The 461,373-nt window shown below is 42.1% G+C and carries 468 protein-coding genes, 17 tRNA genes, 9 rRNA genes, 4 pseudogenes, 5 riboswitches and 3 other annotated features (2 of these 506 running past the window's edge); of the genes and pseudogenes, 387 read left to right on the forward strand and 111 right to left on the reverse strand.

The features are described from left to right. The 3 genes from NSQ54_00265 to metG form a co-directional block, all read left to right on the forward strand. Nucleotides 1-846, forward strand: the 3' portion of a protein-coding gene (locus NSQ54_00265) for a DNA double-strand break repair nuclease NurA (GenBank protein WYP26606.1). Its footprint begins 111 nt before the window's first position; the window shows 846 of its 957 coding nt (coding positions 112-957); its start codon lies beyond the left edge, outside the window; it ends in the stop codon at nt 844-846. Between the two features lie 17 nt (nt 847-863). Beyond that, nucleotides 864-2,696 (forward strand): ATP-binding protein, encoded by a 1,833-nt coding sequence (locus tag NSQ54_00270; protein ID WYP26607.1) that lies wholly within the window; start codon nt 864-866, stop codon nt 2,694-2,696. 51 nt (nt 2,697-2,747) lie between these two features. After that, nucleotides 2,748-2,990, forward strand: a binding site (T-box leader). A gap of 51 nt (nt 2,991-3,041) precedes the next feature. Next, nucleotides 3,042-5,021: a methionine--tRNA ligase gene (metG, locus tag NSQ54_00275; protein ID WYP26608.1), complete on the forward strand. Its 1,980-nt coding sequence runs from the start codon at nt 3,042-3,044 to the stop codon at nt 5,019-5,021. A 41-nt stretch (nt 5,022-5,062) separates the two neighbouring features. On the opposite strand, the gene NSQ54_00280 is transcribed toward metG, so the two are convergent. The 3 genes from NSQ54_00280 to NSQ54_00290 all read right to left on the reverse strand — a co-directional run bounded on the left by NSQ54_00280 (nt 5,063) and on the right by NSQ54_00290 (nt 8,518). Then, nucleotides 5,063-6,295, reverse strand: coding sequence for a CNNM domain-containing protein (locus tag NSQ54_00280; protein WYP26609.1), 1,233 nt, complete (start codon nt 6,293-6,295; stop codon nt 5,063-5,065). Nucleotides 6,296-6,464: 169 nt separating this feature from the next. Beyond that, the gene (locus tag NSQ54_00285) at nt 6,465-7,307 is read right to left on the reverse strand and encodes an aldo/keto reductase (GenBank protein ID WYP26610.1); all 843 of its coding nucleotides are present in this window, start codon (nt 7,305-7,307) and stop codon (nt 6,465-6,467) included. Between the two features lie 53 nt (nt 7,308-7,360). Further along, a complete protein-coding gene (locus NSQ54_00290; protein ID WYP26611.1) occupies nt 7,361-8,518 on the reverse strand; it encodes an acyl-CoA dehydrogenase family protein in 1,158 nt (385 codons plus the stop codon). 173 nt (nt 8,519-8,691) lie between these two features. Here NSQ54_00290 and NSQ54_00295 point away from each other — a divergent pair, with 173 nt between their 5' ends. The 18 genes from NSQ54_00295 (at nt 8,692) to spoVT (ending at nt 26,134) form a co-directional block, all read left to right on the forward strand. Continuing rightward, nucleotides 8,692-9,459 carry a TatD family hydrolase gene (locus NSQ54_00295; GenBank protein WYP26612.1) on the forward strand — a complete coding sequence of 256 codons (768 nt, stop codon included), beginning with the start codon at nt 8,692-8,694 and terminating at the stop codon, nt 9,457-9,459. A 460-nt stretch (nt 9,460-9,919) separates the two neighbouring features. Continuing rightward, complete coding sequence (locus NSQ54_00300; protein WYP26613.1) at nt 9,920-11,188, forward strand: ubiquitin-like domain-containing protein; 1,269 nt, start codon at nt 9,920-9,922, stop codon at nt 11,186-11,188. A 115-nt stretch (nt 11,189-11,303) separates the two neighbouring features. Then, entirely contained in the window at nt 11,304-11,867 is a 564-nt protein-coding gene (rnmV, locus tag NSQ54_00305; protein ID WYP28466.1) for a ribonuclease M5, read from the forward strand. Next, nucleotides 11,860-12,738, forward strand: a complete 879-nt coding sequence (gene rsmA, locus NSQ54_00310; GenBank protein ID WYP26614.1) for a 16S rRNA (adenine(1518)-N(6)/adenine(1519)-N(6))-dimethyltransferase RsmA — start codon at nt 11,860-11,862, stop codon at nt 12,736-12,738. Before rnmV ends, rsmA begins: the two co-directional genes overlap by 8 nt. Nucleotides 12,739-12,791: 53 nt before the next feature. After that, nucleotides 12,792-13,655 (forward strand): sporulation peptidase YabG, encoded by an 864-nt coding sequence (gene yabG, locus NSQ54_00315; protein WYP26615.1) that lies wholly within the window; start codon nt 12,792-12,794, stop codon nt 13,653-13,655. Between the two features lie 227 nt (nt 13,656-13,882). Further along, entirely contained in the window at nt 13,883-14,152 is a 270-nt protein-coding gene (locus NSQ54_00320; GenBank protein ID WYP26616.1) for a Veg family protein, read from the forward strand. 118 nt (nt 14,153-14,270) lie between these two features. Next, a complete protein-coding gene (locus NSQ54_00325; GenBank protein WYP26617.1) occupies nt 14,271-14,456 on the forward strand; it encodes a small, acid-soluble spore protein, alpha/beta type in 186 nt (61 codons plus the stop codon). 387 nt (nt 14,457-14,843) lie between these two features. Continuing rightward, nucleotides 14,844-15,737 carry a 4-(cytidine 5'-diphospho)-2-C-methyl-D-erythritol kinase gene (gene ispE, locus NSQ54_00330; GenBank protein ID WYP26618.1) on the forward strand — a complete coding sequence of 298 codons (894 nt, stop codon included), beginning with the start codon at nt 14,844-14,846 and terminating at the stop codon, nt 15,735-15,737. A 29-nt stretch (nt 15,738-15,766) separates the two neighbouring features. After that, the gene (gene purR, locus NSQ54_00335) at nt 15,767-16,609 is read left to right on the forward strand and encodes a pur operon repressor (GenBank protein WYP26619.1); all 843 of its coding nucleotides are present in this window, start codon (nt 15,767-15,769) and stop codon (nt 16,607-16,609) included. 13 nt (nt 16,610-16,622) lie between these two features. After that, nucleotides 16,623-16,997: a RidA family protein gene (locus NSQ54_00340; GenBank protein WYP26620.1), complete on the forward strand. Its 375-nt coding sequence runs from the start codon at nt 16,623-16,625 to the stop codon at nt 16,995-16,997. A 243-nt stretch (nt 16,998-17,240) separates the two neighbouring features. Further along, on the forward strand, nt 17,241-17,534 hold the full coding sequence (spoVG, locus tag NSQ54_00345) for a septation regulator SpoVG (GenBank protein WYP26621.1): 294 nt from the start codon (nt 17,241-17,243) through the stop codon (nt 17,532-17,534). 168 nt (nt 17,535-17,702) lie between these two features. Further along, on the forward strand, nt 17,703-19,064 hold the full coding sequence (gene glmU, locus NSQ54_00350) for a bifunctional UDP-N-acetylglucosamine diphosphorylase/glucosamine-1-phosphate N-acetyltransferase GlmU (protein ID WYP26622.1): 1,362 nt from the start codon (nt 17,703-17,705) through the stop codon (nt 19,062-19,064). Nucleotides 19,065-19,093: 29 nt separating this feature from the next. Next, nucleotides 19,094-20,044 carry a ribose-phosphate diphosphokinase gene (locus tag NSQ54_00355; protein WYP26623.1) on the forward strand — a complete coding sequence of 317 codons (951 nt, stop codon included), beginning with the start codon at nt 19,094-19,096 and terminating at the stop codon, nt 20,042-20,044. A 103-nt stretch (nt 20,045-20,147) separates the two neighbouring features. Then, complete coding sequence (locus tag NSQ54_00360; protein WYP26624.1) at nt 20,148-20,798, forward strand: 50S ribosomal protein L25/general stress protein Ctc; 651 nt, start codon at nt 20,148-20,150, stop codon at nt 20,796-20,798. Nucleotides 20,799-20,873: 75 nt separating this feature from the next. Beyond that, nucleotides 20,874-21,431, forward strand: a complete 558-nt coding sequence (gene pth, locus NSQ54_00365; GenBank protein ID WYP26625.1) for an aminoacyl-tRNA hydrolase — start codon at nt 20,874-20,876, stop codon at nt 21,429-21,431. 61 nt (nt 21,432-21,492) lie between these two features. Then, nucleotides 21,493-21,729 (forward strand): anti-sigma-F factor Fin, encoded by a 237-nt coding sequence (locus tag NSQ54_00370; GenBank protein ID WYP26626.1) that lies wholly within the window; start codon nt 21,493-21,495, stop codon nt 21,727-21,729. A 167-nt stretch (nt 21,730-21,896) separates the two neighbouring features. Then, on the forward strand, nt 21,897-25,445 hold the full coding sequence (gene mfd, locus NSQ54_00375; protein WYP26627.1) for a transcription-repair coupling factor: 3,549 nt from the start codon (nt 21,897-21,899) through the stop codon (nt 25,443-25,445). Nucleotides 25,446-25,597: 152 nt separating this feature from the next. Beyond that, nucleotides 25,598-26,134 (forward strand): stage V sporulation protein T, encoded by a 537-nt coding sequence (gene spoVT, locus NSQ54_00380; GenBank protein WYP26628.1) that lies wholly within the window; start codon nt 25,598-25,600, stop codon nt 26,132-26,134. Nucleotides 26,135-26,183: 49 nt separating this feature from the next. Here spoVT and NSQ54_00385 read toward each other — a convergent pair whose 3' ends face one another. Beyond that, nucleotides 26,184-27,251 carry an undecaprenyldiphospho-muramoylpentapeptide beta-N-acetylglucosaminyltransferase gene (locus tag NSQ54_00385; protein ID WYP26629.1) on the reverse strand — a complete coding sequence of 356 codons (1,068 nt, stop codon included), beginning with the start codon at nt 27,249-27,251 and terminating at the stop codon, nt 26,184-26,186. Between the two features lie 164 nt (nt 27,252-27,415). Between NSQ54_00385 and NSQ54_00390 the strand changes: the two genes are divergently transcribed. The 6 genes and pseudogenes from NSQ54_00390 to NSQ54_00415 all read left to right on the forward strand — a co-directional run bounded on the left by NSQ54_00390 (nt 27,416) and on the right by NSQ54_00415 (nt 32,407). Then, complete coding sequence (locus NSQ54_00390; protein WYP26630.1) at nt 27,416-29,017, forward strand: polysaccharide biosynthesis protein; 1,602 nt, start codon at nt 27,416-27,418, stop codon at nt 29,015-29,017. An 8-nt stretch (nt 29,018-29,025) separates the two neighbouring features. Further along, nucleotides 29,026-30,480 (forward strand): nucleoside triphosphate pyrophosphohydrolase, encoded by a 1,455-nt coding sequence (mazG, locus tag NSQ54_00395; protein WYP26631.1) that lies wholly within the window; start codon nt 29,026-29,028, stop codon nt 30,478-30,480. A 17-nt stretch (nt 30,481-30,497) separates the two neighbouring features. Next, a pseudogene (locus NSQ54_00400) lies at nt 30,498-30,777 on the forward strand (RNA-binding S4 domain-containing protein). Next, entirely contained in the window at nt 30,758-31,396 is a 639-nt protein-coding gene (locus tag NSQ54_00405) for an HAD family phosphatase (GenBank protein ID WYP26632.1), read from the forward strand. Before NSQ54_00400 ends, NSQ54_00405 begins: the two are co-directional and overlap by 20 nt. An 18-nt stretch (nt 31,397-31,414) precedes the next feature. Continuing rightward, nucleotides 31,415-31,846 (forward strand): NUDIX domain-containing protein, encoded by a 432-nt coding sequence (locus NSQ54_00410; protein ID WYP26633.1) that lies wholly within the window; start codon nt 31,415-31,417, stop codon nt 31,844-31,846. Between the two features lie 24 nt (nt 31,847-31,870). After that, nucleotides 31,871-32,407 (forward strand): phosphoglycerate mutase family protein, encoded by a 537-nt coding sequence (locus NSQ54_00415; protein WYP26634.1) that lies wholly within the window; start codon nt 31,871-31,873, stop codon nt 32,405-32,407. A gap of 20 nt (nt 32,408-32,427) precedes the next feature. Here the strand turns inward: NSQ54_00415 and NSQ54_00420 are convergent, their stop codons facing one another. Beyond that, nucleotides 32,428-33,066, reverse strand: coding sequence for a YitT family protein (locus NSQ54_00420; GenBank protein ID WYP26635.1), 639 nt, complete (start codon nt 33,064-33,066; stop codon nt 32,428-32,430). 161 nt (nt 33,067-33,227) lie between these two features. Here NSQ54_00420 and NSQ54_00425 point away from each other — a divergent pair, with 161 nt between their 5' ends. From NSQ54_00425 to NSQ54_00450, 6 genes are all read left to right on the forward strand, one after another. Further along, nucleotides 33,228-33,674 (forward strand): Lrp/AsnC family transcriptional regulator, encoded by a 447-nt coding sequence (locus NSQ54_00425; GenBank protein WYP26636.1) that lies wholly within the window; start codon nt 33,228-33,230, stop codon nt 33,672-33,674. 46 nt (nt 33,675-33,720) lie between these two features. Next, complete coding sequence (locus tag NSQ54_00430; GenBank protein WYP26637.1) at nt 33,721-35,415, forward strand: M3 family oligoendopeptidase; 1,695 nt, start codon at nt 33,721-33,723, stop codon at nt 35,413-35,415. 165 nt (nt 35,416-35,580) lie between these two features. Then, entirely contained in the window at nt 35,581-37,623 is a 2,043-nt protein-coding gene (locus NSQ54_00435) for a hypothetical protein (GenBank protein ID WYP26638.1), read from the forward strand. An 83-nt stretch (nt 37,624-37,706) separates the two neighbouring features. Further along, complete coding sequence (locus tag NSQ54_00440; GenBank protein ID WYP26639.1) at nt 37,707-37,874, forward strand: hypothetical protein; 168 nt, start codon at nt 37,707-37,709, stop codon at nt 37,872-37,874. A 207-nt stretch (nt 37,875-38,081) separates the two neighbouring features. After that, nucleotides 38,082-38,291, forward strand: coding sequence for a hypothetical protein (locus tag NSQ54_00445; protein ID WYP26640.1), 210 nt, complete (start codon nt 38,082-38,084; stop codon nt 38,289-38,291). 121 nt (nt 38,292-38,412) lie between these two features. Beyond that, on the forward strand, nt 38,413-39,480 hold the full coding sequence (locus NSQ54_00450; protein WYP26641.1) for an NAD(P)/FAD-dependent oxidoreductase: 1,068 nt from the start codon (nt 38,413-38,415) through the stop codon (nt 39,478-39,480). 47 nt (nt 39,481-39,527) lie between these two features. Here the strand turns inward: NSQ54_00450 and NSQ54_00455 are convergent, their stop codons facing one another. Next, complete coding sequence (locus NSQ54_00455; protein WYP26642.1) at nt 39,528-39,683, reverse strand: DUF1540 domain-containing protein; 156 nt, start codon at nt 39,681-39,683, stop codon at nt 39,528-39,530. A gap of 149 nt (nt 39,684-39,832) precedes the next feature. On the opposite strand from NSQ54_00455, the gene NSQ54_00460 reads away from it, so the two are divergent. Then, entirely contained in the window at nt 39,833-40,429 is a 597-nt protein-coding gene (locus NSQ54_00460; protein ID WYP26643.1) for a VTT domain-containing protein, read from the forward strand. Nucleotides 40,430-40,484: 55 nt separating this feature from the next. Here NSQ54_00460 and ehuA read toward each other — a convergent pair whose 3' ends face one another. The 4 genes from ehuA to ehuB all read right to left on the reverse strand — a co-directional run bounded on the left by ehuA (nt 40,485) and on the right by ehuB (nt 43,576). Beyond that, nucleotides 40,485-41,261 (reverse strand): ectoine/hydroxyectoine ABC transporter ATP-binding protein EhuA, encoded by a 777-nt coding sequence (gene ehuA, locus NSQ54_00465; protein WYP26644.1) that lies wholly within the window; start codon nt 41,259-41,261, stop codon nt 40,485-40,487. Further along, a complete protein-coding gene (gene ehuD, locus NSQ54_00470) occupies nt 41,258-41,962 on the reverse strand; it encodes an ectoine/hydroxyectoine ABC transporter permease subunit EhuD (GenBank protein ID WYP26645.1) in 705 nt (234 codons plus the stop codon). Before ehuD ends, ehuA begins: the two co-directional genes overlap by 4 nt. Next, nucleotides 41,959-42,615 carry an ectoine/hydroxyectoine ABC transporter permease subunit EhuC gene (gene ehuC / locus NSQ54_00475; GenBank protein WYP26646.1) on the reverse strand — a complete coding sequence of 219 codons (657 nt, stop codon included), beginning with the start codon at nt 42,613-42,615 and terminating at the stop codon, nt 41,959-41,961. The genes ehuD and ehuC overlap by 4 nt, the downstream gene beginning before the upstream one ends. A 100-nt stretch (nt 42,616-42,715) precedes the next feature. Next, a complete protein-coding gene (gene ehuB, locus NSQ54_00480; protein ID WYP26647.1) occupies nt 42,716-43,576 on the reverse strand; it encodes an ectoine/hydroxyectoine ABC transporter substrate-binding protein EhuB in 861 nt (286 codons plus the stop codon). A gap of 387 nt (nt 43,577-43,963) precedes the next feature. Here ehuB and NSQ54_00485 point away from each other — a divergent pair, with 387 nt between their 5' ends. From NSQ54_00485 to NSQ54_01095, 123 genes are all read left to right on the forward strand, one after another. After that, nucleotides 43,964-44,302, forward strand: coding sequence for a L,D-transpeptidase (locus NSQ54_00485; protein WYP26648.1), 339 nt, complete (start codon nt 43,964-43,966; stop codon nt 44,300-44,302). A 122-nt stretch (nt 44,303-44,424) separates the two neighbouring features. Then, nucleotides 44,425-45,231, forward strand: coding sequence for an alpha/beta hydrolase (locus NSQ54_00490; GenBank protein WYP26649.1), 807 nt, complete (start codon nt 44,425-44,427; stop codon nt 45,229-45,231). Between the two features lie 115 nt (nt 45,232-45,346). Continuing rightward, nucleotides 45,347-45,655: a sporulation protein YabP gene (gene yabP, locus NSQ54_00495; GenBank protein WYP26650.1), complete on the forward strand. Its 309-nt coding sequence runs from the start codon at nt 45,347-45,349 to the stop codon at nt 45,653-45,655. Between the two features lie 590 nt (nt 45,656-46,245). After that, nucleotides 46,246-46,623, forward strand: a complete 378-nt coding sequence (locus NSQ54_00500) for a septum formation initiator family protein (GenBank protein WYP26651.1) — start codon at nt 46,246-46,248, stop codon at nt 46,621-46,623. A gap of 76 nt (nt 46,624-46,699) precedes the next feature. After that, on the forward strand, nt 46,700-47,170 hold the full coding sequence (locus NSQ54_00505; protein WYP26652.1) for a S1 domain-containing RNA-binding protein: 471 nt from the start codon (nt 46,700-46,702) through the stop codon (nt 47,168-47,170). Between the two features lie 140 nt (nt 47,171-47,310). Continuing rightward, nucleotides 47,311-47,384: transfer RNA gene (locus NSQ54_00510), tRNA-Met, on the forward strand. A gap of 325 nt (nt 47,385-47,709) precedes the next feature. Further along, entirely contained in the window at nt 47,710-50,205 is a 2,496-nt protein-coding gene (spoIIE, locus tag NSQ54_00515) for a stage II sporulation protein E (protein WYP26653.1), read from the forward strand. A 75-nt stretch (nt 50,206-50,280) separates the two neighbouring features. Then, nucleotides 50,281-51,015 carry a VWA domain-containing protein gene (locus NSQ54_00520; protein WYP26654.1) on the forward strand — a complete coding sequence of 245 codons (735 nt, stop codon included), beginning with the start codon at nt 50,281-50,283 and terminating at the stop codon, nt 51,013-51,015. After that, entirely contained in the window at nt 50,981-51,934 is a 954-nt protein-coding gene (locus NSQ54_00525) for a protein kinase family protein (protein WYP26655.1), read from the forward strand. The genes NSQ54_00520 and NSQ54_00525 overlap by 35 nt, the downstream gene beginning before the upstream one ends. Nucleotides 51,935-52,048: 114 nt before the next feature. Further along, the gene (gene tilS, locus NSQ54_00530) at nt 52,049-53,428 is read left to right on the forward strand and encodes a tRNA lysidine(34) synthetase TilS (GenBank protein ID WYP28467.1); all 1,380 of its coding nucleotides are present in this window, start codon (nt 52,049-52,051) and stop codon (nt 53,426-53,428) included. 50 nt (nt 53,429-53,478) lie between these two features. Next, nucleotides 53,479-54,021, forward strand: a complete 543-nt coding sequence (gene hpt / locus NSQ54_00535; protein ID WYP26656.1) for a hypoxanthine phosphoribosyltransferase — start codon at nt 53,479-53,481, stop codon at nt 54,019-54,021. 69 nt (nt 54,022-54,090) lie between these two features. After that, nucleotides 54,091-56,079 carry an ATP-dependent zinc metalloprotease FtsH gene (gene ftsH, locus NSQ54_00540; protein WYP26657.1) on the forward strand — a complete coding sequence of 663 codons (1,989 nt, stop codon included), beginning with the start codon at nt 54,091-54,093 and terminating at the stop codon, nt 56,077-56,079. A 124-nt stretch (nt 56,080-56,203) separates the two neighbouring features. After that, complete coding sequence (locus NSQ54_00545; protein WYP26658.1) at nt 56,204-56,974, forward strand: type III pantothenate kinase; 771 nt, start codon at nt 56,204-56,206, stop codon at nt 56,972-56,974. A gap of 16 nt (nt 56,975-56,990) precedes the next feature. Further along, nucleotides 56,991-57,869, forward strand: coding sequence for an Hsp33 family molecular chaperone HslO (hslO, locus tag NSQ54_00550; protein ID WYP26659.1), 879 nt, complete (start codon nt 56,991-56,993; stop codon nt 57,867-57,869). A 114-nt stretch (nt 57,870-57,983) separates the two neighbouring features. After that, complete coding sequence (gene cysK / locus NSQ54_00555) at nt 57,984-58,910, forward strand: cysteine synthase A (GenBank protein WYP26660.1); 927 nt, start codon at nt 57,984-57,986, stop codon at nt 58,908-58,910. A 105-nt stretch (nt 58,911-59,015) separates the two neighbouring features. Then, nucleotides 59,016-60,455 (forward strand): aminodeoxychorismate synthase, component I, encoded by a 1,440-nt coding sequence (pabB, locus tag NSQ54_00560; protein ID WYP26661.1) that lies wholly within the window; start codon nt 59,016-59,018, stop codon nt 60,453-60,455. A gap of 12 nt (nt 60,456-60,467) precedes the next feature. Then, the gene (gene pabA, locus NSQ54_00565) at nt 60,468-61,061 is read left to right on the forward strand and encodes an aminodeoxychorismate/anthranilate synthase component II (GenBank protein ID WYP26662.1); all 594 of its coding nucleotides are present in this window, start codon (nt 60,468-60,470) and stop codon (nt 61,059-61,061) included. Continuing rightward, nucleotides 61,046-61,888 (forward strand): aminodeoxychorismate lyase, encoded by an 843-nt coding sequence (pabC, locus tag NSQ54_00570; protein WYP26663.1) that lies wholly within the window; start codon nt 61,046-61,048, stop codon nt 61,886-61,888. Before pabA ends, pabC begins: the two co-directional genes overlap by 16 nt. A gap of 12 nt (nt 61,889-61,900) precedes the next feature. Next, on the forward strand, nt 61,901-62,716 hold the full coding sequence (gene folP / locus NSQ54_00575; GenBank protein ID WYP26664.1) for a dihydropteroate synthase: 816 nt from the start codon (nt 61,901-61,903) through the stop codon (nt 62,714-62,716). Between the two features lie 4 nt (nt 62,717-62,720). Beyond that, a complete protein-coding gene (folB, locus tag NSQ54_00580) occupies nt 62,721-63,092 on the forward strand; it encodes a dihydroneopterin aldolase (protein WYP26665.1) in 372 nt (123 codons plus the stop codon). Further along, entirely contained in the window at nt 63,085-63,573 is a 489-nt protein-coding gene (gene folK, locus NSQ54_00585; protein WYP26666.1) for a 2-amino-4-hydroxy-6-hydroxymethyldihydropteridine diphosphokinase, read from the forward strand. The genes folB and folK overlap by 8 nt, the downstream gene beginning before the upstream one ends. Then, nucleotides 63,561-63,761 (forward strand): helix-turn-helix transcriptional regulator, encoded by a 201-nt coding sequence (locus NSQ54_00590; GenBank protein ID WYP26667.1) that lies wholly within the window; start codon nt 63,561-63,563, stop codon nt 63,759-63,761. The genes folK and NSQ54_00590 overlap by 13 nt, the downstream gene beginning before the upstream one ends. 81 nt (nt 63,762-63,842) lie before the next feature. Then, nucleotides 63,843-65,333: a lysine--tRNA ligase gene (gene lysS / locus NSQ54_00595; protein ID WYP26668.1), complete on the forward strand. Its 1,491-nt coding sequence runs from the start codon at nt 63,843-63,845 to the stop codon at nt 65,331-65,333. Nucleotides 65,334-65,708: 375 nt separating this feature from the next. Further along, nucleotides 65,709-67,260 (forward strand): 16S ribosomal RNA (locus NSQ54_00600). 239 nt (nt 67,261-67,499) lie between these two features. Next, nucleotides 67,500-70,433, forward strand: a 23S ribosomal RNA gene (locus NSQ54_00605). Between the two features lie 94 nt (nt 70,434-70,527). After that, nucleotides 70,528-70,643 (forward strand): 5S ribosomal RNA (rrf, locus tag NSQ54_00610). Between the two features lie 15 nt (nt 70,644-70,658). Beyond that, nucleotides 70,659-70,734: transfer RNA gene (locus NSQ54_00615), tRNA-Val, on the forward strand. Between the two features lie 4 nt (nt 70,735-70,738). Continuing rightward, a tRNA-Thr gene (locus NSQ54_00620) sits at nt 70,739-70,811 on the forward strand. Between the two features lie 26 nt (nt 70,812-70,837). Next, nucleotides 70,838-70,910 (forward strand) — tRNA-Lys (locus NSQ54_00625). 16 nt (nt 70,911-70,926) lie between these two features. Then, nucleotides 70,927-71,008: transfer RNA gene (locus NSQ54_00630), tRNA-Leu, on the forward strand. Nucleotides 71,009-71,019: 11 nt separating this feature from the next. Then, nucleotides 71,020-71,094: transfer RNA gene (locus NSQ54_00635), tRNA-Gly, on the forward strand. A 31-nt stretch (nt 71,095-71,125) separates the two neighbouring features. Continuing rightward, a tRNA-Leu gene (locus tag NSQ54_00640) sits at nt 71,126-71,214 on the forward strand. An 11-nt stretch (nt 71,215-71,225) separates the two neighbouring features. Continuing rightward, a tRNA-Arg gene (locus tag NSQ54_00645) sits at nt 71,226-71,302 on the forward strand. Nucleotides 71,303-71,310: 8 nt separating this feature from the next. Further along, nucleotides 71,311-71,387 (forward strand) — tRNA-Pro (locus NSQ54_00650). Nucleotides 71,388-71,399: 12 nt separating this feature from the next. Continuing rightward, nucleotides 71,400-71,475 (forward strand) — tRNA-Ala (locus NSQ54_00655). Nucleotides 71,476-71,695: 220 nt separating this feature from the next. Further along, nucleotides 71,696-73,247, forward strand: a 16S ribosomal RNA gene (locus tag NSQ54_00660). Nucleotides 73,248-73,486: 239 nt separating this feature from the next. Continuing rightward, nucleotides 73,487-76,420, forward strand: a 23S ribosomal RNA gene (locus NSQ54_00665). Between the two features lie 94 nt (nt 76,421-76,514). Continuing rightward, nucleotides 76,515-76,630 (forward strand): 5S ribosomal RNA (gene rrf, locus NSQ54_00670). Together the 16S, 23S and 5S rRNA genes with 9 tRNA genes alongside form the textbook arrangement of a ribosomal RNA operon. A gap of 532 nt (nt 76,631-77,162) precedes the next feature. Next, nucleotides 77,163-77,624 (forward strand): CtsR family transcriptional regulator, encoded by a 462-nt coding sequence (locus tag NSQ54_00675; GenBank protein ID WYP26669.1) that lies wholly within the window; start codon nt 77,163-77,165, stop codon nt 77,622-77,624. A gap of 29 nt (nt 77,625-77,653) precedes the next feature. Continuing rightward, the gene (locus NSQ54_00680; GenBank protein ID WYP26670.1) at nt 77,654-78,187 is read left to right on the forward strand and encodes a UvrB/UvrC motif-containing protein; all 534 of its coding nucleotides are present in this window, start codon (nt 77,654-77,656) and stop codon (nt 78,185-78,187) included. A gap of 1 nt (nt 78,188) precedes the next feature. Further along, nucleotides 78,189-79,262: a protein arginine kinase gene (locus NSQ54_00685; protein WYP26671.1), complete on the forward strand. Its 1,074-nt coding sequence runs from the start codon at nt 78,189-78,191 to the stop codon at nt 79,260-79,262. A gap of 26 nt (nt 79,263-79,288) precedes the next feature. Next, a complete protein-coding gene (gene clpC / locus NSQ54_00690) occupies nt 79,289-81,742 on the forward strand; it encodes an ATP-dependent protease ATP-binding subunit ClpC (GenBank protein ID WYP26672.1) in 2,454 nt (817 codons plus the stop codon). A 94-nt stretch (nt 81,743-81,836) separates the two neighbouring features. Further along, nucleotides 81,837-83,210, forward strand: a complete 1,374-nt coding sequence (gene radA, locus NSQ54_00695) for a DNA repair protein RadA (protein WYP26673.1) — start codon at nt 81,837-81,839, stop codon at nt 83,208-83,210. Nucleotides 83,211-83,215: 5 nt separating this feature from the next. Continuing rightward, the gene (gene disA / locus NSQ54_00700; GenBank protein WYP26674.1) at nt 83,216-84,289 is read left to right on the forward strand and encodes a DNA integrity scanning diadenylate cyclase DisA; all 1,074 of its coding nucleotides are present in this window, start codon (nt 83,216-83,218) and stop codon (nt 84,287-84,289) included. Between the two features lie 104 nt (nt 84,290-84,393). Beyond that, nucleotides 84,394-85,482 carry a PIN/TRAM domain-containing protein gene (locus NSQ54_00705; GenBank protein ID WYP26675.1) on the forward strand — a complete coding sequence of 363 codons (1,089 nt, stop codon included), beginning with the start codon at nt 84,394-84,396 and terminating at the stop codon, nt 85,480-85,482. A 141-nt stretch (nt 85,483-85,623) separates the two neighbouring features. Further along, complete coding sequence (gene ispD / locus NSQ54_00710; protein ID WYP26676.1) at nt 85,624-86,337, forward strand: 2-C-methyl-D-erythritol 4-phosphate cytidylyltransferase; 714 nt, start codon at nt 85,624-85,626, stop codon at nt 86,335-86,337. After that, nucleotides 86,312-86,788: a 2-C-methyl-D-erythritol 2,4-cyclodiphosphate synthase gene (gene ispF / locus NSQ54_00715; GenBank protein WYP26677.1), complete on the forward strand. Its 477-nt coding sequence runs from the start codon at nt 86,312-86,314 to the stop codon at nt 86,786-86,788. The genes ispD and ispF overlap by 26 nt, the downstream gene beginning before the upstream one ends. An 87-nt stretch (nt 86,789-86,875) precedes the next feature. Beyond that, on the forward strand, nt 86,876-88,339 hold the full coding sequence (gene gltX, locus NSQ54_00720; protein WYP26678.1) for a glutamate--tRNA ligase: 1,464 nt from the start codon (nt 86,876-86,878) through the stop codon (nt 88,337-88,339). A 302-nt stretch (nt 88,340-88,641) separates the two neighbouring features. Further along, on the forward strand, nt 88,642-89,286 hold the full coding sequence (gene cysE / locus NSQ54_00725; protein ID WYP28468.1) for a serine O-acetyltransferase: 645 nt from the start codon (nt 88,642-88,644) through the stop codon (nt 89,284-89,286). A 56-nt stretch (nt 89,287-89,342) separates the two neighbouring features. Then, on the forward strand, nt 89,343-90,749 hold the full coding sequence (cysS, locus tag NSQ54_00730; protein ID WYP26679.1) for a cysteine--tRNA ligase: 1,407 nt from the start codon (nt 89,343-89,345) through the stop codon (nt 90,747-90,749). Next, on the forward strand, nt 90,746-91,180 hold the full coding sequence (locus tag NSQ54_00735; protein ID WYP26680.1) for a Mini-ribonuclease 3: 435 nt from the start codon (nt 90,746-90,748) through the stop codon (nt 91,178-91,180). The genes cysS and NSQ54_00735 overlap by 4 nt, the downstream gene beginning before the upstream one ends. Next, nucleotides 91,173-91,922 (forward strand): 23S rRNA (guanosine(2251)-2'-O)-methyltransferase RlmB, encoded by a 750-nt coding sequence (rlmB, locus tag NSQ54_00740; GenBank protein WYP26681.1) that lies wholly within the window; start codon nt 91,173-91,175, stop codon nt 91,920-91,922. Before NSQ54_00735 ends, rlmB begins: the two co-directional genes overlap by 8 nt. Before the next feature lie 2 nt (nt 91,923-91,924). Continuing rightward, the gene (locus tag NSQ54_00745; protein WYP26682.1) at nt 91,925-92,437 is read left to right on the forward strand and encodes an NYN domain-containing protein; all 513 of its coding nucleotides are present in this window, start codon (nt 91,925-91,927) and stop codon (nt 92,435-92,437) included. A gap of 97 nt (nt 92,438-92,534) precedes the next feature. Then, complete coding sequence (sigH, locus tag NSQ54_00750) at nt 92,535-93,182, forward strand: RNA polymerase sporulation sigma factor SigH (GenBank protein WYP28469.1); 648 nt, start codon at nt 92,535-92,537, stop codon at nt 93,180-93,182. Nucleotides 93,183-93,460: 278 nt separating this feature from the next. Next, nucleotides 93,461-93,640 (forward strand): preprotein translocase subunit SecE, encoded by a 180-nt coding sequence (secE, locus tag NSQ54_00755; protein ID WYP26683.1) that lies wholly within the window; start codon nt 93,461-93,463, stop codon nt 93,638-93,640. A gap of 80 nt (nt 93,641-93,720) precedes the next feature. After that, nucleotides 93,721-94,257 (forward strand): transcription termination/antitermination protein NusG, encoded by a 537-nt coding sequence (gene nusG, locus NSQ54_00760; GenBank protein ID WYP26684.1) that lies wholly within the window; start codon nt 93,721-93,723, stop codon nt 94,255-94,257. 154 nt (nt 94,258-94,411) lie between these two features. Continuing rightward, nucleotides 94,412-94,837 (forward strand): 50S ribosomal protein L11, encoded by a 426-nt coding sequence (gene rplK, locus NSQ54_00765; protein WYP26685.1) that lies wholly within the window; start codon nt 94,412-94,414, stop codon nt 94,835-94,837. Nucleotides 94,838-94,961: 124 nt separating this feature from the next. Beyond that, complete coding sequence (gene rplA / locus NSQ54_00770; protein ID WYP26686.1) at nt 94,962-95,657, forward strand: 50S ribosomal protein L1; 696 nt, start codon at nt 94,962-94,964, stop codon at nt 95,655-95,657. 57 nt (nt 95,658-95,714) lie between these two features. Next, nucleotides 95,715-95,843, forward strand: a sequence feature (ribosomal protein L10 leader region). Nucleotides 95,844-95,882: 39 nt separating this feature from the next. Beyond that, on the forward strand, nt 95,883-96,383 hold the full coding sequence (gene rplJ, locus NSQ54_00775; protein ID WYP26687.1) for a 50S ribosomal protein L10: 501 nt from the start codon (nt 95,883-95,885) through the stop codon (nt 96,381-96,383). A 66-nt stretch (nt 96,384-96,449) separates the two neighbouring features. Beyond that, nucleotides 96,450-96,818, forward strand: coding sequence for a 50S ribosomal protein L7/L12 (gene rplL / locus NSQ54_00780; GenBank protein ID WYP26688.1), 369 nt, complete (start codon nt 96,450-96,452; stop codon nt 96,816-96,818). Between the two features lie 73 nt (nt 96,819-96,891). Then, the gene (locus tag NSQ54_00785; protein ID WYP26689.1) at nt 96,892-97,494 is read left to right on the forward strand and encodes a class I SAM-dependent methyltransferase; all 603 of its coding nucleotides are present in this window, start codon (nt 96,892-96,894) and stop codon (nt 97,492-97,494) included. A 256-nt stretch (nt 97,495-97,750) separates the two neighbouring features. Further along, the gene (gene rpoB, locus NSQ54_00790; protein WYP26690.1) at nt 97,751-101,287 is read left to right on the forward strand and encodes a DNA-directed RNA polymerase subunit beta; all 3,537 of its coding nucleotides are present in this window, start codon (nt 97,751-97,753) and stop codon (nt 101,285-101,287) included. Between the two features lie 129 nt (nt 101,288-101,416). Then, complete coding sequence (rpoC, locus tag NSQ54_00795; protein ID WYP26691.1) at nt 101,417-105,040, forward strand: DNA-directed RNA polymerase subunit beta'; 3,624 nt, start codon at nt 101,417-101,419, stop codon at nt 105,038-105,040. Between the two features lie 88 nt (nt 105,041-105,128). After that, on the forward strand, nt 105,129-105,377 hold the full coding sequence (locus NSQ54_00800) for a 50S ribosomal protein L7ae-like protein (protein WYP26692.1): 249 nt from the start codon (nt 105,129-105,131) through the stop codon (nt 105,375-105,377). Between the two features lie 108 nt (nt 105,378-105,485). Then, complete coding sequence (gene rpsL, locus NSQ54_00805) at nt 105,486-105,905, forward strand: 30S ribosomal protein S12 (protein WYP26693.1); 420 nt, start codon at nt 105,486-105,488, stop codon at nt 105,903-105,905. 35 nt (nt 105,906-105,940) lie between these two features. Further along, nucleotides 105,941-106,411 carry a 30S ribosomal protein S7 gene (rpsG, locus tag NSQ54_00810; protein WYP26694.1) on the forward strand — a complete coding sequence of 157 codons (471 nt, stop codon included), beginning with the start codon at nt 105,941-105,943 and terminating at the stop codon, nt 106,409-106,411. Between the two features lie 106 nt (nt 106,412-106,517). Next, nucleotides 106,518-108,596, forward strand: a complete 2,079-nt coding sequence (fusA, locus tag NSQ54_00815) for an elongation factor G (protein WYP26695.1) — start codon at nt 106,518-106,520, stop codon at nt 108,594-108,596. A gap of 123 nt (nt 108,597-108,719) precedes the next feature. After that, nucleotides 108,720-109,910, forward strand: coding sequence for an elongation factor Tu (tuf, locus tag NSQ54_00820; GenBank protein ID WYP26696.1), 1,191 nt, complete (start codon nt 108,720-108,722; stop codon nt 109,908-109,910). 748 nt (nt 109,911-110,658) lie between these two features. Continuing rightward, on the forward strand, nt 110,659-110,967 hold the full coding sequence (gene rpsJ / locus NSQ54_00825; protein ID WYP26697.1) for a 30S ribosomal protein S10: 309 nt from the start codon (nt 110,659-110,661) through the stop codon (nt 110,965-110,967). Between the two features lie 86 nt (nt 110,968-111,053). Further along, the gene (gene rplC / locus NSQ54_00830; protein WYP26698.1) at nt 111,054-111,683 is read left to right on the forward strand and encodes a 50S ribosomal protein L3; all 630 of its coding nucleotides are present in this window, start codon (nt 111,054-111,056) and stop codon (nt 111,681-111,683) included. Nucleotides 111,684-111,712: 29 nt separating this feature from the next. Beyond that, nucleotides 111,713-112,336: a 50S ribosomal protein L4 gene (gene rplD / locus NSQ54_00835; GenBank protein WYP26699.1), complete on the forward strand. Its 624-nt coding sequence runs from the start codon at nt 111,713-111,715 to the stop codon at nt 112,334-112,336. After that, a complete protein-coding gene (gene rplW, locus NSQ54_00840) occupies nt 112,336-112,623 on the forward strand; it encodes a 50S ribosomal protein L23 (protein ID WYP26700.1) in 288 nt (95 codons plus the stop codon). The genes rplD and rplW overlap by 1 nt, the downstream gene beginning before the upstream one ends. Before the next feature lie 27 nt (nt 112,624-112,650). Then, nucleotides 112,651-113,481, forward strand: a complete 831-nt coding sequence (rplB, locus tag NSQ54_00845) for a 50S ribosomal protein L2 (GenBank protein WYP26701.1) — start codon at nt 112,651-112,653, stop codon at nt 113,479-113,481. 63 nt (nt 113,482-113,544) lie between these two features. Then, nucleotides 113,545-113,823, forward strand: a complete 279-nt coding sequence (gene rpsS, locus NSQ54_00850) for a 30S ribosomal protein S19 (GenBank protein ID WYP26702.1) — start codon at nt 113,545-113,547, stop codon at nt 113,821-113,823. Between the two features lie 26 nt (nt 113,824-113,849). Further along, a complete protein-coding gene (gene rplV, locus NSQ54_00855) occupies nt 113,850-114,191 on the forward strand; it encodes a 50S ribosomal protein L22 (GenBank protein WYP26703.1) in 342 nt (113 codons plus the stop codon). A 3-nt stretch (nt 114,192-114,194) separates the two neighbouring features. Beyond that, entirely contained in the window at nt 114,195-114,854 is a 660-nt protein-coding gene (gene rpsC, locus NSQ54_00860; GenBank protein WYP26704.1) for a 30S ribosomal protein S3, read from the forward strand. A gap of 2 nt (nt 114,855-114,856) precedes the next feature. Beyond that, nucleotides 114,857-115,291, forward strand: a complete 435-nt coding sequence (rplP, locus tag NSQ54_00865) for a 50S ribosomal protein L16 (GenBank protein WYP26705.1) — start codon at nt 114,857-114,859, stop codon at nt 115,289-115,291. Then, nucleotides 115,281-115,484, forward strand: coding sequence for a 50S ribosomal protein L29 (gene rpmC, locus NSQ54_00870; GenBank protein WYP26706.1), 204 nt, complete (start codon nt 115,281-115,283; stop codon nt 115,482-115,484). Before rplP ends, rpmC begins: the two co-directional genes overlap by 11 nt. A gap of 16 nt (nt 115,485-115,500) precedes the next feature. Continuing rightward, nucleotides 115,501-115,761, forward strand: coding sequence for a 30S ribosomal protein S17 (rpsQ, locus tag NSQ54_00875; GenBank protein WYP26707.1), 261 nt, complete (start codon nt 115,501-115,503; stop codon nt 115,759-115,761). A 34-nt stretch (nt 115,762-115,795) separates the two neighbouring features. Then, entirely contained in the window at nt 115,796-116,164 is a 369-nt protein-coding gene (gene rplN / locus NSQ54_00880) for a 50S ribosomal protein L14 (protein ID WYP26708.1), read from the forward strand. Nucleotides 116,165-116,209: 45 nt separating this feature from the next. Further along, complete coding sequence (rplX, locus tag NSQ54_00885) at nt 116,210-116,521, forward strand: 50S ribosomal protein L24 (GenBank protein WYP28470.1); 312 nt, start codon at nt 116,210-116,212, stop codon at nt 116,519-116,521. Between the two features lie 28 nt (nt 116,522-116,549). After that, nucleotides 116,550-117,089 carry a 50S ribosomal protein L5 gene (gene rplE / locus NSQ54_00890; protein ID WYP26709.1) on the forward strand — a complete coding sequence of 180 codons (540 nt, stop codon included), beginning with the start codon at nt 116,550-116,552 and terminating at the stop codon, nt 117,087-117,089. A 29-nt stretch (nt 117,090-117,118) separates the two neighbouring features. Continuing rightward, nucleotides 117,119-117,304 carry a type Z 30S ribosomal protein S14 gene (locus NSQ54_00895; GenBank protein WYP26710.1) on the forward strand — a complete coding sequence of 62 codons (186 nt, stop codon included), beginning with the start codon at nt 117,119-117,121 and terminating at the stop codon, nt 117,302-117,304. Nucleotides 117,305-117,333: 29 nt separating this feature from the next. Further along, the gene (gene rpsH / locus NSQ54_00900) at nt 117,334-117,732 is read left to right on the forward strand and encodes a 30S ribosomal protein S8 (protein ID WYP26711.1); all 399 of its coding nucleotides are present in this window, start codon (nt 117,334-117,336) and stop codon (nt 117,730-117,732) included. 32 nt (nt 117,733-117,764) lie between these two features. Next, nucleotides 117,765-118,301, forward strand: coding sequence for a 50S ribosomal protein L6 (gene rplF, locus NSQ54_00905; GenBank protein ID WYP26712.1), 537 nt, complete (start codon nt 117,765-117,767; stop codon nt 118,299-118,301). 30 nt (nt 118,302-118,331) lie between these two features. Then, complete coding sequence (gene rplR, locus NSQ54_00910; protein WYP26713.1) at nt 118,332-118,694, forward strand: 50S ribosomal protein L18; 363 nt, start codon at nt 118,332-118,334, stop codon at nt 118,692-118,694. Nucleotides 118,695-118,718: 24 nt separating this feature from the next. After that, a complete protein-coding gene (gene rpsE / locus NSQ54_00915) occupies nt 118,719-119,219 on the forward strand; it encodes a 30S ribosomal protein S5 (protein WYP26714.1) in 501 nt (166 codons plus the stop codon). 13 nt (nt 119,220-119,232) lie between these two features. After that, nucleotides 119,233-119,421 carry a 50S ribosomal protein L30 gene (gene rpmD / locus NSQ54_00920; protein ID WYP26715.1) on the forward strand — a complete coding sequence of 63 codons (189 nt, stop codon included), beginning with the start codon at nt 119,233-119,235 and terminating at the stop codon, nt 119,419-119,421. A gap of 31 nt (nt 119,422-119,452) precedes the next feature. Beyond that, nucleotides 119,453-119,893 (forward strand): 50S ribosomal protein L15, encoded by a 441-nt coding sequence (gene rplO, locus NSQ54_00925; protein WYP26716.1) that lies wholly within the window; start codon nt 119,453-119,455, stop codon nt 119,891-119,893. Continuing rightward, nucleotides 119,893-121,188: a preprotein translocase subunit SecY gene (secY, locus tag NSQ54_00930; protein ID WYP26717.1), complete on the forward strand. Its 1,296-nt coding sequence runs from the start codon at nt 119,893-119,895 to the stop codon at nt 121,186-121,188. The genes rplO and secY overlap by 1 nt, the downstream gene beginning before the upstream one ends. A gap of 64 nt (nt 121,189-121,252) precedes the next feature. After that, entirely contained in the window at nt 121,253-121,903 is a 651-nt protein-coding gene (locus NSQ54_00935) for an adenylate kinase (GenBank protein ID WYP26718.1), read from the forward strand. After that, on the forward strand, nt 121,900-122,646 hold the full coding sequence (gene map, locus NSQ54_00940) for a type I methionyl aminopeptidase (GenBank protein ID WYP26719.1): 747 nt from the start codon (nt 121,900-121,902) through the stop codon (nt 122,644-122,646). Before NSQ54_00935 ends, map (NSQ54_00940) begins: the two co-directional genes overlap by 4 nt. A 164-nt stretch (nt 122,647-122,810) precedes the next feature. Beyond that, complete coding sequence (gene infA, locus NSQ54_00945; GenBank protein ID WYP26720.1) at nt 122,811-123,029, forward strand: translation initiation factor IF-1; 219 nt, start codon at nt 122,811-122,813, stop codon at nt 123,027-123,029. Nucleotides 123,030-123,097: 68 nt separating this feature from the next. Then, the gene (gene rpmJ, locus NSQ54_00950) at nt 123,098-123,211 is read left to right on the forward strand and encodes a 50S ribosomal protein L36 (GenBank protein ID WYP26721.1); all 114 of its coding nucleotides are present in this window, start codon (nt 123,098-123,100) and stop codon (nt 123,209-123,211) included. 22 nt (nt 123,212-123,233) lie between these two features. Beyond that, nucleotides 123,234-123,599, forward strand: coding sequence for a 30S ribosomal protein S13 (gene rpsM, locus NSQ54_00955; GenBank protein WYP26722.1), 366 nt, complete (start codon nt 123,234-123,236; stop codon nt 123,597-123,599). A 22-nt stretch (nt 123,600-123,621) separates the two neighbouring features. Next, nucleotides 123,622-124,014, forward strand: a complete 393-nt coding sequence (gene rpsK / locus NSQ54_00960; protein WYP26723.1) for a 30S ribosomal protein S11 — start codon at nt 123,622-123,624, stop codon at nt 124,012-124,014. 163 nt (nt 124,015-124,177) lie between these two features. Beyond that, nucleotides 124,178-125,122, forward strand: coding sequence for a DNA-directed RNA polymerase subunit alpha (locus tag NSQ54_00965; GenBank protein WYP26724.1), 945 nt, complete (start codon nt 124,178-124,180; stop codon nt 125,120-125,122). Between the two features lie 137 nt (nt 125,123-125,259). Then, nucleotides 125,260-125,622, forward strand: coding sequence for a 50S ribosomal protein L17 (gene rplQ, locus NSQ54_00970; GenBank protein WYP26725.1), 363 nt, complete (start codon nt 125,260-125,262; stop codon nt 125,620-125,622). A 102-nt stretch (nt 125,623-125,724) separates the two neighbouring features. Beyond that, nucleotides 125,725-126,561 (forward strand): energy-coupling factor transporter ATPase, encoded by an 837-nt coding sequence (locus NSQ54_00975; protein WYP26726.1) that lies wholly within the window; start codon nt 125,725-125,727, stop codon nt 126,559-126,561. After that, nucleotides 126,537-127,412, forward strand: coding sequence for an energy-coupling factor transporter ATPase (locus tag NSQ54_00980; protein WYP26727.1), 876 nt, complete (start codon nt 126,537-126,539; stop codon nt 127,410-127,412). Before NSQ54_00975 ends, NSQ54_00980 begins: the two co-directional genes overlap by 25 nt. After that, nucleotides 127,412-128,203 carry an energy-coupling factor transporter transmembrane component T gene (locus NSQ54_00985; GenBank protein WYP26728.1) on the forward strand — a complete coding sequence of 264 codons (792 nt, stop codon included), beginning with the start codon at nt 127,412-127,414 and terminating at the stop codon, nt 128,201-128,203. Before NSQ54_00980 ends, NSQ54_00985 begins: the two co-directional genes overlap by 1 nt. A gap of 12 nt (nt 128,204-128,215) precedes the next feature. Continuing rightward, nucleotides 128,216-128,965 carry a tRNA pseudouridine(38-40) synthase TruA gene (gene truA, locus NSQ54_00990; protein WYP26729.1) on the forward strand — a complete coding sequence of 250 codons (750 nt, stop codon included), beginning with the start codon at nt 128,216-128,218 and terminating at the stop codon, nt 128,963-128,965. Nucleotides 128,966-129,152: 187 nt separating this feature from the next. Further along, nucleotides 129,153-129,590, forward strand: a complete 438-nt coding sequence (gene rplM / locus NSQ54_00995; GenBank protein ID WYP26730.1) for a 50S ribosomal protein L13 — start codon at nt 129,153-129,155, stop codon at nt 129,588-129,590. 19 nt (nt 129,591-129,609) lie between these two features. Beyond that, nucleotides 129,610-130,002, forward strand: a complete 393-nt coding sequence (rpsI, locus tag NSQ54_01000; GenBank protein WYP26731.1) for a 30S ribosomal protein S9 — start codon at nt 129,610-129,612, stop codon at nt 130,000-130,002. 190 nt (nt 130,003-130,192) lie between these two features. Next, nucleotides 130,193-132,472 (forward strand): phosphatase PAP2 family protein, encoded by a 2,280-nt coding sequence (locus NSQ54_01005; protein ID WYP26732.1) that lies wholly within the window; start codon nt 130,193-130,195, stop codon nt 132,470-132,472. A 93-nt stretch (nt 132,473-132,565) separates the two neighbouring features. After that, nucleotides 132,566-133,198 (forward strand): DNA alkylation repair protein, encoded by a 633-nt coding sequence (locus NSQ54_01010; protein ID WYP26733.1) that lies wholly within the window; start codon nt 132,566-132,568, stop codon nt 133,196-133,198. A 136-nt stretch (nt 133,199-133,334) separates the two neighbouring features. Next, a complete protein-coding gene (sigY, locus tag NSQ54_01015; protein ID WYP26734.1) occupies nt 133,335-133,865 on the forward strand; it encodes an RNA polymerase sigma factor SigY in 531 nt (176 codons plus the stop codon). Continuing rightward, nucleotides 133,852-134,175, forward strand: coding sequence for a YxlC family protein (locus tag NSQ54_01020; protein WYP26735.1), 324 nt, complete (start codon nt 133,852-133,854; stop codon nt 134,173-134,175). Before sigY ends, NSQ54_01020 begins: the two co-directional genes overlap by 14 nt. A gap of 539 nt (nt 134,176-134,714) precedes the next feature. Then, nucleotides 134,715-134,918, forward strand: coding sequence for a PLD nuclease N-terminal domain-containing protein (locus NSQ54_01025; GenBank protein WYP26736.1), 204 nt, complete (start codon nt 134,715-134,717; stop codon nt 134,916-134,918). Further along, nucleotides 134,918-135,823 carry an ABC transporter ATP-binding protein gene (locus NSQ54_01030; protein WYP26737.1) on the forward strand — a complete coding sequence of 302 codons (906 nt, stop codon included), beginning with the start codon at nt 134,918-134,920 and terminating at the stop codon, nt 135,821-135,823. The genes NSQ54_01025 and NSQ54_01030 overlap by 1 nt, the downstream gene beginning before the upstream one ends. Next, the gene (locus NSQ54_01035; GenBank protein WYP26738.1) at nt 135,820-136,599 is read left to right on the forward strand and encodes an ABC transporter permease subunit; all 780 of its coding nucleotides are present in this window, start codon (nt 135,820-135,822) and stop codon (nt 136,597-136,599) included. Before NSQ54_01030 ends, NSQ54_01035 begins: the two co-directional genes overlap by 4 nt. Nucleotides 136,600-136,820: 221 nt before the next feature. Further along, entirely contained in the window at nt 136,821-138,314 is a 1,494-nt protein-coding gene (locus NSQ54_01040) for a PRD domain-containing protein (protein ID WYP26739.1), read from the forward strand. Beyond that, nucleotides 138,304-138,735 carry a PTS sugar transporter subunit IIA gene (locus tag NSQ54_01045; protein WYP26740.1) on the forward strand — a complete coding sequence of 144 codons (432 nt, stop codon included), beginning with the start codon at nt 138,304-138,306 and terminating at the stop codon, nt 138,733-138,735. Before NSQ54_01040 ends, NSQ54_01045 begins: the two co-directional genes overlap by 11 nt. Before the next feature lie 12 nt (nt 138,736-138,747). Next, nucleotides 138,748-139,062 (forward strand): fructose PTS transporter subunit IIB, encoded by a 315-nt coding sequence (locus NSQ54_01050; GenBank protein WYP26741.1) that lies wholly within the window; start codon nt 138,748-138,750, stop codon nt 139,060-139,062. Between the two features lie 24 nt (nt 139,063-139,086). After that, on the forward strand, nt 139,087-139,539 hold the full coding sequence (locus NSQ54_01055; protein WYP26742.1) for a fructose PTS transporter subunit IIA: 453 nt from the start codon (nt 139,087-139,089) through the stop codon (nt 139,537-139,539). A 30-nt stretch (nt 139,540-139,569) separates the two neighbouring features. Continuing rightward, nucleotides 139,570-140,670: a PTS fructose transporter subunit IIC gene (locus NSQ54_01060; GenBank protein ID WYP26743.1), complete on the forward strand. Its 1,101-nt coding sequence runs from the start codon at nt 139,570-139,572 to the stop codon at nt 140,668-140,670. A 26-nt stretch (nt 140,671-140,696) separates the two neighbouring features. Next, nucleotides 140,697-141,386, forward strand: a complete 690-nt coding sequence (gene alsE / locus NSQ54_01065; protein WYP26744.1) for a D-allulose 6-phosphate 3-epimerase — start codon at nt 140,697-140,699, stop codon at nt 141,384-141,386. Between the two features lie 300 nt (nt 141,387-141,686). Continuing rightward, nucleotides 141,687-142,166: a DUF2975 domain-containing protein gene (locus NSQ54_01070; GenBank protein WYP26745.1), complete on the forward strand. Its 480-nt coding sequence runs from the start codon at nt 141,687-141,689 to the stop codon at nt 142,164-142,166. A gap of 10 nt (nt 142,167-142,176) precedes the next feature. Continuing rightward, entirely contained in the window at nt 142,177-142,386 is a 210-nt protein-coding gene (locus NSQ54_01075; GenBank protein ID WYP26746.1) for a helix-turn-helix transcriptional regulator, read from the forward strand. 21 nt (nt 142,387-142,407) lie between these two features. Further along, nucleotides 142,408-143,211 carry a DUF817 domain-containing protein gene (locus NSQ54_01080; protein WYP26747.1) on the forward strand — a complete coding sequence of 268 codons (804 nt, stop codon included), beginning with the start codon at nt 142,408-142,410 and terminating at the stop codon, nt 143,209-143,211. A 91-nt stretch (nt 143,212-143,302) separates the two neighbouring features. Then, a complete protein-coding gene (locus tag NSQ54_01085; protein ID WYP26748.1) occupies nt 143,303-143,722 on the forward strand; it encodes a DUF2521 family protein in 420 nt (139 codons plus the stop codon). A 75-nt stretch (nt 143,723-143,797) separates the two neighbouring features. Further along, nucleotides 143,798-144,511, forward strand: a complete 714-nt coding sequence (gene cwlD / locus NSQ54_01090; protein WYP26749.1) for an N-acetylmuramoyl-L-alanine amidase CwlD — start codon at nt 143,798-143,800, stop codon at nt 144,509-144,511. Nucleotides 144,512-144,590: 79 nt separating this feature from the next. After that, nucleotides 144,591-145,646 carry an Mrp/NBP35 family ATP-binding protein gene (locus tag NSQ54_01095; GenBank protein WYP26750.1) on the forward strand — a complete coding sequence of 352 codons (1,056 nt, stop codon included), beginning with the start codon at nt 144,591-144,593 and terminating at the stop codon, nt 145,644-145,646. Between the two features lie 43 nt (nt 145,647-145,689). On the opposite strand, the gene gerD is transcribed toward NSQ54_01095, so the two are convergent. Then, on the reverse strand, nt 145,690-146,265 hold the full coding sequence (gene gerD / locus NSQ54_01100; GenBank protein ID WYP28471.1) for a spore germination lipoprotein GerD: 576 nt from the start codon (nt 146,263-146,265) through the stop codon (nt 145,690-145,692). Nucleotides 146,266-146,416: 151 nt separating this feature from the next. Here gerD and NSQ54_01105 point away from each other — a divergent pair, with 151 nt between their 5' ends. After that, nucleotides 146,417-147,013 (forward strand): KinB-signaling pathway activation protein, encoded by a 597-nt coding sequence (locus tag NSQ54_01105; GenBank protein ID WYP26751.1) that lies wholly within the window; start codon nt 146,417-146,419, stop codon nt 147,011-147,013. 56 nt (nt 147,014-147,069) lie between these two features. Here NSQ54_01105 and pdaB read toward each other — a convergent pair whose 3' ends face one another. Then, the gene (gene pdaB / locus NSQ54_01110) at nt 147,070-147,831 is read right to left on the reverse strand and encodes a polysaccharide deacetylase family sporulation protein PdaB (GenBank protein ID WYP26752.1); all 762 of its coding nucleotides are present in this window, start codon (nt 147,829-147,831) and stop codon (nt 147,070-147,072) included. Between the two features lie 131 nt (nt 147,832-147,962). On the opposite strand from pdaB, the gene NSQ54_01115 reads away from it, so the two are divergent. The 7 genes from NSQ54_01115 to NSQ54_01145 all read left to right on the forward strand — a co-directional run bounded on the left by NSQ54_01115 (nt 147,963) and on the right by NSQ54_01145 (nt 154,442). Next, entirely contained in the window at nt 147,963-148,184 is a 222-nt protein-coding gene (locus NSQ54_01115) for a hypothetical protein (protein ID WYP28472.1), read from the forward strand. Between the two features lie 318 nt (nt 148,185-148,502). Further along, nucleotides 148,503-150,054 (forward strand): 16S ribosomal RNA (locus tag NSQ54_01120). Between the two features lie 239 nt (nt 150,055-150,293). Then, nucleotides 150,294-153,227 (forward strand): 23S ribosomal RNA (locus NSQ54_01125). A 94-nt stretch (nt 153,228-153,321) separates the two neighbouring features. Next, nucleotides 153,322-153,437: ribosomal RNA gene (rrf, locus tag NSQ54_01130) — 5S ribosomal RNA — on the forward strand. 28 nt (nt 153,438-153,465) lie between these two features. Next, a tRNA-Asn gene (locus NSQ54_01135) sits at nt 153,466-153,540 on the forward strand. An 11-nt stretch (nt 153,541-153,551) separates the two neighbouring features. Further along, nucleotides 153,552-153,624: transfer RNA gene (locus NSQ54_01140), tRNA-Thr, on the forward strand. A gap of 206 nt (nt 153,625-153,830) precedes the next feature. Further along, entirely contained in the window at nt 153,831-154,442 is a 612-nt protein-coding gene (locus NSQ54_01145; GenBank protein WYP26753.1) for a CPBP family intramembrane glutamic endopeptidase, read from the forward strand. Between the two features lie 73 nt (nt 154,443-154,515). Here the strand turns inward: NSQ54_01145 and NSQ54_01150 are convergent, their stop codons facing one another. From NSQ54_01150 to NSQ54_01160, 3 genes are all read right to left on the reverse strand, one after another. Further along, the gene (locus NSQ54_01150) at nt 154,516-154,785 is read right to left on the reverse strand and encodes a DUF3986 family protein (GenBank protein WYP26754.1); all 270 of its coding nucleotides are present in this window, start codon (nt 154,783-154,785) and stop codon (nt 154,516-154,518) included. 104 nt (nt 154,786-154,889) lie between these two features. Next, nucleotides 154,890-155,612, reverse strand: a complete 723-nt coding sequence (locus NSQ54_01155) for a DUF2812 domain-containing protein (GenBank protein ID WYP26755.1) — start codon at nt 155,610-155,612, stop codon at nt 154,890-154,892. Further along, nucleotides 155,599-155,934: a PadR family transcriptional regulator gene (locus NSQ54_01160; GenBank protein WYP26756.1), complete on the reverse strand. Its 336-nt coding sequence runs from the start codon at nt 155,932-155,934 to the stop codon at nt 155,599-155,601. The genes NSQ54_01155 and NSQ54_01160 overlap by 14 nt, the downstream gene beginning before the upstream one ends. 164 nt (nt 155,935-156,098) lie before the next feature. Here NSQ54_01160 and NSQ54_01165 point away from each other — a divergent pair, with 164 nt between their 5' ends. The 6 genes from NSQ54_01165 to NSQ54_01190 all read left to right on the forward strand — a co-directional run bounded on the left by NSQ54_01165 (nt 156,099) and on the right by NSQ54_01190 (nt 161,148). Next, nucleotides 156,099-157,448, forward strand: a complete 1,350-nt coding sequence (locus NSQ54_01165) for a hypothetical protein (GenBank protein ID WYP26757.1) — start codon at nt 156,099-156,101, stop codon at nt 157,446-157,448. 103 nt (nt 157,449-157,551) lie between these two features. Further along, on the forward strand, nt 157,552-157,674 hold the full coding sequence (locus NSQ54_01170; protein ID WYP26758.1) for a hypothetical protein: 123 nt from the start codon (nt 157,552-157,554) through the stop codon (nt 157,672-157,674). Between the two features lie 27 nt (nt 157,675-157,701). After that, on the forward strand, nt 157,702-158,559 hold the full coding sequence (locus NSQ54_01175) for a hypothetical protein (protein WYP26759.1): 858 nt from the start codon (nt 157,702-157,704) through the stop codon (nt 158,557-158,559). 22 nt (nt 158,560-158,581) lie between these two features. Then, on the forward strand, nt 158,582-158,953 hold the full coding sequence (locus NSQ54_01180) for an iron chaperone (GenBank protein ID WYP26760.1): 372 nt from the start codon (nt 158,582-158,584) through the stop codon (nt 158,951-158,953). A gap of 295 nt (nt 158,954-159,248) precedes the next feature. Then, entirely contained in the window at nt 159,249-159,782 is a 534-nt protein-coding gene (locus tag NSQ54_01185; GenBank protein ID WYP26761.1) for an RNA polymerase sigma factor, read from the forward strand. Then, entirely contained in the window at nt 159,775-161,148 is a 1,374-nt protein-coding gene (locus NSQ54_01190; protein ID WYP26762.1) for a hypothetical protein, read from the forward strand. Before NSQ54_01185 ends, NSQ54_01190 begins: the two co-directional genes overlap by 8 nt. A gap of 42 nt (nt 161,149-161,190) precedes the next feature. Here the strand turns inward: NSQ54_01190 and NSQ54_01195 are convergent, their stop codons facing one another. Beyond that, the gene (locus tag NSQ54_01195; protein ID WYP26763.1) at nt 161,191-161,580 is read right to left on the reverse strand and encodes a RidA family protein; all 390 of its coding nucleotides are present in this window, start codon (nt 161,578-161,580) and stop codon (nt 161,191-161,193) included. Between the two features lie 90 nt (nt 161,581-161,670). Between NSQ54_01195 and NSQ54_01200 the strand changes: the two genes are divergently transcribed. Continuing rightward, nucleotides 161,671-161,817 (forward strand): hypothetical protein, encoded by a 147-nt coding sequence (locus tag NSQ54_01200; GenBank protein WYP26764.1) that lies wholly within the window; start codon nt 161,671-161,673, stop codon nt 161,815-161,817. 15 nt (nt 161,818-161,832) lie between these two features. Next, nucleotides 161,833-162,615, forward strand: coding sequence for an MBL fold metallo-hydrolase (locus NSQ54_01205; GenBank protein WYP26765.1), 783 nt, complete (start codon nt 161,833-161,835; stop codon nt 162,613-162,615). 17 nt (nt 162,616-162,632) lie between these two features. Here the strand turns inward: NSQ54_01205 and NSQ54_01210 are convergent, their stop codons facing one another. Then, complete coding sequence (locus NSQ54_01210; protein WYP26766.1) at nt 162,633-163,223, reverse strand: hypothetical protein; 591 nt, start codon at nt 163,221-163,223, stop codon at nt 162,633-162,635. 45 nt (nt 163,224-163,268) lie between these two features. On the opposite strand from NSQ54_01210, the gene NSQ54_01215 reads away from it, so the two are divergent. After that, nucleotides 163,269-163,754: a hypothetical protein gene (locus NSQ54_01215; protein WYP26767.1), complete on the forward strand. Its 486-nt coding sequence runs from the start codon at nt 163,269-163,271 to the stop codon at nt 163,752-163,754. Nucleotides 163,755-163,966: 212 nt separating this feature from the next. Here NSQ54_01215 and NSQ54_01220 read toward each other — a convergent pair whose 3' ends face one another. Beyond that, nucleotides 163,967-164,494 (reverse strand): aldehyde dehydrogenase family protein, encoded by a 528-nt coding sequence (locus tag NSQ54_01220; protein ID WYP26768.1) that lies wholly within the window; start codon nt 164,492-164,494, stop codon nt 163,967-163,969. Between the two features lie 18 nt (nt 164,495-164,512). Next, complete coding sequence (locus tag NSQ54_01225; protein WYP26769.1) at nt 164,513-165,370, reverse strand: LysR substrate-binding domain-containing protein; 858 nt, start codon at nt 165,368-165,370, stop codon at nt 164,513-164,515. 109 nt (nt 165,371-165,479) lie between these two features. Here NSQ54_01225 and NSQ54_01230 point away from each other — a divergent pair, with 109 nt between their 5' ends. Beyond that, on the forward strand, nt 165,480-166,466 hold the full coding sequence (locus NSQ54_01230) for a putative sulfate exporter family transporter (GenBank protein WYP26770.1): 987 nt from the start codon (nt 165,480-165,482) through the stop codon (nt 166,464-166,466). A 69-nt stretch (nt 166,467-166,535) separates the two neighbouring features. Beyond that, nucleotides 166,536-166,673, forward strand: a complete 138-nt coding sequence (locus NSQ54_01235) for a hypothetical protein (GenBank protein WYP26771.1) — start codon at nt 166,536-166,538, stop codon at nt 166,671-166,673. Between the two features lie 345 nt (nt 166,674-167,018). Here NSQ54_01235 and NSQ54_01240 read toward each other — a convergent pair. From NSQ54_01240 to NSQ54_01250, 3 genes and pseudogenes are all read right to left on the reverse strand, one after another. After that, nucleotides 167,019-167,705: pseudogene (locus tag NSQ54_01240) on the reverse strand (HAD hydrolase-like protein). Nucleotides 167,706-167,773: 68 nt separating this feature from the next. Further along, on the reverse strand, nt 167,774-169,273 hold the full coding sequence (locus tag NSQ54_01245; GenBank protein WYP26772.1) for a glycosyltransferase family 2 protein: 1,500 nt from the start codon (nt 169,271-169,273) through the stop codon (nt 167,774-167,776). Between the two features lie 157 nt (nt 169,274-169,430). Further along, nucleotides 169,431-170,867, reverse strand: a complete 1,437-nt coding sequence (locus NSQ54_01250; protein WYP26773.1) for a glycoside hydrolase family 1 protein — start codon at nt 170,865-170,867, stop codon at nt 169,431-169,433. Nucleotides 170,868-170,995: 128 nt separating this feature from the next. Between NSQ54_01250 and NSQ54_01255 the strand changes: the two genes are divergently transcribed. Beyond that, nucleotides 170,996-171,571 carry a hypothetical protein gene (locus tag NSQ54_01255; GenBank protein ID WYP26774.1) on the forward strand — a complete coding sequence of 192 codons (576 nt, stop codon included), beginning with the start codon at nt 170,996-170,998 and terminating at the stop codon, nt 171,569-171,571. 15 nt (nt 171,572-171,586) lie between these two features. Here NSQ54_01255 and NSQ54_01260 read toward each other — a convergent pair whose 3' ends face one another. Continuing rightward, a complete protein-coding gene (locus tag NSQ54_01260) occupies nt 171,587-173,179 on the reverse strand; it encodes a solute:sodium symporter family transporter (protein WYP26775.1) in 1,593 nt (530 codons plus the stop codon). 281 nt (nt 173,180-173,460) lie between these two features. On the opposite strand from NSQ54_01260, the gene NSQ54_01265 reads away from it, so the two are divergent. The 3 genes from NSQ54_01265 to NSQ54_01275 all read left to right on the forward strand — a co-directional run bounded on the left by NSQ54_01265 (nt 173,461) and on the right by NSQ54_01275 (nt 174,862). After that, nucleotides 173,461-173,595: a hypothetical protein gene (locus NSQ54_01265; GenBank protein WYP26776.1), complete on the forward strand. Its 135-nt coding sequence runs from the start codon at nt 173,461-173,463 to the stop codon at nt 173,593-173,595. 71 nt (nt 173,596-173,666) lie between these two features. Beyond that, on the forward strand, nt 173,667-173,882 hold the full coding sequence (locus NSQ54_01270; protein WYP26777.1) for a hypothetical protein: 216 nt from the start codon (nt 173,667-173,669) through the stop codon (nt 173,880-173,882). Between the two features lie 158 nt (nt 173,883-174,040). Further along, nucleotides 174,041-174,862: an STAS domain-containing protein gene (locus NSQ54_01275; protein WYP26778.1), complete on the forward strand. Its 822-nt coding sequence runs from the start codon at nt 174,041-174,043 to the stop codon at nt 174,860-174,862. Between the two features lie 99 nt (nt 174,863-174,961). On the opposite strand, the gene NSQ54_01280 is transcribed toward NSQ54_01275, so the two are convergent. Further along, nucleotides 174,962-175,144 carry a hypothetical protein gene (locus tag NSQ54_01280; protein WYP26779.1) on the reverse strand — a complete coding sequence of 61 codons (183 nt, stop codon included), beginning with the start codon at nt 175,142-175,144 and terminating at the stop codon, nt 174,962-174,964. Nucleotides 175,145-175,515: 371 nt separating this feature from the next. On the opposite strand from NSQ54_01280, the gene NSQ54_01285 reads away from it, so the two are divergent. The 8 genes from NSQ54_01285 to NSQ54_01320 all read left to right on the forward strand — a co-directional run bounded on the left by NSQ54_01285 (nt 175,516) and on the right by NSQ54_01320 (nt 180,964). Then, complete coding sequence (locus tag NSQ54_01285) at nt 175,516-175,893, forward strand: GntR family transcriptional regulator (GenBank protein WYP26780.1); 378 nt, start codon at nt 175,516-175,518, stop codon at nt 175,891-175,893. Next, nucleotides 175,893-176,750 carry an ABC transporter ATP-binding protein gene (locus NSQ54_01290; protein WYP26781.1) on the forward strand — a complete coding sequence of 286 codons (858 nt, stop codon included), beginning with the start codon at nt 175,893-175,895 and terminating at the stop codon, nt 176,748-176,750. Before NSQ54_01285 ends, NSQ54_01290 begins: the two co-directional genes overlap by 1 nt. Nucleotides 176,751-176,762: 12 nt before the next feature. After that, nucleotides 176,763-177,056, forward strand: a complete 294-nt coding sequence (locus tag NSQ54_01295; protein ID WYP26782.1) for a hypothetical protein — start codon at nt 176,763-176,765, stop codon at nt 177,054-177,056. Next, on the forward strand, nt 177,053-177,910 hold the full coding sequence (locus NSQ54_01300) for an ABC transporter ATP-binding protein (GenBank protein ID WYP26783.1): 858 nt from the start codon (nt 177,053-177,055) through the stop codon (nt 177,908-177,910). Before NSQ54_01295 ends, NSQ54_01300 begins: the two co-directional genes overlap by 4 nt. Further along, nucleotides 177,907-178,545 carry an ABC-2 transporter permease gene (locus tag NSQ54_01305; protein WYP26784.1) on the forward strand — a complete coding sequence of 213 codons (639 nt, stop codon included), beginning with the start codon at nt 177,907-177,909 and terminating at the stop codon, nt 178,543-178,545. Before NSQ54_01300 ends, NSQ54_01305 begins: the two co-directional genes overlap by 4 nt. 24 nt (nt 178,546-178,569) lie before the next feature. Further along, nucleotides 178,570-179,109 carry a GNAT family protein gene (locus tag NSQ54_01310; GenBank protein WYP26785.1) on the forward strand — a complete coding sequence of 180 codons (540 nt, stop codon included), beginning with the start codon at nt 178,570-178,572 and terminating at the stop codon, nt 179,107-179,109. 177 nt (nt 179,110-179,286) lie between these two features. Continuing rightward, complete coding sequence (locus NSQ54_01315; GenBank protein ID WYP26786.1) at nt 179,287-180,123, forward strand: methyl-accepting chemotaxis protein; 837 nt, start codon at nt 179,287-179,289, stop codon at nt 180,121-180,123. A 13-nt stretch (nt 180,124-180,136) separates the two neighbouring features. Continuing rightward, nucleotides 180,137-180,964, forward strand: coding sequence for a methyl-accepting chemotaxis protein (locus NSQ54_01320; GenBank protein ID WYP26787.1), 828 nt, complete (start codon nt 180,137-180,139; stop codon nt 180,962-180,964). 54 nt (nt 180,965-181,018) lie between these two features. Here NSQ54_01320 and NSQ54_01325 read toward each other — a convergent pair whose 3' ends face one another. Next, nucleotides 181,019-181,792, reverse strand: coding sequence for a cytochrome c oxidase assembly protein (locus tag NSQ54_01325; protein WYP26788.1), 774 nt, complete (start codon nt 181,790-181,792; stop codon nt 181,019-181,021). Beyond that, nucleotides 181,785-182,207, reverse strand: a complete 423-nt coding sequence (locus tag NSQ54_01330) for a DUF2243 domain-containing protein (GenBank protein ID WYP28473.1) — start codon at nt 182,205-182,207, stop codon at nt 181,785-181,787. The genes NSQ54_01325 and NSQ54_01330 overlap by 8 nt, the downstream gene beginning before the upstream one ends. Before the next feature lie 306 nt (nt 182,208-182,513). On the opposite strand from NSQ54_01330, the gene NSQ54_01335 reads away from it, so the two are divergent. From NSQ54_01335 to NSQ54_01365, 7 genes and pseudogenes are all read left to right on the forward strand, one after another. Further along, nucleotides 182,514-182,699, forward strand: a complete 186-nt coding sequence (locus NSQ54_01335) for a YqaE/Pmp3 family membrane protein (protein ID WYP26789.1) — start codon at nt 182,514-182,516, stop codon at nt 182,697-182,699. Nucleotides 182,700-182,810: 111 nt separating this feature from the next. Continuing rightward, nucleotides 182,811-183,143 (forward strand): hypothetical protein, encoded by a 333-nt coding sequence (locus tag NSQ54_01340; protein ID WYP26790.1) that lies wholly within the window; start codon nt 182,811-182,813, stop codon nt 183,141-183,143. 138 nt (nt 183,144-183,281) lie between these two features. Then, on the forward strand, nt 183,282-184,580 hold the full coding sequence (locus NSQ54_01345) for an MFS transporter (GenBank protein WYP26791.1): 1,299 nt from the start codon (nt 183,282-183,284) through the stop codon (nt 184,578-184,580). A 995-nt stretch (nt 184,581-185,575) separates the two neighbouring features. Beyond that, entirely contained in the window at nt 185,576-187,459 is a 1,884-nt protein-coding gene (locus NSQ54_01350; GenBank protein ID WYP26792.1) for a beta-glucoside-specific PTS transporter subunit IIABC, read from the forward strand. Then, nucleotides 187,456-188,910, forward strand: coding sequence for a family 1 glycosylhydrolase (locus NSQ54_01355; GenBank protein ID WYP26793.1), 1,455 nt, complete (start codon nt 187,456-187,458; stop codon nt 188,908-188,910). Before NSQ54_01350 ends, NSQ54_01355 begins: the two co-directional genes overlap by 4 nt. Nucleotides 188,911-188,961: 51 nt before the next feature. Then, a complete protein-coding gene (locus NSQ54_01360) occupies nt 188,962-189,792 on the forward strand; it encodes a PRD domain-containing protein (protein ID WYP26794.1) in 831 nt (276 codons plus the stop codon). Nucleotides 189,793-190,055: 263 nt separating this feature from the next. Continuing rightward, a pseudogene (locus tag NSQ54_01365) lies at nt 190,056-190,268 on the forward strand (site-specific integrase). A gap of 87 nt (nt 190,269-190,355) precedes the next feature. Here the strand turns inward: NSQ54_01365 and NSQ54_01370 are convergent. Next, nucleotides 190,356-191,210 carry an SDR family oxidoreductase gene (locus NSQ54_01370; protein ID WYP26795.1) on the reverse strand — a complete coding sequence of 285 codons (855 nt, stop codon included), beginning with the start codon at nt 191,208-191,210 and terminating at the stop codon, nt 190,356-190,358. 189 nt (nt 191,211-191,399) lie between these two features. On the opposite strand from NSQ54_01370, the gene NSQ54_01375 reads away from it, so the two are divergent. The 4 genes and pseudogenes from NSQ54_01375 (at nt 191,400) to NSQ54_01390 (ending at nt 194,156) form a co-directional block, all read left to right on the forward strand. Next, nucleotides 191,400-192,488 (forward strand): hypothetical protein, encoded by a 1,089-nt coding sequence (locus NSQ54_01375; protein ID WYP26796.1) that lies wholly within the window; start codon nt 191,400-191,402, stop codon nt 192,486-192,488. Beyond that, the gene (locus NSQ54_01380; protein ID WYP26797.1) at nt 192,485-192,607 is read left to right on the forward strand and encodes a hypothetical protein; all 123 of its coding nucleotides are present in this window, start codon (nt 192,485-192,487) and stop codon (nt 192,605-192,607) included. Before NSQ54_01375 ends, NSQ54_01380 begins: the two co-directional genes overlap by 4 nt. 138 nt (nt 192,608-192,745) lie before the next feature. Beyond that, nucleotides 192,746-193,027 carry a hypothetical protein gene (locus NSQ54_01385; GenBank protein WYP26798.1) on the forward strand — a complete coding sequence of 94 codons (282 nt, stop codon included), beginning with the start codon at nt 192,746-192,748 and terminating at the stop codon, nt 193,025-193,027. Continuing rightward, nucleotides 192,988-194,156, forward strand: a pseudogene (locus tag NSQ54_01390) (aspartate aminotransferase family protein). Before NSQ54_01385 ends, NSQ54_01390 begins: the two are co-directional and overlap by 40 nt. 90 nt (nt 194,157-194,246) lie before the next feature. Here NSQ54_01390 and NSQ54_01395 read toward each other — a convergent pair. Beyond that, entirely contained in the window at nt 194,247-195,185 is a 939-nt protein-coding gene (locus tag NSQ54_01395) for a VanZ family protein (GenBank protein ID WYP26799.1), read from the reverse strand. A 241-nt stretch (nt 195,186-195,426) separates the two neighbouring features. Further along, a complete protein-coding gene (locus NSQ54_01400) occupies nt 195,427-195,549 on the reverse strand; it encodes a hypothetical protein (protein ID WYP26800.1) in 123 nt (40 codons plus the stop codon). A 300-nt stretch (nt 195,550-195,849) separates the two neighbouring features. Here NSQ54_01400 and NSQ54_01405 point away from each other — a divergent pair, with 300 nt between their 5' ends. From NSQ54_01405 to NSQ54_01440, 8 genes are all read left to right on the forward strand, one after another. Next, the gene (locus tag NSQ54_01405) at nt 195,850-196,983 is read left to right on the forward strand and encodes a DUF3137 domain-containing protein (GenBank protein ID WYP26801.1); all 1,134 of its coding nucleotides are present in this window, start codon (nt 195,850-195,852) and stop codon (nt 196,981-196,983) included. A gap of 36 nt (nt 196,984-197,019) precedes the next feature. Further along, nucleotides 197,020-198,174 (forward strand): DUF3137 domain-containing protein, encoded by a 1,155-nt coding sequence (locus NSQ54_01410; GenBank protein ID WYP26802.1) that lies wholly within the window; start codon nt 197,020-197,022, stop codon nt 198,172-198,174. Nucleotides 198,175-198,190: 16 nt separating this feature from the next. After that, nucleotides 198,191-198,760: a LemA family protein gene (locus NSQ54_01415; GenBank protein WYP26803.1), complete on the forward strand. Its 570-nt coding sequence runs from the start codon at nt 198,191-198,193 to the stop codon at nt 198,758-198,760. Nucleotides 198,761-198,821: 61 nt separating this feature from the next. Further along, nucleotides 198,822-198,959, forward strand: coding sequence for a hypothetical protein (locus NSQ54_01420; GenBank protein WYP26804.1), 138 nt, complete (start codon nt 198,822-198,824; stop codon nt 198,957-198,959). 271 nt (nt 198,960-199,230) lie between these two features. Then, nucleotides 199,231-200,172 carry an ABC transporter permease subunit gene (locus NSQ54_01425; protein ID WYP28474.1) on the forward strand — a complete coding sequence of 314 codons (942 nt, stop codon included), beginning with the start codon at nt 199,231-199,233 and terminating at the stop codon, nt 200,170-200,172. Nucleotides 200,173-200,228: 56 nt separating this feature from the next. Next, a complete protein-coding gene (locus NSQ54_01430; protein ID WYP26805.1) occupies nt 200,229-201,125 on the forward strand; it encodes a carbohydrate ABC transporter permease in 897 nt (298 codons plus the stop codon). Between the two features lie 18 nt (nt 201,126-201,143). Next, nucleotides 201,144-202,757, forward strand: a complete 1,614-nt coding sequence (locus NSQ54_01435) for an extracellular solute-binding protein (GenBank protein WYP26806.1) — start codon at nt 201,144-201,146, stop codon at nt 202,755-202,757. Between the two features lie 112 nt (nt 202,758-202,869). Then, nucleotides 202,870-203,145 carry a hypothetical protein gene (locus NSQ54_01440; protein WYP26807.1) on the forward strand — a complete coding sequence of 92 codons (276 nt, stop codon included), beginning with the start codon at nt 202,870-202,872 and terminating at the stop codon, nt 203,143-203,145. On the opposite strand, the gene NSQ54_01445 is transcribed toward NSQ54_01440, so the two are convergent. Then, on the reverse strand, nt 203,146-204,927 hold the full coding sequence (locus tag NSQ54_01445) for a heparinase II/III family protein (GenBank protein ID WYP26808.1): 1,782 nt from the start codon (nt 204,925-204,927) through the stop codon (nt 203,146-203,148). A gap of 92 nt (nt 204,928-205,019) precedes the next feature. On the opposite strand from NSQ54_01445, the gene NSQ54_01450 reads away from it, so the two are divergent. After that, entirely contained in the window at nt 205,020-206,846 is a 1,827-nt protein-coding gene (locus NSQ54_01450) for a DUF2264 domain-containing protein (protein WYP26809.1), read from the forward strand. 47 nt (nt 206,847-206,893) lie between these two features. On the opposite strand, the gene NSQ54_01455 is transcribed toward NSQ54_01450, so the two are convergent. Both NSQ54_01455 and NSQ54_01460 read right to left on the reverse strand, forming a co-directional pair. After that, nucleotides 206,894-207,571 carry an N-acetylmuramoyl-L-alanine amidase gene (locus tag NSQ54_01455; protein WYP26810.1) on the reverse strand — a complete coding sequence of 226 codons (678 nt, stop codon included), beginning with the start codon at nt 207,569-207,571 and terminating at the stop codon, nt 206,894-206,896. A gap of 1 nt (nt 207,572) precedes the next feature. Next, complete coding sequence (locus NSQ54_01460; protein WYP26811.1) at nt 207,573-207,737, reverse strand: YvrJ family protein; 165 nt, start codon at nt 207,735-207,737, stop codon at nt 207,573-207,575. 192 nt (nt 207,738-207,929) lie between these two features. Between NSQ54_01460 and NSQ54_01465 the strand changes: the two genes are divergently transcribed. The 6 genes from NSQ54_01465 to NSQ54_01490 all read left to right on the forward strand — a co-directional run bounded on the left by NSQ54_01465 (nt 207,930) and on the right by NSQ54_01490 (nt 211,849). Continuing rightward, nucleotides 207,930-208,550, forward strand: a complete 621-nt coding sequence (locus NSQ54_01465) for a sigma-70 family RNA polymerase sigma factor (GenBank protein WYP26812.1) — start codon at nt 207,930-207,932, stop codon at nt 208,548-208,550. Next, complete coding sequence (locus NSQ54_01470) at nt 208,543-208,815, forward strand: hypothetical protein (GenBank protein ID WYP26813.1); 273 nt, start codon at nt 208,543-208,545, stop codon at nt 208,813-208,815. The genes NSQ54_01465 and NSQ54_01470 overlap by 8 nt, the downstream gene beginning before the upstream one ends. After that, complete coding sequence (locus NSQ54_01475) at nt 208,799-209,224, forward strand: VOC family protein (GenBank protein WYP26814.1); 426 nt, start codon at nt 208,799-208,801, stop codon at nt 209,222-209,224. Before NSQ54_01470 ends, NSQ54_01475 begins: the two co-directional genes overlap by 17 nt. Nucleotides 209,225-209,410: 186 nt before the next feature. Next, complete coding sequence (locus NSQ54_01480) at nt 209,411-209,623, forward strand: hypothetical protein (GenBank protein ID WYP26815.1); 213 nt, start codon at nt 209,411-209,413, stop codon at nt 209,621-209,623. Between the two features lie 55 nt (nt 209,624-209,678). Beyond that, nucleotides 209,679-209,783, forward strand: a riboswitch (SAM riboswitch). A gap of 61 nt (nt 209,784-209,844) precedes the next feature. Further along, nucleotides 209,845-210,900 carry an LLM class flavin-dependent oxidoreductase gene (locus NSQ54_01485; GenBank protein ID WYP26816.1) on the forward strand — a complete coding sequence of 352 codons (1,056 nt, stop codon included), beginning with the start codon at nt 209,845-209,847 and terminating at the stop codon, nt 210,898-210,900. A 1-nt stretch (nt 210,901) separates the two neighbouring features. Beyond that, the gene (locus tag NSQ54_01490) at nt 210,902-211,849 is read left to right on the forward strand and encodes an alpha-L-glutamate ligase (GenBank protein WYP26817.1); all 948 of its coding nucleotides are present in this window, start codon (nt 210,902-210,904) and stop codon (nt 211,847-211,849) included. Between the two features lie 43 nt (nt 211,850-211,892). On the opposite strand, the gene NSQ54_01495 is transcribed toward NSQ54_01490, so the two are convergent. Next, nucleotides 211,893-213,515, reverse strand: coding sequence for a copper resistance D family protein (locus tag NSQ54_01495; protein ID WYP26818.1), 1,623 nt, complete (start codon nt 213,513-213,515; stop codon nt 211,893-211,895). A 210-nt stretch (nt 213,516-213,725) separates the two neighbouring features. After that, nucleotides 213,726-213,826: riboswitch (purine riboswitch) on the forward strand. Nucleotides 213,827-213,885: 59 nt separating this feature from the next. Between NSQ54_01495 and NSQ54_01500 the strand changes: the two genes are divergently transcribed. Further along, the gene (locus NSQ54_01500; protein ID WYP26819.1) at nt 213,886-215,223 is read left to right on the forward strand and encodes a 5'-deoxyadenosine deaminase; all 1,338 of its coding nucleotides are present in this window, start codon (nt 213,886-213,888) and stop codon (nt 215,221-215,223) included. 75 nt (nt 215,224-215,298) lie between these two features. After that, entirely contained in the window at nt 215,299-215,961 is a 663-nt protein-coding gene (locus tag NSQ54_01505) for a DUF421 domain-containing protein (GenBank protein WYP26820.1), read from the forward strand. Here the strand turns inward: NSQ54_01505 and NSQ54_01510 are convergent. The 3 genes from NSQ54_01510 to NSQ54_01520 all read right to left on the reverse strand — a co-directional run bounded on the left by NSQ54_01510 (nt 215,933) and on the right by NSQ54_01520 (nt 216,919). Then, nucleotides 215,933-216,274, reverse strand: a complete 342-nt coding sequence (locus NSQ54_01510; GenBank protein ID WYP26821.1) for a hypothetical protein — start codon at nt 216,272-216,274, stop codon at nt 215,933-215,935. The two genes, NSQ54_01505 and NSQ54_01510, sit on opposite strands and share 29 nt — an antisense overlap. A 173-nt stretch (nt 216,275-216,447) precedes the next feature. Further along, nucleotides 216,448-216,624 (reverse strand): YjcZ family sporulation protein, encoded by a 177-nt coding sequence (locus NSQ54_01515; GenBank protein WYP26822.1) that lies wholly within the window; start codon nt 216,622-216,624, stop codon nt 216,448-216,450. Nucleotides 216,625-216,736: 112 nt separating this feature from the next. Continuing rightward, nucleotides 216,737-216,919 carry a hypothetical protein gene (locus NSQ54_01520; GenBank protein ID WYP26823.1) on the reverse strand — a complete coding sequence of 61 codons (183 nt, stop codon included), beginning with the start codon at nt 216,917-216,919 and terminating at the stop codon, nt 216,737-216,739. 155 nt (nt 216,920-217,074) lie between these two features. Here NSQ54_01520 and NSQ54_01525 point away from each other — a divergent pair. The 5 genes from NSQ54_01525 (at nt 217,075) to NSQ54_01545 (ending at nt 217,699) form a co-directional block, all read left to right on the forward strand. Next, a tRNA-Glu gene (locus NSQ54_01525) sits at nt 217,075-217,149 on the forward strand. 195 nt (nt 217,150-217,344) lie between these two features. Continuing rightward, nucleotides 217,345-217,420 (forward strand) — tRNA-Val (locus NSQ54_01530). A 20-nt stretch (nt 217,421-217,440) separates the two neighbouring features. Beyond that, a tRNA-Tyr gene (locus NSQ54_01535) sits at nt 217,441-217,525 on the forward strand. Nucleotides 217,526-217,533: 8 nt separating this feature from the next. Next, nucleotides 217,534-217,608, forward strand: a tRNA-Gln gene (locus NSQ54_01540). Nucleotides 217,609-217,626: 18 nt separating this feature from the next. Further along, nucleotides 217,627-217,699: transfer RNA gene (locus NSQ54_01545), tRNA-Lys, on the forward strand. Between the two features lie 121 nt (nt 217,700-217,820). On the opposite strand, the gene NSQ54_01550 is transcribed toward NSQ54_01545, so the two are convergent. Further along, nucleotides 217,821-217,985, reverse strand: a complete 165-nt coding sequence (locus NSQ54_01550; GenBank protein WYP26824.1) for an aspartyl-phosphate phosphatase Spo0E family protein — start codon at nt 217,983-217,985, stop codon at nt 217,821-217,823. Between the two features lie 180 nt (nt 217,986-218,165). Here NSQ54_01550 and sigW point away from each other — a divergent pair, with 180 nt between their 5' ends. The 5 genes from sigW (at nt 218,166) to glmM (ending at nt 223,087) form a co-directional block, all read left to right on the forward strand. Next, nucleotides 218,166-218,729, forward strand: coding sequence for an RNA polymerase sigma factor SigW (gene sigW, locus NSQ54_01555; GenBank protein WYP26825.1), 564 nt, complete (start codon nt 218,166-218,168; stop codon nt 218,727-218,729). A gap of 18 nt (nt 218,730-218,747) precedes the next feature. Next, nucleotides 218,748-219,380 (forward strand): anti-sigma factor, encoded by a 633-nt coding sequence (locus NSQ54_01560; GenBank protein WYP26826.1) that lies wholly within the window; start codon nt 218,748-218,750, stop codon nt 219,378-219,380. Nucleotides 219,381-219,641: 261 nt separating this feature from the next. Continuing rightward, nucleotides 219,642-220,478: a diadenylate cyclase CdaA gene (cdaA, locus tag NSQ54_01565; protein ID WYP28475.1), complete on the forward strand. Its 837-nt coding sequence runs from the start codon at nt 219,642-219,644 to the stop codon at nt 220,476-220,478. Beyond that, complete coding sequence (locus tag NSQ54_01570; protein WYP26827.1) at nt 220,471-221,712, forward strand: CdaR family protein; 1,242 nt, start codon at nt 220,471-220,473, stop codon at nt 221,710-221,712. Before cdaA ends, NSQ54_01570 begins: the two co-directional genes overlap by 8 nt. A gap of 22 nt (nt 221,713-221,734) precedes the next feature. After that, nucleotides 221,735-223,087 (forward strand): phosphoglucosamine mutase, encoded by a 1,353-nt coding sequence (glmM, locus tag NSQ54_01575; GenBank protein ID WYP26828.1) that lies wholly within the window; start codon nt 221,735-221,737, stop codon nt 223,085-223,087. 738 nt (nt 223,088-223,825) lie between these two features. On the opposite strand, the gene NSQ54_01580 is transcribed toward glmM, so the two are convergent. Continuing rightward, the gene (locus tag NSQ54_01580; protein WYP26829.1) at nt 223,826-224,212 is read right to left on the reverse strand and encodes a MerR family transcriptional regulator; all 387 of its coding nucleotides are present in this window, start codon (nt 224,210-224,212) and stop codon (nt 223,826-223,828) included. A gap of 150 nt (nt 224,213-224,362) precedes the next feature. Between NSQ54_01580 and NSQ54_01585 the strand changes: the two genes are divergently transcribed. Next, nucleotides 224,363-225,403 carry an NAD(P)-dependent alcohol dehydrogenase gene (locus tag NSQ54_01585; protein WYP26830.1) on the forward strand — a complete coding sequence of 347 codons (1,041 nt, stop codon included), beginning with the start codon at nt 224,363-224,365 and terminating at the stop codon, nt 225,401-225,403. A 47-nt stretch (nt 225,404-225,450) separates the two neighbouring features. Here the strand turns inward: NSQ54_01585 and NSQ54_01590 are convergent, their stop codons facing one another. Further along, nucleotides 225,451-226,014: a sugar O-acetyltransferase gene (locus NSQ54_01590; GenBank protein ID WYP26831.1), complete on the reverse strand. Its 564-nt coding sequence runs from the start codon at nt 226,012-226,014 to the stop codon at nt 225,451-225,453. 508 nt (nt 226,015-226,522) lie between these two features. On the opposite strand from NSQ54_01590, the gene glmS reads away from it, so the two are divergent. After that, entirely contained in the window at nt 226,523-228,325 is a 1,803-nt protein-coding gene (glmS, locus tag NSQ54_01595) for a glutamine--fructose-6-phosphate transaminase (isomerizing) (GenBank protein ID WYP26832.1), read from the forward strand. 276 nt (nt 228,326-228,601) lie between these two features. Here glmS and NSQ54_01600 read toward each other — a convergent pair whose 3' ends face one another. Then, nucleotides 228,602-229,351: an SDR family oxidoreductase gene (locus NSQ54_01600; protein WYP26833.1), complete on the reverse strand. Its 750-nt coding sequence runs from the start codon at nt 229,349-229,351 to the stop codon at nt 228,602-228,604. 391 nt (nt 229,352-229,742) lie between these two features. On the opposite strand from NSQ54_01600, the gene NSQ54_01605 reads away from it, so the two are divergent. Next, entirely contained in the window at nt 229,743-230,624 is an 882-nt protein-coding gene (locus tag NSQ54_01605; GenBank protein ID WYP26834.1) for an oxidoreductase, read from the forward strand. Nucleotides 230,625-230,687: 63 nt separating this feature from the next. Here NSQ54_01605 and NSQ54_01610 read toward each other — a convergent pair whose 3' ends face one another. Further along, a complete protein-coding gene (locus NSQ54_01610; protein ID WYP26835.1) occupies nt 230,688-231,131 on the reverse strand; it encodes a DUF4871 domain-containing protein in 444 nt (147 codons plus the stop codon). Between the two features lie 141 nt (nt 231,132-231,272). Between NSQ54_01610 and NSQ54_01615 the strand changes: the two genes are divergently transcribed. The 3 genes from NSQ54_01615 (at nt 231,273) to NSQ54_01625 (ending at nt 232,714) form a co-directional block, all read left to right on the forward strand. After that, nucleotides 231,273-231,743, forward strand: coding sequence for a Gfo/Idh/MocA family oxidoreductase (locus NSQ54_01615; protein WYP26836.1), 471 nt, complete (start codon nt 231,273-231,275; stop codon nt 231,741-231,743). A gap of 27 nt (nt 231,744-231,770) precedes the next feature. Continuing rightward, nucleotides 231,771-232,295, forward strand: a complete 525-nt coding sequence (locus NSQ54_01620; protein WYP26837.1) for a Gfo/Idh/MocA family oxidoreductase — start codon at nt 231,771-231,773, stop codon at nt 232,293-232,295. Between the two features lie 71 nt (nt 232,296-232,366). After that, nucleotides 232,367-232,714: a DUF3888 domain-containing protein gene (locus NSQ54_01625; GenBank protein WYP26838.1), complete on the forward strand. Its 348-nt coding sequence runs from the start codon at nt 232,367-232,369 to the stop codon at nt 232,712-232,714. Nucleotides 232,715-232,776: 62 nt separating this feature from the next. Here the strand turns inward: NSQ54_01625 and NSQ54_01630 are convergent, their stop codons facing one another. Then, nucleotides 232,777-233,061, reverse strand: coding sequence for a hypothetical protein (locus NSQ54_01630; protein WYP26839.1), 285 nt, complete (start codon nt 233,059-233,061; stop codon nt 232,777-232,779). 24 nt (nt 233,062-233,085) lie between these two features. Beyond that, nucleotides 233,086-233,436: a DUF3139 domain-containing protein gene (locus NSQ54_01635; GenBank protein ID WYP26840.1), complete on the reverse strand. Its 351-nt coding sequence runs from the start codon at nt 233,434-233,436 to the stop codon at nt 233,086-233,088. A 185-nt stretch (nt 233,437-233,621) separates the two neighbouring features. Between NSQ54_01635 and NSQ54_01640 the strand changes: the two genes are divergently transcribed. Next, a complete protein-coding gene (locus NSQ54_01640; GenBank protein WYP26841.1) occupies nt 233,622-234,977 on the forward strand; it encodes a VWA domain-containing protein in 1,356 nt (451 codons plus the stop codon). Nucleotides 234,978-235,082: 105 nt separating this feature from the next. Here the strand turns inward: NSQ54_01640 and NSQ54_01645 are convergent, their stop codons facing one another. Continuing rightward, complete coding sequence (locus tag NSQ54_01645; protein ID WYP26842.1) at nt 235,083-235,718, reverse strand: type 1 glutamine amidotransferase family protein; 636 nt, start codon at nt 235,716-235,718, stop codon at nt 235,083-235,085. 74 nt (nt 235,719-235,792) lie between these two features. Beyond that, a complete protein-coding gene (locus tag NSQ54_01650) occupies nt 235,793-236,752 on the reverse strand; it encodes a YafY family protein (protein WYP26843.1) in 960 nt (319 codons plus the stop codon). 222 nt (nt 236,753-236,974) lie between these two features. Here NSQ54_01650 and NSQ54_01655 point away from each other — a divergent pair, with 222 nt between their 5' ends. Together NSQ54_01655 and NSQ54_01660 are read left to right on the forward strand one after the other, a co-directional pair. Next, nucleotides 236,975-238,360: a phospholipase D family protein gene (locus tag NSQ54_01655; GenBank protein WYP26844.1), complete on the forward strand. Its 1,386-nt coding sequence runs from the start codon at nt 236,975-236,977 to the stop codon at nt 238,358-238,360. A 270-nt stretch (nt 238,361-238,630) separates the two neighbouring features. Beyond that, a complete protein-coding gene (locus NSQ54_01660) occupies nt 238,631-239,608 on the forward strand; it encodes a pectate lyase (protein WYP28476.1) in 978 nt (325 codons plus the stop codon). Between the two features lie 295 nt (nt 239,609-239,903). Here NSQ54_01660 and NSQ54_01665 read toward each other — a convergent pair whose 3' ends face one another. Together NSQ54_01665 and NSQ54_01670 are read right to left on the reverse strand one after the other, a co-directional pair. After that, a complete protein-coding gene (locus tag NSQ54_01665) occupies nt 239,904-241,016 on the reverse strand; it encodes a heparan-alpha-glucosaminide N-acetyltransferase domain-containing protein (protein WYP26845.1) in 1,113 nt (370 codons plus the stop codon). Continuing rightward, nucleotides 241,006-241,602, reverse strand: coding sequence for a TetR/AcrR family transcriptional regulator (locus NSQ54_01670; protein WYP26846.1), 597 nt, complete (start codon nt 241,600-241,602; stop codon nt 241,006-241,008). Before NSQ54_01670 ends, NSQ54_01665 begins: the two co-directional genes overlap by 11 nt. A 161-nt stretch (nt 241,603-241,763) precedes the next feature. Between NSQ54_01670 and NSQ54_01675 the strand changes: the two genes are divergently transcribed. From NSQ54_01675 to NSQ54_01695, 5 genes are all read left to right on the forward strand, one after another. Beyond that, entirely contained in the window at nt 241,764-242,504 is a 741-nt protein-coding gene (locus NSQ54_01675) for an AAA family ATPase (GenBank protein WYP26847.1), read from the forward strand. A gap of 76 nt (nt 242,505-242,580) precedes the next feature. After that, nucleotides 242,581-242,680, forward strand: a riboswitch (TPP riboswitch). Between the two features lie 111 nt (nt 242,681-242,791). After that, the gene (locus NSQ54_01680) at nt 242,792-243,544 is read left to right on the forward strand and encodes a 3-oxoacyl-ACP reductase (protein ID WYP26848.1); all 753 of its coding nucleotides are present in this window, start codon (nt 242,792-242,794) and stop codon (nt 243,542-243,544) included. A gap of 5 nt (nt 243,545-243,549) precedes the next feature. Next, nucleotides 243,550-244,872 (forward strand): LLM class flavin-dependent oxidoreductase, encoded by a 1,323-nt coding sequence (locus NSQ54_01685; protein WYP26849.1) that lies wholly within the window; start codon nt 243,550-243,552, stop codon nt 244,870-244,872. A 97-nt stretch (nt 244,873-244,969) separates the two neighbouring features. Beyond that, complete coding sequence (locus NSQ54_01690; protein ID WYP26850.1) at nt 244,970-245,752, forward strand: SDR family NAD(P)-dependent oxidoreductase; 783 nt, start codon at nt 244,970-244,972, stop codon at nt 245,750-245,752. Between the two features lie 105 nt (nt 245,753-245,857). Next, a complete protein-coding gene (locus NSQ54_01695; protein ID WYP26851.1) occupies nt 245,858-247,012 on the forward strand; it encodes a GNAT family N-acetyltransferase in 1,155 nt (384 codons plus the stop codon). Between the two features lie 44 nt (nt 247,013-247,056). On the opposite strand, the gene NSQ54_01700 is transcribed toward NSQ54_01695, so the two are convergent. Further along, entirely contained in the window at nt 247,057-247,740 is a 684-nt protein-coding gene (locus NSQ54_01700; GenBank protein ID WYP26852.1) for a type 1 glutamine amidotransferase domain-containing protein, read from the reverse strand. Nucleotides 247,741-247,817: 77 nt separating this feature from the next. Between NSQ54_01700 and NSQ54_01705 the strand changes: the two genes are divergently transcribed. After that, on the forward strand, nt 247,818-248,237 hold the full coding sequence (locus tag NSQ54_01705) for a MerR family transcriptional regulator (protein ID WYP26853.1): 420 nt from the start codon (nt 247,818-247,820) through the stop codon (nt 248,235-248,237). Between the two features lie 23 nt (nt 248,238-248,260). Here NSQ54_01705 and ahpF read toward each other — a convergent pair whose 3' ends face one another. Both ahpF and ahpC read right to left on the reverse strand, forming a co-directional pair. Next, complete coding sequence (ahpF, locus tag NSQ54_01710; GenBank protein WYP26854.1) at nt 248,261-249,790, reverse strand: alkyl hydroperoxide reductase subunit F; 1,530 nt, start codon at nt 249,788-249,790, stop codon at nt 248,261-248,263. Between the two features lie 15 nt (nt 249,791-249,805). After that, entirely contained in the window at nt 249,806-250,369 is a 564-nt protein-coding gene (gene ahpC, locus NSQ54_01715) for an alkyl hydroperoxide reductase subunit C (GenBank protein WYP26855.1), read from the reverse strand. 267 nt (nt 250,370-250,636) lie between these two features. Between ahpC and NSQ54_01720 the strand changes: the two genes are divergently transcribed. From NSQ54_01720 to NSQ54_01770, 11 genes are all read left to right on the forward strand, one after another. Further along, nucleotides 250,637-251,665, forward strand: a complete 1,029-nt coding sequence (locus NSQ54_01720) for a hypothetical protein (GenBank protein WYP26856.1) — start codon at nt 250,637-250,639, stop codon at nt 251,663-251,665. 16 nt (nt 251,666-251,681) lie between these two features. Next, nucleotides 251,682-252,170 (forward strand): hypothetical protein, encoded by a 489-nt coding sequence (locus NSQ54_01725; GenBank protein ID WYP26857.1) that lies wholly within the window; start codon nt 251,682-251,684, stop codon nt 252,168-252,170. Between the two features lie 162 nt (nt 252,171-252,332). After that, nucleotides 252,333-252,578, forward strand: coding sequence for a hypothetical protein (locus NSQ54_01730; protein WYP26858.1), 246 nt, complete (start codon nt 252,333-252,335; stop codon nt 252,576-252,578). Continuing rightward, nucleotides 252,575-253,687 (forward strand): HAMP domain-containing sensor histidine kinase, encoded by a 1,113-nt coding sequence (locus tag NSQ54_01735; GenBank protein WYP26859.1) that lies wholly within the window; start codon nt 252,575-252,577, stop codon nt 253,685-253,687. Before NSQ54_01730 ends, NSQ54_01735 begins: the two co-directional genes overlap by 4 nt. A gap of 137 nt (nt 253,688-253,824) precedes the next feature. Then, complete coding sequence (locus NSQ54_01740) at nt 253,825-254,907, forward strand: D-alanine--D-alanine ligase family protein (protein WYP26860.1); 1,083 nt, start codon at nt 253,825-253,827, stop codon at nt 254,905-254,907. Next, nucleotides 254,894-256,042 (forward strand): alanine racemase, encoded by a 1,149-nt coding sequence (gene alr / locus NSQ54_01745; GenBank protein ID WYP26861.1) that lies wholly within the window; start codon nt 254,894-254,896, stop codon nt 256,040-256,042. Before NSQ54_01740 ends, alr begins: the two co-directional genes overlap by 14 nt. Further along, entirely contained in the window at nt 256,023-256,718 is a 696-nt protein-coding gene (locus NSQ54_01750; GenBank protein WYP26862.1) for a response regulator transcription factor, read from the forward strand. Before alr ends, NSQ54_01750 begins: the two co-directional genes overlap by 20 nt. Then, nucleotides 256,711-258,060 (forward strand): right-handed parallel beta-helix repeat-containing protein, encoded by a 1,350-nt coding sequence (locus tag NSQ54_01755; GenBank protein WYP26863.1) that lies wholly within the window; start codon nt 256,711-256,713, stop codon nt 258,058-258,060. The genes NSQ54_01750 and NSQ54_01755 overlap by 8 nt, the downstream gene beginning before the upstream one ends. A gap of 73 nt (nt 258,061-258,133) precedes the next feature. Next, nucleotides 258,134-258,874: a class I SAM-dependent methyltransferase gene (locus NSQ54_01760; protein WYP28477.1), complete on the forward strand. Its 741-nt coding sequence runs from the start codon at nt 258,134-258,136 to the stop codon at nt 258,872-258,874. A gap of 16 nt (nt 258,875-258,890) precedes the next feature. Next, nucleotides 258,891-259,718: a GNAT family N-acetyltransferase gene (locus tag NSQ54_01765; GenBank protein WYP26864.1), complete on the forward strand. Its 828-nt coding sequence runs from the start codon at nt 258,891-258,893 to the stop codon at nt 259,716-259,718. A gap of 17 nt (nt 259,719-259,735) precedes the next feature. Next, complete coding sequence (locus NSQ54_01770; GenBank protein ID WYP26865.1) at nt 259,736-260,131, forward strand: GNAT family N-acetyltransferase; 396 nt, start codon at nt 259,736-259,738, stop codon at nt 260,129-260,131. A gap of 11 nt (nt 260,132-260,142) precedes the next feature. Here NSQ54_01770 and NSQ54_01775 read toward each other — a convergent pair whose 3' ends face one another. After that, nucleotides 260,143-260,646: a DUF3267 domain-containing protein gene (locus NSQ54_01775; GenBank protein ID WYP28478.1), complete on the reverse strand. Its 504-nt coding sequence runs from the start codon at nt 260,644-260,646 to the stop codon at nt 260,143-260,145. 499 nt (nt 260,647-261,145) lie between these two features. Here NSQ54_01775 and NSQ54_01780 point away from each other — a divergent pair, with 499 nt between their 5' ends. From NSQ54_01780 to NSQ54_01810, 7 genes are all read left to right on the forward strand, one after another. Then, nucleotides 261,146-261,436 carry a transposase gene (locus NSQ54_01780; GenBank protein ID WYP26866.1) on the forward strand — a complete coding sequence of 97 codons (291 nt, stop codon included), beginning with the start codon at nt 261,146-261,148 and terminating at the stop codon, nt 261,434-261,436. Between the two features lie 11 nt (nt 261,437-261,447). Continuing rightward, on the forward strand, nt 261,448-262,335 hold the full coding sequence (locus NSQ54_01785; protein WYP26867.1) for an IS3 family transposase: 888 nt from the start codon (nt 261,448-261,450) through the stop codon (nt 262,333-262,335). 496 nt (nt 262,336-262,831) lie between these two features. Further along, nucleotides 262,832-263,845: a 2,3-butanediol dehydrogenase gene (locus tag NSQ54_01790; protein ID WYP26868.1), complete on the forward strand. Its 1,014-nt coding sequence runs from the start codon at nt 262,832-262,834 to the stop codon at nt 263,843-263,845. A gap of 103 nt (nt 263,846-263,948) precedes the next feature. Further along, on the forward strand, nt 263,949-264,536 hold the full coding sequence (locus NSQ54_01795; protein ID WYP26869.1) for an ATP-binding protein: 588 nt from the start codon (nt 263,949-263,951) through the stop codon (nt 264,534-264,536). Continuing rightward, complete coding sequence (locus tag NSQ54_01800; protein ID WYP26870.1) at nt 264,517-265,305, forward strand: alpha/beta hydrolase; 789 nt, start codon at nt 264,517-264,519, stop codon at nt 265,303-265,305. Before NSQ54_01795 ends, NSQ54_01800 begins: the two co-directional genes overlap by 20 nt. Before the next feature lie 15 nt (nt 265,306-265,320). Further along, complete coding sequence (locus NSQ54_01805) at nt 265,321-266,106, forward strand: class I SAM-dependent methyltransferase (protein WYP26871.1); 786 nt, start codon at nt 265,321-265,323, stop codon at nt 266,104-266,106. A gap of 135 nt (nt 266,107-266,241) precedes the next feature. Continuing rightward, a complete protein-coding gene (locus NSQ54_01810) occupies nt 266,242-267,375 on the forward strand; it encodes a zinc-dependent alcohol dehydrogenase (protein WYP26872.1) in 1,134 nt (377 codons plus the stop codon). Between the two features lie 24 nt (nt 267,376-267,399). Here the strand turns inward: NSQ54_01810 and NSQ54_01815 are convergent, their stop codons facing one another. After that, a complete protein-coding gene (locus tag NSQ54_01815) occupies nt 267,400-268,197 on the reverse strand; it encodes a PAS domain-containing protein (protein WYP26873.1) in 798 nt (265 codons plus the stop codon). A gap of 48 nt (nt 268,198-268,245) precedes the next feature. After that, nucleotides 268,246-268,413: a hypothetical protein gene (locus tag NSQ54_01820; GenBank protein WYP26874.1), complete on the reverse strand. Its 168-nt coding sequence runs from the start codon at nt 268,411-268,413 to the stop codon at nt 268,246-268,248. A gap of 191 nt (nt 268,414-268,604) precedes the next feature. Between NSQ54_01820 and NSQ54_01825 the strand changes: the two genes are divergently transcribed. Then, nucleotides 268,605-269,591 (forward strand): ROK family protein, encoded by a 987-nt coding sequence (locus NSQ54_01825; protein WYP26875.1) that lies wholly within the window; start codon nt 268,605-268,607, stop codon nt 269,589-269,591. Between the two features lie 25 nt (nt 269,592-269,616). On the opposite strand, the gene NSQ54_01830 is transcribed toward NSQ54_01825, so the two are convergent. Together NSQ54_01830 and NSQ54_01835 are read right to left on the reverse strand one after the other, a co-directional pair. Beyond that, the gene (locus NSQ54_01830; GenBank protein ID WYP26876.1) at nt 269,617-270,843 is read right to left on the reverse strand and encodes an MFS transporter; all 1,227 of its coding nucleotides are present in this window, start codon (nt 270,841-270,843) and stop codon (nt 269,617-269,619) included. Between the two features lie 173 nt (nt 270,844-271,016). Further along, nucleotides 271,017-271,826 carry an HAD-IIB family hydrolase gene (locus tag NSQ54_01835; protein WYP26877.1) on the reverse strand — a complete coding sequence of 270 codons (810 nt, stop codon included), beginning with the start codon at nt 271,824-271,826 and terminating at the stop codon, nt 271,017-271,019. 179 nt (nt 271,827-272,005) lie between these two features. Between NSQ54_01835 and NSQ54_01840 the strand changes: the two genes are divergently transcribed. Both NSQ54_01840 and NSQ54_01845 read left to right on the forward strand, forming a co-directional pair. Beyond that, nucleotides 272,006-272,710: an ABC transporter ATP-binding protein gene (locus NSQ54_01840; GenBank protein WYP26878.1), complete on the forward strand. Its 705-nt coding sequence runs from the start codon at nt 272,006-272,008 to the stop codon at nt 272,708-272,710. Then, entirely contained in the window at nt 272,707-273,783 is a 1,077-nt protein-coding gene (locus NSQ54_01845) for an ABC transporter permease (GenBank protein ID WYP26879.1), read from the forward strand. Before NSQ54_01840 ends, NSQ54_01845 begins: the two co-directional genes overlap by 4 nt. 183 nt (nt 273,784-273,966) lie before the next feature. Here NSQ54_01845 and NSQ54_01850 read toward each other — a convergent pair whose 3' ends face one another. Next, nucleotides 273,967-274,791 (reverse strand): TIM barrel protein, encoded by an 825-nt coding sequence (locus NSQ54_01850; GenBank protein ID WYP26880.1) that lies wholly within the window; start codon nt 274,789-274,791, stop codon nt 273,967-273,969. Between the two features lie 185 nt (nt 274,792-274,976). Here NSQ54_01850 and NSQ54_01855 point away from each other — a divergent pair, with 185 nt between their 5' ends. The 4 genes from NSQ54_01855 to NSQ54_01870 all read left to right on the forward strand — a co-directional run bounded on the left by NSQ54_01855 (nt 274,977) and on the right by NSQ54_01870 (nt 277,180). Further along, complete coding sequence (locus tag NSQ54_01855) at nt 274,977-275,291, forward strand: metalloregulator ArsR/SmtB family transcription factor (protein ID WYP26881.1); 315 nt, start codon at nt 274,977-274,979, stop codon at nt 275,289-275,291. A gap of 80 nt (nt 275,292-275,371) precedes the next feature. Further along, complete coding sequence (locus NSQ54_01860) at nt 275,372-275,800, forward strand: DMT family transporter (protein WYP26882.1); 429 nt, start codon at nt 275,372-275,374, stop codon at nt 275,798-275,800. Between the two features lie 12 nt (nt 275,801-275,812). After that, nucleotides 275,813-276,301: a DMT family transporter gene (locus NSQ54_01865; protein WYP26883.1), complete on the forward strand. Its 489-nt coding sequence runs from the start codon at nt 275,813-275,815 to the stop codon at nt 276,299-276,301. 351 nt (nt 276,302-276,652) lie between these two features. Further along, a complete protein-coding gene (locus NSQ54_01870) occupies nt 276,653-277,180 on the forward strand; it encodes a GNAT family N-acetyltransferase (protein WYP26884.1) in 528 nt (175 codons plus the stop codon). A 28-nt stretch (nt 277,181-277,208) separates the two neighbouring features. On the opposite strand, the gene NSQ54_01875 is transcribed toward NSQ54_01870, so the two are convergent. From NSQ54_01875 to NSQ54_01885, 3 genes are all read right to left on the reverse strand, one after another. Beyond that, a complete protein-coding gene (locus NSQ54_01875; GenBank protein WYP26885.1) occupies nt 277,209-278,330 on the reverse strand; it encodes an MFS transporter in 1,122 nt (373 codons plus the stop codon). Between the two features lie 84 nt (nt 278,331-278,414). Further along, nucleotides 278,415-278,915: a TetR/AcrR family transcriptional regulator gene (locus NSQ54_01880; protein ID WYP26886.1), complete on the reverse strand. Its 501-nt coding sequence runs from the start codon at nt 278,913-278,915 to the stop codon at nt 278,415-278,417. Between the two features lie 104 nt (nt 278,916-279,019). Then, nucleotides 279,020-279,370 (reverse strand): DUF2200 domain-containing protein, encoded by a 351-nt coding sequence (locus tag NSQ54_01885; GenBank protein ID WYP26887.1) that lies wholly within the window; start codon nt 279,368-279,370, stop codon nt 279,020-279,022. A 104-nt stretch (nt 279,371-279,474) separates the two neighbouring features. Further along, nucleotides 279,475-279,735 (forward strand) — a binding site (T-box leader). Nucleotides 279,736-279,798: 63 nt separating this feature from the next. On the opposite strand from NSQ54_01885, the gene NSQ54_01890 reads away from it, so the two are divergent. Both NSQ54_01890 and NSQ54_01895 read left to right on the forward strand, forming a co-directional pair. Next, the gene (locus NSQ54_01890; GenBank protein ID WYP26888.1) at nt 279,799-280,998 is read left to right on the forward strand and encodes an MFS transporter; all 1,200 of its coding nucleotides are present in this window, start codon (nt 279,799-279,801) and stop codon (nt 280,996-280,998) included. Beyond that, nucleotides 280,991-281,122: a hypothetical protein gene (locus NSQ54_01895; GenBank protein ID WYP26889.1), complete on the forward strand. Its 132-nt coding sequence runs from the start codon at nt 280,991-280,993 to the stop codon at nt 281,120-281,122. The genes NSQ54_01890 and NSQ54_01895 overlap by 8 nt, the downstream gene beginning before the upstream one ends. Before the next feature lie 107 nt (nt 281,123-281,229). On the opposite strand, the gene NSQ54_01900 is transcribed toward NSQ54_01895, so the two are convergent. Both NSQ54_01900 and NSQ54_01905 read right to left on the reverse strand, forming a co-directional pair. Next, nucleotides 281,230-281,475 (reverse strand): CPCC family cysteine-rich protein, encoded by a 246-nt coding sequence (locus NSQ54_01900; protein ID WYP26890.1) that lies wholly within the window; start codon nt 281,473-281,475, stop codon nt 281,230-281,232. Beyond that, nucleotides 281,472-281,795 (reverse strand): hypothetical protein, encoded by a 324-nt coding sequence (locus NSQ54_01905; protein WYP26891.1) that lies wholly within the window; start codon nt 281,793-281,795, stop codon nt 281,472-281,474. The genes NSQ54_01900 and NSQ54_01905 overlap by 4 nt, the downstream gene beginning before the upstream one ends. Nucleotides 281,796-281,941: 146 nt before the next feature. On the opposite strand from NSQ54_01905, the gene NSQ54_01910 reads away from it, so the two are divergent. The 10 genes from NSQ54_01910 (at nt 281,942) to NSQ54_01955 (ending at nt 292,396) form a co-directional block, all read left to right on the forward strand. Beyond that, entirely contained in the window at nt 281,942-283,579 is a 1,638-nt protein-coding gene (locus NSQ54_01910; protein ID WYP26892.1) for a glycoside hydrolase family 43 protein, read from the forward strand. Between the two features lie 248 nt (nt 283,580-283,827). After that, on the forward strand, nt 283,828-285,087 hold the full coding sequence (locus NSQ54_01915) for an extracellular solute-binding protein (GenBank protein ID WYP26893.1): 1,260 nt from the start codon (nt 283,828-283,830) through the stop codon (nt 285,085-285,087). 84 nt (nt 285,088-285,171) lie between these two features. Next, the gene (locus NSQ54_01920; protein WYP26894.1) at nt 285,172-286,047 is read left to right on the forward strand and encodes a sugar ABC transporter permease; all 876 of its coding nucleotides are present in this window, start codon (nt 285,172-285,174) and stop codon (nt 286,045-286,047) included. A 95-nt stretch (nt 286,048-286,142) separates the two neighbouring features. Continuing rightward, nucleotides 286,143-286,964 carry a carbohydrate ABC transporter permease gene (locus NSQ54_01925; protein ID WYP28479.1) on the forward strand — a complete coding sequence of 274 codons (822 nt, stop codon included), beginning with the start codon at nt 286,143-286,145 and terminating at the stop codon, nt 286,962-286,964. Between the two features lie 15 nt (nt 286,965-286,979). Continuing rightward, complete coding sequence (locus NSQ54_01930) at nt 286,980-287,405, forward strand: hypothetical protein (GenBank protein WYP26895.1); 426 nt, start codon at nt 286,980-286,982, stop codon at nt 287,403-287,405. 22 nt (nt 287,406-287,427) lie between these two features. Next, nucleotides 287,428-288,393 (forward strand): family 43 glycosylhydrolase, encoded by a 966-nt coding sequence (locus NSQ54_01935; protein WYP26896.1) that lies wholly within the window; start codon nt 287,428-287,430, stop codon nt 288,391-288,393. Between the two features lie 18 nt (nt 288,394-288,411). Then, nucleotides 288,412-289,893 carry an alpha-N-arabinofuranosidase gene (locus NSQ54_01940; GenBank protein ID WYP26897.1) on the forward strand — a complete coding sequence of 494 codons (1,482 nt, stop codon included), beginning with the start codon at nt 288,412-288,414 and terminating at the stop codon, nt 289,891-289,893. A 308-nt stretch (nt 289,894-290,201) separates the two neighbouring features. Next, the gene (locus NSQ54_01945; protein ID WYP26898.1) at nt 290,202-290,765 is read left to right on the forward strand and encodes a GNAT family protein; all 564 of its coding nucleotides are present in this window, start codon (nt 290,202-290,204) and stop codon (nt 290,763-290,765) included. Continuing rightward, complete coding sequence (locus NSQ54_01950; protein WYP26899.1) at nt 290,758-291,222, forward strand: DinB family protein; 465 nt, start codon at nt 290,758-290,760, stop codon at nt 291,220-291,222. Before NSQ54_01945 ends, NSQ54_01950 begins: the two co-directional genes overlap by 8 nt. Nucleotides 291,223-291,328: 106 nt before the next feature. Then, on the forward strand, nt 291,329-292,396 hold the full coding sequence (locus tag NSQ54_01955) for a M42 family metallopeptidase (protein WYP26900.1): 1,068 nt from the start codon (nt 291,329-291,331) through the stop codon (nt 292,394-292,396). 91 nt (nt 292,397-292,487) lie between these two features. Here NSQ54_01955 and NSQ54_01960 read toward each other — a convergent pair whose 3' ends face one another. Next, nucleotides 292,488-292,916 carry a MarR family winged helix-turn-helix transcriptional regulator gene (locus NSQ54_01960; protein ID WYP26901.1) on the reverse strand — a complete coding sequence of 143 codons (429 nt, stop codon included), beginning with the start codon at nt 292,914-292,916 and terminating at the stop codon, nt 292,488-292,490. A gap of 115 nt (nt 292,917-293,031) precedes the next feature. On the opposite strand from NSQ54_01960, the gene NSQ54_01965 reads away from it, so the two are divergent. After that, complete coding sequence (locus NSQ54_01965) at nt 293,032-293,619, forward strand: NAD(P)H-dependent oxidoreductase (GenBank protein WYP26902.1); 588 nt, start codon at nt 293,032-293,034, stop codon at nt 293,617-293,619. 114 nt (nt 293,620-293,733) lie between these two features. Here NSQ54_01965 and NSQ54_01970 read toward each other — a convergent pair whose 3' ends face one another. Beyond that, on the reverse strand, nt 293,734-293,991 hold the full coding sequence (locus NSQ54_01970; protein WYP26903.1) for a hypothetical protein: 258 nt from the start codon (nt 293,989-293,991) through the stop codon (nt 293,734-293,736). A 97-nt stretch (nt 293,992-294,088) separates the two neighbouring features. Between NSQ54_01970 and NSQ54_01975 the strand changes: the two genes are divergently transcribed. Continuing rightward, entirely contained in the window at nt 294,089-295,261 is a 1,173-nt protein-coding gene (locus NSQ54_01975; protein ID WYP26904.1) for a hypothetical protein, read from the forward strand. Between the two features lie 45 nt (nt 295,262-295,306). Here the strand turns inward: NSQ54_01975 and NSQ54_01980 are convergent, their stop codons facing one another. Next, a complete protein-coding gene (locus NSQ54_01980; GenBank protein ID WYP26905.1) occupies nt 295,307-295,927 on the reverse strand; it encodes an alpha/beta fold hydrolase in 621 nt (206 codons plus the stop codon). 223 nt (nt 295,928-296,150) lie between these two features. Here NSQ54_01980 and NSQ54_01985 point away from each other — a divergent pair, with 223 nt between their 5' ends. The 3 genes from NSQ54_01985 (at nt 296,151) to NSQ54_01995 (ending at nt 299,845) form a co-directional block, all read left to right on the forward strand. Next, nucleotides 296,151-298,553: a right-handed parallel beta-helix repeat-containing protein gene (locus NSQ54_01985; GenBank protein WYP26906.1), complete on the forward strand. Its 2,403-nt coding sequence runs from the start codon at nt 296,151-296,153 to the stop codon at nt 298,551-298,553. Nucleotides 298,554-298,847: 294 nt separating this feature from the next. Beyond that, nucleotides 298,848-299,441 carry a tetratricopeptide repeat protein gene (locus tag NSQ54_01990; protein WYP26907.1) on the forward strand — a complete coding sequence of 198 codons (594 nt, stop codon included), beginning with the start codon at nt 298,848-298,850 and terminating at the stop codon, nt 299,439-299,441. A 53-nt stretch (nt 299,442-299,494) separates the two neighbouring features. Continuing rightward, complete coding sequence (locus NSQ54_01995) at nt 299,495-299,845, forward strand: VOC family protein (GenBank protein WYP26908.1); 351 nt, start codon at nt 299,495-299,497, stop codon at nt 299,843-299,845. 339 nt (nt 299,846-300,184) lie between these two features. On the opposite strand, the gene NSQ54_02000 is transcribed toward NSQ54_01995, so the two are convergent. Both NSQ54_02000 and NSQ54_02005 read right to left on the reverse strand, forming a co-directional pair. Continuing rightward, nucleotides 300,185-300,820 carry a YpmS family protein gene (locus NSQ54_02000; GenBank protein ID WYP26909.1) on the reverse strand — a complete coding sequence of 212 codons (636 nt, stop codon included), beginning with the start codon at nt 300,818-300,820 and terminating at the stop codon, nt 300,185-300,187. Nucleotides 300,821-300,824: 4 nt separating this feature from the next. Then, complete coding sequence (locus tag NSQ54_02005; protein WYP26910.1) at nt 300,825-301,733, reverse strand: SGNH/GDSL hydrolase family protein; 909 nt, start codon at nt 301,731-301,733, stop codon at nt 300,825-300,827. Nucleotides 301,734-301,965: 232 nt separating this feature from the next. On the opposite strand from NSQ54_02005, the gene NSQ54_02010 reads away from it, so the two are divergent. From NSQ54_02010 to NSQ54_02025, 4 genes are all read left to right on the forward strand, one after another. Next, nucleotides 301,966-302,952: an aldo/keto reductase gene (locus tag NSQ54_02010; protein ID WYP26911.1), complete on the forward strand. Its 987-nt coding sequence runs from the start codon at nt 301,966-301,968 to the stop codon at nt 302,950-302,952. Between the two features lie 103 nt (nt 302,953-303,055). Continuing rightward, entirely contained in the window at nt 303,056-303,250 is a 195-nt protein-coding gene (locus tag NSQ54_02015) for a hypothetical protein (protein WYP26912.1), read from the forward strand. Between the two features lie 41 nt (nt 303,251-303,291). Next, nucleotides 303,292-303,726 (forward strand): hypothetical protein, encoded by a 435-nt coding sequence (locus NSQ54_02020; protein ID WYP26913.1) that lies wholly within the window; start codon nt 303,292-303,294, stop codon nt 303,724-303,726. Nucleotides 303,727-303,732: 6 nt separating this feature from the next. Next, complete coding sequence (locus tag NSQ54_02025; protein ID WYP26914.1) at nt 303,733-304,053, forward strand: kanamycin nucleotidyltransferase C-terminal domain-containing protein; 321 nt, start codon at nt 303,733-303,735, stop codon at nt 304,051-304,053. A 198-nt stretch (nt 304,054-304,251) separates the two neighbouring features. Here NSQ54_02025 and NSQ54_02030 read toward each other — a convergent pair whose 3' ends face one another. Next, nucleotides 304,252-304,722 (reverse strand): FixH family protein, encoded by a 471-nt coding sequence (locus tag NSQ54_02030; GenBank protein WYP26915.1) that lies wholly within the window; start codon nt 304,720-304,722, stop codon nt 304,252-304,254. Nucleotides 304,723-304,935: 213 nt separating this feature from the next. Between NSQ54_02030 and NSQ54_02035 the strand changes: the two genes are divergently transcribed. From NSQ54_02035 to NSQ54_02080, 10 genes are all read left to right on the forward strand, one after another. Continuing rightward, complete coding sequence (locus tag NSQ54_02035; GenBank protein WYP26916.1) at nt 304,936-305,949, forward strand: S66 peptidase family protein; 1,014 nt, start codon at nt 304,936-304,938, stop codon at nt 305,947-305,949. A 122-nt stretch (nt 305,950-306,071) separates the two neighbouring features. Then, nucleotides 306,072-306,791: an ABC transporter ATP-binding protein gene (locus NSQ54_02040; protein WYP26917.1), complete on the forward strand. Its 720-nt coding sequence runs from the start codon at nt 306,072-306,074 to the stop codon at nt 306,789-306,791. Next, nucleotides 306,760-309,216 (forward strand): FtsX-like permease family protein, encoded by a 2,457-nt coding sequence (locus NSQ54_02045; GenBank protein WYP26918.1) that lies wholly within the window; start codon nt 306,760-306,762, stop codon nt 309,214-309,216. Before NSQ54_02040 ends, NSQ54_02045 begins: the two co-directional genes overlap by 32 nt. A gap of 7 nt (nt 309,217-309,223) precedes the next feature. Continuing rightward, nucleotides 309,224-309,730, forward strand: coding sequence for a PadR family transcriptional regulator (locus NSQ54_02050; protein WYP26919.1), 507 nt, complete (start codon nt 309,224-309,226; stop codon nt 309,728-309,730). An 18-nt stretch (nt 309,731-309,748) separates the two neighbouring features. Next, nucleotides 309,749-310,387: a hypothetical protein gene (locus NSQ54_02055; protein WYP26920.1), complete on the forward strand. Its 639-nt coding sequence runs from the start codon at nt 309,749-309,751 to the stop codon at nt 310,385-310,387. Nucleotides 310,388-310,525: 138 nt separating this feature from the next. Further along, nucleotides 310,526-310,894, forward strand: coding sequence for a metalloregulator ArsR/SmtB family transcription factor (locus NSQ54_02060; protein WYP26921.1), 369 nt, complete (start codon nt 310,526-310,528; stop codon nt 310,892-310,894). A gap of 2 nt (nt 310,895-310,896) precedes the next feature. Beyond that, nucleotides 310,897-313,020 (forward strand): heavy metal translocating P-type ATPase, encoded by a 2,124-nt coding sequence (locus tag NSQ54_02065; GenBank protein WYP26922.1) that lies wholly within the window; start codon nt 310,897-310,899, stop codon nt 313,018-313,020. A gap of 74 nt (nt 313,021-313,094) precedes the next feature. Further along, nucleotides 313,095-313,223, forward strand: a complete 129-nt coding sequence (locus NSQ54_02070) for a hypothetical protein (GenBank protein ID WYP26923.1) — start codon at nt 313,095-313,097, stop codon at nt 313,221-313,223. A gap of 192 nt (nt 313,224-313,415) precedes the next feature. Continuing rightward, nucleotides 313,416-313,706 (forward strand): transposase, encoded by a 291-nt coding sequence (locus NSQ54_02075; protein WYP26924.1) that lies wholly within the window; start codon nt 313,416-313,418, stop codon nt 313,704-313,706. Between the two features lie 11 nt (nt 313,707-313,717). Further along, complete coding sequence (locus NSQ54_02080; GenBank protein WYP26925.1) at nt 313,718-314,605, forward strand: IS3 family transposase; 888 nt, start codon at nt 313,718-313,720, stop codon at nt 314,603-314,605. Nucleotides 314,606-315,227: 622 nt separating this feature from the next. On the opposite strand, the gene NSQ54_02085 is transcribed toward NSQ54_02080, so the two are convergent. The 3 genes from NSQ54_02085 to NSQ54_02095 form a co-directional block, all read right to left on the reverse strand. After that, nucleotides 315,228-316,319, reverse strand: coding sequence for a 5-methyltetrahydropteroyltriglutamate--homocysteine S-methyltransferase (locus NSQ54_02085; GenBank protein WYP26926.1), 1,092 nt, complete (start codon nt 316,317-316,319; stop codon nt 315,228-315,230). A gap of 95 nt (nt 316,320-316,414) precedes the next feature. Continuing rightward, a riboswitch (SAM riboswitch) is annotated at nt 316,415-316,519 on the reverse strand. Nucleotides 316,520-316,590: 71 nt separating this feature from the next. Then, a complete protein-coding gene (locus tag NSQ54_02090) occupies nt 316,591-317,367 on the reverse strand; it encodes a nucleotidyltransferase domain-containing protein (protein WYP26927.1) in 777 nt (258 codons plus the stop codon). After that, a complete protein-coding gene (locus tag NSQ54_02095) occupies nt 317,364-318,524 on the reverse strand; it encodes a Gfo/Idh/MocA family oxidoreductase (GenBank protein WYP26928.1) in 1,161 nt (386 codons plus the stop codon). The genes NSQ54_02090 and NSQ54_02095 overlap by 4 nt, the downstream gene beginning before the upstream one ends. A 233-nt stretch (nt 318,525-318,757) precedes the next feature. Here NSQ54_02095 and NSQ54_02100 point away from each other — a divergent pair, with 233 nt between their 5' ends. From NSQ54_02100 to NSQ54_02140, 9 genes are all read left to right on the forward strand, one after another. Next, the gene (locus tag NSQ54_02100) at nt 318,758-319,390 is read left to right on the forward strand and encodes a class D sortase (GenBank protein ID WYP28480.1); all 633 of its coding nucleotides are present in this window, start codon (nt 318,758-318,760) and stop codon (nt 319,388-319,390) included. Between the two features lie 66 nt (nt 319,391-319,456). Further along, nucleotides 319,457-319,690 carry a hypothetical protein gene (locus NSQ54_02105; protein WYP26929.1) on the forward strand — a complete coding sequence of 78 codons (234 nt, stop codon included), beginning with the start codon at nt 319,457-319,459 and terminating at the stop codon, nt 319,688-319,690. Between the two features lie 215 nt (nt 319,691-319,905). Continuing rightward, on the forward strand, nt 319,906-320,235 hold the full coding sequence (locus NSQ54_02110) for a PadR family transcriptional regulator (GenBank protein ID WYP26930.1): 330 nt from the start codon (nt 319,906-319,908) through the stop codon (nt 320,233-320,235). Further along, entirely contained in the window at nt 320,232-320,861 is a 630-nt protein-coding gene (locus NSQ54_02115; protein ID WYP26931.1) for a hypothetical protein, read from the forward strand. The genes NSQ54_02110 and NSQ54_02115 overlap by 4 nt, the downstream gene beginning before the upstream one ends. Before the next feature lie 57 nt (nt 320,862-320,918). Then, nucleotides 320,919-321,491 carry a hypothetical protein gene (locus NSQ54_02120; protein WYP26932.1) on the forward strand — a complete coding sequence of 191 codons (573 nt, stop codon included), beginning with the start codon at nt 320,919-320,921 and terminating at the stop codon, nt 321,489-321,491. 61 nt (nt 321,492-321,552) lie between these two features. After that, the gene (locus NSQ54_02125; protein ID WYP26933.1) at nt 321,553-321,867 is read left to right on the forward strand and encodes a hypothetical protein; all 315 of its coding nucleotides are present in this window, start codon (nt 321,553-321,555) and stop codon (nt 321,865-321,867) included. 70 nt (nt 321,868-321,937) lie between these two features. After that, nucleotides 321,938-322,459, forward strand: coding sequence for a DoxX-like family protein (locus NSQ54_02130; GenBank protein ID WYP26934.1), 522 nt, complete (start codon nt 321,938-321,940; stop codon nt 322,457-322,459). Further along, nucleotides 322,460-323,092: a DUF4166 domain-containing protein gene (locus NSQ54_02135; GenBank protein ID WYP26935.1), complete on the forward strand. Its 633-nt coding sequence runs from the start codon at nt 322,460-322,462 to the stop codon at nt 323,090-323,092. A 99-nt stretch (nt 323,093-323,191) separates the two neighbouring features. Continuing rightward, nucleotides 323,192-323,977, forward strand: coding sequence for a glucose 1-dehydrogenase (locus tag NSQ54_02140; protein WYP26936.1), 786 nt, complete (start codon nt 323,192-323,194; stop codon nt 323,975-323,977). A gap of 51 nt (nt 323,978-324,028) precedes the next feature. On the opposite strand, the gene NSQ54_02145 is transcribed toward NSQ54_02140, so the two are convergent. Genes NSQ54_02145 through ssuD form a run of 4 tightly spaced genes read right to left on the reverse strand, consistent with a single transcriptional unit; the run spans nt 324,029 to nt 328,114 of the window. After that, nucleotides 324,029-324,838 (reverse strand): carbohydrate ABC transporter permease, encoded by an 810-nt coding sequence (locus NSQ54_02145; GenBank protein ID WYP26937.1) that lies wholly within the window; start codon nt 324,836-324,838, stop codon nt 324,029-324,031. Between the two features lie 12 nt (nt 324,839-324,850). After that, nucleotides 324,851-325,717 (reverse strand): sugar ABC transporter permease, encoded by an 867-nt coding sequence (locus NSQ54_02150; GenBank protein ID WYP26938.1) that lies wholly within the window; start codon nt 325,715-325,717, stop codon nt 324,851-324,853. Nucleotides 325,718-325,739: 22 nt separating this feature from the next. Beyond that, a complete protein-coding gene (locus NSQ54_02155) occupies nt 325,740-326,996 on the reverse strand; it encodes an extracellular solute-binding protein (GenBank protein WYP26939.1) in 1,257 nt (418 codons plus the stop codon). A gap of 23 nt (nt 326,997-327,019) precedes the next feature. Next, complete coding sequence (ssuD, locus tag NSQ54_02160) at nt 327,020-328,114, reverse strand: FMNH2-dependent alkanesulfonate monooxygenase (GenBank protein WYP26940.1); 1,095 nt, start codon at nt 328,112-328,114, stop codon at nt 327,020-327,022. Between the two features lie 329 nt (nt 328,115-328,443). On the opposite strand from ssuD, the gene NSQ54_02165 reads away from it, so the two are divergent. Next, a complete protein-coding gene (locus NSQ54_02165) occupies nt 328,444-332,934 on the forward strand; it encodes an NTTRR-F1 domain (protein WYP26941.1) in 4,491 nt (1,496 codons plus the stop codon). Between the two features lie 104 nt (nt 332,935-333,038). Beyond that, nucleotides 333,039-333,497 carry a GNAT family N-acetyltransferase gene (locus NSQ54_02170; protein WYP26942.1) on the forward strand — a complete coding sequence of 153 codons (459 nt, stop codon included), beginning with the start codon at nt 333,039-333,041 and terminating at the stop codon, nt 333,495-333,497. 31 nt (nt 333,498-333,528) lie between these two features. Here NSQ54_02170 and NSQ54_02175 read toward each other — a convergent pair whose 3' ends face one another. Beyond that, the gene (locus NSQ54_02175) at nt 333,529-333,672 is read right to left on the reverse strand and encodes a DUF4021 domain-containing protein (GenBank protein WYP26943.1); all 144 of its coding nucleotides are present in this window, start codon (nt 333,670-333,672) and stop codon (nt 333,529-333,531) included. Between the two features lie 109 nt (nt 333,673-333,781). Between NSQ54_02175 and NSQ54_02180 the strand changes: the two genes are divergently transcribed. After that, the gene (locus NSQ54_02180; protein ID WYP26944.1) at nt 333,782-334,423 is read left to right on the forward strand and encodes a YIP1 family protein; all 642 of its coding nucleotides are present in this window, start codon (nt 333,782-333,784) and stop codon (nt 334,421-334,423) included. 41 nt (nt 334,424-334,464) lie between these two features. On the opposite strand, the gene NSQ54_02185 is transcribed toward NSQ54_02180, so the two are convergent. Beyond that, nucleotides 334,465-335,370: a DMT family transporter gene (locus NSQ54_02185; protein WYP26945.1), complete on the reverse strand. Its 906-nt coding sequence runs from the start codon at nt 335,368-335,370 to the stop codon at nt 334,465-334,467. A gap of 96 nt (nt 335,371-335,466) precedes the next feature. On the opposite strand from NSQ54_02185, the gene NSQ54_02190 reads away from it, so the two are divergent. The 6 genes from NSQ54_02190 (at nt 335,467) to NSQ54_02215 (ending at nt 343,228) form a co-directional block, all read left to right on the forward strand. Beyond that, nucleotides 335,467-337,212, forward strand: coding sequence for an ABC transporter substrate-binding protein (locus NSQ54_02190; GenBank protein WYP26946.1), 1,746 nt, complete (start codon nt 335,467-335,469; stop codon nt 337,210-337,212). A 106-nt stretch (nt 337,213-337,318) separates the two neighbouring features. Next, nucleotides 337,319-338,014, forward strand: coding sequence for a YqcI/YcgG family protein (locus tag NSQ54_02195; GenBank protein ID WYP28481.1), 696 nt, complete (start codon nt 337,319-337,321; stop codon nt 338,012-338,014). Between the two features lie 86 nt (nt 338,015-338,100). Further along, on the forward strand, nt 338,101-339,399 hold the full coding sequence (locus tag NSQ54_02200) for an MFS transporter (GenBank protein WYP26947.1): 1,299 nt from the start codon (nt 338,101-338,103) through the stop codon (nt 339,397-339,399). A 141-nt stretch (nt 339,400-339,540) separates the two neighbouring features. After that, complete coding sequence (locus tag NSQ54_02205) at nt 339,541-340,923, forward strand: zinc ABC transporter substrate-binding protein (protein ID WYP26948.1); 1,383 nt, start codon at nt 339,541-339,543, stop codon at nt 340,921-340,923. A gap of 309 nt (nt 340,924-341,232) precedes the next feature. Continuing rightward, nucleotides 341,233-342,099 carry an N-acetylmuramoyl-L-alanine amidase gene (locus NSQ54_02210; GenBank protein WYP26949.1) on the forward strand — a complete coding sequence of 289 codons (867 nt, stop codon included), beginning with the start codon at nt 341,233-341,235 and terminating at the stop codon, nt 342,097-342,099. A 55-nt stretch (nt 342,100-342,154) separates the two neighbouring features. Continuing rightward, complete coding sequence (locus NSQ54_02215; GenBank protein WYP26950.1) at nt 342,155-343,228, forward strand: DNA alkylation repair protein; 1,074 nt, start codon at nt 342,155-342,157, stop codon at nt 343,226-343,228. Nucleotides 343,229-343,276: 48 nt separating this feature from the next. Here NSQ54_02215 and NSQ54_02220 read toward each other — a convergent pair whose 3' ends face one another. Beyond that, complete coding sequence (locus NSQ54_02220) at nt 343,277-347,566, reverse strand: S8 family serine peptidase (GenBank protein WYP26951.1); 4,290 nt, start codon at nt 347,564-347,566, stop codon at nt 343,277-343,279. 398 nt (nt 347,567-347,964) lie between these two features. Here NSQ54_02220 and NSQ54_02225 point away from each other — a divergent pair, with 398 nt between their 5' ends. Beyond that, nucleotides 347,965-348,387: an SRPBCC domain-containing protein gene (locus NSQ54_02225; GenBank protein ID WYP26952.1), complete on the forward strand. Its 423-nt coding sequence runs from the start codon at nt 347,965-347,967 to the stop codon at nt 348,385-348,387. 234 nt (nt 348,388-348,621) lie between these two features. Here the strand turns inward: NSQ54_02225 and NSQ54_02230 are convergent, their stop codons facing one another. Continuing rightward, nucleotides 348,622-349,971: a M20/M25/M40 family metallo-hydrolase gene (locus NSQ54_02230; GenBank protein ID WYP26953.1), complete on the reverse strand. Its 1,350-nt coding sequence runs from the start codon at nt 349,969-349,971 to the stop codon at nt 348,622-348,624. Between the two features lie 115 nt (nt 349,972-350,086). Between NSQ54_02230 and NSQ54_02235 the strand changes: the two genes are divergently transcribed. Together NSQ54_02235 and NSQ54_02240 are read left to right on the forward strand one after the other, a co-directional pair. After that, a complete protein-coding gene (locus NSQ54_02235) occupies nt 350,087-350,404 on the forward strand; it encodes a CHY zinc finger protein (GenBank protein ID WYP26954.1) in 318 nt (105 codons plus the stop codon). A gap of 84 nt (nt 350,405-350,488) precedes the next feature. Then, nucleotides 350,489-350,929 carry a Dps family protein gene (locus tag NSQ54_02240; GenBank protein WYP26955.1) on the forward strand — a complete coding sequence of 147 codons (441 nt, stop codon included), beginning with the start codon at nt 350,489-350,491 and terminating at the stop codon, nt 350,927-350,929. Between the two features lie 19 nt (nt 350,930-350,948). Here NSQ54_02240 and NSQ54_02245 read toward each other — a convergent pair whose 3' ends face one another. After that, on the reverse strand, nt 350,949-351,902 hold the full coding sequence (locus tag NSQ54_02245) for an aminoglycoside phosphotransferase family protein (protein WYP26956.1): 954 nt from the start codon (nt 351,900-351,902) through the stop codon (nt 350,949-350,951). Beyond that, nucleotides 351,899-353,965, reverse strand: coding sequence for a UvrD-helicase domain-containing protein (locus NSQ54_02250; GenBank protein WYP26957.1), 2,067 nt, complete (start codon nt 353,963-353,965; stop codon nt 351,899-351,901). Before NSQ54_02250 ends, NSQ54_02245 begins: the two co-directional genes overlap by 4 nt. A gap of 214 nt (nt 353,966-354,179) precedes the next feature. On the opposite strand from NSQ54_02250, the gene NSQ54_02255 reads away from it, so the two are divergent. From NSQ54_02255 to NSQ54_02280, 6 genes are all read left to right on the forward strand, one after another. Beyond that, on the forward strand, nt 354,180-354,638 hold the full coding sequence (locus NSQ54_02255) for a hypothetical protein (GenBank protein WYP26958.1): 459 nt from the start codon (nt 354,180-354,182) through the stop codon (nt 354,636-354,638). A gap of 50 nt (nt 354,639-354,688) precedes the next feature. Continuing rightward, nucleotides 354,689-356,080, forward strand: coding sequence for a GAF domain-containing protein (locus tag NSQ54_02260; GenBank protein ID WYP26959.1), 1,392 nt, complete (start codon nt 354,689-354,691; stop codon nt 356,078-356,080). Then, nucleotides 356,061-356,702 (forward strand): response regulator transcription factor, encoded by a 642-nt coding sequence (locus NSQ54_02265; GenBank protein WYP26960.1) that lies wholly within the window; start codon nt 356,061-356,063, stop codon nt 356,700-356,702. The genes NSQ54_02260 and NSQ54_02265 overlap by 20 nt, the downstream gene beginning before the upstream one ends. A 14-nt stretch (nt 356,703-356,716) precedes the next feature. Further along, complete coding sequence (locus NSQ54_02270; protein ID WYP26961.1) at nt 356,717-357,007, forward strand: hypothetical protein; 291 nt, start codon at nt 356,717-356,719, stop codon at nt 357,005-357,007. Between the two features lie 183 nt (nt 357,008-357,190). Next, nucleotides 357,191-357,583 (forward strand): VOC family protein, encoded by a 393-nt coding sequence (locus tag NSQ54_02275; protein ID WYP26962.1) that lies wholly within the window; start codon nt 357,191-357,193, stop codon nt 357,581-357,583. A 1-nt stretch (nt 357,584) separates the two neighbouring features. Then, entirely contained in the window at nt 357,585-358,832 is a 1,248-nt protein-coding gene (locus tag NSQ54_02280; GenBank protein WYP26963.1) for an MFS transporter, read from the forward strand. Between the two features lie 545 nt (nt 358,833-359,377). Here the strand turns inward: NSQ54_02280 and NSQ54_02285 are convergent. From NSQ54_02285 to nikA, 5 genes are read right to left on the reverse strand one after another with little or no spacing between them, the layout of a single operon-like run. Next, nucleotides 359,378-360,217 carry a dipeptide/oligopeptide/nickel ABC transporter ATP-binding protein gene (locus NSQ54_02285; protein WYP26964.1) on the reverse strand — a complete coding sequence of 280 codons (840 nt, stop codon included), beginning with the start codon at nt 360,215-360,217 and terminating at the stop codon, nt 359,378-359,380. A gap of 29 nt (nt 360,218-360,246) precedes the next feature. Continuing rightward, nucleotides 360,247-361,074: an ABC transporter ATP-binding protein gene (locus NSQ54_02290; GenBank protein WYP26965.1), complete on the reverse strand. Its 828-nt coding sequence runs from the start codon at nt 361,072-361,074 to the stop codon at nt 360,247-360,249. A gap of 17 nt (nt 361,075-361,091) precedes the next feature. Next, complete coding sequence (nikC, locus tag NSQ54_02295) at nt 361,092-361,922, reverse strand: nickel transporter permease (GenBank protein WYP26966.1); 831 nt, start codon at nt 361,920-361,922, stop codon at nt 361,092-361,094. Beyond that, nucleotides 361,919-362,863: a nickel ABC transporter permease gene (gene nikB, locus NSQ54_02300; protein ID WYP26967.1), complete on the reverse strand. Its 945-nt coding sequence runs from the start codon at nt 362,861-362,863 to the stop codon at nt 361,919-361,921. The genes nikC and nikB overlap by 4 nt, the downstream gene beginning before the upstream one ends. Nucleotides 362,864-362,885: 22 nt before the next feature. Then, nucleotides 362,886-364,490 carry a nickel ABC transporter substrate-binding protein gene (gene nikA, locus NSQ54_02305; protein ID WYP26968.1) on the reverse strand — a complete coding sequence of 535 codons (1,605 nt, stop codon included), beginning with the start codon at nt 364,488-364,490 and terminating at the stop codon, nt 362,886-362,888. A 233-nt stretch (nt 364,491-364,723) separates the two neighbouring features. On the opposite strand from nikA, the gene NSQ54_02310 reads away from it, so the two are divergent. From NSQ54_02310 to NSQ54_02325, 4 genes are read left to right on the forward strand one after another with little or no spacing between them, the layout of a single operon-like run. Further along, nucleotides 364,724-365,503, forward strand: coding sequence for a class I SAM-dependent methyltransferase (locus NSQ54_02310; protein ID WYP26969.1), 780 nt, complete (start codon nt 364,724-364,726; stop codon nt 365,501-365,503). Between the two features lie 15 nt (nt 365,504-365,518). After that, nucleotides 365,519-366,082, forward strand: a complete 564-nt coding sequence (locus tag NSQ54_02315; GenBank protein WYP28482.1) for an SAM-dependent methyltransferase — start codon at nt 365,519-365,521, stop codon at nt 366,080-366,082. Between the two features lie 14 nt (nt 366,083-366,096). Beyond that, a complete protein-coding gene (locus NSQ54_02320; protein ID WYP26970.1) occupies nt 366,097-366,939 on the forward strand; it encodes an alpha/beta hydrolase in 843 nt (280 codons plus the stop codon). A 29-nt stretch (nt 366,940-366,968) separates the two neighbouring features. Then, entirely contained in the window at nt 366,969-368,681 is a 1,713-nt protein-coding gene (locus NSQ54_02325; GenBank protein WYP26971.1) for an ABC transporter ATP-binding protein, read from the forward strand. 35 nt (nt 368,682-368,716) lie between these two features. Here the strand turns inward: NSQ54_02325 and NSQ54_02330 are convergent, their stop codons facing one another. Continuing rightward, nucleotides 368,717-368,968, reverse strand: a complete 252-nt coding sequence (locus tag NSQ54_02330) for a GlsB/YeaQ/YmgE family stress response membrane protein (protein WYP26972.1) — start codon at nt 368,966-368,968, stop codon at nt 368,717-368,719. A 177-nt stretch (nt 368,969-369,145) separates the two neighbouring features. Between NSQ54_02330 and NSQ54_02335 the strand changes: the two genes are divergently transcribed. From NSQ54_02335 to NSQ54_02355, 5 genes are all read left to right on the forward strand, one after another. Beyond that, nucleotides 369,146-371,263, forward strand: a complete 2,118-nt coding sequence (locus NSQ54_02335; protein WYP26973.1) for an SEC-C domain-containing protein — start codon at nt 369,146-369,148, stop codon at nt 371,261-371,263. A 68-nt stretch (nt 371,264-371,331) separates the two neighbouring features. Next, a riboswitch (SAM riboswitch) is annotated at nt 371,332-371,434 on the forward strand. A 158-nt stretch (nt 371,435-371,592) separates the two neighbouring features. Next, nucleotides 371,593-372,621 (forward strand): methionine ABC transporter ATP-binding protein, encoded by a 1,029-nt coding sequence (locus tag NSQ54_02340; protein ID WYP26974.1) that lies wholly within the window; start codon nt 371,593-371,595, stop codon nt 372,619-372,621. Next, nucleotides 372,614-373,294 carry a methionine ABC transporter permease gene (locus tag NSQ54_02345; GenBank protein ID WYP28483.1) on the forward strand — a complete coding sequence of 227 codons (681 nt, stop codon included), beginning with the start codon at nt 372,614-372,616 and terminating at the stop codon, nt 373,292-373,294. The genes NSQ54_02340 and NSQ54_02345 overlap by 8 nt, the downstream gene beginning before the upstream one ends. 27 nt (nt 373,295-373,321) lie before the next feature. Then, nucleotides 373,322-374,146, forward strand: a complete 825-nt coding sequence (locus tag NSQ54_02350) for a MetQ/NlpA family ABC transporter substrate-binding protein (GenBank protein ID WYP26975.1) — start codon at nt 373,322-373,324, stop codon at nt 374,144-374,146. A gap of 176 nt (nt 374,147-374,322) precedes the next feature. Beyond that, nucleotides 374,323-375,096, forward strand: coding sequence for an arylamine N-acetyltransferase (locus tag NSQ54_02355; protein WYP26976.1), 774 nt, complete (start codon nt 374,323-374,325; stop codon nt 375,094-375,096). Between the two features lie 45 nt (nt 375,097-375,141). Here NSQ54_02355 and NSQ54_02360 read toward each other — a convergent pair whose 3' ends face one another. Continuing rightward, nucleotides 375,142-375,333: a hypothetical protein gene (locus NSQ54_02360; GenBank protein WYP26977.1), complete on the reverse strand. Its 192-nt coding sequence runs from the start codon at nt 375,331-375,333 to the stop codon at nt 375,142-375,144. A gap of 118 nt (nt 375,334-375,451) precedes the next feature. Here NSQ54_02360 and NSQ54_02365 point away from each other — a divergent pair, with 118 nt between their 5' ends. From NSQ54_02365 to NSQ54_02460, 20 genes are all read left to right on the forward strand, one after another. After that, nucleotides 375,452-375,898, forward strand: a complete 447-nt coding sequence (locus NSQ54_02365; protein ID WYP26978.1) for a DUF4385 domain-containing protein — start codon at nt 375,452-375,454, stop codon at nt 375,896-375,898. Nucleotides 375,899-376,372: 474 nt separating this feature from the next. Further along, a complete protein-coding gene (locus NSQ54_02370; protein ID WYP26979.1) occupies nt 376,373-377,887 on the forward strand; it encodes an extracellular solute-binding protein in 1,515 nt (504 codons plus the stop codon). An 81-nt stretch (nt 377,888-377,968) separates the two neighbouring features. Further along, the gene (locus NSQ54_02375; GenBank protein ID WYP26980.1) at nt 377,969-378,928 is read left to right on the forward strand and encodes a sugar ABC transporter permease; all 960 of its coding nucleotides are present in this window, start codon (nt 377,969-377,971) and stop codon (nt 378,926-378,928) included. A 16-nt stretch (nt 378,929-378,944) separates the two neighbouring features. Next, nucleotides 378,945-379,820 carry a carbohydrate ABC transporter permease gene (locus NSQ54_02380; GenBank protein WYP26981.1) on the forward strand — a complete coding sequence of 292 codons (876 nt, stop codon included), beginning with the start codon at nt 378,945-378,947 and terminating at the stop codon, nt 379,818-379,820. Between the two features lie 94 nt (nt 379,821-379,914). After that, nucleotides 379,915-382,221, forward strand: coding sequence for an AraC family transcriptional regulator (locus NSQ54_02385; GenBank protein ID WYP26982.1), 2,307 nt, complete (start codon nt 379,915-379,917; stop codon nt 382,219-382,221). Between the two features lie 25 nt (nt 382,222-382,246). Further along, a complete protein-coding gene (locus tag NSQ54_02390; protein WYP26983.1) occupies nt 382,247-384,571 on the forward strand; it encodes a glycosyl hydrolase in 2,325 nt (774 codons plus the stop codon). A 16-nt stretch (nt 384,572-384,587) separates the two neighbouring features. Then, nucleotides 384,588-385,229 (forward strand): DUF624 domain-containing protein, encoded by a 642-nt coding sequence (locus tag NSQ54_02395; protein WYP26984.1) that lies wholly within the window; start codon nt 384,588-384,590, stop codon nt 385,227-385,229. A gap of 78 nt (nt 385,230-385,307) precedes the next feature. Beyond that, nucleotides 385,308-385,889: a GNAT family N-acetyltransferase gene (locus NSQ54_02400; protein ID WYP26985.1), complete on the forward strand. Its 582-nt coding sequence runs from the start codon at nt 385,308-385,310 to the stop codon at nt 385,887-385,889. Between the two features lie 32 nt (nt 385,890-385,921). Continuing rightward, entirely contained in the window at nt 385,922-386,893 is a 972-nt protein-coding gene (locus NSQ54_02405) for a Gfo/Idh/MocA family oxidoreductase (GenBank protein ID WYP26986.1), read from the forward strand. Between the two features lie 65 nt (nt 386,894-386,958). Beyond that, a complete protein-coding gene (locus NSQ54_02410) occupies nt 386,959-387,918 on the forward strand; it encodes a carbohydrate kinase (protein WYP26987.1) in 960 nt (319 codons plus the stop codon). Nucleotides 387,919-388,150: 232 nt separating this feature from the next. After that, entirely contained in the window at nt 388,151-389,377 is a 1,227-nt protein-coding gene (codB, locus tag NSQ54_02415) for a cytosine permease (protein ID WYP26988.1), read from the forward strand. Between the two features lie 24 nt (nt 389,378-389,401). Beyond that, nucleotides 389,402-390,655, forward strand: a complete 1,254-nt coding sequence (codA, locus tag NSQ54_02420; protein WYP26989.1) for a cytosine deaminase — start codon at nt 389,402-389,404, stop codon at nt 390,653-390,655. Between the two features lie 529 nt (nt 390,656-391,184). Next, on the forward strand, nt 391,185-391,892 hold the full coding sequence (locus tag NSQ54_02425; GenBank protein ID WYP26990.1) for a response regulator transcription factor: 708 nt from the start codon (nt 391,185-391,187) through the stop codon (nt 391,890-391,892). After that, the gene (locus tag NSQ54_02430) at nt 391,889-393,430 is read left to right on the forward strand and encodes a HAMP domain-containing sensor histidine kinase (GenBank protein WYP26991.1); all 1,542 of its coding nucleotides are present in this window, start codon (nt 391,889-391,891) and stop codon (nt 393,428-393,430) included. The genes NSQ54_02425 and NSQ54_02430 overlap by 4 nt, the downstream gene beginning before the upstream one ends. A gap of 87 nt (nt 393,431-393,517) precedes the next feature. Beyond that, nucleotides 393,518-393,709: a hypothetical protein gene (locus NSQ54_02435; GenBank protein WYP26992.1), complete on the forward strand. Its 192-nt coding sequence runs from the start codon at nt 393,518-393,520 to the stop codon at nt 393,707-393,709. 17 nt (nt 393,710-393,726) lie between these two features. Next, entirely contained in the window at nt 393,727-394,218 is a 492-nt protein-coding gene (locus tag NSQ54_02440; protein WYP26993.1) for a MepB family protein, read from the forward strand. Between the two features lie 84 nt (nt 394,219-394,302). Further along, nucleotides 394,303-395,583 (forward strand): MFS transporter, encoded by a 1,281-nt coding sequence (locus NSQ54_02445; protein ID WYP26994.1) that lies wholly within the window; start codon nt 394,303-394,305, stop codon nt 395,581-395,583. Beyond that, nucleotides 395,543-396,154, forward strand: a complete 612-nt coding sequence (locus tag NSQ54_02450; protein ID WYP26995.1) for a TetR family transcriptional regulator — start codon at nt 395,543-395,545, stop codon at nt 396,152-396,154. The genes NSQ54_02445 and NSQ54_02450 overlap by 41 nt, the downstream gene beginning before the upstream one ends. Nucleotides 396,155-396,240: 86 nt before the next feature. Continuing rightward, nucleotides 396,241-396,957 carry an MBL fold metallo-hydrolase gene (locus NSQ54_02455; protein ID WYP26996.1) on the forward strand — a complete coding sequence of 239 codons (717 nt, stop codon included), beginning with the start codon at nt 396,241-396,243 and terminating at the stop codon, nt 396,955-396,957. After that, on the forward strand, nt 396,954-397,532 hold the full coding sequence (locus NSQ54_02460) for a TetR/AcrR family transcriptional regulator (protein ID WYP26997.1): 579 nt from the start codon (nt 396,954-396,956) through the stop codon (nt 397,530-397,532). Before NSQ54_02455 ends, NSQ54_02460 begins: the two co-directional genes overlap by 4 nt. Here the strand turns inward: NSQ54_02460 and NSQ54_02465 are convergent. From NSQ54_02465 to NSQ54_02475, 3 genes are all read right to left on the reverse strand, one after another. Continuing rightward, the gene (locus tag NSQ54_02465; protein WYP26998.1) at nt 397,513-397,827 is read right to left on the reverse strand and encodes a hypothetical protein; all 315 of its coding nucleotides are present in this window, start codon (nt 397,825-397,827) and stop codon (nt 397,513-397,515) included. The genes NSQ54_02460 and NSQ54_02465 overlap by 20 nt on opposite strands. A gap of 62 nt (nt 397,828-397,889) precedes the next feature. Then, on the reverse strand, nt 397,890-398,246 hold the full coding sequence (locus NSQ54_02470) for a DUF3888 domain-containing protein (GenBank protein ID WYP26999.1): 357 nt from the start codon (nt 398,244-398,246) through the stop codon (nt 397,890-397,892). A 118-nt stretch (nt 398,247-398,364) separates the two neighbouring features. Then, nucleotides 398,365-399,297 (reverse strand): aldo/keto reductase, encoded by a 933-nt coding sequence (locus NSQ54_02475; GenBank protein WYP27000.1) that lies wholly within the window; start codon nt 399,295-399,297, stop codon nt 398,365-398,367. A 389-nt stretch (nt 399,298-399,686) separates the two neighbouring features. Between NSQ54_02475 and NSQ54_02480 the strand changes: the two genes are divergently transcribed. The 6 genes from NSQ54_02480 (at nt 399,687) to NSQ54_02505 (ending at nt 407,779) form a co-directional block, all read left to right on the forward strand. Continuing rightward, the gene (locus tag NSQ54_02480) at nt 399,687-400,445 is read left to right on the forward strand and encodes an ABC transporter ATP-binding protein (protein WYP27001.1); all 759 of its coding nucleotides are present in this window, start codon (nt 399,687-399,689) and stop codon (nt 400,443-400,445) included. Nucleotides 400,446-400,459: 14 nt separating this feature from the next. Then, complete coding sequence (locus tag NSQ54_02485) at nt 400,460-402,289, forward strand: ABC transporter permease (protein WYP27002.1); 1,830 nt, start codon at nt 400,460-400,462, stop codon at nt 402,287-402,289. Nucleotides 402,290-402,655: 366 nt separating this feature from the next. Continuing rightward, the gene (locus tag NSQ54_02490; GenBank protein ID WYP27003.1) at nt 402,656-403,651 is read left to right on the forward strand and encodes a LacI family DNA-binding transcriptional regulator; all 996 of its coding nucleotides are present in this window, start codon (nt 402,656-402,658) and stop codon (nt 403,649-403,651) included. 59 nt (nt 403,652-403,710) lie between these two features. After that, nucleotides 403,711-406,026: an alpha-xylosidase gene (yicI, locus tag NSQ54_02495; GenBank protein WYP27004.1), complete on the forward strand. Its 2,316-nt coding sequence runs from the start codon at nt 403,711-403,713 to the stop codon at nt 406,024-406,026. Between the two features lie 117 nt (nt 406,027-406,143). After that, nucleotides 406,144-406,986, forward strand: coding sequence for an S-adenosyl-l-methionine hydroxide adenosyltransferase family protein (locus NSQ54_02500; protein WYP27005.1), 843 nt, complete (start codon nt 406,144-406,146; stop codon nt 406,984-406,986). 88 nt (nt 406,987-407,074) lie between these two features. Beyond that, nucleotides 407,075-407,779: a YitT family protein gene (locus NSQ54_02505; GenBank protein WYP27006.1), complete on the forward strand. Its 705-nt coding sequence runs from the start codon at nt 407,075-407,077 to the stop codon at nt 407,777-407,779. 44 nt (nt 407,780-407,823) lie between these two features. On the opposite strand, the gene NSQ54_02510 is transcribed toward NSQ54_02505, so the two are convergent. Continuing rightward, nucleotides 407,824-408,606: a formate/nitrite transporter family protein gene (locus NSQ54_02510; GenBank protein ID WYP27007.1), complete on the reverse strand. Its 783-nt coding sequence runs from the start codon at nt 408,604-408,606 to the stop codon at nt 407,824-407,826. Nucleotides 408,607-408,819: 213 nt separating this feature from the next. On the opposite strand from NSQ54_02510, the gene NSQ54_02515 reads away from it, so the two are divergent. Further along, nucleotides 408,820-410,094: an ATP-binding protein gene (locus tag NSQ54_02515; GenBank protein WYP27008.1), complete on the forward strand. Its 1,275-nt coding sequence runs from the start codon at nt 408,820-408,822 to the stop codon at nt 410,092-410,094. Between the two features lie 77 nt (nt 410,095-410,171). Then, on the forward strand, nt 410,172-411,773 hold the full coding sequence (locus tag NSQ54_02520; GenBank protein ID WYP27009.1) for a polysaccharide biosynthesis protein: 1,602 nt from the start codon (nt 410,172-410,174) through the stop codon (nt 411,771-411,773). Nucleotides 411,774-411,934: 161 nt separating this feature from the next. On the opposite strand, the gene NSQ54_02525 is transcribed toward NSQ54_02520, so the two are convergent. The 4 genes from NSQ54_02525 to NSQ54_02540 form a co-directional block, all read right to left on the reverse strand. Beyond that, nucleotides 411,935-413,419, reverse strand: coding sequence for an NAD(P)H-binding protein (locus NSQ54_02525; protein ID WYP27010.1), 1,485 nt, complete (start codon nt 413,417-413,419; stop codon nt 411,935-411,937). A 72-nt stretch (nt 413,420-413,491) separates the two neighbouring features. Continuing rightward, nucleotides 413,492-414,349, reverse strand: coding sequence for a DUF1206 domain-containing protein (locus tag NSQ54_02530; protein WYP27011.1), 858 nt, complete (start codon nt 414,347-414,349; stop codon nt 413,492-413,494). A gap of 111 nt (nt 414,350-414,460) precedes the next feature. Beyond that, nucleotides 414,461-415,204 (reverse strand): type I methionyl aminopeptidase, encoded by a 744-nt coding sequence (map, locus tag NSQ54_02535; GenBank protein ID WYP27012.1) that lies wholly within the window; start codon nt 415,202-415,204, stop codon nt 414,461-414,463. A gap of 195 nt (nt 415,205-415,399) precedes the next feature. Further along, nucleotides 415,400-417,091, reverse strand: a complete 1,692-nt coding sequence (locus NSQ54_02540; GenBank protein WYP27013.1) for a DUF2207 domain-containing protein — start codon at nt 417,089-417,091, stop codon at nt 415,400-415,402. Nucleotides 417,092-417,198: 107 nt separating this feature from the next. Here NSQ54_02540 and NSQ54_02545 point away from each other — a divergent pair, with 107 nt between their 5' ends. From NSQ54_02545 to NSQ54_02575, 7 genes are all read left to right on the forward strand, one after another. After that, the gene (locus NSQ54_02545) at nt 417,199-417,693 is read left to right on the forward strand and encodes a PH domain-containing protein (protein WYP27014.1); all 495 of its coding nucleotides are present in this window, start codon (nt 417,199-417,201) and stop codon (nt 417,691-417,693) included. Further along, complete coding sequence (locus NSQ54_02550) at nt 417,686-419,245, forward strand: PH domain-containing protein (protein WYP27015.1); 1,560 nt, start codon at nt 417,686-417,688, stop codon at nt 419,243-419,245. Before NSQ54_02545 ends, NSQ54_02550 begins: the two co-directional genes overlap by 8 nt. A gap of 133 nt (nt 419,246-419,378) precedes the next feature. Next, nucleotides 419,379-420,716, forward strand: coding sequence for an MFS transporter (locus tag NSQ54_02555; protein WYP27016.1), 1,338 nt, complete (start codon nt 419,379-419,381; stop codon nt 420,714-420,716). A 14-nt stretch (nt 420,717-420,730) separates the two neighbouring features. Next, nucleotides 420,731-421,042 carry an MGMT family protein gene (locus NSQ54_02560; GenBank protein ID WYP27017.1) on the forward strand — a complete coding sequence of 104 codons (312 nt, stop codon included), beginning with the start codon at nt 420,731-420,733 and terminating at the stop codon, nt 421,040-421,042. A 65-nt stretch (nt 421,043-421,107) separates the two neighbouring features. Next, entirely contained in the window at nt 421,108-421,635 is a 528-nt protein-coding gene (locus NSQ54_02565) for a hypothetical protein (protein WYP27018.1), read from the forward strand. A gap of 10 nt (nt 421,636-421,645) precedes the next feature. Continuing rightward, entirely contained in the window at nt 421,646-422,179 is a 534-nt protein-coding gene (locus tag NSQ54_02570; GenBank protein WYP27019.1) for a DUF4269 domain-containing protein, read from the forward strand. A 15-nt stretch (nt 422,180-422,194) separates the two neighbouring features. Beyond that, nucleotides 422,195-422,809, forward strand: coding sequence for a peptidylprolyl isomerase (locus tag NSQ54_02575; protein ID WYP27020.1), 615 nt, complete (start codon nt 422,195-422,197; stop codon nt 422,807-422,809). Nucleotides 422,810-422,854: 45 nt separating this feature from the next. On the opposite strand, the gene NSQ54_02580 is transcribed toward NSQ54_02575, so the two are convergent. Next, entirely contained in the window at nt 422,855-423,358 is a 504-nt protein-coding gene (locus NSQ54_02580; protein WYP27021.1) for a GNAT family N-acetyltransferase, read from the reverse strand. 261 nt (nt 423,359-423,619) lie between these two features. Here NSQ54_02580 and NSQ54_02585 point away from each other — a divergent pair, with 261 nt between their 5' ends. The 3 genes from NSQ54_02585 (at nt 423,620) to NSQ54_02595 (ending at nt 426,900) form a co-directional block, all read left to right on the forward strand. After that, nucleotides 423,620-425,299, forward strand: a complete 1,680-nt coding sequence (locus NSQ54_02585; protein ID WYP28484.1) for an NAD-dependent malic enzyme — start codon at nt 423,620-423,622, stop codon at nt 425,297-425,299. 17 nt (nt 425,300-425,316) lie between these two features. Then, nucleotides 425,317-426,264: an AEC family transporter gene (locus NSQ54_02590; GenBank protein ID WYP27022.1), complete on the forward strand. Its 948-nt coding sequence runs from the start codon at nt 425,317-425,319 to the stop codon at nt 426,262-426,264. A 135-nt stretch (nt 426,265-426,399) separates the two neighbouring features. Next, nucleotides 426,400-426,900 carry an LURP-one-related family protein gene (locus NSQ54_02595; GenBank protein ID WYP27023.1) on the forward strand — a complete coding sequence of 167 codons (501 nt, stop codon included), beginning with the start codon at nt 426,400-426,402 and terminating at the stop codon, nt 426,898-426,900. A 331-nt stretch (nt 426,901-427,231) separates the two neighbouring features. Here NSQ54_02595 and NSQ54_02600 read toward each other — a convergent pair whose 3' ends face one another. Then, nucleotides 427,232-427,819 carry a TetR/AcrR family transcriptional regulator gene (locus NSQ54_02600; GenBank protein WYP27024.1) on the reverse strand — a complete coding sequence of 196 codons (588 nt, stop codon included), beginning with the start codon at nt 427,817-427,819 and terminating at the stop codon, nt 427,232-427,234. Nucleotides 427,820-427,948: 129 nt separating this feature from the next. On the opposite strand from NSQ54_02600, the gene NSQ54_02605 reads away from it, so the two are divergent. The 3 genes from NSQ54_02605 (at nt 427,949) to NSQ54_02615 (ending at nt 429,415) form a co-directional block, all read left to right on the forward strand. Beyond that, complete coding sequence (locus NSQ54_02605; protein ID WYP27025.1) at nt 427,949-428,365, forward strand: DUF4188 domain-containing protein; 417 nt, start codon at nt 427,949-427,951, stop codon at nt 428,363-428,365. 74 nt (nt 428,366-428,439) lie between these two features. Continuing rightward, nucleotides 428,440-429,063, forward strand: a complete 624-nt coding sequence (locus NSQ54_02610) for a hypothetical protein (protein ID WYP27026.1) — start codon at nt 428,440-428,442, stop codon at nt 429,061-429,063. A 25-nt stretch (nt 429,064-429,088) separates the two neighbouring features. Continuing rightward, complete coding sequence (locus tag NSQ54_02615) at nt 429,089-429,415, forward strand: hypothetical protein (GenBank protein ID WYP27027.1); 327 nt, start codon at nt 429,089-429,091, stop codon at nt 429,413-429,415. A gap of 53 nt (nt 429,416-429,468) precedes the next feature. On the opposite strand, the gene NSQ54_02620 is transcribed toward NSQ54_02615, so the two are convergent. Beyond that, nucleotides 429,469-430,584 (reverse strand): NADH-dependent flavin oxidoreductase, encoded by a 1,116-nt coding sequence (locus tag NSQ54_02620; GenBank protein ID WYP27028.1) that lies wholly within the window; start codon nt 430,582-430,584, stop codon nt 429,469-429,471. A gap of 248 nt (nt 430,585-430,832) precedes the next feature. Here NSQ54_02620 and NSQ54_02625 point away from each other — a divergent pair, with 248 nt between their 5' ends. The 5 genes from NSQ54_02625 (at nt 430,833) to uxaC (ending at nt 435,991) form a co-directional block, all read left to right on the forward strand. Continuing rightward, a complete protein-coding gene (locus NSQ54_02625) occupies nt 430,833-431,606 on the forward strand; it encodes an ABC transporter ATP-binding protein (GenBank protein WYP28485.1) in 774 nt (257 codons plus the stop codon). After that, complete coding sequence (locus tag NSQ54_02630) at nt 431,581-432,402, forward strand: ABC transporter permease (protein ID WYP27029.1); 822 nt, start codon at nt 431,581-431,583, stop codon at nt 432,400-432,402. Before NSQ54_02625 ends, NSQ54_02630 begins: the two co-directional genes overlap by 26 nt. Before the next feature lie 15 nt (nt 432,403-432,417). Further along, nucleotides 432,418-433,431, forward strand: coding sequence for an ABC transporter substrate-binding protein (locus tag NSQ54_02635; protein WYP27030.1), 1,014 nt, complete (start codon nt 432,418-432,420; stop codon nt 433,429-433,431). Nucleotides 433,432-433,695: 264 nt separating this feature from the next. Continuing rightward, the gene (locus NSQ54_02640; protein ID WYP27031.1) at nt 433,696-434,454 is read left to right on the forward strand and encodes a DeoR/GlpR family DNA-binding transcription regulator; all 759 of its coding nucleotides are present in this window, start codon (nt 433,696-433,698) and stop codon (nt 434,452-434,454) included. A 118-nt stretch (nt 434,455-434,572) separates the two neighbouring features. Continuing rightward, the gene (gene uxaC, locus NSQ54_02645; protein ID WYP27032.1) at nt 434,573-435,991 is read left to right on the forward strand and encodes a glucuronate isomerase; all 1,419 of its coding nucleotides are present in this window, start codon (nt 434,573-434,575) and stop codon (nt 435,989-435,991) included. A 48-nt stretch (nt 435,992-436,039) separates the two neighbouring features. Here the strand turns inward: uxaC and pelA are convergent, their stop codons facing one another. After that, a complete protein-coding gene (gene pelA / locus NSQ54_02650; GenBank protein ID WYP27033.1) occupies nt 436,040-437,050 on the reverse strand; it encodes a pectate lyase in 1,011 nt (336 codons plus the stop codon). A 207-nt stretch (nt 437,051-437,257) separates the two neighbouring features. Between pelA and NSQ54_02655 the strand changes: the two genes are divergently transcribed. Together NSQ54_02655 and NSQ54_02660 are read left to right on the forward strand one after the other, a co-directional pair. Continuing rightward, nucleotides 437,258-438,751 (forward strand): altronate dehydratase family protein, encoded by a 1,494-nt coding sequence (locus NSQ54_02655; protein WYP27034.1) that lies wholly within the window; start codon nt 437,258-437,260, stop codon nt 438,749-438,751. An 8-nt stretch (nt 438,752-438,759) separates the two neighbouring features. Next, complete coding sequence (locus NSQ54_02660; GenBank protein WYP27035.1) at nt 438,760-440,235, forward strand: tagaturonate reductase; 1,476 nt, start codon at nt 438,760-438,762, stop codon at nt 440,233-440,235. 475 nt (nt 440,236-440,710) lie between these two features. Here NSQ54_02660 and aguB read toward each other — a convergent pair whose 3' ends face one another. Beyond that, nucleotides 440,711-441,583: an N-carbamoylputrescine amidase gene (gene aguB / locus NSQ54_02665; protein WYP27036.1), complete on the reverse strand. Its 873-nt coding sequence runs from the start codon at nt 441,581-441,583 to the stop codon at nt 440,711-440,713. Further along, nucleotides 441,580-442,611, reverse strand: a complete 1,032-nt coding sequence (locus tag NSQ54_02670) for an agmatine deiminase family protein (protein ID WYP27037.1) — start codon at nt 442,609-442,611, stop codon at nt 441,580-441,582. The genes aguB and NSQ54_02670 overlap by 4 nt, the downstream gene beginning before the upstream one ends. Nucleotides 442,612-442,805: 194 nt before the next feature. Between NSQ54_02670 and ltaE the strand changes: the two genes are divergently transcribed. Beyond that, nucleotides 442,806-443,843 carry a low-specificity L-threonine aldolase gene (gene ltaE, locus NSQ54_02675; protein WYP27038.1) on the forward strand — a complete coding sequence of 346 codons (1,038 nt, stop codon included), beginning with the start codon at nt 442,806-442,808 and terminating at the stop codon, nt 443,841-443,843. A gap of 53 nt (nt 443,844-443,896) precedes the next feature. Here ltaE and NSQ54_02680 read toward each other — a convergent pair whose 3' ends face one another. The 3 genes from NSQ54_02680 to NSQ54_02690 form a co-directional block, all read right to left on the reverse strand. Next, the gene (locus tag NSQ54_02680) at nt 443,897-444,610 is read right to left on the reverse strand and encodes a TasA family protein (protein ID WYP27039.1); all 714 of its coding nucleotides are present in this window, start codon (nt 444,608-444,610) and stop codon (nt 443,897-443,899) included. Between the two features lies 1 nt (nt 444,611). After that, nucleotides 444,612-445,151, reverse strand: coding sequence for a signal peptidase I (locus NSQ54_02685; protein ID WYP27040.1), 540 nt, complete (start codon nt 445,149-445,151; stop codon nt 444,612-444,614). A gap of 92 nt (nt 445,152-445,243) precedes the next feature. Continuing rightward, a complete protein-coding gene (locus NSQ54_02690; protein ID WYP27041.1) occupies nt 445,244-447,556 on the reverse strand; it encodes a S8 family serine peptidase in 2,313 nt (770 codons plus the stop codon). A 385-nt stretch (nt 447,557-447,941) separates the two neighbouring features. On the opposite strand from NSQ54_02690, the gene NSQ54_02695 reads away from it, so the two are divergent. Further along, the gene (locus NSQ54_02695; protein WYP27042.1) at nt 447,942-449,180 is read left to right on the forward strand and encodes a helix-turn-helix transcriptional regulator; all 1,239 of its coding nucleotides are present in this window, start codon (nt 447,942-447,944) and stop codon (nt 449,178-449,180) included. A gap of 285 nt (nt 449,181-449,465) precedes the next feature. Next, nucleotides 449,466-450,455 (forward strand): PTS sugar transporter subunit IIC, encoded by a 990-nt coding sequence (locus tag NSQ54_02700; GenBank protein WYP28486.1) that lies wholly within the window; start codon nt 449,466-449,468, stop codon nt 450,453-450,455. A gap of 70 nt (nt 450,456-450,525) precedes the next feature. On the opposite strand, the gene NSQ54_02705 is transcribed toward NSQ54_02700, so the two are convergent. From NSQ54_02705 to NSQ54_02720, 4 genes are all read right to left on the reverse strand, one after another. Then, the gene (locus tag NSQ54_02705) at nt 450,526-451,647 is read right to left on the reverse strand and encodes a Ger(x)C family spore germination protein (protein WYP27043.1); all 1,122 of its coding nucleotides are present in this window, start codon (nt 451,645-451,647) and stop codon (nt 450,526-450,528) included. Next, nucleotides 451,644-452,735 carry an endospore germination permease gene (locus NSQ54_02710; protein ID WYP27044.1) on the reverse strand — a complete coding sequence of 364 codons (1,092 nt, stop codon included), beginning with the start codon at nt 452,733-452,735 and terminating at the stop codon, nt 451,644-451,646. Before NSQ54_02710 ends, NSQ54_02705 begins: the two co-directional genes overlap by 4 nt. Next, on the reverse strand, nt 452,719-454,245 hold the full coding sequence (locus NSQ54_02715; protein WYP27045.1) for a spore germination protein: 1,527 nt from the start codon (nt 454,243-454,245) through the stop codon (nt 452,719-452,721). Before NSQ54_02715 ends, NSQ54_02710 begins: the two co-directional genes overlap by 17 nt. A gap of 127 nt (nt 454,246-454,372) precedes the next feature. Then, the gene (locus NSQ54_02720; GenBank protein WYP27046.1) at nt 454,373-455,176 is read right to left on the reverse strand and encodes a TerC family protein; all 804 of its coding nucleotides are present in this window, start codon (nt 455,174-455,176) and stop codon (nt 454,373-454,375) included. 351 nt (nt 455,177-455,527) lie between these two features. Between NSQ54_02720 and NSQ54_02725 the strand changes: the two genes are divergently transcribed. From NSQ54_02725 to NSQ54_02735, 3 genes are all read left to right on the forward strand, one after another. Further along, the gene (locus NSQ54_02725) at nt 455,528-456,196 is read left to right on the forward strand and encodes a futalosine hydrolase (protein ID WYP27047.1); all 669 of its coding nucleotides are present in this window, start codon (nt 455,528-455,530) and stop codon (nt 456,194-456,196) included. Continuing rightward, nucleotides 456,193-457,035, forward strand: a complete 843-nt coding sequence (locus NSQ54_02730) for a 1,4-dihydroxy-6-naphthoate synthase (GenBank protein ID WYP27048.1) — start codon at nt 456,193-456,195, stop codon at nt 457,033-457,035. Before NSQ54_02725 ends, NSQ54_02730 begins: the two co-directional genes overlap by 4 nt. Before the next feature lie 72 nt (nt 457,036-457,107). Then, nucleotides 457,108-457,995: an alpha/beta hydrolase gene (locus tag NSQ54_02735; GenBank protein ID WYP27049.1), complete on the forward strand. Its 888-nt coding sequence runs from the start codon at nt 457,108-457,110 to the stop codon at nt 457,993-457,995. A 234-nt stretch (nt 457,996-458,229) separates the two neighbouring features. Here NSQ54_02735 and NSQ54_02740 read toward each other — a convergent pair whose 3' ends face one another. The 3 genes from NSQ54_02740 to aroA form a co-directional block, all read right to left on the reverse strand. Further along, the gene (locus NSQ54_02740; protein ID WYP27050.1) at nt 458,230-458,988 is read right to left on the reverse strand and encodes a DUF3891 family protein; all 759 of its coding nucleotides are present in this window, start codon (nt 458,986-458,988) and stop codon (nt 458,230-458,232) included. A gap of 285 nt (nt 458,989-459,273) precedes the next feature. Then, on the reverse strand, nt 459,274-460,620 hold the full coding sequence (locus NSQ54_02745) for an IS4 family transposase (protein WYP27051.1): 1,347 nt from the start codon (nt 460,618-460,620) through the stop codon (nt 459,274-459,276). Between the two features lie 271 nt (nt 460,621-460,891). After that, nucleotides 460,892-461,373, reverse strand: partial view of a 3-phosphoshikimate 1-carboxyvinyltransferase gene (gene aroA / locus NSQ54_02750; protein ID WYP27052.1) — the end only. 853 nt of this gene lie beyond the right edge of the window; 482 of the gene's 1,335 nt are visible here — the last part of the coding sequence; the start codon falls outside the window, past its right edge; it ends in the stop codon at nt 460,892-460,894.

Raw genomic sequence — 461,373 nt, forward strand, 5'->3', positions numbered from 1 at the left:
AATAGTCAGGTTGTTTTTCGACAAATGCAGACACTATCTACTGGAAATCTCGCAGAACTTCTTAAAAATAAAGAAATTGCAGGTGTAGATGGATCTGTGAACCAAACAAAAGGCGAACCGCCACATGTTATTTACTTGTTTCAATCACTAGCAAAAACAACGACAGGTTTTGAGGTAAGAAAGTCGGATGTGTATGTCCCTTTACTAGACGAGGCTGATGGAGAAGAAGTGATTCAACCTCAGAAGTGGCGATCTCATCTTTTGGCTAAGCTTGAGCTTGAGGCCGCAATGCAATTAATAGAAGAAAGAGAGCTTGCTTTCCTCTTAATGGATGGTGCACTTTATCACTACCGAATTGATGCAGAAGAAGAGTGGGAGAAGCTACGTCAAATGGCCATTGAGAAGAATGTATTTCTTGTTGGTGTGTCTGAAGAAATTACAACAGAGAATCTAGTTAGGCTTAAAGCCTTCTCTAATTATTCGAATCGGCCGTACTGCTATGATCGTGATCTATTATTTGGGGCACTCAAAAAAGGTGAAAGCATTTATATAGAAGAAATCCAACATAAAGCCGGGTTACAGTCGGTATGGACTAGGTTTGGTTCCGCACCTCAGATCACAGGATTTGATATGCTGGAGGAGCAAGCACATCATAGAGAAGTGATATCGGATCTTTTATTTACGTTAACGCCAAAGGAAGGCCGGGGAATTCCACTTTGGCTAGATTATGTGGACCGGGAGATCCGGATTACGGACAAGCTGGTAGATGGATTATTAGAACAATATCTTGATGCAGAAACAAGGCATCGCTTTTTTACAAAAAAACGAAGTGATCGTCCATATTAATAAAGGAGGAAACTCATTTGCAGATCGTTGGAGTTACAACACAGCATGAAGTGTATGTTGCCTCAAAGGAACATAAATTTAGAATGAATGAGCTCGTTGTTCTATGTGATCAGGACCTGTATGACCCAAAGGGAGAGGTTGTTGAGACGTTCTCGTACAATCGTTATATCCCAATGGGGTTTGATAAAGGGTTAGCCGATCAATCCGTTTTGCAGACACTTGAGCAAATTGGTTATGACATCGGAGCAGATGATATTCATATTGCAAAGGTCCGACTGTTTGAAGAGGCAGTTCAGCCAATACAAACAGGAGCAGCAGTACGCCATCCAGCCTTTGAAGAGATTAAAGATCTTCTTGTAACGACCACACCCCGCGCAGGTATGGTGCTTGGAGAAATTAAATCAACTGACTTTATTGCGCCATCTTTGCCTAAAGATTTAGATGGATTGCTACATATGCAGGAGCAGGGAGTTCTCCGCAAACAAAACGGAGTTCCTTTTATCTTTGATATTCGTGCGATGCAGCAATATCCGCATATTGGTGTATTTGGAGGGTCGGGGTCCGGGAAGTCGTTTGGACTGCGAGTCATGCTAGAAGAGTTAATGAAGCTAAAAATCCCAACTTTAGTATTCGATCCACATTTTGAAATGAATTTTTCGGCTAAGTCTCAAGGGGTGGAGAATGCCCCAGGATATGCGGACCAATATCATGTTGTTCAAATAGGGAGAGATGTTGGAGTGGATTTCTCGGCTCTTTCTACACGAGATGTTGAAAGATTGCTGCAGGCTTCAGGAAGTCTGACAGAATCTATGATTAACGTCATTCAAAGCATTCATAAACGCAGAGACAGCTACCAGTCGTTTAGTGACCGGGTTGCAAACCTTGCGGAAGCACTAGAGATGGGAAAACAAAAGGTAGAGGCGATGCTGCATGACGGAGGGATGACACGAGATGAGATTAGCCGCTTTTCTACATTTAAGTCGTTACTCGATCAGTATGGTAGTCTTCCACTCTCCTCTGTAAAAGGAATACAGTGGCGTGCAAATCGTCTTCACCAGGCAGGACTGTTTCAACAAAACATTCGAGCAATTGAAACAAGTATTCATCAAGGCAAGTTAGTTGTCATCCAAGGTGCAGTCTGGCTACTGCAAGTGTTCTCAAGTTATGTGATCGGCGCACTGTACGGACAAAGACGAGCATATCGTGATGCGAAGCTGCAGCAGGAACAAGGCACATTCTTCCCTCCATTTGTTGTTGTAACGGATGAGGCGCATAACTTTGCTCCGAAGGGCTATGATGCACCGGCAAAATCTGTGCTTAAGGAAATTGCGCAAGAGGGACGTAAGTATGGGGTCTTTTTAATTTTTGCGACGCAGCGACCGACTTTACTTGATGAAACGATCACAGCTCAGCTAAATTCAAAGTTTGTATTCCGTACGGTACGTGGGACGGATATTCAAACGATTAAAGAGGAGACCGACTTAACGAGTGAAGAAGGAAAACGACTTCCGTACTTAAAGTCAGGAGATGTGTTTGTTTCCTCTGCGATTATAGGGAGGACGATGGCTGTGCGAATCCGGATGGCTCATTCAACAAGTCCTCATACACAAAATCCATTTGATGAGCTAGAACAGATGAACGAACAGGGAAATGAAGCTGTTCTCGAGGCACTTTATCCGCACCTGCCGCTATCAGAAATGAACTTAGTGAAGGATCTTACCGATTTAAATCGTGATTCAGGCAAGAGCTGGGACGTATCGACCTGGAAGACTGAGCTTGAGCGATTATGTCGTGAGGAACTCTTAGTGAAGCAGAAAACACCATTTGCTACGCTTTACGACCGTGCTTGACACGGCTAGGGATGTTTCGGTATATTCTAGGATATACTGATTGTTATGATATTCATTCCAATGAACGGATAAGTACACATGTCAGATTCACACAGAGAGCTGGGGTAGCTGAAAACCAGTTGAGGATGAATGTGGAAGAATGGTCCTGGAGGATTCTGTCTTCGAGTGGAGTTTCCATAAGAGGAGAGCGTAGCTGGCGTTAACAGAAAAGTCATGTTGACTTTACGAGCCCTTCTGCTGTGAAGCGAGGGGGAACTTGGGTGGTACCACGTGAGCACAGCTCTCGTCCCGACTTTGGGACGAGGGCTTTTTTATATGGAAAAACGAATGTGAGGAGGGCGTTTCATGCCTGAAGAAAAGAAGAGCTTTTATATTACGACCCCGATTTATTACCCGAGTGGGAATTTGCACATTGGACATACCTACACAACTGTTGCAGGTGATGCAATGGCTCGCTACAAACGTCTGCGCGGCTATGAGGTTCGCTACTTAACAGGAACGGATGAGCATGGTCAAAAGATTGAACAAAAAGCAGCAGAGCAAGGACTCACACCGCTAGAGTTCACTGATAAAATGGTGAAGCCTATTCAAGCACTTTGGGAAAAGCTAGACATTTCTTATGATGATTTTATCCGTACAACAGAGGACCGTCATAAGGTTGTTGTGGAGAAGCTGTTTGAACAGCTATTAAAACAAGGTGACATCTACCTTGATGAATACGAGGGCTGGTATTCCGTACCGGATGAGACCTTCTACAGCGAAAGACAGCTTGAGGATGTGACGAAGGACGAGAATGGCACAGTCATTGGCGGGAAGAGCCCTGATTCTGGCCACCCTGTAGAGAAGGTTCGTGAGCAGTCTTACTTTTTCCGTATGAGCAAATATGCCGACCGCCTACTTGCTCATTACGAAGCAAATCCTGATTTCATTCAGCCGGTTTCTCGTAAAAACGAGATGGTGAATAACTTCATCAAACCAGGTCTTGAAGATTTAGCAGTTTCGAGAACGACATTCAGCTGGGGTGTAAAGGTGCCAAGTAATCCAAAGCATGTGGTTTACGTATGGATTGATGCATTGGCAAACTACATTACAGCGCTTGGTTATGGTACGGACGACGAGACATTGTATAAAAAATACTGGCCAGCAAATGTTCATCTGGTCGGAAAAGATATTCTACGTTTCCACACAATTTACTGGCCGATTATGTTAATGGCTCTGGATATTCCCCTTCCGAAAAAAGTGTTTGGTCATGGCTGGTTCCTGACAAAAGACGGGAAGATGTCCAAGTCGAAAGGAAATGTGGTTGATCCGGTTCCGTTAATTGATCGGTATGGTCTAGATGCGATCCGTTACTACTTATTGCGTGAAGTACCGTTTGGCGCGGACGGCGTATTTACACCCGAAGCGTTTGTTGAGCGTGTGAATTACGATTTAGCCAATGACTTAGGAAATTTACTAAACCGTACTGTGGCCATGATTCAAAAGTATTTTGTTGGAGAAATTCCAGCGTATGTTAAGAATGGTACTCCGTTTGATGAAGACTTACTTGACCTCGTGAGTGCGACAATTACGAAAGTCGAAAATGCCATGGAGGAAATGGAGTTCTCGATTGCGTTAACAGCGATTTGGCAGCTTGTAAGTCGTACAAATAAATACATTGATGAAACACAGCCATGGACATTGGCGAAGAGTGAAGACGAGCGAGAGCGTCTAGGTACAGTAATGTATCATCTGGCAGAATCGATCCGCATCATCTCTGTATTAATCCAACCATTTATGACTAAAACACCAGGTAAGATCTGGTCGCAGCTTGGTGTAGAAGAGTCGTTAACATCGTGGGATTCTACGGCTACATTTGGTCAGCTTCCTGCTGGTACAAAGGTAGGAAAAGGGGATCCGATCTTCCCTCGTCTGGATGTCGAGGAAGAAGTGGCTCATATCGTTGAATTAATGGGCGGAAAAGTGGAAGAGTCACAAGAGCCAGAAGAGATTGAAGATGAAAATCAAATTACGATCGAGGACTTCTCGAAGGTTGAGTTGCGCGTAGCAGAAGTGACTGCAGCTGAGCCTGTACAGGGAGCCGATCGACTGCTTAAAATCCAACTGGATCTTGGCTACGAACAGCGTCAAGTTGTCTCTGGGATTGCGAAGTTTTATAAACCAGAAGAGCTGGTTGGTAAAAAGGTCATCTGCGTAACAAACCTGAAGCCAGTGAAGCTACGTGGTGAGCTGTCTCAAGGGATGATTCTCGCAGGTTCAAAAGGAAAGAAACTTCAACTAGCAACCATTGATGGTGCTCTTCCAAATGGAGCACAAGTAAAATAAGAAACAGAAAGCCTAATGACTCTAGATCATTAGGCTTCTTTTTATTCAGATATCTCCACTTTTTCAATCCGAACTCGGCTTACTTTTCTCGTATCTACTTCTAGAATTTCAAACAATAGGTCTTTAAATTGAATCGTTTCTCCAATCGTCGGAAGGTAGCCAAACTGGTCGAGGAGAAACCCTGCTAGGTTGTCCTCATCTTCAGGAATCTGCGTGTGAAACACAATGTTTAAACGGCGAAGAGCGATTTTCCCGTCGCAAACGATTTCTGTAGCTGTCTGCTTTTCAACCAGTACATCATCAATATCTGTTTCGTCTTCAATGTCTTGTCCAATAATGGCTTCGATTAGGTCCTCATGTGTCACGATTCCTTCGGTGCCACCATATTCATCAAGGACGATGGCGATGTGTTTCTTTTCCTGGATCATACGTTGAAAGACAGAATTCACCGGTTGGAATTCATGTACAAACATAGGTTCTAAGTCGGCAATGTCACGTGCCTGTTTTTCTGGATCACGGAGCCAGTTTAGGACGAACTTAGAATGAAAGACACCAATAATGTGGTCGATGTCTTCTTCATAGACAGGATACCTTGAATAGGGATTCTCGGAGACGATTTTTTGAGCTTCTTCAAAGGTCATGTCAGCGGGGATACCCTGCACATCAATTCTCGGTGTTTTTAACACATCGGCTACATTTAATTGTTGGAAGTCCATCATGCTTTTTAGGCGATTCACTTCCTCGTTTTCAAAGGTTCCTTCAAGCTGCCCAATATCAAACATGGCACGCATCTCTTCCTTGGAAAACGAAGCATGATCACTTGCGTTTTTACCAAGTAGCTTAATGACCAGCCTGGTAAAAGCATTTAATAGAAACGTCACTGGTTTGAGTATGACTAATAAGAGTTTGGTGAGTGGATAAACCATATAGGCAATACGTTCGGGGAAGGCAGCGGCAACTGATTTAGGCAGGACCTCTGCAAAGATGATAATGGCTACGGTTAGAACACCTGTGGCAATTCCAACATTCAAACCATAATCGAGTGCGACAATCGTAACTAAAGATGGAAGGACTATATTAGGTACATTATTGGCGACAAGAATACCTGGAATAAATTCTTCGGCATTTGTAACCAGCTTTAAAAGTCGTTCTGATTTCTTATCTCCATTTGCGGCTTTGGTTTGTAGCTTAATCTTGTTTGTCGCTGTCAGAGCGGTCTCGCTTCCAGAAAAGAAGCTTGAAGCGACAAATAACAAAATGATAGCAATGATCAAGTCGGTTCCCTCCAGTTTAAGTCCAGACACAAAACAAAGTCAGGACTGCTAAATCCATCATAATAAAGCAAAAGGGCAAAATCAAGGAAGGTGCAAAGCGCTGCAAAAACGAAAAAGGTCGAGCACCCCTATGAAAGGCATGCTCGACTTATATTAATTAGCAATTGACTTAAAACTCTTCATATACTGCAGGGTCCTGATCGTGAATTCGACCATCTGGTTTAGTGAGCTGATTAATGACTGTCATCTCTTGATCTGACAAAGAAAAATCAAACACGGCCAAGTTTTCTCGTTGACGTCCAGCTGATGATGCCTTTGGAAGAGGCAAAGCGCCCAGCTGAATATGCCACCTTAAAATAATTTGAGGGATGGTTTTACCATGGGTTTGAGCAATGGATTGAATATCCTTGTTTTCCAGTACGTGACTAGCACGACCAAGAGGACTCCAGGACTCGGTGATAATCCCATGCTCCTGATGATAGGAACGCTGTGTCTCCTGTGAAAAATAAGGATGGAGCTCCACTTGATTTATACTAGGTGTGACACCCGTTTCCTTAATGATCTTATCCAGATGCTCTGGGAGAAAGTTTGAGACCCCAATCGAACGAATGAGTCCCCATTTCTTAGCATCGATTAAAGCTTGCCACGCCTCGACATACATCTCTTGTTTTGGGTTGGGCCAATGAATTAAATAAAGGTCGTAGTAATCAAGTCCTGCTCGTAGCAAGGATTCCTGAATCGTTGTTACGGCTTTTTTGTAGCTGTGGTGCCGACCTGGTAATTTTGAAGTGATGCGCAGCTGCTCACGGGAAATCGAGCTGCGCCTAATTGCGGCTCCTACTGCTCCTTCATTCTCATAATTAAAAGCAGAGTCAATTAGGCGATAGCCAGTGTCGATTGCACTAGAAATAATTGAAACACCTGCACTGCCCTTAATATTCGCTGTTCCAAATCCAATAGCAGGAACCTCTAATCCATCATTTAACGTTAAGTTCGGGATGTCGTGTGTCAAAGAAAAAACTCCTCTCCTTCATCGTTATTCTTCTATACCCATTGAATCAGAAGTTAGTCAATGGAATGAATAGCCGATTGAGCTAGTTTTGAGATCGTCATATCGTCCATTGGTGGATTATGCAGTCCTGCTCGCACATCTCTATAATAGCGCTGCAATGGGCAAGAAAGCTCTAAGCTTTTTGCACCAACAATACGCATCGCCTTATCTACGACCTTAATGCTGTTGTTCACAACAGTATGTTTCACCGCGCCGATCTCATGTTCAATCATGAAGCGCGTTTGGCTGTTATCATAGGCTCGAGCTACGGAATAGATCATATGCCGTGACTGCATCATCAATAGTTCAATCTCTCCAATAGCCGTTTGTACATTCGGTAATTCACTGATTGTTCCATCGATACTATTTGGTGCATGAACTGTTGCGAAATGCAGGGCATAATCACGTGCCGCTTGTGCAATCCCAAGGTAGTTTGCAGGGATGTGCATCATCCATGCATTCACTTCACGTCCACGGGGAGCATCGTTTACCTCTACTAAATAAAAGTCGTCTACCCATACGTCCTGTAAGAGTAAATCGTGACTTTCGGTGCTGCGCATTCCAAGCATATTCCAGTTCTCTCGAATCGAAACACCTTTGGTATCACGATGTATAAGAAAGAACCCAACGGCTTCTTTCTCTTCAATCCATACTCCAACTAAGTAATAGGTTAAAAAAGGAGACATGGTCGTGAAGGTTTTCTCTCCATTAATGATCCATCCGTCACCCGAACGAGTAGCGGTTGAACCGGGTCTTCCGCCACGTGTTGGACTCCCGGTCTGTGCCTCGCTCACTGCACGGTTAATAAGGGCTCCCTTTTTTACCTCCTCGGATAAAAAGGAAAGCTGTTCCTCTGACCATTTACGTTTTTCGTAAATTTCAGCGACGACACTTTGGTGCCAGCTAATGGAAAGGGCAGTCGCACCATCCATACTTCCTAATGTTTCTTGAAATAAAACAAGGTCAGCAATGGAAAGACTACTTCCACCTAATGATTCAGGTAGTGGGAGAGATGTATAGCCACTGTCGACTAGGGACTGGATGTGGTTGGTTGGGAAGGAACCCGACTCATCATTTTCTCTAGCTGTTGATTCAATGTGTGAACGCATGGATTCGAGCTTTTTGAGCCATGTCTGTTGGAAATCCGTTGTTGCAAATAATGCTTTAGACAAGATCATCCATCTCCTTTTCTTATCTAAACTCTTTACCCTTATTTTATCATGATCATTCGAATTATTCTTACTTAACGGATGTGTTTGATGGAAATGCCCGAACCTTGCATAGATCTCTCAAAAAGCGGTAAGATCTTTGGCATAGACATAGAACAAGTGAATGGAGGATCATCATGTTATTTGATACACATGTACATTTAAATGCAGATCAATTTGAAGACGATCTTGAGCAGGTACTAGAGCGAGCAAATGAGGCAGGAGTAGAGAACATGGTTGTTGTTGGTTTTGATGAGAAAACCATCAAAAAAGCCATGGAATTAGTCGAAACGTATGACTATCTGTATGCGGCTGTCGGATGGCATCCAGTTGATGCGATTGATATGACGGAGGAACATTTAATTTGGCTGGAAGAGCTTGCTGCACACCCAAAAGTGGTCGCAATAGGTGAAATGGGGCTTGATTACCACTGGGACAAGTCGCCAAAGGATGTTCAAAAAGACGTATTTCGTAAACAAATTCATTTAGCCAAAAAAGTAAAGCTTCCAATCATTATTCATAACCGTGATGCAGATCAAGATATTGTTGAAATCTTAGAAGCAGAAGGAGCAGATGAAGTCGGAGGAATTATGCATTGCTTCGGCGGAAGTGTAGAAATTGCCGACAGATGCTTAAAGATGAATTTTTACATTTCACTAGGTGGACCAGTCACCTTCAAAAATGCCAGACGACCAAAAGAAGTAGCTAAACACGTCCCGGCAGATAAGCTTCTCATAGAAACAGACTGTCCCTACCTAGCTCCACACCCAAACCGTGGAAAACGAAACGAACCAGCCTATGTCAAACTAGTCGCACAAGAAATCGCAGCCCTGCGCGAAACAACATACGAAGAACTAGCACAACAAACCACAGAAAATGCGAAGACGTTGTTTAAGATTAAGTGAAGCTACACTCTTTCTCATATTGGTAAATAGAGGATTTAACTTCTCCGCTACTTGTTTATATGACCGAGATCCAAATAACGTTTTTCCTGCGTACAAAGCGGACGGAATGGCCGGCCGACTCCGAAGGGAAAAAGAGGCAAAGTTGAAATACACTGGCGCCAGCCAGTTTAGTTCAACGCCTCCCTCGGAAAGCGTGGCGGCCATTCCGGGAGCGGATTTGGAGTAAAAAACTTACCTCCTTCGACACCTTGTCTCAAATCCTGAGACAAGGCTCTTTTGTTCTACAAATCAAGTTTGGGACATAAGAGTAATTGTCGAAAGAATTTTCTTTTCAATTTCTAATTGTCAAGAGATAATAAGGTCAATATTCGACTTAAAAATGAATTTTTTCTAAAGTTTATTTGACAAGAGGGGGGACAATCAGTATACTTCATAGCGTTAAGAGGAGGAATGTATACATATGGAAGCGACTAAGACACATTGGCTTCTTTTGGATCATGTTTCTAATCATAAGTATCTCATTTCAATCATCGGTTTTGCTTTAGCATTAGCTGCCGTTTTTTATGCGGTTTTTGAAATGACCAAACATACAGTGACTGTTAGCATTGATGGAACAGAAGAAGTTGTCCTATCAACACACGCAGACACGGTTGCTGATTTATTCGCTGATGAAGATTGGGATACAAACCAATATGATGTCATAGAACCGTCACTCGATACAAAGATAAACGAAGACACTGAGGTTTTATGGAAACAAGCAAAAGAAGTAGCAGTCACGACCGATGGGGAAACAGAAACGGTCTGGACCACACAAGAAGACGTAAAAGGGTTACTTGAGGAATTATCCATTGAGTATAAAGAGCAAGACGAGTTAGAGCCACAAGTAGATACAGCTATTACAGATAATATGAATGTTCAATATGATTCGGCCTTTCTTGTTACGTTAAAAAGCGATGGGGAAGATCAGGATATTTGGACAACTTCGACGACTGTCGCTGACTTTTTGGATAGAGAAGAGATTGAACTAGGAGATTTAGATCGAGTCGAGCCTGTGGTAGAGGACCGTTTAGATAAAGAATCAATTGTTCAAGTTACACGCATTGAAAAGGTCACCGATGTGGTGGAAGAGAACATTTCGTATGAAACGATTACGAAAAATGATGACATGATCGATAAAGGCAAGGAAAAGGTTGAAGAAGAGGGCGAAGAGGGAACCCTTGAAAAAACCTACGAGCTTGTTCTTGAAGACGGAGAAGAAGTGTCACGTGAGCTTGTAAAAACAGAAACAACAAAGGATCACAAAGATCGAGTGGTTGCTGTTGGTACACGTGAGGAAGCCGTTGTGGCGAAAGCCGAGCAGGAGCCTGTGAAAGAAGCAAAACAAGAAACAAAGATTGCCAGTGAACAAGTAGAAGCTCCGGCCGAGGAGCCTGCATCTGAGAAGTCATTTACGATGACGGCCACAGCTTATACGGCTAGCTGTGCTGGTTGTAGTGGAGTAACGGCTACTGGTATTGATTTAAATAACAATCGTAATATGAAGGTAGTTGCTGTGGATCCTAGTGTGATTCCGCTTGGTTCAAAGGTTCACGTAGAAGGTTACGGAACAGCGATTGCTGGAGATACAGGTGGAGCGATTACAGGGAACAAAATTGACCTACATGTTCCATCAACAGCTGAAGCAGAACGTTTTGGCCGTAAGCAAGTGAAAGTAACGATCGTTGAATAATCATTCACATCCGAAGTCGATCCATGGATAACCTATCCAAGGTGATCGGCTTCTTTTGTTTTAACCGGAATCAGGATACAATAAAGAACAGAAGATAAGAGAGCGGAGAATGGATATGAAGATAAAAGAAGTCATTGTTGTTGAAGGTAGAGATGATACAACGGCTATTCAACGAGCCGTAGATGCCGATACAATTGAAACAAACGGCTCAGCTATTGGTGAATCGGTCCTCGCTCGAATTGCGCTTGCTAAGGAAAGACGCGGCGTCATTATTTTAACGGATCCTGATTATCCTGGTGAACGCATTCGTCGCATTGTCAGCGACCGCGTGCCAGGCTGCAAGCATGCATTTCTCCCTAAGCATGCGGCCATTTCAAAGAACGGTGATGACTTGGGAGTGGAAAATGCTACGCCTGATGCGATTCGGGCTGCACTGACCTCCGTTCAGGAGATTGCTGAGGAAGCTCCGGCTCATATTCTTTGGGAAGACTTGCACGCCGCAGGTCTAGTAGCTGGTGCGCACGCTAAACAAAGGCGGGAGCGCTTAGGTGAAGAGCTGTCTATCGGGTATGCGAATGGTAAACAGCTACTCAAGCGACTACATATGTTTCAAATTAAACCTGAGGAATTCAGGGAAGCGTTGATTTCAGTTCTTAAGGAGGAACAACAGCATGACTAAAGATATAGCAACCCCACTACGTACGAAAGAGATCCTTCAAAAGCATGGATTTCAGTTAAAAAAGAGCTTAGGCCAGAACTTTCTGATTGATACAAACATCCTTACAAATATTGTAGAGGCTGCAGAAATAGATGATGAAACAGGGGTCATTGAAGTTGGTCCAGGGATTGGTGCACTGACAGAGTACCTAGCCAGAAAAGCGAAGAAGGTCGTATCTATTGAAATTGATCAACGTCTCATACCGGTTCTAGCTGATACTCTATCCCCATACCCAAATGCAGAGGTTGTGCATTCAGACGTATTAAAGGCTGATCTTGATCAGCTCATAAAGGATAAATTCTCTGATGTAAAACAAGTAAAGGTTGTCGCAAACTTACCTTATTATGTGACCACTCCAATTCTCATGCGCTTTTTAGAAGGTAAAGTGGATGTGACAAGCATCACAATTATGATTCAATCTGAAGTTGCCCACCGTATTGCTGCTGAGCCGGGAACGAAGGAATACGGCGCACTCTCCATTGCAGCGCAGTACTATGCAGAAGCAGAGCGTGTCATGACTGTGCCTGCAAGTGTATTTGTTCCACCACCTCGCGTGGATTCTGCAGTGCTTCATTTACGTGTGCGAAACGAGCCTGCTGCTAAGGTGATTGATGAACGTTATTTCTTTGAAGTGTTTCATGCAAGCTTTGCCAACCGTCGGAAGACCATCTTAAACAACCTGGTGCATAATCTCGGTCCGAAAGAGCGTAAGGCCGATATTGAAGAGGCGCTGGCTGAAGCAGCAATCGATCCAAAACGACGTGGAGAGACTCTGTCCATTCAGGAATTCGCTACATTAAGTGACGCACTGTATTCTCGTTTAAAAGCATAATAGTGCACCGTTTTCTCCTATGAATCATAGGCTGAACAGGAGGGGGCGGAACGATGAAGTATGTGGTGGGCGATAGCGTAACCAGAAACTCGTACCAAAATGACATGCTGTTTCGTATAGTTGAGTTAACAGACAAAACAGCTATGCTTGCAGGAGAAGAAATGAGACTTCTGGCAGATGCTCCATTAGATGATCTGTTACCAGTTTCTGATATAGATAAGCGAAAAAGACGTGAGCTTGGTAAGCAAAAAGAAGATGTTTCCTACCGACTTTTCCGGCAGGATGCGAAGTTAATGAAGAAACGGAATGAATATGCTGCAACATCCGGTTACGAATCAGACGCCTCTTTCTTTGAGTTGCGGGGGAGAGTTCTTCATTTAGATGGAGATGCCTTTTACTTGCAGCGGTGTACCGAGCTGTATGAACGATTTGGCGTACCTGTATATGGCGTTCATCTTGATGAGAAGAAGATGCCAGATCAAATTGGTTCCTTGCTTGAAATGGTTCAGCCAGACATTGTTGTGATTACAGGACATGATGCCTACCTAAATGATCGTGGGAACCGTGATGATCTGCGCGCTTATCGACATACAAAGTATTTTGCTGAATGTGTGCGGATTGCACGTAAGTATTGTGCGAATCGAGATCAATTAATTATCTTCGCTGGTGCGTGTCAATCTCATTTTGAGACGTTAATTAAGGCTGGAGCAAATTTTGCAAGCTCCCCGGACCGGGTGAACATCCATGCACTAGACCCTGTATATATTGCCTCAAAGGTAAGCCAAACCTCTTACTTAGACGCGGTTAAGCTGTGGGAAGTCTTACGTAACACCATTACGGGCGAAAAAGGTCTGGGAGGCATTGAAACAAAGGGTATTATGCGACTAGGGATGCCACTCAAAAACCCTGAATCCTAGCAAAACACCTCGACTACATTAGCGTAACTGATGTAGTCGAGGTGTTTTTTAATTTTTATACATATCATTCGACAAAAGGAGCATGCTATACATAACTAATAGTTGGAAGATTCTTTTTTTGTGCAAAAACGTTGACATGCTTTAGATAGGATTGTTATAATTAAAAATTTATTTGACGAATTGTGACGAATGTGTTATGATGAGCAAATAGTGAGGTGGGTGTCAGGATGGCAAAAACATTGATTGATATCAAGCGAACACTGGATGCAAACGTAGGGAAGAGAATTACGATTAAAGCAAATGGCGGTCGTCGTAAAACCATGGAACGTTCGGGATTATTAGAAGAAACGTATCCATCGGTATTTATTGTTAAGCTCGACGAAGAGAATGCGTTTGAACGAGTATCCTACAGCTATGCAGATGTATTAACTCAAACAGTTGAACTGCTTTTGACCGAGTCAGAAGAAGGAGACAACGAGGTAGCACTTAACGCCTAACAACAGGATAAGACCTAATAACGTGACTTTCTGTAAGATACAGGAAGTCATATTTTTTTGTTTATTAAGCAACCTAATACTGTTGTCGAACACAATACGTTTTGGGGAGATGTTCCGGATGAGTAGAAGACGCGGAGTCATGTCTGAACGATTGAAAGTAGAACTGGCAAAAGAGCTTGGTTTTTACGATACAGTTGAAAAAGAAGGCTGGGGCGGCATCCGTGCCATTGATGCAGGAAATATGGTGAAGAGAGCCATTGAGATTGCAGAAAATCAATTGGCTAACGAGCATAACTCTAAGTAATACATTTCGACAACGACCTAAGGCGGTCTCACATGATGTGGGACTGCTTTTTTTATAGATGTTTAAAGAAGAGAAAGTCGGGGAATAATAAATCTAACAAACAATTACTAGATTAGGAGGTTAGGTCAATGAGTTTAAAGGAATACATTGAGTCCATTAATGAAATGCTCGAGGAAGCCAAGGAACAAGGCCAAGTGAACGCTAGTGAAAGCTCTAAGTAATCGTTTAGACTTATTACTTAACCAATCAAATGTGTCACGTGCATTCTAGAACCTCTACATTTGTTGAGGTTTTTTATTTTGCGCGAAAAAGCAAAATGGAATGATGGTGGTATGTTCAGGGAACTAGTGATAAAATAGCGTAAGCATATCTATAGAAGGTGAAGACGTGAAATGTTCAGTAAAAGCACCGGCAAAAATCAACCTCTCTCTTGATGTATTAGGAAAACGAGCAGACGGTTATCATGAAGTTGAAATGATTATGACAACGGTTGATTTAGCGGATCGGATTGATTTAACAGAAACGACGGACAGACGAATTACTGTTGAGGTTTCAGAAGGCTTTGTTCCAAGCGACCATCGCAATTTAGCATGGCAGGCTGGAGATTTGCTCCAAAAACGATACAAAGTGAACAAGGGTGCTCATATCTACATTACTAAGCGAATTCCTGTTGCGGCTGGGCTAGCAGGGGGAAGTAGTGATGCAGCTGCTACACTGCGTGGTTTAAACGAACTATGGGATCTCGGACTCTCTCTTGATGAATTAGCCAAGCTTGGTGGAGAAATCGGTTCAGACGTTCCTTTTTGTGTGTACGGAGGAACAGCCATTGCATCAGGTAGAGGAGAAATCATTCGACACATTGATGCACCTCCTCCATTTTGGGTTATTTTGGCGAAGCCTCCTACAGGTGTATCTACAGCAGATATTTATCGAGGCTTGAAGTTAGATGATGTAGAGCATCCGGATACAAGAGGTATGGAAGCGGCCATTCGGAATCAGGACTTTGATCAAATTTGCGGTTTACTACACAATGTTCTTGAATCGGTTACGCTAGACCTATACCCTGAGGTCCAAAACATTAAGAAGCAAATGCAAAAGTTTGGTGCTGATGGCGTCTTAATGAGTGGAAGTGGACCGACTGTTTTTGGTTTAGTTAGTAAGGAATCACGATTAAATCGAATATATAATGGATTAAGAGGATTTTGTGACGATGTCCACGCCGTTCGATTAATTCGTTCCAGTAATACTTGCTTAAAACCGTACAAAGATGATATGTTATAAACAATTATTCGGTTTTTGGCGGAGGTATTATGAAAAAACTTAAACGAAGTGGTCGCCTTGTAGATATGACTTACTACTTACTACAGCACCCCCATGAGGTCATTTCTCTCTCTCACTTCTCAGAACGTTATCATTCGGCAAAGTCTTCCATTAGTGAAGACCTGGTGATTGTAAAGGAAATCTTTGAAGAAGAAGGGTACGGATCTTTACTTACGATTCCTGGGGCTAGTGGTGGCGTAACATTCATTCCTAAAATGAATAAGCAAGACACAATGGAGCTCGTGGACAAGCTAATGGAACAGCTGTCAGATCCAGAGCGTATCCTCCCGGGTGGCTACCTTTATATGATGGATTTACTTGGGAATCCACGACTCATGCATGAGGTTGGCCGGTTGTTTGCATCTGTTCTTTCAGATAAACAAATTGATGCGGTATTAACGGTTGCAACAAAAGGAATACCGCTTGCATATGCAGTTGGTCATTATTTAGATGTACCTGTACGGATTGTTCGCCGTGATCTTAGAGTCATGGAAGGCTCAATGGTAAGTATCAACTATGTCTCAGGCTCATCAAAGCGTGTGCAAACAATGACACTAGCTAGACGCAGCCTCGAACCAGGTGCAAGAGTCTTCGTGATTGATGATTTCATGAAAGCGGGCGGTACACTTAAAGGAATGGTCGATTTATTAGCGGAATTTGAGGCAGACCTTGTTGCGGTTGGCGTGTTAACTGAAACGGTAGGCGTTGAAGAACGACTCATCGACGATTATATTTCCATCACCCGTCTGAATGAAATGAACCTGCGAGACCGGACGATTACCATTGAACCCGGTAATGTCTTAGACAAAATAGACAATGAAACAGAATCATAAGGAGGAGAATAAAATGAAAACCGTTTACACAAGTCTTGCTCCAGAAGCAATTGGCCCTTACTCTCAAGGAGTGGTCGTAAACAATTTGTTTTACAGCTCAGGACAGATCCCTCTTAAGCCAAATGGCGAGCTATTAGAAGGGGATGTCCAGGAACAAACACACCAGGTGTTTGCTAACCTGAAGGCAGTTCTTGCTGAAGCAGGTTCATCCTTAGATTCTGTTGTGAAGGCAACAGTGTTCATTAAGAATATGGATGAATTTCCTCTTATTAATGAAGTGTATGGTTCATACTTTGACACACACAAGCCTGCCCGCTCTTGCGTAGAAGTGGCACGGTTACCGAAGGATGTACTGGTCGAGATTGAAGTCATTGCATTAGTGAAATAGTTTGTCGTGCCAGAGTGAACAACGATGTTCACTCTGTTTTTTTTTTTGTACGTACCACTGAAGTCACTACAACAACCTTTAATCCACTTGTTCAGCCATTCTACATATCATTCGACTAATTTCGTGGTAAAAATGGATATTTTAAACGTATTTTTTTATTTTTTTCATTTTTGATGCAGGAAAACGCATTCTTACAGCGAAATGTTTGGGTAGTAAGAAAGTATATAACGGAGGGATGGCTACATGGAAATCACAGATGTCAGACTACGACGCGTACAGACGGATGGACGTATGCGAGCGATTGCTTCAATAACGATGGATTTTGAATTTGTTGTACACGATATTCGAGTTATTGATGGGAACAACGGTTTGTTTGTAGCTATGCCTAGTAAACGAACGCCTGAAGGTGAATTTAGAGACATTGCGCATCCAATATCTTCAAAAACACGTGATAAAATTCAGGATGCCGTCCTGAAGGAATTTGAACGAGCTGGAGCAGCTGAGGAAGTCTCTTATGAAGAGGCCGGTGCCTCTTAATTCAGGAATGTGAGCTACTGCATTTTTTGCAGTGGCTCTTTTTGTTGTAAAACCTTGAAGAACTAGGAGAGTAACAATATATCCCTGTTGAAATAGGTCGATCTTTCCTTGAAAAGACCTGATATTTAGGATATATTCGTAAGGGATATAGAAGATGGGGAGGAAGCTATGACGAATCGTTATGCGGTGATTTTAGCAGCGGGTCAAGGAACGCGAATGAAATCAAAGCTTTATAAAGTACTTCACCCAGTTTGTGGGAAACCTATGGTGCAGCACGTATCAGACGCGCTTAATCAAGTAGGGTTCGATGAAACGGTGATTGTAGTGGGCCATGGTGCAGATTCAGTGAAAGCACAGCTTGGGGAAGATTTTCATTATGTATTGCAAGCAGAGCAATTGGGAACCGGCCATGCCGTTTTGCAAGCAGATGAATTACTAAAGGACAAAAAAGGAATCACAGTTGTATTAGCTGGGGATACACCATTACTTACAGGTGAAACCATTGATGCGCTAATTAAGGAGCATCAAGCGAAACAGGCTAAGATTACAGTACTTACAGCCCTTGCTGAGGATCCAACAGGTTACGGCAGGGTCATTCGTGGTGCAAACGGACTCGTTGAACGAGTGGTTGAACATAAAGATGCAAATGCTGAAGAACAAAAGGTACGTGAAATTAATACGAGCACGTACTGCTTTGATAATGAGCTTCTGTTCCAAGCACTAAAACAGGTTGGAAATCAAAACGCGCAAGGGGAATATTATTTACCCGATGTGATTGAAATTCTGCAAAAGCAAGGAGAAGTGATTGCGGCTTATCAATCTCCTACGTTCTCTGAAACATTTGGAGTAAATGATCGTGTCGCTTTATCTGAGGCAGAATCAATTATGAAGAATCGTATTAATGAACGCTGGATGAGAGCTGGAGTGACCATTATTGACCCCGCACAAACATACATTTCATCTGAGGCAACAATCGGTCAAGATACTGTGATTTATCCAGGTGCATCCATTCAAGGAGCAAGTGTTATTGGTTCTGAATGTGTGATTGGGGCAAACAGTGAAATTAAAGACAGTGTGATCGCTGACTTTGTTGAGGTAAAACAATCCGTTATCCATGATAGTAAGGTAGAATCTCGTGTAACCATTGGACCTTTTGCTCATATTAGACCAGGATCTGCGCTTGGAGAAGACGTGAGAATTGGAAACTTTGTTGAAGTGAAGAAATCTTCACTTGCAAGAGGATCAAAGGCTGCTCACTTAAGTTATGTAGGCGATGCAGAGGTTGGTCAGAACGTGAATCTTGGCTGTGGTACAATAACAGTTAACTATGATGGAGTAAACAAACATCAAACAACCATTGCCGATGGTGCATTTATAGGCAGTAACTCGAATCTTGTTGCACCAGTACACATTGGTGAGAATGCACTTGTTGCAGCTGGTTCAACGATTACAGAAGATGTTCCACACCAGGCATTATCGATAGCTAGAGCAAGACAGGTTAATAAAGAAAATTATAAGAAATCAAATTGATTCAACAAAAGTGTGGAGGGTACAACAAAATGGCGAAGTATGGCGATCCAAGCTTAAAGGTGTTTACACTTAATTCAAACAAAGATCTTGCCCAGGAAATAACAGAGAATATCGGTGTTACACTCGGAAAAAATTCCGTTATGCGTTTTAGCGATGGAGAAGTTCAAATTAATATTGAAGAAAGCATTCGTGGGTGTGACATTTACCTGATTCAATCAACATCAGCTCCTGCAAATGAACATATTATGGAGCTATTAATTATGATTGATGCTCTTAAACGAGCTTCTGCTAAAACAATTAATATTGTTCTTCCGTATTACGGGTATGGACGTCAAGATCGTAAAGCGCGTGCACGTGAGCCGATTACAGCGAAATTAGTTGCAAATTTACTTGAAACAGCTGGCGCTACTCGTGTGCTAACTGTAGATTTACACGCAACTCAAATTCAAGGTTTCTTTGATATTCCGGTTGATCAGCTGATGGGTGTACCAATCTTGTCTGATTATTTTAGTGACAAGCAGCTTGATGATATTGTCATTGTATCTCCAGACCACGGTGGAGTTGTACGTGCTAGAAAAATGGCAGATCGCTTAAAAGCACCAATTGCAATCATCGACAAGAGACGACCAAAGCCGAACGTGTCTGAGGTTATGAACATTGTTGGTAACATTGAAGGAAAAACATGTATCATTATCGATGATATTATTGATACAGCTGGAACGATCACACTAGCAGCTAATGCGCTTGTTGAATATGGTGCGAAGGAAGTTTATGCGTGCTGTACACACCCTGTACTATCAGGACCTGCGATTGAGAGAATTCGCAACTCGAAAATTAAAGAGCTTGTTGTGACAAACACAATTGCCTTAAAAGAAGAGCAGCAAATTGAGAAAATTACATCGTTATCAGTTGCTCCATTACTTGCAGAAGCGATCATTCGTGTTCATGAAAATTCTTCTGTTAGTACTTTATTTGATTGATTCCAAACTAAAAAGTATTCGGTTTTTTTGTGATGTCGGTTTGAAACATCCTGTTTAGGGGAACACATACAATAGAGTGTTAATCTAATCAGAGGTGATAAGGATGACAGTTTTAAAAGCAGAAAAACGTACAGACATGAGAGGATCAGGCACTAGAAAAGTCCGTAATGCAGGATTTGTACCTGCCGTATTATACGGAAATAAAACAGAAGCTACACCTGTATCAGTAGAAAGTGTAGATTTCTTAAAAACAATGCGTGAAGTTGGCCGTAATGGGCTATTCTCTCTTGAAGTAAGTAATGGGAAAAAGCATCAGGTGATGGTGCAGGAAGTTCAAACAGATCCATTAAAGGATACTTTCGTTCACATCGACTTCTTTGAAGTAGATATGAAGTCTGAAATAGATGTTGAGGTTCCTGTTCGTGTTGAAGGTGAAGCTGCGGGAGTGAAGGAAGGCGGAGTTCTTGCACAAGTGAAGCACGAAATCAGTGTAAGATGTCTTCCAGGCGATATTCCTGAAGAGGTTGTTGTAGATGTATCTGAACTAGGTATTGGCGATGGATTAACGGTTGCTGATGTGAAGGGTTCTCTTTCAGTTGAAGTAACAAGTGAAGATGAAGAAGCCATTGTAACGGTACAGCCACCAACCATTGAACCAGATCCAGACGAAGAACCAGAAGAAGATGTTTCTCCAGATCAGGTGGAGGCAACAGAAGAACGTAAGGATGAAAATAAAGACGGTCGAGTCGAATAATTTTATCTCCCTAAAAGGTATAGCCGTTGCGGTTATACCTTTTTCGGGAGTATGATTAGCGGGAGTTGGATTGGTATGAAACTAGTAGTAGGACTTGGAAATCCAGGGGCTAAGTACGCAGGAACACGGCATAACATAGGGTTTGATATTCTTGATCATACGGCAGATGACTTAGGGTTTTCTTTTGATCAATCTAAATTTAAAGGGGTTTATGGTACATATCTTCATAAAGGAGAAAAGATTCTTTTCTTAAAACCGCTCACATATATGAATTTATCAGGTGAGTCTGTTGCACCATTAATGAAGTATTTTCAAATTCCGCTTGAAGATGTAGTTGTCGTGTATGATGACCTTGACCTGCCTGCAGGGAAAATTCGTCTGCGCCAAAAAGGCAGTGCAGGGGGACATAACGGGATCAAATCTCTCATTTCCCACTTAGGAACAAATGAATTCAATCGTATTCGAGTAGGGATCGATCGCCCGCAACCAGGAACACAGGTTGTTCACTATGTACTTGGTGGATATCGTCCGGAAGAAAAAGAAGCCATTCAAGATTCGATTGTTCAATCGTCAAAAGCGATCGAAGCTTGGTTTGATAAACCATTTCTTGAAGTAATGAATGCTTTTAACTAACCACTCTGTATAGCAATTCACCCCTCTGCTTATACTACAACGTAGAATACGCACAAAAGAGGTGGACAAGTTGGCTATACATTATACGTGCAAACACTGCGAATCAGATATGGGATCTCTGTCACAGACAGTTGAAACGAGTGATTTAGGGATTGATGCGTTAGATCAGAGTCACCGTGAGGAAGTATTGACATATGACGATAACGGTGATATACATGTGAGAGCAATATGTGAGCACTGTCATGAGGCGCTTTCGCGTAATCCAGCGCTTTATGAATTAGATTCATTTATCCAGTAATGCAAGTCGATTTATATACATGAAGCTTTGGCTCACTATGCCAAAGCGTTTTTCTATTCAAACTACCTGTCTGTTGTCATAAGTAGGGTGCAATCTGAGTAGCATAAATAAATAGAAGTATGTACGACCGATTATATAGGTTTTTTTACGAAACAGGGGGATCCACGATGTTAGGATTGCAATCATATTTTAGTCAAAGTCAGGAGCTTAAGACCGTACTCGAAAGCTTAGAAGCATCAATGAGTGAGCAGCTGATCTCTGGTTTGAGTGGTTCATCAAGAACCTTGGCCATGGCTTCTTTGTATCGAGAAACAAAAAGAAGTCAACTGGTCATCACACATAACCTATTTCAAGCTCAAAAGATTCATGAAGACCTGGTAGACCTTTTGGGAGAAGAGCAGGTCTATTTATACCCAGTGAATGAACTGATTTCTGCTGAAATTGCCGTCGCAAGTCCCGAGATGAAAGCGCAGCGCCTTGACCTGTTGAATAAACTGGCTGAAGGCTTTTCTGGCGTGGTTATTGCTCCTTTAGCTGGAGTACGCAGAATGCTTACGCCAAAATCGGTTTGGCAGGACAGCTTCTATTCCTTTGAACTTGGGTCTGACATTGGATCCATTGAACAAATGTTAAGCAAGCTGATTAAAATGGGTTATCGTAGAGTGGATATGGTATCTGCACCAGGTGAGATGAGTGTTCGTGGTGGAATTGTTGATTTGTATCCGCTAACAGAATCCAACCCTGTTCGCATAGAATTATTTGATACAGATATTGATTCCATCCGTACATTTTCATTAGATACTCAGCGTTCAATTGAGAATGTAGAGAATCTAAAGGTTGGTCCTGCAACAGAGATTATTTTATCAGATCAACACTTTTCACAGGCAGCCAGCCGATTAGAAGAGAAGCTTGCCATCACGCTCAAGAAAGTTTCAGCAAAAACAACAAGAGCTCAGCTTGATGAAAAAATTACAGCTGATATAGATAAACTTAAACAGCGGACTAGCTTTGAAGGTATGTACAAGTATATGTCTCTGTACTTTGATCAGCCAGAAACTCTTTTAGATTATATGCCTGAGGACACGATGTGTATCGTGGATGAATTAACCAGAGTAAAGGAAATGGCCGATAACCTGCAAAAGGAAGAGGCGAACTGGAGTCTTTCACTAATTGAAAATGGAGACCTGGTACACGATGTGCAAATGTCGATTGATGTACTACCGTCGATTCAGAAATCTCCGTACCCAGTTGTTTATCTTTCCTTATTCTTAAAACATGTTCCATCTACCTCTCCTCAAAACGTGGTTAGTATTTCGTGCAAATCAATGCAAAACTTTCATGGGCAAATGCAGCTTCTTGAATCTGAAGTCAAGCGTTGGCAGAAGGCAGGTAATGCGATTCTTTTTGTCGCAGGGACAAAGGATCGGGCTGATCGCTTATCGCTGAATTTAGAAGAAGAGGGTATTGATGTTCATGTTGTAGACCGTGATACGGAGCTAACAGCAGGAAAGATTCACATTATCCAAGGACAGCTGCACTCTGGATTTGAATTACCTTCACAGAAGCTAGTCGTTCTTACAGAGGAAGAAGTCTTTGCTAAGCAGACTAAACGTACAACAAAACGGAATCAGAAGCTTTCCAATGCAGAACGAATTAAAAGCTATTCTGAACTGAAGGTAGGCGATCTTGTTGTTCATACAAATCACGGGATCGGAAAATATTTAGGAATTGAAACTCTTGAGATTAATGGTCTTCATAAGGATTATCTGCATCTGCGTTATGCAGCTGACGATAAGCTGTATGTTCCGGTTGATCAGATCGATCAGGTTCAGAAATATGTTGGATCTGAAGAGAAGGATCCAAAGATTTACGCATTAGGCGGAAGCGATTGGAAAAAGGTTAAACGGAAGGTACAATCTTCTGTTGAAGATATTGCAGATGACCTAATTAAGCTATACGCAGAACGAGAAGCAAGCAAAGGACATGCTTTTAGTCAGGATGGACATGAGCAACGTGAGTTCGAAACGTCCTTCCAGTACTCTGAGACAGAGGATCAGCTGCGTGCAACAGAAGAGATTAAGAAAGATATGGAGCGCATCCGTCCTATGGATCGTCTGTTATGTGGAGATGTTGGTTACGGGAAAACAGAAGTGGCGATTCGAGCTGCGTTCAAAGCAATCATGGATGGCAAGCAGGTGGCTATTCTTGTCCCGACAACAATTCTTGCTCAACAGCATTATGAAACTATTGTAGAGCGTTTCTCTGATTTCCCAATTAATATTGGAGTCTTAAGTCGTTTCCGCTCGCGCAAAGAGCAAACGGAAACGTTAAAAGGAGTCAAAGCAGGCTCCGTTGATCTCGTTGTGGGCACACATCGTCTCTTGTCTAAAGATGTGGTCTTCAAGGATCTTGCTCTACTCATTGTCGATGAAGAACAACGATTTGGTGTAACGCATAAAGAAAAGATTAAGCATCTGAAAGCGAATATTGATGTTCTCACACTAACTGCAACACCGATTCCTCGTACATTACATATGTCGATGCTGGGTGTACGCGACCTTTCTGTTATTGAAACACCACCAGAAAATCGTTTTCCTGTACAAACGTATGTGGTTGAGTTTAATGAATCGCTTGTCAGAGAAGCGATTGAACGTGAGATGGCCCGTGGAGGTCAGGTTTATTTCTTATATAACCGAGTCGAGGATATTGAGCGAATGTCTGAACGGATTTCAATGCTTGTTCCAGACGCAAAGGTGAGCTTTGCTCATGGGCAGATGAACGAACGAGAGCTCGAGTCCATTATGCTCGATTTTCTAGAAGGTAACAGTGATGTACTTGTGACCACAACGATCATTGAAACAGGTGTAGATATTCCAAACGTGAATACATTGTTCATATATAATGCGGATAAAATGGGACTATCTCAGCTTTATCAGATTCGTGGACGAGTGGGACGTTCTAACCGCGTCGCGTATGCGTACTTTACATACCAGCGTGATAAGGTGTTAACGGAAGTAGCTGAAAAACGCCTACAGGCTATTAAAGAATTTACCGAGCTTGGCTCTGGCTTTAAAATTGCCATGAGGGATTTAACAATCCGTGGAGCAGGAAATTTACTTGGAGCCCAGCAGCATGGATTTATCGAGTCAGTTGGTTTCGACCTCTACTCTCAAATGCTAAAACAAGCCATTGAAGAACGTAAAGGTGAAACACCTAAGGAGCCTCCGTTCCAGATGGAGATGGATATCAACATAGACGCTTATATTCCTGAATCGTATATTACAGATGCCAAACAAAAGATTGAAATGTATAAACGATTCAAAGCGATTGAACAGCTCCAGGAGCTTCAAGACTTAAAAGATGAAATGTTTGACCGCTTTGGCGAGTACCCAACCGAGGTAAGTGATTTAATTCGTCTAACAGCGATAAAATTAATTGGTGATGCAGAGCGAATTCAAAAAATTTCTGAGAACAAGGATCAGTTAACCATTCTGCTTACAGAAGAAACGTCAGAGCAAATGGATGGCAGTAAGTTGTTTGACGTGGTGAATACGCTTGGACGTGAAGTATCACTTGGTACAGAAGGCAAACAAATTAAAGTGGTCATTAAAACCAGGAAGCTTACGAATGAGCAAGTGCTTGATTTAGTGGAGAAGGCAGTTCAAGCCATTCCACGTTCAAAGAAAAAGAAAAAGTCAAAAACACCCGCTTCCTGACCAATTCGCTGGTTGATCCATCCAAGACACTGAAACAAATTCAAGAATTGGGGAATAGTTCTTATTTCAAGACAAATACTACCTATAACCCGAACTTATAGAAGCAGCCAAAGTGTCCAGGGATTACATCAGCGAAAGTGAGGAAATACAGCATGAAAGCAACTGGAATTGTAAGACGTATTGATGATTTGGGTAGAGTAGTTATTCCTAAAGAGATCAGAAGAACGCTTCGGATCCGTGAAGGGGACCCGCTTGAAATCTTTGTGGATCGTGACGGAGAAGTGATTCTTAAAAAATATTCACCAATCTCTGAGCTTGGTGATTTTGCTAAAGAGTATGCAGAAGCTCTTTATGGAAGCTTAAACCATCATATTTTAATTTCCGATCGCGATACGTTTATCGCTGTTTCAGGTGCACCGAAAAAAGAATTTGCAAATAAAGCAGTGGGCGAAGTCGTGGAGTCTGCGATGGCTAACCGTAAAACGAAGGTTGAGGCAAACCCCGGAGAATACAATCTGGTCAGTGAACATCACGATGATTATAAGGGCTATGTCATTGCTCCAATCATCGCAAATGGAGACCCGATTGGTACGGTTGTTATTTTTAATAAAGAACAAACGCTGAACGGGACGCTTGAGCAAAAAATGGCAGAAACAGCAGCAAGCTTCTTAGCTAGACAAATGGAGTAGAATAGAAAGAACCGTTACCTACAGGAAAAGTAGATAACGGTTCTTTTTGTTAAGAGGATGCGTATGAGTTCATTTCTGATAAGATGGTTTGAATTGCATCTGTTTCATGGGACTCATCCATCCTTTGTATAAAGTCTGTTTCATTCTCTTTTAACCTTGTAAGGTGATCGAGCAATGATTCTTTTGTTACATTTTCCTCTTCAAGAGTCAGACTGTATCCTTTTTTCTCAAATGACTTGGCATTTAAGATTTGATCGCCTCGACTTTGAGACCGTGAAAGTGGAATGATCAGCATCGGTTTCTTTAATGCTAAGAATTCAAAAATTGCATTGGATCCACCACGTGTAATAACATAGCTTGTTGCAGCTAACAGATTAGAGAGCTCGTCGTGTACATATTCAAACTGTTTATAACCAGACTGTTCATTTAAAGAAGGGTCTAGGTGTCCTTTTCCGCATAGATGAACAATTTGAAACTCGGTCAGCAATTCTGGCAACGCCGCTCGAACCGCTTCGTTCACAGCTTTGGCTCCTAAGCTTCCACCCATGATGGTTAAGACGGGCTTACCTGGGCGAAAGCCAAGAAAGTCGAGTCCGTGCTTGGGGTTGCCTTCTAGCAGTTCACGGCGGATAGGTGAGCCAATGGCTGTGGTCTTATCAGCAGGAAAATGAGCGGCAGCTTCTTCAAACGATGTGAAAATCCGAGTAGTAAATCGTTGAGCGATCTTGTTAGCAAGCCCTGGTGTCAAATCACTTTCATGCAGGAAGACAGGAATCTTTAAGCTAGATGCCGCAATGACAACAGGTACTGTAACAAATCCTCCCTTTGAGAAGACAAGATCAGGCTTACGTTTCTTTAGCACTTTACGTGCGTCAAGAATTCCTTTTAGTACGCGAAACGCATCGGTCGCGTTTTTCAGATCAATGTATCTGCGTAGTTTTCCGCTTGAGATTGAATCATATGGAATATTTGTGCGAGCGATAAGTTCTTTTTCAATGCCAGTATGAGAACCAATATAGGAAATGTCCCAAACGCTTGGATCGAGTGAATCCATAATGGCGATATTTGGTGTCACATGTCCGGCAGATCCTCCACCGGTAAAGACGATTTTTTTCATAGATAAAATTCTCCTTATGCCACATAAGTGTGGCCTACTTTCAATCGAGTACTTGTTCACTTTACTTGAATTTTGAGTCTAGCTCAACCGCTTCAAGCATGAATGGCGATTTTTAGATAAATTGAGTATGATAGAGACAGTTCCATTTGTAAGGAGGAAGACGTTTGAATAGAAACAGCAGTCAAAAGACGTCTTTCCTTGGAGGCGCTGTATTACTATCGATCGCTGCGATTGTGACAAAGATTATTAGCGCAGGGTATCGAATTCCGTTTCAAAACATGGCTGGTGACTTAGGATTTTACGTGTACCAGCAGGTGTATCCATTTTACGGATTCATGACCATCATCTCATTATATGGGTTTCCGCTTGTTCTTTCTAGACAGCTTGCTGAAAATCCTACAAATCAACGGAAGACAACGGGTTTTTATTTTGTTGGGCTGCTTTTATTTTCTATCGTGACGTGTGTTGGAATGGTAATATTGGCCCCGTGGCTCGCTAATTTAATGGGAGATTCTGCACTAACAGGTGTCTTACGCGTAACAGGGCTTTCCTTCTTATTTGTCCCGTTTCTAAGCGTAGCAAGAGGTGCAACTCAAGGACAACATGATATGTTACCTACCGCCATCTCAAATGTGGGGGAGCAACTTAGCAGAGTGACAGCAATCTTACTTATTACATATCTACTAATGAATTCAAGTGCTAATGCCTACCAATTAGGAACAGGTGCAATCTATGGCTCTCTTTTTGGTAGCTTAACAGGTGTTATCCTTTTGTTCACGTTCTTACATAAGCGAGGGATCACACTAGGTATAAATGAGTTGAGGCAGGTATCGTTTGGGCAAATCATAAAGCAAGTGAGCGTACTTTTGGGTCAAAGCGTGTTCATCTGCATGAATGCACTTGTCTTGATTCTTTTTCAATTTGTGGATGTATTCTCTATGATTCACTTGCTCAACGTATTTGGCTTATCTGAACGAGAAGCTTATGAGCTGAAAGGGGTGTATGACCGAGGACAGCCACTAATCCAACTAGGTACGATTCTTGCTACAACCCTTGCATTAGCTCTTGTTCCTGCTATGTCAGAAGCTAGGGTACGCAAAGAGAAGCTGGCCGTATGGCAGTATCAGGATATGTCCTTACGACTTTCCTTTTTAATTGGTGGATCAGCTACAATTGGTATGGTTATCATTATGGAGCCTTTAAACCATATGCTTTTTACAGATATAGAAGGATCGGGATTTCTAAGAGTGTTAGTTTTATCCATTGCTTCAAGCGCCGTTTATTTAACCGTAGCGGCTGTCCTGCAAGGGCTTGGGCGTATTAGAGTACCTGTCATCATTTTAGGAATTGGACTTGTATTAAAGACCATTATAAACATCGCGCTTATTCCGTTGTACGGAGCGATGGGGGCCGCAATGGCTACTACCATTGCAACGACAATCATGTCATGCCTCGGGATCATTGCAATTAAGCGTGCATCAGGTAAGGTTGTGTTACAATTCACTCCCTATGTGGCTTTAGCAATGACGCTTACTGCGCTTGCCGTTGTGACAAGCGCTAGCTATGGATTCATGATACGTTGGACAGAATTAAATATAGGACAAAACCGTATGCATGATGCGGGGTTGGCTTTGGTGCTGAGTGGAATAGGTGGGCTGGTTGTACTCGTATGTCTGCTCATCTTACCTGTCTTTACAACATCTGAGTGGGACCAGATCCCAAAGGTGAAGAAAATTAGAGGATTTTTTATACGTAGGAAGGAATGAAGGAATAGATGGCAAAGATACATATTGTCGGACTTGGTGCGGGTGATTTAGATCAGATGCCAATGGGTCTGTACCGACATCTAAAGGTGGCGCGTAACCTGTTTGTCCGGACAAACGATCATCCGGTATTAACGGAGCTTGCAGAAGAGAACTTAACATGGATCTCTTTTGATAAGATCTATGAAAAGCATGACCAGTTTGAAGCGGTGTATGAAGAGATCACAGAAACGTTATTACAAAAAGCTAAAAAAGAAGACATTACGTATGCGGTACCGGGTCATCCTTTTGTAGCTGAACGTACCATTCAGCTTTTAGTGAAGCACGCAGAGGCTAGTAGTGTAGAGCTACATTTTCTTGGAGGAACAAGCTTTCTTGATTCCATGTATACCGCTCTTAAGATTGATCCAATTGAAGGCAGCCAGATTCTTGATGGAACCCATTTTAAAAGGGATGAATTTCAGCTGACACAGCATCTGATTATTGTGCAGGTGTATGACGCAATGATTGCTTCAGATGTAAAACTGACATTAATGGAGCGTTTACCCGATGAATATGAAGTGGTGGTTGCCACAGCAGTGGGCTCTAAAAATGAAAGCTTGTTGCGTGTACCGCTTCACGAACTTGACCGGGTTACAACGCTTAATAATCTGACAGCTGTGTATGTGCCGCCAGTACGGGACGAGCGTTTGCTAAGAGAGGAATTTGCGACGCTTAGACAGGTGATTGCCACCCTTCGCGGACCAGACGGCTGTCCTTGGGATAAAAAGCAAACGCATGAAAGCTTAAAGCCATATTTGATTGAGGAAGCGTACGAGGTACTCGATGCGATTGATCAGGAAGATGACGAACATTTAGTAGAAGAGCTTGGTGACGTGCTCTTGCAGGTGATGTTGCACGCTCAAATTGGAGAGGATGCAGGTTGGTTCTCTATTCAAGATGTACTGGCTGCTGTAACAAATAAAATGATTCGTCGTCACCCTCATGTGTTCGGAGAGGGTACAGCCAACACAGCAGATGAGGTTCTGACCAACTGGGACGCAATTAAAAAGGAAGAGAAGACGGGCGAAGAGATGGGCTTATTGTTAAACATACCTACTGCACTGCCTGGATTAATGAAGGCTATCGCCCTGCAGAAGGCGGCAGCTAAGGTAGGTTTTGACTGGGGTGATGTAGAACCAATTTGGGATAAGCTTGATGAGGAAGTAAAGGAATGGAAGGATGAGCTTGCAGGCGCTAATAAAGAAAAGATGGAAGCTGAGCTTGGAGATGTTCTTTTCACGATTGCGAATGTGGCTCGCTTTTACAAGCTCGATGCAGAACAGGCTATTGCCCGAACAAATACGAAGTTCAAAAAGCGCTTTGAATACATTGAAGAACGGGTAAAAGAACAAGGTAAACAAATGACCGATCTTGGCCTAGACGAGCTCGAAGCCATCTGGCAGGAAAGTAAACAATACGATTAAAAGGGAGAACAAATGAGATGAGACTAGATAAATTTCTAAAGGTATCACGTTTAATTAAACGCAGAACCCTTGCTAAGGAAGTATGTGATCAAGGAAGAATATCAATTAACGGAAATCAAGCAAAGGCTGGTTCAGATGTAAAAGCAGGGGACGAGCTTGTTGTTCGGTTTGGTCAAAAGCTGGTAACCGTCAAAATCAACGAGGTTCGTGAAACGAGTCGCAAGGACGATGCGGATAACATGTACACTATCGTCAAGGAAGAGCCGGTAAACGGATGATGAAGGCCTTTATCTTTGATATGGATGGAGTCATTGTTAATAGCGAGCCACATCATGTGGAGGTCGAAATCGCAACAGCCAAACGGTACGGTGCGACGATTACAGAAGACGACCTTGCCGAATACACAGGTATGGTAAGTGAGGACATGTGGGGCCGCGTGAAGGAAAAGCACGGCTTAACAGGTGAAATCAAGGACATTCTTACACACGCGCACACAGAAAAACTGAAACGCTTAAAGGAATCGGATCTCACGCCAATTGAAGGAATACCAGGATTAATGCAGAAGCTATCAGAGCGCAATATCCCAATGGCGGTGGCTTCATCATCGCCTCGTGAATACATCGAGGCGGTCCTTCAGAAATTTAACATTGAAGATCATTTTACGTCCGTGATTAGTGGAGAGGAAGTAAACCAGGGCAAGCCGGCTCCAGATATCTATCTTGAAACGGCAGCCGTTCTTGGTATTGATCCAAAAGATTGTGTAGTTTTGGAGGATTCTCATAACGGTGCACGTGCTGCCAAAGCCGCAGGAATGACCTGTATTGGGTATGCTGCACCTGATGCCGGAGATCAGGACTTGTCTATAACTGATACGGTTGTTCAGGCGATTGATGAGATTGATGTAGATCAGCTTTAATATGAAAGAGGGATGTAAATGAAGCCTCATTTGTATGGATCCGTGCATTTGCTTTTTTATCAAGATGATCAAGTATTACTTCTCAAACGAAAAAACACAGGCTTTGAAGACGGGAATTGGAGTGTTGTGGCGGGTAAGATTGATCCGGATGAGGACATGCTTACATCGGTTCAGCGGGAAGCAAAAGAAGAGATCGGTGTGGATGTTGACCGCAATGACATCAAAGTAAGCGGAGTCCTGCACCGTTTATCTGGAACATTAAACTGGGTTGACTTCTTTGTGGAGATCAAGAACTGGTCTGGAACGCCTTATAATGCTGAGCCCGATAAATGCTCGGCACTAGAGTGGTTCAAAGCGAACGAGCTGCCGGATAATACCATTCCATATGTTCTGAATGCAATAACCAAAGACCAATCGTCCATGTGGTATGACAGTGATGGCTTTCGGTAACTAGACGGGAAGTGAGGGCTCCTCATGAAAATAGGGTTAGTCAGACACTTTAAAGTAACACGAGGGTATCCAAAGCAATTGTGGATCTCGAGTCAAGATTTAACAAAGTGGGTAAGTGAGTATGACGAATCAGATGTAGAGGAGATTCCTGTTGATCTAGGGTCTGTGACGTGGAAAAGCTGTTATTCTAGTACTCTACCTCGAGCACGAACAACGGCTGCGACAATCTATCAAGGAAAGATAAAAGAGACGGAGAAGCTACGTGAAATCGATCTTGTCCCTCCGTTTCGGTCTCCATTCCGATTACCGCTTTTTCTCCACCTGATTTTAATTCGGCTTGCATGGCTGTTTAAGCATTCCTCTCAACCAGAGAGTAAATGGGAGACCCGCAGTCGGCTCGATGAAATCCTTAACCAAGCTGAGAAAGAAGGCAAGGATTGCTTGATCGTTAGTCATGGTGGTGTGATGGACATAATGAGGAAGAACTTAAAAAAACGAGGATACAAAGGACCTTATTTTAAAATACCGACAAATGGAAAGCTGTATCTATTTGAAAAATAAACTGTCAACAAGATCTCACTCTAGAGGTCTGTTGACAGTTTTTTCGGTTTGCTTGGAGAAAGATGAATGGTGCCTTGAACTGGTTGCTCGCTCTTCTTTGTCATATACCCTTGCTTATAGTAACTAATGACTTTTGAAGTAACAGCAATCGATAAAACGGAGAAAAAGCCTTTAATCCAGCCAATCGCATATAAACTTGAGGCGACTACCACACAATCAAAGAGAAAGTTTGTTTTACCAGGGTCAAAATCAAAACGCTTCTGTAAAAACAGTGCGAGAATATTCGATCCTCCAAGTGAAGCCTGGTGACGGAATAAGAGACTGAGACCCATTCCAATAACCATCCCTCCCACTAATGCTCCTAACCAATAAGGGATAGAGAAGTCAGGTAAAAACGCATTCATGCTTGTCATCAGCGTTAAGATTGTGACGGATAATATCGTTGTGACTGTGAAGGAAAGCCCCATTCGACTGATCGAAAATAAATAAAATGGGATATTAATGATGAAAAAAAGAAAGGCAAAAGGTAGACCTGTAAGATATGCAATACTCAAAGAAAGCCCTGCTGTACCACCTGTAACAAGATCTGAATGAGTGAGCACAATCACTCCTAATGAAGCTAATAAACAACCAACAAAGATAAGTAACCAGCGTTTCATACACACCGTTCCTCCCACTCGTATTCGCTACAATGCTCCTCCTATTAGCGTATCGAAAGAAACAAAAAGTGCGCATAATACTTTGAAGGAATATCTAACAAAAATCCGACTTTATGAAGTTTTTTATTTTATAATGGAGTAAAAGTGAAGGAGGACCTAGAATGGACCAGATAGATCGCAGAATTATTGCTGCGATACAGGAAGATTCAAGGATGACTGTTAGTGAACTTTCTAAGCTTTTATCCTTAAGTCGTCCAAGTACAGCAGAGCGATTAACGCGGTTGAGAGAAAAAGGAGTGATTGAAGCCTACACAGCACGCATCTCACTTCCGGCTATTGGGAAGGAAATCATGCTGATCATTCAGGTTGCTGGTTTAAAGGTGTCCATTCAAGAGTTTGAAGCAATGATTCAAACGGACGAAGCCATTATTGAGTGTCACCGGGTAACAGGAGAAGTGAGTTACTTTTTAAAGGCAGCCGTAGCAGATATGCATGCGATGACCATGTTGATTGACCGGCTTATACCTTACGGGACGATTAACACTTCTACTGTCCTTAATTCTCCAGTCCCATTTCGCATCATCACTCCCGCTCAAAAGGAGAAATAAATGTGTGTGGCGAATAGAGTAAGTATAAAAGAAAGGGTGTTAAATCATGAAATTCGAAAAAATCCCATACGAACGTCCAGATAAAGAAGAAGTAGGAGAAATATTTGCTGAGCACATTGAGCTTTTTAAAGAATCGGATACAGTGGAAGGACAAATTGAAGCCTTAAAGTCACTGCAGGATTATTCAAACTGGATTGAAACGCAGGCGAATCTGGTTTCAATCCGTCATTCGATTGATACAGAGGATGCATTTTACAAGGCAGAAAAAGAATACATAGATGAAGTCATGCCTGTAATCCAGGAATTTAAAACAGACTATTACCGTGCCCTCATTGATTCGCCGCATCGCGAGCAATTGGAGGAAAGATGGGGAAGTCAGCTGTTTAAGCTTGCTGAGCTAAGTCTCAAAACGTTTAGTCCTGATATTATTCCGGAGCTACAGCTTGAGAACAAGCTGACTACTGAATATGGTCAATTGATTGCTTCAGCAAAAATTGAATTTGAAGGAGAGGAACGTACACTTAGCCAGCTTACACCGTTTGAACAATCGACGGACCGTGACGTACGAAAAAAAGCCTCTGCTGCTAAATTTCAATTCCTTGCCGAGAATGAAGAACAGTTGGATCGTATCTATGATGACCTAGTAAAGGTTCGGCACAAAATGGCGCAGAAGCTTGGGTTTACTAACTTCGTAGAGATGGGTTATGCCCGCATGACAAGAACAGATTATGATGCAGAGATGGTCGCAAACTTTAGGGTTCAAGTGCAAGATGAGATTGTCCCTGTTGCGACTAAGCTTAGAGAGCGCCAGCAACGTCGAATTGAAGTAGAGACTCTCAAGTTCTATGATGAGAATTTTACGTATCAAACCGGGAATCCCACTCCTAAAGGCGATGCAGAATGGATTATAGAAAAAGGGAAGCTTATGTACAAAGAGCTTTCAAAGGAAACAGATGAATTCTTCACGTATATGATTGAAAACAACCTGATGGATCTATTAAGCAAAAAAGGAAAGGAAAGCGGAGGGTACTGTGCATATCTTCCTGAATACGGCTCTCCCTTTATCTTTTCGAACTTTAACGGAACGTCCGGTGACATTGATGTATTAACACACGAGGCGGGCCATGCTTTTCAAGTGTATCAAAGCCGTCATTTAGCTGTACCGGAATATGCATTTCCAACGATGGAGGCAGCTGAAATTCACTCAATGAGTATGGAGTTTTTCGCATGGCCTTGGATGGAGCATTTCTTCAAGGAAGACACAGAGAAGTACAAGTTCGCTCATTTAGCAGATTCAATTTTGTTTATCCCTTATGGGGTAGCCGTTGACGAATTTCAACACTTTGTCTATGCGAATCCAGAAGCGACACCAGCGGAACGCAAGCTTTATTGGAGTAAGCTAGAAAAACGCTATCTCCCGCATCGAAACTACGATGGGAATGCATACCTTGAGGCAGGTGGGTTCTGGCAGCGTCAGTCTCATATCTACCAAGTGCCGTTTTATTATATTGACTACTCGCTTGCACAGATCTGTGCGCTGCAATTCTGGAAGCGGATGAACGACGATCAACAAGCAGCGTGGCAGGATTATTTAAATCTGTGCCAAAAAGGAGGAAGCTTATCCTTCCTTGAACTGGTTAAGGTTGCAGGCTTGAGATCTCCATTTGAAGATGGGTGTGTTGCATCTGTGATTGGTGAGATTGAGGGTTGGTTGGAAGAAGTGAAGGATGAACAATTATAGGTAATCGGCTAGTCTTTAACGAACTCAATCATTCGAGAGGCAAATGATTCTAAATGAATCATTTGCTTTTTTATGTAATTAGAAGTTTATTACTTTATTTTACAGGGAAGGTGAAAAAGGTGGTACTGATCTAATAAAATCCTTTTTACGTTTGGAGTGGTTTGTTTGAAGAAATTGATTATGCTCATAGCAATGATGAGTGTATGGGTTGTAGGTTGTTCATCTAACGCAGATGTGTCTGAAGAGAATGAACCAACGGAAGAAGCTAGGACAGCTGAAGAGGACGAGTCTTCTTCGTTGTCTGAAGAGGTTATATTTGAATATAACCATGAAGGCTTGTCTGATTACGATCTGCAAAGTCTTAGAACAAGTGCGTCTGGTGAAACGTCAGTAATTACGGGTCACGAAGACATCGATCGTGTAAGTGAATATTATACATATGTAATTGATCCGAGTGGCGAGGCCGTTGAAGGTCGAAAATTTGCTCTGGAAGAGGATGTTGAAAGACGATGTGTAGATATGGCGCCTTCGCCAAATGGGCAATACCTTTTATACAATTGTCATGATGAGGGGATCGAATTTTCCGTATATGATCTGGAAAAGGATGAATTGATTCATCAAGCACTTGAGACAGACGATTATGTGGATGAACTGGCGGGTATAACAGATGATTTGGTTGTATATATGGTGACAGATACAATCGATCGAGAGCTGTTCATTACTTTATATGATGTTACGAGCGAAGAAAAAACTGACTTCTTACTAAGTGAGCTGTTGGAGACAGATGACATTTCTCTGAATGGGATTACACCAACGGCTGATGGCTCAAAGGTATTAATTGATACTGTTTTAAAGCTACATTTACTAGATGTTGAGTCAGGAGAAGTGACTGAGTTAGCCAGTGTGGAGGAAGCTGCTGAAGAGTTTGATAGTAATAATATGTTTATTTATTCTGCAACTATGTCCCCCGATGGTAAGTATCTTTATTACCTCATTACTGAGAACCGAGGGAGTGACTCGGCGTTTGAAGAGCATTATATAATGAATCTTGAGAGTGGGGAGACCGATGCGTACGAATCTATCGGACACGATCGAGTAATTGGTTTTGATATAAATGGAAACATGTTGTTAAAGGATGACGATCAGCTAGTTATGCATAATCTTGATACAGAAGAGACAAGAGCCCTTCCGGATGATATCGACTTACGATCTTCAACTGGTTTTCATATTACGATTAACGGAGATTATGTATTCTATACAGATAAGGATAGTGAAGATGACGATACGTATACCTCTCGTTTGTTTCGAGTAGCGCTTGGAGACATCGGAACATATGGAGAATCAGAGTTTAAAGCAGTAGACGTGCGTGAAAGAGACGAGCCTGAGCAAGATGAGATTACGTTGACCGAGCAGAACGCAAATGAAAGAGACGTACTTCGTGAAGTCTTAGAAAGTAGTACACGTGTCATGTATCCAACTGAGTTTCCGGAGACCCTCGACTACCGATTTAACCATACTTCTGAGGAAAGCTACTGGCAGCGAATCAATTTGGATACATCAGAATATGCAAAGGATCAAATAGACTTTAGAGCGTACGTTCATGAAGATGAAGATAGGCAATGTAGATTGGAAGATAATGCAGAAGTTGTTGATACGATGGAAGGATCTGATATCTATTTCTATGAATTTGGAAATGATGATGTAGAGCTATCTGTTAAAATCGACAATATTTGTTATCGGTATGAAGCACGAAAGTACTCACAAGAAGAAATGATTGCGATGGCTAAGTCAATGAAACCAATTGAAGAACCATTTCATGATATGCCAATTGAAGAACAACGTTTTCCAACTCTTCTCCCTATACAGGAGGTAGAGTCGATGGATCCTCGTTTGAGTACTGGCAGAGATGGAGAAATTGATAGCTATTTCCTTGAATATAAAGGGGAAGGCACAGGAGATCTCACTCTTAAGCTAACGATTAAGAATGGAGATGAACCATCTTTCTTTATGAATGAAGAGCATGGTGAGTTTGTTGAATTAGAAGGATGGGAAACAGTATTCTATGTTGATGATTACACGAGTTTACAGTTGTTTGATGGAACCTACTATTATGAAGTAGAATTTGATATAAACAACGACATCCTCCAAGCCTATGGGCCAGAGCATGTAAAAGAAACCTTAATTGAAATTGGAGATTCGTTTCAGTAAATAATTCTAGTGATTGCAATTTCCTATAACAGGGTAAACAAAAAACATAGGTATCAACCTAACCAAAAGTGAGGAGGATATCTATGTTAAATCGCTTAGAGCGAGAACTGTTTCACCGAGAGCTAGAGTTCCTCAAAACGCTAAAGGGTAAGGCGACAAATGAACATAGTCGCTTTTCAGCAGCGATTGAGGAGGAGATTACACATCTAGAACAGGTTCTCGAGGAAACAGAGATGCAAGTACTGGATTAGTTAATGGACGGAGGTCTTTACTCCGTCCTACATACCTTTCTTATAACCGAGGCAGATTCACTCCTCACGTAAGGTTGGTATCTAATTCTTTTCGCTCTAAGTGTTATATCAAGTACACACTCTGTGTGCTTGATTTTTTTTTACATGTACTCAAGCATTATTCCATAGCATGATAGAATAGATCTAAGACGATGCAGGAGGGAACCTATGAAGCCAAAGAACAAAAACTGGGTCATTCTTATAGTTGGTGCAAGCGTTATTCTCATCGCTACAGTTCTAGTGTTTATCCAGATTAGTCGGAATCATCAGGAAAATATGAGGATCATTGACGAGTGTTTTGAACGATTTGATGAGGGAAACGGAGTGGTTGTTCAAAAAGAAGGATTCTGGTCCCCTGTTACATGTGAGAAGCAGTAGCCTTTGGTACTGCTTTTTTTCTTTGCAATTGAGAAAATCCTTGTTATAATTAAGAATGAGAATCATTTTTAATGAGAAGATCGGTAAATAAAGGATCAATGCACCAATTGGAGGGATCGTTGTGGCGAATCACGAAGAGGTTTTTGATGTGACCATTATAGGCGGTGGACCGGCTGGATTATACAGTGCGTTTTATAGTGGAATGCGCGATATGAAAACGAAAATCGTTGAGTATCAACCACAGCTGGGTGGTAAGATCTTGCTTTATCCAGAGAAGATCATCTGGGATATTGGAGGACTTCCTCCCACTCCAGGTCAACAGGTCCTGACTAACTTAAATGAACAGGCTCGAACCTTCGAACCAACCATTTGCTTAAACGAGCAAATTCAAACGCTAACAAGACGCGCGGATGGCATTTTTTTACTAAAAGGCTCATCAGGTGAAACGCATTATTCAAAAAGTATTGTATTGGCTGTTGGACATGGTATTTTCAAAACAGCTAAGCTTGAAATTGAAGGTGCTGACCGCTATGAGGTAACGAACCTTCATTACACGGTGCAGCAGCTTGATACGTTTAGAGGGAAGCATGTCGTCATCTCTGGGGGCGGAAACTCTGCTGTGGATTGGGCAAATGCTCTTGAACCGTTGGCTGCAAGTGTAAAGGTTGTTCACCGCAGAGATGAATTTGGCGGTCATGAAAGCAATGTAAACCAAATGAAAGCTTCGTCTGTTGAAGTCTTCGCACCTTATTGCTTAGAGGAGCTGCACGGGGATGCAGCAGGTAAAGCCATTGAGCGTGTTACGTTAAAGCACTTAGAAACCGAGGTATGCACGGAGTATCCTGTAGATGCAGTCATCGTAAATCATGGGTATAAGATGGATCTAGATTTTCTGTTAGAGAGTCCGCTTCAGTTTGAAACAAATGAAGGAATTTTAACCGTTAATGAAAAGATGGAAACAAGCGTTCCAGGCGTCTTTGCAGCTGGTGACTTAGTCAGTAACGACGGGAAGCTGCGACTGATTGCAGGCGCGTATGTGGATGGAGCCAAAGCCATTAATCAGGCGAAGGTATTTATCGAGCCCGAGGCAACAGCACAAGCCTATGTTTCCTCTCATAATGAGCGATTCAAGGAAAAGAATGAAGAGATCCTCAAAAAAGACCAGCTTGTTACTGCTGGAACAGAATAAGAAAAGAAGAGACGCGCAGCACGCGCGTCTCTTCTTTTGCCTGCGAGTTATCGCACCTGAAAGGTCTTACAATCCGTTTCGGCGGATTCTTTTGCCTTTGATTTATCGTGATGATTCACCACGTAAATCTCCGTTGCCCCACAATGGTTATCTCCAGCCCAGTGCATGCAGCTTGAAACTTCACAAAGGATTTGTTGCGCCATGGTATTCCCTCCTGTTCTGATCTTTGGCCACCAGGAAAGAAAGAGACAGTACCCATATTCTCTTCACCATTTTTGATATATATTCATACACGTTTCTATGCCATAATAAACTTACATAGCTAGTTAGAAAAAGAGAGGGGGGAGAAAAGGTGTTTGAAGCAGTCATTGATTTTCTGAGGGATTTTGGCGCCTGGGGGTTGTTTATTCATTCCTTTGCTGATGCCATTATCTTTCCAATTCCGGCATTTTTCCTTCAAGTCTCCCTTAGTTTATTAAACCCTGCAGACGCGATTTGGCTCGCAACGGTGGGATATGTGGCATGTATGCTTGGAACCCCCGTTGGGTACTTTATTGGGCATTTTCTCGGGGATTCAGTCCTCCAACGTCTACTAAAAAAGGATGCGTTAGCGAAAGCACAAACACTTTTTACAAAGAACGGAGAAGCTGCGATCTTAATAGGAGCATTCACACCAATTCCCTTTAAAGTGTTTACAATTATGGCGGGGGCCATGAAGTTTTCTTTATGGAAGCTAATTGGGTATGCAGCTCTTGGCCGAGCCGTTAAATTTTATGCAGTTGGATTTCTGTTTTACTTTTACGGGAGAGCAGCAGAGAATTTAATTGACTCCTACTTAACCTATATCTTCTTGGGAATTGCCGTACTTCTTCTTATTGGTATTTACATGAAGCGCAAAATACAAAAGAATCGCTCCCAAGAGGCAGACATACAAAAGGAAAATGGATAACAAAATGGCGAACCCCTGCGGAGAGGATTCGCCATATTTGTGTTTTACGATAAACTTACACTTGAGTGCGAAAACGTTCAAGGAAATTCTTAAGTCGCTCGCTCTTAGGGTTGTCGAGCACATCGCTTGGTTTACCGTGCTCAACAAGCTTGCCATCAGCTATAAAAACAATTCGATCTGAAACCTGCCACGCAAAGTCCATCTCATGCGTAACAAGAATCATCGACATATCCCCTTGCTGTGCAAGGTCTTTTATAACTTCTAGTACTTCACCAACAAGCTCCGGGTCAAGCGCGGAGGTTGGCTCATCAAACAGCATGATCTTAGGCTGCATGACAAGTGCACGGGCGATTGCCACACGTTGTTGCTGTCCCCCTGAAAGTTGAATAGGGTAATTGTCTACCTTGTCACCGAGTCCAACCTTTTCGAGCATTTGAGTTGCTCGTGCTTCGGCTTCTTTTTTAGATATGCCAAGGACGTGAATGGGTGCCTCCGTGCAGTTGCGCAAGATCGTCATATGAGGGAAAAGGTTAAAATGCTGAAACACCATTCCGACGTTGGAGCGAACCTTTCGTAAATGCTTTTCGTCCGCATCGACCATTTTACCTTTTGCCTGCATCTTCCACAGATTTTCACCCTCCACGATAATATCACCCGCGGTCGGTTTTTCAAGAGTCATTAACATTCGTATAATGGTTGTTTTACCGGAACCACTTGGACCGATAATGGATACAATTTCACCTGGATCAACATCCAGCGTAAAATCTTTCATCACTTCTAATTCATCAAAGGATTTACCGAGTCCTTTAAATTGTACAATAGGTTGTGTCATGCGGATGCCTGCTCCTTTTCAACTTTTTTGGCTTTTCTTTGGATTCGATTATTCATACGTTTTTCTGCATAGCCGACTAAGAGAGAGGATGGATAGCTAAGAAGTAGGAATAACAAACCTACGATCGTATACACCTCTGTATATTGAAAGTTCGACGCACCCAGCTCACGAGCCGCTGCAAGCATTTCATAAACAGAGATCGCCATGAGGAGTGGCGTTTCTTTAAATAACACAATTAAATAGTTCCCCATCATCGGAATAACCGGAGGGATCGCCTGTGGCAGAATAACCTTTATCCATGTTTTTGGACGACTGAAGTTTAGTGCCCGGCTCGCTTCCCATTGCCCTTTTGGAACCGAGTTAATCCCCGAACGATAAATCTCCGATAAGTATGTAGCATAGTGAATACCGAGTGTCGCAATTCCAGCTGTTACCGCGCTCATCGATACACCGACTACAGGAATTTGTGGCCACGCGTAATATACAAAAAACAACTGAACAAGTGGCGGAGTACTTCTTACAAATTGTACAAATCCATATACGGTCCATGCAAGAGGCTTAAAAGAAGACCTGCCTAACAGTGTCAGTACGAGTCCAAACACAACGGAGACCAGATATGCGCCGAGCGTAATACCCAAGGTGACAAACATTGCACGAAAAATCACAGGAAAGGCGTCTATAGCAACCTGCCAGTCGATCATGTGCTAGCCACCCCCCTTGATGCCCGCTTCTCAAAGTATTTAGAGAGAAGAATAAGTGGTAAGGCAATTAAAAAGTACGTAACAAGAAGAATAGCAAAAACAGGAAGAGCACTACTGTAATCGGCTCCACGTAAATTTTGTCCCCAATACATCATATCTTGAAGAGTAATTAACGCAACTAAAGAGGTTCCTTTTAGCAGCTCAATTGAATTATTTGTTAAACCAGGTATCATCGTTCGAAAGGCTTGCGGGAGAATCACTCGAAACATCTGTTGTGTTCTTGTCATGTTTAAAGCAATCCCTGCTTCTGTTTGCCCCTTTGGCACAGACAAAATCGCACTTCTCACAATTTCAGAGCCATAAGCACCATAGTTTAATCCTAAAGTGACGACCCCGGCAACAAATGGATCTAGACGGATTCCGAAGGCTTCAGGTAACACAAAAAATAACCAAAACAATTGAATTAATAAGGACGTACCCCGAAAAAACTCTACATAAATCATCGTACCAATACGAACAAACTTGTATTTCGATACTCTTGAAATACCAGCAATAAACGCAACGGTAAATGCCAAAGCTGTTGCCGTTAACAGAAGTGAAACGGTTGTGGGCAATCCTCGCATAAGTACTTGTACAATATCTACTGCGCTCAAATGGTGTTCACTCCTAACGGTTCATTTAAATAAAACAGGGATACCTCGTTGTACGGTTTACGTCTTAGAGATATCCCCCTGATCCATTTAGTTTTGTTTATTATCCTGCACAAAGCTCCTCAGTGGTCATATCGTTCACCATATTATCTTCAGTGAAACCAAATGGCTCCATAATCTCTAAGATTCTGCCAGACTCTTTTAATTCTTCTAGCTTCTCGTTGTATGCATCTTTAAATTCCTCATCGTCTGGATGAAAAACAGCAGCTCCATATCCATATACTTCTTCACCGTTAATGACCGGCTGTTCAAAGTTTTCAACAATCTCAACATTCTCATCATCCTGATCTTGAAGGGCAGTACGTAACGTAAGGTCAGTCATCGTAATGGCGTCTGTACGACCCGAGGATAGAGCGGAAATATTATCAGTAATACTTGAAACCTGTTCAATCTGTGAATTATCAACGCCCATTTCTCTGAGATATTCAATCTCAATCGCTCCAGACATAACGGTGACTGTAAGATCTGGATTATCAGCAATATCCTGATAGCTGGTTATATTATGCGGATTTCCAGGTTGAACAGCTAGACCCTCACCAATCCGATAATCTGGTTCAGAAAATAAGGCATTCTCACAACGGTCAGGTGTGACATACACACCAGCTGTTACAACATCAAAGTTTCTTGAATTTACCCCGTTAATGAGCGCGTCAAATTCCACTACGCTACCTTCAAGCTCATCAACCCCTAGCTCACTAAACACAGCTCTTGCAACTTCTACGGAGGCCCCGGTTACTCCGCCGTCAGCTTCCTCATACCCATATGGACGTTCGTTTGCTACGCCTACCTGTACTGTTCCATTTTCTTGAATGTTCTCTAGCGTGTCGCCGCCAACACTAGAACATGCACTAAGAATAGCAACAGAAAGCAAGCCTGATAGTATGTAACCTGTTTTTACGTTCAAAAAACCAATCCCTTCATATATGGTAATTTTGTTAAAAACACTCTTACTTAGTTAATTTTCCTACGATTTGCACTTATTTAGCGTATCAAAACTTAATTGGGATGACAAAAGCACTAAGAGAGCATATAAGCGAATTATGTTGCTTTTTAGCGTGTTAAGAGAGAGGGATACATACTATTCATAGATTAAGCATGTAATATCGTCCGAATCATCTGAATTGCTAATTAATAAAAGTGATTTGAAAGGCATTCATTTTAAATATGAATCTACCTATACCCGTTGTTTAAACAATGCAAACATAATTTTCAGAAAAATTGGCGGGTCGTTCAAATGAGAGGGTCATTTCAGGATTGATGGGTTCATATAATGTCATACGGAGGTTTGTATATGCCTAATAAATCGATACAAATTAAGACAACAACACATCAGTTGACGCTCTATGAGAATGGCCAAGCGATTAAGACGTATCCGGTTGCGATAGGAAAGGTTGCAACGATGACTCCGTATGGACAATTTACGATTGTAAATAAACAAGCGAATCCAGGCGGTTCATTTGGAGCGTTTTGGCTGGGATTGTCTAAACCCCACTACGGAATCCATGGAACAAATGATCCATCCTCCATTGGAAAGTCCGTTTCTCACGGCTGCGTGCGCATGTACAATGAGGATGTAGTGGAGCTATCAAAGCAAGTATTTGTAGGTACACCCGTTTCAATTATTCCATAACAAGAAGAACCGATAAGGAAGGTTGGCTCGTCGGTTCTTCTGCTTCCTCGTCACTATGTTTACAGCAGGAGGAACGGGGAACATATATAATAGTTAGATTTATATAACAGGAGATGGTCTAAATGGGACACTATATAGAAGTTGACGAACATGTAAACGTATATGTTGAGGACGTGGGCGAAGGCACACCTATTCTTTTTCTTCACGGATGGCCAGTTAGCCATAAGATGTTTGAGTATCAACAAATTGAACTACCAAAGCATGGCTACCGTTTCTTAGGAATGGACTTACGTGGCTACGGGAAATCCGATGCGCCATGGAGTGGATATGATTACGACACGATGGCAGCAGACGTTGATAAAGTTGTACGGGCGCTTGACTTACAAGATGTTGTACTCGTTGGTTTCTCCATGGGTGGCCCGATTGCCATTCGTTATTTGGCAAAGTATAAAGAAAACCCTGTTCAGAAGCTAGTCTTGCTTGGTGCAGCTGCACCTCTTTTCACACAGCGAGATGAATACCCTCATGGTCTCGAGAAGTCTGGAGTAGACGACATAATTGCAAATCTCAAGGCAGATCGACCAGGAATGCTTAAAGACTTTGGTGGGATGTTCTTTCACCAAGACATGTCGGAAGCTTTCTCTGAATGGTTCCTAAACCTAGGACTTACAGCGTCGCCTCATGCTACCATTCATTCAGCTCATGCATTACGAGATGAGGATGGACGAGTTGATCTAGCAAGTGTGCATGTTCCAACGTTGATTCTCCACGGTAAACATGATGAGATTTGTCCGTTTGAATTCACTTCGTTTATGGAGGAAGGGATTGCTGAAGCCACTGTTGTTCCATTTGAAAATAGTGGACATGGCTTAGTGTTTGAAGAAAAAGAGAAGGTAAATCATGAGATACTGCAATTCTTAAAAGGATAAGATGGGTGAAGCTGTGAGCCGAAGTGCTGCAGCTTTTCCCTCTGCATAAGGGCTTGTTCTAATTCACTCCCTCCCAACATATAGTGAACTACTAAGTTGTTGGAGGGAGATACGGATGGATCAGTTTGAATTCGGCACACCAATGGGCAGAGCAAGTGAATCCAAGGATCACGATATTACGTTAAAAGGACGTAAACAGCTTGATATTACGGGTGTCAAACAAGTAGAAAGCTTTGATAATGAAGAATTCTTAATGGAAACAACGATGGGTTTTTTATCGGTTAAAGGCCAAAATCTTCATATGAAAAACTTAAATGTCGAGCAAGGACTCGTCTCAATAGAAGGTAAGATACATGACATGATTTATCTAGATCATTCCGGTCCAGATAAGTCCAAAGGATTTCTAGGGAAGTTATTTAAGTGACGTTAACCATACAGCTTCAGACCATGTTATCGATGCTGGCTATGGGTGCGTGTTTAGGTGCCTCATTGGATACGTACGGAAAACTCACTCGCCGCCCACACGCTTTTAGCTGGGTGGTTGCAGTGAGGGACTTCCTGTTCTGGTGTTGCTTGGCACTGATCGTCTTTTATGTGCTATTCCTATCAAACATGGGAGAGCTACGTTTTTATGTGTTTTGTGCTTTATTATGTGGCTATGCCACATATAGAGCCCTTTTACAACGAATCTTTAACTACTTACTGGACAGGCTCATTGCTTTAGTTGTTGGGATTGTCCGTTTTACGAATAAAAGCTTGTATTACGTTATTGTTAAGCCGATAAAATGGATATTGTATCTAATCCTAAGCTTTTGTATGATGATAGTAACGATCGTTTGGAAGATTTGTCTAATCCTATTTTTGATCATTTGGAGACCACTCGAGTGGTTGATGCGGCCAATCAATCGAATAATCGGGGATACAAAGCTTTGGCGGAGGTTACAACCTTTTTTTCAAAAAATAAAGGAGGTTGTCCGTTCGGTATGGAAGAAGAAAGACAAGAGGTGATCATGAATGGCCAACAGAAAACCTACTATAAGAGAATTAGATTCAGCTTATATTAAGCAACGTGAGCAAGAAAAGCAGTTACAGCTTAAGCGTAAGCGGGGGTTAATGAGACGACTGACAGTGCTTGGATTTGTTGGTTTCATTATACTTGGTATTGTATCAGCAACATTAATTACCCAGGCCAAGTCCATTAGTGAAAAGAAAGAAGAACAGGCAGCATTAAAAGAAGATCATGACGCCCTTATAGCAGAACAGGAAAAACTTGAACAGGATATCCGGAATTATAATAATCCTGATTATATTGGAGAAGTTCTAAGAAGGGATTATTTTTTGACACGTCCTGGAGAAACATTATATAAATTACCAGAATCATCATCAGATTGACACCTTTTTTTGCTTTCGGTTATACTATATTTCAAAGTGATTTTTTTACAGATATCTAAGGAGGATCTATCTTTTCATGTCAATTGAAGCAGGCAGCAAGGTGCAGGGCAAAGTGACGGGCATTACACATTTCGGTGCATTCGTAGAACTACCGGGCGGAACAACTGGACTTGTTCATATTAGTGAAGTGGCTGATAACTATGTCAAAGACATTAATGAGTTTTTGAAGGTTGGCCAGGAAGTCCTGGTGAAAGTTGTAAACGTTGAGAAAGACGGAAAAATTGGTTTATCAATTAGAAAGGCTCAAGATCGCCCGGCTAGTGCGCCAGACAAGGCTTCACGTCCTAGTCCTGCCTCACGCCCCTCCAGACCATTTAATAATAGTCGACCTCAAGGAGGAAACCGCAGTCAAAGAGGAAATGTTAGGCAAACCGTTACGTTTGAAGATAAGGTTAGTCGCTTCTTAAAGGATAGCGAAGAACGTTTAACCACAATTAAGCGTCAAACCGAATCTAAACGTGGAGGACGCGGTGCAAAAAGAGGCTAAACTGCTGTTTTGATAAGCTCCTTATAGAATAGACAAAAGAGACAGATCATGAATCTGTCTTTTTTTATGTAAAAAATGATTGACTTGCCCAGCAGATGAGGGTATATTTAACCTTGTCGTCATTTTCAAGTGACACACGAGGCGGTGTAGCTCAGCTGGCTAGAGCGTACGGTTCATACCCGTGAGGTCGGGGGTTCGATCCCCTCCGCCGCTATAATGGTAAGACGTAAGAAAGATCGGCAGGATGATTCCTGTCGATCTTTTTTTGTCGTTTCAAGAAAAACCCGCTAGTATGCTAGTTTCACAATGATTTTAAAGTTAAACAGAAAACCGTATGCCAAATTATCGCAGACACACTGATAAAAGGTGGTTATGTGCGCCTATTTGAACACGCTTTTCAACCTTCTATGTGTCATTCCTTTGTTTCTGGCCGAATGAAGTCGAACGATTTCTTTATTGCCTCCTGTGATTATGACAAAATCTTGCTTTCACTTAGTTTTATAATGAGACCACGAATCTAATAGGGTGGTGGGTCTCTTATGTTAAAGAAAGCTGTAAAGTTATGGAGTGAACCTGTATGGATAGCGAAAGTCGGTCAAGTCTATCAAGGAACCACAGATTCAATGAAACGACAAGCCATTAGTTGGTTTGATACAGCATTCTATAAATGGGGTCTTCTAATCGCCATTATGGGATTCTTACTCGGACGAGCCGTCATCTTAACAGAATTAACTCCGTTTGTGTTGCCTCTTCTGGCAGCGGTTTATCTCCTGAAACGTGATAAGGCAGCGATTGCTGCATTCTCTCTGTTAGGTGGGGCTATATTTAGTTATCACGGGCAGGTCGGATTTGTCATTACGGCAATCATTGCATATATCCTCTTACAGAAAGCTGTCACACGTTTTGTAACAGACCAAAAAAGTGCACTGCCTTACTTAGTTTTCTCTGCCAGCTTACTTTCAAGACTGGGTCTTGTCTTTATTGGAACCGGAACGATATCAGGGTACGCCCTCATGATGGCAGCTGTGGAATCGGGACTTAGCTTTATCTTAACGATGATCTTCCTGCAAAGCGTGCCGCTATTAACAGCTAAACGAATTCAGCGACCTTTAAAGAATGAAGAAATTATTTGTTTAATTATCCTGCTAGCGTCTGTAATGACGGGGACCGTTGGTTGGGCATGGAACGATATGACAGTTGAACACGTGATGGCCAGATATCTATTACTTATTTTTGGATTAGTTGGCGGAGCGGCGATAGGCTCTACAGTCGGGGTGGTGACCGGACTTATATTAAGCTTAGCTAGTCTTGCCAATTTATATCAAATGAGCTTGCTTGCCTTCTCAGGGTTACTTGGAGGTCTTCTTAAAGAAGGAAAAAAAGTGGGCGTAGCGGTAGGTCTTCTTGTCGGTACTCTATTAATAGGTATGTATGGCGAGGGAGGACCAGGCATCGCGGCCACGCTACTAGAAACATTTGCTGCTATTCTATTGTTTTTTCTCACGCCAAATCGCTTCATTCATAAGATATCACGCTACATACCAGGTACGGTGGAGTATGCGAATGAGCAGCAGCAATATTTAAAGAAAATACGTGATGTTACAGCAGGTAAAGTGGAACAGTTTTCCACGTTGTTTCAGACACTATCAAAAAGCTTTCAGATGCCTCCTCCTACTGATGAGCGGGAGCGAGGCGAAAAGGAAGTGGATTATTTCCTGAGCAATGTAACGGAGAAAACATGCCAAACCTGCTTTAAAAAAGAGAAGTGCTGGGTTCAGAACTTTTCTAAAACCTATGAAACGATGAATAAAATTATGACTGAAACGGAGAAAAATGGTGAGGTGAAGGATCAAATTCTTCAAATGGAATGGAATAAGCATTGTATCAGGCCGGAAAAAGTCGTTCAGGCTATAGTAACAGAACACAGCCACTATCAAGTGAATCAAATGCTTAGAAAGCAAGTGTCTGAAAGCCGAAAGCTTGTAGCTGATCAATTACTCGGAGTGTCTCAAGTGATGGGGGACTTCGCCCGGGAAATTCAAAAAGAGAAGGAGGCTCACTATCAGCAGGAGGAAGAGCTTTTAGAAATGCTTAGAGGAGCAGGGATTGAAGTGGGGCACATTGATATCTACAGCTTGAGAGCAGGTCAAGCCGAAATTGAGTTAAGTGTTCCATTTGACGGAGGGCAGGGAATGGGCGAGAAAGTGATCGCTCCTATGCTTTCATCCCTGTTGAATGAAACAATTGTGCTTCAAAAGGAGGAAACGGGGTTCTATTCAAATGGACATAGTCATATGACCTTTGCTTCAGCAAGGCAATATGTTGTAGAAACGGGTGTAGCGAATGTTGCGAAGGGGGGAGCTTGGATTTCTGGAGATAGCTTTTCTACTCTTGAGCTCGGTTCGGGTCAGTTTGCGCTCGCAATTAGCGATGGGATGGGGAATGGAGAGCGGGCGCACCTGGAGAGTACTGAAACATTAAAGCTGCTACAAAAAGTTCTGGAGTCAGGCATTGAGGAGATGGTCGCCATCAAGTCTGTAAACTCAGTCCTTTCCCTCCGAACAACAGACGAAATCTTTTCAACACTTGATTTAGCAATGATTGATTTACAAACGGCTAAAGCGAAATTTCTTAAAATCGGATCGATTCCTACCTTTATTAAGCGAAGAGATAAAGTGCTCCAAATTGATGCGAGCAATCTACCAATGGGCATGTTCCAAGATTTTGACGTAGACGTTGTTAGTGAACAGCTTAAAGCTGGTGACATCATTATCATGGTTAGTGACGGGATTTTTGACTCCCCAACCCATGTTGAAAACAAAGATCAATGGATGAAACGAATGATTTCAGAACTAGAAGGAGCTGATCCACAGGAGATGGCAGACATGATTCTGGAACGTGTAATCCGGTCAGATAGTGGGTACCAGATCGAGGATGATATGACAGTCATTGTAGCTGAGGTGAAACGAAATACACCAAAATGGGCCTCTATCCCACTTTACCGGCCTTCGCCTCCTTTGAAAAAAAGGGCTTAAGCGAGGGATATGCAGGTATAGATTCTCTCTAAAGCGTGAAGGATGGTACCATTCACACACTTGGAGGGATTGTCGATGAAAGGTACATTGAAGCAAATCCTGTTAATTACAGATGGACATTCAAATCAAGGAGAAGATCCTATTGCAATAGCGGCGATTGGCAGGGAACAAGGAATCACACTTAATGTGATCGGGATCGTCGATGGAGATTCATTAAATGAACAAGGTATAAAAGAAGTAGAAGCGATTGCTCTTGCAGGAGGCGGTGTTAGCCAAATTGTTTATGCTAAGCAGCTAGCAAAGACTGTGCAGATGGTTACAAGAAAAGCAATGACACAAACCTTGCATGGGGTCGTAAACAAAGAACTGCAGGATATATTAGGGGGTGGGCAGGAACTTGAGGACTTGCCACCTGAAAAAAGAGGACAGATCATGGAAGTGGTTGATGATTTAGGAGAGACCATTTCACTAGAGGTACTTATTTTAGTTGATACAAGCGCAAGTATGCGTGATAAGCTGCCAATGGTGCAAGAGGCTTTGACAGACCTGTCTATTAGCTTAACTTCCAGAGTAGGGGAGAATCGCTTTGCTCTCTATTCATTCCCTGGGAAAAGACGCGAAGTGGATCGTTTGCTCGAATGGACACCTCGCTTAGATAGCTTAACAACTGTGTTTCAAAAGCTATCACCTGGAGGAACGACGCCAACTGGTCCTGCAATTCAAGCTGCCGTTCGTATCTTTACTCAAAAAGGTTCGAAAAGGAGCTTGCTGAATCATGAGGAACAGTTACTCGACGAAATCGCCGATTAAGTTCGCTTCGGGTGCTCGTTTTTTGGGCAAATGGAATAAAAAACAATATACTGTGATCCGCACCCTTGGTGAAGGTGCAACGGGAACAGTGTATCTTACCCAGTCAACGGACGGTTTAGTGGCTCTTAAAATGGGAACAGATGGTATGGCGATTACAAATGAAGTGAATGTACTAAGACAATTCTCCAAAAAAACGAGGGTTGTATTAGGTCCAAAGTTAATGGACGTAGATGATATGTTGTTCGATGGGACGACCTATCCATTCTACGCGATGGAATACGTCAAAGGTGAAGCGTTAATTACGTTCATGCACGGCAAAGGACCTGAGTGGTTGGGTCTAATGATTCTGCAATTACTTGGAGACTTGGAGAATCTTCACAAAGAGGGCTGGGTGTTTGGTGATTTAAAGCCAGATAATTTACTTGTAACGGGTCCTCCTTCTCGAGTACGGTGGCTCGATGTTGGGGGAACAACTCTTTTAGGACGTTCGATTAAAGAGTACACGGAGTTCTTTGATAGAGGTTACTGGACGCTAGGCACAAGAAAGGCTGAGCCTTCCTATGATTTATTTTCTGTTGCCATGATTATGATTAATTGCGCCTATCCGAAACGTTTTGATAAAAAATCAGGATCACCCCTTCAGCAACTTAAATCGTCGATCCACGGTCAACCTCTCTTACGACCGTATGAATCCATATTAGTTAAAGCATTAACTGGACACTATAATCAAGCAGGTTCCATGAAAAGAGATCTGACTCAAGTCATGCAGCAAGTAACTGCGTCTGAACGCACAGTAACAACAAAGCGTCTGCGCGCAAAAAAACATAAGAAAAAGCGCGGGTTTAAGGTAGAGTTAGCATTAAGTGCGACCTTACTTTTTGTTGGATGTCTTTTATACTTATTCATTCTTACAATGTAAGGGCCTAGTACGTTAAGGCCTTTTCTTTTTTTTGAGACATGTTTTCGTCTAAACGCGCTATAATAAACTCAAGTAGAGTGAAAGATGAGGCAAAGGGGTCGTTTAGGTTTGAACGTGGAAGAGTCGGTGCATACGTTTATGAAGTACAAACATATGGGTATAGAAGGACAGCATATTGTTGTTGCCGTTTCCGGAGGACCAGACTCAATGGCCTTGCTGCATTTTCTCCATCAAGAAAGGCGACGGTATACGATTCGTGTAACGGCTGCTCACATTAACCATCAGCTTCGAGGAGTTGAGTCAGATCAGGATGAACAGATGGTAAGAACGTATTGTAAGCAAGCCGGGATCATATTCGTCTCTGAGAAAGTGGATGTTAAGCAATACGCTAAAGAGCACCGGGTTGGTTCATCACTTGCAGCGAGAGAGTTAAGATACAGCCAGTTGGAAAGAATAATGAATGAGGTGAACGGGGACTGCTTAGCTGTTGCGCATCACGGGGATGATCAAATTGAAACGGTCCTTATGAAACTTGTTCGAAGTGCAAATGCCCTGCAAAAGCCAGGAATGGAAGCAGTAAGACCCTTTTATCAAGCAAAGCTGATCAGACCTTTTTTAACTTTATCAAAATCAGATATTATCACGTACTGTGAGGAAAAAGGTATTCCCTACAGGGTCGATTCAAGTAATGCATCAGCAGTGTATACACGTAATCGTTTTAGGGAAACGATTCTTCCGTTTGTAACCGAAGAGAATCCAAATATACATAAGCACGTTCAGCGATACCACGAATGGCAATCAGAGGATCAGGATTTTTTAAATGATTTAGCAGAAGAGGCGATGACGCAGGTAGTCCAAGCGAAACGTGAACAAATTGTTACAATCTCCATTGATTCATTCCTCTCGGTGGCGCTCCCTTTACAAAGGAGAATGATTCATCTAATATTAAATTATCTTTACAAGGGGTCTACCCGTATTACTTCTGTACATATTGAGCAAACGATAACAATGCTAGGAGCGAGTAATCCTTCAGCTAAGCTTGAACTGGCTGATGGACTTAAAGTTAATCGCGAATACAACCGTTGTCACTTTGTGCGAAACGAGCAAAACAAACGGAATCAGATATCTAAAGAGCTTGTGGTGCCGGGAAAAGTGTTTCACACCTTTGGTGAGATGAGCGCTACTTCTGTAAGTCATGAAGAACCCGTCGAACCCTATGAGGTGCTCTTGGATTCAGACTCCATTACTTTGCCACTCATCGTCCGTGTTCCGCTACCAGGTGATCGGATTGATGCTTTAGGGATGGATGGCACTAAGAAGCTTAATAGGCTTTTTATTGATCGGAAGTTACCTAAATCGTTAAGAGCAGAGTGGCCAATTGTTACGGATGCACATGGACAAATTATTTGGGTACCATACTTACAAAGATCACGTATAGCAGTCGTTACAGAAGAGACTAAGAACATTGTGAAGCTGACATTTTTAAGGGACTAAGTCGCTCGATGCGTTTTAGAAACCGAACTAAACAGGAGGGTCAAAAGCCTTTGATGAAAGATGAACTGAAAGAGATACTGATTTCCGAAGAAGAAATCCAGAATAAAGCCCGTGAATTAGGAAGCGAAATTACGGAACAATATAAAGACGCGTTCCCGCTTTTTGTAGGAGTTCTAAAAGGTGCACTTCCTTTTATGGCAGAGCTAATTAAGCACGTAGATGCTCACCTTGAATTAGATTTTATGGATGTATCTAGCTATGGGAACGCCATGGTTTCATCTGGTGAAGTGAAAATTATTAAAGACTTAAACACGTCTGTTGAAGGACGTGACGTCTTGATTGTCGAAGATATTATTGACAGCGGACTTACTCTTAAGTACTTAATTGAGCTGTTTCATTATAGAAAAGCCAAATCAGTTAAGGTTGTCACTCTTTTAGATAAGCCTGATGGACGCAAGGTAGATCTCGTCCCTGATCTTTGTGGTTTTACAGTGCCAGATGCTTTTGTAGTAGGGTTTGGACTTGATTACGCGGAACGTTACCGTAATCTTCCTTACATCGGTGTGTTAAAACCAGAGATTTATGAGGGGTAATGTTTGTGGACTTAAAGTCCGTTATGGTACTATTATTGCAGCTTTGTTGGACGTGGGAGGAGGTCTAGAATGAAATATCGGGTGTTTAGAAATACGATCTTTTATCTGCTTATTTTCTTGGTGATTATTGGGATTGTAAGTGTGATTAATACAGATCAAAATACTGTTGAAGAATTAAATTACAATCAGTTTACTGAACAGCTTGAGCAAGGAAATGTAGAAACGTTTAGTATAAAACCAGAACGAGATGTATATCTGGTGCGTGGACAGCTTGTTGGTGCCGAAGAAGATGAGTTTTTCGAAACGTACGTACTTCGTAGTGAGCAAACCTCTGAACTACTCGCGCAAGCACAGAGTAACTTAGAGATCCAGCCTGCTGATGAAACAAACAGCTGGGTGGCAATTTTCACCTCTCTTATTCCATTTGTAATCATTATCATATTATTCATCTTCCTTATGAGCCAAGCGCAGGGTGGCGGTAACCGTGTCATGAGCTTTGGTAAGAGTAAGGCTAAAATGGTGAGCGATGATAAGAAAAAAGCTAAGTTTAAGGACGTAGCCGGTGCAGATGAAGAGAAAGCCGAACTTGTTGAGGTTGTGGAGTTCCTTAAGGATCCACGTAAGTTCGCTGCAATTGGTGCTCGTATTCCAAAAGGTGTTCTTCTAGTAGGACCTCCAGGAACAGGTAAAACTCTACTTGCTCGTGCTGTTTCAGGTGAAGCAGGCGTGCCATTCTTCTCGATCAGTGGTTCTGACTTCGTAGAGATGTTTGTTGGGGTAGGGGCTTCTCGTGTGCGTGATCTATTCGAGAATGCTAAGAAAAATGCGCCTTGTATCATCTTTATTGATGAGATTGATGCAGTTGGTCGTCAGCGTGGTGCCGGCCTTGGTGGTGGACACGATGAACGTGAACAAACACTTAACCAACTTCTTGTTGAGATGGATGGATTTAGTGCAAACGAAGGGATTATTATCATTGCGGCAACAAACCGCTCAGATATTCTAGATCCGGCATTACTTCGTCCTGGACGATTTGACCGTCAAATTCAAGTAAACCGCCCTGATGTAAAAGGACGTGAGCAGGTTCTTGTTGTTCATGCGCAAAACAAGCCACTAGGCGATGATGTAAAACTTGATGTAATTGCAACGAGAACACCTGGTTTCTCAGGTGCAGATCTTGAAAACCTTCTAAACGAAGCGGCTCTTGTCGCTGCACGAGACAACCAAACAAAGATTGGTATGTCTCATGTTGAAGAAGCGATTGATCGTGTCATTGCAGGACCTGCTAAGAAAACACGTGTGATCTCTGCAAAAGAGAAAAACATTGTTGCTTGGCATGAAGCTGGTCACACGGTTGTTGGTGTGAAGCTAGAAGGTGCTGACATTGTTCACAAGGTAACGATTGTTCCTCGTGGAATGGCTGGCGGATATGCCATGATGTTACCTAAAGAAGATCGTTACTTTATGACGAAGCCGGAATTAATCGACAAGATCGTTGGTTTACTCGGAGGCCGTGTGGCTGAGGAAATTCAATTTGGTGAAGTAAGTACTGGGGCGCATAATGATTTCCAACGTGCAACAGGTATTGCTCGTAAGATGGTAACGGAATATGGAATGAGTGAAAAGCTAGGACCAATGCAATTTGGTCAATCATCTGGTGGTCAAGTATTCCTAGGACGTGACATCCAAAACGAACAAAATTACAGTGATGCGATTGCTCACGAAATTGATATGGAAGTTCAAAAAATCATTAAGGATGCTTACGAAAGATGTAGACAAATCCTTTTAGAACATAAAGACGCGTTAGATCGTGTTGCTGAATCATTAATCGAGCTCGAAACATTGGATGCTGAGCAAATTCTTTCCCTTGTCAACGAAGGAAAGCTTCCGGAGAATCATCACGGAAATAAGCTAGGCGACTCTGATCTGAAAGTGAACATTAATGGAAAACAAGAGGATCGCGCTGAAGGAACTCCATACGAAGAAACAACAAACCTGGATCAAAATCAAAATGAACCACCAGCTGATGGTGGAAGCCAGGATACCGATCGTCGGTAATTCCTAAGCATAAGAGAAGATGCCCGCCTCGGGCATCTTCTTTTTCTATGACTAGGCACGATCTTTGCCAAAAAGATCATTTGCACGCATAATATAAAACGAATCAGCGAGGATGGTGAGAAAGATGATTCTTGTCATGGATGTTGGAAATTCATCAATCGTGTTTGGTGTATATAGAGAAAATGAATGTATTCGCTCTTGGCGCATGGCAACAGATCGACAGAAGACTGCTGATGAATATGCAGTTTTGGTCAAGTCAATGTTTGCAGATGTACATATAACGTTTTCAGATATTAGTGGAATCGCGATTTCTTCGGTGGTTCCACCCATCATGCACACGCTTGAACTGATGTGTAAGATGTATATGAATCAGACGGCGCTAATTGTTGGTCCAGGGGTGAAAACAGGATTAAACATCCTTTATGAGAATCCTCGTGAGGTTGGCGCAGATCGAATTGCAAATGCAGTTGGGGCGTTGACTCATTACGAGTCGCCTGCGATTATTGTTGATTTTGGAACAGCAACTACGTATTGTTACATTAACGATAAGGAACAATATGTCGGAGGGGCCATATCTCCTGGAATGGCAGTATCGGCAGAAGCGCTATATATGAGAGCTTCAAAGCTTCCTAAAATAGAATTAACAAAACCAAAATCAATGCTCGGTAAGAATACGGTTCATGCCATGCAAGCAGGTACATTTTATGGCTATATTGGAGGAGTGGAAGCGATTCTCTCCCGTATTCATAAGGAATCCCGTTTAGCCGTAAAGCCGAAAGTGATCGCAACAGGTGGTCTTGCTGAATTATTGGCACCCGAATCGTCTATGATTGATATTGTAGACCCCTACTTAACGTTAAAAGGTCTTAAGGCCATTTACGAAAAAAACATCTAGAGTGGAGATGAAATATATGAACGATTATTTAGTAAAATCAACAGCGTTTGACGGAAAGGTTCGTGCGTATGCGCTGGTTGCAACAGATATGGTAAATGAAGCTGTACGAAGACAAGGAACATGGCCAACAGCAACAGCGGCTCTTGGTCGTACGATGATGGCAAGCTCAATGATGGGTATGATGCTTAAAGGCGAAGAAAAGCTTACAGTAAAAGTAGAAGGTGGCGGCCCAATTGGTGCCATTGTCACAGATAGTAACGCAAAAGGTGAAACGCGTGGATATGTTTCCAAGCCTCAAACTCACTTTGATTTAAATGAACACGGGAAATTAGATGTAGCAAGAGCTGTAGGTACAACCGGAACACTTTCCGTTGTTAAAGATCTTGGATTGCGCGAACCTTTTACAGGAAGTGTGCCAATTGTTTCAGGTGAGCTTGGTGAAGACTTTACGTATTACTTCGCAAACTCTGAGCAAACACCATCATCAGTTGGAGTTGGAGTTTTGGTTAATCCGGATAATACAGTTCAAGCTGCCGGAGGATTTATTCTTCAATTAATGCCTGGTGCAGACGATGCTGTGATTGACGAGATTGAGAAGCGCTTATCTACGATTCCGCCTATCTCTAAACTTGTCGAGCTTGGAATGCCACCTGAAGAAATTCTGTATTCTCTTTTAGGTGAAGAATCCGTTACGATTCATGAAAAAACGCCTGTTGTCTTTAAATGCACTTGCTCAAAAGAGCGAATTGCTAATGCGATTATCAGCTTAGGTCAAGCTGAAATTACGGCAATGATTGAAGAAGATGGTGAAGCAGAAACAGTCTGTCACTTCTGTAACGAGCAGTATCACTTTACAAGTGCTGAGCTTGAAGAATTAAACGAACAAGCCGTTTAATAAAAATGTAAAATCCTTCTTTTTCATTTCGTAGATTCATTGACTTATAAGTAGAGTTCTGATAGTATCAACTTATAAAACCAATAAATTTACTAGGAATTAAGGAGGCTCATTATGACTGCTGTCAATTCTGTTCTCGATTTAATTGGAAACACACCTTTAGTGAAATTAAATAGGTTAACGACGGATCAACATGCTGATGTTTATTTGAAATTGGAATATTATAATCCGGGTAGTAGTGTAAAGGATCGTATTGGTCTCGCTATGCTAGAAGCTGCTGAGGAAGCTGGAAAAATCAAGCCTGGTGATTCATTTGTTGAACCTACAAGTGGGAACACGGGAATTGGTCTTGCAATGGTTGCTGCAGCGAAAGGATTTAAAGCTATCTTAGTTATGCCTGAAACGATGAGCTTAGAGCGTCGCAATCTTCTACGTGCATACGGGGCAGAAGTTGTACTCACTCCTGGACCAGAAGGTATGGGTGGGGCCATTCGCAAAGCAACGGAACTTGCAAATGAGCACGGCTACTTTATGCCGCAACAGTTTGAGAATGAAGCGAACCCAGCTATTCATCGCAGCACAACAGGAAAAGAGTTGCTTGAGCAAGTAGATGGCCAGCTCGACGCTTTTGTTTCAGGAATTGGAACGGGCGGAACAATTACAGGTGCAGGTGGTTTCTTAAAAGAACATTTCCCTGAACTTAAAGTGGTTGCCGTTGAACCAAAAGATTCTCCAATCCTTTCTGGTGGTAGTCCGGGTCCTCACAAGATTCAAGGAATCGGTGCTGGGTTTGTACCAAAGATTCTTGACCAAGACGTGTATGATGAAGTGGTTCAAGTATCTACAGAGCAATCCTTTGAATTTGCTCGTAAGGCAGCAAGAGAAGAAGGTATTTTAGGTGGAATTTCTTCTGGGGCAGCCATTTATGCTGCACTTGAAGTAGCCAAAAAGCTTGGACCAGGCAAAAAGGTCGTAGCGATTATTCCATCAAATGGAGAAAGATATCTAAGTACAGCTCTTTATCAATTTGAAGAAGAGTAAACGTCTATACAAAAAGGCAGTCCATAACACGGGACTGCCTTTTCTTATGGTTCGATGTCATGTAAAATAGAAGCCATATCTGACGGTTAAAAGGGAGAAGGTGAGATGTCAACATTGAACTCAACGACATCCAGAATTACAAGGGCAATTTCATTTTCATTTAAAAAAGAAGAGTGGTTTAAAAAGTATCAGCAAATGGCGAGCCACTCCGAGCACCATATTCTGCTTGAGAGTGGGCGCGGTGGTCGGTATAGTATAATGGGTCTCGATCCATTTGCGATACTTGAGGGTCATGATCAGACATTGACGCTTGAGATTAATCACAAAAAGCACGTTTGGCAGGGGCCATTACTTAAAAGTCTTGAATCAGCGATGAGGCCTTATATGATTGATCCTGCTGAGTCCATTAAGGGGATTCCTTTTAGTGGAGGAGCGATTGGGTACTTTAGTTATGATCTGATGAGAGAGATGGAGCAAATCCCAACACAGGCAGAAGATGATCTACCATTACCTGAAGTGTATCTTATGTTGTTTGAAGATGTGTTTGTCTATGATCATCATCAAGAGAAGCTTTATGTATGTGTGAATGGAGAAAACGAATCAGAACTTGGGACTCGTTTAGAAGAGTATAAGAGTCAGTGGCTAAAAGACGTAGGTGTTAAGCCGGTTTGGAGGAAGTCCCACACAAACAAATCATCCCATTCCAGCATGTCAGAACAAGAGTTCGTAGACGCGGTGAATAAGATTAAAGCATATATCGCACAAGGTGATGTTTTTCAGGTGAACCTGTCCCTTAGGGAAACCAAACCACTCACTGTTTCACCGATGCATGTGTATGAGAAGCTAAGAACATTGAATCCCTCACCTTATATGGCATATATGGAAACACCGGGGTTCCAGCTTGTCAGTGCATCTCCTGAATTGCTTGTGAAAAAACAAGGCAATCAACTAAGTACAAGACCTATTGCAGGCACTCGTTCTCGCGGCAAAACAGAAGAAGAGGATCAAGAGCTTGCAAACTCTTTGTTTGCCAATGAGAAAGAACGGGCAGAGCATGTGATGCTTGTGGATCTTGAGCGTAATGACCTAGGTCGTGTCTCAAGCTATGGTACAGTTAAGGTCGATGAATTAATGGTCATCGAGCGATATTCACATGTTATGCATCTTGTATCAAATGTAGTTGGTGAGCTTGCAGAGGAGCACTCGAATTATGATGTGATTCGGGCAGTTTTTCCTGGAGGGACCATTACTGGAGCTCCAAAAGTACGAACGATGGAGATCATTGAAGAGCTTGAGCCTGTTCGAAGAGGTGTATACACAGGTGCAATTGGCTGGCTCGGTTTTCATGGGGATTTGGAGCTTAACATCACCATTCGAACAATGGTTTGTCATGACAACCAGGCACATGTTCAAGCAGGTGCGGGTATTGTGAGTGATTCCAATCCGCATCACGAATACAAAGAATCATTTAAAAAGGCGCGTGCATTATGGCGTGCGCTAGAGTTGAGCGAAGAAGAGTGTATAACAGAAACACAGATGAGCTGAGGAGGAATAACTATGATTCTTATGATTGATAACTATGATTCATTTACGTATAACCTTGTTCAATATTTAGGTGAGATGGGCCAGGAGCTTGTAGTTAAACGAAATGACCAGATTACCATATCAGAGATTGAAGAGCTTAATCCAGCAATCTTAATGATTTCACCTGGACCATGTAGTCCAAATGAAGCGGGCATCAGCTTAGAAGCGATTCGCCATTTTGCTGGAAAACTTCCGATCTTCGGAGTGTGCTTGGGTCATCAGTCCATTGCGCAAGTGTTTGGCGGAGATGTTGTACGTGCGGAGCGGTTAATGCACGGGAAAACATCTGAAATGAAGCATGATGGCAGGTCCGTTTTTAAAGATCTTCCATCTCCTATCACAGCAACCCGGTATCATTCTCTCATCGTGAAGCGTGAAACGTTACCAGCTTGTTTTGAGATCTCAGCTGAAACAGAAGAGGGAGAAATTATGGCCATCCGTCACAAAGAGTTAGCGATCGAGGGCGTTCAATTTCATCCGGAATCGATTATGACTGGAGATGGCAAGCAGCTACTGCGTAATTTTGTTGAAACTCATTCAGGAAATCAAGCATGTTCGTCTATTTAAATGGCAAGTATGTAGATGAGAGTATCGCTACGGTGTCGCTTTTTGATCATGGTTTCCTTTATGGATTAGGATTATTTGAAACCTTTCGCTTATATAACGGTCATCCTTTTTTATTGGATGACCATTTTCAACGTATGGGACAAGGGTTAGAGCAGATCGGTATCGATTGGACGATTTCAAAGGACCAAGCAACCGACATCCTTCAAGAGCTAGCCCGTTTAAATAAAATAGAGGACGCATACGTAAGGTGGAATGTGTCAGCTGGAGACGAGGGTCTCGGATTGTATACAGGTCGTTACCTGGAACCAACTGTTGCGGTAATGATGAAGCCTCTTCCTCCTTTGGGTAGAAGTAAAGCGATCAGTGTATTGAAGCTCCGACGTAATACGCCGGAGGGTGAGTACCGATTGAAATCTCATCATTATCTAAATAATGTTCTTGCGAAACGAGAGCTAGGGCCTGTGGCGAATACAGAGGGGATCTTTCTAACTCAAGAGGGTTGGGTTGCAGAAGGCGTTACGTCAAACATCTTCTGGTTAAAAGGAGATACAGTCTATACACCTTCGCTAGATACAGGAATTTTGGATGGGATCACTAGACAATACGTGATGGCGTTGTTGATCAGACAGGGAGTCCAACTAATTGAAGGAATGTACCCTCATGAGACGTTGCTGGAGGCAGATGCAGTGTTCCTAACAAACTCCATTCAAGAAATAGTGAAAGTGGAGAGTTGTGATGTGAAGCAGTATAAAGATCATTCACTCTTAGACTCACTTCAACAGGTGTACAAAAAGGAAGCTACGTGGCGATGGAGCATTGCCGAATAGGAGTGTTAACGTATGGCAAATGGACAAGCAATCGATCCTGCGCAACTAGGCGCTACACAAATTATGGGTATATTGAACATTACCCCGGATTCGTTTTCTGATGGTGGTCGGTATAACGAAGTGGAGCTAGCGGTAAAACGAGCTCGTGAATTAGTCGAAGCAGGTGCGGATATCATTGACATCGGCGGCGAGTCTACTAGACCGGGTGCAGATAAGGTTAGTAAAGAAGAAGAATTACGAAGAGTCATTCCAGTAATAGAAGCGCTTGTACAGGAAGTGGATGTTCCGCTATCTATTGATACATATAAGGCAGAGGTAGCTGAACGTGCACTTCAAGCCGGTGCTTCCATCATTAATGATGTATGGGGGGCAAAGGCAGACGTAAATATGGCCAAGGTTGCAGCTCAGAACGGAGCGTCGATTATTTTAATGCATAATCGCGCAGACCGTGAGTACGAGAACTTTATGGAAGATGTTCTATCTGACTTAAAGGAAAGTATTACCCTTTGCAAGGAAGCAGGGGTCTCGGATGAACAGATCATTTTAGATCCAGGTGTGGGGTTTGTGAAATCCTATGAGCAAAATCTAGAAGTGATACGTAGACTCGACGAAATCACTAAACTTGGGTACCTTGTGTTACTCGGGGTTTCTAGGAAATCGTTTATTTCTAAAGCATTGGATCTTCCTGTAGATGATCGGCTAGAAGGAACAGGGGCGGCGAATTGCCTGGGGATCTCCAAAGGCGCGTCTATTATCCGAGTACACGATGTAAAGGAAATGAGTCGAATGGCGAAGATGATGGATGCTTTGCTTGGGAAGGAGCACTAAAAGTATGGACAAAATTCGGTTAAACAGAATGAAATTTTATGGGTATCATGGGGTCTTTGCTGAAGAGCAAAAGCTAGGTCAACGTTTTCAGGTCGATTTAACACTTGAGCTTGATTTATCAGAGGCCGCATCCACAGATGACCTAACTAAGTCAATTGATTATGGGGACGTTTATGCAAGAGTTCAGAAAATCATAGAGGGGGAACCCAAGCAGCTCCTAGAAGCTGTGGCAGACTCCATCACAAAAGAATTGTTTTCTGCATATCCCATTTTAAATCAATGTACAGTCGTATTGATTAAGCCAGACCCTCCAATACCAGGCCACTACGACTCTGTATCAATAGAGATGACAAGGGTTAGAGCAGGTAATGCCTAACGTATATATATCGCTTGGCTCAAATATGGAGAGTCGAATTGGTTATTTAGAGAAAGCGATAAGTAAGCTGCGATTAATGAAGGATAGTGAAGTGACAGCTGTCTCTTCCATCTATGAGACGGATCCCGTTGGGTATGTCGATCAGCCGTCCTTCTTAAATCTAGTTGTCTGTTTGAACACGACCCTGTCGCCGATTGAGCTTTTAGCAGAAACGCAACAAATCGAGAATCAGTTGGGGAGAAAGCGCGAAATTAGATGGGGACCAAGAACAATAGACCTTGACATTCTTCTATATGATCAAGAAAATATGAAGATGGAGAGTCTAACCCTTCCACACCCAAGAATGTGGCAACGTTCATTTGTTATTATCCCATTACTTGAGCTTGCTCCCGATTTGAGCTTTGACTTACAGGGAGTGACTCTAAAAGAAGTGTATAATCAACTACAGGACAAAGAGGGTGTACGAATGTGGAAACCTTAAACTGGGGCAGGCGTATTCGTGCATTTCGTAAATTGAAGGGGTACACTCAAGAAAGCTTTGCTAAAGAAATTGGGGTATCCGTTTCTGTGTTAGGCGAAATAGAACGTGATACACGCAGCCCGGATGAACAGTTGATTGGTCACATTGCATCTATATTAGGTATATCAATTGAAGAATTACGCCCTTAATGCTTTTGAAAGACAAAGGGAGAACAACTATAGAGAAGTAACTGGTAACCTGGCTACTATCATTTAGGAGATGAAGAAGGCATGAGTGAAGAACTAGAATTGCATGATTTGTTAGCAGTACGACGTGACAAATTAAAGCAGCTTGAAGAGCAAGGAATTGATGCGTTCGGACATAAATTTGAACGTACGCACTCCTCAGTACAAATGACGGAGGAGTTTGATGAGTTCTCTAAGGATGAGCTCAGTGAAAAAGATGCACCAGCTGTTTTAGCTGGTCGTGTAATGACTAAGCGCGGTAAAGGGAAAGCGGGATTTGCTCATATTCAGGACTTAACTGGACAAATCCAAATCTATGTTCGTAAAGATGCTATAGGAGAAGACCAATATGCATTATTTAACTCACTTGATATTGGGGACATCGTTGGTGTGTCAGGTACAGCGTTTAAAACAAATGTAGGAGAACTATCATTAAAAGTAACCGATTTGAAGCTTTTAAGTAAGTCGCTACGTCCACTACCTGATAAATTCCACGGATTAAAAGATGTTGAACAACGCTACCGTCAGCGCTATGTTGATTTGATCGTAACGCCTGATGTGCGTGATACATTTATTGTACGCAGCCGTATCCTACAATCGATGCGCAGATATTTAGATGATCAAGGATATTTAGAAGTAGAAACACCGATGATGCACTCAATAGCTGGAGGAGCATCAGCTAAACCATTTATTACTCACCATAATACACTTGATATGACTCTCTACATGCGTATTGCGATTGAATTGCACCTTAAGAGACTTATTGTCGGTGGACTCGAGAAAGTATACGAAATTGGTCGTGTCTTCAGAAATGAAGGGGTATCAACACGTCATAACCCTGAATTTACAATGATTGAATTGTATGAAGCATATGCAGATTATAAAGACATCATGGCCTTAACAGAAAATCTCGTTGCTCATATTGCAAAAGAAGTATTAGGTTCAACGGTTATTCAATATGGTGATTACGAGGTAGACCTTACTCCTGAATGGAGAAGAGTTCATATGGTAGATGCTATTAAAGAACAAACAGGTGTAGACTTCTGGAAGCAAATGACGGACGAAGAGGCTCGTGAACTTGCTAAAGAGCACAACGTTCCTGTTAAAGAAACGATGAGCTATGGTCATGTGGTTAACGAATTCTTTGAACACTTTGTCGAAGAAACATTGATTCAACCGACGTTTATTTATGGACATCCTCTGGCTATTTCTCCATTGGCTAAGAAAAATCCAGAAGACGAGAGATTCACAGACCGCTTTGAGTTATTTATCGTTGGGCGTGAACACGCAAATGCGTTTACCGAATTAAATGATCCAATCGATCAACGTGCACGATTTGAACAACAATTAGTTGAACGTGAGCAGGGTGACGATGAAGCACACATGATGGATGATGACTTTATTGAAGCTCTTGAATATGGTATGCCTCCTACAGGTGGTCTAGGAATTGGTATTGACCGTCTTGTAATGCTACTTACGAATTCTCCTTCTATTCGTGATGTTCTTCTCTTCCCTCAAATGAGAAACAAAGAGTAGGGAAGTAGACATAGGTAATGGCTTCACTTGCTATAGCTAATAGTTAAGTGGAGCCACTACATATGCATTTTGAAATTCTTTTAATTATTTTTCGAAAAGTAGTTGCATTCTTTTTACCAGGGTGGTATATTATTTCTTGTCGCCAAGAACGAAACGGCGTCGAAAAAATACTTGTTGACAAGTTAAATGAGATTTGTTAACATTGAAAAGTCGCAAAGAACAGCGGCAAACAAGTTCTTTGAAAACTGAACAAAAGCCAAGCGTACGAAGAGATACAAGATATCTCATAAGTATAAAAAAGTCGTAGTGTAAGCTACGCAATTGGAAAGTTGATGGTAACATCAACGCCAGCAGTTGAGCAATCAACTCACCACTTTTATGGAGAGTTTGATCCTGGCTCAGGACGAACGCTGGCGGCGTGCCTAATACATGCAAGTCGAGCGGACGTTTTTGAAGCTTGCTTCAAAAACGTTAGCGGCGGACGGGTGAGTAACACGTGGGCAACCTACCTTATCGACTGGGATAACTCCGGGAAACCGGGGCTAATACCGGATAACATCTAGCACCTCCTGGTGCCGGATTAAAAGAGGGCTTCTTGCTCTCACGATGAGATGGGCCCGCGGCGCATTAGCTAGTTGGAGAGGTAACGGCTCCCCAAGGCGACGATGCGTAGCCGACCTGAGAGGGTGATCGGCCACACTGGGACTGAGACACGGCCCAGACTCCTACGGGAGGCAGCAGTAGGGAATCTTCCGCAATGGACGAAAGTCTGACGGAGCAACGCCGCGTGAGTGATGAAGGGTTTCGGCTCGTAAAGCTCTGTTATGAGGGAAGAACACGTACCGTTCGAATAGGGCGGTACCTTGACGGTACCTCATCAGAAAGCCACGGCTAACTACGTGCCAGCAGCCGCGGTAATACGTAGGTGGCAAGCGTTGTCCGGAATTATTGGGCGTAAAGCGCGCGCAGGCGGCCTTTTAAGTCTGATGTGAAATCTTGCGGCTCAACCGCAAGCGGCCATTGGAAACTGGGAGGCTTGAGTACAGAAGAGGAGAGTGGAATTCCACGTGTAGCGGTGAAATGCGTAGATATGTGGAGGAACACCAGTGGCGAAGGCGACTCTCTGGTCTGTAACTGACGCTGAGGCGCGAAAGCGTGGGGAGCAAACAGGATTAGATACCCTGGTAGTCCACGCCGTAAACGATGAGTGCTAGGTGTTAGGGGTTTCGATGCCCGTAGTGCCGAAGTTAACACATTAAGCACTCCGCCTGGGGAGTACGGCCGCAAGGCTGAAACTCAAAGGAATTGACGGGGGCCCGCACAAGCAGTGGAGCATGTGGTTTAATTCGAAGCAACGCGAAGAACCTTACCAGGTCTTGACATCCTTTGACCACTCTGGAGACAGAGCTTCCCCTTCGGGGGCAAAGTGACAGGTGGTGCATGGTTGTCGTCAGCTCGTGTCGTGAGATGTTGGGTTAAGTCCCGCAACGAGCGCAACCCTTGACCTTAGTTGCCAGCATTCAGTTGGGCACTCTAAGGTGACTGCCGGTGACAAACCGGAGGAAGGTGGGGATGACGTCAAATCATCATGCCCCTTATGACCTGGGCTACACACGTGCTACAATGGATGGTACAAAGGGTTGCGAAGCCGCGAGGTGAAGCCAATCCCATAAAGCCATTCTCAGTTCGGATTGTAGGCTGCAACTCGCCTGCATGAAGCTGGAATTGCTAGTAATCGCGGATCAGCATGCCGCGGTGAATACGTTCCCGGGCCTTGTACACACCGCCCGTCACACCACGAGAGTTTGTAACACCCGAAGTCGGTGAGGTAACCTTTTGGAGCCAGCCGCCGAAGGTGGGACAGATGATTGGGGTGAAGTCGTAACAAGGTAGCCGTATCGGAAGGTGCGGCTGGATCACCTCCTTTCTAGGGAGTTTTACTTCTAGTCGATCACACAGTTTATCTGATGTGAATACGCTTTGGCTTTTGTTCGGTTTTGAATGAACTTATTCATTCAAACGAAGACCGACTTTCTGTCGGCATGGTTCTTTGAAAACTAAATCGTGCAATGCAAAACACACACAACGCAATCATCGTTAGATGAAAGCGAGTCTATATACACCATACTTGATGAATGACATCTTGCGATGTTCTGAAATTAACTTGGTTAAGTTATGAAGGGCGCACGGTGAATGCCTTGGCACTAGGAGCCGAAGAAGGACGCGACGAACGGCGAAACGCCTCGGGGAGCTGTAAGTGAGCTTTGATCCGAGGATATCCGAATGGGGGAACCCACCATTTTTAATCGAATGGTACCCGTATCTGAATACATAGGATACGAGGAGGCAGACCCGGGGAACTGAAACATCTAAGTACCCGGAGGAAGAGAAAGAAAAATCGATTTCCTGAGTAGCGGCGAGCGAAACGGAAACAGCCCAAACCTGAAGGCTTGCCTTCAGGGGTTGTAGGACATTCCATTGGAGTTACAAAGAAACGGAGTAGGTGAAGCATCTGGAAAGATGCGTCAAAGAGGGTAACAACCCCGTAGCCGAAACTTCGTTTCCTCCGGAGTGTATCCTGAGTACGGCGGGACACGTGAAACCCCGTCGGAATCCGGGAGGACCATCTCCCAAGGCTAAATACTCCCTAGTGACCGATAGTGAACCAGTACCGTGAGGGAAAGGTGAAAAGCACCCCGGAAGGGGAGTGAAAGAGATCCTGAAACCGTGTGCCTACAACTAGTCAGAGCCCATTAACGGGTGATGGCGTGCCTTTTGTAGAATGAACCGGCGAGTTACGATGTCGTGCAAGGTTAAGCTGATGAGGCGGAGCCGTAGCGAAAGCGAGTCTGAATAGGGCGAATTGAGTACGCCGTCGTAGACCCGAAACCGAGTGATCTACCCATGTCCAGGGTGAAGTTCAGGTAACACTGAATGGAGGCCCGAACCCACGCATGTTGAAAAATGCGGGGATGAGGTGTGGGTAGGGGTGAAATGCCAATCGAACTCGGAAATAGCTGGTTCTCCCCGAAATAGCTTTAGGGCTAGCCTCGAGGGAAGAGTCTTGGAGGTAGAGCACTGATTGGACGAGGGGTCCCCACAGGATTACCGAATTCAGTCAAACTCCGAATGCCAAGTACTTATCCTCGGGAGTCAGACTGCGAGTGCTAAGATCCGTAGTCAAGAGGGAAACAGCCCAGACCATCAGCTAAGGTCCCAAAGTATACGTTAAGTGGCAAAGGATGTGGAGTTGCCCAGACAACCAGGATGTTGGCTTAGAAGCAGCCACCATTTAAAGAGTGCGTAATAGCTCACTGGTCGAGTGACTCTGCGCCGAAAATGTAACGGGGCTAAACGTATCACCGAAGCTATGGATGAACACCTTAGGTGTTCGTGGTAGGGGAGCGTTCCAAGGACAGCGAAGCTAGATCGTGAGGACTAGTGGAGTGCTTGGAAGTGAGAATGCCGGTATGAGTAGCGAAAAGAGGGGTGAGAATCCCCTCCGTCGAAAGCCCAAGGTTTCCTGAGGAAGGCTCGTCCGCTCAGGGTCAGTCGGGACCTAAGCCGAGGCTGAAAAGCGTAGGCGATGGACAACAGGTTGATATTCCTGTACCACCTCTCCACCGTTTGAGTAATGGGGGGACGCAGAAAGGTAGGGTGAGCGCGCTGATGGATATGCGCGTCTAAGCTGTTAGGCTGGAAAGTAGGCAAATCCGCTTTCCGTTCGGCTGAGCAGTGATAGCGAGGGAAATTTAGTACCGAAGTCCCTGATCCTCCGCTGCCTAGAAAAGCCTCTAGCGAGGTGGAAGGTGCCCGTACCGCAAACCGACACAGGTAGGCGAGAAGAGAATTCTAAGACGCGCGGGAGAACTCTCGTTAAGGAACTCGGCAAAATGACCCCGTAACTTCGGGAGAAGGGGTGCTCTATTAGGGTGCAAGCCCGAGAGAGCCGCAGTGAAAAGATCCAAGCGACTGTTTAGCAAAAACACAGGTCTCTGCGAAGCCGCAAGGCGAAGTATAGGGGCTGACACCTGCCCGGTGCTGGAAGGTTAAGAGGAGGGGTTATCCTTCGGGAGAAGCTCTGAATTGAAGCCCCAGTAAACGGCGGCCGTAACTATAACGGTCCTAAGGTAGCGAAATTCCTTGTCGGGTAAGTTCCGACCCGCACGAATGGTGTAACGATTTGGATACTGTCTCAACGAGAGACCCGGTGAAATTATAGTACCTGTGAAGATGCAGGTTACCCGCGACAGGACGGAAAGACCCCATGGAGCTTTACTGTAGCCTGATAGTGGATGTTGGTATCGTTTGTACAGGATAGGTAGGAGCCTTTGAAACCGGAGCGCCAGCTTCGGTGGAGGCATTGGTGGGATACTACCCTGACGGTGCTGACATTCTAACCTCGACCCGTGATCCGGGTCAGGGACATTGTCAGGTGGGCAGTTTGACTGGGGCGGTCGCCTCCTAAACAGTAACGGAGGCGCCCAAAGGTTCCCTCAGAATGGTTGGAAATCATTCGAAGAGTGCAAAGGCATAAGGGAGCTTGACTGCGAGACCTACAAGTCGAGCAGGGACGAAAGTCGGGCTTAGTGATCCGGCGGTGCCGAATGGAAGGGCCGTCGCTCAACGGATAAAAGCTACCCTGGGGATAACAGGCTTATCTCCCCCAAGAGTCCATATCGACGGGGAGGTTTGGCACCTCGATGTCGGCTCGTCGCATCCTGGGGCTGAAGTAGGTCCCAAGGGTTGGGCTGTTCGCCCATTAAAGCGGCACGCGAGCTGGGTTCAGAACGTCGTGAGACAGTTCGGTCCCTATCCGTCGCGGGCGCAGGAAATTTGAGAGGAGCTGTCCTTAGTACGAGAGGACCGGGATGGACACACCGCTGGTGTACCAGTTGTTCCGCCAGGAGCATCGCTGGGTAGCTACGTGTGGACGGGATAAGTGCTGAAAGCATCTAAGCATGAAGCCCCCCTCAAGATGAGATTTCCCATAGCGTAAGCTAGTAAGACCCCTTAGAGATGATGAGGTTGATAGGTCTGGAGTGGAAGTGTGGCGACACATGGAGCGGACAGATACTAATCGGTCGAGGACTTATCCAATTTGGTGTATGACTGTGTGAGCACGATTTAGTTTTGAAGGAATCATATTCTTTCAAGTAGACAACAAACACGTAAGTGGTTGGCAGTCTAATAGTCCGGTGGCAATAGCGAAGAGGTCACACCCGTTCCCATGCCGAACACGGCCGTTAAGCTCTTCTGCGTCAATGGTAGTTGGGGGCTTCCCCCTGCGAGAGTAGAACGTTGCCGGGCTGTAATTTTAATAGTGGAGGATTAGCTCAGCTGGGAGAGCATCTGCCTTACAAGCAGAGGGTCGGCGGTTCGAGCCCGTCATCCTCCACCATTGAGCCGGCCTAGCTCAATTGGTAGAGCAACTGACTTGTAATCAGTAGGTTGGGGGTTCAAGTCCTCTGGCCGGCACTGTTTTAATTACATGTTATATATATGAGCCATTAGCTCAGTTGGTAGAGCATCTGACTTTTAATCAGAGGGTCGAAGGTTCGAATCCTTCATGGCTCACTTCTTAATTTTATATGCGGGTGTGGCGGAATTGGCAGACGCGCTAGATTTAGGATCTAGTGTCTTATGACGTGGGGGTTCAAGTCCCTTCACCCGCATCAATTAAGCTGCGGAAGTAGTTCAGTGGTAGAACACCACCTTGCCAAGGTGGGGGTCGCGAGTTCGAATCTCGTCTTCCGCTCCATAATTTGTTTTAGTGTGTCCGTACCTCTCGTGCCGGGGTGGTGGAATTGGCAGACACACAGGACTTAAAATCCTGCGGTAAGTGATTACCGTGCCGGTTCAAGTCCGGCCCTCGGCACCATAATATTATATGCGCCCGTAGCTCAACTGGATAGAGTACTTGACTACGAATCAAGCGGTTAGAGGTTCGAATCCTCTCGGGCGCGCCATTATAGATCGGGAAGTAGCTCAGCTTGGTAGAGCACTTGGTTTGGGACCAAGGGGTCGCAGGTTCAAATCCTGTCTTCCCGACCATCTTATTCTTTTGGGGCCTTAGCTCAGCTGGGAGAGCGCCTGCCTTGCACGCAGGAGGTCAGCGGTTCGATCCCGCTAGGCTCCACCAATATTTTTTAAAAAAAGTATTTGACAAACATTTAGCGGTTTGTTAAGATATGAAAGTCGCCAAATGAGCGGCAAACAAGTTCTTTGAAAACTGAACAAAAGCCAAGCGTACGAAGAGATACAAGATATCTCATAAGTATTAAAAAGTCGTAGCGTAAGCTACGCAATTGGAAAGTTGATGGTAACATCAACGCCAGCAGTTGAGCAATCAACTCACCACTTTTATGGAGAGTTTGATCCTGGCTCAGGACGAACGCTGGCGGCGTGCCTAATACATGCAAGTCGAGCGGACGTTTTTGAAGCTTGCTTCAAAAACGTTAGCGGCGGACGGGTGAGTAACACGTGGGCAACCTACCTTATCGACTGGGATAACTCCGGGAAACCGGGGCTAATACCGGATAACATCTAGCACCTCCTGGTGCTGGATTAAAAGAGGGCTTCTTGCTCTCACGATGAGATGGGCCCGCGGCGCATTAGCTAGTTGGAGAGGTAACGGCTCCCCAAGGCGACGATGCGTAGCCGACCTGAGAGGGTGATCGGCCACACTGGGACTGAGACACGGCCCAGACTCCTACGGGAGGCAGCAGTAGGGAATCTTCCGCAATGGACGAAAGTCTGACGGAGCAACGCCGCGTGAGTGATGAAGGGTTTCGGCTCGTAAAGCTCTGTTATGAGGGAAGAACACGTACCGTTCGAATAGGGCGGTACCTTGACGGTACCTCATCAGAAAGCCACGGCTAACTACGTGCCAGCAGCCGCGGTAATACGTAGGTGGCAAGCGTTGTCCGGAATTATTGGGCGTAAAGCGCGCGCAGGCGGCCTTTTAAGTCTGATGTGAAATCTTGCGGCTCAACCGCAAGCGGCCATTGGAAACTGGGAGGCTTGAGTACAGAAGAGGAGAGTGGAATTCCACGTGTAGCGGTGAAATGCGTAGATATGTGGAGGAACACCAGTGGCGAAGGCGACTCTCTGGTCTGTAACTGACGCTGAGGCGCGAAAGCGTGGGGAGCAAACAGGATTAGATACCCTGGTAGTCCACGCCGTAAACGATGAGTGCTAGGTGTTAGGGGTTTCGATGCCCGTAGTGCCGAAGTTAACACATTAAGCACTCCGCCTGGGGAGTACGGCCGCAAGGCTGAAACTCAAAGGAATTGACGGGGGCCCGCACAAGCAGTGGAGCATGTGGTTTAATTCGAAGCAACGCGAAGAACCTTACCAGGTCTTGACATCCTTTGACCACTCTGGAGACAGAGCTTCCCCTTCGGGGGCAAAGTGACAGGTGGTGCATGGTTGTCGTCAGCTCGTGTCGTGAGATGTTGGGTTAAGTCCCGCAACGAGCGCAACCCTTGACCTTAGTTGCCAGCATTCAGTTGGGCACTCTAAGGTGACTGCCGGTGACAAACCGGAGGAAGGTGGGGATGACGTCAAATCATCATGCCCCTTATGACCTGGGCTACACACGTGCTACAATGGATGGTACAAAGGGTTGCGAAGCCGCGAGGTGAAGCCAATCCCATAAAGCCATTCTCAGTTCGGATTGTAGGCTGCAACTCGCCTGCATGAAGCTGGAATTGCTAGTAATCGCGGATCAGCATGCCGCGGTGAATACGTTCCCGGGCCTTGTACACACCGCCCGTCACACCACGAGAGTTTGTAACACCCGAAGTCGGTGAGGTAACCTTTTGGAGCCAGCCGCCGAAGGTGGGACAGATGATTGGGGTGAAGTCGTAACAAGGTAGCCGTATCGGAAGGTGCGGCTGGATCACCTCCTTTCTAGGGAGTTTTACTTCTAGTCGATCACACAGTTTATCTGATGTGAATACGCTTTGGCTTTTGTTCGGTTTTGAATGAACTTATTCATTCAAACGAAGACCGACTTTCTGTCGGCATGGTTCTTTGAAAACTAAATCGTGCAATGCAAAACACACACAACGCAATCATCGTTAGATGAAAGCGAGTCTATATACACCATACTTGATGAATGACATCTTGCGATGTTCTGAAATTAACTTGGTTAAGTTATGAAGGGCGCACGGTGAATGCCTTGGCACTAGGAGCCGAAGAAGGACGCGACGAACGGCGAAACGCCTCGGGGAGCTGTAAGTGAGCTTTGATCCGAGGATATCCGAATGGGGGAACCCACCATTTTTAATCGAATGGTACCCGTATCTGAATACATAGGATACGAGGAGGCAGACCCGGGGAACTGAAACATCTAAGTACCCGGAGGAAGAGAAAGAAAAATCGATTTCCTGAGTAGCGGCGAGCGAAACGGAAACAGCCCAAACCTGAAGGCTTGCCTTCAGGGGTTGTAGGACATTCCATTGGAGTTACAAAGAAACGGAGTAGGTGAAGCATCTGGAAAGATGCGTCAAAGAGGGTAACAACCCCGTAGCCGAAACTTCGTTTCCTCCGGAGTGTATCCTGAGTACGGCGGGACACGTGAAACCCCGTCGGAATCCGGGAGGACCATCTCCCAAGGCTAAATACTCCCTAGTGACCGATAGTGAACCAGTACCGTGAGGGAAAGGTGAAAAGCACCCCGGAAGGGGAGTGAAAGAGATCCTGAAACCGTGTGCCTACAACTAGTCAGAGCCCATTAACGGGTGATGGCGTGCCTTTTGTAGAATGAACCGGCGAGTTACGATGTCGTGCAAGGTTAAGCTGATGAGGCGGAGCCGTAGCGAAAGCGAGTCTGAATAGGGCGAATTGAGTACGCCGTCGTAGACCCGAAACCGAGTGATCTACCCATGTCCAGGGTGAAGTTCAGGTAACACTGAATGGAGGCCCGAACCCACGCATGTTGAAAAATGCGGGGATGAGGTGTGGGTAGGGGTGAAATGCCAATCGAACTCGGAAATAGCTGGTTCTCCCCGAAATAGCTTTAGGGCTAGCCTCGAGGGAAGAGTCTTGGAGGTAGAGCACTGATTGGACGAGGGGTCCCCACAGGATTACCGAATTCAGTCAAACTCCGAATGCCAAGTACTTATCCTCGGGAGTCAGACTGCGAGTGCTAAGATCCGTAGTCAAGAGGGAAACAGCCCAGACCATCAGCTAAGGTCCCAAAGTATACGTTAAGTGGCAAAGGATGTGGAGTTGCCCAGACAACCAGGATGTTGGCTTAGAAGCAGCCACCATTTAAAGAGTGCGTAATAGCTCACTGGTCGAGTGACTCTGCGCCGAAAATGTAACGGGGCTAAACGTATCACCGAAGCTATGGATGAACACCTTAGGTGTTCGTGGTAGGGGAGCGTTCCAAGGACAGCGAAGCTAGATCGTGAGGACTAGTGGAGTGCTTGGAAGTGAGAATGCCGGTATGAGTAGCGAAAAGAGGGGTGAGAATCCCCTCCGTCGAAAGCCCAAGGTTTCCTGAGGAAGGCTCGTCCGCTCAGGGTCAGTCGGGACCTAAGCCGAGGCTGAAAAGCGTAGGCGATGGACAACAGGTTGATATTCCTGTACCACCTCTCCACCGTTTGAGTAATGGGGGGACGCAGAAAGGTAGGGTGAGCGCGCTGATGGATATGCGCGTCTAAGCTGTTAGGCTGGAAAGTAGGCAAATCCGCTTTCCGTTCGGCTGAGCAGTGATAGCGAGGGAAATTTAGTACCGAAGTCCCTGATCCTCCGCTGCCTAGAAAAGCCTCTAGCGAGGTGGAAGGTGCCCGTACCGCAAACCGACACAGGTAGGCGAGAAGAGAATTCTAAGACGCGCGGGAGAACTCTCGTTAAGGAACTCGGCAAAATGACCCCGTAACTTCGGGAGAAGGGGTGCTCTATTAGGGTGCAAGCCCGAGAGAGCCGCAGTGAAAAGATCCAAGCGACTGTTTAGCAAAAACACAGGTCTCTGCGAAGCCGCAAGGCGAAGTATAGGGGCTGACACCTGCCCGGTGCTGGAAGGTTAAGAGGAGGGGTTATCCTTCGGGAGAAGCTCTGAATTGAAGCCCCAGTAAACGGCGGCCGTAACTATAACGGTCCTAAGGTAGCGAAATTCCTTGTCGGGTAAGTTCCGACCCGCACGAATGGTGTAACGATTTGGATACTGTCTCAACGAGAGACCCGGTGAAATTATAGTACCTGTGAAGATGCAGGTTACCCGCGACAGGACGGAAAGACCCCATGGAGCTTTACTGTAGCCTGATAGTGGATGTTGGTATCGTTTGTACAGGATAGGTAGGAGCCTTTGAAACCGGAGCGCCAGCTTCGGTGGAGGCATTGGTGGGATACTACCCTGACGGTGCTGACATTCTAACCTCGACCCGTGATCCGGGTCAGGGACATTGTCAGGTGGGCAGTTTGACTGGGGCGGTCGCCTCCTAAACAGTAACGGAGGCGCCCAAAGGTTCCCTCAGAATGGTTGGAAATCATTCGAAGAGTGCAAAGGCATAAGGGAGCTTGACTGCGAGACCTACAAGTCGAGCAGGGACGAAAGTCGGGCTTAGTGATCCGGCGGTGCCGAATGGAAGGGCCGTCGCTCAACGGATAAAAGCTACCCTGGGGATAACAGGCTTATCTCCCCCAAGAGTCCATATCGACGGGGAGGTTTGGCACCTCGATGTCGGCTCGTCGCATCCTGGGGCTGAAGTAGGTCCCAAGGGTTGGGCTGTTCGCCCATTAAAGCGGCACGCGAGCTGGGTTCAGAACGTCGTGAGACAGTTCGGTCCCTATCCGTCGCGGGCGCAGGAAATTTGAGAGGAGCTGTCCTTAGTACGAGAGGACCGGGATGGACACACCGCTGGTGTACCAGTTGTTCCGCCAGGAGCATCGCTGGGTAGCTACGTGTGGACGGGATAAGTGCTGAAAGCATCTAAGCATGAAGCCCCCCTCAAGATGAGATTTCCCATAGCGTAAGCTAGTAAGACCCCTTAGAGATGATGAGGTTGATAGGTCTGGAGTGGAAGTGTGGCGACACATGGAGCGGACAGATACTAATCGGTCGAGGACTTATCCAATTTGGTGTATGACTGTGTGAGCACGATTTAGTTTTGAAGGAATCCTTTTCTTTCAAGTAGACAACAAACACGTAAGTGGTTGGCAGTCTAATAGTCCGGTGGCAATAGCGAAGAGGTCACACCCGTTCCCATGCCGAACACGGCCGTTAAGCTCTTCTGCGTCAATGGTAGTTGGGGGCTTCCCCCTGCGAGAGTAGAACGTTGCCGGGCACTGATTAAAAACCTTTCATCTTTTGATGAGAGGTTTTTTTGTGGTTTTAATTGAAGATAAAAGAGAAGAAAAATAGCCAAAGAACCAAGAGGAAAAGAAGAGGCACCAAGAACTCTAGCCATATACTAAGGAAAATGAAGACAAAATCAAGCCCCGAGCACATTCAATCAAGAATGCCCCCCCGATACCAAGAGCCAAGCCAACTTCAGCAAGAAGGAAGCTTCTTGTGCCAAGAACCACTCCATTATAATAAGAAGAACAGGGCCAGATCCAAGAAAAATGAACTACTTATTAAGAACAACACATACCCAAACACACGCGCAAGAACTCTACAGCCCTTTCTAATAACTTCTCTCTTCCAAGTCTAGATCATTCGAATCTGGCTACACTAATCAATAGACATACATAGCTCAGCATAGAATTTGAACTTTTTACCCAAACTGTTTATAATAAAGTTAGTCAAATATAGTCAAAGTCAAAATTCGATAATTATTGTACACATAAAATGTAATAGAAGAGGGGAGGTATAACGTGCGGAACATTTCTGATTTCATTGAGGAATACCTTAAGAGTACGCTACTAAATAGTGGGAAAGAATTAGTAGAGATTAAAAGAAGTGAACTCGCTAAACGATTTGAATGTGTCCCTTCTCAAATTAATTATGTCATTAGTACTCGTTTTACGTTAGAAAAAGGGTATATTGTTGAAAGTAAGAGAGGCGGAGGCGGATATATTCGGATTATAAAAGTCGAGACACATGAAAAGTCTGATTTATATGATCAGCTGCTGCACTTAATTGGACCAGTCATAGACCAGCAAACGGCAGAGAATATCGTTTTAAGACTTTATGAAGAAAAAGCCATTGCTAAACGCGAAGCTAATCTTATGATGAGTGTGCTGGATCGTTCGGTTTTAAAGGTTGAATTACCCTATCGAGATCAGTTACGCTCAAATATTTTAAAAGCAATGATTAATACTTTAAAATATAAATAAGCAGGATGAAAACGAGGTGAATAGTTAACATGAAATGCCAAGAGTGTCAGGAAAGACAGGCAACTCTCCATTTTACTAAAATCATCAACGGAGAAAAAATGGAAATTCATCTTTGTGAAACGTGCGCAAAAGAGAAGGGTGAACATGTACCCGGCACAAATACGTTCTCCATTCATCAGTTGTTATCGGGTTTATTGCACTTTGAGCATCCTTCAATACAGGAAAATGAGCAAAAGTCTTCACCTAAAGAATTGACGTGTGAAAATTGCCACATGACTTATAGTCAATTTGTTGAAATAGGAAGGTTTGGATGTGCAAACTGCTATAAAACATTTGATGAAAAGCTTGATCCTGTCCTACGTCGAGTTCATAGCGGAAACGTAAGGCATCATGGTAAAATTCCTAAACGAATTGGTGGAGGAATTAAACGTCAAAAAGAAATCAATGCTCTTAAGCTCAAAATAAAAGAGTACATCGAAAGCGAAGAATTTGAAAAAGCGGCTGAAGTCAGAGATCATATCCGTTTATTAGAACAAAAAAATAGAGAGTCTGAGGAGGGATAAGATGTCGCTTGAGCGTTTTATAAAAGATGCGATTAGTCCTTGGATGAAAGAGACAGGAACGGATGTAGATATCGTGCTAAGCAGTAGAATACGTCTAGCGCGAAATCTTAAAGAGTATCCATTTCCTATTATCTCCTCACTTGATCAATCAAAAGAAGTAGCTGATTTCACAGTTGAAGCACTAACGTCAGCTCCAACTGAACAAACTGGGGAATTAGATACTTTATACATGGAAGAAATGAAGTCAAATGAAAAACGTGTACTGGTAGAAAAGCATCTTATCAGCCCACACTTAGCGGAACAGTCAAAGCACGGGGCGGTTCTACTAAATAAAGATGAGTCCTTAAGTATTATGATTAATGAAGAGGATCACCTACGGATACAATGCTTGTTCTCTGGCTCTCAACTTGAAAAAGGGTTAGAGATTGCGCAGTCTGTGGATGATTGGGTTGAGGGACATCTAACCTATGCATATGATGAAAAGCGTGGGTATTTAACAAGTTGTCCAACAAATGTAGGTACCGGGATGCGGGCATCTGTCATGATGCACTTACCGGCTCTAGCAATGACACAGCAAATTAACCGAATTTTACCCGCAATTAATCAATTGGGATTAGTTGTTAGAGGAATTTACGGTGAGGGTAGCGAAGCATTAGGTAACCTCTTTCAAATCTCCAACCAAATAACACTTGGTAAGTCGGAGCAGGATATTGTAGATGATCTACACGGGGTTGTTACACAATTGATTCAAAGAGAGCGGAATGCACGGCAGATGCTCATGCAGAACTCACGATTAAAACTCGAGGATCGAGTCTATCGCTCCTATGGCATTCTATCTCAAAGTCGAATCATTGAATCAAAAGAAGCTACACGCAGATTATCGGATGTTAGGCTCGGCATTGATTTAGGATTGATTGAGGGATTATCAGGGAACATACTTAATGAGCTAATGATTTTAACTCAGGTTGGGTTTCTGCAACAATTTGCAGGGGACATCTTAACGGCCGATCAGCGAGATGAACGACGAGCCGCTTTGATACGAGAGAGACTTCAATTAAAGGAACAAGAACAGTGAACTGATTATAACGGAGGTGGCCATGTATGATGTTTGGTCGATTTACAGAGAGAGCTCAAAAGGTATTGGCACTAGCACAAGAGGAAGCGATCCGTTTAGGCCACAATAATATAGGAACGGAACATATCCTTCTTGGTTTGATTCGTGAAGGAGAAGGAATTGCTGCAAAAGCTCTTCAGGCATTAGGACTTGGACCAGAGAAGCTGCAAAAAGAAGTGGAAACACTTATTGGTAAAGGACAGGAAGGCTCTAAAACGAAGCACTACACACCAAGAGCAAAGAAAGTAATAGAGCTTTCAATGGATGAAGCTCGTAAGCTGGGTCATTCATACGTTGGGACGGAGCACATTCTACTTGGTTTAATTCGCGAAGGCGAAGGAGTTGCAGCTCGTGTCCTTAATAACCTAGGTGTGAGCTTAAATAAAGCTCGTCAGCAAGTACTTCAATTGCTTGGTAGTAATGAGGGTGGTAGCTCACAGCAACAGGGTGGAGCTGTATCCAATGCAAATACACCAACACTCGATAGTTTAGCGCGTGATTTAACAGCCATCGCACGTGAAGAGTCACTTGATCCGGTTATTGGCCGAAGCAAAGAAATTGAGCGCGTAATCCAGGTCTTAAGCAGAAGAACGAAGAACAATCCTGTCTTAATCGGGGAGCCTGGTGTTGGTAAAACGGCAATCGCTGAAGGGTTAGCTCAAGCCATTATCGCAAATGAAGTGCCTGAGACGCTACGTAATAAACGCGTCATGACACTTGATATGGGAACGGTGGTTGCAGGAACTAAATACCGTGGTGAGTTTGAAGATCGCCTGAAGAAAGTGATGGACGAAATTCGCCAGGCAGGAAACGTCATTCTGTTTATTGATGAGCTTCATACCTTAATTGGTGCTGGTGGAGCAGAAGGTGCCATAGATGCTTCAAACATCCTTAAACCATCTCTTGCTCGTGGAGAGCTTCAGTGCATTGGGGCTACAACCATTGACGAGTATCGTAAGTACATTGAAAAGGATGCAGCGCTTGAGCGTCGTTTCCAGCCAATCCAAGTCAATGAGCCTACACTAGATGAATCCATTCAAATCTTAAAAGGTTTACGTGATCGCTATGAGGCGCATCACCGTGTGACGATTACGGATACGGCAATTGAAGAAGCGGTGAAGCTATCAGATCGCTATATTCCAGATCGTTTCTTACCAGATAAAGCGATTGACTTAATTGATGAGGCAGCTTCTAAAGTACGCCTACGTTCTTACACGGCACCACCAGATTTAAAAGAGCTTGAGCAGAAGTTAGAAGAAACGCGCAAAGAAAAGGACGCATCTGTTCAAAGTCAAGAATTTGAAAAAGCTGCTTCCCTGCGTGATACTGAGCAACGTCTGCGTGAACAGCTTGATGAAATGAAAAACAACTGGAAGAAGAAGCAAGGCCAAGAAAACACCGAAGTCGCTGTTGAGGATATTGCTCAGGTTGTAGCAAGCTGGACTGGAATCCCAGTTGCCAAACTTGCAGAGGAAGAGACAGAACGTCTATTAAAAATGGAGGAAATTCTACACCAGCGTGTAGTTGGTCAGGAAGAAGCCGTCCTATCAATCTCTAAAGCTGTTCGTCGTGCAAGAGCCGGACTTAAGGATCCAAAGCGTCCAATTGGTTCATTTATTTTCCTTGGACCTACTGGTGTAGGTAAAACCGAGCTTGCTCGTGCTGTAGCTGAAACGCTATTCGGAGATGAGGATTCTGTCATCCGCATCGATATGTCTGAGTACATGGAGAAACATTCAACAAGTCGTCTAGTTGGTTCTCCTCCTGGTTATGTTGGACATGAAGAAGGCGGCCAATTAACGGAGAAGATCCGTCGCAAGCCTTATTCTGTTATTCTTCTAGATGAGATTGAGAAGGCTCATCCAGATGTATTTAATATCTTGTTACAAGTACTTGAAGATGGTCGTTTAACAGATTCAAAAGGTCGTACGGTAGACTTCCGTAATACGGCCGTGATCATGACTTCAAACGTTGGAGCAAGTGCATTAAAAGGAAACAAATATCTTGGCTTCACGACAGAAACAGAAGGTCGCGAATACAAAGATATGAAAGACCGTGTGATGGGCGAGCTTAAGAAAAGCTTTAGGCCTGAATTCATTAACCGAATTGATGAAATCATTGTCTTCCATGCACTTGAGAAGAAGCATATTCGTGAAATTATCACGTTAATGGCTGATCAGCTTAAGACACGTCTAAAAGAGCAAGGAATTGACTTTGAATTAACAGAGGAAGCCAAAGATAAGATCACTGATCTTGGGTATGATCCTGAATACGGTGCAAGACCATTACGTCGCGCTCTGCAAAAGCAAGTAGAGGATCGTTTGTCTGAGGAATTACTAAAAGGCACGATTGCTAAAGGGCAAAAAGCAGTCATTGGCGTAAAAGATAACGAGCTCTTTGTTGAAACGGTTGAAACAAAAGAAGAAACGAGCAACGTGTAAGCTCATACGTTAGCTTGCGTTGTTTAACAACAGACCGGGAGTATGAATGGCTCCCGGTCTTTATTTTTAAAAGTTTGTCTTTGGAGGAAAATGCATGGCCAAGAAGAAAACAAAGTTTGTCTGTCAGGATTGCGGGTACGAGTCGGCAAAGTGGATGGGGAAATGTCCAGGCTGTCAGGAATGGAACACGATGGTGGAGGAAATGGAAGCTGTGACAAAGCAATCGAGTCGAAGCTATGTGACCTCATCAACTACTACAACTAAACCACAGCCACTTTCTCAGGTTGTTGGAGATCGTGAACCGCGGATTGATACAACCATTCAAGAACTCAATCGTGTACTCGGTGGAGGTATTGTTCCAGGATCACTGGTTTTAGTTGGCGGAGATCCGGGGATAGGGAAGTCAACACTACTTCTTCAGTTATCGGCAAAGCTAGCCGAAAAAAAAGAGAAGGTGTTATACATTTCTGGTGAAGAATCAGTTAAACAAACTAAGCTACGTGCGGACCGTCTAGGGATGATTGCACCTGAGTTATTTGTTTTAGCTGAAACAGATCTTCAATTCATACAGCATGCGATTGAAGAGGTTGAACCATCTCTCGTTATCATTGACTCCATTCAAACGGTGTATCAGGATGATATTACGTCAGCACCCGGAAGCGTGGCTCAAGTTCGTGAGTGTACAGCAGCCTTTATGAAAATAGCTAAAACAAAAGGAATAGCCATCTTTATCGTAGGTCATGTTACGAAGCAAGGGTCGATTGCCGGTCCAAAGCTACTTGAACATATGGTTGATTCGGTTCTCTACTTTGAAGGAGAGCGACATCATACGTATCGAATTCTCCGGGCAGTTAAAAACCGTTTTGGCTCAACCAATGAGATGGGTATTTTTGAAATGAAAGAAGCCGGCCTAGAGGAAGTGTTAAATCCTTCAGAGATCTTTTTGGAAGAGCGATCACAGGGTGCTGCGGGATCGGTTGTTGTTGCCTCGATGGAAGGAACGAGACCGGTACTTGTAGAATTACAGGCTCTCATTTCACCAGCAGGTTACGGGAACCCTAGACGCATGGCAACAGGGATTGACCACAACCGAGTGTCACTTTTAATGGCGGTACTTGAGAAGCGTGTAGGGCTCCTATTGCAAACGCAGGATGCGTATCTAAAAGTAGCGGGTGGTGTGAAACTTGATGAGCCAGCTATTGATTTGGCCATTGCTTTAAGTATAGCATCAAGCTTTAAGGACCAGCCAACTCAATCAATGGATGCGGCTATTGGAGAGGTAGGACTGACAGGAGAGATTAGGCGCGTCTCAAGGATCGACCAACGTGTAAACGAAGCCGCTAAGCTTGGGTTTAAACGAGTGATTATACCAGAGAAAAACCTTGGTGGATGGACAGTTCCACCAGGCATTGAAGTAGTTGGCGTCCCTACATTGGAGCGAGCCATTGAAGTTGTTCTTGGGAGGTAGTAAAAATGGATGAACAAAACAAAAATGAATTTATTCAAAACCTTTTAAAGTTAGTCGCACCAGGTACGCCTCTTCGCGCTGGAATTGATAATGTTCTGCGTGCGAATACGGGTGGACTAATCGTGCTCGGTCACACGGACGAGATGAAACAAATAGTTGATGGAGGCTTTCATATCAATTGCCCATTCTCGCCTGCTTATCTATATGAATTGGCGAAAATGGATGGGGCCATTATTTTAAGTGATGATGGAAAAAAGATTTTATATGCCAATACGCAGCTTGTTCCGAACAATGGCATTACCTCAAATGAAACAGGAATCCGTCACCGGACAGCTGAGCGTGTAGCGAAGCAAACAAACCAGCTAACAATCTCTATTTCGCAACGTCGGAATGTCATCACGCTGTATCAAGGGGAGTTTCGCTATTCCTTAAAAGATATTGGCGTAATCTTAACCAAAGCGAATCAAGCCATTCAGACGCTTGAAAAGTATAAGTCCGTGCTGGAGCAATCCATTACAAACCTTGGAGCGCTTGAATTTGAAGAGCTAGTCACGTTGTCCGAGATTACACAAGTGATCCACCGCGTACAAATGGTTCTTAGAATTAAGAGAGAAATCCTAAACTACATCAACGAGCTTGGAGATGAAGGTCGCTTAATTACGATGCAGTTAAAAGAGCTTGTCTCTGATACGGAAAAAGAAGCGATGTTTCTGTTAAAGGATTACGTAAAAGACAGCAAGCAGGATGTGTCTAAAACACTTAAAGAGCTGACGGATCTTCAAACAGAGGATCTACTGGACGAACCGGCCATTATCAAAGCGTTAGGCTACCCTAAAAACGTCAACCTGGGTGAATTTGTTGTCTCACCAAGAGGGTATCGTATGCTACATCGAATTCCGAGACTTCCTTCACAAATCATTGAAAATCTTATTAATGAATATGAGAGCCTTTCAAACATTGTTTCTGCTGATACAAATAAGCTTGATGAAGTGGATGGTATTGGTGAAGCAAGAGCGCGAATGATTAAGAATGGATTAAATCGAATACAAGAGCAGTTGTTTATCGACCGTCACATTTAGTACAAAAGCTTATGTTGTTTTATGGATGACTTGTGTAAAATTCCAGTTTACTAGGTTTTGATTCCTTATTCTTGTCTATAATAACTAGAAGGAGGTGGACCGTTATGATGACTTGGATTGTAAAGATTTTTCTAATGGTAGCAGGCGGGGCTTTAGGCTTTATCTATATTCCTGAACTTATCCAACTTTTTTCTAATAATAATTTACCCGCCTGGGTAGAAAATGCATTCACGGGTATGATTTTTGGAATTGTTGTTATGTATATTGTTTCGATGTGGTTGGCTCGTTATATTGTGAATGTGATGAAAGTACTTGAAGAGCGGATCTTAAAAGCATCATTAACTGATATTATGTCTGGTACGCTTGGGTTGATTTTGGGTCTTGTGATTGGATACTTGATTAGTAGTCAAATTGCGCAGCTCCAATTTCTAGGGGTGCAAAACATTCTCCCAATCTTCGTGACAATTATCTTAGGTTACTTTGGCTTTCAAATTGGCTTTAAGAAGCGTGATGAACTCGTTCAGCTTTTCCTTATGAATCGTGGTGGCGGGAAAGAAAAACGTGCTGACGAGAATCCTAGTGCGAAACGGTTAAAAATTTTAGATACGAGTGTCATTATTGATGGCCGTATCGCAGATATCTGTAAAACTGGTTTTCTTGAAGGAACACTGGTCATTCCTGAATTTGTGTTAGCTGAATTACAGCATATTGCAGACTCGTCGGATGCACTGAAACGAAACCGTGGAAGACGCGGGCTGGATATTTTGAATAAAATTCAGAAAGAACTTCCGATTAAGGTAGAGATCTATGATGGTGATTTTGAAGACATTCAGGAGGTTGATAGTAAGCTGGTGAAGCTTGCCAAGATCTCTGATGGTGTGGTTGTCACAAATGACTTTAATTTAAATAAAGTATGTGAGCTACAAGGTGTAGCGGTTTTAAATATAAATGACTTAGCAAACGCAGTAAAACCGGTGGTCCTACCGGGTGAGAAGATGAATGTTCAAGTGATTAAAGACGGGAAGGAACATCATCAGGGGGTTGCGTATTTAGACGACGGAACGATGATTGTTGTAGAAGGTGGACGTGAATACATCGGGAAACAAATTGATGTTGTTGTAACAAGTGTTCTGCAGACAAGTGCCGGTCGTATGATTTTTGCGAAACCAAAGGTCTATGAAAAAGCCCTTTAATCTAAAGGAATGAAAAAGCACCTAAAATGTGGTGCTTTTTCTTTTTAGATTCAATGCGTAATCCCAGTTAAAAGAGTGTAAACATTGGGGTGGACATGCTAAAATGAAACGAATGCATGTATGAGAATTGGAGAGGGCAGGATGATGTATAGTATTGTGATCCCGGCTGCAGGTCAGGGCAAACGTATGAAAGCTGGTAAGAACAAGCAATTCATCGAAGTAAATCAAACACCACTCATCGCGTACACACTGCAAGTATTTGAAGAGGATGAGCAATGCAAGCAAATCATACTTGTTGCAAATGAATATGAAATAGAGGCTATGCAGGACATTGTACGAGCCTACAACATTCAAAAGGTTACACGCATTGCTGTTGGAGGAATGGAGCGCCAGCAAAGCGTTTATGAAGGATTAAAGCAACTTAGTGGACCCGATGAAATTGTCATGGTTCATGACGGAGCTAGACCGTTTATTAGAGAATCGATCATCCATGAACTAGTTAAGGCAACAAGCAAAGACGGGGGAGCGGTTGTTGGCGTTCGGATGAAGGATACCGTGAAGCGGGTCAGTCAAAACGCGATCGTTGAGACAATCGATAGGAGTGAGCTTTGGGCAGTCCAGACTCCTCAGGCTTTTTGGCGCGATTCCTTACTTGATGGCCATAAACGTGCGGAAGAAGAAGGATTTGTGGCAACTGATGACGCGAGTATTATGGAATGGGTTGGTTCAAAGATCGTGATGGTTGAAGGGGATTACAGTAACTTAAAGATCACGACACCTGAGGATTTACTAATGGCAGAAGCGATCTTACGAAAAAGGAGAATGGAACATGATTCGAATCGGACAGGGGTTTGATGTCCATCAATTAACAGAAGGACGTCCATTAATTATAGGCGGTATTACGATTCCATATGAAAAAGGGTTACTTGGGCACTCTGATGCAGATGTGTTATTACACACGATTGCGGATGCTGCACTTGGGGCTATTGGCGAAGGGGATATCGGAAAGCATTTCCCTGATACAAGCGAAGAGTTTAAGGATGCTGATTCTAAGGTATTACTACAGGATGTATGGTCCATGGTCAAAGAGCGCGGATTCAAGCTCGGTAATGTAGACTGTACAATTATGGCACAGATGCCAAAGATGGCTCCACACATTGAAGCGATGAGAAACCAAATTGCTGAGTTGCTTGAAGCAGATCCAGCTCAGGTGAACGTAAAAGCAACAACAACAGAGAAGCTAGGGTTTACTGGTCGTGGCGAAGGGATCGCTTCACAGGCTGTTATCTTAATTGAACAAGCATAGATGAATGTTTGTCACAATGGTGGTAGAATAGAAGCCGACGAATGAGGTAACGATTATTTAGATTGTAGAAATGGATGGTGTTAGCACATGAGTAGCAACGTACGTGTACGTTTCGCGCCAAGTCCAACGGGTCACCTTCATATTGGAGGCGCACGTTCGGCATTATTTAACTATTTATATGCACGCAACCAAGGAGGCAAATTCGTTCTCCGGATTGAAGATACAGATCAGGCTCGTAACGTGGAACAAGCGAAGGAAAAGCTACTTGATAGCTTAAAATGGCTTGGCATGGATTGGGATGAAAGTATTGATATCGGTGGAGAATATGGTCCATATAGCAGCATGGAGCGCGTAGATATTTATAAAGAGTATGTTCAACAGCTTCTTGACGAAGGAAAGGCATACTACTGCTACATGACATCTGAGGAGCTTGAGGAAGAGCGTGCAGCGCAGCTTGCTCGTGGTGAGGCACCAAAGTATAGCGGGCGTGATCGTGACTTAACTCCTGAGCAACGTAAAGCGTATGAGGATAAAGGAATTAAGCCTGTTGTACGTTTCCGTGTACCTCAAAATCAAGTTGTAAAGATTGAAGATGCTGTACGTGGAGACGTATCATTCGAAACAGATGGCATCGGTGACTTTGTTATTGCACGTAACGATGGTGTGCCAATGTACAACTTTGCGGTTGTAATTGATGACCAGTTGATGAAAATTTCTCACGTGATTCGTGCAGAGGAGCATTTATCAAACACGCCTCGTCAAGCGCTTGTCTATGAAGCATTTGGCTGGGAGAAACCAACCTTTGCTCACGCATCGTTGATCTTAAATCCAGATCGCCAGAAAATGAGTAAGCGTGATGAGTCCATTATTCAATTTGTTGAACAATATAAGGAGCTTGGATATTTACCTGAAGCACTTGTAAACTTCCTTGCGCTTCTAGGATGGTCTCCAGTTGGCGAAGAAGAGATCTTCACCATCGACGAACTATCAGAACAGTTTAGCCTAGAGCGTGTATCAAAGGCTCCAGCCGTATTTGATACAGATAAGCTAGCATGGATGAATAACCAATACATTCAAGCGGCTCCATTAGAAAAGATCGTAGACCTTGCCTTACCTCACCTTGTTCATGCAGGACGTTTGCCTGAGGAGATGGATGAGACTCGTAAGGAGTGGGCAACACGCCTGATTGGCCTGTACAAAGAGCAGCTTCATTATGGTGCTGAAATTGTTACGCTAACAGAGTTATTCTTTAAAGATGAAATTGAGTATAATGAAGAAGCAAAAGCTGTATTAACTGAAGAGCAGGTTCCTGAAGTTCTGAATCATTTTGTTCAAGAGCTTGATGCATTAGAGGAATATAGCGCTCCAGCTATTAAAGCAGCAATTAAAGCGACGCAAAAAGCAACGGGACAAAAAGGGAAGAAGCTGTTCATGCCAATACGTGTAGCAGCAACGGGCCAAACACATGGTCCAGAACTGCCTAATACGATTGAATTGCTTGGAAAAGCTACCATTGCTGCGCGCCTGAAACAAGCAGCATCACTCGCGTAAGAAAAACGATATAATCACAACTTGTTGATTGGGAGGGGCAACCAGACGTTCTGTATCCAGAGAACACTGCACATGCTGAGAGCAGTGTTACAGACTCGGTTGAACATGCACCCAGGAGACTTTTTCTAAAACCAAGTTCATTGTTAGTAGGAAAAAGCGGGACAGCTCCGTTACAGCTATAAAGAGTGAATAGTCGATTTGTCTATCACTAAAACAGAGTGGAACCGTGCAACCTGCGCCTCTGTACATCAAGGATGTACAGAGGCTTTTTTCATTTGAGTAAGGGGGAGTGAGTAGTGGGTATTTTTAGAACGTTGATGAATGACGTAGATGTTGTATTCCATCAAGACCCTGCAGCACGAAGCCGAATGGAAGTGGTTTTCACTTATTCTGGCGTTCATGCGATTTGGGCACATCGAATGGCACACGGACTTTGGAAGTGGAAGCTGCGCTTTTTAGCTAAACTCCTTTCCCAAATCAGTCGATTCTTCACAGGAATTGAAATTCATCCGGCTGCAGTCATTGGGCAGCGCTTGTTCATTGACCACGGGATGGGTGTAGTTATTGGGGAAACCTGTGAGATCGGAGACAATGTCACGATTTATCAAGGGGTTACACTTGGTGGAACAGGGAAAGAAAAGGGAAAAAGGCATCCTACCGTAGGCGATGGAGTGATGATTTCCAGTGGAGCAAAAGTGCTTGGTTCCTTTACGATTGGAGAGTACTCAAGAATTGGTGCCGGTTCTGTAGTGTTGAAGGAAGTTCCTCCAAACTCAACGGTTGTGGGAATACCAGGGCGAATTGTCGTAAAGAATGGATGTAAAGTGAACAATGAACTGGATCATCATATTCTACCGGATCCAGTAGCAGATAAATTTAAACAATTAGAAGAAGAAATGCTGGAATTAAAAGAAGAGCTATACCGGCAGAAAAATACGTCACGCTAGGCAGGGTATCTGCTTATGCTAGCTAAAAGAATGATCAAGTTAAGGGAGAAGATTGTATGGCCATTCAAATTTTAAACAGCTTAACAATGAAAAAAGAACCCTTTGTTCCTATGGAAAAAGGCAAGGTTAAGATGTATGTATGTGGACCCACTGTCTACAACTATATTCATATTGGAAACGCTAGGCCGCCGATTGTCTATGATATGGTGCGTAGATATTTAGAATATCGTGGGTACGAGGTATTCTTTGTCTCAAACTTTACAGATGTGGATGACAAGATTATCCGTGCGGCGAATGAGCTTGGCGAGGACGTGTTTGATGTCGCGAACCGCTTTATTGAAGCCTATCATCAAGATACGTGTGCGTTGGGTGTGAAGCCTGCTGACATCCATCCACGCGTGACAGAAACGATTTCGGATATTGTAGAGTTCATTGAGTTACTTGAAAAGAAAGGCTATGCCTATGAATCAGGCGGAGATGTCTACTTCCGTACAAGAAAATTTAAAGAGTATGGGAAGCTTTCTTCTCAGTCTATTGATGATTTGCAGAGCGGTTCTCGTATTGAAGTGGATTCACGAAAAGAAGATCCATTGGATTTTGTCCTCTGGAAGGCGGCAAAAAAAGGAGAAATCTCCTGGGAGAGTCCATGGGGCAACGGTCGACCGGGCTGGCACATCGAATGCTCGGCCATGGTAAAAAAATATTTAGGCGATACCATTGATATTCATGCAGGAGGCCGCGATCTTTCTTTCCCACACCATGAAAACGAGATTGCGCAGTCGGAAGCCTTGACAGATAAGCCTATGGCCAACTATTGGATGCATAATGGGTTTATTAACATTGATAATGAAAAGATGTCAAAATCACTCGGAAATTTTGTTTTGGCACATGATATCATTCGACAGCATTCACCAGAAGTCGTTCGGTTCTTTATGCTGACAGCGCACTACCGTAGTCCAATTAATTTCAGCTCTGAATTACTTGAAGGAGCCAAAAATGGACTTGATCGAATCAAAACAGCGCTCGGGACGATGAAGCACAGACTTGATGATTGTGCAGATTACGGCGAGCAGGATGGATGGTTAGATAAAGTATCCGAATTACGTACTCGTTTTATCCAAGAGATGGACGATGACTTTAATAGTGCAAACGGAATTTCAGTCTTATTTGATGCAGCGAAGGAAGCGAATATTTATAGCCGTGAAAAGCAAACGTCTAAGGCTGTTCTTGAAGCGTTCATCAGTTTGTTTGATGAACTAGGTGGAGTACTTGGCTTGTCCCTACACGAAGAGGCTGAACTGTTAGATGCGGAAGTGGATCAATTGATTGAGAAGCGGAACGAAGCGCGTGCTGCACGTGATTTCAAACTGGCAGACGAAATTCGTGATCAGTTAAAAGCTCAAGGGATCTTACTTGAGGATACCCCACAAGGTGTACGTTGGAAGCGAGAAGCACGCACATGAAGATCATTAAGCCAACAACAGATTTAAAGCAATTAAACGGGTTAGCCCTTGCCTATATGGGTGATGCTGTACTTGATATGTATGTACGGTATTACCTGCTGGCACAGGGAAAGGTTAAACCGCATGCGCTGCACGTAGAAGCAACACGTTATGTCTCTGCGAAAGCACAAGCGGAAATGGTGCATCGTTTAGAGGAAAACGGGGTATTCACAGATCAAGAGATGATGGTTATTAAGCGTGGCCGTAATGCAAAGTCAGGCTCAGTGCCGAAGAACACAAGTGTAACGACGTATCGTTACTCAACTGGCTTTGAAGCATTGCTCGGCTACTTGTATGTGACCGATGAATCAGAACGGTTAGATCAAATTATTGAAATGGCACTTGGAGAATATGAGAACAAACAAGAAAAAGGAGCACATAATCATGAGTGAGGAATTTATTGCAGGAAAGAACCCGATCATAGAAGCGCTCCGCTCCGGTCATCCAATCCATAAGATTTGGATTGCGGAAGGCTCGCAAAAAGGACAAATGACGAAGGTTCTTCAGATCGCCAAAGAGAAGAACATTCTTGTACAGACCGCTCCTAAAAAGAAGCTAGCCAGTCTGTTAGGGAATGAAAATCACCAAGGGATTGTTGCATCGGTGGCTGCATATGAGTATGCAGAAATTGAAGACATCTTTAGTCGTGCAGCAGAAAAGGATGAACAGCCATTCTTCTTAGTTCTTGATGAACTCGAAGATCCACATAACCTGGGATCCATTCTGCGTACAGCGGATGCTTGTGGAGCACACGGAGTGATTATCCCGAAGCGTCGTGCAGTTGGCCTAACTCAAACCGTGGCGAAGGCCTCCACAGGAGCTATTGAATATGTACCTGTTGTTCGGGTGACAAACATTTCTCGTACAATGGACGAGCTTAAGAAACAAGGCGTATGGTTTGCAGGAACAGATGCTTCTGCTAAGGAAGACTACCGTAGCGCAGCTTTTGATATGCCACTTGGTCTTGTCATTGGAAGTGAAGGCAAAGGAATGAGCCGTCTTGTGAAGGAGAAATGCGATTTCCTTGTCTATATTCCGATGGTTGGAAGTGTGACGTCGCTTAACGCCTCCGTTGCTGCGAGCTTACTGATGTATGAGGTATATCGTAAACGTACGCCGCTAGGAAGTCGATAACAATGAGAACCATTCTGCTGGTGGATGGCTACAATATCATCGGTGCCTGGCCGAAGCTTCGGGAATTAAAGGATCAGGATCTAGAACTAGCAAGAGATCTATTAATTAGTAGTATGGCTGAGTACCAAGCTTATTCAGGTGCAGAGGTAACGGTTATTTTTGATGCTCATATGGTGACGGGCGTAGGGAAAACGTATCAAAATCATAAGGTAGAGGTTATTTATACGCGTAAGCTTGAGACGGCGGACGAGAGAATTGAACGGCTGGTGCGAGAGCTTAAGCGTGTAGATACCACGATCCATGTGGCTACCTCTGATTTTGCAGAGCAGTCCGTTATCTTTGGAAGTGGCGCTCTGCGAAAGTCAGCAAGGGAGCTTTTAATCGAGACAGAAATGGCAACAAAAGGAATTAAAAAAATGGTCGAAACGACCAAAAAACAACAAAAACCGACACATGCATATCTTAGTGACGAACTGACCGAAATTTTTGAAAAATGGCGTCGTGGCGAGAGATGAGTGGTTGACCTTCTGGAAAAGTGTGCTATATAATACGTTTAAACATTAAGTCAGTGGCCTAGGCCGAGGGGGTATTGTTGTGACTGCAGAGCTTCAGCTGGAACCAACTTTTACAAAGCCTGGTAACGGATTTGAACAGGCTGACGATAGCTTTCTTGTAGATCAAGTAAGACTCGGAAACACTCTGGCACTTGAATATCTAATTAATAAATATAAGAATTTTGTGCGTGCGAAATCACGTTCTTATTTTTTGATTGGCGCTGATCATGAAGATATTGTTCAAGAGGGAATGATTGGTCTTTACAAGGCTGTTCGTGACTTTAGAGGGGACAAGCTGTCCTCGTTTAAAGCATTTGCTGAACTGTGTATTACACGACAGATCATTACAGCAATTAAAACAGCTACTAGGCAGAAGCACATCCCCCTTAATTCGTATGTATCACTAGATAAACCACTTTATGACGAAGAATCTGACCGCACCTTGCTCGATGTTATATGCGGAAATCGAGTAACGGATCCAGAGGAACTATTAATTAATCAAGAAGAATTTGAAAGTATTGAACTGAAGATGGGCGAAATTCTAAGCGAGCTGGAGCAACAGGTTCTGCTTCTTTATCTTGACGGGCGCACCTATCAAGAAATTTCAGTAGACCTCAACCGTCACGTGAAATCAATTGACAATGCACTGCAACGCGTGAAACGGAAGCTTGAACGGTATGTAGAGCTTAAAGGCGTTACGCTTTAGGAACGTGAACGGTACAAGGGTTTAACCTGTGCCGTTTTCTTATTATTCTACCAACCAAAGATTGACACAAAATACTTGACATGCTAGTATCAAAGAGCATGTGTAATGTTTTTGAACTCTTATCGAAAAGGGTTCTTTTTTATACTGTTTTAAGTTAACCGCATTTTGAATGAATGCAGCGGTTCTTTTTTTGTTTGGACAAAGAATCTCGTATTGATGAGCGGTTGTTTAGATAGACAAGATCATGACCATAATGAATTGGTGCTGGAGGTGTTCCCATGGCCGGTAAAGTAGTTAATTTCTTTCAAAGTGTAGCTCAGGAAATGAGACGAGTCACGTGGCCGACACGTAAAGAACTAACACGGTATACGTTAGTTGTTCTTGCAACGGTAGCGATCATGACGATCTTTTTTGCAGTGGTTGATTTGGGGATTTCAGAGTTAGTTCGTCTTCTCTAGGAATACACAGTTGTATGATGGTAGATGATTTGTATGAGTACTAGAAAGGAGGCGAATGGGACAAACTGGTCCTAGCTATAATGGAGAAAAATTGGTATGTTGTACACACGTATTCAGGCTATGAAAACAAGGTGAAAGCAAACCTTGAAAAGCGTGTGGAATCTATGGATATGACAGATAAAATCTTTCGCGTACTTGTTCCTGTTGAAGAAGAAACAGAAGTGAAGAACGGCAAAACAAAAACCGTTTCTCGTAAAGTATTTCCAGGTTACGTTCTAGTCGAAATTATTATGACAGATGATTCTTGGTATGTTGTTCGTAACACACCAGGGGTAACTGGATTCGTCGGATCATCAGGAGCAGGCTCTAAGCCGACAGCTCTTTTACCTGATGAAGTGGAAAGCATCCTTAAACAAATGGGTGTGGAACAACCGAAAGCAGATATTGATTTTGATATTAAAGAATCTGTGAAGGTAAAAGAAGGTCCGTTTGCTAATTTTGTTGGAACAATTGAAGAAATTCAAGTGGAAAAACAGAAGGTAAAGGTTCATGTGAACATGTTTGGACGCGAGACGCCTGTTGAGCTTGATTTTAATCAAGTAGAAAAGATTTCATAAATGACTTGATATCTCCCTTTGAAGGTGATAGAATTTTCATGTTTGATATGGTTTGATAACATGAGCCATCGGGTGCATGAGTGCATCCGTTTTTTGAGTGGGAGGATGAAAATCATCCGGATAACCACATCACGGACTTAAGGAGGTGTGTCACGTGGCTAAAAAGGTAATTAAAATGGTTAAATTGCAAATCCCTGCTGGGAAAGCGAATCCAGCTCCACCGGTTGGTCCTGCATTGGGTCAAGCAGGTGTGAACATTATGGGTTTCTGTAAAGAATTTAACGCTCGTACTTCTGATCAAGCAGGTCTAATTATTCCTGTTGAGATTACAGTTTTTGAGGATCGTTCTTTTACGTTCATCACAAAAACTCCGCCTGCAGCGGTATTGCTTAAGAAAGCAGCTGGAATCGAGTCTGGTTCTGGAGAACCAAACCGTAACAAGGTTGCAACTGTTAAGCGTGATAAAGTGCGCGAGATTGCTGAAACTAAAATGCCAGATCTTAACGCTGCAAACGTTGAGTCTGCAATGCGTATGGTTGAAGGAACAGCTCGCAGCATGGGAATTACGATCGAAGACTAAGACTTATTGTTCCGTTTACTGGAGGTTGCGACTTGAGGATTCATCCTCATACCTGGAAACAGGGCGCAACCTTCTGTAGTGGGAGGACTATCCGTTAAAACCACAATCGAGGAGGAAATGAATCATGGCTAAAAAAGGTAAAAAGTATCAAGAAGCCCTAAAGCTGGTTGATAAGGATACTTCGTATTCTCCAGCAGAGGCAATTGAACTTGTTAAGAAAACAGCGACAGCTAAATTTGACGAGTCTGTTGAAGTAGCTGTACGTTTGGGCGTAGACCCGAAAAAAGCGGATCAGCAAATCCGTGGAGCAGTAGTGCTTCCGAATGGTACAGGTAAAACACAACGTGTTCTTGTATTTGCTAAAGGTGAAAAGGCGAAAGAAGCAGAAGCAGCTGGAGCTGACTATGTAGGAGAAGAAGATTTCATCAACAAAATCAACCAAGGTTGGTTTGAGTTTGACGTAATCGTAGCAACTCCTGACATGATGGCACAAGTTGGTAAGCTTGGTCGTGTACTAGGACCAAAAGGCCTTATGCCAAACCCTAAAACAGGTACTGTTACATTTGATGTAACAAAAGCTGTTAATGAAATCAAAGCTGGTAAAGTAGAATACCGTGTTGAAAAATCCGGTAACGTACACGTTCCAATCGGTAAAGTGTCGTTTGAAGATGACAAACTTGTTGAGAACTTCAAGACAATCGTTGATACTTTGCTTAAAGCTAAGCCAAGTGCTGCTAAAGGTACTTACATGCGTAATGTATCGATCGCATCTACGATGGGTCCTGGAATTCGCGTGAACGTTTCTTCTCTTTCTAAATAAACGTTGACAAATGGTGCAATCATTGTGTATACTTCTTCAAGTGCACAGTGGTTGCACATTTATTATATGATTATACCGTAGACAGCAGGGGCTTATTAGCTTAATATCCTGCCGAGGTGAGCGATAAGATTTCTTAATGGAATCCATACGCCCTCATGTCTGCATGAGGGCTTTTTATATGCTTATGCGCGGTGTAAACGTAACAGACTAACAGGAGGTGTATGTATGAGTAAAATTATCGATGCTAAGAAACAGGTTGTTTCTGAGATCGCTACTAAGCTTAGCGAGAGCCAATCAACAGTAGTTGTTGATTACCGTGGTCTTTCTGTTGCTGAAGTAACAGATCTTCGTAAACAGTTACGTGATGCTGGTGTTGAGTTTAAAGTTTACAAAAACTCAATGACACGTCGTGCGACTGCTGAGACTGAACTTACTGCTCTTGATGAGCAGCTTGTAGGTCCTACTGCGATTGCATTCAGTAAAGAAGATGTTATTGCTCCTGCTAAGATTCTTAACGAGTTTGCTAAAAAGCATGAAGCGTTAGAAATCAAAGCTGGTGTAATTGAAGGTCAAGTTGCGTCTCTTGAGCAAATCAAGGCGTTGGCTGAACTTCCATCTCGTGATGGTCTTCTTTCTATGCTTCTTAGTGTGCTTCAAGCACCAGTTCGCAACTTTGCACTTGTTACAAAAGCAGTTGCAGAGCAAAAGGAAGAGCAAGGCGCTTAATAGAGTAGCCTGCTAACTAGTAACAAACACAAAGGTGAAAACCTATAAAACAAGGAGGATTTACAAATGACTAAAACGCATGAAGAAATCATTGGTGCAATCAAAGAAATGACAGTACTAGAACTTAACGATCTAGTAAAAGCTATTGAAGAAGAATTCGGTGTTACTGCTGCTGCTCCTGTAGCTGCTGCTGGTGCTGCTGGTGGCGAAGCTGCTGCTGAGCAAACTGAATTTGACGTAATTCTAGAATCAGCTGGTGGTTCTAAAATCAACGTAATCAAAGCAGTTCGTGAAGTAACTGGTCTTGGTCTTAAAGAAGCGAAAGCACTAGTTGATGGTGCTCCAGCTCCAATTAAAGAAGGTGTTTCTCAAGACGAAGCTAACGAAGTTAAAGCTAAGCTTGAAGAAGCAGGAGCTTCTGTTGAAGTTAAGTAATTAGTTGAATAAGAAAAGGCTCGCGCCATAGCGAGTCTTTTTTTGTCCATAGGTAAAAGAATGGAGGATTCTTATGTCTGAACACTATTATTCCAATAAACCAAGTACACCGAGCGAGCAAAAAACGTGGTCAACTGAACTGCGTGGATATAGCTTGCAATTAACATCAGATAGAGGCGTTTTTTCGAAACATGAAGTAGATTTTGGAAGCAGAACGCTAATTGAGCATTTTCAATTCCCTGAAGTAGAGGGGGATCTACTTGATGTTGGCTGTGGATATGGGCCAATTGGATTGACTCTAGCAAAAGCTGATCCAAAACGGGAGGTACACCTACTCGATGTGAACGAGCGAGCGTGTACATTAGCACGAATCAACGCACGACAAAATCGAGTGGAAAACGTTTTGGTTTTTGAGAGTGATGGGTTCGATAAGGTCCCTCATAATGAATATGCCGCGATTATAACCAATCCGCCAATCCGTGCGGGGAAGTCAACGGTATTCTCAATCTATGAACAAGCGCACGCGCATTTGAAGAGTGGGGGGGAGCTATGGATCGTCATCCAGAAGAAGCAAGGTGCTCCTTCTACACTAGAGAAATTAGGTCAATTATTTGATGAAGTAGAAACAGTTGAAAAAAACAAGGGATATTTTATTATCCGTGCAAGAAAAAATTGACTCGTCACTTACCTTGTGGTATTATCATTTAATGCGTACAATTGCCTATTTTTCTGGTTGAAGCATGTAAAAGATCGATTTTACAAGGAATACAGCTAGATAAATTTGGTTATACTGCTATAATCAGTTTGTTCTGAATGTAGTAGAGTTGTAAAGTGAGGTCAGTTTTTTTGAACAATGGTCATTTAATCTTCTGATTTCAGAGATTGGATAGCCTTTTTAGATACTATAACGCGAGATTTAAGGGGTGAATCAGTTGGCAGGACAACTAATTCAGTATGGACGTCACCGCCAGCGTAGAAGCTACGCGAGAATCAATGAGGTATTGGAACTTCCTAACTTGATTGAGATTCAGACAGCTTCCTACCAATGGTTTCTTGATGTAGGTTTACGTGAGATGTTCCAGGACATTTCACCGATCCAAGATTTCACAGGGAATTTGGTTTTGGAATTTATTGATTACAGCCTGGGAGAACCTAAGTATCCAGTAGAAGAGTCTAAGGAACGTGATGTAACGTTTGCTGCTCCACTACGGGTTAAGGTTCGTTTGATTAACAAGGAAACAGGTGAAGTCAAAGAGCAGGAAGTATTCATGGGTGACTTCCCTCTTATGACAGATACAGGTACGTTTGTCATTAATGGAGCAGAGCGAGTAATTGTTTCGCAACTGGTTCGTTCCCCAAGCGTATATTACAGTCAAAAAACCGACAAAAACGGAAAAAAAGGGTTTACTGCCACTGTCATTCCTAACCGTGGAGCGTGGCTTGAGCTTGAAACGGACGCGAAGGATATTGTTTACGTCCGGATAGACCGCACAAGAAAAATACCAGTGACGGTTCTTTTGCGTGCACTTGGTTTTGGTTCTGATCAAGAAATGATCGATTTACTCGGAGAAAACGAGTACCTTCGTAACTCTCTTGAAAAAGATAACACAGACAGTACAGAAAAAGCATTGCTTGAAATCTATGAGCGCCTACGCCCTGGTGAGCCGCCAACGGTTGAAAATGCGAAGAGTCTACTTGATTCTCGTTTCTTTGATCCGAAGCGCTATGACCTAGCGAATGTTGGACGCTACAAGATGAACAAAAAGCTTCATATAAAAAATCGTCTCTTTAACCAACGCCTTGCTGAGACGCTAGTAGACCCTGAAACAGGTGAAATTCTAGCAGAAGAAGGTACGGTTCTTGACCGTCGTACGCTTGACCGCATTATTCCTTATATTGAGAACAACGTTGGATTCAAGAAGGTTTATGTATCAGGCGGAGTGATTGACGATGAGGAAGTCACGATTCAATCAGTAAAAATTTACGCACCAAGCGATCGTGAAGGAGAGCAAGTAATTGATGTAATCGGAAACGGTATGGTTGAACGCGATGTAAAACATATCGCACCATCAGATATCATTTCTGCAATCAGCTACTTCTTTAACCTACTACACGGTGTTGGCGATACAGATGATATCGATCACCTTGGTAATCGTCGCTTACGTTCAGTAGGGGAGTTACTACAAAACCAATTCCGTATTGGTTTGTCCCGTATGGAGCGTGTGGTACGTGAGAGAATGTCAATCCAAGATCCGAATATGATTACGCCTCAGGCACTAATCAACATTCGTCCAGTGATTGCGTCTATTAAAGAGTTCTTTGGTAGTTCACAGTTATCTCAGTTCATGGACCAAACTAACCCATTAGCTGAGCTTACACATAAACGTCGTCTATCAGCACTAGGACCAGGTGGTTTAACGAGGGAGCGAGCTGGATTTGAAGTTCGTGACGTTCACTACTCTCACTACGGTCGTATGTGTCCGATTGAAACGCCAGAGGGACCAAACATCGGTCTAATTAACTCATTGTCTTCATATGCGAAGGTTAATGAATTTGGCTTCATGGAAACTCCGTACCGTCGAGTGGATCCTGAAACAGGGAAAGTAACGGCACAGATCGATTACTTAACTGCGGATGAAGAAGATAACTATGTTGTCGCACAGGCGAATGCGAAGCTAATGGATGATGGATCATTCGTTGATGATAATATTATTGCTCGTTTCAAGGGAGAAAATACGGCAGTTCCTCGTGATCAGTTAGATTACATGGATGTATCTCCGAAGCAGGTTGTTTCTGCTGCGACATCTTGTATTCCTTTCTTAGAAAATGATGACTCCAACCGTGCCCTAATGGGAGCGAACATGCAACGTCAGGCAGTGCCTTTACTTGTACCTGAGTCTCCAATCGTTGGTACGGGAATGGAGCATGTGTCTGCACGTGATTCAGGAGCTGCGGTCGTTTCTAAATTCCGCGGTGAAGTGGAACGCGTAACAGCAAAAGAAATCTGGGTCCGTCGTATTGAAGAAGTTGACGGCCAAGATGTAAAAGGCGACCTTGATAAGTACCGTCTTCAAAAGTTTATCCGTTCTAACCAAGGAACAAGCTACAACCAACGCCCAATCGTTGCAGAGGGTGATATCGTTGACAAGCGTGAAATACTAGCCGATGGTCCATCAATGGAAAAAGGTGAGATGGCGCTTGGACGTAACGTAATGGTTGGTTTCATGACATGGGAAGGTTACAACTATGAGGATGCGATTATCCTAAGTGAACGTCTAGTTAAAGATGATGTTTATACATCGATTCACATTGAAGAGTATGAATCAGATGCTCGTGATACAAAGCTTGGGCCTGAAGAAATTACTCGTGATATCCCGAACGTAGGGGAAGATGCACTACGTAACCTGGATGAGCGTGGAATTATTCGTACAGGTGCAGAAGTGAAAGACGGCGATATCTTAGTTGGTAAAGTTACACCTAAGGGAGTAACGGAATTAACTGCTGAAGAACGTCTACTTCATGCAATCTTCGGTGAGAAAGCACGTGAAGTTCGTGATACTTCATTACGCGCACCTCACGGAGGAGATGGAATTGTTCTTGACGTTAAGATCTTTAATCGTGAAGATGGAGACGAATTACCACCTGGTGTGAATCAGCTTGTACGTGTGTACATTGTACAAAAACGTAAGATTCATGAAGGGGATAAAATGGCCGGTCGTCACGGTAACAAAGGGGTTATCTCGCGTATTCTTCCTGAGGAAGATATGCCTTACCTTCCTGATGGCACGCCAATCGACATCATGTTAAACCCACTAGGGGTACCATCTCGAATGAACATCGGACAAGTGCTTGAGCTGCATCTTGGTATGGCTGCTCGTAAACTTGGTATACACGTTGCCTCTCCTGTATTTGATGGAGCGCGTGAGGAAGATGTTTGGGGAACTCTTGAAGAAGCGGGAATGGCTCGCGATGGTAAGACTGTCCTTTATGACGGCCGTACCGGGGAACCATTTGATAACCGTATCTCTGTAGGGATTATGTACATGATCAAACTTGCTCACATGGTTGATGATAAGCTACACGCTCGTTCAACTGGACCATACTCACTTGTTACACAGCAACCACTAGGTGGTAAAGCACAATTTGGTGGACAGCGTTTTGGTGAGATGGAGGTTTGGGCACTTGAGGCATATGGTGCGGCTTATACACTTCAGGAAATCCTGACAGTGAAATCAGATGACGTAGTTGGTCGTGTGAAAACATACGAAGCGATTGTAAAAGGTGAGAACGTACCTGAACCAGGTGTTCCTGAATCCTTTAAAGTTCTTATCAAAGAGCTTCAGTCACTTGGTATGGATGTGAAGATGCTCTCAAGTAACGAAGAAGAAATCGAAATGAGAGAGCTTGATGATGAAGAAGAACAAGGGAACGATAAGCTGAATTTGAACTTCGAGCCAAGCGCTAAGTAAGGCGTAACGAATAAGAGAAGCAACCGGGGGACGGGTAACCACTCTCCCTGTTGCTTTCATTTTCTGCATTGTCAGGATTAATAGATAGACATTCGTACAGATACGGAAATCAAAAGGGAGGTTGACCCCTTGCTAGATGTAAATAACTTCGAGTATATGAAAATAGGCCTTGCATCACCGAACAAGATTCGTTCATGGTCCAGAGGTGAAGTAAAGAAGCCTGAAACCATTAACTACCGTACATTAAAGCCAGAGAAAGATGGTTTGTTCTGTGAGCGTATTTTTGGTCCAACTAAAGACTGGGAATGTCATTGTGGAAAGTATAAGCGTGTTCGCTATAAAGGCGTTGTCTGTGATCGTTGTGGCGTTGAAGTAACACGTGCTAAGGTGCGTCGTGAGCGCATGGGTCACATTGAGCTTGCTGCACCTGTTTCTCACATATGGTATTTCAAAGGAATTCCAAGTCGTATGGGACTTGTACTCGATATGTCTCCACGTTCATTAGAAGAAGTCATTTACTTCGCATCTTATGTGGTTACAGATCCAGGTGATACTCCTCTTGAAAAGAAACAGCTTCTTTCTGAAAAAGAATATAGAGCGTATTACGATAAATACGGTCGCGGTTTTACTGCACAAATGGGAGCAGAAGCGATTCGTAAGCTTTTAGCTGATATTGATCTTCAAAAAGAAGTAGATCTTCTTAAAGAAGAGCTTTTAACAGCACAAGGTCAGCGTCGTACACGTGCGATCAAGCGTTTAGAAGTTCTTGAAGCGTTCCGTCACTCAGGTAACGAGCCTTCTTGGATGGTTCTTGATGTACTGCCGGTTATTCCGCCAGAGCTTCGTCCAATGGTTCAGCTAGATGGAGGTCGTTTTGCTACATCTGACTTAAATGACTTGTACCGTCGTGTAATTAACCGTAATAACCGCTTGAAGCGTCTACTTGACCTTGGAGCACCAAACATCATCGTTCAAAACGAAAAACGTATGCTTCAGGAAGCTGTAGATGCGTTGATCGATAACGGCCGTCGCGGAAGACCTGTTACGGGTCCAGGTAACCGTCCGTTAAAATCTCTTTCTCACATGCTTAAAGGGAAGCAAGGTCGTTTCCGTCAGAACTTACTAGGTAAACGTGTTGACTACTCTGGTCGTTCGGTTATCGTAGTAGGACCTCACTTAAAAATGTATCAGTGTGGACTTCCTAAGGAAATGGCACTTGAGCTATTTAAGCCATTTGTTATGAAAGAGCTTGTTAGTAAGGGTCTTGCACATAACATTAAGAGTGCAAAACGTAAGGTAGAACGTGTTCAGCCGGAAGTATGGGATGTGCTTGAAGAAGTCATTCGTGAGCATCCGGTCCTACTTAACCGTGCACCAACACTTCACCGTCTTGGAATTCAAGCGTTTGAACCAATTCTAGTAGAAGGTCGTGCAATTAAGCTTCACCCACTCGTATGTACAGCATATAACGCTGACTTTGATGGTGACCAAATGGCTGTTCACGTTCCTCTATCTGCAGAAGCACAAGCAGAAGCTCGTTTACTTATGCTTGCGGCTCAAAACATCTTGAACCCGAAAGATGGTAAGCCAGTTGTTACGCCGTCACAGGATATGGTACTAGGTAACTACTACCTAACTCTTGAGCGTGCAGATGCAAAAGGTCAAGGCTCTACATTTAAAGATACGAACGAAGCCATTACGGCATACCAGAATGGATACGTTCATCTTCATACACGTGTGGCTGTGCCGGTTTCTTCTCTAGGGAAGTCAAACTTCACAGAAGAGCAACAAAGCATGCTGATGTTAACTACTGTAGGTAAGCTAATCTTTAACGAAATTCTTCCGGAGTCATTCCCGTATATGAATGAGCCGACTGATTACAACCTAGCCGTAGCAACACCAGCTAAATATATCGTTCCAAGCACAACTGATGTGAAAAAAGAACTTGCTGAGCGGGAAGTCATTCTTCCGTTTAAGAAAGGGTTCCTTGGAAACATCATTGCTGAAGTATTTAAGAAGTTCAAGATCACTGAAACATCTAAAATGCTTGACCGCATGAAGGATCTTGGATTTAAGTATTCTACTAAAGCAGGTATTACTGTAGGGGTAGCGGATATCGTTGTACTTGCAGAGAAGAAAGTCATCCTTGCTGAAGCAGAAGAAAAGGTTGAACGCATTCTTAAGCAATTCCGTCGTGGTCTTATCACAGAGGAAGAGCGTTATGATCGTGTTATCTCCATCTGGAGTGAAGCGAAGGATGTTATCCAGAACAAGCTAATGGGTACACTTGATCGAAGCAACCCAATCTTCATGATGAGTGACTCAGGAGCGCGTGGTAACGCCTCTAACTTTACGCAGCTTGCGGGTATGCGTGGACTAATGGCGAATCCATCTGGACGTATCATTGAGCTTCCAATCAAATCAAGTTTCCGTGAAGGTCTAACAGTACTCGAGTACTTCATCTCTACACACGGAGCACGTAAAGGTCTTGCGGATACAGCCCTTAAAACAGCTGACTCAGGTTACCTTACTCGTCGTCTAGTTGATGTAGCACAGGATGTTATTGTCCGTGAAGATGATTGTGGTACTGACCGCGGTCTTGAAGTTGCTGCAATTAAAGAAGGAAACGAAGTGATTGAAGGATTATACGATCGTCTTGTTGGTCGTGTAGCATTCAAAACAGTTCGTCATCCGGAATCAAATGACGTTCTTATCGGTAAAAACGAGCTAATCGGTGAAGATACAGCCAAAGCCATCTTAGATGCTGGTGTGGAAGCTGTAACAATCCGCTCTGTATTTACGTGTAATACACGCCATGGTGTGTGTAAGAAGTGTTACGGCCGTAACCTGGCAACAGGAAGCGACGTTGAAGTGGGAGAAGCAGTTGGTATCATCGCTGCCCAATCAATCGGTGAGCCAGGAACACAGCTTACAATGCGTACGTTCCACACAGGTGGGGTAGCAGGAGACGATATTACACAAGGTCTTCCACGTATCCAGGAGCTATTTGAAGCTCGTAATCCAAAAGGTCAAGCGGTTATCTCTGAAGTTGATGGTGAAGTAATCGACTTTAAAGATGGAGATAAGCGTGAAATCACAGTGAAGAGTGAGCTTGAAACTAAAGCATACGCAATTCCTTATGGAGCTCGTATCAGAGTGTCTGTAGGAGATTATGTAGTAGCTGGTGAAAGCATCACTGAAGGTTCTGTAGATCCTAAGGAGCTTCTGAAGGTTAAAGGTATGAACGGAGTACAGGAGTATCTTCTTAAAGAAGTTCAGAAGGTATACCGTATGCAAGGGGTAGAAATTGGAGACAAACACGTTGAGGTAATGGTTCGCCAGATGCTTCGTAAAATCCGTGTAACAGACTCTGGTGATACGAAAGTCCTTCCAGGTGCTCTAATTGAAATTCAGAAGTTCAACGATGAGAACAGAAATGTTCTAATCAATGGTGAAAACCCAGCAACTGGTCGTCCTGTTCTACTTGGTATTACCAAAGCATCACTTGAGACTGATTCATTCCTATCTGCTGCATCATTCCAAGAAACAACTCGTGTTCTTACGGATGCTGCAATTAAAGGTAAGCGTGATGAGCTACTTGGTCTTAAAGAGAATGTTATCATTGGTAAGCTGATTCCAGCGGGAACTGGTATGCAACGTTACCGTAACTTAAGCATTCACTCAGAGCATACACAACAGTCGCAGCAAGAACAAGCGGAAGCAATGCTTGAGGAAATGATTTCACAAGACTAAAAAAATGCTATAGGTGGTTGACACGCATATGCGCGGGTGTTAAGATATCAAAGTGTGCCTGAAGACCTGTTGCTTTGGAGGATATCGTATGTCTTATGAAAAAGTCGAACAGGGTTCAAACCCATTTGTTGGTATAAAACAGACACTTAAAGCGCTAGACAATGATCTTGTTAGTGAGCTGGTGATTGCCAGTGATGCTGATACTCGCATTGTCACACAGGCTGAGCAGCTTGCTCAGACAAAGCGCATTCCGATTGTATATGTCGACTCAATGAAGAAGCTTGGAAAAGCTTGTGGAATTGATGTCGGCGCAGCCACTGTAGCGTTAAGGAAGTAATATAATGTTTTTGCCGACCGGTGTCTTCCGTTTGGCAAAAACATTACTTTTGCCTAAACATGAACCACCAGGATCAGTGGTCTTATTTTAGAGGGAAGGGGGATCATCATGCCTACTATTAATCAGTTAATCCGTAAAGGCCGTGAAGCAAAAGGGAAGAAGTCAGATTCTCCAGCGCTTAACAAAGGATTCAACAGCTTCAAAAAGTCCCAAACAGACGTATCTTCACCACAAAAACGTGGTGTTTGCACACGTGTGGGTACTATGACTCCGAAGAAGCCGAACTCGGCGCTTCGTAAGTATGCGCGTGTTCGTTTAACAAACGGAATTGAAGTTACAGCTTACATTCCTGGTATCGGACACAACCTACAAGAGCACAGTGTAGTACTTATTCGTGGCGGACGTGTGAAAGACTTACCAGGGGTACGTTATCACATCGTTCGTGGCGCACTTGATACAGCTGGTGTACAAAACCGTATGCAAGGACGCTCGAAGTATGGTACGAAAAAGCCAAAAGAAAAGAAATAATTTAACTTATTGATAATTTGAAAGGAGGGGAGACTATGCCTCGTAAAGGTCCAGTCCCACGTCGTGACGTATTGCCAGATCCGATCTACAATTCTAAACTTGTTACACGTCTAATCAACCGTATTATGATTGACGGAAAGAGAGGAATTGCTCAAACCATTCTTTATAATGCGTTTGAAACAGTGAAGGAGCGCAGCGGTAACGATCCTATGGAAGTTTTCGACCAAGCTCTTAAGAACATCATGCCAGTTCTTGAAGTTAAAGCCCGCCGTGTTGGTGGTACAAACTATCAAGTGCCGATTGAAGTTAAACCAGAGCGTCGTACAACTTTAGGATTACGCTGGTTGGTAAACTATGCACGTCTACGCGGAGAGAAAACCATGGAAGAGCGTCTTGCGAATGAAATCCTTGATGCTGCTAACAACACTGGTGCTTCTGTTAAGAAACGCGAAGACACGCACAAGATGGCTGAAGCAAACAAAGCGTTTGCTCACTATCGCTGGTAAGATTAAAACTACTAATAAGGTGTTTCAAAAAGCAGGATTAAAGAGCGTAGCGATTTAACCTGACTTTTTGTACATCATCTAACCGTTGAGGAAGGAGAAATACACTATGGCAAGAGAGTTCTCCTTAAAAGATACGCGTAATATCGGAATCATGGCTCACATTGATGCCGGTAAAACAACTGCAACTGAACGTATCCTGTTTTACACAGGGCGTGTTCATAAAATCGGTGAAACTCACGAAGGTGCTTCTCAAATGGACTGGATGGCGCAAGAGCAAGAGCGTGGTATTACAATCACGTCTGCTGCGACAACAGCTCAATGGAAAGGCCATCGTATTAACATCATCGATACTCCAGGACACGTAGACTTCACAGTTGAGGTTGAACGTTCACTTCGCGTATTGGATGGGGCTGTAGCGGTACTAGATGCACAATCAGGTGTTGAACCGCAAACAGAAACAGTTTGGCGTCAAGCAACTACTTATGGTGTTCCTCGTGTAGTATTCGTCAATAAGATGGATAAAACCGGTGCAGATTTCATGTACTCTGTTGGAACACTTCGTGACCGTTTGCAAGCAAACGCTCACCCAATTCAATTACCAATCGGTGCGGAAGATGATTTCACTGGAATCATTGACCTAATCGAAATGGAAGCTCACATCTACAAAGATGACCTTGGTAAGGAGTGGGAAACAACTGAAATTCCTGCTGAGTATAAAGAACAAGCAGAGAAACTTCATGAGTCATTAATCGAAGCAGTAGCTGAGCTTGATGAAGAATTAACAATGAAGTATCTTGAAGGTGAAGAGATTACAAAGGATGAGCTTAAAGCTGCAATCCGTAAAGGAACTTGTAACGTTGAATTCTATCCTGTAATCTGTGGTTCGGCATTTAAGAACAAAGGTGTTCAGCTTATGCTTGATGCTGTTCTTGCTTACCTACCATCACCACTTGATGTTCGCGCGATCACTGGTCACATTCCTGATTCTGAAGAAGAAGTTACTCGTGAGCCAGGCGATGATCAACCGTTCTCTGCACTTGCTTTCAAAGTAATGACGGATCCTTATGTTGGTAAACTAACATTCTTCCGTGTTTACTCTGGTACGCTTGACTCTGGTTCTTATGTTAAGAACTCTACAAAAGACAAGCGTGAGCGCGTAGGTCGTATCCTACAAATGCATGCAAACTCACGTGAGGAAATCTCTACGGTTTACTCTGGTGATATTGCTGCTGCTGTAGGTCTTAAAGATACGACTACTGGTGATACACTATGTGATGAGAAGAACCTTGTTATCTTAGAATCAATGGACTTCCCAGAGCCGGTTATTCACCTTTCTGTTGAGCCTAAGTCTAAAGCTGACCAAGATAAAATGGGTATGGCATTAGCTAAGCTTGCAGAAGAAGATCCAACATTCAAAACGCACACTGACGAAGAAACGGGTCAAACAATCATCGGTGGTATGGGTGAGCTTCACCTTGATATCATTGTTGACCGTATGAAACGTGAATTCAAAGTAGAAGCGAATGTTGGTGCACCTCAAGTTTCATATCGTGAAACGATTCGCCAATCTGCTCAGGTTGAAGGTAAGTTCGTTCGTCAATCTGGTGGACGTGGACAGTTCGGTCACGTATGGGTTGAGTTCTCTCCTAACGAAGAGGGCGCAGGCTTTGAATTTGAGAATGGAATTGTTGGTGGGGTTGTTCCTCGTGAATACGTACCAGCGGTTCAAGCAGGTATTGAAGAAGCACTTGATAACGGTATGATTGCTGGCTTCCCTGTAATCGACATTAAAGCTCGTCTTTTCGATGGTTCTTACCATGATGTCGATTCCAATGAAATGGCCTTTAAGATTGCTGCATCAATGGCTCTGAAAAATGCCAAAACCAAGTGTAACCCGGTTCTTCTTGAGCCACTTATGAAGGTAGAGATTGTTGTACCTGAAGAGTATATGGGTGACATTATGGGTGATGTTACAGCTCGTCGTGGACGTGTTGAAGGAATGGAAGCACGCGGTAACGCACAAACCGTTAAAGCGTTTGTACCTCTTGCAGAAATGTTTGGGTATGCAACATCTCTTCGTTCACGCACACAAGGACGCGGTACGTACTCTATGTTCTTTGATCATTATGAAGAAGTACCGAAGAGTGTCGCAGCTGAAATTATCAAGAAACAAACTGGAGAGTAATCGTTCGCGATTGTTTCCAAAAGAATTTTGTTGTAAGCTAAGGATGATGTACAACCCTTACCGGGCGAACCATCTTTCTTAAAAAAATAAATGAATTGTTCAATTAAAGGGAGGAAATGAATCATGGGTAAAGAAAAATTCGATCGTTCCAAAACACATGCCAATATTGGTACTATTGGACACGTTGACCATGGTAAAACGACATTAACTGCTGCAATTACAACTGTACTTGCTAAGCGTTCTGGTAAAGGTCAAGCAATGGCGTATGACGCTATTGATGGAGCTCCAGAGGAGCGCGAGCGTGGAATCACAATCTCTACAGCTCACGTTGAATACGAAACTGATAGCCGCCACTACGCACACGTAGATTGCCCAGGACACGCTGACTATGTTAAAAACATGATCACTGGTGCTGCACAAATGGACGGAGGAATCCTAGTAGTATCTGCTGCTGACGGTCCAATGCCACAAACTCGTGAGCACATCCTTCTTTCTCGTAACGTAGGTGTACCTGCACTTGTTGTATTCTTAAACAAATGTGACATGGTAGACGACGAAGAGCTTCTTGAGCTTGTAGAAATGGAAGTACGTGATCTTCTTTCTGAGTATGACTTCCCTGGTGATGACGTTCCAGTTATCCAAGGTTCTGCACTTAAAGCCCTTCAAGGTGATGCAGATTACGAAGAAAAAATCATCGAGCTTATGAACGCAGTAGATGAATACATTCCTACTCCTCCACGTGACAAAGAAAAACCATTCATGATGCCTGTTGAGGATGTATTCTCAATCACAGGTCGTGGTACGGTTGCTACTGGTCGTGTAGAGCGTGGTCAACTTAACGTTGGTGACGAAGTAGAAATCATCGGTATTGCTGAAGAAGCTAAGAAAACAACTGTAACTGGTGTTGAGATGTTCCGTAAGCTTCTTGACTATGCTGAAGCTGGTGACAACATTGGAGCACTACTTCGTGGTGTATCTCGTGATGATATCCAACGTGGTCAAGTACTTGCTAAGCCAGGTACAATCACTCCACACACAAACTTCACTTCTGAAGTTTATGTACTATCTAAAGATGAGGGTGGACGTCACACTCCATTCTTCACAAACTACCGTCCTCAGTTCTACTTCCGTACAACTGACGTAACGGGTGTTGTACACCTTCCAGAAGGCATTGAAATGGTAATGCCTGGTGATAACACAGAAATGACTGTTGAGCTTATCTCTCCAATCGCGATCGAAGAAGGAACTCGTTTCTCTATTCGTGAAGGTGGACGTACAGTTGGATCTGGTGTTGTAGCTTCTATCCAGAAGTAATTTCACTAAAGAACAAAGCATCCCTCTAAGGGGTGCTTTTTCTTTTTCCTTAAACACGTTTTAAAAAAATCTAATTCGTCCACTATTACAATAGAAGAAACATCCATTTTACAACGCTGCAATTCTCTACTATAATACGTAGGATCGAATGAATGAGAAGAACAAAAAGTACGAGCTAATTAACGGAGTCACTCAAATATAAGAGTAGAGCTGAAGTGATTTATCTAGAGCAGATAGTAATCACTAATTAGAAGGATAAGTATTTAAAGATTAATCAAGTTAATGTTTCTTCTATATAAAATATAAAAGGCACAAACAAAGCGGACGGGAAGGGGAGGCCGACTCCTAAGGGAGCAAAGGGCAGGGATGAAATAGAACTGGCAAAGCCAGGACTAGTTCACCGCCCTCCCTAGGAAAGCGTGCCCCCCTTCCCGGTAGCGAATCCCTGCACTGCCCAGTCTTTTTTACCAATTGACAGCTGGGACCGCGCGTATTCAGAAAAACCCTGCTCTATCAACAAATTTCTTTTTAAAAAGCCTTGCAATTACAAGTCTTAGTCTTTATAATAGTAGAAGTGTGCCCAAACTATAATTATCTTGTTCGGATGAAGAAGAGAAAAGTGTAAGTGCATTGACATCGATGATGCGGAAGGTTGCTGATACACCCGGCCCCATTGCCATGGCAGAGTGTATGAAATTTTCGCGGAGTATGTCTGTTTATAAAAATGGACGAAAAAGGAGGGGCTATAATGGCAAAGCAAAAGATTCGTATTCGTTTAAAAGCTTATGATCACCGTGTTTTGGACCAATCAGCAGAGAAAATCGTAGAAACGGCTAAACGTTCGGGTGCAAGTGTATCAGGACCGATTCCGCTTCCAACTGAGAGATCAGTGTACACGGTTCTTCGTGCTGTTCATAAGTACAAAGATTCTCGTGAACAATTCGAGATGCGTACACATAAGCGTTTGATTGATATCGTTGAACCAACACCACAAACTGTGGATGCGTTAATGCGTTTAGACTTACCGTCTGGCGTAGACATCGAAATCAAACTATAATAGTTAACTTGCTTTCAAGCGGCTAGACCGCTTCCGATAAAATGGCAAACCAATAAAATGATTTAATTATATAGGAGGTGTAACGGATGACCAAAGGAATCTTAGGTAGAAAAATCGGTATGACTCAGGTATTTGCTGAGAATGGCGAAGTCATCCCAGTAACAGTAATTGAAGCTGAACCAAACGTGGTTCTGCAAAAGAAAACAGTTGATTCTGATGGTTACGAAGCAATCCAACTTGGATTTGCTGACCAGAAGAAAAACAACACTACAAAACCGTCTGAAGGGCATGCAGCAAAAGCTCAAACGACTCCTAAGCGCTACATCAAGGAAATCCGTAACGTTACTCTAGATGACTATGAAGTCGGACAAGAGCTTAGCGTAACAACTTTTGCAGAAGGCGATGTAGTAGACGTAACAGGAACATCTAAAGGGAAAGGTTTCCAAGGTGCTATTAAGCGTCATAACCAATCTCGCGGACCGATGTCCCATGGTTCACGTTACCACCGTCGTCCTGGTTCAATGGGTCCTGTTGCTCCAAACCGTGTATTCAAAGGAAAACTTCTTCCTGGACGTATGGGTGGAGAAACAATTACGATTCAGAACTTGGAAATCGTAAAAGTAGACGCTGAACGTAATCTTTTACTAGTAAAAGGAAATGTTCCTGGAGCAAGAAAAGGTTATGTTGCAATTCAGTCCGGAGTTAAAGCTAACTAATCGATTTATAGAAGAAAGGAGGCCACATCATGCCGAAAGTTACAGTATTTAATCAAACTGGTTCAGAAGTTGGCGATATCGAGCTTGCTGATTCCGTATTCGGAATTGAACCAAATGAGAGTGTGTTACATGACGCAGTAGTAATGCAACAAGCATCTCTACGTCAAGGAACTCACAAAACTAAAGGACGCTCTGAAGTTCGCGGAGGCGGTCGTAAACCATGGCGCCAAAAGGGTACAGGACGTGCTCGTCAAGGTTCTATCCGTTCACCACAATGGGTTGGCGGTGGAGTTGTTTTTGGACCTACACCACGCAGCTACAGCTTCAAACTTCCTAAGAAGGTTCGTCGCCTAGCGATCAAATCTGCGCTATCAAGCAAAGTTCAAGCTTCTGAGGTTGTTGTACTTGAAGATCTTAAATTTGACGCAATCAAAACAAAAGACATGGCAGCTGTCCTGTCTGGACTTTCTATTGCGAAAAAAGCTCTAGTTGTTGTTTCTGACTACAACGAGAATGTAGAACTTTCAAGTCGTAATCTTCCAAATGTAACAGTCTTAACTGCTGACTCTGTTAACGTACTTGATGTGCTTAAGCACGACAAGCTAGTTCTAACAAAAGCGGCTGTTGAAAAGGTAGAGGAGGTGCTTGCATAATGTCAAACGCTCGTGATATCTTAAAGCGCCCTATCATTACTGAACGTTCAACTGATTTGATGGAAGAAAAGAAATACACTTTCGAAGTTGATGTTCGTGCGAACAAAACTCAAATCAAATCAGCTGTAGAGGAAATCTTCGAAGTTAAGGTTTCTAACGTAAATACAATTAACTCCAAAGGGAAGTCAAAACGTTTCGGACGTTACACTGGCTACACGGCTCGCCGTAAAAAAGCTATTGTTACATTAACGCCTGAAAGTAAAGAACTAGACTTCTTTGAAGGGTAACATTAACAAAGAAGGAGGGAATTAAAGATGGCTATTAAAAAGTATAAACCAACCAGTGCCGGTCGTCGTGGCATGTCAGTATCTGACTTCGCTGAACTAACGACGGATAAGCCGGAAAAGTCGTTACTAGCTCCTTTACACAAAAAAGGCGGTCGTAACAACCAAGGTAAATTGACTGTACGTCATCAAGGTGGCGGACACAAACGTCAATACCGTATCATCGATTTCAAACGTAACAAAGATGGAATTCCAGGACGCGTTGCTACGATCGAATATGATCCAAACCGTTCTGCTAACATTGCGTTACTTCACTATGCAGATGGTGAAAAACGCTACATCTTAGCTCCAAAAGGCCTTAAGGTCGGAACTGTTGTTGAATCAGGTGTTGAAGCGGATATCAAAGTAGGTAACACATTACCACTTAGCAATATTCCAGTAGGTACTATTATTCACAACATCGAGCTTCGTCCTGGTAAAGGTGGTCAGCTTGTTCGTTCTGCTGGTGCAGAAGCTCAACTTCTTGGTAAAGAAGGTCAATATGTACTTGTTCGTCTGAACTCAGGTGAAACTCGTTACATTCTATCTACTTGCCGCGCTACAATCGGTCAAGTTGGTAACCTTGAGCACGAACTTGTGAACATCGGTAAAGCCGGTCGTTCTAGATGGTTAGGTAAGCGTCCTACGGTTCGTGGATCTGTAATGAACCCGAACGATCACCCACACGGTGGTGGTGAAGGTAGATCTCCAATCGGACGTAAATCTCCAATGTCTCCATGGGGTAAACCAACTCTTGGATACAAAACACGTAAGAAGAACAACCAATCTGACAAGTACATTGTACGTCGTCGCAAAAAATAACGCGATATGGCTTCGGTTCTCAAACCAGGGAGCCGGTTGCCAATCACGGAAGGAGGAAATCTCATGAGCCGTAGTTTAAAAAAGGGACCTTTTGTTGATGATCACTTGATGAAAAAAGTTGAAGCTCTTAACGAGACGAACGATAAGAAAGTTATCAAGACATGGTCTCGCCGTTCAACGATCTTTCCTGATTTCGTCGGTCACACATTTGCAATTTATGATGGTCGTAAGCATGTACCTGTATACGTATCTGAGGATATGGTAGGACACAAGCTTGGCGAATTCGCACCAAGCCGTACTTACAAAGGTCACGCTGCTGACGATAGAAAAACTAGACGTTAAGGATTGAAGAGAGGAGGTTTAAGACCATGCAAGCTAAAGCTGTAGCAAAACAAATTCGTATTGCTCCTCGTAAAGTGCGTTTGGTTATAGACTTGATTCGTGGCAAAGATGTTGGAGAAGCAGTGGCTATTTTACGTCATACTCCAAAAGCTGCCTCGCCGGTAGTAGAAAAGCTATTGAATTCAGCTATTGCTAATGCAGAACACAATTACGAGATGGAGCCTAATAATCTTGTTATTAGTGAAGCCTTTGTTGATGAAGGTGTAACTCTTAAACGTTTCCGCCCACGTGCGATGGGACGTGCAAGTAAAATTAACAAACGTAGTAGCCATATTACGATTGTTGTAACTGAGAAGAAGGAGGGATAACGCATGGGTCAAAAAATTAATCCGATAGGTCTTCGGGTTGGTGTTATTCGTGACTGGGAGTCTAAATGGTACGCAGATAAAGACTATGCAAACCTACTTCACGAAGATATTAAAATCCGTGATTATATCGAAACTCGTTTAAAAGAAGCATCCGTTTCTAAAGTAGAAATCGAGCGTGCTGCTAATCGTGTGAATATCACAATCTCTACTGCAAAGCCAGGAATGGTAATCGGTAAAGGTGGATCAGAGGTTGAAGCTCTTCGTAAAGCGCTAAACGACCTAACTGGTAAAAGAGTTCACATTAACATCTTTGAAATCAAGCAAGCTGATCTTGATGCGAAGCTTGTTGCTGAAAATATTGCTCGTCAACTTGAGAACCGTATCTCTTTCCGTCGTGCAATGAAACAATCTATCCAACGTACTATGCGTTCTGGAGCAAAAGGAATTAAAACGCAAGTATCTGGCCGTCTTGGTGGAGCAGATATCGCGCGTGCTGAGCATTACAACGAAGGAACAGTTCCACTTCATACTCTTCGTGCTGACATCGACTACGGTACAGCTGAAGCAGATACTACTTATGGTAAAATCGGTGTGAAAATCTGGATTTACCGTGGTGAAGTCCTTCCAACGAAAGGAACTAAAAAAGAGGAAGGAGGCAACTAATCATGTTATTACCTAAACGTGTTAAATATCGTCGCGAACATCGCGGAAAAATGCGTGGACGTGCAAAAGGTGGTACTGAAGTTCATTTCGGTGAATTCGGACTACAAGCTACAGAAGCTTCTTGGGTGACTAACCGTCAAATCGAAGCTGCTCGTATCGCAATGACTCGTTACATGAAACGTGGTGGTAAGGTTTGGATCAAGATCTTCCCTTCTAAACCATACACTGCTAAGCCTTTAGAAGTACGAATGGGTTCTGGTAAAGGGGCACCTGAAGGATGGGTTGCCGTTGTGAAACCTGGTAAGGTTATGTTTGAAATTTCTGGAGTATCTGAAGAAGTTGCTCGTGAAGCTCTTCGTCTTGCCTCTCACAAATTACCGCTCAAAACTAAGTTTGTAAAACGTGAAGAACTGGGTGGTGACGCAAATGAAAGCTAATGATATCCGTAATTTAACCACTGCTGAGATTGAAAAACAGACTCAAACATTGAAAGAGGAGTTATTTAACCTTCGCTTTCAACTAGCAACTGGTCAATTAGACAATCCTTCTCGTATCCGTGAGGTACGTAAAGGCATTGCTCGTACAAAGACCGTTTTGCGTGAGCGTGAGCTTGGAATTAATAACGGCTAAAGAGGAGGTTTGCTAAATGGAACGCAACCAGCGTAAAGTATATCAAGGTCGCGTTGTTTCCGACAAAATGGATAAAACCATTACGGTACTTGTTGAAACATACAAGAAAGATCGTTTGTACGGAAAACGTGTTAAGTATTCAAAGAAAATGAAAGCCCATGATGAAGAGAACACTGCTAAAACTGGTGATATCGTTAGAATCATGGAAACTCGTCCGCTTTCAAAGGACAAACGTTTTCGTCTAGTAGAAATCGTGGAAGAAGCGGTTATTATTTAATAAAAGCTCTTGATTTGAAGGGAGGTAAACTCATATGATTCAACAAGAATCCCGTTTAAAGGTTGCAGATAACTCTGGTGCTCGCGAAGTACTATGTATTAAAGTACTAGGTGGATCAGGTCGTAAAACAGCTAACATTGGTGACGTTATTGTTTGCTCGGTAAAACAAGCAACACCAGGTGGCGTTGTCAAAAAAGGTGAAGTTGTTAAAGCTGTAATCGTACGTTCAAAAACTGGTGCTCGTCGTGCTGATGGTTCATACATCAAATTTGATGAGAACGCAGCTGTAATTGTACGTGATGATAAGAGCCCACGTGGAACTCGTATCTTTGGACCAGTTGCTCGTGAACTTCGTGATAACCAATTCATGAAGATCGTATCTCTTGCTCCAGAAGTTCTATAAGTAACGATTGAATGCAAGACCCAGGGAGGTGCAAATATGTCAAACATGCATGTCAAAAAAGGTGACACTGTTATCGTGATCGCTGGTAAAGACAAAGGTAAGCAAGGAGTTGTTCTTGAAGCTTTTCCTAAGAAGAGCCGTGTGCTTGTTGAAGGTGTAAACCTTGTTAAGAAACACGCGAAGCCATCTCAGGATAATCCACAAGGCGGCATCCTTAACCAAGAAGCATCAATTCACTCATCTAACGTGATGCACGTTGATCCTAAATCAGGAGAGCGCACACGTGTCGGATATAAAGAAGAGAACGGTAAAAAAGTACGGGTTGCAAAACGTTCTGGCGAAGCGCTAGACAAGTAATCAACACGTCTGAAAGGAGGACCTTTAAATGAGTCGTTTAAAAGAAAAGTACTCTCAGGAAATCGCTCCATCATTAGTTGAGAAGTTCAAATACAGCTCAACTATGGCGGTTCCGAAACTTGATAAGATTGTCATCAACATGGGTGTTGGTGAAGCAGTATCAAATGCGAAAGCACTTGATAAAGCTGTTGAAGAACTAACTGAGATCGCTGGTCAAAAGCCAGTTATCACAAAAGCAAAGAAATCTATCGCTGGTTTTAAACTACGTGAAGGTATGCCAATCGGCGCTAAAGTTACACTTCGCGGACAGCGTATGTATGATTTCCTTGATAAATTAGTTAGTGTTTCTCTTCCACGTGTACGTGATTTCCGTGGGATCTCAAAGAAAGCATTTGATGGTCGCGGTAACTACACACTTGGAGTTAAAGAACAACTAATTTTCCCTGAAATTAACTACGATAAAGTAGATAAAGTACGCGGAATGGACATCGTTATCGTAACGACTGCTCAAACAGATGAAGAAGCACGTGAGTTGCTAACTCAAATGGGTATGCCGTTTCAAAAGTAATTAAGTCTTCTTGATTAGGAGGGAACACATTGGCGAAAAAATCAATGATCGCAAAACAAAAGCGTAAGCCAAAATTCAAAGTGCAGGAATATACACGTTGTGAAAAATGTGGACGTCCGCATTCAGTAATTCAGAAATTTAAACTTTGCCGTATTTGCTTTAAAGAACTCGCTTATAAAGGTCAAATTCCTGGCGTTAAAAAAGCAAGCTGGTAATACCTAGAACGGGAAGGAGGTAATTAAACATGGTTATGACAGATCCTATCGCAGATATGCTTACTCGTATTCGTAACGCGAACTTAGTTCGTCATGAGAAGCTTGAGCTGCCTGCTTCAACAATCAAGAAAGAAATTGCCGATATCTTGAAGCGTGAAGGTTTCATTCGCGATTTTGAATATATCGAAGACAGCAAACAAGGTGTGATTCGTATTTTCCTTAAATACGGTTCAACTAACGAACGTGTAATCACAGGCCTTAAACGTATCAGCAAGCCAGGACTTCGTGTGTATGCTAAAGCTGAGGAACTTCCTCGCGTACTTGGCGGACTTGGAATTGCGCTTGTTTCAACATCAAAAGGCATTATGACAGACAAAGATGCTCGTCAACAGCAAGTCGGTGGAGAAGTACTTGCTTACGTTTGGTAAGAGTGTGTTTGAATCGAATGGAGGTGTAATGTATGTCCCGAGTTGGTAGAAAACCAATTGAAGTTCCTGGTGATGTTACAGTTACACTAGAAGGTACTTTTATTAAAGTAAAAGGTCCTAAAGGTGAACTGAGCCGCGATTTGCACCCGGACATGAAAGTAAACGTTGAAGAAAAAGAGATCACGGTTGAACGTCCGTCTGACCAAAAAGAGCACCGTGCTCTTCATGGAACGACTCGTAGCCTAATCAACAACATGGTTGAGGGAGTTACAAAAGGCTTCGAGCGTGGGCTTGAGCTTGTAGGTGTAGGTTATCGTGCATCTAAATCAGGAAACAAACTTGTTCTTAACGTTGGTTACTCTCACCCAGTTGAGATCGTACCAGCTGAAGGTATCGAAGTTGAAGTTCCTTCTAACACAAAAGTAGTTGTAAAAGGGATTGATAAGCAAGCTGTTGGAGCATTAGCTTCTAACATCCGTGCTGTTCGTCTGCCTGAGCCTTACAAAGGTAAAGGAATTCGCTATGAAGGTGAAAATGTTCGCCGTAAAGAAGGAAAAACTGGTAAATAATTAATTAGCTAGCGAAAGGAATGACGTTTAATGATTACGAAGCCGAACAAAAATCAGGCACGTAAGAAAAGACACGCTCACGTTCGTCGCGCCATTACTGGTACGCCTGAACGTCCACGTCTTAACGTTTTCCGTTCTTCTAAACACATTTATGCTCAACTTATTGATGATGTAAATGGTGTGACAGTGGCTCAAGCTTCTTCTCTTGATAAAGAGCTTGGCCTAGAGAACGGTGCGAACAAAGAAGCAGCTGAAAAAGTTGGTTCTCTAGTAGCAAAACGTGCAGTGGAAAAAGGACATGAAACAATCGTCTTTGACCGTGGCGGATATATCTATCACGGACGTGTACAAACTCTTGCAGATGCAGCGCGTGAAGCTGGTCTGAAATTCTAAGAAACAGATAAGGAGGGAAAATAAATGCGTCGTATTGACCCTAATACGTTAGAGCTTGAAGAAAAAGTCGTTACGGTTAACCGTGTAGCGAAAGTTGTAAAAGGCGGACGTCGTTTTCGCTTTGCTGCACTCGTTGTAGTTGGCGACAAAAACGGTCACGTTGGTTTTGGTATGGGTAAAGCTCAGGAGGTTCCTGAAGCAATCCGTAAAGCTGTTGAGGACGCAAAAAAGAACCTTATCGAGGTTCCAGTTGTAGGTACAACACTTCCTCACCAAATTCTAGGACATTTCGGAGCAGGTAAAGTACTTCTTAAACCAGCTTCTGAAGGTACTGGAGTTATCGCTGGTGGTCCTGTACGTGCAGTACTTGAACTTGCTGGTGTAGGCGATATCCTTTCTAAATCATTGGGATCTAACAACCCAATTAACATGGTACGTGCTACAATCCAAGGGCTATCAAACCTAAAACGTGCTGAAGAAGTTGCAAAACTTCGTGGCAAATCCGTAGAAGAACTCTTAGGATAAGGAGGGACATTAAATGGCTAAGCAATTAGAAATTACCCTCACGCGTAGTTTGATTGGTCGCCCTGAAGATCAGCGCGTTACCGTTAACACGCTAGGCTTACGTAAAATGCACCAAACGGTTGTTCAACGTGATAACGTTGCGATCCGTGGTATGGTTAACAAAGTAAGTCACTTGGTAACTGTTAAAGAAATCGAAGCATAAATAGCAATTTTTGAAAGAGGAGGTGTCGACATTGAAACTTCATGAGTTGAAGCCTGCAGAAGGTTCTCGTAAAGTTCGTAATCGCGTGGGCCGAGGAATTGGTTCTGGAAATGGTAAAACATCTGGTAGAGGCCATAAAGGTCAAAATTCACGTTCTGGTGGCGGAGTTCGTCCAGGATTTGAGGGTGGACAAAATCCACTTTACCGTCGTTTACCGAAACGCGGATTTACTAACCGTACTCGTAAAGAGTATTCAGTAATCAGTCTTGATGTACTTAATCGTTTTGACGCTGGTACAGAAGTTACTCCGGAACTTCTTATCGAGTCTAAAACAGTTAAGAACGTAAAAGACGGAATTAAAGTACTAGGTAATGGTACGCTAGATAAAAAGCTAACTGTGAAAGCAAACAAGTTTTCAGCATCAGCAGTTGAAGCGATTGAGGCAGCTGGCGGAAAAACCGAGGTGGTTTAATGTTCCGGACGATCTCCAACATTTTCCGAGTGGGTGATCTTCGCCGTAAGGTTATTTTCACCCTTCTTATGCTCATCGTTTTTCGTATCGGAAGTTTCATTCCTATCCCAGGTTCAAATAGTGAGGTATTAACCTTCTTTGATGAAGCAAATGCATTTGGCTTTTTGAACACCTTTGGGGGAGGGGCATTAGGGAACTTCTCGATCTTTGCAATGGGCATTATGCCATATATTACAGCATCCATCGTTGTACAATTGTTACAAATGGACGTGGTACCTAAATTCACCGAGTGGGCAAAACAAGGTGAAGCGGGGCGCCGTAAGCTGGCACAGGTAACTCGTTATGGAACGATCGTTATAGGTTTTGTTCAAGCACTAGGGATGTCAATCGGTTTCAACTCACTTGCACCTGGTCTGATCGAGAACCCGGGCATGATGACTTATGTCTTTATCGCTGTGGTTCTAACAGCAGGTACAGCCTTTCTTATGTGGCTTGGTGAGCAAATCACCGCAAACGGTGTTGGAAATGGAATCTCTATTATTATATTTGCAGGTATTGCAGCAGGGATTCCAAATGGTCTTAACCAGTTATATACATCTCAGATCGAGGGTGCGGGCGATGGATTATTCCTAAGCATTATCACACTTCTTGTTCTGGCAATTGCTGTTCTTTTGATTATCGTAGGAGTAATATACATTCAACAGGCTCTCCGTAAGGTTCCTGTTCAATATGCTAAACGTCAAGTAAACAACCGTGCGACTACAGGTGGCCAATCGACACACTTACCATTAAAGGTAAATGCGTCTGGGGTAATTCCAGTTATCTTTGCATCCGCGCTTTTCTACTTCCCTGGAACTATTGCTGGTTTCTTTGGAGCAGAGAATGGGTTTGCAAGATCGGTAGTTGAGATCTTTACTCCTAGTAACCCGTATGGTGCGATTGTATTCGTTGCGTTAATTATTGCTTTTACGTACTTCTATACATTCATTCAGGTTAATCCGGAAAAAATGGCAGAAAATCTTAAGAAGCAAGGTGGATATATCCCTGGAATTCGTCCTGGAAAAACCACACAAAGTTACTTAACACGCATCTTATATCGTTTGACTTTTGTTGGTTCATTGTTCCTTGCTGCGGTTGCAATTATCCCTGTTATTTTCATTCAAATTATGAATCTGCCTGAAGCAATACAAATTGGCGGTACAGGTTTACTAATTGTTGTAGGTGTAGCACTAGATACAATGAAACAAATAGAAGGGCAGTTAATCAAACGCTCATATAGAGGCTTCATTAAGTAAACATGCATCGGGGGTTACACCCCGTTCGCTTGTTGTCGGGAGAACGGATGAGAGGGGACTCGTAATGAATCTAATGTTAATGGGACTGCCGGGTGCCGGTAAAGGAACTCAGGCAGAAAAAATCTCTAAGAAATATGAGATTCCTCATATTTCAACGGGAGATATGTTCCGAGCTGCGATCAAAGATCAGACTGAATTGGGAGTGGAAGCTAAGTCCTACATGGATGCAGGCAACCTCGTACCTGATGAAGTCACAATCGGTATAGTACGCGAGCGATTATCCCAGGATGATTGCAAAAAAGGGTTTCTACTAGATGGCTTTCCAAGAACAGTCGCTCAAGCAGAAGCACTCGAAAACATTTTAGCTGAACAAGGACGTACGTTAGACTACGTACTATATGTTCATGTTCCTGAGCAATTGCTTATGGATCGACTAACTGGACGTAGAGTGTCAACTTCTGGCCGCACCTATCATGTTCTTTTTAACCCGCCAAAGGTTGAAGGAAAAGATGATGTTGATGGTAGTGATCTGATTCAACGAGAAGACGACAAACCAGAAACCGTTAAAAAGCGTCTAGAGGTAAATATTGCGCAAACACAGCCGCTTATTGACTTCTATACTGAGAAAGAGTATCTTCAAACGATACAGGGCGATCGAGAGATTGATCATGTGTTTGAAGAGATTGATTCCCTGATTAAGGGACTCCGTGCATGATTATTCTAAAAACCGAGAGGGAATTAGAAATTATGCGTGAAGCTGGTCGAATTGTGGCACTGACTCATCAAGAGCTCAAGCCACATATTAAGCCAGGAGTTACTACAGGCGAACTCGATCAAATTGCTGAGAGATTCATTCGCTCTCACGGAGCAACTCCTTCATTTTTGGACTATAACGGATTTAAAGGCAGTGTATGTGCTTCAGTAAACGAGGAACTGGTACATGGTATTCCCGGTGAGCGGGTCTTAAAAGATGGCGATATAATTAGTCTGGATATTGGTGCCTACTATAATGGATATCATGGTGACTCAGCATGGACATATGCCGTTGGCTCTGTTAGTGCTGAAGACAGCAAGCTTTGTGAGGTTACAGAGGCTGCACTATATAAGGGCTTAGAGCAAGCGAAGCCTGGTGCAAGAATTTCAGACATCTCGCATGCTATTCAGAATTATGCCGAACCTCTTGGATTTCAGATTGTAAGAGAGTATGTCGGACACGGAGTCGGGCAAAACTTACATGAAGATCCACAAATTCCGAACTACGGACCTCCTGGAAAAGGCACACGCCTTAAAAAGGGTATGGTTCTAGCAATTGAACCAATGATCAACGCTGGTTCGAGATATGTTCGAACTCTTGAAGATAATTGGACGGTTGTTACGGTAGATGGCAAAAAGTGCGCTCATTACGAGCATACGATTGCAATAACAGAAACAGGCTATGAAATTTTGACAAAAGCTTGATTTTATCAGTGAATAGTCGATTTTAATAGGCTTTAATGTTATTATAGGAATGTTAGGGGTTTTTTGTTTGAAGAAGCAAAACCCTCTTTTGATGAAACGTGCAATTCTAGGAATTACGTGCTAGTTGATATAGAACGATTTACTGAAGGGAGGAAACATAGTACATGGCTAAAGAGGATGTTATTGAAGTAGAAGGAACGGTTATTGAACCACTTCCTAATGCAATGTTTCGTGTAGAACTTGAGAATGGTCACAAAATCCTCGCTCACGTATCAGGTAAGATTCGGATGCACTTCATTCGTATTCTTCCAGGAGATAAGGTCACAATTGAACTGTCTCCATATGATCTGACACGTGGACGAATCACTTATAGGTATAAATAACATCAAACAAGCACTGGCATAACAATTGTTACTGCTGTGCGCTTCCTTACAGGAGGGGGTTATCTGTTATGAAGGTCAGTCCATCGGTAAAACCAATTTGCGAAAAATGTAAAGTCATTAAGCGCAAAGGTGTCGTAATGGTTATTTGCGAAAATCCGAAACACAAGCAAAAACAAGGTTAATATATAAGGAGGTGCAGAACGTATGGCACGTGTTGCAGGTATTGATATTCCGCGTGATAAGCGAGTAGTAATCTCACTTACTTACGTTTTCGGAATTGGTAAAGCGAAAGCTTCTCAAGTTCTAGCGCAAGCTGGCGTATCAGAAAATACTCGAGTTCGTGATCTAACGGAAGAAGAGCTTGGTAAAATCCGTGAAGCATTAGAAGCTCATCAGGTTGAAGGGGATCTTCGTCGTGAAGTTTCACTAAACATTAAACGTTTAATTGAAATTGGTTCATATCGAGGCATTCGCCACCGTCGTAGTTTGCCAGTACGTGGGCAAAACTCTAAAAATAACGCTCGTACACGCAAAGGTCCACGTCGGACTGTAGCGAACAAGAAGAAATAAGTAAAGGAGGTCGAGGATAACTATGGCTAAGAAAACGAATACTCGTCCAAAGCGCCGGCAGAAGAAAAATATTGAATCTGGTGTGGCTCATATCCGCTCTACATTCAATAACACAATTGTGACTATCACAGATACACAAGGTAACGCGATTTCATGGGCTAGTTCAGGAGCTCTTGGATTCAAGGGATCTCGTAAATCTACTCCATTCGCTGCTCAAATGGCTGCAGAAGCTGCTGCTAAAACGGCAATGGAACACGGAATGAAAACAATTGAAGTTTCTGTTAAAGGTCCTGGAGCTGGACGTGAAGCAGCAATTCGTTCTTTACAGGCAATTGGACTTGAAGTTAACATGATTAAAGATGTTACTCCAGTTCCACACAACGGCTGCCGTCCACCAAAACGTCGCAGAGTGTAACAGAATCACTCATTTGTATAGATTTCCTGTAAGTGTCAATAATGGATGAGACGATCACAATCCGATTGACCTGAAGGTGAAAGTTTGGATTTGCCTATGGGAGACCATTTAGGCAATCCTTGCGGTCTACCGGAGTTCGACGTTTTGAAGGAGGGTTTGTTTAATGATCGAAATTGAAAAGCCAAATATTGAAACGGTTGAAGTTAGTGAAGACGCAAAATACGGTAAGTTTGTAGTAGAGCCCCTTGAAAGAGGATATGGTACAACACTAGGTAACTCTTTGCGCCGCATTCTACTATCATCTCTTCCGGGAGCAGCAGTTACAGCAGTTCAGATCGATGGTGTGTTGCACGAATTCTCAACGATTGAAGGCGTTGTGGAAGACGTAACAACGATCATTCTGAACCTGAAAAAGCTTGCTCTTAAGATCTACTCTGAAGAAGAGAAGACGTTAGAGATTGATATTCAGGGTGAAGGAGTTGTCACTGCTGGTGATTTAACTCACGATAGTGATGTTGAAGTACTAAACCCAGATCTTCATATTGCTACATTGACAAAAGGTGCAAATCTGCACATGCGTCTATTAGCTAAACGCGGTCGTGGGTACGTATTGGCTGAAGGAAACAAGAATGACGATCAGCCAATTGGTGTTCTTCCAATCGACTCTATTTACACACCTGTTGCTCGTGTAAACTATCAAGTTGAGAATACACGTGTGGGTCAAGTAACTAACTATGATAAACTAACCCTTGATGTCTGGACAGATGGAAGCACTCGTCCCGAGGAAGCAGTTTCTCTTGGTGCTAAAATCTTGAATGAACATCTCAATATTTTTGTAGGATTAACAGATCAAGCGCAAAATGCTGAAATCATGGTTGAAAAAGAAGAAGATCAGAAGGAAAAAGTACTTGAGATGACGATCGAAGAACTTGACCTATCTGTTCGTTCTTATAACTGTTTAAAACGTGCTGGCATTAACACGGTTCAAGAGCTAACACATAAAACAGAAGAAGACATGATGAAGGTACGTAACCTTGGTCGTAAATCATTAGAAGAAGTGCAAGAAAAGTTGGGTGAGCTAGGTTTAGGTCTTCGTAACGAAGAATAAGCCAGCCCCGGCCGTTTCTTTTACGGCTTCTATTATTAATAAGAAACCGATGCAATGGCGATTATATGCTGTTGTTAGGTGATTTTTTCATGTTAAGGACTCTGCTCCAACGAGCAGGCTAAGGGAGGGAAATACACATGGCATACGCAAAACTTGGACGTGATAGTGCTGGTCGTAAAGCATTATTCCGTGATCTTGCTACAGATCTAATTATCAACGAGCGCATCGAAACAACGGAAGCAAAAGCGAAGGAGCTTCGTTCAATCGTTGAGAAAATGATTACACTTGGTAAGCGTGGAGACTTGCATGCTCGTCGTCAGGCAGCTGCATTTGTTCGTCGTGAGGTAGCTGATACAGAAACGAATCAGGATGCAATCCAAAAGTTATTCGCTGATATCGCACCACGCTACGAGGAACGTCAAGGTGGATACACTCGTATTCTTAAAATTGGACCGCGTCGTGGAGACGGTGCACCAATGGTATACATTGAGCTTGTATAACCTGTAACGTTTATATGAGGCGACTAAGGGCAGAAGAGACTGTGAGCATTATTGCTCTGACTCTATTGCCCTTTTTTGTATTCAAAAAAGGGAGCTGAGTGGATGGCTGTTCTCATTGATATCCAAGATCTGCACTATCAATACCCGGGGGCTAGTCATCGCGTACTATCTGGTCTGAATCTAACGATTGAAGAAGGAGAGTTTGTCGCACTTGCTGGGCGAAATGGTTCTGGAAAATCAACGTTGGCACGAATTCTAAACGGGCAACTTCAATCATCAGGTGGGTCTATCCTACTTGGTGGGGAACCACTTACTCCTGCATCAGACAAACAGACCCAACGAAGACGAATTGGGTATGTTTTTCAAAATCCTGATCATCAATTTATCGGGGCAACTGTATGGGATGATCTAGCTTTTGGACTAGAGAATCACTCGGTTCCTCGTGAGAAGATGGTCGAGCAAATGAATCATTACACCAGGTTGTTGAGCTTAGAGGACTTACTGCATAAAGCGCCCCATCAACTCTCAGGTGGCCAGAAGCAACGTGTCGGTCTAGCAGGAATTCTTGTTCTCAAACCAGATGTTATCATTCTAGATGAAGCCACAAGTATGCTTGATCCTAAAGGGCGACATGAAGTCATGGTGGCATTAAAAGAGATATCAAACCAAGGAATCACGATTATAATGATCACTCATGATATGGAAGAGGTCCTGGAAGCGGATCGGTTTATCGTAATGGATCAAGGTCAGATTGTTGTGAACGATATTCCACATTTGGTGTTTGCAGATGAACCATTACTCGAAACGACTGCTCTAAAACGACCGTTTGTAGTTGAACTTCAACAAGAGCTTAGTAAGGCTGGTATTTCTCTTGAACAAGCCTGTCACTCTGAAAAGGAGTTGATTGATCGCCTATGCAGATACAATTTACCGGTGTAGATCATCTATACATGGCTAAAACCCCTTTTCAGCATTTGGCACTGAATCAAGTCAATCTAAAGATTCCTTCAGGTAGCTTTACCGTGATCGTTGGTCCAACCGGTTCAGGAAAATCTACATTGGTGCAGCATGTGAATGGGTTGCTCCATCCAACGGTAGGGGAAGTTCAAGTAGGGGCATACCGATTAACTCCTAAAAAAGATAAACACTCTCTTCGTGCGCTGAGAGAAGCCATCGGTTTTCTATTTCAATATCCGGAGCATCAGTTGTTTGAAGAAACGGTTGAAAAAGAGATCATATTTGGTCCGATGAACTTTGGTGTGTTAAAAGAAGAGGCTAGGAGACGTGCTCAAGAGGTTTTGCCTCAGGTTGGCCTTTCTACTGAATTACTTACCCACTCACCACTAAATCTATCAGGTGGGCAAATGCGCCGTGTTGCCATTGCCTCAATACTAGCACAGCATCCTAAGATCTTAATCTTAGATGAACCAGCAGCGGGGCTTGATCCGGAAGGCAGGCAGCGCATTCTAGATATGCTTTACACGTATCATACGAAGCATAAGCTAACCTCGATACTGGTTACACACCATATGGAAGATGCGCTGCGGTTTGCAGATTATATGGTTGTGATGAATAAGGGATCTGTTTACTTGAGTGGCAAGCCAGATGAAGTTTTCGGGCAAGCCTCTGCAATAGAGTCGATTGGGCTCGAGCTACCAGAGACTATTCGGTTTATGCAGCAATTTAAACGTGCTACAAACCAAGACAATGTTCCTTTTCTAAAAACAAGGAGCGAGGTTGTTGAGCATATAGCTACTTATATGTCTACGAGTAGGGGGCGTTTGGAGTAATGGCTTATTCAATCATTGGTCAATATGTTCCTGCTGAATCCTTTATTCATCGTCTTGATCCGAGATCAAAGATTATTAGTGTCTTCACTTTGGCAATAGTATTATTTTTAGCTGGAACGTTTCCGACCTTGCTGATGATGGCAGGGATTAGTCTAGTCTTAGCTTATCTTACACGTATACCATTCTATTACTACGTAAAAAGTATAAAACCGATTTTCGTTCTTATTACCTTCTTTTTTCTATTTCATTTGGTTTTTACGCGCGAAGGTACAGAGTGGTTTTCGGTAGGAGCGATTGGAATCTACTCAGGTGGAGCGGTTAAAGGGGCATTTGTTGCTTTACGAATTCTGACGTTGTTTATGTTTGCCTCATTTCTAACATTAACAACAAAGGTTACAGATTTGACAGATGGGTTGGAGTGGCTGCTTAAGCCTCTTACTCGGCTAAAGATCCCTGTTCATGAAATGGTTCTGATGATGTCGATTGCCTTGCGTTATATTCCAATTTTAACAGAGGAAACCGAAAAGCTGACAAGAGCACAAGCAGCAAGGGGAGCTGACATTAAATCGGGTCCAATTATATCAAGACTTAAAGCATTAAATCCTCTGCTTCTACCCCTTATCATTCAGTCGTTTAAGCGTGCAGATACGATGGCTCATGCGATGGAAGCACGTGGTTATCAGCTTGGTGGGAAGAGAACATCACTCAGAGAGCTAACGTGGAAACGGCTTGATACGTGGACCCTTGGCTTCACCTTTTGTGCAGCGATTGGGATTATTTTATGGAAGTAAGGAGCAGGACGTATGCAACGAATTGCGTGTAAGATTGAGTATATCGGTACCGCCTTTGCTGGATACCAGGTGCAACCGAACGGACGAACGGTGCAGGAAGAGCTTGAGCGTGCTCTAACGAAGCTTCATCGCGGGACACCAGTCAAGGTAGTCGCATCCGGACGAACGGATGCAGGCGTCCATGCGGTGGGTCAGGTTATTCATTTTGATAGTTCGATGAATATACCAGAAGATCGCTGGCCAAAAGCTCTTAATCCATTGCTTCCAGCAGATCTTCGGATTGCAGAAAGTCAGCATGTCACGCAGTCGTTTCACGCAAGATTTACAACAACAGGTAAACAATACCGTTACAAAGTGGTCACACAGGAAGATGTATTTATGAGAAATCGTGCTACGTATGTACCTGTATCACTTAATCTTGACGCAATGCGCGAGGCAGCCGAGAGTGTTGTCGGCACCTATGACTTTAGCTCGTTTTGTGCTGCAAATACATCTGTTCAGGATAAGGTTCGTACCGTGACAAGGTGTGAGATCATACAAAATGGGCGCGAGCTAGAGTTTATTCTCGAGGGTAATGGTTTTCTGTACAACATGGTTCGAATTGCTGTTGGGACGCTACTTGAGGTTGGGACAGGCAAGAGAAGCCCAGCTGATATGGAAAGAATTATCGCAGCAGAGGATCGAAGTGCGGCAGGGAAAACTGCACCTGCGGACGGCCTTTATTTATGGTCTGTAACCTATGCGGAGCCTTTGTTTCAATAGACTCAAAAATAATGAAACACCCGGCAGAGTTTTTACAAGATGGTATTGACTTTGCCCGCTGAATATTATATGATGTTAAATGGTAATTCTAAAGACCCACTAGCCCCGGGTTACGGAATGGTAAGTAACCAACATACATTCAATGAACAACGAATAAAGAAAAATACGTTCTTAGGAGGGACAATCCATGCGTACAACATATATGGCAAAGCCAGGTCAAGTCGAGCGCAAATGGTATATTATTGATGCAGAAGGACAAACACTTGGTCGTTTGGCTTCTGAAGTAGCATCAATTCTACGTGGTAAAAACAAACCAACTTTCACACCTCACATCGATACAGGTGATTTCGTGATCGTAATCAATGCTTCAAAGATCGAACTTACAGGTAACAAACTAAACGGTAAGATCTACTACCGCCACACAAACCACCCAGGTGGTCTTAAGCAAACAACTGCTAACGACATGCGTAACAACAAGCCAGAGCGTATGATCGAACTAGCTGTTAAAGGAATGCTTCCGAAAAATACTCTTGGCCGTGCTCAAGGTATGAAGCTTCACGTCTATGCAGGTAACGAACACAAACATCAAGCTCAAAAACCAGAAGTTTACACACTTCGCGGTTAATCGATAGGAGGGTATTACATTGGCTCAAGTACAATATTATGGTACAGGTCGCCGCAAGCACTCTACTGCTCGTGTACGCCTTGTTCCCGGTGATGGAAATATCGTAGTAAACGGACGTTCTCTAGATGAGTATTTTGGTCTTGAAACACTAAAGCTTATCGTTAAACAACCACTTAACGAGATCGACGTAGTAGGACAATATGATGTACACGTAAACGTAGACGGCGGTGGATTCACTGGTCAAGCTGGTGCAATTCGTCACGGTATCTCTCGTGCACTTCTTAAAGTTGATCCTGACAACCGTCCAGCTCTTAAATCAGCAGGATTCTTAACTCGTGACGCACGTATGAAAGAGCGTAAAAAATACGGTCTTAAAGCAGCACGTCGCGCACCTCAGTTCTCAAAACGTTAATATACTTGTTATATCAATGTTTACCCTCTTTGCTCTTTGGAGCAGAGAGGGTTTTTTGCTTTTATTTCAACGTACTTTCAACATGGACTTACATACTTTTAACATCATCCCTACATTCCATTTACATATAGTCTCTAAACTTTATAGTGGTTAAAACGATTCACTATAAAAGGAGAGATCACTAAAAGATATGAAATCAACTAAAAAAGGATCCGCGCTCTTTCTACTTTCTGTTTTAACAATGGGATCGTTTGGTCTTGCTGCTGAGGCCAGCGCTCAACTCGCAAAACCTTCAAAACCACAAGGAACATCGGATGAATGGAAAACCGATGCTCCGGAAGAGGAACATGCGTTATCAGCGGTTGATCACGGAGGAAATGCGGCCGATGATCAATTAAAGAATATTGCCGAGACCAACCCTTTTATACATATTCTAGATGGGTTTGATCAGGTATGGTCGATGAACCAGCCAGCCTGGAGAGACGGGACTGCTTTAACGGAACCAGGTGAAAATGGTGAGGTTGTAAGTTACGGGGATGGGCCAACTGTTTATTTTGATGGGTACAAAAATGATGAGACAAAGGTTGTCGCAGATAAGAAAACCTTTGCGAACACTGAAATTAGAGATGAAGCTACGTGGGAAGCGAATATTCGATATGTCGAGCAAGTAACGAATGATCGCACACCAGAAGAAGCGTTGGCAGCATATTATGATGATCAACGAGATAAGATCTACAGCATGATGGACGGTTTTGGTCCGTTAGCTAATATATATGTTGATATTGTTCAACCAAAAACAATCGTGATCCGTTCAGCTGATGAGATGGACAAGCTGTTGGAGGAAGAAACGGCAGAAGATGAATCTCAAGGGATGGGAGCCTGGGAAGGGTCTGAGCTTGAAGATGCAATGGCCTTGATGGACTTAATCCGATTTCAGAGCCCATCCTCATCTAATCCTTCCAAGTATTTTTATTCTTCTCCAAGACCATACAGAATGAATTCTAAAGGTGAGGTCATTGAAACGGTCGACGAGAACGGGTTGCCTGTTTGGACATCAATCGGAAGTGGCGAGAGTGCCGAAGAAGAATTACCTTCTGGTGGTACAAAAGCGACTGGCGAAAGAAATCATGAGCAGTATGAAACGAATGTAAGTGTTATACCGGCACTGGAGTATGTGAAGAGAATAGCCGAGGACGGACGAGGAAAAGATGGAGCCTTTCCTAGTGGACATACGAGTGCAGCCTATCTATCAACATTTGGTTTTGCCTATGCAACACCAGAACGTTATGCGGAATTTTTAACGAGAGCGGCTCAAATGGGAGAGAATCGAATTGTGACTGGAATGCATTCTCCTCTTGATGTCATTGGAGGAAGAATACAATCGACTGCTATGACTGCATATGCCTATAATCTAGATGAAAATCGAGATATTTTAGATAAAGCCTATCAAAATACAGGCGATGTATTCGGTGCATTAGCTGAAGAACAGGATATGAGCTTATATGAATTTGCTCATACCGTTACAGGAGATTATACATTTGAAAATGCATATGATGAAAAGGCATGGGAAGATCATGAAGCCAATAAAGCATTCTACCGTGAGAAGCTAACATACGGGTTACCTCAAACAGGCACAAAAGGATTAGATCCTGTTGTACCTAAAGGGGCAGAAGTTTTGCTTGAAACACGTCAGCCCTATTTAGATGATCAACAACGTAGAGAAGTGTTGTATACAACAGAGATTGATTCTGGCTATCCAGTACTCGATGAATCCTATGGATGGGGACGAATCGATTTGGTGACAGCATCCGATGGTTATGGTGCATTTCTCGGCAACGTGACGGTAGACATGGATGCAGCAAAAGGAAGGTTCCATGCGCAGGATTGGTGGAGAAATAACATCACTGGCGACGGGATGCTCACGAAACAAGGAACCGGAACCCTCACATTAACAGGAGACAACAGCTACGCAGGAGGAACACTGCTGCAAGGAGGAACACTCGAAGCTACATCTGAAACAGCTTTTGGTACGGGCGACCTTTATGTTGAGGATGGTACGGTTTTAGTGAATGGAGAGAAGCCTCTACATGTAACGGGCAACGTAACGATGGAAGCTGGAAACTTAGAAATCGTAATGAACAATGACAAAACGTCACTTACTGTAGATGAAGTGTTATACCTTGATGGTGGAGATCTAAAACTCGACCTATCTAATTATGAAGCAGGCCAGGATACTAAGGTCACATTAATGACTGCAGATAAAGTGGAAGGTACCTTTGATCAAGTGATGGCACCTGGATATAGCGTGACTGTAACGTATGAAGAAGATCGAGTGATTGCTCATCTAGTAGCAGACGATAGTAACAAACTACCGGATACGGCTACGTTCATTCCAACGTTCCTGTTAGTAGGAGTATTGATGACATTAAGCGGTGGAGTTTTACTTTTTACAAGAAGAAGAACAGCTTAATGGTTTAACTTAAAGCATCGGTCTTGTGCCGGTGCTTTTTTCTAATATGATTCTTGTTATAATAATGTGAAAAGAAGTGAGGAGTTGTTCTAAATGGAAGCAAAAGCCATTCTATCTCAGATTAATCACACGACAAAGCTTGGCGAGCTACGAAAGATGGCCAAGGACATAAAAAAAGACCATGAATTAGCGTTGGAGCTGTGGGCATCTGGAGAAATTTCAGCCAGACTGTTAGCTATTTTAATTATGGACAAAAAGCTCCTTTCACAGGACGTGCTTAATCAGCTTGATCTGGATATGCAGACTCATCCAATAGATGAACGAAATCAGTTAGTGGATTGGTTAATGGCGAATCAGCTTTCAAAAGATAAGAAAACGATCGCATTGATGGAATCGTGGGAGCACAGTCCTTCCGCTCTTCAAAGGAGGATCTTCTGGTATTATCAGGCTCGTTTAAGATGGATGGGTAAGACGCCGCCGGATAATACGGAATACCTACTTTCTGCCATTGAAACGAATATGGCAGAGGAAGAGCCGGAAGTGCAATGGGCGATGAATTTCACTGCAGGTTGGATCGGCATCTATGATGAATCGTACCGAGAGCGGTGTATAAGAATTGGCGAACGAACGGGTCTTTATAAAGGTGAAATGGTTTCAAAAGGATGTACGCCTAATTATTTGCCGGAGTTTATATCAATAGAAGTGGACAAACGAATGAATAAATGACGTGCACGAAAAACCTCTTTGCATGTTAGAGCAGGGAGGATTTTTTGAATGTCATAAAAAAACTTTCTAAAGAAATGAACGATTCCTCCAAGCTATTCGTATTACAACTAGACTATGATCGTATGGAGTAGATCTCATGGATGAAAAGGACTTGATCCAAAAGGCGAAAAAGGGAGATTCATTAGCACTTTCAACCTTGTTGCAGCAAAACTATTCGTTTCTTTTAAAGTATTTAATAAAGGTCACCCTTCATCCACAAATGGCCGAGGATTTAACACAGGAAACAATGATGAAGAGTGTGGAGAAGATTCACCTCTATAACGGTGACTCGAAGTTCTCTTCCTGGCTCATCACCATCGCATCAAACCTTTTTATTGATCTCAAACGAAGGAAAAAGCGTGAGAGACAATGGCTTGAGCAGGAGCAGGCGCTCAGGCAGATGAAATGGAATGTAGCGAACCGAAATGACGAGTGGGAGGATGTTCTTGATGTTCTTGCCGAGCTTAGCGTAGAGATCCGTATGCCGATTGTGCTAAAGCATTATTATGGGTATTCCTATGAAGAGATTGGGAAGATGATGGGTATTGCCGAGGGAACGGTAAAATCGAGAGTGTCAAATGGGTTAAAGCGTGTGCGAAAGGAGTTGGATCGTCTTGAAGGAGTATGATGGCCAGAATGAAGAGGCTAAGACAGCAAAGCAAATAAGTGATGGCCTAGAAAAAATAGATCAGTGGCAAACCATTTCCACACCAAATCTTCAGTGGTTTCAGCAACAAGTAGAACTCGAGAAGAAAAAAGTACAGAAGAAGCGATGGAAAGAGCTGCTCGTCTTTATCTTTGTTTCGATTTTTATCCTGTCTATAGGGATGGCCATTGTGTATCGTGAACCGATCGTCTTTCTGTATGTGCAGCTGATTGGATTGATTCTCTTACCGATTGCTCTGTATAAGCCAAGAAGGAAGGTTCGTCACGAATGAATACAAATGAATTAAGTAGCATCCCACCATGGTTAGCCATTCTTATCGCACTCACTCTTATCTGCCAAGGATCCTGGATGTTTTGGGATGCAAGGAAGAGAGGTCACAATGCATGGTTATGGGGATTTTTAGGCCTGATTCAATTTCCGACGTATCTTGTGATTTATCTTATTTTTGTACGGAAGCTATTTAAAAGACATAGGCTGGGAAATAAATAATAGACAGCCAGAAAAAAGCGGATGATTCGATCAATGAATCATTCGCTTTTTGTTTTTTATCAAAACGAGCGGAAGGGGAACCTGAGACTCCTATGGAAAAAGTACGTGGTGAAGACCCTGTAGCGGCGGTTTTCCGCGGAAGGGGCTGAGGCCGTACCCATGGAAAGCGAGGGATTCCCTGGGAGCGGATCGATTACTGTGTTGAATTTTTATTAAATGATATGTGATTTACTTTTTTGTTTCATCCTCTTTTTTGTTGCTTGTGAACGATCCTCCTGACCTATTCGTATTAAAGGTAACAAAACAAGATGGAGGGATGACATGAATGAGCTATTGAATGGAGTACCATGGGGAGCGATTGTACCAATCATCGCCTTACAATTTGTGTTGATGATCATTGCACTCGTGTCATGTAGTAAAGAAGAGAACACAAACGGACCCAAATGGATATGGATTTTAGTTATTATTTTCGTTAACCTGCTCGGTCCTGTCCTTTATTTTGTGATGGGGAGGAGATCAGAGTAATGGAATTAATGAGGATAAGAGATCTGACAAAAAGCTTTGGACGTATGGATGCGGTGAAAGGGATTGATTTTAAGCTTGAAGAAGGCAAATGTGTCTCCCTACTTGGTCCAAACGGGGCAGGGAAAACAACAACGTTAAAAATGTTATCAGGACTGCTCGCACCAACAGCAGGCAGTATTACATTTAAAGGAGAACGGGTCTCTGATGTGAGACCGTTTATTGGCTACTTACCTCAATACCCTACGTTTTTCCCGTGGATGACTGGGAAGGAGTTTCTAGTATTTGCAGGTCAGTTAGCTAAGTTAAACCGAAAAGAAGCAGAAAAGAGAAGTGCTGAGTTACTTGAACGAGTTGGACTCACTCATGCGATGAAACGAAGAATTGGAGGATATTCGGGAGGAATGAAGCAGCGACTTGGCTTAGCGCAGGCACTGATCCATCGTCCAAGCTTACTCATCTTAGATGAACCTGTTTCAGCTCTTGATCCACTCGGAAGGCGTGAGGTGTTAGACATGATGAGAGAGATTAAGAAGGAGACAACCATCCTCTTCTCTACTCATGTTCTTCATGATGCAGAAGAAATTAGCGATCATATTTTAATTATGCATGATGGAGACATTGCGATATCAGGAGAATTACGTGAGGTTATGAATTCGCACCGGCAGCCAATGATCGAGATTGAATTTGAATCTCAAGAATCAGAGTGGCTGACACGTATTGGAGAATATAGCTTTGTGTCTGAGGTGAATAGCCAGGGAAACACAGCGAACATTCTCTTGAACGACCTAATAAAAGGAAAGCAGATCTTACTCAAAGACATTGTGGAGCAAAATCTTCCAGTTCTTAAATTCGAATTAGCTCACACGACACTCGAGGATCTGTTTATGAAAGTGGTGAAGGCATGAGGCAATGGATCGTTCTTTACCAAAAAGAGATGCTTGAGATGGTACGCAATTATAAGATGGTATGGATCCCCATTGTCTTTATCTTACTGGGTGTGATGCAGCCAATCAGCTCCTATTTCATGCCTGAGCTGTTAGATACCTTTGGGGGACTGCCGGAGGGAACGGTTCTTGAGATGCCGACTCCCACTAGTGCAGAAGTATTTATCCAAGTGGTATCAAACTATGGCCTTCTCGGTGTTCTCATTCTGGTCTTAAGTGCGATGGGTGTGGTTTCTGCTGAGAAACAGTCGGGGGTTGCAGCCATTGTTATGATCAAACCCGTTTCCTATACATCTTATATCTTGTCCAAGTGGGCAGGGCTTGTGACGATCACGTTGGTTTCGTTATTCATTGGATCGATTGCTTCTTGGTATTATACAAATCTCCTGATTGAAACCATTCCTTTTAATCAAATGGCACAAAGTGTACTTATCTATAGTTTATGGCTTATCTTTGTTGTGACCATTACACTCTTTTTTAGTACAATCATGAAAGGGAACGGAAGTGTTGCGTTTTTAACCGTTATTGTTGTCTTTGCTCTGTCAGCACTCACTTCGTTTATGGGGGAAAAGATGAGCTGGAGTCCTGCTGCAATGACTGAGCACACAGCGCAGATTTTGATAGGGGCGGAGCTAGGACCCTCTTTCATACCAGCATTTATTATGACGCTACTTGTTATGACACTCATTCTATTCTTATCCATTCAACTCCTTAAGAAGAAAGAGCTATTACAATAAAAGCACTTCGCGATTTAGCTTTTACCCAATGGATGGGTAGGAGCTTTTTTATTTGCAGATTGGCATAAGCCTTTATACATTTTGGAAAAGTAGTAAGGAGTCTAGAAGCCTTACCAAAGCAGCTTTAGAAAAATGTCACTAAAATGACCGTTGCAACGGTCATAAAACAAGGAAGCGTTTTCTTTCGAGTCCATTATGATGAATACAAGGGAGGCGTGACTGTGAGTACAAAAGATAACCGCGAACAAGATCTGATCTTGTTCTTGTCTAAAAGCCAGGGTTACGTAACCTCAGAGGAGCTAGTAAAAGCACTCGATGTTTCTCAAAAAACTGTGTACCGGTTAATTAAGAAAATTAATGATGAATATCGGGATCACCCTTTAATTCTTTCAGAGAGAGGGAGAGGATATACACTCGATTATGAGACATTCATCAGTTATAAGAAAAGCAAGACAAGCGATAAAGGCAGCCAGATTACTCCCAGTGAGCGCCGCAGTCGTGTAATGGAGGAGTTGTTGCTTTCATCTCCTAAACCGATTCCAATCTATGATTTGTTTAGTGATTATTATATTGGAGATTCTGTCATTTCAAATGACGAACAGGTGATGAGTGAGGAGCTTAAAGCTTTTAACGTAACGCTTGAACGAAAAGACCGGAAGCTCGCCGTACTGGGTGAGGAAGCGGATATTCGAAAAGCGATTAAACAGACAAATCCAATCTTCCATACGATTGACCTTGACGATCTGAAGAGTAATGAAGAACTTCACTTTAACAAATACGATGTGCTGTTTATCTTAGGTCAGCTAAGAACGATTGAAAAGGAATTGGATATTACCATCCCTTATCCGTATAACGTAAACATTTTCTCCCATGTGTACATTCTCTTAAGTCGTTCTAGAAAGGCACCTGCACTATTTTTCAGTGATAAGGTTTCTGATATTGAAAAGGAGAATATGAGAGGAGATGCCATTCTTTATCCGGTAGCAAGAGACGTTGTTCATAACATCGAGATTTACTTGAACAGCTCATTGCCAGAGATTGAGATCTACTTTTTGTATCAATATCTTGTTTCCTCAAGGATGCAGGGCTCCCTTGCCATTACCTCAACCTTTTCACCAAATGTGGTAGAGGTTACGCAAGCGTATGTTGATGGAATGAGCGAATACCTTGGAATTGACATTGAAAGCCAATCCATCTTTATCGACTTAGCAAATCACATCAAACCGATGCTGAACCGATTGGATTACAAAATCCGAGTAAAAAACGGTTTGTTAAAGCAAATTAAAGTGACGTATGAAGACGTGTTTAAAGGCGTGACAGATGTCTCAGCATTCGTTAGCAGACGGTTTGGATTACCTGAGATTAACGAAGATGAGAATGCATTTATTACCCTTTACTTTGCAAAAGTGATTGTCACGGGGCAGCATCAACGACCCATTAAAACGCTGATTATGTGTACAACTGGTATCGGAACCTCAGAATTGTTAAAAGCAAAGGTGGCTCGTACGTTTCCAGAGCTCGACATTGTTGGACTTGTGGGCTCTCACGATATGCAATTAGTGAAGGAAACGTATCCCGATGCGGAATTAATTCTGAGTACCATTCGAATCAAAGAGGATGTGCAGATTCACCAGCTACTTGTTAGTGCGATGTTTACGTTTGATGATCAGAAGCGACTTCAAAGTAAGATTGAGGCGATCTATCATGAGTCGTAATCTTACCATTCGCACATATGTCGATTGTACGTTGAATAGTCGTGGCGAGGTATTTAGCTTTATTGCTGATCTTGTAAGTGAGACATCCAATGGTGTCAAACAGGTTATTAAGCAGTTAGAACAAAGAGAAGAGCTCGGTAGCACGATGATTGCTGAACATGTTTTGCTTCCACACATTGAAAGTCCTTACGTGAGGAAGAGTGAAATCATCTTCATCCGCTTAGCCGAGCCGATACAGAATTGGGACGAGACAACAAAAGACATTCAGTTACTGATTGTCATCTCCCTTGCAGAAAATGAAAGCGTTCAATTAAAAAAAGACATCGCTGGGTTCACTCGGACCTTGGCCGATGAGGAGTTTGTTCAACAACTCATAACAATGAGCGAGCAGGACATTCTAAAGACAGTTAATCAAAACTAGGAGGAATTCAATATGAAAATCGTTGGAGTAGCAGCATGCACAGTAGGGATTGCACACACATATATCGCACAGGAGAAATTAGAGAACGCAGGTAAGAAGGCGGGACACGAGATTCACATTGAAACGCAGGGCACCATTGGAACTGAAAATGAATTATCGCAGGAACAAATCGATGCAGCAGATATCGTAATTATTGCAGCAGACGTGAAGATTGCAGGCAAAGAACGCTTTGAAGGAAAACGCATGATTGAAGTGACAACTGAAATTGCGGTGAAGTCACCAAACAAACTTATCGCCAAAGCAGCAGAGGTAATCGGGCAGAAATAACTATTGTGAATGGGAGTGGGAGACATGCAAGTAAAAGATATTGTCGATGTAAATACGATTAAAACAGGCTTAGATGTCAAAACAAAGGATGAAGCCATTCGAGCACTTGCCGAGGTTCTTTTAAAGAATGAGTACATCACGGATGTGGACGAATTCCTAAAGGACATTTACGAGAGAGAAGCACAAGGACAAACAGGAATTGGAAACTACATTGCGATTCCTCACGGGAACAGCGCAACAGTGAAAAAGATCGGTGTGGCGATTGGTATTACAAATGAAGAAATTCCATGGGAAACACTTGATGGCAAAGGGGTAAAAGGAATTATCTTATTCGCTGTTGGCAAAGAGAACGAAGGGGCGCAAACGCATCTTAAGTTACTATCCCTGTTTGCACGAAAATTAGGAAACGATGAAGTGATTGAGGCGATGCTTCAGTCAAGCAATGCAGAAGACGTACAAGCGGCTTTATGCAATTAACATCTAAGTAACGACCTAGGAGGATAGATCATGGGCCTTATAAAACAGTTAAATCTTAAAGGGCATTTATTGACAGCGATTTCTTATTTAATTCCAATCGTCTGTGGAGCGGGTTTCCTTATCGCCATCGGTATGGCATTTGGAGGAACGAGCCAGGGTGAATTAGTTCAGGGACAATTTTCAATTTGGGATGCGCTAGCAACGATGGGTGGGGCCGGACTTGGCCTATTACCAGTTGTGATCGCGACGGGAATTTCCTACTCGATTGCTGGAAAGCCGGGTATCGCTCCTGGATTTATCGTTGGTCTTACGGCTAACGCAATCGGTGCTGGATTTATCGGAGGGATTTTAGGCGGGTATATCGCCGGGTTCTTAGCACTCGCTGTGTTAAAACGAGTGATTGTTCCGAAATGGGCAAAAGGCTTAATGCCAACTTTAATTGTTCCGTTCATTACATCCATCCTTGGTGGATTAATTATGGTATACATCATTGGTGTACCAATCACAGCTCTTACTAATTTATTGACTGGTGCATTAAATGGTCTTGGTTCCTCATCCTTACTAGTATTTGGTGGGATTGTCGGGATTTTAAGTGGAGTGGACTTTGGTGGTCCAATTAACAAAACCGTCTTTGCCTTTGTTCTGACGATGCAGGCGGAAGGAATTAACGGTCCAATCACAGCCTTACAGCTTGTAAATACGGCGACACCAATTGGATTTGGACTCGCATACTTTTTAGCTAAAGTGTTTGGTAAAAACATTTACACACCAATGGAAAGAGAAACGTTAAAGTCTGCGGTTCCAATGGGTGTTGTGAATATCGTTGAAGGGGTTATCCCAATCGTTATGAATGACATCGTTCGTTGTGTTATCGCTGTTGCCATTGGTGGTGCAGCGGGTGGAGCCACTTCCATGGTTCTTGGAGCCGATGCGACCGTACCATTTGGAGGCGTATTGATGCTACCAACCATGTCTCAGCCTTGGACAGGTGCTGTAGCCATTTTAGTGAACGTGGTTGTAACAGGTGTTGCGCTAGCACTTATTAAGAAAAATGTCTCTCAAGAAGAGATGGATACACCTAAAGAAGTGGAAGAAGACGATATTGATTTAGACGACATCAAGATTACCTGATACGAATTTTTAGGAGGCTACACCAGATGAAAAAAGTTGAATTCTCACCATCACTGATGACCATGGATTTAGATAAATTTAAAGAGCAAATTACGTTCTTGAATGATCACGTGGATTCTTATCATATTGATATTATGGACGGACATTATGTACCAAATATCACGTTATCCCCTTGGTTTATTGAAGAAGTACGAAAAATAAGCAGCCTGCCGATGTCCGCACACCTTATGGTAACGGACCCGAGCTTCTGGGTGAACCAGCTAGTTGATCTAAAATGTGAGTGGATCTGCATGCACGCAGAAGTACTAGATGGTCTTGCATTCCGCTTGATTGACCAGATCCATGATGCAGGTCTAAAGGCAGGAATTGTGTTGAATCCAGAAACACCAATTGAAACCATTTTTCCTTACATTGAGCTCGTTGATAAAATCACAATCATGACTGTAGATCCTGGATTTGCTGGCCAACGTTTTATTGAAAGTACACTTGATAAGATTGTGGCATTACGTGAATTACGTGAAGAAAAAGGCTATCAGTACGTAATTGAGATGGATGGCTCCTCAAACCGCAAGTCATTTAAGAAAATTGATGCAGCAGGACCTGACATTTATATTGTTGGACGAAGTGGATTATTCGGATTAGATGACTCCATTGAGAAGTCATGGAAGATCATGAAGACGGATTATGAAGAAACAACAGGGAAAGCGTTAGTGTAAGGCAAAGTGGTATAGCCGCTTCGGGAGAATCCCTCCCTTTCCACGGGTACGGCCTCAGCCCCTTCCGCGGGAAAAGCGCCGCTACAGTGTCTTCACCACGCACTGTTTCCGTAGGAGTGTCGGGTTCTCCCTTCGCTAGTTTGATAAACAAAATAAAAAACAGATGATTCAGCAATTGAATCATCTGTTTTTTTGACTTTATCAATAAAGATTTATCAATAATCATAATATATTTATTGATAATCGATAAATAAGGTGATACATTCTTAACAGGTATAAATTGAACGAGGTGAATTCGTTATGAAACGAGAGACTTTATTTTTAAAGGTAGCAATCTTTGTGATTGGAAGTCCGATCCTTGCGCTTTGTCTGTTTTGGGTGCCAGGCATTATTGGTGAGAATTCCATTATTCATCATGATCTGAGTTTGTGGAGAGTCCCTATGATGATTGGGCTGTACGTGACAGCGATCGCATTTTTTATCGCATTGTATCAGGCTTTTATTCTTTTACGCTTAATTGATCGGGAAGAAGCCTTTTCAGAGGAATCAGTCGGTGCCCTGCGGGTCATTATGATTTGTGCCATAACCATCAGTGTGTTTTACCTCTTGGTTTCACCCCTGTTATATGCAATGGCGCAGCTTGAGGATGCACCTGGGTTACTTGCGATTGGACTGGTCATTTTATTTGCTTCCACTGTCATCGCAGGTTTTGCCGCTGTACTTAAAAAGCTTCTGAATCAGGCAATTGAGATCAAATCAGAAAATGACTTAACGGTTTGAGGTGAACAACATGGCAATTATTATTCATATTGATGTGATGCTCGCTAAGCGGAAGATGAGTGTAACAGAGCTTACAGAAAAGGTTGGTATCACAATGGCTAATCTTTCTGTCCTGAAGAACGGCAAAGCAAAAGCAATTAGGTTCTCAACACTTGAAGCGATTTGTGAGGCACTTGATTGTCAGCCCGGAGACATTCTTGAATACAAAAGCGACAAATAATCCAGTGAAGGAGAGAACAAGATGAACGCAACCTTTCAAAAAGTCGAGAGCCAGATGCTGCAAGGCACACTTCAGCTGACTCGTTTTGGGTTTGAACAAGCGATGTCCTGTTTGTTTCCCGTTGTAATCTTTACTTCTCTTGCTTTAACACAAGTCATTCCACTTCCACTCTTGCCTCGCTATGACTGGCTGCTTCTAATTTGTTTAGGTATGCAATGGTGGATGGTGCGAAGTGGGCTTGAAACAAAGGATGAGCTGAAGGTTATTACAATGTTCCATTTGATTGGGCTAGCTTTAGAAGTATTTAAGGTACATATGGGCTCCTGGACTTATCCAGAGGAAGGGTTCTTTAAAGTATTGGGTGTTCCTCTTTACAGTGGCTTTATGTATGCAAGTGTCGCGAGTTACCTTTGTCAGGCGTGGAGAAGGCACGATATACAATTAATCAACTGGCCGACGTTTTGGCTGGTTGTCCCTCTTGCTGCAGGCATTTACTTTAACTTTTTTACACACCATTATTGGCTTGATCTACGTTGGTGGCTATCGGGATGTGTCGTGATTTTGTTTTGGAAATCCTGGGTCGCTTACAGAGTAGGGGATTCTGTCTACAAGATGCCGATCTCTCTATCCTTTGTCTTAATTGGTTTCTTCATCTGGGTAGCAGAGAATATAGCGACCTTTTTTGGCGCATGGCAATATCCAAACCAAACAACTATGTGGAGTTTAGTACATCTTGGTAAAATCAGTTCGTGGCTATTGTTAGTCATCGTCAGCTTCTTAATCGTAGCGACCTTAAAGCTCGTTAAACAAAAGCAACCAGAATAAAACTGGAATGATTTCCTCTGCATGTGACAAACCAACCCATCAAATACTAAATGTACGAGAGGGGTTGTACACAGTGGAGGTTATCACAACTTTGGCAGAGAAACGGCGAGAAAAGCGCTGGAATTTTGAACGGAAGCTCCTTCAAGAGATCTCATTGAAGGAAATAGAAAAGCAATTTCACGAAACATTTGCGAGCCTCATCCCAACTCAGCATGCGAAGCGACCTTTTTTAATTGACCCGAGTCTTGATATTGGCATTGATGCTTACTTACTCGGTGCAAACTATAGTCGATTCCTTCAATACGGTGAAAGTGAGCAACAAGCAAAGTCTCGTGCGGAGGATGAATTAACGGATCTTTCCTTTGACATGTTTAACCTATTAACATGCTGGGTGCACCAGGGTGAACGGTATGGTGATGCATTAGGGATTGCAAGTGACGTCTATGTTGATACGTTATGGCAGCGGGGTTTTCATGCGGGGATGAAACGCTATCGGTTAAAATTACATTAAATCCTTTGAAGTCATGCTCATAATTTGATTCTTGTCCCAATATACTTTAACGGAACGGGACAAGGAGGATGAGGCATGCAGGTTAAGTGGATGAAAGTGATTATTGGATCGTTGCTAGCAGCGGCCCTCTTTTATATCATACAGGACCAGCTTCAAAGTGATCGTTCCATCGGATGGCATATGCCGTTGTCACAAAGAGTTATTGTAATTGATGCAGGTCATGGTGGCATGGACGGGGGAGCAGTAGCTGATTCAGGGTTACTTGAGAAAGAGGCAACCCTTGAGATTGCCAAAAAAGTACGTGACTATCTGCAGGAAGCCGGGGCCATTGTTCTCTTAACAAGAGAAGAGGACACGGACTTAGCGGACGAAGCAACGAAAAAAATCCGTACACGGAAAACAGAGGACTTAAAACGTAGAGTGGAAATCGTAAATGAATCAGATGCGGACTTATTTATCAGCATTCATATGAACGCGATTCCTTCTCCTAAATGGAGAGGCGCGCAGACGTTTTACCATTTATCTAATCCTCAAAACCAAGTTGTTGCGAAGCTCATTCAGGATGAAATGGTGCGAAATCTCGAAAATACAAATCGTATCGCCAAGCCGATTCAGCATGTGTACTTGTTGAAGGAAGCAGAAATTCCGGGTGCATTGGTTGAAGCCGGATTCCTATCTAATCCGGAGGAAGCCGAACTTCTAAACACAGAGGAATATCAGGAAAGTGTGGCAGCATCCATCTACCAAGGAATATTGCGTTACTATTCTGGTGAGGAAGCCCCGAAATAGAGAGCCAAATTGGTTTAAGCCACTTTGGCTTCTATGCTATACTGTGTCTAGAGACAGGTATTAGGAGAGGGGATCAATCATGTTAACAGAATCAGCAATTATGGAAGCGCTAAACCGCGTGAGAGATCGCGATCTGAATAAAAGCATTGTTGAAACAGGCGGCGTTAAAGAAGTCACGATAAAAGAAAACAATGTCAGTTTGAAAATTGCCTTAGCTCGAACAGGAACATCGGACCAGATGGAGATCCAACAGGAGGTTGTCGGAATCCTAAAAGGAGAGGGCGCAGATTCTGTTGGCTTGCGATTTACTGAACTAACGGAAGAGGAAATCCAGGCACAGGGAGGATTTGGTGAAGAGGCGTTTGAAGGTCCAGCTTTGCTTTCACCTGATAGTAAAACGACGTTTATCTCCGTAACAAGTGGAAAAGGCGGAGTTGGAAAATCAACCGTTTCTGTTAACCTAGCAGTATCCCTTACTCGTCTAGGGAAGAAAGTCGGCATTATTGATGCGGATATCTATGGCTTTAGTGTACCTGACATGATGGGAATTGAAGAGCGTCCCGTTGTACATAACGAACGTATTTTCCCAGTTGAACGATTTGGCGTAAAAGTCATTTCAATGGGATTCTTTGTAGAAGATAATGCACCAGTCATTTGGCGTGGACCAATGCTTGGGAAGATGATCAACCAATTCTTTAGCGAGGTTGAATGGGGAGAACTTGATTATTTAATCATGGACTTACCACCAGGTACAGGGGACGTGGCTCTTGACTTGCATACAATGATTCCTCAATCAAAAGAAATTCTTGTCACGACTCCTCATGCAACAGCTGCGTTTGTTGCAGCCCGTGCTGGGACGATGGCGATTAAAACAAATCATCAAATTTTTGGTGTCGTTGAAAATATGGCTTATTTTGAAAGCCAGACTACAGGTGAAAGAGAATATGTCTTTGGCCGTGGTGGAGGAACAAGACTTGCTGAAGAACTAAAAACTGAGGTTCTCGGCCATGTACCGCTTGGACAACCGGACATTGATGAAAACGACTTTGCTCCATCAATCTATGGACCGGAGCATCCAATTGGAATTATCTATACTGAGATTGCTAAAAAGGTGTTAGACAAGCCCCTTCGTTAATAGAAAAAGCAACAAAATCTAATGTGATTTTGTTGCTTTTTTATTATCCTTTTTCTCCGCCTTCTTTTTCGGACGCTTTGTTTTCCTCGGCTATCTTTTTAAGCATTTCATTTAGTTTTTCTTGATAATAAGGGCTTTCAAAATTTTCCTGCATAATGGTATTTAATTGCTCGCGATATTCCTTTGTTTTCATTAATTCTAAAGCTGCTTTTTCCATTTCAGGATCCTTTAATACATCAATCAGCATCGCTTGATATTCAGGATCTTTCATCAGAGCTTTAAGCATCTTTTCATTTTCCTGCTGCATGCTTTGGGCGAAGGTTTTAGCAAATTCGGGATCCTTTAAAATCTCCTGCCAATACTTCTTACCTTCTTCTGAAGTTAACGTATCCTGGATCGTTTTTTTGACCATGTCCTGATCCATGACAAATTCTTCGCGCATATCTTCTTCCGTCATTAGCTCGTGGATCGCTTCTTTTCCTTCATCGGTTTTAAGCATATCCACCATCATTTTCTTTGTTCCATCATAGCTCGGTTGTGATCCCTCACTATTTTGTTGAGCGCAACCAGAAAAAAGTAGAAGGATACCAAGTCCAAGCGCCATGTATCGTAATTTCATCACACATATCTCTCCCTTTTAGGATCTACTATGCTTAATGTGAGAAAAAACAAAAAAGATTATGCATTGGTTACGGATTAGATATGGAAACATTCAAAGGTCGTTGGTACAATTAAAGAAGAGGAGCAACATAGACATTGGGGGATATCGTGTGAATAGCCGTAAAGTCGTTTTTTTATTTTGGAGTACACTGCTAGTTGGAAGTTTAACCGGGGGTGTGGTAGGTAGTATATTAAACGCCGATCGTTTAACCGGCGGGGGATTTGCGAACTTCTTCTGGGGCGCGGTTTGGGCCATTGGGATTAGTGCAGCGTTTAGCTTAATCGCACAAATGGGATTCTTTGCGTATTTAACCTTACATAGGTTTGGTCTCGGCATTTTTAAATCTGTCCGTTTATGGAACCGGATTCAAATGGTCATTATTGCGTTTGTTGTCTTTGATTTATTTTACTTACGTTATGCAGCCTTTGCGGAAGCTGGAGAAAGCATATGGTCCTATATGATCATCCCAGTCTTACTTCTTCTATATGGAATGGTGATTGCTGCACTTAAAGCGAAGGCGACAAACCGTCAAGCGTTTATTCCTGCGCTATTTTTTATCGTTGTGGTCACAACCATTGAGTGGGTACCGGCACTTACGGCGAATGATCCAAAGTGGTTATGGATTTATTTCACACCACTTCTTGCAGCAAATACATGGCAATTGTTAATTTTGCACCGACTGACCGGCACGGATCAAAAGGCATAAAGTTTAATAAGAAAAGCCCGCATATCCAGTTAATAATGGAGAAGCGGGCTTTTGTATTATTCTACTTCTTCACTATCAGGCTCGGCACCAGTCATTAAAGATTCAACAGAGGAGAAGGTGAAGCCGTTGTTTCTTAACTCTTTAATAATCTCGGGAAGTGCATTCTCTGTTTGTTTTGCAGAGTCCGAAGCATGGAAGAGAATCACATCACCTGCTGTTGTTTCTTCTAACACATTCTTAATAATTTGATCTGTTCCAGGGTTTTGATAATCCTTAGAATCAACACTCCAATGAATAATGCTTAATCCTTGCTTGTCTGCAATACCTAAAACCTCTTGATTAAATGCTCCGTTTGGCGGACGAAGAAGAACCGGTCTCTCCTCAGCAAATTCCGTTAACACCTGCTGACCTCTCTGAATGTCCTGACTTACCTTTGTTGCATCCCACGTATCATAGCTTTTGTATTGGTAGCCATGATTCCCAATCGTATAGCCGCTCTCATGAATCTTGCTTGCGAGCTCCGGGTACCGTTCTGCCCAGGAAGCAGAGAGGAAGAAGGTTGCCTCGTCTACCTTTTCATTTTGGAGTGTCTCAAGTATAGGTAGTAATCGTTCCTCGCCCCAGCTCACATTAAATGTTAGAGCAACGTTCTTTTCATCTGTTTCTGATCTGTAAAAGGCTTGCGGTCCGCTATCGGTTGTAAAGACACTCATAGTGTGTCGTTCTAAATAAATCCAACCGGCTGCAAAAAAAGCAGCGACTAATATAATAGATAATGCCTTCCAATTCTTCGCCTGAATAACCCAGATTCCTTTCACCAACCTCGCTCCTTCTCATCGTTTATACTCAATTTATGCGGAGCGGGACAAGATATGAATAAAAAGCGAAGAAATAGAAAAGACTGAATGCTATTGTGTAAGAAGTTATGTCGATGGATGAGGTGCTGTTTATGCTGGGTGTTGTGTTGCAGAGTAAGGAAGCTCAAGAAGTTGAATACTTACTAAAAAGAGAGATGGAAGAAATTCTATTAGATCTATCAGATCCAAGGATCGATGACATCGTCAAACATGTGATGAGAGAAAAGTATCAGCTCATCTATGGTTTATATAAACGTTTTGTCTCACCAAAAGACCGTATTAAATATGCATTAGCCATTGCCGAACGAAAATAATATTATGTTTTTAAAATAATTTTTTGAAAAAACATTGACGGTTTTAATCGGACCGTGTTATATTCTTAACTACCGCCACTGAGACACACATTGTTGGCAAAAATATTTTAAAAAAAGATGTTGACTTTCAAAGTGAGTTGCGGTAAAGTATTAAAGGTCGCTACAAGCGATCATAAGTTCTTTGAAAACTGAACAAAAGCCAAGCGTACGAAGAGATACAAGATATCTCATAAGTATAAAAAAGTCGTAGTGTAAGCTACGCAATTGGAAAGTTGATGGTAACATCAACGCCAGCAGTTGAGCAATCAACTCACCACTTTTATGGAGAGTTTGATCCTGGCTCAGGACGAACGCTGGCGGCGTGCCTAATACATGCAAGTCGAGCGGACGTTTTTGAAGCTTGCTTCAAAAACGTTAGCGGCGGACGGGTGAGTAACACGTGGGCAACCTACCTTATCGACTGGGATAACTCCGGGAAACCGGGGCTAATACCGGATAACATCTAGCACCTCCTGGTGCTGGATTAAAAGAGGGCTTCTTGCTCTCACGATGAGATGGGCCCGCGGCGCATTAGCTAGTTGGAGAGGTAACGGCTCCCCAAGGCGACGATGCGTAGCCGACCTGAGAGGGTGATCGGCCACACTGGGACTGAGACACGGCCCAGACTCCTACGGGAGGCAGCAGTAGGGAATCTTCCGCAATGGACGAAAGTCTGACGGAGCAACGCCGCGTGAGTGATGAAGGGTTTCGGCTCGTAAAGCTCTGTTATGAGGGAAGAACACGTACCGTTCGAATAGGGCGGTACCTTGACGGTACCTCATCAGAAAGCCACGGCTAACTACGTGCCAGCAGCCGCGGTAATACGTAGGTGGCAAGCGTTGTCCGGAATTATTGGGCGTAAAGCGCGCGCAGGCGGCCTTTTAAGTCTGATGTGAAATCTTGCGGCTCAACCGCAAGCGGCCATTGGAAACTGGGAGGCTTGAGTACAGAAGAGGAGAGTGGAATTCCACGTGTAGCGGTGAAATGCGTAGATATGTGGAGGAACACCAGTGGCGAAGGCGACTCTCTGGTCTGTAACTGACGCTGAGGCGCGAAAGCGTGGGGAGCAAACAGGATTAGATACCCTGGTAGTCCACGCCGTAAACGATGAGTGCTAGGTGTTAGGGGTTTCGATGCCCGTAGTGCCGAAGTTAACACATTAAGCACTCCGCCTGGGGAGTACGGCCGCAAGGCTGAAACTCAAAGGAATTGACGGGGGCCCGCACAAGCAGTGGAGCATGTGGTTTAATTCGAAGCAACGCGAAGAACCTTACCAGGTCTTGACATCCTTTGACCACTCTGGAGACAGAGCTTCCCCTTCGGGGGCAAAGTGACAGGTGGTGCATGGTTGTCGTCAGCTCGTGTCGTGAGATGTTGGGTTAAGTCCCGCAACGAGCGCAACCCTTGACCTTAGTTGCCAGCATTTAGTTGGGCACTCTAAGGTGACTGCCGGTGACAAACCGGAGGAAGGTGGGGATGACGTCAAATCATCATGCCCCTTATGACCTGGGCTACACACGTGCTACAATGGATGGTACAAAGGGTTGCGAAGCCGCGAGGTGAAGCCAATCCCATAAAGCCATTCTCAGTTCGGATTGTAGGCTGCAACTCGCCTGCATGAAGCTGGAATTGCTAGTAATCGCGGATCAGCATGCCGCGGTGAATACGTTCCCGGGCCTTGTACACACCGCCCGTCACACCACGAGAGTTTGTAACACCCGAAGTCGGTGAGGTAACCTTTTGGAGCCAGCCGCCGAAGGTGGGACAGATGATTGGGGTGAAGTCGTAACAAGGTAGCCGTATCGGAAGGTGCGGCTGGATCACCTCCTTTCTAGGGAGTTTTACTTCTAGTCGATCACACAGTTTATCTGATGTGAATACGCTTTGGCTTTTGTTCGGTTTTGAATGAACTTATTCATTCAAACGAAGACCGACTTTCTGTCGGCATGGTTCTTTGAAAACTAAATCGTGCAATGCAAAACACACACAACGCAATCATCGTTAGATGAAAGCGAGTCTATATACACCATACTTGATGAATGACATCTTACGATGTTCTGAAATCAACTTGGTTAAGTTATGAAGGGCGCACGGTGAATGCCTTGGCACTAGGAGCCGAAGAAGGACGCGACGAACGGCGAAACGCCTCGGGGAGCTGTAAGTGAGCTTTGATCCGAGGATATCCGAATGGGGGAACCCACCATTTTTAATCGAATGGTACCCGTATCTGAATACATAGGATACGAGGAGGCAGACCCGGGGAACTGAAACATCTAAGTACCCGGAGGAAGAGAAAGAAAAATCGATTTCCTGAGTAGCGGCGAGCGAAACGGAAACAGCCCAAACCTGAAGGCTTGCCTTCAGGGGTTGTAGGACATTCCATTGGAGTTACAAAGAAACGGAGTAGGTGAAGCATCTGGAAAGATGCGTCAAAGAGGGTAACAACCCCGTAGCCGAAACTTCGTTTCCTCCGGAGTGTATCCTGAGTACGGCGGGACACGTGAAACCCCGTCGGAATCCGGGAGGACCATCTCCCAAGGCTAAATACTCCCTAGTGACCGATAGTGAACCAGTACCGTGAGGGAAAGGTGAAAAGCACCCCGGAAGGGGAGTGAAAGAGATCCTGAAACCGTGTGCCTACAACTAGTCAGAGCCCATTAACGGGTGATGGCGTGCCTTTTGTAGAATGAACCGGCGAGTTACGATGTCGTGCAAGGTTAAGCTGATGAGGCGGAGCCGTAGCGAAAGCGAGTCTGAATAGGGCGAATTGAGTACGCCGTCGTAGACCCGAAACCGAGTGATCTACCCATGTCCAGGGTGAAGTTCAGGTAACACTGAATGGAGGCCCGAACCCACGCATGTTGAAAAATGCGGGGATGAGGTGTGGGTAGGGGTGAAATGCCAATCGAACTCGGAAATAGCTGGTTCTCCCCGAAATAGCTTTAGGGCTAGCCTCGAGGGAAGAGTCTTGGAGGTAGAGCACTGATTGGACGAGGGGTCCCCACAGGATTACCGAATTCAGTCAAACTCCGAATGCCAAGTACTTATCCTCGGGAGTCAGACTGCGAGTGCTAAGATCCGTAGTCAAGAGGGAAACAGCCCAGACCATCAGCTAAGGTCCCAAAGTATACGTTAAGTGGCAAAGGATGTGGAGTTGCCCAGACAACCAGGATGTTGGCTTAGAAGCAGCCACCATTTAAAGAGTGCGTAATAGCTCACTGGTCGAGTGACTCTGCGCCGAAAATGTAACGGGGCTAAACGTATCACCGAAGCTATGGATGAACACCTTAGGTGTTCGTGGTAGGGGAGCGTTCCAAGGACAGCGAAGCTAGATCGTGAGGACTAGTGGAGTGCTTGGAAGTGAGAATGCCGGTATGAGTAGCGAAAAGAGGGGTGAGAATCCCCTCCGTCGAAAGCCCAAGGTTTCCTGAGGAAGGCTCGTCCGCTCAGGGTCAGTCGGGACCTAAGCCGAGGCTGAAAAGCGTAGGCGATGGACAACAGGTTGATATTCCTGTACCACCTCTCCACCGTTTGAGTAATGGGGGGACGCAGAAAGGTAGGGTGAGCGCGCTGATGGATATGCGCGTCTAAGCTGTTAGGCTGGAAAGTAGGCAAATCCGCTTTCCGTTCGGCTGAGCAGTGATAGCGAGGGAAATTTAGTACCGAAGTCCCTGATCCTCCGCTGCCTAGAAAAGCCTCTAGCGAGGTGGAAGGTGCCCGTACCGCAAACCGACACAGGTAGGCGAGAAGAGAATTCTAAGACGCGCGGGAGAACTCTCGTTAAGGAACTCGGCAAAATGACCCCGTAACTTCGGGAGAAGGGGTGCTCTATTAGGGTGCAAGCCCGAGAGAGCCGCAGTGAAAAGATCCAAGCGACTGTTTAGCAAAAACACAGGTCTCTGCGAAGCCGCAAGGCGAAGTATAGGGGCTGACACCTGCCCGGTGCTGGAAGGTTAAGAGGAGGGGTTATCCTTCGGGAGAAGCTCTGAATTGAAGCCCCAGTAAACGGCGGCCGTAACTATAACGGTCCTAAGGTAGCGAAATTCCTTGTCGGGTAAGTTCCGACCCGCACGAATGGTGTAACGATTTGGATACTGTCTCAACGAGAGACCCGGTGAAATTATAGTACCTGTGAAGATGCAGGTTACCCGCGACAGGACGGAAAGACCCCATGGAGCTTTACTGTAGCCTGATAGTGGATGTTGGTATCGTTTGTACAGGATAGGTAGGAGCCTTTGAAACCGGAGCGCCAGCTTCGGTGGAGGCATTGGTGGGATACTACCCTGACGGTGCTGACATTCTAACCTCGACCCGTGATCCGGGTCAGGGACATTGTCAGGTGGGCAGTTTGACTGGGGCGGTCGCCTCCTAAACAGTAACGGAGGCGCCCAAAGGTTCCCTCAGAATGGTTGGAAATCATTCGAAGAGTGCAAAGGCATAAGGGAGCTTGACTGCGAGACCTACAAGTCGAGCAGGGACGAAAGTCGGGCTTAGTGATCCGGCGGTGCCGAATGGAAGGGCCGTCGCTCAACGGATAAAAGCTACCCTGGGGATAACAGGCTTATCTCCCCCAAGAGTCCATATCGACGGGGAGGTTTGGCACCTCGATGTCGGCTCGTCGCATCCTGGGGCTGAAGTAGGTCCCAAGGGTTGGGCTGTTCGCCCATTAAAGCGGCACGCGAGCTGGGTTCAGAACGTCGTGAGACAGTTCGGTCCCTATCCGTCGCGGGCGCAGGAAATTTGAGAGGAGCTGTCCTTAGTACGAGAGGACCGGGATGGACACACCGCTGGTGTACCAGTTGTTCCGCCAGGAGCATCGCTGGGTAGCTACGTGTGGACGGGATAAGTGCTGAAAGCATCTAAGCATGAAGCCCCCCTCAAGATGAGATTTCCCATAGCGTAAGCTAGTAAGACCCCTTAGAGATGATGAGGTTGATAGGTCTGGAGTGGAAGTGTGGCGACACATGGAGCGGACAGATACTAATCGGTCGAGGACTTATCCAATTTGGTGTATGACTGTGTGAGCACGATTTAGTTTTGAAGGAATCATATTCTTTCAAGTAGACAACAAACACGTAAGTGGTTGGCAGTCTAATAGTCCGGTGGCAATAGCGAAGAGGTCACACCCGTTCCCATGCCGAACACGGCCGTTAAGCTCTTCTGCGTCAATGGTAGTTGGGGGCTTCCCCCTGCGAGAGTAGAACGTTGCCGGGCTTTTTTTTGTTTATACATACTTTATTATTCCACAGTAGCTCAGTGGTAGAGCAATCGGCTGTTAACCGATCGGTCGTAGGTTCGAGTCCTACCTGTGGAGCCAATATTTGCTTTGCTTCCATAGCTCAGCAGGTAGAGCACCACCATGGTAAGGTGGGGGTCAGCGGTTCGAATCCGCTTGGAAGCTTATATAGAAGTATTCCGCGTAAAGGTTTCTCCAATGATGGAGAAGCTTATTTTTTTGTTTTTATTGCTAGAATGATTAAATAAATTAATGACTAGAGTAATCAGAAAATCGTAATCAAAGTGACTTCAGTTAATAGCATACCATTATTTCATACTGTAAGATTGACCTAATACTCTTAGCTCAAGCACGTTTTAGGAGGTTAGGTCATGAACGGTTTAGCAACAAAAGTTGATAAAACTAAAACTAGTTGGATCCTACTAATGATCTGGAGTACCCTAACGATAAGTATCATCTATTGGTATGTTGGAAGCCCGCAAAGGTTTATAGAGTTGAGATTAGGTTATCATGAGGAGTTACTAGGAAATTTAATGGTTTGGCTTTTTACTCTAGCGATTATTCTTACGTATAGTTTATACACTGTCTATGCTATACCATTTATAAAAAGTCACCTCTTTACGTTTAATTGGTTGAAAATTATCGGTATTTGGGCTGCGTTCGCAACAGGTATAGTAGAAGAAGTACTATTTCGCCAAGTATTAATGGACTATCTTTACACTTTGAATGTATCGAGTGTTGCTCAAATAATCCTTTCTGGGCTAGCCTTTGGTCTAGCTCATGGTGCGTGGGGGTTACTAAGGGGAGAAGTAAAAGTTGTTTTTCCTGTTATAGTTTCAACTACTATTTTAGGATGTTTACTAGCTGCACTCTATATCTTTTCAGGAAGAAGTACATTAGCTCCAATCGTTGCACATGTGGTTATAAATATGATTATAGAACCATGGCTTATGCTTTCTGCAGTTTCGGGGAAATGGAAATAGTCAATATAATACCAAAAAAGGTGCACCTACTATATGGGAGCACCTTTTTAAAATAAGCCAGAAAAGCTTCTAATTATATGATTTTGATTAAAAATTGATAAAATAAGTTAGCTCCCTTTTCGTGAGTCAGTTCCTTTTCTGATATGGAGTACATTCCTACCAAATAACCAAAACTCTCTACAAATGGGTATACACGTGTATCCGGTATCTTGACCTCATATTCCTTATCATTATAAAAAAGGCACCAAATATCTTTGTCTAAAGCTTTTAACAAGATTCCCTCGATATCATGGTTGTTCTCGTAATATCCTACATGCATATGCTTGGTTTCATCAAAAAGCATAGTATAACGTTCCTCCTAGCGCTACTAAACAATGTACAAATGTAGTAGAGTACAGAAATTAAGAGCCTTATCTAAGAAATGAAGGCTCTAGTTTAAGTAATCTATCATGCTTTATTTACTCTAATCTCTATAACCTTTATTACTATATAAACAATTAAGAATCCACCTGCAGCGCCAACTACCATGCGAGAAATTGTTAGAAGCCCATCATGAACATGATTAGAAATCAGAAAGACAATCGTCAAATAAATTAAGAGAAGAAGGTATGGGATAACTTTAGCGATGAGGATTAATCCTTTCTTACCTTCAACGCCCCATTTGTTTTTATAAATAGTTAAAACCGTCCAGGCTGCAGGTACTGACACAACAGTCAACGGTACGATCGCAACTGCAAGTATGTTCCTTAGCATACCTGTACTAAAAGTAATTCCCACCCATGAGAAAATAGTTAACAAAAGGGTTATAATAGTTATTGGTAACAGAGATTTCCCCAAGTTATGATGCTTTTCCGCAATCGTCCCCATATCTGTATAGATAGGCTTTGTACCTGGAGCAGCACGGAAAAAATGCATACCCTGACTAGACAAAACATGTGTCCAGCCTGCTTCCGTAAACAAGTTAAGATATTCATCCTTCTCTTCATCTGCCAGTTCCCGGTAATCAATATTGTAAATATACTCAGCTGGTTCACCTTTCTTAAGCGTATAGCCCATAAAAGCAAACTTTTCAAGATGCCAGCCTTCTTTTGATTTAAGTTGCAGCTTCTTCATATCTGTTTCTTCTCCAAAGGCCAAACCTTCAGACATGATATATTTAGTTGTTTTCATCTTCTCCAGCCTCCTTGAGTTTAAGTCCTGCTTCTGCTAGGTGAATCATCTTTTTGCGTAGCTTGACATCTTCTTCTAAAACGATTCTTCCTTTTTGAGTGAGTAAATATGTTTTTCTTCTAGAGTCTGTCGCATCATGTAAGTAAATCCACTCATTTTTAAGTAGTTTCTTGATGATGGTGTACATGGATGCGGGGCCGATGGTTAGAATCCCATCCGTTGTTTCTTCAATTAGGTTCATGATGGCATACCCGTGCCGTGGCTTTGTTAAAGCAGCCATAATGTAAAACATAGAGTCAGTTAGTTGTTCGTTTTGTTTCATTTTTATCACCGGTTTCTGTTTTATATCGTAATGTGATATATCTAAATATAATATATCTTTTTATGATATATAAGTCAACTCTAATTTATCCTCACAACTCATGTTTCTAATCCCATCATAAGGGAATGGATTCCTAAATAACTCAAAAAAAGGAGGGATTGTCTTTGAAGAGGTATATGAAGCTAAGTGCGTTCATTTCTGTTTCTGCTTTAACTGTGGCGTGTAACACAACAACAGACACAGATACTTCACCACAAAACGAGCCAACACAAAATGAATCACAGCAAGCAGAATCTGAAATCAATGAGGAAGATGAGGACTTAGAGCAAGCTCCAGAGAACGATACTGAATCTGATGAAGATAATACTGAAAACGTTGATTCAACAGAAGACGATGAAGCAGAGACAAGTAACGAAGAGCCAGTGGAAACAGAAGATCTTGCAGCTACAGAAGAAGATAACAATGACGATGAAGAATACACGGAAGAACAAGTGAGCGGCGGGTATCTAATCTATACAGAAGTTTTTGAAGGTCAGGATTTAGTCTATTCATTTGTACGAACCCCTGAAGATTTAAGTGTAGAGGAGAGATTTCATCAATCCTTAATGGAGAGCGATCAATCTCAACGAGAGCTGTTTTCAAATGTTTATGATTTTGAATTAGATGGAACGACGGTTAACCTTTATTACGATGAGAATGAAACATTAAGTATGGCATCTACAGAGTCGGCGATATTTTGGAGCATGCTTGATGAGATTGGCTTTAGATTTGGTGTAGAAGAAGCGAACTTATTTAATCAAGATGGAGAAAGAGGACTACAGTTTGCTGAAAACGAGTGGAATGAACCGATTGACATAGAGAATAAGCCAAACCGAGGATATTACGTTCTAACAGAAGAGACCACAGATGATGGCGAACCTCTTTATATTAGTGGTGCCTTAGCCGGGGAGGAGATGAATGATCCGAATGGTGAAGCATTTACTTTTGAACAAACGCTTGAAGCGATGACAACGGTAAATGAGAATGATGATGCGTATAAAACAGGGATATATGAAGGGCTAACCATTCAAGAGGCGGAGATAGAGGACGGTCTAGCAACGGTTCGATATGAAATCACGCGAGACGAACAGGCTCCCGAAGACGAACGAATTCAATTTGAACATGTGATTCAACTGGCTGCTCTTGACTTTCAAGTGAACGAACTACAGCTGATCAATGAAACCGATCGAGTGATCTCAACCTATCCTTTAAATGAATTGGCTGAGGCAAGTGATGAGAATGAAGGATCAGAGAATCAGTCAAAGATTGAAAAAGAAGACGTTTCCGGTTTGGTCTATGATTATATTAAAGAAAATGATGTGTTTGATACAGAAGAGATCGGTATGATGGTAGAAGAGCGAGAGGGAGAGGACCACTATGCTGTAGCTGTCGGTTCTTCAACTGAAGAGAAGTTCACCACGTATGCTTGGTATCAGGTTGATAAGGAAACAGGTGAGGTTGAAGAGAGGGAATGATTAAGTCTATAAGTAGAAGGTGCAGTCTTGATCATCAAGGCTGCATTGTTTTGTCAAAAAGCTAATTTCTCTATGGTACAATAAAAGAAAAGGAGTCGTTCAAATGTCTAAGGTAGACGCGACGTATAGTGAATTTAGCTGGGTGAATTTTAGCTTAGAGCTTTTGGTCATCCTTGTACTCATTGTTGCCATCCTTATTGTCTGGAAGACTGTTAAAAAAACGTAGAGATGCTGGATTGTTGAGGGGATTCGTATGTATTTTCCAAAGTTCTGGGCAAAATCAATAGTAAATGAAAGAGAAGCTTCAGGGACTCAGTTCTCCATCCCTGTATGGCGATGGTCTGATCATAGCTTGGATGATGCGCAGCAACTGGCAAATCAAGCGGCGGAGCTTTTACGAAGTCGCATTCGTTCTGGTGAGTATTTGTCGAACGAATATTACGGCGATCGACCTGTTCGAGAAGAAGTAATCTTTGAACAAAAAGATGAGCAAGAATCAGCGGAATTGGTCATTACGCGGAATGCGCAGGGTTGTTTGGTGTTGAACACGGCTCATGTGATGTTTGTGGACGTTGATATAGAAGAACCTAAACCGACGCTATTCAAACGCGTTCTCGGTTTGTTTTTTGAACCAACTGAAAAACCTGAAACGATTGAGGAAGCAGCCATTAAGCATATAAGAGGATGGGTTGAAGAACATTCAGAAAGAGGCGTACGTGTGTATCGAACCCGAGGGGGGCTGCGTTATTTAATCACGCATAAGATTTACACACCAGGAGATGCGGATTCAGATCGGTTATTGGAGCAATTGAACAGTGACCCGCAGTATCGAAAGCTGTGCTCTGCTCAAAAAAGCTTTCGAGCACGGCTGACTCCTAAGCCAAAGCGGATTGGACTGTATCAACCTCCCGTGCGGTTTCCCTACTTGAAGCAAGAAGAAAAAAAGCAGATGGATCAATGGGAGCAGAATTATAAAAACGCTTCTTCCAAGAGGCGAACGTGTGAGCATGTGGCCACATTTGGGAATCCAATCATTCATCCTAAGGTACAAGATGTAATCGAACTACACGATCAAATGACTGAATTACATAAAGATTTGCCACTGGCATAACAGATCAAGAAGGAGCGATTTTATGGACGTATTTGCAGAGTTTTTAGAGGGAATTGATAACCCGGACCATCGCGCGAGAACAGAAGAGGTATTAGCGTGGGTGCTTAAAACGTATCCGGAGCTTGCGCCAAAGATTGCATGGAACCAACCGATGTTCACGCATCATGAAACATTTATCATTGGATTTAGTGTAGCAAAGCAGCATTTGGCCGTTGCACCTGAAAAGGTTGTTATTGATCGCTTTTCTGATGAAATTAAAGAAGCTGGTTATGATCATACGGCTCAATTGGTTCGCATGAAGTGGAAGATGCCAACGGACTTTTCTCTCATTGGTAAGCTGATTGAGTTTAACATTCAAGACAAGGCTGAAGTGACAACATTTTGGCGTAAATAGTGAAGGGCGAAACGAGCAGATAGAGCTTGTTTCGCTTTTTTTGGTATGAGCTTCTTGCTTTTAGTGGACTTCTTCTTGGTGATGGGAGGACGGGACTTGGTGCAAGGGATTAGAGCTTGGTGGGATCTGCGTTTAGCTTGATTAAACCTGTCTTTTTCTTGTTAAGAAGTAGGTTGTTCTTACTAATCTGTAGATGTTTCTTGGTAAGCATTAAAAAATTAATCTAATTTTAAAATACGTGCCACTTTTTATGGTTTTCATTCGTCTATATAAGTGAAGGGAGAGTGAGACTTTTTTGGAAGATAAAGAATTGGTTAAACGGATGCTGAATGGAGACGAATTGGCCTTAGAGGCTTTACATAAACGCTATGCTCGTCAAATCTATCATTATATCTATACGGAGACGAGCAATTATGATGCGGCGGAAGAGATCCTCCAAGAGGTCTTTTACAAAGTGGCAACGAAGATCAGTCACTTTAAACAACGCTCATCATTTAAAACGTGGATCTACGTAATTACAAGACACGCTATTATTGATTATTATCGTAAACAGGAAACACAACTAAAGACCGTTCCATTACAGGAAGAGTTTATTGATTACCGTGGAGGAGTTGGACACGGAGAGCAATTATCAGAGCTACAGCATCTCATTAACCAGCTCCCTTTAAAGTATCGGCGCATTATGCATCTTAGGTACGTTGAAGAATTCTCGTTACTTGATACAGCAAGGATTACAGGGGTCTCAGTGATGTCAGTTAAGTCTACGCAAAAGCGTGCGAAAAAGATGCTGAAGACACAGCGGGATGAGGGGGTAGCGTATAATGGATAATCCCAAAGAGAAGAAATACATTGTCTTACCTCATAGTGCTTACACCAAAAGCTTAAAAGCATTCAAACAAGGCATGCAGGACGCCGAAGAACCAAAGCCTAAAAGCCGAGGCGCATATATCGCATCAAGCCTAGGAGCTGCTGCGTTACTAGGGTTCATTATTTTCACCGTCTTACCGATAACCGACAACCAAGAACAGCCGGCAGATGAAGAGAATCAGGTAGAGAAGGTAGAGGAAGTGAATGAAGAGAAGGCTGTGGATTTTGATGAGATTGATGTGAATGAGGAATTGCTTTCTGAGGTGGTGGAGCGACCGGACTATGAGCTAGGTGATGTTGGTGGAGGGGGAGATAAACAGTTTCATCATGATGAACTCCAAGTATTTGTACCGGATGATTGGGAGATGAGTAGAAGCGATGACGGTTTTGCTAACGGAACCAAAACGACTTTAACGGGATTTGGTGGAGTTCAGCAAACGATATTAATTTTTGAGAATGAAGCTTCCCAGGAAGAGGTTAATCAAGCGAGGGAAGAGTTGTTGTCAGATATTATGTATACAAAGGCGACAGAAGTTCCGATGGATTGGTTAAGATACTTATTTGAAGAAGAACAACAGCTAGGTATAGAGTTCCACTTTCTTAGTAGATATGATAATCGTTTTGCAATTGAATTAGATGATACAACTAAAATGTATACATTAATAAATGAAAATGATAGGCGTTTGTACGATTATGTTGAAGCTGATTTATTTGGGAAGAAGCTCATACTATTAACGGATATTAATTCAACTCATTCAAGTAAACTTGCTTCGACCTATGTTACTTTGAGTGGTATTACTCCAAGTAACGCTTACGATATGGTAGCAGCTTATGGACCTTATGAGCAAAAGTACGGCAGGCGCTCATCGATCACAATCTTAACTGGAATGCCTACGTATGATTTCACAGAATTACTCCTTTACGAGCATGAACTAGGTTTTACAAGTTATCTAGAAGAGGGAACGGAAGTAGAGAAAATTGAGCGGAATGGATTCACGGAGTGGAAATTTGTTCATGAGAAGAATGGAAACAATAGTTACTATTCGTTTGGAAAGTTAGATCCATCTGTTTCAGTTGAAGATGCAAAGGAAACGTTAATAAATGGATATGAGTTTGATCCTCAATATGTTGAAGGGGCAAGTCATGTAAGCTTCTATCATATAATGCGACAAGGTCAGGATGACGAAATGCTAAGGACATTTGAACTCGTCCAGAAACAAGGCGACTGGTACTACATCTTCACGCAAGCGGATAATCGTGAGGGATTCTACTCTCCACAAATCGGCGCATTAGCCACCAAATTCCAACAAGAAATCATGTTCCACTAAACAAAAAAGGACGTTCTGCCACGTGCAGAGCGTTCTTTTTTGCTAGAGTTCTTTACACGCCCACGCATCAATCTCCACTTTAAACGGCGGTGCAGCGAGTGCGACTACATACAATAATGTGGTACATGGGAGATGTCCATCAAGAAAGTCATGAACAACCTGTCTCCGTTTGTCCGTTTCGAATTCTCCGACTAAATAAAAGACCAGTTTCGTTAGGTCTTTGATCTCCATCTCTGCTTCATCGAGATTCAGTTTAATGTTGTGGAGTGCTAGTTTTAGTTGCTCTATGGGATCTTCAGGAATTTCATTGTCTACACTCATCCCAAGCTGACCTGATAGGGTAAGCCACCGGTTCGGACCTGTGACTTCCATTTGATGAACGTAGGGGGCTACGGGTTGGTGGACGGTGTTAGGGTTTCTTGATGTTTTCATATGTGGACTCCATTCTGAATTTTATTTTGCAGGAATTTCCTCTCATATCTTGAATGGTACAATATATCAATTAATAAGGGAGTGCTTTCTATGCAGGATCGTATTTTAAACAACAACCGAGAGGAGTATGAACACCTTCTACTCCTTGTTACGATCTGTTCATTCTTTACATGTAAGAAAATTAAGAAACTTGAACGCTATAAAAAGAAACTAAAAGAACAGCTTCATATTACATAGAAACGGAGAGACATGATGCTAAATGATCCTTGGTTTACCGTTCAAGAGATTGACCCGTCCACATTTGCGATTAGCGAGTATGGTCATTGGGAGAAGGTTCACTCGTTTCTCCTTATAGGGGATAAGAGAGCTATGTTAATAGACACCGGGCTTGGTATTGATGATCTGTCAAGAGTGACCTCGCAGTTAACCAAGCTTCCGATCGATGTCTTAACGACACATGTACATGCAGACCATATCGGAAGCCACGGTCAATATGAGCGCATCTATGTTCATGAGGCTGATCAAGATTGGCTAGTCAACGGGATACAAGGACTTCCTCTAGAGCAAATACGAAAGGATATGAGTCGAGATATCACAGTTCCAACTCCTGATTCATTTGATCCTAAAACCTATCGACCGTTTCAAGGTGAGCCAACTGGTTTGTTGCGTGATGGTCAAGTGTTTGATGGTGGGGGCCGTGTGTTAACCGTATTACATACCCCTGGCCATTCACCGGGTCACCTCTCATTTTTTGAAAAGAAGAGTGGCTATTTGTTTACCGGTGATTTATTGTACGACACTACACCCGTGTATGCTCATTATCCATCAACGAGTCCCAGTGATCTTGCTGATTCCTTAGAGAAAATAGCAGCACTTGAAGGCGTTAGTAGAGTGTATGGAGCACATAATACATTAGGTCTTTCTCCTAAGATTCTAGATGAGGTCAGGGTTGCAGTTACATACTTGAGAGAGCATAACTTACTGCACTTTGGCACTGGGGTACACCAGTTTAATGGGTTTAGTGTTCAGTTCTAGGTTAAACAAACGTTTGATTAATAAGTTAGTTCAAATGTGGTGTCGGGTTTAAATCGCTTAGGCATATCTCTAAACTCCTTAAAGGTAAGTGTAAGTCCTGTTTCTTGATCAGGTAGAGCAGGGATAACGACAAAGCTTGTATTCATGTGTTCGCCCGAGCCACCGCCACCTCGCCACTGACATTCATAAGTCGTCTCGCCCCCTTTAATCACCAGTTCATAAAAGGGATGATCCTGAGAGTCAGAGTTATAGTCAGTTGCTAGATTAAGCACGCTGGCATTTTTATATTGTTTGATTAAAGTGATAGAGTGGAACACGCCTTTGCATTCCACTCCTTTTAGGACGGGTATATTTTTAAGGAAGCCTTTAGGCTCAACAATTGGTTTATGCTCGTCCTCATAAAATAGGTTGGAAAAAAAGCTATGTAAGAATGCCTCTTCAAATTGAAGGTCTTTTGCCCATTTTGTGAGAAGCGACTTGTGTGGAAAGCCTGGATTATTTTGTGTGCGTTGCTTTCGTTCAGAGAGGAGCTTTAGAATTTCTTGATCTAACTCTTGAATCGAGTCATCATAATAATCGGCAGGTGGTTTTAGTGAAACTTGGTACATGTAGGTTTTCCCCCAATATCTTTAAGTTAATGTAAGGAGTAAAAAATGAACGGATCACAGGCCATTATGTTTTATTTTACAATAACTAGCCCATCTAATGTATTAACGAATAAAAATCGAAGAGATGTCTCTGCGACCTTACGTGTAGAAGCGAATCTTTCCATATGGCATAAACAAAAGTTGTTTGTGAGAATTGAAGGACTCACCATTCTAGAATTTTATAAAAGCTTAATTGAATGGGGTAAGTTAGATCATAATGATAAGATTCAAGCATTTTACTATTTTTCCATTGACCATGATGAGAGTGAAGGTCCAATTCTTTCTCTCGTTCCTTACCGTGATAAGGTATTAATGCAATCTATCTGGAGTGTTCGAGAAGAACCTATTGATTTTGAACAAAAGGAAATTCTAAAGGCGTTTCTTTCATTAAAGCAAGATTTAAAGAAAGAGATTGAACATTACTTCAACATAGATCTTACGTCTTTTATAAATCATATCCCCTATCGAATTCACGAATCTACAAGTGGTTAAACGGATTGGCTCTAGATGCACTTTTTTAAGACAAGAATGGCTTGAAGTCATACTGGAACCTCGCTTTCATTGCTTTTTCTAAGACACATTCAATAAAATGATCACGTATTCCTGCCATTCTATTTATATTGCAAAAGAGAAAGTGTTGAAGGGAAGGACAAAAAAGACTAATGATCCAAAATGAATCATTAGCCTTAGTTTTTTATTCGTTCTTACAGCTTAAAAGAGATGAATTTCAACTCAGTCATTTCCTCTGTAGAATATTTAATTCCTTCTTTTCCAACTCCACTGTTTTTTACGCCGCCATATGGCATGTTGTCCACACGGAAGGAAGGAATGTCATTAATAATCACGCCTCCAACTTCTAACTCATCGGCTGCTTTAAAGGCAATGGATACTTCTTTTGTATAGATACCAGCTTGTAAACCATACTCTGAGTCATTGACTTTTGCGATCGCTTCATCAATATCACCATAAGGCTCAATTGTCACAATTGGACCAAATGCTTCTTGGCAGTTTACAGAAAGATCCTTGGTTGCACCTGTAATAACGGTTGGTTCAAATACAGTTCCTTGAACATTGCCGCCAATTTCGATGGTAGCTCCTCTTTCTTTCGCTTCTTGAATCCAAGATTTCAAGCGATCTGTTTCCTTTGGATTAATAAGTGCTGATATATCCGTATCTTCGCTCTTAGGATGACCCAGTGTTAGTGACTCAAAATGATTCTGCAATTGAATCATTCGTCATTTTCTCATTATTTAAAGATACCCCAACAATAACTCCAGATTCCTCCCCGGCACTGTGCCTTTCGTTACTACATAGGAAAAGGATCTCTCTTCCTGTAATCCTTCGATATCTACGGTTTGTAATGCCTGTTCTTTCAGTTCGGTTTGTATAGTAGCCTCTGATAGAAACGCATAGCCGAGATTGTTTTTGATGCTTTCCTTTATTCCATGAGTTGAACTAAAGATGATTGTGGAACCTAGTTGAATCTGGTTTGCAGCCACTAAGTGATCAAAGGAGGAACGGGTTCCGGAGCCTGCTTCTCGGATAACCCATGTCTTGTTCTGTAATTCTCCTAAGGTGTTCGGTTTATCTACATCTCCAGAGCATACAACGCGTAATCGGTCCTGTTGAAAAGGTGTGAGGGTTACTTCTTTTGAAGTAGTTTCCCCTTCGACAAAGCCTATGTCGACTTCAAAGGTCCTGACAGCATCAATGACAGAGTGTGAATTGCCCATAGTAATACTAATTTCGATCAACGGATGATCGTGACGTAGGCGAGCAATTAACTGGGGTAGTATGTACTCTCCAATTGTAAAGCTTGTCCCAATCCGTATATGTCCTTCTGCTTGATGCTGTTGTTGATAGAGAGATTCTTTTGTTTGCTCGTACAGAGCCTTTATCTTTAATGCTTGTTCATAGAACAAAGCACCCTCTACTGTGACATGCAGGGATTTAGTTGTTCGGTTAAAAAAGGTAGCCGAAAATTCCCTTTCTAGATTCCTGATATGAACGCTAACAGTGGGTTGTGAGAGCGACCGTCTTACGGCCGTCTTTGTAAAATTCTTTTCCTGAACAAGTGTAATAAAGGTCTCAAGCTCATCCATATGCATCGGATGCACCTCCTATTATTTATTTTTTTAATTAATATTATTATATATATTTATTTCACAAATAAAAAGAAGGGGAGTAAGCTTGAGGTAGACATCAGGAGGAGATTGTATGCATAGTAGAAACTTCTGGATTGGGTTAGGATTAACATTTGGTATTGCTGGAATCGCTTATTTCGTGGCACAGGTTCCTTATATAGAGATTGTGGGGCACTTGGTAATTGCGATTCTGATTGGCATCCTTTGGAGGGGAATTATCGGAATCAATCGCAATTATCTTCCGGGTGTGGAGTATGCGAGTACGAGGCTCCTTCGTTTGGGAATCATTTTACTCGGACTACGGTTAAATTTATTAGATATTTATGAAGCTGGTTTACCAGTCTTTTTTTATGCGATTGTGTTGTTGATTGCTACATTGGCGGTTGTTTACGGATTATGTCGTGCCTTTCGTGTGAATCAAACCTTAAGTATCTTAACTGCATGTGGAACGGCGATTTGTGGGGCAGCAGCGATACTGGCCATCGCCCCAATTGTCAAAGCAAAGGAACAGACCATAGGCGTAGCAGTAGCTGTGATAGCGCTACTCGGAACGGCGTTTACTCTTTTATATACTCTTTTGTATACGTGGCTCCCATTCTCAGATAATCTATTTGGCATCTTTGCTGGAGGGACCTTGCATGAAGTGGCTCATGTGGTTGCCGCATCATCAGTTGGTGGAGCAGATGCTGAGGATATGGGGATTGTAGTGAAGCTTACAAGAGTTGCATTGCTAGTACCCGTGGCGTTCGGAGTGATGACCTGGTTAAACAGAGGTGCAAAGCAAACCGGGTCTAAGAGCATTCCACCGATTCCGTGGTTCCTCTTTGGTTTTGTTGCGATGAGTGTGGTGAATACACTTGGAATCCTTCCCTCATCAATCATTGATTCGTGTATCTTTCTATCCTATCTCCTTCTTGCTATGGCAATGGCTGGACTTGGTCTGAAGATGGACGTAACGATTTTAAGAAAACAAGGAGGCAAGGTTCTTCTAGCTGGGTTCATGGGAACAATGATCTTGGTCCTTGCAGGTTTTGCGTTACTTACGTGGTTACCATTCTAATGTTTGGCTTAAGTGAGTGGGTGGTATAGAAGTGTAGGTAACAAAGAGAACCAATGGAGGTCATTTAAAATGGAAACGTTTCAAGTGCTTATGGGGGTAACGAGCTTAAGTGTCCTGTTAGCTGCCTATGCCGAAACGAATGAAGCAAAAGCTAAGTTGATTAAAGAGAGTGCAGCGAACAAACTTGCGCCAAGCAATAAGTCTTAATAGAAGAAAAGAGGGAAGGTGGATTAGATCCACTTTCCCTCTTTTTGATTTTTAAGTGATATAAAGTTCTTTTACAGGCCTCATCTAGGAGGGGTGAAGTAGGTTCGCTTCTTGGTAAATTCCTCACACTTCTTAAACTAACATTCATTCTCCTTATTAAAAGGGGGGCGAGCTTGATTAAATGTGACATCTAGCTTGGTTTTGTCTCTATTCTTCTGGGTAAAAGAGTATTTGTTCTTGGTATTAGATAAATGTTTCTTGGTAACGGCCTTGCTGCTTGCTAAATGGAGCCATGCGCTTGGTAAAAGGGCACGGCTCTTAGAGGAGTCCGCTCTATCTTAGTAATCACGCTTTTTGTCTTGGTAAATGGACTTCGACTAGCTCTTTTATCTCCAATAGGTCATTAATGACAAAGTCAGCTTGCGCCAGCTCGTCTGCTTGGGCAAAGTCAAAGTTACATCCAATTGATCGTAATCCATTGTCTTTGGCTGCGTTAATGTCCGATAGGCGATCGCCTACGACTACGGCTTGTTTGATGTGATAGGTTGTGAGGATTTTTTTGACGAGATCTCCTTTGTTCAGGGTGTCAATTTGTTGAATGCTGAAGGTTTCATCGATCCATTCATCTAGTTGATAATGCTGGACAATGGCGGCGAGATAATCAACTAATCCGTTACTTGCAATGTAAATGGAATAGTCAAGTTCCTTAAGGTAGAGGAAAAGCTTTTGGACATTAGGGTAGAGGGCGCCTTGCCCGTTATGTATGTTCGTGATGAGTGTGCTCAGAAAGTAAGCATCTGTTTGCTTGCGGATGGTTTCTGAGTGATTCGGTAATAAGGTTTCCCATACTTTTGGTAGGGGAACACCCATGATCTCACGGTAAGTATTAATTGGAGTTGGCCCGTCCCATTCGTCAATCGAGCGCAAATGGTCAAATGTGTCATCTAACGAGCGCTCGAGTATTTTGTCTGTTTGAAACAGGGTGCCGTCCATATCAAATATGACTGATGGGTTCATTTTCATCTCTCCTTCTTTTTACAATTCTTCTTCATTATAACGAACAAAACCACGCTCTTGTGAAAAAGAGCGTGGTCATATTTTTATGCTTTGTGTCGACTGCGTAGTGTCCAGATCTTGTAGACCATCACGGATGATGCGAAAATGGTCAGATAGGTGAGAACTAGCCAGCCGAAGCGAAGGTAGGGTTCGGTTAGTTCCTGGATCTGTGCACTTGTTAAGAATTCTCTGTAATGAATGGAAGCGAGTACAATACCTGCAATCATTAGAGTAAATAACCCAAGTCCTTGCCAGAGCTTACTTCTCGTTGTACCGTTTTCTGCTTGATACTGCTGGGCCCAGCCATCCTTTTTATATGGAGAAAGCTTATCGAGCCACACCTGGATAAAGGTTAGGAAGTTTACCCACAAGTAAATTTCGGTACTTATAATGAGGCCACCGAGGAACACATCTATGGGTCGACTCATGGGTGTTTTTAAGGCCAAAATTACGTTTAAAATGGAGGCGAGGGCAGCAGGAATAATCCAAAGCCAAGACCAGACGAATTGGTCAGTCGAGAGGGAGACGGTTAAGAGTAAGAAAAATAAGATACGGATAAAGAGATCAATAAACGTCTTCATCTGCGACCGCCACAGCATCCCGTAGTGTCTGGTTTTAATTTTAATATCTTTGTTTGTTAACAGGTCAACCGTGCCACCGCGCCATTTGTTTCGCTGCTGGCGGTACGTATGGTAGGATCTCATCGCATCCACAAAGCAACGTGCGTCAGGGCTGATTAAGGTTTTCCATTTTAATTTTTGAAGCTGCCATGTGAGGAGCATATCCTCTACATCGCTATCGTTTTGCCATGGCCCGTCCAGGTTATTTTCATCGACGATTTTTTGAAGGGCTTCTGGACGAAACAACGTCGCCTGTCCACCGAGTACATACGTACTGCCCCCTTGGTATTGGAGGTTAAGAATCCAACTCGCCATGTCTTGTTTCTGCTGATGTGTCCACCAGCGTTGAATGGCACCTCCATATAAACCGCTTTGGATCTTCTGTTCATAATATGGATCGTCCCGTGTAAGGGAGCTTTTCTTCAACGGCATCCTCATCGTGTACTTTGCCATCACGCCTCCGATGTTGCGGGCGCTCATAAGACCCTTCCATAAATGAATGAGCGCTTTAGGGGCGAGGCGACTATCCGCATCCATCCCAAGAATTGCTTTTACGGCAGGCTTGTACTTTTCTTGAAAAGGGGTTAATTTATTTTCGTATAACTCCATGATATCTCCATAGATGCTTTTCCAGGCAGTATTAAGTGCACCAACTTTTCGTTGTTTGTTTCCTTCTGTCTTTAAAACAATTACTCGTAAGTCTAACTCCTGACCGGCCTTTAAAGATTCTTCCTCGGTACGATCTGTACAATTGTCAGCAATAACAAAGACATCCAGCTCTACATTGGGAGGTAGTTCTTGATCGGCTAATCCTTCTAAGCAGTCACGGATGGAGAGTTCTTCGTTGTGAGCGGGTATAAAGGCAACAATTCTCGGTTTTACATAGACACGTTTTAATGCTGAAATATCAATCGCTGGATTCATCTTTTCCCTCCGAATAGACGTTAGAGCTGTTTTTTCATAGTCTATTCAGCAATCGGGACAAAAGAACTTAAAATAGGAGAAAAGAGGTGGGATTTGGGGATGCCAAAAGTCTGGAAACAAAAAAGAACACAACTCTAAACGAGTTGTGTCCGAAATCTTATAGTTCCTTACCATTTGTATCAATTACGTTCTTGTACCAATGAAACGATTTTTTCTTGCTTCTTTCAAATGAGCCCGAGCCGTCATCATGCTTGTCTACATAGATGAAGCCATAACGCTTGGACATTTCACCAGTCGATGCGCTGACAAGGTCGATACAACCCCAAGGCGTGTAACCCATTAGTTCTACGCCATCTTCAATGGCTTCGCCCATTGCAGCAATGTGGCTACGTAGGTAATCAATGCGGTAGTCATCGTTAATAGATCCGTCTTCTTCTACTTTATCATATGCACCTAGTCCGTTTTCAACAACGAACAGAGGTACCTGATAGCGATCATATAACTGGTTTAGTGCAATGCGTAGGCCTTCTGGGTCGATTTCCCAGCCCCAGTCACTTGCGCTAAGGAATGGATTTTTCACTCCACCAATTAAGTTTCCTTGACCTACTTCTTCTGGTGATTTTTCTTTTTTCTCTGTACGAGACATGTAGTAGCTTAGTGAAATGAAGTCTACTGTGCCTTCTTTAATGGTTTCAAGGTCGCCTTCTTGAATATCAAGAGAGATTCCGTTTTCTTTGAAGTAACGAGTAGCGAACGCAGGATATGCTCCGCGTACATGTACATCCCCACAATAGTTATTGAATACACGTTGTTCTTGTAGAGCGTGCATAATATTTTGCGGGTTACTATCAAAAGAGTACGTTGGAGCATAAACAAGCATGCAACCAACTTGGCTTTCAGGAATAATTTCGTGAGCTGCTTTAACAGCTAGAGCACTTGCTACAAACTGGTGATGTAGACCTTGGAAGCTATCCTGCAATCTTGTTTCTTCTGAATCAGGTGAGAAGCCAAGACCAAGTAACGGAATGTGTGTCGCACCGTTGATTTCATTAAACGTTAACCAGTACTTTACTTTGTTCTTATAACGATTGAACAACGTTGTTGCATAACGCTCGAAGAATCCGATCACTTCACGACTGCGCCATCCACCGTATTCTGTAATCAGGTAAAGTGGAATTTCGTAATGCGAAAGCGTGACAACTGGTTCAATGTCATATTTCTTTAACTCATCAAATACTCGGTCATAGAATGCAAGACCTTCTTCATTCGGCTCTGTTTCTGTTCCTTTCGGGAAGATACGGCTCCAAGCAATACTCATACGGTATGTTTTGAATCCCATCTCTGCGAAAAGAGCGATGTCTTCTTTGTAACGATGGTAGAAATCAATTCCTGTATGGTTTGGGTATACATATTTTTCGTGATCAATTTTAAAATCAAAGCCAGGATTTCCAATTACACCTAGGCGTACTTTTCCACCAGGCATAACATCTGCCAAGTTCATTCCTTTACCGCCCTCATCATAGGCACCTTCTAATTGGTTAGCAGCTGTTGCGCCACCCCACATAAAATTCTCAGGGAAAGAATACGTAGTCATAATAGCCTCCATTGTTTCGTGATTGGTTTAGTATTCGAATATCCATCTAAATGGATTCATACATTTATCTTACCTTTCTTTATTTAAAAAAACTGGTCTAAATGAGACGAGTGTGGAGGTGAGGAAGTTTGAGCATTCTTGAATTCATTTCATCCATTGTCGGTTCAAGCATTTGGCCTCTTACTATAATAGCGATTATCCTGATGCTTAAAGTACCAATCACTCAATTGGTTCAATCCATTCGTAGTATTTCATACCGTGATGTGCGTGTAGACGTGGGAGAACAGCTGCATTTAATTGAACAATCAAATCCAGCCCACATGCAGACGGTTCTGATCCAAAGTGAGGAAGAGGAGGAATTGGAAGATTCCAAACCGACTCCAGTGCATATTGAGCAAATTGCACATGTCTCTCCGCGAGCAGCCATGCTTTATATCTGGTCCATTGTTGAGAAGGAAACTGGTGACTTGTTACAAAATAAGTCTATTCAATCAGACGAGGTTCAGAAAGTAGAGTCGTTAAAAAAACATCGTGTGCTTGATGCGCCTATATTAAAAATGTTTATTGATCTGAAAAAGTTGTATGAGCACGTAGCAGCAGAAGCCTATGTACAAGTCACTCCATCAGACGCATTAAGATATTGTGAGCTTTGTGAGCGTATTCGATATCAATTAACGATCAATGAAAAAAAACACCGCAATTAAGCGGTGTTTTGAATGCTACATGGCACTCGCGATTCCCCAAGGGGAGAATAACCAGTACGTAAAAATAACAACAATCACAATCAGGGCACTTACCCATTTACTATGCTTCCACGGAGTCATATCAACCTTGACTTCAACCTCTGGGAACGTAAATTCTTTTTTGTTCTGTAGTCGACTAATTCCCCAGATAAGGAATAGATCCACAAAGAATATAACGCTAAGCACATATAAGTAATGGATATCAGTGAATAAGACAATCGAGCCGTACACAATGATATGGAAAACAAATGTGAACTTAGCTGCAAATGGTGTAGCATAACGCGAATAGAATCCGAGTAGTATGATTGCTAAAAGCGGCATGCTGTAAAGTCCGTTAAATTGCTGAACCACATGGAATAAACCAGCTGGTGCAAACGAAATGAGCGGAGCAATCACAACGGTCATTAAACCAAGCACAACCGTAAACGTTTTTCCTGCTCGTGCAACTTGACGATCGGATACGTTCTTTTTCAAAGGCTTGTAAAAATCGAGCGTGAGTAATGTGGTCGTTGCGTTTAACGCACCAACAAACGAGCTCAAAATCGCACCAAAGATAATGGCCGCAAAAATACCAAATGCCCATTCAGGTAGAACGGCTGTAACAAGCATTGGATATGCGTTATCAGAAGGATTTACGCCATCTCCAAACATGTTAAATGCAATAATTCCTGGGAACACTAAGAAAAGCGCCCCGAAGATTTTAAAGAACCCTACATAAAGAGCCCCTTTTTGACCTTCTTTTAGATCTCGACCAGCCAATACTTTTTGTACAATCATCTGGTTGGCACACCAGAAGAATAAGTTATTGAAGAATAGACCTAAAAAGAGTGTAGGCCATGGAACCATTTCTGAATCAAGGGCACCAAATGAGTTAAGCTTTTCAGGCGTGCTTTGTTGAATGGTTTCAAGCCCACCGATGAAGCTGTTGTTACCTAATGCATATAACCCTAGAATCGGTATGGCTAGTCCGATAATTAATAACCCCACACCATACACTGTGTCACTATAAGCACTTAAACGTAAACCACCAATCAATAGATAAAATAGACCAACTATACCAATGATGGCAGATATAATAGAAATGGCGATAAGAGGGGAGACGTTTAATAATTCGTCTACCGCAAAGATTTGATTAAATACGAGTGAACCAGAATAAAGAACAACTGGTAGGAACGATACCACATACGTAAAAATGAATAATAGCGAAGCGATTCGTTTTGTGGTTGTATCAAAGCGTAGTTCAATAAAATCAGTTACTGTGCTAACACCATATTTTAAATACTTCGGTAAAAAGATAAGAGCAAGTGCAACAATTGCGATGGCAGCAGTGACTTCCCAGCCCATTACTTCCATCCCTGATTCATAGCTTTGTCCGTTTTGTCCGACAATCTGTTCTGTAGAAAGGTTGGTCATCACAACGGAACCGGCAATCGTAATTCCAGTTAGACTGCGTCCTCCTAGGAATAATCCCTCTGATGAATCCATGTTAACGCCCCGGCTTCTTTTAAATGAATAAAGCCAAATCGCAAGAACAATTGCTACAAATGTAATAATAGATAATAACCCCAATTTACTTCTCTCCTTTGTGAATGGTTGAGCGCTATCTAGTGGATTTCCTTTTCGTATTTAACTCAAACCTATTTATTACTATTTGTTTGTGGTAAATAATGAGATTTGTATAAAAATACTATTACAACAAGGGTTTAGTTGTTTTATAAAATCTAAATTACTCACTTCGTTTATCAAATAATAGAAGTTGCTCTGCTTTTTTTAAAATAATTTGAAAAATGTGGTTTTAATTTATATGAATCGGTTACACAGAAACTATACTTATAAAGGAGGCGTTCAGCATGGCGGAGAATAACCAAGGCAGAAAAATGAGTTATGAAGAGGCAGGAAGAAAAGGTGGAGAAAAAACGAAAAATAAACATGGCAAAAAACATTTTAGTGAAATAGGAAAAAATGATCATAACAACTCAAACTAAAGAGTCGTAGCATTCATCAAATAAGAGCCGAGCGTTGGCTCTTTTCCTATTTTTTATAAGGTGTGATCAATATGAAACGAAAATTGGTATTAATGATTTCCCCAGCGCTCATTTCATTTGTAAGTTTACTTCTTATTTCGGGCTTTAGCTTATCTGCATTTATTGGAAGTTTTGTAATGGGGCTCGCATTTTTTGCCCTGGCATTAGCGTTATTAAGTGAGCAAACAGAAGTAGTAAAAATGGATGAAATGCCTGTTGAAGAGATTGACGAAGTGAAAGTAGATTGAAAAAGAAAAAAATGATTAATGATGTCGAATACTGGGTATAGGTATGTGTACATGTATCCACCTTTTTTGCTAAGGCCCGTTTACAGAGGTGAACGGGTTTTCTTTCATATGTTTCACTCACTAAAAGAATATGATCTGTTAAGAAGGGAAATCAGTCAATGTCCAACCAAATTCATCTCTATGATTTCTATGTAAGTAAGCTTCAGCACATTACTGAGCAATGGTATGACTCACTTAACCAAGTGAACAACGGGGTCTATTCTTCTACATCAACAGAAGATGTGGAGCGGCTGAAAAGACAAGCTATGAGTTTTCACGAACAGTTTTTTAAGGTTTTCATTACTGATGAGCAAACATTTAGAGCGGATATGGATAACTGGATCAGAGGAATCACATTTGATGAGGCGCATTTAAACACATTGAACTCCGCAAAAATTTATGAGTTTCTTCAAACACAACAGCAGTATTTTGAGTTATTAGACGAATATATGGAGGAACACCCAGACTCTCTTAATGAGGCGCCTCACTATCGTCAAGTCATTCTACAAACGATGCAGCAAGTCATCTTAAAAGTGACAACTGAGTTTGAGAGAAATCAGGAAACGCTTTTTCGTGAGCAGCGAGAGATGATCGCAGAGTTGAGTGCACCAATTATTCTACTCTCACCAACACTAGGCTTACTCCCGCTTGTCGGAGAAATTGATACATATCGTGCAAGAGTCATTATAAATAATGTGTTGGCATCTTGTAATGAAAAGGGAGTGGAGCGACTGGTTGTGGATTTATCTGGCGTTTCAGATGTAGATACGGCAGTTGCAAAGCAATTACTTATGCTCATAAAAAGCTTATCAATTATTGGAGTAGAATCCTGTTTATCAGGAATCCGACCGGAAATTGCTCAAACGACAATTAAACTGGGCATTAAATTAGATGAAATTAACGTTTATTCATCTATACAACAAGCTTTAAAAGATAAATAATACTTTTAGATGGATGTTACCTACTATATTCTTTTATACGAAAACCCCCTTTGACTGGTCTGTATCTATACCTTCAAAGGGGGTTTTCTATATGGAGGATTATTTTGAAATAGACCAGACCTGTTCTACAGTCCAAATATGAGTGGAACCATTTTGTTGGTTAAGTTCACTGGTTACGGCCTTTGCTTCTTGAATTGTAGGGAAGGTTTTTTCTGTTAAATTATTGTGTTTTCTGTCTAGTGACTTAGTGTGTTTGATTGTTGTACATACGATTCGATACATGAGACACCCCATTTCACTATTTTAAAAAAGAGTAAACAGGCATTCACCTATTCACTCCATTCCGTTTCTTTGACCGTCCAGCAATAACCAGGACGAGCATTATTGTTAAGCTTTTTTACAAGTAGCTCTGTATCGACGAATTCCAAAAGAATTTATCCAAAATACTGTTTGAAGCCTTTAAGGTTTTCGGTTCACCGTTACATGTACGAATAATCATGTACAACGCGGATCAACCCCTTTAATTAGTGGCTTTCTATCTTCTAATCTATTGTCTCACACAATGGGTGAAATAGATATAGCCTATAAACAATTTGACATTGTATATATACAATAGATACAATGAAAACAAAGCTACTGTTAGTGAGGTTATTATGAATATTATTTTATCAAATTCTTCTGAAGAGCCCATTTACCTTCAAATTAAAAATCAGATTAAGCAGAGTATTTTACGTGATGAAATGAAAGAAGGGGATTCACTCCCATCAATGCGTGCGTTAGCAAAGGACCTTCGGATAAGTGTGATTACAACAAAACGCGCCTACGAAGAGTTGGAGCGTGAGGGCTTTATTGCTTCATTTGTCGGGAAGGGTTCTTTTGTCGCTAGTCAAAGCAATGACTTAATACATGTGAAGCGATTAAAGATGATCGAAGAAGGACTCGCGAACATTGTTCATGAGAGTAAGAATCTAAAGATTCCTTATGAACAACTTGAAGAACTATTGAAGATGCTTTATGAGGAGGAAGAGTAGTGGAGGACGCGGTAATACTTCAAGACGTAAACAAAACGTACGAGGACTTTGCGATCTCCGGCCTTTCGTTTACAGTGAAAAAAGGGTTTGTTACCGGTTTTATTGGTCCTAATGGGGCAGGGAAAACAACCATTATCAAGCTCATGCTGAACCTCATTAATCAGGATTCTGGAGTAATTAGAGTATTCGGTGAGGATTATACGGCAAACGTAAATGAAAAAAAGCAGCGAATTGGCTTTATTTATGCTGATCACCATCTCTATCAGCATTTAACGATTAAGAAAATGAAAAAGGTCATTGCTACCTTCTATGATAAATGGGATGACGCTCTGTTTGACTCATACGTCAATCGTCTTCAATTACCGTGGGATAAAAAAATTGAAAACCTCTCAAAGGGAATGGGAACGAAGCTGTCCATTGCGATTGCACTCTCCCACCATGCGGAGCTGCTCATCTTGGATGAACCAACCTCAGGCCTTGATCCAATTAGTAGAAGAGAGATTTTAGACCTTTTAGCAGAGGTGATGCAGGACGAGGAAAAGACGATTTTCTTTTCGACACATATTACATCGGATCTCGAGCAAATTGCAGATTACATTATATTTATCCATGAAGGAAAGCTTTTACTAAGTGATAACAAAGAGTCAATTACTGAGCAGTATGGACTTGTTCGAGGGCCGGTGGACCTGCTTGATGATGACATTCGCTCCCTTTTTGTGAATGTACGAGAAACATCAATTGGCTTTGAAGGCCTGACAAATCAAGCAGCTCTTATTAGGAAACTAATGGGTGATCATGTTGTGATTGAACGAGCATCACTTGAGGACATCATGGTGTACACAATCGGAAATCCATAGGGGGGAACTCGTATGATACGTTGGGTAAAAAGATGTGTCAGTTTCGCTTGCTTATTCGGAGTTATTTACTTTGTCATCTATCTGATTGACCAATCCTCATGGAATCCAGGCGGGTGGAATGATAAGACCATCGGCTGGATTCAGGACGCAGTACCCAACACGTGGTTTGTAGATCAGTTTGCTTTCTTTACGACCTATGAGTTCAATGTGCTAATCACAATAATTGGGCTAGGTATGATCATTGGAATCGTAAGTGATTTTCTATATACGGTTGTCTCAAAAACAGAAGGGAGTACAGAGCAATGACACATCTACTCGAGGTTCAAGAGCTCAACAAAACGTATGAAGATTCATCATTTGGCCTACAAGATATTACGTTCTCCATCCCATACGGATCCATCGTTGGATTCATCGGAGAAAATGGAGCAGGGAAATCAACAACAATGGGCTCGATTCTAGGCACACTGCCAAAAGACAGCGGCATCATTAAGATGTTTGGAGAAGAGATGGATTCAAGTGATGTGCATCTTAAAGAAGAGATCGGTGTCGTATTCGATACAATGAAATTAGTAGGCGGCTTGACCGTGGCCAAGCTTGAACGAGTTTTCCGAGAAATCTACTCCAACTGGAGCAAAGAAACGTATTTCCAGTTGATCCAGTTGTTCTCCTTGCCCAAAAACAAACATGTCAGCGCCTTCTCACGAGGCATGTCTATGAAGCTGTCAATTGCGGTGGCACTCTCACACGAAGCAAAGCTATTAATCTTAGACGAAGCAACAGCGGGGCTTGATGCAGGTGGTCGAGAGGATGTGTTAAATGTGCTAAAAGAATTCGTGAAGAACCAAGATCGCAGCATTCTCATGTCCTCTCATATCTCAAGCGACATTGAACAAATGGCCGATCAACTTGTATTCATTAAAGGGGGAAGAATTCTCCTGCAAGCATCAAAAGACACAATCCTCAACACATATGCGATCACCCAATGTGACCCCGTTCAATATGAAACCATCCCCAGTGAGATTAGAGTTGCAAAACGAGGAAGCAGCGCGTTCTTTGACGTGCTCGTCTCAGACACAGAAAAACTACCACAAGAACTGCAACCAAGACCGTTCACGATTGATGACGTCACATTACTGTTAATGAGGGGGGAGAAAGGATGAAGGGGTTATTGTTGAATCAGTATTATGCTGTGGAGAAGTCGTTTTGGTGGTATATGCCGATTTCATTCGTAGTGGCTATTGTATTTGTATTCTTTAATCACTTTGCAACGCAATGGGTAGCCATTGTATTACCTCTTGCATTTATGTCATCTGTTGCTATAGAAGTATTAAAACACGAAGCGAAATCTGGATGGAGTAAATTCGTCCTAACCTTACCTGTTAAACGAGAGCGGGTTGTTCAGAGTCATTACTTGTTTTTCCTTTTAGTTTCAGGTGTGGGACTCGTCATACTCGGTATTCAGTTTATGATTTCAAATGGGTTAGGAATGACTTTAGGTCCTGGTTATATCTACAATGTTATGAACGCGGTAGGAATTGTCTTTACTCTTGGGTTCGTGACATATCCGTTGACCTATATGCTGGGTACTGAGAAAGCAGAGGCCATTTTAATGATCGGTGTTGGAGCAGGAATAGGTCTCTATTTTCTAAGTGCTCTCCTATATAACCTTATGTTTTCTGGATGGCAAGGAAACTCGGATCTATTATTTTCTTTGAGTTTCATGCTCATGACCTTAATCCTTTTCATCATCTCGTACATCGTGTCGATTCAAGTATATAAACGAAAAGAGTTTTAATTACCCTCCGGAGGTTGTATTCACATGTCTATCTATTTACGAGAGTTAAAACGAGAGGATCTGAAACAGATCTATCAATCACTTGATAACGAAGAAATTCTCTACATGACTGGTACAAAAAAGACATTTACATTTGAACAAGTAGTAACCCACTACGAGGCTTGTCAAAAAGATGAGACGAGGTATGACTTTGCTATCTCTTTGACGGAAGATGATGAAATGATAGGTGACCTCTCCATTGTTGAGGTGGAGGAGGATAATCGGAAGGCAGGCTTTCGAATTTCCTTACACCAACCCACGATCTTAGGAAAAGGATACGGGACCGATGCCGTGAAGCGGGCTCTCGCATTTGCTTTTAATGAATTAGAACTGAATCGTTTGCAGCTTGAGGTCTACTCACATAATCTAAGAGGTTATCATGCCTATAAAAAAGCAGGATTCGTGGAGGAGGGACGGATTAGGCAGTCCCTTTATATGAACGGAACGTTTTCAGATGAAATCATTATGGCTGTTCTGCGGGATGAATATGAGGAAATGCGCGAGTTTAAAGAGCTGACACGGTAGCACATGAGCACAAGCAATTCCTCGCTACACAAGCAGCGCTGCTCCTCTAGATCCTTATAAGCAAAACTAATTCAACCCTCATTCATCTCAAAGTTCTCGAATGAAATACTCAAATACTTTACTTTATAGCTCATCTTGCCGATACTATGGGAAAAGACGCAAAGAGGAGCCAGTTTAATGAATGCTACGGTACAGGCAGTGATTAATATTGCCCCAATTATAAAAGATACACTTGGTCCAACGGCGGCACTAGGTGTAATAGATACAGAGAAATTTGTATATTTTGCTCCGTCTACAATATTAAATATAGACGTTGAAGTAGGTAAGACTAGACTGGATCGACATGATGTGTATGTTCGTGCCCTTAAAGGAGAACATATTATTTCAAAAACAATGGATCCCTCCATTTTTGGAGTAGCTGTGGTGACGTCTGTTACACCAATTCGCGATCTAGATACGAATGAAATTGTTGGTTTGCTTTCGCTATCTCGATCATTGGAGCATCAGGAGAAGTTAGATACGGAGCTAAATAAACTGAACGAAGTCATTGACGCCTTACAAGGGAAAGTTCAGCATGTGGCAGCTCAAGCGGAAGAGCTATCTGCGACAAGTAGTGACATTAGCCACCAGGCAAATAATGCGAATACTAATTCACGTAAAATCGGTGAAGTCGTTCAATTAATCGAACAAATTTCTACCCAAACCAATCTCCTTGGCTTAAATGCTGCGATTGAAGCGGCTCGTTCGGGTGAGGCTGGTAAAGGATTTGGTGTGGTTGCAGATGAAATCCGCAAGCTTTCAATTAATACGAAGGAAGCCGTACAGACGATTGGTAAGTCTTTAACTGAAATTCAAACGAGTATTGAAAAATTATCTACAAATATTAATGAAATCTCCGCATCATCTGAAGAGCAGTCTGTTACGATGGTTGAATTCATGAATGATACACAGGCTTTAGATGGAAAGAGCAAACGTATTATTAAAACCCTGAAATCAGCAATCAACCAAGAATAGGAGATTATGAATCATGCATTTAACGTTAAAGGCTTTAGTTAGTTTGGCGCCTGAGATCAAGAGGAATCTTGGCGAGAGCAGTGCGGTTGTCGTAACAGATAGAGAGAAGTTTATCTTTTCATCGCAATCAAAGGACTTGGATTATAGTGCAAACGTTGGGGACGAAGCTTTCACGGAGGAGAATGATATTTTACGTAAAGCGCTTGCCGGAGATAAAATTCAAATGCATATTCCTAGGGAGCGTTACGGTGTAGGCATGCTTTATTCCGCAAACCCAATCTTTGATGAGAACAAGGAAATTATCGGTGTATTACAAGTAACAAAAACCTTGAAGGATGAAGAGATTTTGGACACGGATCTTGATGATCTTCGTAAGATTGTTTCGAACCTGCAAGGTAAAGTTCAACAAGTAGCTGCCCAAGCAGAAGAGTTGTCAGCAGCAAGCATGGATATTAATGGCCAAGCTGAGCGAGCGAACGCTAATTCTCAAGAAATTGGCAAGGTTGTCAGATTGATTGAAGATATTTCCGCTCAGACCAACCTCCTTGGATTAAACGCTGCGATTGAAGCGGCACGTTCGGGTGAAGCAGGACGAGGCTTTGGTGTCGTAGCAGATGAAGTGCGCAAGCTTTCAAATGGAACGAAGGAGGCTGTTGGAACAATTAGCCAATCCCTTCAAGAAATTCAGAAAAACATGGAGAGCCTCACACTAAGTATCGGTGAAATAACAGCTGCTTCAAACGACCAATCAACTGTAATGGTTGATTTTATGGAGGATATTCAAAACCTTGATAAACAAAGTAACGAAATTGGAGACTATATCAAGTCGATTATTAATTAATTAACTAATTAAAAGAAGACATAAATGAATCAGACTGATTCATTTATGTCTTTTTTATGATGTGACAGCCGTAGTAAGAGACATCCTTGGTCGCGTAGATCTGTACCACTCGCGACAAAGAAGAAATATAATCATCAAGTCAACAATGTCTCCACCGTAGTACATGATTTGACTGCCAAGCTGTGCTTGCTCAACTGGTACCCCAGTTGGAGGATTCACATAGAGTGACTTTGAGAGAATCCCATGAGCAGCTAAAGAAAGTACGAGTACGATCGAGCGGTATAAGTAGGATAATCGGTGATATACGGGATCAACGTACAAGAAAGATGATGTAAAAAGATATCCTGCGATAAACACATGTAAGTGAATAAACAAAAATACGATCAGGTTTTCATGCATCGCTTGATAAAGGTCTGTTCGATATAAGATCCAAAGGCCCCCTACATTTAAAAGAGTCGTAAAAATAGGATGAGTGACCAGGTGACCAAACCAACTTCTGAACAAACGAGTAACCACTCTTGCGGAAGTAACTGGTAACGTGCGTAATAACAGCGTGATGGGTGCAGCGATAACAAAAAAGAGTGGTGCAAGCATGCCAAGCAGAAGATGGGTAATCATATGAGCAGGGAACCAGGAATGAGCAAAATGAGCGAGTGGCCCAAACACTGAAACCAAGCCACATAGTCCGCCTATCAGCAAAAAAATAATCCGACGTAGGGGCCACTTCCGATAGGATTGATTTGAGATGACAACTGCAATAATATAGGTAGCAACTAGTGCGAAAAAGAACAGGAACAAAAGGAATGAGCCAATCAACGGATTAAACATGACTAGCTCTCTTTTTATGGCGTAGTACTAAGAAAAGACCAACAGCGATCATAACGATAGCGAAAGCATTCCAAACAAGATCATAAATCCACACATTTTCAACGTAACGAATTTGGTGGATCCGCATCCATTTATGCTGGATGAGCCCATCATATAATTGAAACCCTCCCGAACTGAGGAGTGAGCCGCCCCACCACATAAATGGGATGTATGACTGTCGTCGCTTTAAATCGGCCAACAAAAATAAAGAAGCAATGGTAGCAAACCAACTAAACGCATGAAACAAGCCATCCGAAATCAGTCCAATATCCGTTGTCGCTAAATCATAAAAATGATGCCAGCGTAATAACTGGTGAAACACTACCTCATCCACAAAAGCCGCCATTCCCACTCCAAACAAAATTCCTGATAACATGTTGCGTCTTGAATAGTTGATGCGATTATGTAAGTCCGAAGCCAAAGTACCCCTCCACGAGTTACGTCATATACGACAGTATCCCCCTGGGAGAGTGGGATCAAACCTTTCTTATATTCAGTCGAAAGTCGGAGTGGATATCATCCCTAAGCCATGAGAATTTTCTCGTTATGTTTACTATGATGGAGGTAGGAGTAAAAGGAATAGGGTCAAGAGTGATATCTTATTATTTAACCGTTTAACCTCTGGTAAAAGGGGAATATTAAATAAACATTTGTTTAACTAAAATTAAAGGATGGATGCATCATGCTATACCTACTTGCGATCATTTTGCCACCTGTGGCAGTGCTATTTGTAGGCAGGCCGTTTCAGGCGATCATTAATTTAATCCTAACGCTCATCTTCTGGGTACCTGGTGTCATTCATGCGTGTTTGCTTGTTGCAGATAAGAAGGCAGATCAAAGGGCGAAAAAGTATGGAAGCCATAGATAATGAATAAAGGAGTGACGATCCATATAGATCGTTGCTTTTTTTTATGGGAATTTCCAGTTGTATAAAGAACATGTGTTCGGGTATACTACCTACTATAAGGTGGGATCACGAATGATTAGAGAAGACATGTATCCATTGGTCAATCGATATATTGTGTGTGCAACTGCACGGAATGTGATTGAGCGGCATTTGCGGAAGATGCCAACAGAGCGTTTACGAATGATGTCTTATGAGCTTGGTAAGGAACTACATGAGTTAAAAAAAGAAATGCATAAGCAGCAAGTAAAGCTGGCAAAGGTCCCACCCTCAAGCTCGGATTTTTATGGATACACTCTTTATCACAAAGGATGGCGATCAGAGCATCAAGTCCTCAAAGCCATTATTCAACAGGAAGTTGAGGAGCTATTAGACGAACTGAAGTTGAAGACCGTCTCCAAGCGTTGAGCTATGCAGGAGTGTTCCATTTGGTCCCTTATAAAGTAATAGATTACAATAAATAGTGTGTGAAATTTATACAAAGAATCCTGTTTATTTTAGGAAGTTAATCAGTCGGATTTTAATAAAAATTGAAAGGTCGATTACATGAATGAGTTAACTAATCAAAAAAACTTTTATTTAATAAGAACGTCAATGTATTTGTTACTTATCGTGTTATTTATGCTTGGTTTTTTTGAGAGGTTTGCGCCAGCTGCTTTTGCTAGTGATTTAATGAATGAGTTTAAGATTAGCGGTGGTGCATTAGGATCTATTACAGCCGTATATTTTATTACCTATACAGTGTTACAAATACCTGCAGGAATTTTATCTGACAGGATAGGTCCAAGAATAATTATTGGAACTGGAGCCATAATTGCAGGACTAGGTTCTTTAATCTTCAGTGTATCCCCTACGGTGTTCCTCATAAGTTTGGGGAGATTTTTAGTAGGTCTTGGTGGAGCTACAGTGTTTGTTGGCATAATGAAGTTCAACACACAATGGTTTGATAAACGTAACTATGGGATGATAAGTGGTATTACTTTACTATTGGGGAATCTTGGAGCAGCAATTAGTGCAGGCCCTCTAGCTATTTTATTGGAGTACGTTACTTGGAGAAGCACCTTTGGTACAACAGGCTTACTATCTATTTTGTTAGGAACACTCATATTCTTTTATATCAAAAATAAGCCTATTGAAGCTGGATTTACTATTGATCTAAAAGAATCAATTGAAACAAAAGAAAAGAGAATTCAGGAAAAATGGTATGTAGAATTATATCAAGTTACAATAAACAAACATATTTGGCCCATTTTTTTAGCGAGCATTGGAACTAACGCAACGTTTTATGCTTTTGCAGGTCTATGGGGAATTCCGTTACTTACAGATAGCTTCGCACTATCAAATAACCAGGCTTCTTTATATACAACAATTGGTTTGGCTGCATATGGTCTTGCATCTGTCGCCATTGGCTGGTGGTCCGATAAAGTAGGCTTAAGAAAACCATTTATCTTAGCAAGTTCACTTCTTTCAGCCCTTGGTTGGCTATGTCTAATAGTTTTACCCTGGGAACCAGGATGGCTTGGACTAATCTTATATACGATCATTGGGTTAACTGCTGCACAAATGGTTGTATCTTTCGCAGCAGTCAAAGAACTTGTTCCTTCTCGTGTAGCCGGAATGGCCTTGGCATTAGTTAATACCGGTGTGTTTCTAGCCGTAAGTTTAATTCAACCCTTGTTCGGGTGGGTTCTCGATATTAGCTCAAGAGATAGTGTTACAGTTGATCTTATTAGTTATACATTCGAAAACTATAGCTATGGCTTATGGCTTACATTTATTATTAGTTTCGTAGGCTTGATCGCCTCTATATTTGTTAAAGAGACTTACTGTGGTGAGAATACATGAATAATTATTAACAAGACTTTAGCTTATCTTATAAAAGATGCTAAAGTCTTGTTAATTCTCTTGAAAACCTAGCTACTTGGGTCTATTTAAAATGTAAAGTCTCGAGAAGTGAATAATTTGACTTCAGATTATTGACCTACTAAAGGATAATTGATACTTTCTTACAACGTATCGTTCCTTAGATAAACTTCGCAAGCATGAAAGTCAAGTGCTGTAAGTTAGATGGCGTTCTCAAATACTGTTCGATCTGCTTCAGTTACAAGATCTTCATCCATTGTATATTGAACACTAGCCACTCCATTGACGATGGATTCGTCAACAATTTCGATTCCTTCAACAATAGGTGAAGAGTAGAATGCTTCTGCAGAATCGATTGAACGTATAGCTTCTACTGTATCTGGAGAAGATAGAGCTTCACCATTTTCATCTACAACATCCTCATCATCATAAATGGTGTAGTATCCGCGTGAAAGCCCTCAACGTCAGATCTAAAATTAACCCTTATCAACGTGGAGGAACCACCAATTTTAAAACTAAAAAGTCAAAAAGATTAATTTTTTCTAGGATGTCTTTTTCCGATTTATTTATGAAAAGAAGGTATAGTATAAACTATAGATAAAAGAACAATGAAACATGTATTTCATTGTCCTTTCTAATTATTCTTTGACTGCAGCTTATGTAATTTTGAAACAAAATTTATTAAGCATTTATACCTTTCAAATCAGCTAATTTTGTGAGTGCGGATTGATTTTATCGATTATATCCAAAATTTAAGGGTTTACATTTTCAAAATCAAAATCTATAATATTGTTATTATTAGTCTATCCGGAAGACAATATAATTTTTCTTTTTAGAAATAATTAAATATATTAGGCGTGTGACTGGTCATGCAGGCAAGGCCTAGATAGAAACTCTTGTATCTTTTTTTCTACAAGGGAAACTCTATCTAGGCCTTTTTTATTGCCAATTTTCACCCCAAGGAGGGCTAGAGTACTATGAATTATCAACAAATTGGACAAGACATATTACTTCATGTAGGCGGAGAAGAGAATATTCAAAACTTATATCATTGTTCCACTAGGCTTAGATTTACTTTGAAAGATAGTTCTTTGGTTGACAAAGACAAGCTCGAAACAGTATCTGGAGTAATAAGCGTTGTCCAAAATGATAAAAATCTACAAGTGATTGTCGGCAGTAATGTTGGTTATGTTTTTAGAGAAATCCAACATTTAGCAAGTTGGGACTTCGATAGTTCTACATCTGAAAAATCGGAAGAAAAAGGCAAAAAAAGATTTTCTATCGGTCAGTTCTTTGATTTAATCGCTGGTATTTTCCAACCGATCGTACCTGTAATTGCAGGAGCAGGTATGTTAAAAGTTGTTTTACTGCTTTTAACAATGACAAATATACTTTCTACGGAAGAACAAACATATATCATACTTAATAATATCGCTGATGCTGGATTTTATTTCTTACCAATACTAATCGCCTACTCTTCAGCTATTAAGTTTAAGGTAAATCCACCATTAGCCATTGTTGCAAGTGCAGTACTGCTACATCCCAATATGACGGCACTGTTTAACTCTGGAGATCCTTTAGCGTTATTCTCTATCCCGCTAACTCCTGCAAATTATGGGGGACAAGTTGTACCAATCATTTTGATTGTATGGTTTATGTCTTATATAGGTAAGTTTGCTGAGCGAGTGTCACCAGGCCCAGTTAAAATTTTCTTAACTCCATTAATCATTATCTTGATTACTGGTCCAATAGCTCTTCTTGCGCTAGGTCCAATTGGAGTTTTCTTAGGTAATGGCTTAACATCAGGTATTTTATTTATCCAAGAACAAGTTGGTTTTGTAGCTATTGTCATTCTTGCAGTGTTGATGCCAATTATAGTTTCATTAGGTATTCATAAAGTATTTATACCAGTCATGATTTCGTCAATTGCTAATCCTGGATACGACATGTTAATCCTAGTTGCGCATTTATGTTCAAATTTTGCTCAAAGTGCTTCTTCTTTCGCAGTAGCACTTAGATCTAAGAATAAGAAAATGAAACAAATCGCTTTGTCTGCGGGTATTGCGGCATCATTCGGGATTACTGAACCTGCAATTTATGGTGTCACAATGAAGTTAAAAAAACCACTATACGCCGCCATGATTGGAGCAGGTATCGCTGCAGTGTTTGCTGGATTATTTGAATTAAAAGCCTACGTTACAGTAGGTCCGGGATTGGCTTCACTTCCTATGTTCATTGGTGAAGGGAACAACTTCCTAATTGCCATTATTACTCTAGCCATCTCCTTTGTAGCAACTTTTATATTTGCCTATATTATCGGCTTTGATGATCCAGTTTCCGATGAAAATGGAAAAGTTACTGATTCTAAACCAGAGAAGAATCTTAGTCAGTCTAAGGAAGGTACACTTTTAGCACCAATGAATGCGGATGTGATTGCTCTAAGTGAAGTCCAAGATGAAGTATTTTCTAGTGAGATGATGGGAAAAGGAATTGCACTTAAACCTAAAGAGTCTCTATTAACCTCTCCAGTAAATGGTACTGTCGCTGCTCTTTATGAGAGTAAACATGCTATAGGTATCGTGTCAGATGAAGGGATTGAACTATTAATTCATATAGGAATTGATACTGTGACTATGAAAGGTGAAGGCTTTGAAGCGTTCGTAAGTAATGGAGATCGTGTAGTCATTGGAGACAAGCTCATTAAATTTGATGAATCTTTAATCTTAAGTAAGGGATTAGACTCGACAACAATGATGATCATAACCAATACAATAGACTATGAGCATATTGAGGTTATTTCCTTAGGAGAAGTTAAGAATGGTGAACCATTGATTAAAGTAGAAAAAGGAGAATCAGAATGAAAAACTTGAATAATAAGACGTTCCCAGAGAATTTTTATTGGGGTGGAGCTACAGCTGCTAATCAAATCGAGGGTGCTTGGAGAGAAGATGGCAAAGGGGTAAGTACATTAGATATGTATACAGGTGGTTCATTAAACCAAAAACGCAAAATCACATTGGAATTAGATTCAAATGAGCGTTACCCTACTCACGAAGCAATTGATTTTTATCATACCTATAAAGAAGATATTAAGCTGTTTGCTGAATTAGGCTTTAAAATGTTTCGCCTCTCAATCAACTGGACACGCATTTTTCCGAATGGCGATGAACTGGAACCAAACGAAGAAGGGTTAGCTTTTTATGATAACGTCTTTTCTGAATTGAAAAAGTACAATATCGAACCTTTAGTTACAATTGCACACTATGAGTTTCCTTTCCATCTATCTAAAACAATAAATGGTTGGGCTAGCAGACAGATGATTGATCATTATGTTCGTTACTCCGAGGTGCTATTTAACCGATATAAGAATGATGTTAAGTATTGGATTCCTTTTAATGAAATGAATTGCTTAACTTTATCTCAGAAAGCTTATCAAGCAGGTGGAATTATATACGATGAAAGTGGAGAATTAATTAATCTTACAAAAGATAACGCACAATTAAGATTCCAAGCACTACATCATCAATTTGTTGCGAATGCACTAGTTGTTAAAAAAGGGCGAGAAATTAATCCAGATTTTCAATTTGGGTCAATGATCACCCATCTAACATTCTATCCACTCACCTGCAATCCAGCTGATATTATTCTTGCTACTCGAGAAATGCAAATGAAAGTGTATTACTGTGCTGATGTTCTCCATAGAGGAACATATCCATCTTATGCAGCTCATTATTTTAAAGAAGAAGGCATTGAAATTAAGACAGAAAAAGAAGATGAAATGCTTCTTAAAGAAAATACCGTTGATTACTGCTCATTTAGTTACTATATGTCTGTATGTGTTAGTGCCGATCCAAATCAAGAGCAAACAGGTGGAAATCTGCTAGGTGGCGTTAAAAATCCTTATTTAGTTGAAAGTGAATGGAAATGGCAAATTGATCCGATTGGATTACGCTATACACTTCACACGCTAAATGATCGTTATCAAGTACCATTAATGATTGTCGAGAATGGACTTGGAGCTTCAGATGAAGTGGACGAGCTTGGAGAAATAAATGATGACTATCGAATTGATTACTTTAGAAGCCACATTAAAGAGATGCATCAAGCCATTGAAGAAGGGGTTCCTCTTATCGCTTATACTTCGTGGGCTTGCATTGATTCTGTTTCACTTGGAACAGGTGAAATGAAAAAACGCTATGGCTTTATCTACGTTGATAAGCAAGATGATGGAACTGGATCAATGAAACGGATGAAAAAGAAATCCTTTGATTGGTATAAGAATGTCATTGCAACAAACGGAGCACAATTATAAGAAAACAGGGTCTGCATTTGCAGACCCTCTCTTTAAAAAGGGGAAATTCCTATGAAAGTAATTAAGGTCTTGAATACTAATCTTGTGTTTGCTGAAAACGAAAAAAAAGAAGATGTTATCTTGATGGGAAAAGGTATTGGCTTTAATAATAAAGCAGGAAATATTATTCCCGCAGAACAAATTGAGAAATTATATGTGTTGGAAGATCAAGCTATTTTAAAAGACCTTGTTAAGTTAATGGAGGAAACCCCTCCAGAATATTTATTACTAACACGTTCCATAGTAAAGATGGCCGAAGAAACTTTAGGAAAGAAGTTATTTGAATCCATATTTATTACACTTACAGATCACTTGCATCTAGCGGTTATACGAAATGAATCAGGAGTATTAATTCAAAACAGGTTATTGTGGGAAATACGTAAATTTTACCCTCAGGAGTTTCAGGTTGGTTTAAAATCACTTGAAAAGATTAAAGAAAAAATTAATGTTGAGTTACCAGAAGCAGAGGCCGGTAATATAGCATTTCATCTTGTTAATGCTCAAAACTATGAAGGCAAGATTGAAGACGTCGTTTTTATGACTAATTTAGTTAAAGATGTGTTAAAGATTATTAATCATCACTATTCTATTGAGCTAGACACTGATTCCTTAAATTATTCTCGGTTTGTGACTCATCTACAGTTTTTAGCTCAAAGGTTAATTGATAAAAGACCTTTAGAGTCAGAAGATCATTTTTTATACGATAATATTAAGAATACGTTTGAATCTGAATATCAGTGTACAATGATATTAAGGTCATACATTGAAAAAGTAAGCAAAGTGAAGATGACAAAAGAAGAAGAAATTTATCTAACCATTCATATTAGTCGGTTACTTCATTAAATATAAATATTTATTTCTAGATACCGCCTACACCCCTAGTTGAGCGGTATCTTTTAGTAAAGAGTTCGTATAACACGTTTTCACTAATGATTCTGTAAGGAAGTATTAGTAAAACTTATTTACATAAATAAAAAACACTATTCAATTATAAGTATAACTATTACTTAATACTGAACAGTAATTTTTTTAATTGCTCGTTACCTCTTTACTTCTTAATACATGTGCATAATAGTGAATATTCCCCCATACAGATTGTATTTCCCATTTATTTATCGAACGTCTATGACGAGCTGACCGAGTATGTTGAATCTCTTCCGGAAAACACCTGGCTATTTCCTAGCAGAAAAGGTAACGCGCCGATCTCCAGGGTTCAAGCATATCGCAAATTGATTAAGGCGGGGGATATGGCCGACATTCAGGTAGGAATTGGAACGCATACGATGCGTAAAACATTTGGCTATTGGCATTATAAGCAAAAAAACTGAAAGAAATTAGAAGCTCACTTTAATTGATGATACCTCTTTGAAAATCCCCCTAACTTGTCATGTCAGGGGGATTGCATTTTATTTATTCACCTTTGTTAGTCCAGTCTCTTCCATACTCCAATCCCATAGCTTCTGAGCAAGTTCATCGTCAGCTGCACGCTTTGAGATGTACGCTGGTTGTTCTTTTATAAAATATTTTCCTGTTACACCGTCTAGTTCGGAACTTGTAGCAAGATAAACAGCTGTTTTTGAACCTTGCTCGGGAGTAAGAAAAAACGGCTTAAGCATACGATGAATCGTCTTTCCGAATCCTGTATCCCGGTTCACTCCTAGATTTGTTGCAACGGCCCCCGGGTGGAGAGCATTTACAGTCACACTTGTGCCTAACAATTCTTTTGCTAGCTTTCTAGCAAACAAAACATTGGCTAGCTTAGATTGTCCATACCCCTTCATCACATTAAATCCTGAATGTAATTGAAGATTATTAAAGTCAAGCTTGCCCCATTTGTGTGCACCTGATGAAACGATGACGATTCGACCATCAGAGGACTCTTTGATTCTTCCAAGCAATAATTGAATCAGTAAAAAATGTCCAAGGTGATTGACACCTAACATTGATTCATAGCCATCTGCCGTCTCCTGTCGTTTTGTTGAGACAACACCTGCATTAGCCACAAACATATCTAACGGTTGCTGGGATTCCAGAAATCGTTTTGCATACGAGCGAATATCATCGAATGAAGCAAGGTCACATAGCTGCAATTCAACCGAACCCTTTGTCAGCTGCTGCTCCGCTTTTTTTAAGGCTTCTTTCCCGCGTTCCTCATTTCTACAGAGCATGATGACATGTATGTCTTGATTCGCAATGGCCACAGATGTAGCCAGTCCCATTCCAGAATTTGCACCGGTAACAATGGCTACTTTTCTATTCATAACAACCACATCCTTTTTAACCTCTCATTATCCGTCTATCTTACATTAGATACACTGTTATTGAATACAATAGTTGTTCTTTTTGAACGGTTTATCTATAAAAGAGATATGTATAACATTGGGAAATACAAAAGGTATATATATTTGTTAATAAATGGACGATATACTATAGGTGAAGGAGGGTTTGTTATGAAGGCTTTGATACCCGCTGAAGAAGTGGGGGTACAATGTGTAGATTGGTATAGATGTATTGTAGCCCAAGATTACGAGAAAGCGGATGCTTTACGAGTAAAAGCAAAAAAGTCTATTCAGAATATGCAACCAGATGACAAGGTAATCGCTTATTATTCGCTTGTAGAATACCGTCACAACTTAATGAGAAAAAACCTGGATAGTCAGTTAGACGAAAAAAAGTTAAAAGAGATCGGACAGATGGATCCCTTACTCAAGTTTTACTATTATTTTATGTCAGGACTTGGCGAGTTCTACAAAGCACATTATAAAGCGGCGATAAAGCTTTATATTAAAGCAGAGTCACTACTGGAGCATGTTGCAGATCCTTATGAACAGGCAGAATTCTTTCAACGTATCGGAGAAGGGTATTACCGTATTTATCAATATACCTTTGCTGAATCATATTTTGAAAGAGCTCTAGAAATCTTTAAGTCAGAACCAGATTATAAAGAAAAAGAATTAGATAATCGTCACTTACTTGCAGCAATCACGTCTGAAAGAAATCAGGAGAAAAAAGCAGAAGAACAATATATAAAACTAATTAAGATGGCTGAGGGTTATTCGGCGCCTTTAGCGTTAATTTATCAAGGATTTGCCTTCCATTATTTAAGAAATAATCACCAAATCCAGGCAAAAGAGTGTATAATGAAAGCGTTAGATTCTCCTGGTCATTCATCTACCATTAATGGGATGAAGAGTAAAGGTGAGCTTGCTTTTATCTATCTACGTATGGATAAAATGGATCAAGCCCTTCCTTTACTAGAAGAGGTTGAGTCTGAAGCGGACAAGGTTAAAGATCTTGAATATCAATTGCGCTGCTTCATCAATCGTCATTTATATGTTGAGTTCAACCAGGATAAAGTAGACGATGCCATTAAGCGGATGGAAGAAGCAGAATTATATTTTGACGCAATCGAAGTCTGCCAGGACGTCTCTCGGTTTTATGAAAACCAACAGAACTATGCTAAAGCCTTGCATTACATGAAACGTGCTTTTCACTTAAAAGGTTTCCAATTTTCAATTGGGGGTGAAGTTGCAGAATGAAAAAACAATTAACCGTTTTAGCATTGGCCATTTTGATTTGCATATCTGGTCCATTTACATTGTCCGAAGGCCCTACTGATGTTGTAACACCACAAGGACAAGCCAATACAGGAAGATAACTAGAAAGATGATTCTCCTAAGAGGATCATCTTTTTTTAATTTGAAGGCCTCATTGTTATAGAATGTTCTCCTCTCTTTTTTTGAATAATTATTCATTTTAATGTAATCTTATAAGTTGTAAAAGAAGGAGAATTCATATGGAAAACAACAACACATTAAATGATCATAAACATGTTTTAGCATTTATTATTCCATCTTTAATTGGAGCATTACTTTTCTTAATCCCTTTACCAATAGGCACGGACGGGCAATGGACAGTTCTCATTGCATTTCTATCTAGTAATCTAGAATTATTTGTAAGTGGTGTAATTAACGAGATCTTAGCTATGATCTTGGTTCAATCGAGCGTCGGCGCACTAATTGGAGTAGGAACGGGTCTGGAAAGCAGTACCTCAATTTCACTTCTGGGATTGCAGTGACAAATGTAGGACACAGACATCCAAAGGTTGTTGCTGCAATCAAGGAAATCAAGGATGCGGCCGATTACCTTACTCATGGGCCAATCGGTGTGATTCAATATGAATCCATTTTAAAACTAGCTGATGAACTAGCTGAGATTATGCCTGGGGATCTTGATTGCTTTTTCTTTGGAAATAGTGGGACAGAGGCAATTGAAGGTGCATTAAAGCTTGCACGTCATGTGACAAAGAAACCCTTTGTCGTTTCATTTATTGGGGGATTCCATGGTAGAACGCTTGGATCAATGGCTGTAAGTAAATCAAAAAGCAAATATCGTTCTCATCAACATGTAAGTGGAACGTACCAATTGCCTTATTACCAACCTGGTGACTCAGAGAAAGAAGCGATTCAGAAATTGGATATCGCAGCTGAACAATTGTTTGCACATCAAGTGCTACCAAGTGAAGTTGCTTTATGATTTTAGAGCCTGTTCTTGGTGAAGGGGGTTATATTATTCCTCCAAAATCATGGCTACAGCGTATTCGTCAAATTTGCGATGAGCATGGGATACTTTTAATTTTTGATGAAGTACAAACGGGTTTCGGTCGCACGGGTGAGTGGTTTGCCTCCCAAAGCCTTGAAGTCGTTTCGGACATTATGGCGGTCGCTAAGGGCATTGCATCAGGAATACCACTTAGTGCAACCGTGGCTAATCATAAGCTTATGCAACAATGGCCACTAGGTTCACATGCGACTACCTTTGGTGGAACTCCACTTGGTTGTGCTGCAGCCCTTGCTACAATTGAAGTCATCAAGGAAGAAAAATTACTTGAGAATACAAAGGTTGTAGGTGCTTATGCACGTGAGCAGCTAGAGGAATTACAAATGAAATATAAACGGATTGGAAATGTTCGCTCGATCGGATTAATGATTGGCATTGAAATTGTTGATCCTGATACTGGTTAGGGTGATGGACAAGCGGCGATGGAAATCCTAGATCTTGCATTACATGAAGGAGTTCTCTTTTATTTTAGTGGCAAGCACGGAGAGGTCATTCGCATGATCCCGCCACTAACGGTTACAAAGGAACAAATTGATGAAGGATTAGCTGGTCTTGAGAGAGCTATTAAAGCGTTTGAAAAGAATTGAAATAAAGAAGCTAGATTAATCTTCAATAAAGAATAGACAGGTATCTTAGAATTTGCTTAGATGCCTGTCTACTTTTTTGTGGGCTTCATCTTAATTTAGAATAGATGAAATCCCTTTATTTAGTTCATAAAAGATGTTTTGACCCATATTCATTTCTGACAACTCTATATCCTTTAATATAACAGCAAACGGAATAGATTCTCCAGTTTCATCGGTGACTCTTATTTCTAATTCACTAATTCCTGCTATAGGTAATTGGAATGTCGTATCTTCTGTCTCATAATTATCTGAAAGGAAACTTATGCTATATATTTCTTCTTCAGTAGCGATAAATGAAAGATCTATTCTCTCCGGTAATTTATCCATATTTGCTAAAGTAGCGCTTCCCCTTAGTTCATCATAATGAGTATCTAAGAACTCAATTGTTGCTATGTTTTCTGTGAATCGATAATGGTCTTCTAATTTAAGATTGAAGTGAAGGTCAGGTGCTTCGCTTAACGGAATATAAGGACCTTCTCTTTCAAGATAATCGTTAAACGTAGAAACTAAAGATATTGTTAAAAGAGAGGTAACAACTGCTGAAATAAAGATTTTTATCGTGTCTTTACTCGTTCGTTTGTGGTGTTTAGGAATGATTCGTTGTGATAAGTATCCGATGCTCGCTCCTAAGGTATTTATAATAATATCATTGATATCAAAAGCTCCAAGTCCTGACAGTAATTGTACGAGTTCAACGATTGTAATAGATAGGATGAATAAAAGAATAAACTTACTATATGTCGATCGAAACAAAAGAGGAATCATCACTCCAAAAGGAATGAATGCTAAAAAATTACCCATATTAAATAGCCATATAAAAAAAGTAGATCCATTAGGGAAAGCTAAAGGAATCGGTTCTAAAAACAAATTGTAACTCATCGAACGACTTAGATTTAATCTCCCAAATCCAAAAAATAGAAAATAGAGTGTTAAAAGTAGATAAAAGAAAAGAAACAGCACCATCCAATTGCGTTTTATAGTAGTAGTCATGTTTTCTCCTTAAACTTATATTTATCCATAAGTCTAATTGGTAAAGGTGACTCAATCGTGACACAAGAGTGTCAATCTAGTCACTTACTGATATGTTCTTATAATTACTTAATCGGTTTTAAAGTCCGTTCCAGTACGATAAAAGAGCAAAATAAAAAAACAGGCAGTCACCTGTTTTTTTATCTTATATGACGGGTTCAATTATTTCATGAACTTCCCAGTGTAGTCGTTCGTTTGTGACTCAGTTTAATTTCTTCGCTAGCAAAGATGCTTCAGAGAAGGTATTAAAGGTTTTATCCAATTGACTGCTTGAGTCCTTTAAGGTCTCCGTTGAACCATCAACGTTTCTTGTTAAAGAAAACATTCGGTCAACTCCAATTATAGCTATGCGTTAGCTATAGTTGCATCCTCTCATATATAACTACATTTTTAAACCCATGCGATAAATTAAGACAAATTCTTTATTTGATTAAATATTGAGCTGAAGCAAATGCTTCAGTTCTTTTTGTAGGTACTTGTAAAAACATGTTTATATCTAACTTAAATGGGATAAGGAAATAAGTCCTGTTGGAAAAAACCAGTGAAATCATACTCATTCCTCATGCAATGGTCAATTGTAGCCTTCACAATAAAAAGAGCGAGATTTGTGGAAAGGAGTGGAAGGATGAAGCAATTTCAGGATGCGTATGATTTGGAACGGTTTTCAAAATCAGAAGAGGAATTCGAAGCTTTTTACAAAGATGATTTGCATCATTTAGCTGAGGAATTAGAGGAGAAACGGCTGCAGTTGCTTCGTGCCCATCGACGTCCGTATTGGATCCTACTGATGCTGACGATTGCAGCAGCGGTCTATATCTATTATTTCTTGGAATGGACGTACTTCTTGGCTATTCCTGGAGCGTGGATCTTCTACTGTCTGTTCTTTGGCATCAGCAAAGAAATGAAATTTCAGAAAGAAGAACGTCTGCTCAAGAGTCAGATCAAAGAAGAGCTACTAAAGAAAACGATCCATTTTATGAACCCGAATTTTGTGTATAAACCAACCTATTTTGTCGCTTCCAAGCATTTTGTCGATGCGCATATTTTTGCAGATGCGTTTGATTATTATGGAGGAAACGATTTTGTTGAAGGCGATGTCGGGGAGGGGAATGAACGGACACGTCTCTTTTTCTCGGAGGTCACAGCCGACAAATTAGTGACATATGAACACCGCAAGCGAGTACGCCGTTGGAGAGAGGCCGCTTTTCAAGGGTTGTTTTTTGTCGCTGATTTTAACAAGGAGTTTGAGGGTCTCACAACCATCGTACCTAAGGAAAGAAGACCAAGCTGGTTCTCCAGATTTTTCACAAAGCGTGATGAAGAGATTTTAAAAGAGATGGAGACGATGGACCTCGAGTTTGATAAGACATTCACAGTGAAAACAACAGATGAAACAAAGGCCAGGTATATTTTAACGCCAGCTTTTAAAAAAAGACTCATGGAGTTTGCAAGTCAACAGCGTTCGAACAAATCGAATGCAAAATACCGGAAAAAAGAAGCGGCAAGGCAAGGGATGAATCAAATGAATGGTCGACTTGTACCGAAGAAACACCCCAAACCCTTCAAACGCGCAAAAAGCTACTTTACCTTCCTGGATGGGAAGATGTATTTTATGCTACATACCAATCAGACTCATTTTGAATCAAACATCCATCAGAAAATTGATGAGAAGATGTTCAAGGAATATTATCAGGACATTAACCGGGCCATGCAGCTTGTTGATGACTTGAACTTAAACTTACGTATTTGGAATAAATGAAACGAAATGACCTGAATACTCGTATAAGGAGGAAGCATGAGTAGCCTACAGTTTAAAGACGACTATATGCTTGAGCGTTTCTCTAAGTCGCCCGAGGAGTTTGAGGCATTTTACGATCAGGAATTAAAACAGATCGTCAAAGAGCTTGAAGCTGAGAGAATGAAGATGGTTGATCCATTTAAAAAGCTTGTTAAGAAGTATTGGATTCCTGCCCTTCTTGTAGCGATTGTCATGGCTATTATTGATTTTTCTTTTCTTCTGATCCTTCCAGTTGGTCTCTTTGCACTCGCTCCAATGGTTAAAAAGAGATACGATGCATTCAACAGAAAGCGAGATGCCCTTGCCTCTCGTTTAAAAGAAGAAGTGCTAGGAAAAACCGTTCGATTTATGCATTCATCCTTTGCGTATAGATCAAACAGTGGCGTCTCCCGCTACAAATTTATTAATGCTCATATTTTTGCGGATGAGTTTTCAACCTACAAGAGCAGCGACTATATAGTTGGCCGAATAGGAAATGAAGAGTCAGGTACGGAGGTTGAACTGTCTGAGGTAACGGCAGAGAAGGTCATGGTCTCTAGAGATCGAGAGGGTAACCTCGACCGAAAGGCATACTCTGTGTTTCAAGGGCTATTTTTTGTCGCTGACTTTAATAAAGACTTTCACGGACTCACAACAGTGGTACCAAAGGAAAAGGAAAAGAGCTTTCTCGCTCAGTTGTTTACAAAAGAAGATGAAGCGATCCTGCAACCAGTGGAGACGATGGATTTGGAATTTGATGAGACATTTACGGTTAAATCGTCTGATGAAACGAAAGCACGCTATATTTTAACTCCTGCCTTTATGAGGCGGTTACTGGATTTCTCTACTAAACAACGAAAAAACCGGGTCAATCATCGTGCTGAATTATTGGACACGTTAAAAGAGGGAGTGGATCTGATCGTCAATCGAAAACGCCATGGCAGAACAACTCAAAAGGCGTTTGTTGCCCCTTTAGAGCATGCAAAAAGCTACTTTTCCTTCTTGGATGGGAAGATGTACTTTATGCTACATACAGGAAGAAAACACTTTGAATTTAACTTACATGAGCCAATCGATAAAGAGCTCTTTATCGAATATTACGAGGATCTGAACCGGGCGATGGAGCTTGTTGACGAGTTAAATCTGAACTTACGTATCTGGAATAAGGAATAGAAAAGGAGAGAGGAAAATGGGTACAATCATTCTTATTGTTGTAGGTATTATGTTAGCATCCATCATAGGTGTCGCCATCGTATACTACAATAAGTTTCAACGATATAACATTCATGTTGATAATGTCTTTGCGAATCTAGATGCTATCTTAATGCGCCGTGTAGATGAGCTGTCTAAACTGGTGGATGTTACACGCCAGCATGTGGAGGACGAAAACCAAGTCCTTCAAGGTGTCATCGGATTAAGGCAGCAAATCATTGATGCGACAAATGTAGATGAAAAGGTAAAAGCGCACAACAATATGAACCGCCAGATCCCGGCATTTATGGCGCAAGCGGAGCGATATCCGGATATTAAATTTAGTGAAGCGTATAAGCACTTGCAGCGTTCCATTACAAATATTGAAGAGAACATTCAAGCTGCGCGTCATTCCTATAACCAATCAGTCGGTCGCTACAATACAGAAGTGTCTACGTTCCCAGGCAACATCTTTGCCGGCATCTTCCGCTTTGGTCCAAGACCGATGTTCGAAGCACCACAAGAAAAACGTGAGGATGTGGATCTGCGCGCGATGTTTAACCGATAATGTTGTGTGCTGATGGAAGAAAATAGATTATACTTAAAGAAAAGGTATAGTAGGTGCCAGTATGATTGAGATCTTATTCTTTATCTTTATGATTGTCTTCTTTATCAGCTCAAACAACATTGAAAAAAGCCTGAAACGAACGGAAGAACAGAACGAGCAGATCATTCAGTTGTTAAAAGAAAAACAGGAGAAAGAGTGAGGCGCGGTGCCTCACTCTTTTTTTGTGTTTGTAAATTGTTGGAAGGGCTCAGTTACTTAATTTCGGAATTCCAAAAGCAAAACTGATTATTTCTTTTAGATATATCTTACGGACTAAGGTCTATTCAAAAGTAATTTGAATAATCATTAACTATGATTTGCGTAATAACTGGTTGAACGTAGATTACGAGAATCTAGTAATTAAATCTGTATCAAAAAAAACTGGATTTAAGGGGGGTGTATGGTTGAAAACGAAAGATACGAAACATGAATTGATTCATAAAAATCTTAAACCAATAAAGGGTGATCGAAAGAAATTAGTCTATTTTTTAAAGAGAGATTGGCAACTGTATGTATTACTCTTATTGCCTGTCCTGTTTGCATTTATCTTTAAATATATGCCCTTATCAGGACTACTCATTGCTTTTAAGGATTACAACATTATAAAGGGATTTTGGGCTAGCGAATGGGTCGGTTTTGATATATTTGTTGATCTGTTTAATAGACCAGAATTTGCAAAAGCGGTCCGTAATACGTTATTACTGAATGTCTCTGATTTAATCTTAAGTTTTACAGTACCCATTATGTTGGCTTTACTTCTCAATGAGGTCACGGGAAAAGTATTTAAAAGAGTAAACCAAACTGTTCTTTATTTACCTCACTTTTTATCATGGGTCATCATTGGTGCTCTTGCTTATCAATTACTTGGCCTTGGAAGCGGCATGGTTAACAACCTTATAGAGCAGCTAGGAGGAAGTCGTATCCCCTTTCTTCAAGAGGATGTACATTGGCTAGTTAGTTATCTAGCGATCGGTGTATGGCAAGGGATGGGGTGGGGAACGATTATTTATCTTGCTGCAATGAGTGGCGTAAACCCAGAATTATACGAGGCTGCAACCGTCGATGGTGCAGGTAGATGGAGAAAAATGTGGCATGTTACGTTACCATGCATTCGACCTACAATTGTTGTTCTCTTAATTTTAAGTTTGGGAAATGTGATGGGGGGGTCATTCGAAAGGGTTTTTGCTCTACAGAATATGGCTTCAACAGAATTCACTACAACCATTCCTATCTTGGTGTACCGTTGGGGACTCGAAAATGGAGATTTTAGTCGAGCTACTGCACTTGGTCTCTTTCAAGCCGTTATTGGACTTATCCTTGTGTTAGCTTCAGATAGAATAGCTAAAAAGATGGGAGAAGATGGGCTGCTATAAGGAACGTTTTACATTTCAATCACAGAAAAAATGATTAAGACGAAAGAGGGGGGAGTATGAACGCAATTAATAAGAGCAAGATGGGCAAGCGTAAACGTTTTGATATTTGGGAACTTGTCATTCGTCTCATTCTAATTGTTATTTCTCTAACTTGTTTACTTCCTTTTGTACATGTTCTTGTTAAATCGTTAAGTAGTGATGCATACGTTGTTGCAAATAATATCTTCCTTTGGCCTAAAGGGTTTACGCTTGATGCATACACACAAATATTAACTGATAAGAGCATATTACAGTCTCTTTATGTAAGCGTTCTTATTACGGTTTTGTTTACGGTAATCGGCATGATTATTACGATTTGTGCAGCCTATCCACTATCGAGAAAACAATTAAAAGGTCGTACAACAATCACATTGTTGTTCATGATCACTCTGTACTTTACTGGTGGAATTATACCTGACTATCTACTCGTAAATAAGTTAGGCATGCTTGATACGATATGGTCGCTTGTTCTTCCAGGCGCTTTTAGTGCATTCAATCTACTCATCTTAAAAACATCTATCCAAAGTATTGTACCTGCTAGTTTAGAAGAATCAGCACGTATGGACGGAGCCGGACATTTTCGGATTTTGTGGAGTATCGTTTTGCCACTGATTAAGCCGATCATTGCCACACTTTCACTTTTCTATGCTGTAGGTCGTTGGAACAGCTATCAAGATGCGTTATTCTACATCAGATATGAAACGGAATTGCGCCCCCTACAGTTGAAATTATATTATCTGGTTGTTCAAGCCAGCGAGAGCTTTCAAACCGAATTAACCCTTGTACAAACAAGTAGTCCTGAAACGCTGAGAGCGGCTGTTGTCATTTTCGCGACATTACCAATCCTTTGTATCTATCCATTTGTACAAAAGTATTTTGTGAAAGGCGTCATGATTGGATCTGTCAAAGAATAATAAAGATGGGGGATAACTATGAAAAGTAAATGGTTGAGTACTTTTACTGTTTTGGCTTTGGGAGGGCTTTTAGTTGCATGTTCAAATGACGCTGCGAATGATCCTAAACAAAACGATGATGGAACGAATTTACCTGACGATGAGATGAAGTTTACAGATACGGTTGAGTTAAGTATTCCTGTTTATGATCGAGCTTTTGAAGGCTGGAATGTATCTGATAATTTTTATACTCGTTGGATTCAAGAAGAATTTGGGGATGAACACAACATCTCTGTCAATTTTGTTCCGATAGCAAGAGCTAGTGAGGTAACGGACTTTCAACAGCTATTAGCAGCAGGAAACGCACCTGATGTTATTTTCCATTATGATATGCCACAAGCGTTGGCTTACTATGACAGTGATGTGTTGCAGCCGCTTGATACAGACGAACTGGCTAAGTATGCGCCGACATATTGGGAAAATCTAAAAGAGACGAATGAACAATTTGGTGTTGTAGATGATCAAAACATGTTCTTCTTTGCTGATCGACCAGATGTCAGTAATTATACAACCGTTATTCGTAAGGATTGGGTTGAACAAGTGGGTATGAAAGTGGAGGATTTAACGTCACTTGAAAAGCTAAATGAAATGGCAGAGAAGTGGAAGGATGCAGGACTTGGTACGATGGGTGGAGGATTAACGGCTAATATTTTTAACTATAATTATGCTTTCCGGGACTGGCCAATTGATCCAGAATACCGTGCGCTTTATTCAGACCTAATGGTAGCTGATTTTACAACGGAAGATACAGAACGTTGGCTTAAGAATTTAAGTTATCGGTACCATAATGGCCTAATAGATAAGGAATTTTACCTTCGTACAGATGCGAACCAAATAAAATCGGAGTTTGTAGCAGGTCGTACAGGTATAGTGGGAGAGTACATTTCTTATAATACGGATCTTTATACATCTACACTACAAAATAATCCAGAAGCTGAATTCGCTGTACTCCCACCATATGCTGAAATTCCAGAAGGAGGCGTACCACAAGGTCGAGCAAATTGGCCATTTGGCTTAATCATGGGAATCAATGAATCCGCCACTGAAGAAGAAAGAGTGGCTGTATGGTTGTACCTAGAATGGATGAGTCAGCCTGAAAACCTATTTTTCTTGCAGAATGGGATAGAAGGTGAGAACTATACATTAGATTCAGATGGAATCCCAATCATTGAAACAGAATTCAATGGTGAATCAGCTCTATCAATGAACAATAACAAGGATTATTGGGCACTTGTAACGGAAGCCCCTTATTTTGAGACTGAAGAATTAACACGTAAAGCAATGGAAAGCTTCTGGTCACCTCCAGGTTTCGAATATATTGTTGATGATATGTTTAAGTATCAAGATGAAACAAGGGAGTATTCTATACAAGATCCTTTATTCACAGTAGTCATAGATAGTCAAAATGATTATCAAGCTGACTTGAATGCATTATTCCAAGAACTTTATCTAATGGTCGTCATGGGGCCTGAAGATAAGTTTGATGAGAATTACGAAGCGGCCAAGGAGCGGTATTTAAATGCTGGCTACCAACAAATATTAGACGAGAAGCAAGCAGCCATTGATGAAGGAAAGTTTAATTATTTTGAGTAAGAAAAGCATGAAAAAGAGTGAGGCGCGAGTGCCTCACTCTTTTTTGTTTTTCTAGCAGATAAAGAGGGTAATGCTAAATTAATTGGGTTTAATTAGGAGGGAGCTTACTGCGATGTATCGAACGTGTAGTCATTGCAATCGAGATGTACCGATGTGGAAAATCATCCTTTCCAATTGGCGTTCAGTAAAGTGTACACATTGTAAAAAACGAAATTACACAACCACTTCTACACAGAGGCTTCAAAACTATTTTCTACTGCCACTAGCAGCACTAAGTGGAATTATAACGGGAATAGTAGTCGATTCATTAGTAGAGGTGTTGTTGTATGTATCTCTGTTTGTCTGCGTCTACTTATTGATTAGTCTGCCGTTTTATCGGTTAGAGTAGTTACTCCAAGTTAAACTGACACGTAAATGAAAATGCTCCTATTATTTTTTCGAAACTAAAATCAATCAGACTAAGTTCTTTCATAATCCCAAAGTGATCTACTATCTTCTCTTTTTTTATGGTTGGAGTCAACTCTTGATCAAACGTTACATAAAGAGTTGAATCACCTTGAGCAATGGTGATTTTACCGGGTTCAACTTGAACGTTCTCTGCTAGACTCACAAATCGTTCGATAATAGAATCCGGTGCCGTAAGTATGAATGAATCTATCAAACGAACACACCCGAGCTCCCTATCTATCTCCCATTTTCGAGTAAACGACTGCAAAGAAGGAACGGAGTATGCATTGGTTAGGTCTAGTTGAAATTCGCTCTGTTGACCTTGATTATGAAAGGAAAGAACCCTGGCACATGCATCAGCACCTTGCTGTTGAACACACCCCCCAATGAGAGGGACGGAATGGCCGTGTGATCCGTTTGAGAGCATGTGATATCGGTCCGTACTGAAGGAAGCTTTTATGTAATGTCCCGCCCCGATGTCTGATAACATAGACACCCCATTCACATAGATCATGAACTGTCCCAGATCATTATGGTTGTGAGGCTCATCGTTATGTCCACCTTTTAGGGCTACGCCAGTTATTTGATTCTTATATTCAAAGGTTGAGAGGTACCACTGTGCCTCGAAAAAGTAGCTTGTGTGAGTGGGCCATACCCCGCCATCTTTCGTTTCGTCATACCAAATAAAATGACGAATGGCAGGAGCAAAACGGTAGCATGGGTCTGAATCAAATGTAGCGCAATCACTCGTCCTGGGAAGGTGTATTTGCTTGAAATGAGTATGCAGATAATGGCTAAGACCAAGAAGTGGTGAGGCCATTTCTAACGCATCTGAGAAGTTAGCGACTGTATTCTCGCCCATAAAGACCTTTTCTTGAAATTGAGCGGTTTCGTTTAATTTAGGAAGCGCAAGTAGATCGATCTTACCTTCTGTCTGCTTTTTTAGTAAATCCGCAAAGTAGATAAAGTACCCGAACCCATACTGCCAATAATGATAGCCCTCCTGACACACGCCTTCATCTGTTAACCCCAACACAAAGTAAGAGACGCTTTTAACACATCTATCAAGAATCAATTGACGTTCTTCTTCGGAATCCATTAAGTACATCGCACATGCACCAATCGAACCAGCGCATACAGCTGACCAATTATGAGTAGCCTGCTCCCACGGTTGTTCCACTTTTTGAAAGGGCTCAAGCACCCTTCTGCGAGTTTCGTAGTTTATTCTATGCTTGATTAGAACGGGCAGTGTATCTTCGAACATTGTTAAAATTTCCGCTAAAGAAAAGGCTGTCTCGGCGGCAAATAAATCAATTTGTTGATGAGCTTCTAAATTATGATCAGACTTCTCAAATGCTGAGTCTTGTCTAAGATGGGCAGGCAAACACCACGTCCATTCACCACAAATGGCCCATATGGTTGAGTGAAGATGCGTACGGTACTCCAGGTGATCTGGATAGAGGTATGACAGAATTGAAAAGGTGGTAAGACGCTTGCGCCTTTCAAAGTAAAGCTGTTGATACGGGTCGCGATCTCCATTTATAAAATAAGCGTTAAATGAATCATAGTCTAGTTCAGGCATTGGCGTATGTAAAACAGATTGCGCATAGGTGGAGAGGTCTTTAACCCAAATTTGCAGGAAGGAAGACTGCTGGATCTTCAGCTGAATTCGATTAGGTGAAATGGGTTCTCCATAAACATCTGTGAATAAGGATTTTTTCATAAAAAGCTCCTCCAATCTGCCCTAAAAGGGTACTTTTCTTCTATTGTAAGGGTTTACAATAGAAGAAATCAATTGAATGGAAGGGTGATCATATGAAACGTGAAAGTCTTCAAATGGGTGCAACGAAAGCAGATGCTGAGAAGTGGCTTCTTGAAATGGTTGATCCTGTGATGGCTGAGTTAAAAGAAGGTCATGCAGGAATTCATTTAGGAGAGACAGGAGCATCATACGGCTCAAAAACAGCTCATATGGAAGCATTCTCTAGGCTATTCTGGGGAGTGGCTCCACTCGTAGCTGGTGGCAGTCATCCTCCCTATCTCGACCGACTCGTTGAAGGTGTTAGGAACGGAACGGACCCGAACCACTCTGAATATTGGGGAAAGCTGACTGATTATCATCAGATGCTGGTAGAAATGTCCGTGTACGGCTATGCGCTTTGTTTAATGCCAGATCAGCTTTGGGGGAAGCTAACAAACAAGGAGCGAGATCATCTTGTTGCATGGCTGTCCCAAAGTAGTAAATACAAATGTCATGACTGCAACTGGCTGTTCTTCCCGGTTCTTGTTCAGTTGGGGTTAAAGCAAGTTGGCGCACCGTATTGCCAGCAAACGATTGATGATTCACTTGAACGGATGGAGGCTTTTTATCTGGGAAATGGCTGGTATGCTGACGGAGAAGATGCGCATCGTGACTATTACGTCCCATTTGCGATTCATTTTTATAGCCTTTTTTATGCAAAGGTAATGGAGGAGGATGATCCCGAACGAGCCAGTCTCTATAAAGAAAGGGCTAAACGTTTTGCCAAGGATTTTATCTACTGGTTTGCAGACGATGGACGTGCGATTCCGTATGGTCGCAGTATGACGTATCGTTTTGCCCAGGCTGCGTTCTGGAGTGCGATTGTTTATGCGGAGGTAGATGTTGCTCCTTATACACTTGGGGAGATAAAAGGTCTATTGTTTCGTCATCTTCGTGAGTGGATGGACCGACCGATTTTCGATGCAAGAGGTGTATTGACGATTGGGTACGAGTATCCGAATCTAGGGATGTCGGAAAACTATAATTCCCCGGGCTCACCGTACTGGGCACTCAAAACGTTCTTATTTCTGGCGCTTTCAGATGATCATCCATTTTGGAAGACGGACGAACAGGAAATGCCAACGTTAACAGAAGTTCACGCACAAGCTGAAGCAAACAAAGTGCTGACTCGGCATAAGGGGCACGCAGCCATGTTTAATGCAGGTCACCTAAGGACAAATGACCATACTCATACCTCTGCCAAGTATGAGAAGTTTGTCTACTCGAGTCACTTTGGGTTTAGTGTTCCCCGGGCAGAATGGGGAATGGAGCAGGGTGCTTTTGATTCGATGCTTGCATTAAGCGAGCAGGACCAACTTTTTAGAGTGAAACGCTCGTCCACAACGATTCAACTCTCAAACTCATTAATCAAAATGGATTGGCAGCCATGGAAGGACGTCACAGTAGAAACATGGATTGTGCCTGGTCTTCCGTGTCATTTACGAGTTCACCGGATTCAAACAGCTAGGCCACTAACCGCTGCAGAAGGTGGATTTGCTGTTGGAGTTGATGAAGGGGAAAATGGATCATCCATCGTGGGAGAGGGCAAAGCGCTCTATTCGTATAGTGGTGGAACAAGTGGAATCAAGCGTCTGTATGGAACAGGAGAGGTGAAGCTGGTGTATCCAAACATAAATACAAACATCATGAAGCCACGAACCAGTATTCCAACCGTTGTGAGTACATTAGAACCAGGAACACATATTCAAGCAGTTGCGGTGTATGGAACGTCGGACGATTGCTACGATTCAGATTGGGACGCGTATTTTTCAGTTGAGGAAAAGGAAGGCACACTTACTTTTTACCAAAAAGGATTAGACGAACCGATACTAACGATATAAAGGAGAAACTCGACACCCAGAGAGGATGTCGAGTTTCTTTTTGTTATTTAGTTAGGTTGGAACTGTACATATTGTGTATTGCCAGTGATAAAGAGACCACTGCGGAGCTCGTACATCTTTGAACCATTCACTACTAATTCGCGAACAAAGGTAAAGACCTCATCGCGGCTCACAGTCTGATAGCGGGCGTTCCAATCAGGTCGATTGTACACCCAAAGAGAGGACGCGAGCACCCGAACCGTTCCGATTGAGTCGTTACTACTGCCACCAACCTCTTGAATGAAGCTATTCCATACACTTAATAGATTAGCCGGGCAGTTCTTGCCTGTCCAATGCTGATGACTGACCACACGCGAAAGTGGGATGTTTAACTGATTCATCATACTTTGGATGAGTTCAATCGCTCTTTGGCGTGTTGCGGTAAAATCGCCATCTCTATTCACGCAAAGTTCAATTCCGATTGACTGGCTGTTCCCACTAGAACCTGCGTGCCAGCCAACTTCATTTGTTGGCAGGTGCTGATAGATAACAGAGTCATCGACTGTATAGTGCCAAGAGACTTGGCGACTTTGGGCATCGGCCCCTTTTACATAGCGAGAATGCGTCTCTGCGTCTGCTCCCGGGCTGGTGTTGGCTGTTTCGTGCACGGTGATGTAGGTAGGGGTGAGGCTTGTCCCCGGTCGGTTTGAGTTACTCGTTGGAATAAAATCTTGGATGATGTTCATGTTACTCGTCCTCCTCTTTTTTTGTTGCAAGCTTCCTAGTCAGGTCTTCAATGGCTAGCGTCTGTGCGGTGATTTGCTTTTCAAAACGAAACAATAGATACAAGGCAACAGCACTTGGAAATCCGACGTTCGCAAGCAGCATCGTCCATTCAGGCATAGTTCCCATCTTTTCACCCCTTTAAGAGAAGCTACTATATAAAGAGATCTCCACGAAAAAAAAATCAACTTATTTCCCAAATTGATAAGAACATATATTCGCTTTTTCTGTGTATAATGAGAACATAAGTTCTTATTTATTTTATAGAACATTGATTATTTATTGCTTGTCATCTCTTTAAAGAGAAAGGAGGTATGTTTAATGGAGTTAGTAAACCAACGTGCCTATAAGGAATCAATTGAGGTCAGAGAGTTTGTCGCAACCTATGAAAAAGCATTGAACGCACCTGTTATACGTGCGTTTCTTGAAGAGGAACAACACATGAATCTGTTAATAGAGAGTATTGTAGAACCAACACCAAAAAATAGAGAGGCTGTGAATGAAAGCTTTCGAAGCTTTTATATGGAGCTGCGATTAGTAAAATACCTATCTCAACTCATTCACTATTACTCCATTGATGTAAGCAAACGCTATAGGCGACACTTTGCAAGACATTCCTATGTGATGGACCAACCGCTTTCAGATGATCACTCACTCTATCTTCACGATGTATTAGAATCGGAGGGTCCTAGTGTCGAGAGTCTTGTTACCGAGGGAGGGAGCGATTTGGAGCAAGTCATTGAGAACCCTTTACTATACAAGCATTTTCTCGCTCTCTCGGACAAGCAGAAGCAAGTACTCAACCTTTACTTTGTGGGTGGACTCAGCCATAGAGTAATTGCTAAGAGGTTTGGAAGCACGCCGCAGAATATCTCTCAAATTGCGACAAGAGCTCTTGCAAAATTGAGATCAGCTATCAATCAGGAGGACAAGCATGAGTAACACAAAAAAAGATCTCATTCAAAAAATGGAACCAAAGATTAAGAAAAGCATTCGTCACATCCCTTGGCAGTACCGGGAAGACGTTGAACAAGAAATCAAGATGAAGGTGATGGAATCCATTGACAAAGTGAACACGTATGACGTCCCAAGTTTTTTTGAATACACAGCAAAAGAGAACAACAAGAAAGCAGGAACAAGGAAAAAGAAAGCGAATAATAAGGGGAAAACGGAAGAGAGTAGGGTGACGGATGAATATGAATGCTAGACAAATCTTTGTGAATCTCCCAGTCAAAGATCTTCAGAAATCAAAGGCCTTTTTTACAGAGGTAGGCTTTACATTTAATGAACAATTTGAAGATGAAAGCGCAACGTGTATGGTGGTTAACGAAACGATCTTTGTAATGCTCCTGGAAGAAGACCGCTACACATCGTTTACTAAAAAAGAAATCCCAAACACAAGCACCCACTCTGAAGCCATCGTCGCGCTCTCGCTGGATAGTCGCGAAGAAGTAGACGAAGTTGTGAACCGCGCATTCGCTGCAGGGGCGGGAACGTATAATGAACCACAGGATCACGGATTCATGTATGGATGGAGCTTCGCAGACATCGACGGCCATCTGTGGGAGTTCTTTCATATGGACATGGCAGCAGCAGAAGCCGCAGCCAAGCAGTAAGTATCTTCGGATGCTTGCTGTTTTTTTTTTTGGGGTGAGGGGGAGAAGTGGAGCGTTAGCCAATTAAATTAGAGCGTTAACTAATCAAATCAATGCATTACGCATCCTCATCCTTTTCAAACTCATTAATCCTTGATAAACTGAATATAATCTATTTTCTGAATTAATAAGAGGGGGTGCAACCCTGTGAGGCAGTTTATTCTAGGGTTATTGCTCTCATTTTTAGTGATAGGAATCTTAAGGTGGATCGGCGTTCCTTTCACCCCAGGTGATCTATTGCAGAACATGATCGGAGAACCAACTCCAATCAAATCAGTAGTGGTTATTCTTCTTGGGATAATCATCTTTTATCTAATCTTTCGTTCCATTCGTCATAAGACGCGAGAGAACGCATCTTAACTCTCAATGTTTGAGAGTTTCTGAGTAATCTGATAAAATTAATATACATTCATATATCTTATCAAGAGAGGCAGAGGGACTGGCCCTACGAAGCCCGGCAACCGATTATTTATTCAGGTGCCAAATCCAGCAGAATGGAGATCATTCTGATAGATAAGGAGTACGCACACGTCTTCTTACAGAAGAGGTGTTTTTTATTATAGAGAGTGGGGGCGTAATAGATGAAGTATGGGTTTTGGCTACCTATTTTTGGAGGATGGTTACGCAATGTTCATGATGAGCAGATGCCGGCAACCTTTGAATATGCAAAGAAAGTCGTTCAAGCAGCGGAGGACTGGGGATATGATACCACTCTCCTTGCTGAGCTCTATTTAAACGATATAAAAGGTCCTGGTGAAGATGTACTGGAGGCATGGACCACGGCTGCGGCGCTTGCTGCGGTTACCTCTAAAATAGAACTTATGACAGCCATTCGTCCGGGTTTCCATAATCCGGCGACGACGGCAAAGATGGCGGCGAATATTGACCAGATTAGTAACGGCCGATTTACGTTAAATGTTGTGTCTGCTTGGTGGGCTGAGGAGGCGCGTCAATATGGCGGTGTATTCACAGAGCATGATGAGCGCTATGCTCGAACCGAGGAGTTCATTGATGTATTAAAAGGGCTATGGACCGAGGAATCCTTCACGTACAATGGAACCTACTATCAGCTAAAGGATACGAAGCTTTCACCAAAGCCTGTTCAGCGTCCGAACCCCATTCTTTATGCAGGTGGTGAGAGTGAGCAGGGCAAAACAACCATCGCTGAAAAATGTGACGCCTACGTCATGCATGGTGGTACGGTGGAAGAGATTCGCGCGAAGATTACTGATATGAAGGAACGCCGTAAGAAAACGGGGCACACGCCATTTTCACGTTTTGGGATGGCGGCTTACGTTATTTGCCGCGATACAGAAGAAGAGGCCCAGGCTGAGCTCGCTCGGATTACCGATGTGAAGGAATCGGATGCCTATGCGGGGTACGATGATTTTACAAGCAAATCGCAGCTTGAACAGCAAATTAAGCTACAGGATTACTCGGTTTCCAACCGTGGTTTACGACCTGAATTGATTGGGACACCAGAGATGATTGCCAAACGAATTCTTGAGTACGAAGAGGCAGGGCTTGATCTAGTACTCTTACAATGCTCGCCGCAATATGAGGAAATGGAACGCTTCGCCCGCGACGTGATGCCAGTTGTTGAACAACTGAGAAAGCAAACAAAGGAGACAATCTAATATGAAAAAGATCTACGTGATTCATGAAAATCAGGAGTGGACCGTTCACTTATTTAACAGATTGGAAGAGTTGGGGCTTCCCTATGAGGATTGGCATTTAGGCAGTGGAGCCATTAACTTAAACGAGGCTCCTCCTGAAGGCATCTTTTATTCTCGTATGAGTGCTTCTTCTCACACACGAGGTCACCGGTATGCGCCTGAGCTTGCGGCAGCAGTGCTTTCGTGGCTGGAACGTCATGGGCGGACGGTGATTAATAATAGCCGGGCGCTACAGCTTGAGGTGAGTAAGGTCGTTCAATATATGGAGCTTGAGAAATTCGGCGTACGTACACCAAAAACAGTGGCCGCTGTTGGTAAAGATCAAATCCTACAGGCTGCGGATACCTTTGAGGGACAAGCTTTTATTACGAAGCATAATCGTGCCGGAAAAGGGCTTGGTGTCCAATTGTTTCAGGACAAGCAGGCACTCCAAGCATATCTTGAAAGTGATACCTTTGAAGAGCCAGTCGACGGAATTACGTTACTACAGCAATACATTCAGGCACCGGAGCCATATATTACGCGTTGTGAGTTTGTAGGGGGAGAATTTGTGTATGCGGTGAGAGTGGATACGTCTGAAGGCTTTGAGCTATGCCCAGCAGATGCCTGCTCGATTGAAGACTTATTTTGTCCCGTTGGGGAAGAACCAAATGCGAAGTTCCAAATTGATCCAAGCTTTAACGAGCCTGTCCTCAGTCAATATGCTGAGGTATTAAAAGCAAATGGCGTTCAGATTGCCGGAATTGAGTGCATTCGTGATCAAGAAGGGAATCTGTATACGTATGACATTAATACAAACACAAACTACAACTCAGAAGCCGAGGAGAAAGCTGGCGTATTCGGCATGCTAGAGGTAGCGAAATATCTTGGTCTTCGTTTAAAAGAAGAACAAGAAGCTCTTGTTTCATAAAAAAACGTTCTGCATCCGTTAGGGTGCAGAACGTTTTTGTGTATTAATGGTGAAACCCGCCACTCATTGAATCAAGCTCAAATGAGTCGAGCACATCGCCACTTTCATTAAGGATTTCCACCGTATGGGTTTCATACCAGCTCTCATCGCTGTCTGTGATCGAGACAAAGGTTTGGTCTTCGATTGGTGTAGTAACGGTTTCGCCAGAATAAATGATTCGTGCTTCGGTAGCCTCTGGAAGTGCTGTGTATCCAAAGGTTACATACGAAAATCTATAATTTGAGTTATGCCAAGTGCCTGTTTCAAAACGTTGAGTCTGCGTTCCATTTGTATTTGCACGACTAAACCCACCTTCTAAAACAAGTCCACTTAAAGGGATGCGAGTGAACTTCTCTTGGTTCACGGTCAGTTTTTCTAAGCCGAGATCTGTGTTATCCACCGTATAGATTGCGTAGGCAACATCTACACCAACATCTTCCCAAAGAACATCAATAGCAGCTTCTTCAGGATGACTCGCTGCGATGGCGTCCTCTATCTCAGAATACGACGTGTTATCTACATAGATTTCTCCAGGAGCAAGGGACATCATGATACCTATATATGAAGAAATGACCAGTAACCCCATCATAAGTGCAGAGAAAAAAGTTCCGCGCGTTAGCAATAAAATCGCCAGCCCAGCTAAAAAGAAAATAATAGATAGATAAAGAAATACAAACCCAATTGGTCCAGGTGAGAAGGACAGCAACTGAAACTGAGAAAGTGGTTCTTGAATGAATAGCTGAGTGATCCAGCTAACGGGCTCAGTTTGTAGCGTACGCAACACTTCGTGAGGGGGCTCAAGCTCAGACATAAACCCTGTCACAACGAAGATAAATAGTGCAATAACAGATTCAGCACGGAAAGACAGTTTTAACTGTGGCTCTGTCAGTCGAGGCTTCTTTAGACTGAGCATAATTAAATGCCTAAGCCCGAAAAATAGAAGTGGAACATACAGAATGTGTTTAATGAATAAAAGCTGACCATAAGATAACAGCCATCCATTAAAATAATCCTGAGTGACTTCCGTCAGTAAGAAAAAGCCTGTAAGCGACAGGAGTAATACCGCACCAGCAGCAACGGGTGAGAACCATTTATGAAGCGTTTGGCTATCGGGTAAGTTTTGTGCATACCAACCCATGACAAATAATGGGCCAATCCAAGCAGCTACACTAATGAAATGGATAAAGGTAGAAACAAACCCCATCCAACCGGCGATGGACGTCCCGTGGCTTGCCCAACTTGCACATGTCATCAGAAGAACGGCTCCTGCTAGAAGAGCGTAATGAACCACTGGGGGCGATAGCTTTTTCATCCGACTTATAACGAACATACTAACGACAACAACAATGGAAGCAATTAATGCTTGTCCAGCTGCGTATGTCAGTAAAACGGTTGTAACGGCATCAGACCACTTTGCCCCAAATTGGCTTGTCAGCGTATTGATTACATTCACAACCGGTACAGCAAGCAGGATCGGTATGGAAAGAAGGATACTTTCCACCGTTTGTCTGGATAACGTAATGTGTACCCGGAGTCTTTCTGGCAAGATCTGCAGAATGTAATATCCGGACACAATCGCAAACGCAATATATAGAAACACATTTGATAATTGAACAATGATAACCATGACCCGCCTCCAACAGATAAGATCATTATTATTGTAACCACCACACTTAAAAAGAGACAAGCATCATAGTAAGGGAAACAGGTGATAAACCAATGAATGTGACGAACCTGTGCACAGAAATCAATGAAACGTTTGTTTAAACTTTAGACAGTAAGGTAATGTGACGATGATCTTGCCTGATCGCTTCGTATGCACTACACTATAGCAGTAGTTGCATAGTGTCGTTATCATCGTATAGCCCCAATAATATGGATTGGGGGTTTCTAGTAGGAGCCATAAACTTCCTAGCTACGAGAATAGGTTTGCCCTATTTTTGTAGCTATTTTTTGTGGGCAAATCTTCTTTCATTTCAATGTGAGGAGTGATTAAAGTGGGAAGCATTTTAATTAAGCAAGCAGAATTGATTACGATGAACAAGAATGAAGAATCGTTTGTAGGAGACCTTCTAATTGAGGGAACAACGATTAAAGCCATTGGATCAGACCTTGGGGATGTAGGTGCCGACAAGGTGATTGATGGCAGAGGCAGAACAGTGATCCCAGGATTTGTTCAAACTCATATCCATCTATGTCAAACAGCCTTCCGTGGTAAGGGGGATGACCTAGAATTAATGGATTGGTTGCAAAAACGAATCTGGCCACTCGAAGCGGCGCATGATGAAGAATCGATTTATTATTCAGCAATGCTTGGAATTGGTGAGCTGATTCAAAGTGGAACCACCTCGATTGTTGATATGGAAACGGTCCATCATACGGATTCAGCCTTTCAGGCGATCTCTCAAACGGGCATTCGTGCATTAGCCGGAAAGGTCATGATGGATAAGGGAACCGAAGTCCCTAAAGCATTACAAGAAAACACTCAGCAATCCATTCAGGAAAGCGTTGATTTATTAGAGAAGTGGCATAACCATGACCAAGGACGAATTCAATACGCCTTTACACCAAGGTTTGTTGTTTCATGCACAGAGCCTCTGTTAAAAGAAGTTCAATCCTTATCTGATCATTATCAGGTTAAGGTTCATACACATGCGTCGGAAAACCGTGGTGAGATTGAGATTGTGCAAGCGGAGACAGGTATGCGAAATGTGGTGTACTTGGATCATTTAGGACTGGCTAATGAACGATTGATCTTAGCGCACTGCGTCTGGCTGGATGAGCAGGAGAAGAAAATTCTTAAAGACCGTGGCGTAAAAGTGACACATTGTCCAGGCTCAAACTTAAAGTTAGCTTCTGGTTTTGCGGAAATCCCAGATCTTTTAAGTCAGGATATTGCGGTAAGCCTTGGAGCGGATGGTGCACCATGTAATAACAACCTCGACATGTTTAATGAAATGCGACTCGCAGCCCTTATTCAAAAACCACTACACGGTCCAACGTCAATGGATGCAAGAACGGTCTTTCGTATGGCTACACTAGGTGGAGCGAAGGCGATTGGGCTGGAGAATGAGATTGGGAGTCTTGAAGTAGGCAAAAAAGCGGATATTGCCATTTTAAACTTAAATGATTTTCACACCTATCCATCCTTTGATGTCGATACGATCTCTCGGATTGTTTATTCGGCTACACGTGCTGATGTCGAAACAACCATCATTAATGGAAAGATTGTCATGGAGAACCGCATCATGAAAACACTTGATAAACAGCTTGTTCTAACTGAATCGAACCGAGTTATGAAGCGCTTAGTGAAGCGACTTCCGAAAATATCATAACCATCATTCATGCATAGTCCCCCGGTCGAAGACAGATACTACAAACAAAATCTGTCGATCGGGGGACTTTTTAAGGTGGATGAAGTATTAGTCGCGCTGCTTCGGACAGCCGTCGTGTTTTTCATGATTTTGACCTTCTTTCGTTTGACCGGAAAAAAAGATATTGGAGAAATTAGCGTTCTTGATATCGTCATTACATTACTCATTGTAGACATTGCCGTCATCATGATTGAGGACACTGACATTTCATTTATGAAGGGGATTGCTCCCATTCTTCTGCTGTTTACCATTCAATATACCTTTTCGCGTATTTCATTAAAAAATCAAAAATTCCGCGATATTGTAGACGGCCGACCCGTGCTAATCATACGTGAAGGAAAGCTCCAGCAAGAGAACATGCGGAAACAGTCATATAATCTCGATGATGTCCTGCTTCAGCTGCGAACGAAAGATGTGTTTGACATCTGTGACGTGGATTATGCGTTACTTGAAAGCTCCGGCGCATTGTCTGTTTACAAAAAAGGGGATCAGTCGCCATTTACACTGCCTTTTATATTGGATGGCATGGTGCAGGAAGAGCACTTAAGCATACTGGGTAAGGACTCAACCTGGTTAAGGAATGAGCTTGAAGAAAATGGATACGAAAACTTTGATGACGTATTCTATTGTGGATTCACAAAAGAACAAAAGCTATATATAGAGAAACGGATTAAGAAGGAGAAGAAAAATAAGGCTTAACGTTCATTTGAAGCACTTCTTCCAAATCCTCAAGTCGAATCAGATAATAGTCGACTGAATCCGGTATGTGTGTCTCCAGATCATTCTTTACCTGATCTGTATGTAAAACAAAGTGTGTTTCATCGATCGCTCGAATGGCAAGAGCTGCTTGAGTGACCGTAACAACCGTTATATCATCATGGAAATCCTCAGCTTCCATGCGCTCAAACGGGGCGTCTAATTGAACGGACAGAGGTGCATGAAGGCTCGTTGCAGGGAGCAACAACCACTGAGGGAAGAGCTGACCGTCCATTTCTTCGTAATAGACTTTCATGGGAGACCTCCTAGATCGTTTGGTACTAATAGTATAAACAATAAAAAAAGAGCTGTCTCCATTGGGTTCATTCAGAAATGAATGGCCTTGAAAGGAGACAGCTCTTTGGTTAAATGTCATAGTGAAGATCGTCAATACTTACAAGTGAAGGATTGACGGATCAGCTTCATTACTTATTTGCAGTAAGAAGCACCAATGATTACAAGAAGAATGAATAGAACAACGATTAAAGCAAAACCGTTACCACAACCGCCGCTGTATCCTCCAACTGGTCCTTGTTGACCGTATCCGTAGCCACCGCCACAACCGTAGTCAGCGCCACCGTAGTTACCACCACCGAAGAAGCCCATGCGTACACCGCCTTTCAAAGGGAATACTTTACTCTATGCATTCATGTAAGTTTGGCGACTGAAGTGGGCTGTTTTTTTGTTCTTCGGGCTAAATGACTAGGGGCGGATTGTGTTACTTACCTGAGCGTAGCTGGCTTTTCTTAAGTCCTGTTACGGCTCCGACAAGCGTAATGTCGATTCCGTAATCAAGCATACACTCAGCCACTTCTAGTTTGGTCTCTTGACGCGCGGAGTAACGAACTTTTTCAAGGATAGTGAGTAGCTCTAGGTGTGATAAGTCAGGTTCCTTTTTCATCGAAATCATCCTCTTCGGTTTTCTTTTATTATACCGAATGTATGTTCGTAAAGGTAGTGAAAAAAACTTTTTTTAAAAAAGTTTTCAAAAACACTTGTCTTATATTTGTGGATTGGGTATAATAGCTTTTGTCAGTGATTGAGACACACACTTCTGGCCCGTTGGTCAAGCGGTTAAGACACCGCCCTTTCACGGCGGTATCACGGGTTCGATTCCCGTACGGGTCACCATTTATATTTTCTTGAATAACCAGCGCTGTACATAGAGAAGCTAAGAGGAATTCAAAGCTTATCTGCAGTCAATAACGAAGAGAAGCAAGGAGTTTGAGGACACAAGTTTTCGAAAGAAGGAGCGTACCTTAGTACGTGACTGATTGAGAATAACGCAGTGGACGAAGAAATCCACCGCTTATCTGAAGTTATAATGGAGGATTAGCTCAGCTGGGAGAGCATCTGCCTTACAAGCAGAGGGTCGGCGGTTCGAGCCCGTCATCCTCCACCATATTATTTTTTTCTTTAGCTGGAGGGGTAGCGAAGTGGCTAAACGCGGCGGACTGTAAATCCGCTCCCTACGGGTTCGGCAGTTCGAATCTGCCCCCCTCCACCATTTTTTGTTGGGCTATAGCCAAGCGGTAAGGCAACGGATTTTGATTCCGTCATTCCCTGGTTCGATCCCAGGTAGCCCAGCCATTTCTTTAAACAAGACATGAGCCATTAGCTCAGTTGGTAGAGCATCTGACTTTTAATCAGAGGGTCGAAGGTTCGAATCCTTCATGGCTCACTTTTTTAATTAAAATTTAATTACCTGGATATATACAAGAAGCTGAATCTTCAATTTGGAGTAAGGCTTCTTTTTTTTGTGTAAAATAAAAAAAGCATCTCATGTTAGAGATGGCAAAGGATTAATAACTTGTCATGGCTTTGTATTCGTTTAAAAGGTGATCTAATTCTTGGCTTCTATGGATCATATCTGGTGAACTGAGATCAACTGTTAGGGCCATTTTGTTTAAATCATGGCGGACTCTCTCGATTTTGTGCAAGAGTATGTTTGTTTTCTTTGAAGACATAACTTGTCACCCCTTTTCTGGGAAAATAGTCCGATTTTAACATCGATACATAATTACTACCCTAATTTTGTTCTTTAAAACCACTTTTTTCTGTTAAAATAAAAAAAGTGTAATAAAAAACGAAACCTTTTTTAAGCCGGTACGTAAACGGTACAGATTGAAGCGGTCAGGGGTATTGCTATGGACACATTAGTTAAGAAATTAATCATTGAAGTGAAAAAAGGGGATACAGAATCCTTTAGTGAACTTGTTGAGTTATTTAAAGACAAGGTCTACCAAGTCGCTTATCGTATGGTTGGCCATCCGCAGGAAGCTCAGGATGTGGCCCAGGAGGCTTTTTTACGTGCCTATACGAACCTTGATAAGTTTGATATGGATCGCAAATTCTCTACATGGTTATTCCGAATCGCAACAAACGTTGCGATTGATCGGCTTCGGAAAAAGAAGCCTGACTTTTATCTGGAAGATAAGGTAAAGGGAACAGAAGGATTAACCTATGAATCACAGCTTGCTGCTGATCAGGAGCTTCCTGAGGATCAAGTTGTGAATTTAGAGATGCAGGAATGGATTCAGTCCGAGATTAATCAGTTACCCCTTAAGTACCGATCTGCTGTCATTTTAAAATATATGGAGGATTTATCACTGAAAGAAATAAGTGAAATCCTTGATATGCCGATTTCCACTGTGAAGACAAGGATACACCGTGGGCGAGAGGCACTTCGAAAACGAATGAGGAAGATATAAGGAAGGAGGCATGTTCCTATGTCATGCGAGTCACATGTGCAAGGCTTAATTCATAAATATTTAGATGGAGATGCAACCGAAGTAGAGAAGAAAGAACTCTATCTACATGTTGAAACCTGTGAAGAATGTGATTTGCATCTTCGAGAGCTTAAAAAAGTCATTGCCTTTACCCAAAGTGCATCTCATATCGAAGCTCCTGCTAACTTTACAGATCAAGTGATGGCGAAGCTGCCACCTAAAAAGCAAACTGTAAAATGGAAAAGCAAGATAAAGAAACATCCCATTCTTATAGCAGCTGCGATCTTTTTCTTATTAATGTCAGGCTCCTTTTTGACATCTTGGTCAGGCAATTCTGAGAAGGTTACTGTTTCTGGATCGGGAAATATCCAAATTGATAAAGAATCTGGCGTTGTGACGATACCTGAAGGAGAAACCATTGAAGGGGATCTTGTTGTCCGAAATGGTCAGCTTGTTGTAGAAGGAAATGTAGAAGGAGATGTTCTCCTTGTAAATAGCAAGCCGTATTATGCATCAACCGGTGAAGTGGCTGGTGAGATTGAAGAAGTGAACCAGGCGCTTGAGTGGGTTTGGTATAATATGAAGAACATGTTTAATGAAACGGTTTCGATTTTTGATAATGATCGTGAATGAAAGTAGATCTTCGCCTGAATGGTGAAGGTCTTTTCTTTGAGGTTTCCATCTAGTTCCACACAGTTTTCCATACATTCAGCGACAAGATCTATCTCAATTCTTATGCTTATATGGTATAATGAGGCAGCTAATGTCGTAAGGTAAGGGTATAGCCCAATGAATGTTAGCCATTGGATGAATAATTAAGGTAGACAGGCTGCTATTCCTGTCTCGTTTGTATGAGTTTAGAATGATTTGTTTGGAGGAAAAGCAATGCAGGCTATGCTTCCGTTTGATTTGCCGTTTGAGAATGTTGGTTGGCTAAGTTATTTTGGTCAAATTATTGATATATTGCTTGTGACATACGTGATCTACAAGCTAATTATGATTATACGAGGAACCCGAGCTGTACAGCTTGTTAAAGGAATTACGGTTATCTTAATTGTATGGTTTATCAGTGGTTTCTTTGGACTTAGGACACTTGAATTTATTATGTCGCAAACACTCACGTATGGGTTACTTGCTATTATCATTATCTTTCAGCCAGAGCTGAGAAGAGGTCTTGAGCAGTTAGGACGAGGGCGCTTTTTTGCGAGTCGAACCACTCCTAAAAATGAACCTGTACAAAAATCAATTGATGCCATAATTAAATCATGTACATACATGGGTAAACGAAGAATTGGAGCGCTTATTTCAATTGAACGAGAAACAGGATTAAGTGATTACGCAGAAACGGGTATCCCAATGAATGCGGATCTAACGTCTGAACTTCTCATTAATATCTTTATCCCAAATACGCCCTTGCATGATGGAGCGGTCATTCTTAAAAATGAGACTATTCTTGCGTCAGGCTGTTACTTGCCTTTATCTGAAAATCCATTCATTTCAAAAGAATTGGGTACTAGACACCGTGCGGCACTTGGGGTGAGTGAGGTTACAGATTGTATTACGATCATTGTATCTGAAGAAACAGGAAATATCTCTGTTACGAAAAACGCAGAATTACACCGTGATTTAACGGAGGAAGAACTGCGTGAAATTCTAGAAAAATCAATGCTCTCTGAAGATAAAGCGTCAGCTCCATCACGCTTTAAGTGGGGAGGAAAGAAAAATGGATAGGCTCTTTAATAGCCATTGGTTTGTACGGATCATTGCGTTCTTTGTAGCGCTGATGCTATTTGCCATGGTCAACCAGGATAACCTTGGTAATCAACCAAGTGTTTTGCCGACCATTAGCAATAGCTCCTATACACTTGAAGAAGTAGAGCTGAACGTAAACTATAATGAAGAAGAGTATGCTTTAACCGATGCCCCGGAGACCGTGCAAGTAAAGTTGAGTGGGTCGAGAAGTGCATTGGCTTATTTTCAAATGATGAGACCAACGTATGAGGTTTTTGTTGATGCGACAGAGCTTGAAGAAGGCTCTCATCGTGCCCGGATTGAATATCGTGGATTCCCAAGTGAGCTGTCGGTAGCGGTCACACCAACAACAGCTAATATCGAGCTTCAAGAAATTCAAACCTCGTCCTTTCCTGTTCAGGTAGACCTATTGAATACAGATAGTGTGGAGGAAGGCTATACGGTTGGAACACCAATTGTTACGCCAATTAACGTAGATGTTACGAATGCTAGAGAATTTCTTTCGTATGCAGCAACAGCAAAGGTTTTTGTCGATATGGACAATGCTGAGGGCACGATAGAAGATGAATATCCTGTTCACATTTATAATTCGGATGGGATTGAGCTTGAAATGGATTCAAACCCTAACTTTGTAACGGTGCGCGTTCCAGTGACAAGTCCAAATAAACTGGTCCCTGTTAATATCAAACGAATAGGTAAACTGAAGGCTGGGTTAAGCATTGAACAAATTGAGCTTGAACCAGGTGATGTGACGGTTTATGGACCTGCCGATTATATTGAAAGTCTGGAGTCTCTCGGCGGAGTAGAATTAGATTTAAGCAAAATTGAGGAATCCACAACAATTGAGTTGGACGTGCCTGTTCCTGATGGAGCTGAACGAGTGGAGCCGAAACAGATATCCGTCAATGTGACAGTTGGAGAAGAAGAGGAACGTGAACTCTCCGGTGTCCCGCTGAACATAATGGGAAGATCTGATGAAATGTCGGCCAGGCTCGCCGCAGATCAACCGGCATACATAAATGTAACGGCGTATGGAACAGAGGAGCAATTGAATCGTATGAGCACCTCAGATTTTCAGGCATATGTTGATATTAGTGAAGAAACTGCTGGAGAAAAAGAACTACCGATTGAATTTAATGGACCACAAAATATTCGATTTGAACCGGATGAATCTAAAAATGCAAAATTAACGATTACCGATCAGTCTGAGTAGTAGAGTTGAAGGAGCGATGACAATGGGAGTATATTTTGGAACGGACGGTGTCAGGGGTGTAGCTAACACAGAGCTCACACCTGAACTTGCCTTTAAGCTTGGAAGAGTAGGGGGTTACGTGTTAACCCAGCACAGTGAAGGGCAGCCCCGTGTTTTAATTGGAAGAGACACGCGTATCTCCGGCGAAATGCTTGAAAGTGCACTAGTAGCAGGACTTTTATCAATAGGTGCAGAGGTCATGCGTCTTGGTGTTATTTCAACACCAGGTGTGGCTTACCTAACAAAAAATATCAGTGCGGACGCAGGCGTCATGATTTCAGCCTCACATAATCCTGTGCCAGACAACGGAATTAAATTCTTCGGACCAGATGGCTTTAAGTTAAAGGACGCACAGGAAGCTGAAATTGAAGCGCTATTAGACGCTGAAGAAGATACACTTCCACGTCCAACAGGTGGAGCGCTTGGTCAAACAAATGATTACTTTGAAGGCGGCCACAAGTACATCCAGTTCTTAAAGCAAACGGTAGAGGATGACTTCTCAGGCATCCATGTTGCGCTTGACTGTGCAAACGGAGCAGCCTCTGCACTTGCAAGACATGTTTTCGCTGATCTTGACGCTGACATCTCTGCAATGGGCAGTACGCCAAATGGTGTAAACATTAATGAAGGCTGTGGGTCGACTCATCCAGAAGGACTCGCAGAATTCTTATTAGAAAAAGAAGCCGATATCGGATTGGCTTTTGATGGCGATGCTGACCGTCTAATTGCCGTTGATGAAAAAGGGCAAATTGTTGATGGCGATAAAATCATGTACATTTGCGCGAAGTACTTTAAAGAACATGGCCGACTGAACAACAGCACAGTAGTAACAACGGTTATGAGTAACCTTGGTTTCTACAAAGCACTTGAAGAAGCCGGTATTGATACAAAACAAACAGGCGTTGGCGATCGCTACGTAATGGAAGAAATGCGCAAAGGTAGCTTTAACCTGGGCGGCGAGCAATCTGGTCACATCATTTTCCTTGATTACATCACCACAGGGGACGGAATCCTGTCTGCCCTACAACTTGTGAACATCATGAAAATGACAGGCAAAACGCTTTCAGAACTAGCAGAACCAATGCAAGTCTTCCCGCAGCAGCTTGTGAACATCCGAGTAACGGATAAACACGCAGTCGAAGAAAACGCACTAGTAAAAGAAGCGATCGAAAAAGTAGAAGCAGAAATGAACGGAAACGGCCGCGTCCTCGTGCGCCCATCAGGCACAGAACCACTAGTACGTGTCATGGTAGAAGCTGAAACCGAAGAAAAATGCACGAAATTCGTAGAAGACATCGCAGAAGTGGTACGCGCTGAGATGGGACTACAAGAATAGAGACCGGCTTGTGCCGTCCTCTCGCCGTTTGGGTGAGGGGGCGGTTTTTTTGTGTTGGTGCGCTGGAGTGAGGGTGAGGGGAATGCGCGAGTGGGGATGAAAGTGCGCGGGAACGAGGGTGGAGTGCGCGAGTGAGGATGAAGATGCGCGGGAATGAGGGTGAGGTGCGCGAGTGGGGATGAAAGTGCGCGGGAATGAGGGTGAGGTGCGCGGGAGTGAGGGGAAATGCGCTGGAATAAGGAAGAGGTGCGCTAATTTTAGCTTTAGTAACTCAGCAGAAGGCCCACAATTTTAAGCATTCGCAGGATTTTTGAGCAGAGAGCCCTCGTTTCTGAGCATTCGCAGGATTTTTGAGCAGAGAGCCCTCGATTTTGAGCATTTGCAGGATTTTTGAGCAGAAAGCCCTCGTTTCTGAGCATTTGCAGGATTTTTGAGCAGAGAGCCCTCGTTTCTGAGCATTTGCAGGATTTTTGAGCAGAGAGCCCTCGTTTCTGAGCATTTGCAGGATTTATGAGCAGAGAGCCCTCGATTTTGAGCATTCTCAGGATTTATGAGCAGAGAGCCCACAATTCTGAGCATTCGCAGGATTTCTGAGCGGAGAGCCCTCAATTTTAAGCATTCGCAGGATTTATGAGCAGAGAACCCTCGATTTTGAGCATTTGCGGAAGTTTTGAGCAGAGAGCCCACAATTCTGAGCATTCGCAGGATTTTTGAGCATTTGCTGAGCAAACCTTACCCTCAGCTCTTATGAATCTCTTCCGTCCCAGCCTCAACCGCGGTCATATAATATTGGCATTTATGATCAATGATCTCCATCGTCTTTTTTAGTTCTTCCATTTGTGCCTCTACTTTTGCTTTTCTTTCTAGAAACATCTCATATCTCTGGGTTAAAGAGGAGTCTCCTTCTTGGCACCATTGAATAAAGCCTTTAATTTCTTTAAGTGGCATACCAGTGAGCTTCAGGCATTGGATGATTTTTAGTGCTTCAATGTCTGAGTCTTTAAATAGGCGCTGGCCGCTTGGAGACCTTTCGACAAAAGGCATGAGTCCTTCCTTATCATAGTAACGAAGGGTATGAACCGTTAAATCTAATGTTTCAGCCACTTCCCCAATTGAGTACGTCATAAAAAATCTCCTTTTCCTTATCGGTTTTTCAACCATCTTATCATGATCAGAGGGTTTAAGCTTGACCTAGAGTTAACTTTAGGGATTAATCTTACACTCATAAGGGAAAAGAACCCTTAGAATCTGAATTCATATGGAGGTCATACATTTATGGTAAAAGCAAAAGCACGTGCAGTGGACGGTCCAGATAAAGGATTCCGAGAAGCGGAGATTACAAGACGTGATCTTGATCAACAGGATGTTCTAATTGAGATTAAGTTCGCTGGGATTTGCCACTCCGATATTCACACAGCTCATGGAGAGTGGGGCGAGGTGAACTATCCTTTAGTTCCTGGTCATGAGATTGCTGGAATCGTAACAGAAGTTGGCCCAAATGTAACTAAGTTTAAAGTGGGCGACCGTGTCGGTGTTGGGTGTATGGTTGATTCATGTGGAGAATGTGAAAACTGCCAAAAAGGCGATGAACAGTATTGTAATAAAGGAAATGTCCCTACATACGCTGGGGTTGATAAATATGGTGAGCCGACTCAAGGTGGGTACTCCACTCACATCGTGGTCACAGAAGGATTTGTTGTTCGCATCCCTGACAATATTGAACTGGATGCAGCAGCTCCGTTACTATGTGCAGGAATTACGACGTTCTCCCCGTTAAACCGTTGGAATGCCGGTCCAGGAAAGAAAGTAGCAGTTGTTGGTATGGGTGGACTTGGTCATATGGCTGTGAAGATTGCGCATGCGATGGGAGCAGAGGTTACAGTTCTATCTCAAACGTTAAACAAGCAAGAAGATGGAATGAAATTTGGTGCAAAGGATTATTATGCAACGAAGGATCCGGAAACCTTTGAGAAGCTTGCAGGTACATTTGATCTCATCATTAACACGGTCAGCGCAAAGATTGACGCCGGCGCGTACATTGGTCTTCTTGCCTTAGATGGCACGATGGTAAACGTAGGTGCACCACCTGAACCGTTATCTGTTCATGTGATGTCGTTAATTGGTCGTCGTCGTTCATTTGCAGGATCAATGATTGGTGGCATTCAAGAAACACAGGAGATGCTAGACTTTTGCGCGGAGCACAACATTGCTCCAAACATCGAAGTCATCTCTGCAGATGAAATCGATCATGCGTATGATCGTGTGTTGAACTCTGATGTGAAATACCGTTTTGTAATTGATACGAGCACAATGTAATTAATGGGTGATGGGTGTCCCGACCGTGATGGAAGGGACACCTTTTTTTATTCCTCAATGGATCTAATGACTTTGGCAGGTACTCCTGCAACAATTACGTTATCAGGAACATCTTTAGTAACAACGGCTCCGGCTGAAATGATGGAATTTTCACCAATCGTTACACCTGGCATGATGGTAGCTGCAATGCCAATCCAAGCATTGTTCTTTATGTTGATTGGCTTAGATAGAGTGGATCTTCTTTCAGATGGAGAGATTGGATGATTCGTCGTCACAAGATTTACTTTCGGAGCAATTAATACATGATCACCGATTGTTATCCCTCCTCTATCCATGAATGTACATCCAGAATTAATAAAAACATGACTACCTACAGTTATGTTTTGTCCGAAGTCGGTGTAAAAGGGAGGAAGCAGTTCAAAGGTGGGGTTAATTTCCTGAGTAGTTAACTCAAAGAATTGTTTTCTTACGTCTTCAATTGCATGGTAGCCAGTATTCAGTTTAGCCACCAGCTCTTGCGCTCGCTCAATTGCTTGAGCCATTTTAGGGAATTCAGGATCTTGGATGGATATAGTCTCGCCGGCACGATCGCGATCAAAGATGTCATTCATTTATTCTCACTCCTATAAAAAAGTTTATATTTTTTAACGATAGCACTTAGAGGTAACTCTAGGTAAAGGCTCAATCAGAAACTTCACTACCAATTACCACAAAATTAGACAATTCCCCGAATTGCTCACCACCCGTGACTTTACCGCATAGACTACACGGTAAACCCCACTCTCCGCTTTATTTTCTTGATTGACGATAGGTTGTCAATCAAGTATGATTATTTTGGATTAAATGAGAGGAGGATTGTGTAGAGTTAGTAAGCAACATAAAGCGCCTGAACTGCCCCGCGTACGGATTTTGGGACAGTTGACGAGGAGAGGGTTTATCGATTTTTTCGGCGGATGCCCTCCGGTTGATGCATGACAACCGTCAAGCTTCTGGAAAAAGCATCAGGGTGACCTGGTGGACAAAGCTAGAAGTACCATGCCCATAAAAACTAAAACTGATAAGAGTGGGGGCAAGTATGCCCTCAGGTTGCTTGCCCCCGACTATGGGAGGTAACCATTTATGTGTGGAATTGTAGGTTATGTAGGAACGGAAGATGCAAAGGAAATCTTGCTTCAAGGACTTGAAAAGCTTGAGTACCGTGGCTATGACTCAGCCGGTATCGCTCTAACAAACGAAGAGGGCGTACACGTATTCAAGGAAAAAGGCCGTATTGCGACTCTTCGTGATGCTGTGGACTCAGAAACCAGTGCAACTGTTGGGATCGGACACACACGTTGGGCAACACACGGTGTACCAAGTCAATTGAACGCACACCCGCATCAGAGCTCAAGTGCCCGTTTCACTCTCGTACACAACGGTGTGATCGAGAACTACAAAGAACTTAAAGCAAACTACCTAAGTAACAAAGAACTAGTAAGTGATACGGATACAGAAGTCATTGTTCAAGTGATTGAGCACTTTGTAGAACAAGGTCACAGCACAGAACAAGCCTTCCGTGAGACGTTATCCCTTCTTAAAGGTTCATACGCTCTTGCTTTAATTGATAAAGAAGACAAAGAAACGGTATTTGTCGCTAAAAATAAAAGCCCACTTCTGATCGGAGTTGGCGAAGATGCGAATGTTATCGCGTCTGATGCAATGGCGATGCTTGCTGTAACAGATCAGTTTGTTGAGATCATGGATCAGGAGATTGTCATTGTTAAACGTGACTCGATCACAATCGAAACACTTGCTGGTGTGAAAGTTGAGCGCGAGCCTTACACAGCTGAGCTTGATATGAGTGACATCGAAAAGGGAACATACCCTCACTTTATGCTGAAGGAAATTGATGAGCAGCCGTTTGTTATGCGTAACATCATCCAAAAGTATCAAAATGAAGACGGTGGCCTACGTATCGATGCTGACATTCGTGAAGCCGTAAAAGCAAGCGACCGCATCTATATCATTGCAGCTGGAACAAGCTATCACGCAGGTCTTGTTGGAAAGCAGCTTGTTGAAAAGCTTGCAAACCGTCCAGTTGAAGTGCATATCGCAAGTGAATTCTTGTACAATATGCCGTTATTATCAGAGAACCCACTCTTTATCTTCATCTCTCAAAGTGGTGAAACTGCCGACTCAAGAGGTGTATTAGTCGAAGTGAAAAAACAAGGCCACAAAGCCTTAACGATCACAAACGTACCAGGATCTACGCTTTCTCGTGAAGCTGACTTCACGCTTCATACGTATGCTGGACCTGAAATTGCTGTTGCTTCTACAAAAGCATACACAGCTCAAATTGCTGTTTTTGCCATCCTTGCCGTTGACGTAGCACGTTCTGCTGGTATCGAGTTAGACTTCGATCCATTACAAGAGCTAGGTATCGTTGCAAACGCAATGGAAGTACTAACAGCACAGAAGGAAGAGATGGAGAAAGTCGCTCGTGACTTCCTATCCGTTACACGTAACGCCTTCTTTATCGGTCGCGCAGCTGACTACCACGTAGTCGTTGAAGGCGCTTTGAAACTAAAAGAAATCTCTTACATCCAAGCAGAAGGCTTTGCTGGAGGAGAATTAAAGCACGGAACGATTGCCCTAATTGAAGAAGGCACACCGGTCTTTGCATTAGCAACACAGCAGCACGTAAACCTAAGCATTCGCGGAAACGCCCAAGAAGTAGAAGCGCGTGGCGCCCACGTATGTACAATCAGCATGGAAGGCATGAACGAAGCAGACGACCAAATCGTCCTACCTCGTGTTCACGAACACCTAACTGCACTAGCAGCAGTTATTCCATTGCAACTGATCTCTTACTACGCAGCACTTCACAGAGAGTGTGACGTGGATAAACCACGTAACCTTGCGAAGAGTGTTACGGTTGAGTAGGTTGATTTTAGATATAACAAGGGTTTATTGACAATTATCAAAGCTGTCTATAATTTTTAAAGTTATTTAAATAGAAAGTTTGACATCTGTTCACTTATATTAAAAGTAAGTGAACAGATGTTTTTTTATTATGTCAGAAAAAGTTGTGGGAATATTAGGAGGATTTGTACATCTTTTTTTAAAGGTCTTATATGATTTTGTAAGCTTCACACTCTTTATTAGAAGTGAATCCTTAATAGTTTGTTTCACCTTTATTTTTGAAATACTAGGCTAGAATTATAAGGACATACCTGCATCAACGACTAATTCTGTTCCAGTTACGCGTTTTGCTTCGTCTGATGCTAAATAAAGTGCGCCATTTGCAAGGTCTTCCGGTTCTACAACTTCACCTAATGGAATCGATTCAATATACTTTTTAGCTAACTCAGGATCATCAAAAATAGCCTGTACCATTGGTGTTCTAGTTGTTCCAGGAATTAATGCATTTACGCGGATTTTATCCTTAGCTAGGATACCAGAAAATGTGTAAGACATCGTGCGTACTGCACCTTTTGAGCTCGCATATCCTGGATAATCTGTCGGTGTTAATGTACTGTTAGATCCGACATTTACAATGCTTCCCTGTTTATTTTCTTTCATATAGGATACTGCATGCTTAATCATATAAAAAGTGCCGTATGCATTTACCTTAAAAATCTTATCAAATTCTTCTGAATTAAACTGCTCAGCTGGATCGCTTGGCCCTGCATAGCCTGCATTATTTATTAAAATATCTAATTTACCGAATTTATGTACTGCGAAATCATTGATGCTTTTAGCAATATCTTCACTTGAAATATCCCCGACAATATATTCAGCTATCCCGTTAGCTTGTTCAATTTCTTCCTTAACTTTTGCTACACCTTTGTCATTAATATCCGCAAGGACTACTTTAGCACCTTCTTTTGCAAAGCGCTTTGCAATTGCTGCTCCAATCCCGGATCCACTTCCTGTTACAATCGCGACCTTGTTCTTTAATCTAGTCATTGAAAACTCCTCCTTATTAATCATGAAAAGGCAAGTAGTTTATGCCTATTCCATTATAGAATGAAACTAAAGTATACCGGTAACTATATGTATGAAAAGAAGAAAACACTCAATCAGCAAGTGTAAATGAACCATTCATAACTCCATCATTATCTTTTATCGGGCGTAACATAAAATCAGTTAATGGTTTTTCATGCTAAGCTGTCTTAATTTAATGTCTATTAACTTATTTCATTCTGGCTAATAAACTACAATTATTTTCTCTCCATTATTTAAACTAAGTTCTTTCAAACCTATAAACTTTAAGTAAATGAAGATTCTTGTTAGATTTATATAAAGTATAGTAGTAAACTTACTTCAACATCCTCATAACAGGAACAGGAGCCAACACATGAACACTAAAATAGTCATCATTACTGGCGCAAACAGCGGTCTTGGCCTAGAAACAGCCAAGCACTTCGCAGGCCAAGGAAACCAGGTCATTCTAGCAGTAAGGAATACGGAAAAAGGTAAGAAAGCTAAAGAAGAAATCCTAAACGTATATCCAGAAGCAACGATTCAAGTGCATTCACTCGATCTTTCAAAGCTCCAAAGTGTACGAGAGTTTGCTGAAACAATCTCAAGCCAAGTAGAGGTCATTGACTTACTCATCAATAATGCTGGCGTGATGATGCCGCCGTATTCATTAACGGAGGACGGGTTTGAATTGCAGTTTGCCAGCAATCATCTAGGTCACTTTGCTTTGACGGGTTTACTACTTCCGTTACTTGAAAAAGGGGAAGCTTCTCGGGTTGTTACGTTGACATCAATTGCTCACCGGAATGGAGCTATTCAATTTGAGAACTTGCATGGAATGAGTGGGTATAAGAGCTTTGTCTTCTATGGACAGAGTAAACTAGCAAATATTTTGTTTGCCAAAGAGTTAGATAATCGCTTAAAGACATATCACTATAAAACCATTAGTGTAGCTGCGCATCCGGGGATATCGTCTACAAACCTGTTCACCTTAGGCAAGAAGAAAACACCTTGGTACGTTAAACCGTTTCTAAAATTGGTTAGTCAGCCCGCTGAGAAGGGGGCGCTACCTACCATTATGGCAGCGACAGATAAATCTCTTCTAGGTGGAGAATTGATCGGTCCAGATGGGGCAGGAGGTAGGAAAGGGAATCCTACGATCGAAGAGCCGAAGAAAGGGATCTATGACGATTCTAGAATGGAAAAGTTATGGGACATCTCGGAGGAGCTTACGGAAGTAAAATATCCATTTGAATAAGAACAAGACCACTGGACTCTAAAAAGTCAGTGGTCTTTCTTTTAATATGGATGAGCGTATAAACTACTCTTGGACTACATCAACAGTTAACTGATCAAAAAACTCTCCATCTATATAAACGTTCAACTCCCAAAGTCCTGAGGAGGGGAACAATACAGTTGAGCGAGCGTGCCCATTGATTTCTTCACTTCGTGGTTCTAAGCTATCATCATTAAAGGTAATTGGAGAGATAAATTTCTCATCGCCTTCTTGTCTTGCCTGTACTTCCCAATCTTTATATGCGATGTCTGTATCTCCCCAAAAATGCCACATCCATTTTTGACCGTCTTCAGTAATGTCCTTCATACCAATGATGCCAATACTTCCTTCTTTTCCAAACATCTCTCCAAGTTCATGTTTAAAGAACGGGCTGTTGTCGCTCCACTCTTCCATAACAGAATCATTCGAACAGGCTAATAAGAGTAGTGAAAGAATGAAGATTGTTATAAAAGAGACTGTCTTCTTCATAAACCCTCCTTTTTAATATGAGTTGTTAGGCATTCATTTTTATTATATATTTCTTTAAAAAGGAACAGATTCCTTTTATTTGTTAAAATTATAATGAATATAGCTTTTGATTGAGATACATTTCCATAGGAGTGAGGAAAGATGAGAGTTGGCATTATCGGCGGTGGTTTTGGATTGAATGTTCAAGCTCCTATTATTAATCTACATCCATATATGGAGTTAATCGCGGTAAGTACAATGAACAGACATTACATTCCAAAAAATCTACTAGAGATGAAAAGTAAACCGAGGCATTATAGGAACTGGGTTGAGATGTTAAATGATGAAACACTAGATCTCTTGTTTGTAAGTTCTCTACCTATCTATCACTTTGAGATGGTAAAAGAAGCTATAAAAAGAGGGATCGAAGTCGTTTGCGAAAAACCTTTCACAATGAATAGGCATGAATCAAAAGAGCTTTTAAGTCTCTCGGAAAGATTCAAATCAAAAGTGATGATTGATTTTGAATGGCGCTACCTCCCGATACGACAAAAAATGAAGAAATTGATCCGAGATGATTTGGTTGGTGATCTATTGCATGTTGAGTATCACATCTCTAGCTCACAATATTAAAAGCTTCATTCTACTAAAAGAGGTTGGATGGGAGACAAACAAAAGTTTGGAGGCATGTTAGGTGCTTTAGGGACACATATGATTGATTGTTTAAGGTGGCTTGCTCAAGATGAAGTCTCAAGTCTTAATGGGTTAACGCATACCCATGTTCCTGAAACATTAGGTGAAATAAGGGACGCTGATGATGCTTTTTTTATTCATGGAAAGCTGAATAGTGGTACAACCTTCTCTCTACAGCTTATTACTGGTATCCATCATGGTGTAGGATCGTCTTTAAAGATATTTGGAAGAAAAGGTACACTTCATTTAGTTAATGATCAGCAACTTTACTTAGGAAAAGCAAATCAGGAACTAAAAGAAGTACCACTTGAACAACTAGAATCTGTACCGACAAGCCTTTCTGATGAAGCAAAGGCATATTACTCAGCATTTCATCCGTTCTTACATAAGGTCTATCAATACATTCAAGATGATAATCTTGATGACGATTTGCCCACAATAGAAGATGGGCATAAGAATCAACTAATATTAGATGAGATTCTAGGTACCTAAAGAGATCTAGTCATCCCACTTCTCCCATACGCATATAAGATACTACACATAAGCCAAAGGGGAGATCGACTATGCTACAACATTACCGCGCTACATTAAACGAAGCAGATACTAATCTTTCTGATTCATTAAGATACGCCTTAATCTGTAGTATCAGAACGCCAGTTGATCAAGCTGTGATTGAGTTATACAAAGACGATATTCACGTACCTGGTACACTGCAATGGGCAGCTTATGATACGAAGATCCTTAAAATCAAACAAGTATACGGGGTTGGTGGTCTGTACGAGGTTACGCTTCGAGTTTACCCATACTACAATGCGCATAACAGCTATGGGGTAGACGAGGTTGTTGTGAACACGAATCAAGAGTTAATTCGTTACAGACATGTGCATACATATCCACTTCCAAAGAGGTAAATGTTTTTAGAGGACGTAAAAGGAACTCAATCTAATAAGATCGAGTCCCGCCTTTAACACGTCTACACAAAATTAGCCCCAAAGTAAAAGAAGAAAGCAATGATTGCCAATGTGATAAGCGTAATGATGAGCGCGAGCACAGGCAGAATGTTGCTTTCTTTTTTTGAGATGAAACTAAGGATCAAAAAGATGATGATCGCCACCAAACACACTGGCACAAATAAGTAATAAAGGGTGCCAGCAAATGTATTTAAGTATGGGGCGATTAAATCTAATAAGAGAATGTTGGAAATGAGTAGAATGCTTAAGATCAGGACAGTGTAGGATCTCCAGGTTATCCTTTTCAATCTACATCCTCCGTTCAATTAGTGTTATTCGTTATCCTCGGTGTGGTTGCCTTCGCCGTCTGTTCCTCCGATTTGCTGTACACCGATGTTGTCGTTATAGATGTATTGATATTCCTGGTCTTCATCTGCGAACGTGACAAAGGCTTGGTACGCGTCTTCTTCGTCATATTTATCGCCGCTCCAGTCGTAATCTGTGCGAATCGATTCAATCTCTTCATCAGCATAATTCTGTTCTTCGGTTAGGTATTCATAGACCCTTTCTTCTGTGATCGCTAGCTGGTCCTGGCTTCCGTTAAAAAAGTTGAACACAAGAATTCCCACACATGTTAGGGAAATGATTGCGACGATTGTGATGAACATACCTCTTTTTTTCATATGGATTCTCCTTAATCATTGTTATTCTACACGTACCGAGACTATACCCTGGTATTGATGTTCGTAAAACGTGAAAAGCTAGCGAACATGTATCGTTAAAGGTAGAGCTGTTCATAAATGACTAGTTTTCCACTTGTAATCGTTTTATGATAGAGAATAGCAGAAGATAGTGAAAGGTGATATGAATGAAAAAACGAATAACGTGCCTTCTCCTAGCCACGATGGTTGGGTTAGCGGCCTGTAGTGATGAGGAAGAGCCATCCAATACAGACATACAAGATCAGACAGCCAGTGAGGACGAGGAAACAGAAGAAGTGCATGAGTCACCAGAGGATGTAGAGGTGGACCAGGAACCTGAAATTGAAGTGCAGGAGGATGTAGAGCAGGTCGAATCGGATTCTGTAGAAGAGCTAATGAAACAGGAGCCAGGGGTTTATCACGGAGAAGCCTTTGATGAGGAAGCGGTACTCGAAGAAGTGAGAGGTTTTCCTGAAGGCCTTACCACTCAAGAAGCCTTTGATCGGATGCTCCAGCTACTGGCAGAAGATTTTAGAGAAGAACAGGCTTTATTTGAAAGCTTTGAAGAAGGAATGGAGACGCCAAAAGAAGAGCAGGATGAACTTGAAGAAGAAACATATCAGGGACTCAACATCCAGATTCTCATGGATGCAAGTGAAAGCATGGTAGCTGAGATCGATGGAAAGCCGAAGATGGACATTGCGAAAGAAGCGGTACAAGCGTTTGCGGCCGATCTACCGGCTGAAGCAAATGTGGCCATTCATGTTTATGGACACAAAGGAAGTAATCAAACAGAGGGCAAAGAGGAATCTTGTTCTCAAACAGAGACACTGTACCCATTAAATGAATACGAAGAAGAAGGTGTCCAAGCGGCATTGGATTCGTTTCAGGCAGCAGGGTATGCGCCAATTGCTTTAGCCATTGAAGAAGCTGGAGCGCTGTTTCCTGAAGGTGGAGAGAACATCTTATACATTGTAAGTGGTGGGGAAGACACGTGCGAAGGAGATCCGGTTGAGACAACGAAGGCCCTCCAGGATTCTGGTGTATCACCGGTTGTTCATACCATTGGTTTTGACGTGAATGATGAAGAACGTCAAGCACTTGAAACGATTGCTGATGCAGGAGAAGGTGAATACTTCAGCGTAGACAACGCAGAAATGTTGGACGAGTTGTTTAGTCAAGAATCAGAGAATCTGGAGCTAGCGTGGCTTCAATGGAGAAATGAAAACATTTTAAAAGGCTATGAAGCAAGAACCGAACAAATTCTTTCATTATATGAGGTTCAAAATGATGCAATTCAACGAGGATACGAGGAACGAAATCGAATCGTCTCAATCCTATACACAGTAAAACCCGACGTTGACTTTGATATCCATGAAGTGAGGGACCTCGCACACGAACGAAGAGAGAAGCTCTCAGACTATATCGAAACAAAGAGCGCAGAGCTTCAGGAAAAAGTGAAAGAAGGAGCTGATGAAAGACAAGAAGAAATCAGAAGGAACGCTTTGGACGATGAAAAATAAATAGAAAAAAAGGACTTCTAGCAATAGAAGTTCTTTTTGATGCATGCAGTTTACAATATTTTAGGTCACTAAAAAATAGTTAGAGTTTTTAGCGGTTTATTGGTGTTAGTTATTTTTCAATGAGTGTATTAATTCAAGATAGTATTGAGGTTGATGAGTTTTATATAGGTTGTACCATGCATGTAAAGTGTCTGGTGTCACAACCTCAAGTTTATTAAGTACTTCCCTAGCAAATTCAAGAGGTGCTATCCCAGAAGCAGTAATTAAATTTGCATCTGAGACGACAGATTCAAACTTATATTGGCCTTCTCCTTTATAGTTGGGACAGACCATTTTTGTATATTCTAAGTTGTTACTTGTATGATCTCTGGTATCTAAATTTCCCATATTCGCGAGCCCTTCAATCGCACCACAAATGGCAGCGACAATTGTACCACTCTCTAATGCTTGAGCAGTTCTTTTTAATATAGGTTGATGTATTTCATCGCTCCAAGTCGTTCCGCCTGGTAAAATTAAAAGATCATTACTTCCAAGAGTGCATTCATCAAGGGAAATATCTGGACTTATGCTAATTCCCCCCATTGTAGTAATTATTTCATTAGTCGTTCCTACTGTGATTATCTTAAGAGGTTCCAATCCTTTTTTAAAATATCTACCTGTGTTTAATTCAGCGATTAAATATCCATATTCCCAGTCTGACATTGTATCAAATACATAGAGAAAAGCTTTTTTCGTTTGCATCCATTCACACTCCAATCACATTTGATATACACAGTATAAGAAAACATCCCTGACAGTCACCGTCAGGGATGTTTTTATTTTTCATGAAACGTTATTAAGTCGGATAGAATATCAACAAGTCTTTTTTTAAGGCTGGCTGGCTCAATAACTTTAATTGACTTGTTAAATGGTAAAAGTATATAGGGGACATAGGTAAGTATCACATCTTCTTCTAATAGAAAAACGGCTTCATTAGAAGTTTGTTCTTTTAAATAATTACCTAAAAACCAATGTTGGCAAAGGTCAGCCAAAACTAATTCATCCCCACTAACAACCAAAGAAACAACATCTTTATCTGCATAAGTAGGAAGAAGACCTTTAATAAAATGATCATGCGCGGAGAAATGATCTGGCTGATTGAATGTATCCTCGGTTAAAAACAGACTTTCCATTCGATCTACTCTAAAACTACGGATATCTTGCCTTAGGTGACAAAAGCCAATCACGTACCACTTCTTATTCCAATAGATTATTCTGTATGGATCGACAAACCTGTCGTCTAATCGCTTATCGTCTCTTTTATGGTATAGAATCTTTACTGAATAGCTGGTAGCTATAGCCTCCTCCAACTTTTTTAAAAAAGACTCAATAGAAGATGGGCGTAAATGATTTATCACTTCAAGAGTGGCTAAGTGCTGGTTTGTTTTTGTTTCCTGTTCTGAATTTGAATAGTTACTTAGTTTGGAGAGCGCGTTATTTAGCGCTTCGCCGCCATAATATCCTGCTTCTTCTGCAAAAACAGCAGCGTGGAAAAGAGAAGTTTGCTCCTCGGAATTAAAAAATAGTGGGGCTTCAATAAAATTATTTAATAAGGTGTATCCACCATTGTGTCCAGGTTCTGAAATGATAGGCACACCGCTCGTTGTAAGGGTATCAATATATCGGTAGACTGTCCGTATATTTATTTCTAGCTTATCCGATATTTGTTTTGCCGTTATTTTTTTATCTGAACGAAGCATCCATAGAATAGCTAACAAATTGTCTGTTTTAGGCATATAGAACCCACCTTAATATGAAAGAATTTAAGTAGTCCATTTCAACATACTACACCTCTACTCTAAATACATTTATTTTCCAATATATTTGTAAAAAAACGTAACAAGAATAAATCCTTGGCTTAAACAAAAGATAGAAACACCTATACCTTTAATGGAATGTCAAAACGGTTACTTCGCGCACATAAGGTGGGTATTCATCATGAAACGGATGTGTCTAATTTGATTAAAAATATCTTGCTGACAATTATAGCTTTGTATGCTCTCTACGTTTTGTTTGGTGCGTACATTCTCTTTTTCCTCCCAATTTCTTATCACAAAAACACTGATAAGACACCCTTCAATCTATCCGAGGAAGTTCAAAATAAAGATCATGTGCTTCTTTTAGAAGATGGATTTGAGTCGGGGCAGGTTAGGATGCAAGCGATACGAGAAGCTCAGTCAAGTATAGACTTTATATCCTACTCGGTTCAAAAAGGAGAAACGTCACATCTCTTTATGGCGGAATTATTTGAGGCTGCTGATCGAGGGGTACACGTTCGGGTAGTATTAGATGGTTTATTCCATAATCTTCGTGGTGACTTGGGCGATGTGAGAGAAGCGATTGCCGCTCATCCAAATATGGAGCTTCGTTATTATGAGCCTTTCCAATTCTTTAAGCCGTGGTCTTGGCATAATCGGTTACATGATAAGCTGCTTATAATCGATGAAACGTATGGAATTATTGGTGGGAGAAACATCGGTGATAAGTATCTCGCGCAAAATCGCCCAAAGGATTACGTCTTTGACCGGGATGTCCTCGTCTATAACAAGGTTGAACAAGCAAACAGCTCGGTGAATGGGATGAAGGCCTATGCAAATGAGCTTTGGGACCATCCATTTACAAAACAAGAGAAGCATAGAATAAGCAAGAATCTATCTAAAGGTGAAGCCTTCAAGAAGCGATTAAAAGATAAAATGCAGAAAGCCCAGAAGGAAAACGATGCGTTTGTTCGACCGCTTGCAGATGATTGGACGAATCAAGCCGTGCAGGCAGATCACATTTCGTTTGTATCGAATCCCTTAACAAGACTTAACAAATATCCGTATCTATGGGAAACATTTACGGAATTAGCTATGAATGCTGATTCTAAGGTGTATATGCAGACACCTTATGCCATCCCTACAAAACAAATGATTGAAAGGGTTGGGATGCAGCCACATGTTCATCATGAGATGATAACCAACTCCATTCAACAGACGCCGAATCCTATGGCCTTCTCTGGTTATTTACGTACGAGAGACGAGATTCTAAACAGTGGCGTTTTTATCTTTGAATATAGAGGTAATTACTCTATTCATGCAAAGTCATTTGTTATTGATGATAATCTGAGCATGGTTGGTTCATTTAATTTGGATGCCAGGTCAAGTTATCTAAACACAGAATCAGCTGTCTTAATACAAGGTTCTAAATTTGCTAAAGAACTTGAGAAACAGATGGATCAAAAAAAGGAAAGCAGTGCTGTTCATTCCTTGAAAAATTCTCACACAGAGAGAAAAACAACGTTTAAAACGATCGCTATTAAGGTTTTATCTAAGATCTCTTTTTTGTGGAGAAATTTTTTATAATAAATGGTTATTAAGGCATCATTAATCAACAGTAGACATTCATTTAACATCGTATCAGGAATTAACGGTGGTTAGGATTTTCCCAATGTTTTGCTTTGTATACCATGGTACGCTTAGGATATCTACTACACAGGGGTGATGCCTATATCCTTTGCATAATGACTCGTTGGGTGCGCTTTGGAGCTGTTAGATTGTTGTTTCCATTCATTTAACCAAAACGATGCGAAAGTAGGGATGAGTTTGAAATCAATCTTCTCCGTATTCATTGCCATGGTGCTCATGTTAAGTGTATTTACTGTTCCAGTCGAGGCAGGAAATGAAAGCGCTAACATTAACAATGCTAATTTTGCTATGCAAGGTTTTGCCACACTGAATGGTGGCACAACTGGTGGTGCCGGTGGTACGACTGTAACCGTGACAACAGGAGATCAATTACTTGCCGCGTTAAAAAACAAACCAAGCAATACCCCTTTAACGATTTATGTAAATGGTACAATTACCCCCTCAAATACATCAGCTAGTAAAATCGACATAAAAGACATAAATGATGTTTCAATTCTCGGTGTAGGAACACGAGGAGAGTTTAATGGGATTGGTATAAAAGTGTGGCGTGCGAACAATATCATTATCCGTAACCTGAAGATTCACCATGTGAATACCGGGGATAAAGATGCTATTAGTATTGAAGGACCTTCTAAAAACATTTGGGTAGACCACAATGAACTCTATAACAGCTTAGACGTGCACAAGGATTATTACGATGGTCTGTTTGATGTGAAAAAAGACGCTGACTACATTACATTCTCGTGGAACTATGTGCATGATAGCTGGAAAAGTATGCTGATGGGCTCATCAGACACTGATTCATATAACCGTAAAATCACTTTCCATAATAACTACTTTGAAAATTTGAACTCTCGCGTCCCTTCAGTACGCTTTGGTGAGGCTCATATTTTTAGCAACTACTACAGCAACATTGTTGAAACGGGTATCAATTCTCGAATGGGTGCTAAGATACGAATTGAAGAGAATGCATTTGAGAACACACGTAACCCGATTACTAGCCGTGATAGTAAACAGATTGGTTATTGGCATTTAATCAATAACACATTTAGCCAATCAACTGGTGATATCCCAACGTCTTCGACAACAACATACAACCCACCATATTCGTATCAGGCGACTCCTGTAAGTCAGGTGAAAAATGTTGTACGTCAAAATGCAGGTGTTGGAGTCGTATCACCATGATTCTTAGAGGGCGGGACATAACATTAATGTTGCGAGTCAAACACGACTATAGCAAATAAGGCGCTACAGGAGAATCCCTCGCACCTGCGGGAACGGCCTCAGCCCCTTTCGCGGGAAAAGCGCCGCTACAGTGTCTTCACCACGTTCTGTTCCGTAGGGAGTCTCGGGTTCTCCCTCCGCTTGTTCAAATAAAATCACGAAAGGCGAATGATTCTGCAATCGAATCATTCGCCTTTTCAATTTGATTTTTAGTTATGTCTCAGCCTCTTTTCTATTATGAAGCTGTTTGATCCAATCATGACCATCTTCTCATTAACATTTCGATTGGTCCTCTACTATATTTTCTTCTCCAAAAAGCTGAGAAAATGATACTTACGATGAAAAAACCACAAGCATAAAGAAAGATAGGCAAAAGTGGTTGGGCCACGTATCCATTATACAGAACGACTTTATCAAAGAGCAGTAGAATGACGATTCCAATAACGACGTGACTTACATAATGGGTTAATGTTAATTGGCCTGTGTAGATAAGAGAACGAATGAGAGGGTTATTTGACCATTTGGTAACGATGTAGATAGATAACATAATCACCAGTAGCGCAGACGCTGAATTAGAGAGCAGATAAAAGATATTTGGTGGGAACGGTCCTGTTTCAAAGATGAAAAGCGCACTTTCCATATCCAAAATGGATTTTGAAAAAAGGTGAATGAAGATTCTAGATAGAAGCTCTGTTGTGGTGAGCAAGGTTAAACTCATAAGGAGTATGATTTTTCTTGTTCTGGCATCTGATAAATTCAAACGCCCTATTAGCATACCGATCAGTAAAAAGCCAAACCATGGAAAAATAGGGTGGTATCCATTAAAAAATAAGTTTCTAAGAAATCCTGTCACAGTCCAGAAATCAAGATACTCTAAAAAGGGCTGAGTTGGATTCCATCCATGCATATAGTTAAAGAAGACTTGGCAGAACTGAGCGACAAGGGCAATAGTCGCAAGGAGTACTATAATAAATTTTGGTGAGGTTAGGATTATAAAAGCTGCAAAACACATAAAAAAACCATAATAGTGTAAGATGTCTCCTGACCAACCAATGCTGTATAACAGCATACCGAGTACAAATAAGAAAAGGGATCGCTTTAGTAATGAGGTTCTGGCATTCTGAATGACTGATTGCTCTGCTGTGACACGTGCTTTCCTGGTCATCAATGTAATCCCGATACCAGCCAACGTAACAAACGTAGCCGCGGCTCTTCCTTCAAATAAGTTGGTGAACCAGACCAATGCAGGCGCACCGTTGCCCTGTGCTCCAGTAGACACCATGAAATTCATGACCAGCATTCCAAACATTGCTAGTGCACGAGCAAAGTCTAACCCTTCTATACGATGATGATTTAGACTATTGTTCATATGTTTCTATGCCTCTTAGCGTATTATCTACAGCTTCACGCCACACCTGTTCAAATTCTAATGTTGTGTCGGATAAGATGTAATTTGTAATGTTATCAAAGACAAGTGCAAGCAATTGTGACTTAATTAAAATGTTTTCATTCTTGATTGCTTTCACTTTAACAGCATGCTTAAACAGATTATAGAAGGCATTAAAGAAATCCTGTTGAATGTCTCTGATTTTCTCAGAGTAGTAAGAGTCACGAGAGGCTAACAAGATGTATTGGTTAAATAATTGATTAAACTGCAGATTTTGCTCTTGAAGAGAAATCGCTTTTTCACCGATGCTATACAACATGGTACGCAGGTTCGTATCATTCATTTCGTTTAGGTCTGCATAAGTGATTGACTGTATTTCTTTAGCTATGATGTCGAAGAGGGCTTTAATCAGTTCATCTTTTGATTTGAAATAGTAATAAACAGCTGGTTTCGTTATGCCTACTTCTGCTGCGATGTGAGCCATGCTTGTGTGATCAAACCCTTTTTCCGAGAACATAGAAAAGGCCGTTTCAATAATTTGTTTGTACGTTTGTTCCTTGTTGCGCATATGATCTCCTCCTTTATTTACTTACCGGTAAGTAAATAATATGATGAATTTATGTTAAATGCAACTGATTTTTTCAATCTATCGCATCAAAATCAGGAAAAGAAGATGGTATAGTGTGAAAAGATGAAGTAGTTGAAAATAAATTGTAGGAGGGGGAAGTCATGTATTTAAAAAAGATCAAATTATTACGTGAAAAGATCTCAGGTCACAATGAATATCCTTTCTCGATCCCGTGTATGAAGCATTTTGATGAACTAAATCTAACCAAAGCCGTTACTTTTTTTGTGGGTGAAAACGGCTCAGGAAAGTCGACGATGTTAGAGGGAATTGCTGATAAATGTGATTTTAATACAGCGGGAGGAGGCAGGGGAAACCAATATGAGGTGCATGCTTCCCAATCAGCATTAGGAGACTATCTTCGGTTAGGATGGATGCCTAAGACTGGTGACGGCTTTTTTTTAAGAGCTGAATCCTTTTATCAATTTGCTTCTCATTTGGATCAATTAAAAGAAGATGACCCTTCCTACAGTTATGGCCGTTACGGTGGACAATCCTTACACGAACAATCGCACGGAGAATCGTTTCTTTCTTTGTTTAAAAATCGGTTTGATTGTAAGGCTCTCTATTTACTCGATGAACCAGAGGCTGCGTTATCTCCTGCCAGACAACTCGTTTTTCTAAGAGTCATTCATGACCTGGCCACAAAGGAAAACGCGCAATTTATTATTGCTACTCATTCTCCTATCCTACTTGGCTATCCAGATGCAGAGATCTATAGCTTTGATCATCAGACGATCGATTTGATTGATTACCAAATGACAGATCATTACCAGATCACTCACTACTTTCTTCAGAATCGTGAAAGAATGCTATTAGAGCTTTTAAAGGATGAAGATGAGTGAATTAAATCTTTACGCACTAATTAATCTAAGGTATAGTAAAGCCAATGTGAAAGCGTTACCCAATAATTGAATAGTCAAGAAGCACTAGGGGTGTTTTTAACTGAGATGAGTGTATACTCGAACCCTTTGAACCTGAACTAGGTAAGACTAGCGGAGGAAAGTGCCAAGCTTCAATACATAGTTACCGTGTATTTGTGTTTCATTGGTATGTATTAGTTTGCGCAGCGTTCCTACAGGAGTGCTGCGCTTTTTCGTTTATCTAACAAAAACATAGAGGAGTGGACAGAATGACAAGAACAGTCGTTGTAACAGGTGGAAGCAGAGGACTAGGAGAAACAATTGTACGAACGCTGGCGGGGCAAGGGTTTCAAGTTGTCATAAACTATTATCAAAGCAAGGCAGCTGCAGAAGCGTTGGTGGCTGAGATTGGAGAAGACAAGGCTTGTGCTATTCAAGCAGATGTAACGAATCGGGCAGAAGTGGATCAACTAATTGAACAAGCGACGGCTTACTTTGGGAAGGTTGATGTAGTGGTTAACAATGCGTTAGTTGATTTCAAGTTTGATCCTACAAAACAGAAGTCGTTTATAGAGCTTTCATGGGAGGATTATCAGAAGCAGGTTGATGGAACGTTGAAAGCTGCTTTTAACGTGATTCAAAGTGTCGTTCCTCAGTTTATTGAACGAAAAGAAGGAGCGATTATTAATATCGGAACGAACCTATTCCAGAATCCGGTTGTTCCTTACCATGAATACACAACGGCGAAAGCGGGCTTAATTGGATTTACTCGGAACATTGCGGCTGAACTTGGTGTGCATGGAATTAAAGCAAACGTGGTTTCAGGCGGTTTGTTAAAAACGACGGATGCTAGTGCAGTGACAACTCCTGAAGTGTTTGATCTAATTGCCCAATCTACTCCACTTAAAAAAGTAACCGAGACTCAGGATGTAGCGAATATGGTTGCGTATTTGGCATCGGAGCATGCAACTGGGATGACTGGTCAGAACATTACAGTAGATGGCGGACTGACGATGAACTAAGTGAGGTGAGTGATGTGGTAAAGAAACAAATACATCTAGGTGTTTTACTATATGGATGTGGACATCATCAAGCGGCTTGGATGATGCCTGATTCTAGTATCGAGCAGGTTGGCAAGATTTCATATTACCAGTCGCTCGGGCAACTTGCGGAGAAGGGGTACTTTGATGCGATCTTTTTTGCGGACAACCAAGCATTTAAAGGAAATGATTCTAGTGAAATGCCTGCCTTTTGGTTTGATCCGATCGTGAATTTAACGGCTATCTCTCAAGTGACCACCCATGTTGGATTAGTCTCAACCATTTCAAGTACCTTTTCTAATCCATTTACAGCGGCCAGACAGATTTTAAGCTTGGATCACCTGACGAACGGACGTGTAGGATGGAATCTGGTGACCTCAATGACAGATATTGAAGCCAAAAATCACGGGATGGACGCGCTGCCCCCACGTGCGGAGCGGTATCAGAAGGCTGATGAGTTTGCGGCGGTTATGGATAAGTTGTTTCTTTCATGGGAGGAAGAGGCGTTTTTACATGATAGGGATGCAGGGAGTATCATCGATCCATCAGAGATAGAGCCCATTCATCATCAGGGGACACATTTTAATGTGCATGGACCTTCTACGACGCCACGTAGTCCTCAGGGTAAACCAGTCTCGATGCAAGCAGGAGCATCAAAAGAAGGCATTGCCTTAGCGACAAAATATGCAGATGCTGTTTACTCTGTCTCGTGGAATTTGAAGCAAGCAAAAACGTTCCGAGCTAAGCTAGACCATCAGATTCAGCAAAGTGAGAACCCAACTAAGAAGATAAAAGTCTTACCTGGACTCGTTACGTATGTTGGTCGTACATATGAAGAAGCCTTAGAGAAAAAAGCAGCGCTAGATGAACGACTGCCGATTGAGACTGCTTTAAAACAACTCAGCTTCTTTACGCAACAGGACTGCTACAATTGGGAACTTGATGAAAAGGTACCACCTTTACCACCGGTAGAAGAGTTTACAGGTCCCGTTGGTCGCTACGAAACCGTTCTAGAAATTATACAGGATACCGACCCGACGGTGAGAGAATTAATAGGATACCTAAGTGCAGGTGGTGGGCACCTTACACTCATTGGAACACCAAAGGACATCGTAAATCAAATGAAAAAATGGGTGGAAGCCGGAGTAGCTGACGGATTTAACTTAATGCCTCCAACCTTACCTGGAAGTTTAGATGACTTTGTAGAGCTAGTGGTTCCTGAATTGCAGCGAGTAGGTTTGTTTAGAGAGGCTTATAGTGGTCATAGCTTTCGTGAGCATCTGGGTTTGCAGCTGCATAATAGCAAGTAGGCCTAAAGTGTGAGCGTTCTATTAGGTTATACATGAGTTTAGATCTATAATGAGTTTGTAATATTTTTTTAAATCTAATAACTCAGAGGTGATTTAATTGGGAAATCAAGAACAAGAATTTACAGGTAAAGTTGCAGTTGTAACTGGTGGCGCATCAGGGATCGGATTTAGTATCGTAGATCGTCTTATAAAAGAAGGTGCAAAGGTTGCAGCAGGTGACATAAACGTGGAGCGTCTAGAAGAATTGAAGTCGGAGTTCGGTGATCAATTTCTTGGTGTGAAGGTAGATGTAACGAAAGAAGAAGATATTGAAGCACTAGTCTCTCAAGCTGTGGAAGCATTTGGTCGTGTAGACTATGGTTTTAACGTCGCAGGTGCACAAAAGATGGCTCCGATTGCGGACATGCCTGTAGAGGACTGGGATTTCACAGTTGATCTATGTCTGAAGGGTGTTTTCCTATCAATGAAGCACCAGGCAAGACAGATGAAAAAACAGGGTGGAGGAGCCATTGTGAATGTAGCTTCCCTAAACTCACATGTACCAATGTATGCTGGTTCTGCTTACGCATCTGCTAAAGCTGGTGTTGAGATGCTAACTAAAAACGGTGCACTTGAATTAGCAAGAGAAAACATAAGAGTAAATGCAATTTTACCAGGATTAGTCGATTCACCACTTACTGCATCATTATTGGAACAAGATGATATTAATAAAGCTTATATGGAACGTATTCCAATGGAACGCCCAGCTAAACCAGACGAAATTGCTGGACCAGCTATATTTCTTGTAAGTAAGGATGCTGGATACATTTCAGGTTCAAGCTTGTTAGTTGATGGAGCTTGGGCGACATCGGGTTATCCAGATATGAGCCGTTTTATGTAATGTAAATAACGGCAGGGTAGATCACAGATCTATCCTGTTTTTTTAGGTTAAATAGAGTATACGCTTATGCTAAACTAGAGATATTCCAAGATATGGAGGTTGCACATGACCATTCGACGTTTAGAAGATGATGAATTTGAACAAGCATATGCGTTAGATTGTTACGCCTTTCAAGTAGATGATCCGGAAGAATCTCGTGCTCGGGCGAAGCGCTCGTGGAAGGATGCGACGACCTACGGCGAGGTAGAGGGTGGAAAGGTTCTTGCAAAAGTAGAGCTGTTGGATTTTGATGTAAATGTATTCGGTCAAACGATGAGAATGGGTGGCATTGCCGGAGTGGCGTCATATCCTGAGCAGCGGCGCAAGGGACTCATCACTCAGCTGATGAGCTATACACTAAAAACGATGAGAGAAGAAGGGCATGTGCTTTCTTATCTTCATCCATTTGCGGTAGGGTTTTATCGTAAATTCGGCTGGGAAATTGCGTTTGATGAAGCGACTTATACACTCCAGCCTTCCGAGTTTCCGAAGCCAGACCGAACACTCGAAGGAGAGTTTGAACGAGTGCCTTTTTCTGACTCTCGAATCCGTACAGTGTATGAGCAAAGCTGTAGTCATGGAATGCTTGTCCGCGAGAGCTGGTGGTGGGAAGCACTAATGGAGAAATACGCGAAGTATGAGACGGTTCTTTATACTGATTCAAAAGGCGTGCCCACGGCTTACATGGTGTATAAAGTGAAAGGCCATCGGTTTGAGACAGAAGAGCTTGTCTATAGAGAGAGTAGAGGGTTGAAGGCTCTGCTTTCATTTATTGGTCAGCATGATTCAATGGTTGAGTCTGTTGAAATAACAGCAGCTGGTTCAGAGCATGTGGCATATGTTCTTCCGGACCCAAAAGCAAAGGCAGTGATTCATCCTTACTTTATGGCACGAATTGTTGATGTTGAAGCATTCTTCAAAGAGTTTCCGTTTACCGAGGGAACAGGAATGAGCTTCACGCTTCAAGTTGAGGACCCCTATGCTGAATGGAATGATCGGACATTCTCGGTCTCGAGTGAAGACGGGTATGTAAGCTGCGAAGTATCATCCGAGGAACCGACCATATCGATGAGTATCCAGACATTAACTAGCTTGATGCTAGGCTACAGAAGACCTTCATTTTATCTGAAGCAAGGCTTGATCAAAGGCGATAACGAAGCGATCCAACACTTTGTGTCACTTATTCCCGGAGACGAGCCAGCTTTGATTGATTTCTTTTAAAAGAAAGAAGCGACCAGTCTACGTAGGACCGGTCGCTATTTTACTTACTTTTGAAGCTGTTTTAACACAAGGTCTGCAACGGGACCACCAGAAGCCGGGTTCTGACCGGTAACTAGGCGTCCATCTTCAACAGCGTATGGTGCAAAAGGCTTGTCTGCTTTTTGGAAACGTGCACCACGCTTAACTAGTTCTGTTTCAGCGAGGTATGGCAGGTACTCATCAAGTTCTACAGCCTTTTCTTCTTCGTTTGTGAATCCTGTCACCACTTTATCAGCAATCAGGTAGTTTCCTTCTTCTGTTTTAAGGTTTAATAACGCAACCGCACCGTGGCATACAGAAGAAATGATTCCGCCATTATTGTAAATGGTTTGGCTAATCTTTTGTAGACCTTCGTTTTCAGGGAAGTCCCAGACGGTTCCGTGACCACCTGCATAATAAATCGCTGCATAATCAGCAGGGTTTACTTCTTCAGGTGTTAATGTGTTTCCAAGCTTCTTCATGAATTTAGGATTCAGATAGAACTCCCAGTCAATCTCTTCAGCCGCAGCCAGACTATGAGGATCAATTGGTGTGTAGCCACCTTTTGGACTCACATAATCCACCTCGAACCCAGCGTCTTCTACCTTTTTGACAAAGTGTACAGCTTCTCCTAACCATAAGCCGGTCGCTCTATTTAAATCCGGATATTTTGGAAAACTACTTACAGCAACAAGAATTTTGTTAGACATCAAATCACTCCTCTATTAAGATGAATGTATCATACTACTTAAAGTGCACTTTAAGTCAAAGGAAAGGACTTGCTTAGTTGAACCATTACTCAATGAACGAAATTAAAGAAAAGCTTGGCCTGTCAGCATCAACGTTACGTTATTATGAAAAAGAACAATTAATTCCAGCAATCAACCGTGACTCATCAGGAAATAGAAGCTACACAGATACAGACATTGAATGGATTACGTTTATCAAAACATTGCGTGATACCGACATGCCGATACGAGTGATAAAGGAATATGTGGTCATGTTCCAAGAGGGGGCAGATACGATAACTGCAAGGAAAGAGTTAATGGCAGCACATGCAGAAAAGGTGCAGCAAGAGATTGACCAGAAGCTAGCCAGTCTTAAGGTGCTCCAAAAGAAGGTGAAGTATTACGACACGATTGACCGACGGAAGCAGAGATTGAGTGAGCGGGTGTTCCATACGCAAAAAAACTCGTCCCACACATAGGACGAGTTTTTACTTCATCTATCTTAATTCCGAATGAGATAGTCAAATGCACCGAGTGAGGCAGTAGCACCTGATCCCATGGAAATAATGATTTGGTTGTACGCGCTATCGGTGCAATCGCCGGCAGCGAATAGACCTTTGACGCTTGTAGCGCCTTGCTTATCTACTACGATCTCGCCCATACGATTACGTTCAACAGACTCATCTAACCATTCTGTGTTAGGCACGAGACCAATTTGAACGAACACACCTTGTAAGGCAACGTGATGGATTTCATCCGTAGCACGATCTTTGTACGAAATTCCGTTTACACTTGTGTCGCCAGTGATCTCGGTTGTTTGTGCGTTCGTGATTACCGTGACGTTTGGTAGGCTATTCACACGATCTTGAAGAACGCTGTCTGCTTTAAGCTCAGGTGCGAATTCAAGAACAGTCACGTGGTTAACGATCCCCGCAAGGTCAATTGCTGCTTCAATTCCAGAGTTTCCTCCACCGATAACAGCAACATCTTTGCCTTCAAATAATGGACCGTCACAGTGTGGGCAGTAAGCCACACCTTTATTCTTAAATTCTTCTTCACCAGGTACGCCAACATTTCTCCAGCGTGCACCAGTAGAGAGGATGACTGTTTTCGCTTTAAGCACGGCATCGTTCTCAAGCGTTACCTCAAACAGATCCTTTTTCTCCAAATGCTTCGCTTTTTGCAGGTTCATGATGTCCACACTGTAGTTCTTCACATGCTCCTCAAGGCTTGCAGCAAGCTTTGGACCTTCCGTATGAGGAACACTGATGAAGTTCTCAATGCTTAATGTATCCATTACTTGACCACCAAAGCGCTCAGCAACAATCCCAGTACGAATTCCTTTGCGGGCAGCATAAATCGCAGCACTTGAACCAGCTGGACCACCGCCAACAACAAGAACATCAAATGGATCTTTAGAAGCTAGCTCTTTCGCGTCAACGCCAACACCCATTTTAGCAATGATTTCTTCCGTGCTCATGCGACCACTTCCGAACGATTGACCGTTTAAAAAGACGCTTGGTACAGCCATAACCTGCTTATCCTCAACCTCATCTTTAAAGGCTGCTCCGTCAATCATGGTGTGCGTAATATTAGGGTTCAATACACTCATCATGTTTAACGCCTGAACCACGTCAGGGCAGTTATGACACGTTAAGCTAATATATGATTCAAAGTGAAATTCACCTTTAATTTGTTTGATTTGATCAATAACCGATTGATCCACTTTTGGAGCTCTACCACTCACTTGAAGCAATGCCAAGACAAGAGATGTGAACTCATGACCTAAAGGAACACCGGCGAATGTTACGCCAGTGTCCTCTCCTACACGGTTTACACTAAAACTTGGCGTTCTGGGTAGAGCAGCCTTTTCAATCGTAATTCTCTCAGACATAGCAGAAAGTTCATCGAGAAGAGCGATCATATCTGTTGATACTTTATCGTCTCCTGCGTTCACTTTAATCACAATGTCATTTTCTAAAAGCTGCATATATTGATTGAGCTGTGACTTAATCTCTGTATCCAGAACCATGTTTTACGACACTCCTTAGATTTTACCTACTAGATCAAGGCTAGGTGTAAGTGTTTCTGTTCCTTCTTCCCATTTTGCAGGACATACTTCACCTGGATTGTTACGAACATATTGAGCTGCTTTGATTTTGTTTACTAGGATGCTTGCATCACGGCCAATACCGTCTGCATTCACCTCAACTGTTTGAATGATACCATCCGGATCAATAACAAACGTACCACGATCAGCAAGACCTGAAGCTTCGTTTAATACTTGGAAGTTACGAGAAATCGTTTGAGATGGATCACCAATCATTGTGTACGTGATCTTACCGATTTTCTCTGAGCTATCATGCCAACCTTTGTGAACGAAGTGAGTATCTGTTGAAACAGAGTATACTTCTGCACCAAGTGCTTTTAAATCTGCATATTGGTTTTGTAGATCCTCAAGTTCTGTTGGGCAAACAAAGCTGAAGTCAGCAGGGTAGAAGCAAACAACGCTCCATTGACCTTTAAAGCTATCATTTGTTACCTCAACAAACTCACCATTTTTGTAAGCTTGTGCTGTGAATGGAAGTACTTCTGAACCGATAAGTGACATAAATAAACATCCTCCTAATATGAACATTAAGCCATTGCTTAATGATATTTATTCTAATTACATACTTATTATTAAATAATTATTACTGTTTGTCAACAAGTATGATCGAACTTTTTTATCAAAAATATAAGCTGTTTTGCGTAATAGTAGGATAAATCCCATTTCAGCATTATCATTTAGTGCCTTTACAATGATAATGAATAAATCACAAATTACCCTTTTAGCCCAAGCTCTATACGGGTAAGGTAAAAAAAGGGAGGGATTAAATTGAAAAAGGTAACAGCAATAACTGGTATGGTTTCGGTTGCTTGTATCCTTGTTGGTTGTAATACCTCAAATGAACAAACTCAAAACACGGAATCGGTTGAAAATAACACGGAGGAACAAACGGAAGGGAGTGGAACGGATACTCAAGAGGATGAAGGAGCGGAAATAGAAGCAGATGAATCGAGTGAACCAGACGAACTGAGTGACACAGAGGACGAGAAGGAAGACGCATATGAGGAAGTACAGGAAAGTGAGAATTATACGATTCAGACGGATTACATGGACGCAACGACTGAGTTCATTACAACATTCTCAATTAATCGAGAGGGAGATTTAGACGGATCACGAGAAGAACGTCTTGAGAGGTCCTTATTTGAAAGTGATCCTTCTGAACAGGATATTTTAGACTCATTTACTGAACTGTCATTAGAAGGGGATGCCCTAACCGTTGAACTCAATACAACGGAATATACTTATCTTTCATTATCTTCAGCAATGCATGGTATGTTTTTTCAGTCCTTTTCAGCCATAAGTGATTTATATGGTGTGAATGAAGCAGTCTTCTTAGATCCTGACGGGGTGAATGAAGTAACTGTCGCAGATCGATTAATTGATCAAACGATGAACATTGAAGAAGAAAGAGGTCTAACACGTGGCTATTATACCCTCTACGATACAGAACTCGAACAGACCTTATTCTTATCCGGTGGTCAATTGGATGAAAACGTTACAGGAGCCGATGGAGAGCCGTTGAACTTCGAAGAAACCATAGAAGAAATGAAAACAGTTAATGAACATGAATTGTCCTACTCAACGGCAATTGTAGAAGGAATTGAAATCGATGATGTCTCTTTTGAAAATGAGGTCGCATCGGTCCATTACACAGTGGATGAAGATCTTGTCACAGAATCCGACCAAATTGTGTTCGCAAATGCTATGCAGCTGACAGCCTTAGACTTTCATGCAACCGAGCTTGAGCTTGTAAATGAAACAGAGCGAAGAATAGTGAACTATCCATTGATTAAATGAGAGCTGAGGTGACAGGATGAAGAAGATAGCCATGGTTTTTATACTGTTCTTATTAGTAGGATGCTCGAGTAACGCCATTCAAGGTGACCAGTCCGAAGAAGCAGGCGCTGAGCCATTACAGGATGAAGCTCCTATCGTTTCAATCTTTAATTCAACGAACGAAGAACTAGAGTCGGAATCAAATGTCGTTTGTTGGAATGACTGTACCGAATCAAACACCTCCCAAGAAAGTGAAGACAGATCTGCAAGGGCTACAGAATTCGTAAATGAAGTAGAGCTTGAAGAAACGCTCGAAATTGAGCTAAGTGAGGATACACAGCACACAGTTACACATCACCTCATGACATACAGAGGTGCTACCTTAACGGAAGGAGAATTGGAAGGGAATACGTTTGACGTTCAAAGTCTCGATGAAAATCAATATGCAGTCATTACTTATTTTCTAGACGAGGCTGAAGATGTAATTGGTCAGATTGAAACGGTGTTCGCCGTAGTAATTAAGTAAAAACGAACCGTGCCCTTGTCGGGGACGGTTTTTTGATTAGCTCATAGAGGCTAAAGCTCCACTTCAAATCTGTTCCCCCTTTTTCTTTAGAATTCTTAAGGTTTTCTTTTCTTCTTCTTATGATTAGATGGATATGCTCAGATAGGAAGGAGATGAGGAGAGTTGATAAGAAAATTGATTGCTAGTATATGCTGTTTGGTCCCTATCATACTGTTTAGTGCACCTGCTTCAATTACTAATGATAAACAAGTCATATTGCTTCATAGTCATGACGATAAAATAGAAGAGATGAACACGATGTGGGATGATCTTGTTTTTGCGGATTCGGATCCTATGAGTAATGGTATGCTAGATACATTACGTGTTTGGTTGAGTGCAGAATCAATCGGGAGAGGAAGAGTTGATTGAATAAACGGTATGTGGCTCTTATGTTTAAAGTGTTTTTGATGATGTTGCTTAGTGGCTTTGTAACGAGTGTGGCCATTGCAGGATTGTATTTTCTGTATTGGATATCTAGGACTGAATATATGAACATGTTTGATCGAATTGCTGTTGCTTTTGGTAGTGCAATGAATTTTTATGGAGATGAATTTTTTAATCTCGTCACTTTTTTATTTTTTGCTGGTATCATTCTATGTTTTATTTTTATTTCTCATAGATATATCCGTTATTTCGTGAAAATTGAAGCGGATCTCAAAAAAATGGCAAGCGGGGAGCTTTCTCAACGTGTTGAAGTGAAAGAGAATCATGAGCTTGGACACCTAGCGGCTCAGGTAAATCAGCTAATTAAAAAGCTTGAAACAACCGTGCAAGAGGAGCGAATTTCTGAACAGTCCAAAACAGAATTAATTACGAATGTCTCACATGATCTTAGGACGCCGCTAACCTCCATTATGGGTTATCTTGATTTAATTCAGAGAGATCAATACAAAGATGAGGTGACTCTTAGATATTACACGGACATTGCTTATGATAAAACAAAGCAAATGAACACCATGGTGAACGATCTTTTTGAATATATACGTACAAAGAATCCAAAGTTAGTTTTGAACAAAGAAGAGATTGATTTAAAAGAGATTATTAACCAGATGGCAACCCATTTCTATCTGCAGATGAAAAAGGCAAACTTGAGTTTTAGAATGAGTCTACCTGAACATGAAGTCAAGCAGACGGTGGATGGTGAAAAGCTCTCAAGAGTGTTTGGTAATATTATTGAGAATGCAATTAAATATGGAGCGGATGCCCCGCACATTGACATTCGATTAAATCAGCTAAATGAAAAGGTTGAAGTTGAAATCCGAAACTACGGGGAGCCTATTGCCCAAGCTGAACTGCCATTTTTATTTGAACGGTTTTACCGTGTGGATCAGTCTAGAACAAAGGACACTGGTGGATCCGGTTTAGGGCTTGCGATTGCAAAAAACATTGTTGAACTGCATGGTGGAGGCATACGTGTGACGAGTGATCAAGAAGGTACAGCATTTTACGTGACCTTGCCTGCCTTGAAAGGACATTAAGTCTTTACAGAATGTTTTTCTGTAAAGGCTTTTTTTTAACTTTTTTCATTCTTTAAGATTCTTAAGGTTTTCTTTCTGCTTTCTTAAATGGTTTTTTTTATGATGAACTCACTAACAAATGAGTGGAGAGATGACCCGTGGAACGAAAAACAGTAGCTATTCTTTTTGGAGGCGTATCAAGTGAACATGAGGTGTCCTTACAATCAGCCGCAGCGGTGATTGATGCGATATCAGTAACAAAGTACAATGTCATCCAAATTGGGATTACGAAGGAAGGCAGTTGGTATAAGTTTGATGGAATTAGTCAACAGATTAAGGATGGAAGTTGGGCAAGAAGTCCCTTTTTGAAACGAGTGGTTGTCAGCCTCGATCATTATAAGCCAGGTCTCATTTTATTAGAGAATGAAAGCATCACTTACATACATATCGACTGTTACTTTCCTGTACTTCATGGAAAAAACGGGGAAGACGGTACGATTCAGGGTCTATTGGATATCGCAAACATCCCGTATGTAGGCTGCGGTACATTAAGTTCCGCTCTTTGTATGGACAAAGTGATCGCGCAACAATTAGTGAAGAGCGCGGGCATTGGTACCACCGACTTTATCTCATTTGGTCGATATGAGTATCAATTTGAACAGGTACAACAATGGGCTACAGAAGATGTGGGGTATCCGATCTTTGTAAAGCCAGCAAGATCAGGTTCTTCATATGGGATATCAAAAGTACATGATGAAATTGAATTAAAGCAAGCTATTGAACAAGCATTTACTTTTGATGACAAAGTCCTCTGTGAAGGAATGGTGTTGGGTATGGAAGTAGGGTGTGCTGTCTATGGAAATGACTATCCTGAAGTCGGCCTGATCGGAGAGATTGAACCAAGTAGAGATTTCCTTGATTATGAAGACAAATATCACTCCGGTGAGATGAAACAGTACGTTCCAGCAAGACAGAAGGAAGATGTTTTGAAAACGGTACAGCAGCTGGGAGTACAAATCTATCGCATATTAGGGTGCAAGGGATTAGCAAGAGTGGATTTCTTTATTAAAGAAAATGGAGAGATTGTTTTTAATGAAATTAATACAATGCCAGGCTTTACACCTTCCAGCAGATACCCGCGAATGATTGAAGCATCAGGGATTCCCTATCCTGCATTGGTAGAGGAGCTCATTGAGCTTGCTATGCAAGGAAGGGAAGTGAGTAGACTTGAGTCGATCTAGAGCTTGGATGGAGGTCAACCTAGATCACCTCCTACATAATGTAGACGTGATCCGCTCAACCATTCCTAGGGAAACAAACATCATGGCTGTAGTAAAAGCAGATGCGTATGGACATGGACTGGACCAAACGGCAATATGCCTCTTTGAAGCAGGTGTAACAAATTTTGCAGTGGCTACTCTAGACGAAGCCGTTCAGCTAAGAAATCTTTTACCCTTCGTGGACATTTTAATTTTAGGAATGACGTCGCCTGAGGAGGCCATGACTCTGTCACGGCTACGGTTGATTCAAAGTGTATTCTCGCCAACTTATACAAGAGCTTTAGCAAAAGCTGCTGAAAAGGCAGACGTGAGGCTTCAAGTTGAGATTAAAGTAGATACCGGTATGAATCGAATGGGTTACGCAGTTCTTGACACCGATCATATCAAAGGAATCTTCTCCTATACTCAACTTCATGTACACGGCATTTATAGTCATCTATCTGTTGCAGACAGTTTAGATCCTATAGATATAGAAACGACAAATGTTCAGGTTGCACGCTTCAACCAATGCTTAGGTGCATTAAGAGATTATCCATACGGAAAAACACATCTTCAAAACAGTGGTGGGATTATGAATCATTCCCATCTAACATATGACTTTGTTAGGCCTGGAATCATGCTTTTTGGTATTCCTTCTGGAGAGGTGAGGGAAATTGGTTTGAAGCCTGTTATGGAACTAAAAGCAAGGGTCTCAATGATTAAAACAGTGTCTACGGGTGAATGGATTGGATATGGGCGTACATGTCAATTTAATACTCCAAGGAGAATCGCAACCGTATCGATTGGTTACGCAGACGGCTATCCGAGAGCTGTTTCAGGAAAACGAGCACCTATACTAATTAAAGGACAATTTGCGGATCAGGTTGGAAATGTATGTATGGATCAACTGATGATTGATGTTACCGATATAGATGGTATAAAGAGCGGGGATCAAGTAGTATTAATTGGAACGAGTCATGATAAAGCAATAAGTATGAACACAATGGCTACTCTCGCTCAAACGATAACGAATGATTTAGCTTGCGGTCTCTCATCGCGGGTTTGTAGGTATTATCATTCGACAAGTAGTAAGAAGGATGTGGAACCGATTGTCTAAGCATATTTTAATAGTGGATGATGATCAAGAAATCGCACGCTTAGTGAGTATTTCACTAAAAAATGAAGGGTATGCCACAATGCTTGCTAGCAATGGGGTCGAAGCTCTTCAAAAAATGAAAGAAAGTGATATTGACTTAGTTGTTCTTGATGTCATGATGCCTGAGATGGATGGATTAGAATTTTGCCAAACAGTAAGACAAGATCATGAGCTCCCGATACTAATGATTAGTGCAAAGTCAGAAGATATGGATCGGATTACGGGAATTATGACTGGTGCAGATGATTATTTAATTAAACCCTTTAATATACTTGAGCTCGTTGTAAGAGTGAAGGCATTACTACGAAGAGCGTATTATTACCGTGGGTCATCAAAGGAAAGTACAATCCTTGAGTTAGGTGACCTAATCATTGATAAGAAAAAGTACAGGGCAATGGTTCAAGACAAAGAACTAAAGTTAACTTCGAAGGAATTTGAGATTCTCTACCTATTGGCTAGTCAACCTGGACAAGTATTTGATTCAGAGTCGATCTTCCAACAGGTATGGAAGGAAAAATACTACGACTCCAACAACACAGTCATGGTCCATATTAGTAATCTACGAGACAAATTAGAAAAAGCCCTGGGCTACAAGGTAATTCAAACCGTATGGGGAGTCGGTTACAAGATTGAATAATAGAGATAGAGAGGAACAAACAAGCTTGAAACGAACATATACAACTCTTATCCTGCTTGCAGGAATACTAGTAGCAGGCTGCCAGGAGCAGCAAATTGTAACAAGTGAAGAAGGGCCGCAGCTTTACGTGGCGACTGACGGTAATGACAGCAATGCTGGAACAATTGAAGAACCTCTATTAACACTTGAGGAAGCGGCAGATCGGGCAACAGCTGGAACGACGGTGACGATACGAGAGGGGATCTACTATGAGCCACTGATCATTCAGCATAGTGGAACAAAGAATCAGCCTATTCGTTTTGAATCGTATCAGGAGGAGGAAGTTCGTCTTAGTGGAGAACAACTTGAGGATGAACTCGATGATGTGGCGATGATTGAGATCAGCGGACAGAGCTATATCAACATTGACGGGTTAGAAGTGGAGCATGTAACAACAGAGCACGAAGATAAGACAGTCATTGGTGTTCTTGTAAATGGGCCAAGTGAGCACGTGGAATTATCGAATCTGTTCATACATGACATTGTGACCAATGCAAAAGATGGGAATGCGCATGGCATCGCGGTGTATGGTGAAGAACCAATTACGAACATAGAGATCACAAATAACACGCTTACTGATCTTAGGCTAGGCTGGAGTGAGGCACTTGTTGTTAACGGTGATGTCAGTGACTTTTTGATCGCGAACAATCATGTCCACCACACAAATAACATTGGAATTGATGTAATTGGTTATGAAGGGATTGCGGCAGACCCAGATCGTGACTTTGCGCGTAACGGGATCATTCGTGGAAACGATGTGCACCACAATTCTAGTTACGATAACCCAAGCTATGACGGTGATTATAGTGCTGGTGGTATTTACGTAGATGGCGGGAGTGACATTTTGATTGAAGAAAATAGTGTTTATCAAAATGACATTGGGATTGAGGCAACGTCCGAGCACGAAGGGAAGGTTGCAACCAATATTAAGATTCTTAACAATGACGTGTACGAGAATAGTTATACTGGTATCTCCATTGGGGGCTACGACTCAGAGCGTGGAGGCACCACTGATTCAGTCATAGCAGGTAACACGCTCTCCGGTAACGACACAAAAGGCCTTGAAGGTGCTCAGCTTCTCGTACAGTATTACGCCTACTCAAATCAAGTTGAGCAAAACAAGCTGACAGCGAGTCAGACGGGGTTACTTGTTAGCAATGAAAATAAAGAAAATGAGGACATGCATTTTAGTGAAAATGAATATGTGTATGATGGAGAGATCCGACCACGTTGGATTTGGAGAGGTGAGGAAGTCACGTCACCGGAAGATTTCCAAAGGCTCGTTGACCACATGCACCCGTAAACGTCCTGCTTAGGCAGGATTTTTTTGTTTTACGTGGAAAGTAGCAATAGCAGAACGAAAGGTTGTGGCTCTTATAAATGAAGAAGAGTTTTATAACAAAGTTGGAGAGATAAATGGATGGAATTTCAGTGATCTTCAGGTTGAACTTGAAGGAGTGGAGTGGGATTTTAATGAGAAAGTAAGAGAGATTGGCAAGGAATCTGATACCTTATTAGACCTTGGTACTGGTGGAGGCGAAAATGTAATAAGGTTAGCTGCAGATTTTTTATTTCTAATTGGAATTGATTCGTCTCAGAATATGATCAGGACAGCTAAACGTAATCTTGAAAAGTATGAAATCTCAAATATAAGCTTTCATGAAATGTCTAATCATGAGTTAGCATTTCCAGATCAATTCTTTCACATCGTGACGTGCAGACATGCTCCTTTTACAGCTAGTGAAGTAAACAGAGTCCTAAAGCAAGGCGGGACATTTATCACACAACAAGTCAGCGAAGAAGATAAGCTGAATTTGAAAAAGGAATTTGGAAGAGGACAGTCTTATGGGGAGCAAGGCGGGAAGTTAAAACAAAAATATAAAGTTGAGTTAAAAGAGGCGGGTTTTACATCGATTGTAGAACTAGAATACAACGCAACAGAATACTATAAAAGGAAAGAGGATCTTCTATTCCTTTTAAACCACACACCAATTATTCCTAACTTTCTAGAAGGTTCAATTGATATCGATCGATTCGATCAATTCATCCAAACAAATAAAACAAAAAAAGGAATACGCACAAACTCTAAACGTTTTTTACTGATTGCTACTAAATAATGTTCAGGAGGGCCTTATGATCATCGAACTGAAAAAGAATCAGTTTCAAAAGTGTCTTAGGTTGCTTCAAGTTGATGGATTAGCAGAAGTTAAAGCTGTACTAGAAGGGACAAGTCCAGGGCGCGTGTTCGTGGATAATACAGATCAGCCTGCCACCGGTTTTGTGTGGTTGTATTCAAACGATGGGTTCCTCTTTTTTGGTGACGCCGATAATCAACCCTTTAATCAAGCATTAAACCCATTTATCAATCAAACGATTAAACCGGAGGCAAAAAAAGTTGGCCTAGAATGGTTTGAAGCCTTGGCCTATCATTCTGGGTGGAATCAAACCTTTGAAAACGTGTTTCAACATCGAACCATTGGCAGCTGGAATCAAAGAGTGTATTTATTAGATAAGGATTCATTTATTGAGCCTGCGAAGTTGCTCATTCCAAAACCATTTAAATGTGTGAAAATGAACCGGGACCTACTGAGCAATAACAAAATTAAAAACCTTCCTCAACTAAAGGAAGAAATACTGGAATTCTGGCCATCAATCCATTCATTTCTTCATCACGGTTTAGGATATTGCATGATCTATGAGCATGAGATTGTCAGTTATTGCTTTTCTGGGTACGTGGCAGGAAACGTTCATTGTATGGGAGTGGAAACCTACAAACCCTATCGAGGCCGTGGCCTTGCTCAACATGTAGCCGCAGCTTTTATAAAAGAATGTCTAGACTCAAGCAATGTACCATATTGGGACTGCATGGAGACGAACCTTGCGTCAGTTGCGATTGCTGAAAAACTAGGACTTAAGCTTAAAATGGATTACCAAGGATATGACTTTTCCTTAATGGAATGATGAGGGGAGAGGCACGTATGATGCTTGCTGCACAAATCAATCTACCACTAGAACAGCATGAAGTGCCTGATCTAAGAGAGGTCGTAGGCTGGGATAGAAGAGATCAAGATTATCCACGTTTATTTGAACGATGTCTATTCTGGGCTGGAGTAAAAGATGACTCAGGAAGATTAATCGCATTCGGCTATCTGTGTGGCATGGGTTTAGAGCACGGATATATGGAAGACGTGATCGTTCATCCAGATTATCAAGGAGTTGGGATTGGATTAAAGATTGTAAACGAACTACTAGCAGAGGCAGAGAGTACAGGAATCGAAATCATAACCGTTACATTTGCAGAAGAGAACACAAATTTTTATGAACGAGCTGGCTTTATAAAAGGGGCGAGCGGAGTGTGGCGGCTAGGGAGATAGACTCCCAACCCTTACCGAACAGACTCCACTTTATAAAAACCTCTATAAAACTTAGAGTTCCTTGGTTTTAAAAGAATGAGAATTGAATTAAAAAGATCCGAAGCAGAAAAGAATGTGTTGATCCAACAGACAAAGAGAAGGGTTACCTGTAGTTCCCCAGACGTGAAAAGACTCAGAGTGCCCGGGATCATCGTTAATAAGATAAAGGGAGAACTCATAAATAGAAAGAACCGTGGTTTGGATAAGACCGCGCTTGAATGTAACCAAAAGAAAACTCCTCTAAACGTCAGGCTCATGTCGCCTTTCTTGTGAACTAGAACAATATGAATCCACTCATGAACAATAAAGGTGCTGGCTGCTAGTAGAATGAGGGAAATCATGTTGAGTTGGGACAAACCTAACTCTACTTGAAAAGGAATAGAAAGGATCAGGAACTGAAGGACATAAACAAACTTCATATAATGCCGGCGAAACCATAGATTTTTAATGAAAGGTGTCCATTCTGATTGATCTATATCAACTTGAGGTAAGTGACGAAACCAATAAATGATAAAAAGCCCCCCTTTTTATAACGATACCAAGAGAAAAGAGCTGTGAACCAAGCTCCTAGTGTGGTTAAGCAAGAAACGAGAAGCCTTAGCAAGAAGAACAGAGATTTCACCAAGCCCAGAGTAAGTCCTATCAAGAAACAGGTGCCGATAGCAAGAAGCGAGCGGAAGTTACCAAGAAGCCAACCTGAATAGCAAGATCAAAATCTCTCGAACCAAGAAGATAAGCACCAATACCAAGGGATACAGGACCCCAACCAAGACTGAGACTGCAGTTTAGCGCACAGTAGGCGATACCAAGAAGAATAGACATCAAACCAAGGTCCTAGCCCATTTAAGCAAGAAACTCAAGCCGTTAGCAAGAGGAACAGAGATTTCACCAAGCCCAGTGAGGTTAGTCTAAAAAGTGGACACGTTAATTTGATTCTCTGTACACTAAATCTAATCTGACAAAGGACGTGTTCCTATGACGAAAAAGTATTCTCTTGATTATCGTGAGTATGTGGCGAAGTTAATCATCGAAGAAGGCAAAAAGGCGAGCGACATGGCGTATGAATTGGAAGTTCATGTTTCCTCCATCCACCGCTGGGTTCAAGATTATAAGAAGAAACAAGAAAAGCCAAATTCAGGCGATTATTTGACTCCATCCGAAGTGGAGAAGTTAAAGAAGCATCATGAAAAGGAAATGCTCTCTCTTCGAGAGGAGAACGAGATCTTAAAAAAGGCCATGCACATCTTCACGCAAAAGCCCAAATAAAATTTCATTTTATGGATGCTCATCAAGATGAACATTCCATTGTGAAGATGTGTTCAGTCCTTCAAGTCTCGACCAGTGGATTCTACAAGTGGAAAGCCAAACTACGCGGTGGGAAAACAGAGAGTGAAAAACGGAAAGCGGACGTAAAAAAGAAGATTAGTCAATCGTTCCACGAGAGCTTGGCTACGTACGGAAGTCCTCGCGTCCATCAGGATCTAATCGAATGGGGCTATGTGATCTCGCAAAAAACGGTGGCGCGATATATGCAAGAAATGAAGGTTAGCGCAAAGCCTAAAGCGAGATATGTCGTCACAACGGATTCCACGCACACTCTACATGTGTATCCCAATTTACTGAAGAGAGTGTTTCAAGCTGCGTACCCAAATGCCATATGGGTGACAGATATTACGTATGTTCGGACATTAGAGGGCTGGTTATACGTCGCATCCATTATGGACCTGTTTTCTCGAAAAATTGTGGGCCTAAATATGAGTAATTCGATGGAAAAAGACCTTGTGTTACACGCTCTTGAGCGTGCGATAGCGACTAGACGCCCCCCGAAGGGGCTTATTCACCACTCTGATCGAGGAGCTCAATATTGTTCAAACGAGTATATCGAGGCACTTACTCAAGTGAAAGCCACTATAAGTATGAGCCGAAAAGGCGATCCCTATGACAATGCGTGTATTGAATCGTTTCACGCGACCATTAAAAGAGAACTCATCTATCGTTTTCGATTTCAAACAAGAAACGAGGCGATGAAATCCATTCATCACTACATTTACAGTCGGTACAATGAAACGAGAAGGCATTCGAATTTGAACTACCAATCCCCAAACCAATTTGAGAGAACCTACGCACAAAAGACCAATCATGACTCGCAAAAAACAATTAGTTAGGCAAAAGAACGTTTCTCCAGACTTTTAGATAAGATTTCATCTATCTCAGTAGAGGCAGTAAGATAGGCTTCGAGAGGAATCACTCTTACTTTTTAGTGTCCACTTTCTTGACAGAAGACCACCAGAGCGAGTTCCATCAAGAAACAGGTGTCGATAGTAAGAAGCGAGCGGAAGTTACCAAGAAATGACCACGATTAGCAAGACAAAAGCCCCTCGGACTAAGAACTCCATGTACCCCATTAAGAAAACCCGTACATTTACCAAGAAGAACCTCATTTCATAAGTAAAATTATACCTATTCCCGCTTGAAATGTGATCTAATATTAATAAAATCAGGTATTAGTTTACATTTATGTTGATAATATTGTAAATAGTATAATCATATTTTACTGTGATATCATACCTATTTAGTTGTACAAAATAACCCCGTTACGTATAATAAGTATAAGATTCGACAAATTTTTCAAATTGAATCAAAAGGGGACAATTACATATTATGAAAGCGCTAATGTACTATGGATCTAAAAATGTAAAAGTAGAAAATGTACAAGATTTAACGGTACAACACGATGCGGTTAAGATTAAAGTCAAATACGCAGGGATCTGTGGAACCGATCTCCATGAGTACATGCATAAAAACTTTGTTACGTCTGATCAAATGGTATTAGGTCACGAGTTCACAGGTGAAGTTGTTGAGCTCGGAGAAAGTGTTACGAGATTTAAGATGGGCGACCGAGTTGCGGTTGAGCCGATTTGGGGCTGCGGCGAATGTGAGACCTGTAAAAAAGGGAATTATAATATTTGCGCGAATATGAAATCGTATGGCATCCACGAGTTTGGTGGGTTTGCTGAATATGCTGTCATAAAGGAGTCTAATGTTTTTGTTTTACCTGACTCACTTAGTTTTGAACGTGCAGCCTTACTGGAACCGATTGCTGTAGTTCTTCAAGCCATTCGGAAGAGTACATTTAAGATTGGAGACACAGTAGCTTTGTTCGGAGCTGGGCCAATCGGACTTCTCCTTGCTGAATGCTTAAGAGCAGCTGGTGCAAGCAAGATCTTTGTTGCAGAGGTGAGTGATGAGCGAAGAGAGCTTGCACTAAAAATGGGCGCGGATGTTGTGTTAAATCCTTTAAAAAAAGACGTAGCACAAGTAATCAAAGACAGCACAAACGGTGGGGTGGATGTCTCATTTGATGTAGCAGGAATAGAAGCTACATTTAATCAATCGCTTGATGTGATAAAGCCAAATGGTGAGCTTATGATTGTCAGCATTTTTGCAGCACCAATCCAATATCATCCGACGTTGCAAGTTGTGGGTGAAAAGAAAATTAACTCGTCTCTTGGCTATAACAACATTTTCCCTCAAGCCATCGATCTCCTTTCAAAGGGATCACTAAATGTAGATTCAGTTATTACAAGTATCATTGAGTTAGACGACATTGTTGCAGAAGGATTTGAGATGCTTATTAATGATAAAAAGCAGTGTAAGATCCTTGTGAGACCATAAGTTATGATTAGGCTTAGTTAGAGTAAATATCTGACTAAGTCTTTTTTTAATTCGCCCGTTAATTAACAAAAGTGAGATATAATTGGAAGGGGAGGGGATAGTAATGTCAAAACGGTTAGCTATCATAACAGTAGGCAAAACACATAGTGGAAAAAGTACATTTGCAAAGAAACTAGAGAACCAGCTAGTGAACTCATTTATTCTTGATCAAGATCATCATGCAGAATTTATTAATCATTACTATAAAGTTCTTCAGCCTACGCAAGGACCTAATACATTAAAGCATGCCCTTTCACAGTTAATTGTTGAGTACGCGCAGAAGCATAACGATCTTAACTTCATTGTTTGTAATGCTAACAGAACAAAGGATGGTAGGAAATATTTGCTGAACGAGCTTTTTCATCAGGGTGAATACATTCGGATCTTAGTGCACTTTGATCTTGATGATCAGATCCTTGAGCAACGAATTGCTAGAAGTCATCGGGAAACAACAATATTCAGAGGACCTTATAACAGCTTTGAAGATGTTCTTAGGAAACAACAGGCGGATTCAGCCACATCCCCAAGTCCAGAAGAAGCAGACCATTTGTCTGTGATCAAGACTGATCATGATGTGGATACTGTCATAAGCAACATTATTCAAATCGAGCAAAACATGAAAGGAGATTCTCATGGAAAAAATTCAGTTTGATTATGAAGTTGGCGAAGTAATCTACAAGGTAGTGGGGGATCGGCGTTTAACTTTATATACTTTTGAACCACCCTCCAAAACTAGTCACCCCCGTCCTGCCCTTCTCTTTTTTAACGGTGGTAGCTTCAAACAAGATCCAAAGCTAGCCAACCAATTCCAGCATCAGGCGCATTATTTTTCAACCTTAGGAATGCTTGCGATCTGCGTGGATTATCGGAATGGTGCGGATGAAGACTTCATTCCACCTCAAGCGATTTGTGATGTGAAATCAGCCATTCGTTATGTGAGGAAACATGCAAACAAACTAGGTGTAGACCCGAGTAAGATCATTGTTTGTGGGTCTTCAGCAGGTGGGTATATCACTGTTTCTTCTTTGATGTTCTCTGACCTGGATGATGAAAAAGAGTCCGCAGTGGATGTTGATCACTTGCCCGATAGTCTCATCATCTTTTCTGCTGATATGGACGGTGTGGACATTATGAGAAGAAGATACCCAGAGCTTCTTGATCAAGCAGCCGACTTTTCACCTCTGCATCATATAAAAAAGATCCTACCAGACACTCTCTGGATTTGTGGAACGGGAGACGATCTTTGTGAGCAAAACAAACGGTTTGTGGAAGAGATGAATGAAGTTGGTAACCGCATTGAATTCAAAACGTACGAAGGGATGGAGCATGGATTCTTTAATTACGGTAAGCATGAGAATCTCTATTTTGAACGGACGAAAGAAGACATCGAGATGTACCTGCGGAGGAAGAAGTTGATTTAAAGGAGGTGAAGCAAAATGAAAGATATATTCAAATCAAATCTCCAAAAATACGCGGACCCCACACAATACGATGCATTACATGAATTATATCAAGATGACCTGTTATACATAATGGAGCATGCGAGTGAGATACAATCCCCTATCATTGATCTTGCATGTGGAACGGGAAGAGTAACGATTCCGTTATCAAAGCAGGGTCTCCATGTTATTGGCGTTGATCTGCATGAAGGGATGTTAAACCGGGCTAGAAAAAAGGCTGCAGACGCTCATCTGCAAATTCGTTTTGAACAGCAGGATTGCACCGAGTTGGATCTTCAAATCAAATCTCCACTCATTTATATGACCGGTAATTCCTTTCAACACTTTTTGACGAATGAAAGTCAGGATGCTCTGCTTCAATCTGTAGGTCGACATTTAGAACCGGGTGGGGAATTTGTTTTTGATACGAGAAATCCAATTTTAGCTGAATTGAGTGTTGTTGATATAAGTGAAACGGTTGAAGTCATTAACGGAAAAAGGATAGAAGGAAAACATACAGAAACCTACGATCATTCTACACAAGTCTTACATTGCGTAACGGAGAAGATTTGGAAGGAGGAAGGAGTGACTTTAGGGACAGAAAAAGAATCGATCTCCTTACGTTATACGTACCCGATGGAGCTTAAAAGATTACTAGAAGCTCATGGATTTGAACAGGTTCATTTGTTTGGTACGTGGAAGAAGGGAGCGTTCGCTGAGGATAGTCCGCAGATGATTGTTCATTGTAGGAAAAGATCAAAGCCAAATAAGCATATCAATTAAACAACCCTATAGATCGATCGCGATAATGTTTTCTTATCTTATCTGCTAATAAGACAGATAATCTTGCCACACAGAGAATATTTCCTCCATTTTAGTCAACCATGAAGGGTATGACAAATGATGAGGAGGATTCGTGTGAAAGCAGTCACGTATCAAGGTCCAAATGAGGTGCACGTTAGCCATGTGGATGACGCAAAGCTTGAGAAGAAAGATGATATTATTGTAAAAATTACATCTACAGCGATATGCGGATCGGATTTGCATTTATATCAAGGAAATATGCCGTTGCCTAAGGGATATGTCATTGGTCACGAGCCTATGGGTATTGTAGAAGAGGTTGGGCCTGAGGTAACAAGAGTAAAAAAGGGAGATCGAGTGGTTGTTCCTTTTAACGTCTCTTGCGGTCAGTGTTTTTATTGTCATCATGAGATGGAAAGTCAGTGTGATAACTCAAATCCTCATTATGATTCAGGTGGGTACTTTGGATATACGGAGAAGTTTGGGAATCATCCAGGTGGGCAGGCGGAGTATTTAAAAGTCCCCTTTGGAAACTTCACTCCATTCCGCATTCCAGAGTCATGTGAGCTAGAAGATGAGTCGTTATTGTTTTTATCAGATGTATTGCCTACAGCATATTGGAGTGTTCTAAACGCTGGCGTGAAAAAGGATGATACCGTCATTGTTTTGGGTTGTGGTCCTGTAGGGTTAATGGCTCAAAAGTTTGCGTGGATGCAAGGGGCTAAAAGGGTTATTGCGGTTGATTACCTTGATTATCGGATGGCGCAAGCGAAGAAAATGAATAATGTGGAAGTGTATGAATTCACAAAATATCCGGATATGGGTGAACACCTAAAAGAGATCACTCATGGTGGAGCAGACGTTGTCATCGATTGTGTGGGGATGGATGGGAAGAAATCTCCGTTAGAATATATTGAGCAAAAACTGAAGCTACAAGGCGGTACATTGGGTCCGATTCAGATTGCTACAAAGGCTGTCCGTAAATTTGGAACCGTTCAGTTAACAGGCGTATACGGAAGTAATTACAATCTCTTTCCGCTTGGAGCCTTTTGGATTAGAAACATAAACTTGAAGATGGGTCAGGCGCCAGTCATTCATTTAATGCCAGAGCTCTTTACGAAGATTATGAATGGGGAGTTTGATCCAAAGGAAATTATTACGCATAAACTCTCACTCGATGAAGCAAGCCACGGGTATCGTATCTTTAACGATCATAAGGATGATTGTATTAAAGTTATTTTAAAGCCTTAGATACAAAAAAACTCGACTGCACGCTCAGTCGAGTTTTTCTTTTTCTTTTTCAATTAAGGTCTGAATCACTTCTTGAACAGAGCCAGCAGTTTGCAAATTATTATAAAGCAGATCCCTCGTCTGTAGTATATCCATGGCAATTGTTGAAGACATACCGGTAATGATTAGGTTCGCTCCTTGCATACGAATGACATCTTTAAGCGTAACTAAATCTGCTAACAGGAAGTCATTGGCATTGGTGACACCAGACAAATCGGCAATAATAGTCGTTAGCCTGCGCTCCACAATTTCTTCTGTTGTGACAGTTAAGATGTGGTTAAAGCGCTCTTGATTCACTTTTCCAATTAACGGCAGGACGGCTACACCCTTAAATACGGGAACGATCGGACAGGCAAGACTCGCGATTTCCTGCTGTGAGCCAAGCAGCTCTCGTTCAATCTCTTTCTCTCGAGTCACGTCCTTTTGCACACCAATAAAGAAATGTTTCTCTTCTTCTTCAACGTACAAATGGTCAACCGTCAAGCTGTTCCAAAAGCCTTCGCCTGACTTTTTGTAGTTGTATAAAGTGACCGTGCAGGACTCGTTCGCTAAAATGGATTCACGTAGCCTTTTCACTTCATTTAAGTCGGTTTCTTCTCCCTGAAGGAAGCGACAATTTTGACCAATAATTTCAGATGCTGCGTATCCTGTCATCTCATAGAATCCTTGGTTTGCGTATATAATCGGATTGTCTTCTAGCTGAGGATCTGTGATTAATACACCGGCTCTCGTGTAGTCTAATGCTTTGAATAGAAGTTCTTTGTTAGTAATAGTGTTAATCATAGACACCTCCGTCTTTCTGTTTTCTTAAACGTTTCTTGACAGGATGAACTACTTATTTTCCTTTACGTTTATCTCCTCAAGAGCTTTTTCAAGTTGATGAATATCTTCATCAAGGGTCACGGCGAATAGGGGACAATCTTCACGCGCTTTAACCCTTAATCTTTTAAGAAAGGTAAGCTCACGACGAAACAGATCTTTTTCGAAAAGTAGGATCATAGATATTCTCCTCACCGTTGTTAGGTTGATACCTACATAGCATGTTTTCCCAAATCTACTCGGATGAACCTCTTATTCCAAAACTATTTGCGTTTATTTGTAAGGTAGATGGGTATATGGCGAAAACTCATGTATGATATAAGGAAGAGCGAAGAGAAGGTAAGATATAAAAACAGTGGAGGCATTAATCATTGGGTACAAATATGATTCGCAAGCAGAACCTAGACCTTGTCAAACGCATTATGTTCTCTAACCGAAAGATGGTTGCTTCCGAAATAGGGAAAGAAACCGGTCTAAGTGTTGTGACAACGAACTCGTTAATCAAGGAGCTTTTAAAAGATCAAGTCATAATGGAAGGAGAAGTCATTCAACCGCCAATGGGCAGACCTGCAATTGAGTACGTATTTAATGCAGATCAAACCCATTCGCTGTTACTTTCAATTCAAAACAATCGATCGAATCTTTGTATTGTAGCCAAGGTTGTTAATCTATACGGAGAAGAGAAACAAGAATGGCAGATGGATTATACGGAGGTATCATTAGACAAATTAATAGCCGCCATTTTACATTGTTTACATACTAGCGATACAAACATAGATAACATCGCATTATCCATCCCTGGAAAGGTATTTCATGATGAGGTTACATCCAGCTGGGGTCAACAATTTACTGGATGGCGCATTAAAGAGGTATTAGCAAGCCATACGGATGTCCCTATCTCTATTCAAAATGATGCGCATCTTACAACTATCGGTTATTTTATAAGATGTAACGAGCAGTTGGCTGGGACGATTGTCGGGATCTATTTCCCAAAAGAGAGTTCGCCAGGTATTACGATCTTTAGTAATCATACGTTGATTGAAGGGAATTTAGGTTTAGCTGGAGAGGGGAAATATCTGCCGTTTCTAATGGATAAGAACCCGCCGCAAACGGATCAAGAATTAGTTGATGCCATTTCTGAAGTGATTTCTTTCTATAATGCAGCGCTTGCTCCAAATTATATTGTCATTTCGTCCATCCATTTATCAGAGGAGCTGGTTGTTGATGCATTAGAAAGAAATGGCCAATTACGGCAACATCCCAACAAACCTACGATCTTGATTGATACCAAATTCCAAGAGAGTATGACCTCTGGCTTACGCTGGTTAGCAAATGAGAATACACCTTATCGGTTATAAATGAACGTCAAAAAACCTTCAAACGTTAGATTTGAAGGTTTTTTGAATGGGTCTCCTCAGTCAATACAGGTGAATCGTCTACATGTAGTTTTTTGTATGCAAGGTGTATGAAGAAGAGAAGGAGACTCATTACGACAGAAAAAGCAAACATAACCCATAAAGTCACATGGACTGGATATTCATCTAACAGGTTCCCTGCAAATTTAGGGAGTAGTGCGCCACCCAAGCCACCCATGGCGATTAAAATACTGGTCGTACGGTCCTCTAAACCAGGGATACCCCCATTAATAACTAGAAGCCCTAATGAGAAGATTCCACCCATAAGAATACCAGCAATAAAGATTACGATGAAACTGAATGTAGCGTTTGGAGAAAGAGCAAACAACCCAATGCTCACCATCTGACCGACAACCATCCCCATAAATAAGTTCCATATCCTAAAGCGATTCACGATAAAGATCATCAGTAACCGCCCAACAGTCATAGCTCCCCAAAAAACCGTGATACTCAGAGCGACAGTAGCATTTGATAAATCTGATGTCATTGCCATAATTGTCGGTAAGTAATTAGGGAACGTCATTTCAAGTCCAACATATAAAAAGAAAAAGACTGATCCCAAGATTAATAGGGGGCGTGTTGGTTTTGTATATGTTTTTTTAATCATTTGACTACCTGAAGGCATCTTAGGTTTTTTCCGAAGAATGTATTCATACTGGCCAACTCTAACTAACAACCATAGGAAAAAGCTTATGCTGACTAAGATTGAGACAAATAAGAAGATCGAATTCCATTCACCTGTAGCGATTAAGAAAGCAGCAATTAACGGGATTGTTAAAGCCCCAATCCCAAAACATAATTCTGTCAGGACCATGATAGAAGCCTTTTTCTCTTTAAGCTCTGCAACGATCATCCCAGCGAGTAATGTTTCAATGATCCCGAACCCGGCTCCACTAAATGGGATAATCATAAGAAGTGAGTTCCACGGAATTAAGGAATAAAGTGAAAGCTGAACCGTTGCAAAGAGGGTCATGGCGAGCAATAGAGTTGTTCTTCTTCCCCACTTTTTAATAAGGAACGGGGTAAAAAGAACACCAACCAGAAAACCAAAGAATTGATTCATGATAAGTTGACCACCGTCGCTATAGGTCACATCATAATGATCAATTAATGGTTCTAACACACTTCCTAGGATGATGTGACCAATGCCTGTTAGTAAATAGGCAAAACAGGCTAACCAAACTAAACGTTTCATAGGTGTACCGCCTAACGATAAGTTTTAAAAAACTAAATGAATACTGATTAGTCATTAGAATGACGTTTTTCATAACGTAAGGACACGAAGCCCATCAATAGGACCGTCGCACATATGAAGAATAGGGAGGATAGCCCTTGAAGGATCATTAAAAGTGCATGCATGTTATCCTCCTACTTTTCATTAAGATTTAATAATGCTTCAATCGTGTGTAAGACCCCATCTTGATCATTTGTGAGCTTCATAACGTACTGAGCAGCTCGCTTTGTATTCTCACAAGCATTATTAACGGCAAAGCTGTATGACGCAATATCCATTAGCTCTACATCATTCTCTCCGTCACCAAAGGAAACGGTTTCTTCTTTTGAGACGTTTAGCATAGATTGAATAACTTTCACTGTTTCTCCCTTATGAACCCCTAATGCAGTAATATCTAACCAATTTGCTTCTGAATCTACAATATAGATTTGGTTGAGTAGGGAAGATTCAACGTGCTTTCGTAGATGAGAGCTTCTGCCCTTATCATCATACACCGTAATTTTTAATACTTCGCCTTCGATTTCAGTAAAATGATCTACTTTTATGACCTTTTCATATGAGCCTCTTACCATTTTGTATGCGCCCTCATTAATGGAAGAATGAACATAGGCAGCGTTTCTCGTACAAGCAATAATGGATACATCAGATGCGAATGCATCAATTTCATTAATCGCTTGCATTGCAATTCCATGCTCAATTGTAAAATCTTTTATAACCTGACCTGCTTTCTTAATCCTTGTTGCACTATCCCCTAAAATCCAGATGTCCTCACCAATCCCATCAAACAGGGCCTCTACACGTTCGCATTGCTTTCCTGTGCATGCTACAAATGTCATTCCTTTTTCTTTTAGTTGGTCATGAACCCTTACGAAATACTCTTTGTTGAACGTGTGATGATTGTTAAGGAATGTTCCATCTAAATCAGTGACTATTAATTTTATCATTAGAAATCTCCTCTCGTGTAAACTTAATAAATTAACTTAATTAAGTATGTTTATTATATCATCTTATGAGTAAGTTTCAACGATTACTTCTGGAAATGGAGATTAAAGAAGGAGCTTACATAACATGTCTAGAAGGTTTTAGATGGATAAATATTGAATTCGAAGGAGTCGGTACAATCATGTTGAGTGTAAACCAAGTGAGTGGGGGTTATCTAAATCGTAAAATCATTAAAGACATCACTTTCGATATTCAGCCTGGTGAAATTGTTGGATTAATTGGTTTAAATGGTGCTGGGAAAAGCACAACCATTCGTCACATGACAGGCGTACTGAAACCTCACAGTGGAGAGATAACCATTGATAAGCAAGATTGGATGAGTCAAAGAGAGAAACTCGCGCATATTCCGGATAAGCCAGAGTTGTATCCGAATCTAACCATTACTGAACACTTTCAATTCATTAAAAGGATCTACCACTTAAAAGAGGATGACTATCTTAACCACTTAATTGATCGATACTCACTGAGTTCTCATATGAACAAATATCCTCATGCATTATCAAAGGGTACACAGCAAAAAGTTTCCATTATCAGCGCATTGATTGCAAATCCAACCTATCTTGTAGTCGATGAGCCATTTATGGGGCTTGATCCTCAAGGATTAAAATTCTTCAAAGAAGATCTAATTAGACTTAAAGACGAAGGATGTGGTCTGATCATTTCCACACATATGTTAACGATTGCAGAGCGTTTATGTAATAGAATCATTGTTTTACATAGAGGAAGGCAGCTGCGTTATAGTGATCGATCATATCTTCGTCCGGAGGATCTTAGTGAGACTGATTTAGAAGAACTATTTTTCTCGCTCACAGAGGCGGCAGAATGAAGGAGTTATTTATTGAACGATATCAGCAGTCTATGCGACAAAGCATGAAGCTACTGACAAAAGCATTCAGTCATAGTGGGGTATTTGGTGTGGTTCCTTTTGCAATGCTTCTAATGTATGTTGTGGTGATGTTTTTACGAGACGAGAGCTATGAATCATATTATCATTCCATCGTCCTTACAGGAATCTTTTTTCTTTTTGTACTCAACAAAGGAATTATAAGCTTTATTAATCGATATGATGAGATTTATCTGGCTCCTAAAATCATGCATATGCGCGGATACTTTCGCTGCATAATTGCTTTTAATATCGGTATACAAAGCGTAAAAGTTACTGTATTCACCGTGTTTCTGTATTATGTCTACTCTTTAGGGCTAGGAGAATTCATGGCTTTATTTGTCCTTATGCAATTAGTAGGGATGCTGCATATCCTTTCGCTTATCCTCATGATAAGCATCAGTTCAAAAAGACCAACTCTTCTATCTTTTGTATATCACCTTAGTCTGATCGTTAGCTTTGTGTTTTTACTCGAAGCTCCCTCACTATTCATCATGATAGCAGTTGCGGGCATTCTACTTATAGGCATTCTTTTTCATAAACATCTGATCTTTCCAATTCATTCCTGGCAGAGACTGATTGTTTCTCAGGAGAGAAGCGTAAGGCTTGCTTTATTGCTTTTAAGTAGTGTGATAGATGTAAAGACGACCACGCGTTCTTGGAATCTCGTACCATTATGGTTTTTTGAGAAAAAAGAAGATCCAATGGTTTATTTTTTACTACGATCTGCGGTCAGAGGGACGGAAGTGGGACGGCACTTTGTTCGTGTCATCTTAGTCATGAGTCTACTCACCTTTTTTGTGAATAACATGATCGTTCTCATTCCTTTGTTGGCGCTAGCTCTTTATTTTAATTCGGTTCAATTTAACCAGGGGTTGAATCAAGCTGGATACATTCCAGTGCATTATCCTATTCAAGAAAGACAAGTAGAATCAGCAAAAGATCATCTGAAGATGAGAGCCATCTTAGTACAATCAGTCATTGTTGTAGTAGTTTTTGGATTAAAATATATATGAAATAATTGAACGAGGCCGGGACATAACATTGATGAAGCGAGTAAAACACGAACATAGCAATAAATCTGCTACAGGATAAGCCCTCGCTTGTTCAGATAAAACCACGAGTGGTGAATGATTCTGCGATTGAATCATTCGCCATTTTTATTGATTTTAGTTTTATCCCGGCCTCGTTCGATTGGATTATAAGTACGATGAAACCACTTTTCTAACTTCGGCAATTCCTTCCCACATGTCTCCAGGTCCATCGTAAACAAGTGTTAACGGCCCTGAATAATTTAACTCTGAAACGATATCAAGACAATTAATTAACTCTGTCTTATTCATTGTTCCATCTTCGTTTGTCTGAGCCTTCACATGAATGGATTTACTATGTGGTAGCGTTTTTCGTAGAGAGGATAACTTGGATTCAGCAGAGAAGTTACCAAAATCTGAAATGAGACCATTAATCGAAGAGTGCTCATTTAGATACAAACAATTTTCAGCGGTTGAAGTTAAGGAATGAAAATTTTCGGTAATCACATGAAGGCCTTTTTTCTTTCCGAACATGGCTAATTGCGTTAACTGCTCGGCAGCAAAGGCAAGTCGCTCTTCGTTATTGGGATGAGCATCCCCGCCCACTACTCGAATGTTTGCGGCACCAACTTTAGAAGCAATGGTAATCCACTTCTTTATAAAAGTGATATCTGCTTCAAGTCTTGTTGGATTCTCACTGGTAATGTCTCCATAGTCTAATAGAAGAGTATCAAATTGAATCCCTGCATGCTCCACTGCGGAACGTAATGCTTGAAGGTATTCTTCATCTACTGAGGGGAAGTGAGGATGGATAATCTCCATTGCTTCAAACCCTTTTTCAGCTAAAAGACCAGGAAGCTCTAATAAAGTGTGAACTTCTAGCTGGGGAGATACTTGAGTAACAATTGTTTGGTTCACATCATCCCACTTGGTCCAATGTAAAGGCCCTAGAAGTCTATTTAAGCTCCAGGATGTTAATGACAGATAGCTCATTTTAACGAACCCTCCATATAAATGAATTTTGGTCATCCACTTAGTTAAGTAGATTAATTAAGTATAATCTACCATCATAATGAGTATTTGCAACCGTTTTCAAAAATATCTACGGACTAGCGTTTATTCCTTAAGACAGACAATTATTAATTGACATATCGAGAAATCACGATATAATAAGCGCTATGGAACCTATTGATGTTTTTAAAGCATTGTCGAATGAAACACGGCTTAATATCCTGAAATGGTTAAAACACCCGGAGGATAACTTTCCAAAACAGGGAGCTCATATCCCAAAGGATGTAGAGTTTGTTGGAGGAGTATGCGTTGGTGACATCAAAGAGAAAGCCAATGTCTCTCAGTCCACTGTTTCTAGTTACTTAAACATGATGCAGAAGGCTGGATTGTTAGAGTCATACCGGTATGGACAATGGACATACTATAGAAGAAATGAAAAGACGATAGACGATATTAGAAATTACTTTAAACTAGAATTCTAATATCCAGTCTTTTATTTCTTTTTTTTAGTTCTACATATCGGTTTTTCTAGATATTTAAATATATAAAAATGGGAGGATTTATGCGTTATATTGCTTACATTTTTGCTTTAATTGCTGGTGCTGCTCTTAGTTTAGAAGGAGCCATCTATGCTGAATTAGGAAATACAATTGGAAAATTGGAAACGAGTTTCTATAACTTTCTTTTTGGGTCCATCATTGTTGGTCTATTATGGTTGTTTTTCGGAAAAGGTAAAATTTCGTATGTGACTGAGGCTCCGAAGTGGTCGTTATTAGGAGGTTTATTAGGAGTTGTTTATTTAACAGTGATTGTTATTAGCGTTCCATTAGTAGGAGTAGGTATAACAATGGTCTCCGTCATTTTAGGTCAATTAATAACAAGTATGGTTATTGAGCATTTTGGATGGTTTGGTATCAGCAGAATGAGAATTAACAAAGAGAAGATTCTTTCTGTTGTTTGTATGATCATAGCTCTTATTCTAGTTTTTTAAGGGGAGTTTTTTATGGGTATTTTAATTGTATTCTTTACAATCATTGGCGGCATCACACTTAGTGCTCAATCAGCAATAAATGGGACCTTTAGTCGAGTAGCGGGGACGATTGAAACAACACTTTTGACGTTTGTTTCAGGCTCTATGTTTCTTGCTTTAATCATTCTATTTTTTGGAGAAGGTGATCTTTCTTTACTCTTTAGTGTTCCCACATGGCAATTAAGTGCCGTTTTTCTAGGCTCGATTTTTCTACTGTTTAATGTATTCGCTGTTCCAAAGATAGGTGTGATTGCTACAAGTATTACAGTCATTATTGGGCAGCTTGTTGTAAGTGTAGTGATTGATCATTTTGGGTGGTTTAACAGTTTACTTATACCGCTTGATCTTAAAAGAATGGTCGCCCTAGTCTTTATGATGCTTGCCCTTTATTTTATATTCAAAGGCAATGTAAAAAGCTCGAATAACAAGATAAAAGAGGAAGAGGGTGGGACATTACAGTAAATCAGCCTATAAAACACGAATATAAGCAATCCATCTGTTCCGGGAGAAATGCTTGCTTTCCGTGGGAACCCTTCACTACAGTGTCTTCACCACGTGTTGTATCCATAGGAGTCTCCCATTTCCCCTCCACTTGTTCTGAAAAAAATGAAAGGCAGACGATCATCTCATCAAATCGTCTGCACGAAAAAGAAATGACAGCCTTAGCAATCGATTATTTCTTTGACTCATCCTTTACATATGGATGGATTAGAAAATACGATCATTGATGAAATTAGAGAGGTATTATTAAGTAAGGCTTAGTTTCTCAGTATCATTTTTGTTCTGAAAATAATAGATTGAGTAGGTGAAAAGGTGGAATTTACAACGGAAAGGCTACACATACGACCGTTTAAAGGAGAAGATCTTGAAGATGTGTTTCAGATCTATTCGAACGAGGACTCATGCCGATATCTTTTGTATTCAGCGTGGACGGTAGAGGACAAACAAGTTCATTTCAAGAAAAAGCTAAACAATCATCTGTTGACTAACGAAAAGCCGCTAAGCTTAGCGGTAGTGATAGGGTCAGAAGTGATTGGTGACCTATCTGTTTGGTATACCGGAATGAAAGATACGGTCGAGATTGGATATAGTTTTGCAAGATCAGCTAGTGGAAAGGGATACGCGAGTGAAGCGGTTAAAGAACTCATACAAAAACTTTTTGCAGAAAAAGATATTCACCGAATTCAAGCTAACTTGGACGCACGAAACGAAGCTTCTTTAAGGCTGTGTGATCGAGTAGGGATGAGAAAGGAAGCTCATTTTATTCAAGATTTCTGGAACAAAGGTGAGTGGACCGATAGTATCGTGTTTGGGATGCTACAGTCTGATCTTAAGAAATAAGGAGAGCTCAAACGAAGCTCTCCTTTTTTTATGTTTCATAGGTAGTTATTTTCACGGGAACAAGTAAGCTAAGTAAACAAATGAAGGAAAAGCTGATGAAACTAAAAGGAAAGGAAGTCACTTGAATGAGTTCTCCAGCAGCTGCGGATCCGACAGTCTGTCCAACTCCTAGTAATAAAAAGGAAAGACTGACTCCCAATGCAGGCATACTTGAAAACTCCCTTGTTCCCCACACAATAAACAAACCTGTCATAAAGATATACGAGGTGCCAAATAGAACAGCAGAAAGGTAAATAAAAGGTGCAGAGGAAATTGTAATAAGGTACATAGAAGCTGCTATAACCACAACCGCAAAAAGATAGGATACTCTAAGACCGAGTTTGGCAATCACCACGCCTGCAATTCCTCCGATCACACCAGATATCCCCATGATTACCCAGAAGAATGAACTCTCATGACTCCCCATACTGTATTGAGCAGTTAGATATGTTCTAGAAAAGGTCCAAAAGATAGATGAACCAATTCCTATAATGAGTGATGCAATCATTAAGTATTTAGCCTTAGCAAAAATGGAACGCTCAAAGAGGTTCACTTTAGAAATCTCGGACTTTTTAATTGGAATGATAAATGAATTCCAAATGAGCACGACGAGTGCAACGACACCAAAGAAAGCAAATGCAAGTCGCCATTGATCTGTTAATAGTAATGCGATTGGACCCGAAAGGATTAAACCAAAGCTTGTACCACTGTTAATCCACGTATTCCCCTTGTCGCGTTCCTTTTCCTCTAAAGAGGTTACGACTACCTGACTAAATGCAGGAGAGGCCCAGCCACTCCCGAGTCCTGCAATAAATGTTCCAATTGTAAGCATTAAAAAATGATAGGAGCTAGAAATCATGAACAACCCGATTACCGCAGTAAGTCCAGCAAATTGGATGACTCGTTTTTGCCCGAATGTACGAATAAAGGATGAAGAAGTTAACAAGGCAACGGTATAAGCTAGATAAGCAGAGGAGCTTGAAATACCAGCCTGTCTTTCTGTTAAAGTAAGACTATCCGTAATAGAAGGGAGAAATAATCCAAAACTAAATCGAGCAAATGCATACGTAATGGCTATCATAGCAATACTGGGAAACAAGAGCTTCCACATTTTTATCATCTCCTTTTATATAGAACGATCACTATAATATATAGTGAAAGAAAAAGTAAACAACGAGTTAAGGGTTGTTTACTTTTAGAAAAGCGTTCTAATAATACTTAACGTTTCTTCACGGACTTCATTTGTGTCATGAATTTCTGACATAGCTGTAGCCCCTTCTAGCAATAAGGCTAAACGAAACGATTCTTTAGCAGAGTGTCCACAACGCTCGATAAATGAAATCAAAGAATTTTTATGGTTGATCACATATTGATAAATCAAATGATTCTTTTCTGGAAATTCTTCTTTTGCGCGTAAGAATAAACAGCCATTCTGGTGAGACTGAAGCCAGTCCAGATGTGCAGTGGCAATTGATAAAACCGTAGGAGAGTTAGTTTCAAGAAACTCAAAGTATCTTTCTTCTCGCTTTTTTAGTACTTCTAAAATAAGCTCTTCCTTTGATTGAAAATGGTTGTAGAGCGTCATCAATGATACGTCAGCTTCTTCATGAACTCGCTTAATACCAATAGAATGAAAGCCATTTTCATAAAATAAGCGCTCAGCACTTGTAAGTAAAGCTTCTCTTTTTTTACTCATTATTATATTCACCTCTATATTGAGTGATCACTCTATTTTTATCACAAGTAATGAACAACTACAAATAAAAACCTCTTGAACAGGCAAGAGGCTTATCTAAGTATTTATGTTCGTAAAATCTTTTCCATCTTCTTACCTCTTGCCAGTTCATCAATTAGTTTATCTAAATAACGAATCTCACGCATGGTGGTTTCTTCAATCTCTTCCACACGTACGCCACAGACAACCCCTTTAATTAATTCCCTAGATGCGTTCATGTTCTGTGCCTCTGAAAAGAATGTTTCAAAATCTGTTTTATTTTCAATGATTTCTTCAAGTTCGTCTTGTGTATATCCAGTTAACCAACGAATGATCTCATCGACCTCTTCCTTGGTACGTCCTTTTTTCTCTGCCTTAGTTACATAATGAGGATAGACACTCGCAACGCTTGTTGTGTAGATACGGTGTTTTGACAATGGGATCCCTCGCTTATTTTTTTATTTAGTGTATCACGGAATAAAGATAAAGTTTGCTATTTACAACCAACCAATAAAAGGATAATATTATGAGAAATTCCACATCAAAAGCAATGAAAAGAAGAGTAAGCATGGGAACCACATACAGAGACCTCTGGTAGCTGAGAAGGAGGGGTGAGGAAACATGCTGAACCAAGTCTTGGAGCTGTGTATCGGATGGATTCTACCAATCTTGATGGTGCAACGGGTTCTCCCGTTATAGAGATAAGGTATCGCAGGCTGTTCGTCATGCCGTACCTGATGAGGCTTCTTTAGTAATAAAGAGGTAAAATGGGGTGGCACCGCGACGGATACTCGCCCCCAAAACAATGATGTTTTGGGGGTGAGTTTTTTTATTTGGTTTTTCAAATAAAAAGGAGGCGGTGTCGTTGGGCAAATGGAAAACTCTTTTCTTACTACTAGGAGGCATTGGCATTTCAAATATTGGAGGATGGGTGTACTTAATCGCCCTTAACCTGACTGTATTAAACGAAACGGGTTCGGTTCTAGCTGTAGGCCTCCTTTATATTCTTGGACCGATTGCAACAATCTTTTCGAGTGTATGGGCAGGAAGTGTGATAGACCGGGTCAATACACGTCACCTGATGATCTGGCTAGATGTAGGGAGAGCCTTATGTATCTTCTGTATTCCCCTAATGCCTTCACTACCCTTTGTCTATCTCATGGCACTGATTGTATGCATGGGAACAGCAATCTTTGAACCGACATCAATGGTCTATATGACAAAGCTGATTCCAGAAGGCGATCGTCAGAGGTTTAACGCACTGCGCGGGTTTATCAACTCATGCGGAACACTTCTCGGACCAATGATCGCAGGCGTACTCTTCTGGATTGGAACCACCGACACAGCTATTATTGTGAATGGGGTGGCATTACTTTTTTCAGCCGGGATTATTTTGCTTTTGCCAAATGTAGAAGCAGCGAATGAGGAGAAAGCGGAGCCGCTCACATGGAGGTTAATTACACATGACTTTCATACCGTTCTATCGTTTAGTAAATTATCGGTATATGTTGTTAAAGTTTATTTACTATTTGCAGGCACGATTGTTGTGATGACAGCCATTGATTCAATAGAAGCAGGATTTGCAAAAGAAGTGATCCACCTATCAGATTCGACTTATGGCTTTTTACTAGGCATATTCGGAACAGGAATTATTGCAGGTACCATTATAAATACTCTTTATGTGGAAAAATTGAAGTTGCATGTTTTGATTGGATTTGGCTCAGTCCTAGCCGCGATAGGATACCTTTTGTATTATAGCTCACAAGGCTTTCTTAGTGCTGCAGTTGCCGTGTGGATTATGGGCTTCGCTTCCATTTTCGCGAGCACTGGATTTTTAACCTTTTACCAAAACCAAATACCTGTAGCCATGATGGGACGCTTCGGCAGTATCTTCGGATTGGCTGGAGCTGTGATGATTATTCTTCTGACAATTATGATCGGAATCTCAGCGGAATGGGTTGGAATTCGGCCAGCCGGATGGGCAGGGGCGCTCGGACTACTGCTGCTTGGGGGCTGGTTGAGTTTGGTTGTGATGAGGAGAGTGGGGAGGAGGTATTTTGTGTAGAGTGCAGTGGGTTGAGAGCGGTGGAATCGACGGAGAGAGAGGTGGAATCGCCGGAGAGAGCGGCGGAATCGCCGGAGAGAGGACGGAATTGACGGAGAGAGGACGGAATCGACGAAGAGAGTAAGGAATCAACAAAGAGAGCAAGGAATCAACAAAGAGAGCAGGAAATCAACAAAGAGACCCATCCACAATGATAAAAATCTACATAACAAGTCTCTCTGAGGAGACTTGTTACATCTCATTTGGTTTTGGCTTACGTGTATGCGGAATACTTTCCTTCTCACATGCGCCGAACTCGAGAAAGTTTCGTTTGGCCTCTCTAATGGATACGCGATTGGCTCCTGTTTCATTTTGATACGTGTATTGGTAGTCGTCATCTTCCCAGAAACATACTCCGCAGATCTCATATGTACCAGGTGGTTCTTCGTCTAGTGTCTTGTAGCCGCAGCAAAGGCAAGCGAATCTTGTGTGCTTCATTTGAAGAATGCATCTCCTACGTCTACGAAGTAATATTCACCTGTTGTCGCATCAATCGCTCGAACGTACCCTACTGTTTCAGTGAAAGATGGGAGGTAGCTGAGTGAGTAGATGGGATTGCCTTCATCGTCTGAATCATTTATCACATAAGCTAGCTCCATTTTGAATTGTTGTTTGAAAATGTCTGTAGCCTCTTCTTTTGAGAGCAGAGCCTTATTGGGAAGCTGATTCAGTTTATCTTCAGGTGGAAGATCCAAGGTAAGCGATACAATGTCTCCACTGCTCCTACTAATGTCAATGTAGGACGTTACGTTCATCATTCAGGTTCTCCCTTTCATCTTTTCATCAAGCATACCATCACCGTAACTTTGAGTTTCTAAATTTTTTATATAGTTGTACGTATAAGATCATCATGGTAGCATAATTATGTAAGCGTTATCAAAAATCATCGAAAGGAGATTAGCTAATGAGAAAAGGTGGATATGTTGCGGGTGCTTTGGCTGTGGGTTTGCTGACGTTTGGATTCTATAGTGAGAGTGGAGGGGCAACAATGAATGAACGCACCAATACGGAGATTGATTTTCAAAACGCAACGGTTCACGACCCGTCTATTGTAAAGGAAGGAGACACGTTTTACGCAATTGGTTCTCATATTGATGGCGCGAAATCAGCTGATTTAATTAACTGGGAGAATTATACGAATGGCTACACTACGCCAGGGAACACCATTTATGGTGATCTATCTGTTAATCTAGCAGAATCTTTTGAATGGGCAGGGGAGAATGACGCAGACAGTCGTGGGGGGTATGCTGTCTGGGCGCCTGAGATCATTTGGAATGAGCATTACGTTCACGAGGATGGATCAAAGGGTGCGTACATGATGTATTATAGTGTGTCCTCCACGTACATTCGGTCTGCCATTGGGTATGCCGTATCAAAGGACATGGATGGCCCTTTTGAGTATGTAGATACAATTATGTATTCTGGATTCCATGAAGGGGATGCGTATGATGCTAATAGCGATGTGAATAAAAACTGGGAGAATACAAATATCCCTGATTTAATTGATGAGGGCGTGTTTGAAGAGCCGAATCCAGAATGGTTCACAGAAAACGGAGGATACAATTATCGCCTGTACACAAATTCAATTGATGCTAATCTTTTTTTCGATGAATCGGGTTCTTTATGGATGACTTATGGTTCTTGGGCAGGAGGGATCTATGTGTTAGAGGTTGATCCTGCAACGGGTCAACCCATTCATCCTGGCGAGGACGGTACCACGGATGATGGTCGAATGATTGATCGATACTTTGGTACAAAAATTGCAGGGGGCTACGGCCACTCAATAGAAGGGCCTTACGTTTACTACGACAAGGAACAGGATTACTATTATCTGTTTACAACGTACGGAGGGTTAAGTTCAACAGGCGGATACCAGATGAGAGTCTTCCGCTCTGAATCTCCAAATGGTCCGTATGTAGATGGTTCCGGTCAAGCAGCTGTTTTTCCAGAGTCTTTAGATGATGGGACAGTGCGTAATAAGGTTGGAAGTCGGGACCATGAAGGCATTGGAAATAAACTGATGGGGAATTTCCAATTTGACGAGGGAGATACAAGCTCAGGCTATCTATCACCTGGGCACAACTCCATTTATGTTGATCCCGAAACGAATGAACGCTTTGTCGTCTTTCACACTAGATTCCCAGATAGTGGCGAGATGCATCAATTACGAGTCCACCAGTTTTTTATGAATAAAGAAGGGTGGCCAGTTGTTTCACCATACAGACATGCAGGAGAGGTTGAAGAGAATGTTGGGCGTCAGGAGCTAATTGGTGAGTACCAGGTGATCGAACATGGAACAGAATTAACGGCAGAGATTAATCGACCGTTACAAGTAACGTTGGAAAAAAATAATAAAGTCTCTGGTGATCGGACAGGAACCTGGAAACGCATGGGGCAAAACCGTGCGGAGATTAAGCTAGATGGCACCACTTATGAAGGCGTCTACTTAACGCAATATAATCCAAATGAGTCCGCGTACGTGCAGACATTTACACTCACATCTAAGGATGGAGAAGCACTATGGGGTACAAAAGTGAATTAAATTCTAAGAAGCAGAGGTCCAAATCCTCTGCTTTTTTGTAGAGTTATGTCGAATACATTTGTATGAAAACTGCCAAATTTATGTTGCTAAGAGAAGGAACAGTCGTTATAATCAGAAATAAGTTATACGTACAAATAAAAATAATTAGTACTAAGATGAATCAAACATGCGTATGAAATTAATGTTGATGTGTTTTTTTAATACTCACTGAAAGCGTTATCATATTTTAATTGGGGGGAGTCACAAATATGAAAAAGGTAACGGGGCTAGTTGCTGTTCTTGGTGCAACCATGCTTTTAGGGGCATGTGGGAATGATGAGTTTACGATTGAATTTTGGACACCATTAACTGGGGATGATGGTGCAAACATGGATGCGCTCGTAAAGGAATACAATGAAACCGATCCTGAGTACAAGGTGAACCACGTGATCACTTCTGACATGTATACGAAAATGTATACAGTATTGAATTCAGGTAATGGAATTCCAGACTTGTCCATCATTCACGCAGATCGTGTTCCAAACTTTGTGGATCAGGATTTACTTGAACCGATGACAACGATTATGGGTCAGCAATCAGAATTAAAAGAAGAAAATTATTTAACGGAAGCTTGGACAGCAGGAGAAGTAGACGGGACGCAATATACGATTCCTCTCGACATTCATGGTAGCGCAATGTATTACAACGAAGATTTGCTTGCTAAATACGGAGTTGAAAGTTTTCTAGATGATAATGTAGTGACGTTTGACGAGATGCTTTCATTACAAGGGGAGTTAGATGAAGGCGATTATGTACTAAATGACTCTCTACTTGGCTGGGTTGTATTAGCTCAAATCCAGAATCTAAACGGAGATATTGAGGATGAGGCAGGGAATCCAACGGTTAATACCCCTGAGATGAAGGAAGCAATTGAAGCGATTAAGGAATTATCAGATGCTGGAATCATGACGCCTTATGGTGAAGATGGATATCTCATGTTCCAGTCAGGGAATGTACTGTTTTCAACGGACGGAACGTGGAGCTCTATTGGCCACTCTCAAGTTGAAAGCTTAAATTACGGAGTCACAAACACCTATGCATTTGATCCTTCGAACTTCCACAACCGGGCATCTTCTCACCTGTTTGCTTTATTGACAAGTGAGGATCGAACGGATGAGAAGGAACAAGGAATTGGAGAATTCCTTGAGTATATGAGAGCTAACTCAATTGAATGGGCAGAAGCCGGACAAATTGTAGCTAGTGTCGATGTGGCTGAAAGTCCTGAATACGAAAATTACTTACAATCCTTCTTCACGTCGACTGAAGAAGAAACAGATTCCCTACACATTTATACGTACCGCCATTATCCGTACGTGGCCGAAGCGGTAGATATGTATGCAGCGGATATGGTCCATGGGGAAATTGATGTTGATGAAGGACTAGCCGAAATGCAACGCTTTGTTGAAGACAAAATTCAAGAAGGTGCATTAGACCTTGAGAATGTAGTCGAAGAAGAGGTTGAAGAATAGAATTCGAAGGCCACTGGGGCGGTGCTAGAGAGAAATTATCCTCTTCCTGTCCCAGCTTTCCAATGAAGGGAGTGTGTAAATCAGATGAAAAAAGTGAACCTGGGTCCTATTCTTTTTGTTGGTCCACATATTGTATTGTTCCTTGTCTTTATTCTTTTGCCGACCATCTTTGGAATCTATGCATCATTTACAAAATGGAATATGATCAGTGATCCTGTATGGGTAGGCTTAGACAACTATCGAACGATTTTGTTTAACTCAGATTCAACCTTCTATCAACAATTTTATAACGGAATGAAAAACACATTCATTTTTGTGTTAATTACAGTTCCACTCATGATCATCATTCCACTATTAATAGCAGTTGCTTTAGAGCAGAAGGACGTAAAGTTTAAAAATATGTTTCAAACCTTACTATACATTCCTGGTTTGATCTCCATTTCAGCTGCGTCACTGATCTGGTCATTAATCTTTAATAAGCAGCTTGGTGTAGCGAATAATCTCTTTGGGTCTGACGTAGTCTGGTCAGCAACTCAACCATACGCTTGGATTACAATCATTGCTATTACAATCTGGGCAGGAATTGGTGGAAATATGATCATTTACCGTGCTTCCATTAATGGGGTTTCACCTGATTTGTATGAGTCAGCTGAAATTGATGGTGCCGGTTCATTCCGCAAATTCATTAATGTTACATTACCTTCCATTCGCTTTCCATTAATTTTTACCTTAGTTATGACAACAGCCGGTTCCTTTAATGTGTTTGCTCAGCCTTTAATGATGACGAGCGGAGGACCACAGCAAAGTACAACAGTTCTGATGATGTACATTCGCGATCTGGCATTTAGTCATGGTCAATCCATTGCAGGTGTAGCTTCGGCAATGGCTGTCATGCTTGGTCTTGTTATTCTTGTGATCTCTGCTATTCAATATTACCTGATGAACCGTAATGCGGTGTAGAAGTCAAATTGTAAAGGAGGGTCAACGTGGCAAAGCCAACGGTCGCTCAATCAAAACCCATTAAACTTAATAAAAGTAAGCGTTTTAGTCCATCTATGTATTTAGCCTATACGTTCTTAATCCTAGTCAGTGCCATTTGGTTAGTACCTGTTTTATTTGGAATTACTACCTCATTTCGATCACAAACGGAAGTGGTAAACGAAGGATTTCGACTGTTACCCGTTAACTGGATTGTCGATAACTATGTCGCGATTTTGGAGAATACATCGAGTGCCCCAATCCTTCAGTGGATTTGGAACTCTATCTTTATCTCAACTACACACACCTTACTTGTCATTGTAGTCGTCTCAATAACTGGATATGGTTACACCCGTATGAAATTTAAAGGAAGAGACGCTCTCTTTTTCACGTTACTTGCCATTTCGTTTTTTCCGAATGTCGTGAATCTTATTCCTTCCTACAAAATCATTGATACATTGGGCTGGGTTAACACGCCTTGGGCTATGATTGTTCCTGGTTTAGCTGGAATGGGGAATATCTTCTTAGTCAGACAGTTCATGAAAGGAATACCTAAGGAACTAGACGAATCTGCACGCGTTGACGGTGCAAGTGATTTCGTCATCTTTTTCCGAATCATCCTTCCCTTGATTAAACCAGTACTTATTGTATGCGGACTATTTTCATTTGTGGGGTCTTGGAATGATTTCCTTTGGCCGGTCATCGTGTATACAGATGTACAGAAAATGCCGGTTACAGCAGGTCTATTGCTCCTTCAAGATGTGTACGGAAACTACCGAATGATTGGTCAATTAATGGGATCAGCCATACTCGCTATTATACCGACACTTCTCCTGTTCTTATTTGCACAGAAGTACTTTGTGCAAGCGATTAAACTGAATGCAGGAATTAAAGGATAAAAGGGTGAATGAAAGATGATAACGATCAAACGAGGAATTGAACGAAAGTTACTCATCATTGCTGCAATTTGGAATGCATGTACGGCTATGCTAACAATCTTCAGCTACTACAACTGGTTTGACCGCGAAGGAGCCGCCCGACTCGAGAGCCAGGAACTCAGTACTGCGATTGCAGGCTCTCAAATGGTGAACAATGTTCTACAGGTGATCATGTTATACGGTATTTTCGTCCTGATCGGTGCCATCATTACTTTTGTTGTAGCCGTCAAAATCAAGGACCACACCATCCAAAAAGGAGCAGTAATTTGGATGGCGATCTGGGGAGCGGTCCTGCTAGCATCCATGGACATGATTGGATTTTTGCTTGTGCTAATCGCATTCGTGACATATCTAGCTAAAAATAAAGCCATCAAGCTTACCAAAGAAGAGATGGCACACTAACCCAAACATAGGAGTGGATCACATGACAACAAATACAACGTACAAGAACCCGGTAGTAGAACAGAGAGCTGACCCGTGGGTGTACAAACATGAAGACGGCTACTACTATATGACAGCGTCGGTTCCTGAATATGATCGTATTGAGGTAAGGCGCTCGAAAACGATTAATGGATTAAGTGATGCAGAACCAAAAGTGGTTTGGGAAAAATATGAGACTGGACCGTTAAGTGCAAACATTTGGGCTCCAGAAATTCATCCGATCAACGGGAAATGGTATATCTATTTTGCGGCAGCCAGAACGACTGAAACAAATGAGGGCTTATTTGATCACCGTATGTTTGTGTTAGAAAATGAGTCTCCAAACCCGCTAGAGGGCAAATGGATTGAAAAGGGGCAAATCAAAACAAAATGGGAGTCCTTTGCACTTGATGCGACCTACTTTAGTCACAATGGAACCTCTTATCTCGTCTGGCCTCAAAAGGATCCAGACATTGAGGGGAACTCAAACCTATATATCGCTGAGCTTGAAAACCCGTGGACTCTTAAAGGAGAACAGGTGATGATTGCTACACCTGAATATGATTGGGAGCGGATTGGATTTTTGGTAAATGAAGGTCCGGCCATCATTAAACGAAATGGAAAAATCTTTCTCGCGTACTCTGCAAGTGCGACCAACCACTACTACTGCATGGGATTAATGTATGCAGATGAACAAAGTGACTTGCTTGATGCATCCTCTTGGCATAAGCTACCTGAGCCTGTGCTTACAACCGATGATGAAAACAGCCAATTTGGTCCCGGTCATAACAGCTTTACGGTTTCAGAAGATGGAGCTGAAGATGTACTAATCTATCATGCTCGTAATTATAAAGAGATTACAGGAGACCCCTTATATGACCCGAATCGTCATACACGAGCACAAACATTTAGTTGGAATGAAGATGGATTTCCAGAGTTCGGACGCCCAGTACCTGATGCAAAGAAATAAAAGAGATGAGGGATAATGATGAGTCAGAAAGTAATTATTAATAGTGATATTCAAAAAGGAACCATTAACAAAAACATATACGGACATTTTGCCGAACATTTAGGTCGCTGCATCTATGAAGGATTCTGGGTAGGTGAAGACTCAGAAATCAATCATACAAATGGAATCAGGAACGATGTGGTAGCTGCATTAAAAAAGCTGAACATCCCTGTCCTACGTTGGCCGGGAGGGTGCTTTGCCGATGAATACCATTGGAAAGATGGCGTAGGCCCCCGCGAAAATCGTAAGAGAATGGTCAATACTCATTGGGGCGGGGTTGTTGAGAACAACCACTTTGGTACCCATGAATTTATGATGCTATGTGAGATGCTAGAAACAGAGCCTTACATTTGCGGAAATGTTGGAAGTGGCACTGTTCAGGAAATGTCTGAATGGGTAGAGTACATGACCTTTGACGGTGAATCACCAATGGCCAACTGGAGAAAAGAGAACGGTCGCGACAAGGCATGGCCGCTCACTTACTTTGGTGTAGGCAACGAGAACTGGGGCTGCGGCGGGAACATGCGTCCTGAATTTTATGCAGATCTGTACAGACAATTTCAGACCTATGTACGGAACTACGGAGACAATAAAATCTACAAAATCGCCGGTGGAGCGAATGTCGATGACTACAATTGGACAGAAGTCTTAATGCGTGAAGCTGGGTGGTTGATGGACGGATTGAGCCTTCACTACTACACCATTCCAGGCGACTTCTTTAAAGGAAAAGGGTCAGCCCTTGATTCACGAGAAAGCGAATGGTACATCACGATGAAAAAGGCACTACATATGGACGAGTTAATTACGAAACACTCGCTCATTATGGATAAATACGATCCAGACAAACGCGTCGGAATGATTGTAGATGAGTGGGGCACATGGTTTGACGTAGAGCCAGGCACCAACCCAGGATTCTTATACCAACAAAATACTATTCGTGACGCACTAGTTGCAGGGCTGCATTTTCATATTTTCCAAAAACATAACGAACGAGTGCAAATGGCGAACATCGCTCAAACCGTGAACGTGCTTCAAGCGATGATCCTAACAGAAGGGGATAAAATGATTCTCACCCCAACCTATCACGTGTTCGAAATGTTTAAAGTACATCAGGATGCAACCAAACTAGACGTCGATGTGGAAAGTAACCCATACGAATGGCAAGGCGAGAACATCCCGGCTGTCAGTGTCCAAGCCTCAACAAAAGACGATCAGATCCACATCAGCTTCTGCCATGTAGATCACAAGAATCCAACCACTGTGCAGATTGATGTGCGTGGATATGAAGACAAATTAGATCAAATCACAGGACGAATTCTAAGTGCTGAAGAGACAAATGCTCATAACACGTTTGAAAGCCCAGAGCAGGTAAAACCAGTCGCTTACGAAGACTTTACAGTGAACGGCACACAAATTGAACTGCGTCTGCCGCCAATGGCTGTTGGGGTGCTGACGATTTAATTCGATGAAGTGAGCGGGAGCTGAAGTGCGCGGGAATGAAGGAAAGGTGCGCGAGATGAGGCTGGAGTGCGCGGGAATGAAGGTGAGGTGCCCGAGTTAGGGCCGGAATGCGCGGGAATGAAGGTGTGATGCACGAGTAGTGGCCGGAGTGCGCATAACGTAATTCAAACATCAGCAAAATATCAAAAAACCACCCAAGCCGGGTGGTTTTTTGTATTAGAGATTGATCTTATTCTATTAGATCTTCATAAAGGAATTAAAAAAATTTAAGAGAATATATGGTAAAAGGCAATAAAGGAGTGAAATTCTTGAAACAAACCTATTTTCAGTTACCTACTTTAGAAACGGAAAGACTCATCCTAAGAAAGGTCACTAAAAATGACGTTCAGGATATGTTTGCATACTGTTCAATTCCAGAGGTAGCAACGTATGTCCCATGGGAAACGCATCAAACGGTTGCTGACAGTGAGCAGTTTATTCAATTTATTTTAAGTCAATATGAGGGTGGCAAGCTCGCACCTTGGGCGATTGAGTATAAGGAAACGGGCAAGATGATTGGAACGTTTGATTTTGTTACTTGGTTTCCACAGCATGCTCGCGCTGAGATCGGGTTTGTATTATCTAAAGATTATTGGGGCAATGGGATCACAGTAGAGGCAGCTAAGAAAGTCATACAATACGGATATAATGAGATGAATTTGAACATCATCAAAGCACCTTGCATAAAAGAAAACACTCAATCCAGACAGGTCTTAGAGAAGCTCGGTATGCATTTAGATGGTGTCTTACGTGATGAATATATGATTAAAGGTCAATTTCGAGATATGGCCGTATATTCATTAAGAAACGATGAGGTGAAGTCTTATGAATAAAACAATCAAACAGTTTGAGGAATTAATTGATCAATGTAAAACGTATAAAGCACTAGACGAAAAAGTATTAACCACTCCTATTAACGAAGGTGGCTGGTCCATTAGAGAGATTATAGGACACTTATACGGATGGGATAAATACAATCTCATGTATATGGTGCCGAATATGAGACATGGAGTTGATCTACCGGCATTTCCGACTCATGATGATCAGAATGAGAGTGTTATTAATAGGCTTCAGGATCATTCTGTTTACGAAGTGATTGATCTCTTTTTAAAAAATAGAAAGGAATTGATTCAGATGATTTCGAGTGTTAATCCAGAAGACCGGTTTACAATCGGAGGAAAAAAGCGAGCGTTTTCTGCTGAGAGCTTTTTAAAGATTTTTGTGAAACATGACGTGCACCATGACAAACAGATGAAGCAATACTTGGCTAATCAAACGCATTCAACTTAAGCAATTCCACTTATAACGTACACAACTACTATTTTCAGACTACTTTATTTCGCATTCCTAACTAAAACGGTATACTTATCACAAGCAAACTAGAGGAGGACACATCATGAAGAAATTACTTGAAGAATTAACGGGCTTACATGGTCCATGTGGAAATGAACAGCCGGTTAGTAAATGGATTAAAGAACGTGTGACATCACTTGTGGATCATGTGCGGGTTGATGCGTTAGGAAATGTGTTTGCGACAAAAAAGGGGAGTAAGCCGGGTCCACATCTAATTGTGACTGCGCATATGGATGAGGTTGGGTTCATTGCGAAAAAGATTGAGGAGAATGGATTAATTCGCTTCGAGAAGCTTGGCGGGAACGATGATCGCCTCTTGTTAACACAAAAGGTTCAGTTGCGCACAAAAAAAGGGATGCTCACGGGAGTAATCGGGAGTATTTCTGCCCATTATGCAAAGTTTGATGATGCTAGCAAAGTGCGGAATCATCGAAATCTATACATAGATATTGGCGCAAAAAGTAAGGAGCACGCGGTTGAACTAGGCGTCGAGATTGGTACACCTATAACATGGAAACCGAATATGGAGTACTTGGGTGATGAATCGACAGGTCGCTTTGTAGGTAAAGGGTTTGATGATCGTGCGGGCTGCGCTGTAATCATTACGATGCTAGAAGAGCTTGGAAATACTGCGTTTTCCGGTTCAATTACAGCGATATTTACAGTTCAAGAAGAGGTCGGCTTACGCGGTGCACAAGTGGCGGCTCGCCAAGTAGAGGCAGATGTTGCAATTGCAATCGACACGACTGCAGTGAGTGATACACCTGAGGAAACAATGGACCAGTCCCTTACACTAGGTGGAGGAACTGGCATCAAGGTGCTTGATTTCAGTCTAATCTCTCATCCAGCTGTCCGCGATCAACTTGTTCAGTTGGCTGAAGAGCAGAATATTTCGCATCAAAAAGAGGTATTCCCCGGTATTGGTACAGACGGAGGAGCGATGAGTCTCGCCAATCATGGAATTCCAACAGGAGTCCTATCGATTCCATCACGTTATGCGCATTCTCCAGTTGAAGTTATCGATATGGGAGATTTGCAAGCAACAAAGGATTTGGTTAAAGCCTTTGTGCTGTCACTTGAAGAGGGGACAAGCTTTCCGTTTTTTGAGTGAAATAATTGATGAATAAGTTGTTCTTAATCAGAAAAAGATCTCTGTCATCTAAAAGACGACAGAGATCTTTTTTCTATTCTTTATCATTTAACTATTTTAATAACTTCTCATTGAGAGTCTGCATTGCCTGTTCAATTTCTTCTAAATCCACTTTTGAAAGGTGCTCCAGTCGATTACTAAAACGAGATTCAATCGTTGCAAATGCCTCATTCATCATATTTTCTCCTGCGTTTGATAATTGGATGAATTGTTTTCGGTGGTCCTCGGCATCGCTCCATTTGTGAAGGAGATTCTTTTCACTTAATTTAGTTAGCTCACGACTCGTATTAGACTTAGACATATTCAAACAATCGCTAATTTCACTCGGACTTATTGGTTGGCTTACAGTAATCAATTCTAGAATGTTATACTGCCCTTGAGTAATAGAACTGGGCTTAGCATCTTTTGTTAGCTCGTGTTTCACCTGATGAATAGACGTTATAAATTCGATCATCTTTTTGAAGAGTATTTCTCTACTCATTTCTTCACCTCTTAATGAAAGATACCAAAATAGTTATCAAAAAACAATTATCAATTGATAACTAAAAGAAGAGATGGTACTATTTAGTTATCAAATGATAACTAAGGAGCAAGAAATGAATCTACTTGTTATTTATACATATCCAAACCATCAGAGTCTAAATGGTGCGTTTTTACAGAGTGTCATTGAAGGCAGTAAGAAAAATTCTCTTATCACAAAACTGAAGATTTTAGATTTATATAAAGAGGAGTTTGATCCTGTCTTAGTATTTAACGAGCATAAACGAAGACGAGATATGCATAAGGACCCTGCGCTAGATAAGTATCGAGAACAGTTGCTGTGGGCAGATAAACTTGTTTTTGTTTATCCAATATGGTGGGGGCGACCTCCAGCTATGCTTTTGGGGTACATTGATCAATTATTTGCTTCTAATTTCGCTTATAAAGACAAGAAAGGTCTTTTTCCTGAAGGATTATTAAAAGGAAAAAACGTAGTGTGTATCTCTACAATGAAGGGGCCCACTCACTATCCCTTCCTATGGTTAAATAACGCTCACAAAACTCTAATGAAAAGAGCTTTATTCCAATTCGTAGGGATAAGGAAAGTGAAGTTCTTTGAATTTGGTTTTATGGAAGGCTCAAACGGAAGGCAAAAAAAGAAATTAAAAAAAATAGAACAATATTTTGAAAAAATTAAGTATTAATAACTCAAGAAAATAAACTTTTCAGTTATTCATAATCCTAACTATTAAGAAAAGCTACAAAAGTAGCCCTCAATTCTACTAAAAACGAGGACTTCACTGTACCTTAATCTCTTTTCAATTCAAATTACTAAAATACTCAACATAAAAATAAATAAATCGATAAAAAGAATACGCATTCAAAATGATTGAGATGTATAGCATTTTTTTATCACCCTCATATTTCTTAATACAAACGAGAGCGTAAATAATGGCTGGAAGGCCGAACAGACCCCAAGTTACGCTGCCCAAACTGAACAGGAATAGGATAATTGCCAAATATAAGCTGAACTGATTTGCCTTCTTTAAAGGGTCTACTGTTTGAGTTTCACTCATCCTATCACCTCACCTCATTTTGACGTTTCCTATTCACTGCCCTTTTCCCTAATAATGTAAACGCCTATATAATTAATAAAAAGGAGAGGTTATCCTTATGCAGACAGATCTTAACAAACTAGTAGAGGGCATCACATTTCAAACGTTATCTAGGTTTTGGCCGGGCTTCTCTGTGCATGCTTTCACCATTTACGATGAGCATGATGCCTATCTCTTTCATCATCCTCTACACAAAAGGAATGGAACTCATGTGAAAAGGGATGATCAATTCAATGGCTGTACTGTTATTCTTTTTGATGAGCATCCTACTGCCATTGTCGATGTGAGGCTTTATCCGAATGAGAAAAATCTTATGGCGATTCTTGTTCATGAACTTTTCCATGTTCATCAGCATGCTAATGCGGAAAATCGTTTTCCAAATGAAATGATAGGTATGTCGTACCCACTCTCTATTAAAAATATTGAGCTTCGTACAAGGGAACGCGTGGAATTAGATAAGGCACTAAAAGCAAAAGACACTGCTCTTACAGAATGGCATTGTAAAAATTTTATAGAACTACGACTTACGCGTATGAATGATATGGAGGAATACGTGCGCTATGAGAACTTAGTAGAAGCAATCGAGGGGCCAGCTTGGTATGTTGAATCCAAGGCATTGAGTTATTGGGATTCTGGTGGAACAACGACATTCTCATCACCTTTAACAAATGCAAAAGTAGCGACACAAGAAATAAGGAGAAGCTGTTACCACTCAGGGATGGCCATGTGTCTGCTTTTAGATGAGTTAAATCCAGATTGGAAAAAAGATCATTTTCAGTCTGGCAAAACGATGTTTGATCAATTAATGGATTGCTTTGCTGGAACCTCTTTTAATAAGGATAGAGAAGAGCAAATAACACAACAATCAAAAGAGCTTTTTGTATTAACTCAACAGTTGAAACTAGGTGAGTTCAATGCGTTTGAGTTACAACAAGGGATTCATGTGTACATAAGTGGCGAGGTAACTATTAAAGAGTTCGACCCAATGAATGTCATTTGTTTAGGGCAAGAGCGATTGTATAAAACATTTATAAACGTATCTCTGAACGGAAGGAAATGTAGTATTCATCAACCTGTTCTTGTTGAATTACACAAAGATCAGAAAAGAGTTAATGTGCTTCACCTTGTTGTAGAAAGTGCCCGTCAAACGAATGAAAATGAGTATGAACTTAAAGGAATTGGTGTTATGAAGGGACATTTTAAGAAGCAGGGTTTTTTCATTTATGTATAAACAAAAGCAAGGTGACGACACGCCGCCTTGCTTTTTCCTATTAATCTAGTTATCCAAGGCCTCTACAATCAAGTTCTGAACTCTACTATTTGATAACAATCCAATATGACTGACTCCTGTTACGTGAATGTTATTAGCTCCTGTAATACGAGAGAGACTGTTGGAAACGATAAAATCAGAGCTACTATAGATCGATGTAAAGTCTACTCCTGCTGGTACAGAGCCTGCTCCTAAGCGGTTTGCTCCTCCTAAAGTGATTACTTTATCAACCTGGTCCACACCACCTAGTTGAGTGAGATAACGGAGCGTATTAGATCCTCCCATACTATGAGCAATAATGTTGACCTCGTTTGCATCATAGTTTCTTAATACATCGGTGATAAATTCTTGTAGCTGTCTGGAGTTTCGAAGGTTGTTTCCGGAGCGATCTGCGAAATCAATCGCATGTAAGTCTGCGCGGTCATATCCAACACTTCGTAATTTCCGTTCAATACTTGCAAAGTTATAGCCAGCCCCACCTATCCCATGAACCAACACAACCGGTTTTGTAAAATCAATTGCGGTTGTTTCTACCTCATCTTGTGCATGTGTAACAAGTGGCGTCCCCCATGATAGAGCGACAACAAGCATAGCAATCAGTGATAAACGAATACCTTTCATCAACATCAAATTCCTCCTTATGAATCTATGATTTAAATTTACTCTATCATCACGTATTTTCCATTTCTATAGTTGGAGAGTTATCCCAATATTTACAGATCAATATAGTGGAAGGATTAGACGAACTTTAGACTTATTAAAAATTACACCTAAAATCAGATTGACCAAATTAAATAAAGCGCTTACAATTTAATGTGTAATACATATAAACATACTGGGAGTTGATGTGATGAAAGGTGTGTCGAGGATCGTTTTGTCATTTCTAGTCTTTATCTTAATGTTTAGTCATGCAGGGGTTAAAGCAGGGAACGCTGCGGTTGTTGATCCAGAGGATTTAGTGTGGGAAAATATTACGTTTGGACAATCAACCGACCTTAATTTTGCAGCCAATACATTACCAGAAAAAGTTGGAGTAAACTATGCCGATCCTGAGAACCCTGGAACAATTGAGGGCGACATATTTATGGAGAGTCGTGGAGGGAAGTTAGCTCCTGGCCACGATGGACTTACTTTTTATTATACAACCTTAGATGCGCGGGATACGAATTTTGTATTAGAAGCGGACCTTACATTTCACCAACTAGGGCCTGAGACAGGTGCAACTCCAAGTGGCCAAGAGGGCGGCGGAATCATGGTTCGTGATGTGAACGGAAGCCCTCGCCAGGATCCTATGATTGATGGATACGAGGAAGTTCCAGCAGCTTCAAATTATGCGGCAGTCGGACTGATGCGTGGAGGAATTAGTGCCCTTGCACGAAAAGGTGTTGTAGAGCCTTGGGGGAATCCAGGTAGCACTTGGACAAATCAAGTCATCAAGGGTGTGCCGAATCTTCCAATGGATACGCCGGTTCGGTTAAAGCTCGAGCGAACGGATACAGATTTTATCATGACAGCGACATTCACTCACTTGGATGGGTCGCCTTCCTTTGAACAAAAGATACCGGGAGCTGACCTTGTTCAGCAAATGGATGAATCGAATATGCAGCTTGGCTTCTATGCCTCTCGTAATGCAGCTTTGACCGTTAGTAATGCAGAGCTTTCATTAAGTGAGGCAAATACCGTGCCATCACCTGAAGTACCTGTAAAAGAACCAGATGTAGCCTTTCACGTAGTATCACCTCAAGAATCTGGTTCAGATACGTATGAATTAAAATCAATGGCGAACTACGACGGGATTGTAACGATTCAAAAAGATGGAGAAGAGGTTGTGAAAGACGCAGCCGTTTCAGCAAATAAAGCCTATTCGTTTGAAACAAAGCTGCAGAATGAAAAGACAAACTTTACATTAGACTATACACCAACCGATGCTCCAACGGAACAAACCATCACCCAAGAGATCAACGTCACGAAACGAGTATTTAAAGGTGGACAAGGACTGTTCGTTTCACCAGATGGATCAAAGGATGCGAGTGGAAAAAAGAATGATCCGTTAGATCTGGAAACTGCCATCAAATACGTGAAGCCTGGCGAATCGATCTTCATGCGCGAAGGAACATACAAAAAAGCGATCAACATCGCAAAACCGTATAGTGGAAAGGAAGGAAAGTTGAAGTCGCTTGTGCCGTATAAAGGCGAGACGGTAGTGTTTGATGGAGAGAACAGAGCTGGTAATCTAATTAGCTTAAATGCTGATTATTGGCATATTGCAGGATTTGAACTAACAAAAGCTACTGGAAATGGCATGAGAGTAAACGGAAGCCACAATCTAATAGAATTAATGACATTTAGCTTTAATCAAAGTACAGGATTCCAAATCTCCGGAAGTGGAACGGATCCAGAGAAATGGCCACAACATAACTATATTCTTAACAGCGTAGCTCATGACAATCGAGATGCATCTGATATTAATGCAGATGGGTTTGCTGCAAAGCTTGGAGTAGGAGAAGGAAACGTTTTCCAAGGGAATATTGCACACAACAACATTGATGATGGCTGGGATCTATATAATCGTACGAATGAGGGTGCGAATAAACCAATTACAATGGATGGAAACATCTCCTATTCAAATGGAAAATTGAGTGATGGGTATAACGAGGACGGCACTTCAGGAAGCGGTTTTAAAGTAGGTGGAGAAGGTCTTCCTGTGGCTCATATCGTGAAGAACAATCTAGCATTTGATAACAACATGGATGGCTTCACTGATAACTTTAACCCAGGGATGATCATGATGAAGAACAATACCTCCATTGATAACAAACGCTATAACTATATCTTCCGTATCAATCCTTATTTCGAGCCTGAGGAACAGGGCATATTTACAAACAACTTGTCTATCTTTACAGATCCAGAGAATGCTCGAGCTGACTTTGTCTCAGGAAACGTAGACAAAACAAACTTCTTCTTTGATGGTGAGAAAACCGTGAACTCAGAAGGCATCGTCATTGATGAGACCCATTTCAAAAGCTTAACTGTTCCAGAGCTTTACGAAAGAGATAAAAACGGAAACCTCATCTGGGGAGACTTTACGAAACTTTCAGACAGGAGTTCTCTCATTAAAGCAGGTGAAGGAGGCAGCTACGTTGGCGCAATTCCACCAACCAAGATCTCTAAAAACCCTTCGCCACCTAATCGACCAGTCACTCCACCCGGACCACCTGTCACCCCACCAGGATTAAAGGATAAAGGAAAATAAGAACGAGAGCAGTGCCTTAGGAGGCGCTGCTTTTTTAGATGGGGAGTGAGATGAGCGGGAGTGAGGGTGAGGTGCGCGAGTGAGGAGGAAAGTGCGCGGGAATGAGGGCGAGGTGCGCGAGCGGAGAGGAAAGTGCGTGAGAATGATGGTGGGGTGCGCGAGTGAGGGAGAAAGTGCGCGGGAATGAAGGAGAGGTGCGCGAGTGGAGAGGAAAGTGCGCGGGAATGAGGGAGAGGTGGGAGGAAATGAGAGGTGAAGAGTAGAAGGAGTATCAGACTTAGGAGGAATGTTAACGTGGATGATGGATATAAGTTGTACCAACAGCTACAAAACGAAGTGACCGGACTGCAGTCATTTATCTCGTTTGATAGGAATCACTATTTGCGGGAGTTTTGCTCTAAACCTGAGAGATTAATGGATGTCATTCAGATTGGTGAAGACTGCCTGAGGCATTTACATTCAGATGATCGGTCGGACCGTCTGCAAGATCTCATTTATGGCATTTTGGGGAACCTTTATAGAATGAATAATCAACCGGTTAAGGCGATAGAGTATCTAGAGCGGTGTGTAATGAAAGCCGTACATATAAAGGATTTGAAAAGAGAAGCAATTAGCTCCATTCGATTGGCAGAGGCACTAAAATATGCAGAACGTCATCATGATTCCCTTGGAAAATTATCGCGCGCAGAAGAGATCTGTCGGGCACATTCGTTTGAGAGCATCTTAGATTTTGTTCTGCAGCATAAAGGAAAATGCTTTGCGGAGATGGGGAGGATGGATGAAGCAAGTGCTAGCTTGGACGAAGCTCTGGAGATCCGTATCAGGAAGAAGGATCCGTCATTAATCGAGTCAACCAAGCTGGCGCGTGAATGCTTGTTAGGAGTGTAGTTGGGTACCAAAGGCTACGGTTTAAAAGGGAGAGTGAAGAGGAGGAAATCAATGTGATAAATGGATTAACGATTCAACTGAAGGTGTCTAGCTATGAGGAAGGATTAAACTGGTACAAAATGCTTCTGAACCGGGAGCCGGATTTTGTTCCCCATGAACATTTTGCTGAGTGGGAATTGGTCAAGGGAGCATGGCTACAAATCGCTAAAGGCGAGCCTGCTAAACAAGGTGGACCGCTTCGATTGGGAGTGCATGATATCTATGAAGAACGAGGACGGTTGATGCGAGAGTTGGATATTGAGATCGAAGAAGTGCAGACACGTGAAGGAGTTCCAGCAGCCTGGTGTACATTTGAAGATCCATTTGGGAACAGGATCGGGTTGTATCAGGAATTGGGGGAGTAGATCTGTGTGAGTGAAGGGGCGTGGTGCAGGTCCCGCTGCTCAAAAATAGGGGAAATGTGCAAAAAGCCGGCCTCACTGCTCAAAAATAGAGGAAATGCGCAAAAAACAGGCCACGCTGCTCAAAAATAGAAGAAATGCGCAAAAAACAGGTCCCACTGCTCAAAAAAAGAGAAAATGCGCAAAACCGAAACCTCCTCGCTCAAAAACAGAAGAAATGCGCAAAACCAAGGCCCTTTCCCACTCACAAACAGAAAAATCCACAAAACCCTCCCCGCGCCCAACAAAAAAAAGCCCGCTCCCCCAACTCACAGCTAGGGGAACGCGCCACTCAATCATATTCTACTCTATCGGCTCTGCTGATTCGATACCTAACGTACGGTACGGCACGATGATTTTAAATGCGAGGTCATCTTCTTCTAGATTAATCCGCTCGACCTCGACTTGGAAGTTGCTACGGATATCCATATCGGTGACGGCTACGTAGATTTCCTCTTCCTCTGGATTAACGGTAACCCATGGCGGCATTGGGAGGTAACGGTCTAGGTACTCCATGATTTTTTGATTAGGGAGTTCGAGTAATCCTAAGGAAATGGATTCTTGTCTTAGGATCAAATCTCCGTTGTCTTGCACAACTGGCTCAAAGCGGACGGATAGTGGGAGCGTTGTTGAGAAAACGGGTAGCTCTCCAATTAGATGAATATCTTCGTCAATTTCCAGTCGGTAGTTATGATCGGTTCCTTCTAAAAACTGGTCAATGTACGCGTTGGACAGATCGTTTATGTTTTGTTTGGTTGTTTGCACGATGAATTCGGAGCTTCGTCCTGGGTCATTGCTGTCGTCATACATATAATTGACGCTTGAGATCGGCCAGAAGATAAAGGTACAAATGGTTGCGATCACGGCAATATTTAGGATTAGTAGCCCAACAAACCACCTTTTCCAATTTGTCGGTTTTTTATGTTCTTTTGTTTTCATAGACTCATCCTTCGTCTTCACTTAAATAATCGAGCACACGTTGTGCCATGAGTTTATAGCCGGCGTCATTTGGATGGAAGCGATCCTCGGCTAGTAGATCTGTTTCCGTATCTTCAAATATATCTTCCGTTGGGACAAAGAAAATCTCGTCATTTTCCTCCGCGTATTCTTCTGTTTCGTTGTTCCAGTCTGTAAGAATTTCGCCAAGTTCCTCGACATCTCCAAAGTACTGCAGATACGGGTTATAGATGCCTAGCAGATAGATATCTGCATTTGGATTCAACTCAAAAATGGTGTCTGTAATTTCGGTAAGACGTTCGGCATATAGTTCGCGCTCTATATCAAAAGGTTCCAATTTTAAATCGGTCACATTTTCTCGTAACACTTTCATAATGTCGTTTGCACCGATGGTCACAAGGACAATATCGGATTGTTGAATGGATTCTTCTACTTCAGGCAGGCTTAATCGTTCAAGCATTTGGCCAGAACGGTTCCCTCTTTTTCCAAAATTGTTGACCGTAACAAGCTGTTCTGATTGATTGATGGACCGATCAAGAATGCCGACGTATCCACCTTCTTCATTCACAGCGCCGACTCCTTGCGTTAACGAATCGCCAATCGCTGTAATCTTTGTTTCCCTATTTGAAAAGAATTGAATCGTATTTTGTGCAGCTTTTACAATGAAATCAGAGAACGGAGAGGGTTGAGATTCTTCTTCCTCGGTTGCTTCCTCTTCCGCGGGTTCCTCTAATTCCTCGGGAGGCTCCTCTACTGAATCAGGCTCAGTTGTTTCTTCATTATCTACAATGGTTACTTCTTGAAAGGATGGTTTTGTCTGAGTGGACTGGTGAATATAAAAGCCTATACCAATGGCAATCAGCAAGCTAATAAATAGTATCAATGGTTTTTTCATTTTTTATCACACCTAGGTCGAGGGTTATGGGTTATAAAGTTCCTAATAATCTATTGTATATGAGAGTGTAGCAGACAATCAATGATTTCAAAGATTGATAATCTTGGAAGAGATTAGAGGGTTTATTCCATTCCTATTCTTACTAAGGGAGAAATATCCTACTTCTCGGAGGTTTAAACCTTTAGATGAACGGTAAAAGACGATTATGAATGATTGAGGAGGAGACAGACAGATGAATCAGAACAATGAACTACTTACTCATAAAATAGGACTTGGCACAGCGCCACTTGGTAATATGTTTCGTGAAGTACCCGAGGAAGAAGCCAAAGCAACGATTGAAGCAGCCTGGGATGCGGGAATTCGTTACTATGACACAGCTCCCTTTTATGGTGCAGGTTTAGCGGAGCTTCGCTTAGGAAACTTCCTTTCTAAACGCAATCGAGATGATTTTGTGTTAAGTACAAAGGTTGGTCGAGTGATTGAAGATGAGACAGAAGAAAAAGAAGGACTTTTCGCAAATGGTCGAACCAATAAGGTAACTACAGACTATTCAGCAGAAGCCACTCATGCCTCCATTGATCAAAGCCTGCAAAGACTGCAAACCAATCGTATTGATTTTGTGTTTGTACACGATCTATCGCCTGACTATCACGGGGATGAGTGGATCGCTAAGTTTGAAGAAGCACGAACGGGAGCCTTCCGTGTTCTTGACGACTTAAAAGAACAAGGTGTGATCAAAGGATGGGGACTTGGCGTAAACACAACGATCCCAATCGAGCTTGCGTTGCAACTGGAAGAAGTGCATCCAACCATTAGCTTACAAGCCACTCAATACACACTTCTTGACCACGAAGACACCTTGCGCCGAATGATGCCTGAGGTTGAACAATCAAACGCGAGCATTGTTGTAGGTGCACCGTATAGCTCGGGAGCCCTGCTTGGCGGGGATAACTATAACTACGGCGATATCCCGCAAGACGTTCAAACGAAAATTAACAGCCTAAAAGAGGTGGCAGAATCTCATGGTGTCAGCTTAAAAGCCGCCGCCCTGCAGTTTTCATTAGCGCATCCAGCCGTTGCAGCAGTTATACCAGGCTCAACAAGACCAGATCGCATCGAGGAAGATCTCAATGCCTTGCAAGAAAAAATTCCAGAAGCATTCTGGCAGGAATTAATTGAAAAACAACTCATTTCAGCGGTGGCGCCGTTGCCGTTGTAATGGAAAAAGACATCTAGCGTACATGCTGGATGTCTTTTTTAGATTAAGTTCCAAATATCGGGGTAAATGGTATACAACAAACAAAACAGGAGGTGCATTGCTTATGGGATCAATCATACGCCAGGCATTAGTCGCTACCCTTGTGGTCGCCTCAATTACAGGTTTGTTTAGCTTCATCATCAGAGGTTATCTTGAATGGATGGATGTGATCAACTCCGCAATTGGTACATTTATTATCTGGGCTATCTTCTTTCCACTTGTGAATAAGTATTGGGGAAGGGGCGAGGCGGAGGGATAATCTAGTATACTTTAAAGATCTCAATTAATAAGGAGCCGCCCATGCACCCTCATCCAAAACAGACCACTCTCAACCAAAAATTAGAGCTCGCCGAATTACTTAAAACCAAGCTACTGGAAACATATAATGACCAGATCATAGCCATTGGTCTCTATGGATCCCTTGGGTTAGGAACGTCTGGACCTTACTCGGATATAGAACTGCATGTCATCACATTAGATGAGGTTAAGATCCCTCAACATGAATTTGTTTATGACGCGTTTAAGGTCGAGATTAGCTCAAGGGAGGAGAGTGCGGCGATTAGACGCGCTTCGGAGATAAGTGATGCGTGGCCGATAAAAGCGGGTTCGAGTATACATGTTCGCCCACTCTATGATCCAAATGACTTCTTTAGGAGGTTAAAAAAGCTCCCCTTAGAGATTCCTGATGAACATTTTCGTGAGGCGATGCGTGAATTTATGATATGGGAGCCTTAAGAAACAATGGGGAAGCTGAGAAACGCCATGCATACGAAAAATATCTCTTATATTCCAAGAGGTGCAATTGACTTTGCGTGGCAGACAGCAAAATTGATAGGCTTGGCTAATAAGCGGTATTACACCACTAGAGCCAGAACCTATGAGGAATCGCTTCAGTTTGATTCAAAACCGGTTGGATATGTAGAATTGGTCCAGTTAGTCATGCAGGGAAGGCTGGATGATCCAGAAGAAGTGTATAGGCGATGTGAGATTCTTTGGGAAGGTATAAATACATGGTTTGAGCACTTAGGCATCGAATACCGCACTACAAAGCTTCCGTGGTAACCCATTTACTAAGAACAAAAGCTCAAACACCAAGACCGAACTGACTAACACCAAGAAATACCCCATTTCTACCAAGCGAAAATACCCCCTCCACCAAGAAGGAACATCAAATAGCAAGAAGCACCTAAGTCGTGCCAAGAACTCTCATTCATTTACCAAGTACCGGGGCCCCTCTAACAAAGAGAGGTCCTCCCAAAATCAATGATGCTTACTCTCACCCTGCTGCTCAGAAGCGACACCGCCGGCTTCGTTAAAGGCGTTAATCTCATCTTCTGAAACATCCCCAACAAAGATCGGTTGAATCGGCATGGAGTGCATGTCACGCGCGCTCACGTGGGCTTGCACGAGGAAAATGCCGTCCTCTGAAAAGGTATAATCAATTTGATAGAGTCCGTCTGATTGTAGCTTCGCCTCTTCTAAAAACCCATTCTCTCGGTCCTCACTTTCCCAGATTTCAATGACCACGTCACGTGCATCATCAACGGGTTCATCTCCTTGCGAGACGTGTACGGGGATGGCGAGCTTTTCGTTTGGACTGGAGGTTTCGGGTATGTCAATGTCGACCTCTATGACATCTGGGATAATGGCTTCCATGTTTTGCTCACTATTTGTGCAAGCGCTTAGAAAAAAAGCGGTAATAAGTAAGATGCTGTATGTCATACGTTTCATCATAAACATTCCTTACATTTTAGAATTAAGAGGGGAATCATTTTAAGCATAATAAAGAATGAAGCTCCTGTCATCTTACAAATGAGAAAATCCAGTATATGAATTTCCTTCCATCATGATAAACTAAAAGAATAGATTTTACGTATAGTATAAGAGGTAGTTGTTAAATTTCAGTGAAGTTTAGTAGATTTGAACAAGATTGGGGAGGATGACATGATTACATATCCACTTATGAAAAAAGCGGCGACCATTGGGGTGACGGCTCCTTCCTCAGGTGTTGACCCTGATCTCCATCATATTGTAAAAGAAGCGGTGAAGCGTCTAGAGGAAAAGGGATATTCTTTTCAAATTGGTGAAACAACATGGACGCAGCATAAGGCAAAGGCTGCCCCTGCACAAGCACGTGCGGAGGAACTAAATCAGATGATGACAAATGATGAGGTAGAAGTCATCATTCCTCCTTGGGGTGGAGAGCTTCTTATTGAAATTCTTGAGCATCTTGACTTTGAATCGATGAAAACGAAATGGATTTTAGGCTACTCTGACGTAAGCTTGCTGTTACTTACGATTACGCTTCAAACAGGAATTGCAACGGCTCACGGAACAAATCTTGTTGATCTAAGAGGAGAAGCGTGTGATCCGACAACCGCCATGTGGGAGAAGGTCCTGTCTACTGAATCGGGTGGAGAAGTGGTTCAATATTCGTCTGAGAATTATCAAAAGGAATGGGATCATGCAAATCCAAGCCCACATGTGTTTCATCTAACCGAACAAACGGAGTGGAAAACAACAACAGGTGAGCGAGTCGAGATCGAAGGCCGGTTGCTTGGAGGATGCGTTGATGTGATCCATCACCTTGTTGGTACGCCTTACGGGGATGTTGCGACTTTTAGAAGACGATTCATTGAGGAAGAACCCGTTGTTTGGTACTTCGAGAATTGCGAAATGACAACAACCGATTTAAAAAGGTCGCTCATTCAAATGAAGCTTGCTGGTTGGTTTGAAGAGTGTGCAGGCATCTTGTTCGGTAGAAGTGCGGCAAATACGCCAGTTGAGGGGTATACGGCAGAGGACGTCTATCGGGATCTGGCTGAAGAACTTGGCATTCCAATCGTATATGACATCGACTGTGGACATGTGCCTCCTCAGCTTACGCTCATAAATGGTGCGTATGCGAGAGTTGAGACGGAGAACGGACAGGGGAAAATAACGCAGTGGTTTAAATAAATCAATGAACGCCTCATATTTATATATACTTTGTATATATAAATATGAGGTTTTTTACTATTTAAAGATTGATTTACTATATACTTAGTATATAATTAAATCGAGATTGAGGAGGGATTAACATGATTCAAATGAAAGGTCTGACAAAGACATTTAAACAGGGTCAAGAGCAAACAACGGTATTAAAGGGGATTGATTTAACGATTAAAGAAGGAGAATTCGTAGCCATTATGGGACCAAGTGGCTCAGGAAAAAGCACACTCCTTCAGTTAGTAGGTGGACTTGATCTACCGACTTCCGGGGATATCCAGATAAGTAATGAACAACTACATAAGATGAACGAAAAAGAGCGAACAGTTTATCGAAGAAAACATTTGGGATTTGTCTTTCAAAACTATCAACTGCTTCCTACATTAACAGTAAAGGAAAATATCGCGTTTCCTATTCATGCAGATCGGAAAGTGAAAAAACAGGATGAAGAGCGCGTAAACCAGCTCATTCAAGCGGTTGGTCTTGCGAGATACGGTAATAAAAAAGCGAATGTACTCAGTGGAGGTCAGCAACAACGGGTCGCTGTAGCGCGGGCTTTAGCGAATCAACCTTCTGTGTTACTTGCTGATGAGCCTACAGGGAACCTAGACCGAGAAAAGGCTGAAGAGATTCTTCATTTGTTAGCAGGTTTTCATCGTAAAGAAGGGCAAACCATTGTGATGGTGACCCATGATATCTTTGCAGCGGGCTTTGCAGATCGAATCATTCTGTTCAAAGATGGCCTGATTGATCAGGAGATTCGAAGAGAGGATGAACAGTATGCTGAGTACTTGGCTCATTTCATGGCGTAATCTCACTTCTCAAAAAAAGAAAGTCTTTATCACATGGCTCGCGATGATGCTAGGTGTGGCATTTCTGACAGCGATGCTTGTTGCGGATCGAACAACAAAGGATGTATTCACCTACTATGAAGAAATGTATGTTGGGAATGCGGACTATTGGATTTTAAGTGATAATCATACGTATTCAGTTGACGCAGTCGGTGATTTGGAAGCGTATCCAGAAGTCGCTCATACGTTAACTGCTTTAGATAAACAGGATTATTTGATCTTAGATGAATCCCGCTCCCAAAACGAACGCTCTGTGAGGATCACCGGAGTGAGCGACCAGACTAGTCCTTTATTAACGATGCCGGTAGTCGAGGGGAGCCTAGATAATGAAGGCGTTGTGGTCCCGGAAAGTGTAGCTGAGCTATTAGAAAAAAGAGTGGGAGAAACCTTGACCTTTGAAGGGATGGGAGAGTTACCAATATCGGCTATTGTTGAGTATACACAGCTTCTTTCAAGTCCAGAGTCTTGGGATGCGGCTGAGTCCAGTAGTTTTCGAGTGATGGCTCCTCTGGACATTGTTCAAAAGCAGTTTGGTCTTGAAGAAGAAGTATCCTACGTCAGAATTGAGACAACGAACCAAGCAGATGGTGCGGCTTGGTATCAGGAGATGGAAGAGAATTTGTCTGGCAGCCAGGCCTACGTTCAACCGGTTGTTGCGGATGATCGCCAGAGTAACGATATTGAAGGATTGTATACGTTCTTCTATTTAATTGCCGCATTAGCGATTTTCATTAGTGGCTTTATTATTTTTAATATGATCTACACAAGTGTGATGGAGCGTAAAAAAGAATTTGCTATCATGAAGAGTTTGGGCTATGAACAATGGTCGGTCTCAAAAATCGTTATGAATGAGCTGTTTCTTTTATCAATAATAAGTGTTTTGGTAGGTGTGCCGTTCGGTGTCTTCCTAGGAGATTTGTTTATGCAAGCGATACTTGGCGTGTTTGCATTTGATATGGTCTATGAGCTCAATTGGCTTTGGCCGGTTATCATTGCAGCAATGATCGGGATAATCTTTCCTGCTTTATTTTCTGTTTTCCCTATCTATTTGGCAGGGAAGACATCGATCCTTCTTACGTTAAAAGGAGGGGACCAGACGGAGCCGGAAAGTCACATAAAAAGATGGCTTCGGCCGATGGTAGGGATCGTGTTAATAGGTCTGGTGTTTATTGATTATCCTCTTACTTACCTAAGTGTAATCATAGGAATTGTTCTGCTCTTTCCAGTCCTTATTCGTGGAATTCATTTTGTTGCGGGTCCTTTTCTACGTACGTATTCAAGCAAGTTGGCAAAGAAGAATCTGATGCAACAGCTTGGGCGTAACGCAAACACAGCAAGCATTCTCGCTATTGGAGTGGCTGTCATTCTACTATTAGCTGCCGCAGTCAATTCAGCTCCGGATCAATACGAAAAAGACATTCGAGCTACATTCGGTGGCGATCTGCGGGTATCCTCTGAGTCATTTTGGTCTGAGGAACAAATCCAGCAGATAAGGGACCTTGATTCAGTTAATCATGTAGAACCACTAAAGGAAGCGACACCCATTACTTGGTTAACGAGTGAGGGTGATGAGAGACAGTTCTCGGTGATGGGTGTGAATGAAAAACAAGCTCCTCTTTTTCATGATCAATCCGAAAAAATAAAAAAGTTAATGGAGGGTATGTCCGTTGTATTAGGTGAGAGAGCTTTTCAGGAGTGGGGTGGTGAGATTGGCGATTCTATTCTGATGAGAACAGTTTATGGAGAGCAAGAATTTATCGTAGTGGATATGGTACAAACCTCGCATTACTCGGGGTATGTAGCGTTTATGCTTGATACAGGGCTGCTTCATGATTTTGGATGGGTTGGTGCACAGAATTTGATGGTGACTATCGAGGATGGGAGTGCCATTGAAATACGTGATCAAATTTGGGAGATGGATGAAGGTCATATCTCAAAAATTGAAACGGTTGATGACCAGATTCAATCCACGACATTAGCGATCACCGGGATGAGTGATTTGATGCTGATTTTAATGATTACAATCATTGCACTAGCAAGTGTAGGAACCGCCAATACTCTGTTGATGAATGCATTAGAGAGAGCTAAAGAGATAACCACCATGAGAGCGATTGGCTTTACGACTCAACAGGTGTCGAGCATGTTGATCATCGAAGGAATCTTAGTCGGTGTTTCTGGAATAGCAGGTGGAATTGTATTCGGTGTCCTTCTCATCTATTTCATGAGTCAGTCAGCTTGGATGGACGGCTTTATGACATTTCAACTCCCTTTTGATACGATCATATTGACTATTGTAGCAGGTATTCTTTTGAGTCTGCTTGCTGCGTGGTATGCTAGTCGAAGTGCGACGAAGCTAGATATTCAATCGTCAATAAGAGAAGGTTGAGGCAACTATGTCAGTAAAATTTGGAATCCTAACATTACTTAGTTTAAAAAAACATCACGGTTATGAGCTTAAAATAGAAGTAGACTCACTACTTGGGTTAAAAGGGAAGATAAACCCAGGGCAGATTTACACGACATTGGATCGATTAATGAGAGATGAGCTGGTTTCATCGCCGGAAATCGATGATCAAGAAAGGAAGCTTTTTACGATTGAAGGTAAAGGGGAGCAAGAGCTTAAACATTGGCTATTAGAACCAGTTACGTATCAATCCACAAAGGATGACTTCTTCTTTAAATGGAGCTGTGCGAGAAAGATCGATTTTTCTCAAGAGGATCAAATGCTTACTCAACAAAAAACGCTCATTGTTAAAGAAGTAATGGAGCTAACAAAACAGAAGACGGAGCTCCTTTTTTCTGGAGAGGAGCGCAAATATTTATTAGTAACGGGAGCTTTGCTTCATTTAGAAGCGGACCTTAATTGGTTAAATCAAGTGATGAACCGTATGAAAAAATGATAAGGAGAGCAGGGGACGATGAACTTTCTATTACAATACAACTGGGAACTGTTTATTGCTGCTGAAGTGTTATCTGTTGTTGCCTTGCTTTTGTTTGGGGTCACTCGGTATTGGTTTATACAGGGAAGAACCAGTTATTTATTTATAGGGTTATTTCTCCTTCTTCTTGTACTTGAAGCCCTGCTTGGACTCTACGTCTACCAACAGACAGGGGAGATCTCAACTTTTCTCATTATCATCACGTTGTTTGTTCTCTATGCCTGTACCTTTGGTATTTTTGACTTTATCCGATTGGATCGCTGGATGAGAACCAAGATTGGCAAGCTTCGTGGAGTCGAGTTATTGACAGATAAGGATTACAAAAGAATTGAACGGTCAAAAGACCCGAAATACAAAGCGAAGAAATATCGAATATCCTCTACCATCCACCTCATTGTCTTTTTTGCAGGGCAGTTCTTGCTATGGTCATTGGGGACCAGTGGGTTAGATGAAATGATTGGTTATGCTTCAGACTTGTCGTGGATTGAGGACGGTCATTATGAGAATTCTCCGTACCAGAATGAAGCAATGTTTGCAGTTGGGACGATCTGGGGCATCGTATTTGTCGCTGACTTTTTGTATTCATGGTCGTATACTCTTTTTCCAAGTAACAAATAATTCGTAAAGAGCTTTCACAAAAAAGTGAAGGCTCTTTTTTTGCGAAACATTCAAATGATCATTTGTTTATTTGATTGACATTTTCTTGAGTTAAGAATAATATAATAATCAAATAAACATTTGAATGAGGTGTAAGCAATGACATCCGTTAAAGAAACGCAAGATACATGTGAAGTTGTTTCTTTTGAAGAGGAAAAGGTTCAACGAGTAACAGGCTTAGTGCAAAGCGTTGATTTTGTACCCGTAGCTGATGTATTTAAAGCATTATCCGATGTTACACGTCTTAAGATTGCCTATGCGTTGCTACAGGAAGAAGAGCTTTGTGTATGTGATGTGGCCAATATAATTGGGATGACCACGGCATCCACCTCGCATCATTTAAGGCATTTACGCAACTTACGTATTGCAAAAAGTCGAAAGGAAGGAAAAATGGTCTATTACTCGTTGGATGATGAGCATGTCCGCCAGCTGGTGATGATGGCTGTCCAACATAGTCAGGAGGTGTAACGATGAGTGAGCATACAGAATCAAATGTGTACCGGGTTGAAGGATTCTCGTGTGCAGGCTGCGCTGGGACCTTTGAGAAAAACGTGAAAAAGCTTGATGGAGTGTCGGATGCAAAGGTTAATTTTGGTGCCTCAAAGATTACCGTTTACGGTTCAACCAATGTGGCAGAGCTGGAACAGGCTGGTGCTTTTGAAAAGCTGAAGGTGCGACCTGAGCATGAACGGACAGCACCTGGGTCGAACGAAGAACAAGAATTTTCCTCCTTTATCCAAAAGCATATGACTGTAATTGGTTCACTTTTGTTTCTGTTGTTTGGTTTTTTATCTTATGGAGTAAATGGAGAAGACAATCTGGTGACAGTCCTTGCATTTGCCACTTCGATGGTGATCGGAGGATATACGCTGTTTAAGCAAGGGTTACTCAACTTAACGCGCCTTCAGTTTGATATGCGAACATTGATGACCATCGCCGTTATAGGTGCAGCGATCATTGGTGAATGGACAGAAGGAGCCATTGTTGTCATTCTGTTTGCGATTAGTGAAGCACTTGAACGTTTTTCGATGGATCGAGCCAGACAATCCATTCGCTCACTCATGGATATTGCTCCAAAAGAAGCATTGATCAAACGAAATGGCCATGAGATGACGGTTAACGTAGAAGACATACAGATTGGCGACGTGATGATTGTTAAGCCTGGGCAAAAACTCGCCATGGACGGTATTGTAGTCTCAGGTCATTCATCTATGAACCAATCAGCGATTACAGGAGAGTCCATACCTGTTGAAAAGCATATAGAGGATGAAGTGTTTGCAGGAACGTTAAACGAAGAGGGATTGCTTGAGGTTCGTGTAACCAAACATGTAAAAGACACAACCCTTTCAAAAGTCATTCAGCTCGTGGAAGACGCGCAGGCAGAACGGGCACCATCACAAGCCTTTGTTGATACCTTTGCGAAATACTACACACCGGCCATTATTCTGGTGGCCGTACTTGTGGCAGTTCTGCCTCCACTTCTTATGGGAGGAGATTGGCAGACGTGGATTTACCAAGGTCTAGCCGTACTGGTTGTTGGATGCCCATGTGCACTTGTGATCTCGACACCCGTTGCGATTGTAACGGCAATTGGAAACGCAGCGAAACACGGCGTTTTGATCAAAGGTGGCGTTTACCTAGAAGAAATCGGTGCGCTTAAAGCGATAGCCTTTGATAAAACTGGCACATTAACAAAAGGTGTACCTGTTGTCACAAATTTTGTTGAATTAAGTGATGTGGACTCGAGTGATCTCCTTGCGATTGTTTCGGCGCTTGAATCAAACTCACAGCATCCCCTTGCATCGGCCATTGTTCGAAAAGCAGAGGAGGAGCAGGTTTTTGATCGAGATCTGGATGTGACAGATTTTACATCAATTACGGGTAAAGGCTTAAAAGGAATTGTTGGCGGAGTCACTTATTATGTAGGAAGTCCCGCTTTATTTGAGGACCGAGTTGCTGAGTATATGGAACGGATTCAACCATTACAAGAGCAAGGAAAAACAGTGATGGTCGTGGGAACAAATGATGAGATTCTCGCACTCATTGCCGTAGCAGATGAAGTCCGAGAGTCCAGTCGTAGCGTCATCTCTGCGCTTCATGAAAATGGAATCCGCAGAACGATTATGCTGACAGGTGATAATAAAGGGACCGCACATGCCATTGCAAACGATATCGGAATCACTCACGTACGTGCTGAACTGATGCCTGAAGATAAACTCACTCAAGTGAAAGAACTTCAAGCGGAGTTTGGAAAAGTAGCGATGATCGGCGATGGAGTCAACGATGCCCCGGCCCTTGCCGCATCAACAGTTGGGATTGCGATGGGCGGAGCTGGAACCGATACAGCACTTGAAACAGCAGACATTGCGCTGATGGGCGACGACTTAAAAAAATTACCTTACACCGTTAAGCTTAGCCGCCGCGCACTCGCTATCATCAAACAGAATATTACCTTCTCGCTCGGAATTAAATTGCTTGCGCTCATGCTCGTTGTGCCAGGCTGGCTCACACTTTGGATTGCCATCCTTGCCGATGTTGGGGCGACTCTTCTAGTAACAGCGAATGGGTTGAGACTGTTGAAGGTGAAGGAATGATGTGTGTGTGGGTCGGTGGGATCGATGGAGAGAGAGCATGAATCTATGGAGAGGCCGCGGAATCAACGGAGAGGATGCGGAATCAACGAAGAGAGCGCGGAATCGACGAAGAGAGATCTGGAATCGACGGAGAGGCTGCGGAATCAACGAAGAGGCTGCGGAATCAACGAAGAGAAGCTGGAATCAACAAAGAGAGAGCATGAATCAACAAAGAAACGTAGGATCCAAAAGGGTCCGGCGTTTTTTCGATTAGAAAGTCGCTTTACCAAGAACTATAGGCTCTAAACCAAGTTAAACAAACGTTTAATTAAGATCGCGTGAGGTTAGTCTAAAAAGTGGACACGTTAATTTGATTCTTTGTACACTAAATCTAATCTGACAAAGGACGTGTTCCGATGACGAAAAAGTATTCCCTTGATTATCGTGAGTATGTGGCGAAGTTAATCATCGAAGAAGGTAAAAAGGCGAGCGACATGGCGTATGAATTGGAAGTTCATGTGTCCTCCATCCACCGCTGGGTTCAAGATTATAAGAAGAAACAAGAAAAGCCAAATTCAGGTGATTATTTGACGCCGTCCGAAGTGGAAAAGTTAAAAAAGCATCATGAAAAGGAAATGCTCTCTCTTCGAGAGGAGAACGAGATCTTAAAAAAGGCCATGCACATCTTCACGCAAAAGCCCAAATAAAATTTCATTTCATGGATGCTCATCAAGATGAACATTCCATTGTGAAGATGTGTTCAGTCCTTCAAGTCTCGACCAGTGGATTCTACAAGTGGAAAGCCAAGCTACGTGGTGGGAAAACAGAGAGTGAAAAACGTAAAGCGAACTTAAAAAAGAAGATTAGTCAGTCGTTCCATGAGAGCTTGGCCACGTACGGAAGTCCTCGTGTCCATCAGGATTTAATCGAATGGGGCTATGTGATTTCGCAGAAAACGGTGGCGCGATATATGCAAGAAATGAAGGTCAGCGCAAAACCTAAAGCTAGATATGTCGTCACAACGGATTCTACGCACACTCTACATGTGTATCCCAATCTGCTGAAGCGAGTGTTTGAAGCTGCGTACCCAAATGCCATATGGGTAACAGATATTACGTATGTCCGGACTTTAGAGGGCTGGTTATACGTCGCATCCATTATGGACCTGTTTTCCCGAAAAATTGTGGGCTTGAATATGAGTAACTCTATGGGAAAAGACCTTGTGTTACACGCTCTTGAGCGTGCGATAGCGACTAGACGCCCCCCGGAGGGGCTTATCCATCACTCTGATCGAGGATTTCAATATTGTTCGAACGAGTACATTGAGGTACTGACTCAAGCGAAAGCCACCATAAGCATGAGCCGAAAAGGCGATCCTTATGACAATGCGTGTATTGAATCGTTTCACGCAACCATTAAAAGAGAACTTATTTATCGCTTTCGATTTCAAACAAGAAACGAGGCGATGAAATCTATTCATCATTATATTTATAGTCGATACAATGAAACGAGAAGGCATTCCACTTTGAACTATCAATCCCCGAACCAATTTGAGAGAACCTATGCCAAAAGGATTAATCATGACTCGCAAAAAACAATTAGTTAGACAAAAGTAAGTTATCCCCCGACTTTTAGATAAGATCTCATCTGTCGAGGTAGAGCCAGTAATGTAGGCTTTGAGAGAAATCACTCTTACTTTTTAGTGTCCACTTTCTTGACAGAAGACCACGCGGACCCGTTAGCAAGAGCTTCATCCATTATACTAAGAGCAGAGAGGGGTCCACCAAGAACGAGGGCTCAATACTAAGAAAAGTAAGCCCCTTACCAAGCACCTATAGCAAGACCCCCGCGAACCATTACCAAGACCCATCCGCAGCTTAGCAAGACCTTTCCTCGCTCAACCAAGAACTAAGAGGTTTATAAATCATTTCCAGTATGTTAAATTCGATGTATCCTAATTTCCATATAAAGGAGGTGGGGCTACTTATGAGACTTCTCAAAAATCGTTATATCAAGTTTTTCCCGATAGCCTATCTAGTATATTTTGTTAATAGTTTACTATGGAAAATGTGGAGGGGGGAGCCACTAAATATTCAAGGTACACTTTCCGAAACATTTTTCTATTCGCTCTTTTTTATTGGTTTCATGTGGTTTTTCGAATGGGCAAAACCACCTCCAAGAAAAGAAGACCCCTAACCTCGCAAAAGGTAGGGGTCTTCCATATATCCCTAGCCTAAAAGCTCTTTAGAAAGGTCTACAACATATTTTAGTTTTTCCCACTGTTCTTCTTCTGTCAAAATGTTTCCGTGGTGAGTGGAGGCAAAGCCGCATTGTGGGCTTAGGCAGATTTGATCAGCGGATACGTATTGTTTGGCTTCTTCTAGTCGTGCTTTAATTGTTTCTTTATCTTCTAGCTTACCGTGCTTTGATGTGAATAAGCCAAGTACGACTTGTGGTCCGCCGTTTGGAATGTGCTCTAATGGCTCAAAATCTCCAGAGCGATCATCGTCGTATTCTAAAAAGAATCCGTCTACTTTTTCTTTCGCAAATAAGGTTGGAGCAATCTTCGCATAGCTGCCTTCGAATGCCCAGTTTGAACGATAGTTTCCACGGCACAGATGTGTTGTGATCACTAGATCTTCTGGCTTATCTGCGAGGACGCTGTTAATGACGTGCAATGCTAGATCAATTAACTCCTGGCGATTTAGACCACTGTCATTAAACGGAATGTGCTCTGAGTTTAAGCCGGCAATGTACACATCATCTAATTGAAGGTAACGGCAGCCTGCATCGTAAAAAGCCTGAACCGCGTCACGGTATGTTTGGATGACATCATTTGTGAAATCATCTAGATTTGGATAGATCTCTACATTGCGAATGCCTGCATTAAATAATTGATTGGGACTCGGAATGGTCTGCTTCGCTACTGCACGATCGCCAACAATCTCCTTGAACTCAATAAATTCTTTAACGTGTGGATGGTCTGGATTAAATGAAATTTTTCCTGTTGCACGTACATCGTATGCTTCCGTTTCTTCTCCTTTAAACTTATACCCGTGTTCTGGAACGTAGCCCTCTACACCTGTTAAGTGCTCTAGGAAATCGGTGTGCCAGAATCTGCGTCTGAATTCTCCGTCTGTAACAGCTTCAAGGCCCACTTCTATTTGCTTATCAACCGCTCTTTTGATTTCAGTTGTTTCGATGTCGTAAAGCTCCTGTGCTGTGATTGTGCCTTCTTTGAAATCTTTTCTCGCTTGATGAATGCTTTCTGGGCGTAATAGACTTCCTACGTGGTCTGCTTTGAACGGTGCGTTTGTCATGGTTTTCTCTCCCCAATTCTCTCTATTTTTTTCTACTAAAAAACCCCTCTTCAGTTATAAGAAGAGGGGTTCGAGTATCTATTAATCGACTGCTCTTCTTATCTTTGTAGTATCGCAACTACAGGAATTGGCACAGTTCTTGAATTAAGTCTGTTGCCGAGGTTTCAAAGGGCCATTCCCTCCACCTCTCTGGATAAGAAACAATTACATTATTCAGTTAATATATTGACTATACGACTTTTAGTCGAATGTTGTCAATATGTTATTTATATTATGAATCTTTACCCATTGAGAATCCTTCAAATAAAAATCCTCCAAGTGGTTTATAGATATCGTTGGCAAATTGAATAAATGGCTCTTTATTTTCATCACGATAAAATGCGTCTAATGACTCGAAAAAGGCATCAGCTAGCTCTTTATCGTACGCATAAAAGGCCCTTGATAAACCTTTTCCTCTACCTGACCATTGATTATTTAACCGTAAGATAAAATCAGGTAACTCAAGTGACAATTGATTCAATGTGATCAGGGATTCTTGTTTATGTTTCGCATCACAAAAATCATCGACTAAGTCTCCTATAAAGTATCTGGATGCATTGATATAGGCTGTGTTCAAAGGGAGAGGACCGTCCGAGACATGTCTATTTGCAGCATCCAAAATAGCACTATACGACTCATGTTCTTTGAGTAAAATTCCTTCTTTTATCATGTTCCCTAAAATGGGTCGACCAATTTCTTTTTCCCGCTTGAAATCTTCTACATAAGAGTGTTGATTATGGATAAAGGCTTCCACTCGTTTTCCCTCATATGTAAAGCTCTCTCTATATGGAGGTAGTTGTTCATCAAATATAACAAGATCTAAATCAGACGTAGGTGTTTCCTCTCCTCTAGAAGCACTGCCAGCAAGTATAGCCGATTGACAGGATGGAAAGATTTGATCGACAAACGATTTGGCGGTCTGTTGAGCGTGGCTGGGCATAGTGTGTTCTCCTTTAATTGGAATTAATTCCATCATATCAAACCCAACCACACAAATCCTACCATTCATCTCGAATCAAACTCTCGCCCTGTGGTGATCTCTTCTGTGTCAAAACGGTCGACCGTGTTTGTTTTTTCATAGAAATAGGTTGTGTTTTTTAAGATGCTTTCTTTTGTATAAAAGGTGTCACCAGGCTGTATGGGAAGCGTAACAGTCCTTTTCTCACTGGCAGATTTATAGATGGCTGTGATAAGTTCGAGTGTGCTTCTTCCTTGATAGCCGTCTACTAATACTGGAGCATCCTCTTTAATCGCGGTAAGCATGTTATGAATCTGTCCAACATGTGCAGTGTGTTCTAGCTCTGGTAGTTGGTCAAAATACGAGGAGATCTCTTGTTCTGTGTTCAAATCTTTCACCGGAAAACCATTGGATGCGGAAGTGGAGGCGTGGATACGCCAAGGCACGGAGATGCGAGCTTTCTCGCCTTGGAAGACAAGCTGCTGCTCTTCTCCATGGTGAACAACTGAGCTTGTTACTTGTGCAATTGAACCATCATCATATTTAAGAAGAGCCACGGAAAGGTCCTCGATTTCTGCGTTGTCATGGGCCGTGTTACTCATGATGGCCGTCACTTCCTTGGGCATTCCATTCATCCATTGCAAAAGGTCGATATGATGCACTGCATGGTTTAACGTACAGCCTCCGCCTTCGTTTGCCCACGTTCCACGCCACCAAAGGTCATAATAGCAATGACCACGCCACCAATAGGAATCGACTTGACTGTGAAGGACTTTTCCAATTTTCTTTTCTTCTAAAAGTTGTTTGACCTTCATCATGGGTGTGAGGAAACGATTTTGAGCAATGACAGAAAGGATTCGGTTGTATTTCTTTGATGCACTCAGAATTTGATCACACTCTTCTAGTGAGGAAGCCATTGGTTTTTCAATTAATACATGTTTTCCAGATTCCATTAATCTGACAGCGAGCGGGGCATGAGTGGAGGGGGGAGTACATATCGACACAAGGTTAATCTCAGGATCGAGACAAATGGCTTCGACATCTTTTACAGTGGCATCAATGAGTCCGTACTCTTCTATCTTTTCTTGTGCTTTAGGTAGGTCCAGGTCACTTAGTGCAGTAATGGTACAAAGGTTAGGAAACGCTTGATAGGCTTTAATATGAGCAGGGCTAATGGCACCTGTTCCGATCACAGCTACTCGGATCAAACAATCAACTCCTTTTTAATAAAGCGCTTACTTTACCCAAAGCGTATGGGTTACTCATGCTAGAGTCAACATCATTCATTTAAGAGGACTATCCTGTATCATTTGAACCCAAAATGAAGCACTTAGAGATAAATGGAATTCATCCTTTAGAAAAGTAGGAAAAGCCTCTATACTAAATATAGGTACCTGCACAAGAATGATTGATAAGGGTAGAGGTGAAGCGCTTGAGAATTGTGTACAGTGCATTAATCATTATTGGGTTAACGATGACAGGATACTTTGGTTTCCAATGGATAAATGGAACACAGGCAGCAGAACCAGTCAGTCAGGAAGAATTAAAGCAGATAGAAGAGGCAAAAAAGGTAGTTTCTGATTCTGAGGAGAAGGATGTAATAGAAACAGAAAAAGAGCTACAGGCAGATCCCATCATGAGTGATGAAATCGAGTTATTTGATGTGGGATCGGAAATGTCACGGCTGATCATCCCAAAAATTGAGAAGTCTTATAAAACGTATTGGGGCGCAGATGATGCGACTTTGAAACAAGGAGTTGGAATGTACGTTAGTCAATGGACGACGACGCCCGATCAGAAACGCCATACGGTAGTAAGTGGACATCGTGATACGGTCTTTTCTGAATTAGGAACACTTAACGAGGGCGATGTACTGTACTTGGAATACGAAGGACAACGGTATGAATACGAAATTGCAGAGATTTGGATTACAGATGCAGATGATCGGACGGTAATTGTCGATAAGGACGAGGCCACGTTGACACTTACAACTTGTTATCCATTTGAGTTTTTAGGGAGCGCCCCTGACCGGTATATCATTCAATCAAAGCTAATAGGACAGACAGAGTTATAGGATGCGATTATAAATTCTTGAAACCTTTTTTATCCAATCTCGTAAATGGGCTTAGGAGGGATCGTTATGAAGAAACTAATTGTATTTGTACTGAGCTTCTGCACTTTATTTATTGTTTTTCAGATCGTGTCAGGATGGGCTTTGACATGGATGGACACACCTTCGCATACGATATCAGGGGGAGCGTCTACTGTTGAATTTGGAATGGTGAGCCTTCCGTTATGGTTTTCATTAGCAGCTGCAATTGGGGCGTACTTCATCTCTAACAAAATTCGTACTCGTCAACAAACAGCTCACTAAGGAGAGGTGCCATGTCTATTATGTTAAACACGATGATTTTGCTTGGTGGCTTACTTGGCTTTGTCTTTATCATAGCGATTGTAGTAGGGATTGTGATTGCATCGAGAAAGAAATGAACATCTTGGCGTGAAGCCGGATGTTTTTTTATTTTGCTTGCTTTGTGCTTTCCAATTGTTTACACTTAATATACCCATTAATTCTAGGTAGGTGATTACATGTTTAATCGTGAATTGCTAAAAGGAAGTACGTCTTTGCTTGTTCTTCAGCTTTTAGAAAATGAAGATATGTATGGATATCAGCTTGTGAAGGAAATGAAGAAACAAAGTGAAGAGACGCTTGATGTAAAGGAAGGGACGCTCTATCCTGCCTTGCATAAGCTTGAAGAAAAGGCGTGTATTAAGTCCTACTGGAAGGAACAAGACAAGGGACCTGCGCGCAAATATTACGCGATTACAGATGAGGGAAGGTCTGTTTTATCCTCAAAGACAAAAGAATGGAATTCCTTTGTGAAAATGGTTAATCGGTTTTTGGAGAAGCCATTATGAGCATCGAGTCTTATCTTAACGACTTACGTTTGGAGCTTCATAAGCATCCAAATAGTGAAGACATTATTCTTGAGTGCAAAACAGTTATGGAAGCGAAGCAGCATGAGCTTATGCTGGCAGGAGAATTGCCGCTTAATGCAGAGAAAATGGCAATAGTAGAATTCGGTAGCCCAAAAGAGGTAGCTTATTCATATAATCAAGCTTCCTCAAGCACACATTTTTTAAAATCTATGGTTTCAATTAACTATTCTCTTTTCATAGTAGGAGCATTGCTCACGCTTTTTTACACAACTGGTTTCACAGATCTAACGAATGTATTCTGGGAACAGTTAGTGCAATGGAAATGGATTATCTTGTTGGCTTATTGCTGGTTACAAGGCTTGATGTATTTCAAGCACGGGTACTCCTTTGGATTCAAAAGATATCGTGAAAACCGTCAATATGTGTTCGTCGCTTTACTTCCGAATTATCTTTTAATGATGTCGGTTTTATTTTCCGGAACCTTTAATGCGTGGTTTTCGCCTTTATTAAATCCATCATTTTTGTTTGCATGTATTTTTGCCACCATTGCATTTTATCCAATGAGTCAGTTGGCTGTACGTATGGGGGTCTTACATTCTATTTAGACCCCTTTTTTAATTATATACCTAGTTTTACTATGTAGACAAAGGAGTGCTTACTAAATGATTGGATTTCTAGCTTTGATTCTGTTCATTATAACAATTCCATTACTACTTGGAATCATCCTTTGGAGACGTTCCAAAGTAATTGCTTTATTCTGTGCCCTACCAACTCTATTGGTCATTCTTGTCCCTGTTGGCTGGTATGTTTACGCAACGAATGATTACTTTGTAGAAACAACCGACTTAGAGGGTGAGACAGCATTAGGACTACAATTGTTTGACACTTATTCTGATGAACGAGTGGAACACCTTGGAACATACCAACTAAGAGATCATGTGGATGATGATACGTATCTTTTAGAATTTAATGAAGCATGGATAACGATAGATGGGAAGCATGAAATAAGTAGATTAGAGGTGTATAAAGAAGGAGAAGAAACGAGCCGGGGTGTAGCGGTCGGTGATGACTTACAGAAAGCAAAAGACCTCTATGGCAACAATTTTGCAAATGATTTTGAGCCTTGTATGGAGAGTTGGATTTTCTACGTAGACCGAGAACGAAAGATGAGGCTGGAATTTGTATATGATCAAGATGACCGAATTCAGCAAATTCGGTTACTTGCAATGAAATGATGTATCCTTTCATAACCAATCCGATTCACGTACAATGAAACCAAAAAGGAGTTCACTCCAAATGAAGGCTAAACCGATCTATGTTGAACTGCCAATCGAGGCTCCTCTAGAAGAAGTTTGGCAGGCCACTCAAGAGCCGGAGCGTCATCAGCAATGGGATCTGCGGTTTTCTTCGATTTCCTACTTACCAAAAAAAGAAGGTGAGCCACAGTCCTTCTTGTATGAGACAAAGATTGGACTTGGGCTAAGGATAGCTGGGTGGGGAGAGAGTGTAGGAGAGCTTAAAAAGAAACGGATCAAGAACCTCATCCTTACGTTTTGGGACGGACCAGAAAATCTCTTTAATTCGCGAGGGAAGAGGATATTGGAAGTATGAACAGCAATCTTCCACCACTACATTCCTTACTCAATATGATTACGATGTACGGTATGGCTTTGTAGGTAGGGTGTTTGATCGATGCTGCTTCCGCCCGTTAATTGGTTGGGCTACGGCATTAAGCTTTGATGTGTTAAAGCGCTCTATTGAGAAGCATGAATCACCGAAATGGCAGTTTACACGCTTCTTTTTAAGTATGAGTATGGTTCTATTATTTAGCTTCATTTGGCTTTACCATGGACTTGTTCCTAAGATACTTCTTAAGCATCCAGATGAGGTCATGATGATTGAGAAAGCATTAGGAATTAGCGGGAATTCAGCCGGTTTCGCTGTAAGTATCGTTGGATTTCTTGAGATATTCTTAGCTGCTATGTGGCTATTTTACAAGAATAAAAGGCATTTATTTTTCATCCATATGTTCATTTTCCCTTTACTCTTGCTATCAGCCATAATCGTTGCCCCTCAATCCTTAGGTGATCCGTTTAATCCAGTTACATTTAATGTGGCATTGATGACCTTGTCAGTAGTCGGCTTTTATCTATCTAAAGATCTTCCCACCGCGAGAACGTGTCGACGCAGGAGGAAAAAGTAAATGTCCATTTATCAGAGGTTTTTAGATGATTCGTTTGAAAAGCTGCATCCAAAGCTTCAGGAAAGATATTCGTTTCAAAGGGATGGAATGTTTCAAGGAAAAGGAACAATGACTGACATTCAGGGTGGAAGACGTTGGATGTACCCATTTCTATTACTCTTAACAAAGTGGAAATTTCTCTTTCCGGAGAGTGGCAAACAGATTCCTTTTGAAATTAAGAATGTTGCGTATAGAAGGCCTGATGGGATGGAAGAAGTAAAGTGGGAGCGCATGTTTCATTTTCAAAACGTAACGAGGCATTTTCATGCATTCATGACAATCGACCCAACAAGAAAGATTGCGCGGGATTATTTGGGAGAGCCCTCCTTATTTTATTCAGATCTCCTGTTTACAGTGACGCCAGAAGGTAACTTGAGCATAGTGTCTGGATCTCAGAAGTTGGTTTTAGGAAAGGTAGAAATCCCTATTCCATCTATTCTTAAAGGGAATGTCGAGGTCTTAGAAGGATTCGATGATCAGATGCAGGCTTTCACCATTGAAGTAAAGATAAGTAATGCTCTGCTAGGAAATGTAATGAGTTATAAAGGATCCTTTGTAGAAGTAAATAATGAAAAAGGTAAAGAATCTGAATAAATAGTCCGATATAAATAAAGCCTAAGCATGATTCTTGATTTTAATTGGGTATAAAGTCATAATCAGTATGAATAAAAAAAGAAAGAAGATGAAGCGAAAATGAGTACTCGTTACGAAGGTAAAGTGGTTATCATCACAGGAGCTGGATCTGGATTAGGTCTTTCAGCAGCATTGTTACTAGCTAAAGAGGGCGCTAAGTTATCACTAGTTGATTTAAACCAAAAATCACTTGAAGCAGCTAAAGCACAGATTCTTGAAGAAACACCAGGTACTGAAGTACTTCTTATCACAGCTGATGTGGCAGATGAAGAGGCAGTTAAGAACTACGTAGATGGTACAGTGAAAACCTTTGGAAAAATCGATGCATTTTACAATAACGCAGGAATTGAAGGGAAACAGGCACCTGTAGCTGAATATGATAGTGAAGTATTTAATAAAGTAACAGACATTAATATAAACGGTGTATTTTATGGTATGAAGCACGTGTTACCGGTTATGAAAGAACAAGGGTATGGTTCGATCTTAAACGTAGCATCTGTTGGAGGAATCCGTGCGGTTCTTAACCAAGCAGCATACGTTGCAAGTAAGCACGCAGTAGCAGGCTTAACGAAAACAGCTGCGATCGATTACGGACAATATGGAATTAGTGTTAATGCAATCGCACCAGGTGTAATTCTAACAGCAATGGTAGAAGGATCATTTAAACAAATCGGTGGAGACAACTGGGAGCAAGCAATGGCTGACTTCGTAAGTGTGAACCCGAAAAAACGTTTTGGTAAACCAGAAGAGGTTGCTCGCGTTGTTGCTTTCTTACTTTCAGGGGAAGCAGAATTCGTGAATGGACAAGTTATTGCCATTGATGGCGGACAATCTTCACAATACTAATCTTATCCATAAAAAAATCCACTTCATTTGAGGTGGATTTTTTTATTTTTATTATCCCTTTACACCACCAGCAGCCATTCCTTCGATAAAGTATCGTTGAAAGATAAAGTACATGATAACAATCGGTAGGGAGGATAGAACAACCCCTGAGAATAACAGCGGATAATTGGTCGCATATTCACCTTGGAAATCAAGCAGAGCGAGTGGCAGGGTTTTGTATTCGTTTCTGGTTACAAACAAAAGCGGATAGAATAAGTCATTCCAACTCATAACCATTAAGAAGGTCCCTGTTGCAGCAAGTGAAGGCTTGGACAAAGGAAGTGCGACCCGTACATACGTTAAAAAGTGGGAGGCACCATCAATGGAGGCCGCTTCAAATAGCTCTTTTTGAACCGTTCGCATGAACCCGGTTAAGATTAGTACAGCAATCGGCATCGTGGAAGCGATGTTCACCACGATGAGGCCGAATAATGAATTGGTTAATCCTGTTTTGTACATGAGGTCGTATAACGGAATCATATTCACCTGAGCCGGAACAAACATACCGAGCAAAAAGAAACTAAAGCCAAGACGTGACCATAGTGGTTTTAGTCGGACAAGTGCATAGGCCGTGAGACTACCAAACAGAAGTGTAAGAGCTACAGAGAATGACGTAACAATGACACTATTGGCAAAATAATAATGCAGACCATTTTCTTGAATAATGGTTATGTAGTTCGTGAGCGCCCAGCTCTCGGGTAACCCTAAAGGGGCATCATACATATCCGACATGGTCTTAAAGGTTGTGAGTACTAGACCCGCTAACGGAATGAGTATGATCAGCACTGCAATGCTTAGAACGATTCTGCGTATTCCTTTCATCCCAATGCCTCCTTATGAACGCTCTGTTCGTAGTAGTCTGAATTGCAAAAATGCGATGAGGGCACTGATTGCCATAAGAAGAACGGCTGCAGCAGAGGCATATCCAAACTCATAACTTCTAAATGCCCTCGTGTAGATGAACGTGGCCAGTATTTCCGTTGAATAGTTAGGACCTCCACGAGTCATTGCATAAATCAGATCAAATGCTTTAAACGTCTGGACAGTTGTAAATGCAATAACGATCGTCGTGGCAGGGGCAAGCATTGGCCATGTAACAAAACGAAATGATTGCCAACGGCTCGCTCCCTCAATACGAGCTACCTCATAAAGATCTTTAGGAATGGCATGAAGTCCCGCTACAAATAAAACGATCATCTGACCCGTATGGAACCAGACCTGAGTGATTGAAATAGAGTAAATCGCAATATTCTGATCACCAATCCAGTTTTGCTTGAGGGAACCAAGTCCAATCGAATCAAACAATTGATTTAATAGACCAAGAGACGGGTCGTACATATAGGCCCAAATAAATGCAACAGACACACTGGATAGAATCGTTGGAAAAAAGAATAACGCGCGAAGTCCTACATTCACAGGGCTATTCTTAATTAGAAATAAAGATAGAATTAACGAAAACAAGGTTTGAAAAATAACAACCACGAGCATGAATTTAATATTATTCGTAATGGCAGTGTGAAAGATCGAATCCGAACCAATTAAACGCGTATAGTGATCAAACCCAACAAAAGAATATTCGCTTGTTAAGCCATCCCAGTCTGTAAATGAATAGAAAAACGTATTCAGCGTCGGCCAGAAGCTGAATACGCCATAGATAAGCAGACTAGGTAGCATAAAGAAGAGCAGCATTTTATTTCTCATAGTAACTCCTTATGCATCTGATTTAGTCAATGTGTTGATCAATGATGCCTTGTGCAGAAGCAGCTGCATCTTCTGGATCTGTGCCGGCAAGCACATCCTGAATGGATGATATTAATGCCTGTTCCACATCCGCATTTGTGATGAGGAAACGTGGCTGAAATCTTGTGTTTTTATCCATCCACTCAGCTGTATCACGTAATTCGTCTGTTTCATAATCTAATTCTTTAACTGTCAAATGTTGACCAGTAGCATTTGCGTATTCACTTGCTGGTCCATTTTCAGATAAGAATTCAATGAACGCTTTTGCTTCCTCAGGGTGCTCAGATTGACTATTCACACCAAGCATAAAGGTTGTTGTATGAATGCCTTCATACGTAGCTTCCGATTCATCAACCGTAATCGGTGCAAGGAGCTGAAGGTTCAAGTCTTCATTTTGTTCAAGTAATCCAGCCATGGCATAGGAGCCAGTTGCAAGCATGGCCGCTTTTTCTTGAGCAACCAAAGAGATGGCCGCTGGGTGTTGGGTGCCTAAAGAGTCCTCTTGAAAGTAGCCAAGATCCTCGAGTTCTTTAAACTGATTAAGAGTCTTAACCCACCATTCATCAGTAGCCTTCACATGTCCAGCTTGAAGTTTTTCAAAAATGTCTTCGTCTGGAGCATTGTTCATCATCATACTGTTCATAAGTTGGCCAGGACCAATATCAGCTCCTGGGAACGCAATAGGGATATAGCCATTATCCAAAAGCGTTTGGCACATCTCTAAGAATGAATCCCAATCTTGGGGGATGTCTAAACCTAGTTCTTCAAAGATATCAACGTTATAGACGGGTTGATTAAAAACTAGCTGATAGGGGATGGCGTACTGAACACCATCTTTTTGACCAGCTTCAATTAAGGAATCCTCAAAACGATCTAAAAACGGTTCATCGCTTAAGTCAGCAAATGCATCAATCTTGTTTAACGCATCAAATTGAGCTCCGGGGAAAGAGGTAAACACATCCCCTGTGGATCCATCTCTTACCAATGTTTGCGCTTGCGACTGATACTGATCTGAAGGGTAAATGTTCATATCAACAGAAATTCCTGGATTCGCATCTTCGAATTCGTTAATAAGAGAATCAAACGCTTCTTTATCTTCGCCTCTCCAGTGAATAAAACTAATTGTCACATCTGAATCAGATGAACCATCAGTGCCTGATGATAGGTCGGAATTAGCGGGAGCGCAACTAGCTAATACGACTAAAGAAAGCAATCCTAAAATACGCGGTAGAGATTTCATCATTTTCCTACTTTCTATGTTTTTTAAGATGAATAAGCTTTTCCGTACAGATTGGCAGAACGATTTGATTTAGTCGCATCTGGTTTAAGAATGGGGAATAACAATTCAGCGACACGATACGCTTCTTCTAAATGTGGATATCCGGACATGATAAAAGAGGTAATGCCCAGCTCCTCATATTCACGCAGCCTCGCAGCGACCGTTTGTGGACTTCCGACTAATGCCGTCCCGGCGCCACCTCGAACTAAACCAACGCCAGCCCATAAATTAGGACTAACCTCCAGCTCCTTACTAGACGTTAAGCTAGCCATTCTTTTTTGACCTTCAGATTCAGCTTCACCGAATGCCTTTCGCGCACTAGCAATTTGTTCTTCAGAAACATAGGTTAATAGCTTTTCTGCAGCATCCCACGCTTCCTCGTCTGTCTCCCTAACAATAATATGTATTCTCATTCCATAGCCAAGTTCTCTACCTTGATAAGTAGCGAGTGTTTTAACTTGATCAATTTTTTCCTTTGCCATCTGTGGTGGCTCGCCCCACGTTAGATATTGATCAATATGTTTGGCTGCAATATCGAGCGCTGGTGCTGATGAACCCCCAAAGTATAAAGGAATTGGCTGGTCAGAAGGTGGATAAAGAACTTCAGCATCTGTCACTTGAATGTGTTTCCCATTAAATGTAACTCTTTCCCCTTTGATCAACTCTTTAAACACTCTTAAATATTCATCTGTCGCCTCGTATCGCTCATCTTTTGATAAGTAGACTCCGTCCCCAGCTAACTGCTTAGAGTCCCCACCAGTAACGACGTTTAATAAAAGTCTTCCATTTGATAAGCGTTGAAAAGCAGATGCCATTCTAGCTGCTACGGTAGGAGACATGATGCTAGGTCTAACGGCGATTAAAAATTTCAAACGTTCTGTCACTTGAGTCAAGGCAGAAGCAACAACCCAGGGATCCTCACATGTTTTTCCTGTGGGTACAAGCACCCCTTCAAAACCTAAACGATCAAGCGCTTGGACGATCTGAGTGTAATAGCTGATGTTTCCTTCACGAGAAAGATGATCCGTTCCTAAATAATGTCCGTCCCCATCAGTCGGTAAAAACCAGTGGAAATCCATGTTCATACCCTCCCTATTAGTAAAGAAGACACCATCCCGAAAAGGATGGTGTCTTCAGGTATCTAACTATACATTTCAATTTTCTTAACATTTACAGAAATTATAAAACCTTTATATCTGATAAGTCAAGTAGGTATTAAAAGAGATGTAAGATAAGTAAGCCCTTTCTTTTATAGAGCAGTATTTTTAATTTTGATGGTCTATTAAATCATTTATGTATATTTTTTATGTCATTTGTTCTTGCTTTAGTAGGCAGAAGAAGGTTCACAAGTAAGACCGCTCAATACACTAGTATGTAAGAATTGTTATTAGTAGATAGGAGAGATTATATGCTCTTAAATAAAATAGCTAACAGCGGATTTGAGGAAGGTATTTTATTTCCTTGGGTGACTGCGAATGGGTTTGTTACTTCGATCTATAGTCACACTGGATTCTTTTCATTTCAATTACCAAGTGGAGTAGGATCTACACTAACGCAACAAGTAGAGGTACTAGCTGGAGACCAATTTGAATTATTTTTGTCTTTAGCAAAAACAAGCGACTTGCCTTCTCCGGAAGTCAACGTAACGATGCAGTATTATAATGCGGCGGGTACATTAATTGGACCGGCACTTAATGTAATTGTCCAACCTGATGGCATTCCCAATGCCATAGATTCAACTTGGTTAACAGTGTATGAAACAACTTTGGCTGCGCCACTTGAAACAGCATCAGCAATCATTACAATTAATGTTAGTGCGTTAATTGGGGCAGCGGATATAGTGATTGATGACGTTGTTTTACTTTCATCTGAGTTTAGTTTTGTTGCGAGCGGTCCGCCCGGTCCGACGGGAGCGACTGGACCGACAGGAGAAACCGGGCCAACCGGGGCGACGGGAACAACGGGACCTACTGGATCTACAGGAGCAACGGGAGTAACCGGTCCGACCGGGTCAACGGGAGAAATCGGTGCCACTGGAGCAACCGGGGCTACAGGAGCAACGGGAGTAACTGGGCCTACCGGAGCGACAGGAGAAACCGGGGTAACCGGGGCAACGGGAGCCACAGGGGTAACGGGGCCAACGGGAGAAACCGGAGCAACGGGAGCCACGGGAGTAACGGGAGCAACCGGACCAACGGGAGCGACTGGGGCAACCGGAGCAACGGGAGTAACCGGGCCAACAGGAGCCACCGGGGCAACCGGAGCCACCGGTGCCACCGGAGCAACCGGGCCGACCGGGGAAACGGGGCCAACAGGAGCAACGGGAGCAACAGGGCCAACCGGGGCGACAGGAGTAACCGGGGCAACCTGGGTAACAGGGGTCACTGGAGCAACGGGAGCAACAGGGGCAACAGGGGCAACAGGGGCAACCGGAGCAACGGGAGCAACGGGAGCGACTGGAGTAACAGGAACAACCGGGGCCACGGGAGCAACGGGAGTCACAGGAGTCACAGGGCCAACCGGGGCCACGGGAGCGACAGGAGTAACCGGAGCAACGGGAGTGACCGGAGCAACGGGAGCCACAGGGCCAACGGGAGTAACCGGGCCAACAGGAGCAACGGGAGCAACCGGAGCGACTGGAGTAACAGGAGCAACCGGGGCCACGGGAGCGACAGGAGTAACCGGGTCAACCGGGTCAACCGGAGCAACCGGAGCAACGGGAGTGACCGGAGCAACGGGAGCCACAGGGCCAACGGGAGTAACCGGTGCCACTGGAGCAACCGGGTCAACAGGAGCGACCGGGGCTACAGGAGCAACGGGAGTAACTGGGCCGACAGGAGTAACTGGGCCGACTGGAGCCACGGGAGTAACTGGGCCGACAGGAGTAACTGGGCCGACTGGAGCCACGGGAGTAACAGGAGCAACTGGAGCAACAGGAGCGACAGGGCCAACCGGAGCAACGGGAGTCACAGGTCCAACGGGAGCAACCGGGGCCACGGGAGCAACAGGAGCCACCGGAGCCACGGGAGCCACCGGAGCCACCGGGGCAACGGGACCAACGGGAGCCACCGGGGCAACGGGGCCGACAGGAGCGACAGGGCCAACAGGAGCAACCGGGGCAACGGGGCCAACAGGAGCAACAGGAGCGACAGGGGCCACCGGAGCAACGGGAGCGACTGGACCAACAGGAGCAACGGGAGCAACAGGGTCAACCGGAGCGACTGGAGTAACAGGAGCAACCGGAGTAACCGGGGCAACGGGGCCAACGGGAGCCACTGGAGTAACTGGACCAACAGGAGCAACCGGGCCGACCGGGGCAACCGGGGCAACAGGAGTAACAGGAGCAACCGGGGTAACCGGAGCCACAGGGGCCACGGGAGCAACAGGAGCCACCGGAGCCACGGGAGCCATCGGAGCCACCGGGGCAACGGGACCAACGGGAGCCACCGGGGCAACGGGGCCGACAGGAGCGACAGGGCCAACAGGAGCAACCGGGGCAACGGGGCCAACAGGAGCAACAGGAGCGACAGGGGCCACCGGAGCCACGGGAGCCACCGGGCTAACTGGAGCCACGGGAGCGACTGGACCAACAGGAGCAACGGGAGCAACAGGGTCAACCGGAGCGACTGGAGTAACAGGAGCAACCGGAGTAACCGGGGCAACGGGGCCAACGGGAGCCACTGGAGTAACTGGACCAACAGGAGCAACCGGGCCGACCGGGGCAACAGGAGTAACAGGAGCAACCGGGGTAACCGGAGCCACAGGGGCCACGGGAGCAACGGGAGCGACAGGAGCAACAGGAACAACGGGAGCAACCGGGGCGACGGGAGCGACGGGAGCGACGGGGCCAACAGGAGCGACAGGAGCAACCGGGCCAACAGGAGCGACAGGAGCAACCGGGCCAACAGGAGCGACAGGAGCCACAGGAGCAACCGGGTCAACAGGGCCGACGGGAGCCACGGGAGCCACAGGAGCCACGGGGCCAACGGGAGCCACAGGAGCAACCGGGTCAACAGGGCCGACGGGAGCGACGGGAGCAACAGGGTCAACAGGAGTCACAGGAGCGACGGGAGTAACCGGGGCCACGGGAGCGACGGGGCCAACCGGAGCCACAGGAGCAACCGGGTCAACAGGGCCGACGGGAGCAACGGGAGCAACGGGAGTAACGGGGCCAACAGGACTAACAGGAGCGACGGGAGCAACGGGGCCAACCGGAGCCACAGGAGCAACCGGGTCAACAGGGCCGACGGGAGCAACGGGAGCAACGGGAGCAACGGGAGCAACGGGAGCAACGGGAGCCACGGGGCCAACCGGAGCCACCGGGGCAACTGGACCTACTGGAGCCACAGGAGCGACAGGGCCAACCGGAGCCACGGGAGCGACGGGAGCCACAGGAGCCACGGGAGCGACAGGGCCAACAGGGGCAACGGGAGCCACGGGAGTAACCGGGCCGACGGGAGCCACGGGAGTAACAGGAGCAACCGGAGCCACGGGAGCAACCGGAGCCACCGGGGCAACGGGGCCAACAGGAGCAACGGGAGCAACGGGGACAACCGGAGCCACCGGGGCAACTGGACCTACTGGACCTACTGGAGCCACAGGAGCGACAGGGCCAACCGGAGCCACGGGAGCGACTGGAGCCACAGGAGCCACAGGAGCAACGGGAGCGACAGGGCCAACAGGGGCCACAGGAGCAACCGGAGCAACGGGAGCGACAGGGCCAACAGGGGCCACAGGAGCAACCGGAGCCACGGGAGTAACCGGGCCGACGGGAGCCACGGGAGTAACAGGAGCCACAGGAGCCACAGGAGCGACAGGGTCAACCGGAGCCACGGGAGCGACTGGAGCCACAGGAGCCACAGGAGCCACAGGAGCAACGGGAGCGACAGGGCCAACAGGGGCCACAGGAGCCACAGGAGCCACGGGAGTAACCGGGCCGACGGGAGCCACGGGAGTAACAGGAGCAACCGGAGCCACGGGAGTAACAGGAGCAACCGGAGCCACGGGAGCCACAGGAGCGACAGGGGCAACCGGAGCAACGGGAGCCACGGGAGCGACTGGAGCCACTGGAGTAACTGGACCAACAGGAGTAACTGGACCAACAGGAGCAACCGGGCCGACCGGGGCAACGGGGCCAACAGGAGCAACTGGAGTCACAGGGCTAACTGGAGCCACGGGAGCAACTGGGGCCACCGGAGCAACTGGGGCCACCGGAGCAACTGGAGTCACAGGGCTAACTGGAGCCACGGGGCCAACGGGAGCCACGGGGCCGACCGGGGCAACGGGGCCAACAGGAGCAACAGGGCCAACAGGAGCAACTGGAGCGACCGGGGCAACAGGGCCAACAGGAGTAACAGGAGCAACTGGGGTAACCGGAGCCACAGGGGCAACAGGAGTAACCGGAGCAACAGGAGTAACCGGAGCAACAGGAGCAACCGGGCCAACCGGAGCCACGGGCATTGCAGCGCAGCCATTCTTTAATAGCAATGTTCAACCTCAAACCATTGCTTCTGGTGGTGTCTTAACGGGCTTAACGCCTGGGGCTTACGCGGGAATCACATTTGTACCTGCGACAGGAACGTTTACTGTTATCACACCGGGTCTGTATTATATAGGGATTGTATTGAATATGGCAGCTTTAACTCCGGTCAATGCAGTATTCTCACTTATCATTAATGGAGTTGCTACTGCGGTTGCGCCAACAGCCAACGCAGATGGAGGAGGAAACTTGTCAGTATTTAGAGTTCAGAACTATGCAGTAGGGGATACGATTACGATTAATAACCGTTCTGCTTTTCCAGTCAGCTTAGTTAACTCACCAGCTGAGGCAGCTAGTGCAGGGCATGTGGTTTTCTTCCGCTTTGCAACAGGGCCTTTAGGGACTGTCATAACCATTTAAATGGATCGAATGGGACTCAGTAAATCTTAGGATTTGCTGAGTCTTTCTAATTTAACTAGGAATTATTGTATAATTAAAAACATGCCATATCATGGAGGTCGCTTATGCATATTAAGTATTTAGATGCTAATGATGAATTACCATGGGACTTATTACTTGAAGCGGATCCTTCGAGAGAACTCGTCCAAGATTACCTTCACAAGGGAGATTGCTTTGTAGCTGTTGAAGAGGATTTGATCATCGGAGTCGTGGTTCTTTGTCAGATAACGAATGAAACGTATGAAATTATGAACATATCCGTTAACAAAGACCTCCAAGGAAGAGGGATTGGCTCGATGTTGATAAAAGCTGTTAGTAAAAAGGCAAAACAGATGGGCGCTCATTTCTTGGAAGTAGGTACGGGTAATTCAAGTATGGATGCGTTACTTTTTTATCAAAAATGTGGTTTCAGAATTGACCGGATTGATCACGATTTTTTTGTACAACATTATCCAGAGAAGATCGTTGAAAATGGGATTTGGTGTAGGGACATGGTGAGATTGGTGTATCGCTTAGAAAAATAGCACACAGGCATTGAGTCTGTGTGCTGCTTAACTACTCTTTCTTCTCATGAAGCTGATCTTCGTAATCCGTTTCCGGCATACCATAATCACCGTTCATTTCTTGTTCATCTTGATCAAGGCCAACCGGGTCCACGATTATTGGCTTTTGATTACTACTCTTTTTAGTTTCTTTCATACCTATCACCACCTATTCATAGGTTAAACAAAAGACCTATTATTATGCTTGGTTTACAATGAGAAAAAAGGGTATATATGGATTGTGAATAACTAGAGGAGTGAGGAATGTGGAAAAATTAAATCCGTGGTTACATATATGGTTTAAGCCTAGGGCTGTTATTAGACAGGAACTAGAGAAACCAGATCGAGAAAAGTATTTTATTTTACTAAGTATAGTGATTGGAATGTTAACTGCGTTTACGAGTTACGATCAGAATAGTCCAGACCTTAATCCCGTTAATCTCACTTTATATGTTGTTTTTGGTGGGACGGCAGGGGGACTTTTTATGCTTTATTTCAGTTCTTGGATTAACGCAGTCGTTGGTAGATGGCTTGGAGGACGTGGATATGCCTCAGATCTCCGTGTTGCAGTAGTTAGAGGGTCGATGGTTCCATCCTTATTAACTGTTTTTCTTGGCTTTGTCGATTTTGCCATTCGAGGAGAAGAATATTTCTATAGTGTTGATTTATTGATTCAATCAAGAGAGATGTCTACGCTCGGGTTTATAACTGGAGGAATGCCAAACGCGTTAATTTTCTTTCAATTAATTGCATTTGTATGGACAGTAATTATCTCTCTAAAATCCTATGGAGAAGCGCATGGATTTTCCGCATGGATGGCTCTTTTAATGGTTATAATCGTTGCGCTATTACTCGTTATACCGTTTATGATTATTGGGTTTATCGTTTCTATTTTTATCTTTATATAGTCATCAGTAGAAAAGGCGTTGATCCAAAGTTGGCTAATGGATCAACGCCTTTTTTTAAGTAGTGGACTTAGCTGAACGTATGTAATAGAAGCGGCTACGATGAGGATACCTACCACTTGCATCAAGCTTAATTGACGATGGAGAAATATTACATCCAGTAATGCGATCTCAATAAGCAACAAGTTATTTAATAAGCTACTTTCATATGCTTTGAGGTGTCTCTGAGTCCACGTCCATAGATAAAAGGCTAGAGCCCCATTTACACTGCCGAGCCAGAGAATGAGAAGGACAAGTTTTGGTGTAAGGGAGGGGATCTCTTCAATTGTAAGGCCAACACCTAACAATCCAACAGCTCCTATAAGCATAGGAAATAGGATAAGATCTTCTGTTCGAGTGACTTTTTGGCGCAGTAGACTTCGATTGATTGTAAGATTGAGCGCATATACAATAGAAGAAAAGAGGACAAGAGTTATCCCGATAAATGAAATTTGTTTAAGCTCCCAAGGATAAAAGTAAGTAAGCACTCCGACAGATAATACGAGGAGTGCATAAATGGACGAACGACTTCTGCTTTCTCTGGTATACGCATAGTCAACTAAAAGCACTGCACTTGTATTGCCAATGCTTAAAAACAAAGATGTTTGAGTTGGTGTCATATAAAATTGACCTGCGTATTGTAAACCTTGTGCGAATAAATAACCAGTTAGTCCGAGTAAAAGAAGAATCCTCCAGTTTAATTTCAGCTTTGCGTCGTTCTCTCTTTTATCAAATAAATGAACAGATCGGACAACCACTGTTAATACAATGGCTGCTACTAAATATCTTGCTCCTGCAAGTGTTAATGGCCCTATCCCTTCCTCAAAAGCCCAAGCATTCAAGATATATGAGCTTGACCAAAGAACTGTGACAATTACACCGACTATAATAGCGACTGACCTGCTTAACATGAATCATGCACCTCCTATAGTAAGTATAGATTGTAAAAGATGCATAAAAAGCGTAGGGTTTAACTTAAGTTATTTCACCTTTTAGGAGGGAGAGTATTGAAGCCATTTGATCACTATAAACAACTTATTCAACACTTTCAGATAGAAGGCACCTCATCTCAGGTACCAACTTCCTTGGCTGAATTAGAAAAAGTGTTATTTTGTTCGCGAAGGAACGTTAACTTCATTTTAAAGAAGCTAGATTCTTTCAAATGGCTTGAATGGAAACCTGGGGTAGGTCGATCGAAGCAATCCTATCTTATTTTCCATAAGACCGTTGAGGAGCTTCAGTTGGAAGACATTCAAGAATTGTTTGATCAGAAACAACTGAAACAAATGTTTCTGTTAATAGATGAACTTAATCTTACAGATGAATGGAAAGAAGAATTGTACCGTTGGATCAATAGTAAATTGGGATTTCAACAGGAAATGAATGTAGACACGAAGAGGGATGTTTTGCAGTTCCCATACATTAGAGAGATTGGGCGGTTGGATCCAATCCTTGCTTTTAGGCAAATGGAGATGCATCTTATTCATCAAGTGTTTGACGGTCTAACAAAACGTGGTTCATTTAGTGGAGAAGTTTATCCACATCTTGCGCACAGTTGGAAGGTTAATGCTGAAGCTGATAAGTGGGTCTTTCATTTGAGGAAGCGAGTGTTCTTTCACAATGGTCAGGAGCTCACGTCAGAGGATGTAGCATATACCTTACAGCGATTGATTAACGAGAATCCTTGGATGGTTGATGGTCTTCATGATATTAAAAACCTGGACCGCTACACAATTGCTTTAGATTTTAAAAGGCCTTGTCCTCTTTTATTACGATATCTTTCACTCCCTCAAGCTGTTATCATACAAAAATCAGACGATCTTAAGCACAAGCACCCAATTGGTACGGGGCCATTTCGAATTGTTGAACACGAATCTGAGCTGATTGAGCTTCAAGCTGTAGATACCTACTTTAAAGAGCGTCCGTTATTAGATATTATTCGAATCTGGACACTGCCTTCCTCAATCCAGTGGAGAAAAGATGCACAATTTTATCCTTATGTCCCATCTAAGAGTGATACGGCCGTCACAAATTGGTCCAAAAACAATCGAGTCAATCTTGAAAGAAAAGTTCTCATCTGTAATACCTATAAAGACGGTGATCTAAGAGATACGAAGATTAGGATACGTCTACATTCGGCCATCGATAAAGAACAAATGGTTAATGAACTTGGGGAGAACCGATTGTGCAGTTGTCATTCTTTATATGGTGAGGAAGTAAAGCCTACGTATCACGCTATAGCAGAAAGTGCTGAGCCCATTTCACTAACGCTTTATACGAATGAACACTCCCTAAACGTAAGTGATGCGTTTTGGCTTGCTCGAGACTTAAAGAAGAATGGGTTTCTTATAAAGGTCGTAACGGTTCCAATTCATGAACTAGTTGACAAGAAAACAAGAGATAAAGCCGATTTAGTACTTGTTTCAATGGTTAATACAAGCGACTTGGAGTTATCGTTTATTCAATTTCTATTAGGTCACAATGAATGGTTCCTTAGTATGTTTGATTTAAATCAATCGGAGTGGTTAAAGACATATACAAGAGCAGCCTGTCTGCAGCTAAAGCCAGTAGACATTCTAAAAAAAGTCGATCGTTATCTAGTGGACACGACAAGTATCATTCCACTGTATCTGACAAAACAAGAGGCTTATACGCATCCACATGCTTATGGAGTTGAACTTGACGACTTTGGATTTCTCGATTATCAGAAATGTTGGTTTCATACACCCGAAATAAAGGAAGAACATGAGTAGCATGATGACGAAAAAAGCTGCGTATGAATGAATCATCGTTGCTTTTTAAACTTTCGGAAAAGGGTGAGCACGCGTGGACCATCGTAGTTTATTAGTAAAAGAGGATATGACAAATCCTTCTATTGTTCCAGCATGGCTTATAAATGAATACCAAACCTTTCATAACACTGTGACTGATTCAACGTTTCCATGTTATTTCGGAATGAAGGCCGAAAATAAAGGGGAGCTTCGTTATTCCTACCTCTCGCACGACGATTGGTCAAACCTCCCAAAAGCGGTTGATCAATTTCTTCAATTGTTCAGAGACCCACCTTTCATTAGACATGGACTATTCGTGTTTGTCGAACCAGAAAAAGGTGAGCAGGATATCGAGTACTACCGCGATTACTTCTGGAGAATTCTTCAGTATCTCCATGAAGAGGATCCCATTCCATGGCCAAAGGAAAGCCCTCGTGATCCAGCACATTATCTATGGGACTTTCACTTTGCGGGGGAACCCATTTTTGCATTTGGGAACGCGCCAGCCTACAAGCAGAGACGAACAAGAAATTTAGGGAATAGCCTTGTCCTTGGCTTTCAGCCGCGTAAAATCTTTAAAGGGCTTGAAGGGACAGAAAAAGGAGGCATCATGTCTCGTGAAAAGGTGAGAGAGCGCACGGAGGCATGGGATCAGTTACCGACGCATCCGGACATCAGTCATTTTGGAGATCCTACTCATAATGAATGGAAGCAATTTTTTATTGGAGATGACGTAGAGCCTCTTACAGGGAAATGTCCGTTTTTACATAGAGAAGAATCCTAAGCGAGGAGCTTAAGGTTCTTTTTTTATTTCAGTTATGTAAAAAATTGTAATGATGTCCTATTAAATAAGAGGGTGCTATACAATAGATGAAGGAGGTGTTTGGCCTGAAAAAATTCAGTAAGGTTGAAAGCGGCTGGATGCTTTATGACTGGGCTAATTCAGCTTACTCGGTTATTATTACAACTGCGATCTTTCCGATCTTCTTTAAGGCTGGGGCAGAGGCTGCAGGGATATCAAGCGTTAATTCAACAGCTTATCTCGGTTACACCATTGCGGTTGCTACGTTCATCCTTGCAATGCTTAGTCCCATTCTTGGCACGATTGCTGATTATGAAGGATTGAAGAAAAAATTCTTCGCGTTTTTCTTTTTAATTGGAGTCGTTTCTACAGCTATGCTTGCAGTTGTTCCTTTTGATAGCTGGTTGGCGCTGCTGATATTGTATACGATTACATCAATTGGATTTGCAGGAGCAAATGTATTCTATGATGCCTTTTTAGTAGACGTAACGGATGAGGAGAAAATGGATGATTTATCTGCCAGGGGATACGGATGGGGCTATATTGGGAGTGCCATTCCATTCTTTCTATGCATTCTCATAATCTTAAGTGCTCAGATGGAATTTTTACCACTAACCGTAACAGCGGCAAGTCAAATTTCATTTGTAATTACAGCCGTTTGGTGGGGAGTCTTTAGTATCCCAATGCTTCGTCATGTAAAGCAAGTTCATTTTATAAAACGCGAGTCGAAGCCGGTGGTTAAAAGCTTTAAGCGGCTTGGGCAGACAATCAAAGATATTCGTCAATATAAAACACTAATGTTGTTTTTACTTGCTTATTTTTTCTATATTGATGGGGTAGGGACCATTATTAAAATGTCCACTGCTTATGGAACCGATCTAGGAATTGATGCTACGAGCTTATTACTCATTTTGTTTTTAACTCAAATCGTAGCGGCACCCTTTGCTATTTTATATGGGAGGCTGGCACAGCGATTTACTGGTAAGAAGATGTTGTACGTAGGAATTGTTGTATATATTGTTGTTTGTATCTATGCATACTTTATGAATTCTGCACTCGATTTTTGGATTCTTGCAATGCTCGTTGCGACTTCACAAGGAGGCATTCAAGCGTTAAGTCGGTCTTATTATGCGAAGCTTATCCCTAAAGACCGCGCCAATGAATTCTTTGGTTTCTATAATATTTTTGGGAAATTTGCTGCGGTGATGGGACCGATACTTCTTGCTGTTACAGCGCAACTTACTGGAAGCTCAACGACTGGAGTGTTCAGCCTGATTCTTTTATTTATCATTGGTGGAGTGATCCTTGCCTTTGTTCCTGAAGCAGATGTGGAAGTGGGAAGTGGTCGTAACAAGGTAACCGTATAAATAATGCAGCGCGTGGCGGTCTCTAGTCGAGTCGCCACTTTTTATTTTATTTAGAGGAGAAAATCATTTACAAATAAGAATCGTTACGATATACTGACTCCAGTACATAGATCGGAACTATTACGAAAAAGGAGTCTGACAATGAAAAAAAGCTTAGCACTAGCAGGAGCAGCACTACTATTCTTGAACGCATGCTCACAGGGATCAGGAGATGCGGACAATGACACTAGCGAAACACTTGAAATTTATACAACCATTTTTCCAATAGAAGACTGGACGAAAAAAATCGGAGGCGACTACGTAGACGTTACCAATATGGTACCCGTTGGTTCCGATGCTCATACCTATGAACCTACACCAACAGAAATGGTGAAGGTAGCGAGTGCCGACGCCTTTTTCTATAGTGGAGCAGGGATGGAGGCCTTTGCTGATAAGGTTGTCAGTGCAGTGGATGGAGAAGGTGTCGTGACGTTAGAAGCAACGGACGGGGTCGAGTTGATTGCGGATAGCCATGATCACGATCACAGTCATGGAGAAGAGGATCATGAACATGAACATGGGGACGACGAGCATGGACATGAAGAAGAGGATCATGAACATGGGGACGATGAGCATGGACATGAAGAAGAGGATCATGATCACGACCATGATCACGAAGGAGAAGCTGACGAAACAGTGAACATTGAAGGCGTCTCTGATCACTATCATTCAGGCGATCACGTACATCTTACAGCAAAAGCTTCTGATGAAGTTGAATCTGGTAAATGGCAATGGTACACGCTTGCAGCTGGAGAAGATGCTACAGATGAAGGTGCCTGGGAAGTAGTTGAGGGGAACGAATCTGCGGAATATGAAGGAACTGCAGAGGATGGTCAACAAATTCAAGCAAAGCTTCTGGATGAAAATCAAGAGATCATCGCTCAATCAAATCCAGTGACGATCTCAATTGATGACCACGATGATGATGGACATGATGATCACGGACATACTCACGGTGAATTCGATCCACATGTCTGGTTAGATCCAGTGCTCTCCATTGAATTAGCAGGGAATATTAAGGACCAGCTAGTTGAGATGTTACCTGAGCAAGAAGACTATTTTAACAGTAATTATGATGAGTTGGTTTCCAAGTTTGAAGAATTAGATACTGAATTTAAAGAGGTTGCTGAGAAGGCGGACCTTGATACATTTATCGTTTCTCACGCTGGATACGGATACTGGGAAGAGCGTTATGGATTTAATCAAATTGGAATTGCAGGCATCTCCCCGACGAATGAACCATCACAAAGTCAGCTTGTCCAAACGATTGACCACGCTGAAGAGCTTGGACTGAACTACGTTTTATTTGAACCGAACATTACGCCAGCTGTAGCTGAAGTTGTACAAAGTGAAATCGGTGCAGAAGCACTGACGATCTACCCACTCGAAGCATTAACCGATGAAGATGTCGCCAATGACGAAGACTACTTCTCTTTAATGCACAAAAACGTAGAGACGTTGCGAACGGTTTTGTCCGCTGAATAGTTGAGAGACCCTCCCATGTGGAGGGTTTTTTGTTGTGGTGTGGGGGTTGGAGCGTTAGAAGGAAGATTGGAGCGTTAGGTATGAGAACTGGAGCATTAGAAGGAAGGTTGGAGCGTTAGGTGTGGAAACTGGAGCATTAGAAGGAAAATTGGAGCATTAGCCGGCTGGGCTAAAGTAAAACGCTAAACCTGACCACCATCCCCCGTTCCTCTATAAATTTTTCATCCAATTCATGATTAATTTCTATTAACCTGTCAATGCTAGAGAAATAGATTATGAGGTTAACGGATTGGGAGAGGGGTTTACATGATGAGAAAGGTTCTAATCATGATGTTTATGTCGGTGTTGTTTATGGTTGCATTTGGAGAAAATGCTCATGCTGCGGAGATGGGTGAGGTCGATACCCAAGTTTCATTAAATGTTCGATCTGAGCCAAGTGAAGCGGGGAATATTATTGGAAGCTTGTCTCCTGGTGAACGCGTGGAGTACATTGATGTTGGTAACGGGTGGGGACAAATTACGTATCAAGGTAAGTTAGGTTTTATAAGCACCGCATATTTGATGAAAATGGAGAGAACACCAGAACCACAACAGATCACTCCTTCTGAAGAAGAGAAGGCACCTGAGTCAGAGCCTGCTGAATCCTTCCAGGTAAAACGTGTTGTGATTGATGCAGGGCACGGGGGGAAAGACCCGGGTGCGATTGGCAATGATCTCTATGAAAAGGTTGTTGCTTTGTCTGTAGCGAATAAGGTCAGAGATTTATTAATAGAGGAAGAGTATGAGGTATTGATGTCGAGAGAAACAGACATCTTTGTATCACTTGAAGATCGTGTGCAAAAATCAAACAAATGGGCTGCGGACTTGTTTGTAAGCATCCATGCCAATGGGTACTCGGATTCGAGGGCTAATGGGGTTGAAACCTTTTACTATCAAGGAAGTACCAGAGGGAAGCAGGTAGCAACTTCTATACAAAAGGAACTTGCACAATCAACCGGTAATAAAAATCGTGGCGTGTTTGCAGCTGACTTTTACGTGTTAAAACATACAAGCATGCCTTCTGTTCTTGTTGAAACTGGTTTTGTCTCAAATGAAAAGGACGCTGGTCTCTTAAAAACAGAGGATTACCAAAACAAAGCAGCAAGAGCCATTGTCAACGGAATCAACGCGTCATAAGAAGTTGCAGGGGAACGTACATTCTCTTATAATGAGTGTAAAAGGAGGATGGCGAATGGAGCTAAGGAAGGCTGTTTACAATGAAGCGTTTATTCAACAACTTAAGATGGATCTAGCAAAAGCTGAACCACGCTTTAAAGCGGATGAATATCAATCAATCATTTTACAAGCAGATTGGGAGCAGCTTGAACTGATGCAACGTAAACGTAGAATCACGGAGGCCATACACGCGACGCTCCCAGCTTCTTACCAGGAGGCGCTTGACATTCTCATGCAGGTTGCGCCGAACTATAGCGGGCTCGCGGGTCTTGTTTTCTCAGATTATGTTCAAGTGTACGGGTTGAATGATTGGGAAGCTTCTATTAAGGCGTTAGAACGATTCACCCAGTACTCTACGGCGGAATTTGCAGTTCGTCCCTTTTTTATAAAGGATTCAGAGCGCATGATTCAGCAGAGTATGACGTGGGCCCAAAGTGAAAATGAACACGTGCGTAGGCTTGCGAGTGAAGGGAGCCGTCCAAGATTACCTTGGGGGATCTCGATACCTACTATTAAAGAGAACCCAGCTTTGATTCTGCCAATCCTTGAATCACTTAAACAAGATCCGTCCTTATATGTACGCAGAAGTGTGGCGAATAGCTTAAATGATGTAACCAAAACACATCCCGCTCTTTTCAAAGACATTGCAACAAATTGGGTGAACGAGCACTCTGATACGGATTGGATTATTAAGCATGCCAGTCGAAGCCTATTAAAAAAGGGTGACCCGGACATTCTTCATTTATTTGGCTATGAAAATAGTGAAAAGTTACATATACAAGAGTTTCAATGCGGGGCAGAATCTCTTCAAATTGGGGAAGTGATCGACTTTTCATTTCAACTTCAAGCAGAGACTGAAACGAAGCTACGAATTGATTATGCGATAGACTACGTGAAGGCACGTGGCAACCGCACCCGAAAGGTCTTTAAACTTTCCGACACAACGATTAAGAAAAATGAAATCAAGAACTATTCGCGCACGCACTCATTCCAAGATCTCTCAACACGCACGCATTATCCAGGTACACACCAATTAACCATCATTGTAAATGGGGCAGAAAAACTCTCAATAGGATTCGATGTCATATAGAAAACAGCCCCTCGTATTCACCACGTACGAGGGACTGATCACTTGGTATTATTCTTCTACGTTTACATTCAATTTCATTGGAGCCACTTTACGTGTTTCGTTGCCGTAGTCGTCACGGACGATCACTTCAATCTCTGCGCCTTCTACTTCAATGTTGGAGGTGGCTGTCCAGTATCCAACATACGTACCATCGCTCTCTTCACGGATAGGAAGCTCCGTTGCATTAGAGGTGATGTTTGTTAGCGGCATGCGGATGATGAAGGTCGCATCCAAGTCTTCTTCACTTGTAAATTCAATTTTTACGGATTCACCAGATTTTAGCGTTTTATCCTCGTCTGGCTTTAGGTTTTCAATAACAAGAGCATCAAACTTTACGTCAATGCTGATTTGTTCTGTTGTTGAATTTCCTGCTAGATCGGTTGCAACAACTTCAATGTCATTAATTCCGTTCTCAAGCAGAACTCGTTGGCTAAAGCTTCCGTTCTCTTCTACAGTTGCATTTTGACCATTAACGGTTACGGTATCAAGGTTCTCATCTGTTGCCGTACCTTTTACCGTGACGGTTTCGCGATTGGATTTAGAGCCATCCACTGGATCTGTAATCTCAAGCTCGGGGCTTGTTTGATCGAGAATCACAGTAATGGCTTCAGAAAGGTCACTATCACCAGACTCTGTAACAACCGCTGCCGTTAATGTGTTTTCACCTTCCGCAAGTGTTACGTCAGTTGTGAATACGCCAGATTCATCAGTGGTAGTTGTACTTGCTTCTTCTCCGTCATTGTAGATGATTATGCCTGAAGCAGCGGAAGACGTTCCTTCAATTAAAATAACCTCTTCATTTGTCATTGTACCATCTTCCGGAGACGTAATCGTTGGTGCGCTTAGTTCATAATTCACTTTTGCACGGATCATGTAATTCCCTTCATCGGCTGGAGTTTGTGTAAAGCTTCCGCCAATAAACTCCCAGCTTCGTTCTGCAACTGGACCATCTTCATCAATCGCTAGACCAGGTGCATTTGGATCTGCGGCAGATTGAATGTACGTAAGGTAAAAGTCGCCTTCAACCATAATCCCTTCACCAGATAAATCAACTTCTGTCCACGTACCATCACGTTTCGCTGTCGCATCAATTGGTCCAGCAATTTGCTTGCCAGGAGAACCGTCCGGACCACTTGCATCGTAAACGGCTACCTTAAATTCCGTTCCTCCAGGTACAGGCCATTCCTCGTCCCAGAAGCGGAATAAACCACCAGTTAGGACAGCTCTCTCCTCGCCTTCAGCAAGGGACATTCTCACGGCCCAACCGTTTCCTGCTTCATAGTAAGCACGTGCATTCTCAGCTGTACCGTCATCATAACCGATCTCACCTTCGTAGCCGATAAATGGTTGCAGGGCTACATCGTGTGAAGCGGTCTCTCCACCAGTGACTATTACTTCGATTGTCTGGCTGTAGAAGCTCGGAGCGGTGATTTGAACAGTATATTCTCCTTCATAAGCCCTTAGCTCATATTCACCTTGATCATTTGTTTTTACAGGAGCAATATGTCCATCCTCAAGTAACGTAACTGTGGCACCTGATACAGGCTCACCCGTTGCTTCGTTACTAACAACTCCAGAGATAGTTCCTGTTGCTACTTCTGTTAACGTGAAGTGTGCCGTTGTAGTAGCATCAGCTTCCACTGTGATTGATTGTTCCTCAGATACAAAGCCGTACGCATCAGCACGTAATGTGAATTCGCCTGGTGCATGCTTAAGAGAATAGCTTCCATCCGCAGAATTGGTTTGAACAGATCGTCCGCTCTCAAGTACATTCACTGTTGCTTCTACTGGAAGAGCAGCAAGTTCAAACTCAGTATCTGTTTTTGCTCCAGCTGGTTTTTGTATGTCTGATTGTTTTGGCTTAATGTCAGCAGGATTTACGTTTTCTTTTTCAAGGTTGCGGTTAAAGAACGTATGGTTTGGTGGTTCAACACCTGGATGATAGGTTGGCTGCGTGGACTCATTTGATAGTGCGACCTTGTCCAAGAACCAGCCTTCATTTGTAATTGAAATGTCTGTGGTTACATTAAAACCTAGGTAGATCCGTTCGCCGGCATAACTCGATAGATCAATCTCTGTTTCAATCCAATCAGCCGTTGCGCCATTAAAGCGCTCAAGTTGTTCCCACTCCACGCCATCTGTTGAAATAAAGACATGGGCGAAATCATAGTTGTTTTCAAGCTCATACCAATGAGTAAATTGCAGGAAGGCTTGTCCTTCGTCTAAATCAATTGGAGGCATCACAAGTGTCATGTTCGCATTATTCGGATGATCTCCAGAAAGGTTTGTTGCATACACATTGTCACCAGTTAAAGCAACGCCAGGACCAGATACGGGCTCTCCCCATTCCCAGACATCATTTGAACCAAACGAGTACCAGCCATTTGGTTTGGTTGCAAAGTCTTCTTCATAACCAATGCCAATGGAAGGAAGGATCGTCACTTCATACACATCAGACTCCGTAGTGTTCTCGCCAAAGTCTGTAATGGTCCATTTGTATCCAATGGCTTCCCCATCTACCGCATCGGCAGGGATTGTCGCGCTATACGTTCCGGATAAGTGGTTTCCACTTGTTTGAGTGGCTTCAACTGATGTCCACTCATCACTTGAACCGTAATGTAGAGTTACATCTGTTACCGCTACATTGTCAGTAGCTGTAATCGATAATGGAAGGTCAAGTCCTGCATATCCTTCTGTTACTGGATCATGTTCAAAGCTTGGTGGCTCTGTATCTTCACCATCTTTTGTTACGCTACCTGAAACAGTCCCAATCCCGTCAAGAACGGAGGATACGGCTTCATACGCATTAACGAGCCCGTGTCCATAGCCATTATTAGGTGTTTCAGGATACTCATCATCTGTAAGAGGAATGGCTGTTGAGATCAAAATTTCTTCTAAGTCATCAACAGAAAGCGATGCATTTGCTTGTAAAAGTAATGCCGCTACCGCTGAAACATGAGGACCGGCCATTGATGTTCCGTTCCAGCCACCTTCATAGCCGCCCCCTGGCACAGCAGAGCGAATGTTCACGCCTGGAGCTGAAATCTCAGGCTTAATCTCTTCGTATGGAGACGGTCCGCGAAGTGAGAAGTTTGCTAAGTTATCATTAATATCTGTTGCTCCTGTGGCAAATGATTCAGGATAGTTAGCCGGGTTTGCAACAGATCCTGGACCACCAGGGTTAAAAAGAGTGGTGTTTCCAGCTGAAAACTCAGGGAAAATATTTGCGGCTCTCCAGTTTTCAACCATTGGACGATACCACTCATCAAGACCAGGACCGCCGCCCCATGAATTATTGACAATGTCTGGAGCTTTCTCAGGTTGAGGGTTGCCATCTTCATCTGTAGGGGCAATAATCCACTCACCTGCAGCCAATAGATCAGCATCTGATCCGCCGAATGGAGTGAACGCTTTTACACCAATCCATTTAGCGCCGGGCGCGACACCAGTCGCATTCGATCCATCTGGCTCAACTCCAACCATCGTTCCAGTCACATGTGTACCATGACCATCATCATCGTATGGAGTCTGATTACCTGCCGTCGCATCAAACCAGTTAAATTCATGATCAGAATTTCCAGGGTCAGATGGATCATATCCACGATATTGTTCAATTAGTCCTGGATGATCCCACTCGACACCTGAATCAATTGAGGCAACGACAATACCCGTTCCATCAATCCCTTGCTCCCATACAGCTGGAGCACCGATGTGATCAATGTTCCATTCAATGTCAGAATCACTAGCCACTTCAGGTGTTTCCGCTGATGTTTGTTCTGTAGGGTTTAATTGTCTCATCTCATTTGCTAGCACTTTTTCAATTTCAGGTCTAGAAGCTAGCTTTTCCATTACTTCCTTTGTACCGGTAACGGCCATTCCATTTACGATAAAGAATGATTGGAAATCTTTCACTCGTTCTTCCTCTAGCTCACCTTCAAGAAAAGCCGTTACTTCTTTCTGGCTGTCAATACTTGTGGCACGTAGGCTAGAGACAACCGCAGAGCGCTCAAGCAGCTTCATCTGGGAAGCTGAAGCATTCTGAGCCTGCTGTGTGCTAGAGACAGTGCTCGCCACCTCAGCCGTATTCACTTGCTCTTTAAATTTTAATAGAAATGTAACGAATTCCGCGTCCTCAAATTCTTCATAGACACGCTCACTAATTTTTTCAGAGCTTGATTGGGTAAAATCAAAAATAGACGTACTAGCGGATTGGGCTGACGTCTGGTGTGGGGTAAACATGGTAAAGACAAACAAGAATACAAGGGAGATGGACATCATTTTTCTTAGTCGTCTGTTCATGTGATCTTTTTCTCCTTTTCTATTTAATTTTTCTTCCTAAAAATCGTCACCTCTTCCTAGATATTTTCTTTTTTATGTAAATCTCGCTGTTACACGTATCATAGCTAATCTATAAGTAGAAAACAGTAGTATTTTGAAAATTAAGAATAAAGTAATATGGAGCTAGGCAATAAAGAGTTTGGTTATTTTCATGCTTGTTTTTTAGAATGGTGGGGCGGAAAATCGTTGGTTTATCGACGAATTACAATCACTTTTTATGATCAGATTTTATGAGATGTATAAGTGAATTGAAGTGGTAGAGTTATAAATAGGTAATTAGGATAGTGTGTAGACTTAAACGAGACTAAAGATATACGATAACGTGCATGATGTATAAAAAGCATAAGGAGAGAATTGATATGAATCAAAAAGAAGTAAGAGAGATTCAAAAAAAGGTGGAAATGAATGCACCAATCTATACGGTATGGTCGCTTATATCGACACCAGCAGGTCTTGCACAATGGTTTATGCCTGGAGACATAAAAGCGAGTGAAGGTCACGAATTTAATTTGAAATCACCATTCGGTCCTTCTCCTTGTAAAGTCACGCATGTAGAAGAGCCGAATCAATTAACGTTTGATTGGGATACAGAAGGATGGTTTGTGAATCTATCTCTAAAAGAGGTGGGGGACAGAACCGAATGCACAGTGACACATGGTGGCTGGGGTGAAGCCGATGAAATGATAGGGAAGGCACAAGAAAAAAGTGCAGTCATTAGAGAAAGAATGGATGGAGGCTGGACAGTCATTGTTTCTAAGTTAAAAGCTGTTGCGGAGGAATAGGTTAAAAAGAAAAAAGACTAATGATTCGGGATTGAATCATTAGTCTTTTATGTATGTATCTACTCTAGCGGAAGTGGGAACGTAGACTCCTGCGGATACAGTACGTGGTGAAGACTCTGTAGCGATGGTTTTACGCGTAAGAGGCTGAGGCCGTACCCGCGGAAAGCGAAGTTCCCACTGGAGCGGAACCATATCACATTTCTATCTTTACTTCATCCTCTTCAATCTCTTTTATCATTTCCCTAACTCATGAATCACATGGGCCGTGCAACGAATGCCGTTGAAGAAGTGATCAAGGGTGATATTCTCGTTTGGTGAATGATTGCGCTGGTCAAAGTTCGCATAGGGCATGAGCATAGAAGGGGCCTTAAGGATGTTTGTCCAAACATAATCAGGTAAAGATCCCCCTAGACTAGGCTGGATCAACGGCTGTTGATTAAATGCTTCCTTAATCCCGGTAATCGCTTGTTGAACAATCTCTGTATCTACAGGAGTTCTAGAAGGGTTCATGGAACCAAGAAAGCGAACCGTTGCCGTTGGATGATGAGCCTTTACATGACGCTCAATCTTTACAAACACATCCGCTGGGTCCTGATCGACCACAAGTCTTGTATCAACTTTTACACTTGCCTTAGAAGGTGTAATCGTTTTAACACCTTGATCTAAGTAGCCGCTTTTCATCCCGAATATATTAAACGTAGGTTCCATCGTCAGCTTATGATGATAGCTTTGCCCATCTAAAGAGAGGGACGGATACCCGATCTTTTCTCCGACTTCACTCGCGTCAAATGGGAGATCCTTTAAAAGCTTCTTTTCTTCCTCCGTAGCTGGGCGAATATGATCATAGAAACCCTCAACAAGAACGCGCCCATCTGAGCTCCTCATGGTGTGCAGAAGTTCAACTAGTTCCCATGCAGGATTCGGAACAATATTCCCAGTGTTCCCAGAGTGGTTATCAAACGCCGCACCCTCTATCTCAATTTCAAGGGAAAGCATTCCGCGTACTCCGAGTAAAACAAGGGGCTGGCCACTACTATGAGAGGAACCATCAGCCGTATAAACAAGATCTGACTCGAGCATGTTCTTATGCTCTTCCACGAATTCAGGTAAGTTCACGCTGCCCATTTCTTCTTCACCCTCAATCACAAACTTCAAGTGAACGGGGAGTGTTCCAAAAGAGTCCAGGTATGCTTTTACACCTAAAAGCTGAGCAACAATTTGTCCTTTGTTATCACCGGCTCCACGAGCAAAGATTCGTCCATCACGAATGGTTGGTTCAAACGGAGGGCTTTGCCAATGATCAAGCGGGTCGGGAGGCTGAACATCATAATGACCATACAACAAGATGGTCTTGGCTTCAGGATTCGTTGATTTAAGTTCACCGTATAGAATAGGGTGTCCCTTTGTTTCATATAACTCGGGTTCAATCCCTACTTCTCTCATTAGGTCTTGCATAAGAGAGGCACATTCTCTCATTCCTTTATTCTGTGTACTGATGCTTTCTTGTCTTAAAATCTTGAATAGTGTGTTGAGCGTTTGCTCTTTATGTTCTGATACATACGCATCAATGGAGGGTAAACTCATGCTGTCATTCCTTTCAGAATCGTTATCTAAATAGTTTAAATAGTCATTCCTTGAATTGCAAGAAACATTCGCTCATTCTATAAGGAGTTAGTAAAGTATGGAGGGAGGGTACATTATGTGTAAGGTGAGAGGACCTGTAGTTGATGATCAGACTAGGTGCGTTCACTATCAATCAGAGAAGGATGTTATCGCCATAAAGTTTAAATGCTGCGGACAGTATTATCCTTGCTATTTATGCCACAATGAGCGAGAGGATCATGAGATAGAGGTTTGGCCAAAGGATGCGTTTCATGAGAAGGCAATTCTATGCGGTGTGTGTAAGACAGAATTAACGATCGAGCAGTATAAAGACTGTCACCATACGTGTCCTGTGTGTAGCTCTCTTTTTAACGAAGGGTGTCTCTTACATTCTCATATCTACTTTGAAAAATAAATCCTTATTTATAATAATTATTATTTGATATTATATATTAAATGATATATAATGTAGTTATAAGAGATAAGGAGTGTATGTGATATGACAAACCAAACCGTAGTAAATGAGTTAAACCAACAGCTTGCAGACTGGAATGTACTTTATACAAAGCTTCATAATTTTCATTGGAATGTAAAAGGACCAGACTTCTTTACATTACATGTTAAATTTGAAGAGTTTTATAATGAAGCCGGCGTTCATATTGATGAAATCGCAGAACGCATTCTTGCCATTAAAGGAAAACCTATTGCGACGATGAAGGAATTTCTTGAAACGTCAAATGTAGAAGAAGCAACCGGACAAGAATCAGCAAGAGATATGGTTGCATCGATTGCAAAAGACTTTCATGCGGTCTCAACACATGCGGAAGCTGTCATTGAAGCAGCTGGTAAAGTTGAAGATGAATCAACGGCAGATATGTTTATTGCGCTTAAAGCAGAATTAGATAAGCATACTTGGATGCTTGAAGCTTATTTAGGATAACTCAAAAAAATGCCGGACCCTACTTAGAGGGTTCGGCATTTTTTAAAAAGATTGGTTCTGCATCACGAAACCACGAAGGGATCACGGATTGGAAGGAACAATGGTCTTGAATGACTGTGTCTAATCGTTCAAGCATCTCGTCAAGCTGCTCGGGAGCAGTTTGGATGGACCAAACAACAGATGAAAACACGGTCATAGCAGTGTATACAGAGTACAATGTCCAAAACGATTCGGGTATGTGATTTTGGAAATAGCCATGAATTTGCCCAATGGAAAAAGGGACGCTTGTTTGGCGTGAAAATAAGGCAATCTTCACGAAATCATGGTAGGGATCACCCCAGTCATAGCCGTTAAAGTCGATGATTCCTGCAAATTGTTGTTCTTTAATTAGGATATTTCTCAAATGAAAATCATCATGCTGGAAATGGTTTGGTCGTCCTTTTAAAAGCTGCTGATTGGATGCAATGAAGTCTATCAGCATGTGATCGTCCCGAACTGTAATGGTAGGGGCTTTGTAATGCGCTAAGTACTTTTCATGCTTGGCAATCGCTCGGTTTTCCCAATCTACAATATGCTGCGGAGCTTCTAATGAATGCATGAGCGCAAGCTGCTCACCTGCTTGAAAGCCAATCTTGTATTGCTTCTTATCAGAAAGAGCAGGAAGAATGATTTCGGCCTCCTCACCCTCTAAATAGGAATACAATTGATACGTGATGTCTAGCGCAGCAAGATACCCTGAATCGATTGGTAAGGGGCAGGTGACTCCTTTTTGACCAAGTGACAACAAGAGACTTGCTTCCTGTTGTCTGTGTTGGAGTGAGTTTGATTGACCGATCCGTAAAATCAGTGGTGGTTCTTGCTCAAACCGAACGATAAACTTTGCGTCAGATGAAAATCCTTTTTGAATCGGTGTCATGGACGTCGCGCCGCTAACACGTGAGATCTGTTTCTGGAGTAAGGCTGGATTTATCATCGTTGTTCGCTCGCCTCGTACTCTGCAAGTAGCTTCGTTAAATGTCCAGTATGCATGATGTGTAGGCGGTGAAGAGCACGTGTAATCCCAACATAAAGAAGCTTGATATGATCCGTGGTTTGCTGATAGCTTTGCTCATCAGCATCAATGATTAGCACAGCATCAAATTCGAGTCCTTTTGAAAGATAGACAGGTAAAATGGAGGTTCCACCCTTATAGGTCTGATCCTCTGCTTGGATAAATGTCATATCCTTGTGATCCTTTTGTAGCAGCTGGAACAAGTCGGCACATGATGTATGGGTGCGTCCAATAACAGCAATGGTCTGATACCCTTCACCTTGCATGGATTGAACCCACATACTAATTTCTTTTACTAACTCATCTTGTTTTACCTGTTCCATCCGGACGGGTTCTCCACTCCGAAACACTGGCTCTGCCAGCACCCTGCGCTTAGGGAACTGCTTTAAAAGATGGTTTGAGCATTCAATGATTTCTAGCGTAGATCGATAGCTTTTGTTCATTTCAAAATAAGCGGTTTTCTGCTCGCCAAACAAATCCTTAAATGCTGACCATTCGTCAATTCCTTGTACGCTATGGATTCCTTGTGATAAGTCCCCAAGGATTGTAAAGGATTGACCACGTGTTTGCTCTTTTAAAATGGCGATTTGGTAAGGAGAAAAATCTTGTGCTTCGTCGATAACAACATGATCAAACCGTTTATCTTTCTCAAAACCAATCCACTTATGATAGATATGAAGTAAAGGAGCAAGATCCTCAGGCTCAATTTGTTGTTCGAAAAGCGAGAGTCCCTGGCTTTTTAAAATGTGAAGATAGAGCTGGAACGGTGTTCGTTTCTTCATCTTCGCTACATACTTTCTAGCTTGTTCCAAGGCATGCTTCCGCAACTCCTGTTGTTCTTTTTGGTCCAGGTGATGCTGTTGTTTTACTTCGATTTCAATCCACCGTTTCATACGCGCCTTCAAGCGCTCTTGTTTGCCTTGGACCGGAGAATGTAGGAAATCTGTGTTGCGCCATTGGGAGATGGTCTCATGAGTGATCACAGCGCCTTCCCAAGGGGTAAAGTCAGTTGTAGGAAACAAGCTTTCTTCTAATACCTCTAACTCCCGATCAATCTTTTCCTTAAAGGCAATGGAGCCTTTAAACTGTGTCGCCGCGTCTATAGAAGAGTCAGACTGCTCAAAGCGTTTTTGTAGCTTATTTGTTTGATTGGCTAATTGAATAGCAGGATCATCAAGCACACTTAAAGCCCATTCGCTAAAAGTTGTTTGTTGAATATGACCCACACCTAATTCAGGAAGAACCTGCGATATGTAATCTAAAAACATCGCATTGGGCGCAAAGATAATCATGTTATCTGCCTGCATTTGTTCACGGTACTCATATAGTAAATATGCCAGTCTGTGCAATGCCACGGTTGTTTTACCACTTCCGGCGACTCCTTGAATAATGACAGCCTGATTTTTTTGGTGGCGGATGATCTCGTTTTGTTCTCCTTGAATGGTTGAAACGATGTCCTGCAAACGATTATCCTTCTGCTCTCCAAGCTTATAAAGAAGGAATTCATCTCCGCCACTGCTTATGGTTTCACCTTGCTTATAGCTATCAACTACCCGCATCAATTCTTGTTCGCGGATCATAATGTTGCGTTTCAGTTCAATTGTGCCATCAATGATGCCTTCCGGCGCTTCGTAATACACGTCATCCTCACTGCCGGAAAAGGCATAGAAGAGACTGGAAACAGGTGCCCGCCAATCAACAACAAGAACTTCACCTGATTGATCATCATGAACGCCTGCTTTTCCGATGTATAAGGGGGTAGCTTCAGACTTTCCATACTCCTCAAAATCCAACCGTCCAAAGTACGGCTCCTCCGTTGCCTTCTTAATGACTTGTCGCTGTCGTTCGCGACTATCTTCAAGGACTTGCTCATTAAAATCATCTCCTCGGTACCGGGGAAGACCTTCAAGTTGTTCTTGGTAGCTTTTGATCTTTGTCAGTTTCATGCGTAGAGCAATCTGTTCCTCTTGATATGACTCATACATTCAATCGCCTCCTTCTAGAACTATTTTGGGTGAATTGTCAAAAAAAATATAGACTTATATTTAAAAATTTGCTAAGCTACATACTATACAACTGCCAAAAATAATTAATACATATATTGGAAAAGAGATGCCTGTCTAAGGTGTCTCTTTTTTCACGTTTGTTTCGGATATTCTAAGACTTGAGAGTAAATCCTACCATAAAGGAGTGGTAGAATTGAAATGGAGAAAAAACGGGTTACTAGGTATGATTGCTTTCGTATTGTTGTTGATCACTGCGAATCCGGGACAAGCCGTTACCTTTAAGGATCTTCCTCAGGTGCAGGAATCGGATCATTGGATTGTGTCACTGAAGGAACCAACGAATGACTCACGAATCCAAAAGCCGAATCCGAAAGCATTTGATACGTATGAGCTTGAAGTGGAGAATAAGAAAGGTGACATGGGGGCTGTGATCGTTCGAGCGTATCGGGATGAACCTGATACAGATGTGAGGTATGGCCTTGCGATCATGGATGAACAACAAACAAAAGGCTTACTTACACTTGGAGGAGCGGCTACTTACTCAGCTATGTCCGTTACTAAGAAAGCAAAACAAATTGAGATCGATGTACTTTGGACGACTGGAATAGAAGGCGACCGACCATATAAGGAAACGTTTATTTTTAAACAGTAATGACCTTGTTCACTTATGATACACTAAGGGAAAAAGTGGAGGGACCCGTTGTGGATATTCTTCGCGCATTAAAAGAAATGTCAAAAACACTAAACGAAGGAACAGATGTGACGTCTATGCTGACGCCTGTCCTGACTAAGATTTTGCAAGTAACTGGCTTATCGAGTGGCTGGATTTTTCTGATTGATCAAAAGGGAAACCATACGCTTGTGGCAGAGTCGAATGTACCTGAAGCGCTAGCGTGTGCAGAGGGACGATTGCTTAAAAAAGGAGGCTGCTGGTGTAAACGCCAGTTCCTAAATGGTGAGTTAACAAAAGCAGTCAATATGCTTGAATGTCAGCGTTTGGAGCATGCAGTTGATCAGGAGCTCGGAGATACAAATGATCTTACTCATCACGCAACGATTCCGATCCATGCTGGTGACGAGCCGATTGGTATCCTTAATGTGGCTTCACCTGGAAAGATTCATTTTAAAGAAGACGAACTTAACATACTTGAAACGATTGGATATCAAATAGGAACGGCAATAAAAAGAGTGAAATTGTATGAACAAGAAGCGAAACGAGCGCTTGAGTACAGTCAATTAAGCTCTTTTCTACAGCGTTTACATACACTCTCTTATAAAAGCTCTGATCAAATACTGATGAGTGAATTCATACATACGTTTCAACTAAAACCAGAAGATGTAGATGTGACATTACCAATTGAACATCTAGCCTTTCTACATGAGAAACAACTAAGCCAAGAGCTCAGGGCGCATCTTCAGGAGCACCTTTGTCTGTTTAAAGAAAGACAGCGACTTCTTGAACTTGAAGAACAACTCACTCAACAAAAAGAGAGAGAGAAGCTAGCTCATGATTTGCATGACTCCGTTAACCAACTACTGTTTTCTTTGCAATTACGTCTAAAAGGATTATCTATGCGTCTGACAGAGCCTTCATTAAAAGAAGAGCTTCGAAGCTTAACGGATATTGTTCAAGAGGCACTCAAGGGCGTAAAAGAAGTTATTCAAGTACGCCGCTCAACTGGAGAAGAGCTTGATTTATCTAAGCAAATTCTCAGGTACGGGCAGCTTGTTGGAGTAAGAGTTGAACTCTTACATGATCAGTTGGTAACGTTCAGTGAAAAGGAACAAAAAGAGGTTTATCGTATCGTACAAGAAGCGATAAATAATACGAAAAAACATGCAGGCACAGAAGAAGTACAAATTTCCATACAGAACGATCATCAGCAACGAAAAATACAGATTAAAGATGCAGGTAGAGGCTTTGATGAACAAAAGGGTATTCTTCTAGACACGATCGGACTTAAAGGCATCCGCCTTCGAGCGCAGAAAATAAATGGAATCGCTACATTATCAACAAAAGAAGGATTAGGGACAACATGGGAAATCGTTTTCCCTGGGGAAGGGAGCAACCTAGATGAACCTATTAATCGTTGATGATCACCAGATGGTTCGTAAGGGGTTAGTTTATTTCTTAGAAGCTATCCCAGCGTTTCAAATTGTAGCAGAGGCTACAAACGGTCAAGAAGCGATCGATTTATATGATCAACACAAGCCTGATGTCGTTTTGATGGATATTGATATGCCCGTTCTAAATGGGATTCAAGCAACAACAAAGATCAAAGCAAGGTGGCCAGCTGCACGAATCCTTATTGTAACAAGCTTTGCTGATCAGGATTATGTGATCCCCGCTCTACAGGCTGGAGCATCGGGCTATCAGCTGAAGGATGTAGAGCCAGAAGAGCTTGTTGAAACAATCAATGCAGTGTATAAAGGTGAAAATAAACTGCATCCACACGTCATGAAGCATGTTCTGTCGCATGTAACCTATGACTCTACGAAACAACGATTAAACAGTTTAACAGAAAGAGAAGTGGATGTACTTAAGGAAATTAGTACAGGTAAGAGTAATAAAGACATTGCCGAAGCTCTTTTTATCTCAGAAAAAACGGTGAAAACACATATATCCAACCTGTTGTCCAAGCTGGAGCTTGCTGACAGAACCCAGGCAGCCTTATTCGCCATTCAGGCTGGGATTGCAAAGCCTATTATTTTATAGAAGGAGAATCATGAATGAAGCAATATCGGTGGTTAATTGGAGTTGGAGTAAGCGCGCTTATTGTGGTCCTAGGTTTTTTGATTAGAATTGAAGTGGATTCACCAGCAGATGAGACGGTCATTATCGACTATACATTAACAGAGTACAGCGCCCCAGCTTGTTTTGATGATGCCGGGTTTACGAATAACATTGACGATGCGACGTATGGGGAGATGGAGAACTCGGCGTTTTCTCCAGAATCGAAGTGTACGAGGGATGCATTTCAATCAGAATCGGTCCCCTTGTGGTTCTGGTATTTTAGATGATTTTTGACATAGAATAAAGCAAGTAAGGATCATTGATTCAGTCTGAGAATCAGTGGTCCTTTTTTTCGTTATTTCTCATTCCATCTACATCAAAAGTCTGAGAGAAGATCCATCCTTTGTGGCTATTTGGGGTCAGATTAGATTGGTACATTAAATGTACAGAATAGCTAGGGGGAATGGAACATGAATGCTACACAAATACGAATCGCACGACCAACGGATCAATTAGAGCGTATCATCGAATTTTATGAGAAGGGTTTAGGATTAAAACAAATTGGCTCCTTTCAAAAGCATAGTGGCTACAATGGGGTGATGTATGGGTTACCTGATGCTACGTATCACCTCGAATTCACACAACATATCGAGGGCAGCCCTTGCCCGGCACCAACAAAAGATAATCTACTCGTCTTTTATGTACCTGAGTATGAGGAGATCAAACAGGTAGCAGAACGATTGAACAAGCTAAGGTATGGAGAGGTGGAACCTGAGAATCCATATTGGAAGGAGCTAGGCATCACAATCGAAGACCCGGATGGCTGGCGAATTGTCCTCATGAATACAAAGGGATTGCAGTAAATTGAACGGGCTGTGGAACAATCGAAACGCAGTCGTCTTACTCGGGGCAAATCTCTTTGCATCAATTGGGATGGGTATCTTAAGTTTAGGAGTCGCTTGGTTGCTTGTAGACAGGCAAGGTGGAGAGAAACTACTTGGAATCGTCATGATCGCCACAACCATCTTGTTATTCTTAACGGCTCCGTTAATTGGTGTGATGATCGATCGATTTTCACGAAGAAATATTATGAGGGGGAACCAATGGTTTGTGTTGCTTCTCGTTACACCGATTGCAGTGTCCGCATCCATTAATCAAGGATTAGCAACGTGGCAGCTCGTTTTATTGTATGTAGTTTCAGTTGCGTATTATGGCGTTCACTACCCCAACATGCTGGCTTACGTCCAACAGCTCTTTGATAAAGGGAAACATGGTTCAATGAATGGCTTACTGGAAGTTCAATCTCAGTCTGCAAGTATGATTGCAGGGGGAGTAGGCGGTGTATTGTTTCAATTTATTGAACCGTCTCGTGTTCTTTTAGTAGTGGCCCTTGGTAGTCTAATTAGCTTGAGTCTGATTCACAACTTACCGAAAGATCAGCCTTTCAAGATCAAAAAGGTTGATCAGGTTCCAAAAGTGACAGAAAGGAACGTAGGACTGACCTTTATAAAGCAGAACCTCGCATTCAGTTTGGTTATCCTCTCGTTGCTCATCCCGTTTGTCACATTAATGGTAGGGAACTACTTACGACCAGTCTATCTAAATCAAACGCTTCAGGTTGATGCCTCCATCTATGGTTATACTAACATGCTTTATTCGCTTGGTGCTTGCATGGCGGGAGTGTTTGTTACTTGGCTGTTTGCTCGTTTTGGACCATGGGCTGCGGTGATTGTATCAGTTGGTTTTTATACGAGTTCGCTTTTTTTCATTGCCCTTATACAGTTCGTTCCACTCTTTTTGCTTTTGCAACTCTTTCAAGGTCTTGGAAATGCGGGCAGTCGAATTTGTAAACAAACGATCATGATGGCGAGAATTGATAACTCTCGGATTGGTCGTGTGAACGGAGTGTTCGACGCAATAGGGATGGGAGTTCGAGTGATCCTTCTTTTGCTATTCACCGTCTCGATGGACTGGTTTAGCACGCAGCTCGCTTTTCTTAGCATGGCCATTATATCAAGCGGTGCAATACTTATGATCATCGCAAATAGGTCACAGCTGGCCTTTGGATTAAAAAGGAACACTCAGTCAAAGCCTGTAAGGGGGGCTTCATGATGCTGGATATATATAAGCAGTGGGCTATTGATAAAAGGCATAAGTACATGCGAGAGTCAAATGAAGCTCGTTTAGCGAAATGTCTTAGCCTAAAGAAGAGGTCTTTCTTTCAATGGGTGAAGGGATTGCGGAAATGAAAAGGCAGGGACATAAATTAAATGAATGAGGAAATAACGAATAATACGATTCGACTATTCATCATTCGTGTGTGTTAAAAAAACGAGCGGAAGGAGAACCCGAGACTCCTATGGAACAGAACGTGGTGAAGACACTGCAGCGGCGCTTTTCCCGCGGAAGGGGCTGAGGCCGTTCCCATGGAAAGCGAGGGTTCTCCTGTAGCGGATATATTACTAAGTTCGTGTTTTATTTCTCAGTTAATCCATCTTCCTGACATCCAAAGAGAATGATACACACACTAAAAACAAGCAAAACAAGTGATCTTCTCACATCAACCACCTCATATGTTTTTCTATGATTATACGATAATATGGAAATAGTTTGTTAAAAAAGACATGAATTTCTCCGGGGAAATCCATGCCTTCTCTTTAATCAAACGTTTGTTTAACAGTCATTCTCTCATTCGGAAGTGGCGCCACTGTACGGAATCGAGGGTGCTCTGCCAGAATTGATTTTCTTAATTCACTCACTTTTGGGTGGTGTGAAAGTAAAAATTGATCCTTTGATTCGTACAATTCAATCAGCTCGCCCTCTTCCATGACACCAATCTGATCAGAGAGAGTGAAAGCTGCTTTAATATCATGTGTAATGAATAAATACGAGAGGTTATATTCATGTTTTAAGTCAGCCAGTAAGTCTAAGATTAAACTTTTCGTAATCATATCTAAGCTACTGACCGATTCATCTAATACAATAAGCTTAGGCTTTTGAGCGAGTGCCCGAGCAATTGTTACACGTTGTAGCTGTCCTCCGCTTAGCTCGTGAGGAAAGCGTGTTAATTCATTTTCGCTTAGATTTACACGCTCTAATAGTTCAATTACTTGTTTACGCATGTCGCCAGATGAAACTAGTCGATGGTTTTCCATTGGCTCACGAATGATTTGTTCGACGGTCATCCGCGGGTTGACGGCGGAATACGCATCTTGGAATACAATTTGAAGATCCTTACGAAGGAGCTTCTCATTTTCCTTTTTGTACATCTCTTTTCCTTGAAACAGAACGTGGCCGGACGATGGGGGATGGATGCCAAGAATGACTTTTCCAAGAGTGCTTTTACCCGAACCGCTTGTACCAATTAACCCCAAGCACTTTCCTTCATCGATCCCAAAGGAGATGTTATGAAGAACATTTCTCTGTTTTTGTCCAAATGAAAAAAGATTCTTTGATCCGTAGTGAGCATGAACTTGTTTCACTTCTAAAACTCTCAAAATGTAACGCCTCCTTGGCCTAAAGGGAATCACCCGTTTGAATAAAAGTAAGGCTGACCTTCTGCATAAAGGGAGGGTCTAGTCCGTAATAATCTTTTGGTATATTCATGTGTTGGTTTGTCAAACAACGTTAAGACTGGAGCTGATTCAACGATCTGTCCATTTTGCATGACGATCACATCATCAGCCATCTCGGAGATGACACCGAGGTCATGAGAGATCAAAAGAATAGAGGTTCCGTACGTTGATCGTACATCCTCAAGTAACCGTAATACGGATAGTTGACTTGATAGATCAAGGGCCGTTGTTGGTTCATCTGCGACAATAAGCGCCGGCTTTAACGAGGCGGTAATGGCAATCATAACTCGTTGAAGCATGCCACCACTCAACTCAAATGGATATTTTTTCATAAGTTCTTTTGGATCTTTTAGATTAACGCTCTGCATGGTTTCTATGGCAAGCTCAGCCGCTTCTTTTTTAGAGAGGGACAAATGAGTTCGTAGCGTCTCAATGAATTGCTGACCGATTGTGAAGACAGGAGTGAAGGCATTCATCGGATTTTGCATAATGAATGCAACTTCTTTTCCACGAATCGATCGCATCTTCTTTTCACCAAGTCCATTTAATTCTTGTCCTTTTAATCGAATGCTACCCTGTACTTGCATCGTTTGTTTGTTGTGAAGCTGGAGGATCGACATACTTGTGATCGTTTTGCCGCAACCACTTTCACCAACAATGCCTAGTATTTTACCTTTTTCAAGCTGAAAGGAGATGTTTTTGATTAAAGGCGAAAGGCCATTATGTGTTTGAACGTCTGTTTGCAAATTCGAAACGCTAAGAATCTCTTGCTCTTCCATCATAACCCTCACTTTTATTAACGTCTTTTCACAGCATATTTTTCGGATAAGGATTCACCTAGTAGATTAAAACTAATGACAACAAGCATGATCATGGCCCCAGGATACACCATTACCATTGGATTTGTTCGGATATATGATTTACCTTCAAGAATCATCGAGCCCCACTCCGGTGTAGGTGGTTGAATGCCGAGTCCGAGAAAGGACAGTGAAGATAAACTCATGATCGACCAGCCCATTTCGAGCGTTCCAATGACTGCAAGCGAAGGCAGGATATTCGGAAGAATGTGCTTCCGAATAATTGCAATAGAAGAAGAACCACTAATCCTTGCAGCTGTGATATAGTTTTGACTTTTTAGGCTTAGAACCATGCCTCGAACGACTCTAGCATAGTATACCCACTGTACAAGAACGAGCCCAATAATGACTTGCGTAGGACCTGCTCCCCAGATACCAACAAAACCTAAAACAAAGATAAGACTTGGAATCGACATAAGTCCATCAGCAAATCTCATAAGGACTTGATCAACCCATCCGCCTACGTAGCCGGCAACGACGCCAACCACTAAGCCAATGCCTAGTGCCGTACAAAAGATAATTAATGCGTACCCTAGTGAGATTCGTGCGCCAAATAAGATTCTTGAAAAGATACATCTACCTAAGTGATCTGTGCCGAGCGGATAGGTCCACGAAGGTGGCTGTAATCGATTGATTGAATCAACTAAGGTAGGATCGTTCGGCATAATATAAGGTGCAATAAGCGCGATTATGAAAATAATTCCTAAAATAAATGAGGAGATTACCATCATTTTATGACTGTAGAAAAAGCTTCGGAATGTAGTCGTCATTTTGATCCACCTCTAACCCTTGCAATTCGTGGATCAATCATCATTTGCAATAGATCTACTAGTAGATTGGCAAGTAGGAAAATAGCAGAAGCGAGTACCACATATCCTTGAATGACGGGAATGTCACGATTAAACAAAGCATCAATAAAATATCGTCCAAAGCCAGGCCATGAGAAGACAACTTCAACAATAATGGCCCCTGTCATTAAGTTTCCAAGATTCATTCCAAGTCCCGCAATCATTGGGGAAATAGACATCCGGAATAGATGTTTTCCGATTATTAACTTCTCACGGAGGCCCCTGGTACGAGCAAATAATACATAGGGCTCCTTTAAATTATCCATGACACTTGTGCGTAAAAGGCGTGTGTAAACGGCAATTAACGGAAAGGCCAATGTAAGTGAAGGTAAGACTAAGTGCTGCCACGAACCGGTTCCTTCAACAGGGAACAAGTCAAACTTCACGGATAGAAAAAAGATTAATAAATAACCTAACCAAAAGGAGGGGATGGAGGCCCCAATAAAAGAGAGGGCCCGACTGAGATGATCAATTAGACTGTTTTTCTTCATGCCTGCAAAGAAACCGATCGGAACACTAACAACAATGGCAATAAGTAAACTTGAGATCGATAACTGAATGGTTGCCGACATCCTTGACGTAATCTCTTGAAACACAGGCTTGTCTGTAAGATAAGATAAGCCAAAATCGAATTGGCTTATCCTTTTAAGAGACTCCAGGTACTGAACAACAAAATGCTGATCTAACCCTAGCTCTGCCCTTTTATCCTCAATCATTTGATCCGTTGCTTGGATGTGAGCAGCTGCGAAATAAGCCTCTGCCGGATCAACTGGAGATAAACTAATCATTCCATAGGTAACAAATGTAGCGATAAGAAAGATCGGAACAATCATTAGTATTCGTTTCATAATATACATGCTCATGTTGTTGTACTCCCGTTCAGTCCTAGTTACGTTTTATACCTGAGAATGAATGCTCATCTCGATTAGGAGAAAACGTGAAATCAGAGATGTCTTCTTGGTACAATGCAATTTTGTTTACATAGGATATTGGAACAATGGCTGCTTGTTCTTGCAGGGATCCTAGTATTTCTCGGTAAAGCTCTTCTCGTTCTTCTTCATCTGTTGACTTGAGAACTGTATCAATTTGTTCTATGATTTCGTCTTTGTTTTCGTAGGAAGAAATGGCTTCATTAAAACCAAACCCTTCTGTTGCTATAATATTAGCAAATGTGTGAGGATCATAAGGTGCGCCATAGTTACTAAAGAAATTCATATCAAAATCATTCGCCTTAAAGCGTTCGATCTGTGTACTGAGCTCAATGCCTACAATATCAAGCTTAACTCCAAGGGCTGTCCATTCAGATTGTAAGGTTTCAGCCATTGTTTTTTGGATTGATTCCGAAGAGTTATACATTAATTCAAACTCTAAAGGCTGACCATCTTTTTCCCGAACTTGGCTTCCATTAGGTAATGTCCACCCAGCTTCCTCAAGAAGTTCAATCGCTTTATCTGGATCATACTCTATCGGTGTTGCATCAATATTCGAAGTGTACGGCATATTTGGAGGCAGAATGTAGTCTGCTGCTTCTTCAAGTCCGGATGTTACGCCTTCAACTAAGCCTTGTTTATTAAACCCATAATGAAGGGCTTGTCTCACGCGTTCATCAGAAAGCTGCTCTTTCGTTGTGTTCATAACAAGCTGTCTAGTAGCGACTGGATCAGACACACTTGTTTTATATTCACCGGTTGATTCAAGTTGTTTAAATGAATCGAGACTGATAATTCCTTCTCCGTATATAAGGTCAACATCACCCTTTTCAAAGGCAAGAACACGGGTCTCTGCATCAGGAATTACCTTAATCGTAAGAGATTCTTCTTCTGGAAGATCACCCCAGTAATTGTCGTTTCGTACAAAGGTCGCATATTCGTCTACTTTATAATCGTCTAAAATCCACGGACCAGTACCAACAGACTTTTGAATGTCTTGTAATGCAGGATCAAGATCTTGAACATTTGTATCACCAAAACGCACAGGTCTTACAACGGTAAGCTCTTGAAGTGTAGGGTAATAAGGCTCTGTTAATGTAATTTTAAATGTATATTCATCTACGGCTTCTGTATCGTTAATTTTTGGAATGAAACCTAACCAGCTGTGTATATCAATGTTTTCAAGTATGTTTTCAAAGTTTGATTGAACAGCGTCAGCGTCAAACGTTGTACCATTTGTAAATTCTACGTCATCACGTAGGTGAAAGGTATATTCCAGACCGTCTTCGGAGATGTCCCACGACTCTGCAAGATGAGGAATTAATTCTCCTCCTTCTCCATATGTAACTAATGGCTCATACATCATGGACTGAGCGAAAAGTTGAGATGGAACGTAAACATGGGGATCCATTTCTCCAATATCATATGGCCATGCGAATGTAAGAGTATGCTCATCAGGTGCTTGAGAGCCTTGATTGTCTGCTTCTCCAGTTGAACATGCACCTAAAAGTAGTGCGGATGTTAGTGTGATACCAATGATTGAATGTGTTCGATTAATCATACTCTCTCAACCTCTCTAGATGAAAATGAAAACTATTATCAATAGTAGATTTAAAGACAGACTTTGTCAATAAGAATTTGAACATTCAAATAGGTTGCGTGAATCACATGAAACCTTTGCGGGAGAGGAGGTATGACAGTTTAAGGGTACTCTGTAAAATCGGTTTCAATTGTTAATAGCAGGAAATTAACGTGTGAATCGAGAAGTGTTTAGATAAAGTGAGGTGCTGTGGTATGGAAAATAAATTTGATCAGTTAGAAAATCAATTTACGTATGCTGAACGAACTGCACATCAGGAATGGATACAGCTCATTCTTTCTAAGGTAGTGCTTGAGGACAAAAGAGTAGCGGATATTGGCTGTGGAGGTGGAATCTATACTAGGATGCTGGCAGAATGTGGGCCACGCTCCGTTCTAGGTGTGGATTCCTCTAAGCGAATGCTTGAAGCGGCTCAAGCAAAAACAACAAGTGATACGATCCAATATGTCTACGCCGATGGAGAGAACTTAGCTCCTCTCGCTGATGGCAGTCTTGATGTCGTGGTAGAACGGGCTGTGATTCACCATCTAACCGAACTGCTTCCTAATATGAAAGAGATTTCTCGTGTGCTTTCAAAAGAGGGAGGAGTCGCAATCATCCAAGATCGAACGCCTGAGGACTGTTTAATAGAAGGATCGCCAACGCATATTCGTGGCTATCTATTTGAATGCTTTCCGTTTTTAGCAGAATTGGAAAAGAAGCGTAGGTTTTCAGATGAAGCGGTCCAGAAGGCAATGCTTGCGGCAGGCTTTAAGTGTGTGGAAAAGGTTGAATTGTGGGAAACACGCACTGTATATTCAACCATAAATGAGCTGGCAGAAGATCTACTGTCTAGAAGAGGACGAACCATTCTGCATGAGTTAAATGATGAGCAACTAAAAGAGTTTGTGAGTTATGTATCGTCAAAGCTTTCACAGGAGCGGGAGATTATTGAGAAAGATCGCTGGAGTGTATGGTTTGGCTTTTGTAACTGAAGAGAGAGGCGGGGAATAGAGTTGAGCGAGCTGAAGGTCGTAATTGGATCGGGTGGCTACAATAATAATCCTGGATGGCTCCATACAGAAGAGGATGAACTGAATCTACTAAAGCGTTCAAGCTGGAGAGAGAATTTTAAAGAAGAGTCTATCTCTGCGGTTGTAGCCGAACATGTGTGGGAGCATCTTACATATGAAGAGGGCCTAAGTGCGGCTCGTCTGGTAAGAGATTATCTAATGATAGGCGGACACATTCGTTGTGCTGTACCTGATGGATATTTTCCAAATGAAGAGTATCAACGGATTGTACAAGTGGGTGGACCAGGACCCGAGGACCATCCCGCCTTTACCCACAAGATTGTGTATACATACCAGACGCTCCAATCACTTTTTAAGGAAGCAGACTTTAAAGTCAACTTGTTAGAGTATTTTGATGAGCAAGGAGTCTTTCATACAAGTGATTGGAAGAAAGAAGACGGAGTCATTTACAGATCGTCTAAGTATGATCCGAGAAATCAAGGAGATGGCCCACACTTTCCATCGCTTATCATCGATGCAACAAAAATAGATAACGGATAGGAGAGAAGAATTCAATGTGGAAGCAGGAGTTACTTGAGACAGAACAGGGTATATTTGAAGTGTTTATGAAAGGTGAAGGCGACCCTTTGTGTGTGACTCATTTATACAGCGAGTTTAACGACCGAGGTAACTACTTTGCTGATCCATTTACGGAAGCGTTTACTGTATATTTGGTGAACCTGCGCAGTGCAGGAAATTCGCGCGTCGTTGCTGCTGAAAGTGAATGTAGCATGCGACAAAGTGTAGAAGATTTGGAAGCCATTCGTCGTGCCTTGCAAATTGATACATGGAGCTTTGCAGGACATTCAACAGGAGCGATGCTTGGACTGGTTTACGCAGTTGAGTACCCGGATTCATTAGAAAAGGTTCTAATTAATGCGGGTGCTGGAAGTTATGAGTACATGAATCATCCGGACTGTATCTACAATCGCTCAAACCCCTCTAATTCAAGGGTACTAGAATTACTGGATACCATAAAATCGAGTGAGTCAGTGGATGAACGAAGAGCTGCAAGTAAAGAATGGACACAGATGTCGATCTATCGTCCTGAACGATATGACGAGTATTTCTCAAAGCCTAGTAGCGGAAAAATCGTCGGGAGGCGGCTTAATTATTTTTCGTATCAGGAACTACCTACTTTTAACTTGTTCGAGCAGCTTCCTCATGTAAGAGTTCCTGCAATCATTAGCTGTGGGAAATATGATAGACAATGCCCACTCGACTGCTCCATACAGATTCATGAAAGCTTACCGCATTCAGAGCTTGTTATCTTTAATGAAAGCAATCATAATGCCTTTTTAGAAGAAGAACATGCGTTTAATGAGCTTGTTCAAAGGTTTAACCAACTTAGAGCCTAACCATCTAAGAATGAATTGGGGAATGTGTATTGGGAATATTCGTTTTCCTTAAGAAATACAAGGCAATGGTGGGGATCTCCGTTGTACTTGTGTTAATGGAATTAAGTGTTGAGCTGTTTCACCCGTACTTGCTTGCTCGAATGATTGATGATGGAATTATGCAAGGAGATATGGAAACGGTTGTATTTTGGGGAGTTATTATGATGGGCCTCACTCTCTTAGCCTTTGGTGCGGGGGTGTTGAATTCCTTCTTTGCAACGCATGCAGGTCAAAGTACTGGCTATGACATTCGAGAACAGGTGTATAAGCGAATCCAGTACTCTTCCTTTGATCGACTGAAGCAGTTTGCTACTTCTTCACTCATTATGAGACTGACAAATGATGTAACTCAAATTCAAAATAGTATCGTGATGACTCTTCGTTACATGCTACGTCCGCCTTTAGTCATCGTCGGTGCATTAACTATGGCTCTTATTATCAACTATCGCTTAGCTCTCGTTTTAGTTGTTGTAATACCGATTGTCATTCTGCTTGTTGGGTGGGTGTTCAAAAAGGGCGCAAATCAATTTAAGTTGGTTCAAACAAAGCTTGATGGTGTCAATCATGTGATGAGGGAGAATTTACTAGGGTTTAAACTCGTTAAAGCCTTTGTCAGGAGAAAAACGGAAGCGGCTCGGTTCTTAAATGTAAATAAGAGCCTAAGGGATAAGCTCATTTCTTCTTTGCGGTTAATGGAATTAACTCAGCCTGTTCTTTTACTTTTGATGAATGGATCCATTCTTCTTATCCTGTGGTTTGGCAGTGAGTCCATACCCACTGGAGCAATTCCTGTTGGGGATCTAGTTGCTGTTGTGAACTATGTTTTGCGTATATCTGCGGCACTTTCTTCCATTCCACTCGTGATCATGACCTTCTCAAGAGCGAAGGCTTCCTCCGAACGATTGACGGAGGTACTTGGAACGCTTGAAGAAGAAAAAACAGATGAATATGAAGTAGCTTCCAAACAAATTGCAGGGAACATTCAGTTTCAAGATGTCACATTTTCATATGAAGAAAAAGAGATTCCGGATATTGAGGACATTAACTTCCAGATAGAAGCTGGTCAACGCGTTGCGATTATGGGAGCAACAGGATCGGGCAAGTCTGCACTCTTCCAGCTGATCCCACGCCTGTATCGTCCAACATCAGGCGAGATCAGAATTGACGAGCAACCACTTGAATCCTTTAACGTCGTTCAGTTGAGAAAGCAAATAAGCTATGTTGCGCAGGAGACCTTTCTATTTTCAGGTAGTATTCGCGACAATATTTGTTGGGGCAGACCAGATGCAACAGACGAAGAGATGATTCAAGCGGCGAAGGACGCGCAAATTCATGATGTCATTATGAAGTTACCGAATCAATATGATGCGAATGTTAGTCAAAGAGGAAGTAACTTATCGGGTGGACAGAAGCAACGCATCGCTATAGCTCGAGCTCTCATTCGAAACCCTCGAATCCTGTTGCTGGATGATAGCACTAGTGCATTAGATGCGAAGACGGAGCACCGATTCTTGGTAGCTTTAAAACAGTATGAGTGCACAACTCTTATGATCACGCAAAAGGTGTCAACTGCTATGAAATCCGATTATATTCTAATCATGGATCAAGGACGAATTGTCGCACAAGGATCACATCAAGAACTAAAGCAAACATCGGACCTTTACCTTGCGATGCTTGCTTCACAACAAAAGGATGTAATCTAAAAAAGCTATCCTGACCAGGTCGGGATAGCTTTCCTTTATTTTTTTCGCATGGAACGAAAGATAAAACTAACGATTAAGACAAGAATAATCGCACCGAGTAATGCAGGGATAATAGCGAAACCACCCGCTGAAGGGCCCCAATCTCCAAATAACCAGCCACCAAGGTTGGCTCCAATAAAACCAGCAATAATATTACCAATAATACCAAACGGTACGCCTTTGCCTGTTATCGCTCCAGCAGCCCAACCAATTAAACCACCAATAATCAAACTCCATAGAAAGCCCATGTGAATTCCTCCTTTTCGTTTTTTCTAATGGGCTTAGTTTGACCAAGAGGTTCTATTCTATTCGTTCACAACTGTATTGCCGTTTTTCTAATAATATCCAATACTTATTTTTAAGCAGAAACCACCAAACGTATGTTACATTATAAGTTGATATAAAGCTTAATAGAGGTGTTTAGTATGGAAATGACAGTAGGTAGAAACGAACCATGTCCATGTGGCAGTGGTAAAAAATATAAGAAATGCTGTATGAATAAAAAACAAGTGACAGATATCAACCAAGCACGTGAAGAGCGTGTTGCACAACAAAAGCATCAGCTGACTAAAAAGCTGCAGGCTTTTATGGATAAAAAGGTTACATATAGCGAATTCTTAACCCTTCAATCAGAATTTCACCGTCGTTCAAATCGGTTAATTCCTGAACGTATTGAAGAAGGCTACGTGAACTTCTGGCTTAATTTCTTTTATGCCCACGAGAATGGGTTAACAGGAGTGAAGTGGTTCCTACAAGAAGAAGGACATCGTCTTCAATCAGCTGAGAAGGAATTAGCAGAACAATGGACAACGCTTAAGCCACGCCTGGTACAAGCCGTAAATCAAGTTGAGCAGGAGATCGTCTTCCTGGACCTTTACACAGAAGAAACCTTTAAGATGACGAAGGATACAGAGAACCTCCCAACCTTCAGACCTTGGTACGGGACAATCGGTTTAATTGAATTCTTTGGGGAAACACCTTTCTTTAATGGCATTCGAATTCTTCAAGGACCGGATCACGTAGAACGCGCTAAGATTGCTGTTAATGAGTTAATGGCTGAACAAAAGGTTTCACATGAGGAAGCCATGACACAGTACTTCCCAGAAGTATTAGGAGCATTACTTGCGAAGGAACAACGTCCGTTTACAATGAGCCAGTCAAAAATGACTCAAATAACAATTGAAGCAAATGTAGAACAAACTCAGACGTTTGCCACTTTACTTAAAGACCGTGATGAATTTGTCGTTTACGATTGGCGCGATCAGCAAAAGCACTTAACACAAGCAGAAAACTGGGCTACGTATAAAGACAGTGCGGTTGATAGCGAAGTGTTGATGGCTGATGCAGTAGCGACGCTTGAGTTTTCTGGATCTCACATGACGTATACCACCTATACAAAAGAGAAGGCAGAATGGTTTAAACAACTGCTTGAGGCTTATCCGCAGTTTGTGGGTAGTTTAGAGGAATCAGTTAAAACGCAACCAGCTGGAGCTATGGCCTTTTCGAATAAGCTATTGCAAATGACAGGGGAGCCACCAGAATATTTTGCTCTCTACGCGGAACAAGCTAAGTCCTTTGACTTAAGCGCTCCAATCCCAGCACTTGATCAGCACAGTATCTATGAGCTGGTTGATAACAACCAAATGGATGCGGCTGAGAGCTGGTTTAGACAAAGTGAGTTTAATCTTTATGATCAAGTGATTTCGAAGTATCAAACTGTTGATGTTACGTTTGATATCAATCATTTCCGTAAAGAGGCTGGCTTACCTGAGTCTCCGTTTGTTACTCAAAAAGAGAATCGAGAAAGTAGTATCAAACCAATCTACTATCACAACAATCAATTCCTTTCTGTAAAACAAGAGGATATCGAGACATATGAAGACTTAGGATTTAGTCCAAATACCGTTGATGCATTTTACCATGATCCGATTTTGCGCTTCTTCAAAGAGAAAACAGATGGAAAGGCAGCAGGTACGGTTCGTAAATACCGGACAAGCTTATTTACCATTCGTTATTCACTAGAAGTACAACGAACGAAGGATTGGTCTGATTGCACAAAAGACTTCTGGAAAAAACACTTACTCATTGATCTATTTGAAAATGATGTCATTAGCCAAACACAGGTGAAAGACCTATTAAGTACAATTAAAGCATTTACGAAGTGGCTTGATCAAAACGCGGGAACAACAACCCATGCAGACGCTTCTGCAGTTTGCTCGGAGCTTGAGTCTTCCCTTATTGAAGCTGTTAAAGTGTATAATCTCTCGTCCGATTCAGGTCGATTCTCCCTACCTCAGTATCAGAAGGTTGAACCTGAAGCAACAGGTGGATTATTCAAAGTAACAGAAGTGACTGAAGATCGTGTTCAAGTGAAGTCGATGGATACAAAAGATACATTAACCTTTGTTTTACCGAAAAAGGCTCAAAACTTAGTGAACGAAGGTTTAATCCTTGAAGCAGTTGTGGAAGAAGCTGAAGATCAGCATGCTGAGCTTGCAAAATTGCTGAATGTTTATCCTAAAGAAGCGTATCAGTACCTGTAAAAAGGAAATAGCACTTGTCAGATTCGACAAATTCTGATATTGTGTTTTTAACACAACACAACCACATATTCTTATTAAGAGGAGCAGAGGGACTGGCCCGATGATGCTTCAGCAACCCCGCAATTGCGGAAGGTGCTAATTCCTGCAGGTGAAAGACCTGGACGATAAGAGCTGAATGACTTACCACAACCATTTCAACCCTCTTATTTTAGCGAATAAGAGGGTTTTTATTGTTTTTAGGAAAACATGAGAGTAAAGGTAAGAGATCGCTTTCAAACCTAGTATCCTCATCGATATAGAAATTTTTATAAGGAAGGCAGGTACGACCATTGATTGAATTTAAAGGAGTCAGCAAGGTATTCAAAACAAAAGATCGCGAAGTAAAAGCACTTGATGATGTGACCTTTCGTGTAGAAAAAGGGCAAATCGCAGGTGTCATTGGATTTAGTGGGGCTGGGAAAAGTACATTAATAAGGAGCGTCAACTTGCTTGAACGCCCAACGGATGGGGACGTGATCGTAAACGGCCAAAGCATTATGTCATTAAAGGGAAGCCAATTACAAAAGGCCAAGCGCGATATTGGTATGATCTTTCAGCACTTTAATTTGCTTCAATCAAAAACAGTGTTTGAGAATGTAGCTGTACCCTTGCGACTTGTTCGTACACCTCAAGCAGAAGTGAAAAAGCGTGTAGCGGAATTGCTTGAATTTGTTGGATTATCAGATAAAGCGGAAAGCTACCCAGAACAACTTTCTGGAGGACAGAAGCAGCGTATTGGAATTGCTCGTGCACTTGCATCAAATCCAGCCGTCCTTCTATGTGATGAGGCCACGTCAGCACTTGATCCAGAAACAACTAGTGCGATTCTCCAGCTTTTGAAACGAGTGAACACAGAATTTAATGTGACGATTTTAATCATCACTCATGAAATGGGCGTTATACGAGAAATCTGTGATCGTGTAGCCGTAATGGAATCAGGACGAATCATTGAAGAAGGAACGGTCCTCGATGTTTTCTCAAAACCACAGCATCAGACAACGAAGAACTTTGTTCGTTCCGTCGTGAATGATCAAATTCCAGCAAGCGTGAGACGTATCTTGGAACAAGGTTCGGAAAAAACAAGAATCTACAAGATTGAGTTTATTGGTGAATCCTCAGGGAAACCACTTTTATCTGAGCTTGTAAGAAAATTTGACGTCGATGTTAATGTTCTTTTTGGAAACATTACAGAAATTCAGGACACACCATTCGGAAGCTTAACTGTTGAAGTGCAAGGTGAACCCGAGTCACTAGAAGCGGCATTTCAATTTATTTTAGACAAAGAGTTACTTGTATCGGAGGTGAAACTTGATGCTTGAGAGCCTACCAGAATCCATTAGACCAAATATCTCAACGGATATACTGATCACCTCCCTTTATGAAACGTTATATATGGTGTTCTTATCCTTACTGTTTTCAGCGATTATCGGTATTTTACTTGGTGTTGTACTAGTTGTGACACGTAAAGGGCATATTCTTGAATGTACTTGGCTTTTTAATATATTAAATCCGATTATTAATGTGCTGCGGTCAGTACCATTTATTATTTTAATGGTAGCGATTATTCCGTTCACTCGTTTTATTGTTGGAAGTGCTGTTGGAATGGAAGCGGCCGTAGTACCGCTCGTTGTCTACGCAGCACCGTACATTGCCAGGTTAATTGAGAACTCACTACTTGAAGTCGATCCCGGCATCATTGAAGCGGCTGATTCAATGGGAGCATCAAAAGCTCAAATTATCTTCCGCTTCTTACTACCGGAAGCAAAAGGCTCACTCATTTTAAGTATTACCACAGCTACGATTGGACTTGTTGGTGCAACAGCAATGGCAGGTGCGATTGGAGCAGGTGGAATCGGTAATGTCGCAATCACTTATGGTTATCAGCGTTTCGATAACGCTACAATGGTCATCACAGTTATCTTATTAATTGTTATGGTACAAGGCTTGCAATCACTTGGAAACTTACTTGCTAAGAAATCAAGAAGAAGATAAAACAGAGAGAAAAGGGTGGAGAGTATCATGAAAAACACATTAAAATTATTGGTAGCAGGACTTGGAATTGCAGCACTTACTGCATGTGGTTCAGGAGATGAAGAGACAGTTAAAATCGGTATCGCAGGAACAGATGCGCGTCAGTGGGATTTTATCTCTGATATCGCAAAAGAAGAAGGTATTAACATTGATATCGTAAGCTTTAATGACTATGTTCAACCAAACCAGGCGCTTGCGGACGGCGATATTGATGCAAATGCGTTCCAAACGGTATCTTATTTTGATAACTTCAGAGAAGAAAATAACATGGACTTAGAAGCCATTGGTACAACAATTCTTGCACCACTTGGTATTTATTCTGATCGTTACGATTCAATTAAAGACATTCCAGATGGAGCGGAAATTCTAATTGCGAATGAAGTAACAAACCAAGCGCGTAACCTTATGCTTTTACAAGAAGCAGGATTGATTGAGCTTGATGATGACTTTGGTGTAACAAGTGGATTAGATAAAATTAAAGACAACCCGAAGAATCTTAAACTGACAGAGATCGTTCCTGCTAACGCCCCGCGACTAATGCAAGACGTAGATGCAGCTGTTATTAATAACGGAATTGCTGTTGATGCTGGGCTAAGCCCAACAGAAGATTCACTTGCTCGTGAAGATGAAACAGCAACACCTTACATCAATATCATTGCTGCACGCGGAGACAATGCCGACGATCCAACGCTTCAACGTATCGTTGAAATTTATCAATCAGATGAAGTAAAAGAATACATTGAAGAGGAATACAAAGGAGCAACGATCCCAACGTTTATTTCTCTAGAGGAATTAAATAGCTACCCACGTTAAGATGAAAAAAAGGAGTGTCTGATTAGACGCTCCTTTTTCTATGATCTACATCAAAAGGCTTAGATATGATCATCAGTTTAACCCACGTAATAAGCATGTACGTAAGGTAATCTTAATCAAAAGGAAGTGATGGTGTGAAAGATAATCAATGCCTAACATACTTAAGGATTATGAAAATGGAGTTAAGGAAGCCAACATATGACTACCTGCACCAACTATGTCATGCTCACCTTCATACATTTGCATTTGAAAACATTAGTAAGCTGATCCTAACAGCTTCAGGTGAAGATTGGATACCATCTATAGAGCAATATATTGAGAATTACTTGCTGCACCATTATGGAGGAACCTGCTATACTCTGAACTCTTCATTTATGCACTTATTACTTAAAATTGGGTTTAACTGTTCACCAGTTAAAGTAGGAAAAGATCATTTAGCGATTATCGTATCATTAAACGAATCAAACTATTATGTAGATGTAGGGTCTGCAGCACCAATTTTTAAGCCGATTAACCTTGACTTAGTTGAACCCTCCATCAGAAAGTTTGGCTCTGAGAAGATACAAATTATACGGAATGATTTAGGATATGAATACGTGAGATGGAAGGGAAATCAAAAGCGAGATATGGATTGGACGTTTAACATGCGTAATAGAATTCAGGTGGATACGTTTAAGCCTGTTTATCATAGGTCAATTCAACCTGAGGCTTCGTTTATGAAGATTCTCCGTTGTAAAATATGGCAGAATAATCGTGGGCGATCACTTTCATTAATCAACAATGAATATACGATAGAGTATAATAACGGAACGAAAACAACTACGTATATATCTTCGGTTAGTGAGATGGAAAATTTGCTTGATAAGCAATTTAATTTAAAGCGCATGCCAATAAAAACTGCAATTGAATTACTGGAGAGACATGGGATAGATATATTTCAAAGAAAATGAGAAACAAACCGGGGCAAGCTAAGGCGTCCCGGTTTGTTTGTCGTTCTATTCTTTTTCTGCATTCTTTTCTTTTGTCTCAGCTCTTCTTGTAAAGAAGATGCTAATTAGAACGATCGTAGCTAAGATAAGCAACAGTGTTGGTGAGATTGTGATAAAACCAGCAATATGCAAAATAGCCAACACTAGAAGAACCACATTCATCAGGATTCGGATCGTTCGTAATACATTCATATTCACTTGATAACACCTCATTTTATAAAACCGATCTACTTATACTATAAATCAATGCTGTGCTGTTTTCCATAGACGTGTGAATGCAGCCGGATTCGGGTACCTGAAGGGTGAGGTGAAGAAAATGGGATACTACGATTCAGTTGACTTTGATAATACGGACTTTCGCAAAGAACCACACAAGTACAAGGTCGGGCGCGGGGAGCAAGGTGTCTTAATGGTTGAGCCATATAAAGGAGAAATTTTACCTAATTGGCGGTTCAAAACACCTGATATTGCTCAGGAGTCAGCGGATACGATTTATCAGCAATACTGTGATTATAAAGAAAACGATGATTTTGTTGGAATGGATATGGCACGAAAGTTTTTACAGATGGGCTACACAAGAGCACGTCGCTACGCTAACTATCCCGGTGGCAAAAAGTACGACAAGAATGGAGATCTAAACGAGCGCGATATTGATCAAACAAAAGCCAAATCAGCAGAGATTTTCGAAGAGAAATGGATCACTGTGCGTGAGGACGAAGAGTACTTAAAGATGAAGAAAGAGCATCAGAAGAAGTATGGATGAAGAGAGTGAATAGAAACTTCTACTCCATATTAAACAGCTTAGGGTGTAATAAAAAATAGCAAATACGAATAGCGAATGATTCTAGGATCGAATCATTCGCTATTCGTATTTTTAACAAAATAAGCGGAAGGAGAACCCGAGACTCCTGCGGTAAAATACGTGGTGAAGACACTGTAGCGGCGTATTTTCCGCGGAAGGGGCTGAGGCCGTATCCGCGGAAAGCGAGGGATTCTCCTGTAGCGGATGAATTGCTACAATTGTAATTTCTATTCTAAATAACTTTGATATCCTAGGTTCTTTTTGCCGTGTGTCAAAAAAGTATTAGTGTGCAAAAAAGTATTAAGAACGATTGAAAGTACTGATACATAGCGATTAACGAGTACAAAAATTAACTATTGTCTGTAAGGTTAGTCCATTCTATATTTGAATGGCAGAACATGACAATACTGCAAAGTTGAGAGGGGGACGTTTTAGATGTTTAGAGGGAAAAAGGCAAAGCTAGGCTTGTCCTTATTTAGCGCAGGAGTAGTACTTCTTGTAGGCTGTAGTGAAAAAGGATCTTCTACTGAAGGTGGTGAGGAAGGTGCATCTATCGAAACAATCGATATTATGACGATGAGCTACACACCAGAGCCTCCGCAGAATGATAGTCTGGTTATTAAAGAACTGGAAGAGCTGACAGGTAAGAAAATGAACATGTTATTTGTTCCTTCTACAACGTATGGTGATCGATTTAATGTAACACTCGCTTCAGGAAATCTTCCTCATGTGATGCTTGGCGATAAGAGTCCAAGTTATATAAGTGCCGTACGTGACGGTGCTTTTTGGGATTTGACGGACTATCTAGATGACTATGAGAATCTCAAGATCAACGATATTGTAAAAGAAAATGTTTCCATTGAAGGTCGTGTTTATGGGATTCCACGGGCTAGACCTCTTGGTAGAAATGCTGTGGTCATCCGGAAAGATTGGCTTGAAAACCTAGGAATGGATATGCCGGAAACATTAGAAGACTTTCATGAAGTTTTGAAAGCGTTTACTTATGATGATCCAGATGGAAATGGTGAGGATGATACGTACGGAATGGCGATATCAGAATTTGAGGGTCCTTGGGATATCATGCAAACGTGGTTTGGTGCACCAAATAAATGGGGTTTTGATGAAAGTGGCGAACTCGTACCAGACTTTACAACAGATGAGTACCGCGAAGCGATTAAGTGGTTCAATCAAATTTTTGAAGAAGGTTTGATTAATGAAGACTTTGCTATTATGGATCCAACGCAATGGACCAATCCAATGGTCAACGAAGAAGTTGGATTAATTGTTGATGTGGCGGACACGGCTGGTCGAATGAACAAAGCGATGACGGATCGAGATCCAGAGCTAGATGACGTTCTAGATGTCTTTGGTGCGGTCAGTGGGGACCATGGCTTAGTCACCAAACCAACAACAGGTTATCACAGCGTATTCTCTGTTTCAAAAACATCGGTAAAAAATGAAGAAGAGTTAAAAGAGGTACTGCAATTCTTAAACGATCTAAACTCTGAAGAAGCTCAGAACCTTACGATTAATGGAATCGAAGGCCGTCACTATGAGGTAGAGGATGGTAATTTAGTGAGCCTCGTTGCTGATGATGAGAAAAAGCGCAATGAGTTTCAGGATTTAAACCAAATTCAAATGTACCTTCCTGAAGAGAAATTCTTAAAGCCAGAGGAATCAGAGCTAACAAAACGTTCAAATGTTGTGATGGTTCAAAACGAAGAAATTGTGCTCCCGGATCCAGCGTATCCACTCGTATCAAAAGTTTATGCTCAACGTGGTCAACAGCTTGATAACATCATCGGAGACGCACGTATTCAATACATTATTGGCGAATTGGATGATGCGGGATTTGACGAAGCCGTTCAAACGTGGATGAGTTCTGGTGGTGAGGACTACGTAAAGGAAATAAATGAATTATACAAAGAAGCCCAATCTGGGTCGAATTAAACGACGTTCCTAAGGAGGCACAGTTCACGTGTAGTCGACCTGTGCCTTTTGTATAGGAAAAAAGATGATGGAGGTGGCTCTGTGACGAGGCTAAAAGGTGAACCTGCACTTCAAGCACCGGTAAACGTATCACCAAAAAGATCAAGATTTCAAAGGATCTTACGAGATAAATGGATGTATCTGCTGCTTTTACCCGGTGTGATCTATTTTCTCTTATTTAAAATCCTGCCAATGTGGGGTGTCTTACTTGCCTTTCAGAATTACTCGCCCTTTCTTGGGTTTTGGGGGAGTGAATGGGTAGGGTTTGAGCATTTTCAGCGATTCTTTAGTGATCCCGACTTTGTCAGGTTGATGAGAAATACAGTGATTTTAGCGATTTACGATTTGATCTTCTTCTTTCCGGCACCAATCATTTTAGCTCTATTGTTAAATGAAGTAAGAATATCGATCTATAAACGAACCATTCAGACCTTGGTTTATGTGCCGCACTTTATGTCGTGGGTGATTATCGCTAGTATTTCGTACGTGTTCTTAACAACAAGCGGAGGGATCATCAACGTTTTAGTGGAACGGTTAACAGGAAGTCAGATTTCATTTCTTTCCCATCCTGATTGGTTCAGACCCATGATCATTGCCCAGATTATTTGGAAGGAAAGTGGTTGGGGAACGGTTATCTTTTTAGCTGCTTTGGCGGGTGTAAGCCAGGAGCAATATGAAGCAGCTATTGTGGACGGGGCAGGACGTTTCCGGAGAATGTGGCATGTGACGCTTCCGGCATTAAGAAGTACGATTGTCATTCTACTCATTCTGAGACTAGGGAATTTCTTAGATCAAGGGTTCCAGCAAATTTATCTAATGACAAATTCATTAAACCGTGATGTAGCTGATGTATTTGATACGTATGTGTACTTTATGGGGATTACTCAGGGTGCCTTTAGTTACAGTACCGCGGTTGGTTTATTTAAAGCCGTCGTAGGAATTATTTTAATCTTTGGAGCAAATCATTTAGCCAAACGATTTGGTCAAGGCGGTATTTTCTAGAAAAGGAGGAAAACAGGTGAAGATTCATAACACTCCTGCAGGACGAGTTTTTGACGTATTTAATCATATCATTCTATTATTCATTGGGCTGGTGACCTTTCTTCCATTTGTCTATATTGTTGCTGGTTCATTTGCTACAGAATCTGAAGTGATAGAGCGATCCTTTTTTATCTGGCCCCAAACCTTTTCATTAAATGCGTATGAATATATCTTTTCAACAACAACTTTTGTTCGGAGTATTGGAGTATCCGTCTTAGTTACGATTGGTGGAACAATTGTCAGCTTGTTTCTCACTTTGACGATGGCTTATCCGCTTTCTCGAAAAGGATTAATCGGGCGAAACATGCTGTTGAACATGATTATTTTCACTATGGTATTTAGTGGAGGAATGGTTCCTACCTATATGGTTGTTCGTACACTAGGTTTACTTGATTCATTGTGGGCATTGATTCTTCCCCTTGCCATCAATCCGTTTTACTTAATCATTGTGAAGAACTTTTTTCAAATGCTTCCCCATGAATTGGAGGAATCAGCCAAGATTGATGGGTGTTCGGAGATAGGCATCTTTTGGAGAATTGTTCTTCCTCTCTCTAAACCGGTGATTGCAACATTCACATTGTTCTATGCTGTCTTTTACTGGAACGACTTCTTTCAGGCGCTTCTCTACATTAGTGATAGTAGCAAATGGCCGGTACAGCTTTTGCTTCAGCAAATCATGAATGTTGCGGATACGCGTCTTGGTGGAGAGGTGGATACAATGTTCCAGGAACCTCCAGCTGAGACCTTAAAGCTCGCGGTGATTGTCGTTGCAACATTACCAATCTTATTATTCTATCCGTTCTTGCAGAAACATTTTGCGAAGGGTATTTTGATTGGATCGGTTAAAGGGTAACCTATAAAAATTGGAAAAGACTTCTTTCCTGACCTCTCGTGCTATAGAATAGAATGTACAAGTCTCTAGCCGCTATACGAGAGGAGGAATCAAGTTGAACCTGATTAAGCGAGTTAAGAGAGGGTGGAGTCGAGAGTACTTTAGAAAGAACTTTTTGCTCATCTTAATTATTGCGTTTATACCAGGAATCATTTCAGGTGTAGGAATTCAATGGTTTGGGGTCACGACCGTTAAAAAAGAATTGAGAGAACGTCACACGATTCAGATTGCGGAGACCGCTGAAATGGTTGATGACCAACTTGAATATCTTGAACTATCACTCTCCTATTGGGCGTTTGAAAAACGGTTTGGACCTGATTTAATGGACCGTAACTTTGTAAAAGACATTCTTGAAACAAGAGATATGATGCAGCTGCTTACAGTGATCCAAGGGAGTCATCCTCTAATTGAACGAGTGGAGCTATACATTAATAAAGACGATGAACCGCTCTTATTTAGTCCATTCTATAGTAAGGTAAAACCTGTAGAATACGCATATTATCAATCATTATTAAAATCCGACCATTCAATGGGCTGGGCTCATACACAACAGCCACGTTCAGATAGAGAAGAGTCTACCATATTAAGTCATTCCATTCCGGGTGCAAGTCAAATGCCGCTTGGTTTGCTTAGTGTGACACTCGATCAGAAGAAGTTTGGTCAACTCATTCAAACATTAAAAACAGATGAGCAAGGAATCACCTTTCTGATGAATAGTCGTCAGCAGATGATTGTGCCTGAAACCGACTCAAGTAACACTTATTTTGTAAGCGCTTTAAAAAATGAATTGACCCAGCTTGAAGATAGCTCAGGTTCCATTGAATATGTCTATAACGGCCACAGTTACTCTGTTTCCTTTGGGCAGTTTGACCGAGTGAATGATGAATGGACCTACGTATCTGCTGTCCCTTTGTCAGCCATAACTGCTCCTATTGAATGGATTTCAAGGAGCATTGTTATCATCTCAATAACTGGATTAGTGGTTGCGCTGATCTTGACCTGGTTTGGATCACAAACGATTTATCGTCCGGTAGAACGCTTAATTGAAAAGGTTCAGAAGGAAAACGCGGGAGATGAGTCCATTAATCCTCAAGGCGAGTTCACCTTGTTAGAAGAAGGGTTTACCCAACTCTATCAAGAAAGGCAACGACTCAAATCAAGATTAACATCTGAAACACCGCAGCTTCAAAAAAGCTTTCTGATTCAACTGAGTCAAGGGTACTTGTACCAACAAACGAAGCAGCAATTAACGGACCGGATGGAGAACTATGGATGGAAGATTGATCAGCATGTTTTTAGAGTGATAGATATTCAGGCAATTGGGTTAGAAGAAGGAAATCATAGTTTTATAACAAGTGATGAAGGGTTAATTACGTTTTCGATTCAAAATATCGTCGAAGAGCTTTGTGAAAAATACTTTGATCAATTTTCAGTACTGGATAACTACGATTTGTCTGTTAGCTTGTTTTTGATTGAGCAGCCATCTCAGACAAAAGAGATGCGCTCCTTTGTGCAGGAGTTAACCTCCCTTGTGAATCGACTTTTGAAGCTTCAACTCATTATTTCAGTAAGTGAGCCATCCAGTCAGGTTAAACGAATCCATGCACTGTTTGAAGAAACCAGGCAAGGCAAATACCAGCGGAGGTTTAAGAATCAAAACCAGATCCACTTTTTAGAAGAAACGCAGATGGAGCATAAGCGTAACCAGGCAAGCTACCCTTTTGAAGTAGAACGTGAGGTGGTTCAATCCATTCGCAAGGGTGATCGAGAGGAGATCCATCATCAACTTGAGCGATTCCTAAACCAATTAGTCGCAGATGCAAAAACGTGGGAGAACATTCAAATGGGGATGTTGCAGTTATTTAGTCGGATTCAGCACGAGATTCTTCATTCAGATATTCATTTAGAAGAGATCTTCTCAAACCGAAATCTGTACGCGGAGCTGAGTGTGATAAAAGAACCTGTGCGAATGTTAAATTGGCTAGAAACGAATGTGATTGAACCTTACCTAGCCCATCTAAAAGAACGTGTAAACCAAGAGGTGAAGGGTCTGGTGGAGAATGTCATTGATTATCTAAAATCTTCGTATATGCATGATATCTCACTTGATTACTGTGCAGAGAAATTCGAAACCAATGCACACACATTAAGTCGTAGCTTTAAAAAAGTAACTGGAATCAAATTTATTGATTATCTGACAGATCTTCGAATTGAGCACTCCAAAAGATTGCTTATTGAAACCAACCTGAAGATTCATGAAGTAGCAGAACAAGTCGGCTACAGACATAGTTATTTTAATCGAATCTTCAAAAAATCGGTGGACCTCTCACCGAGTGAGTTCCGCAAAAAGTTTGGACAATAAAGACATTGGGGCAGGAGGATCATTGATGACAACTCTTAGAGAACAGTTTCTTCATCCACCAAGTGAATTCACCCCCGTTCCTTTCTGGTTCTGGAACGATACGCTTACACATGAAGAGATCAAGAGACAGATACACCAATTCTATGAAAAAGGAGTTGAAGGGTTTGTGATTCACCCTCGACTCGGACTTCCGAAAAATATTCGTTATCTATCAGATGAGTTTATGTCCTATGTGAGGACAGCAGTGGCAGAGGCGAGTTGTTTGTCCATGAATGTCATGTTATACGATGAGGCAATGTATCCATCGGGCTCTGCACATGGCCGTGTCGTACAGGATGATCCTATATTTGCAAGCAGAGGACTTGAGATGATTAAGATACAGCCAGGGGAAGGGCTGGAGTTGGCCCGAGATGAACGGTTAGTCTCGCTTCAACTCATTGAAGAAGTAAACGAAGATCTAATGGTTGAGATCCTGTCTTATCAAGCGTTTAGAACGAACCCTCCAAATAAGCTAGTCTATGCATTTGTTGATAAGCCATCAAATGGAACGATTCGAGGTGTACATGTCGGGGAGGACGACGGGGAACCAGAGGCACCAGCTTCAGCTGACTTACTGAACCCATTAGCTGTTCAGTCATTTATCCATCACACACATGACGTGTACAAACGATACGTCGGAAAGTGGCTGGGGACAACGATCACTGCATTTTTTACCGATGAACCAGATATTCTCGGACGAAATTCATCAGAGTCCTTAAGACCATGGACGGAGAATTTCCTTGAAGACTTTAAAAACCATGGTGGTAAGGAGGAAGAATTAGCTGCCTTATGGCTCGATTGCCGAGCTTCCGAAACGGTTCGCTGTCGCTTCAATCAAGCAGTTAACGAACGGTTATCTACGGTTTATTACAAGCAGTTAGCTAGCTGGTGCGAAGAAAACGGCATCGCATTAACAGGACACCCCGCAGCGAGTACAGACATTGGACTGTTAAAGCATTTCCACATTCCCGGTCAGGACGTCGTCTGGAGGTGGGTGGCACCGGAAGATCATAAGGCATTGGAAGGGCCACATTCAACAGCCGCAAAGTGTGGTGCTGATGCAGCAAGGCACGCTGGTAAACGCCGAAATTTAAATGAGTTTCTAGGTGTGTGCAGTAAGGAGGGGGATTGGACACTGACAGCGGACGATATGAAGTGGTATATCGATTGGTTAGCCGTTAGAGGAGTTAATCTCTTTTGTCCACATGCCTTCTACTATTCCGTTTCAGGGATGGAGCGAAGTCATGAGCGACCACCTGATGTTGGTATGCACAATAGCTGGTGGCCCTATTACAATCAATTCTCAACCTATATGAAGCGGTTAAGCTGGCTGATGACCGACTCTGTAAACCAGGCAAATATAGCTGTGCTCTGCACAGAAGACAATTTACCATCTACTTCCATTAAGTCTCTCTATGAGCATCAAGTTGAGTTTAACTATTTGGAGGAGAATCTATTAGATCAAGCTTCAATAGTGGAAGGAACACTTGTGATCGGTAACCAACGCTATCAAACGGTGCTTGCTCTGGAAGAAATGATGGTAAAGGAAAAAACGAAGGATTGGCTACATGCCTTTAAGCAACGTGGGGGAAGCGTCATTCATTATGCAGATCCGCTTTTAGACTGCACTTTAAAGCTTACTAAGCACTCTCCTGACATTCGGGTCACACATGTGAAGAAGGGCGGGCAATCCTTTTATCTCCTTGTAAATGAGGGAGAGGAGCGTTACGAAGGGACATGTGCGATCGATACGTCTTCACTACAAGCGTGGAATGCGTGGACTGGGACCATTGCCCTTGTGAAGAAACAATCGAATGATTTGTTTGAGTTTGAACTTGGACGCCGCGAAAGTCTCATCCTTGTTCCTACACAGGATACCGCAACAAAGAAAAGAATAGACACCGATCAATCTAGTTCAGTTCTAATGATACCAAATGAAGGCTGGGAGATCGCCTGCTGCGAGGAGCAACTAGACCATACAAAGCTCGTATCATGGACAACATGGGGACAGGATTGGTCTCATTTCTCTGGAACGATTCAGTACAGGGTAAAAGTGGATCTCACTCGCGAACAATGTTCTCTTTTTAATAAGCTTGATGCTGGCGCACTGTTTGAAATAGCGGAGCTTTGGATAAATGATCTCCATATTGGTAATAAGCTTTGGTCCCCGTATCAGTTCCACATACCAGGTAGTGTGCTAAAGGAAGGTCAAAATAAAATCGTTCTGATCGTCACGAATAGTAAAGCAAACGAAATGGATCAGGTTGCAAAAGAATCTGGATTACTTGGACCTGTTCTGCTAACCAATTAGTGAGGAGGGTTGCCAAATGCTAGGTCAAGGAGTAACAGGTGGAATCTACGCGGTTGGCGAAATCTTTTTATTTCTAGTGAAATTAAACGTACTGTGGTTAATCGGAACAGTTGCAGGGCTGCTGCTCTTTGGATTTGGACCAAGTACATTAGCCATGTGTGATGTGATCAGGCGATGGATGAGAAAAGAGGCAGATGTGCCTGTGTGGCGAACATTTTGGCAACAGTATAAAACGTATTTTTTAAGAGGAAATGGATTAACGTTTGTGCTAATCCTTGGCGCTTTGATGATCTATGTGAACACCACCTTTTTTATAGTGGACTCTGCATGGGTAGTCATCTTTGTCCGATATGCTTTATTTCTTGTAGCGGCGTTATTAGTACTCACAGCCCTGTATGTCTTTCCGGCAACCGTTCATTTTGACCTTACGCTGTTGGATTCATTAAAGCAGTCATTTTTCATTGCGTTGTATATGCCGCTACGTACGCTATATATGGTTGCGGCCGTCCTGACGGTTTATCACATTCTCTTCTTGTTTCCAGTGCTTCTCTTTCTGTTTGGAATCAGCTTTTTTTGCTTTATTCAGCTCTACATTGTCTTACGTACCTTTGCGAAATTAGAGTTAAAGCAGGCAAGCATGACATCTGCTCCTGCGTAACGTTCGATGCAAAAGTTTAGTATAGGACCTGCTCGTGACACTTATACTTTGTGTATAGAAGTGAAACGGGGTGTACGTATGCTGAACATGCTGCCTAATGTGCCACAATCATTTGTAACTGAAAGGCTCTTTATTAGACTCCCTATGCCTGGTGATGGAAAAGCCGTCTATGAAGCGCAGCAAGCTTCATTAAAAGAAATGCTGCCATGGATCCATTGGGCCCATTACCAGACGACCGTAGAACAAACGGAAAATGGAGTCAGGTATGCGCACGAACAATTTATGCGAAAGAAAGACTTACGACTTCACTTATTTGATCGTCAAACAGGCGTGTTTATAGGCTCATCCGGCCTTCATAATATTAACTGGTCTGTGCCAAAGATGGAGATTGGCTACTGGATGGATACGCGTCATAGTGGAAAAGGCTACATGACAGAAGCTGTAGCAGGCATTACAGGCTTTGCCTTTCAACAACTGGGCGTACATCGTCTTGAAATTCACTGTGATCCTGCAAATACATTAAGTAGAGCGATTCCTGAGAAGCTAGGCTACGAACTAGAAGCCATCTTAAAGCAAAACAGCCTTTCCACCGATGGCAGATCTTATCGTGACACATGCGTTTACGCCAAACTAAAGATAAATGGAAATAGCATGGGGTAGCTGAACGTCCCCGTGCACGAGAGGGGAAGGGAATGAAAAAGGTAAAAGCTATACAAGTTGGGTTAGGTGGTTTTGGCAGGTCGTGGCTGGATCTGCTGCTTGCACATCAGGAAGTAGAGATTGTTGCGGTGGTTGATCAACAGCTGGACCGTCTAACCGAGGTTCAGTCATATCGACTGTTCACTTCTTTTGAGGAAGCGCTAAGTGAGGTCTGCGCAGACTTTGTATTAATCGTTACGCCACCTAAATCACATAAAGCATTAGCAGAGCTTGCATTAAAGGCTGGATTACATGTCATGATGGAAAAACCCCTGACAGATACAGAGGAAGAAGCAGAAGAACTTTTAACCTTTAGTCGTTCCTTTAATCAGCACGTGATGGTCAGTCAAAATTATCGTTGGAACTCGCAAATTCAAACAGTGAAGCAGTTAATCTCAACAGGAGAGCTAGGCTTCATTGAATACGTTGATTACGATTTTAATAAGGCGACACGCTTTGGTGGCTGGAGAGATGAGTACGAGGAAATTCTCCTTCAGGATATGGCCATTCATCACTTTGACTTGCTCCGATACGTGTTAGATGATGAAGCCGAATCAATTCAGGCTGCAAGCTTTAAGCCCTCCTGGAGCTGGTTTAAAGGGAATCCTCATGCAGATGTAGCGATCCATTTTAAAAAGGGGACACGTGTTCAATACCGGGGTAGATGGGCTGGGTTAGGAAAGAAAACGACATGGAATGGAACCATTCGTTTTGTTGGTGAGAAGGGAGCCATCGAGCTGGTTGATGATCGTTTATTTTACTATAAAGGAGAGATAGATGAGCCGGTCGAGATGCCTCTTGTTACACTCTCAAAATCAGACCGAATGATCTCATTAGACACATTCGTTCAATCGATTAAGCACAACACTGTTCCACCTACCTCGATTGAAGATAACATAAAGAGTCTACAATTAACTTGGGCAGCTATCGAATCATCACGAACTGGCGAACGTATCAACCTCTAATCTCTCTATCTTCTGCCATTCATGCTATAGTAATAGCAGAAGATGAAGAGGCGGAGGGGATGAGGATGGGAAATCAGAACGGAGTCATTTCGCTCGGGGAACTGTTGGTTGATATGATTCCAATAGATCAAGAAAATACTACTTATCAAAAAAGTCCTGGTGGTGCTCCTGCAAACGTGGCAGTAGGAGTAAGCCGTCTGGGTGTAGAGAGTTATTTTATCGGGTCTGTTGGCTCGGATCTCTTAGGAAACTTCCTGAAAAAAACACTGCAATTCTTTGGCGTGCATACGCATGGATTAAAGCAAACAACGCTTGCCAAGACACCACTTGTATTTGTGGAGCTTGCTGAGGACGGCGAGCGCAGCTTTGAATTCTTAATTGATCAAAGTGCAGATCAACTGCTTTCTGCAGATGATTTGGACGAATCACTTTTTAAGCAAGCTAAGATCTTACATATCGGCTCGATCTCAACCATTCATCAAACAAGTCGTGCTGCCACCCATAAGGCTATCCACCTTGCAAAAGAAAATGGAATGCTTGTTTCCTTTGATCCAAACATACGTCTTTCTCTTTGGCCGGACGAGCTTTCTGCGCTAGAACAAATAAAAGCTGTCCTGCTTACAAGTGATATTGTGAAGCTGTCCGAGGAGGAGCTTGAATTTCTAACAAGTGAAACTGATGAAACAGCAGCAGTGTTAAAGCTGAAGGATTATGCAATTCCCTTACTCATCATTACAAAGGGTGAGCAAGGCTGCTCCTTTTACACCAATACTCATAAAGTAAATATTCCCGCTTTTAAAGTGAGTACAGTGGATACCACAGGTGCAGGAGACGCGTTCGTTTCAAGTGTTCTTGCCGAACTGAATCATTCAAAGGTTGCACTGCAGGAGCTTCAACCAGAGACACTCAAACAGATTGGTACGTTCGCCGCTGTCTCGGGTGCACTCACTGCCTCAACAAAAGGTGCCATGACCGCTTTGCCAACACGTGAAGAAGTGCTCGCTTTTTTGGAGCGTGAGCGATAAAATAAAGAATGTCAGATAATTTGACAAGTGTCGTATTTTGGCGAATTTCGTATGATATACTTCCATCAAACATATAGTAAGCATCTCAGGGTTCCGCTCAATTTTCATACATAAGAGGGGTCAGGTCCGGGGAAGCGGCATCTTTGATGCTTAAACTGGGAGGAAAAGTCCGGTGAAGAATCCATTGATTCTTCCCGGGCTTTTTTGCTAAGAATGAATGGAGGAAGTAAAGATGGGTAAGGATTATGTAGATCATGATTTTGCACTGGAGGCTGTAGCAGCATCGCACAGAAGAGGTTTCTGGAAAATGGCGATGCTGATGGTAGGCTTTACGTTTTTCTCAGCAAGTATGCTCGCAGGAGGGACACTCGGGCAAGGACTGACATTTTCACAATTCATTATCACCGTTCTTATCGGAAATCTTCTGCTTGGCGCATACACAGGCACGTTGTCATATATCGCTTCGAAAACAGGATTATCCACACACTTGTTAACACGATATTCATTTGGGCATCAAGGCTCTTATCTTCCTTCGTTTCTGCTTGGTATCACACAAATTGGCTGGTTTGGGGTTGGCGTTATGATGTTTGCGCTCCCCTTTCAAAAGGTTACTGGAGTTAATATTTGGCTTGTTATTATTGTGGCGGGCATCCTAATGACTGCGACCGCCTACTTAGGCATACGCGCATTAACAATCCTTAGCTTTGTGGCTGTACCTGCCATTGCTGTTCTTGGAACCATATCAAGTACTCGAGCTGTAAGCTCAATGGGTGGGTTTGAAGAATTAATGGCCTACCAGCCACTGGAAACAATTGGGATTGCTGCTGCCATTTCGATTTGTCTCGGCTCCTTTATTAGTGGCGGAACACTGACACCAGACTTTGCACGATTTGCTAAAACTAAAAAGATCGCCGTGTCGACCACACTGCTTGCCTTCTTCCTTGGAAACTCCTTAATGTTTTTATTTGGAGCGATAGGAGCCATTTCAACAGGACAAGCAGATATTTCAGAAGTGATGTTCACGCAGGGACTTATCATACCCGCACTCATCATCTTAGGTCTTAACATTTGGACCACTAACGATAATGCGTTATATGCATCAGGACTTGGCTTTGCAAATATTACAAAGCTACCTAAAAAGATACTTGTGATTTTTAACGGCATGCTCGGTACATTACTAGCTATGTGGTTGTACAACAACTTCATGAGCTGGCTAAACTTTTTAAATTTAACCTTACCTCCAATTGGAGCCATCCTCATCGTTGACTATCTTATTCGGAGCAAAGGTCAGAATGGAAAGCTTGAGGAGAGCTCTGTCCCTGTTCGTTATCAGGCCATTGTTGCTTGGTTCATTGGGTTACTATGCGCCTTATTCATACCAGGCATCCCGCCGCTCAACTCGCTACTCGGGGCCGGTATTAGTTATGTAGTTATTAGCAAGCTAACAGAGAAGAAATAAACCAAACAGAGAGAGGGACCAGAGATGATTATTAAAAATGCAACCTTACGAGATCGCGAAGGTAAATGGGATCTACTTATAAGTGACAAGGCAATCGAAAAAATCGATCGTCGTATTGAGGTGGAAGGAGAGGATGTACTAGATGCAGGTGGAAATATGGTCCTTCCGCCATTTATTGAGCCTCATATCCATCTAGATTCAACGATGACAGCTGGAGATCCAAATTGGAACCAGTCCGGAACTCTCTTCGAAGGCATTCAACGCTGGACCGAACGAAAAGAAAAGTTAACGCATGAAGACGTTAAACAGCGTGCGAAGAAAGCATTGACGTGGCAAGCTGCACAGGGAATTCAATTTGTACGCACACACGTTGATACAACAGACGAAAACCTAACAGCGTTTAAAGCACTTCTTGAAGTAAAAGAAGAAATGAAGCATTTAGTAGATGTACAGCTCGTAGCCTTTCCACAAGAAGGCATTCTCTCTTATCCAAAAGGAAAAGAACTTCTTGAAGAAGCTATTCAACTAGGGGCTGATGTGGTTGGTGGTATTCCTCACTTTGAAATGACAAGAGAAATGGGTGTCGAGAGCATCAATATTTCCTTTGCCCTAGCCGAAAAATATGGCAAGCTCTTAGATTTCCATTGTGATGAAATCGATGATGAACAATCTCGTTTTGTAGAAGTAGTCGCAGCAAAAGCCTACCAAACAGGTCTGGGCTCTAAAGTCACAGCTTCACACACAACAGCGATGCACTCTTACAATAACGCCTATGTCGCTAAACTCATGCGTGTATTCAAGATGGCAGACCTAAACTTCGTCGCCAATCCACTAGTCAACACGCATCTTCAAGGACGCTTCGACAGCTATCCAAAGCGCCGCGGCATTACAAGAGTAAAAGAACTTCAAGAAGCAGGACTCAACGTCTCCTTTGGACACGATGACATCTTTGATCCATGGTATCCACTTGGAACAGGCAATATGCTGCAGGTTCTGCACATGGGCCTACATGTCACACACCTAATGGGATACGATCAAATTAAACAATCCATTGATTTCATCACAACCAACAGTGCCAAAGTACTCAACATCCAAGACCAATACGGAATCGAAGAAGGCAAACCAGCAAACCTCATCATCATGGGTGCACCAGACGAATTCACGATGATTAGACAGCAAGCGCCTGTCCTCTACTCCGTACGAGCAGGAAAAATCATCGCCCAAACAAAACCAGCAGATAGAATGGTTGATGGGGACGAAGTAGAATTTACGATATAAGATGTGAAGATCGCCCTTGGCGATCTTTTTTTGTTGTGGTGGCGGGGAGGAGAGTGCGCGGGGATGAGGGTGCGGAGCGGAATGCGCAAAAAAGCGGGGTCCATGCTCAAAAAAAGCTAAGGTGCGCAAAAAAGCAGGGTGCATGCTCAAAAAAAGTTAAGATGCGTAAAAAAGCAGGGTGCATGCTCAAAAAAAGCTAAGGTGCGCAAAAAAGCAGGGTGCATGCTCAAAAAAAGTTAAGATGCGCAAAAAAGCGGGGTGCATGCTCAAAAAAAGCTAGAATGCGCAAAAAAGCAGGGTCCATGCTCAAAAAAAGTTAAGATGCGCAAACCCCCGCAGCACCCGCTCAAAAAAACTACATGCATAAATAAACTCAAGCCCTCCTCCTCACCTAATACGGCACAATTCCCAATCATTCTTAAACTCTCCAGCGATTTCTTAAGAATTTCTTCAGTTTTTCAGTACTGGAAACTTCAGATATGGGGGGTACAATAGGACTATGAAGAACAGGTTGAGCGGAGGTTAGACAATGGCAGATTACACAGTCATGGTTGTGGATGATGACAAAGATATTCGTGACGGCATTGATATCTATTTAAAGAATGATGGATACCGGGTGCTCCAGGCGGAAAATGGGCGAGAGGCACTAAATCTACTTGAAATGAATGAGGTTCATCTTCTTATTTTAGATATCATGATGCCCGAGATGAATGGAATTGAGGCTACATTTAAAATAAGGCAGGAACGAAATATACCGATTATTATGTTGAGTGCGAAGTCTGAGGAAACAGACAAGATTCACGGTCTATCGATTGGCGCGGACGATTATATCACAAAGCCATTTCATCCAATGGAGCTGATGGCACGGGTGAAATCGCAAATGAGAAGATATACACAGCTTGGCACGTATGAAAAAAAGGATACAGTTATAAGAGTAGACGGACTGACCCTTGATCAAGAAGCAAAGTGTGTCCAACTTGATGGGGTTACGATCAAGTTGACTCCTATTGAATATCGCATAACTGAGCTACTTATGAGACATCTTGGACGTGTGTTTTCGATTCATGAAATCTACGAGAGAGTGTGGAATGAACCTGCTTATAACTCTGAAAATATCGTTGCTGTTCATATACGCAAGATCAGAGAGAAAGTCGAAGTCGATCCTAAAAATCCTCGTTATGTAAAAGTAGTTTGGGGCGTAGGCTATCTGATTGAAAAGGAGGCGAATCGATCATGAGAGAGCATTTTGGAAAAACGATTAGTTGGAGTTTGTTGTTGGGAATTGCGCTTGTGGGTGTGTTCAGTCTGTTAAACAATATTGGCGACATAGGATCTCTTGTATATGCTGTATTTAATTTTATGGATTTTACGACTCCTTTAATCATAGTACTTGGAGTCGCAGCAATCTTCTTTTTAGCTACTTCCTTTAAGCTTGACCTTGACTGGTTTGAAGATAATTCCATGAGGGGAAATTATAAAAAAATTTCTCTTGATGTTCGTTTAATCATTTTAGCAGTAACATTGATGTTCGACTTTTTCTTTTTCTTAGGAGCAGGTTTGGATTCCTTTAGTAGTCTAAATTATATCGATATGGGCTTCTTTATCATCTTCGCCCTCTACATCTTTTTCATCTGGCTCGCACTTCACCAAATAGTATGGCTTTATCTTGAGATTAACGATAGCACTTATTTAATCGAGGGATTAAAACAAGGAGTTGTTCTAAGAACGTATCGAACCATTCGCGACGCTTTCTCAAATATAACTTTGTTGTTTAAGTTACTCGTTTTTATACTTGTTATTTTTGTATGGGGAATTGGTTCGATATTCTTAGCCATTGCTCCGAGCGATACATCAGCAATCCTGTTTATATTGTGTACGTTATTCGTAGGCATACCAACCCTCATACTCTTCCTACTAAGACTCGGCTACCTTAACCAGGTCATCAAACAAACCGAGCAGCTCACAAACGGAACGCTTCGTGCACCTTTAGAGATAAAAGGGCATTCATTTATCACCACTCATGCTAAACATATCAATCAGCTGCGTGAAGGCATTTCAACCTCAATGAATGAGCAGGCAAAAAGTGAACGGATGAAGACAGAGCTTATTACAAATGTCAGTCACGACTTACGAACTCCGTTAACATCAATTATTACGTACACGGATCTACTGAAAAACCCTGACTTACCAACAGAGGAGAGACAATCGTATGTGGACGTTCTTGCGAGAAAGTCTGAGCGATTAAAAGTTCTTATTGACGATTTGTTCGATGTGTCAAAAATGGCAAGTGGTCAAATTGAGTTAAAGAAAGCTAATATTGAGTTGAAGCAGCTGATTCAACAAGCGATTGTCGAGCATCAGGAAGCTTTCGATCAGGAGCAGTTAGATTTGCGCTTGAACATGCCGGATGACGAGTTGTTTGTGTATGTAGATGGGCAGAAATGCTGGCGTATGCTCGATAATCTTTTATTGAATGTCTCAAAGTATTCGCAACCGGGTACGCGTGTATATTTAACAGTAACGGAACAAGACGAACAAGTAGACATTGTGATCAAAAACATCTCGCGCTTTGAACTAAGTGAGAATCCTGAGGAATTATTTGAGCGCTTTAAGCGTGCTGATGAAGCTCGTCACACAGAAGGATCAGGACTCGGCCTGGCTATTGCGCAATCCATTGCTGAACTACATGGTGGTCAATTAAATCTGGACATTGATGGTGATTTGTTTAAAGTAACCATTCATCTAAATAACCAAAGAGAGCTTCGTTCTAACTGAACGGAGTTTTTTTTCTGTGACATTTGCGAAACGCAAAGAGCCTCAGTTCGTAGAAATAAGTGAGATATTGTTAAAGATGGGGATTGTATGAAGTGTGGAAAGTGCGGAACTGAAACAATTGAATGTCATGTAGATCAAGGGTTATCAGGATTTATCGTTAAAAATCCTGAGGGAGCAAAGCTATTTACTAACAGCAAACTCTCAGTAATTAAGCCCATCGTTTGTATACGCTGTGGATACACTGAATGGTATGCTGAAACGCCTGAAAAACTTTTATAGAAAGAGAGTGTTTGTACATGCATTCAGAGTTACTTATTCGGGCCATTCTTCAAGAGAATTATACATTAGAAAATCTTATAAAAGAGAATAGTAACAAAGACTATGAAGGCTTTTCTGTACGTATTGATGGTGTTGCTTTTCGGAGTCGCCTTGCAAAAGCTACTCCGAAAAAGAAAGGGTACTTTGTAGCTGTCTGGTTAAAAGACAATCAAGGAATAAATCAAGCTTATTCAGAAGATCAAACCCCTGACAAGACCATTATCTCAGTTATCGATGAGACACTTCACATGAAAGGACAATTTGTCTTTCCGAAAGAGGAAATGATAAAACGAGGGATCATCAAAACGGAAAGTCAAAAAGGAAAAATGGCTTTTAGAGTCTATCCAGATTGGGTCACAGGATTAAATGCTACCGCTAAGAAAACGCAGGATTGGCAAAGCCTATACTTCATAGACTTATCAGATCATCAACCAGTAAAAGAGATTGAGCTATTATATTTTCACAAATAATCCAAAAGAAAATCTTGTAAAGTGACAACCTTGTCGTTTATAATAACGACAAGGTTGTCACTTTTGTTTTCTGGAGGGATTTAGTTGGAAAATGTAAAGGCTAAAAAGCTGTTTCAAAACAAGGGATATGTGTACATGATTGCTGCACAAACGTTATCATCGCTTGGAAGCTGGCTGGATATGCTTGCTTTAATGGGGCTTGTTGCTTTGAAGTGGAATGCGTCGCCACTTGAAATGTCTGGAGTGATCCTGATGCTTGTGGCTCCAATGGTACTTCTAGCGCCAATTGCTGGAGTGTTAGCAGATCGGTTTGAACGGAAGCACATTATGATCATCTCAAACGTCGTTTGTATTGTTCTTGTTCTTGGCATTGCATTTTCCACTGCTCTTTGGCAGGTTTATGTTCTGTTATTTGTGCGAGGATTTTTTGAGTCGCTTTTTGGACCCGCTAAAAGTGGAAAGGTCAAAGAAATCGTTGGCATGGATCACATTCAAGCAGCGATGGGAATCAGTGGAATGATTGATAATGCGTCTAAAATCATCGGGCCTTTTCTCAGTGGGCTGTTGGTTGCTGTGATTGGAATTCAAGGTTCTTTTATCACAAATGCTATTGTAATTGGGGTCTCTACATTAATCCTATTAAAAGTACCGAAATCGATTCAAACTCCTCAAAAAGATCAAACAGTAAAAAAGAGCTGGATGACTACATTACAATCTGACTTACGAGAAGGATTTGCGTTTCTCCGTACCATACCCGTTGTGTTAATAAGTGTGTTGTTGCTCAGCTTTATGATGCTAGCTCTTCAAATTGCAGACACTCAAATCATCATTCTCTTACGTGATATTTTTTCAGATCCGACAAAGGTCATGGGCTACGGCATCGCTTGTGCTGGAACAGGGACGTTTTTAGCGAGTGCGTACTACGCAAGGAGGAAAATTCGCTCAACACTAACGATTTTATTTATAGCTACGTTAACTATGGGATGTGTTCTAGTATCTGTTGCGTTGCTTAAAGGTCTCCCTATTCCAACACTTTACATCGTGTATCCCGCATTATTTTTTATCATGGGCTTTTCGATTGGAGCCGTCTCCATTACGACCACCATTCTGACTCAAAAACAAACACCTGTGGATAAGACGGGGCGTGTCTTTGGATTTATTAACAGTTTAACCACATTCGGCATGTTACTCGGTATTATAACGGGTGGACTACTATCGGAAGGATTCGGAGTTGTGGTAGCATTTATTTTATCAGGGAGCTTGCTTATTGTTCTTGGGCTTGTCACAATCCCTGTTAAATACGTGGTAGAAAGAAGGCACATCCATGTCTCCGAAAGTATCGCAAGCGTACAAGGAAAAGCGTAGAAATGAAATTATTGCAGCGGCTAAAACCGTTTTTATCCGAAAAGGATTTGAAAAAACAACAATGCACGATGTAGTAGAAGAATCGGGAATGAGCCGAGGCGGCGTCTATCAATACTTCTCAAATACTGAAGAGATGATGAGAGCCTTGATGGATCAAGGTGAAGAAGCATTCACGGGGCAAAAAGACAGACTTTATGAAAAGTATGAAACGAGTTGGGGCGTACTCAATTCGGTCGTAGAGGCGCATAACATCGTACCAATGGATCCAGTTGGCTTAGTGATTTACGAATATTTTGTTGCGGGTTTCAGAGAAGCAAGTAAAGAACGAACACAGTTTTTAAAAAAGCGCCTACAGAACGTGAAGGGCTTTTACATTGATGTAATAGAAAAGGGAACAGAAGCAGGAGAGTTTAACCCGAAACAAACACCGGATGTCATTGCATCGTATCTCATCATCCTGACAGACGGTTTAATTCTTCATCGGAATTTAGGCGAAGAGATGGAGACAGACATAGGTGGACTAATTGAAGGGTTAAAAATGTATTTGAGAAATGCGTTAGGTATGGATTAAACATCCTGTCAATTTAAAAAGAGTTGCATAAACTAATCGAATTAGTTATTATAAAACTAATTCGATTAGTTTATTTGAAAAGGATGATGAGAATGAAGGTAACAAAGATCAATCATGTCTATCAGCTGACTTTTATGCCTACGTTGTTTCCAGTAAATTGTTACCTTATCGAGGAAGAAGAGTACCTTACACTCATTGATGCGGCCTTACCGTCTAGCTACAAGAAAATAATGAAGACCGCCGAGAGAATTGGAAAACCGATTCAGCAGGTTATCTTAACACATGCACATAGTGATCATATTGGGTCGTTAGATAAACTAAAAGAACTGCTGCCACATGTTCAAGTTAGCATATCAAAAAGGGATGCCCGGTTATTAAAAGGTGATAAAGGACTTTTACAAGGTGAAGATGATACACCTATTCGGGGCGGTGTTCCAACATCGATTCAAACGTTACCAGATCGGTTGCTTGTAGAAGGCGACCAAATTGGTTCCTTGACTGTTGTTGAAACTCCGGGGCATACACCAGGATCTATCAGTCTTCTTGATACACGAACAAATGCAGTCATTGTAGGGGATGCGCTTCAAGTAAGAGGAGGCATTGCTGTATCAGGTGTCATGAAATGGCGTTTTCCAGCTCCTGCATTCGCAACGTGGAGTAAAGTAAAGGCTCTTCAAAGTGTACTAAAAATCCGTGAGTTGAATCCAACACTACTTGCTGTTGGACATGGACAAATGATAGCGTCTCCTGAAGAACAAATTAATTTGGCAATAAAGGAAGCGGAAAGAAGGCATATGGGATGACTCCAAGAAGAGGTTTAACAATATCAGACATAGTAGACTCAGCATCTAACATTGCTGATGAGCAGGGGCTAAAACAGTTATCAATCGGAGTATTGGCTGAGAAATTAAAGATCAAGCCACCCTCTTTATATAATCATGTTCGTGGCCTCGATGAGCTTCATGATTTACTTGCCGTTCATGGATGTCAAAAGCTTTATGAAAGGTTAGAAGAGAGCGTCTTAGATGTGAGTAAAGAGGATGCTGTTAAGCAATTTAGCTATGCTTACGTTAGATTTGCCAAGGAGCATCCTGGACTATATGAAGCGACCTCTCGTGCTGCGGAGGAGGAAAACGTTGAGCTGAAACATGCGCAAGAACAGATCGTATTTGTGATTTTGCGAGTACTAGAGGCATTTGACTTAGAGACTGATCATGCGATTCACGTCATTCGGATGCTGCGCAGTATGTTACATGGTTTTGTTACGCTTGAGCAGGCGCAAGGATTTGGTTTGCCATACGACTTAGACCAAACACTCGATGTGATGATTGGTACATTTTTGAAGGGGTTAACGGATGCTACTGATGATTTAGCTTAATCGTATGTACTAACGTGACAGCGGTTGTTATAAGAATAAAAGCGGTATAGAGGTATACAATGTTTTCTCCTAAGTGTGAAATGACAAAAGGCATACTAAAAAACGTCAACGCCATCATTAGAGAGTAAATTCCTAGACCTTTTGCAATCTGGTCATGGTTCGCCTTAATCATATGTCTTGAGAAACCTAAGCTAAAAAAGGTAACAAAGGAAAGGTTCCTCTTTATACCTAAACCATAAGCTATGATTAGTAAAAGGATGGATAAGATTAAACACACGAAAAAACCATCTGGCATGATGATGCCTCCTTACGTTAGAGGAAACTGTTCGTATATCCATTTTATACCTTCATTCATTCTCACTCAACGCTTTTTAAACCTAACACTCTCACACCATCTAGCGTAATGAAATACGTCACCACAATATTACCTTCAGGGGGATTGTGTGCCCCGGTGTAAGTGTTGTATTTAACGGAAAGCTTGATGGAATAATCTTCGTTATTAACGTTATTCATAGCTAGGATCTCTGCATTCCAAAGGTCAAAGCTTCGATCAGGGAACTGCTTCTTTATTTCTTTTACTGTCTCTGGAAACAGCAGGGTAAGGATGGCTTTTGTTTCAGGGTCTTGAGGGGATTCCGCAAGACTTACACAGTTAAAACCGAAGCTTATAGACAAGCTCAGAATGATCATTAACAGGGTTCGATTTTGTTTCATGCATGCATACTCCTTCATTTAATATAAAGGTAATATGTTACAAAGCAACTCCCTCCATACGAAACAAGAAAAAATGGCGAAGGATTCAACAATTGAATCCTTCGCCATTCACGTTTTCTTATTTAAAAATCTCATCAATTGCCTTCCACTCTTCAGCGGTAAGGGTGACGTCGAGTGTTTTTAGGTTATTTGATACTTGGTCAGGGCGTTTGGCACCTGGGATGAGGGCATCGATTCCGTCTTTTTGAAGATACCATGCAAGTGTAAGGTGGGCGGTTTCTACGCCTTTGCTTGAAGCAATTTCTTTTAAGGCTTCGACCTTTTCTAAATTGTGTTCAAATGCATCTCCTTTAAATAAAGGATGGTTCGCTCTGATGTCATCAAACGTTGAATTCTTGTCGTACTTTCCGCCTAGTAATCCAGCTGCAAGAGGGAAGTAGGGGATGAATGAAAGCTTGTTTTCAACGATATACGGAAGCACGTCATTCTCGGCATCACGCGTGAACAAGTTGTACTCGCCTTGTAAGACGTCTACATATCCATCTTTGTTTGCTTCTTTCAGTTGTTCGATGGAGAAGTTTGATACACCAATAGAGCGGATTTTCCCTGCGTCCTTTAATTCTTTTAGCGCACCAACTGCTTCGTCCTTTGGTGTGTCTTCATCTGGAAAATGAATGTAAAACAAATCGATGTAATCCGTTTGTAGACGGCGAAGGGCATCATCCACCGATTGCTTTAGAAAAGCTGGAGAGTTGTCCATTTTTACATCACTACCTTCAAAGCGATGTGCTGCTTTGGTCGCGATGACAAGATCCTCGCGATTGCCTGCTTCCTTCACAACCTCACCAACAAGTCGCTCCGAATGCTCAGGACCATAAATGAAAGCTGTATCCAGAAAGTTTATTCCTTCTGACAGACCTGTCCGAACGAGCTCTTTCCCTGTTTCTTCATCTAGATTGTTAAACAGATTGTGTCCACCAACTGCATTTGTACCAAGACCAATAGGGTTTACAAATAAACCTGATGTACCAAGTTCTACTTTTTTAGACAATGTCAACATCCTTTCATTTATAGAGGTTCACATCTATGATAGCAAAGCTTTCCAAGTGGGACGAAGAATATGCTTAAGGCTTCCGGGGCACCTTACTAAAAAAATGGAGTGGGATTATTGTTTCAGTTGTTTAACGTAGGTGTACCCGTCTTTTTCTGGATGATTATGATTGTGTCGGTGATTCTGACAAGTAAGCTGCCATCAAATAAAAAAAAGTAGGGACTTGTTTTAGATGGGCTGTACCATGACAAATGGTACGGCCTGTTTTTCATTTCAACACAAAGGCTGAAACTTACATGATTGTAAGCTAGATGTTAGTTAAATCGATTCGAGTGGTCGCATAGTGCGTGTTATCTTTTGAGTACAAACAAACATAGGAGGACGGCGCAATGACACATTCAGTGGTACATGTTTCAAACGTGGAGAAAGTATACGGCAAAAAAGGGGAGAATCAATATAAGGCTTTAAACAATGTCAGTATGGAGATAGACAAAGGAGAATTTGTAGGCATCATGGGGCCATCAGGGTCTGGTAAAACAACATTACTAAATGTGATTTCGACTCTTGATGGCATATCAAACGGCAAAATTCAGATTGATGGAACGGATATTACAACGATGAATCAAAATCAGCTTGCTGATTTTAGAGCGCAGAAGCTCGGGTTTATTTTTCAGGACTTTAATTTGCTTGAAAGTATGACGGTATACGAAAACATTGCATTACCGCTTTCACTTCAAAACGTATCAACAAAAGAGATCTCACCAAAAGTACATGCGGTTGCAAAAACGTTGGATATTGAATCCATCTTACAAAAGTATCCTGCTCAACTATCAGGGGGGCAAAAGCAACGATCAGCAGCGGCACGTGCGCTTGTCCACAACCCTAGCATGCTACTTGGGGATGAACCGACGGGAGCTCTTGATTCAAAGAATGCACAGAGCTTGCTTGAGACCATGACCCATTTACATGAAGATCACAGCATTACGATTATGATGGTCACTCACGATGCAAACGCGGCAAGCTATTGCAAACGAATCATCTTTATCCAAGATGGGGAGCTTTATAAGGAAATTACTCGAACAGGGACACGTGAAGAATTCTTTAGGCAAATACTCGACGAATTAGCTGCACTAGGCACACAGGCGTAGAGAGGAGGAGTAGCATGTTATCAAAACTCGCAATATCCGGAATTAAAAGTAAGCTAAAAGATTATATCGTCTTGTTAGCTGGCCTCATCATGTCCATTTCAATCTTCTATATGTTCCAAACACTTGCTTGGAACAAAGACTTTACATCTGAAAACTCGATGATTAATAGTATTCAGTTAGTATTCAACGTAGGCTCTGTCCTGCTTGCAGTCGTTACATTCTTCTATATCCTTTACACCAACTCTTTTCTTTTATCATTACGTCAAAAAGAATTTGGAATGTATATGCTACTTGGGGCAAAGAAAAAGCAAATTCAAAAAATCATGTTTTTAGAGACAGTTGTCATTGGAATTGTATCGCTTGCTATTGGAATTGGGATTGGGGTATTGCTTGCAGAAGTTGTTGGAAAACTGTTAATGCGTACATTAAACTTTGAAAGCACCACTTATTCTTCCTTCTTCTTGCCAGCAATAGCGATTACTCTTGGTTTTTTTGTCATCCTATTTTTGATAAACGGCATCATTAATTCGATCCGGTTAGCACGACTACAGGTTCTAGAATTGGTACATGCGGATGCACAAACGGATCGTGTACCTGTGAGAGGGAAAGGAAAAATCATTTCAGCAGTTCTTGGGGTTATCTCACTTGCGATTGGTTATTATGCCTTAATCAATATGGAGAATCTTAGGGAGTTAGGGCTGATACTCGCTCCACTTGCAACGACGCTTGGAACGTACTTGATTTTTTCATCCCTTATTCCAACGATCGTAAACCTCCTGAAAAATACAAAAAGCTTAAATGAAAAGGGCATTCAAGCCTTTACGTTTTCTCAGCTTCGGTTTCGCATAAATGGACTCAAAAAAATGCTGGCAACTGTAACGATGCTCATTGCACTTGGAGCTGGTGCGATCTCAGCTGGAATGGCATTCCAGAACAATATCAGTATCTTAATTGAGTATACAGATGTCTATGATGTAACTATTTTTGATCCGAATGATGAGGAAAAGAGCGTCTTAGAGTCAGTTGATTTTACTGAGACAAATGAATACCGCTACAAGATCGATGACGAGTATTTATATTTCCTAGACGAGGACCTTGATACCCAACGTCCACTTATTTATGAAAATCAAATGATCAGAGAATTAAAGCCGGAAACAAAGCGATTAGAAGCCGAAATTCCTGCGGTCACTCGGGATCTTACGGATGATCAACAATACATGGATCCAGAATGGAGCGCATTTCTTTTCAGTATTAGTGAACCGAACTTTCCTGATTCTGGTCCCGTGGTTGTAACGAATGAAGACTTTTTAAACATAGATGAACCTGAGAAGACAGTGATTATCGGAAAAACAGAATCATTTACTGATTATTTACCTCAGTGGCAGCAAATATACGAAAGCCAACAAGAGCGTTTTGAATCAGTTATGTATTATAGTAAATATGCGAGTTACGAAATGTTAAACAGTTTTTCAAGTGGAACCGTCTTTATGGGCTTCTTTTTAGGAATTGCCTTCTTAGCGATGATGGCAAGCTGTCTAATGTTTAAGGTACTATCAGGTGCAACAAAGGACATTGGTCGTTATGAGATGCTACGTAAGATTGGTGTAAGACCAAGAGTTTTATCTGGATCCATTTATAAGGAACTGTTCTTTATCTTCTTGTTCCCAGGAATTTTTGGTATCACGCACGTGCTAGTTGGGATGAATCTATTTTCCTTTATCTTGGTTGAACCTTACTATAAGATTTGGATCCCGATCATACTCTTTCTTGGAATTTACACGATCTATTATCTAATTACCGTTCATCTGTATAAAGGAATGGTTTTACCTAAGATAAAAAACTGAATTAGAGTGGGAGAGACATAACTAAAAATCAAAAAGAGAATGGCGAATGATTCGATTCAGAATCATTCGCCATTCTTGATTTTATCTGAACGAGCGGAGGGAGAACCCGAGACTCCTACGGAACAGAACGCGGTGAAGACACTGTAGCGGCGTTTTCCCCGCGGAGGGGGCTGAGGCCGTTCCCGTGGAAAGCGAGGGATTCTCCTGCAGCGGATTCGGTGCTATGTTCGTGTCTTGCTGTCCACATTAATGTTGTGTCCTCACCTTTTCTCCGCGTACTTTTCTCACTATTTAAATAATTTATCTTGATGATTTTAAAGGCTTCGTGTACGATAACGGAAAGAAAGAAAAAAGAGGAGAGAGAAAATGATAGCGGTTACAAAAACCACAGCCAAAACCATAGCAGAAAAACTAGGTTTATCTATAGCCACTGTAGACCGCGCTCTGAATAATCGAGGAAATGTCAAAAAGGAAACCTATCAGCGCATTATGGATATGGTGGAAGAATTGGGATACAAGCCAAATAAACTAGCTTCTGTTCTATCACGGAAAATGAACTATAAGATTGCTATTATCTATCCATCCTTTGGCCAATATTTCTGGGATCAAGTGGAGGTAGGGCTGAATAAAGCCATTCATGAGCTAACGGATTATGGCGCTGAGTTTACCGTTTTTCGAATGCACGAAGCAGAACTGTCTGCACAAACGCTCATACGTAACATTATGGATCAGGATCAGTATCATGCCATTGCTATAGCTGCTGGTGAAGAACCGCTTGATGATGTGATCAGAGAAGCAATGGCTAAAGGCATAACGATTTGTACGTTCAATCAGGACATTCAAACGAGTGGTCGATTGTTTTATGTAGGTGTCGACTATGAGCAAGCGGGCAAGCTTGCAGCTGAATTAACATGCAAGTTTGTAGGCAAGAAAGGCCGTGTGGCGGTTGTCGGCAAAAATGATGACTTTCAGACGCGAACAAAGAATCAAGGTTTTCTTGATGCGGTTGAAGCTTATCCCGACGTAGAAGGTATTGGGCCATTCTCTGTGGAGGAATTTCTCAGTCAAACCGACCCCATTGATGGCGTATATGTTTCAACCTCCGATATCTTTAGAGTCGCAGAGGCCTTGTCCGAACAGAAACGAACCCCCATCATAATCTGTCATGATTTAAATCAAGAAATCTATCAATATTTGAATACGGGAGTCATTACAGCTGCAATCACTCAAGAGCCTTTTAACCAAGGGTACTTGGTTTTGACTCAATTATTTGGCTATCTTGCTTTTGAAGAGGATATAAAAGAGCATCAAATCATAAAGTTAGAAGTAGTGATGAAGGAAAATGCTAAGTATTATGTATAGGCTTAGCTTTTCACTCACATAAATGAGGTACGGTCATCATTTTGTAAAGGGAGATGTCTATGAAGTTTAGTAATGGATGTTGGATGGATAAAGAAGGGCATATCATTAAAAGTCCAGCTGAGTTGTACGACTGGAAACAAGATCAGGGGAAGTTGACATTGTACGCCCCCTTTCAAAAAATTCACCACATTGGTCAGACCCTTGATGGAGGGGTCTTAACGGTCGAATTGTCATCACCAATAGAGAACGTCATTCGCGTGAAAGCCTATCATCATGTAGGTTCTGTTACAGAAGAGCCATCATTTGCTCGCGCAGATCAAAAGCCTAATGTGAATATAGAGGAAAAGGAAGAAGAGATCCTTGTTTCATCCGGACAGCTGCATGCACATGTGAAGCGAGATCCGTGGAAAATTGATTTCAGGTTTGATCAGAAGCTACTGACTTCGAGTGAATCTAGATCACTTAGCTATATTCATAATGAAAAAGGCGAGCCCTACATGCGTGAACAGCTTTCACTTGATATTGGGGAACTGATCTATGGACTTGGCGAACGATTTACTCCATTTGTGAAAAATGGTCAGGTCGTTGATATCTGGAATGAGGACGGGGGAACGGGGAGTGAGCAGACTTATAAGAACATTCCTTTTTACATAAGTAACAAGGGATACGGCGTATTTGTGAATCATCCAGAACACGTTTCTTTTGAAGTGGCTTCTGAAAAAGTATCCAAATCTCAGTTCAGTGTGGAAGGGGAATGCCTTGATTATTACATCATTGCAGGTGAAGGGTTAAAAGAGGTACTACACAACTACACAGAGCTAACAGGAAAACCACCACTCGTTCCATCGTGGTCTTTCGGTCTGTGGCTTAGCACCTCTTTTCTAACAAACTATGATGAGAAGACCGTCCATTCGTTCGTAGATGAAATGATTGAACGAGACATTCCGCTTGATGTCTTCCATTTTGACTGCCTATGGATGAAGGAACTAGAATGGTGTAATTTTGAATGGGATGACCGTGTCTTTCCAGACCCGGTAAATATGTTAAAGCGACTAAAAGAGAAGGGATTAAAGATTTGTGTCTGGATTAACCCATACATTGCTCAAAAATCTCCACTATTTAAAGAGGCAGCAGATCTTGGTTTTCTTTTAAAAAGAGAAGATGGACGTGTGTGGCAATGGGATAAGTGGCAGGCGGGAATGGGCTTAGTAGATTTTACAAACCCAGCTGCGACAAAGTGGTACACAGATCATCTAGATAAACTGATTGATATGGGTGTAGACAGCTTTAAAACAGACTTTGGAGAGCGTATCCCCCTTGATGTTGTGTATGCAGATGGATCATGCCCGAAGAAAATGCATAACTATTATACACAGCTCTACAATGAAAGCGTGTTCGAATTATTAGAGAAACGATTCGGAACGTCTCAAGCTGTTGTCTTTGCGCGCTCGGCAACCGTTGGGGGTCAGACGATGCCTGTTCATTGGGGTGGTGATAGCTTCTCTAACTATTCATCTATGGCAGAAACCTTACGTGGAGGTCTCTCCCTGAGTCTGGCAGGCTTTGCTTACTGGAGTCATGATATTGGGGGATTTGAGACGGGATCAACACCAGATCTATACAAACGCTGGACTCAATTTGGACTTTTATCCTCTCACAGCCGTTACCATGGTAGTGGTGATTACAAAGTGCCGTGGCTCTATGATGAGGAAGCGGTAGAAGTTACACGGCAATTCACTAAGCTAAAGTGTCGCCTTATGCCTTATTTGTATTCGACCGCAGTGGAGGCAACAAAAACAGGTGTTCCAATGCTTCGGCCAATGGTTCTTGAATTTCCTGAGGATGAAACATGTCATTATCTTGATCGACAATACACACTTGGAAGCGAGCTTCTCATAGCACCGATTTTTAATGATCAAGGGAATGTACGCTACTACTTACCAAGAGGTGAATGGACCAACCTGATTACGAACGCTAAAGTGAGAGGAGAACGGTGGATCACTGAAACACATGATTACACATCCTTACCACTAATGGTTCGTGAAAACTCCATTCTGGTATATGGTCAAACCGACTCCACGGCGAGCTACGATTTTACAGAGAATGTCTCGCTACATCTTTTCTCGCTTATTGACGGAGAGGAAGCAAAAGCAATTCTTGTGCGTGAGTCAGGAGATGCAGCTGGATATGTCATCGCGACTAAAGCAGGCTCAACGATTACCGTGAAAACAAGCGGATTCACATCTGTATATTCCATTGTTCTACGTAATGTACATTCCATTCGTTCTCATTCAAGTGGGGATCAGCAACAAACAGTGGATGGGACAGAGCTTACAATTGAATCGGGCGTAGAAGAAGTGGTGGTTGAGTTGTAAAAGGGTATAGAAAGGCCGGATGAACAAATAGTTCACCGGTTTTTTAGATTAATGCTTTTTGACATAAGTTTCTCCTTCCTTCATATACTAGGTGCAACTCATGCGTAGGGGGTCCATATGAATCAACTGCTTGTGTTGCAATCTGATTTTGGATTGAGTGATGGGGCGGTTAGTGCCATGTATGGTGTAGCCTTGTCTGTTAATCCAGATTTAACAATATCTAATCTTACGCACGACATTCCACCTTTTCATATCTGGGAGGCTTCTTACCGATTGCTTCAAACCGTTCCTTATTGGCCAAAAGAAACGGTGTTTGTATCAGTTGTGGATCCAGGTGTTGGATCCAAGCGTAAAAGTATAGTTGCAAGGTTAGTTACCGGTCAATTTGTCATAACCCCCGATAATGGGACTCTTTCACATCTGTTAAAAGGTGTTAGAGTTGATGAAGTCAGAGAGCTTGATGAAACGAAAAATCGCTTGCCGCATTCAGGGGAGTCGTACACCTTTCATGGGAGAGACATCTACGCATACACCGGGGCGAGGTTGGCAAGTGGAGTTATATCTTTTAATGAGGTTGGAGGACGATTAAACTCAGACCAACTTGTTCGACTTGACATAAATGAAGCTAAGCTTTTCACAAACGAGGCAATAGGCCAGATTGATATCTTGGACATACGATACGGTAATGCGTGGACAAATATTCCGAGGACATTATTTACACAAACAGGTGCTACTTATGGTGATCAAGTGAAGGTTCTACTCACACGTGCACGTACAATCCTTTATCAAAAAACAATCCCATTTGGTCGATCATTTGCGGATGTTCCTGTTGGGCAGGATCTTCTCTATGTGAACTCTCTTGATTATCTAGCCATTGGAACAAATCAGAAATCATTTGCTGATGCGAATGCAATAGGGACAGGAACCGGTTGGGTTGTCTCAGTTCAGCCACATCATTAACTAATTTTGCATCTTGAGTTCATCTCCCTTCTTCTTTATACTTACTTAGTAAAACGAAGTATTGAATGGTATAGAGAGAAGGGTAAGGATGAAACAAAGGGTAGGAGAAAGTACGTCCATAAAAAGAGGGTTCACGACAATGCTAATTAAGTGGGCTGTTTTTTTAATGGGGTTACTTGTTTTAGCAACAGGTGGCGCGTTTATGATTAAGTCTGCGTATGGCTCGGCGACATGGGATGTTTTGCACATTGGTTTGTCCCTAAATTCAGGCTGGTCGATCGGCTTATGGGTACAACTTGTTGGATTAGTTATGATTGGCATATCTTGTTGGATTGACGGTAAAAAACCTCAAGTAGGTAGTTTCGTTAATATTATATTAATTGGATTCTTTTTAGACGGAATGCTGCGTTTGCCGATCTATCCCGTAGACATGCTCTGGTGGGAAAGCCTATTATTCCTACTAGGTGGCATTTGCATTCTCGGATTCGGGGCGGGCATGTATGTCGCTACTGGACTAGGTGCAGGGCCAAGAGATGGTATGACGCTTGTTCTTGCAAAGAAAACGGGCTTATCGATTCGACTCGTACGTACGCTCCTTGAAGGTACGGCGTTATTACTTGGTTGGCTACTCGGAGGACCGGTAGCAGCAGGGACATTTTTATCGGTCTTTTTGATTGGACCAGTGATGCAGACATCCATAGGATTTTGGCGCAAACAGATGGCAAGGCTTGATGAAAAAGAAGAGAGCCTTATTCCTGTCACAGAACCTACATTGAAAATAAATGAATCATAAGCAAAAAGACGAATGCCTTAAATGCATTCGTCTTTCTTTTCATGTTATACCGTTTTCTCTGTTTTAGTTGGGTTCAAGTAATGTAACAATAAGCCCATAAACACTGCTCCACCAACAAAGTTTCCGAGAGTTACCGGAATTAAGTTGTGAACGATCCCGCCAAGTGTCAGATCAGGCGCACCGTGTAAGTAAGCAATCGCAAATGTACCCATGTTAGCAATACTATGTTCGTAACCAGATACGAAGAAACTAAAAACTAGTAGAACCATGATAAAAATCTTAGCCATTTCATTCTTCATTCCTAGTGGAAGAAAGAAAGCCAGACAAACTAACCAGTTACAAAGAATTCCGCGAAAGAAAAGCTCATTCAAAGAGGATTCTGTTTTGTGTTGTGCGACACTCATCAAGAATCCATTTGCACTAGGGTCTTTAAAAATTCCCGTTGCAAGCAAGAAGTAAGCAAAAAGAATAGCTCCAATTAAGTTTCCGATATATGTCATAGATAGCAGCTTCAATGATGTAGACCAAGTCATTTTTCCTTTTAATGATGCATACGGGAAATAAAACGTATTACCTGTAAATAAATCTGCATTTCCATGTTTGATTAAGAGGATTCCCACACCAAACGTAAGTGCTCCAGCTATATACGCAAGAGACGACCCATCTTCATAGAAATATCCGCCTGTTCGGAAAGACACGATAATTCCAAGTCCCAAAAACATGGTTGCTAGAATTGAACGCATCAAATATCTCATGCGATTGTCTGAGTATGCTTTTCCTTTGTTTAGTGCCATTTGTTCAACTTGTTCTAATGAAGCTTGTTCCATTAAATTACCACTCCGCTATTCTACTATTTGCGATAAAATCCGCTATCTGATTATACCCGTTTTTTATTAGATTAAAAGCTTTATTAACTAAAAAAAAGAGAATAGGGGAAATTTGGATTAAGTTGACAAAATATTGTTTCGATTTGTAAACTAATAAAAATATCATAAAAGCGATAAGATGATTCTGATCATCCTTAATGGGGGACATTCCATATGAACCAAGTTTCAGCTATTTATCAAACAAGAGATTCAGAGCATGGTGAAGCTTCTGGATATGCTTCATTTGAACGAATCATATCTGAGATTCAACATGTCTTAAACAAACGGTACGGTAAAACGTATCAGCTATATGCAAGTGAGGATTCATTCTTTGATCATTGGAGTTTACTAGAGAAGGATGTTCAAACATCATCAGATCAGGTTCATCATGTATCGACAATTTTCGAAAAGCTACAACAACGGACATTTACATATGATGAAGAGAAGGATACGCCTGATTATTCGATCCATCTTTCTTTATTAAATAATGTATTCTGCTATGAAAAAGAAGGGGTGGCATTCGCTCAAATCCCTGTCTTTGAAGAATTTGGAGCAAGTATTTTGAGTCGAAACTGCGTGTTTAGTATTGGAGATCAAGAACTGGCTGCTTTTCTTGAAACGGTCCAAACGAGAATTTGGGAAGAAAGCTGTAAGGAAGTAACCGTTTATACTGACACTGAAGAAGGAATGACTCGAAAAGAAGAATCCGTTACACACTCGGTTAAACGAAGTGAAGTCATTTTAGACTTAAGCGTAAAAGATGATATCTATCAATCCTTAGATCAGTTTTTTGATAAGGACCGTACGTTTTATCAAACATATAACATTCCATATAGACGAGGCATTCTGCTGTATGGACCGCCTGGAAACGGAAAAACAACTCTTGTCAAATCAATAGCTGGCTCGATTCATGCGCCAATTGCCTATTGGCAAATTACTGAATTTACGACAAGTGATTCAATTGAAGAAGTGTTCACTGCAGCCAGACGTTTATCGCCAATGGTTCTAGTCATTGAAGACATTGATTCAATGCCGGAGGGAGTACGTTCGTTCTTTTTAAATACGCTAGACGGAGCAACATCAAAGGAAGGAATCTTCTTAATTGGGACAACCAACTATCCCGAGAAGATTGACCCAGGCTTAATGAATCGTGGTGGGAGATTTGACCGTGCGTATGAGATTAGTCTACCTACCTTGGAGTTACGAACACAGTATATGAAGCAAAGAGGGTTCTTATCTTTCTTAGATAATGAGGAAGTTCAAGAGATAGCAGATGCTACGGAAGGTTTCTCATTTGCACAGCTTTCAGAGCTGTTTGTTAGTATGGTACTGGCCTGGCATAATAATGGAGAGGTTCATGCTCTTCATATCATTAAAAGCATGCAAGGTGAACATCAAAAAAGCAAAAAAGGCCACTGGATGAAGCAGAGTGGAAGGATGGGATTCTAACACAACGTACCACCCAACAGTAGAGTATGATATTCTTATTCTAGCTGTGTATATGTCATGAAAAGGTGAGATCATTTGTGAAGAATCAATTTCTAAGAGGAACCTTCTATTTGACGGGAGCGACCTTTCTATCGAAAATTCTTGGATTTATCTATATTATGCCGTTTGTTCTTATTGTAGGAGACTCGGGCTATGCTCTCTATAAATACGCGTACGCGCCCTATACATTAATGCTAAGTGTGGCAACACTTGGTTTACCTATGGCTGTATCTAAGTATGTGGCCAAATACAATAGTCTGGGAGACTACCAGGCAGGAAGAGATCTATTAAATAAAGGATTAAAACTCATGATGGGCATGGGTGTCCTGACATTTCTGGCACTGTTTTTTTTAGCGCCATCTCTTGCGTCAGTTGTTATAAAAGAAGGAGATGTGAGTGGGAATACTCATGAAGATGTTGTCTACGTCATCCGACTCGTAAGTATTGCCTTATTAATTATTCCTCCAATGAGTATGATGAGAGGATTCTTTCAAGGGAATCAACAGATGGGACCCTCTGCATTTAGTACCGTTCTGGAGCAAATTGTCCGCATCCTCTTTATTCTAGCTGGTTCCTTTACCGTTTTATACATACTGGATGGAACGGCCACTCAAGCCGTTGGAATTAGTACGATGGGAGCGTTTGTTGGAGGACTGGCAAGCTTAGGGCTGCTTGTATGGTTTTTTGTGCGCAGAAAAGATTTATTTCCAGCCTTCAGAAATAAGCATGGTGAACATCAACCAATTGAATGGTTGCCGATGCTTAAGGAGCTGACAAGCTATGCTATACCTTTTGTATTAGTTGGGCTTGCCATTCCGCTTTATCAAAACATCGATACCTTTACCATAAATAATTTATTAACAGATGCCGGCTATAGTCTAGTGGAGGCTGAGCAGGTAAATGCAATCATCGGTCTTGCTCAAATTCTTGTACTAGTCCCCGTTTCTCTTGCGACGGCATTTAGTATCTCACTTATCCCAAATATCACAGGATCCTTTAGTAAGGGAGACATGAAGGACGTTACAGACAAAATTAAACAAACGTTTATTTTACTTATGTTTGTCCTGTTACCTGCGGTTGTGGGGATGACATTATTAAGTGATCCGATCTATACAAGTATATTTGGCGAGAACAACCAGCCTGAACTCGGTGGACGAATCCTTGCGTGGTATGCGCCAATGGGCATTCTGTTTTCGCTATTCTCCGTAGCCGCAGCTATTTTACAAGGAATAAACAAGCAAAAGCAGGCGATCATTGGCTTAGGACTAGGAGTTGTAGTCAAGGTGGTGCTTAATGCGTTACTCATTCCTACCTTCTATGAGCTCGGTCCAATCATTGCAACATATGCGGGTTATTTTGTATCGGTTTGTTATTTAACAGCAGTCATTTACCGAAACGTGAAGATTCCTGTTTTTAAACTTCTCAAGCCACTTGTTCCAATTGGTTTGATGGTTGTCCTAATGATGGTAGTTGTAGTAGCAACCGAGTTTCTCGTTCGACTTGCGCTAGCGGATGTAGTAGGGAACTATCCCCTTTCCTTTATTGTTACAGGAGTATCCGTACTAGCCGGAGCAGGTGTATATCTTGTTGTGAGTAAGCAGACTGGTTTGATCCGATTGATTGTTAGGAGAAATGGTTAATTAAAGAATATGGTGCTTGAGACATAACTAAAAATCATTAAAAAATGGCGAATGATTCAATTACAGAATCATTCGCCATTCGTTTTACCAAACAAGCGGATTCGAAGCTATGTTCTTGTTTTGCTATCCGCGTTAATGTTATGTCCTCGGCCTCGGTTATTTCATTCCATCTCAATAATCAACTTCGGATGCTGGTTCTCCTGCTTAATCTGCTTAAGCAGATGACGTTTGAAAAAGTACATGACCCATAGATGAAATTTAGCTTGAGTGAATGTGTAAATAAACCAGGGCAGGGAGGGCTTATACTCATGTATCGCTATGATACATTCTTGAGAGTTCGGAATCTGTCTGAACTCAAGACGCCCTCTACCTGGTGTCTCTTCGCGTTTGGCAAAGGTTCCGCCTGAGATGTAGAAGAGTGCACGACTCTCACTACTACGATCATGAGAGTACGTAAGCGAAAGTAGCGGTTCGTTCCCAAGCATGTAGATCTTGGCACTACCATTCTGGTCAACAGATGTTCGAATCAGTGGTCGTCCAAACTCCCCCAGCCACTCAATGTAACGGCTAGCTGCCCACGAAGCTGTTTTGCCTTCAGGTAACAGCACGCGTTGAACAGATCGAACATCAGAAATGACTGGCTTTGAATGGGTGTTTTCACTAGACGAACCGTTCGACTGATTTTGTTGCTGTTCTTCTTTTTCCTTCTTTTCTTGTTCTTCTTGTTCAAGCGCTGACTTTGCAGCTTCTTTAAAAGAAATTTTCCCGTAGCTTAAGTCCTTATCCATGTTCTCCGGGTTCGCAACCATCGGATGAATTAAGCTTTCAATTAGTGGATAGACCATCTCCCGAGGAGTGCCGGTTGTCACACTGACCCACAAACGAGAGAGCTTAACTGTCATAAACGGAACGTTAAGAAGCTTTCTTTTTTTGCCCATGACTTCGGCGGTATCGATCATCATTTCCTTATAGGTCATGATTTCTGGTCCACCGACATCAATGGATTCACCTGAGAGCTTCTTATTACCGATACTTCCTTTTAGGGCATGCAATACGTCTTGAAGAGCAATGGGATGTGTTTTTTGACGTGTCCATTTAGGAAGTGCCATCATTGGAAGTCTCTTGACAAGTTTCTTAACGATCGGGAACGAGGAGCCTTTAGGACCAACGATTAATCCTGCACGAACGGTTGTCACAGGCACACCGTAGGATGAGAGTACTTTTTCAACCTCAAGACGGCTGCGTAAATGCCGTGAAAGTTCATCTGCATCAGGTGGGATAATCCCACTTAGATAAATGATTTGCTTTACACCATTTTTCTTTGCGGCTTGAGCAAAATTATCGGCTAAAATAAGGTCCATGTCTTCAAACTTCGCCTGAGTTAATTTTGCGGAAGGCATCATGGAATGTACCAGGTATACTGCGTAATCTGCGCCTTCAAGTGCTTTTTCAGCATCTTTAAGGGAGAATAAGTCAGCTGATCTCCAAGTCACATTCTCCGAGTCCTCATATTTGTCTCCATTTCTTGATAAAGCAATGATATCCGCTTGTTTTCCAAGTTTTTTAAGAAGGTTATTCCCGATGTACCCACTTGCTCCTGTTAACGCAATAACAGGTCTTGTTTCGTTTGATGGTTGGTTCTCCATTGTGCACGCTCCTCGTCTTAACTTCACTATCTGTATGGTTACCCTTGAACGAGCGGTTGTAATCTACTCATCTTATTTCCGTCCGAAGTTCATATGAACGTAGCGTCCAAAGAAATAGCCATATATACCGAACAGAATAAGTCCAACGGCTACAATACCAAGAAGCCATTGACCATACGGTTGTTGAGAAAGCTCATATAAAGCTCCATCCATTCCTTGTGTTTCATCAGCATCTGCATTAAGGGCTGTTTGGATGAGAAAGACACCAATCAGCGCAAAGACAATGGCACGTGAAACCAAGCCAATTCGTCCAATCATTCTCGTCAGATTCCATTCATGTTTGTTCATCTCAGACTTTTTAAACTCGTTTAAGAATTTGCCTGAAACGGCTTTATATCCTTCGTAGAGTGCATAGACGATAATACCAATACCGATAGCTCCAATGATCCATTGACCAAAGGGCTGTGATAGGAGCATCTGCGAGTACGTTTCCTCGTCACTCCCACCTGATCCACCAGAATGAGTTGCAAAGGAAAAGGCATTGAAGGCCAAGCTGGCGTAAATAAGAGCACTTCCAACAAAGCCAACACGAACGAGAACTCCTTTTATACCGTTACCAAAATGACCCGTATCAACGGAGGCACGAATAAACATCCAAATCACATAACCGGTTAGCCCAATTCCTACTAACCATAAGACCACTTCACCAAAGGGCATACTAGCAAGGGTTTGTAAGGCTCCGCTCGTATCCTCAGTATCTCCACCAACACCTGTTGCGGTCATAAAAGCAAGCACACCAATTAAAATATACACGAAGCCTTGAGACATGTACCCAAATCGACCCAAGCGTCTAATCCAAGGTTTAGATTCTTTTTTGGCTTCAGACGCTTTTTGTTTAGTTTCTTGCTTAGTTGGAGTGTGCTTCGCCACTGTTCTCAGTCCTTTCAGTTATCTGACTATAAGATTCCCCATTCCCTGTAGACCAAACCAAAACAAAAAGCTAGTGACTCCAAGTGGAGATTCACTAGCCTTTATACCTAATTATATTGTTAAAATAATTGGCTCATCCTTCGTCACAATAATTGTGTGCTCTTTTTGAGCGACGAAGCTTTTGTCTGCCGTGGTTAGGGTCCATCCATCGTCAAGCTGATAGACATCCTCAGCCTTTGTTGAAACGAAAGGTTCAAACGCGATGACTTCTCCATCCTTAAATAACTTTGTATCACGTGGGTTGTAGTAGTTGAAAATGTGCTCAGGTGAATCATGTAATGATAGACCAACGCCATGTCCTGTTAGGTTTTTAATAACGTTAAATCCATGCTCCTGAGCGGTTTGGAAAACGGTGCGACCGACACCATTTTGTTTGGAGCCTGCTCTAAACTTTTTAAGACCTGCATCAAATGTGTTTTTTGTCGCTTCAATAAGGTCTGTTAAAATTGGCTCACCTTTTCCAACAACAAAGGAATGACCGGTATCTGCGAAGTAGCCATTTAAGGAGCCGGATACATCAATGTTTACAATGTCACCCTCTTTAATCACACGAGAACCAGGGATACCATGCGCCACTTCTTCGTTAACGCAGATGCATGTGTAGCCTGGGAAATCGTAGGTGCTAATTGGTGCGGAAATAGCACCGAATTTCTTGAATAGCTTTCCGCCGATCTCATCAATTTCTTTTGTGGTTACGCCCGGCTTTGTATGAAGAGTTAGCTCTTCACGAATTTCAGCAACAATTTTTCCAATTTCCTTTAACCCATGTAGATCTTTTTCGTTTTGTACGATCATACGTGCATTCTCCTTCATATATAGATGTCACTCTTTATGCTATGTGTATTTGTCTATGGCTGAGTCTGTTACAACTTCACTACCATTTATTCTACGCCTAAGTATAGCGTACATCAATGGATTATCAAAAACGATAGTGTTCCTCGCGAAAGAAAAAAGACGAGGATTCAATAATCACTCGTCTCCAAACGCTCCTTAAAAAGCACCAGAACCACCGCCGCTTCCGCCAACTCCACCACCTGGAGAGCTACCGGATGGAGAGGAGGAGGGAGCTGCACTTGAACTCGCTGTATTCATACTTGCTTGTGCAACTACGGAAATGGCAATAAATGTTGTCACATCAAACGAGTAGGCAGTCATTGCTTGAGGCTGACCCTTAAATACCTCTTCAAGCTCTGTGTTTTTCGCTTTTAAATTCTTATCACCTGTGCCGATTCCGTAAATAATCGCACGCATCAAATCATCTTGCTTCCAGCTTGTCATTTCAGTAGCTGAAAGTGTAGCAGCTTGTTTGCTGAATTGATTCCACTCATACACAATTCGCGCGCCCTCGGTTGTCCGTGGGTGATAGAAAATAGCATACCCTATATACCCAATAAAGAGGAGAATTGAAAAGAATAACCACATCGGTAAGTCATACATTGGAAACAGAACAAAAAGTGGAACAAAGATCAGACTAGCGAGTCCGACTGTTAATCGATAAGCTTTTTTGTTTTGGTGCACGTTCGCTTCCTTCATCTCTTGTCCAATGGCGGTTTTCCACTTGTGATCATACTGTTGATACGTCTCGTGGTTTTTCTTATCTTTGGCGTAACTCTCTAGTTGTTGTAAGGTGAACGTCTTTTGATCACCAATCGTATCAAATAGCCATTCGATCAAGATATGCTCTGCTTTAGAGGCGCCATCTCGGTGAATCAGTGTAAATTGATTTGTATCATGTTCTTTTACAAACCCTTTTCTCATCAAGTCCAGCAAACCGGCAGCCATTGCCTCAGGACGTAGCGTGCTTTTCGTATAAAGAATGGTTGCCAGCATGCTAAGCTTTTGTTTCGGAATACCTTTAGATGCTTGATATTCCTGCTCAAATGATTTGTACAGTTGTCTGCTTTTTAAGTACGACCCTAGAATTAGAGCAAATAGAACAAATCCGGAAAGCGGAATAAAAACGATCGCAAAGCTTGAAAGGCGATCCTGGGTGGATGCAAACGCAGCAGCCTCATCCTTTACTTCCTGCTCATCAGTCAAGACGGTTTCTCTCAACTCTTGATCAACAACCGTTGCATTTGAAAATAATTCACTTGGATACGCCACTCGAATAAAACCGTTTGACCCTTCAGATACGTTTCCAATTGAGAAAGTGACGGTTCCATCTTGTTGGACGGCTTCTTTGTTAAACGTTTCATCCTTGCCGTAAGCAATTACTTCATCCGTTTCTACTGGTGGATGGATAATCACTGTCATATCTTCGTAAGGAACCTCGCCACTCGAATCGAAGAATGACCAGTTAAAATCAGCGACATCCTGATACACCGTTGCACCATTAGTGATCGTGTAACTAAGATCAAGAGTGACAGTCTCATAGCTACCTGGTCGCATGATTTTATACAGTGCACCTTCTTGTTCGATTTCTAGAGGCTGACCGTTTTCTGAAGCCTCAACATTTGTAATTTCCGTGTTTTCTTTTTGATAAAGCGTTCTGGTTAATCCGTTAAAATCATCATCAAAGTCATACACATGTGTTTCGTTAACCAACACGTCCCCGTTCTCTAACAGGGTGGCATCAATCGTTGATTCTGGAATCGTGAAATCAATTGCTAACGCCTGTTGGGGAACGAATAGGAATGTAAGTATAAGGAATGGAATAAGCATTAGGATTCGTTTTGTCATGAGTAGCACCTGCTTTCTTTCTCCTTTATACGATTCGTAGAAAAAAAGGTTTCAAAAAGTGAAACGTTTATTGGATAAATCCGTAAATAAATAGAGAGGGGTGACTTATGAAGCAGACAATTCAAAAGCCAGATCAGAAGATATCAGACAAAGCAACGAGTGTATGGAGAATTTCTTCAGCCATCTCACATGCCATTACTTTACTTATACTAGGTACAGCCATATTCTTGCAACATTATTATGAATGGGTAGAGTGGATTAGGTATGTAGTCTATGCTGTCACAGCGATTGTGCTTCTTCATGCGTTATACAAGATCTTCATCTATCCTATCTATATGCAACGTACGTGGAGATATCGGGTGGATGATGAGTACATACAAATGAAGTACGGTGTAATTGATCAAGAGCATGTCATGGTTCCCATGGTAAAAGTCCTTCACGTGAGTACAAACCAAGGGCCAATTCTAAGAAGGTATGGATTATCTACCATTACCGTTGGGACAACAGCTTCTTCGCATGAGATCCCAGCGTTACCGAATGAGGAAGCAGAAGACCTCCGTGAAAAAATCGCCGTGCTCGCGAAGGTGTATGAAGATGAGTGATCAAACGATCCAATTACATCAACCGTACCGGCTACATGCGTCCTTTTTGTTGTCGGAGTTATTTTCTACAATTAAAAACTATTTCTTCCCGATTCTTTTGTTTTGGATCGTGAATCGAAACTCTGAATCTACGTTTACCATGTTTGCTAAGTGGGGCGTGCTCGCTCTGATTGCATTATCAGTAGTCTCAGCCATCCTGCAGTGGATTCATTTTCGATATACATTCACGGAAACCGATCTACAAATAAGGAAGGGCGGGCTTGTGCGGAAAGAACAATATATTCCATATCAACGCATCCAAAATGTTTCAAGAACAACAAACCTTATCGGCAAAATCTTTCGTGTGACAACCGTTCAGCTTGAAACTGAAGCACAGGATGATGCAACCGTGCACCTAAAAATGGTGACACACACGCAAGCGGATGCGATTCAAACGTTTCTTGAATGGAAAAGCAATCATAAGACCCAAGATACGTTGTCTACTGAGGTGGCAGCTCCAAGCAAGGCGCTTCATTACAAAGTAACAAAAAAAGAACTGGTTAAAGCATCCTTCACATCTTTTAGTATTGTGGCACTTATTCCAATTTTAATGACCATCTTCTTTAATATCGATGAGGTCTTTCCACTAGATGGTCATGTTAATAGAGTTACGAGTTTTCTTTGGGATCACTGGATATGGCTAACCTTTGCAATCATTTGTTTATTAATGATTTCCTGCTTGTTTGGTGTGATCACGACATTCCTACAGTTCGGACGTTTTGAGGTTCGGAGTGACGAGAAGCGTATCTATATCAAGAAAGGGATCATTCAAGAAAAAGAAAACGCCATCCTAAAGAGTAAGGTACAAGGAGTGGTTGTTTCAAAAAGCTTAATTAGGCGCTGGTTTGGTATGGCTAAGGTGAAATTAGTGTGTGCAGGAGGAGAAGGATGGGAGGATGATTCGGAGTCCGCTGTGATCTTTCCTTTCATATCTGTTAAGCGAATCCCTGAGCTCTTACCCGAAATCATACCTGGGTTTGTATATCATCAGCCAGAACGCAAATTGCCACGTCGTGCACTTCGGGTAAAATTGCTAAGGCCTAGTTACTTCTGGATCATTGTGACGGTTGTGATTGTGATCTTCTGGAGCAACTTGTGGTATCTGTCGCTTATCCTACTCGCATTAATCGGATTAAGTCGACTCATGGATTTCTATTTTACAAGGTACCAGATCACTGAGTCTATGACTCAGTTTGAAGTAGGTGGTGTGTTTAACGAATTAACAACAACCAGTATGAACAAGGTGGAAGAGGTTAAAGTCACTAGGTCGTGGCTTCAGCGGCGGTTTGGGCTTGCCTCGATTCAGGTTGCTACGCGTGGGAAACCAATTCACATCATTATGATTCATGATATCCCTGAGAGCGTAGCGGACGATTATTATATGTGGTTTGAGCAGTTTGTTCATGAGCGGTATCACTTTTATGTAGCGCAGAACCTTAAGCAAGAAACAATGAAGGATGAGGCTGAACCTAACGAATTCGATGCAGGGATAGAAGAAGAGACTTTAAATTAAGCATGAGTAAGCATGAGCAATATGTTAACGTTTTTTTCGTTTCTGATGAAAAATAGTTAGATTCCCGAAGTAAGCATTCCAATCTGATTTACGTTATAATGTTTCGATATGACTCAGATTGGGATGAAATTGAATGAATGATCGGATTATCGTGCCTTTATGGGCATTTGGACTTTTTATTGTCATTATGAACACAACAATGTTTAATGTGTCGATACCAGGCATTATTGGACAATTAGATGTAACGGCTGAGCTCGGTTCTTGGATTATCTCCAGCTACTCCATTGGCTACGCGTTGACAACGGTGATCTATAGCCGGTTGTCTGATTCCGTATCCATTCGGCTTCTTATTGCGATTGGTGTAGCGGTACTCACAACCGGTTCTGTTTCGGGAATCTTTGCCACTGACTTTAACACGCTTCTTCTGGCAAGAATCCTGCAATCAGCAGGAGCAGGGGCTATTGCGGGTCTTGGCATGATTATTGTAAGTCGTTACATTCCATACGAACGACGGGGAAGTGCACTTGCCTTAATTTCAGCGGCCAGTGCCATGGCGTTTGGGATGGGACCAATCGTTGGTGGGGTTGTTTATCAAACCTTTGGTTGGTCTGGCTTATTTGCCATCACTTGTTTGGTTATTTTAATCTTCCCTGTGATTATTCCACTTCTTCCTAAAGAAGAGCCAAAAGCGTTTCAATTTGATGTGATTGGTGGTTTGTTAACCGTCATTAATACCATCACGCTGTTACTTGCTGTCACTCAGCGCTCTATTTGGTTACTCATTATATGTGTAGTCACTATCGTCATTCACGGCTTTTATGTGAATCGTGACAAGCCTACCTTTATACGAAAGGAGCTCTTAAAGCAGCCTCCTTACTTAAAGCTTTTAGCGGTAGGTTTTTGTGTGATGTCATTAAACCTAGGAAATCTGTTTCTCATGCCACTGGTACTTGCGAATGAATTTGGAACATCCGCGATGAATATTGGCTTTATCATTGCACCAGGTGCGATTGTGACAGCTATCATTTCACGTTATGTTGGTCGAGGAATTGATAAACTGGGGAATCGAAAATTCTTATTATGGGGACATGTATTTCTCGCAGCAGTAGCAGCTGTATTTGCGCTGTTTACATCCGTGTCACCGCTCGTTATCTTAATTGGGTATCTCTTTTTCTCACCCGCTTTCTCTGCAACACTAAGCGCGTTAAATAATGAGGTATCAAGAATCCTTCCTGGTGAATTTATTGGTTCTGGGATGGGAATGATGCAGCTTGCTCAGTTCATGGGTGGATCTCTATCTGTTGCAATCTGTGGCATTTTAATTTCCTTCCACGTCAATGTGTCTATCATTCATGAGTATGGGTTTGTGTATGTTTGTTTATTTGCTCTTATCTTGTGCTCATTGGTTATCTATTTATGGTTTCAATTCTCATTACCAAAAGAGGGTAGAGAGGAATCCTCTTTATCCTAACGGGGGTTAATTAAATGACTAAGCTTTCTTTTTTTGAACAAGTGTATGAGCTCGTTGAAAAGATTCCAGAGGGACGAGTAGCTACGTATGGTCAAATTGCACGGCTACTCGAACAGCCTCACAACGCAAGAGTTGTGGGGTGGGCGATGCGCCAGGCACCAGATGGGCTCCCTAGTCATCGGGTAGTGAAACGATCAGGTGAACCCGCGCCTGATCTTCTTTTATTTAAAGGAGGGTTCACACAACGTGAGCTTCTCGTGTCAGAAGGGATTCTCTTCCACCTGAATGGTCGAATTGATCTTTCATCCTGCATGTGGGAAAGGTGATTAGACAAGTTCGATTTTTCACCTTAAAATAGGAGAAGACTGTACGATGGAATGGGGAGAATGGTGTGACAAAAAGAAAATGGATTTCGCTTGGGATTGCCATTGTGGCTTTAATTGGGATTGCGATCTACTTTGTTGGATTTCATCCAACGCCTTCAGAGCGCGCGTTTGATAAAGGGCTTACATATGTAAAGGAACAAAACGTTTCCATCCTTCAAATTCATAAGAAGCAAGAGCATGGTCCTTCTGTTTTTTTCTTCAGTGATACCGATCAAGTTGGGATGATTGAGGCGGCACCGGGAGAGGACTTGATTCAGGCAAAGGCACAAAAGAACAATGTGGCCGATGGAATCACTTTAGTCTCTTTAGCAGGAATTGAAAGACATAGTGGCATTCTTCTAGAACGAGAGGATGCAGCGGAGATTGAGCTTGTTACGTTTAAAGAAGACGAGGAAGAGCTTGCTCAGTTTGAAATAGAAGAGGACGACGGCGATTATAGTGGATACTTAGATCAAAGCAGGAGCCTTTCTGATTTTAATGTAATCTCGCTAACGAAAACAAATGGTGAGATGGAAGTCATAATAATCGATTGAGGAGAGTGGAATGATCTCACTGGATTCCCTAAGAGAAGGAACAAAGAAACAGCAGTCGGTCTATCGGGTGATTCAACACCTACATCTCATGGAATCGTGGTCCATGTATTCTCCTGTTTTATGCGGAACGATTCCAATCGATATTGATTTAGAAACATCTGATTTGGATATCATTATGGAAATGGATAGCTCTCTTCATGTTGAAGTGCAGCAAGAGATGAAGAGGCTTTATGGAGATCTTCAAGGCTTTCGCACGAAGCGCTACAAAGTGAGAGGCATTCCTACTCTTAAAACAAACTTTACGTATCAAGGGTTTGAGTTTGAATTATTCGCTCAGCCTGTTCCTGTAAAAGAACAGAATGCCTATGTTCACATGGTGATTGAGGCCGCTCTTCTAAAAGGAGATGATACCATGCGAGAGCAAATCCTTACGTTGAAGAGAGCTGGAATGAAAACAGAGCCTGCTTTTTGTGAAGTGCTTGGACTACAGGGAGACGCGTATCACGAATTGATTCAGTATGGTAAAAAACAAGGAATAATCTAAGGAGTGGAACTCAGTATGAAATGGACAAAAACAGTAGCTGCGGCTATCATGACAAGCCTATTTATCATAAGTGGTTGTGGAACATCAGGGCCAGATGAAAATGAAGATGCATCGACTGCAAATGAAGTTGACATTGACCTTGAAAATCCAACGGTTGTGACAATGACGATGGAAAACGGGGGAGAGGTTGTCATGGAGCTCTATCCTGATGTTGCACCAAAAACGGTAGAAAACTTTGTGAAACTCGCAAGTGACGGCTTTTATAACGGATTAACCTTTCACCGAGTGATCCCCGGATTTATGATTCAGGGAGGAGACCCGGATGGTAATGGTACAGGTGGCCCAGATCACTCAGTTGAAGGTGAGTTCTCAAGTAATGGATTTGAGAATGATTTAAGTCACGAACGCGGAGTCGTTTCCATGGCACGCAGTCAGGACCCTGATTCAGCAGGAAGTCAGTTCTTTATTGTAGTGGACGACTCAACGTTCCTTGATGGAGAGTATGCGGCGTTTGGTAAGGTGACAGAGGGTATGGATGTTGTGGATGAAATTGTATCTGTTGAAACAGACGGTAGCGACAAACCAGTTGAAGGTCAAGAACAAGTAATTGAGACGATTACTGTTCAATAATGATTGAAGAACCACCTTTTCAAAAAAGAAAAGGTGGTTCTTTTTTTATGGATTCAGGGGCTTTTCATAAAAGTAAAAGGGATTTTTTCGTTCGGGAAACGTTCGTTCACCTACAAAGGTATAGTGGTGTTTTGTAAATAGTTCTTGTGCCTTACGATTTAACGAATACGTGTCTACCTTCATGGACGTCATACCATTCTCAATCGCATAGCTTTCGGCAAAGGTTATAAGTTTTGAAGCAATCCCTTTTTTTCGAATCATCGGGTTTACCACTAATCGATGAAAAATCATTGCCTGCTCAACAGGTTGATGCCATTCGAATTCTTTATATGCATTGGAGAACTGTTGATCAATTGTGATTGATCCAGCGACCTCCCCATCAAGAATATATACGAAAATGGACTCGTTCATTACATCATTTTGAAAGTCACTAGCCAGTGGATAAAATTCATCCCACTGATCGTTTCGTTCTTCTTTCATTATGTCAACAGTTTCTGATGCCATTTTCGCTAAATATTGGATGTCTGTAGATTGTCCTGAGCGTATCATGATGTCACCTCAAAAAAATAATATGTTCCAATTAAATGTATCACAGACCTTTTAGAATGTCTGTGTCTTGGCTTTTATCTCGCTATTGTACCGTATATTAGAAAAATACTGATTAATAATATATTTACTTAACAAAGTTTCATCAGGTTGACATGTATATATACGAGGTGTATATTTTGTGTCCCGAAGTAATAAGGAGTCATCCTTAAATTTACGAAAGAAGGTCCTATTGTGAATTCAACACAGGAATTATCTAAAGAAATGACCAAAACCGCTTTAAAAGGGAAGGATCTATTAATGGATCCAAGCCTGAATAAAGGGGTTGCTTTTACGGAAGATGAACGAAAAGAATTAGAACTAGAGGGGCTACTTCCTCCAACTGTTCTAACGATCAAGGAACAAAGCGATCGTGCATATGAACAGTTTTTAGCGCAACCAACAAATCTTCGGAAGAATGTTGTATTAAGTGATTTAGCGAATCGGAACCGAGTGTTATTTTATCGCTTGTTTAGCGAACACATCGCTGAAATGCTACCTATTGTTTATACACCGACTGTAGGGACGGCGATTCAAGAATATAGCCACGAATATTACCGTCCCGAGGGATTATACCTTTCCATTAATAACGTTGAGGGAATCTCAAAGGCATTTGAGAATATAGATCTTGGTCCAGATGATATAGATATCATTGTTGCAACGGATTCAGAAAGTATCCTTGGAATAGGGGATTGGGGCATAGGTGGAATTAAGATTGCGATTGGAAAGCTGGCTGTGTATACTGCGGCAGCTGGAATTGATCCAAGTCGAGTATTAGCTGTTGTCTTGGATGCTGGTACCAATAATCAAAAACTGCTCGATGACCCTTTATATATTGGTGAACGTCATGAACGTGTTCGCGGAGAAAAATATGATCAGTTTATCTCTGCTTATGTTGAAGAAGCACTAAAGAAATTTCCTAGTGCATTGCTTCACTGGGAGGATTTTGGTGGTGCAAATGCTCGTAAAATCATTGATGACTACAAGGAATCTGTTCTGAACTTTAACGACGACATTCAAGGGACAGGTGCTGTGACATTGTCTGCAATTGTCTCAGCATTAAAAGTAACGGGTGAACCGATAGAAAAGCAACGAGTAGTTGTCTTTGGACCGGGGTCAGCTGGAATTGGGAATGCTGATCAGATTGTTGGAGCAATGAGTTTGAATGGAATCACGGAAGAGGCTGCGTACCAACAATTCTGGGCGGTCGATCAATTCGGACTGCTGACAGAAAATAGAGGAAACACAGCAGACTTCCACAAACCATATCTGCGTCCAGACTCTGAGGTAACCAATTGGGCTAGAAATAATGAAGGTCAAATTGAATTATTAAAAGTGATTAAACAAGTGAAGCCGACTATTCTTATTGGGACTTCTGGAACAACAGGTGCTTTTAGTGAAGAGATTGTGCGTGAAATGGCAGCTCATACTGAGCGACCGATCATCATGCCGATGTCTAATCCAACCCCGCTTGCAGAAGCCGTTCCAGAAGACTTAATCAAATGGACGGATGGGAAAGCTCTCATCGCAACGGGTAGCCCATTTTCTCCAGTAAGCTACAAAGGTGTAGACTATGAGATCGGTCAGGCGAATAATGCGTTTGTGTTCCCAGGACTCGGACTTGGAGCTGTTGTCGTAAAAGCAAAACTGTTTACGGAGAAAATGTTTGCTGCCTCTGCGGAAGCTGTAGCAAATGCCACAAAAGGATCTGGAGAAGGCGCAGCCATTCTGCCAAGAGTAGAGGATCTTCGGTCTGTATCGATAGATGTTGCAGTGGCTGTCGCTAAAGCAGCCATTGAGGATAACGTTGCTCAAATAACACCTGACAACATTGAAGAGGCAGTGAAGGAAGCAATGTGGGAACCAATCTATAAAACCATTGTATCCTCTAAAAAAGCTAACTAAAATTGGAGTCCTGAAAAGTGGGAATAAGTGAAATCTTCATCATCCTGATACCAATATTCTTCGTTATTTTGCTAGGGTATCTTGCAGGATATTTAAATGTATTTGATAAACATTCATCAAAGGGAATTAACACACTCGTTACAAAGTTTGCCTTACCAGCTCACTTATTTGTTGGTGTCACAACAACACCAAGAGATGTCCTGATTGCCCAATGGCCGTTTTTAATCGCATTAGTGCTTGGAATCTTTGTTTTTTATCTTGTGATTTATATGATCATGAAGTTTGGATTTAAGTTCACTCTTTCGAATGCGGCTATGTTTTCATTGAACTCCGCACAACCAACGTTTGCGTTTATGGGTATCCCTGTATTAGGTAGCTTATTTGGTTCAGAAGTAGTAGCTGTTCCAATTGCTGTAACTGGAATTGTTGTGAATGCACTACTTGATCCAACAGCAACCATTATGGGAACGATAGGTCAAAGAGAAAAAGTAGAAAATGAAAAGATGGGGAAAGTGATTGTTAAAACCTTTGCGCACGGACTACGTGAGCCATTAGCGCTTGTTCCGTTGATTGCAGTGGTCCTTACCCTACTTGGTTTTCATGCACCTGGTATACTTGCTGATTCGTTTAATGAGATTGGCGATGTGACGTCGGGTGTTGCACTTTTTGCAGTTGGTGTAACAGTAGGAATTAGAAAGATTAGTTTTAATTTGTCTGCTTTCAGTATTGCGACCTTAAAAACAATCATTCAGCCAGCGCTAATGTTTTTCATTGCATGGGCGATGGGAATGTCGCAAGAAGATACGACGATGTTAGTCCTGCTCGTTGCCTTCCCTGGATCAGCAGTTGCTGCTATGATTGCCGTTCGTTTTGAATCAATGGAAGCTGAAGCGGGTTCTGCCTTTGTGTTAAGTGCCATTATTTCTGTATTGACCTTACCTTTCTTAATTTCACTTCTGATGTGAGTGAAGACAAACAAAAAGCCTTCAAAAATGATCAACATTTTTGGAGGCTTTTTGCTTTTTAATTCAGCTTGAACGTATTGGAACTTTTTTCATGCTGGTGCGTAAATAAACACAGAAAAGAAAGGATGTGGCGAAATGGACTTATATATTAAACAACGGATCTTCACGTTTAATGACCAGTTTACTGTGGCTGACATGCAAGGAAATCAATTATATGACGTACAAGGGAAATTCTTCTCATTCGGAGACCAATTAACAATTTCCGAAGTAGGTGGTTCTAACCAAATTCAAATTAAACAGAAACTCGCCTCTTGGATGCCACGTTACTTAATTGAACAGGATGGCCAGGTTATTTGTGAGGTGGTTAAGAAATTTACTTTCTTCAAAGCAAACTTTGATATTCTTCCATACAATTGGGTGGTAGAAGGGGATGTGTTTAACCATCAGTACATTTTGAGGGACGGTACAACAGAGATGATGAGCGTTCAAAAAGAATGGCTATCCTGGGGTGATACGTACCACGTTACCATTCACAAAGACGAGCACGTATTGCCTTGTTTAGCGATTATGATTGTGCTTGATATGGTTCTGCATAATAAGAAGAATAATAATAATTCATTTATTCATAATCAATGAGATAGTATATTCCGGATTAAGAAGGATGAGTGTGGATTTAAGAACGAGAGCGTTAGCCAGAAGAAGGGGAAGGAAACCAAGAAGCAAAGCACCTTAGCAAGAACAACGAGAAAAGTACCAAGCCCAGAGCCCACTCCACCAAGAAACGGGTGCTGATAACAAGAAAGGCGGGCGGGCAACTAAGCTCGCCCCTTTGATATCAAGAAGAGTGAGTTCCGGACTCAGAAGAGTAAGAGCGGCACCAAGAAGAATGAAAACTCAACCAAGACCCTACAGCGTTAGCGGAAGGACCACCAAGCCCAGCACTCGGCAGCGGGGCTTGTTTTTACGTTTATGGCGCAAGTGTTTGATACATATAGGTGTAGAACTGCTCCTTGAGTTTAGGTGTTCTCTCCGGCGAGATAATATGCATGACCCTTAACCCATAAGAGTACGTCAAAAAAGAGGAGGCACAAAGGACTGGGTCAACGTTTGAGTCAATGACTCCCCCCATTTGTCCAGCTTTAATCCAACTTACTGCTTGGCTCTCACTAAATGTATAAAAGTTCTCTAAAACCTTTTCTACCTGAGGATTGTCCTTCTTACTAAGAAGATATGTGAAAATGGCGTTCGTTACATCTTCTTCATCCAAAAAGAAGGTTAATCCCTCTGTTATAGCTGAAAGAGGTTCTTCTAGTCGGGTACAATTGTCTTCTAAAATAGACCAGAACGTAGCATCGATTTTACTAATATGACTCTGCAGTAACATACCAAATAATTCGTCTTTACTGCTCACATAATGATAAATCGCGCCTTTTGAAACAGCTGACTGCTCCATAATCATTTTTAAAGTGGTATTCGCACACCCGTGTTCTTTAATAAGCTGCTCTGTTTGAGCTAAGATATGTAGCAAGCTAGCTGGTAGTTTTGGAGTCTCCATAATAATAAATAATCCTTTCATAAAGTTATTGACAAACCGACGGTCGGTACTTTAATCTAAAACCGACCGTTGGTTTGTTTAAGATTATCTTGCAAAGAGATTAAAGTCAAATGGATAGGAGTGGGCAATGTGAAATGGAATGAAGGAAGAGTGAAACCTGAAACTGATCAACCCATAACAATCTTTGTGATAGGAATCAAGATTAATAAGTTTTGGGCCGTGCATAAGTGGTTTAAGACATTTATGGCGATGGGACCAATGCTTACTGAACTATCCAAGCATAAGCAGGAGTTAGGCTTTTATCACTCAGAATTCAATTTAACCTGGCGCGGGGTAACACTGATTCAGTATTGGAAATCAGAAGAGGCGCTCATGAGTTATTCCAGGTCGCCTAAACATTTGCAGGCATGGAAACACTTTAACCAAAGAGTAGTTGCTGACTACAGCATTGGTATTTTCCATGAGGCATACAACGTTCCGGCTCATCAGTATCATTCTATTTTTGTTAATATGCCAGAGATGGGTTTAATGAAGGTACCAAGATAAGATGAATTCAACGTGTACACTAACTAATTTCTGGGAATGGGTAAGCAGAAGCAAAGGAAGCGAGGAGAGATGGGATGAACACTCGGGTCGGTCTACTGTTTACTGGTTTCTTACTGATAGGTTTAGTGGCGTGCGGAGACAATGATCAAACGGATACTTCAAATGAAGAGAATGAGTCAGGTGACGAAACGGTTGTTCAAGAGCCAGCCATTGAAACCGATGCGGATCAAGAGGATGATGAAGAATCGGATGTTGCTGAAAGTGACAACGAAGGGGAAGAGGAAGAAGGCCATTCTGATGTTCAAGAGCTTAAGAGATTCGATTCGAGCGAAGAACGAGAAGCTAAGACCACCAAAGAAGATGAATATGTAGAAAATGGTTTGTTTGTCGGTGGTGAGATTACGGATGGCAAGGTCATTGATGATATGAATCATGGGATGCATGATGGATTTGAACGGCTTGTACTGGATGTCTACGAAGGAAATTTTCAAGAAGTGAGAGGCCAAGCTGAGATGCCTAATTATTTTGAAGTAGCACTGGAATACTATCCTGCGAGGCTTGTTTATACCTTAAATGGCATTCGTGATCAGGCTGACGAATTTCCGAGTTTTGACGAGTCTACTCTTTTTTCTTACATGGATATACTTCCTGTTTTTGATGATTCAGCGATGATACTTTCTTCTTATTTTAATGAATGAAAGCGTTGAATATGAAGTGTTTGAAATGCATGAGCCAGGAAAAATTGTTACGGATGTTCGATTGGTTGATGAGGATGAGCACCCTTCTGTATTTTCTGTGAGGACGAGGTCCATTCTTCCGGATGAAGAGACAGTGGAAGGGATTCAGCATTTTCTGAGCGATCTAGATTTCACTGAAAATGAACACGTACGAACCATTCATTCCACAGATGAAACGCTGTTTGTGGAAGAAGGATATTACCGGACAATGATAGAAGCTGAGGAAAGAGTTGCAGAGCTTCAAGATGGTTTGGACTTTGATCTTTATATTGAAGAGCGGGGGATGTTTGATCTACCTGAAATCATTGAATAACCAAAAAAGCGAGTGCCCTAATCAAAACGGGCACTCGCTTTTTCGTATGAAGTCTATTCCTCAAAAGGTACCCAGCCACGGGCATTCATAATTAAATTCCAAAGTGGTTCTGGCAGTGTATAGGTTTCTTTTTTGCTAATCTTGATTACTGTTTGGATGTTGGCTTCTTCGCCGTTCTTCACCATGTTCACCCAGTTAGGCTCGATGAGTAGCTCTCTTCCCATGGCTACAAAGTCCATGCCTTCGTCTTCTAGTACAGCTACTGCTTGAGCGGGTGTATGGACAGAACCAACACCAACGAGCGGTATTTGTTCCCCAATGCGTTCTTTAATGAGGCTAAGTCTGCTTCTTGTTTCATCTGCACCTCTGCGTGCTTTTGAATGAGCTTCCATGAGAGAGACATGGAGATAATCAAGTTCTTTTTGTGCGAGCGCATCAACAAGTACAAAGGTATCCTCCATTGTTAAACCAGGTGTTTCCGGTTCCTCAGGAGAAAAACGATAGCCTACTAAAAAGCTCTCCGCGTTTGCTTTAGCTACTTCGTCTTTCACTGCATCAACAATAGCTAAAGGGAAAGCCAGTCGATCGGATGCGGACTCGCCGCCCCACGCATCTGTTCGTTTATTTGTATGGGGTGAAAAGAATTGTTGAATTAAGTAGCCATTGGCACCGTGGATTTCTACCCCGTCAAATCCTGCTTTAATGGCTCTTGTTGTTGCTGCCGCAAATCCTGCGATGATTTCTTTCACCTCTGCATCCGTTAGGCCACGAACCCCCTTTTCAGGAATATCGCTTGCACTTAATACATCTCCATTGGGTACTAGATCTGTTGGACATTGCAAGCCACCGTGATGAATTTGAATCACAGCCTTTGCGCCTTTTGCATGAATCGTCTCAGCAAGTCTTTTAAGCCCAGGGATGTGTGCATCATCATAGATACCTGGCTGACCTGGAAATGCCTTCCCGTTTTCGTGAACATTGGCACAGGCTGTTATGACGATTCCTGGACCATCCGAACGTACAGAAATATAAGGAAGCTCTTGCTCTGCAATCGTTCCGTCATCATTTGAACTATAATGTGTCATCGGTGCAACCATGATTCTGTTCTCTGTTTGTACACCGCTTTTGAATGTAAATGGTTCAAAAAGAGGTTGATAAGCTGATTTCATCTTCAACATCCTTCTTTCATTAGTTATATGGGTTTCTTGATCAGTTTAGGTGGTTAACCGATTCTCTGCAAAGTATCTGCTCATGTTCGGATATATGACAGTATATTTGCTTTTTTTCTTGAAATCCTTCATCTATCGAGGGCATTTGCATAGGATAAAGCACCTGAATATCTGTCATGACTATAGAAATCAAACGATACAAGCATCGAACTGGGAGGTGAACGCACGTGAAATTACGTATTCAAGAGTTGGGAAATTCATTTCATAAGGATGGCCAGATCACAGAGGTATTAAAACCGGTCAACCTGCAAATAGAGAAAGGCAAGTTTGTCAGCGTACTTGGTCCGAGTGGATGTGGGAAATCTACACTTTTTAATATCATTGCAGGACTGACCACACCAACGTCCGGTGATGTGCTAGTTGATGGCCAAAGTATTCTCAACAAAAGCGGTCAGGTCGGTTACATGCTTCAGAAAGATCTACTTCTGCCGTGGCGTACGATTATCCAAAATGTCATTCTCGGACTTGAATTAAAAGGAATGAAGAAAAAAGAAGCGATTCAAGAAGCACAACCTCTTCTTGAACGCTACGGGTTAAAAGGATTTGAGAACCATTTTCCGAGTGAATTGTCAGGTGGAATGAGACAACGGGCGGCTTTATTACGAACGTTCTTGTACGATGCTGACATCATGCTATTAGACGAACCGTTTGCAGCGCTTGATGCTCAGACAAAAGGTCAAATGCAGTCCTGGCTCCTTAAAATGTGGGCTGATGTGGAGAAAACAATCATGTTTGTCACACATGATATTGATGAGGCTATTTTTCTATCAGATACGATCTATGTTCTATCTGCAAGACCAGGATCCATTAAAGCAGTGATTGACGTTGAGCTTGAGCGTCCCCGCCACAGAGAAGATCTACTAACGGATGAATTTCTAGAGATGAAACGAACACTCTATCATCTACTCTCGCAAGAAGAAAAGGAGGGACAGTCTATTGAACGCGGTAAACAATCAGAATAAAAAGGCGGGTGAAGGACAGGAAGGATCGGGCAAGTGGTTCTCGTTTTATACCATACTAGGACGATGTCTAGTTGGCATCCTTTTGATAGCTGGCTGGGAGCTAGGTGTTCGTTTCGGTTTAGTTGATTCATATTACTGGAGTTCACCTACGGTTATCTTAGAAAAAGGCTGGTTCCAATTAACGGAAAGCACATTGATTCAAGATCTGCTGTTCACATCTGGGGCTACTATCTATGGATTTGTACTTGGCACAGTTATTGGAGCAATGATTGGTCTTTCCTTCTGGTGGTCAAAATTGTATGCGGCGATTAGTGAGCCATACTTAGTTGCCTTTAATGCCATTCCAAAATTAGCACTGGCTCCCGTTCTTGTAATTTTAATCGGTATAGGGTTCTCCTCAAAGGTCGTACTCGCTTTTAGTATGACGGTGATTGTAACAGCACTTGCCGCGTATAGCGGCGTGAAACAGATCGATCCGGACATGGAGAAGCTACTATATACGCTAGGGGCGAAAAGGCGACATGTTTTTTCAAAGGTAGTTATTCCTTCTTCCTTGCCTTGGATTATTAGTAGCCTGCGGATTAATATTGCGCTTGCTCTGGCCGGAACGATTGTCGGTGAATTTATTGCATCTAGAGAAGGAATTGGCCGCATGATCCTATATGCAGGGCAAATCCTCGATATCGATTTGGTTTGGGTTGGTGTAACGGTGCTTTCACTACTGGCCTTATTTATGTATTGGTTTGTCGGACTAATTGAACGATGGCTACTTAAAAAAATTGGGCAAAAAGCTTAAGGGGGTATGGAACCGATGCGAATCCAATCATTTAAAACAAAAGCAACGATTGTATTAATGGCTGTGTCTGGATTACTACTTGCTAGCTGTAGTGGGAGTAATGAAGCTGAACTCGAGAAGGTATCGATTGCTGAGCCGGCACATCTTACTGGATATTTACCATTATATATTGCGATTCAGGAAGGGTACTTTAAAGAAGAAGGTCTCGATGTAGAAATGGTTACAGCTGCTGGAGGAGCTCATGTTACATCACTTGTCAGCGGAGAGGTATGGGGGAACATTGCTGGACCTGACTCAAATGAGCTTGCAAATGATGGGAGTAGTGATCCAATTGTCGCCGTAGCAAACGTTGTGAACCGGGCGAATGTCTATTTAATGGCTGAAAAAGGAACACAGCCTGCTGGAGATAGTGATGAGGACCTTGCTGCTTTTATTATGGGGAAAAATATTGCCGCAAGCAGATACGGAGGAAGTCCAAATCTGTTAACACGATCACTATTCATCGATCTTGGCATTGATCTGGAGAACGACGTAACACTTGAGGAGCCGGCGGATGTAACGGCGGTTATTGCTTTAGTTGAACAAGGAAAGTCTCAAATAGCTAATGGAGCAGAGCCGACGATTGCTGAAGGAATCAACAAAGGTATCTGGGAAGAGCCGTTCTTTGGATTTCCTTCACTCGGAGATTACCCTTACTCTGTAATCAGTGTAAAGCAATCAACGATTGACGATGACCCAGAACAGGTTCAAGGCTTTGTTCGAGCAATCTTACGTGGACTCGAAACCGTATACGAAGACCCGGAGCTTGCTGAAGAAGTACTACGGAAAGAATTCCCGACACTTAGCGACGAACAAGTAGAAGCCACACAAGCCAGAGCATACGCGGATGAGCATTGGAGCAAAGACGGAATCATCACAGAAGAAGCACTAGCCAAAACAATGGATATCCTAAAGAAAACAGGCATCTACGACCAACCATACTCCTACGAGAAAATGGTGGATATGCAGTTTGTTGAAAAGAATGAATAACTAAGAATTTAACTTTGGAATAAACATTGGCAAATGGTTCTATAACTGAATCATTTGCCATTTGTGGTTTTTAAATTAAACAAGCGGAATGAGAATCCGAGACTCCTACAGAAAATTACGCGGTGAAGACTCTGTAGCGGATAAGTTGCTCAGATATATTTTTAATGCCTATTCTAGGACAAGCTATTCTACAAAAAAGTTGTTTACTAATGTTCGTTTTTGTTCGATAATAGAAATAGAACGTCCGTTAAAAGGAGAATACACATGTTGTCATTAGAACGTCACGAAAAGCTATTAGCATACCTCGATAAGCATAAAGCACTCAAGGTATCTGTAGTTAGTGAACTACTTAACGTCACTGAAAAAACCATTCGTTTAGATCTAGAAGAACTAGAAAAACGCCACTTACTGCAACGGGTACATGGCGGTGCGGTCATTCGCCAAGACCAAAAACGACTATTCCCTGAAAAGGAACGTCAGTCGAGTCACCAAAATAAAAAGGCCGATATTGCCAAAGCTGCACTAAAAACAATTGAACCAAATGAAGTGATCCTGTTAGACGGAGGCAGTACCACCTATGCACTTGCAGAGCTATTAGGTGAGTTTCCACTAGCTGTCATTACAAATGATATTGAGATCGCTCATGTACTCTATGCAAAAGAAAACATTCAATTGACAATGCTAGGTGGAACACAGCTTGGAGCGACCACTTCCTTGTTCGGAAACCAGACCATTGAAGCCTTATCCCATCTCTATGTTAGTCGATTATTTCTTGGGACAACGGGTGTATCCATTCATCAAGGACTAACTGTACTTAATAGCTTTCACTATGATTGGAAGAGTACAGTGATCAAACGGGCGAGACATGTCACACTACTTGCCGACTCAACCAAGTTTGAGCAAACAGGCTTGATGACGTTTGCGACGCTTGATCAATTAGATCAGATTATAACGGATTCTGATCTGGATGAATCGATCTACCAGGCATTTAAAGAGCGCGTACCTCAAATCGAGTTAGCTTAAAATGAAAGCATTGTAGTGTAAGCGCCAACATGATATAATCAAACCAAATCGAACGGATTCGAACAATTGTAATCTATAAATCTTCGAAATGCGTTCAACCTTTGAAGGAGAGATACTGATGATTACCACTGGTAAAGCGTTCATTCACGATGACTTTCTACTATCTAACGAGCCAGCTAAGAGGCTCTACCATGAATTTGCAAAAAATCAACCAATCTTAGATTATCACTGCCACGTATCTCCACACGAAATTGCTGATGATCGTCGTTATAACAATATTGCAGAAGTCTGGTTACACGGGGATCACTATAAATGGCGGGGCATGCGTGCTCTAGGAATTGATGAAGCCTATATCACGGGTGAAAAGAGTGACAAAGAGAAGTTTCTAAAGTGGGCTCAAGCAGTGCCTAATACTATCGGGAATCCCCTTTATCATTGGACGCATCTGGAACTAAAGCGCTACTTTGGGGTTGATGAGCTCTTAAATGAACAGTCTGCAGAGCGTATCTGGACTCAAGTAAATGAACGTTTGCAGGATTCAAATATGAGTACACGTGGCATTATCAACCAGTCAAACGTAAGTGTGATCTGTACTACAGATGATCCGATAGATTCCTTAGAGTCACACAAAAAGTTGGCCGCAGAGAACGGAGACTTTAAAACGGCAGTCTACCCTGCTTTCCGTCCGGATAAAGTTTTAGCCATCAATACTGACTTGTTTAAAGGGTATGTCGAGAAACTAGGAGCAGCAAGTGATTTAGACATTAGTTCGTATCAGGATCTACTTAATGCACTAGAGAAAAGAGCAAATGTCTTCCATGAAGCGGGCTGCCGTTTATCTGACCATGGAATTGATACGATTCCGTACACAAGTACATCAGAATCGGAAGCAGGAGCTGTTTTCCAGAAAGCATTAAACGGAGAAAGCGTAACGCCTGAGGAAGAGCTTTCTTATCAAGCATACACGATGCAATTCCTTGGTCGTCTTTATCACAAATTAAACTGGACGATGCAGCTACATTTAGGTGCCGCAAGAAATAATAATACGCGCATGTTTAATCAACTTGGTCCGGATACTGGATTTGATTCCATGGGTGATGCACCAATGGCTGTTTCCCTTAATGGATTCTTAAATGAACTTGAAAAAACAGATCAGTTACCTAAATCGATCATCTATACAGTGAACCCTATTTATAATGAAGTCATTGCATCAGCTATTGGCAACTTCCAATCTAGTGGAGCACAAGGCAAGATTCAATTTGGGTCTGGCTGGTGGTTCAACGATCAGAAGGAAGGTATGCTTAAGCAGCTTAAGGACCTTTCAAGCATTGGAATCTTAAGCACGTTTGTAGGAATGTTAACAGATTCAAGAAGTTTCCTTTCTTACACAAGACACGAATATTTCCGTCGTGTGCTATGTGACTTAGTTGGAAGCTGGATTGCGGCAGGAGAAGCACCTGAGGATTATGAGTGGATTGGAGCAATGATTGAAAACATCTGCTACAACAATGCTGAGCGTTACTTTGAATTAGGGTAAGTGAAGAAAAAGGTCTGCCACATAAGAATGACAGACCTTTTTTTGAATCTATTTGTTAAGTACACGCTCTGGCCAGTTACCAGCCCAAGCATATCCGTACCGTCTTTCTTGTTCAATCTCCATGATTTTGTGACGAATAATACCGTCTCTACCAGAGAAAATAGGGCGATTTGTACCAATCTCGTAGAATCTATACCATGTCTGTGCACCTTGTTCATTAAAGAAGTGAGGTTCTACTCTTCTTTCATATCTCGTATTCTTTACTTTTGCCTTTTCAAACCATCTTAGTGCGTTGTTAACCGCATTTTTCACTTCAGGTGTTTGGTCAGGTCGTGATTGAAGCCACTCAACGACACCGACTGATTCGTCGGCAGAGATTGATACATGTTCGTAAGCTCTACCAGGCATAGGTTCATAGGTTTCAGGATGGTGCTGCTGGCCCCATGCAGTTGGTTTTCCTTGAGCAACAATTTGAGACTTGAGAATGTAATCTAGTCCAAGATCAATGGCGTCAAAGAGATCAGCGCGTAGCTCATCACTTCCAAAGTCACCATCAAACGGTGCTTCTTGATTAGCGATTTGCTCCATGACTTCAAGGACATTGATCATCGCCTGGTCATTAAACGTTACGTAGTTTGAATACCAAACGTTATCAGATGGGCCAGTCCCACGTTCGGGATAGACTTGAGTGATTCCACCACTTTCATATTGAAGCTTAAACAAAAAGTCAATCGCTGCGTTAGCACTGTCTAGGAAACGCTGATCGCCAGTTAGTTGATACGCCTCGGCAACCACTAACAACTCAGAGACTGTTGCATCATTATCAACTGTTCCAAGTTCTTGTCCATTAGATATCCAAACCGATCGTGGCTCACTACCATCCCAATCGCGAGTGTAGATATGAGGTGAATCTTTTGTCCAGCCTCCGTGCTCCATTTGCCAAGTTAATAGGTGTTCAGCTTGAGTCACTACATCGTTTGCTTTCGCATTGGAGGGAGTAAACAATCCGAGCAAAATAACCAGTACAAAAATAGGGGAGAGGAATTTAATTTTTTTCAACAGGGTCACTCCATTCTTCTTTTTTGTTGGTATGAAACAAATCTACCGTTTCCCTCCTTTAGTATTGATATAATATAGATTAATAGTAAGCGCTTTCATAAATCAATCATAATGTCGTAAAACGATTCCATTCAAGTGAAATGTGCGTAATTTTGTCAGAAAAAACTTGGGAAAATTCAGATCATATGTTGAAAGGGGTAATAAGAGATGGATCATATTATTGTAAATGAACATGATCACGTGGTTGTTGTTTTGCGTGATTATCAAGCAGGAGAACAGCTTCAATTAGACAACGAGTCAATCACTCTACTAGAAGATGTAAAACGAGGGCATAAGGTAGCGCGGGAAGATATTAAGAGTGGAAGCCCTGTACACAAGTATGGTTTTCCAATTGGTTTTGCAACCACAGACATTAAAAAAGGTGCCTGGATTCACACACATAATATTAAAACTACCCTTGAAGGAACACTTAATTACAACACGTTTACGCCAAACGAAGTGGCTGTAAGTACAAGTGAACAAGTAAGTCCAAAAACGTTCCAAGGGTATGTACGTAAAAATGGAGACGTTGGTATTCGAAACGAAATTTGGATTGTTAATACGGTTGGCTGTATCAATAAAACGGCTGAAGTCCTTGCAAGACAGGGAGATAAGATGAATTTTGAAGGTGTAGACGCTGTTTCTCACTTTCCTCATCCGTTCGGCTGCTCACAGCTAGGGGACGATCTTCAGGCAACACAGAAAATCCTAAGCAATCTAGTAGCACATCCAAATGCAGCGGGTGTTCTTGTACTCGGACTCGGCTGTGAGAACAACTATATTGATGCATTCAAGCAAGTCATTGGAGACTATGATCCAGATCGCGTGAAATTTTTAAGTGTACAGCAAGTTTCAGATGAACTAGAGGCAGGCATGGACTTAATTGAAGAATTAGCAACCTATGCGGCTACATTTAAAAGAGAATCCATTCCTGTATCTAAGCTAAAAGTAGGCTTAAAATGCGGTGGCTCTGATGGTTTATCGGGTATTACAGCGAACCCACTTGTTGGAACCTTCTCTGATAAATTAATCTCGCATGGCGGCTCTACGGTCTTAACAGAAGTACCGGAAATGTTCGGAGCAGAAACAATTCTAATGGATCGTGCAGCTGATGAAGAAGTGTTCACAGGCATTGTTGATATGGTAAACGGATTCAAGGATTACTTTATTCGTCACGACCAAGTTGTCTATGAAAACCCATCACCAGGTAACAAAGAAGGTGGAATCACAACACTAGAAGAAAAGTCTCTGGGCTGTGTTCAAAAAGGTGGATTCGCACCTGTAGTAGACGTTCTTCCGTACGGTGGTCGCTTAAAGAAAAATGGTCTTAGTCTACTTCAAGGACCAGGAAACGATCTTGTCTCCGTAACAGCATTAGCTGCATCAGGTGCTCATATTGTTCTCTTTACAACAGGTAGAGGAACACCGTTTGGCGGACCTGTTCCAACAGTGAAAATGTCAACAAACACACCGCTCTTTGAAAGAAAGAAAAACTGGATTGACTTTAACGCAGGTGAACTGGTTCAAGGGAAGAAAATGGATGATTTATCTAATGAATTATTAGATTACGTATTAGAACTAGCGTCTGGTGATGTGAGAACACACAATGAAAAGCACGGATTCAAGGAAATTGCGTTGTTTAAAGATGGAGTTATTTTATAAAGGAAAGGGTGAGAGGTTTGGAGTGGAAAAAACTATCAAGTGAACATGTTAATCAACCAGCAAATCAACCAAAGGAAACCATCGTTCAAGTAGGGGAAGGAAACTTTCTTCGTGGCTTTGTCGATTGGATGATTCATCAGCTTAACGAAAAAGGTTTGTACGATGGGAAAGTGGTGGCCATTCAACCGACGCCTCATGGAAAGGTTGTACCAAAGCTAAATGCACAGGATGGACTCTATACCTCTGTGTTAAGAGGAGTGGAAAACGGAGAAACCGTAAACCGTGCCGAGCTCATTCAATCAATCTCAAGAGGAATTGACCCTTACAACAACTGGTCAGAGGTACTCGAGCTTGCTAGATCACCTCATATTGAATTTATGTTCTCTAATACAACAGAGGCTGGCCTGACGTATCATCAAGAAGCTTTCGATGAGAGCAGCTCTCCCTTATCCTTTCCTGGAAAAGTTGTTGCTTTCTTATACGAACGCTATAAAGCCTTTGATGGAGATACAGAAAAGGGGATTACACTCATCCCGTGTGAGCTTGTTGAAGGAAACGGAGATCTATTAAAAGAGATTGTCTTAAAACTCATTAAAGACTGGAATCTATCAAATGACTTTAAACAATGGGTAGAAGAAGCAAATCTCTTCTGTAATACACTTGTAGACCGTATTGTTACAGGATTCCCTCGTGGGGAGGAAGAAGACTTCAGAGAACGTCTAGGATATGATGATATTCTTTTAACAGTCGGAGAGCCATATCACTTGTTCGTTATCGATGCACCAGAGCATGTGGCGAAAAAGCTTCCATTTGATCAAGCTGGATTAAATGTGAAGTGGGGCGACACGACTCCATACCGCGAGCTGAAGGTACGCCTGTTAAACGGGACACATACAATGATGTTTGCAGCCTGCTACTTATCAGGAGTAGATACCGTTTATCAATCGATGACAAACGAAAAGCTAGCAGCCTTTGTGAAGGATGGGCTATTCAATGAAATCCTTCCAACGGTTGATGCGGACGATGAAGAGAAAGAGGCGTTTGCAACGTCTGTCCTGGAACGATTCAGTAATCCGTTTCTAGAGCACCAGCTAACAGATATCGGGATGAACCCTCTTTATAAATTTAAAACAAGAGTTGTGCCAAGCTTACTCGCTTACGTGAATAAGTTTGTCGATCTGCCAGAGAAGCTCTCCTTCAGTTTAGCTGCACTCCTTGCCTATACAAAACCAGTCGGCAAAGAAGGAGCCTTCCTAGCAGGAGACAGAGACGGCACACGTTACGTCATCCGTGATAATGAAGAAACGTTAACCTTCTTATCAGACGTATGGGCAGCTTATGATGCCAAAGAAGCAACGCTCGAAGAAACAGTCTACAAGCTGTTAGCGAACGAAGCCATCTGGGGAGAAAACCTCACTCAAGTCGAAGGACTGACTAAAAAAGTCGCTTCAGACCTTGAAAAAGGAATTCATTCACTTGTGTAAAACGAAAAGAACCAGTCGAGAATTCGACTGGTTCTTTATTTAGTGAGAGATTGAGAAGTCCTACCAAGAAATCTGAGTAGAATACCAAGATCCGGGCACGTTACCAAGAAGAAATCCATAATGGCAAGATCCCTAACCTTGATACCAAGAAACTTCGCCATCCCACCAAGCCCACAGCATGTCCAAGCAAGAGCACCCCTTCGATACCAATACTAATCTCCAAAGCATCAAGAAAGAAGCTTCTTGAACCAAGAAGCACTCTTTTAATAAGAGGAAAAGGGAACAAACCAAGAAGCACGCTCCAAATACCAAGAGCCATGCGCGTTAACAAGAAGAAATTCAGAACAATAAGACCCCTAGCCCGGATACCAAGAAACTTCGCCATCCCACCAAGCCCACAGCATGTCCAACCAAGAGCACGCCCTCGATACCAAGACCAAACTCCAAAGCATCAAGAAAGAAGCTTCCCATTTAATTATTCCAAATGTCCATCATGCGTCGTTAACACGCGGTACAGGTCCGGACGACGATCGCGGAACAAACCCCATTCCACGCGTTGCGCTTCAAGCTGTGCTAGATCAAAGTCTGCATACAAGATTTCTTCTTGATCACGACTGGCTTCTTCAATGACGGCTCCGGTTGGGCCGGCGATAAAGGACGATCCGTAGAAGGTAATGCTTGAATCCTCATCTGTCTCTACTCCAATACGGTTAGAAGCGATCACTGGAACAAGGTTTGTAGCAGCATGACCAAGCATACACGTTTGCCAATGCTGCTTGCTATCTACACTTGAGTCCTCGGGCTCGGAACCGATCGCTGTTGGATATAACAGAATTTCAGCTCCCTGTAGAGCCATTGCGCGTGCAGCTTCTGGGAACCACTGATCCCAGCAGATGCCTACGCCAATTTTTCCGACGCGAGTGTTCCATACTTTAAAGCCAGTATCACCCGGAGTGAAGTAGTATTTCTCTTCGTAGCCTGGTCCATCAGGAATATGACTTTTACGATAGATGCCGAGTATCGTTCCATCTGAATCAATCATGGCGACAGAGTTATAGCGTGCCGTGTTTTTCTTTTCATAGAAGCTAATTGGCAGCACGACACTTAATTCTTTAGCAAGCTTTTGAAAATGTTGGACTGCTGGGTTTTCCTCAAGTGTCGTTGCATAAGCGTAGTAAGCTGGCTTTTCCTTTTGACAAAAGTAAGGTGTTTCAAAAAGCTCTTGTAGCAAAATCAGGTTAGCCCCGTTTGCTGCAGCTTCTCGCACAAGCTTGTCCGCCCGTGCAATATTTGTTTGAACATCTGCATCACAGCTCATCTGTGTAGCAGCTACTTTAATTGTACTCATTTGGAACTCCCTCCTGAGGGAACTTGTTGGGTTGTGCAATGCACATTCCCACCCTCTGCAATAATAGCCATTCCGTCAATGGTGCGGATGGTACGATCAGGAAAGGCTTGTTGTAAAACTGATTCAGCTTTTTTATCATACTCACTTGCGTCACCACCAAAAACAGGCAGGATCAAACCATCGTTTACCAGATAAAAATTAATATAACTTAACGTAAGGCGCTCCCCGTTCAACTCACGATAGGGAGGCTGCTCAATCTGAATAACTTCAAATGAACGACCGGCTGCGTCTTTTTCGTTTGAAAGGATGCGGAGATGTTCTTGACTACGCTCATAGTTTGGGTCGTTTGGATCGTTACAAACCTGCAATAAGATTTTACCTGGTGCAGCAAAACACGCAACATTATCCACATGTCCATCTGTTTCATCGCCCTCAAGTCCAAGAGGAAGCCAAACAATCTTGCTTACGCCGAGTAGCTGCTGTAGGTGTTCCTCCACATCAGGTTTACTTAAATCAGGGTTACGGTTGGGATTAAGCAAACATTCTTCTGTTGTAAGCAATGTTCCTTCGCCGTCTACATGAATACTTCCACCTTCTAGGATAAGCGGTGCATCAACAGCTGGAACCTTCATAAAAGAAAGAAGGGCAGGCGCAACTTCATCGTCAAGATCCCACGGTTCATATTTCTCTCCCCATGCATTAAATCCCCAGTTGATACCAACCAGTTGATTGTCGCCATCGCGAACAAATGTCGGTCCGTTATCTCTTAACCACGCATCATTATGTGGTAATGAAACAAGTTCAACGGGAGCATGTGTAAAGCGAGAAGCAACGGTTTCCTCGTCTTCTGGATTGACCACAACGAGGACGGGCTCAAACTCGCTGATAGCAGTAATTAATTGTTCGTACCCGTTACAAACTTCTGCATAGTGGTCCGGGTAGACCATTGAATCTTTTACCGGCCACGCAATCATCGTTCGTGCGTGATGTGCCCACTCAGCAGGCATGGTATAGCGATTATTTATCATCTATGTTCACTCATTTTCATTAGAATTTTTTCTCGTTCTATCATACTCTAATTCAATTAATAAAGAAATATAGGGAGCCGCCCAATCATGTCTAATTCAAAAACGTTCTGTTAATCATCTGACAAATGCCTCAAAAACGTGAGTGAACGGTGCTATACTTAAATCAGAATAATGAAGGCAGGAGTGTTGTGTACATGATTGATCTTCGAAGTGATACGGTCACAAAGCTGACAGATCGGATGAGGCAGGAAATGTTTGAAGCGGAGGTTGGGGATGACGTTTATCGTGATGATCCAACGATGAAAAAGCTTGAAGAAATTGCAGCTGAGATGCTTGGTAAGGAAGAAGCCCTTTTTGTCACGAGTGGAACACAAGGAAATCAAATTGCTGTACTTGTACACTGTTCACTTGGTCAGGAGATCATTCTAGAGGAAGGGTCTCACATCTTTAGATATGAAGGAGGAGCGACCTCTGCTTTTGCTGGGATCCAGCCTTTCCCGGTAAAAGGGGAAAGGGGTATCATGAGTGCGGTTGATGTAGAAGCAGCCATTCGTGGCTCAGATATTCATGAAGCCGAAACGGGATTAATCTGTTTAGAGAATACACATAACCGGGCAGGCGGAACGGTTATGTCACCTGAAAAGATGAAGGAAATCTTTGAGGTGGCTGCGCGTTATAACCTTCCAATCCATCTGGATGGAGCGAGATTAATGAATGCATCCGTTGCTTTAAAACGTCCGATGACTGATTTCACGCAATACGTGACGACGGTTCAGATCTGTTTATCGAAAGGATTGGGGGCGCCAGTAGGATCCATCATTGCAGGAAGCTCGGAGTTTATTGCGAAGGCTAGAAAATGGAGAAAACGATTAGGTGGTGGTTTGCGCCAAGCGGGTGTCTTAGCTGCTCCTGGTATTGTTGCGCTCACAGAAATGGTCGACCGATTAGAAGAGGATCACGAGAACGCAGCATGGTTGGCTGAACAGATTCAATCGATTCCAAGCTTAAACGTGGCTTCTGAAGTGGAGACAAACATCTTAATGATGGATGTGTCTGAAACGGGTTTAACTTCTAAGCAATTTGTAGAAAAGTTGAAGGAACACGGCGTACTCGCGAATCCATTTGCACCAACTATTGTACGTCTGGTTACGCATTATGATGTATCAAAAGAAGATATCCGCCAAACGGCAAAAGTCCTTGAGAATATTGTTGCACGTAACGCGAAGGCATAAATAAAAAGCAGAAGCCTCTCAGTAAAAGAGCTTCTGCTTTTCTTTATCGTGCCTTATTTTTCTGCGCCTTCGTCTATTTGCTTAGCAACAACATCTAATGTAGCTGAGTAAGCTAATCCCTGGTATTCGTTTCCAGCGTTCTCATCTAGTTTCACACCAAAGTTAAGATCGATGTACTGAGATTCATCTAGCTGCCAGAATTCGTTTGTCGAACCAGTTAGAGCACCGTCACCAATTAAGAATCCACCACTGCTCACAGCCCCTTCGCTGAAGGCTCTGAATTCAGGAGCTTCCACTAATCCACTTACTACTTCAGCACCCTCTGAAAGTTCAGCAATCGCTGCTTGAGTTTCCACTTCATTCGTAACACCATCAAACAACTCCTGAAGCTTTATTTGGCTAGCCTCAAGCACATCACGACTTGGCTGAGATGTGTATTTGATTGCTATGTAACCCACTTTAAATGAAGAGATATCAACATTTTTATCAAGCTCATGAGAGAACTGAACTTCAAGGTTTGTATCCATACTACCTGTGTTCTCAAGTGTTAACCAGTCACCGAATACAAGATTAGATGGAGCGAACCCGCTGTAATTAACGATGTTCTCTTCAATGTTATTTCCATTATTAATCTCAAGCGTACCCGTTTGTAGTTGACCGGTTGCTTGAATTTCTGATGTGAACCAAGAGTATGAACCAAGCCCTGCTCCTAATACCAATGCACCTGCTACAGCTGTTCCGAGTAATGCTTTTTTTGTCTTTTTCATGTTAAATGGCCTCCTCGTTTTTGTTTGCTTTTGGTTTCGATAATCGTTCATAGACGGTGATCCCGACAAAGGCTACAAGTGGAAGAACAATAATTAGTCCAAAGCCAATGGGTTCTGAAAGAAATCTTGATAAGAAACCTAGCTTTGGAATCGAAAAGAGCACCTTTCCAATCACTTGTCCTTCTTGCACTGGCTCTGCATCAACCATGTTGTTGTTATCACCTTTAGTTGTGAAGGAGAGCTGATTTTCTTGGTTGTTTGTTTCAGTAATTCTATGCGTCACTCGATTACCTTCAGGTGTTCCGAACGTAATGATGTCGTTTTGCTCGAGATCATTTGCCTGTGTTTGTTTTATAAAGATGACATCACCCTCACTAAACTCAGGCTGCATACTATTTGAGAGTATCGTCAGGGCGGAAAAGCCAAAGAGGTTGGGAGTACTCTCACTTTGCTGTTGACTTTGAATAAAGACAAACAGTACTCCTAAGCAAAGGAGTCCAACAAAGGACTTAATAACGAACGAAACTGTTCGTTTAAACATAAATGGACCTCCTGTCTGTAAGAGCAACAGCTATAAAAGAATGGTGGAGGGTGCTTGTACACAAGCACTCCCCATTCTCTTGTTCATGCATATTAGTTAGTGATACCGGCAGCAAATGGAATACGGTAGCTTTCCTCAGCATCTGCTTGGTTTGTTATGTTGATGTAGCCTTCATATGCTCCTGCTTCGGCCGTTTTAGGGCTAACAAAGAAGAAGTTTTTCGAAACGGTTGTCCCAGCAGGAACCACAACCTTCTGTGGTGCTTGGACGGTTACACCATTTAACGAAGCATCTTTAGAGCCGCGGAATCCAACATGATGGTCAAATTCAACCGTGAATGTTTTCTTTTCAGCGCTCGTGTTTTTAAATGTAACGGATTGAATTTCGCGTACATTTTTGCCATTTGTAGCTAGAGCACCGTAGTTAAGAGCTCCTGTTAGATCTCTAATCTTTGTTACTTCGTTGTTCTCATTTAATGTTTCGGTTTCACCCTTTACTTGAATCAGCATTTCCGACTCAATTGCAGCAACTGGGTCAATTTGACCTGCGCCAATCTCAAATACACTGTAGTCAAGGCTCATAGGGTTTGCCGTATTCATCAGTGTTGTTTTTAGGTCAGCTGGAGTCAGTTCAGATTTTACTTCAAGAAGTAGGGCAGCCGTTCCAGCAACATGTGGAGCTGACATCGATGTGCCCGATTTTCGACCATAAGCAAATTCGTATTCTCCGATATAGTCAGGTCCATTCATATAAGTAGGAACAGGTGATAATGTATTAACACCTGGTGCACTTACTTCTGGTTTAATAGCAAATGAACCATTCACTGGTCCACGCGAGCTGAAATCAGCTAAAACGCCACCGGCCGTTTGAGATTCAGAACGATCTCCAAATGTAAATGTGCTATCTTCTGTGATCGCATCACGTAGCGCAATCCCATCTTCATACGTTAAAGAGAATCCAGCGACAAAGTTTACACCTTCACCAAAGTAGTTAGGGATGTGACCTCCGCCTGCGATGTTATTGTAAATAATAATGGCCTCAGCACCAGCGGCTTTAGCGTTTGCGATCTTATCAACAAAAGCAAGATCTCCACGTGCAACAAGAGCAACCTTTCCTTGGGCGTCTACTTGATTAAAGTCATTAACAGAACCTAGATTCGCGTAGACAATCTCATATTCCCCGGCTTCTAAAGCATCAAAGTCAGTATCAAAGCCACTTGAAATATTTACAAGTCCAGCAGAGAAATCATCATTTAAATAGCCTGTAAAGTCAGTGAACACAAGCGGAACATCATTTGCACCAACAGTAATGGCAAGTGGAGATGTACCAGGTGAACCAAGAGTGTACATTCCATCTCTACCACTGTTTCCAGCAGATACAACAGCTGTAACGCCACTTAGTACAGCATTATTTACAGCAACGCTTGTTGGGTAAAGTGGATCGTTAACACCTGCACCTAGTGAAAGGTTGATAACATCCATTCCATCTTCAACCGATTTTTCAATTCCTCCAAGAACATCTGCTGTATAACCCGATCCGTAAGGACCTAGAACACGGTACGAGTAAAGATCAGCATCTGGTGCAATCCCAGTTGTTGCGTAATCAGACTCGTTCTCGCCTTGACCAGCAATGGTGCCAGCTACGTGTGTACCGTGAGATGTATAATAGGAGTTTCCGTTCGCATTAAATTCAGGCATTCCAGATGCTAACCAATCATCATATGTTGTTTCTTGAGCATCATCGTCGTTATCAACGAAGTCATAACCACCTTTGTAAGCAGCGGCAAGATCCGGGTGAGTATAATCAACCCCAGTATCAATGACACCAACTTTTACTCCTTCTCCGGTTATTCCTTCAACATGTAATCTGTCAACACCTAAGTATGGAACACTATCAGCCATGTAAGGCTCTATCGCTTCTTCTAATACGGTTTCATCAAGTACGGGGTCTATTAATTGAACTTCATCATTCTCCCAAACGCTTTTAACACCTTCTACCTCGCTAAGTGCTTCTAATTGATTTGCAGGTAATTCAATGGTAAAACCATTAAAAACCGTTTGGTACGTATGGGTAATCGAATAAGAGGACTCGATCGTTGATAAATCCTCCTCAAACTCATCCTGAGAAGCTTCTACTTGAGCTTTCGCACTCGCTTCTGATAGAGTTTCTCCTTTTTCCTCGGCTTCTGCTATGGCTAGTTGCTCAGGAAGCTCTTCAAGTTCAACAATGACAGAGACTTTCTCATCACTATTCAGGTTAATCTCGTCTGACACTTGTAATGAAGCGGCCTTCTCCTCAGCACTAGCAAGTTGTGGAGTATAAAGCCCTCCAAACACAAGTGTTGTAGATAATGCAGATAAGACCATGACATTCCAAGGCTTGCTTTTTTTAAGATTTGTATTCAATCACATAGCTCCTCTCAAAACTAGTTTTATGTTATGGAGAGTAGTATAGCGAAATAATAGAGTGAATGAAGACATTTCGGGGATTAACACAAATTATGCAGGAATTTCAAGGACTGAATCAGGACAAAAGATCGACGCGTTTAGGCAATGATAAGGAGAAGGGTCGAAGTATCAGGATTTTTACTAATATGAACTTTCAGATATTTGTGAGAATAATAGAAAAATCACGTTGAATTTTGATATAATTAGAAATAATAGAAGGGAAAAAAGAGAAATAATGAAAAAGTCCTTATCCGCTTTGTAACAAAAGTCATGTTTGATTAGGCATCAAAACGGGTAAGTCCCGGTTGTGAAAAACTGGAATGAGAAGGGTAGGTTATGCACAGTGCATGAAGGTCTCATCATTAAATATTATCGTGAAAAACAGAATTTTACACAGCAGCAGCTCTGTAAGGGGATTTGTTCTGTAGCGCATATGAGTCGAATTGAACGGGGGACCGCTCATTATTCTACAGAAATCACGCAGCTTTTAAGTGAACGACTTGGTGTTAATATCGGACAAGAGGTACTTAAGTTTGAGGAATTAAAGGAAACACTCAAACAATGGCATGATACGATGATTATGCAAGATAGAGAGAAAGCAGAATCATACAAGCAGGCACTCGAAAATAATGAACTACTAGAGCGTTCCGATTTAGCCTTTCACTACCAATTGTTGCAGGTGCGGTATTTATTAACGAAGAGAGAGTTAAAAAAAGCACGTCGAATGCTTACACAAATTGAGACAAAGAAGCATGTATTAGAGGAACGTGAAACCCAACTCTTTTTACATATGAGTGGGGCGTATTGTTTGTTTACAGGCGATTATTCGAAAGCCTTGGGATACTTTAAACAAATTGAACCAGATCTGTATCGTAACAATGAATTCTACTATCATCTCGCTATCACGTGTTACCGTTTTGGCCATTACGTAAAAGCGTATGAATATGCTAGAACCAGCTTGAACTTCTTTAAACAAGCGAATCATTTCCGCAAGATTATTGATGCGGAGACTTTAATCCTCCTAACGCAAGGTGGACAAATTGTTCAAGAAGATGTTGAAGAGATGAAGAAAAAATATATGAATCTTATGCGAAGCTGTGACTTATTCGGAGAAGTTGAAAAGAAGGCTATTCTCATGGGGAACTTAGGCCAAGAGTATTTTATCCGCTCGAAGAATCGAGAGGCTAATATCTACTACAAATCCGCCATTGATCTCTTTAAACAATGCCATAATCCCACTTATTTAACCGCGCTCGTTGGGTACATACACACAAGTTATCTCATGACCAATGGCAACAACCATCAACAGTTAAACGAGTTAGTGAAGGAGGGTACGCAACTAGCCCAAGAGGTTGGAAATGCTGGAGACTTAATGAAGTTTAAGCTTTTAACGTACTTGATTAAAAACCAAATGGATCGATACTACTCCTTTTTACATGAAAGCTTTATTCCGTACTTAAGAAAGAGTGGAAACATCACACTTGCTTGTTATTATGAGAAAAAGCTCTTTAAGCATTACCTTGCCGTCAATGAGGGTGAAAAAGCATCAGAAGTTGCTTTTTCCTATATACAGGGAAGTTAGCGTCGTGCAGGGTGAAATCCATTTTTCATCCTGTATTTTTTATATTCAAAAGATGGTAACGCTTTAATAAAAATGGAAGCCTAAAAACGATTTACAACATTGTTACCTGGTGCTATGATAACTGAATAAACAGACAAATAAGGCAGTATCATCTGTTCTTGGACGCTCGGAACGGTTATTTTTTATCATGATCCTTTATTGATTTAAACCGTTTTAGTAAAAGAGAGAAAATGCTTGAAGGATAGGTTGGGGAGTGTAGTCGTGAAGGAATATGTGATTGATCGAATGTATAAGGCATCTGCAGGAGTTGCGAATGCAGTTCTTGTAACGCTTGCTATTGGATTATTGTTTGAAACGTTTGGTAACTTTTTAGGGTGGGATGCTTTTCTAACGATAGGCGGTATCGCTAAAGTTCTACTTGCGCCGGCGATTGGAGCAGGAGTCGCTTATCAACTTGGAGGCAATACGCTTGTTATATATAGTGCATTAATCTGTAGTACGGTTGGTGGAGGGGCGATGCAGTTAACTGAATCGGGTATGGTCATGGTCACTGGTCAGCCAGTGAGTGCGTTGATCGCCGCGCTCGTTGCAACCTATGTTGGAAAAAGAGTGACAGGAAAGACAAAGCTAGACCTTATGGCGATTCCTCTTGCTGCAACCCTTGCAGGAGGTATAACAGGTGTTGCGGCTGCAGCAGTTGCTACACCTTTACTTACAGCGATGAGTGCTGAAATTACTAGCTCTGTTCAAGGCTCGCCTGTCCTCGCTTCAATGGTTATTGCTCTTGCTTGGAGTGTGTTACTCATGACTCCAGCTTCATCAGCAGCTCTAGCCATTGCCTTACAGATGGATCCCGTTTCAAGTGCAGCGGCACTAATTGGATGTACCGCTCAGTTTGCTGGATTTACAGCAATGTCGCTTAGACAAAATGATTTAGGCGGATTCTTGGCACAGTCCTTAGTGACACCGAAAGTTCAATTTCCTAACTTGGTAAAAAATCCGAGATTGGTGATTCCAACATTTGTGTCATCCATCATCTGTGCTCCAATTGCGACGATTCTGTTTCAGTTTGAAGCGTCGTATGAGCTTGCCGGGTTAGGTATGAATTCATTGATTGCTCCATTAAGCTTATTGTCTACTCAAGGCTGGACCGGACTTTCCATCTTCCTACTAATGGGTGTGGTCGTTCCAATTTGTATCTCGCTCACTCTATATACGTTGATCAAACGCTTAGGCTGGGTTAAACCAAATGCTTTGCATGTAGAGGTTCAATAATTAGGCGAAGACATAGAAAGACAACACATAAGAAATCCTCATATGTGTTGTCTTTTTTGCTTGCGAAAAGCTAGTTAATAATCCCATGATAGATAATCTCAACATCAACATTTGCCTTCATTTCAATGCTTGGGTACACATCTTTCCACTTCATATTTTTCCAATCCGAGTAATAAAATGCATTTACCTGGCGGCCTATTGCTAAATAATCGCAATTGGCTTTTTTGATCTTATCGAGTACAATATTGGCTTCCTTTGTAAATTCTTCTGACAGTTGTGTATTTAATCTTTTAATGACATCCTTTTTGTACAAATCATCACCCGGATATTCGTTTGCATTCATTTTTAAAACAAGATCAACTTGAACTTCAAAATTTCCGAGCTCGTTTTTCGATACTTTTAAATTCCGCTTCATTTTCTCTACATCAACCGTCACATAGTCATATAAAGGATCCACTTCATCTGTTTGAACTTTACGAGTCATTCGATGAGCTCCTTGTTTATTATTAGCTAGTAAAAGTAATATGATCGACTCCTCAGAATCTAATTCACCTGTCATTTGACGATCACTAAATAAAGCTGTTCCGATAATTTTAGCTCCTGCTTTTTGCTCGACTGTTTTTAATCGTGGCATCACAATATCCTGTCCATCATCATAGAGGGTTGTTAGTGTGTTCTGAAGATTAACGGAAGGGATGGCACCGGTATCTTCTGCGCTAATTAAAAGGTCACGTAAATAATCACTGATTAACGGTTTATTTTCTGTTTCTGCATGAAGGATCGATTCTGCTTCTCCTTCTATCACAGCGAGACGAGCCGTTAATGCACTCAGAGGAGAACGATAATTACCGTCTAGTGCAGCATAGATATCTTTTTCTGCGAGTTCTCGACTGAACATTGTCACTTGGTTCTTCGAAGCAAATAATTCACTTCCAACCTTTTTATCTAATTCCGTTCGGCCATCGCGTGTTGATTTCCCCTCCGCTGAAACAATCGTCGTATTAGTCGGTACCTTCTCATTTGAGTTTCCACTTACAAGAGCAATCGTTAATTTGATGGTATCATTATCGGAATCGTAATCAATCGCTTGGCTATTAATAAGTGCCACGTCTTTAAGCAACTGCTCATCCCAGCATCCTGTTAAGAAAAAGAAAGAGAGAATCACGATGAATAGGGTACGCTTTTGCATCATGTTGATTCCCTCCTTTTAAACAACATAGCAAACAGAAGTAACAGAATCGGGATCACAACAACAAAGATCACTCCGATGCGATCAATGTAGGCGAGTAAATTTCGAAGGGTTAAAAGGTTTTGTGGAATTAACGCAAACACTGTGATAATTACACATGAGAGTAGATCAAACCATAAGCGGTTGCTACTCGATTTTTGAAAGACGGTAGCCATACCAGTTGAGATAATGTATAAATAACCAACAATTGTAGCTAGAACAGTGACGGACCAGATAGCTATAAAAATTAAATCGATCCTCTCAATTACTACAAGAGAAATGGTCTTGACCATGTATAAAAGAGGTTCTGGCAAAATGAGAAACTGCCCTGGACTGAAGTAAACAAAAGAAGCAATGATGGTGAACGTATAGATCGCCGTCACCATAATATTTGCATATGTAGCTGATAATAACTTTTCTTTATCCGACCCCTCAATATACGGATACAAAATACTTAAAATTAAAAAACCTTGCATCGCTAAGGATCCTGTCAACACGCCTTGGGAAATGTCCAAAAAATTAGAGCTAAAGACAGGAAGCAGATAAAGAGGTTCAGAATCAAAGAATGCATAACAAGCTAGAAAAGGGACCAGTAGGACGACGGGACCAACAATTGTTAGAAATCTGGCTATAACACGCAAATCACTATGAAGTAAATAAAAACATCCAAAAGCAAACAACGGAATTTTTACAATATCTGGTGTCTTGTTTAAAACCCACACAGAAATTAAAAAGTTAAAAAAGATTAACACAATGGTAGTTAGTGATAAGAAGTATGTGATGTATAAGATGGATAAACATTTTCCTACGTACTTACCGAGCAGGGCTTCAAGCAGTTCAAAAAATGTCATGGAAGGGTATCTCTTTCCTAGATACCAAATAACAAATATCAGTATCTGCGTAACGATTCCTGCGAGTACCATAGAGATCCAACCATCCGTTCCAGCCACTTTGTAGATACTGTATGGAAGGATTAATACACTGATAGCAATTTGTATCTGAACAAAAAACCAGTAAAACTGGACAAGTGTGATACTATTGTTTTTTTTCACGCTTCCACCACCATGAATAGCCTTGTTGTTTAAGTTCTTTTGGTTTTACTGCCAGTGGTCTTGTGTTGAGTAACCAAACTGGCATTCGAACAAATGTATCCTTTAAGTCCTTCAAGCGGAAAGGAGCAATAGGAGATAAATATGGGCGCCCAAATGACGTGAGCTTACAAAGATGAATCATAAGAAGCATGGATGCAAGAGTTACACCTAGGATTCCAAATATTGAAGCCAAGAACATAAAAGGGAACCTGAGAACACGGATCACTGAGTTCATCTCTGTTGAAGGGATCACAAATGATGCGATGGCTGTAAGTGCAACCACGATAATAACCATATTGGACACGAGTCCAGCGTTTACAACAGCTTCCCCAATAACAAGTCCACCTACAATACCAATGGTTTGCCCGATTGGTGACGGAAGACGCACCCCAGCCTCACGAATTAATTCAATGGTAAATTCCATAATTAATGCTTCAATCAAAGGGGGGTATGGAATATTACCCAGAGAGTTTTTAATTGGCAGGATTAAAGGGTTTGGTAGTATTTCATAATTAAAGGCAACCACAGAAATGTAAAGAGCAGGGAGTGTGACTGCTAGAGCTACACTAAGAAACCGAATGAATCGATAAAATGAACCTAAGATAAAATGAATATTATAATCGTCTGGTGATTGAAAAAAAGCAAAGATTGATATCGGAGCAATTAAAGCAGAAGGACTGCCATCTGTTAAGACAACAATACGACCTTCCAGTAAATGCGAGATGATTCGATCTGTTCGTTCTGTAAATAACACCTGTGGAAATGGTGTGATAGAGTCATCTTGTATGTATTCAGCAATAAAGCCTGGAGAAAGAACAAGATCTGATGAAATGTCATTAATCCGTTGGGTAATGAGATCTACCGTTTCAGAGTCAGCAAGATCATTCATATATAAAATAGCTGTATCACGTTTTAGTTTATCGCCTACCGTCGTTTTCTTCACTGTGAATTCTGGTGTTTGCGCTCTTCGGCGTATCAAGTTTAAGTTGATAAATAGATTCTCAACTAATCCTTCATGGGAACCTCGAACAATCTTTTCATTAGTTGGTTCTTCCACGCTGCGGTCAAAGTATAAACCTGTCTCTACAAAGATTATTTCTGTATCGTCTTCTAACAGAATGGCCGCATACCCTTTTGTTAATAGGACTGATTGCTCCGCGATTTCACCACTTACAACTTTTTTTGGAGCTGTGATCATATCCGCTAAAGAGTACCGATCGTCAAATCTTTCTTCAGATAGGGGAGTGAAAAATGACTCTTCCAAAAGGTTGTTATCAATTAATGATTCAAAGTAAATAACTAATCCTTTCTTTTTATGAAAGACAAAAGGTCGAGTAGCGAGGTCTCCAGGGTGATTAAAAACTCGTTTAAAGGACTCAAGATCACTATCGAGATTACCTGTTGCCCTAATCGGTGCAGGGTCACGCTCCTGATTTAATGTGGGTTTAAGTCTTCTTGGATGTTTTCGCATGGATTATTCACTCCTCTCTGCAAGAATTCTTATAGTAAATTGCCCTAAACAAAAGGAATTCATTCATGTTGAGTGGGAGTGACAAAAAAAGCTGCTTCCTCATGTTGAGGAAACAGCTATATATGTCTTACAAATTCTCTTTAATCTGTTTTTTCTTTTCTTCCACTTCTTCTGCGCTTTTTTCTTTTGAAAGAAACCATCCAGCAAGAACAATCAACACAAGTACGCTATAGAAGAATACTTTCCAACCTGTAGAGTGAGGGAAGTGTGAGTCAATGATCGCAAGCTCTGGATGAGCAAGTACGGTCACAACAAGCTTAACGCCTACCCAACCTACAATGATAAAGGCTGCACTTTCAAGACCAGGTCGTTTTTCTAAGAGAACAACAAACTTCGTTGCTGCAAATCTCATGATCAATAGTCCAACAAGACCACCAATAAAGACAACAGCGAATTGACCAACATCTAAGCTTCCAACATTACCAAGGCCGGTTGGAGTAAGTGCCATAGCAAGAGCAACAGCGGCTAGAATAGAATCAACAGCAAAAGCAATATCAGCTAGTTCAACTTTAATAACTGTTGGCCAGAAGCCACCTTTTTTGCGATCCTTTTTCGCTTTCTTATCAGCCCCGCCATGCTTATTAACCACATGCTTTCGGAAAAGGTGGTTCAGTGCGATGAACAATAGGTAAAGGGCACCGATTGCTTGAATTTGCCAAACATCCACAAGCAACGAGATCAAGAACAAAGAAGCAAAGCGGAAAACAAACGCACCTGCTAAACCATAAAGTAACGCTTTTTTCCGTTCTTCCTCTGGCAAATGCTTAACCATAATCGCAAGAACTAAGGCATTGTCTGCTGACAAAACACCTTCTAACGCAATTAAAACAAGTAAAACCCAACTGTATTCTAAGAGTAGGGCCACATCCATATTATAATCTCCTCTCTGATGTGCTTCTACCGAGCCACTACACAACAGAGGTTAATGAATAGAAAAAAGACCTCTGCCATGTAATTGGCAAAGGTCTTGCTGAGCATTATGTATCTATGCCAACAAAGCCGGCGGACGTTAGCCCACGAAATGACGACTTTGTTTCAAGTTTAAAGTAAACTTGACGCTACTCCCCTTTGGAAGAAACCGTATGAAGTTATTTAAATCATATATCCGAACAGGAGAACTGTCAACTGTTTCTTTATCATAATCAATTTAGTGGCAATTAGGCTAAAAGAAGCGATACACTAGAAGAGGTTATTGCTGGGATAAATAAAGGAGTAATGATAGATGGCTGAACAAAATAAGAAGGGTTTACCTGACATTCTAATTATGACGAGTGTTGAAGCAGAGAAGGAAGCTTTAGAACGTGGATTAAACGGTTCTGAACGATTTAAGGTGGCACTCACCGGAGTGGGACCGGCTAAAGCGGCTGCGCGTACAGCAACTGAGCTAGCAACTCATCCATATCATTATGTGATAAACGCGGGAATTGCAGGTGGATTTAAAGAGTTAGCTCCTGTGACTTCTATTGTTGTTGCAAATGAAGTAGTAGTAGCTGATCTCGGTTCTGAATCAGAAGAAGGCTTTATGCCCGTTGATGAGTTAGGCTTGGGACAAGCAGCTATTCAAACGGCACAACCCTTTTCGTCTGATCTTGAACAGAAGCTTAGTGAAATGGGTGAAACCGTGACCTTGGCTCCCATCTTAACACTTGCAACTGTAACAGGTACGAGTGAAACAACAAGCGAATTACAACAACGTTTTCCACATGCTGCCGCAGAGGCGATGGAAGGTCACGGCGTGGCAACGGCAGCTGAGTTAGCAGGAGTTCCGGTGCTGGAGGTTCGTGCCATTTCAAACGAAATTGGTCCACGGAACCGTGAAGCCTGGAAGATAAAAGAAGCACTACAAGCACTTGAACGTGTTGGACGTGCATTAACGGAGGTCTTTTCATGAATATAGCATTTTCCCCTTGTCCAAATGATACATTTGTTTTCCATGCGTTAGCACACGGGTTGATTCCTGGTGCACCTGAACTAAATGTAACGTTTGCTGATATTGATATTACGAATACATTGGCTGCAGATCGTACTGGCCCCGAGGTGATGAAGATTTCATTTGCAGCGCTGCCTTGGGTGTTGGAGGATTATGAATTAATTCCATGCGGAGGTGCACTTGGAAGAGGATGCGGGCCTCTTGTGTTAACAAAAGGGGATCAAAACCCAGCTTCTCTATCTGGTAAACGCGTAGCTGTGCCAAGTGAACGTTCAACTGCTTATTTATTGTTCCGATTATGGGCGGCGGACAACGTTCCTGGTGGAGTTGGCGAGATTGTTGTTATGCCGTTTGATGAAATTATGCCAGCTGTTCAAGCAGGAACTATTGATGCAGGGCTCGTGATCCATGAGGCACGATTCACGTTTCAGAATTATGGCCTGAGTGTTGTTGCTGATATGGGCGAATGGTGGGAAGAAGATACGGGATTACCGATTCCTCTTGGTGCCATTATCGCAAGACGTGGACAGGACACAGAGCAATTAACAAGATGGATTCGAGCATCTGTGGAGTATGCGTTTGAGCACCCTAAGGCGGCAAAAGACTATGTAATGGCTCATGCACAAGAGATGAGTGAGGATGTGGCCAATCAGCATATCAATCTTTACGTAAATGAATTCTCTCAGAATCTTGGAGATGATGGGTACCATGCGATCGAAGCTTTATTAACTCGAGCTGCTTATGAAGGACTTGTACCTAAGATTGACCGGGACTTATTATTTTCTCTAAAAGGAAAGTAAGGACGTTTTAGCGAATGATTGAAAGGGAAGAGCACTGAGTATTGGACAAGCCTGTGAGAGGAGTGATTCAGATTGAATGAAACTGAATTGGAATTTCAACTGGTTAAGACAAACGGAATTACGCTACATGCAGTAACTGCAGGACCAAGAAATGGCCCACTTGTCGTGTTGTTACACGGGTTTCCTGAGTTCTGGTATGGATGGCGAAATCAAATTAAACCATTGGCTGAAGCAGGCTACCGTGTTCTGGTACCAGATCAACGAGGCTTTAACAAAAGTCAAAAGCCTGAAGGAATTGAACAATATACGCTTGATACATTAAGAGATGATGTGATCGGACTCATCAAGCTGTATAACCGTGAGAAGGCACACGTGATTGGCCACGACTGGGGTGGAGCCGTTGCCTGGCACCTAGCATCTACACGTCCAGAATATGTGGAAACACTCATCCCAATCAACATTCCACATCCGGCCATTATGCCAAAAGCAATGCTAACGATACCATTGCAATGGTTACGAAGCTCGTATATGGCTTTTTTTCAGCTACCTGAATGGCCAGAGAAGCTACTGTCTGCAGATCAATATGAAGGAATGGCTAAAGGAATCAAGTTCTCTGCAAGTAAGGGTGATGCGTTCACCAGGGAGGATCTGGAAAAGTACAAAGAAGCGTGGTCGCAGCCTGGGGCAATGACGGCTATGTTAAACTGGTATCGCGCCATTCGAGCAGGACTGCCAGAGGGGTTCGCTCATCCTGAAAAAGTGACGGTTCCAACTAGGATGATCTGGGGAATCAATGATCCATTCTTATCAAAAAAGCTTGCGAAAAAGAGCATTGAACATTGCGAGGATGGTACCCTTACTTTTGTTGGTGAAGCGACACATTGGGTCAGTCATGAGCAACCGGAGATTGTCAATCAACTCATAGCAAAGTACTTAAGCAACCAAGTGGTCGTCGGCTGATGACCACTTGGTTTTTTGTATTGGTTCTTGGTTAAGGCATGTGGGTTCTTACTTGAGGTTGAGTTGTTCTTGATATGAAGGGGTGGTTCTTGGTATGAATTGCATCGTCCTTGATATGTCCTGCCTGGTTCTTGTTAACAGCTGTTCGATCTTAATAAGACGCCTGAGTTCCATGATAAAACCTCATTTTTCCTTACTATAAGGTTTTCTTTCTTGCTAAGACTCACAGCTTTCTTATAAAACGGCAGGGGGAACTAATGTGACGGTTTGCGTGTGATGAGACAATGCATCCAGTGGAATGTCTTGTTCCGCTTTTACCCAAGTATCGGTAGGTAACTCATACACAGAAAACGTGAGAGTGAGTGAATCTTTAAATGGAAAAGGATCTAATGTGATCTCGCTTTCATTTTTCCACTCAGCTTGGATTCCCTTTGGTGCAAACGAAAATGATTGAGCGAACCCATTTTTAAACCACGATACTTCCTCAGATTTTGGGATGCCTGGTGGGTTCATGCAAATGTAAAGAGAGAGATCATCACAGAATTGAAGCAGGGTAAAGTCCTGTGAGCGTTCGTTTACACTGGGACAAACTTCAAGAGCATCTAAAATCGATTGTTGCCTTTTCTCCTCATGTGCCAAAAATGCAGCTACACCCGGCTCTGACGTAATGGAACCTGAGAAAAAGGAACAATAATGTTTACTACATAAGAAAGCCGAATACGGAGAATGAACCTCGACTTCATCTACGCCTCTTGTATAAGCCTCAAGCTTCCATTCAATAGGGAAGGAAATAAAGTCATATGGCATTTGTTGATCATTTGCGGCGCGTACCTTCTCATCGAGAGGAATCCAAGCGCGATCGTGCTCATAGATGCCTGTCAGTGCAGACGTTGACACAGGTTCGATCCAGTGTTTTGCAATTTCACCTGAAATATAGGCGTGGTCATGCTGACGGATACAGTCAAACCTCTTATCTTGCTTTCTGATAATCATCGGTTCTCTTACCTCCTACGCAATTGATACTGTTTAGTTTACCATCTATACAAAGAAAGATGATAAGACATAACATCAATGCGAATATTAAAACACTAACATAGCACATTACCCGCTACAGGAGAATCCCTCGCTTTCCGTGGGTACGGCCCATAGCCGTCAAGTTAAGAAAGGAAAAAGAAAGAGCTCATCCTTTCTCTTGTAGTGGATCTAGTATTTTCCATCAGGGTACGTATGGGTAGATTGGCTCTTTTTCTATTTTTTTTTGCACCGGATTCTACCGTTTTACTCCACACGCGCATGTGTTTCATAGGCGATCTGTAAGATGTCATAGGGACTTTGATGGCGGTGGCGATGGTCTTTTCGTCCATGTCGGTAAATGCTCTCGTAGATATTTTCTAGAACGTCTTCTAATGAAGAACGATGATAGAGAGCGTATCCTTTTGACTCTTCTATAGCCCTTTTGGCATGATGGATACACTTGTATTCACTGCCTTCGAGGTGGTGCTTTTGATGAAGATAGAACCGGCATTGAAACGCCACCATCGAGGAAAGCAGAATGTGTATAAGTTTCCCATACATGTGGCAGAGAAACCGATCTGGATTCATCGCGCGCACGTGATCAATGGCGAAAAGGGATTTCCACGTTTTGAAAAGAATCTCGACTTGCCAGCGTAAGGAATACATCGGATACAATGCTTGCACATCCATTTCTTCCTGTGTTAGGTTAGTGGCAAGGATTTGGGTATGATCCTTTTTGTCGGCGGATTGGGTATGACCCCCTTTCCGTCTTCTTTTTCGTAAACCGGCTTTCCTCTTGTTTTGTTGATCCTCTGTCAATCGTTGCACGATGACACGGGTTTGAAGGGTGTTCTTTCCTTTGACCCCTAATTGGATGACCCCATAATCTTTGATCGCTCCCGGTTCTAGCTGCTTCGCATCTTCTTCTGGTTTGATTTGGATTCGTTCCCCTTGATCATCTCTAGTCCAATAGGTCATATTGGCCGGCGTCCGCGTGATATAAGAAGCGCCTGCACGATCGATTTGTTTCAAATGGTCGCCAGAAAAGTAGCCGAGATCACGGATGATCAAATCACCTGGTTGAATCGTATCGGCTAATGCATAGGCGGCGTGATGGTCACTTTCTCTTGAACCGGAAAGTAAGGTATGCAAAAATTTCCCCTCATATAGCTCATACTCTAAATGAATTTTCGCTCCATCTGAAGAAGTACCATCTTTCTTTGGTCGTTCAAATGAAGTCGCATCTAAGATGCGGATCCGAGAAAACGGGGTCTCAGGAAGAGGTGGCATGGCCATCAACTCTTGTTTGGCCGCCAATTGAAAAAACACATGCTTCAAAAAAGCCGCTCCTTTTTCATCGAAGCGTTGATGTAAGGCTTGTTTGGAAAGGTGGGTATTGGATTCACGTGAAAGAGCCCCGCAAAGCTGTGTTAACTCTGTCGCACCGACGGGTTGAGGAAGAAAGGAACAAATACTTAGGAAATCCTCAGGTTTTAATTTCTTTAGACGCTGTACAAACCCAACATCTCGGGCAGATTGGCGAAGGTTCGGTACAGATAAAACGTCCAACACGGTTTTCGCAAACGTACTGAACTCCTCTTTTAAAGACACAAACGATCCCTCCCTAGGACTGGTTAAACCCCCATCCTAACGAAGAATCGTCTATAGTTAAACCGATTTTACTTAACTTGACGGCTATGGGGTACGGCCTCAGCCCCTTTCGCGGTAAGGGCGCCGCTACAGTGTCTTCACCACGTACTTATCCACAGGAGTCTCGGGTTCTCCTTCCGCTTGTTTTGTAAAAAAAGAACGGCGAACGATTCTACAATTGAATCATTCGCCGTCTTTTTTAATTTTAGTTTTGTTTCAGCCTCTATAGAGATTAATCAAACTGAACAGACACACCAAGATCCTTTAATAACTCAAAGTATGTTGGACATGTTTTGGATACACAGCCGGGATCGTTAATCGTAATGCCTGGAACCTTTAGTCCAATTAAGGAGAGGGACATGGCTACTCGGTGATCATCGTATGAATCAAGAACAGCGGCTTTTGGTGTTCCTGGATAGATCGTTAGCCCGTCCTTAAATTCTTCAACTTTTATGCCGAGCTTCGTTAACTCTGCGCAAATAGCTGAAATGCGGTCAGATTCATGATGACGGATATGCTCAACATCTCTTAACGTAATCGGACCTGTTGCGAACGGGGCAAGGGCAGCAATCGTTAATGTCTGATCAGACATTTCCTTCATACTGATATCCAAATTGCCCTGAAGCTGATCCGTTCCTTGCACTTCAATAAAGTCCTCGCCACGTGTTACGGTACAACCCATCTTCTCATATAGATCAACCATAAAGATATCAG

Origin of the sequence: Alkalihalobacillus sp. FSL W8-0930, assembly GCA_037965595.1 — a bacterium.
In the GTDB taxonomy this organism is placed as follows: Bacteria; Bacillota; Bacilli; order Bacillales; family Bacillaceae_D; genus Alkalicoccobacillus.

Excerpts from the sequence above, each read along its gene's own strand:
- metG (WYP26608.1), top strand. The coding sequence starts at position 3,042 with ATGCCTGAAGAAAAGAAGAGCTTTTATATTACGACCCCGATTTATTAC.
- NSQ54_00295 (WYP26612.1), top strand. The coding sequence starts at position 8,692 with ATGTTATTTGATACACATGTACATTTAAATGCAGATCAATTTGAAGAC.
- NSQ54_00300 (WYP26613.1), top strand. The coding sequence starts at position 9,920 with ATGGAAGCGACTAAGACACATTGGCTTCTTTTGGATCATGTTTCTAAT.
- rnmV (WYP28466.1), top strand. The coding sequence starts at position 11,304 with ATGAAGATAAAAGAAGTCATTGTTGTTGAAGGTAGAGATGATACAACG.
- rsmA (WYP26614.1), top strand. The coding sequence starts at position 11,860 with ATGACTAAAGATATAGCAACCCCACTACGTACGAAAGAGATCCTTCAA.
- yabG (WYP26615.1), top strand. The coding sequence starts at position 12,792 with ATGAAGTATGTGGTGGGCGATAGCGTAACCAGAAACTCGTACCAAAAT.
- NSQ54_00320 (WYP26616.1), top strand. The coding sequence starts at position 13,883 with ATGGCAAAAACATTGATTGATATCAAGCGAACACTGGATGCAAACGTA.
- NSQ54_00325 (WYP26617.1), top strand. The coding sequence starts at position 14,271 with ATGAGTAGAAGACGCGGAGTCATGTCTGAACGATTGAAAGTAGAACTG.
- purR (WYP26619.1), top strand. The coding sequence starts at position 15,767 with ATGAAAAAACTTAAACGAAGTGGTCGCCTTGTAGATATGACTTACTAC.
- NSQ54_00340 (WYP26620.1), top strand. The coding sequence starts at position 16,623 with ATGAAAACCGTTTACACAAGTCTTGCTCCAGAAGCAATTGGCCCTTAC.
- spoVG (WYP26621.1), top strand. The coding sequence starts at position 17,241 with ATGGAAATCACAGATGTCAGACTACGACGCGTACAGACGGATGGACGT.
- glmU (WYP26622.1), top strand. The coding sequence starts at position 17,703 with ATGACGAATCGTTATGCGGTGATTTTAGCAGCGGGTCAAGGAACGCGA.
- NSQ54_00355 (WYP26623.1), top strand. The coding sequence starts at position 19,094 with ATGGCGAAGTATGGCGATCCAAGCTTAAAGGTGTTTACACTTAATTCA.
- NSQ54_00360 (WYP26624.1), top strand. The coding sequence starts at position 20,148 with ATGACAGTTTTAAAAGCAGAAAAACGTACAGACATGAGAGGATCAGGC.
- pth (WYP26625.1), top strand. The coding sequence starts at position 20,874 with ATGAAACTAGTAGTAGGACTTGGAAATCCAGGGGCTAAGTACGCAGGA.
- mfd (WYP26627.1), top strand. The coding sequence starts at position 21,897 with ATGTTAGGATTGCAATCATATTTTAGTCAAAGTCAGGAGCTTAAGACC.
- spoVT (WYP26628.1), top strand. The coding sequence starts at position 25,598 with ATGAAAGCAACTGGAATTGTAAGACGTATTGATGATTTGGGTAGAGTA.
- NSQ54_00385 (WYP26629.1), bottom strand. The coding sequence starts at position 27,251 with ATGAAAAAAATCGTCTTTACCGGTGGAGGATCTGCCGGACATGTGACA.
- mazG (WYP26631.1), top strand. The coding sequence starts at position 29,026 with ATGGCAAAGATACATATTGTCGGACTTGGTGCGGGTGATTTAGATCAG.
- NSQ54_00405 (WYP26632.1), top strand. The coding sequence starts at position 30,758 with ATGAAGGCCTTTATCTTTGATATGGATGGAGTCATTGTTAATAGCGAG.
- NSQ54_00410 (WYP26633.1), top strand. The coding sequence starts at position 31,415 with ATGAAGCCTCATTTGTATGGATCCGTGCATTTGCTTTTTTATCAAGAT.
- NSQ54_00415 (WYP26634.1), top strand. The coding sequence starts at position 31,871 with ATGAAAATAGGGTTAGTCAGACACTTTAAAGTAACACGAGGGTATCCA.
- NSQ54_00420 (WYP26635.1), bottom strand. The coding sequence starts at position 33,066 with ATGAAACGCTGGTTACTTATCTTTGTTGGTTGTTTATTAGCTTCATTA.
- NSQ54_00425 (WYP26636.1), top strand. The coding sequence starts at position 33,228 with ATGGACCAGATAGATCGCAGAATTATTGCTGCGATACAGGAAGATTCA.
- NSQ54_00430 (WYP26637.1), top strand. The coding sequence starts at position 33,721 with ATGAAATTCGAAAAAATCCCATACGAACGTCCAGATAAAGAAGAAGTA.
- NSQ54_00440 (WYP26639.1), top strand. The coding sequence starts at position 37,707 with ATGTTAAATCGCTTAGAGCGAGAACTGTTTCACCGAGAGCTAGAGTTC.
- NSQ54_00445 (WYP26640.1), top strand. The coding sequence starts at position 38,082 with ATGAAGCCAAAGAACAAAAACTGGGTCATTCTTATAGTTGGTGCAAGC.
- NSQ54_00455 (WYP26642.1), bottom strand. The coding sequence starts at position 39,683 with ATGGCGCAACAAATCCTTTGTGAAGTTTCAAGCTGCATGCACTGGGCT.
- ehuA (WYP26644.1), bottom strand. The coding sequence starts at position 41,261 with ATGACACAACCTATTGTACAATTTAAAGGACTCGGTAAATCCTTTGAT.
- ehuD (WYP26645.1), bottom strand. The coding sequence starts at position 41,962 with ATGATCGACTGGCAGGTTGCTATAGACGCCTTTCCTGTGATTTTTCGT.
- NSQ54_00485 (WYP26648.1), top strand. The coding sequence starts at position 43,964 with ATGCCTAATAAATCGATACAAATTAAGACAACAACACATCAGTTGACG.
- NSQ54_00490 (WYP26649.1), top strand. The coding sequence starts at position 44,425 with ATGGGACACTATATAGAAGTTGACGAACATGTAAACGTATATGTTGAG.
- yabP (WYP26650.1), top strand. The coding sequence starts at position 45,347 with ATGGATCAGTTTGAATTCGGCACACCAATGGGCAGAGCAAGTGAATCC.
- NSQ54_00500 (WYP26651.1), top strand. The coding sequence starts at position 46,246 with ATGGCCAACAGAAAACCTACTATAAGAGAATTAGATTCAGCTTATATT.
- NSQ54_00505 (WYP26652.1), top strand. The coding sequence starts at position 46,700 with ATGTCAATTGAAGCAGGCAGCAAGGTGCAGGGCAAAGTGACGGGCATT.
- spoIIE (WYP26653.1), top strand. The coding sequence starts at position 47,710 with ATGTTAAAGAAAGCTGTAAAGTTATGGAGTGAACCTGTATGGATAGCG.
- NSQ54_00520 (WYP26654.1), top strand. The coding sequence starts at position 50,281 with ATGAAAGGTACATTGAAGCAAATCCTGTTAATTACAGATGGACATTCA.
- NSQ54_00525 (WYP26655.1), top strand. The coding sequence starts at position 50,981 with ATGAGGAACAGTTACTCGACGAAATCGCCGATTAAGTTCGCTTCGGGT.
- ftsH (WYP26657.1), top strand. The coding sequence starts at position 54,091 with ATGAAATATCGGGTGTTTAGAAATACGATCTTTTATCTGCTTATTTTC.
- NSQ54_00545 (WYP26658.1), top strand. The coding sequence starts at position 56,204 with ATGATTCTTGTCATGGATGTTGGAAATTCATCAATCGTGTTTGGTGTA.
- hslO (WYP26659.1), top strand. The coding sequence starts at position 56,991 with ATGAACGATTATTTAGTAAAATCAACAGCGTTTGACGGAAAGGTTCGT.
- cysK (WYP26660.1), top strand. The coding sequence starts at position 57,984 with ATGACTGCTGTCAATTCTGTTCTCGATTTAATTGGAAACACACCTTTA.
- pabB (WYP26661.1), top strand. The coding sequence starts at position 59,016 with ATGTCAACATTGAACTCAACGACATCCAGAATTACAAGGGCAATTTCA.
- pabA (WYP26662.1), top strand. The coding sequence starts at position 60,468 with ATGATTCTTATGATTGATAACTATGATTCATTTACGTATAACCTTGTT.
- pabC (WYP26663.1), top strand. The coding sequence starts at position 61,046 with ATGTTCGTCTATTTAAATGGCAAGTATGTAGATGAGAGTATCGCTACG.
- folP (WYP26664.1), top strand. The coding sequence starts at position 61,901 with ATGGCAAATGGACAAGCAATCGATCCTGCGCAACTAGGCGCTACACAA.
- folB (WYP26665.1), top strand. The coding sequence starts at position 62,721 with ATGGACAAAATTCGGTTAAACAGAATGAAATTTTATGGGTATCATGGG.
- folK (WYP26666.1), top strand. The coding sequence starts at position 63,085 with ATGCCTAACGTATATATATCGCTTGGCTCAAATATGGAGAGTCGAATT.
- lysS (WYP26668.1), top strand. The coding sequence starts at position 63,843 with ATGAGTGAAGAACTAGAATTGCATGATTTGTTAGCAGTACGACGTGAC.
- NSQ54_00680 (WYP26670.1), top strand. The coding sequence starts at position 77,654 with ATGAAATGCCAAGAGTGTCAGGAAAGACAGGCAACTCTCCATTTTACT.
- NSQ54_00685 (WYP26671.1), top strand. The coding sequence starts at position 78,189 with ATGTCGCTTGAGCGTTTTATAAAAGATGCGATTAGTCCTTGGATGAAA.
- clpC (WYP26672.1), top strand. The coding sequence starts at position 79,289 with ATGATGTTTGGTCGATTTACAGAGAGAGCTCAAAAGGTATTGGCACTA.
- radA (WYP26673.1), top strand. The coding sequence starts at position 81,837 with ATGGCCAAGAAGAAAACAAAGTTTGTCTGTCAGGATTGCGGGTACGAG.
- disA (WYP26674.1), top strand. The coding sequence starts at position 83,216 with ATGGATGAACAAAACAAAAATGAATTTATTCAAAACCTTTTAAAGTTA.
- NSQ54_00705 (WYP26675.1), top strand. The coding sequence starts at position 84,394 with ATGATGACTTGGATTGTAAAGATTTTTCTAATGGTAGCAGGCGGGGCT.
- ispD (WYP26676.1), top strand. The coding sequence starts at position 85,624 with ATGATGTATAGTATTGTGATCCCGGCTGCAGGTCAGGGCAAACGTATG.
- ispF (WYP26677.1), top strand. The coding sequence starts at position 86,312 with ATGATTCGAATCGGACAGGGGTTTGATGTCCATCAATTAACAGAAGGA.
- gltX (WYP26678.1), top strand. The coding sequence starts at position 86,876 with ATGAGTAGCAACGTACGTGTACGTTTCGCGCCAAGTCCAACGGGTCAC.
- cysS (WYP26679.1), top strand. The coding sequence starts at position 89,343 with ATGGCCATTCAAATTTTAAACAGCTTAACAATGAAAAAAGAACCCTTT.
- NSQ54_00735 (WYP26680.1), top strand. The coding sequence starts at position 90,746 with ATGAAGATCATTAAGCCAACAACAGATTTAAAGCAATTAAACGGGTTA.
- rlmB (WYP26681.1), top strand. The coding sequence starts at position 91,173 with ATGAGTGAGGAATTTATTGCAGGAAAGAACCCGATCATAGAAGCGCTC.
- NSQ54_00745 (WYP26682.1), top strand. The coding sequence starts at position 91,925 with ATGAGAACCATTCTGCTGGTGGATGGCTACAATATCATCGGTGCCTGG.
- secE (WYP26683.1), top strand. The coding sequence starts at position 93,461 with ATGGCCGGTAAAGTAGTTAATTTCTTTCAAAGTGTAGCTCAGGAAATG.
- nusG (WYP26684.1), top strand. The coding sequence starts at position 93,721 with ATGGAGAAAAATTGGTATGTTGTACACACGTATTCAGGCTATGAAAAC.
- rplA (WYP26686.1), top strand. The coding sequence starts at position 94,962 with ATGGCTAAAAAAGGTAAAAAGTATCAAGAAGCCCTAAAGCTGGTTGAT.
- rplJ (WYP26687.1), top strand. The coding sequence starts at position 95,883 with ATGAGTAAAATTATCGATGCTAAGAAACAGGTTGTTTCTGAGATCGCT.
- rplL (WYP26688.1), top strand. The coding sequence starts at position 96,450 with ATGACTAAAACGCATGAAGAAATCATTGGTGCAATCAAAGAAATGACA.
- NSQ54_00785 (WYP26689.1), top strand. The coding sequence starts at position 96,892 with ATGTCTGAACACTATTATTCCAATAAACCAAGTACACCGAGCGAGCAA.
- NSQ54_00800 (WYP26692.1), top strand. The coding sequence starts at position 105,129 with ATGTCTTATGAAAAAGTCGAACAGGGTTCAAACCCATTTGTTGGTATA.
- rpsL (WYP26693.1), top strand. The coding sequence starts at position 105,486 with ATGCCTACTATTAATCAGTTAATCCGTAAAGGCCGTGAAGCAAAAGGG.
- rpsG (WYP26694.1), top strand. The coding sequence starts at position 105,941 with ATGCCTCGTAAAGGTCCAGTCCCACGTCGTGACGTATTGCCAGATCCG.
- fusA (WYP26695.1), top strand. The coding sequence starts at position 106,518 with ATGGCAAGAGAGTTCTCCTTAAAAGATACGCGTAATATCGGAATCATG.
- tuf (WYP26696.1), top strand. The coding sequence starts at position 108,720 with ATGGGTAAAGAAAAATTCGATCGTTCCAAAACACATGCCAATATTGGT.
- rpsJ (WYP26697.1), top strand. The coding sequence starts at position 110,659 with ATGGCAAAGCAAAAGATTCGTATTCGTTTAAAAGCTTATGATCACCGT.
- rplC (WYP26698.1), top strand. The coding sequence starts at position 111,054 with ATGACCAAAGGAATCTTAGGTAGAAAAATCGGTATGACTCAGGTATTT.
- rplD (WYP26699.1), top strand. The coding sequence starts at position 111,713 with ATGCCGAAAGTTACAGTATTTAATCAAACTGGTTCAGAAGTTGGCGAT.
- rplW (WYP26700.1), top strand. The coding sequence starts at position 112,336 with ATGTCAAACGCTCGTGATATCTTAAAGCGCCCTATCATTACTGAACGT.
- rplB (WYP26701.1), top strand. The coding sequence starts at position 112,651 with ATGGCTATTAAAAAGTATAAACCAACCAGTGCCGGTCGTCGTGGCATG.
- rpsS (WYP26702.1), top strand. The coding sequence starts at position 113,545 with ATGAGCCGTAGTTTAAAAAAGGGACCTTTTGTTGATGATCACTTGATG.
- rplV (WYP26703.1), top strand. The coding sequence starts at position 113,850 with ATGCAAGCTAAAGCTGTAGCAAAACAAATTCGTATTGCTCCTCGTAAA.
- rpsC (WYP26704.1), top strand. The coding sequence starts at position 114,195 with ATGGGTCAAAAAATTAATCCGATAGGTCTTCGGGTTGGTGTTATTCGT.
- rplP (WYP26705.1), top strand. The coding sequence starts at position 114,857 with ATGTTATTACCTAAACGTGTTAAATATCGTCGCGAACATCGCGGAAAA.
- rpmC (WYP26706.1), top strand. The coding sequence starts at position 115,281 with ATGAAAGCTAATGATATCCGTAATTTAACCACTGCTGAGATTGAAAAA.
- rpsQ (WYP26707.1), top strand. The coding sequence starts at position 115,501 with ATGGAACGCAACCAGCGTAAAGTATATCAAGGTCGCGTTGTTTCCGAC.
- rplN (WYP26708.1), top strand. The coding sequence starts at position 115,796 with ATGATTCAACAAGAATCCCGTTTAAAGGTTGCAGATAACTCTGGTGCT.
- rplX (WYP28470.1), top strand. The coding sequence starts at position 116,210 with ATGCATGTCAAAAAAGGTGACACTGTTATCGTGATCGCTGGTAAAGAC.
- rplE (WYP26709.1), top strand. The coding sequence starts at position 116,550 with ATGAGTCGTTTAAAAGAAAAGTACTCTCAGGAAATCGCTCCATCATTA.
- rpsH (WYP26711.1), top strand. The coding sequence starts at position 117,334 with ATGGTTATGACAGATCCTATCGCAGATATGCTTACTCGTATTCGTAAC.
- rplF (WYP26712.1), top strand. The coding sequence starts at position 117,765 with ATGTCCCGAGTTGGTAGAAAACCAATTGAAGTTCCTGGTGATGTTACA.
- rplR (WYP26713.1), top strand. The coding sequence starts at position 118,332 with ATGATTACGAAGCCGAACAAAAATCAGGCACGTAAGAAAAGACACGCT.
- rpsE (WYP26714.1), top strand. The coding sequence starts at position 118,719 with ATGCGTCGTATTGACCCTAATACGTTAGAGCTTGAAGAAAAAGTCGTT.
- rpmD (WYP26715.1), top strand. The coding sequence starts at position 119,233 with ATGGCTAAGCAATTAGAAATTACCCTCACGCGTAGTTTGATTGGTCGC.
- secY (WYP26717.1), top strand. The coding sequence starts at position 119,893 with ATGTTCCGGACGATCTCCAACATTTTCCGAGTGGGTGATCTTCGCCGT.
- NSQ54_00935 (WYP26718.1), top strand. The coding sequence starts at position 121,253 with ATGAATCTAATGTTAATGGGACTGCCGGGTGCCGGTAAAGGAACTCAG.
- map (WYP26719.1), top strand. The coding sequence starts at position 121,900 with ATGATTATTCTAAAAACCGAGAGGGAATTAGAAATTATGCGTGAAGCT.
- infA (WYP26720.1), top strand. The coding sequence starts at position 122,811 with ATGGCTAAAGAGGATGTTATTGAAGTAGAAGGAACGGTTATTGAACCA.
- rpmJ (WYP26721.1), top strand. The coding sequence starts at position 123,098 with ATGAAGGTCAGTCCATCGGTAAAACCAATTTGCGAAAAATGTAAAGTC.
- rpsM (WYP26722.1), top strand. The coding sequence starts at position 123,234 with ATGGCACGTGTTGCAGGTATTGATATTCCGCGTGATAAGCGAGTAGTA.
- rpsK (WYP26723.1), top strand. The coding sequence starts at position 123,622 with ATGGCTAAGAAAACGAATACTCGTCCAAAGCGCCGGCAGAAGAAAAAT.
- NSQ54_00965 (WYP26724.1), top strand. The coding sequence starts at position 124,178 with ATGATCGAAATTGAAAAGCCAAATATTGAAACGGTTGAAGTTAGTGAA.
- rplQ (WYP26725.1), top strand. The coding sequence starts at position 125,260 with ATGGCATACGCAAAACTTGGACGTGATAGTGCTGGTCGTAAAGCATTA.
- NSQ54_00975 (WYP26726.1), top strand. The coding sequence starts at position 125,725 with ATGGCTGTTCTCATTGATATCCAAGATCTGCACTATCAATACCCGGGG.
- NSQ54_00980 (WYP26727.1), top strand. The coding sequence starts at position 126,537 with ATGCAGATACAATTTACCGGTGTAGATCATCTATACATGGCTAAAACC.
- NSQ54_00985 (WYP26728.1), top strand. The coding sequence starts at position 127,412 with ATGGCTTATTCAATCATTGGTCAATATGTTCCTGCTGAATCCTTTATT.
- truA (WYP26729.1), top strand. The coding sequence starts at position 128,216 with ATGCAACGAATTGCGTGTAAGATTGAGTATATCGGTACCGCCTTTGCT.
- rplM (WYP26730.1), top strand. The coding sequence starts at position 129,153 with ATGCGTACAACATATATGGCAAAGCCAGGTCAAGTCGAGCGCAAATGG.
- NSQ54_01005 (WYP26732.1), top strand. The coding sequence starts at position 130,193 with ATGAAATCAACTAAAAAAGGATCCGCGCTCTTTCTACTTTCTGTTTTA.
- NSQ54_01010 (WYP26733.1), top strand. The coding sequence starts at position 132,566 with ATGGAAGCAAAAGCCATTCTATCTCAGATTAATCACACGACAAAGCTT.
- sigY (WYP26734.1), top strand. The coding sequence starts at position 133,335 with ATGGATGAAAAGGACTTGATCCAAAAGGCGAAAAAGGGAGATTCATTA.
- NSQ54_01025 (WYP26736.1), top strand. The coding sequence starts at position 134,715 with ATGAATGAGCTATTGAATGGAGTACCATGGGGAGCGATTGTACCAATC.
- NSQ54_01030 (WYP26737.1), top strand. The coding sequence starts at position 134,918 with ATGGAATTAATGAGGATAAGAGATCTGACAAAAAGCTTTGGACGTATG.
- NSQ54_01035 (WYP26738.1), top strand. The coding sequence starts at position 135,820 with ATGAGGCAATGGATCGTTCTTTACCAAAAAGAGATGCTTGAGATGGTA.
- NSQ54_01045 (WYP26740.1), top strand. The coding sequence starts at position 138,304 with ATGAGTCGTAATCTTACCATTCGCACATATGTCGATTGTACGTTGAAT.
- NSQ54_01050 (WYP26741.1), top strand. The coding sequence starts at position 138,748 with ATGAAAATCGTTGGAGTAGCAGCATGCACAGTAGGGATTGCACACACA.
- NSQ54_01055 (WYP26742.1), top strand. The coding sequence starts at position 139,087 with ATGCAAGTAAAAGATATTGTCGATGTAAATACGATTAAAACAGGCTTA.
- NSQ54_01060 (WYP26743.1), top strand. The coding sequence starts at position 139,570 with ATGGGCCTTATAAAACAGTTAAATCTTAAAGGGCATTTATTGACAGCG.
- alsE (WYP26744.1), top strand. The coding sequence starts at position 140,697 with ATGAAAAAAGTTGAATTCTCACCATCACTGATGACCATGGATTTAGAT.
- NSQ54_01070 (WYP26745.1), top strand. The coding sequence starts at position 141,687 with ATGAAACGAGAGACTTTATTTTTAAAGGTAGCAATCTTTGTGATTGGA.
- NSQ54_01075 (WYP26746.1), top strand. The coding sequence starts at position 142,177 with ATGGCAATTATTATTCATATTGATGTGATGCTCGCTAAGCGGAAGATG.
- NSQ54_01080 (WYP26747.1), top strand. The coding sequence starts at position 142,408 with ATGAACGCAACCTTTCAAAAAGTCGAGAGCCAGATGCTGCAAGGCACA.
- cwlD (WYP26749.1), top strand. The coding sequence starts at position 143,798 with ATGCAGGTTAAGTGGATGAAAGTGATTATTGGATCGTTGCTAGCAGCG.
- NSQ54_01095 (WYP26750.1), top strand. The coding sequence starts at position 144,591 with ATGTTAACAGAATCAGCAATTATGGAAGCGCTAAACCGCGTGAGAGAT.
- gerD (WYP28471.1), bottom strand. The coding sequence starts at position 146,265 with ATGAAATTACGATACATGGCGCTTGGACTTGGTATCCTTCTACTTTTT.
- NSQ54_01115 (WYP28472.1), top strand. The coding sequence starts at position 147,963 with ATGCTGGGTGTTGTGTTGCAGAGTAAGGAAGCTCAAGAAGTTGAATAC.
- NSQ54_01145 (WYP26753.1), top strand. The coding sequence starts at position 153,831 with ATGAACGGTTTAGCAACAAAAGTTGATAAAACTAAAACTAGTTGGATC.
- NSQ54_01150 (WYP26754.1), bottom strand. The coding sequence starts at position 154,785 with ATGCTTTTTGATGAAACCAAGCATATGCATGTAGGATATTACGAGAAC.
- NSQ54_01155 (WYP26755.1), bottom strand. The coding sequence starts at position 155,612 with ATGAAAACAACTAAATATATCATGTCTGAAGGTTTGGCCTTTGGAGAA.
- NSQ54_01160 (WYP26756.1), bottom strand. The coding sequence starts at position 155,934 with ATGAAACAAAACGAACAACTAACTGACTCTATGTTTTACATTATGGCT.
- NSQ54_01170 (WYP26758.1), top strand. The coding sequence starts at position 157,552 with ATGTCTAAGGTAGACGCGACGTATAGTGAATTTAGCTGGGTGAATTTT.
- NSQ54_01175 (WYP26759.1), top strand. The coding sequence starts at position 157,702 with ATGTATTTTCCAAAGTTCTGGGCAAAATCAATAGTAAATGAAAGAGAA.
- NSQ54_01180 (WYP26760.1), top strand. The coding sequence starts at position 158,582 with ATGGACGTATTTGCAGAGTTTTTAGAGGGAATTGATAACCCGGACCAT.
- NSQ54_01190 (WYP26762.1), top strand. The coding sequence starts at position 159,775 with ATGGATAATCCCAAAGAGAAGAAATACATTGTCTTACCTCATAGTGCT.
- NSQ54_01195 (WYP26763.1), bottom strand. The coding sequence starts at position 161,580 with ATGAAAACATCAAGAAACCCTAACACCGTCCACCAACCCGTAGCCCCC.
- NSQ54_01200 (WYP26764.1), top strand. The coding sequence starts at position 161,671 with ATGCAGGATCGTATTTTAAACAACAACCGAGAGGAGTATGAACACCTT.
- NSQ54_01205 (WYP26765.1), top strand. The coding sequence starts at position 161,833 with ATGCTAAATGATCCTTGGTTTACCGTTCAAGAGATTGACCCGTCCACA.
- NSQ54_01210 (WYP26766.1), bottom strand. The coding sequence starts at position 163,223 with ATGTACCAAGTTTCACTAAAACCACCTGCCGATTATTATGATGACTCG.
- NSQ54_01215 (WYP26767.1), top strand. The coding sequence starts at position 163,269 with ATGAACGGATCACAGGCCATTATGTTTTATTTTACAATAACTAGCCCA.
- NSQ54_01220 (WYP26768.1), bottom strand. The coding sequence starts at position 164,494 with ATGATTCAATTGCAGAATCATTTTGAGTCACTAACACTGGGTCATCCT.
- NSQ54_01225 (WYP26769.1), bottom strand. The coding sequence starts at position 165,370 with ATGCATATGGATGAGCTTGAGACCTTTATTACACTTGTTCAGGAAAAG.
- NSQ54_01230 (WYP26770.1), top strand. The coding sequence starts at position 165,480 with ATGCATAGTAGAAACTTCTGGATTGGGTTAGGATTAACATTTGGTATT.
- NSQ54_01235 (WYP26771.1), top strand. The coding sequence starts at position 166,536 with ATGGAAACGTTTCAAGTGCTTATGGGGGTAACGAGCTTAAGTGTCCTG.
- NSQ54_01245 (WYP26772.1), bottom strand. The coding sequence starts at position 169,273 with ATGAATCCAGCGATTGATATTTCAGCATTAAAACGTGTCTATGTAAAA.
- NSQ54_01250 (WYP26773.1), bottom strand. The coding sequence starts at position 170,867 with ATGACTACGTATTCTTTCCCTGAGAATTTTATGTGGGGTGGCGCAACA.
- NSQ54_01265 (WYP26776.1), top strand. The coding sequence starts at position 173,461 with ATGGCGGAGAATAACCAAGGCAGAAAAATGAGTTATGAAGAGGCAGGA.
- NSQ54_01270 (WYP26777.1), top strand. The coding sequence starts at position 173,667 with ATGAAACGAAAATTGGTATTAATGATTTCCCCAGCGCTCATTTCATTT.
- NSQ54_01275 (WYP26778.1), top strand. The coding sequence starts at position 174,041 with ATGTCCAACCAAATTCATCTCTATGATTTCTATGTAAGTAAGCTTCAG.
- NSQ54_01280 (WYP26779.1), bottom strand. The coding sequence starts at position 175,144 with ATGTATCGAATCGTATGTACAACAATCAAACACACTAAGTCACTAGAC.
- NSQ54_01285 (WYP26780.1), top strand. The coding sequence starts at position 175,516 with ATGAATATTATTTTATCAAATTCTTCTGAAGAGCCCATTTACCTTCAA.
- NSQ54_01295 (WYP26782.1), top strand. The coding sequence starts at position 176,763 with ATGATACGTTGGGTAAAAAGATGTGTCAGTTTCGCTTGCTTATTCGGA.
- NSQ54_01300 (WYP26783.1), top strand. The coding sequence starts at position 177,053 with ATGACACATCTACTCGAGGTTCAAGAGCTCAACAAAACGTATGAAGAT.
- NSQ54_01305 (WYP26784.1), top strand. The coding sequence starts at position 177,907 with ATGAAGGGGTTATTGTTGAATCAGTATTATGCTGTGGAGAAGTCGTTT.
- NSQ54_01310 (WYP26785.1), top strand. The coding sequence starts at position 178,570 with ATGTCTATCTATTTACGAGAGTTAAAACGAGAGGATCTGAAACAGATC.
- NSQ54_01315 (WYP26786.1), top strand. The coding sequence starts at position 179,287 with ATGAATGCTACGGTACAGGCAGTGATTAATATTGCCCCAATTATAAAA.
- NSQ54_01320 (WYP26787.1), top strand. The coding sequence starts at position 180,137 with ATGCATTTAACGTTAAAGGCTTTAGTTAGTTTGGCGCCTGAGATCAAG.
- NSQ54_01325 (WYP26788.1), bottom strand. The coding sequence starts at position 181,792 with ATGTTTAATCCGTTGATTGGCTCATTCCTTTTGTTCCTGTTCTTTTTC.
- NSQ54_01330 (WYP28473.1), bottom strand. The coding sequence starts at position 182,207 with ATGTTATCAGGAATTTTGTTTGGAGTGGGAATGGCGGCTTTTGTGGAT.
- NSQ54_01335 (WYP26789.1), top strand. The coding sequence starts at position 182,514 with ATGCTATACCTACTTGCGATCATTTTGCCACCTGTGGCAGTGCTATTT.
- NSQ54_01340 (WYP26790.1), top strand. The coding sequence starts at position 182,811 with ATGATTAGAGAAGACATGTATCCATTGGTCAATCGATATATTGTGTGT.
- NSQ54_01345 (WYP26791.1), top strand. The coding sequence starts at position 183,282 with ATGAATGAGTTAACTAATCAAAAAAACTTTTATTTAATAAGAACGTCA.
- NSQ54_01350 (WYP26792.1), top strand. The coding sequence starts at position 185,576 with ATGAATTATCAACAAATTGGACAAGACATATTACTTCATGTAGGCGGA.
- NSQ54_01355 (WYP26793.1), top strand. The coding sequence starts at position 187,456 with ATGAAAAACTTGAATAATAAGACGTTCCCAGAGAATTTTTATTGGGGT.
- NSQ54_01360 (WYP26794.1), top strand. The coding sequence starts at position 188,962 with ATGAAAGTAATTAAGGTCTTGAATACTAATCTTGTGTTTGCTGAAAAC.
- NSQ54_01370 (WYP26795.1), bottom strand. The coding sequence starts at position 191,210 with ATGAATAGAAAAGTAGCCATTGTTACCGGTGCAAATTCTGGAATGGGA.
- NSQ54_01375 (WYP26796.1), top strand. The coding sequence starts at position 191,400 with ATGAAGGCTTTGATACCCGCTGAAGAAGTGGGGGTACAATGTGTAGAT.
- NSQ54_01380 (WYP26797.1), top strand. The coding sequence starts at position 192,485 with ATGAAAAAACAATTAACCGTTTTAGCATTGGCCATTTTGATTTGCATA.
- NSQ54_01385 (WYP26798.1), top strand. The coding sequence starts at position 192,746 with ATGGAAAACAACAACACATTAAATGATCATAAACATGTTTTAGCATTT.
- NSQ54_01395 (WYP26799.1), bottom strand. The coding sequence starts at position 195,185 with ATGACTACTACTATAAAACGCAATTGGATGGTGCTGTTTCTTTTCTTT.
- NSQ54_01400 (WYP26800.1), bottom strand. The coding sequence starts at position 195,549 with ATGTTTTCTTTAACAAGAAACGTTGATGGTTCAACGGAGACCTTAAAG.
- NSQ54_01405 (WYP26801.1), top strand. The coding sequence starts at position 195,850 with ATGAAGCAATTTCAGGATGCGTATGATTTGGAACGGTTTTCAAAATCA.
- NSQ54_01410 (WYP26802.1), top strand. The coding sequence starts at position 197,020 with ATGAGTAGCCTACAGTTTAAAGACGACTATATGCTTGAGCGTTTCTCT.
- NSQ54_01415 (WYP26803.1), top strand. The coding sequence starts at position 198,191 with ATGGGTACAATCATTCTTATTGTTGTAGGTATTATGTTAGCATCCATC.
- NSQ54_01420 (WYP26804.1), top strand. The coding sequence starts at position 198,822 with ATGATTGAGATCTTATTCTTTATCTTTATGATTGTCTTCTTTATCAGC.
- NSQ54_01430 (WYP26805.1), top strand. The coding sequence starts at position 200,229 with ATGAACGCAATTAATAAGAGCAAGATGGGCAAGCGTAAACGTTTTGAT.
- NSQ54_01435 (WYP26806.1), top strand. The coding sequence starts at position 201,144 with ATGAAAAGTAAATGGTTGAGTACTTTTACTGTTTTGGCTTTGGGAGGG.
- NSQ54_01440 (WYP26807.1), top strand. The coding sequence starts at position 202,870 with ATGTATCGAACGTGTAGTCATTGCAATCGAGATGTACCGATGTGGAAA.
- NSQ54_01445 (WYP26808.1), bottom strand. The coding sequence starts at position 204,927 with ATGAAAAAATCCTTATTCACAGATGTTTATGGAGAACCCATTTCACCT.
- NSQ54_01450 (WYP26809.1), top strand. The coding sequence starts at position 205,020 with ATGAAACGTGAAAGTCTTCAAATGGGTGCAACGAAAGCAGATGCTGAG.
- NSQ54_01455 (WYP26810.1), bottom strand. The coding sequence starts at position 207,571 with ATGAACATCATCCAAGATTTTATTCCAACGAGTAACTCAAACCGACCG.
- NSQ54_01460 (WYP26811.1), bottom strand. The coding sequence starts at position 207,737 with ATGGGAACTATGCCTGAATGGACGATGCTGCTTGCGAACGTCGGATTT.
- NSQ54_01465 (WYP26812.1), top strand. The coding sequence starts at position 207,930 with ATGGAGTTAGTAAACCAACGTGCCTATAAGGAATCAATTGAGGTCAGA.
- NSQ54_01470 (WYP26813.1), top strand. The coding sequence starts at position 208,543 with ATGAGTAACACAAAAAAAGATCTCATTCAAAAAATGGAACCAAAGATT.
- NSQ54_01475 (WYP26814.1), top strand. The coding sequence starts at position 208,799 with ATGAATATGAATGCTAGACAAATCTTTGTGAATCTCCCAGTCAAAGAT.
- NSQ54_01485 (WYP26816.1), top strand. The coding sequence starts at position 209,845 with ATGAAGTATGGGTTTTGGCTACCTATTTTTGGAGGATGGTTACGCAAT.
- NSQ54_01490 (WYP26817.1), top strand. The coding sequence starts at position 210,902 with ATGAAAAAGATCTACGTGATTCATGAAAATCAGGAGTGGACCGTTCAC.
- NSQ54_01495 (WYP26818.1), bottom strand. The coding sequence starts at position 213,515 with ATGGTTATCATTGTTCAATTATCAAATGTGTTTCTATATATTGCGTTT.
- NSQ54_01510 (WYP26821.1), bottom strand. The coding sequence starts at position 216,274 with ATGAAAGTCTATTACGAAGAAATGGACGGTCAGCTCTTCCCTCAGTGG.
- NSQ54_01515 (WYP26822.1), bottom strand. The coding sequence starts at position 216,624 with ATGGGCTTCTTCGGTGGTGGTAACTACGGTGGCGCTGACTACGGTTGT.
- NSQ54_01520 (WYP26823.1), bottom strand. The coding sequence starts at position 216,919 with ATGAAAAAGGAACCTGACTTATCACACCTAGAGCTACTCACTATCCTT.
- NSQ54_01550 (WYP26824.1), bottom strand. The coding sequence starts at position 217,985 with ATGTCTTCAAAGAAAACAAACATACTCTTGCACAAAATCGAGAGAGTC.
- sigW (WYP26825.1), top strand. The coding sequence starts at position 218,166 with ATGGACACATTAGTTAAGAAATTAATCATTGAAGTGAAAAAAGGGGAT.
- NSQ54_01560 (WYP26826.1), top strand. The coding sequence starts at position 218,748 with ATGTCATGCGAGTCACATGTGCAAGGCTTAATTCATAAATATTTAGAT.
- cdaA (WYP28475.1), top strand. The coding sequence starts at position 219,642 with ATGCTTCCGTTTGATTTGCCGTTTGAGAATGTTGGTTGGCTAAGTTAT.
- NSQ54_01570 (WYP26827.1), top strand. The coding sequence starts at position 220,471 with ATGGATAGGCTCTTTAATAGCCATTGGTTTGTACGGATCATTGCGTTC.
- glmM (WYP26828.1), top strand. The coding sequence starts at position 221,735 with ATGGGAGTATATTTTGGAACGGACGGTGTCAGGGGTGTAGCTAACACA.
- NSQ54_01580 (WYP26829.1), bottom strand. The coding sequence starts at position 224,212 with ATGACGTACTCAATTGGGGAAGTGGCTGAAACATTAGATTTAACGGTT.
- NSQ54_01585 (WYP26830.1), top strand. The coding sequence starts at position 224,363 with ATGGTAAAAGCAAAAGCACGTGCAGTGGACGGTCCAGATAAAGGATTC.
- NSQ54_01590 (WYP26831.1), bottom strand. The coding sequence starts at position 226,014 with ATGAATGACATCTTTGATCGCGATCGTGCCGGCGAGACTATATCCATC.
- glmS (WYP26832.1), top strand. The coding sequence starts at position 226,523 with ATGTGTGGAATTGTAGGTTATGTAGGAACGGAAGATGCAAAGGAAATC.
- NSQ54_01600 (WYP26833.1), bottom strand. The coding sequence starts at position 229,351 with ATGACTAGATTAAAGAACAAGGTCGCGATTGTAACAGGAAGTGGATCC.
- NSQ54_01605 (WYP26834.1), top strand. The coding sequence starts at position 229,743 with ATGAACACTAAAATAGTCATCATTACTGGCGCAAACAGCGGTCTTGGC.
- NSQ54_01610 (WYP26835.1), bottom strand. The coding sequence starts at position 231,131 with ATGAAGAAGACAGTCTCTTTTATAACAATCTTCATTCTTTCACTACTC.
- NSQ54_01615 (WYP26836.1), top strand. The coding sequence starts at position 231,273 with ATGAGAGTTGGCATTATCGGCGGTGGTTTTGGATTGAATGTTCAAGCT.
- NSQ54_01620 (WYP26837.1), top strand. The coding sequence starts at position 231,771 with ATGGGAGACAAACAAAAGTTTGGAGGCATGTTAGGTGCTTTAGGGACA.
- NSQ54_01625 (WYP26838.1), top strand. The coding sequence starts at position 232,367 with ATGCTACAACATTACCGCGCTACATTAAACGAAGCAGATACTAATCTT.
- NSQ54_01635 (WYP26840.1), bottom strand. The coding sequence starts at position 233,436 with ATGAAAAAAAGAGGTATGTTCATCACAATCGTCGCAATCATTTCCCTA.
- NSQ54_01640 (WYP26841.1), top strand. The coding sequence starts at position 233,622 with ATGAAAAAACGAATAACGTGCCTTCTCCTAGCCACGATGGTTGGGTTA.
- NSQ54_01645 (WYP26842.1), bottom strand. The coding sequence starts at position 235,718 with ATGCAAACGAAAAAAGCTTTTCTCTATGTATTTGATACAATGTCAGAC.
- NSQ54_01650 (WYP26843.1), bottom strand. The coding sequence starts at position 236,752 with ATGCCTAAAACAGACAATTTGTTAGCTATTCTATGGATGCTTCGTTCA.
- NSQ54_01660 (WYP28476.1), top strand. The coding sequence starts at position 238,631 with ATGGTGCTCATGTTAAGTGTATTTACTGTTCCAGTCGAGGCAGGAAAT.
- NSQ54_01665 (WYP26845.1), bottom strand. The coding sequence starts at position 241,016 with ATGAACAATAGTCTAAATCATCATCGTATAGAAGGGTTAGACTTTGCT.
- NSQ54_01670 (WYP26846.1), bottom strand. The coding sequence starts at position 241,602 with ATGCGCAACAAGGAACAAACGTACAAACAAATTATTGAAACGGCCTTT.
- NSQ54_01675 (WYP26847.1), top strand. The coding sequence starts at position 241,764 with ATGTATTTAAAAAAGATCAAATTATTACGTGAAAAGATCTCAGGTCAC.
- NSQ54_01680 (WYP26848.1), top strand. The coding sequence starts at position 242,792 with ATGACAAGAACAGTCGTTGTAACAGGTGGAAGCAGAGGACTAGGAGAA.
- NSQ54_01695 (WYP26851.1), top strand. The coding sequence starts at position 245,858 with ATGACCATTCGACGTTTAGAAGATGATGAATTTGAACAAGCATATGCG.
- NSQ54_01700 (WYP26852.1), bottom strand. The coding sequence starts at position 247,740 with ATGTCTAACAAAATTCTTGTTGCTGTAAGTAGTTTTCCAAAATATCCG.
- ahpF (WYP26854.1), bottom strand. The coding sequence starts at position 249,790 with ATGGTTCTGGATACAGAGATTAAGTCACAGCTCAATCAATATATGCAG.
- ahpC (WYP26855.1), bottom strand. The coding sequence starts at position 250,369 with ATGTCACTTATCGGTTCAGAAGTACTTCCATTCACAGCACAAGCTTAC.
- NSQ54_01725 (WYP26857.1), top strand. The coding sequence starts at position 251,682 with ATGAAGAAGATAGCCATGGTTTTTATACTGTTCTTATTAGTAGGATGC.
- NSQ54_01750 (WYP26862.1), top strand. The coding sequence starts at position 256,023 with ATGTGGAACCGATTGTCTAAGCATATTTTAATAGTGGATGATGATCAA.
- NSQ54_01765 (WYP26864.1), top strand. The coding sequence starts at position 258,891 with ATGATCATCGAACTGAAAAAGAATCAGTTTCAAAAGTGTCTTAGGTTG.
- NSQ54_01770 (WYP26865.1), top strand. The coding sequence starts at position 259,736 with ATGATGCTTGCTGCACAAATCAATCTACCACTAGAACAGCATGAAGTG.
- NSQ54_01780 (WYP26866.1), top strand. The coding sequence starts at position 261,146 with ATGACGAAAAAGTATTCTCTTGATTATCGTGAGTATGTGGCGAAGTTA.
- NSQ54_01785 (WYP26867.1), top strand. The coding sequence starts at position 261,448 with ATGGATGCTCATCAAGATGAACATTCCATTGTGAAGATGTGTTCAGTC.
- NSQ54_01790 (WYP26868.1), top strand. The coding sequence starts at position 262,832 with ATGAAAGCGCTAATGTACTATGGATCTAAAAATGTAAAAGTAGAAAAT.
- NSQ54_01795 (WYP26869.1), top strand. The coding sequence starts at position 263,949 with ATGTCAAAACGGTTAGCTATCATAACAGTAGGCAAAACACATAGTGGA.
- NSQ54_01800 (WYP26870.1), top strand. The coding sequence starts at position 264,517 with ATGGAAAAAATTCAGTTTGATTATGAAGTTGGCGAAGTAATCTACAAG.
- NSQ54_01805 (WYP26871.1), top strand. The coding sequence starts at position 265,321 with ATGAAAGATATATTCAAATCAAATCTCCAAAAATACGCGGACCCCACA.
- NSQ54_01815 (WYP26873.1), bottom strand. The coding sequence starts at position 268,197 with ATGATTAACACTATTACTAACAAAGAACTTCTATTCAAAGCATTAGAC.
- NSQ54_01820 (WYP26874.1), bottom strand. The coding sequence starts at position 268,413 with ATGATCCTACTTTTCGAAAAAGATCTGTTTCGTCGTGAGCTTACCTTT.
- NSQ54_01830 (WYP26876.1), bottom strand. The coding sequence starts at position 270,843 with ATGAAACGTTTAGTTTGGTTAGCCTGTTTTGCCTATTTACTAACAGGC.
- NSQ54_01835 (WYP26877.1), bottom strand. The coding sequence starts at position 271,826 with ATGATAAAATTAATAGTCACTGATTTAGATGGAACATTCCTTAACAAT.
- NSQ54_01840 (WYP26878.1), top strand. The coding sequence starts at position 272,006 with ATGTTGAGTGTAAACCAAGTGAGTGGGGGTTATCTAAATCGTAAAATC.
- NSQ54_01845 (WYP26879.1), top strand. The coding sequence starts at position 272,707 with ATGAAGGAGTTATTTATTGAACGATATCAGCAGTCTATGCGACAAAGC.
- NSQ54_01850 (WYP26880.1), bottom strand. The coding sequence starts at position 274,791 with ATGAGCTATCTGTCATTAACATCCTGGAGCTTAAATAGACTTCTAGGG.
- NSQ54_01855 (WYP26881.1), top strand. The coding sequence starts at position 274,977 with ATGGAACCTATTGATGTTTTTAAAGCATTGTCGAATGAAACACGGCTT.
- NSQ54_01860 (WYP26882.1), top strand. The coding sequence starts at position 275,372 with ATGCGTTATATTGCTTACATTTTTGCTTTAATTGCTGGTGCTGCTCTT.
- NSQ54_01865 (WYP26883.1), top strand. The coding sequence starts at position 275,813 with ATGGGTATTTTAATTGTATTCTTTACAATCATTGGCGGCATCACACTT.
- NSQ54_01875 (WYP26885.1), bottom strand. The coding sequence starts at position 278,330 with ATGTGGAAGCTCTTGTTTCCCAGTATTGCTATGATAGCCATTACGTAT.
- NSQ54_01880 (WYP26886.1), bottom strand. The coding sequence starts at position 278,915 with ATGAGTAAAAAAAGAGAAGCTTTACTTACAAGTGCTGAGCGCTTATTT.
- NSQ54_01900 (WYP26890.1), bottom strand. The coding sequence starts at position 281,475 with ATGAAGCACACAAGATTCGCTTGCCTTTGCTGCGGCTACAAGACACTA.
- NSQ54_01905 (WYP26891.1), bottom strand. The coding sequence starts at position 281,795 with ATGATGAACGTAACGTCCTACATTGACATTAGTAGGAGCAGTGGAGAC.
- NSQ54_01910 (WYP26892.1), top strand. The coding sequence starts at position 281,942 with ATGAGAAAAGGTGGATATGTTGCGGGTGCTTTGGCTGTGGGTTTGCTG.
- NSQ54_01915 (WYP26893.1), top strand. The coding sequence starts at position 283,828 with ATGAAAAAGGTAACGGGGCTAGTTGCTGTTCTTGGTGCAACCATGCTT.
- NSQ54_01920 (WYP26894.1), top strand. The coding sequence starts at position 285,172 with ATGAAAAAAGTGAACCTGGGTCCTATTCTTTTTGTTGGTCCACATATT.
- NSQ54_01925 (WYP28479.1), top strand. The coding sequence starts at position 286,143 with ATGTATTTAGCCTATACGTTCTTAATCCTAGTCAGTGCCATTTGGTTA.
- NSQ54_01930 (WYP26895.1), top strand. The coding sequence starts at position 286,980 with ATGATAACGATCAAACGAGGAATTGAACGAAAGTTACTCATCATTGCT.
- NSQ54_01935 (WYP26896.1), top strand. The coding sequence starts at position 287,428 with ATGACAACAAATACAACGTACAAGAACCCGGTAGTAGAACAGAGAGCT.
- NSQ54_01940 (WYP26897.1), top strand. The coding sequence starts at position 288,412 with ATGAGTCAGAAAGTAATTATTAATAGTGATATTCAAAAAGGAACCATT.
- NSQ54_01950 (WYP26899.1), top strand. The coding sequence starts at position 290,758 with ATGAATAAAACAATCAAACAGTTTGAGGAATTAATTGATCAATGTAAA.
- NSQ54_01955 (WYP26900.1), top strand. The coding sequence starts at position 291,329 with ATGAAGAAATTACTTGAAGAATTAACGGGCTTACATGGTCCATGTGGA.
- NSQ54_01960 (WYP26901.1), bottom strand. The coding sequence starts at position 292,916 with ATGAGTAGAGAAATACTCTTCAAAAAGATGATCGAATTTATAACGTCT.
- NSQ54_01965 (WYP26902.1), top strand. The coding sequence starts at position 293,032 with ATGAATCTACTTGTTATTTATACATATCCAAACCATCAGAGTCTAAAT.
- NSQ54_01970 (WYP26903.1), bottom strand. The coding sequence starts at position 293,991 with ATGAGTGAAACTCAAACAGTAGACCCTTTAAAGAAGGCAAATCAGTTC.
- NSQ54_01975 (WYP26904.1), top strand. The coding sequence starts at position 294,089 with ATGCAGACAGATCTTAACAAACTAGTAGAGGGCATCACATTTCAAACG.
- NSQ54_01980 (WYP26905.1), bottom strand. The coding sequence starts at position 295,927 with ATGTTGATGAAAGGTATTCGTTTATCACTGATTGCTATGCTTGTTGTC.
- NSQ54_01985 (WYP26906.1), top strand. The coding sequence starts at position 296,151 with ATGAAAGGTGTGTCGAGGATCGTTTTGTCATTTCTAGTCTTTATCTTA.
- NSQ54_02000 (WYP26909.1), bottom strand. The coding sequence starts at position 300,820 with ATGAAAACAAAAGAACATAAAAAACCGACAAATTGGAAAAGGTGGTTT.
- NSQ54_02005 (WYP26910.1), bottom strand. The coding sequence starts at position 301,733 with ATGAAAAAACCATTGATACTATTTATTAGCTTGCTGATTGCCATTGGT.
- NSQ54_02010 (WYP26911.1), top strand. The coding sequence starts at position 301,966 with ATGAATCAGAACAATGAACTACTTACTCATAAAATAGGACTTGGCACA.
- NSQ54_02015 (WYP26912.1), top strand. The coding sequence starts at position 303,056 with ATGGGATCAATCATACGCCAGGCATTAGTCGCTACCCTTGTGGTCGCC.
- NSQ54_02020 (WYP26913.1), top strand. The coding sequence starts at position 303,292 with ATGCACCCTCATCCAAAACAGACCACTCTCAACCAAAAATTAGAGCTC.
- NSQ54_02025 (WYP26914.1), top strand. The coding sequence starts at position 303,733 with ATGGGGAAGCTGAGAAACGCCATGCATACGAAAAATATCTCTTATATT.
- NSQ54_02030 (WYP26915.1), bottom strand. The coding sequence starts at position 304,722 with ATGAAACGTATGACATACAGCATCTTACTTATTACCGCTTTTTTTCTA.
- NSQ54_02035 (WYP26916.1), top strand. The coding sequence starts at position 304,936 with ATGATTACATATCCACTTATGAAAAAAGCGGCGACCATTGGGGTGACG.
- NSQ54_02040 (WYP26917.1), top strand. The coding sequence starts at position 306,072 with ATGATTCAAATGAAAGGTCTGACAAAGACATTTAAACAGGGTCAAGAG.
- NSQ54_02045 (WYP26918.1), top strand. The coding sequence starts at position 306,760 with ATGCTGAGTACTTGGCTCATTTCATGGCGTAATCTCACTTCTCAAAAA.
- NSQ54_02050 (WYP26919.1), top strand. The coding sequence starts at position 309,224 with ATGTCAGTAAAATTTGGAATCCTAACATTACTTAGTTTAAAAAAACAT.
- NSQ54_02055 (WYP26920.1), top strand. The coding sequence starts at position 309,749 with ATGAACTTTCTATTACAATACAACTGGGAACTGTTTATTGCTGCTGAA.
- NSQ54_02060 (WYP26921.1), top strand. The coding sequence starts at position 310,526 with ATGACATCCGTTAAAGAAACGCAAGATACATGTGAAGTTGTTTCTTTT.
- NSQ54_02065 (WYP26922.1), top strand. The coding sequence starts at position 310,897 with ATGAGTGAGCATACAGAATCAAATGTGTACCGGGTTGAAGGATTCTCG.
- NSQ54_02070 (WYP26923.1), top strand. The coding sequence starts at position 313,095 with ATGCGGAATCAACGAAGAGAGCGCGGAATCGACGAAGAGAGATCTGGA.
- NSQ54_02075 (WYP26924.1), top strand. The coding sequence starts at position 313,416 with ATGACGAAAAAGTATTCCCTTGATTATCGTGAGTATGTGGCGAAGTTA.
- NSQ54_02080 (WYP26925.1), top strand. The coding sequence starts at position 313,718 with ATGGATGCTCATCAAGATGAACATTCCATTGTGAAGATGTGTTCAGTC.
- NSQ54_02085 (WYP26926.1), bottom strand. The coding sequence starts at position 316,319 with ATGACAAACGCACCGTTCAAAGCAGACCACGTAGGAAGTCTATTACGC.
- NSQ54_02090 (WYP26927.1), bottom strand. The coding sequence starts at position 317,367 with ATGAATGGTAGGATTTGTGTGGTTGGGTTTGATATGATGGAATTAATT.
- NSQ54_02105 (WYP26929.1), top strand. The coding sequence starts at position 319,457 with ATGAAGAAACTAATTGTATTTGTACTGAGCTTCTGCACTTTATTTATT.
- NSQ54_02110 (WYP26930.1), top strand. The coding sequence starts at position 319,906 with ATGTTTAATCGTGAATTGCTAAAAGGAAGTACGTCTTTGCTTGTTCTT.
- NSQ54_02115 (WYP26931.1), top strand. The coding sequence starts at position 320,232 with ATGAGCATCGAGTCTTATCTTAACGACTTACGTTTGGAGCTTCATAAG.
- NSQ54_02120 (WYP26932.1), top strand. The coding sequence starts at position 320,919 with ATGATTGGATTTCTAGCTTTGATTCTGTTCATTATAACAATTCCATTA.
- NSQ54_02125 (WYP26933.1), top strand. The coding sequence starts at position 321,553 with ATGAAGGCTAAACCGATCTATGTTGAACTGCCAATCGAGGCTCCTCTA.
- NSQ54_02135 (WYP26935.1), top strand. The coding sequence starts at position 322,460 with ATGTCCATTTATCAGAGGTTTTTAGATGATTCGTTTGAAAAGCTGCAT.
- NSQ54_02140 (WYP26936.1), top strand. The coding sequence starts at position 323,192 with ATGAGTACTCGTTACGAAGGTAAAGTGGTTATCATCACAGGAGCTGGA.
- NSQ54_02145 (WYP26937.1), bottom strand. The coding sequence starts at position 324,838 with ATGAAAGGAATACGCAGAATCGTTCTAAGCATTGCAGTGCTGATCATA.
- NSQ54_02150 (WYP26938.1), bottom strand. The coding sequence starts at position 325,717 with ATGAGAAATAAAATGCTGCTCTTCTTTATGCTACCTAGTCTGCTTATC.
- NSQ54_02155 (WYP26939.1), bottom strand. The coding sequence starts at position 326,996 with ATGAAATCTCTACCGCGTATTTTAGGATTGCTTTCTTTAGTCGTATTA.
- ssuD (WYP26940.1), bottom strand. The coding sequence starts at position 328,114 with ATGGATTTCCACTGGTTTTTACCGACTGATGGGGACGGACATTATTTA.
- NSQ54_02165 (WYP26941.1), top strand. The coding sequence starts at position 328,444 with ATGCTCTTAAATAAAATAGCTAACAGCGGATTTGAGGAAGGTATTTTA.
- NSQ54_02170 (WYP26942.1), top strand. The coding sequence starts at position 333,039 with ATGCATATTAAGTATTTAGATGCTAATGATGAATTACCATGGGACTTA.
- NSQ54_02175 (WYP26943.1), bottom strand. The coding sequence starts at position 333,672 with ATGAAAGAAACTAAAAAGAGTAGTAATCAAAAGCCAATAATCGTGGAC.
- NSQ54_02185 (WYP26945.1), bottom strand. The coding sequence starts at position 335,370 with ATGTTAAGCAGGTCAGTCGCTATTATAGTCGGTGTAATTGTCACAGTT.
- NSQ54_02195 (WYP28481.1), top strand. The coding sequence starts at position 337,319 with ATGACAAATCCTTCTATTGTTCCAGCATGGCTTATAAATGAATACCAA.
- NSQ54_02200 (WYP26947.1), top strand. The coding sequence starts at position 338,101 with ATGAAGGAGGTGTTTGGCCTGAAAAAATTCAGTAAGGTTGAAAGCGGC.
- NSQ54_02205 (WYP26948.1), top strand. The coding sequence starts at position 339,541 with ATGAAAAAAAGCTTAGCACTAGCAGGAGCAGCACTACTATTCTTGAAC.
- NSQ54_02210 (WYP26949.1), top strand. The coding sequence starts at position 341,233 with ATGAGAAAGGTTCTAATCATGATGTTTATGTCGGTGTTGTTTATGGTT.
- NSQ54_02215 (WYP26950.1), top strand. The coding sequence starts at position 342,155 with ATGGAGCTAAGGAAGGCTGTTTACAATGAAGCGTTTATTCAACAACTT.
- NSQ54_02220 (WYP26951.1), bottom strand. The coding sequence starts at position 347,566 with ATGAACAGACGACTAAGAAAAATGATGTCCATCTCCCTTGTATTCTTG.
- NSQ54_02225 (WYP26952.1), top strand. The coding sequence starts at position 347,965 with ATGAATCAAAAAGAAGTAAGAGAGATTCAAAAAAAGGTGGAAATGAAT.
- NSQ54_02230 (WYP26953.1), bottom strand. The coding sequence starts at position 349,971 with ATGAGTTTACCCTCCATTGATGCGTATGTATCAGAACATAAAGAGCAA.
- NSQ54_02235 (WYP26954.1), top strand. The coding sequence starts at position 350,087 with ATGTGTAAGGTGAGAGGACCTGTAGTTGATGATCAGACTAGGTGCGTT.
- NSQ54_02240 (WYP26955.1), top strand. The coding sequence starts at position 350,489 with ATGACAAACCAAACCGTAGTAAATGAGTTAAACCAACAGCTTGCAGAC.
- NSQ54_02245 (WYP26956.1), bottom strand. The coding sequence starts at position 351,902 with ATGATAAATCCAGCCTTACTCCAGAAACAGATCTCACGTGTTAGCGGC.
- NSQ54_02250 (WYP26957.1), bottom strand. The coding sequence starts at position 353,965 with ATGTATGAGTCATATCAAGAGGAACAGATTGCTCTACGCATGAAACTG.
- NSQ54_02265 (WYP26960.1), top strand. The coding sequence starts at position 356,061 with ATGAACCTATTAATCGTTGATGATCACCAGATGGTTCGTAAGGGGTTA.
- NSQ54_02270 (WYP26961.1), top strand. The coding sequence starts at position 356,717 with ATGAAGCAATATCGGTGGTTAATTGGAGTTGGAGTAAGCGCGCTTATT.
- NSQ54_02275 (WYP26962.1), top strand. The coding sequence starts at position 357,191 with ATGAATGCTACACAAATACGAATCGCACGACCAACGGATCAATTAGAG.
- NSQ54_02290 (WYP26965.1), bottom strand. The coding sequence starts at position 361,074 with ATGGAAGAGCAAGAGATTCTTAGCGTTTCGAATTTGCAAACAGACGTT.
- nikC (WYP26966.1), bottom strand. The coding sequence starts at position 361,922 with ATGACGACTACATTCCGAAGCTTTTTCTACAGTCATAAAATGATGGTA.
- nikB (WYP26967.1), bottom strand. The coding sequence starts at position 362,863 with ATGAGCATGTATATTATGAAACGAATACTAATGATTGTTCCGATCTTT.
- nikA (WYP26968.1), bottom strand. The coding sequence starts at position 364,490 with ATGATTAATCGAACACATTCAATCATTGGTATCACACTAACATCCGCA.
- NSQ54_02310 (WYP26969.1), top strand. The coding sequence starts at position 364,724 with ATGGAAAATAAATTTGATCAGTTAGAAAATCAATTTACGTATGCTGAA.
- NSQ54_02320 (WYP26970.1), top strand. The coding sequence starts at position 366,097 with ATGTGGAAGCAGGAGTTACTTGAGACAGAACAGGGTATATTTGAAGTG.
- NSQ54_02330 (WYP26972.1), bottom strand. The coding sequence starts at position 368,968 with ATGGGCTTTCTATGGAGTTTGATTATTGGTGGTTTAATTGGTTGGGCT.
- NSQ54_02335 (WYP26973.1), top strand. The coding sequence starts at position 369,146 with ATGGAAATGACAGTAGGTAGAAACGAACCATGTCCATGTGGCAGTGGT.
- NSQ54_02345 (WYP28483.1), top strand. The coding sequence starts at position 372,614 with ATGCTTGAGAGCCTACCAGAATCCATTAGACCAAATATCTCAACGGAT.
- NSQ54_02350 (WYP26975.1), top strand. The coding sequence starts at position 373,322 with ATGAAAAACACATTAAAATTATTGGTAGCAGGACTTGGAATTGCAGCA.
- NSQ54_02355 (WYP26976.1), top strand. The coding sequence starts at position 374,323 with ATGGAGTTAAGGAAGCCAACATATGACTACCTGCACCAACTATGTCAT.
- NSQ54_02365 (WYP26978.1), top strand. The coding sequence starts at position 375,452 with ATGGGATACTACGATTCAGTTGACTTTGATAATACGGACTTTCGCAAA.
- NSQ54_02370 (WYP26979.1), top strand. The coding sequence starts at position 376,373 with ATGTTTAGAGGGAAAAAGGCAAAGCTAGGCTTGTCCTTATTTAGCGCA.
- NSQ54_02390 (WYP26983.1), top strand. The coding sequence starts at position 382,247 with ATGACAACTCTTAGAGAACAGTTTCTTCATCCACCAAGTGAATTCACC.
- NSQ54_02395 (WYP26984.1), top strand. The coding sequence starts at position 384,588 with ATGCTAGGTCAAGGAGTAACAGGTGGAATCTACGCGGTTGGCGAAATC.
- NSQ54_02400 (WYP26985.1), top strand. The coding sequence starts at position 385,308 with ATGCTGAACATGCTGCCTAATGTGCCACAATCATTTGTAACTGAAAGG.
- NSQ54_02405 (WYP26986.1), top strand. The coding sequence starts at position 385,922 with ATGAAAAAGGTAAAAGCTATACAAGTTGGGTTAGGTGGTTTTGGCAGG.
- NSQ54_02410 (WYP26987.1), top strand. The coding sequence starts at position 386,959 with ATGGGAAATCAGAACGGAGTCATTTCGCTCGGGGAACTGTTGGTTGAT.
- codB (WYP26988.1), top strand. The coding sequence starts at position 388,151 with ATGGGTAAGGATTATGTAGATCATGATTTTGCACTGGAGGCTGTAGCA.
- codA (WYP26989.1), top strand. The coding sequence starts at position 389,402 with ATGATTATTAAAAATGCAACCTTACGAGATCGCGAAGGTAAATGGGAT.
- NSQ54_02425 (WYP26990.1), top strand. The coding sequence starts at position 391,185 with ATGGCAGATTACACAGTCATGGTTGTGGATGATGACAAAGATATTCGT.
- NSQ54_02430 (WYP26991.1), top strand. The coding sequence starts at position 391,889 with ATGAGAGAGCATTTTGGAAAAACGATTAGTTGGAGTTTGTTGTTGGGA.
- NSQ54_02435 (WYP26992.1), top strand. The coding sequence starts at position 393,518 with ATGAAGTGTGGAAAGTGCGGAACTGAAACAATTGAATGTCATGTAGAT.
- NSQ54_02440 (WYP26993.1), top strand. The coding sequence starts at position 393,727 with ATGCATTCAGAGTTACTTATTCGGGCCATTCTTCAAGAGAATTATACA.
- NSQ54_02450 (WYP26995.1), top strand. The coding sequence starts at position 395,543 with ATGTCTCCGAAAGTATCGCAAGCGTACAAGGAAAAGCGTAGAAATGAA.
- NSQ54_02455 (WYP26996.1), top strand. The coding sequence starts at position 396,241 with ATGAGAATGAAGGTAACAAAGATCAATCATGTCTATCAGCTGACTTTT.
- NSQ54_02460 (WYP26997.1), top strand. The coding sequence starts at position 396,954 with ATGACTCCAAGAAGAGGTTTAACAATATCAGACATAGTAGACTCAGCA.
- NSQ54_02465 (WYP26998.1), bottom strand. The coding sequence starts at position 397,827 with ATGCCAGATGGTTTTTTCGTGTGTTTAATCTTATCCATCCTTTTACTA.
- NSQ54_02470 (WYP26999.1), bottom strand. The coding sequence starts at position 398,246 with ATGAAACAAAATCGAACCCTGTTAATGATCATTCTGAGCTTGTCTATA.
- NSQ54_02480 (WYP27001.1), top strand. The coding sequence starts at position 399,687 with ATGACACATTCAGTGGTACATGTTTCAAACGTGGAGAAAGTATACGGC.
- NSQ54_02485 (WYP27002.1), top strand. The coding sequence starts at position 400,460 with ATGTTATCAAAACTCGCAATATCCGGAATTAAAAGTAAGCTAAAAGAT.
- NSQ54_02490 (WYP27003.1), top strand. The coding sequence starts at position 402,656 with ATGATAGCGGTTACAAAAACCACAGCCAAAACCATAGCAGAAAAACTA.
- yicI (WYP27004.1), top strand. The coding sequence starts at position 403,711 with ATGAAGTTTAGTAATGGATGTTGGATGGATAAAGAAGGGCATATCATT.
- NSQ54_02500 (WYP27005.1), top strand. The coding sequence starts at position 406,144 with ATGAATCAACTGCTTGTGTTGCAATCTGATTTTGGATTGAGTGATGGG.
- NSQ54_02505 (WYP27006.1), top strand. The coding sequence starts at position 407,075 with ATGAAACAAAGGGTAGGAGAAAGTACGTCCATAAAAAGAGGGTTCACG.
- NSQ54_02510 (WYP27007.1), bottom strand. The coding sequence starts at position 408,606 with ATGGAACAAGCTTCATTAGAACAAGTTGAACAAATGGCACTAAACAAA.
- NSQ54_02515 (WYP27008.1), top strand. The coding sequence starts at position 408,820 with ATGAACCAAGTTTCAGCTATTTATCAAACAAGAGATTCAGAGCATGGT.
- NSQ54_02525 (WYP27010.1), bottom strand. The coding sequence starts at position 413,419 with ATGGAGAACCAACCATCAAACGAAACAAGACCTGTTATTGCGTTAACA.
- map (WYP27012.1), bottom strand. The coding sequence starts at position 415,204 with ATGATCGTACAAAACGAAAAAGATCTACATGGGTTAAAGGAAATTGGA.
- NSQ54_02540 (WYP27013.1), bottom strand. The coding sequence starts at position 417,091 with ATGACAAAACGAATCCTAATGCTTATTCCATTCCTTATACTTACATTC.
- NSQ54_02545 (WYP27014.1), top strand. The coding sequence starts at position 417,199 with ATGAAGCAGACAATTCAAAAGCCAGATCAGAAGATATCAGACAAAGCA.
- NSQ54_02550 (WYP27015.1), top strand. The coding sequence starts at position 417,686 with ATGAGTGATCAAACGATCCAATTACATCAACCGTACCGGCTACATGCG.
- NSQ54_02555 (WYP27016.1), top strand. The coding sequence starts at position 419,379 with ATGAATGATCGGATTATCGTGCCTTTATGGGCATTTGGACTTTTTATT.
- NSQ54_02560 (WYP27017.1), top strand. The coding sequence starts at position 420,731 with ATGACTAAGCTTTCTTTTTTTGAACAAGTGTATGAGCTCGTTGAAAAG.
- NSQ54_02570 (WYP27019.1), top strand. The coding sequence starts at position 421,646 with ATGATCTCACTGGATTCCCTAAGAGAAGGAACAAAGAAACAGCAGTCG.
- NSQ54_02575 (WYP27020.1), top strand. The coding sequence starts at position 422,195 with ATGAAATGGACAAAAACAGTAGCTGCGGCTATCATGACAAGCCTATTT.
- NSQ54_02580 (WYP27021.1), bottom strand. The coding sequence starts at position 423,358 with ATGATACGCTCAGGACAATCTACAGACATCCAATATTTAGCGAAAATG.
- NSQ54_02585 (WYP28484.1), top strand. The coding sequence starts at position 423,620 with ATGACCAAAACCGCTTTAAAAGGGAAGGATCTATTAATGGATCCAAGC.
- NSQ54_02595 (WYP27023.1), top strand. The coding sequence starts at position 426,400 with ATGGACTTATATATTAAACAACGGATCTTCACGTTTAATGACCAGTTT.
- NSQ54_02600 (WYP27024.1), bottom strand. The coding sequence starts at position 427,819 with ATGGAGACTCCAAAACTACCAGCTAGCTTGCTACATATCTTAGCTCAA.
- NSQ54_02610 (WYP27026.1), top strand. The coding sequence starts at position 428,440 with ATGAACACTCGGGTCGGTCTACTGTTTACTGGTTTCTTACTGATAGGT.
- NSQ54_02615 (WYP27027.1), top strand. The coding sequence starts at position 429,089 with ATGCATGAGCCAGGAAAAATTGTTACGGATGTTCGATTGGTTGATGAG.
- NSQ54_02620 (WYP27028.1), bottom strand. The coding sequence starts at position 430,584 with ATGAAATCAGCTTATCAACCTCTTTTTGAACCATTTACATTCAAAAGC.
- NSQ54_02635 (WYP27030.1), top strand. The coding sequence starts at position 432,418 with ATGCGAATCCAATCATTTAAAACAAAAGCAACGATTGTATTAATGGCT.
- NSQ54_02640 (WYP27031.1), top strand. The coding sequence starts at position 433,696 with ATGTTGTCATTAGAACGTCACGAAAAGCTATTAGCATACCTCGATAAG.
- uxaC (WYP27032.1), top strand. The coding sequence starts at position 434,573 with ATGATTACCACTGGTAAAGCGTTCATTCACGATGACTTTCTACTATCT.
- NSQ54_02655 (WYP27034.1), top strand. The coding sequence starts at position 437,258 with ATGGATCATATTATTGTAAATGAACATGATCACGTGGTTGTTGTTTTG.
- aguB (WYP27036.1), bottom strand. The coding sequence starts at position 441,583 with ATGAGTACAATTAAAGTAGCTGCTACACAGATGAGCTGTGATGCAGAT.
- NSQ54_02670 (WYP27037.1), bottom strand. The coding sequence starts at position 442,611 with ATGATAAATAATCGCTATACCATGCCTGCTGAGTGGGCACATCACGCA.
- ltaE (WYP27038.1), top strand. The coding sequence starts at position 442,806 with ATGATTGATCTTCGAAGTGATACGGTCACAAAGCTGACAGATCGGATG.
- NSQ54_02680 (WYP27039.1), bottom strand. The coding sequence starts at position 444,610 with ATGAAAAAGACAAAAAAAGCATTACTCGGAACAGCTGTAGCAGGTGCA.
- NSQ54_02685 (WYP27040.1), bottom strand. The coding sequence starts at position 445,151 with ATGTTTAAACGAACAGTTTCGTTCGTTATTAAGTCCTTTGTTGGACTC.
- NSQ54_02700 (WYP28486.1), top strand. The coding sequence starts at position 449,466 with ATGTATAAGGCATCTGCAGGAGTTGCGAATGCAGTTCTTGTAACGCTT.
- NSQ54_02705 (WYP27043.1), bottom strand. The coding sequence starts at position 451,647 with ATGATGCAAAAGCGTACCCTATTCATCGTGATTCTCTCTTTCTTTTTC.
- NSQ54_02715 (WYP27045.1), bottom strand. The coding sequence starts at position 454,245 with ATGCGAAAACATCCAAGAAGACTTAAACCCACATTAAATCAGGAGCGT.
- NSQ54_02720 (WYP27046.1), bottom strand. The coding sequence starts at position 455,176 with ATGGATGTGGCCCTACTCTTAGAATACAGTTGGGTTTTACTTGTTTTA.
- NSQ54_02725 (WYP27047.1), top strand. The coding sequence starts at position 455,528 with ATGGCTGAACAAAATAAGAAGGGTTTACCTGACATTCTAATTATGACG.
- NSQ54_02730 (WYP27048.1), top strand. The coding sequence starts at position 456,193 with ATGAATATAGCATTTTCCCCTTGTCCAAATGATACATTTGTTTTCCAT.
- NSQ54_02740 (WYP27050.1), bottom strand. The coding sequence starts at position 458,988 with ATGATTATCAGAAAGCAAGATAAGAGGTTTGACTGTATCCGTCAGCAT.